Annotated in this window: 432 protein-coding genes, 5 tRNA genes, 5 pseudogenes and 2 riboswitches (2 of these 444 cut by a window edge); of the genes and pseudogenes, 223 read left to right on the plus strand and 219 right to left on the minus strand. The window is 65.9% G+C overall.

Features of this window, described 5'->3' with window-relative positions; all coding sequences use genetic code 11:
• Both G333_RS0103245 and G333_RS0103250 read left to right on the plus strand, forming a co-directional pair.
• On the plus strand, positions 1–348 hold the final stretch of the coding sequence (locus G333_RS0103245) for an RND family transporter (protein ID WP_019627664.1). The gene continues 1,911 nt to the left of window position 1, outside the view; the window shows 348 of its 2,259 coding nt (coding positions 1,912–2,259); the start codon falls outside the window, past its left edge; the stop codon is at positions 346–348.
• Positions 349–1,101: 753 nt separating this feature from the next.
• Entirely contained in the window at positions 1,102–2,064 is a 963-nt protein-coding gene (locus G333_RS0103250) for a PEP-CTERM sorting domain-containing protein (protein ID WP_026340867.1), read from the plus strand.
• Between the two features lie 125 nt (positions 2,065–2,189).
• Here the strand turns inward: G333_RS0103250 and G333_RS0103255 are convergent, their stop codons facing one another.
• Positions 2,190–2,750, minus strand: a complete 561-nt coding sequence (locus G333_RS0103255; protein WP_019627666.1) for a hypothetical protein — start codon at positions 2,748–2,750, stop codon at positions 2,190–2,192.
• Positions 2,751–3,262: 512 nt separating this feature from the next.
• Between G333_RS0103255 and G333_RS0103260 the strand changes: the two genes are divergently transcribed.
• Entirely contained in the window at positions 3,263–4,219 is a 957-nt protein-coding gene (locus G333_RS0103260) for a PEP-CTERM sorting domain-containing protein (RefSeq protein ID WP_019627667.1), read from the plus strand.
• Between the two features lie 755 nt (positions 4,220–4,974).
• Here G333_RS0103260 and prsT read toward each other — a convergent pair.
• The 5 genes from prsT to G333_RS0103285 all read right to left on the minus strand — a co-directional run bounded on the left by prsT (position 4,975) and on the right by G333_RS0103285 (position 13,486).
• The gene (prsT, locus tag G333_RS0103265; protein ID WP_231373008.1) at positions 4,975–7,818 is read right to left on the minus strand and encodes an XrtA/PEP-CTERM system TPR-repeat protein PrsT; all 2,844 of its coding nucleotides are present in this window, start codon (positions 7,816–7,818) and stop codon (positions 4,975–4,977) included.
• 11 nt (positions 7,819–7,829) lie between these two features.
• The gene (gene prsR, locus G333_RS0103270; RefSeq protein ID WP_018649562.1) at positions 7,830–9,167 is read right to left on the minus strand and encodes a PEP-CTERM-box response regulator transcription factor; all 1,338 of its coding nucleotides are present in this window, start codon (positions 9,165–9,167) and stop codon (positions 7,830–7,832) included.
• 61 nt (positions 9,168–9,228) lie between these two features.
• Positions 9,229–11,277 (minus strand): XrtA/PEP-CTERM system histidine kinase PrsK, encoded by a 2,049-nt coding sequence (prsK, locus tag G333_RS0103275; protein WP_018168659.1) that lies wholly within the window; start codon positions 11,275–11,277, stop codon positions 9,229–9,231.
• A gap of 7 nt (positions 11,278–11,284) precedes the next feature.
• Positions 11,285–12,679, minus strand: coding sequence for a TIGR03013 family XrtA/PEP-CTERM system glycosyltransferase (locus G333_RS0103280; protein WP_019627669.1), 1,395 nt, complete (start codon positions 12,677–12,679; stop codon positions 11,285–11,287).
• Between the two features lie 159 nt (positions 12,680–12,838).
• Positions 12,839–13,486: an XrtA/PEP-CTERM system exopolysaccharide export protein gene (locus tag G333_RS0103285; protein ID WP_019572089.1), complete on the minus strand. Its 648-nt coding sequence runs from the start codon at positions 13,484–13,486 to the stop codon at positions 12,839–12,841.
• A gap of 251 nt (positions 13,487–13,737) precedes the next feature.
• Here G333_RS0103285 and G333_RS0103290 point away from each other — a divergent pair, with 251 nt between their 5' ends.
• The 4 genes from G333_RS0103290 (at position 13,738) to G333_RS0103305 (ending at position 16,311) form a co-directional block, all read left to right on the plus strand.
• Positions 13,738–14,514, plus strand: a complete 777-nt coding sequence (locus G333_RS0103290; RefSeq protein WP_019627670.1) for a YdcF family protein — start codon at positions 13,738–13,740, stop codon at positions 14,512–14,514.
• A 43-nt stretch (positions 14,515–14,557) separates the two neighbouring features.
• Positions 14,558–15,538: a UDP-glucose 4-epimerase GalE gene (galE, locus tag G333_RS0103295; protein ID WP_019627671.1), complete on the plus strand. Its 981-nt coding sequence runs from the start codon at positions 14,558–14,560 to the stop codon at positions 15,536–15,538.
• A 66-nt stretch (positions 15,539–15,604) separates the two neighbouring features.
• Positions 15,605–15,949 carry a nucleotidyltransferase family protein gene (locus G333_RS0103300; RefSeq protein ID WP_018144852.1) on the plus strand — a complete coding sequence of 115 codons (345 nt, stop codon included), beginning with the start codon at positions 15,605–15,607 and terminating at the stop codon, positions 15,947–15,949.
• The gene (locus G333_RS0103305; RefSeq protein ID WP_019627672.1) at positions 15,946–16,311 is read left to right on the plus strand and encodes an HI0074 family nucleotidyltransferase substrate-binding subunit; all 366 of its coding nucleotides are present in this window, start codon (positions 15,946–15,948) and stop codon (positions 16,309–16,311) included. Before G333_RS0103300 ends, G333_RS0103305 begins: the two co-directional genes overlap by 4 nt.
• A 54-nt stretch (positions 16,312–16,365) precedes the next feature.
• On the opposite strand, the gene G333_RS0103310 is transcribed toward G333_RS0103305, so the two are convergent.
• Positions 16,366–19,566 (minus strand): DEAD/DEAH box helicase, encoded by a 3,201-nt coding sequence (locus G333_RS0103310; protein ID WP_019627673.1) that lies wholly within the window; start codon positions 19,564–19,566, stop codon positions 16,366–16,368.
• Positions 19,563–19,979 (minus strand): (deoxy)nucleoside triphosphate pyrophosphohydrolase, encoded by a 417-nt coding sequence (locus tag G333_RS0103315; RefSeq protein WP_026340869.1) that lies wholly within the window; start codon positions 19,977–19,979, stop codon positions 19,563–19,565. Before G333_RS0103315 ends, G333_RS0103310 begins: the two co-directional genes overlap by 4 nt.
• 461 nt (positions 19,980–20,440) lie before the next feature.
• Between G333_RS0103315 and G333_RS15030 the strand changes: the two genes are divergently transcribed.
• Together G333_RS15030 and G333_RS0103320 are read left to right on the plus strand one after the other, a co-directional pair.
• Entirely contained in the window at positions 20,441–21,370 is a 930-nt protein-coding gene (locus G333_RS15030) for a hypothetical protein (protein ID WP_155986104.1), read from the plus strand.
• 279 nt (positions 21,371–21,649) lie between these two features.
• Complete coding sequence (locus G333_RS0103320) at positions 21,650–22,399, plus strand: transposase (RefSeq protein ID WP_019627675.1); 750 nt, start codon at positions 21,650–21,652, stop codon at positions 22,397–22,399.
• A 466-nt stretch (positions 22,400–22,865) separates the two neighbouring features.
• On the opposite strand, the gene G333_RS14575 is transcribed toward G333_RS0103320, so the two are convergent.
• Positions 22,866–23,477, minus strand: a complete 612-nt coding sequence (locus G333_RS14575; RefSeq protein ID WP_196800515.1) for a tetratricopeptide repeat protein — start codon at positions 23,475–23,477, stop codon at positions 22,866–22,868.
• Between the two features lie 131 nt (positions 23,478–23,608).
• Between G333_RS14575 and G333_RS0103340 the strand changes: the two genes are divergently transcribed.
• On the plus strand, positions 23,609–23,815 hold the full coding sequence (locus G333_RS0103340; RefSeq protein ID WP_018880186.1) for a hypothetical protein: 207 nt from the start codon (positions 23,609–23,611) through the stop codon (positions 23,813–23,815).
• A gap of 12 nt (positions 23,816–23,827) precedes the next feature.
• A complete protein-coding gene (locus tag G333_RS0103345; protein ID WP_019627678.1) occupies positions 23,828–24,160 on the plus strand; it encodes a hypothetical protein in 333 nt (110 codons plus the stop codon).
• A 100-nt stretch (positions 24,161–24,260) separates the two neighbouring features.
• Here G333_RS0103345 and G333_RS0103350 read toward each other — a convergent pair.
• From G333_RS0103350 to moaC, 5 genes are all read right to left on the minus strand, one after another.
• Positions 24,261–24,336: transfer RNA gene (locus G333_RS0103350), tRNA-Phe, on the minus strand.
• A 111-nt stretch (positions 24,337–24,447) separates the two neighbouring features.
• On the minus strand, positions 24,448–24,723 hold the full coding sequence (locus G333_RS0103355; RefSeq protein WP_038032041.1) for an oxidative damage protection protein: 276 nt from the start codon (positions 24,721–24,723) through the stop codon (positions 24,448–24,450).
• On the minus strand, positions 24,707–25,765 hold the full coding sequence (gene mutY / locus G333_RS0103360) for an A/G-specific adenine glycosylase (protein ID WP_026340870.1): 1,059 nt from the start codon (positions 25,763–25,765) through the stop codon (positions 24,707–24,709). The genes G333_RS0103355 and mutY overlap by 17 nt, the downstream gene beginning before the upstream one ends.
• Positions 25,766–25,813: 48 nt before the next feature.
• Complete coding sequence (locus G333_RS0103365; RefSeq protein WP_019627680.1) at positions 25,814–27,994, minus strand: AsmA family protein; 2,181 nt, start codon at positions 27,992–27,994, stop codon at positions 25,814–25,816.
• Positions 27,991–28,479 carry a cyclic pyranopterin monophosphate synthase MoaC gene (gene moaC / locus G333_RS0103370; protein ID WP_018938673.1) on the minus strand — a complete coding sequence of 163 codons (489 nt, stop codon included), beginning with the start codon at positions 28,477–28,479 and terminating at the stop codon, positions 27,991–27,993. Before moaC ends, G333_RS0103365 begins: the two co-directional genes overlap by 4 nt.
• Positions 28,480–28,524: 45 nt before the next feature.
• Here moaC and moaD point away from each other — a divergent pair, with 45 nt between their 5' ends.
• Positions 28,525–28,758, plus strand: coding sequence for a molybdopterin converting factor subunit 1 (gene moaD, locus G333_RS0103375; RefSeq protein WP_018144868.1), 234 nt, complete (start codon positions 28,525–28,527; stop codon positions 28,756–28,758).
• A 1-nt stretch (position 28,759) separates the two neighbouring features.
• Complete coding sequence (locus tag G333_RS0103380; RefSeq protein WP_019627681.1) at positions 28,760–29,197, plus strand: molybdenum cofactor biosynthesis protein MoaE; 438 nt, start codon at positions 28,760–28,762, stop codon at positions 29,195–29,197.
• A 317-nt stretch (positions 29,198–29,514) separates the two neighbouring features.
• Here G333_RS0103380 and G333_RS0103385 read toward each other — a convergent pair whose 3' ends face one another.
• From G333_RS0103385 to G333_RS0103405, 5 genes are all read right to left on the minus strand, one after another.
• Complete coding sequence (locus G333_RS0103385) at positions 29,515–30,864, minus strand: Do family serine endopeptidase (protein ID WP_019627682.1); 1,350 nt, start codon at positions 30,862–30,864, stop codon at positions 29,515–29,517.
• A gap of 13 nt (positions 30,865–30,877) precedes the next feature.
• The gene (locus tag G333_RS0103390) at positions 30,878–31,783 is read right to left on the minus strand and encodes a DnaJ C-terminal domain-containing protein (protein WP_018144871.1); all 906 of its coding nucleotides are present in this window, start codon (positions 31,781–31,783) and stop codon (positions 30,878–30,880) included.
• A gap of 491 nt (positions 31,784–32,274) precedes the next feature.
• Positions 32,275–32,706 carry an Hsp20/alpha crystallin family protein gene (locus G333_RS0103395; protein WP_019627683.1) on the minus strand — a complete coding sequence of 144 codons (432 nt, stop codon included), beginning with the start codon at positions 32,704–32,706 and terminating at the stop codon, positions 32,275–32,277.
• Between the two features lie 142 nt (positions 32,707–32,848).
• Complete coding sequence (locus G333_RS0103400) at positions 32,849–33,067, minus strand: DUF2835 family protein (RefSeq protein WP_019627684.1); 219 nt, start codon at positions 33,065–33,067, stop codon at positions 32,849–32,851.
• Between the two features lie 4 nt (positions 33,068–33,071).
• Positions 33,072–33,935 (minus strand): YicC/YloC family endoribonuclease, encoded by an 864-nt coding sequence (locus tag G333_RS0103405; RefSeq protein WP_026340871.1) that lies wholly within the window; start codon positions 33,933–33,935, stop codon positions 33,072–33,074.
• Between the two features lie 121 nt (positions 33,936–34,056).
• On the opposite strand from G333_RS0103405, the gene rph reads away from it, so the two are divergent.
• The 5 genes from rph to G333_RS0103430 all read left to right on the plus strand — a co-directional run bounded on the left by rph (position 34,057) and on the right by G333_RS0103430 (position 37,397).
• The gene (rph, locus tag G333_RS0103410; protein WP_018938668.1) at positions 34,057–34,776 is read left to right on the plus strand and encodes a ribonuclease PH; all 720 of its coding nucleotides are present in this window, start codon (positions 34,057–34,059) and stop codon (positions 34,774–34,776) included.
• An 8-nt stretch (positions 34,777–34,784) separates the two neighbouring features.
• Positions 34,785–35,408: an RdgB/HAM1 family non-canonical purine NTP pyrophosphatase gene (gene rdgB / locus G333_RS0103415; protein WP_019627686.1), complete on the plus strand. Its 624-nt coding sequence runs from the start codon at positions 34,785–34,787 to the stop codon at positions 35,406–35,408.
• A gap of 281 nt (positions 35,409–35,689) precedes the next feature.
• Positions 35,690–36,958 (plus strand): radical SAM family heme chaperone HemW, encoded by a 1,269-nt coding sequence (hemW, locus tag G333_RS0103420; RefSeq protein ID WP_019563035.1) that lies wholly within the window; start codon positions 35,690–35,692, stop codon positions 36,956–36,958.
• Positions 36,958–37,152: a CPXCG motif-containing cysteine-rich protein gene (locus G333_RS0103425; protein ID WP_018168681.1), complete on the plus strand. Its 195-nt coding sequence runs from the start codon at positions 36,958–36,960 to the stop codon at positions 37,150–37,152. Before hemW ends, G333_RS0103425 begins: the two co-directional genes overlap by 1 nt.
• Complete coding sequence (locus G333_RS0103430) at positions 37,149–37,397, plus strand: transcriptional antiterminator, Rof (protein ID WP_018168682.1); 249 nt, start codon at positions 37,149–37,151, stop codon at positions 37,395–37,397. Before G333_RS0103425 ends, G333_RS0103430 begins: the two co-directional genes overlap by 4 nt.
• A gap of 372 nt (positions 37,398–37,769) precedes the next feature.
• Here G333_RS0103430 and rho read toward each other — a convergent pair whose 3' ends face one another.
• Both rho and trxA read right to left on the minus strand, forming a co-directional pair.
• Complete coding sequence (gene rho / locus G333_RS0103435) at positions 37,770–39,029, minus strand: transcription termination factor Rho (RefSeq protein WP_018649579.1); 1,260 nt, start codon at positions 39,027–39,029, stop codon at positions 37,770–37,772.
• A 189-nt stretch (positions 39,030–39,218) separates the two neighbouring features.
• Positions 39,219–39,545 carry a thioredoxin TrxA gene (gene trxA / locus G333_RS0103440; protein ID WP_012983830.1) on the minus strand — a complete coding sequence of 109 codons (327 nt, stop codon included), beginning with the start codon at positions 39,543–39,545 and terminating at the stop codon, positions 39,219–39,221.
• A gap of 115 nt (positions 39,546–39,660) precedes the next feature.
• Between trxA and G333_RS0103445 the strand changes: the two genes are divergently transcribed.
• Positions 39,661–40,956: a DEAD/DEAH box helicase gene (locus G333_RS0103445; protein WP_019627687.1), complete on the plus strand. Its 1,296-nt coding sequence runs from the start codon at positions 39,661–39,663 to the stop codon at positions 40,954–40,956.
• A gap of 28 nt (positions 40,957–40,984) precedes the next feature.
• Here G333_RS0103445 and G333_RS0103450 read toward each other — a convergent pair.
• From G333_RS0103450 to G333_RS0103460, 3 genes are all read right to left on the minus strand, one after another.
• A tRNA-Thr gene (locus G333_RS0103450) sits at positions 40,985–41,060 on the minus strand.
• Positions 41,061–41,133: 73 nt separating this feature from the next.
• The gene (locus tag G333_RS0103455) at positions 41,134–41,571 is read right to left on the minus strand and encodes a Fur family transcriptional regulator (RefSeq protein WP_018144889.1); all 438 of its coding nucleotides are present in this window, start codon (positions 41,569–41,571) and stop codon (positions 41,134–41,136) included.
• An 82-nt stretch (positions 41,572–41,653) separates the two neighbouring features.
• A tRNA-Gly gene (locus G333_RS0103460) sits at positions 41,654–41,727 on the minus strand.
• 65 nt (positions 41,728–41,792) lie between these two features.
• Between G333_RS0103460 and thiS the strand changes: the two genes are divergently transcribed.
• Genes thiS through trmB form a run of 3 tightly spaced genes read left to right on the plus strand, consistent with a single transcriptional unit; the run spans position 41,793 to position 43,582 of the window.
• Positions 41,793–41,999, plus strand: coding sequence for a sulfur carrier protein ThiS (thiS, locus tag G333_RS0103465; protein WP_018175889.1), 207 nt, complete (start codon positions 41,793–41,795; stop codon positions 41,997–41,999).
• Between the two features lie 48 nt (positions 42,000–42,047).
• A complete protein-coding gene (locus G333_RS0103470) occupies positions 42,048–42,851 on the plus strand; it encodes a thiazole synthase (RefSeq protein ID WP_018168745.1) in 804 nt (267 codons plus the stop codon).
• A gap of 2 nt (positions 42,852–42,853) precedes the next feature.
• Complete coding sequence (gene trmB, locus G333_RS0103475) at positions 42,854–43,582, plus strand: tRNA (guanosine(46)-N7)-methyltransferase TrmB (protein WP_019627688.1); 729 nt, start codon at positions 42,854–42,856, stop codon at positions 43,580–43,582.
• A 27-nt stretch (positions 43,583–43,609) separates the two neighbouring features.
• Here the strand turns inward: trmB and G333_RS0103480 are convergent, their stop codons facing one another.
• Complete coding sequence (locus G333_RS0103480) at positions 43,610–44,458, minus strand: universal stress protein (protein WP_018938663.1); 849 nt, start codon at positions 44,456–44,458, stop codon at positions 43,610–43,612.
• Between the two features lie 267 nt (positions 44,459–44,725).
• Here G333_RS0103480 and G333_RS0103485 point away from each other — a divergent pair, with 267 nt between their 5' ends.
• The 7 genes from G333_RS0103485 to G333_RS0103515 all read left to right on the plus strand — a co-directional run bounded on the left by G333_RS0103485 (position 44,726) and on the right by G333_RS0103515 (position 51,796).
• Complete coding sequence (locus tag G333_RS0103485; RefSeq protein WP_018144894.1) at positions 44,726–46,564, plus strand: SLC13 family permease; 1,839 nt, start codon at positions 44,726–44,728, stop codon at positions 46,562–46,564.
• 46 nt (positions 46,565–46,610) lie between these two features.
• On the plus strand, positions 46,611–47,501 hold the full coding sequence (locus G333_RS0103490; RefSeq protein WP_019627689.1) for a phosphoribulokinase: 891 nt from the start codon (positions 46,611–46,613) through the stop codon (positions 47,499–47,501).
• 108 nt (positions 47,502–47,609) lie between these two features.
• Positions 47,610–48,068 (plus strand): hypothetical protein, encoded by a 459-nt coding sequence (locus G333_RS0103495; RefSeq protein ID WP_018144896.1) that lies wholly within the window; start codon positions 47,610–47,612, stop codon positions 48,066–48,068.
• Positions 48,065–49,195 (plus strand): FIST C-terminal domain-containing protein, encoded by a 1,131-nt coding sequence (locus G333_RS0103500; RefSeq protein ID WP_019627690.1) that lies wholly within the window; start codon positions 48,065–48,067, stop codon positions 49,193–49,195. The genes G333_RS0103495 and G333_RS0103500 overlap by 4 nt, the downstream gene beginning before the upstream one ends.
• Before the next feature lie 30 nt (positions 49,196–49,225).
• Complete coding sequence (locus tag G333_RS0103505) at positions 49,226–50,260, plus strand: NADP(H)-dependent aldo-keto reductase (RefSeq protein ID WP_019563038.1); 1,035 nt, start codon at positions 49,226–49,228, stop codon at positions 50,258–50,260.
• A 10-nt stretch (positions 50,261–50,270) separates the two neighbouring features.
• Positions 50,271–51,053: a TatD family hydrolase gene (locus G333_RS0103510; protein WP_018938660.1), complete on the plus strand. Its 783-nt coding sequence runs from the start codon at positions 50,271–50,273 to the stop codon at positions 51,051–51,053.
• Positions 51,050–51,796 (plus strand): ThiF family adenylyltransferase, encoded by a 747-nt coding sequence (locus tag G333_RS0103515; protein ID WP_018144900.1) that lies wholly within the window; start codon positions 51,050–51,052, stop codon positions 51,794–51,796. Before G333_RS0103510 ends, G333_RS0103515 begins: the two co-directional genes overlap by 4 nt.
• 113 nt (positions 51,797–51,909) lie before the next feature.
• Here G333_RS0103515 and G333_RS0103520 read toward each other — a convergent pair whose 3' ends face one another.
• The 4 genes from G333_RS0103520 to glyQ all read right to left on the minus strand — a co-directional run bounded on the left by G333_RS0103520 (position 51,910) and on the right by glyQ (position 56,398).
• The gene (locus G333_RS0103520; RefSeq protein ID WP_018951602.1) at positions 51,910–52,551 is read right to left on the minus strand and encodes a hypothetical protein; all 642 of its coding nucleotides are present in this window, start codon (positions 52,549–52,551) and stop codon (positions 51,910–51,912) included.
• Positions 52,541–53,296, minus strand: a complete 756-nt coding sequence (locus tag G333_RS0103525) for a 1-acyl-sn-glycerol-3-phosphate acyltransferase (protein ID WP_018144902.1) — start codon at positions 53,294–53,296, stop codon at positions 52,541–52,543. Before G333_RS0103525 ends, G333_RS0103520 begins: the two co-directional genes overlap by 11 nt.
• 9 nt (positions 53,297–53,305) lie before the next feature.
• Positions 53,306–55,387, minus strand: coding sequence for a glycine--tRNA ligase subunit beta (gene glyS / locus G333_RS0103530; RefSeq protein ID WP_019563041.1), 2,082 nt, complete (start codon positions 55,385–55,387; stop codon positions 53,306–53,308).
• Between the two features lie 69 nt (positions 55,388–55,456).
• Positions 55,457–56,398 carry a glycine--tRNA ligase subunit alpha gene (gene glyQ / locus G333_RS0103535; RefSeq protein WP_018175901.1) on the minus strand — a complete coding sequence of 314 codons (942 nt, stop codon included), beginning with the start codon at positions 56,396–56,398 and terminating at the stop codon, positions 55,457–55,459.
• An 86-nt stretch (positions 56,399–56,484) separates the two neighbouring features.
• Here glyQ and G333_RS0103540 point away from each other — a divergent pair, with 86 nt between their 5' ends.
• Complete coding sequence (locus G333_RS0103540; protein ID WP_026287974.1) at positions 56,485–57,738, plus strand: cation diffusion facilitator family transporter; 1,254 nt, start codon at positions 56,485–56,487, stop codon at positions 57,736–57,738.
• A gap of 219 nt (positions 57,739–57,957) precedes the next feature.
• Entirely contained in the window at positions 57,958–59,367 is a 1,410-nt protein-coding gene (gene glnA / locus G333_RS0103545) for a glutamate--ammonia ligase (protein ID WP_018175903.1), read from the plus strand.
• Positions 59,368–59,594: 227 nt separating this feature from the next.
• Here glnA and asnB read toward each other — a convergent pair whose 3' ends face one another.
• The 8 genes from asnB to G333_RS0103585 form a co-directional block, all read right to left on the minus strand.
• A complete protein-coding gene (gene asnB / locus G333_RS0103550) occupies positions 59,595–61,613 on the minus strand; it encodes an asparagine synthase (glutamine-hydrolyzing) (protein ID WP_019627691.1) in 2,019 nt (672 codons plus the stop codon).
• A 95-nt stretch (positions 61,614–61,708) separates the two neighbouring features.
• The gene (locus tag G333_RS0103555; RefSeq protein WP_018144908.1) at positions 61,709–62,791 is read right to left on the minus strand and encodes an aspartate carbamoyltransferase; all 1,083 of its coding nucleotides are present in this window, start codon (positions 62,789–62,791) and stop codon (positions 61,709–61,711) included.
• The gene (locus G333_RS15310; protein WP_018168760.1) at positions 62,779–62,901 is read right to left on the minus strand and encodes a hypothetical protein; all 123 of its coding nucleotides are present in this window, start codon (positions 62,899–62,901) and stop codon (positions 62,779–62,781) included. The genes G333_RS0103555 and G333_RS15310 overlap by 13 nt, the downstream gene beginning before the upstream one ends.
• Entirely contained in the window at positions 62,898–64,355 is a 1,458-nt protein-coding gene (locus G333_RS0103565) for a sodium:solute symporter family protein (RefSeq protein WP_018144910.1), read from the minus strand. Before G333_RS0103565 ends, G333_RS15310 begins: the two co-directional genes overlap by 4 nt.
• Positions 64,352–65,095: a cysteine hydrolase family protein gene (locus G333_RS0103570; RefSeq protein ID WP_018144911.1), complete on the minus strand. Its 744-nt coding sequence runs from the start codon at positions 65,093–65,095 to the stop codon at positions 64,352–64,354. The genes G333_RS0103565 and G333_RS0103570 overlap by 4 nt, the downstream gene beginning before the upstream one ends.
• A gap of 25 nt (positions 65,096–65,120) precedes the next feature.
• Positions 65,121–66,362, minus strand: a complete 1,242-nt coding sequence (locus tag G333_RS0103575) for a Zn-dependent hydrolase (RefSeq protein WP_018144912.1) — start codon at positions 66,360–66,362, stop codon at positions 65,121–65,123.
• Positions 66,363–66,443: 81 nt separating this feature from the next.
• A complete protein-coding gene (locus G333_RS0103580) occupies positions 66,444–66,851 on the minus strand; it encodes a hypothetical protein (protein WP_019627692.1) in 408 nt (135 codons plus the stop codon).
• Positions 66,852–66,873: 22 nt separating this feature from the next.
• Positions 66,874–67,410, minus strand: coding sequence for a MarR family winged helix-turn-helix transcriptional regulator (locus G333_RS0103585; protein WP_018168765.1), 537 nt, complete (start codon positions 67,408–67,410; stop codon positions 66,874–66,876).
• A gap of 382 nt (positions 67,411–67,792) precedes the next feature.
• Here G333_RS0103585 and G333_RS0103590 point away from each other — a divergent pair, with 382 nt between their 5' ends.
• Positions 67,793–68,821 (plus strand): porin, encoded by a 1,029-nt coding sequence (locus G333_RS0103590; RefSeq protein ID WP_018951607.1) that lies wholly within the window; start codon positions 67,793–67,795, stop codon positions 68,819–68,821.
• Positions 68,822–68,908: 87 nt separating this feature from the next.
• Here the strand turns inward: G333_RS0103590 and G333_RS0103595 are convergent, their stop codons facing one another.
• Complete coding sequence (locus tag G333_RS0103595) at positions 68,909–70,318, minus strand: AmpG family muropeptide MFS transporter (protein WP_019627693.1); 1,410 nt, start codon at positions 70,316–70,318, stop codon at positions 68,909–68,911.
• 36 nt (positions 70,319–70,354) lie between these two features.
• Positions 70,355–71,128, minus strand: a complete 774-nt coding sequence (locus G333_RS0103600) for an exodeoxyribonuclease III (protein ID WP_255346804.1) — start codon at positions 71,126–71,128, stop codon at positions 70,355–70,357.
• 103 nt (positions 71,129–71,231) lie between these two features.
• Between G333_RS0103600 and pyrE the strand changes: the two genes are divergently transcribed.
• On the plus strand, positions 71,232–71,867 hold the full coding sequence (gene pyrE / locus G333_RS0103605; protein WP_019627695.1) for an orotate phosphoribosyltransferase: 636 nt from the start codon (positions 71,232–71,234) through the stop codon (positions 71,865–71,867).
• 252 nt (positions 71,868–72,119) lie between these two features.
• Here the strand turns inward: pyrE and G333_RS0103610 are convergent, their stop codons facing one another.
• From G333_RS0103610 to G333_RS15150, 14 genes are all read right to left on the minus strand, one after another.
• Entirely contained in the window at positions 72,120–72,476 is a 357-nt protein-coding gene (locus G333_RS0103610) for a cupin domain-containing protein (protein WP_018168770.1), read from the minus strand.
• Between the two features lie 11 nt (positions 72,477–72,487).
• Positions 72,488–74,038, minus strand: a complete 1,551-nt coding sequence (gene gpmI / locus G333_RS0103615; protein ID WP_018649593.1) for a 2,3-bisphosphoglycerate-independent phosphoglycerate mutase — start codon at positions 74,036–74,038, stop codon at positions 72,488–72,490.
• A 104-nt stretch (positions 74,039–74,142) separates the two neighbouring features.
• A complete protein-coding gene (gene tatC, locus G333_RS0103620; RefSeq protein ID WP_019627696.1) occupies positions 74,143–75,327 on the minus strand; it encodes a twin-arginine translocase subunit TatC in 1,185 nt (394 codons plus the stop codon).
• Positions 75,324–76,025 (minus strand): Sec-independent protein translocase protein TatB, encoded by a 702-nt coding sequence (gene tatB, locus G333_RS0103625; protein ID WP_018175909.1) that lies wholly within the window; start codon positions 76,023–76,025, stop codon positions 75,324–75,326. Before tatB ends, tatC begins: the two co-directional genes overlap by 4 nt.
• 41 nt (positions 76,026–76,066) lie before the next feature.
• Complete coding sequence (gene tatA, locus G333_RS0103630) at positions 76,067–76,357, minus strand: twin-arginine translocase TatA/TatE family subunit (protein ID WP_018938647.1); 291 nt, start codon at positions 76,355–76,357, stop codon at positions 76,067–76,069.
• Positions 76,358–76,576: 219 nt separating this feature from the next.
• Entirely contained in the window at positions 76,577–76,945 is a 369-nt protein-coding gene (locus tag G333_RS0103635) for a phosphoribosyl-ATP diphosphatase (RefSeq protein ID WP_018951611.1), read from the minus strand.
• Positions 76,942–77,736 carry an imidazole glycerol phosphate synthase subunit HisF gene (hisF, locus tag G333_RS0103640; RefSeq protein WP_018144925.1) on the minus strand — a complete coding sequence of 265 codons (795 nt, stop codon included), beginning with the start codon at positions 77,734–77,736 and terminating at the stop codon, positions 76,942–76,944. Before hisF ends, G333_RS0103635 begins: the two co-directional genes overlap by 4 nt.
• Before the next feature lies 1 nt (position 77,737).
• Complete coding sequence (hisA, locus tag G333_RS0103645; RefSeq protein WP_018144926.1) at positions 77,738–78,466, minus strand: 1-(5-phosphoribosyl)-5-[(5-phosphoribosylamino)methylideneamino]imidazole-4-carboxamide isomerase; 729 nt, start codon at positions 78,464–78,466, stop codon at positions 77,738–77,740.
• 10 nt (positions 78,467–78,476) lie between these two features.
• Positions 78,477–79,133, minus strand: a complete 657-nt coding sequence (gene hisH / locus G333_RS0103650) for an imidazole glycerol phosphate synthase subunit HisH (protein WP_018175911.1) — start codon at positions 79,131–79,133, stop codon at positions 78,477–78,479.
• Between the two features lie 24 nt (positions 79,134–79,157).
• The gene (gene hisB / locus G333_RS0103655; protein ID WP_018144928.1) at positions 79,158–79,751 is read right to left on the minus strand and encodes an imidazoleglycerol-phosphate dehydratase HisB; all 594 of its coding nucleotides are present in this window, start codon (positions 79,749–79,751) and stop codon (positions 79,158–79,160) included.
• 412 nt (positions 79,752–80,163) lie between these two features.
• Complete coding sequence (locus G333_RS0103660; protein WP_018938644.1) at positions 80,164–80,541, minus strand: hypothetical protein; 378 nt, start codon at positions 80,539–80,541, stop codon at positions 80,164–80,166.
• A gap of 135 nt (positions 80,542–80,676) precedes the next feature.
• A complete protein-coding gene (gene soxZ / locus G333_RS14210; RefSeq protein ID WP_018168776.1) occupies positions 80,677–80,961 on the minus strand; it encodes a thiosulfate oxidation carrier complex protein SoxZ in 285 nt (94 codons plus the stop codon).
• A 46-nt stretch (positions 80,962–81,007) separates the two neighbouring features.
• Complete coding sequence (gene soxY / locus G333_RS0103670) at positions 81,008–81,478, minus strand: thiosulfate oxidation carrier protein SoxY (RefSeq protein WP_019627698.1); 471 nt, start codon at positions 81,476–81,478, stop codon at positions 81,008–81,010.
• Positions 81,475–81,735 (minus strand): hypothetical protein, encoded by a 261-nt coding sequence (locus G333_RS15150; RefSeq protein ID WP_196799428.1) that lies wholly within the window; start codon positions 81,733–81,735, stop codon positions 81,475–81,477. Before G333_RS15150 ends, soxY begins: the two co-directional genes overlap by 4 nt.
• Positions 81,736–81,814: 79 nt before the next feature.
• Between G333_RS15150 and G333_RS14590 the strand changes: the two genes are divergently transcribed.
• The 8 genes from G333_RS14590 to hslU all read left to right on the plus strand — a co-directional run bounded on the left by G333_RS14590 (position 81,815) and on the right by hslU (position 88,387).
• Complete coding sequence (locus G333_RS14590; protein ID WP_018144932.1) at positions 81,815–81,949, plus strand: lipoprotein; 135 nt, start codon at positions 81,815–81,817, stop codon at positions 81,947–81,949.
• Entirely contained in the window at positions 81,950–83,239 is a 1,290-nt protein-coding gene (gene lysA / locus G333_RS0103680) for a diaminopimelate decarboxylase (RefSeq protein WP_019627699.1), read from the plus strand.
• Entirely contained in the window at positions 83,236–83,910 is a 675-nt protein-coding gene (locus tag G333_RS0103685; RefSeq protein WP_018938641.1) for a trans-aconitate 2-methyltransferase, read from the plus strand. Before lysA ends, G333_RS0103685 begins: the two co-directional genes overlap by 4 nt.
• On the plus strand, positions 83,910–84,746 hold the full coding sequence (gene dapF, locus G333_RS0103690; RefSeq protein ID WP_019627700.1) for a diaminopimelate epimerase: 837 nt from the start codon (positions 83,910–83,912) through the stop codon (positions 84,744–84,746). The genes G333_RS0103685 and dapF overlap by 1 nt, the downstream gene beginning before the upstream one ends.
• A complete protein-coding gene (locus G333_RS0103695) occupies positions 84,743–85,480 on the plus strand; it encodes a DUF484 family protein (protein ID WP_018144936.1) in 738 nt (245 codons plus the stop codon). The genes dapF and G333_RS0103695 overlap by 4 nt, the downstream gene beginning before the upstream one ends.
• Positions 85,452–86,375: a tyrosine recombinase XerC gene (xerC, locus tag G333_RS0103700; RefSeq protein WP_019627701.1), complete on the plus strand. Its 924-nt coding sequence runs from the start codon at positions 85,452–85,454 to the stop codon at positions 86,373–86,375. Before G333_RS0103695 ends, xerC begins: the two co-directional genes overlap by 29 nt.
• Positions 86,376–86,468: 93 nt before the next feature.
• Positions 86,469–87,011, plus strand: coding sequence for an ATP-dependent protease subunit HslV (gene hslV, locus G333_RS0103705; protein ID WP_018168781.1), 543 nt, complete (start codon positions 86,469–86,471; stop codon positions 87,009–87,011).
• Positions 87,012–87,052: 41 nt separating this feature from the next.
• Positions 87,053–88,387 carry an ATP-dependent protease ATPase subunit HslU gene (gene hslU / locus G333_RS0103710; RefSeq protein WP_018144939.1) on the plus strand — a complete coding sequence of 445 codons (1,335 nt, stop codon included), beginning with the start codon at positions 87,053–87,055 and terminating at the stop codon, positions 88,385–88,387.
• Between the two features lie 51 nt (positions 88,388–88,438).
• On the opposite strand, the gene G333_RS0103715 is transcribed toward hslU, so the two are convergent.
• Together G333_RS0103715 and G333_RS0103720 are read right to left on the minus strand one after the other, a co-directional pair.
• Positions 88,439–89,350: a lysophospholipid acyltransferase family protein gene (locus G333_RS0103715; RefSeq protein WP_019627702.1), complete on the minus strand. Its 912-nt coding sequence runs from the start codon at positions 89,348–89,350 to the stop codon at positions 88,439–88,441.
• Entirely contained in the window at positions 89,325–90,137 is an 813-nt protein-coding gene (locus G333_RS0103720) for a tRNA 2-thiocytidine(32) synthetase TtcA (RefSeq protein WP_019627703.1), read from the minus strand. Before G333_RS0103720 ends, G333_RS0103715 begins: the two co-directional genes overlap by 26 nt.
• 229 nt (positions 90,138–90,366) lie before the next feature.
• Here G333_RS0103720 and G333_RS0103725 point away from each other — a divergent pair, with 229 nt between their 5' ends.
• The 3 genes from G333_RS0103725 (at position 90,367) to dtd (ending at position 92,196) form a co-directional block, all read left to right on the plus strand.
• Positions 90,367–90,678 carry a hypothetical protein gene (locus tag G333_RS0103725; RefSeq protein WP_018168785.1) on the plus strand — a complete coding sequence of 104 codons (312 nt, stop codon included), beginning with the start codon at positions 90,367–90,369 and terminating at the stop codon, positions 90,676–90,678.
• An 88-nt stretch (positions 90,679–90,766) separates the two neighbouring features.
• On the plus strand, positions 90,767–91,753 hold the full coding sequence (gene pip / locus G333_RS0103730) for a prolyl aminopeptidase (protein WP_019627704.1): 987 nt from the start codon (positions 90,767–90,769) through the stop codon (positions 91,751–91,753).
• Positions 91,750–92,196, plus strand: a complete 447-nt coding sequence (dtd, locus tag G333_RS0103735; RefSeq protein WP_019627705.1) for a D-aminoacyl-tRNA deacylase — start codon at positions 91,750–91,752, stop codon at positions 92,194–92,196. The genes pip and dtd overlap by 4 nt, the downstream gene beginning before the upstream one ends.
• 155 nt (positions 92,197–92,351) lie before the next feature.
• Here dtd and G333_RS0103740 read toward each other — a convergent pair whose 3' ends face one another.
• The 21 genes from G333_RS0103740 to rpmH form a co-directional block, all read right to left on the minus strand.
• Complete coding sequence (locus G333_RS0103740) at positions 92,352–92,648, minus strand: hypothetical protein (protein ID WP_019627706.1); 297 nt, start codon at positions 92,646–92,648, stop codon at positions 92,352–92,354.
• A gap of 103 nt (positions 92,649–92,751) precedes the next feature.
• Positions 92,752–94,602: a glutamine--fructose-6-phosphate transaminase (isomerizing) gene (glmS, locus tag G333_RS0103745; protein WP_019567546.1), complete on the minus strand. Its 1,851-nt coding sequence runs from the start codon at positions 94,600–94,602 to the stop codon at positions 92,752–92,754.
• A gap of 3 nt (positions 94,603–94,605) precedes the next feature.
• Positions 94,606–95,940: a bifunctional UDP-N-acetylglucosamine diphosphorylase/glucosamine-1-phosphate N-acetyltransferase GlmU gene (gene glmU, locus G333_RS0103750; protein WP_019627707.1), complete on the minus strand. Its 1,335-nt coding sequence runs from the start codon at positions 95,938–95,940 to the stop codon at positions 94,606–94,608.
• A 127-nt stretch (positions 95,941–96,067) separates the two neighbouring features.
• Positions 96,068–96,487, minus strand: coding sequence for a F0F1 ATP synthase subunit epsilon (locus G333_RS0103755; RefSeq protein WP_018144948.1), 420 nt, complete (start codon positions 96,485–96,487; stop codon positions 96,068–96,070).
• Positions 96,488–96,500: 13 nt separating this feature from the next.
• Entirely contained in the window at positions 96,501–97,877 is a 1,377-nt protein-coding gene (gene atpD / locus G333_RS0103760) for a F0F1 ATP synthase subunit beta (protein ID WP_018144949.1), read from the minus strand.
• Positions 97,878–97,935: 58 nt separating this feature from the next.
• The gene (gene atpG, locus G333_RS0103765) at positions 97,936–98,796 is read right to left on the minus strand and encodes a F0F1 ATP synthase subunit gamma (RefSeq protein WP_018938630.1); all 861 of its coding nucleotides are present in this window, start codon (positions 98,794–98,796) and stop codon (positions 97,936–97,938) included.
• A gap of 12 nt (positions 98,797–98,808) precedes the next feature.
• Positions 98,809–100,350 (minus strand): F0F1 ATP synthase subunit alpha, encoded by a 1,542-nt coding sequence (gene atpA, locus G333_RS0103770; RefSeq protein ID WP_018144951.1) that lies wholly within the window; start codon positions 100,348–100,350, stop codon positions 98,809–98,811.
• A gap of 13 nt (positions 100,351–100,363) precedes the next feature.
• Positions 100,364–100,900: a F0F1 ATP synthase subunit delta gene (locus G333_RS0103775; protein ID WP_018938629.1), complete on the minus strand. Its 537-nt coding sequence runs from the start codon at positions 100,898–100,900 to the stop codon at positions 100,364–100,366.
• Positions 100,901–100,909: 9 nt separating this feature from the next.
• Positions 100,910–101,380 carry a F0F1 ATP synthase subunit B gene (locus G333_RS0103780; RefSeq protein WP_018144953.1) on the minus strand — a complete coding sequence of 157 codons (471 nt, stop codon included), beginning with the start codon at positions 101,378–101,380 and terminating at the stop codon, positions 100,910–100,912.
• A gap of 54 nt (positions 101,381–101,434) precedes the next feature.
• Positions 101,435–101,671 (minus strand): F0F1 ATP synthase subunit C, encoded by a 237-nt coding sequence (atpE, locus tag G333_RS0103785; RefSeq protein WP_012983953.1) that lies wholly within the window; start codon positions 101,669–101,671, stop codon positions 101,435–101,437.
• 53 nt (positions 101,672–101,724) lie between these two features.
• On the minus strand, positions 101,725–102,567 hold the full coding sequence (atpB, locus tag G333_RS0103790; protein ID WP_026287973.1) for a F0F1 ATP synthase subunit A: 843 nt from the start codon (positions 102,565–102,567) through the stop codon (positions 101,725–101,727).
• Positions 102,568–102,598: 31 nt separating this feature from the next.
• The gene (locus G333_RS0103795) at positions 102,599–102,985 is read right to left on the minus strand and encodes an ATP synthase subunit I (RefSeq protein WP_018144955.1); all 387 of its coding nucleotides are present in this window, start codon (positions 102,983–102,985) and stop codon (positions 102,599–102,601) included.
• Positions 102,986–103,094: 109 nt separating this feature from the next.
• The gene (locus G333_RS0103800) at positions 103,095–103,937 is read right to left on the minus strand and encodes a ParB/RepB/Spo0J family partition protein (RefSeq protein WP_018168792.1); all 843 of its coding nucleotides are present in this window, start codon (positions 103,935–103,937) and stop codon (positions 103,095–103,097) included.
• Between the two features lie 48 nt (positions 103,938–103,985).
• A complete protein-coding gene (locus G333_RS0103805; protein WP_018168793.1) occupies positions 103,986–104,741 on the minus strand; it encodes a ParA family protein in 756 nt (251 codons plus the stop codon).
• A complete protein-coding gene (gene rsmG, locus G333_RS0103810; protein ID WP_018168794.1) occupies positions 104,738–105,367 on the minus strand; it encodes a 16S rRNA (guanine(527)-N(7))-methyltransferase RsmG in 630 nt (209 codons plus the stop codon). The genes G333_RS0103805 and rsmG overlap by 4 nt, the downstream gene beginning before the upstream one ends.
• Positions 105,357–107,231 carry a tRNA uridine-5-carboxymethylaminomethyl(34) synthesis enzyme MnmG gene (mnmG, locus tag G333_RS0103815; protein ID WP_019627708.1) on the minus strand — a complete coding sequence of 625 codons (1,875 nt, stop codon included), beginning with the start codon at positions 107,229–107,231 and terminating at the stop codon, positions 105,357–105,359. The genes rsmG and mnmG overlap by 11 nt, the downstream gene beginning before the upstream one ends.
• A 338-nt stretch (positions 107,232–107,569) precedes the next feature.
• Positions 107,570–108,886, minus strand: a complete 1,317-nt coding sequence (gene mnmE / locus G333_RS0103820) for a tRNA uridine-5-carboxymethylaminomethyl(34) synthesis GTPase MnmE (RefSeq protein WP_019627709.1) — start codon at positions 108,884–108,886, stop codon at positions 107,570–107,572.
• A gap of 6 nt (positions 108,887–108,892) precedes the next feature.
• On the minus strand, positions 108,893–110,593 hold the full coding sequence (gene yidC, locus G333_RS0103825; RefSeq protein ID WP_018950871.1) for a membrane protein insertase YidC: 1,701 nt from the start codon (positions 110,591–110,593) through the stop codon (positions 108,893–108,895).
• An 8-nt stretch (positions 110,594–110,601) separates the two neighbouring features.
• Complete coding sequence (yidD, locus tag G333_RS0103830; RefSeq protein ID WP_018937514.1) at positions 110,602–110,859, minus strand: membrane protein insertion efficiency factor YidD; 258 nt, start codon at positions 110,857–110,859, stop codon at positions 110,602–110,604.
• Positions 110,856–111,209: a ribonuclease P protein component gene (gene rnpA, locus G333_RS0103835; protein WP_038037918.1), complete on the minus strand. Its 354-nt coding sequence runs from the start codon at positions 111,207–111,209 to the stop codon at positions 110,856–110,858. The genes yidD and rnpA overlap by 4 nt, the downstream gene beginning before the upstream one ends.
• Before the next feature lie 22 nt (positions 111,210–111,231).
• Positions 111,232–111,366: a 50S ribosomal protein L34 gene (gene rpmH, locus G333_RS0103840; RefSeq protein ID WP_018141118.1), complete on the minus strand. Its 135-nt coding sequence runs from the start codon at positions 111,364–111,366 to the stop codon at positions 111,232–111,234.
• Between the two features lie 155 nt (positions 111,367–111,521).
• Here rpmH and dnaA point away from each other — a divergent pair, with 155 nt between their 5' ends.
• The 9 genes from dnaA (at position 111,522) to G333_RS0103885 (ending at position 123,851) form a co-directional block, all read left to right on the plus strand.
• The gene (gene dnaA / locus G333_RS0103845; RefSeq protein ID WP_018937512.1) at positions 111,522–112,895 is read left to right on the plus strand and encodes a chromosomal replication initiator protein DnaA; all 1,374 of its coding nucleotides are present in this window, start codon (positions 111,522–111,524) and stop codon (positions 112,893–112,895) included.
• 242 nt (positions 112,896–113,137) lie between these two features.
• Entirely contained in the window at positions 113,138–114,241 is a 1,104-nt protein-coding gene (dnaN, locus tag G333_RS0103850; protein ID WP_018937511.1) for a DNA polymerase III subunit beta, read from the plus strand.
• 13 nt (positions 114,242–114,254) lie between these two features.
• Positions 114,255–115,337, plus strand: coding sequence for a DNA replication/repair protein RecF (locus tag G333_RS14215; protein WP_019627711.1), 1,083 nt, complete (start codon positions 114,255–114,257; stop codon positions 115,335–115,337).
• A gap of 115 nt (positions 115,338–115,452) precedes the next feature.
• Positions 115,453–117,882, plus strand: coding sequence for a DNA topoisomerase (ATP-hydrolyzing) subunit B (gyrB, locus tag G333_RS0103860; protein WP_019627712.1), 2,430 nt, complete (start codon positions 115,453–115,455; stop codon positions 117,880–117,882).
• Positions 117,883–117,921: 39 nt separating this feature from the next.
• Complete coding sequence (locus G333_RS0103865; RefSeq protein WP_019627713.1) at positions 117,922–118,440, plus strand: hypothetical protein; 519 nt, start codon at positions 117,922–117,924, stop codon at positions 118,438–118,440.
• Positions 118,441–118,533: 93 nt separating this feature from the next.
• Positions 118,534–120,585: a M3 family metallopeptidase gene (locus tag G333_RS0103870; protein ID WP_019627714.1), complete on the plus strand. Its 2,052-nt coding sequence runs from the start codon at positions 118,534–118,536 to the stop codon at positions 120,583–120,585.
• Positions 120,582–121,349, plus strand: a complete 768-nt coding sequence (gene xth, locus G333_RS0103875; RefSeq protein WP_018937506.1) for an exodeoxyribonuclease III — start codon at positions 120,582–120,584, stop codon at positions 121,347–121,349. Before G333_RS0103870 ends, xth begins: the two co-directional genes overlap by 4 nt.
• Positions 121,350–121,394: 45 nt before the next feature.
• The gene (gene ubiD, locus G333_RS0103880) at positions 121,395–122,858 is read left to right on the plus strand and encodes a 4-hydroxy-3-polyprenylbenzoate decarboxylase (RefSeq protein ID WP_018950877.1); all 1,464 of its coding nucleotides are present in this window, start codon (positions 121,395–121,397) and stop codon (positions 122,856–122,858) included.
• A gap of 3 nt (positions 122,859–122,861) precedes the next feature.
• Entirely contained in the window at positions 122,862–123,851 is a 990-nt protein-coding gene (locus G333_RS0103885) for an alpha/beta fold hydrolase (RefSeq protein ID WP_019627715.1), read from the plus strand.
• Here the strand turns inward: G333_RS0103885 and G333_RS0103890 are convergent.
• On the minus strand, positions 123,848–124,444 hold the full coding sequence (locus G333_RS0103890) for a hypothetical protein (protein WP_019627716.1): 597 nt from the start codon (positions 124,442–124,444) through the stop codon (positions 123,848–123,850). The two genes, G333_RS0103885 and G333_RS0103890, sit on opposite strands and share 4 nt — an antisense overlap.
• 155 nt (positions 124,445–124,599) lie before the next feature.
• On the opposite strand from G333_RS0103890, the gene G333_RS0103895 reads away from it, so the two are divergent.
• Positions 124,600–125,628: a CDP-6-deoxy-delta-3,4-glucoseen reductase gene (locus tag G333_RS0103895; protein ID WP_019563842.1), complete on the plus strand. Its 1,029-nt coding sequence runs from the start codon at positions 124,600–124,602 to the stop codon at positions 125,626–125,628.
• A gap of 285 nt (positions 125,629–125,913) precedes the next feature.
• Here G333_RS0103895 and G333_RS0103900 read toward each other — a convergent pair whose 3' ends face one another.
• From G333_RS0103900 to G333_RS0103915, 4 genes are all read right to left on the minus strand, one after another.
• A complete protein-coding gene (locus tag G333_RS0103900; protein WP_019627717.1) occupies positions 125,914–126,744 on the minus strand; it encodes a uroporphyrinogen-III synthase in 831 nt (276 codons plus the stop codon).
• 4 nt (positions 126,745–126,748) lie between these two features.
• Positions 126,749–127,693, minus strand: a complete 945-nt coding sequence (hemC, locus tag G333_RS0103905) for a hydroxymethylbilane synthase (RefSeq protein WP_019627718.1) — start codon at positions 127,691–127,693, stop codon at positions 126,749–126,751.
• A 103-nt stretch (positions 127,694–127,796) separates the two neighbouring features.
• Positions 127,797–128,519, minus strand: coding sequence for a LytTR family DNA-binding domain-containing protein (locus tag G333_RS0103910; RefSeq protein ID WP_018937499.1), 723 nt, complete (start codon positions 128,517–128,519; stop codon positions 127,797–127,799).
• The gene (locus G333_RS0103915; protein ID WP_018950883.1) at positions 128,516–129,547 is read right to left on the minus strand and encodes a sensor histidine kinase; all 1,032 of its coding nucleotides are present in this window, start codon (positions 129,545–129,547) and stop codon (positions 128,516–128,518) included. Before G333_RS0103915 ends, G333_RS0103910 begins: the two co-directional genes overlap by 4 nt.
• Positions 129,548–129,661: 114 nt before the next feature.
• Between G333_RS0103915 and argH the strand changes: the two genes are divergently transcribed.
• A complete protein-coding gene (argH, locus tag G333_RS0103920; RefSeq protein WP_018937497.1) occupies positions 129,662–131,110 on the plus strand; it encodes an argininosuccinate lyase in 1,449 nt (482 codons plus the stop codon).
• A gap of 64 nt (positions 131,111–131,174) precedes the next feature.
• Here the strand turns inward: argH and G333_RS0103925 are convergent, their stop codons facing one another.
• Positions 131,175–131,678, minus strand: a complete 504-nt coding sequence (locus G333_RS0103925; RefSeq protein ID WP_018649594.1) for a hypothetical protein — start codon at positions 131,676–131,678, stop codon at positions 131,175–131,177.
• Between the two features lie 144 nt (positions 131,679–131,822).
• On the opposite strand from G333_RS0103925, the gene G333_RS0103930 reads away from it, so the two are divergent.
• A complete protein-coding gene (locus G333_RS0103930; RefSeq protein WP_019627719.1) occupies positions 131,823–133,331 on the plus strand; it encodes a YdiU family protein in 1,509 nt (502 codons plus the stop codon).
• A gap of 52 nt (positions 133,332–133,383) precedes the next feature.
• Here G333_RS0103930 and G333_RS0103935 read toward each other — a convergent pair whose 3' ends face one another.
• Together G333_RS0103935 and G333_RS0103940 are read right to left on the minus strand one after the other, a co-directional pair.
• Positions 133,384–134,643 (minus strand): inorganic phosphate transporter, encoded by a 1,260-nt coding sequence (locus tag G333_RS0103935; protein WP_018168816.1) that lies wholly within the window; start codon positions 134,641–134,643, stop codon positions 133,384–133,386.
• Between the two features lie 34 nt (positions 134,644–134,677).
• The gene (locus G333_RS0103940; RefSeq protein WP_018144982.1) at positions 134,678–135,358 is read right to left on the minus strand and encodes a TIGR00153 family protein; all 681 of its coding nucleotides are present in this window, start codon (positions 135,356–135,358) and stop codon (positions 134,678–134,680) included.
• A 101-nt stretch (positions 135,359–135,459) separates the two neighbouring features.
• Positions 135,460–135,557, plus strand: a riboswitch (TPP riboswitch).
• Between the two features lie 81 nt (positions 135,558–135,638).
• On the opposite strand from G333_RS0103940, the gene thiC reads away from it, so the two are divergent.
• Entirely contained in the window at positions 135,639–137,528 is a 1,890-nt protein-coding gene (gene thiC / locus G333_RS0103945; RefSeq protein WP_018937495.1) for a phosphomethylpyrimidine synthase ThiC, read from the plus strand.
• A 184-nt stretch (positions 137,529–137,712) separates the two neighbouring features.
• On the opposite strand, the gene G333_RS0103950 is transcribed toward thiC, so the two are convergent.
• Positions 137,713–138,084: a DUF5362 family protein gene (locus tag G333_RS0103950; RefSeq protein ID WP_018937494.1), complete on the minus strand. Its 372-nt coding sequence runs from the start codon at positions 138,082–138,084 to the stop codon at positions 137,713–137,715.
• A 212-nt stretch (positions 138,085–138,296) separates the two neighbouring features.
• On the opposite strand from G333_RS0103950, the gene G333_RS0103955 reads away from it, so the two are divergent.
• Together G333_RS0103955 and G333_RS0103960 are read left to right on the plus strand one after the other, a co-directional pair.
• A complete protein-coding gene (locus G333_RS0103955; RefSeq protein ID WP_019627720.1) occupies positions 138,297–138,779 on the plus strand; it encodes an FHA domain-containing protein in 483 nt (160 codons plus the stop codon).
• Positions 138,780–138,799: 20 nt separating this feature from the next.
• Positions 138,800–140,521, plus strand: coding sequence for a serine/threonine-protein kinase (locus G333_RS0103960; RefSeq protein WP_019627721.1), 1,722 nt, complete (start codon positions 138,800–138,802; stop codon positions 140,519–140,521).
• Here the strand turns inward: G333_RS0103960 and G333_RS0103965 are convergent.
• The 3 genes from G333_RS0103965 to G333_RS0103975 all read right to left on the minus strand — a co-directional run bounded on the left by G333_RS0103965 (position 140,518) and on the right by G333_RS0103975 (position 143,501).
• A complete protein-coding gene (locus tag G333_RS0103965) occupies positions 140,518–141,573 on the minus strand; it encodes a LysM domain-containing protein (RefSeq protein WP_019627722.1) in 1,056 nt (351 codons plus the stop codon). The genes G333_RS0103960 and G333_RS0103965 overlap by 4 nt on opposite strands.
• Positions 141,574–141,620: 47 nt before the next feature.
• Positions 141,621–142,457, minus strand: coding sequence for a PP2C family serine/threonine-protein phosphatase (locus G333_RS0103970; protein WP_026340875.1), 837 nt, complete (start codon positions 142,455–142,457; stop codon positions 141,621–141,623).
• Between the two features lie 93 nt (positions 142,458–142,550).
• A complete protein-coding gene (locus G333_RS0103975) occupies positions 142,551–143,501 on the minus strand; it encodes a PDC sensor domain-containing protein (RefSeq protein ID WP_018168824.1) in 951 nt (316 codons plus the stop codon).
• A gap of 170 nt (positions 143,502–143,671) precedes the next feature.
• Between G333_RS0103975 and G333_RS0103980 the strand changes: the two genes are divergently transcribed.
• The gene (locus G333_RS0103980) at positions 143,672–144,175 is read left to right on the plus strand and encodes a GNAT family N-acetyltransferase (protein WP_143592439.1); all 504 of its coding nucleotides are present in this window, start codon (positions 143,672–143,674) and stop codon (positions 144,173–144,175) included.
• A gap of 2 nt (positions 144,176–144,177) precedes the next feature.
• Here G333_RS0103980 and G333_RS0103985 read toward each other — a convergent pair whose 3' ends face one another.
• The 8 genes from G333_RS0103985 to G333_RS0104020 all read right to left on the minus strand — a co-directional run bounded on the left by G333_RS0103985 (position 144,178) and on the right by G333_RS0104020 (position 150,779).
• On the minus strand, positions 144,178–144,384 hold the full coding sequence (locus G333_RS0103985; RefSeq protein WP_018168826.1) for a hypothetical protein: 207 nt from the start codon (positions 144,382–144,384) through the stop codon (positions 144,178–144,180).
• 52 nt (positions 144,385–144,436) lie between these two features.
• Positions 144,437–145,441 (minus strand): hydrogenase expression/formation protein HypE, encoded by a 1,005-nt coding sequence (gene hypE / locus G333_RS0103990; RefSeq protein ID WP_019627724.1) that lies wholly within the window; start codon positions 145,439–145,441, stop codon positions 144,437–144,439.
• The gene (hypD, locus tag G333_RS0103995; protein WP_019627725.1) at positions 145,438–146,526 is read right to left on the minus strand and encodes a hydrogenase formation protein HypD; all 1,089 of its coding nucleotides are present in this window, start codon (positions 146,524–146,526) and stop codon (positions 145,438–145,440) included. The genes hypE and hypD overlap by 4 nt, the downstream gene beginning before the upstream one ends.
• Positions 146,523–146,777 (minus strand): HypC/HybG/HupF family hydrogenase formation chaperone, encoded by a 255-nt coding sequence (locus G333_RS0104000; RefSeq protein ID WP_018649597.1) that lies wholly within the window; start codon positions 146,775–146,777, stop codon positions 146,523–146,525. The genes hypD and G333_RS0104000 overlap by 4 nt, the downstream gene beginning before the upstream one ends.
• Before the next feature lie 4 nt (positions 146,778–146,781).
• Positions 146,782–149,091 (minus strand): carbamoyltransferase HypF, encoded by a 2,310-nt coding sequence (hypF, locus tag G333_RS0104005; protein ID WP_019627726.1) that lies wholly within the window; start codon positions 149,089–149,091, stop codon positions 146,782–146,784.
• Positions 149,088–149,348, minus strand: a complete 261-nt coding sequence (locus G333_RS0104010; RefSeq protein WP_018950896.1) for a hydrogenase maturation nickel metallochaperone HypA — start codon at positions 149,346–149,348, stop codon at positions 149,088–149,090. Before G333_RS0104010 ends, hypF begins: the two co-directional genes overlap by 4 nt.
• Positions 149,349–149,457: 109 nt before the next feature.
• Complete coding sequence (locus G333_RS14220; protein ID WP_019627727.1) at positions 149,458–149,700, minus strand: DUF3024 domain-containing protein; 243 nt, start codon at positions 149,698–149,700, stop codon at positions 149,458–149,460.
• A gap of 146 nt (positions 149,701–149,846) precedes the next feature.
• Positions 149,847–150,779, minus strand: a complete 933-nt coding sequence (locus G333_RS0104020; RefSeq protein ID WP_026289117.1) for a sigma-54-dependent Fis family transcriptional regulator — start codon at positions 150,777–150,779, stop codon at positions 149,847–149,849.
• 333 nt (positions 150,780–151,112) lie between these two features.
• Here G333_RS0104020 and G333_RS0104025 point away from each other — a divergent pair, with 333 nt between their 5' ends.
• The 3 genes from G333_RS0104025 (at position 151,113) to G333_RS0104035 (ending at position 154,088) form a co-directional block, all read left to right on the plus strand.
• The gene (locus tag G333_RS0104025; RefSeq protein WP_018950898.1) at positions 151,113–153,095 is read left to right on the plus strand and encodes a TonB-dependent copper receptor; all 1,983 of its coding nucleotides are present in this window, start codon (positions 151,113–151,115) and stop codon (positions 153,093–153,095) included.
• 53 nt (positions 153,096–153,148) lie between these two features.
• Positions 153,149–153,670 (plus strand): copper chaperone PCu(A)C, encoded by a 522-nt coding sequence (locus G333_RS0104030; protein ID WP_019563753.1) that lies wholly within the window; start codon positions 153,149–153,151, stop codon positions 153,668–153,670.
• 100 nt (positions 153,671–153,770) lie between these two features.
• Positions 153,771–154,088, plus strand: coding sequence for a response regulator transcription factor (locus tag G333_RS0104035; protein ID WP_019627728.1), 318 nt, complete (start codon positions 153,771–153,773; stop codon positions 154,086–154,088).
• A 33-nt stretch (positions 154,089–154,121) separates the two neighbouring features.
• On the opposite strand, the gene G333_RS0104040 is transcribed toward G333_RS0104035, so the two are convergent.
• Complete coding sequence (locus tag G333_RS0104040; RefSeq protein ID WP_038038009.1) at positions 154,122–155,255, minus strand: acyl-CoA desaturase; 1,134 nt, start codon at positions 155,253–155,255, stop codon at positions 154,122–154,124.
• Positions 155,256–155,527: 272 nt separating this feature from the next.
• Between G333_RS0104040 and gdhA the strand changes: the two genes are divergently transcribed.
• The 6 genes from gdhA (at position 155,528) to G333_RS0104065 (ending at position 165,341) form a co-directional block, all read left to right on the plus strand.
• Entirely contained in the window at positions 155,528–156,877 is a 1,350-nt protein-coding gene (gene gdhA / locus G333_RS0104045; protein ID WP_019627730.1) for an NADP-specific glutamate dehydrogenase, read from the plus strand.
• 276 nt (positions 156,878–157,153) lie between these two features.
• Positions 157,154–159,328 (plus strand): class I SAM-dependent DNA methyltransferase, encoded by a 2,175-nt coding sequence (locus G333_RS0104050; RefSeq protein ID WP_019627731.1) that lies wholly within the window; start codon positions 157,154–157,156, stop codon positions 159,326–159,328.
• Positions 159,325–160,338, plus strand: a complete 1,014-nt coding sequence (locus G333_RS0104055) for a virulence RhuM family protein (protein WP_019627732.1) — start codon at positions 159,325–159,327, stop codon at positions 160,336–160,338. Before G333_RS0104050 ends, G333_RS0104055 begins: the two co-directional genes overlap by 4 nt.
• Positions 160,335–161,645 carry a restriction endonuclease subunit S gene (locus tag G333_RS0104060; protein WP_026340876.1) on the plus strand — a complete coding sequence of 437 codons (1,311 nt, stop codon included), beginning with the start codon at positions 160,335–160,337 and terminating at the stop codon, positions 161,643–161,645. The genes G333_RS0104055 and G333_RS0104060 overlap by 4 nt, the downstream gene beginning before the upstream one ends.
• Positions 161,646–162,263 (plus strand): hypothetical protein, encoded by a 618-nt coding sequence (locus tag G333_RS15035; RefSeq protein WP_155986105.1) that lies wholly within the window; start codon positions 161,646–161,648, stop codon positions 162,261–162,263.
• A 9-nt stretch (positions 162,264–162,272) separates the two neighbouring features.
• Positions 162,273–165,341, plus strand: a complete 3,069-nt coding sequence (locus G333_RS0104065; RefSeq protein ID WP_026340877.1) for a type I restriction endonuclease subunit R — start codon at positions 162,273–162,275, stop codon at positions 165,339–165,341.
• Here the strand turns inward: G333_RS0104065 and G333_RS0104070 are convergent.
• The 6 genes from G333_RS0104070 to G333_RS0104095 are packed head-to-tail and all read right to left on the minus strand — an operon-like array spanning position 165,338 to position 170,565.
• Entirely contained in the window at positions 165,338–165,988 is a 651-nt protein-coding gene (locus G333_RS0104070) for a hydrogenase maturation protease (RefSeq protein WP_019627735.1), read from the minus strand. The two genes, G333_RS0104065 and G333_RS0104070, sit on opposite strands and share 4 nt — an antisense overlap.
• A gap of 40 nt (positions 165,989–166,028) precedes the next feature.
• Positions 166,029–167,327, minus strand: a complete 1,299-nt coding sequence (locus G333_RS0104075; protein WP_019627736.1) for a Ni/Fe hydrogenase subunit alpha — start codon at positions 167,325–167,327, stop codon at positions 166,029–166,031.
• Complete coding sequence (locus tag G333_RS0104080; protein ID WP_019627737.1) at positions 167,324–168,136, minus strand: oxidoreductase; 813 nt, start codon at positions 168,134–168,136, stop codon at positions 167,324–167,326. Before G333_RS0104080 ends, G333_RS0104075 begins: the two co-directional genes overlap by 4 nt.
• On the minus strand, positions 168,133–168,993 hold the full coding sequence (locus G333_RS0104085; protein WP_019627738.1) for an FAD/NAD(P)-binding protein: 861 nt from the start codon (positions 168,991–168,993) through the stop codon (positions 168,133–168,135). Before G333_RS0104085 ends, G333_RS0104080 begins: the two co-directional genes overlap by 4 nt.
• Complete coding sequence (locus tag G333_RS0104090; RefSeq protein ID WP_019627739.1) at positions 168,983–169,456, minus strand: cyclic nucleotide-binding domain-containing protein; 474 nt, start codon at positions 169,454–169,456, stop codon at positions 168,983–168,985. The genes G333_RS0104085 and G333_RS0104090 overlap by 11 nt, the downstream gene beginning before the upstream one ends.
• Positions 169,453–170,565 carry a 4Fe-4S dicluster domain-containing protein gene (locus G333_RS0104095; RefSeq protein ID WP_026340878.1) on the minus strand — a complete coding sequence of 371 codons (1,113 nt, stop codon included), beginning with the start codon at positions 170,563–170,565 and terminating at the stop codon, positions 169,453–169,455. The genes G333_RS0104090 and G333_RS0104095 overlap by 4 nt, the downstream gene beginning before the upstream one ends.
• 186 nt (positions 170,566–170,751) lie before the next feature.
• Here G333_RS0104095 and G333_RS0104100 point away from each other — a divergent pair, with 186 nt between their 5' ends.
• The 3 genes from G333_RS0104100 to G333_RS0104110 all read left to right on the plus strand — a co-directional run bounded on the left by G333_RS0104100 (position 170,752) and on the right by G333_RS0104110 (position 175,329).
• Entirely contained in the window at positions 170,752–172,065 is a 1,314-nt protein-coding gene (locus tag G333_RS0104100; RefSeq protein WP_019627741.1) for an acetyl-CoA carboxylase biotin carboxylase subunit family protein, read from the plus strand.
• Entirely contained in the window at positions 172,062–174,089 is a 2,028-nt protein-coding gene (locus G333_RS0104105) for a CocE/NonD family hydrolase (protein WP_019627742.1), read from the plus strand. Before G333_RS0104100 ends, G333_RS0104105 begins: the two co-directional genes overlap by 4 nt.
• Before the next feature lie 238 nt (positions 174,090–174,327).
• Entirely contained in the window at positions 174,328–175,329 is a 1,002-nt protein-coding gene (locus G333_RS0104110) for a 2-hydroxyacid dehydrogenase (RefSeq protein WP_018937466.1), read from the plus strand.
• A gap of 36 nt (positions 175,330–175,365) precedes the next feature.
• Here G333_RS0104110 and chrA read toward each other — a convergent pair whose 3' ends face one another.
• Positions 175,366–176,709: a chromate efflux transporter gene (gene chrA, locus G333_RS0104115; RefSeq protein ID WP_018950910.1), complete on the minus strand. Its 1,344-nt coding sequence runs from the start codon at positions 176,707–176,709 to the stop codon at positions 175,366–175,368.
• A gap of 135 nt (positions 176,710–176,844) precedes the next feature.
• Positions 176,845–177,858, minus strand: a complete 1,014-nt coding sequence (locus G333_RS0104120; RefSeq protein WP_018168849.1) for a class 1 fructose-bisphosphatase — start codon at positions 177,856–177,858, stop codon at positions 176,845–176,847.
• Positions 177,859–178,075: 217 nt separating this feature from the next.
• Between G333_RS0104120 and G333_RS0104125 the strand changes: the two genes are divergently transcribed.
• Positions 178,076–179,341 (plus strand): 6-phosphofructokinase, encoded by a 1,266-nt coding sequence (locus G333_RS0104125; protein WP_018145013.1) that lies wholly within the window; start codon positions 178,076–178,078, stop codon positions 179,339–179,341.
• Here the strand turns inward: G333_RS0104125 and merB are convergent.
• Both merB and G333_RS0104135 read right to left on the minus strand, forming a co-directional pair.
• Positions 179,338–179,973: an organomercurial lyase gene (gene merB / locus G333_RS0104130; RefSeq protein WP_019627743.1), complete on the minus strand. Its 636-nt coding sequence runs from the start codon at positions 179,971–179,973 to the stop codon at positions 179,338–179,340. The genes G333_RS0104125 and merB overlap by 4 nt on opposite strands.
• The gene (locus G333_RS0104135; protein ID WP_018168852.1) at positions 179,970–180,194 is read right to left on the minus strand and encodes a GDCCVxC domain-containing (seleno)protein; all 225 of its coding nucleotides are present in this window, start codon (positions 180,192–180,194) and stop codon (positions 179,970–179,972) included. Before G333_RS0104135 ends, merB begins: the two co-directional genes overlap by 4 nt.
• Positions 180,195–180,346: 152 nt before the next feature.
• On the opposite strand from G333_RS0104135, the gene G333_RS0104140 reads away from it, so the two are divergent.
• The 3 genes from G333_RS0104140 (at position 180,347) to G333_RS0104150 (ending at position 182,325) form a co-directional block, all read left to right on the plus strand.
• A complete protein-coding gene (locus G333_RS0104140; protein ID WP_018145016.1) occupies positions 180,347–180,784 on the plus strand; it encodes a hypothetical protein in 438 nt (145 codons plus the stop codon).
• 104 nt (positions 180,785–180,888) lie between these two features.
• Positions 180,889–181,302 (plus strand): PA2779 family protein, encoded by a 414-nt coding sequence (locus G333_RS0104145; RefSeq protein ID WP_018145017.1) that lies wholly within the window; start codon positions 180,889–180,891, stop codon positions 181,300–181,302.
• A 12-nt stretch (positions 181,303–181,314) separates the two neighbouring features.
• Positions 181,315–182,325: a PA2778 family cysteine peptidase gene (locus tag G333_RS0104150; RefSeq protein WP_019627744.1), complete on the plus strand. Its 1,011-nt coding sequence runs from the start codon at positions 181,315–181,317 to the stop codon at positions 182,323–182,325.
• Between the two features lie 96 nt (positions 182,326–182,421).
• On the opposite strand, the gene G333_RS0104155 is transcribed toward G333_RS0104150, so the two are convergent.
• The gene (locus tag G333_RS0104155; RefSeq protein ID WP_018937461.1) at positions 182,422–182,649 is read right to left on the minus strand and encodes a hypothetical protein; all 228 of its coding nucleotides are present in this window, start codon (positions 182,647–182,649) and stop codon (positions 182,422–182,424) included.
• A 103-nt stretch (positions 182,650–182,752) separates the two neighbouring features.
• Here G333_RS0104155 and coaD point away from each other — a divergent pair, with 103 nt between their 5' ends.
• The 3 genes from coaD to ggt are packed head-to-tail and all read left to right on the plus strand — an operon-like array spanning position 182,753 to position 185,244.
• Positions 182,753–183,241, plus strand: coding sequence for a pantetheine-phosphate adenylyltransferase (coaD, locus tag G333_RS0104160; protein ID WP_018939163.1), 489 nt, complete (start codon positions 182,753–182,755; stop codon positions 183,239–183,241).
• 33 nt (positions 183,242–183,274) lie between these two features.
• Complete coding sequence (locus tag G333_RS0104165) at positions 183,275–183,526, plus strand: YfhL family 4Fe-4S dicluster ferredoxin (RefSeq protein WP_018145021.1); 252 nt, start codon at positions 183,275–183,277, stop codon at positions 183,524–183,526.
• An 8-nt stretch (positions 183,527–183,534) separates the two neighbouring features.
• Positions 183,535–185,244, plus strand: coding sequence for a gamma-glutamyltransferase (gene ggt, locus G333_RS0104170; RefSeq protein WP_019627745.1), 1,710 nt, complete (start codon positions 183,535–183,537; stop codon positions 185,242–185,244).
• A 185-nt stretch (positions 185,245–185,429) separates the two neighbouring features.
• Here the strand turns inward: ggt and rpsT are convergent, their stop codons facing one another.
• A complete protein-coding gene (gene rpsT / locus G333_RS0104175) occupies positions 185,430–185,699 on the minus strand; it encodes a 30S ribosomal protein S20 (RefSeq protein WP_019612252.1) in 270 nt (89 codons plus the stop codon).
• A 158-nt stretch (positions 185,700–185,857) separates the two neighbouring features.
• Here rpsT and G333_RS0104180 point away from each other — a divergent pair, with 158 nt between their 5' ends.
• Positions 185,858–186,388 (plus strand): DsrE family protein, encoded by a 531-nt coding sequence (locus G333_RS0104180; protein ID WP_019627746.1) that lies wholly within the window; start codon positions 185,858–185,860, stop codon positions 186,386–186,388.
• A gap of 208 nt (positions 186,389–186,596) precedes the next feature.
• On the opposite strand, the gene uvrD is transcribed toward G333_RS0104180, so the two are convergent.
• Positions 186,597–188,801 (minus strand): DNA helicase II, encoded by a 2,205-nt coding sequence (uvrD, locus tag G333_RS0104185; protein ID WP_038038012.1) that lies wholly within the window; start codon positions 188,799–188,801, stop codon positions 186,597–186,599.
• Between the two features lie 189 nt (positions 188,802–188,990).
• On the opposite strand from uvrD, the gene G333_RS0104190 reads away from it, so the two are divergent.
• Entirely contained in the window at positions 188,991–191,801 is a 2,811-nt protein-coding gene (locus G333_RS0104190; RefSeq protein WP_019627748.1) for a 2-oxoglutarate dehydrogenase E1 component, read from the plus strand.
• A 35-nt stretch (positions 191,802–191,836) separates the two neighbouring features.
• Entirely contained in the window at positions 191,837–193,180 is a 1,344-nt protein-coding gene (gene odhB / locus G333_RS0104195) for a 2-oxoglutarate dehydrogenase complex dihydrolipoyllysine-residue succinyltransferase (RefSeq protein WP_019567498.1), read from the plus strand.
• Between the two features lie 55 nt (positions 193,181–193,235).
• Here odhB and ubiB read toward each other — a convergent pair whose 3' ends face one another.
• Genes ubiB through G333_RS0104215 form a run of 4 tightly spaced genes read right to left on the minus strand, consistent with a single transcriptional unit; the run spans position 193,236 to position 196,677 of the window.
• Positions 193,236–194,921, minus strand: coding sequence for a ubiquinone biosynthesis regulatory protein kinase UbiB (ubiB, locus tag G333_RS0104200; RefSeq protein WP_019627749.1), 1,686 nt, complete (start codon positions 194,919–194,921; stop codon positions 193,236–193,238).
• A complete protein-coding gene (locus G333_RS0104205) occupies positions 194,921–195,541 on the minus strand; it encodes an SCP2 domain-containing protein (RefSeq protein ID WP_018950919.1) in 621 nt (206 codons plus the stop codon). The genes ubiB and G333_RS0104205 overlap by 1 nt, the downstream gene beginning before the upstream one ends.
• 7 nt (positions 195,542–195,548) lie before the next feature.
• Positions 195,549–196,298: a bifunctional demethylmenaquinone methyltransferase/2-methoxy-6-polyprenyl-1,4-benzoquinol methylase UbiE gene (gene ubiE / locus G333_RS0104210; protein ID WP_018168865.1), complete on the minus strand. Its 750-nt coding sequence runs from the start codon at positions 196,296–196,298 to the stop codon at positions 195,549–195,551.
• Positions 196,299–196,311: 13 nt separating this feature from the next.
• Entirely contained in the window at positions 196,312–196,677 is a 366-nt protein-coding gene (locus tag G333_RS0104215; RefSeq protein WP_019567495.1) for a gamma-butyrobetaine hydroxylase-like domain-containing protein, read from the minus strand.
• A gap of 388 nt (positions 196,678–197,065) precedes the next feature.
• On the opposite strand from G333_RS0104215, the gene G333_RS0104220 reads away from it, so the two are divergent.
• From G333_RS0104220 to G333_RS15230, 7 genes and pseudogenes are all read left to right on the plus strand, one after another.
• Positions 197,066–198,097: a hypothetical protein gene (locus G333_RS0104220; RefSeq protein WP_019627750.1), complete on the plus strand. Its 1,032-nt coding sequence runs from the start codon at positions 197,066–197,068 to the stop codon at positions 198,095–198,097.
• Positions 198,098–198,200: 103 nt separating this feature from the next.
• The gene (locus tag G333_RS0104225) at positions 198,201–199,253 is read left to right on the plus strand and encodes a hypothetical protein (protein ID WP_026340879.1); all 1,053 of its coding nucleotides are present in this window, start codon (positions 198,201–198,203) and stop codon (positions 199,251–199,253) included.
• A 97-nt stretch (positions 199,254–199,350) separates the two neighbouring features.
• The gene (locus G333_RS0104230) at positions 199,351–200,298 is read left to right on the plus strand and encodes a hypothetical protein (RefSeq protein WP_019627752.1); all 948 of its coding nucleotides are present in this window, start codon (positions 199,351–199,353) and stop codon (positions 200,296–200,298) included.
• A complete protein-coding gene (locus tag G333_RS0104235) occupies positions 200,295–200,930 on the plus strand; it encodes a hypothetical protein (RefSeq protein ID WP_019627753.1) in 636 nt (211 codons plus the stop codon). The genes G333_RS0104230 and G333_RS0104235 overlap by 4 nt, the downstream gene beginning before the upstream one ends.
• 36 nt (positions 200,931–200,966) lie before the next feature.
• On the plus strand, positions 200,967–201,263 hold the full coding sequence (locus G333_RS15360; protein WP_019627754.1) for a hypothetical protein: 297 nt from the start codon (positions 200,967–200,969) through the stop codon (positions 201,261–201,263).
• Between the two features lie 6 nt (positions 201,264–201,269).
• The gene (locus G333_RS15315; RefSeq protein ID WP_019627755.1) at positions 201,270–201,395 is read left to right on the plus strand and encodes a hypothetical protein; all 126 of its coding nucleotides are present in this window, start codon (positions 201,270–201,272) and stop codon (positions 201,393–201,395) included.
• Positions 201,396–202,813: 1,418 nt separating this feature from the next.
• Positions 202,814–203,146, plus strand: a pseudogene (locus G333_RS15230) (HlyD family efflux transporter periplasmic adaptor subunit); the annotation flags it as partial.
• Positions 203,147–203,509: 363 nt separating this feature from the next.
• Here the strand turns inward: G333_RS15230 and G333_RS0104265 are convergent.
• From G333_RS0104265 to G333_RS0104300, 8 genes are all read right to left on the minus strand, one after another.
• Positions 203,510–204,394: a carbohydrate kinase gene (locus G333_RS0104265; RefSeq protein ID WP_019627759.1), complete on the minus strand. Its 885-nt coding sequence runs from the start codon at positions 204,392–204,394 to the stop codon at positions 203,510–203,512.
• A 19-nt stretch (positions 204,395–204,413) separates the two neighbouring features.
• The gene (locus G333_RS0104270) at positions 204,414–205,700 is read right to left on the minus strand and encodes a GGDEF domain-containing protein (protein ID WP_019627760.1); all 1,287 of its coding nucleotides are present in this window, start codon (positions 205,698–205,700) and stop codon (positions 204,414–204,416) included.
• 117 nt (positions 205,701–205,817) lie between these two features.
• Positions 205,818–206,699, minus strand: coding sequence for an endonuclease/exonuclease/phosphatase family protein (locus G333_RS0104275; RefSeq protein ID WP_018950922.1), 882 nt, complete (start codon positions 206,697–206,699; stop codon positions 205,818–205,820).
• A gap of 37 nt (positions 206,700–206,736) precedes the next feature.
• Positions 206,737–208,377, minus strand: a complete 1,641-nt coding sequence (locus G333_RS0104280) for an acetolactate synthase large subunit (protein WP_018950923.1) — start codon at positions 208,375–208,377, stop codon at positions 206,737–206,739.
• Positions 208,378–208,404: 27 nt separating this feature from the next.
• Entirely contained in the window at positions 208,405–209,037 is a 633-nt protein-coding gene (locus G333_RS0104285) for a thiol:disulfide interchange protein DsbA/DsbL (RefSeq protein ID WP_019627761.1), read from the minus strand.
• Positions 209,038–210,210, minus strand: a complete 1,173-nt coding sequence (gene ccsB, locus G333_RS0104290; RefSeq protein WP_018937446.1) for a c-type cytochrome biogenesis protein CcsB — start codon at positions 210,208–210,210, stop codon at positions 209,038–209,040. It lies immediately after the preceding gene.
• A gap of 26 nt (positions 210,211–210,236) precedes the next feature.
• A complete protein-coding gene (locus G333_RS0104295) occupies positions 210,237–212,306 on the minus strand; it encodes a cytochrome c biogenesis protein ResB (RefSeq protein WP_019627762.1) in 2,070 nt (689 codons plus the stop codon).
• A gap of 266 nt (positions 212,307–212,572) precedes the next feature.
• Positions 212,573–213,196, minus strand: coding sequence for a cytochrome c (locus G333_RS0104300; protein ID WP_019571575.1), 624 nt, complete (start codon positions 213,194–213,196; stop codon positions 212,573–212,575).
• A 160-nt stretch (positions 213,197–213,356) separates the two neighbouring features.
• On the opposite strand from G333_RS0104300, the gene yihA reads away from it, so the two are divergent.
• The gene (yihA, locus tag G333_RS0104305; protein WP_018950926.1) at positions 213,357–213,971 is read left to right on the plus strand and encodes a ribosome biogenesis GTP-binding protein YihA/YsxC; all 615 of its coding nucleotides are present in this window, start codon (positions 213,357–213,359) and stop codon (positions 213,969–213,971) included.
• 282 nt (positions 213,972–214,253) lie between these two features.
• Here yihA and G333_RS0104310 read toward each other — a convergent pair whose 3' ends face one another.
• Genes G333_RS0104310 through polA form a run of 3 tightly spaced genes read right to left on the minus strand, consistent with a single transcriptional unit; the run spans position 214,254 to position 218,134 of the window.
• Positions 214,254–214,901, minus strand: coding sequence for an SCO family protein (locus tag G333_RS0104310; RefSeq protein WP_019612262.1), 648 nt, complete (start codon positions 214,899–214,901; stop codon positions 214,254–214,256).
• Between the two features lie 11 nt (positions 214,902–214,912).
• Positions 214,913–215,431, minus strand: a complete 519-nt coding sequence (locus tag G333_RS0104315) for a hypothetical protein (protein ID WP_019627763.1) — start codon at positions 215,429–215,431, stop codon at positions 214,913–214,915.
• Complete coding sequence (gene polA / locus G333_RS0104320; RefSeq protein WP_019627764.1) at positions 215,432–218,134, minus strand: DNA polymerase I; 2,703 nt, start codon at positions 218,132–218,134, stop codon at positions 215,432–215,434. It lies immediately after the preceding gene.
• Between the two features lie 144 nt (positions 218,135–218,278).
• Here polA and G333_RS0104325 point away from each other — a divergent pair, with 144 nt between their 5' ends.
• From G333_RS0104325 to ntrC, 6 genes are all read left to right on the plus strand, one after another.
• Positions 218,279–219,004, plus strand: a complete 726-nt coding sequence (locus G333_RS0104325) for a TIGR00730 family Rossman fold protein (RefSeq protein ID WP_018950930.1) — start codon at positions 218,279–218,281, stop codon at positions 219,002–219,004.
• A gap of 2 nt (positions 219,005–219,006) precedes the next feature.
• Positions 219,007–219,399: a DUF2782 domain-containing protein gene (locus tag G333_RS0104330; protein WP_018950931.1), complete on the plus strand. Its 393-nt coding sequence runs from the start codon at positions 219,007–219,009 to the stop codon at positions 219,397–219,399.
• Positions 219,399–220,253, plus strand: a complete 855-nt coding sequence (locus G333_RS0104335; RefSeq protein WP_019627765.1) for a hypothetical protein — start codon at positions 219,399–219,401, stop codon at positions 220,251–220,253. The genes G333_RS0104330 and G333_RS0104335 overlap by 1 nt, the downstream gene beginning before the upstream one ends.
• Positions 220,254–220,355: 102 nt before the next feature.
• Positions 220,356–221,012 (plus strand): DUF4124 domain-containing protein, encoded by a 657-nt coding sequence (locus G333_RS0104340; protein ID WP_019627766.1) that lies wholly within the window; start codon positions 220,356–220,358, stop codon positions 221,010–221,012.
• Positions 221,013–221,200: 188 nt separating this feature from the next.
• On the plus strand, positions 221,201–222,298 hold the full coding sequence (glnL, locus tag G333_RS0104345) for a nitrogen regulation protein NR(II) (RefSeq protein ID WP_018937437.1): 1,098 nt from the start codon (positions 221,201–221,203) through the stop codon (positions 222,296–222,298).
• On the plus strand, positions 222,298–223,734 hold the full coding sequence (ntrC, locus tag G333_RS0104350) for a nitrogen regulation protein NR(I) (RefSeq protein WP_018145059.1): 1,437 nt from the start codon (positions 222,298–222,300) through the stop codon (positions 223,732–223,734). Before glnL ends, ntrC begins: the two co-directional genes overlap by 1 nt.
• Before the next feature lie 250 nt (positions 223,735–223,984).
• On the opposite strand, the gene G333_RS0104355 is transcribed toward ntrC, so the two are convergent.
• Complete coding sequence (locus tag G333_RS0104355; protein ID WP_018937436.1) at positions 223,985–224,977, minus strand: dihydroorotate dehydrogenase; 993 nt, start codon at positions 224,975–224,977, stop codon at positions 223,985–223,987.
• Here G333_RS0104355 and G333_RS0104360 point away from each other — a divergent pair.
• Positions 224,976–225,440, plus strand: a complete 465-nt coding sequence (locus G333_RS0104360; protein WP_018937435.1) for a tRNA (cytidine(34)-2'-O)-methyltransferase — start codon at positions 224,976–224,978, stop codon at positions 225,438–225,440. The two genes, G333_RS0104355 and G333_RS0104360, sit on opposite strands and share 2 nt — an antisense overlap.
• 118 nt (positions 225,441–225,558) lie before the next feature.
• The gene (locus G333_RS0104365; protein ID WP_019627767.1) at positions 225,559–226,431 is read left to right on the plus strand and encodes a dienelactone hydrolase family protein; all 873 of its coding nucleotides are present in this window, start codon (positions 225,559–225,561) and stop codon (positions 226,429–226,431) included.
• A 121-nt stretch (positions 226,432–226,552) separates the two neighbouring features.
• Here G333_RS0104365 and G333_RS0104370 read toward each other — a convergent pair whose 3' ends face one another.
• Positions 226,553–227,578 carry a porin gene (locus tag G333_RS0104370; RefSeq protein WP_019627768.1) on the minus strand — a complete coding sequence of 342 codons (1,026 nt, stop codon included), beginning with the start codon at positions 227,576–227,578 and terminating at the stop codon, positions 226,553–226,555.
• A gap of 210 nt (positions 227,579–227,788) precedes the next feature.
• On the opposite strand from G333_RS0104370, the gene G333_RS0104375 reads away from it, so the two are divergent.
• Together G333_RS0104375 and G333_RS0104380 are read left to right on the plus strand one after the other, a co-directional pair.
• On the plus strand, positions 227,789–229,234 hold the full coding sequence (locus G333_RS0104375) for a hypothetical protein (RefSeq protein ID WP_018950936.1): 1,446 nt from the start codon (positions 227,789–227,791) through the stop codon (positions 229,232–229,234).
• Between the two features lie 73 nt (positions 229,235–229,307).
• Complete coding sequence (locus G333_RS0104380) at positions 229,308–231,371, plus strand: TonB-dependent receptor (RefSeq protein ID WP_231373025.1); 2,064 nt, start codon at positions 229,308–229,310, stop codon at positions 231,369–231,371.
• A 111-nt stretch (positions 231,372–231,482) separates the two neighbouring features.
• Here the strand turns inward: G333_RS0104380 and G333_RS0104385 are convergent, their stop codons facing one another.
• Complete coding sequence (locus G333_RS0104385) at positions 231,483–232,211, minus strand: rhomboid family intramembrane serine protease (protein WP_018948200.1); 729 nt, start codon at positions 232,209–232,211, stop codon at positions 231,483–231,485.
• Positions 232,212–232,414: 203 nt separating this feature from the next.
• The gene (locus G333_RS0104390; protein WP_019627770.1) at positions 232,415–233,920 is read right to left on the minus strand and encodes a SulP family inorganic anion transporter; all 1,506 of its coding nucleotides are present in this window, start codon (positions 233,918–233,920) and stop codon (positions 232,415–232,417) included.
• Positions 233,921–234,230: 310 nt separating this feature from the next.
• Between G333_RS0104390 and G333_RS0104395 the strand changes: the two genes are divergently transcribed.
• Positions 234,231–234,719: a universal stress protein gene (locus G333_RS0104395; RefSeq protein ID WP_018145067.1), complete on the plus strand. Its 489-nt coding sequence runs from the start codon at positions 234,231–234,233 to the stop codon at positions 234,717–234,719.
• 95 nt (positions 234,720–234,814) lie between these two features.
• Here G333_RS0104395 and moaA read toward each other — a convergent pair whose 3' ends face one another.
• Positions 234,815–235,825, minus strand: coding sequence for a GTP 3',8-cyclase MoaA (gene moaA, locus G333_RS0104400; protein ID WP_018168892.1), 1,011 nt, complete (start codon positions 235,823–235,825; stop codon positions 234,815–234,817).
• A 235-nt stretch (positions 235,826–236,060) separates the two neighbouring features.
• On the opposite strand from moaA, the gene G333_RS0104405 reads away from it, so the two are divergent.
• The 3 genes from G333_RS0104405 (at position 236,061) to G333_RS0104415 (ending at position 240,706) form a co-directional block, all read left to right on the plus strand.
• Complete coding sequence (locus G333_RS0104405; protein ID WP_019627771.1) at positions 236,061–238,970, plus strand: molybdopterin oxidoreductase family protein; 2,910 nt, start codon at positions 236,061–236,063, stop codon at positions 238,968–238,970.
• A 75-nt stretch (positions 238,971–239,045) separates the two neighbouring features.
• A complete protein-coding gene (locus G333_RS0104410; protein WP_038032074.1) occupies positions 239,046–239,741 on the plus strand; it encodes a 4Fe-4S dicluster domain-containing protein in 696 nt (231 codons plus the stop codon).
• Between the two features lie 26 nt (positions 239,742–239,767).
• Complete coding sequence (locus G333_RS0104415) at positions 239,768–240,706, plus strand: DmsC/YnfH family molybdoenzyme membrane anchor subunit (protein WP_019627772.1); 939 nt, start codon at positions 239,768–239,770, stop codon at positions 240,704–240,706.
• Positions 240,707–240,800: 94 nt separating this feature from the next.
• On the opposite strand, the gene G333_RS15320 is transcribed toward G333_RS0104415, so the two are convergent.
• The gene (locus G333_RS15320; protein ID WP_018937428.1) at positions 240,801–240,935 is read right to left on the minus strand and encodes a hypothetical protein; all 135 of its coding nucleotides are present in this window, start codon (positions 240,933–240,935) and stop codon (positions 240,801–240,803) included.
• A 174-nt stretch (positions 240,936–241,109) separates the two neighbouring features.
• Here G333_RS15320 and rfaH point away from each other — a divergent pair, with 174 nt between their 5' ends.
• Positions 241,110–241,661: a transcription/translation regulatory transformer protein RfaH gene (rfaH, locus tag G333_RS0104425; RefSeq protein ID WP_018950939.1), complete on the plus strand. Its 552-nt coding sequence runs from the start codon at positions 241,110–241,112 to the stop codon at positions 241,659–241,661.
• 178 nt (positions 241,662–241,839) lie between these two features.
• Here the strand turns inward: rfaH and G333_RS0104430 are convergent.
• Positions 241,840–241,916, minus strand: a tRNA-Arg gene (locus G333_RS0104430).
• Positions 241,917–242,099: 183 nt separating this feature from the next.
• On the opposite strand from G333_RS0104430, the gene G333_RS0104435 reads away from it, so the two are divergent.
• On the plus strand, positions 242,100–242,972 hold the full coding sequence (locus tag G333_RS0104435) for a c-type cytochrome (protein ID WP_019563101.1): 873 nt from the start codon (positions 242,100–242,102) through the stop codon (positions 242,970–242,972).
• A 73-nt stretch (positions 242,973–243,045) separates the two neighbouring features.
• Here the strand turns inward: G333_RS0104435 and G333_RS0104440 are convergent, their stop codons facing one another.
• The 3 genes from G333_RS0104440 to G333_RS0104450 all read right to left on the minus strand — a co-directional run bounded on the left by G333_RS0104440 (position 243,046) and on the right by G333_RS0104450 (position 245,658).
• Positions 243,046–244,551: a YifB family Mg chelatase-like AAA ATPase gene (locus G333_RS0104440; protein ID WP_019627773.1), complete on the minus strand. Its 1,506-nt coding sequence runs from the start codon at positions 244,549–244,551 to the stop codon at positions 243,046–243,048.
• A 59-nt stretch (positions 244,552–244,610) separates the two neighbouring features.
• Positions 244,611–244,871 carry an accessory factor UbiK family protein gene (locus G333_RS0104445; protein WP_019627774.1) on the minus strand — a complete coding sequence of 87 codons (261 nt, stop codon included), beginning with the start codon at positions 244,869–244,871 and terminating at the stop codon, positions 244,611–244,613.
• A 64-nt stretch (positions 244,872–244,935) separates the two neighbouring features.
• Positions 244,936–245,658 carry a pteridine reductase gene (locus G333_RS0104450; protein ID WP_026340880.1) on the minus strand — a complete coding sequence of 241 codons (723 nt, stop codon included), beginning with the start codon at positions 245,656–245,658 and terminating at the stop codon, positions 244,936–244,938.
• An 82-nt stretch (positions 245,659–245,740) separates the two neighbouring features.
• Between G333_RS0104450 and G333_RS0104455 the strand changes: the two genes are divergently transcribed.
• Together G333_RS0104455 and tsaD are read left to right on the plus strand one after the other, a co-directional pair.
• Positions 245,741–246,940 (plus strand): class I SAM-dependent methyltransferase, encoded by a 1,200-nt coding sequence (locus G333_RS0104455; RefSeq protein WP_038037930.1) that lies wholly within the window; start codon positions 245,741–245,743, stop codon positions 246,938–246,940.
• A 76-nt stretch (positions 246,941–247,016) separates the two neighbouring features.
• Positions 247,017–248,039: a tRNA (adenosine(37)-N6)-threonylcarbamoyltransferase complex transferase subunit TsaD gene (gene tsaD, locus G333_RS0104460; RefSeq protein ID WP_019627777.1), complete on the plus strand. Its 1,023-nt coding sequence runs from the start codon at positions 247,017–247,019 to the stop codon at positions 248,037–248,039.
• 45 nt (positions 248,040–248,084) lie between these two features.
• On the opposite strand, the gene plsY is transcribed toward tsaD, so the two are convergent.
• A complete protein-coding gene (gene plsY, locus G333_RS0104465) occupies positions 248,085–248,702 on the minus strand; it encodes a glycerol-3-phosphate 1-O-acyltransferase PlsY (protein WP_018168903.1) in 618 nt (205 codons plus the stop codon).
• Positions 248,703–248,749: 47 nt separating this feature from the next.
• On the opposite strand from plsY, the gene G333_RS0104470 reads away from it, so the two are divergent.
• The 10 genes from G333_RS0104470 to ccoS all read left to right on the plus strand — a co-directional run bounded on the left by G333_RS0104470 (position 248,750) and on the right by ccoS (position 259,397).
• A complete protein-coding gene (locus G333_RS0104470; protein ID WP_019627778.1) occupies positions 248,750–249,574 on the plus strand; it encodes an alpha/beta fold hydrolase in 825 nt (274 codons plus the stop codon).
• Positions 249,571–250,443: a malonyl-ACP O-methyltransferase BioC gene (gene bioC, locus G333_RS0104475; RefSeq protein WP_019627779.1), complete on the plus strand. Its 873-nt coding sequence runs from the start codon at positions 249,571–249,573 to the stop codon at positions 250,441–250,443. Before G333_RS0104470 ends, bioC begins: the two co-directional genes overlap by 4 nt.
• A 205-nt stretch (positions 250,444–250,648) precedes the next feature.
• Positions 250,649–252,133 (plus strand): cytochrome-c oxidase, cbb3-type subunit I, encoded by a 1,485-nt coding sequence (gene ccoN, locus G333_RS0104480; protein WP_019627780.1) that lies wholly within the window; start codon positions 250,649–250,651, stop codon positions 252,131–252,133.
• A gap of 19 nt (positions 252,134–252,152) precedes the next feature.
• Positions 252,153–252,887: a cytochrome-c oxidase, cbb3-type subunit II gene (gene ccoO, locus G333_RS0104485; RefSeq protein WP_018948183.1), complete on the plus strand. Its 735-nt coding sequence runs from the start codon at positions 252,153–252,155 to the stop codon at positions 252,885–252,887.
• Between the two features lie 18 nt (positions 252,888–252,905).
• Positions 252,906–253,124: a cbb3-type cytochrome c oxidase subunit 3 gene (locus G333_RS0104490; RefSeq protein WP_026289106.1), complete on the plus strand. Its 219-nt coding sequence runs from the start codon at positions 252,906–252,908 to the stop codon at positions 253,122–253,124.
• Entirely contained in the window at positions 253,121–254,050 is a 930-nt protein-coding gene (ccoP, locus tag G333_RS0104495; protein WP_019627781.1) for a cytochrome-c oxidase, cbb3-type subunit III, read from the plus strand. The genes G333_RS0104490 and ccoP overlap by 4 nt, the downstream gene beginning before the upstream one ends.
• Before the next feature lie 179 nt (positions 254,051–254,229).
• Positions 254,230–255,630: a cytochrome c oxidase accessory protein CcoG gene (gene ccoG / locus G333_RS0104500; RefSeq protein WP_019627782.1), complete on the plus strand. Its 1,401-nt coding sequence runs from the start codon at positions 254,230–254,232 to the stop codon at positions 255,628–255,630.
• 108 nt (positions 255,631–255,738) lie between these two features.
• Complete coding sequence (locus G333_RS0104505) at positions 255,739–256,572, plus strand: FixH family protein (protein WP_019627783.1); 834 nt, start codon at positions 255,739–255,741, stop codon at positions 256,570–256,572.
• Positions 256,573–256,589: 17 nt separating this feature from the next.
• Entirely contained in the window at positions 256,590–259,148 is a 2,559-nt protein-coding gene (locus G333_RS0104510) for a heavy metal translocating P-type ATPase (RefSeq protein ID WP_019627784.1), read from the plus strand.
• A gap of 30 nt (positions 259,149–259,178) precedes the next feature.
• Entirely contained in the window at positions 259,179–259,397 is a 219-nt protein-coding gene (gene ccoS / locus G333_RS0104515) for a cbb3-type cytochrome oxidase assembly protein CcoS (RefSeq protein ID WP_019627785.1), read from the plus strand.
• 301 nt (positions 259,398–259,698) lie between these two features.
• Here ccoS and rpoH read toward each other — a convergent pair whose 3' ends face one another.
• The 4 genes from rpoH to ftsY form a co-directional block, all read right to left on the minus strand.
• Positions 259,699–260,565 (minus strand): RNA polymerase sigma factor RpoH, encoded by an 867-nt coding sequence (gene rpoH, locus G333_RS0104525; RefSeq protein WP_018145092.1) that lies wholly within the window; start codon positions 260,563–260,565, stop codon positions 259,699–259,701.
• Positions 260,566–260,667: 102 nt separating this feature from the next.
• Positions 260,668–261,597, minus strand: coding sequence for an ABC transporter permease (locus G333_RS0104530; RefSeq protein WP_019627786.1), 930 nt, complete (start codon positions 261,595–261,597; stop codon positions 260,668–260,670).
• Positions 261,594–262,271 (minus strand): cell division ATP-binding protein FtsE, encoded by a 678-nt coding sequence (ftsE, locus tag G333_RS0104535; protein WP_018950980.1) that lies wholly within the window; start codon positions 262,269–262,271, stop codon positions 261,594–261,596. The genes G333_RS0104530 and ftsE overlap by 4 nt, the downstream gene beginning before the upstream one ends.
• 12 nt (positions 262,272–262,283) lie before the next feature.
• On the minus strand, positions 262,284–263,291 hold the full coding sequence (gene ftsY, locus G333_RS0104540) for a signal recognition particle-docking protein FtsY (protein WP_019627787.1): 1,008 nt from the start codon (positions 263,289–263,291) through the stop codon (positions 262,284–262,286).
• A 55-nt stretch (positions 263,292–263,346) separates the two neighbouring features.
• On the opposite strand from ftsY, the gene G333_RS0104545 reads away from it, so the two are divergent.
• From G333_RS0104545 to G333_RS0104610, 14 genes are all read left to right on the plus strand, one after another.
• Complete coding sequence (locus G333_RS0104545; protein WP_018937412.1) at positions 263,347–264,759, plus strand: pitrilysin family protein; 1,413 nt, start codon at positions 263,347–263,349, stop codon at positions 264,757–264,759.
• 14 nt (positions 264,760–264,773) lie between these two features.
• Positions 264,774–266,078, plus strand: coding sequence for a pitrilysin family protein (locus G333_RS0104550; protein WP_018168915.1), 1,305 nt, complete (start codon positions 264,774–264,776; stop codon positions 266,076–266,078).
• Positions 266,065–266,676, plus strand: coding sequence for a 16S rRNA (guanine(966)-N(2))-methyltransferase RsmD (rsmD, locus tag G333_RS0104555; protein ID WP_018168916.1), 612 nt, complete (start codon positions 266,065–266,067; stop codon positions 266,674–266,676). The genes G333_RS0104550 and rsmD overlap by 14 nt, the downstream gene beginning before the upstream one ends.
• A 204-nt stretch (positions 266,677–266,880) precedes the next feature.
• Positions 266,881–268,503, plus strand: a complete 1,623-nt coding sequence (locus tag G333_RS0104560; RefSeq protein ID WP_018950983.1) for a BCCT family transporter — start codon at positions 266,881–266,883, stop codon at positions 268,501–268,503.
• 9 nt (positions 268,504–268,512) lie between these two features.
• Positions 268,513–269,394, plus strand: coding sequence for an NAD(P)-dependent oxidoreductase (locus G333_RS0104565; RefSeq protein WP_081618715.1), 882 nt, complete (start codon positions 268,513–268,515; stop codon positions 269,392–269,394).
• Positions 269,395–269,764: 370 nt separating this feature from the next.
• A complete protein-coding gene (gene rpmE / locus G333_RS0104570; protein ID WP_018145101.1) occupies positions 269,765–269,968 on the plus strand; it encodes a 50S ribosomal protein L31 in 204 nt (67 codons plus the stop codon).
• 16 nt (positions 269,969–269,984) lie between these two features.
• Positions 269,985–270,848: a thermonuclease family protein gene (locus G333_RS0104575; RefSeq protein ID WP_019627788.1), complete on the plus strand. Its 864-nt coding sequence runs from the start codon at positions 269,985–269,987 to the stop codon at positions 270,846–270,848.
• Positions 270,848–271,714, plus strand: a complete 867-nt coding sequence (locus G333_RS0104580) for a M48 family metallopeptidase (RefSeq protein ID WP_019627789.1) — start codon at positions 270,848–270,850, stop codon at positions 271,712–271,714. The genes G333_RS0104575 and G333_RS0104580 overlap by 1 nt, the downstream gene beginning before the upstream one ends.
• Before the next feature lie 80 nt (positions 271,715–271,794).
• Positions 271,795–273,015, plus strand: coding sequence for a malic enzyme-like NAD(P)-binding protein (locus G333_RS0104585; protein WP_018168921.1), 1,221 nt, complete (start codon positions 271,795–271,797; stop codon positions 273,013–273,015).
• 26 nt (positions 273,016–273,041) lie between these two features.
• A complete protein-coding gene (mdh, locus tag G333_RS0104590; protein WP_018950985.1) occupies positions 273,042–273,965 on the plus strand; it encodes a malate dehydrogenase in 924 nt (307 codons plus the stop codon).
• On the plus strand, positions 273,949–274,905 hold the full coding sequence (locus G333_RS0104595) for a 5'-3' exonuclease H3TH domain-containing protein (RefSeq protein ID WP_196800516.1): 957 nt from the start codon (positions 273,949–273,951) through the stop codon (positions 274,903–274,905). The genes mdh and G333_RS0104595 overlap by 17 nt, the downstream gene beginning before the upstream one ends.
• Positions 274,902–275,561, plus strand: a complete 660-nt coding sequence (locus G333_RS0104600) for a DUF1007 family protein (RefSeq protein WP_019627791.1) — start codon at positions 274,902–274,904, stop codon at positions 275,559–275,561. Before G333_RS0104595 ends, G333_RS0104600 begins: the two co-directional genes overlap by 4 nt.
• Before the next feature lie 10 nt (positions 275,562–275,571).
• Positions 275,572–276,114: a pseudouridine synthase gene (locus tag G333_RS0104605; RefSeq protein WP_019627792.1), complete on the plus strand. Its 543-nt coding sequence runs from the start codon at positions 275,572–275,574 to the stop codon at positions 276,112–276,114.
• 121 nt (positions 276,115–276,235) lie between these two features.
• Positions 276,236–278,293 (plus strand): transglycosylase SLT domain-containing protein, encoded by a 2,058-nt coding sequence (locus G333_RS0104610; protein ID WP_019627793.1) that lies wholly within the window; start codon positions 276,236–276,238, stop codon positions 278,291–278,293.
• A gap of 323 nt (positions 278,294–278,616) precedes the next feature.
• On the opposite strand, the gene G333_RS0104615 is transcribed toward G333_RS0104610, so the two are convergent.
• Positions 278,617–279,000: a group III truncated hemoglobin gene (locus G333_RS0104615; protein ID WP_019627794.1), complete on the minus strand. Its 384-nt coding sequence runs from the start codon at positions 278,998–279,000 to the stop codon at positions 278,617–278,619.
• Between the two features lie 69 nt (positions 279,001–279,069).
• Here G333_RS0104615 and G333_RS0104620 point away from each other — a divergent pair, with 69 nt between their 5' ends.
• Positions 279,070–279,978: a fructosamine kinase family protein gene (locus G333_RS0104620; RefSeq protein WP_019627795.1), complete on the plus strand. Its 909-nt coding sequence runs from the start codon at positions 279,070–279,072 to the stop codon at positions 279,976–279,978.
• 64 nt (positions 279,979–280,042) lie between these two features.
• On the opposite strand, the gene proC is transcribed toward G333_RS0104620, so the two are convergent.
• The gene (gene proC, locus G333_RS0104625; RefSeq protein WP_019627796.1) at positions 280,043–280,861 is read right to left on the minus strand and encodes a pyrroline-5-carboxylate reductase; all 819 of its coding nucleotides are present in this window, start codon (positions 280,859–280,861) and stop codon (positions 280,043–280,045) included.
• Positions 280,858–281,574 carry a YggS family pyridoxal phosphate-dependent enzyme gene (locus G333_RS0104630; RefSeq protein WP_019627797.1) on the minus strand — a complete coding sequence of 239 codons (717 nt, stop codon included), beginning with the start codon at positions 281,572–281,574 and terminating at the stop codon, positions 280,858–280,860. The genes proC and G333_RS0104630 overlap by 4 nt, the downstream gene beginning before the upstream one ends.
• Before the next feature lie 140 nt (positions 281,575–281,714).
• On the opposite strand from G333_RS0104630, the gene G333_RS0104635 reads away from it, so the two are divergent.
• The 3 genes from G333_RS0104635 to G333_RS0104645 are packed head-to-tail and all read left to right on the plus strand — an operon-like array spanning position 281,715 to position 285,115.
• Positions 281,715–282,749, plus strand: a complete 1,035-nt coding sequence (locus G333_RS0104635) for a type IV pilus twitching motility protein PilT (RefSeq protein ID WP_018145114.1) — start codon at positions 281,715–281,717, stop codon at positions 282,747–282,749.
• 54 nt (positions 282,750–282,803) lie between these two features.
• Entirely contained in the window at positions 282,804–283,976 is a 1,173-nt protein-coding gene (locus tag G333_RS0104640; protein WP_019563075.1) for a PilT/PilU family type 4a pilus ATPase, read from the plus strand.
• A gap of 20 nt (positions 283,977–283,996) precedes the next feature.
• Positions 283,997–285,115: a PilT/PilU family type 4a pilus ATPase gene (locus G333_RS0104645; protein WP_018950993.1), complete on the plus strand. Its 1,119-nt coding sequence runs from the start codon at positions 283,997–283,999 to the stop codon at positions 285,113–285,115.
• Positions 285,116–285,166: 51 nt separating this feature from the next.
• On the opposite strand, the gene G333_RS0104650 is transcribed toward G333_RS0104645, so the two are convergent.
• The 11 genes from G333_RS0104650 to gshB all read right to left on the minus strand — a co-directional run bounded on the left by G333_RS0104650 (position 285,167) and on the right by gshB (position 293,932).
• On the minus strand, positions 285,167–286,075 hold the full coding sequence (locus G333_RS0104650; protein WP_019627798.1) for a dihydroorotate dehydrogenase electron transfer subunit: 909 nt from the start codon (positions 286,073–286,075) through the stop codon (positions 285,167–285,169).
• A complete protein-coding gene (locus G333_RS0104655; protein WP_019627799.1) occupies positions 286,072–287,364 on the minus strand; it encodes a dihydroorotase in 1,293 nt (430 codons plus the stop codon). The genes G333_RS0104650 and G333_RS0104655 overlap by 4 nt, the downstream gene beginning before the upstream one ends.
• The gene (locus tag G333_RS0104660; RefSeq protein ID WP_018145119.1) at positions 287,361–288,374 is read right to left on the minus strand and encodes an aspartate carbamoyltransferase catalytic subunit; all 1,014 of its coding nucleotides are present in this window, start codon (positions 288,372–288,374) and stop codon (positions 287,361–287,363) included. The genes G333_RS0104655 and G333_RS0104660 overlap by 4 nt, the downstream gene beginning before the upstream one ends.
• 19 nt (positions 288,375–288,393) lie before the next feature.
• A complete protein-coding gene (gene pyrR / locus G333_RS0104665) occupies positions 288,394–288,915 on the minus strand; it encodes a bifunctional pyr operon transcriptional regulator/uracil phosphoribosyltransferase PyrR (RefSeq protein WP_018145120.1) in 522 nt (173 codons plus the stop codon).
• Positions 288,912–289,307, minus strand: a complete 396-nt coding sequence (ruvX, locus tag G333_RS0104670) for a Holliday junction resolvase RuvX (RefSeq protein WP_019563071.1) — start codon at positions 289,305–289,307, stop codon at positions 288,912–288,914. Before ruvX ends, pyrR begins: the two co-directional genes overlap by 4 nt.
• Positions 289,308–289,309: 2 nt before the next feature.
• Positions 289,310–289,888, minus strand: coding sequence for a YqgE/AlgH family protein (locus tag G333_RS0104675; RefSeq protein WP_018937391.1), 579 nt, complete (start codon positions 289,886–289,888; stop codon positions 289,310–289,312).
• 91 nt (positions 289,889–289,979) lie between these two features.
• The gene (locus G333_RS0104680) at positions 289,980–290,852 is read right to left on the minus strand and encodes an energy transducer TonB (RefSeq protein WP_026340882.1); all 873 of its coding nucleotides are present in this window, start codon (positions 290,850–290,852) and stop codon (positions 289,980–289,982) included.
• A gap of 156 nt (positions 290,853–291,008) precedes the next feature.
• Positions 291,009–291,557, minus strand: coding sequence for a Gx transporter family protein (locus tag G333_RS0104685; protein WP_019627801.1), 549 nt, complete (start codon positions 291,555–291,557; stop codon positions 291,009–291,011).
• A gap of 10 nt (positions 291,558–291,567) precedes the next feature.
• Entirely contained in the window at positions 291,568–291,942 is a 375-nt protein-coding gene (locus tag G333_RS0104690) for a NusG domain II-containing protein (RefSeq protein ID WP_018937388.1), read from the minus strand.
• Entirely contained in the window at positions 291,939–292,976 is a 1,038-nt protein-coding gene (locus tag G333_RS0104695; protein WP_019627802.1) for an FAD:protein FMN transferase, read from the minus strand. Before G333_RS0104695 ends, G333_RS0104690 begins: the two co-directional genes overlap by 4 nt.
• Positions 292,977–292,981: 5 nt before the next feature.
• Complete coding sequence (gene gshB, locus G333_RS0104700; RefSeq protein ID WP_038038014.1) at positions 292,982–293,932, minus strand: glutathione synthase; 951 nt, start codon at positions 293,930–293,932, stop codon at positions 292,982–292,984.
• A gap of 183 nt (positions 293,933–294,115) precedes the next feature.
• Here gshB and pilG point away from each other — a divergent pair, with 183 nt between their 5' ends.
• The 6 genes from pilG to G333_RS0104730 are packed head-to-tail and all read left to right on the plus strand — an operon-like array spanning position 294,116 to position 303,896.
• Entirely contained in the window at positions 294,116–294,532 is a 417-nt protein-coding gene (pilG, locus tag G333_RS0104705) for a twitching motility response regulator PilG (protein WP_018175663.1), read from the plus strand.
• Positions 294,533–294,577: 45 nt separating this feature from the next.
• Complete coding sequence (locus G333_RS0104710) at positions 294,578–294,943, plus strand: PleD family two-component system response regulator (protein ID WP_018145129.1); 366 nt, start codon at positions 294,578–294,580, stop codon at positions 294,941–294,943.
• Positions 294,940–295,518, plus strand: a complete 579-nt coding sequence (locus tag G333_RS0104715; protein ID WP_018145130.1) for a chemotaxis protein CheW — start codon at positions 294,940–294,942, stop codon at positions 295,516–295,518. The genes G333_RS0104710 and G333_RS0104715 overlap by 4 nt, the downstream gene beginning before the upstream one ends.
• Positions 295,519–295,557: 39 nt before the next feature.
• Complete coding sequence (locus tag G333_RS0104720; protein WP_019627803.1) at positions 295,558–297,645, plus strand: methyl-accepting chemotaxis protein; 2,088 nt, start codon at positions 295,558–295,560, stop codon at positions 297,643–297,645.
• A 15-nt stretch (positions 297,646–297,660) separates the two neighbouring features.
• Positions 297,661–303,408: an Hpt domain-containing protein gene (locus tag G333_RS0104725; RefSeq protein ID WP_019627804.1), complete on the plus strand. Its 5,748-nt coding sequence runs from the start codon at positions 297,661–297,663 to the stop codon at positions 303,406–303,408.
• Positions 303,405–303,896, plus strand: coding sequence for a hypothetical protein (locus tag G333_RS0104730; RefSeq protein WP_019627805.1), 492 nt, complete (start codon positions 303,405–303,407; stop codon positions 303,894–303,896). Before G333_RS0104725 ends, G333_RS0104730 begins: the two co-directional genes overlap by 4 nt.
• A gap of 54 nt (positions 303,897–303,950) precedes the next feature.
• Here the strand turns inward: G333_RS0104730 and G333_RS0104735 are convergent, their stop codons facing one another.
• The 4 genes from G333_RS0104735 to metK form a co-directional block, all read right to left on the minus strand.
• On the minus strand, positions 303,951–304,697 hold the full coding sequence (locus G333_RS0104735; RefSeq protein WP_019627806.1) for a 16S rRNA (uracil(1498)-N(3))-methyltransferase: 747 nt from the start codon (positions 304,695–304,697) through the stop codon (positions 303,951–303,953).
• A 5-nt stretch (positions 304,698–304,702) separates the two neighbouring features.
• Positions 304,703–305,557: a methylenetetrahydrofolate reductase [NAD(P)H] gene (gene metF / locus G333_RS0104740; RefSeq protein ID WP_018145135.1), complete on the minus strand. Its 855-nt coding sequence runs from the start codon at positions 305,555–305,557 to the stop codon at positions 304,703–304,705.
• 95 nt (positions 305,558–305,652) lie between these two features.
• Positions 305,653–307,065, minus strand: a complete 1,413-nt coding sequence (gene ahcY / locus G333_RS0104745) for an adenosylhomocysteinase (RefSeq protein WP_018937383.1) — start codon at positions 307,063–307,065, stop codon at positions 305,653–305,655.
• A gap of 19 nt (positions 307,066–307,084) precedes the next feature.
• Positions 307,085–307,165, minus strand: a riboswitch (S-adenosyl-L-homocysteine riboswitch).
• Positions 307,166–307,197: 32 nt separating this feature from the next.
• A complete protein-coding gene (gene metK / locus G333_RS0104750; protein ID WP_018145137.1) occupies positions 307,198–308,370 on the minus strand; it encodes a methionine adenosyltransferase in 1,173 nt (390 codons plus the stop codon).
• Between the two features lie 406 nt (positions 308,371–308,776).
• Between metK and tkt the strand changes: the two genes are divergently transcribed.
• The 6 genes from tkt (at position 308,777) to G333_RS0104780 (ending at position 316,648) form a co-directional block, all read left to right on the plus strand.
• Positions 308,777–310,777 carry a transketolase gene (tkt, locus tag G333_RS0104755; protein ID WP_026287884.1) on the plus strand — a complete coding sequence of 667 codons (2,001 nt, stop codon included), beginning with the start codon at positions 308,777–308,779 and terminating at the stop codon, positions 310,775–310,777.
• Between the two features lie 41 nt (positions 310,778–310,818).
• The gene (gene gap, locus G333_RS0104760) at positions 310,819–311,817 is read left to right on the plus strand and encodes a type I glyceraldehyde-3-phosphate dehydrogenase (RefSeq protein ID WP_019627807.1); all 999 of its coding nucleotides are present in this window, start codon (positions 310,819–310,821) and stop codon (positions 311,815–311,817) included.
• A gap of 129 nt (positions 311,818–311,946) precedes the next feature.
• Positions 311,947–313,125: a phosphoglycerate kinase gene (locus G333_RS0104765; RefSeq protein ID WP_018951005.1), complete on the plus strand. Its 1,179-nt coding sequence runs from the start codon at positions 311,947–311,949 to the stop codon at positions 313,123–313,125.
• Between the two features lie 37 nt (positions 313,126–313,162).
• On the plus strand, positions 313,163–314,593 hold the full coding sequence (gene pyk / locus G333_RS0104770) for a pyruvate kinase (RefSeq protein ID WP_018145141.1): 1,431 nt from the start codon (positions 313,163–313,165) through the stop codon (positions 314,591–314,593).
• Between the two features lie 79 nt (positions 314,594–314,672).
• Positions 314,673–315,737 carry a class II fructose-bisphosphate aldolase gene (gene fba / locus G333_RS0104775; RefSeq protein ID WP_018145142.1) on the plus strand — a complete coding sequence of 355 codons (1,065 nt, stop codon included), beginning with the start codon at positions 314,673–314,675 and terminating at the stop codon, positions 315,735–315,737.
• Between the two features lie 131 nt (positions 315,738–315,868).
• Positions 315,869–316,648 carry a lipid-binding SYLF domain-containing protein gene (locus G333_RS0104780; protein ID WP_019567443.1) on the plus strand — a complete coding sequence of 260 codons (780 nt, stop codon included), beginning with the start codon at positions 315,869–315,871 and terminating at the stop codon, positions 316,646–316,648.
• Here the strand turns inward: G333_RS0104780 and bioD are convergent.
• Together bioD and G333_RS0104790 are read right to left on the minus strand one after the other, a co-directional pair.
• On the minus strand, positions 316,588–317,307 hold the full coding sequence (gene bioD / locus G333_RS0104785; protein WP_019627809.1) for a dethiobiotin synthase: 720 nt from the start codon (positions 317,305–317,307) through the stop codon (positions 316,588–316,590). The two genes, G333_RS0104780 and bioD, sit on opposite strands and share 61 nt — an antisense overlap.
• A complete protein-coding gene (locus tag G333_RS0104790) occupies positions 317,304–318,200 on the minus strand; it encodes a phosphoribosylaminoimidazolesuccinocarboxamide synthase (protein WP_019627810.1) in 897 nt (298 codons plus the stop codon). Before G333_RS0104790 ends, bioD begins: the two co-directional genes overlap by 4 nt.
• Before the next feature lie 289 nt (positions 318,201–318,489).
• Here G333_RS0104790 and purE point away from each other — a divergent pair, with 289 nt between their 5' ends.
• From purE to trpC, 13 genes are all read left to right on the plus strand, one after another.
• Entirely contained in the window at positions 318,490–318,999 is a 510-nt protein-coding gene (gene purE / locus G333_RS0104795; protein ID WP_019627811.1) for a 5-(carboxyamino)imidazole ribonucleotide mutase, read from the plus strand.
• Positions 318,996–320,177, plus strand: a complete 1,182-nt coding sequence (locus tag G333_RS0104800; RefSeq protein WP_019627812.1) for a 5-(carboxyamino)imidazole ribonucleotide synthase — start codon at positions 318,996–318,998, stop codon at positions 320,175–320,177. The genes purE and G333_RS0104800 overlap by 4 nt, the downstream gene beginning before the upstream one ends.
• Entirely contained in the window at positions 320,174–320,791 is a 618-nt protein-coding gene (locus tag G333_RS0104805; protein ID WP_018937374.1) for a class I SAM-dependent methyltransferase, read from the plus strand. The genes G333_RS0104800 and G333_RS0104805 overlap by 4 nt, the downstream gene beginning before the upstream one ends.
• Before the next feature lie 2 nt (positions 320,792–320,793).
• Positions 320,794–321,459, plus strand: coding sequence for an energy-coupling factor ABC transporter permease (locus G333_RS0104810; RefSeq protein WP_019627813.1), 666 nt, complete (start codon positions 320,794–320,796; stop codon positions 321,457–321,459).
• Between the two features lie 454 nt (positions 321,460–321,913).
• Complete coding sequence (locus tag G333_RS0104815; protein WP_018952353.1) at positions 321,914–322,237, plus strand: c-type cytochrome; 324 nt, start codon at positions 321,914–321,916, stop codon at positions 322,235–322,237.
• A gap of 193 nt (positions 322,238–322,430) precedes the next feature.
• A complete protein-coding gene (gene rpe, locus G333_RS0104820; protein WP_019627814.1) occupies positions 322,431–323,120 on the plus strand; it encodes a ribulose-phosphate 3-epimerase in 690 nt (229 codons plus the stop codon).
• Between the two features lie 23 nt (positions 323,121–323,143).
• Complete coding sequence (locus G333_RS0104825; RefSeq protein ID WP_019627815.1) at positions 323,144–323,827, plus strand: phosphoglycolate phosphatase; 684 nt, start codon at positions 323,144–323,146, stop codon at positions 323,825–323,827.
• Positions 323,828–323,921: 94 nt separating this feature from the next.
• On the plus strand, positions 323,922–325,409 hold the full coding sequence (trpE, locus tag G333_RS0104830) for an anthranilate synthase component I (protein ID WP_018952354.1): 1,488 nt from the start codon (positions 323,922–323,924) through the stop codon (positions 325,407–325,409).
• Between the two features lie 9 nt (positions 325,410–325,418).
• On the plus strand, positions 325,419–326,225 hold the full coding sequence (locus tag G333_RS0104835; RefSeq protein ID WP_018952355.1) for a triacylglycerol lipase: 807 nt from the start codon (positions 325,419–325,421) through the stop codon (positions 326,223–326,225).
• Positions 326,226–326,364: 139 nt separating this feature from the next.
• On the plus strand, positions 326,365–326,958 hold the full coding sequence (locus G333_RS0104840; RefSeq protein ID WP_019571529.1) for an aminodeoxychorismate/anthranilate synthase component II: 594 nt from the start codon (positions 326,365–326,367) through the stop codon (positions 326,956–326,958).
• Positions 326,959–327,124: 166 nt separating this feature from the next.
• On the plus strand, positions 327,125–328,354 hold the full coding sequence (locus G333_RS0104845) for a multidrug effflux MFS transporter (RefSeq protein ID WP_019563889.1): 1,230 nt from the start codon (positions 327,125–327,127) through the stop codon (positions 328,352–328,354).
• Positions 328,355–328,383: 29 nt separating this feature from the next.
• Positions 328,384–329,418, plus strand: coding sequence for an anthranilate phosphoribosyltransferase (trpD, locus tag G333_RS0104850; RefSeq protein WP_018145157.1), 1,035 nt, complete (start codon positions 328,384–328,386; stop codon positions 329,416–329,418).
• Positions 329,415–330,230, plus strand: coding sequence for an indole-3-glycerol phosphate synthase TrpC (trpC, locus tag G333_RS0104855; RefSeq protein ID WP_018937369.1), 816 nt, complete (start codon positions 329,415–329,417; stop codon positions 330,228–330,230). Before trpD ends, trpC begins: the two co-directional genes overlap by 4 nt.
• An 84-nt stretch (positions 330,231–330,314) precedes the next feature.
• Here trpC and crp read toward each other — a convergent pair whose 3' ends face one another.
• Positions 330,315–330,962 (minus strand): cAMP-activated global transcriptional regulator CRP, encoded by a 648-nt coding sequence (crp, locus tag G333_RS0104860; RefSeq protein WP_018145159.1) that lies wholly within the window; start codon positions 330,960–330,962, stop codon positions 330,315–330,317.
• Positions 330,963–331,160: 198 nt separating this feature from the next.
• Here crp and G333_RS0104865 point away from each other — a divergent pair, with 198 nt between their 5' ends.
• Together G333_RS0104865 and speD are read left to right on the plus strand one after the other, a co-directional pair.
• On the plus strand, positions 331,161–331,589 hold the full coding sequence (locus G333_RS0104865; RefSeq protein WP_018145174.1) for an OsmC family protein: 429 nt from the start codon (positions 331,161–331,163) through the stop codon (positions 331,587–331,589).
• Between the two features lie 90 nt (positions 331,590–331,679).
• Entirely contained in the window at positions 331,680–332,489 is an 810-nt protein-coding gene (gene speD, locus G333_RS0104870) for an adenosylmethionine decarboxylase (RefSeq protein ID WP_018937368.1), read from the plus strand.
• A 58-nt stretch (positions 332,490–332,547) separates the two neighbouring features.
• Here the strand turns inward: speD and coq7 are convergent, their stop codons facing one another.
• Together coq7 and G333_RS0104880 are read right to left on the minus strand one after the other, a co-directional pair.
• Positions 332,548–333,189: a 2-polyprenyl-3-methyl-6-methoxy-1,4-benzoquinone monooxygenase gene (gene coq7 / locus G333_RS0104875; RefSeq protein ID WP_019627816.1), complete on the minus strand. Its 642-nt coding sequence runs from the start codon at positions 333,187–333,189 to the stop codon at positions 332,548–332,550.
• Positions 333,190–333,252: 63 nt separating this feature from the next.
• Entirely contained in the window at positions 333,253–334,449 is a 1,197-nt protein-coding gene (locus tag G333_RS0104880; RefSeq protein WP_196800517.1) for a (Fe-S)-binding protein, read from the minus strand.
• 103 nt (positions 334,450–334,552) lie between these two features.
• Here G333_RS0104880 and G333_RS0104885 point away from each other — a divergent pair, with 103 nt between their 5' ends.
• The 3 genes from G333_RS0104885 (at position 334,553) to G333_RS0104895 (ending at position 335,820) form a co-directional block, all read left to right on the plus strand.
• A complete protein-coding gene (locus tag G333_RS0104885; RefSeq protein WP_019627817.1) occupies positions 334,553–335,290 on the plus strand; it encodes a YdiY family protein in 738 nt (245 codons plus the stop codon).
• 82 nt (positions 335,291–335,372) lie between these two features.
• A complete protein-coding gene (locus G333_RS0104890; protein WP_018168966.1) occupies positions 335,373–335,678 on the plus strand; it encodes a ferredoxin in 306 nt (101 codons plus the stop codon).
• A gap of 65 nt (positions 335,679–335,743) precedes the next feature.
• Positions 335,744–335,820: transfer RNA gene (locus G333_RS0104895), tRNA-Met, on the plus strand.
• Between the two features lie 124 nt (positions 335,821–335,944).
• Here the strand turns inward: G333_RS0104895 and G333_RS0104900 are convergent.
• Complete coding sequence (locus G333_RS0104900; RefSeq protein WP_231373012.1) at positions 335,945–336,211, minus strand: helix-turn-helix transcriptional regulator; 267 nt, start codon at positions 336,209–336,211, stop codon at positions 335,945–335,947.
• Between the two features lie 116 nt (positions 336,212–336,327).
• Here G333_RS0104900 and G333_RS0104905 point away from each other — a divergent pair, with 116 nt between their 5' ends.
• The 11 genes from G333_RS0104905 to G333_RS0104955 all read left to right on the plus strand — a co-directional run bounded on the left by G333_RS0104905 (position 336,328) and on the right by G333_RS0104955 (position 353,922).
• Positions 336,328–336,561, plus strand: a complete 234-nt coding sequence (locus G333_RS0104905) for a hypothetical protein (RefSeq protein ID WP_019627819.1) — start codon at positions 336,328–336,330, stop codon at positions 336,559–336,561.
• Positions 336,554–337,744, plus strand: a complete 1,191-nt coding sequence (locus tag G333_RS0104910; protein ID WP_026340884.1) for an Arm DNA-binding domain-containing protein — start codon at positions 336,554–336,556, stop codon at positions 337,742–337,744. The genes G333_RS0104905 and G333_RS0104910 overlap by 8 nt, the downstream gene beginning before the upstream one ends.
• Positions 337,741–338,622 carry a TraI domain-containing protein gene (locus G333_RS0104915; RefSeq protein ID WP_019627821.1) on the plus strand — a complete coding sequence of 294 codons (882 nt, stop codon included), beginning with the start codon at positions 337,741–337,743 and terminating at the stop codon, positions 338,620–338,622. Before G333_RS0104910 ends, G333_RS0104915 begins: the two co-directional genes overlap by 4 nt.
• Before the next feature lie 108 nt (positions 338,623–338,730).
• Positions 338,731–339,567 carry a hypothetical protein gene (locus tag G333_RS0104920; RefSeq protein ID WP_019627822.1) on the plus strand — a complete coding sequence of 279 codons (837 nt, stop codon included), beginning with the start codon at positions 338,731–338,733 and terminating at the stop codon, positions 339,565–339,567.
• Between the two features lie 31 nt (positions 339,568–339,598).
• Entirely contained in the window at positions 339,599–343,135 is a 3,537-nt protein-coding gene (locus G333_RS0104925) for a helicase-related protein (protein ID WP_019627823.1), read from the plus strand.
• A gap of 181 nt (positions 343,136–343,316) precedes the next feature.
• Positions 343,317–343,937, plus strand: a complete 621-nt coding sequence (locus tag G333_RS0104930; protein ID WP_019627824.1) for an NYN domain-containing protein — start codon at positions 343,317–343,319, stop codon at positions 343,935–343,937.
• Between the two features lie 9 nt (positions 343,938–343,946).
• Entirely contained in the window at positions 343,947–346,868 is a 2,922-nt protein-coding gene (locus tag G333_RS0104935; protein ID WP_231373014.1) for a DUF1156 domain-containing protein, read from the plus strand.
• A gap of 3 nt (positions 346,869–346,871) precedes the next feature.
• Positions 346,872–349,727: an ATP-binding protein gene (locus G333_RS0104940; RefSeq protein WP_019627826.1), complete on the plus strand. Its 2,856-nt coding sequence runs from the start codon at positions 346,872–346,874 to the stop codon at positions 349,725–349,727.
• A 79-nt stretch (positions 349,728–349,806) separates the two neighbouring features.
• Positions 349,807–350,442 carry a hypothetical protein gene (locus tag G333_RS0104945; RefSeq protein ID WP_019627827.1) on the plus strand — a complete coding sequence of 212 codons (636 nt, stop codon included), beginning with the start codon at positions 349,807–349,809 and terminating at the stop codon, positions 350,440–350,442.
• 96 nt (positions 350,443–350,538) lie between these two features.
• Positions 350,539–352,383 (plus strand): hypothetical protein, encoded by a 1,845-nt coding sequence (locus G333_RS0104950; RefSeq protein ID WP_019627828.1) that lies wholly within the window; start codon positions 350,539–350,541, stop codon positions 352,381–352,383.
• Positions 352,384–352,692: 309 nt separating this feature from the next.
• Entirely contained in the window at positions 352,693–353,922 is a 1,230-nt protein-coding gene (locus G333_RS0104955; RefSeq protein ID WP_019627829.1) for a DUF2726 domain-containing protein, read from the plus strand.
• A gap of 29 nt (positions 353,923–353,951) precedes the next feature.
• On the opposite strand, the gene G333_RS0104960 is transcribed toward G333_RS0104955, so the two are convergent.
• The 3 genes from G333_RS0104960 to G333_RS0104975 all read right to left on the minus strand — a co-directional run bounded on the left by G333_RS0104960 (position 353,952) and on the right by G333_RS0104975 (position 361,157).
• Complete coding sequence (locus G333_RS0104960) at positions 353,952–357,164, minus strand: site-specific integrase (RefSeq protein WP_019627830.1); 3,213 nt, start codon at positions 357,162–357,164, stop codon at positions 353,952–353,954.
• Positions 357,161–359,440, minus strand: coding sequence for a site-specific integrase (locus G333_RS0104965; RefSeq protein WP_019627831.1), 2,280 nt, complete (start codon positions 359,438–359,440; stop codon positions 357,161–357,163). Before G333_RS0104965 ends, G333_RS0104960 begins: the two co-directional genes overlap by 4 nt.
• A gap of 1,051 nt (positions 359,441–360,491) precedes the next feature.
• Positions 360,492–361,157 (minus strand): metallophosphoesterase, encoded by a 666-nt coding sequence (locus G333_RS0104975; protein ID WP_019627833.1) that lies wholly within the window; start codon positions 361,155–361,157, stop codon positions 360,492–360,494.
• Positions 361,158–361,430: 273 nt separating this feature from the next.
• On the opposite strand from G333_RS0104975, the gene G333_RS0104980 reads away from it, so the two are divergent.
• From G333_RS0104980 to G333_RS0104990, 3 genes are all read left to right on the plus strand, one after another.
• Positions 361,431–362,081 carry an SOS response-associated peptidase gene (locus G333_RS0104980; protein WP_026340886.1) on the plus strand — a complete coding sequence of 217 codons (651 nt, stop codon included), beginning with the start codon at positions 361,431–361,433 and terminating at the stop codon, positions 362,079–362,081.
• Between the two features lie 74 nt (positions 362,082–362,155).
• Positions 362,156–362,365 (plus strand): MbcA/ParS/Xre antitoxin family protein, encoded by a 210-nt coding sequence (locus G333_RS0104985; RefSeq protein WP_019627835.1) that lies wholly within the window; start codon positions 362,156–362,158, stop codon positions 362,363–362,365.
• Positions 362,366–362,457: 92 nt separating this feature from the next.
• On the plus strand, positions 362,458–362,790 hold the full coding sequence (locus tag G333_RS0104990) for an MbcA/ParS/Xre antitoxin family protein (protein ID WP_026340887.1): 333 nt from the start codon (positions 362,458–362,460) through the stop codon (positions 362,788–362,790).
• Between the two features lie 226 nt (positions 362,791–363,016).
• Here G333_RS0104990 and G333_RS0104995 read toward each other — a convergent pair whose 3' ends face one another.
• The 5 genes from G333_RS0104995 to G333_RS15155 form a co-directional block, all read right to left on the minus strand.
• Positions 363,017–364,273, minus strand: a complete 1,257-nt coding sequence (locus G333_RS0104995) for a type II toxin-antitoxin system HipA family toxin (RefSeq protein WP_231373015.1) — start codon at positions 364,271–364,273, stop codon at positions 363,017–363,019.
• Between the two features lie 3 nt (positions 364,274–364,276).
• Positions 364,277–364,555 (minus strand): helix-turn-helix transcriptional regulator, encoded by a 279-nt coding sequence (locus tag G333_RS0105000; protein WP_019627838.1) that lies wholly within the window; start codon positions 364,553–364,555, stop codon positions 364,277–364,279.
• 445 nt (positions 364,556–365,000) lie between these two features.
• Positions 365,001–365,729 carry a DUF3320 domain-containing protein gene (locus tag G333_RS0105005; protein WP_019627839.1) on the minus strand — a complete coding sequence of 243 codons (729 nt, stop codon included), beginning with the start codon at positions 365,727–365,729 and terminating at the stop codon, positions 365,001–365,003.
• Positions 365,726–366,721, minus strand: a complete 996-nt coding sequence (locus G333_RS0105010) for a hypothetical protein (RefSeq protein ID WP_019627840.1) — start codon at positions 366,719–366,721, stop codon at positions 365,726–365,728. The genes G333_RS0105005 and G333_RS0105010 overlap by 4 nt, the downstream gene beginning before the upstream one ends.
• A gap of 62 nt (positions 366,722–366,783) precedes the next feature.
• Positions 366,784–366,945: a hypothetical protein gene (locus G333_RS15155; protein WP_019627841.1), complete on the minus strand. Its 162-nt coding sequence runs from the start codon at positions 366,943–366,945 to the stop codon at positions 366,784–366,786.
• Between the two features lie 228 nt (positions 366,946–367,173).
• Here G333_RS15155 and G333_RS0105020 point away from each other — a divergent pair, with 228 nt between their 5' ends.
• Complete coding sequence (locus G333_RS0105020) at positions 367,174–369,234, plus strand: ATP-binding protein (protein ID WP_231373016.1); 2,061 nt, start codon at positions 367,174–367,176, stop codon at positions 369,232–369,234.
• Positions 369,235–369,457: 223 nt separating this feature from the next.
• Here the strand turns inward: G333_RS0105020 and G333_RS0105025 are convergent, their stop codons facing one another.
• Together G333_RS0105025 and G333_RS15365 are read right to left on the minus strand one after the other, a co-directional pair.
• The gene (locus G333_RS0105025; protein ID WP_019627843.1) at positions 369,458–370,156 is read right to left on the minus strand and encodes a hypothetical protein; all 699 of its coding nucleotides are present in this window, start codon (positions 370,154–370,156) and stop codon (positions 369,458–369,460) included.
• Between the two features lie 270 nt (positions 370,157–370,426).
• Positions 370,427–370,540, minus strand: coding sequence for a diguanylate cyclase (locus G333_RS15365; RefSeq protein WP_019627844.1), 114 nt, complete (start codon positions 370,538–370,540; stop codon positions 370,427–370,429).
• A 375-nt stretch (positions 370,541–370,915) separates the two neighbouring features.
• Here G333_RS15365 and G333_RS0105035 point away from each other — a divergent pair, with 375 nt between their 5' ends.
• A complete protein-coding gene (locus G333_RS0105035; RefSeq protein ID WP_019627845.1) occupies positions 370,916–371,680 on the plus strand; it encodes a hypothetical protein in 765 nt (254 codons plus the stop codon).
• A 67-nt stretch (positions 371,681–371,747) separates the two neighbouring features.
• Here the strand turns inward: G333_RS0105035 and G333_RS15240 are convergent.
• A pseudogene (locus G333_RS15240) lies at positions 371,748–371,975 on the minus strand (type II toxin-antitoxin system HicB family antitoxin); the annotation flags it as partial.
• 196 nt (positions 371,976–372,171) lie between these two features.
• On the opposite strand from G333_RS15240, the gene G333_RS15245 reads away from it, so the two are divergent.
• From G333_RS15245 to G333_RS15045, 3 genes are all read left to right on the plus strand, one after another.
• Positions 372,172–372,447: a hypothetical protein gene (locus tag G333_RS15245; RefSeq protein WP_038037945.1), complete on the plus strand. Its 276-nt coding sequence runs from the start codon at positions 372,172–372,174 to the stop codon at positions 372,445–372,447.
• A 304-nt stretch (positions 372,448–372,751) separates the two neighbouring features.
• Positions 372,752–373,231, plus strand: coding sequence for a hypothetical protein (locus G333_RS0105045; protein WP_231373017.1), 480 nt, complete (start codon positions 372,752–372,754; stop codon positions 373,229–373,231).
• Between the two features lie 267 nt (positions 373,232–373,498).
• A complete protein-coding gene (locus G333_RS15045) occupies positions 373,499–373,975 on the plus strand; it encodes a hypothetical protein (protein ID WP_155986106.1) in 477 nt (158 codons plus the stop codon).
• Between the two features lie 112 nt (positions 373,976–374,087).
• On the opposite strand, the gene G333_RS0105050 is transcribed toward G333_RS15045, so the two are convergent.
• The 3 genes from G333_RS0105050 to G333_RS0105060 form a co-directional block, all read right to left on the minus strand.
• Positions 374,088–375,065 (minus strand): sensor domain-containing diguanylate cyclase, encoded by a 978-nt coding sequence (locus G333_RS0105050; protein WP_019627849.1) that lies wholly within the window; start codon positions 375,063–375,065, stop codon positions 374,088–374,090.
• 53 nt (positions 375,066–375,118) lie between these two features.
• Positions 375,119–376,927: an ATP-binding protein gene (locus G333_RS0105055; protein ID WP_038038016.1), complete on the minus strand. Its 1,809-nt coding sequence runs from the start codon at positions 376,925–376,927 to the stop codon at positions 375,119–375,121.
• A 466-nt stretch (positions 376,928–377,393) separates the two neighbouring features.
• Entirely contained in the window at positions 377,394–377,582 is a 189-nt protein-coding gene (locus tag G333_RS0105060) for a hypothetical protein (protein ID WP_012982523.1), read from the minus strand.
• 186 nt (positions 377,583–377,768) lie between these two features.
• On the opposite strand from G333_RS0105060, the gene G333_RS0105065 reads away from it, so the two are divergent.
• From G333_RS0105065 to G333_RS0105090, 7 genes and pseudogenes are all read left to right on the plus strand, one after another.
• Positions 377,769–378,800 (plus strand): YafY family protein, encoded by a 1,032-nt coding sequence (locus G333_RS0105065; protein WP_019627851.1) that lies wholly within the window; start codon positions 377,769–377,771, stop codon positions 378,798–378,800.
• Positions 378,797–379,405 carry a hypothetical protein gene (locus G333_RS0105070; protein ID WP_019627852.1) on the plus strand — a complete coding sequence of 203 codons (609 nt, stop codon included), beginning with the start codon at positions 378,797–378,799 and terminating at the stop codon, positions 379,403–379,405. The genes G333_RS0105065 and G333_RS0105070 overlap by 4 nt, the downstream gene beginning before the upstream one ends.
• A gap of 20 nt (positions 379,406–379,425) precedes the next feature.
• Complete coding sequence (locus tag G333_RS0105075; RefSeq protein ID WP_019627853.1) at positions 379,426–380,127, plus strand: YajG family lipoprotein; 702 nt, start codon at positions 379,426–379,428, stop codon at positions 380,125–380,127.
• Positions 380,128–380,271: 144 nt separating this feature from the next.
• Positions 380,272–380,649 (plus strand): hypothetical protein, encoded by a 378-nt coding sequence (locus tag G333_RS0105080; RefSeq protein ID WP_196800518.1) that lies wholly within the window; start codon positions 380,272–380,274, stop codon positions 380,647–380,649.
• Between the two features lie 76 nt (positions 380,650–380,725).
• Positions 380,726–380,797, plus strand: a pseudogene (locus G333_RS15250) (zinc-ribbon domain-containing protein); the annotation flags it as partial.
• Between the two features lie 69 nt (positions 380,798–380,866).
• Complete coding sequence (locus G333_RS0105085) at positions 380,867–381,343, plus strand: RDD family protein (RefSeq protein WP_018158268.1); 477 nt, start codon at positions 380,867–380,869, stop codon at positions 381,341–381,343.
• A gap of 74 nt (positions 381,344–381,417) precedes the next feature.
• Entirely contained in the window at positions 381,418–383,556 is a 2,139-nt protein-coding gene (locus G333_RS0105090; RefSeq protein ID WP_026340893.1) for an AAA family ATPase, read from the plus strand.
• A 379-nt stretch (positions 383,557–383,935) separates the two neighbouring features.
• Here the strand turns inward: G333_RS0105090 and G333_RS0105095 are convergent, their stop codons facing one another.
• From G333_RS0105095 to G333_RS0105145, 11 genes are all read right to left on the minus strand, one after another.
• On the minus strand, positions 383,936–384,415 hold the full coding sequence (locus G333_RS0105095; RefSeq protein ID WP_019627856.1) for a hypothetical protein: 480 nt from the start codon (positions 384,413–384,415) through the stop codon (positions 383,936–383,938).
• A gap of 113 nt (positions 384,416–384,528) precedes the next feature.
• Positions 384,529–386,712, minus strand: coding sequence for a TIGR03986 family CRISPR-associated RAMP protein (locus tag G333_RS0105100; protein WP_019627857.1), 2,184 nt, complete (start codon positions 386,710–386,712; stop codon positions 384,529–384,531).
• A complete protein-coding gene (locus tag G333_RS0105105) occupies positions 386,705–387,187 on the minus strand; it encodes a hypothetical protein (RefSeq protein WP_019627858.1) in 483 nt (160 codons plus the stop codon). Before G333_RS0105105 ends, G333_RS0105100 begins: the two co-directional genes overlap by 8 nt.
• Positions 387,184–388,647 carry an RAMP superfamily CRISPR-associated protein gene (locus G333_RS0105110; RefSeq protein WP_019627859.1) on the minus strand — a complete coding sequence of 488 codons (1,464 nt, stop codon included), beginning with the start codon at positions 388,645–388,647 and terminating at the stop codon, positions 387,184–387,186. Before G333_RS0105110 ends, G333_RS0105105 begins: the two co-directional genes overlap by 4 nt.
• Positions 388,634–390,166 (minus strand): hypothetical protein, encoded by a 1,533-nt coding sequence (locus G333_RS14430; protein ID WP_019627860.1) that lies wholly within the window; start codon positions 390,164–390,166, stop codon positions 388,634–388,636. Before G333_RS14430 ends, G333_RS0105110 begins: the two co-directional genes overlap by 14 nt.
• Positions 390,163–390,759, minus strand: coding sequence for an RAMP superfamily CRISPR-associated protein (locus tag G333_RS0105120; RefSeq protein ID WP_019627861.1), 597 nt, complete (start codon positions 390,757–390,759; stop codon positions 390,163–390,165). The genes G333_RS14430 and G333_RS0105120 overlap by 4 nt, the downstream gene beginning before the upstream one ends.
• A complete protein-coding gene (locus G333_RS0105125) occupies positions 390,756–392,372 on the minus strand; it encodes a hypothetical protein (protein ID WP_019627862.1) in 1,617 nt (538 codons plus the stop codon). Before G333_RS0105125 ends, G333_RS0105120 begins: the two co-directional genes overlap by 4 nt.
• Positions 392,373–393,067: 695 nt before the next feature.
• Complete coding sequence (gene csx16 / locus G333_RS0105130) at positions 393,068–393,388, minus strand: CRISPR-associated protein Csx16 (protein ID WP_019627863.1); 321 nt, start codon at positions 393,386–393,388, stop codon at positions 393,068–393,070.
• Positions 393,389–393,461: 73 nt separating this feature from the next.
• The gene (gene csx2 / locus G333_RS0105135; protein ID WP_019627864.1) at positions 393,462–394,682 is read right to left on the minus strand and encodes a TIGR02221 family CRISPR-associated protein; all 1,221 of its coding nucleotides are present in this window, start codon (positions 394,680–394,682) and stop codon (positions 393,462–393,464) included.
• 48 nt (positions 394,683–394,730) lie between these two features.
• Positions 394,731–395,087 carry a hypothetical protein gene (locus tag G333_RS0105140; RefSeq protein WP_019627865.1) on the minus strand — a complete coding sequence of 119 codons (357 nt, stop codon included), beginning with the start codon at positions 395,085–395,087 and terminating at the stop codon, positions 394,731–394,733.
• Between the two features lie 106 nt (positions 395,088–395,193).
• Positions 395,194–396,117, minus strand: coding sequence for a hypothetical protein (locus G333_RS0105145; RefSeq protein WP_019627866.1), 924 nt, complete (start codon positions 396,115–396,117; stop codon positions 395,194–395,196).
• A 58-nt stretch (positions 396,118–396,175) separates the two neighbouring features.
• On the opposite strand from G333_RS0105145, the gene cas6 reads away from it, so the two are divergent.
• Positions 396,176–397,141, plus strand: coding sequence for a CRISPR system precrRNA processing endoribonuclease RAMP protein Cas6 (gene cas6 / locus G333_RS14245; protein WP_019627867.1), 966 nt, complete (start codon positions 396,176–396,178; stop codon positions 397,139–397,141).
• 77 nt (positions 397,142–397,218) lie between these two features.
• Here the strand turns inward: cas6 and G333_RS0105155 are convergent, their stop codons facing one another.
• Positions 397,219–397,761, minus strand: coding sequence for a hypothetical protein (locus G333_RS0105155; RefSeq protein ID WP_019627868.1), 543 nt, complete (start codon positions 397,759–397,761; stop codon positions 397,219–397,221).
• Positions 397,762–397,813: 52 nt separating this feature from the next.
• Between G333_RS0105155 and G333_RS14620 the strand changes: the two genes are divergently transcribed.
• Positions 397,814–398,338, plus strand: a complete 525-nt coding sequence (locus G333_RS14620; protein ID WP_231373018.1) for a reverse transcriptase domain-containing protein — start codon at positions 397,814–397,816, stop codon at positions 398,336–398,338.
• A 202-nt stretch (positions 398,339–398,540) separates the two neighbouring features.
• Here G333_RS14620 and csm6 read toward each other — a convergent pair whose 3' ends face one another.
• On the minus strand, positions 398,541–399,728 hold the full coding sequence (gene csm6 / locus G333_RS0105165; protein ID WP_019627870.1) for a CRISPR-associated ring nuclease Csm6: 1,188 nt from the start codon (positions 399,726–399,728) through the stop codon (positions 398,541–398,543).
• A 267-nt stretch (positions 399,729–399,995) separates the two neighbouring features.
• On the opposite strand from csm6, the gene G333_RS0105170 reads away from it, so the two are divergent.
• The 8 genes from G333_RS0105170 to G333_RS0105205 all read left to right on the plus strand — a co-directional run bounded on the left by G333_RS0105170 (position 399,996) and on the right by G333_RS0105205 (position 405,124).
• Positions 399,996–400,343, plus strand: coding sequence for a hypothetical protein (locus tag G333_RS0105170; protein ID WP_019627871.1), 348 nt, complete (start codon positions 399,996–399,998; stop codon positions 400,341–400,343).
• A 248-nt stretch (positions 400,344–400,591) separates the two neighbouring features.
• Positions 400,592–401,080 carry an NfeD family protein gene (locus G333_RS0105175; protein WP_019627872.1) on the plus strand — a complete coding sequence of 163 codons (489 nt, stop codon included), beginning with the start codon at positions 400,592–400,594 and terminating at the stop codon, positions 401,078–401,080.
• A gap of 18 nt (positions 401,081–401,098) precedes the next feature.
• Complete coding sequence (locus G333_RS0105180; protein ID WP_026340894.1) at positions 401,099–402,091, plus strand: SPFH domain-containing protein; 993 nt, start codon at positions 401,099–401,101, stop codon at positions 402,089–402,091.
• Positions 402,092–402,274: 183 nt separating this feature from the next.
• Positions 402,275–402,919, plus strand: coding sequence for a hypothetical protein (locus G333_RS0105185; protein ID WP_019627874.1), 645 nt, complete (start codon positions 402,275–402,277; stop codon positions 402,917–402,919).
• Between the two features lie 324 nt (positions 402,920–403,243).
• Positions 403,244–403,630 carry a hypothetical protein gene (locus G333_RS0105190; RefSeq protein ID WP_019627875.1) on the plus strand — a complete coding sequence of 129 codons (387 nt, stop codon included), beginning with the start codon at positions 403,244–403,246 and terminating at the stop codon, positions 403,628–403,630.
• A gap of 602 nt (positions 403,631–404,232) precedes the next feature.
• Positions 404,233–404,472, plus strand: a complete 240-nt coding sequence (locus G333_RS0105195; RefSeq protein ID WP_231362655.1) for a MazF family transcriptional regulator — start codon at positions 404,233–404,235, stop codon at positions 404,470–404,472.
• A 29-nt stretch (positions 404,473–404,501) separates the two neighbouring features.
• Entirely contained in the window at positions 404,502–404,759 is a 258-nt protein-coding gene (locus tag G333_RS0105200; protein ID WP_019567581.1) for a type II toxin-antitoxin system RelB/DinJ family antitoxin, read from the plus strand.
• Positions 404,756–405,124: a hypothetical protein gene (locus G333_RS0105205; protein ID WP_231373019.1), complete on the plus strand. Its 369-nt coding sequence runs from the start codon at positions 404,756–404,758 to the stop codon at positions 405,122–405,124. Before G333_RS0105200 ends, G333_RS0105205 begins: the two co-directional genes overlap by 4 nt.
• Before the next feature lie 122 nt (positions 405,125–405,246).
• Here the strand turns inward: G333_RS0105205 and G333_RS0105210 are convergent, their stop codons facing one another.
• Complete coding sequence (locus G333_RS0105210; RefSeq protein WP_019627877.1) at positions 405,247–405,588, minus strand: helix-turn-helix transcriptional regulator; 342 nt, start codon at positions 405,586–405,588, stop codon at positions 405,247–405,249.
• 171 nt (positions 405,589–405,759) lie between these two features.
• Here G333_RS0105210 and G333_RS0105215 point away from each other — a divergent pair, with 171 nt between their 5' ends.
• Positions 405,760–405,987, plus strand: coding sequence for a hypothetical protein (locus G333_RS0105215; RefSeq protein WP_019567582.1), 228 nt, complete (start codon positions 405,760–405,762; stop codon positions 405,985–405,987).
• A 4-nt stretch (positions 405,988–405,991) separates the two neighbouring features.
• On the opposite strand, the gene brnA is transcribed toward G333_RS0105215, so the two are convergent.
• Both brnA and G333_RS0105225 read right to left on the minus strand, forming a co-directional pair.
• Positions 405,992–406,261 (minus strand): type II toxin-antitoxin system BrnA family antitoxin, encoded by a 270-nt coding sequence (gene brnA / locus G333_RS0105220; protein WP_019627878.1) that lies wholly within the window; start codon positions 406,259–406,261, stop codon positions 405,992–405,994.
• Positions 406,251–406,433, minus strand: a pseudogene (locus G333_RS0105225) (BrnT family toxin); the annotation flags it as partial. The gene brnA and the pseudogene G333_RS0105225, both read right to left, overlap by 11 nt.
• 162 nt (positions 406,434–406,595) lie before the next feature.
• Between G333_RS0105225 and G333_RS0105230 the strand changes: the two are divergent.
• The 7 genes and pseudogenes from G333_RS0105230 to G333_RS0105260 all read left to right on the plus strand — a co-directional run bounded on the left by G333_RS0105230 (position 406,596) and on the right by G333_RS0105260 (position 412,916).
• Complete coding sequence (locus tag G333_RS0105230; RefSeq protein WP_026340896.1) at positions 406,596–407,708, plus strand: Fic family protein; 1,113 nt, start codon at positions 406,596–406,598, stop codon at positions 407,706–407,708.
• Positions 407,709–408,077: 369 nt separating this feature from the next.
• Positions 408,078–408,833 (plus strand): type IV toxin-antitoxin system AbiEi family antitoxin domain-containing protein, encoded by a 756-nt coding sequence (locus G333_RS0105235; protein WP_019627881.1) that lies wholly within the window; start codon positions 408,078–408,080, stop codon positions 408,831–408,833.
• A gap of 373 nt (positions 408,834–409,206) precedes the next feature.
• A complete protein-coding gene (locus tag G333_RS14625) occupies positions 409,207–410,034 on the plus strand; it encodes a type IV toxin-antitoxin system AbiEi family antitoxin domain-containing protein (RefSeq protein ID WP_155986108.1) in 828 nt (275 codons plus the stop codon).
• Positions 410,024–410,947 carry a nucleotidyl transferase AbiEii/AbiGii toxin family protein gene (locus G333_RS0105245; protein WP_019627883.1) on the plus strand — a complete coding sequence of 308 codons (924 nt, stop codon included), beginning with the start codon at positions 410,024–410,026 and terminating at the stop codon, positions 410,945–410,947. Before G333_RS14625 ends, G333_RS0105245 begins: the two co-directional genes overlap by 11 nt.
• Positions 410,948–411,117: 170 nt before the next feature.
• A pseudogene (locus G333_RS0105250) lies at positions 411,118–411,435 on the plus strand (transposase); the annotation flags it as partial.
• Positions 411,436–411,910: 475 nt separating this feature from the next.
• A complete protein-coding gene (locus G333_RS0105255; protein ID WP_019567590.1) occupies positions 411,911–412,612 on the plus strand; it encodes a M15 family metallopeptidase in 702 nt (233 codons plus the stop codon).
• Positions 412,613–412,706: 94 nt separating this feature from the next.
• Positions 412,707–412,916: a hypothetical protein gene (locus G333_RS0105260; RefSeq protein WP_018168968.1), complete on the plus strand. Its 210-nt coding sequence runs from the start codon at positions 412,707–412,709 to the stop codon at positions 412,914–412,916.
• 34 nt (positions 412,917–412,950) lie between these two features.
• Here the strand turns inward: G333_RS0105260 and G333_RS0105265 are convergent, their stop codons facing one another.
• The 3 genes from G333_RS0105265 to G333_RS0105275 are packed head-to-tail and all read right to left on the minus strand — an operon-like array spanning position 412,951 to position 415,868.
• On the minus strand, positions 412,951–413,961 hold the full coding sequence (locus G333_RS0105265) for a M14 family metallopeptidase (protein WP_018951674.1): 1,011 nt from the start codon (positions 413,959–413,961) through the stop codon (positions 412,951–412,953).
• 8 nt (positions 413,962–413,969) lie between these two features.
• Positions 413,970–415,409, minus strand: coding sequence for a glutamate-cysteine ligase family protein (locus G333_RS0105270; protein ID WP_018948106.1), 1,440 nt, complete (start codon positions 415,407–415,409; stop codon positions 413,970–413,972).
• 3 nt (positions 415,410–415,412) lie between these two features.
• A complete protein-coding gene (locus G333_RS0105275) occupies positions 415,413–415,868 on the minus strand; it encodes a hypothetical protein (protein ID WP_019567591.1) in 456 nt (151 codons plus the stop codon).
• A 141-nt stretch (positions 415,869–416,009) separates the two neighbouring features.
• On the opposite strand from G333_RS0105275, the gene G333_RS0105280 reads away from it, so the two are divergent.
• The 3 genes from G333_RS0105280 to G333_RS0105290 are packed head-to-tail and all read left to right on the plus strand — an operon-like array spanning position 416,010 to position 417,900.
• The gene (locus G333_RS0105280; protein WP_018175650.1) at positions 416,010–416,573 is read left to right on the plus strand and encodes an RNA polymerase sigma factor; all 564 of its coding nucleotides are present in this window, start codon (positions 416,010–416,012) and stop codon (positions 416,571–416,573) included.
• Entirely contained in the window at positions 416,563–417,390 is an 828-nt protein-coding gene (locus tag G333_RS0105285; RefSeq protein ID WP_018175649.1) for a hypothetical protein, read from the plus strand. Before G333_RS0105280 ends, G333_RS0105285 begins: the two co-directional genes overlap by 11 nt.
• A 21-nt stretch (positions 417,391–417,411) precedes the next feature.
• The gene (locus G333_RS0105290; RefSeq protein WP_019627884.1) at positions 417,412–417,900 is read left to right on the plus strand and encodes a DsrE family protein; all 489 of its coding nucleotides are present in this window, start codon (positions 417,412–417,414) and stop codon (positions 417,898–417,900) included.
• A gap of 33 nt (positions 417,901–417,933) precedes the next feature.
• Here the strand turns inward: G333_RS0105290 and murU are convergent, their stop codons facing one another.
• Genes murU through G333_RS0105305 form a run of 3 tightly spaced genes read right to left on the minus strand, consistent with a single transcriptional unit; the run spans position 417,934 to position 420,383 of the window.
• Complete coding sequence (gene murU, locus G333_RS0105295) at positions 417,934–418,608, minus strand: N-acetylmuramate alpha-1-phosphate uridylyltransferase MurU (RefSeq protein WP_019627885.1); 675 nt, start codon at positions 418,606–418,608, stop codon at positions 417,934–417,936.
• A 3-nt stretch (positions 418,609–418,611) separates the two neighbouring features.
• Complete coding sequence (locus G333_RS0105300) at positions 418,612–419,607, minus strand: aminoglycoside phosphotransferase family protein (RefSeq protein ID WP_019627886.1); 996 nt, start codon at positions 419,605–419,607, stop codon at positions 418,612–418,614.
• A complete protein-coding gene (locus G333_RS0105305) occupies positions 419,604–420,383 on the minus strand; it encodes a metallophosphoesterase (protein WP_018168976.1) in 780 nt (259 codons plus the stop codon). The genes G333_RS0105300 and G333_RS0105305 overlap by 4 nt, the downstream gene beginning before the upstream one ends.
• Positions 420,384–420,546: 163 nt before the next feature.
• Here G333_RS0105305 and dksA point away from each other — a divergent pair, with 163 nt between their 5' ends.
• Entirely contained in the window at positions 420,547–420,969 is a 423-nt protein-coding gene (dksA, locus tag G333_RS0105310; protein WP_018951669.1) for an RNA polymerase-binding protein DksA, read from the plus strand.
• A 17-nt stretch (positions 420,970–420,986) separates the two neighbouring features.
• Here dksA and argA read toward each other — a convergent pair whose 3' ends face one another.
• The 3 genes from argA to G333_RS0105325 form a co-directional block, all read right to left on the minus strand.
• Positions 420,987–422,354, minus strand: a complete 1,368-nt coding sequence (gene argA / locus G333_RS0105315; RefSeq protein ID WP_019563791.1) for an amino-acid N-acetyltransferase — start codon at positions 422,352–422,354, stop codon at positions 420,987–420,989.
• Positions 422,355–422,491: 137 nt separating this feature from the next.
• Positions 422,492–422,965 carry a DUF192 domain-containing protein gene (locus G333_RS0105320; RefSeq protein WP_018951667.1) on the minus strand — a complete coding sequence of 158 codons (474 nt, stop codon included), beginning with the start codon at positions 422,963–422,965 and terminating at the stop codon, positions 422,492–422,494.
• 2 nt (positions 422,966–422,967) lie between these two features.
• Positions 422,968–423,240, minus strand: a complete 273-nt coding sequence (locus G333_RS0105325) for a heavy-metal-associated domain-containing protein (RefSeq protein WP_018145194.1) — start codon at positions 423,238–423,240, stop codon at positions 422,968–422,970.
• Positions 423,241–423,321: 81 nt separating this feature from the next.
• On the opposite strand from G333_RS0105325, the gene ilvD reads away from it, so the two are divergent.
• Together ilvD and radC are read left to right on the plus strand one after the other, a co-directional pair.
• Complete coding sequence (gene ilvD, locus G333_RS0105330; RefSeq protein WP_019563792.1) at positions 423,322–425,175, plus strand: dihydroxy-acid dehydratase; 1,854 nt, start codon at positions 423,322–423,324, stop codon at positions 425,173–425,175.
• Positions 425,176–425,232: 57 nt separating this feature from the next.
• Positions 425,233–425,904, plus strand: coding sequence for a DNA repair protein RadC (gene radC / locus G333_RS0105335; protein WP_019627887.1), 672 nt, complete (start codon positions 425,233–425,235; stop codon positions 425,902–425,904).
• A 193-nt stretch (positions 425,905–426,097) separates the two neighbouring features.
• Here radC and bioF read toward each other — a convergent pair whose 3' ends face one another.
• Genes bioF through G333_RS0105355 form a run of 4 tightly spaced genes read right to left on the minus strand, consistent with a single transcriptional unit; the run spans position 426,098 to position 429,491 of the window.
• Positions 426,098–427,279 (minus strand): 8-amino-7-oxononanoate synthase, encoded by a 1,182-nt coding sequence (gene bioF / locus G333_RS0105340; RefSeq protein ID WP_019563793.1) that lies wholly within the window; start codon positions 427,277–427,279, stop codon positions 426,098–426,100.
• Entirely contained in the window at positions 427,276–428,028 is a 753-nt protein-coding gene (locus G333_RS0105345; RefSeq protein ID WP_019563794.1) for a class I SAM-dependent methyltransferase, read from the minus strand. The genes bioF and G333_RS0105345 overlap by 4 nt, the downstream gene beginning before the upstream one ends.
• Positions 428,029–428,040: 12 nt before the next feature.
• A complete protein-coding gene (gene bioB / locus G333_RS0105350) occupies positions 428,041–429,036 on the minus strand; it encodes a biotin synthase BioB (RefSeq protein ID WP_018937323.1) in 996 nt (331 codons plus the stop codon).
• The gene (locus G333_RS0105355) at positions 429,033–429,491 is read right to left on the minus strand and encodes a hypothetical protein (RefSeq protein ID WP_024327561.1); all 459 of its coding nucleotides are present in this window, start codon (positions 429,489–429,491) and stop codon (positions 429,033–429,035) included. Before G333_RS0105355 ends, bioB begins: the two co-directional genes overlap by 4 nt.
• Positions 429,492–429,731: 240 nt before the next feature.
• Here G333_RS0105355 and G333_RS0105360 point away from each other — a divergent pair, with 240 nt between their 5' ends.
• On the plus strand, positions 429,732–430,286 hold the full coding sequence (locus G333_RS0105360) for a ComF family protein (RefSeq protein ID WP_018168984.1): 555 nt from the start codon (positions 429,732–429,734) through the stop codon (positions 430,284–430,286).
• A 19-nt stretch (positions 430,287–430,305) separates the two neighbouring features.
• On the opposite strand, the gene ubiA is transcribed toward G333_RS0105360, so the two are convergent.
• The 7 genes from ubiA to G333_RS0105395 all read right to left on the minus strand — a co-directional run bounded on the left by ubiA (position 430,306) and on the right by G333_RS0105395 (position 437,265).
• The gene (gene ubiA, locus G333_RS0105365; RefSeq protein ID WP_026340899.1) at positions 430,306–431,175 is read right to left on the minus strand and encodes a 4-hydroxybenzoate octaprenyltransferase; all 870 of its coding nucleotides are present in this window, start codon (positions 431,173–431,175) and stop codon (positions 430,306–430,308) included.
• A gap of 87 nt (positions 431,176–431,262) precedes the next feature.
• Positions 431,263–431,829, minus strand: coding sequence for a TlpA disulfide reductase family protein (locus G333_RS0105370; protein ID WP_019627889.1), 567 nt, complete (start codon positions 431,827–431,829; stop codon positions 431,263–431,265).
• A complete protein-coding gene (gene dsbD, locus G333_RS0105375) occupies positions 431,826–434,144 on the minus strand; it encodes a protein-disulfide reductase DsbD (protein ID WP_019627890.1) in 2,319 nt (772 codons plus the stop codon). Before dsbD ends, G333_RS0105370 begins: the two co-directional genes overlap by 4 nt.
• Entirely contained in the window at positions 434,132–434,473 is a 342-nt protein-coding gene (gene cutA, locus G333_RS0105380) for a divalent-cation tolerance protein CutA (RefSeq protein WP_019627891.1), read from the minus strand. The genes dsbD and cutA overlap by 13 nt, the downstream gene beginning before the upstream one ends.
• A gap of 3 nt (positions 434,474–434,476) precedes the next feature.
• Positions 434,477–435,274 carry an efflux RND transporter periplasmic adaptor subunit gene (locus G333_RS0105385; RefSeq protein WP_019627892.1) on the minus strand — a complete coding sequence of 266 codons (798 nt, stop codon included), beginning with the start codon at positions 435,272–435,274 and terminating at the stop codon, positions 434,477–434,479.
• Positions 435,275–435,312: 38 nt separating this feature from the next.
• A complete protein-coding gene (locus G333_RS0105390; protein WP_019627893.1) occupies positions 435,313–436,689 on the minus strand; it encodes a TolC family protein in 1,377 nt (458 codons plus the stop codon).
• 36 nt (positions 436,690–436,725) lie between these two features.
• Complete coding sequence (locus G333_RS0105395; RefSeq protein WP_019627894.1) at positions 436,726–437,265, minus strand: thioredoxin family protein; 540 nt, start codon at positions 437,263–437,265, stop codon at positions 436,726–436,728.
• Between the two features lie 208 nt (positions 437,266–437,473).
• Here G333_RS0105395 and G333_RS0105400 point away from each other — a divergent pair, with 208 nt between their 5' ends.
• The 5 genes from G333_RS0105400 (at position 437,474) to G333_RS0105420 (ending at position 441,917) form a co-directional block, all read left to right on the plus strand.
• Complete coding sequence (locus tag G333_RS0105400) at positions 437,474–437,956, plus strand: FxsA family protein (RefSeq protein WP_018168990.1); 483 nt, start codon at positions 437,474–437,476, stop codon at positions 437,954–437,956.
• Between the two features lie 152 nt (positions 437,957–438,108).
• Positions 438,109–438,399, plus strand: a complete 291-nt coding sequence (groES, locus tag G333_RS0105405; protein ID WP_018145210.1) for a co-chaperone GroES — start codon at positions 438,109–438,111, stop codon at positions 438,397–438,399.
• A 51-nt stretch (positions 438,400–438,450) separates the two neighbouring features.
• A complete protein-coding gene (gene groL / locus G333_RS0105410) occupies positions 438,451–440,115 on the plus strand; it encodes a chaperonin GroEL (RefSeq protein ID WP_018175630.1) in 1,665 nt (554 codons plus the stop codon).
• A 449-nt stretch (positions 440,116–440,564) separates the two neighbouring features.
• Complete coding sequence (locus G333_RS0105415) at positions 440,565–441,206, plus strand: OmpA family protein (RefSeq protein ID WP_018168992.1); 642 nt, start codon at positions 440,565–440,567, stop codon at positions 441,204–441,206.
• Between the two features lie 201 nt (positions 441,207–441,407).
• A complete protein-coding gene (locus G333_RS0105420; protein ID WP_019627895.1) occupies positions 441,408–441,917 on the plus strand; it encodes a thioredoxin fold domain-containing protein in 510 nt (169 codons plus the stop codon).
• 333 nt (positions 441,918–442,250) lie between these two features.
• Here the strand turns inward: G333_RS0105420 and G333_RS0105425 are convergent, their stop codons facing one another.
• The 5 genes from G333_RS0105425 to G333_RS0105445 all read right to left on the minus strand — a co-directional run bounded on the left by G333_RS0105425 (position 442,251) and on the right by G333_RS0105445 (position 452,411).
• A complete protein-coding gene (locus G333_RS0105425) occupies positions 442,251–446,390 on the minus strand; it encodes a translocation/assembly module TamB domain-containing protein (RefSeq protein WP_019627896.1) in 4,140 nt (1,379 codons plus the stop codon).
• 8 nt (positions 446,391–446,398) lie between these two features.
• The gene (locus G333_RS0105430; protein WP_019562763.1) at positions 446,399–448,222 is read right to left on the minus strand and encodes an autotransporter assembly complex family protein; all 1,824 of its coding nucleotides are present in this window, start codon (positions 448,220–448,222) and stop codon (positions 446,399–446,401) included.
• 75 nt (positions 448,223–448,297) lie between these two features.
• Positions 448,298–449,407 (minus strand): ABC transporter ATP-binding protein, encoded by a 1,110-nt coding sequence (locus G333_RS0105435; RefSeq protein ID WP_019627897.1) that lies wholly within the window; start codon positions 449,405–449,407, stop codon positions 448,298–448,300.
• Entirely contained in the window at positions 449,404–451,170 is a 1,767-nt protein-coding gene (locus G333_RS0105440; RefSeq protein WP_019627898.1) for an iron ABC transporter permease, read from the minus strand. Before G333_RS0105440 ends, G333_RS0105435 begins: the two co-directional genes overlap by 4 nt.
• A 203-nt stretch (positions 451,171–451,373) precedes the next feature.
• Complete coding sequence (locus tag G333_RS0105445; protein ID WP_019627899.1) at positions 451,374–452,411, minus strand: Fe(3+) ABC transporter substrate-binding protein; 1,038 nt, start codon at positions 452,409–452,411, stop codon at positions 451,374–451,376.
• A gap of 148 nt (positions 452,412–452,559) precedes the next feature.
• Here G333_RS0105445 and glnE point away from each other — a divergent pair, with 148 nt between their 5' ends.
• On the plus strand, positions 452,560–453,848 hold the 5' portion of the coding sequence (gene glnE / locus G333_RS0105450; RefSeq protein WP_019627900.1) for a bifunctional [glutamate--ammonia ligase]-adenylyl-L-tyrosine phosphorylase/[glutamate--ammonia-ligase] adenylyltransferase. Its footprint extends 1,639 nt past the window's final position; 1,289 of the gene's 2,928 nt are visible here — the first part of the coding sequence; its start codon is at positions 452,560–452,562; the stop codon falls past the right edge of the window.

Raw genomic sequence — 453,848 nt, forward strand, 5'->3', positions numbered from 1 at the left:
GGCATCTGGCTGGACATGGCCACGGCCATGATTGCCAGTGTCGCCATCGGGATCGCCGTGGACGACACCATCCACATCCTGCACAACTATCGCCAGCGCCGCGGGCGTGGCAGCCCGGTTGCCTGGGCCCTCGCCCGGAGCTTCCGCCGCAGCGGTCGCGCGATTACCGCCACCACCATCGTGCTGGTGGCTCAGTTCCTGCTGCTGGCGCTGTCCGACTTCCAGCCCACGGCCGCCTTTGGCTGGCTGACCGCCTTCGGGCTGATCGCGGCCCTGCTGTTCGACCTGCTGGTACTCCCCGCCATGCTGGTCGTCGCGCATCGACTGTCGCGGGCGCGTACCGCCTAGGGAGACGCTGATCAATGCGCACGTCCGCGCTCGAGTCGACTTTGCGGGCTGACAAGGCGCGGCGAGTGAAGTGTAGCCGACCTACATGAGCGAGCCGCAACGCGGTCAGCGGGCAAAATCGGCCGAGCCCCTTCGGGGTTGGGCCCCATTTTCCCCGATCCTGCGTTGCGCCGCTTGACCGTAGAATGACTACGGCGCTGCGCTGCGCGCCTTGTCTCGGGAAAAATGGGGCACCAACGCGGACGTGCGCATTGATCAGCGTCTCCCTAGGCCCGTCGCGCCCGCCAGACCCGACCGGTCTTTCGGTGTTCGCGTACCCCGCACATCACGCCCCCTCGCAAACGGCCCGTCGCCCCGGTCCTTTGCCGGTCCCAAGGGCCTCCCGTGGCCCGTTGTCGATAGGCTTTACAAGTAGCCATTTCCGGCAGGTCACTGATTTTATGGAACTGTTTGCCCATAGACCCCTGCCCATCGGCCTGAAGCCCCGAACCCACGCCAGCCTTCGTCGACCCCCTTTACAGTTCCGCCCCGAGATCGCGGGCAAACCACCCGCACACGGCGGCGAATGCAAAACCCGCCGCCAAGCCCCTTAAATATCTATCGCAAAAACAATGGGTTATGAGCTATCAATTCTCAAGCCCAAGATTGGCACGGCATCTGCTTTGTAATAACTGCGACAGCAACAGACTCGGCCACCAGGCCAAACCCCGGCGATGGTTGAATCGTTTTAAATTGAGCATCAGGAGAAATACCTTGAACGCGAAAAAAGTACTTCTTGCTTCGCTCTGCGTCGGCATTTTCGCCGCAGGTGCGAGTACCGCGACGGCAGCGGAGGTGATCGACTTCGACATGAACCTCGACGCCACCGCAAACTACAGCGGATCGGTCGAAAACGTCCGCCGGATCCAGTTCGACCTGAACACTCAGACCTTCCAGTACATTCAGGACCCGAACAACCCGGTTCAGGTCGGCGATGTGTTCTATGACCGCGGGTACGGCGATGCCACATCCTACCGGACCTCCACCAACGCGGCCGCACCCCAGTCCGGCAACATCCTTGGCAACGACTACTCCATGGGGCTCCTCTGGGACGAACTCCGCGGCGTGGTAACCGGCACCGATACGGTTGGCGGCAATTACATCGTCAACGCCAACTACACCGCGGTGGGCACTGACAACTTCCAGCTGTTCATGTCCGGAACGACTCCCGGTTTCGGTCAGGACTATGAAGCGGCGGCGGCGCACTACAGTGCCGGCGAACAGATCATGGAGATGGCCCTGAAGTCCGGCAACAGCATCCTGGAATTCGAAAGCCAGGGCGGAGCCTTCATCGAAGGCACCTTCACCTTCGAATTCGAGGTGGTGAACGTGCTGCCGGGATTCTGGTTCACCAGCGATGGCATCGACTTCGCCGACCTGCTGGAAGACGAAGAAGGCAATCCGACCTTCATCGTCTCTGCCTTCGCCAGCGCCGGCACCATCCAGGAACCGCCGCCGGAGACCTTCTTCGGTGAAGACGTCAACAACGTGTACGGCGACACCCGCGAAGGCCAGTCCCTGTTCAGCGAAACCCAGTCCACCCACGATGGCAGCCTGCGCTTCGCAGTGCCGGAACCGGGCACCCTGGCGCTGATGGGCCTGTCCCTGCTGATCCTGGCCGGCTTCATCGGGGTCGGTGGCATCCGCCGCCGCTCCGCCTACCGCCAGGCCGCATAACCGACGCTAGAACGATTTCTAGTCTTGATGGCCCTCCCCCCGGGGCATCGAGTTGAGGGCTCCCTTCGGGGAGCCCTTTTTTTTGTTCCGCGATCCGGGCCCGGTACTACAGCTGTCATGAACCCTCATGCGAACCAGCCGCCAACCGTCCAGTATGCTGGTCCAATCATGGTGGGCACATCGATTGGTGGAATGATGAGCATGCGATCGAGGAGCTCGAGAAGCGTGCTGTCTGCAACAGGTACAGCACCAGCTGTGGTATCCACCTGCTGGGCCGAGGCCTCGCCGCCTCCGGCGGCGCGCAGCGAATCCAGACCTTCTTCCGTCTCCCCGCCCCGGAGCAGCGCCACCGCCAGCAATTCCTGGAGACCCTGCGAACCCGGGCTCGACGCCGCCGCGTCGCGCAACGCATCGATGCCGGCTTCGGAATCGCCGGCAACCAGCAGCAGTCGCCCGCGCAGCTCGGCCATGTCGGCCGGCTCGCCGGTGTAGTCACGGCTTGCCCGCTCCACGAACTGCAGGGCATCCTCCACGCGATCCTGTTCCAGATAGACCGCCGTCAGCGTACGAATGCCCTGCAGCGATCCGGGGCTCTCCTGAACATGACGATTGAGGTTGTGTTCGGCCTGATCGCGGGCCTGCTGTTCGACCTGCTGGTACTTCCCGCCATGCTGGTCGTCGCGCATCGACTGTCGCGGGCGCGCACGGCCTGACCCCATGGCTCCTCGCGAGGCGCGACCGGTCCTTCGGTAGTCGCGCTCCCCCGCACATCACGCCCCCTCCCCGTCGACCCGTCACCCCGATCCTTTGCCAATACCCGGGACCTCTTGTGACGCCCCCTGTCGATGCGCCTTACAACCAAAAAATATCCTCAACTTTCTGATCTTATTTCCTTTTTTCTCCATCCACCCCCTGCCCGGCGGCCTGACGCCCGCAACCCACGCCAGCCTCCGTCGACCGCCTTTACAGTTCCGTCCCAGAACTGGGGCCTATCGCCCGCACGCTGCCAACAATCCAATACCCGCCGGGAAAAGATCAAACTCTTCTCAATAAATAACAACGCTTTACGAACACACAATGCTCGAAGTGCAACTTGGCACGTTGTCTGCCTATAACAACTCGGCAGCAACTGAATTGGCCATCAGGCCAAGCCCCGGCGATGGTTAAATCGCTTCAAATTGAGCATCAGGAGAACCCCATGAACGCGAAAAAAGTGCTTCTTGCTTCGCTCTGCGTCGGCATTTTCGCCGCAGGTGCGAGTACCGCGACGGCGGAGACGATCGACTTCGACATGAACCTCGACGCCACCGCAAACTACAGCGGCTCGGTCGAAAACGTCCGCCGGATCCAGTTCGACCTGAACACCCAGACCTTCCAGTACGTTCAGGACCTGGACAATCCGGTTCAGGTCGGCGATGTGTTCTATGACCGCGGGTACGGTGATGCCACGTCCTACCGGACCGTCACCAACGCGGCCGCGCCCCAGACCGGCGACATCCTTGGCAACGACTACTCCATGGGGCTCCTCTGGGACGAACTCCGCGGTGTGGTAACCGGCACCGATACAGTCGGCGGCAATTACGTCGTCACCGCTGATTACACCGGGGTCGGTTGCTGCTTTTCGCTGTTCATGGCCGAACCGACCCCCGGTTTCGGTCAGGACTATGAAGGGGCAAGGGCACACTACACCGACGGCGAACTGGTCATGGAGATGGGCCTGAAATCCGGCAACAGCATCCTGGAATTCGACAGCCAGGGCGGGGCCTTCATCGAAGGGACCTTCACCTTCGAATTCCAGGTGGACATGGTGCTGCCGGGCTTCTGGTTCACCAGCGACGGCATCGACTTCGCCGACCTGATCGCGGACGAGGAAGGCGCCCCGACCTTCCAGGTCACGGCCTTCGCCAGCGCCGGCACCATCCAGGAACCGCCGCCGGAGACCTTCTTCGGTGACGATGCCAACAACCCGTACGGCGACACCCGCGACGGCCAGACCCTGTTCAGCGAAACCCAGTCCACCCACGATGGCAGCCTGCGCTTCGCAGTGCCGGAACCGGGCACCCTGGCGCTGATGGGCCTGTCCCTGCTGATCCTGGCCGGCTTCATCGGGGTCGGTGGCATCCGCCGCCGCTCCGCCTACCGCCAGGCCGCATAACCGACGCTAGAACGATTTCTAGTCTTGACGGCCCTCCCCCCGGGGCATCGAGTTGAGGGCTCCCTTCGGGGAGCCCTTTTTTTGTTCCGCGATCCGGGCCCGGTACTACGGCTCTCATGGACCCTCGTGCGAACCGGCCAACCCCTCTCCCGCCACCCCCGGCAATCATCCGGCGACTGCCCATGTTCGGACTCGCACCACCACCCCGGACCGACGATCCCCCCTTCGGATGTCCGCCTGGCCTGCAAGGGCAAGACTATCAATGCACCACTCGAACTCGAGCCCCGTCCTTCGAAGGCGTGTAAGGCTAGCGCCCCGTATGCCCGAGCCCCCGCTGCACCCCGACCAAGATGCAAACGGGCCGGTACCACGACCGGACTGCGCGCCGCGCCGAGTCTCGGGATACACGGGGCATCACCGCGATGCCGGCACATTCATCAGCGTCTCCCAGGCACCTGCGAAGACACCAGGATCATGGCAGTGGGCCATAAGTCGAGGGGACGGATAACCCGGCCCCGAAATCGTGGCATTGACTCATCCCCGCCGACATCCTGTCGCGGGCCGAGCCGACCGCCGCGAGCGCCCCCCCCCCGGCCGAGCGCAGCCGTCAGAAACCAGCCAACGAAGCAATGTCCGGGTCGACCCGGGATCGCAGGACCGGCCGGACGGATGGATGTGCGGCGACCAGGCTGACGCACACAAAAAAGGGGCTGCTCTCGGCAGCCCCCTTGATCGACGACCGGTTCGTGCCGGGTCTACAAGCGGTCGAGCAACGCCTCGGCATCCGCCCGCTGAGGGAACTGGTCGTGCCCGTCCAGCACGCGACGCAGGCGTTCAGCGGCGGCATCCTGCTCGCCCTGTTCGCTTTCCGCCCAGGCCAGGTGGTACTGAATGCCCGGGTCATCCGGGGCAAGTTCGCTGGCACGGCCAAGGATGTCTGCGGCCTCTGCATGCTCACCGGCGTGGATCAGCACCGCGCCCAGGGTGTCCAGCACCGGAGCCGCCTCCGGTGCGAGCTCGGCGGCCCGGCGCGCATGTTCCAGCGCCTGCCGGGTATCACTCTCGCGCAACGACCATGCGAGGTTGTTGAGCGCAATCACGTCGTCGCCATCCTGCTCGACGATCCGACGGTACGAATCCACCGCTCCGGACCGGTCGTCCGCCGCCATCTGCTGCGCCGCGTGGATATGCCATGTCGCCAGGTCCTGCGGATTTTCATCCAGCCAGGCGGCCAGCGTGGCCCGTCCCGCATCGCCATCCCCGGCTTCGCGCTGCGCCTCCGCCAGTGCATGCACCCAGTCCCGACGTTGCGAACCCGGGTCCGCCAGTGCGGCCCGGTAATGCCGCACGGCGGCGGCTGGGTCGTCCCGCTGCATGGCGGCGCGGCCCAGCAAGGCCTGGACCTCGCTGCGGTTCTCGTAGAGCTCCTCCAGGCGCGCCAGATGGGGCTCGGCATCGCTCATGCGTTCCTGATTGAGCAGGCCCCGGGCCAGAAGCAGACGGGCCCGGTAGTGGTCCGGCTGCTGCTCCAGGAGCTCGCGAAGCGTGCTCTCGATCGCGGCATCGTCACCGGCCTGCGCATGCGCGCGAGCCAGGGCGAGGCGCAGGTTCACGTTGTCCGGCGCCTGTTCGACGGCCTCCGCGAGACTGGTCACCGCGTCATCCGGACGATTGAGACTCTGCTGGACGTCCGCCAGCGCATACAGCAGGTCCGGATTCCCGGGGTGATGTTCACGCGCGGCCAGGAGCGTCTGCAGGGCCTGCTCCGGTTGGCCGCCCTGAAGCTGGATCTGGGCCAGGGTGAGATGCGGCGGCAGCAACTCGGGCTGCGAATCGATGGCCGTTTGCAGCCAGCGCGCCGCCCCCTGGTGGTCGCCATCCTGCAGGCTCATGTTGGCCAGGCGCTGGGCCGAACGGGCATGCCCCGGGTCACGCTCCTGGATCGCTTCCAGCACCTCGCGCGCCGCCCCGCGATTGCCGACCTGGAGTTCCAGGCCAGCGAGGTTCATCGCCACGGATATATCGTCCGGGTCCAGCGCGACGCCCTCGCGGAAGGCCGCCCGGGCCTCGTCGGTTCGCCCCAGCCCCATCAGGGCAGCGCCCTGCAGGCTCAGCGGACCGGCCGCTTCCGGCTGGAGCTCCTGCAGACGCTGTGCCCGCTCGAGTGCCTCGTCGTAGCGTCCTGTCTGCAACAGGTACAGCACCAGCGTGGTATCCACCTGCTGGGCCGAGGCCTCGCCGCCTCCGGCGGCGCGCAGCGCATCCAGACCTTCTTCCGTCTCCCCGCCCCGGAGCAGCGCCACCGCCAGCAATTCCTGGAGACCCTGCGAACCCGGGCTCGACGCCGCCGCGTCGCGCAACGCATCGATGCCGGCTTCGGAATCGCCGGCAACCAGCAGCAGTCGCCCGCGCAGCTCGGCCATGTCGGCCGGCTCGCCGGTGTAGTCACGGCTCGCCCGCTCCACGAACTGCAGGGCATCCTCCACGCGATCCTGTTCCAGATAGATCGCCGTCAGCGTACGAATGCCCTGCAGCGATCCGGGGCTCTCCTGAACATGACGATTGAGGTTGTGTTCGGCCTGCTCCATGTTGCCGAGACTGCGATGAGCCAGGCCGAGGCCCAGAAGCGCCGGGCTGTAGGAGCGATTGCCGGCCAGGGCCTGCTCGAAACTCGCCCGTGCTTCGCTATGCCGCTCCTGCTCCATCAGGAGCATCCCGTCCAGATAATGCACGCCCGGATGCGACGAGCCGCCTTGCTTCAGGCCGTCGACATCCGCCCGCGCACCCTCGTAATCACCGGCATTCAGACGCACCATCGCCCGCGCCATGTGATCGCGCCCCGAGGCCGGGCGGACTTCGATGGCCCGGCTGAAGGCCTCTTCCGCACCCTCGGGGTCGCCGGTGATGCGCCGATACTCGCCCAGGAGACTCCAGGCCTGTCCCAGCTCGGGCTGCAGTTCAAGGGCCTGCTCCAGGGATGCGATCGCGTGCTCGGCATCGCCCTGGGCCATCGACAGGTGGGCCTGCGCCAGGGCCTGTAGCGGCTCCTGCTCGCGCTCTCCAATCTGCGCCAGTTCGCCTTCCGCCGCCTCCCGCTCGCCGACGGCCGCGAAGGCGACGGCCCGCAAGGCGTGCAGCCGCGGCCGTTCCTCCGCCGCCAGGTCCTCTGGCACCTCCTGCTCACGAATGCGCGCAAAACGATCGGTCGCGAACCACGCCTCGGCCAGCGGCAACGCCACCTGAGCGTCCGGGATCCCGAGCGACTGCGCCCGCTCCAGCTGACGCAGCGCCTCCTCGGGGTTGTTCAACTGCAGGTACACCACCCCGAGCCTTTGCCGAGTGGCCGGGGCATCGGTATTCAGCTGCAGGGCATTGCGGTACTCGATGCGCGCGCCCTGGTAGTCGCCCTTCTCCTGCAGGGCCTGGGCGCGTTCGAGGTAGTCCTGTTCGCTGCCCGCCCCGATCTGGTCGCAGCCGGCCAGACCGACACCGGTGGCCAGCACCACGGCCAGGGCCAGGGGCTTCAGCCGCCCGTTCGGGATCCGGATGGGGCGGGGCCGGGCGAGCCCGGCGTCTTCTTGCATGTATCGGGTAGTCACTATGGTGCTCCTCATCTGAGCCCGTACTTGTCGAGCAGGCCGTAGAGCGTTGGACGGGTAATGCCGAGAGTGTCGGCTGCCTGGGCAATGTTGCCGTTCGTGCGCCCCATCGCCTTGATTACGGATTGATATTCGGCCCGGTCACGGGCCTCGCGCAGGCGCTCCGGCGGCGGATCCTGATCCCGGTCCTGCAAGCCGAGGTCTTCCGCGGTCACCAGATTGCCGTCGGCCATGATTACGGCGCGCCGGATCAGGTTCTCCATCTCGCGCACGTTGCCGGGCCAGCTGTGGCCCTCGATCGCCCGCAGCGCATCGGCAGTGAAGCCGCGGCGGGGTTTGCCCTGCTCGCGGGCGAAGCGTTCCAGAAGCGCATGCGCCAACAGGGTTGCGTCACCCTGACGTTCGCGGACCGGGGGGATGTCGATGGCGATCTCGCTAATGCGATAGAACAGGTCCTCGCGAAAATCGCCCGAGCGGATCAGCGCCTGGAGGTCCTGATTGGTCGCACCGATGATGCGCACATCCACCGGGATCTCGTTGCGCCCGCCCAGGCGCTCGACCGTGCGCTCCTGCAGAAAGCGCAGGAGCTTGGCCTGCAGGCTCTGCGGAAGATCGCCGATCTCGTCCAGGAACAACGTGCCCTTGTCGGCGTGTTCGATCTTGCCGATGGTCTGGCGGGTAGCACCGGTGAAGGCGCCCTTCTCGTAGCCGAACAGCTCGCTTTCCAGGAGGTTCTCGGGGATCGCGGCGCAGTTGATCGCAACGAAGCGCTCCTTGGCCCGGTTACTCAGGTCATGGACGGCGCGCGCCAGGACCTCTTTGCCGGTGCCGCTGTCACCCAGCAACAGCACCGTCGCGTCGGAGGGCGCCACGCGTTCCACCATGCGGCAGACCTGAAGCATGCGCGGGTCCGCAGTGATGAGCCCGGACAGCGAAGAGACGCCACCACGGGCCAGGCGCCGATTCTCCTCCTCGAGCTCGTACAGCCGCGCGGCGCGGTCCACGATCAGGCGCAGGAGTTCGGCGTCCACGGGCTTGATATAGAAATCGTAGGCCCCCAGGGCAACAGCCTTCAGGGCGTTCTCGCGATCATCGTTGCCGGTGACCACGATCACCTTGACCCCGGGATTGAACGCCAGGATCTCCTCCAGGAGTGCCAGGCCCTCGGTGGCGTTTGCGGGGTCCGGGGGCAGACCCAGGTCCAGCGTGACCAGCTCGGGCTCATGACGGCGCATGTGGGCCATCGCGCTGGCGCGATCCTGGGCCTGGAGGATTTCGTAGCCGTCCAGACACCAGCGCAACTGGCTTTGCAGGCCGGTGTCATCCTCGACAATCAAAAGCTTGAGCATCGACTCCATTACATTGCACCCGGCCCGGGGAGGACGTGATGGTGGACGGCGGGGAGGGTTGTCATGCGCCGTGCTGCGGCAGGCGCAACGTGAAGGTGGTCCCCTCGCCGATGCGGCTGGAAACATCGATCCGCCCGCCCATCCGGACCACCAGGTCGCGGGCCTCATACAGCCCAATACCCATGCCGGCGTTTCCCTTGGTGGTCTGAAACGGACGGAAGAGCCGCCGACGAACGAAGTCCTCGTCCATGCCGGACCCGTTATCCTCGATTCCGATAATGACCCATTGATCCCGGGTTTTCAGGGTCAAGGTTATATCGCCGTTATCCGGTGTGGCCTCCTGCGCATTCCGCACCAGGTGGAGCAGTACATTCCGCAGGGCGTCTCGGTTTCCGAGGACCTCCGCGGATGTGTCGATCGCCACTCGGGGCAACGGATGGATCTCGCGGCTATCGCCCGCGACCTCGCGCAACAGGGCGTCCATGTCGATCGCCTGACGCGGGCTGTCGGCACCCGGTTGCGCCTTGCGCAACTGGGCGAGGGTGCGTTCCAGACGCTCGCGTGCGTTGCCGACGGTGCGGAAGGCGTCCGCCACGAACTCGGGGTTATCGCGGTGACGCTCGGCGTTGGAGCTGATCAGGGACAGCTGGGCCGATACGTTCTTGAGGTCGTGGACCAGAAACGCCGCCAGCCGGTGGAAGGTCTCGAACTGCCGCGCCTCCAGCAGCGCCTCGTCGGTCTGCACCAGGGCCACGTAGACCGCCAGCTGACGGCCCGCGGTCTTCAGCAGGTCGCGCTCCTCCCAGTCGATACGGTGCCGTGCCCGCGGCTGGGCGAGCACGACAAAGCCCTCCAGACCATCGCTTTTCAGGAGCGGCACCACGGCCCAGTGGCGCGGATTGTCGACCAGCCACTGCGGCAGATCGAGCCCGTGATAGAACGCCGGATCGCGGCGGAACTCGTCAATATCGATCACCCAGCCGGAGTGCGTCAGAAACGCCACCAGCGGGTCGTCCGGTTCCATTGACGGATAATCCGGCTGGCCCAGATTCAGGACCCCGTCCAGGGCGAAGGTGCTGTCGTCCCGACGAACCCACAACAAGCCCCCCGGACTCTCGACCAGCTCGCCAATGGCCTGGATGGCCCGCTGGCGAAACGGGGTCTCGTGGTCCGTCTGCGCCAGGGTGCCGGTAAACCGCAGCCACTCCTGGCGGTAGTCGTAGCGATAGTTGAAGAAGTGCTTGGCCAGCCAGACGCGCAACTGGGCGCGGACGCTGCCGGAAAAGAGCACGATCGCCAGGAGCAGCACGGCCCCGAACAGCAGGGTGACCTGCAGCAGCGCGCCGAGATCGCCCCCGTGGTGGCGCAGGTAATACCCCGCGCCCCCGACCGCCAGCAGATACAGCCCGGCCCCGAACAGCGACGCGGTGTGAAACAGCAGATGGCGGGACACCGTGGGCCCCTCGCGGTGCGGCAGGCGCCGGCTCACCGCGACCGCGAGCAACGGGACCACCAGTGCGTTGACGAACCCGCGGGCCTGCCAGGACGGGCTGTCGATCGTCTGGAACAGCACCAGATCCGCAAACAGGAACAGGTCGAACGCGAACAGGCCACCCAGGCCCAGGCAGAGGAACTTGATCTCCCAGCGATTCTGCGGCGGCGTGTTGCGGTAGACCTGCTCCACCAGCACCAGTCCGGCAATCGCCATCAACAGGGTTGCCAGCCCCGGCCAGATGGCGCCCAGCAACTGTGGCCACAGCATCGGCACCAGGATGAACAACAGGAACGCCGTGGTGGCCGCCCCCCACCAGCGCAACGCACGCGGCTCCACCCCGGGGCGGCTGCCACTGCCGGCGAGCAGCGCCAGCAACACCGCAAACCAACCGGCATTGCGCGCCACCTCCATCACCCCACCGGAGATCGCGGCACTGGTCCCGTAGTGCCAGGCCAGAAAGCCCAGATATCCCGCCCATCCCACCGACAGCAGCGAGGCCAGTACCATCCACAGGGCCGAGGGGCGATTGCGCCAGCGCACCACGGTCACAACGGCCAGGACCAGGAACGCAAGTGCCGCCGTCAGATAGCTCGTCGCGGCCAGGGGCATCAGCATCGCGAATTCAGCGGGCCCCGCGGCCGAACAGCACAACCTTGACGGTCTCGAACAGGATCAGGATGTCCAGAAACAGGGTGTGATTCTTCACGTAATACAGGTCGTACTGCAGCTTCTGCCGCGCATCCTCGACCGAGGCCCCGTAGGGATACCGCACCTGAGCCCAGCCGGTGATCCCCGGACGGATGGTGTGGCGCGCGGGGAAATAGGGGATCTGCTCGGTGAGCTGTCCGACGAACACCGGTCGCTCCGGGCGCGGTCCGACGAACGACATGCTGCCCTGAAAGACGTTGATGACCTGCGGCAGTTCGTCGATGCGCAGCTTGCGGATAATGCGCCCGACACGGGTGATGCGGTCGTCGTCATGCACCGCCCAGCGCGCGACGCCATCGACCTCGGCGTCCTCGCGCATGCTGCGGAACTTGCAGACCTCGAACGGGACGTTCCCCTGACCCACCCGGGTCTGCCAGTAGAACACCGGGCCGCGACTCTCCAGCTTGATCGCCAGGGCGGTGGCCAGCATCACTGGCAGGGTCGCCGCCAGCAGTGTGGCGCTGGCCAGCACATCGAACGTCCGTTTCACCGCGTTGCGCGTCCAGTGCTGCCGGAAGCCTTCGCCGAAGATCAACCAACTGGCGTTCAGCGAGTCCAGCTGGACCTTCTGCAGTTCGCGCTCGAAGAAGCTCGAGACGTCGGTAACGGCAACCCCGTTGAGCTTGCACTCAAGCAGCTGCCCGATCGGCAGGTTGTGGCGTCGATTGCGGATCGCGACCACGATCTCGTGTACGCGGTGCTCGCGCGCCATGTCCAGCAGGCTGGCATCGCTCCCGAGCTGGAAATGGCGGCCCGGATCCCGCGCGCAATCCTTCTCGCCCTGGGTGGCGATGTACCCGAGGACCCGGTACGGCAGCTCTTCCGAATACTTGTCCGGATGGATCGTGTCGATCGCGCAGGCCCGGCTGCCGGTGCCCAGCACCAGGACCCGGCGCTTGAACGCATCCGCCTCGGAAAAGTTGCGCCAGAGGGTCCTTTCGGCGACCAGACCGGTCAGCAGGAGCAGCACGCCGCCGCCGACTGCGGTCGGCGAAAACAGCGCAGCCGGGACCATCGCGCCATAGGCCAGCAGCAACCCACCCACAACCAGGATGGCGGGAATCAGGCGCAGTAGCGACCGCAGCGTGCTGCGGGTCGCGAGGTAGTCGGATTCGTACAGGCCGGCCAGAGTCAGGACGACCAGAACGACCAGCGTCGCCACCATCAGCTGGGGGTCCAGCAGGCTTAGAGCTTCCGGCTGGAAGGGCGGCAGGGTCAGCACCGCATACAGGCACAGATACGCCACGAGCAACTCCGCGCCCGCGAGCATCAGGACGCGGCGGCGGATGTAGTGGCCAAAGATGCGCACGACTAGCCGCCTCGCCGAGGCGCGTGCACAGAAGAGTGGTTCGTCCTTTTCAGGGGGTCCATGGCTACCGTCCCCGAGCCCGATCAATGGGGGCGGTCGTTCCCGGGCGGTGCCTCAAAGGCCCACCCACCCGGAAACCGGCCCCCCGTTCCGGGTTCGTCAGAAGCGTCGTTCAGGAATGATCAGCGTGTCACCGGGCAGCATGTCCACGTTGGCCGAGATATCGCCACCGTTGACCAGGTCGTCCAGGCGCACCCCATATTGCTTGCGCTCGCCATTCTCGTTACGCACGATCACTGCGCGATTTCCGGCGGCAAATTCCGTGATGCCGCCCACCGCGATCATCACATCCATCACGCTCATCTCCTCGCGATATTGCAGCGCCTGCGGCGCGGCGGCCTGCCCGATCACGCGAATCTGGCGACTATAGGGCCCGGCAAAACCGGTCACCATCACCGTGACGATCGGATCGCGCAGGTAGCGGGACAGCTCCTCCTCCATCACACGGGCCAGCTCCGTGGGCGTCTGCCCGCTCGCCTGGACATCCTCGACCAGTGGGGTCGTGATTTGCCCGTCGGGGCGCACCGAGACGCCAGTGGAAAGGTCCGGGTTACCGCGCACGGATACCTGCAGGGAATCGCCGGGACCGATGATGTACTGCTCGATCACCGTGCGCTCGATGGAGGTCGGGGCCTCCGGGTAATCCGTCGTGGCACAGCCTGCCAGCAACAAGGCCGGCAGCAGGATGACGAAGCCGAACCTTGGCCCGGACTTCGACCCGGCCTTTGCAGCATTGATCAGGGACATCACGACTCCCCCTTGGAGATTCTGGCGGTTGTTAGAGGCTTCACCCGACCGGGAACGGGGCCCGCACCGCACCCCAAAAGGTCGCGGAAACTGGCTACGCTTACCGGGAATACCGGATTCCACAAGCAACTTGATGTTAGGCCTCGGGTATGAACAGAGTCCACGTAAGGTCTTCATTCCCGGCGCCCCAGGACTAACGTTCGTGTTACGGGGACGCCGGGCCATCTACCTCCACCGAACAGGAGTGTCCCGTGGAGTTTCTGTCTCTCCGTTTCCTTGCCGACTGGTTTCTGCTCCCGCCCAGCGGACCGCTCCTCCTGGCCCTGGCGGGCCTGCTCCTGTACCGGACCCTGGCAGGCAAAGCCCTGCTGACCGGCGGGCTGCTCCTGACCTACGCGTTCAGCATCCCGCCCGTCAGTCACGCCCTCATGGCCCCGCTGCAGGCCGCCTACTCGCCGCCCGACACGACCGCGCTGGAACACGCCGAGGCCATCGTCGTGCTCGGTGCCGGGTATCGCAGTGGTGCGGTGGAATTCTCCGGCGAAACGGTCAACGACCTGGCCCTGGTGCGACTGCGCTACGCCGCCGCCCTGCACCGGCAAACCGGACTCCCCGTGGTCGCCACCGGTGGCGGCCCGCAGGACCGGGAACCGGAAGCCCGCTGGATGGCCGAGGTCCTGGAGGAATTCGGCGTCAGTCCGGTGTGGCAGGAAACCCGTGCGCGCGACACGGAAGGCAATGCCCGGCACTCGGCCGCGCTGTTGCACGAACGCGGCATGCAACGCGTCCTGCTCGTCACCCATGCGCACCACCTGCCGCGCGCCACTGCGGCATTCGAGCGCGCCGGGCTGGAGGCCAGCCCGGCCCCGACCGGCGCCTTCGTCGCCCACGACACGAGGCTCTCGTTAGGCGCCTTCAAACCCCAGGCTAACGCCATGCGCACCAGCTGGCTCGCCATGCACGAGTACCTCGGTATTCTGTGGTATCGCTGGCAATACGGCCGTCACCCGGCACCACCGGGCACCTGACGCGCCCCGCCAGCCCCAACCCATCACAACCCGGGGGCGACGGATGAATCTGCTGGTAACGGGCGGCGCTGGATACATCGGCAGCCATGTCCTGCAGCATCTGCGCAGGGGCGGGCACGACGTCACCGTGTACGACAACCTCAGCACCGGGCACGCATGGGCCGTGGGGGATGCCGAGCTGGTCGTCGGCGACCTGGCGGATACCGGGCGCTTGCGGGAAACACTCGAACGCGGCTTCGACGGCGTGCTGCACTTCGCCGCGCACATCATCGTGCCGGAATCGGTCACCGACCCGCTCAAGTACTACGGCAACAACACCCGCAACACCCTCAACCTGCTGGAGGCCTGTGCCGCCACCGGCGTGCGCTACTTCGTGTTCTCCTCCACCGCCGCCGTCTACGGCATCCCCGACACCGTCTCGGTCGCGGAGGACGCACCCCTGCGGCCGATCAACCCCTACGGCGCCTCCAAGATGATGTCCGAGCGCATGCTGATGGATCTGGGCGCCGCCTCCGACCTGCGCTATGTCAGCCTGCGCTACTTCAACGTGGCCGGCGCCGACCCCGAAGGCCGTCTCGGCCAGGCCACGCCGGACGCCACGCACCTGATCAAGGTCGCCTGCCAGGCCGCGACCGGCCAGCGCGACGGGATCACCGTGTTCGGCACCGACTACGCCACCGGCGACGGCACCTGCGAACGCGACTACATCCACGTCGAGGACCTCGCCGCCGCTCACGTCCGCGCCCTGGAACACCTCGACGGTGGCGGCAACTCGCAGGTGCTCAACTGCGGCTACGGCCACGCCTACAGCGTGCTCGAGGTCCTCAACGCCGTGAAACGCGCCAGCGGCGTCGACTTCCACGTCACGCTCGGCCCGCGTCGCGAAGGCGACCCGCCCGCCCTGATGGCCGACGCCCGCCGCATCCGCCAGACCCTCGCCTGGGAACCGCAATACGCCGACCTCGACCTCATCGTCCGCCACGCCCTCGCCTGGGAGCAGAAGACGGCGCTACAGACCGCCTGATCCGTATCTCCCAGGCATTGAGGGCCGAATGCTATAGTCGAGCCAAAGCCCAAGGCGGTCCGAAACATGGCATCGACCCTCCACGCCAGCACCGGAAACACGGCAGAGGCACTCCCGCCCCGCGAACGTGTGAACCACCTTGCGCATGCGGCCGCGGAACTCGTACGCGAAGAATTCGGCCAGGATGCAAAGGTGTTCTGGTTCGGGTCCTGGCCACGCGGCACCGCTCGGTGGAACTCGGACATCGACCTCGCCGTGCTGCCTGCCAGGGAGGTTTCCATCAGCGACTGGGGCCGACTCCGCGGGCACATCGAGGACCTGCGCACCCTCTACACCTTCGACCTGGTGGATATGACCGAGGTCAGCGATGAATTGCGCAAGGAAATCGAAAGCGAGGGAATCCCGCTTTGACCACCGTCCGCGAAAGTTTCGGCAAGGCGCTCGGCCGGCTTGAAGAAGCCCTGCAGGCGCCCACCAACGACCTGGCTCGGGATGCCAGCATTCAGCGGTTCGAATTCACCTTCGAGCTGGCGTGGAAATCCGTAAAGGCAGCGGCGGTGCCCGAAGGGCTGGAGTGTGCGTCGCCACGATCCTGCCTGCGATTGGCTCTGAGCCAGAGCTGGATATCGGATGAGGCCACCTGGCTCGCCATGCTGGATGACCGGAACCGCGCCTCGCACACCTACGACGAGAAGCTGGCCGAGCAACTCTACTCCCGGCTGCCGGGATATCTGCCCGCCTTGCGGGAGTTGCAGGCTGCGCTACCCGCCTGAGAGAAAATCTCCAGGCGGCCAGCCCGCAAGCAAGCCTGGACACATCTTCTTCCTTTACAGGACCGTGCGGCGGGCGAGGTGCAGAAGCCGGGCGGGCAGTTCGTACTCCAGCTCCCAGACGATGCTCATCGGCTTGCTGCCTTCGTGGTGCTGGTAGCGAACCGGCCCGCAGAAGGTGAATGGCTGGCTCAGTCCGGTGGCGTCGCGCTTGGCCGGGCGCACGAAGAGCATGGGGGTATAGCCGAGCTGTTCGTGGTGGATGTAGCGCTGCCCGGTCTGCGAGGTGGGCGAGGTGCCGGACTGCGACTGCCAGTGAAACAACCGCTCGTTAAGCGCGTAGTCCTCGTACATGGTGGTGGGCGAGAACTCCTGCTCGGATTTTTCCAGGGTGACGAACAGCGCATCCACGCGCCGTTCCGGTACGTGCCGGACACCCTCCTGCTGAGTGATGGGCTTTTCCAGGCTGCCGAGGCCGAGCGCCAGCAGGATCTGCTCGCGGGTATAGGACGCGTGCAGTTCTAGCGGACCGGTCTGCTCCGGGAAGGTGATGCCGCTGGCGGGGACGATGCGCTCGTGTCGCCAGGCGGCGACCTCCTGGAGATCCCGGTAAAGGGGGCGCTGTTCGCGGATGAAGCCGTCCACGGCGGAGAGGTCCCCATCCCCCGGACGTGTCTTGCCCCATAACGTGCTGTGGACGAGGGACAGTCGAAGCCGATCCTCTTCGGCAAGCTCTTCCACGTTCGCCGCCGGCTGCGCCAGATGGGTCTGCAGGGTTTCCAGCAACTGCCAGTCGTCACACCGCGCCAGGCGCTGCAGCCCGCGTTTGAGGCTGCTGGCATAGGGCCCCAGCGCCTCCGTCGATTCCCCTCCGCAGTCCGCGCGCAGCCGGGAGGGCAGGTCCTTGCGCAGCAGGTCTTCGGCATCATCCATATGCAGGCAGTCGAGCATCCTGGACAGGCTCGCGGAGTCGATGTCCTCCTGGAAACAGGCCTTCAACTCGCGCACGATCTGCGGGCGCTGGCGATTGATCTGTGCACGGATGTTGTCGAGGACCCGCTGGGTGGCCAGGCGGTCGAGGTGGATCAGGCAGCCGCTGGGCAGCCAGGGGAAGCCCTCCTGGATCTGTTGATCCACCCGCTTCTCCGGCCGCGCACTCAAGGCCCGGAACCGAGCGGCATAACGAAAACGCCGATCCTGCGGTGCGACGAAATCCAGCACGGTCAGGTGCGGCTTGCCCTCGTGCAACCGCAGGCCGCGGCCCATCTGCTGCAGGTAGACCGTCAGGCTCTCGGTCGGGCGTAGCAGCAAAACGGTGTCCACCTCCGGCAGGTCCACGCCCTCGTTGTAGAGGTCCACGGTAAAGATGAAGCGGATGCGCCCCTCGCGCAGGTCGCGCTGTACCGACTGCCGCTCGTGGTCCGAGCTCTCGCCGGTCAGCACCGCGCTGGGCACCTGCTTGGCCGAGAAATGCTCGGCCATGAAGCGGGCATGGGCGCGACTGATGCAAAAGCCCAACCCGCGAACCGAGCCGAGATCCGTCGCGTGTTCATGGGCCTGCTGCAGAACCCAATCGGCGCGCGCCCGGTTGCCGGTGAACACCCCTTCCAGCTCTTCGGCGTCATAGCCCCCGCGCCGCCAGCTCACCCGGCTCAGGTCCACGGATTCGTGGTCGGCCACGCCGAAGTAATGGAACGGCACCAGAAGCCGACGCTCGATCGCATCCGGCAAGCGGATCTCGTGAGTGTAGCGGTGGCCGAAGTGTTTGCGGATGTCGTCGGCATCCGTGCGCTCCGGCGTCGCCGTCAGGCCCAGCAGGCACTTGGGCCGCACATGGTCGAGGATGCGCTGGTAGCTGCCGGCGCTACTGTGGTGCGCCTCATCCAGCACCACGTAATCGAAATGCTCCGGGGCCAGCCGGTCGAGGTCCCGGGCTTTCCAGCTTTGCACCGTGCAGAACAGATGGCGGTCCTGACTCGGACGCGCGCCGCCCACCAGCACATCGCCAAACTCGTGGTCCTGAAGTACCTGCCGGAAGCTCGCCATCGCCTGCCGCAGGATCTCCTCGCGATGGGCGATGAACAGTAACGACGGCCGCCCCTTGTCCGCCTGCTCGCGCGCAAACCGGCGATAGTCGAACGCTGCGATCATGGTCTTGCCGGTCCCGGTGGCGGCGATCACCAGATGGCGGTCGATCCCCGAACGGCGCTCGCGCTGGATGTCCTCCAGGATCTCCTGCTGGAAGGCATACGGCCGCAGGTCGAAGAACGCGGTGGCGTCTTTCTGCGCTGCTGGTCCTGAGCTGGATTCCGACTCCAGCGCCTGTTGCAGGCGGGGAAGGTCATCCGTGGTGAGCGGTTCAAACTCCGCCGGGTCTGCCCAGTGCGCCTCGAACGAGGCCTCGATCTGGCGCCACATATGCGGCAGCTCGTACTCGCTGACCTTGGCCGTCCACTCCAGCCCCTCATCCATCGCCACCCGCGAAACATTCGCCGAACCGATGTAGGCACTGCCAAAACCCGTATTCCGATGGAACAGGTAGGCCTTGGCATGCAGGCGCGTGCGGTGCGTGTCGTAGGAGACCCGAATCTCGGTATTCGGCAGACTCAGCAGAAACTCGATCGCCTTCAGATCCGTGGCCCCGAGGTACGAGGTCGTCGCGATCCGCAGCCTGGGGGAGCCATCCGCGGTCGGCGTCTCGGTGAAGCGCTTCAGCGTCTCGCGCAGGGCGCGAATCCCGCTCCATTTGATGAAGGACACCAGCCAGTCTGCGCGCTCCGCACTGGCCAACTCCTTCTTGATCTGCGTGACCAGGCTGGGTGTACGATCCGAACCGGTGAGCAGGCTGGACAGGGCCAGCGGAACATCCGGCCTTGGCGTGTCCTGTTGCCCGACTTGGTCGGCCGCCGGGGAACGCACCTCCAGCAACTGCCGAAACGGGGGCTGCGGAAGGTCTTCCTCGATCCCCGAAAGGGGATGCCCCGCCGCCGCCAGCGCATCCGCCAGCCCCTGCACGGCCCGGGTCCAGTCCTCGTGTCCCTTCTCACGCAGCTCACCCGCGCGGTCCCCGAGCCGCAGGGCCAGCTCGGCGACCAGGCTCATCGCCAGATCGTCGCCCTCCAGGCCCTGGCTCCAGCGGGCGTGGTCCTCCAGCCCCAGGGCCTGCAGCGCTTGCCGTACGCGCGGCGTATCCAGCCGTTCATGCAAGCCGACCCATTGCGTCCCGGACAGGGCTTTGGCGGCGTCACCTCGCCTCATGCGGGACGTCCCGCAATAAACTCTTCCAGCAACGGGATATCGGCGGGCGCGAGCTCGAGCCCGCCAGCCTCCAGTGGCGACACCCAGCACCAGCGATCGTGCACCGTCAGCACCGGGCTCTCGTCATCCGTCCACGCCCGCAGCGCCACCAACTCAAGGCTTCCGTTACCCGGAATCGGCGTGCGCCCGACCTCCTCCCCCACCCGGAGCTCCATCGCCAGCTCTTCACGAAATTCGCGGCACAACGCCGCCTCCAGGCTCTCGCCCGACTCCGCCTTGCCACCGGGAAATTCCCAACACCCCGCCAGCGCCTGATCCGCCCCGCGACGCGCCAGGAAGATCCGCCCCTGTGCATCCTCCAGAATGCCGCAGACCACCACCGCCTGATTCACTTCCGTGAGCGTTTCCAACACCGGCTCTCCGTTAACCTCTGGCCGGATCGTACCAGGGAACGCCGCCACAGCTCCCGCAGGAAGCCCGATTCTCGGCCCACGCGTGGTGCCTCCGCCCGTCACGCCACACTGCGATAACGGTGATATACCGATTCTGTATAGCGCCATCGTCCGCCACGCCGGTGCCACCGATTTTCCCGTGCCGCCGCGAACCAACCCATCGACGAACCTTCCCCTACAGCTCACCCGCAGTCCAACGCTTCGCGCCATGTAAGGTATTGATTGACTTCCCGTTCATTCCCGGGGGCCCGCGTGTAGCACCCCCACACTCGACGCAACCGCCAATACCATGATAAAAGAATGGTTTAACCCGTGACAGCGTACAGCCACAAGAGGCCCCCCACGATACTATGCAGAAACCGCATATCACCAATATGATAGATTCTGTCTAATCTGCTGTTAAATGGTAAGGAGTTCCTAGCTTGCTCGCAGAATTTGAAGAGAAGCAGTACGAGCAACACCTGAATATTGAGTTGCTGCAGGGAAGTAACCTGATATTTCCACCGGGTCAACACCTTGAAAATGTTCTAGGGTTTGATGCGGCACTATTTACTCGCAATAGGGATTTTTGGCGCCATTTCTTAGGCGGCTATCCTTGGTACAGACGGTTCTTCAGAAACTATCTGAATGGTTTGTATTTTCCAAGAGATGTCTATGCACTAGAAGAAGCGTTCGATAATGATCTTCCAAAGTTCAAATTTAATGCATTTGTGCAGCATAAAAGACCCGAGCGTATGATCAAAGAAACCGCGTCAGAATGGGATTCCTGGGGGCACGAGTACTACCGATACAAAGTGCTCGACCACCAACAGAAGACGCTGGAGGCCCTCGAGTCAAGCGTGGGAAATGAAGGTGTTGTCACTTACGCGAGCCCAGTATTTCACACTAAAGGAGAATTCTGGAACGTTCACAAGAATCAATCATTTGTCCCGAATTCCAATTTCTGTCAGCCTCATAAATTAGTGGGGCATAGTGCATACACATATGTGTGTCCAGGTACAGTTTGCATAGCCCATTCTGAGCCAGAAAACGTCGAAAGCAAGCATCTAATTGATGAACTAGAACGACTCTCTCAAGCTGGGAACAATAGCGAAATAAAAAATACTGCGTTTGTGGCTAGGAGCTGCGACCTCATCGAAAAGAGCCTGGAAAGGCAAGAAAAGGCTTTCAAGCTATATTCCGAGATAGTAAGAGATCTCGATGATCATCAAGCCGATGCGCCAAAACTGCTTCGAAACTTATATAGGCTTTCGGTATTTAAGTTCGCAAGTGGGACAAGCTTATATTTTGGTGTAGCAAATGAGTCATTTAACAAGCAAATACAGGGGACTCGCCAAAGGCTTCGCCGCTGAGTTTGGCGTTATGGTTCACGACATTTTTAGAGGCTTATTCTGATGAGCGAACCGGCAGAGAAAGCGACGGTTACCGTATTTCGTGGAAGCTATGATTCCTTCGCAGAAGTTCTAGACGACCACGGATTCTCCAACAGTCGGAGGATTCAGCTATCCTGACGCGGGGTCGGACCTCTCGGTCCTCCCAAGAGTCAAGCACCTACCGCTTTCAAAGCCCGTTTCCGGGCGCTTAAACTGCCCATTTCGACCGCCAAATGGCTTGTTCCAGGGAGGGAACCCATGCCGCGTGCCAACCGCTACTTCGCGCCGGGCCACGTCTGGCACATCACCCATCGCTTCCACCGTAGGGACTTCATCCTGAAGTTCCAGCGCGACCGCCTGTGCTGGCGTCAATGGCTGTTCGAGAGCCGCAAACGCTACGACCTCTGTGTACTCAACTACATCGTCACGTCCAGCCACATCCACCTCCTGGTACGCGATACCGGACGCAACGAGATCCCGGCTGCCATGCGCCTGATCGCCGGGCGAACCGCCCAAGCCTACAACCGCAGAAAAAATCGCAAGGGTGCGTTCTGGGAGGATCGCTACCACGCCACCGCCGTCGAAACGGGCGATCACCTCGCCCGCTGCCTCGTGTACATCGACCTCAACATGGTCCGCGCCGGCGCCGTCCAACACCCCTCCGAGTGGCTCGTATCCGGCTACCACGAGATCCAGCTCCCGCCCCGGCGCTACCGCATCATCGACCGCGAGGCACTGGCCCGGGCCCTCGGCCTGCCTACGCTTCAGTCCCTCGCCGACACCCATCGAGGGTGGGTAGACGATGCGCTACATAACGACCGAGCCGCTCGGGATGATCGTTGGACGCAGGCGCTCGCCGTGGGAAGCGAACCGTTCGTGCGGACAATCCACGTACAGTTGGGCATCCGTGCCGTCGATCGCTCTGTGCGCAACGACGCCGATGCTTACCACCTCGCCGAAGACCCCGCCCCTTACAACCACGTTCCCGGCCCCAAATTGCCGTTCTAAGGCCCCAATTCACCGCCCCACAGGCTTTATCTTACTGATCCGTCGAACCTCCTAAAGGTCCGACCCCCGGTGCCCACCGGCCGCCGCGGGCGGCGGATCGCCCACCAGCGTCACCGGCACGAACTCGGTCGCGGCGCTCCCTTCCGTTCGCGGCGTCGCCGCTTCCGCATCCAGGAGCCGCCGCCAGCGCTGCAGGCTGCCGACGGAGATCCCGTGCTGCGCACAATACACTCCCTGGGCTAGACCGCTACGCGGCCAACCCGATACCAACCGCTGCCACTCCTCCCGACTCCGTCGCCTCCAACCCATGATGCCGTTCCTCCCCAACTGGACTCGGCTTCATGATCGGACCCGCGGCGGGACGACGAAAAGAAGGTATTTCGCTGGACGCTTACGGGCGGTGGTGGATGGCGAACTGAAGGCGCCCGATGGGGGCGGCGACGGTGGAGATGGTTAGCGGAGCGGCTCAGTCGCAGTTGGTGTAGTTGGACTCCATGCACTCGCGAGCTCGGCGCTGGGCTTCGGCGATTTGGTCGCGGGTCATTTCGCGAGCAAATTTATCCCTGATATCCCTGAGCTCGGGGCTGTTTGGTCCTCCGTTTACGGTTGCGATGTTCGCCCACATATGAGCGCGAACTTGGTCTTGCAAGACGCCCTGACCGAGACCATAGAGGACCGCCAGCATATACTGTGCAGCCGCGCTCCCTTGTTCCGCCGCTTTTCGAGACCACTTGGCGGCTTCAGTGTAATCTTGGGGGACGCCACGGCCTTGGTAGTACAGCAAACCGAGTTTGCTTTGCGCGTCCCAGTTTCCTTGTTCGCCAGCTCGTCGATACCACTTGGCAGCTTCGGCGTGATCCTGGCTAATGCCCAGACCGTTGTCGTACAGCCACCCGAGTCTTTCTTGTGCGACTTTGTCTCCTTGTTCCGCTAGCGGGCGGAACTCTTCGTATGCCAGCGGGTAATCTCCATCTAAATAAGCTGCCAACCCACGTAACAACTCGAACTCGCCCGCCGGTGCGGATACCGCGCAGCCAAGCAGTACTGCGCCCATGCAAGCCGAACTTATCCATTTCATCCCAAACATATCCCCCCCCCAAGCCCAGCACTGGCACCGGTGCAACCCCGGTGCTACGTTAAAAACGCACCCGGGGTAGCTGCAACTGCCCCGGGCACTTCCCACAACGTCACTGCATAGGAGTAGACGCCATGAGCAACACTGATGCTATCACCCAAACCTTGCACCTTCTGGAACTGGAGGATGCTCGGGACCTGGCCCTGGAGATCCGCACCGGGTGCAAGGCGATTGCCAGCCATACCGACCCCGACACCGCCGCGCTGCTGAAGATGGTTGCGCATACCGCCGACCGGCTGGCCGGGGTGCTGGAGGAAGCAGCGCCAAGCATCGCGTCGTAGGCGGGTAACAGGATGGGTTACGAGACGCGACCACCGGTTGAGGACGTTTGGGACAAGGCCGCGGCTGCGTTGGTCTCTATTGCTTTAATCTTCGGCTTGCTCTGGTTTGCGGGCGTGCTCGCGTTTCAAGTGTGGCACTGGCTTCGAGAAGGGGAATGGCTACCGCTCCCCTTCCGCAACGCGCTCGAGTTCATTGGCCTGGACCCGCCGGAGCCCCTACAGATCGAGGGCTGGGCCGGGCTTTCTCGAGTTCTGGAATGGGCGATCAGTCTGCCCATGTCGGTGATGGTGGGACTGACAGTCTTTTTCGCTGCGGTTCTGGTGAACTGGCTGGTGCGCCGATAGCTTCGCCTAAGCCGGTGCTGATGAGCCGAAGCTGCTTACATAGAGCGAGGAGGGGCACGGCGAGTCTGCGGGGAATACCGCGTAAGCCGTTGAAAAATAATGGTGGCCGGGGACGGAATCGAACCGCCGACACGGGGATTTTCAATCCCCTGCTCTACCGACTGAGCTACCCGGCCATACTTCGGGGGAATCGTCCTGCGGACGAAGGGCGGTATTAAAGCCGTCCGGCGGCCCCACGTCAAGCGCGCGGGGCTGCCAGATCGATACGAGCCGCGGAAAACTGCGACTCAGGAGGCGTTCGGGTCGACGAAACCTTCCGGCTTTTCCGAACCGTCGCCGAACAGGAACTTCTCCATTTCCTCTTCGAGGAACTTGCGCGCCTTGGGGTCGACCGGGGTCAGGCGGTATTCGTTGATCAGCATGGTCTGGTGGCTCAGCCAGGCCTGCCAGGCCTCCTTGGACACGTTCAGGTAGATCTTCTTGCCCATCTCGCCGGGATAGGGCGGGAAGTCGAGCCCGTCCGCCTCTTTGCCGAGTTTCACGCAGTTAACGGTTCGTGCCATTGCCGGGATCCTTGTCGTCGTGCAGATAACGCTGGATGGGGGCCGGGATGCCGACCGCCCGTGATGTGCCGGGTTTATACCAAATCACCCTGCTGCCTTCCATGATCCCACACGCGCCAGCCGGGAGGTCGAAGGGCCGAATGCGCAGATCCAGGCGGTAGTGGCTGAAGCTGTGCTGGAGCCCGTGATCGGCACCGGACGGGGTGGCGCCGGGCCACTGGACGAGCACCCAGTCTTCCAGGGCCTCGGCGGTTTCGGCCTCGGGCAGGCTGTAGAGCCCGCCCCAGATGCCGTCCTGTTCGCGCTGGATCAACGCGATACCCTCCGGTGCCCGCAGACAGGCGGCCCAGCGCGTGCGTGTGGGCAGATCGCGCCGCGGCCGGGGCGAAGGCAGCGTGCCGGTCAGGCCCTGCTGCGCGGCGCCGCAGTCCGCGTGCACCGGGCAGGCCTCACAGGCGGGGCGGCTGCGAGAACAGAGCAGGGCGCCCAGGTCCATGATCGCCTGGGTGTAATCCGCGCAGCGTGTGGCAGGGGTACGCGCCTCGGCCTCGGCCCACAGTTCACGCTGGACGGCGGTACTGCCCGGCCAGCCGTGGATCGCCGCGTGACGGGCGAGTACGCGCTTGGCATTGCCATCCAGGATGGCCTCGGGCGCATCGTGCGCCTGGGCGATGATGGCGGCGGCAGTGGAGCGCCCGATGCCCGGCAGTTGTTCCAGGCCCTCGCGATCGGAGGGGAACACGCCCCCGTGGTCCTCGACCACCACCTGCGCGGCCCGATGCAGGTTGCGTGCACGGGCGTAGTAGCCCAGCCCCGACCACTGGTGCAGCACGGCGTCCTGCGGGGCCGCGGCAAGGCTTTGCACGTCGGGGAACTGCTCCATGAAGCGCTGGAAGTAGGGGACGACGGTCTCCACCCGGGTCTGCTGCAGCATGATCTCGGAGACCCACACCCGATAGGGCGTGCGCGGATGCTGCCACGGCAGGTCCTGGCGACCGTGGCGATCGAACCAGGCGAGCAGCCGCTCGGCGAAGGCGTTCATGGGCGAATCGAACATGGCGGCACCCGCGGGGGCGGGCACCGCGGGTGATCAGCGACTGCGGAAGCGATCCAGGAGCCGGTCGGACTCCTGCTCGATGCGCTCGCGGGCGCGTTCCTCTTCCTCGTCCAGGCGTTCGCGGACACGATCCTCTTCCTCTTGCACGCGTTCGCGGACCTCGTCCTCGTAGCGGTCCCGCAGGGCATCCTCCAGGTCGAGACGGAAGCTCGGGTCGGTGAACGTGCCGCTGATGCGGATCGGCAGCATCACGCCGCGCAGATCGTCGAGTTCCCGGCCGCCCTGGCCCTCCAGCGTACCCACCACGGTGGTATTCACGCGGTAGTCGAGGGTGTCGTCGTTCAGGTCGGCCTGGCCTTCGCCGCTCACCCGCAGCAGGGGCGAGCTGGCCGCCAGGTCCTCGTTGCGCACGATGCCGTCGCGAATGGTGAAGCTGCCGGTCAGTTCGCTGAAATCGGTCTGGTTGGGCTCGTCTTCTTCCAGCTGCTCGCCTCGCAGGCGCGCCTCGGCCCGGCGGATGATCTGGGCCACGTTGATGCCGCGAACCGCGCCATCTTCGAAGCGCATGTTGCCGGAGCCGTTCAGGGCGCCCTTCAGCTCGCTCAGGAGCTCGCCCCGGGTGGCGATGTCCAGCTCCAGGTTGCCGGTACCCATCAGGCGCGCATCGTCACCCTGAAAGTCTTCCAGCAGGGCCCCGATATCCAGGGCCTGCAGGTCGGCCGCCAGCTCGTAGCGCGGGGCATCGTGGCGCGCATCCAGGCGCAGGCGGCTGCTCAGCTCGCCGCCGTAGGCCTCGGCATTCAGGGGCTGGATATTCCAGTCACCGGCCTCGGCGCGGATCTGCAGCTCGATGTTGCGCAGGACCATGCCCATCACGTCGAGGCGGCCCAGCGCCGCGCTGCCATCCACATCGACGCTGCGCAGGGCCTCCAGCGGCAACTCGATGGCGATATCCTCGTCGGCTTCGCCATTGCCATTGCCGTTTTCCGTGCGGGCCTCTTCCACTTCCGGCGGCAGGTAGCGGTCGAGATTCAGGCGCTCGCCGGAGACATCGAAGGTAATCAGCGGGCGTTCCCCGCGACCATCCCAGCCCGCGGAACCGCTCAGCATGGCGTCATCCACGGTGATCAGGAACGGGTCCATGTTCAACGCCTGGAAGCTGCCGTGGGCGGACAGGTCCAGGGCAACCCGGGCCAGGGCATCCGGATCGCTGGTTTTGGGGGCGTCCATTCCCAGGTCGGTCAACACGTCCTTGAGGTTGAAGGTGTTGGTGCGCATCTCGCTGCGGATCTGCGGCTGCTCGCCATCCAGCTCGGACAGCTCGGCAAACCCGGTCATGCGCACGCCGGCGACACCCAGCGTCAGACGCTCCAGGCGCAGGGACATCGCGTCGGCCATTTCCAGGGCGACATCGGTTTCCAGGGTCATGCCCACGGCGCGCGGCAAGCCACCACCGTCGAGGCCCAGGGTGGCGTTCAGACGACGCACGGAGTAGCGCTCGTTGAGCAGGTCGACGTTCATCAGCCCGCCGAGGTCGAGCGCGAGCTCCACGGGTTCGGCCAGATCGCCGCCCTCGGCGCGCACGACCGCTTCCAGATCCAGCCGCGTCTCGACGCCCGGGCGGAAGCGCCCAATCTGCAGCTCGAACGGGTCCAGGGTGGCCTGCATGCCGGTCTCGCGATCATCCCAGTGCACCCGGGTATTGGTCAGGGAAATCCCGGCCACGTCGATGCGCTGCAGGGCCAGCCGGGTCTCGGTCGTGGTGCGTTCGTCGTCATCCGCGCCCACGGCGTCGTCGCGGGCAGCGCCCGCGTGATCCAGCAGGTCGTCCCAGTTGTTGCGGCCCTGTTCGTCACGCGCCAGGTTCAGGCGCACACCGTCGGCCTGCACGCGCTGGACCTCCAGCTCGCGGCGCAGCAGCGGCATCACCGCCACCGCAACATCCACCACGTCGACCTCGGCGAACGGCTCGTCGCCAAAGCCCTCGGCATTGCCGAAGCGCACCTCTTCCAGACGCAGCCCAAGGCTGGGGAACAGGGTCAGGCCGATCGGCCCGGAGAGGGTCAGCTCGCGACCGGTCGCTTCCTGCACCTCCGCTTCGATGCGCTCCTTGTAGTCATTGGCATCGAAGGTGATCAGCAGGTAGGCGGCCACGATGATGGCCAGCAGGATCAGTACGGCGATCAGGCCCAGCAGGCGCTTGATCCATTTCATTCGGAATCTCCTTTCGGTTCGGCCCGCCAGGTGCCACTGCGGCCCCCGCGTTTCTCGAGCAGGCGAACACCATCAATTTGCATGCCGCGGTCCACGGCCTTGCACATGTCGTAGACCGTCAGCAGCGCGGTGGACACGGCGGTCAGCGCCTCCATCTCCACCCCGGTCCGGGCGTGCACCTCGCAGGTGGCCTGCACGCGCACGGCGGTGTCTTCCGTCTCCAGCTCCAGGGCCACCCGGGTCAGTCCGATCGGGTGGCAAAGCGGGATCAGGTCGCCGGTCTTCTTGGCCCCCATGATGCCAGCCACGCGGGCAATACCCAGGACGTCCCCTTTCGCATGGCGGCCTTCGCGGATGCGCTGCAGGGTGTCCGCCTGCATGTGGATCCGGCCCTCGGCGATCGCCACGCGATGGGTGACGGACTTTTCGCCAACATCGACCATGTGCGCATGGCCTTCGGCATCGAAGTGAGTGAATTCGTTCATGCCGGCTATAATGCTTGACTCGCAGTTATCTTTACAGGGGCCGGAATGACCGTAAGCGTTCACTATTTCGCGCGATTGCGCGAGGAACTGGGCCGCCAGGGCGAAGAAGTGGCCCTGCCCGGAGAAGGCCTGACCGTCGGCGAGCTGTGGCGGCACCTGCACCAGGATGCCCCCCCGGAACGCCTGATGGCCGCGGTCAACCAGGAACAGGCGAGCCTGGAGACCCCGGTGCGCGATGGCGACGAGGTCGCCTACTTCCCGCCGGTCACCGGGGGCTAGGGTGGCGGTCGAGATCTATACCGGCGATTTCGATCCCTGGGAGGTCGTCCGCCAGGCCGAACAGGCCATCCCGGCGAACGCCCGCGGCGCGGCCAGCGTGTTCGTCGGCCGCATGCGCGACTTCAACGAAGACGAGGACGTGACCGGCCTGTTCCTGGAGCACTATCCGGGGATGACCGAGCGCGAGCTGGAGCGCATCGTCGCCGAGGCCGAGGCGCGCTGGCCGCTGCTGGGCTGCCATGTGGCCCACCGCGTCGGCGATGTGCGTCCCGGCGATGCCCTGGTGCTGGTGGCCTCCTGGTCCGCCCACCGCATCGCCGCCCGCGACGCCTGCAGTGACATCCTCGAACGCCTGAAGCACGAGGCCCCGTTCTGGAAACGCGAGACCCTGGCCGACGGCACCGACCGCTGGGTGGAGAAAAACACCCCCGGTTTCTGAACCCCGCCACCCTGTTCGCACCCCTTGTAGGAATCTGCTTGCAGGCTCCCACGGGGCCCAGCTCAGGACATGGGGCATCCCGGCCGCCCCCACATCGTCATCCCGGAAACCGCACAGCGGTTATCCGGGATCGCCACCGCCGGAGATGAGCCGGGCGTCCGCGGAGGCTCCAGCGCGGGAGATCCCGGCTCTCCGCTTCGCTCCGGCCGGGATGACGGGGTGGGCCGGAGGATAAGGCCGGCTTAACAGTGGACACGGGGGTGCGCCGGGTGACGGAGTTGCGCGCGGCCTTGGGCGCAATGCAACACGGCCGGTCTTCAGCGCAGGGTGAGGAAGAGGGTCTGGTTGCCGCGACGCAGTTGCAGCTCCAGGGTCTGGTGTGCGACCAGTCGTTGCGGCAGGTCGGACAGGCGCTGGATGCGCTGGCGGTTGATGGCCAGCAGCACGTCGCCCGCGCGCAGACCGGCGCGCGCCCCCGGGGTGCCGGGCTCCACCGCGATCACCGCCACGCGACTGCCCCCGTCACGCCCGGTGGCCTCGGACAAGCGAACACCCTCCAGCCGCGGATGCACGGCCGCGCCCTCGATGCGCCGCTCTTCGGGGCGATCCAGGCGGGCCACGATCCGCTGTTCGGCCCCGTCGCGCAGGACATCCAGGCGCACATCGGAACCGGCGCGCAGCAGGCCGAGCCGGTTGCGCAGGTCGCCGGCGCTGCGCACCGACTGGTCGTCCGCCCGCAGCACGATATCTCCGCTCTGGAGGCCGGCGCGTTCGGCCGCGGATCCACGCACCACCCGCGTGATTACGGCGCCCTGGGAAATATCCAACTCAAAGGCCTGGGCCAGCGCCGGGGTCAGATCCTGCATCTCCACGCCCAGCGCGCCGCGCTCCACGCGACCCTCCGCCAGCAAATGGTCGCGAATCTGGCTGGCCATGTTGGCGGGGATCGCGAAGCCGATACCAATGTTGCCCCCGCCGCGCGCGAGAATGGCGGTATTGATTCCGACCAGCTCGCCACGCAGGTTGACCAGCGCCCCGCCGGAGTTGCCAGGGTTGATGGAGGCATCGGTCTGGATGAAGTCCTCGAAGCCGTCACCACCCAGTCCGCTGCGGCCCAGGGCACTGACGATGCCGCTAGTCACCGTCTGGCCGAGGCCGAAGGGGTTGCCGATGGCGACCACGAAGTCGCCCACGCGCAGGGCGTCGGAATCCGCCAGCGGGATCGCCTGCAGGTCCTCCGCGTCGATGCGGATCACGGCGACGTCGGTGGCCGGGTCGGTGCCCACCACCTCGGCCTCGTACTGGCGGCCATCGAAGAGCGTGACCAGGATCGCGTCGGCGCGCGCGATCACGTGGCTGTTGGTCAGGATGGTGCCGGCCGCGGCGTCCACGATCACGCCGGAGCCCAGACCCTGGCGTTCCCGTTCACGCGAACGCTCGGGGACATCGAAGAACCGGCGGAAGAAGGGGTCGTCGAACAGCGGGCTGACCGACTCCACCACCCGCGCGCGGGTGGCAATGTTCACCACCCCGGGGATGGTGCGCTCGAGCATGGGCGCCAGGGAGGGCAGGGGCTGACCGTCCACCGCAGCCGGGAGCTGGGCGGCGGCCGGTGCGGCCCCGAGCAGGGCCAGGGCCAGGATCAGAAGGGGAACCAGCCGACGCATGGGCGAGCCTCGATCAGGGCGCCAGGTTGGCACGCGGGGCGAAGGACGACTCCTTGGCCATCTTGCGGTACCAGTCACCGGCCTCGTCCTCCGGCGGGACCTGCACCAGCAGCTTCAGGTAGAGATCACCCGGTGGCTTGCCCGGCAGTCCCTTGCCCTTCAGGCGCATCTGCTTACCCGACTGGGTACCGGCCGGGACCTTCAGGTTGACCCAGCCATGCGGCGTGGGCACCTCGATCGTCGCGCCCAGCGCGGCCTCCCACGGGGTGATCGGGATGTCGCGGTAGAGGTTGCGACCGTCCAGCGTGTAGCGGTTATCCGGCTTGACCCGGATCTCCAGCAGCAGGTCGCCGGCGCCACCACTGCCAACGCCCGGGTCGCCCTGGCCGCGCACCCGCAGGCGCGAGCCATCCTTGGCCCCGGCGGGGATGCGCACGCGCTGCACCCGGCCCTCGGCATCCTGAACCGAGACCTCGGTGCCCTTGAGCGCCTGATCCAGGCTGATGTCCACGCGCCCCTCGCGGTCGGCGCCGCGCATGTTGAAGCCGGCGCCGCCACGGCGACGCCCCCCACCCATGCCGCCACCGCCGAAGATCGAGTCGAAGAAGTCCGAGAAGCCGCCGGCATCGGCGCCCCCGCGGGCACCGCCGTATTGCGCCCGGCCGTCCCAGCCGGGCGGCGGACGAAAGTCCTGTCCCTGACGCCAGTTAGAGCCCAGCTGGTCATAGGCCTTGCGCTTTTCCGCGTCGCCCAGGGCCTCGTAGGCCTCGTTGACCTCCTTGATGCGGGTCTCGGCGTCCGGGTCCTTGCTGACATCCGGGTGGTACTTGCGCGCCAGCTTGCGGTAGGCCTTCTTGATCTCGTCCTGGCTCGCGTCGCGGCTCACGCCGAGGACCTTGTAGTAGTCCTTGTATTCCATTGCTTTCCTCGAGCGGTTGCGGCTGCGTCCTCGGGTGACACCCGGATCCCGCCTAGGGAAACACTGATCAATGTACACGCTCGCGCTCGAGTCGCTTTTGCGTGCGAACAAGGCGCGGCGACTGCCGTGCAGTCACTCTGCACAAGGGAGCCGCAACGCCGTGCGCGCGCAAAAGCGGCCGAGCCCCTTCGGGGTTGGTACCCCAGGTTCCCCGATCCTGCGTTGCGCCGCTTGCGGGTAGAACCACTACCCGCTGCACGCCGCGCCTTGTCTCGGAAAACCTGGGGTACCAACGCGAGTGTGTACATTGATCAGTGTTTCCCTAGCCCATGATAGCCGGGATGCGGCTGTCACTCCGGGAGACAGGAGCCGCAGAAAAAGATCCGTGCCTCCCTAGGTTCAAAAAAACGGGCGCCACCGCGGGTGGAACCCGGGGCAGCGCCCGTGTCTCGCCCGGTGGGCGAGCATCCCACCGGGCACGTGAGGCCGGATCAGTTCTCGATCTGGATCCGGCGCGGCTGCACGCGGGCCTGCTTCGGGATGCGCACCTCCAGCACGCCGTTCTCGCTGCGCGCGGAGATGTTTTCGGCATCCGCCGTATCCGGCAGCGAGAAGCGGCGGAAGAACGTGCCACGCACGCGTTCGATGCGCTTGTAGCCATCCTTCTCTTCCTCGCTTTCGTGCTTGCGCTCGCCGCGCAGGGTCAGCACGCCATTCTCCATGTGCAGTTCGATGTCCTTCGGGTCTACCCCGGGGATATCGGCATGCAGCACGTAGGCATCGGTCTCTTCGCGGATATCTACCGCGGGGGCCCAGTCTGAGGTCGCGGCGGAGTCCTCGGTGCCGGGCATGTCCGGCATGCGACCGAGTTCGCGCGACAGTTGACCGAGCAGGCTGAACGGTTCGTAGCGGGTCATGGTCATGGCATTCCCTCCTGTGTGGGTGTCATCTGACTCACCCTTACAGTTAGGGGACACTTCCCGCGTTTTCAAGGGCCTGAGAGAGACGGCGCTCACTGTACTGGCCGGCACTCGCGCCGATTGTGCAGGCTGATGAACGCCTCCCTTACACACGGCGAAACTCCCTCAGCTTGTAGTCATCGCCGGTAATCAGTTCGAACACGCCATGCACGCCGCGCTGATCCAGATGGCTGCGCAGCAGCCGCGCCGGGAATTGCACGCTTTCGCCGCTGTCGGCCTGCGCAAAGACCACTGCGGCGCGGCCAGTGTAGTAGTCCTCCATCTCCTGGCGCGAGATCGCCAGGCGCAGGCGAAACCGGCGCATCGCGTTATTCCAGGTTTTGCACCTGCTCGCGCAGCTGCTCGATCAGGACCTTCATTTCCACTGTGGCACGCGTGATCTCCAGATCGTGCGACTTGGAGGAGATGGTGTTGGCCTCGCGGTTGAACTCCTGCATCAGGAAGTCGAGCCGCCGACCGCTGGGCCCGCCCTGGTCCAGGATCTCGCGCACGGCCGCCACGTGACCGTCAATGCGATCCAGCTCCTCGGCAATATCCATGCGCTGGGCCAGCAACGCGACCTCCTGTTCCAGGCGTTTCGGGTCCAGGTGCAGGTCCAGTTCGCGGATACGCGCCAGGATGCGTTCGCGCTGCTCGTCGAGCATCGGCAGACGCCGCGAGTGGACCGTCCGGGCATGCTCCGCCAGGGCCTCCAGGCGCGTGCGCATGCCATCGGCCAGGGCCGCCCCCTCCGTCGTACGCATCGCGACCAGGGCCTCCAGCGCGGTGTCGAAGCCGGCCAGTAGCGGCTCCGCCAGGACCTCGCCGGCATCCGAGGCGCCCTGCAGGACGCCGGGCCAGCTCAGCACGTCCAGCGGCGAGACCGGGGCCGGATTGCGCATCCTTCGCTCGATCGCCGCGCAGGCATCGATCAGTGCCTGCGCGCGCTCCTGATCGAAGGCCTCCGGGGCGTTGTCCGCCTGGCCTCGGTCGCGCAGCACCACGTCCACCTTGCCGCGTGCCAAGTGGCCCTTGAGGCGCTTACGCACCTCGGCCTCCAGCGAGCGCAGGTGATCCGGCAGGTGGATCCGCAGCTCCAGGTAGCGGTGATTGACGCTCTTGAGCTCCCAGTCGAACACGCCCCCGCCCAGGGTGATGGCGTGCCGGGAAAATCCGGTCATGCTGGTAATCATTATTCCCCCGTTGCGGTCCCTGCTGCGCAAGGCATGAGTGTAGTGCGTTACCCCACTGGGCGACGCACTACACTCATGGCCCGTATACTGCGCCCCTCTCAAATCTAGCAAGGATCACAGCATGCGACCCAGTGGCCGAGCAGCCGACGCGATGCGCCCCGTGCGTTTTACCCGCCATTTCACCCGTCACGCGGAGGGTTCCGTACTGGTGGAATTCGGGGACACGCGCGTGCTGTGCAACGCCACGGTGGAGTCGCGCGTGCCGCCGTGGTTGAAGAACAAGGGCCGCGGCTGGGTCACCGCCGAATACAGCATGCTGCCGCGCTCCACCCACGAGCGCATGGTGCGCGAGGCCGCCCGGGGCAAGCTGGGCGGTCGCACCATGGAGATCCAGCGCCTGATCGGCCGCTCACTGCGTGCCGCGGTTGATCTCGAGGCCCTCGGCGAACGCCAGATCATCGTCGACTGCGACGTGATCCAGGCCGATGGCGGCACCCGCACGGCCGCGATTAGCGGGGCTTACGTCGCGCTGCGCGATGCCATCCGCAAGGCACGCGAACAGGGCCTGATCCGCAAGGACCCGCTGCACGGGCACCTGGCAGCGGTCTCCGTGGGCATCTTCAATGGCACGCCGGTGCTGGACCTCGATTACGACGAGGACTCCCAGGCCGAGACCGACCTGAACCTGGTGATGAACGAGGCCGGCGGGGTGATCGAGATCCAGGGCACGGCCGAGGGCCACGCCTTCCGCCGCGACGAGCTGGACCAGATGCTGGATCTGGGCGAGAAGGGCATCCGCGAGATCTGCGACGCCCAGCGCGCCGTTCTGGCCGAAGGCTGATTTGGGCGATGGTCGGCGAACCCCAACGCGTTGTGCTGGCCACCGGCAACCCCGGCAAGCTGCGCGAGATCCGCACCCTGCTGGAGCCGCTGGGCCTCGCGGTCGAACCGCAATCGGAGCATGACGTGCCCGAGGCCGAGGAGACCGGCCTGACATTCGTGGAGAACGCCATCCTGAAGGCGCGCAACGCCGCCCGGCACACCGGACTGCCGGCGATCGCCGACGACTCCGGGCTGGAGGTGGAGGCCCTGCGCGGCCAGCCGGGGATCTACTCCTCGCGCTACGCCGGTACGGACGCCGACGATGCCGCCAACAACGCGCGGCTGATGGAGGCATTGCAAGGCGTGCCACCGGAACAGCGGGGTGCGCGTTTCCGCGCCGTGGTGGTGTACCTGGAACACGCCGAGGACCCGGCCCCGATCATCGCCGAGGGCGTGTGGCCCGGACGCATCGCCGAGCAGGCCAGCGGCGCCGAGGGCTTCGGCTACGACCCGTTGTTCTTCGTTCCGGAGGAAGGCTGCACCTCGGCCGAACTGGACCCCGCGACCAAGAACCGCCTGAGCCACCGCGGCCAGGCCCTGCAACAGCTCGTGGCCAGCCTGCGCAACCGTATGGGCAACCCGACGGCCTGACACCCGGTCCTGCCTGGCTCCGGGGCGCATCCAGGGAGATCGCCACGGCGCTGCGCGCCTCGTGATAACGGTGTCTTTGTGCCCGTCGTTGCGAGGCCCCGCAGGGGCCGTGGCAACCTCCCGACGACACCCCGGCGCATATTCGGGCCCGCGTCGGGGTCCGGCCCGGGAGATCGCCGCGCGCCTGCGGCGCTCGCGATGACCGTGATTCCGGTCACCGTCATCGCAAGGCGCGCAGCGCCGTGGCGATCGGCGCGAAAGCCCAGGCGTCGGAGGCCGCAATGACGGGACTGGGTGCTTTCGACGCCACCCGGGGGCTCGCCTATGCTCCGCACATGAACTCCGCCCTGACTCACCCGCCGCCACTGGCGCTGTACGTGCACCTGCCCTGGTGCGTGCGCAAGTGCCCGTACTGCGACTTCAACTCCCACGAGCCCCGCGGCGAGGCGCCGTTCGACGACTACGTGGCGGCGCTGCTGCGGGATCTGGAGGGCCAACTTCCGGATGTATGGGGGCGGCGGCTGGAGAGTGTGTTCATCGGTGGCGGGACCCCGAGCCTGTTCCCGCCGGAGGCGCTGGACGCTCTCATGTCCGGTCTGCGTGCCCGCCTGCCGCTGCGCCCGGACTGCGAGGTGACCCTGGAGGCCAACCCTGGCACCGCCGATCGCGCCTACTTTCGCGGCTACCGCGAGGCCGGGGTCAATCGGCTGTCGCTGGGTGTCCAGAGCTTCGACGATGCGATGCTCGCCCGGCTGGGCCGCATCCACGGCGCCACCGAGGCCCGCGACGCGGTGGAACATGCCCGGGCCGCCGGCTTCGAGGCGATCAATCTGGATCTGATGTTCGGCCTGCCGGGTCAGTCGGTGGCGGCCGGGCTGGCGGACCTGCAGGCGGCCATCGAACAGGACCCGGGGCACATCTCCTGGTATCAGCTGACCCTCGAGCCGAACACCCTGTTCGCGGCGCGCCCACCCGAACTGCCGGAGGACGTCACAATCGAGGAATTGTTCACCCGCGGCCAGTCCCATCTGGCGGCGGCTGGCTATACTCGATACGAGATATCCGCCTATGCACGCGCGGGGCAGGAATGTCGCCACAACCGCAATTACTGGACCTTCGGCGACTATCTCGGCATTGGCGCCGGGGCCCACGGCAAGCTGACGCAGGTGCACGATGGCACGATCCTGCGGCGGGTGAAGCCGCGCCAGCCGGAGGCCTATCTCGCCGGGCCGCTGCAGCACAACGATCAGACCGTGCCGACGGCGGAGCGCCCCTTCGAGTTCATGCTGAACGCGCTGCGACTGGTGGAAGGTGTTCCGGCCGCGAGCTTCGAGGCGCATTGCGGCCTGCCGCTGGCGGCGCTCGAGCCGGCGCTTTCCGAACTGCGCGCGGACGGGCTGCTGGCGGCGGATACGGAGCGCCTGCAGGCCACGGAACGGGGCCTGGCGTTTCTCAATGACGTGCTGGAGCGTTTTCTTCCGGAAGGGACTCCGCAGGACTCGATCGCCACGCCGATAGCCTGGCCCGCGGGCCGGGAGGAGGGTCGATAATGCGTCCCGTCGAGTTTGTTGGTTTCGCCTGCCCCTGGTGCGGCGAGCCCGGCGAGATCACGGTGGACATGGTCAGCAATGACCGCGAATGGGTCGAGGACTGCGCGGTGTGCTGTGCCCCCATCGTGTTCCGCCGCGAGGATGCCGGCGACGAGGAGATTCCGCGCGTCGCTGCCCAGCGGGAGGGCGAGTGAGCGCGGCGCCACCGTATACCCCGATCGACTGCGAGCGCTATTCCGAGCTGGAGCTGGCCATCCTGCGCGGTCAGTCCCTGCGCACGCACTGGCGCCGCGGGGAGATGGACCGCATCGCGATCGTGCGGCCGCTGGACTTGCGCACCCGGCGCAGCGCGGAGTACCTGATCCTGCGTGACGCCGAGGGCCGGCGGCAATGGTGGCGCCTGGACCGGCTGATCAGCTTCGAGCCGGTCCCGGGCTGAACGCCATCCGGGCTGCGACCGGCGAGGTGGCTCGTCTGATCGCCGCACCACATAGGGCACAGCGGACACGGAGAAAGGCGCAGGGGTTGTCGGGGGCGGTAGACACCGCTGGATCATGCACAACGCAGAAGGCGTGGACCCTTTGGGGTACGCCCGTAACCGGGCTTCCGGCAACTTGCCATCCCCTGCGAATCAACAGCCCTGCAATCCCGCTGGACCAGAATGGGCCTTGTTCATCCTCTATGCGCTCCGTGCCCTCTGCGGGGCAACCAGGAGGGCTCGGAGCGCCAGCCCGGGAGGGACCGGGGCTGCGTGGGGCGATCGCTTCGCTGGCGCTCGCGCTGACAGGGGGCGGGCTGCGCCCGCCCCCTGTCAGCTGCGCTTCATCTGGTCGAAGAATTCGGAATTGGTCTTGGACGACTGCATGCGGCCGAGCAGGAATTCCATGGCCTCGATGTCGTCCATGCCGTGCAGGAACTTGCGCAGGATCCAGAGCTTTTGCAGCTCCTCGGGTGCGGTCAGCAGCTCCTCGCGGCGGGTACCGGAACGGTTCACGTTGATCGCAGGATAAATGCGCTTCTCCGCGATGCGGCGCTCCAGCTGGAGCTCCATGTTGCCGGTGCCCTTGAACTCCTCGTAGATCACCTCGTCCATCTTCGACCCGGTCTCGACCAGTGCGGTGGCGATGATGGTCAGGCTGCCGCCCTCTTCCACGTTGCGCGCGGCACCGAAGAAGCGCTTCGGGCGATGCAGGGCGTTGGCATCCACACCACCGGTGAGCACCTTGCCGGAGCTGGGCGAGACGGTGTTGTAGGCGCGCGCCAGGCGGGTGATGGAATCCAGCAGGATCACCACGTCGCGCTTGTGCTCGACCAGGCGCTTGGCCTTCTCGATCACCATCTCGGCGACCTGCACGTGGCGCTGGGCCGGTTCGTCGAAGGTGGAGGAGACGACCTCGCCCTGGACCATGCGGTCCATCTCGGTGACCTCTTCCGGGCGCTCGTCGATCAACAGGACGATCAGATAGCACTCGGGGTAGTTGCCGGCGATGCTCTGGGCAATGTTCTGCAGCATCAGCGTCTTGCCCGCCTTGGGCGGGGAGACGATCAGGCCGCGCTGGCCCTTGCCGAACGGCGAGACGATGTCGATGATCCGCGCGGTGATGTCCTCGGTGGAGCCATTGCCGCGCTCCATGCGCATGCGCTTGTTGGCATGCAGCGGGGTGAGATTCTCGAACAGCACCTTGTGCTTGGCGTTCTCCGGCGGCTCGAAGTTGATCTCCGAGACCTTCAACAACGCGAAGTAGCGCTCGTTGTCCTTGGGCGGGCGGATCTTGCCGGAGATGGTGTCGCCGGTGCGCAGTCCGAAGCGTCGGATCTGGCTGGGCGAGACATAGACGTCGTCCGGCCCGGCCTGATAGGAGCTGTCGGCACTGCGGAGAAAGCCGAAGCCGTCGGAGAGGATCTCGAGGACACCGTCGCCAAAGATGGCTTCGCCGCTCTTCGCGTGAGCCTTGAGCAGGGCGAAGATGATCTCCTGCTTGCGGGCACGGGACATGTTCTCGATGCCTTTTTCTTCGGCAAAGGCCACGAGATCGGCAGCGGACATCCGCTTCAATTCGGTCAGATTCATGCGTGGGATGCTGTGTTCAACGTGGATGATCGGCGACCGGGGGTGGTCACTCGGATTGACTGGAAGGAGGCAGGGAATGGCCTGGCGGCCACTCGAACTGGTTCGATGGTAAGCGAGGCGGCGGCGCGGGGCAACCCCGGTGAAGCCGGGCGCCTGCGAGGCCTGGCGGTTAACCGCCAGGCCCGGGTGTTACAGGTGCTGATCCAGGAACGCAGTCAGCTGCGACTTGGACAGGGCACCGACCTTGGTGGCCTCGACATCGCCGTTCTTGAACAGCATCAGCGTCGGGATCCCGCGGATGCCGTACTTCGGCGGCGTGGACGGGTTCTCGTCGATGTTCAGCTTGGCGACCTTGACCTTGCCGGCGTATTCTTCGGCGATTTCGTCCAGAATGGGGGCGATCATCTTGCAGGGCCCGCACCACTCGGCCCAGTAGTCCACCAGGACCGGCTGATCCGCCTTCAGGACGTCCTCGTCGAAACCGGCGTCCGATGTGTACACAATTTTGTCGCTCACTCCGAGCCCTCATGACTTGGGTTGGGGGAGCAGCCCGCACCGCCGGCTGCACGGCCCTTACTATCGACGATCAACGCCGGACAGTTCAAGTAATACGCAGGAACCGAGGAACCCCATGACCGAAACCGTGCAGGACACACCCCGCTTCGACCAGCTCGATCTGCCCGAACCCGTCCAGGCGGGCATCCGCGCCACCGGTTTCGAAACCTGCACCCCGATCCAGGCACAGACCCTGCCGATCGCGCTGGCCGGCCACGACGTCGCCGGCCAGGCCCAGACCGGGACCGGCAAGACGGCCGCCTTCCTGATCGCGACCTTCAACCGCCTGCTGCGCCAGCAGCCTTCGCCCAACCGGCGGCCCACGGACGTGCGCGCCCTGATCCTGGCCCCGACCCGCGAACTGGCGATCCAGATCCACAAGGATGCCGAATCGCTGGGCGCCGAGACCGGGCTGAAGCTCGCGCTGGCCTACGGCGGCACCGGCTACGACAGCCAGCGCGAACAGCTGGAGGCCGGCGCCGACATCCTGATCGGCACGCCCGGACGCATCATCGACTACTTCAAGCAGAAGGTCTTCGGGCTCAAGCACACGGAGGTGGTGGTGCTGGACGAGGCGGATCGCATGTTCGATCTCGGCTTCATCAAGGATGTGCGCTTTCTGATGCGTGGCTGCGCGCCGGCCAGCGAACGCCTGTCGATGCTGTTCTCCGCCACGCTGTCCTTCCGCGTGATGGAGCTGGCGTACGAGCACATGAACAATCCGGAAAAGGTCCAGGTCGAGGCCGAGACCCTGACTGCCGACCGCGTGCGCCAGGTGATTTACTACCCGGCCAACGACGAAAAGATCCCGCTGCTCCTCGGGCTCGCACGCGACCTCAAGCCGGAGCGCGCCATCGTGTTCGTGAACACCAAGCACGGCGCCGAGAATGTCTGCGACTGGCTGAACGTGAACGACCAGAAGGCCGCGCTGCTGTCCGGCGACGTGCCGCAGAACAAGCGCTCGCAGCTGCTGGAACACTTCGCCGCTGGCGAATACACCTACCTGGTGGCGACCGACGTGGCCGCCCGCGGGCTGCACATCCCGGCGGTCACGCATGTCTTCAACTTCGATCTGCCGCAGTCCGGCGAGGACTACGTGCACCGTATCGGGCGCACCGCACGTGCGGGCGCCGAAGGTGACGCGATCAGCTTCGGCTGCGAGGACTCGGCCTTCTACCTGCCGGATATCGAGAGCTACCTGGGCGAGCGCATCCCCACCGCGAGCGTGGACCCGGCACGCCTGTTCCAGGATGCGGTCAAGCCGAAGCCACGCCCGCGCAAGCCGCGCGACGATCGCCGCGGTGGCCCACGCTCCGGCGGAGGCGGCCGCCCCGGAGGCAGCCGCCCGCAGCGCAGCGGCAACCGGGGCTGAGCGGACGCGGGAAAACCACAGAAAAAGATGGTGCCGGCGAGAGGAGTCGAACCTCCGACCTATCGATTACGAATCGATTGCTCTACCAACTGAGCTACACCGGCGAAGCGCGACATGATAGCGAGGGCCGGTGCCGACCACAATCCGGCGAGCCCGGACAATCGACCGATCACCAGCTCAGGAGCGGCGGCGGCCCACGCGGAAGACGACGTCCACACCCTCGAGTTCCTTGCCTTCCGGCAGGGCGGGCAGATCGGAGATGTCGATCCGCGCCGGATCCACGTCTTCCAGTTGCCCGGTATCGGTATGGAACAGGTGGTGATGCGGATTCAGGTTGGAGTCGTAGAACAGCTTGGCCGGATCAATCACGACCTCGCGCACCAACCCCTTCTCGGCGAACAGGTTCAGGGTGTTGTACACCGTGGCCTTGGACACCCGCGAGGCATGCCGCATTAGCTGCCCGAGGATTTGCTCGGCGCTGAGGTGCTGATGGCGGGCAAACATCACGCGGGCAATCTCGACGCGCTGCTCGGTCGGGGAGATCGCGTGCTCGCGCAGCATTTCGCGCGCGGCGTGGACCGAGAGCAGATCCGGGTTGTTGGAGTCGATGTTCATGATTCCGACGATATAACAGGGATCTGGAGCAAGTCCATATCCCGCTTTCCGGGGACCGGTGAGGCCGGGAAGCCTGATAGAATGGAGCGGGTGATGGGAATCGAACCCACATTAAGAGCTTGGGAAGCTCCCGTTCTACCATTGAACTACACCCGCTTGCGCCGCCGATTGTAGGCCTTGTCGGCCTCCGGCTCAACGGTAAACTGAGCAGTCGAAGAACCATGCAGATTCAGCTGAACGGCGAACCCTTTGAACTCCCCGATGATCGCGAGGCCACCCTGGCCGCGCTGATCGAGGCACGCGGCCTTGGCGGCCGCCGTCTGGCGGTGGAGGTGAACGAAGAGCTGGTCCCGCGCAGCGAGCACGCGGCCCATCCCCTGAAACCCGGGGATCGCGTGGAGATCGTGCAGGCAATCGGGGGCGGCTAGATTGCCCAGCCGCCCGGCCTGCGACCACTTTTCAACGAAGGAATGACCATGACCGAATCGGCCGCGTCCGCCGACGACCTGTTCCGCGTAGGCACGCGCGAGTTCACCTCCCGCCTGCTGGTGGGGACCGGCAAGTACCGCGATCTCGACCAGACCCGCGACGCCATCGAGGCGAGCGGCGCGGAGATCGTGACCGTCGCCATCCGCCGCACCAACATCGGCCAGAACCCGGACGAACCCAACCTGCTGGACGTGATCTCGCCGGAGCGCTACACGCTGCTGCCGAATACCGCCGGCTGCTTCAATGCCGAGGATGCGATCCGCACCTGCCGCCTGGCACGCGAGCTGCTCGACGGCCACAACCTGGTGAAGCTGGAGGTCCTGGGTGACGAGAAGACCCTGTACCCGGACGTCTTCGAGACCGTGAAGGCCGCCGAGACGCTGGTGGCCGAAGGCTTCGACGTGATGGTCTACACCACCGACGACCCGCTGCTGGCGAAGCGCCTGGAAGACATCGGCTGCCTGGCGATCATGCCGCTGGCCGCGCCGATCGGCTCGGGCCTGGGCATCCAGAATCGCTACAACATCCGCGAGATCGTGGAGAACGCCTCGGTTCCGGTGCTGGTGGATGCCGGAGTCGGCACCGCCTCGGACGCCGCGATCGCAATGGAGCTGGGCTGCGACGGCGTGCTGATGAACACCGCCATCGCCGCCGCCGACGACCCGGTGCTGATGGCCTCGGCGATGCGCCACGCGATCATCGGCGGGCGCCAGGCCTTTCGCGCCGGGCGCATGGCGCCGCGGCGCTACGCCTCGGCCTCCTCGCCGCAGACCGGCCTGTTCTTCAGCTGAGCATGAGCGACCACGCCAACGCCGAGACGGACGACAAGCCGTTCTACCGCCGCATCCGCAGCTTCGTGCGCCGCGAGGGCCGGCTGACGCCGGGCCAGCAGCGGGCCCTGGACGACCTGTTACCGCGCTTTGGCCTGCAGCTACCGGAACCCGCGGCACCGCTGGACCTGACTTCCGTTTTCGGGCGCACGGCACCCGTGACGCTGGAGATCGGCTTCGGGGACGGCGAGAGCCTGGCCGAGCAGGCGAAAAACCAACCGGAACGCGACTTCATCGGTACCGAGGTGCACCGGCCGGGGGTCGGGCATCTGCTGCGCGAGGTGGAGCAGCGCGGCCTGACCAATGTGCGCGTCAGCGACGTCGATGCGGTGGAACTGCTGGAGCACTACCTGACGCCCGCCAGCCTGGACTGCGTGCAGGTGTTCTTCCCCGACCCTTGGCACAAGAAGCGCCACCACAAGCGGCGCCTGATCCAGCCGGCCTTCGTGCGCCACCTGGCGACGCGCATCCGGCCGGGCGGGCGGCTGCATCTGGCGACCGACTGGGCCGAATACGCCGAACACATGATGGTGGTGCTGGAGGAATGCCGGCCATGGTTCGTGCCGGATGGCCTGATCCCGGCTCCCGGCCGGCCGCCGGAGCGCCCGGTGACCAAGTTCGAACGGCGCGGGGAGCAACGCGGCCACCAGGTCGCCGATCTGCTCTACCGGCGCACCGACGAACCCGCCTGATGATACCCGGCGCGATGCCGGGTCGGATCAGACGTTCTTGACCACCAGGACCGGGCAGTCAGCCCCGCCAATCACGCGCTCGGACACGCTGCCCATCAGGAGGCGCTTGAGCCCGGTACGCCCGTGGCTGCCGACCACCACCAGATCGCGATGGTCGCGCGCAGCGACCTCCAGCAGGGTAACCTCGGGGCGCCCCTCCTCGAAGGTCGCATCGGCCTCCAGCCCCTTCTCGCGGGCCTCGCCCTGCAGACGCTGGATGGCCTGAACACCCTCCTGACGCCGCTCCTCGTTCTGCCCCGGGACCGCCACGGACACGATCGTGATCGGAAGCTTGCAATAGCCGGCCAGCTCGATTGCGGCACGCGCGGCCTGATCCCCAAGGTCGGAGCCGTCGGTCCCCACCAGAAGCCCGCGATGCGGCGCCTGGGCGCCGCGCGGGACGATCATCACGTTGCAGGGTGCGAGCCCCACGACCTTGCGCGTGGCGTCCCCCACCATCAGGCGCGAGAGGTCACCGCGATCGCGTCGGCCGATGACGATCAGCCCGGCCTTGAACTCCTCGGCAATGGCAACGATCTCCTGGTGCCGGTCGACCCCGTGGCGCAGGATCATGGAGGCATCGATGCCCACCTCGCGGGCGCGCTTTTCCAATGCGTCCAGATCGGTCTGGCCGGCAACGCTCGCCTCGTGGCTGCGCGGCGGAGACAACGCATCGTGCTGGGTATCGGTGCGGATAATCCGTGCGACGATCAGGCGCGCACCGCAGCGCTGCGCCAGATCCAGCGCCACATTCTCGGCGGATTCGCTGAACTCGGAGCCATCCGTCGCCAGGACGATGGTCTCGAAACGGCACATCGGGGCATCGGATTCGGACATGCTGGGGTCTCCACCTGGACTTTTTCCCAAGCATAACCGACATGCCGGCAAACGCCAGCACTCGGGGCCGCGCCGACCGAACCGCCAACCCGACGCCGGCGCATTTTTTGCGTCCGTGCCCGCGGGATGAAATAATCCCGCGCTTTCAAGGGAAAGGCGGAACCTGTTTCCTCCGACCCGCCTCGGCGCCTGCGCCCGGCGCGAGTCCCCTTTTTCGGCTTCTGGCCACGCGCCGTCCGGCGCGGGTCCTCAGGACACGACTGGAACATGGAAAACCTTACGCTGACCACCGAGATGATCGTGGTGCTTGCGCTGCTCGCGTTCACGATCTTCCTGTTTGTCTCCGAGATCATCCGGGTCGACCTGGCGGCGATCTCGGTGATGGTCCTGCTCGGCCTGCTGACGCTGGTGCCCGGACTCGGGATGCTGGTCGGCCAGGAAGAGCTGTTCAGCGGCTTCGCCTCCAATGCGGTGATCTCGATCATCGCGGTGATGATTATCGGCGCCGGCCTGGACAAGACCGGCGTGATGCACAAGGTGGCGGCGTTCATCATGCGCGTGGGTGGCACCACCGAAAAAAGCATCATCCCGACCGTCTCCGGAACCGTCGGCGTAATCTCCAGCTTCATGCAGAACATCGGCGCAGCCGCGCTGTTCATGCCGGTGATGAGCCGCATCTCCAATCGCCTGAACATCCCGCTGTCGCGCCTGCTGATGCCGATGGGCTTCGCCGCGATCGTCGGCGGCACCATCACTCTGGTCGGGTCCAGCCCGCTGATCCTGCTGAACGACCTGCTGCCGTCGGACATGGAACCGTTCCAGCTGTTCGACGTGACCCCGATCGGCCTGGCCCTGCTGGCCACCGCCATCGTCTACTTCGTGCTGCTGGGCCGCTTCGTACTGCCGTCGGTCAAGAGCAAGGCCACCCAGCGCGAAAGTGCACAGGACTACTTCCAGCGCGTGTACGGCCTGTCCTACGAGATCCATGAGCTGTTCGTCCCGGAGAACGACCCGATGGTTGGGCGCACGGTGGCCGAGATTGAGCGCGAGACCGGGATCGCGATCGTCGGCACCTACATGCGCGACGAGCTGCGCATGGCACCGTGGACCGGCTACGAGATCCAGGCCAACTCGCACCTGGCCGTGCTGGCCAGCCCGTCACGCATGGAAAAGCTGTGCGAGGGCACGCGCAAGCGTCCCAGCACCCATCTCGACGTGTTCGCCAACGCCCTGGACAGTGGGCGTTCCGGCGTCGCCGAGGTCGCCATCGCGCCGGGCTCGAACCTCGCCGGCAAGACGGTCACCGAACTGGCGATGCGCCAGACCTACGGCCTGTCGGTGATGCGCATCCAGCGCGGCAACGAGACCTACGGCGAGGGGCTACGCGACATCCCCCTGGAACCGGGCGATATCCTGGTGGTGCACTGCACCTGGGAATCGCTGGCCCGGCTGGAGCAGGACCGCGATTTCGTGGTGATCACGTCGGACTATCCGCGCGAGGAACTGGTACCGTCCAAGGTGCCGCATGCGCTGTTCTTCCTGGCGCTGACCGTGGGCCTGATCGTGTTCACCGACCTGATGCTCTCGGTCGCACTGCTGACCGGCGCACTGGGCATGATCCTGACCGGCGTCATCAGCCTCGACAACGCCTATCGCGCCGTCAGCTGGAAGACCGTCTTCCTGCTGGCGTCACTGATCCCGCTAGGCATGGCGGTGGAGAACACCGGAACCGCCGCCTGGATCGCGCAGAACACGCTGGAGATGCTGGGGACCGTACCGCCCTGGGTGCTGCAGGCGACGATCTTCGCCCTGGCCACGTTCTTCACGCTGGTCATGTCCAACGTCGGCGCGACCGTGCTGCTGGTGCCGCTGGCGATCAATTTCGCGATCGCCGCGCAGGCCGCGGGCATGGATGCCGACCCGCGCGTGTTCGCGCTGACCGTGGCGATCGCCACCTCGAATTCCTTCCTGATCCCGACCCACCAGGTGAACGCCCTGATCATGGGCCCCGGCGGCTATCGGGTGAAGGACTTCATGAAGGCGGGCGGCATCATGACCATCCTGTTCGCCGTGGTCGCCATGTTCATGCTCAACCTGATTTTCTAGTCTGTTAAACGCAACCTTTAGCAACCCGTTTGCAAGGAGAAATCCCATGTCCCAGAAGCATCCCGTGATTGCGGTGACCGGTTCCTCGGGTGCCGGCACCTCCACCGTCAAGCGCTCCTTCGAGTCCATCTTCCGTCGCGAGCAGATCAGCCCGGTAGTGATCGAGGGCGACAGCTTCCATCGCTATGACCGCAAGGCAATGAAGGAGGCGATGCAGAAGGCCGCCGCCGACGGCAACGATCACTTCTCGCACTTCGGCCCCGAAGCCAACCTGTTCGATCGCATCGAGGAGCTGTTCAAGACCTACGGCGAGACCGGCCAGGGCGAGAAGCGCTACTACCTGCACTCCGACGAAGAGGCCGCCGAGCACAACGAGCGCCTTGGCACCAACCTTGGACCGGGCGAGTTCACCCCCTGGGAAGAGATCCAGCCGGGCACCGATCTGATGTTCTACGAAGGCCTGCACGGCCTGGTCGTGAACGGCGAAGTGGACGCCGCGCAGCACGTGGACCTGGGTATCGGCGTGGTGCCGATCGTGAACCTCGAGTGGATCCAGAAGATCTTCCGCGACAACGCCGAGCGCGGCTATTCCGCCGAGGCGATCGTCGACACGATCCTGCGCCGCATGCCGGACTACGTGAACTACATCACCCCGCAGTTCGGCTACACCGACATCAACTTCCAGCGCGTGCCGACGGTGGACACCTCCAACCCGTTCATCGCCCGCGCGGTGCCGACCCCGGACGAGTCGATGGTGGTGATCAGCTTCAAGGATCCGGCGAAGCTCGGCATCGACTTCCCGTACCTGCAGAACATGATCCCGGACTCCTTCATGTCCGATCCCAAGACCCTGGTGGTCCCGGGCGGCAAGATGAGCTTCGCGATGGAGGTCATCCTGGCCCCGATCATCCACGAGATGCTGTCGCGTCGCGGCTGATCCGCAAGCCCAAGAGAAGTTCCCAAGCCCCGCTCCGGCGGGGCTTTTTTCGTTCAAGGCCAGGCATTCCGCTAGGATTCGGGCTTTAACCAACAGGACGGAGTTGGCGTGATCGGACTCTTCGGGCCACGGCCGGCCCAACAGATGGAGCGCTTTCGCAGCCGTTACGACGGACGCTCGCTGATCGTGCACCAGGGTTTCAACGGAGACTGGCTGGAGGAGCTCATCAAGCAGCCGGGCGGCGGGGGCCACTTCCGCATGGACAGCCGACCGCTGCCGCGGCGGCGCCCCACCCCGGTGGAATGGCTGGTGCAGACCTATATCCTGCCGCTGGAGCTCCCTCAGCCACTGTTTCTGGACGTACGCGAGGACGCCATCCTCGTGCGCCACCTGACGCGCGGGCAGCATGCCGTGCACCCCTCCGAGATCGCCTGGTTTCTGGAGGAACTGGACACTCGCCACCACGCCCGCCTGGTCTTCGCCGAAGACGGCGGCCTGCACGTGCACACCGGCCTGCCGGTCGACGACAACGAGGCCCTCAGCATGCTGGAGCATCTCGGTTTATGACCACACCCTTTCGCAGCGCCACCGCCCGCGGCGACGAGCCCGGGGCCCTGGCCACCACCCTGATCGCCGAGCTCGGCGAACAGCCGGTGCGTGGCGATGATCAGGTACGCGTCGGCTTCATCTATCTCTCCGACCCCCTGAGCCGCCACGCCCGCAGCCTGCTGAAACACCTGCGCGAAGGCCTCGGGATCGATCACTTCGTCGGCGGCATGGCCATGGCAATCATCGGCCCGCGCGACGAGCTCTACGAGAAGCCCGGTGTGACCCTGATGATCGGCGAGTTCCCGGCATCCAGTGTTCGGGTCATCTACCATCCGGTACGTCGCTTCGAGGATCTGGTACAGGAACTGGACGGCTTCCTCGACCCGCAGACCCCGGGGCGTCTGATCCTGAATGCCGACCCCCAAACGGAGGGCCTGGAAGACATACTGACGGAGATCGGCGAGCAGACCGCCTGGTTCGCCACCGGGGGTGTCAACTCCGGCGAGCCCGGCGTGGTACAGATCGCCGACGGGGTCTCCGCCTCGGGCATCACCGGCCTGGCGCTGCGCGACGATGTCGCCATCGCCGCGCGCCACAGCCAGGGCTGCACACCGCTGCCCGGCCAGCACGAGCTGACCGAGACCTGGCGCAACATCATTGTGCGTCTGGACGGGCAGCAGGCGCTGCCGGCATTCAAGGGCATCATCGGCGATGTCCTGTCGCGCGATCTGGAACGCGCGCTGGGCTACATCCTGGTCGGCTTTCCCATCGCCGGCTCGGATACCGGCGACTATCGCGTGCGCAACATCATCGGGGTGGACCTGGACCAGGAGGTCCTCGCGATCGGCGAGATGCTGGAACCGGGGTCGCAGATCCTGTTCGTGCGCCGCGACGGCCAGGCCGCCCGCGACGACCTGGAACGCATGCTGGAACAGGTGCGCGCCCAGGCACCCAACGGTATTCGCGGGGCGCTCTACGTCTCCTGTGTCGGGCGCGGACGCCACCAGTTCGGGCAGGAAGGCGCGGAGTTGGCTATCGTGCAAAAGGGACTGGGGGACGTACCCCTGGTCGGTTTCTTCGCCAATGGCGAGATCTTCGCCAACCGCCTGTACGGCTACACCGGGGTCCTGACCCTGTTCACCTGAAACGCACTCCACCACACCCCGGGAGAAGGCATGCAGTACCGCAAGCTGGGACGTACCGATATCGAAGTCAGCCTGATCGGCCTGGGCACCATGACCTGGGGCGAGCAGAACACCGAGGCCGAGGCGCACGAGCAGCTCGACTACGCGCTGGGGCAGGGCGTGAACTTCATCGACGCCGCCGAGATGTATCCGGTGCCGCCGCGCGAAGACACCCAGGGCCTGACCGAGACCTACATTGGCAACTGGCTGGCGCAGCGCCAGAATCGCGAACAGGTCGTGCTGGCCAGCAAGGTCGCCGGCCCCGGCATGATCGACTACCTGCGCGGCGGCCCCCAGCTGAACCGCGAGCACATCGAGCAGGCCCTGAGCGACAGTCTCAAGCGGCTGCAGACCGACTATCTGGACCTCTACCAGGTCCACTGGCCGGCGCGCGCGACCAACTTCTTCGGCCAGCTCGGTTACAGCCACAAGCCCGACGATAACGCCACGCCGATCGAGGAGACCGCCGCCGCCCTGAAGGCCATGGTCGACAGCGGCCGGGTGCGGACCATCGGCATCTCCAACGAGACCCCGTGGGGCTTCATGGAATGGATCCGCGCACATGACCGCGGCCTGTCCGAGCGCATTGTCTCCATCCAGAACCCCTACAACCTGCTCAACCGCAGTTTCGAGGCGGGCCTGGCCGAGATGGCCATCCGCGAGGACGCCGGCCTCCTGGCCTATTCTCCGCTGGCCTTCGGCATGCTCTCCGGCAAGTACCTGGATGGCGCCAAGCCGGCAGGTGCCCGCCTGACCCTGTTCGAGCGCTTCCAGCGCTACAGCAACGAATCCGGCCTGGCCGCCACCGCCGAGTACGCCAGGCTCGCCGCCGAACATGGGCTGACCCCAACCCAGCTGGCACTGGCCTTCGTCAACCAGCAACCGTTCGTGACCAGCAACCTGGTCGGCGCGACCACCATGGAACAGCTGCGCGAGAACATCGCCACCGTCGACATCACCCTGTCCGACGCCGTGCTGGAGGCCATCGAGGCGATCCACGCCCGCTATACCTACCCCTGTCCGTAGGTCGGATCCGTTGCACCTGATCGATACGCACGTCCACCTGGACCTCGACGCGTTCGATCCGGACCGCCCGGCGGTGCTGGACCGGGCCCGCGCCGCCGGCGTGCAGGAGCTGGTCCTGCCCGGCGTCACGCGTGCCCGCTGGCCGGATCTGGACGCCCTGCACCGACACTACGATGGTCTGCATGTCGCCTACGGTCTGCACCCAATCTTCCTGCAGGACCATGCGGATGACGACCTCGACGCGCTGGAGCCCTGGCTGGACGCGCACCCGGAGACCGTCGCCGTCGGCGAGATCGGACTGGACGGCTACCACCAGGAGCTCGACTGGGACCGTCAGTGGCGATTCTATACGCGGCAACTGGCCATCGCCCGGGAACGCGAGCTGCCGGTGATCATCCACAGCCGACGCGCGCTCGACGAGGTCCTGAAGGGCCTGCGCCAGTACCCCGGCATCAGCGGCATCCTGCATGCCTTCATCGGGAGTCCGCAGCAGGCTCGGCAGGCGGCGGATCTCGGCTTTGCACTCGGGATCGGAGGGCCCGTGACCTACGAGCGCGCAAAGAAACTGCACCGCGTGGTGCGCGACGCACCGCTGCAGGCGCTGGTGGTGGAGACGGACGCCCCGGACCAACCGCTGGCCGGACACCAGGGCGAGCGCAACGAACCGGCCATGACCGCCGAGGTCAACCGCCAGCTCGCGGCCCTGCGAGACATGGATCCGGCCGAGATGGCTATAATCACGTCACAAAACGCACGCCGGGTCCTCCGGCTCCCGACCGGTTCCGCTGCATGAGCTCGCCCGCCGACGCCCCGCACAATCCCTTTACCGAACGCACGGATCTGCTGCTGGGGCATGACGTCACCGCACGCCTGCGCGATCGGCATGTCTTCATCGCCGGACTGGGCGGTGTGGGCAGCTACGCGGCCGAGGCGATCGCGCGGGCCGGGGTCGGACGCATGACCCTCGCCGATCACGACGTGGTCGGGGCCTCCAACCTGAACCGCCAGCTCGTCGCGCTGCGCTCCACCGTGGACCGGCCCAAGACCGAGATCATGGCGAACCGCATCCGCGACATCGATCCCGACATCGAGGTCATCATTCGCCAGGACTTCCTCCAGCCCGACACCATCGGCGACCTGGTCCCCGAGGATGCCGACTTCGTGCTGGACGCGATCGACTCCATTGTCTGCAAGGCCGCGCTGGTCGCGACCGCCCAGGCCCGCGGGCAGGCCGTGATCTCGAGCATGGGCGCAGGTGGGCGCATCGACCCGACGGCCGTGCGCGTAGGGCCGCTGACCGAGACCCGCGTGTGCCCGCTCGCGCGGCAGATGCGCAAGCGGCTGCGGCGCCTGGGCGCACATCTCGACTACCCCGTGGTGTTCTCCATCGAGCAGCCGCGCAAGGGCACGGAGCACCGGCCGGTCGGCGACGGCGGGCGCCCGCGCTCGGTCAACGGCACCATCTCCTACCTGCCCGCGATCTTCGGCCTGACCGCCGCCGGCCACGTGATCCAGACCCTGATCACCCGCAGCTGACGCACACGAATCGAGTGCAGGAACCCGTATCGACTCGTCATTGCGAGGCGCAACGCGCCGCGGCAATCGGCGAGGGACACCCCTCAGCCGCGCCAGGCCGCGGGCACCCAACCCTAGTCGTCGAACACGGCCTCGATGCGGGCCTGGATGTGCTGGTCAGCGTCCGGGCCGAACTGTGTAGTGGCGGGATCAAAGCGGTCGCAGAAGGCGTAGGCAAACTTCAGATCCTTCACTCCGAGGGCACCGAACAGGCGTGCCTCGAAGGAATGATCCTCAGGGTTCTGGATCAGCGTGGGCCAGCCGTCCGCGCCCGGGGCCAGGGCAGGGCCGAAGAAGACCACGCCGGGCAGATTCTTCAGGCGCAGTGCACAGGTGCCATCGGTTACGCCGGCCATCGGCAGGAAGTCGATGGTGCGCGACAGGCGCTGCTTGCGGTTGAAGGCGATATCGATCTCGCCGCCCGCTGCGCGGATCGCCGGGGCCTCGGCCTCGAACGTGAGGGTCTCCAGTCCCGCAGCGCGCCAGGCATCCAGATCCTGCGCCCCATGCCGGCTGGGCAGGAACAGGTACGCGGGCTTGCTGATGGCCCGGATCGCCTCCAGGAGCGACTCCGAATAGATCGGCGCGTTCACCAGGATGCCGCCGAGCTCGAGGTCATCGATCAGCCACACGGCCGGTTCCGAATCGCCGATCCGGTAGATGGTCCGGTCACGCAGTTCGACCAATGGGGCGCTGATCAGGGGTTCACTGGCCATCGGGCTTCTCCGTCGACAGGGTGGCAGGGCGAGGTTCGATCTCGGTCATGGTGGTCTCGATCCAGCTCTCGGCCTCGGACAGCACCTCGACCGGCTTGCGGCCGGCGGTCTCGATCGGCGCCCCGATCACTACCTCGACGGTGCCGGGATAGCGCCGCAGGCCCTTTTTCGGCCAGAAGCTCCCGCTGTTCAGCGCCACCGGCAGGACCGGGTAGCCGGTGCGCACTGCGAGCATCGCGCCACCCTGACGGTAGCGCCCGTGTTCGCCCGGGGCCACGCGTGTGCCCTCGGGGAACACGATCACCCAGCGGCCCTGGTCCAGGCGCTGCTTGCCTTCGGCCACCAGGTTCTCCAGGGCCTGGCGTCCGCCCTCGCGATCAATCGGTACCGGATCGAGCATGGACAGCGTCCAGCCGAACAGGGGGATCCGCATGAGTTCACGCTTGAGCACCCAGGTCTGCATGGGAAAGATCGCGACGAAGGCCACGGTCTCCCAGGCCGACTGGTGCTTGGACAGCACCACATGCGGGCGCGAGGGGTCGATGTGCTCGCGCCCATGCACCCGGTAATCGATGCCGCAACTGACACGCAGCCACCAGACGTTGAACCGGCCCCACAGGGTCAGGACACGGTAGCGGACGGGGCGGGAAAACGGCCAGATCAGCGGGGGTACCAGCAGCCCGAAGACCAGGATGGAGCCAACGAGCCCCAGCTGGAACAGCAGACCTCGGATCAGGGGCAGCATCGCCCGGCCCTACCCCGTCGCCAGGCGGCCGATGTCGGCCACGGTCTCGAACGCGCGACGCAGTTCACGCAGCAGGGCCAGGCGGTTGCGCCGCTCTGCGGCGTCCTCGGCCATCACCATCACCTGGTCGAAAAAGGTGTCCACCCGGTCTCGCAGGCCTGCCAGTTCGCCGAGCGCATGCAGGTAGTCACCGTCGGCCACCGCCTGCTCGACCCCCGGACGCACGGCCTGCAGGCCCTGGTACAGCTGACGCTCCTCGTCCAGCGCCAGGGCCTCCGGATCGAGTTCCGCCTCGGCCTCCTCGCCGGCCTTGCGCAGCAGGTTGTGGATCCGCTTGTTCGCGGCGGCCAGGGCCTCGGCCTCCGGGCGCTCGCGGAACAAGCTGACCGCGCGCACGCGGCGCACGAAATCCAGCGGGGCATCCGGCGCGACCGCGGCCACCGCCTCGATAGTCTCGTGCGCCTGCCCCTGTTCCAGCAGGTACCCGCGCAGGCGCTCGAGGATGTACTCGCGTACCGGTTCCACGGCCTGATCGGCCTCCGGCACGCGTTCGCGGATGGGTTCGGCGGCGGCCTGCAGCAAGGGGGTCAAGGCCAGCGGCAGTTCGCGCTCGACCAGGATGCGCACCAGCCCCAGCGCGGCGCGGCGCAGGGCGAACGGGTCCTTGGTGCCACTGGGCTGCTTGCCGATGGCGAAGATGCCGACCAGGGTGTCGAGACGATCGGCCAGCGCCAGCGCCTGGGCGAGCGGGGCGTCCGGCAGCTCGGAGCCGGACTGGCGCGGCCAGTAGTGCTGCTCGATCGCGGCGGCGACGGTCTCGTCCTCGCGGTCGTGCAGGGCGTAGTAACGCCCCATGGTGCCCTGCAACTCGGTGAACTCGAACACCATCTGGGTAACCAGGTCGCACTTGGCCAGACGTGCGGCGCGAGCAGCGAGGGGCGCGTCGAGGCCCATCAGCCCGGCCAGGCGCTGCATCAGGGCCTCCAGCCGCATGGACTTGTCGCGCAGCGTACCCAGGCGCTTCTCGAACACGACCGAGTCCAGCGCCTCCAGGCGTTCCTCCAGGCGCTTCTTGCGGTCCTGCTGCCAGAAGAACTCGGCATCCGCGAAGCGCGGGCGCAACACGCGCTCGTTGCCGTCGCGCACCGCATGCGGATCACGCGATTCGATGTTGCTGATCACGATGAAGTGCGGCTGCATGCGGCCGGCCTCGTCGACCACCGGGAAGTATTTCTGGTTGTCCTGCATGGTGGAGATCAGCGCCTCCTGCGGGACATCCAGGAAGCGCGGGTCGAAGCCGCCGGTCAGCGCCACCGGCCACTCGACCAGCGCGGTCACCTCGTCCAGCAGGTCCGCATCCACCAGCGCGCGCCCGCCCAGGGCCTTCGCCTGCTCGTGGACCTGCTCGAGGATGCGCTCGCGGCGCGCCTCGAAAGACGGCTCGACAAACCCCGGGCGACGCAGCCGCTCGGCGTAGTCGTTCCCGCGCTTGAGCTCCAGGGCGCCGGGCTGATGGAAGCGGTGGCCGTGGGTCTTCCGACCCGCTGTTTGTTCCAGCACGGTCATCTCCAGCACCTCGGGCCCGTGCAGTACGACCAGCCAGTGTGCGGGCCGCACGAACTCGGTACGGCTGCTGCCCCAGCGCATGCGCTTGGGTGTGGGCAGGGCGTCCAGCGCGGCCTCCAGCATCTCCGGCAGCAGTTCGCCGAGGGCGCGCCCCGGCTGCAGCTGGCGAAACACCAGGTATTCGCCCTTGTCGGTGGTCTCGCGCTCCAGGCGCTCGACCTCGACGCCACAGGATCGGGCAAAGCCCAGCACGGCCTTGGTCGGCTCGCCGGCATCGTCGAAGGCCGCGGCCACCGCCGGGCCGCGGCGCTCCTGCAGCTGGTCCGGCTGGCGCGCGGGTACGCTCGGGAACAACACGGCCAGGCGCCGCGGGGTGGCGAAGGCCTCGGGCTCGCCCGGCTCCAGCCCGGCCTCGCGCAGGCGGGTGGTCAGGCCCTCGGCCAGGGCGTCGCGCAGGCGCGCTAGGGCGGTCGGGGGCAGCTCCTCGGTGCCAAGTTCGATCAGGAGTTCGCGGGCTTCGGCCATGTCGGGTCCAGGTTGGGTCCAGTACGCGCCGCGCGACCCAGGGGGCCGGCCGGCGCGGGATTGCGGGATTCAGGCGGCGTCGGGCTTGTTCGCGTCGTCTTCGGCACACAGCGGGAAGCCCAGGGCCTCGCGCGACTCGTAGTATTTCCGGGCGACGTTCCGCGACAGCTCGCGCACGCGCAAGATATAGCGCTGGCGCTCGGTGACCGAGATCGCGCCGCGCGCATCCAGCAGATTGAAGCTGTGCGAGGCGCGCAGCATCTGCTCGTAGGCCGGCAGGGGCAGGCCCAGCTCGATCATGCGATCGCTCTCGGTCGCGTGCTGGTCGAAAGCGGCGAACAGGGCGTCGCGGTCGGCATGCTCGAAGTTGTAGGTGGACTGCTCCACCTCGTTCTGGTGGTAGACGTCGCCGTAGGTGATCGCGCGGCCGTCCGGGCCGTTGGTCCAGACCAGGTCGTAGACGCTCTCCACACCCTGCAAGTACATCGCCAGGCGCTCGAGGCCGTAGGTGATCTCGCCGGAGACCGGGTGGCAGTCGAGCCCGCCCACCTGCTGGAAGTAGGTGAACTGGGTCACCTCCATGCCGTTGAGCCAGACCTCCCAGCCCAGCCCCCAGGCGCCCAGCGTCGGGGATTCCCAGTTGTCCTCGACGAAGCGCACATCGTGGGTCAGGGTGTCGAACCCGAGCGCCTCCAGCGAGCCCAGGTAGAGTGCCTGGATGTCCGGCGGCGAGGGTTTCAGCAGGACCTGGAACTGGTAGTAGTGCTGCAGACGGTTGGGGTTGTCGCCGTAGCGCCCGTCGGTCGGGCGGCGGCTCGGCTGCACATAGGCCGCGCGCCACGGCTCCGGCCCGATGGAGCGCAGGAAGGTCGCCGGATGGAAAGTCCCCGCGCCCATCTCCATGTCGTAGGGCTGCAGGACCACGCAGCCATGATCGTTCCAGTAGTCCTGCAGGCGGCGGATCAGGTCCTGGAAGGTCGGACTGCTGGGCGGGGTGCGTTCTTGCGACATGCGGGATCCCGGGTCAGGGCAAAGCCGACAGTATATCGGCCCGGCTTCGGCCACGGCCACCGCTCGCGTTGGCGCGGGCGTTTTGCATGCAGCCAAAGCGCGCCCATACTGGGGCCCTGATTCTGTTCGGGAGAGTGGCCCTGAGCGACCCCCTCGCCAATTCCGGACCTTCGGTCACGCCGGAGAGCGGCCAGCGCTATCGTGATACCCGCCGGGTCACGTTGGTGGGCGCGGCCGTGAACAGCTTCCTCGCCGTGGCGCAGCTCGTCAGTGGCTGGCTGCTGAACTCGCAGGCCCTGGTGGCGGACGGCGTGCATACCCTGTCGGACCTGATCACCGACGGGGTGGTGCTGTTCGCGGCAAGCAAGGCCGCCGCCTCCCCCGATCAGGAACACCCCTACGGTCACGCGCGGATCGAGACCCTGGCCACGGTGATCGTCGGGGTCTTTCTGGCGCTCGCAGGTCTGGCGATTGCCTGGGCTGCCGGCAACCGCCTGGTCGAGCCCGAGGCCATGACCGGCCCCGCAAACATGGCGATCGCCTTTGCCCTGCTGACCCTGGTGGCCAAGGAAGGCCTGTATCAGTACACCCACCGGGTGGCAAAGCGCCTGAAGTCGCGGATGCTGGATGCCAACGCCTGGCATCACCGCACGGATGCGATCTCGTCGCTGTTCGTGCTGGCCGGGGTGGCCGCTGCGGTGGCCGGGTTCCCGTGGGCGGATGCCCTGGCAGCGCTAATCGTCGCGCTGTTCATCCTGCATATCGCCGGGCGGCTGATCGTGCGCAGCGCGGCGGAGCTGATCGACACGGCACTGGAGCCGGAGAAGGTCGAGCGCATCCACCGCACGATCATGGATGTGCCCGGGGTGAAGGATGCGCACATGCTGCGCACCCGCCGCCACGGCAGCGAAGTCGTCGTGGACGTGCATATCCAGGTCGCGCCGATGATCTCGGTCTCCGAGGGCCATCGGATCGCCGATGCGGTGTTCCACGCGGTGACCGATGCACATGACCGGGTGAACGACATCACCGTGCACGTGGACCCGGAAAACGACGCGGAACAGGCCCGGAGTTCCATGCTGCCGCTGCGCCCGACGCTGGTGGAGGCGCTGCGCGAGGCCTGGGCGGACGCCCCGGAGCTGGATGCGGTGGAGCACCTGTCGCTGCATTATCTCGGCGGTCGGGTACACGTGACGCTGACCCTGCGCCTTGACGGGGCAGCCGCGCCGGCAGACCTCGAGGCCCGCACCCAGGCCCTGGCCGACCGACTGCACCGCCATCCCGGGGTAGGCGACATGCTGGGCGAGGTCACGCTACTCTATCGACCCTGCACTCATTAGGTGCGGGCCACCACGATGCGCACGAAAGTTGTGCAGACAAGGCACCAGATTGGTGCATCCAGGATGCGGCGGGGCGCCCCGGGTGCCCGTTTTTCGCGCGCCCGGGCCAAACAGGACCGGATGGCATGATGCCTGCATAATGAACCGCGACGCCGCGCAAGCGCCCGACGGGCCGGCCGGCCACCTTTGAAGACTCAAGTAAAGACCAAGGAGATCCCCATGTCCGCAGCCGACGTGCTGAACCAGATCAAGGAAAAGGAAGTTCGCTTCATCGACTTCCGTTTTACCGACTCCAAGGGCAAGGAACAGCATGTGACCGTGCCGGCCCACGACATCGACGAAGAGACCTTCGAGGAAGGCAAGATGTTCGACGGCTCGTCGATCGCCGGCTGGAAGGGAATCAACGAGTCCGACATGATCCTGATGCCGGACGCCGAGTCCGCGGTCCTCGATCCGTTTTTCGAAGACATGACCATGAACATCCGCTGCGACGTGGTCGAACCGGCCACCATGCAGGGCTACGACCGCTGCCCGCGCTCCCTGGCGCGCCGCGCCGAGGCCTACCTGCAGAGCACCGGCATCGCCGACACCGCGCTGTTCGGCCCGGAGAACGAGTTCTTCATCTTTGACGACGTGAAGTGGGGCAGCACCCTGTCCGGCTCCTACTGCCGCGTGGATTCCCAGGAGGCCTCCTGGAACTCCGAGCGCGTCTACGAGGACGGCAACATCGGTCACCGCCCGGGCGTGAAGGGCGGCTACTTCCCGGTCCCGCCGGTCGACAGCCTGCACGACATCCGCTCCACCATGTGCGAAGTGATGACCGAGATGGGCCTCGAGACCGAGGTGCACCACCACGAGGTGGCGACCGCCGGCCAGTGCGAGATTGGCGTGGGTCCCGCGACCCTGACGCAGAAGGCCGACGAGGTGCAGATCCTGAAGTACGTGATCCAGAACGTGGCCCACGTCCACGGCAAGACCGCGACCTTCATGCCCAAGCCCATCGTCGGTGACAACGGCTCCGGCATGCACGTGCACCAGTCGCTGTCCAAGGACGGCAAGAACCTGTTCTCCGGTGACCTGTACGGCGGCCTGTCCGAGACCGCGCTGTACTACATCGGCGGGATCATCAAGCACGCCCGCTCGCTGAATGCCTTCACCAACCCGTCCACCAACAGCTACAAGCGTCTGGTGCCGGGCTTCGAGGCACCGGTCATGCTGGCCTACTCCGCCCGCAACCGCTCCGCCTCGCTGCGTATCCCGTTCGTCATGAACCCGAAGGGCCGTCGCGTCGAGCTGCGCTTCCCGGACTCCACCGCCAACCCGTATCTCGCCTTCGCGGCGATGCTGATGGCCGGCCTGGACGGCATCCAGAACAAGATCCACCCGGGCGACGCGATGGACAAGAACCTCTACGACCTGCCGCCGGAAGAAGAGAAGGGCATTCCGCAGGTCTGCCATTCGCTGGACCAGGCGCTGGAAGCCCTGAACCAGGATCGCGAATACCTGACCCAGGGTGGCGTGTTCACCGACGACATGATCGATGCCTACATCGACCTGAAGATGGAAGACGTCACGCAGATGCGCATGACCACCCATCCGATCGAGTTCGACATGTACTACAGCCTGTAAGGCAGCCGCTTCCGGCCCTTCAGGGCCGCGAAGCCATCAGCCGCCCCCGGCCCCTGGCCGCGGGCGGCTTTTTTGTGCCGGTCGCGCGCGATCCGTGCGCGGCCGGCAACGGATGAGGGCGCTCACCCCCGTCGAGCCCCCGACCGGCGCTGTTGGCTAGAACGAAAAAGGCCCCGCGGATCCTGGTCCGCGGGGCCTTCTGGGTCACTCGAGGCTTGCACCCGTGATCAGGCGTGCCAGCCGAACTCCTCGGCCTTTTGCCGCGCCAGCGCCGGGATGTCGGTGGCGACGAACTTGTCGTGCAGCACCTGGACCCCGATCATGTGGTTGATCACCGCGTCCAGCTGAACCTGGGTGGCGGCCGGCGTGTCCTCGGACTCGTGCAGCTCGAACACCTGACGCACGCCCTCCGGGTCCAGCAACCCGGCCTCGGCGACCTTCTCCGGGGACAGATAGCGATCGGCCAGGGCCTTCATCGCCGCCCACTTGACCGGATCGGTATGCGCGGGCGGCGCCATGAAGGCGAACTTCTCGCGCTCGTAGAGCACCTTCGGAAGCAGTCCCTTCATCGATTCGCGCAGCACGTACTTCTCGGTCTTGCCCTTGATGCGCATGGTCGGCGGCAGGTGGGCGGCGAACTCGGCCAGGTGGTGATCGAGGAACGGCGGACGCGCCTCCATCGAATTGGCCATGTCCATGCGGTCGCCGCCCCAGGTCAGGATCTGGCCCTCCAGCATGGTCTTGATCCAGACGTACTGAGCCTTGTCCAGCGGATGCCGGCCTTCCAGCATGTCGTCGTCCAGGGCGTTGGCGATCGCCTTGCCCGGCTTGTAGTCCTGCATGCGCTCGCGGCGCTTCGGGTGCAGCAGGCCCGGCACGTGGTCGGCCGCGGCCAGCCACGGCTGCAGGCAGGACGGGGTGAAGCCCATCATCTGCGTGAAGTCGGGGTCGTTGACCTCGTCCTCGGCCAGCATCGCACCGGAGACCAGCTCGTTGGACTCGTTCAGCATCTGCTGCCAGGCCTGGCGGTCGGCCTCCGGCAGGGTATCCAGGCCGTGCAGGAACATGTCGCGGCGGAAGGCCGGATAGCCGCCGAACAGCTCATCCGAACCCTCGCCGGTGACGACGACCTTGTAGCCGGCCTTGTTCACGTGGCGGCTCATCAGCAACTTGGCGACACCCAGGGTGTTGTAGATGGTGCGCTCGGCGTGCCAGAGGGCCTCTTCGAAGTTGTCGTAGAGGTGGTTGGCGTCCAGGGTCATGATGTCCTGGTCAGCACCCACGCTCTCGGCCATCTCGCGGGCGATCGCGGTCTCGTCATAGTCGTCGTTGTCGAAGCCGATGGTGAAGGCCTTGACCGGCGCCTGCTGGCTGGCCGAGGCCAGCCCCAGGGTGATGCAGGAGTCGATCCCGCCGGAGAGGTAACAGGCGACCGGCACGTCGGCCTCCAGGCGCAACTGCACCGCCTCCATGAGCTGGTCGCGCACGCCCTCGATCCAGTACTCCTCGTCGGTCTCGCTCTCGGGCGGGCGCTCGGAGGCCAGCGGGAAGTCCATGTCCCAGTACTTCTCCTGGCGGATCTTCAACTTCCCGTGGGCGCGCTCGACGATCACCATGTGGCCGGGCTTCACCTGCTGGATGCCTTCGAAGGCGGTGGTGCCGGGCACCATGGTCTGCATCAGCTGGTGGTAGAGGCCGTCATCGGAAAACTGGCGCGGCACATCGGGGTTGGCGAACAGCACCTTCAGCTCGGAGCCAAACACGAAGCTGCCGTTGGCCTCGGTGAAGTACAGCGGCTTGATGCCGAAGCGGTCGCGGATCAGGATCAGCCGGTCGTGCTTGCGGTCGTACAGCGAGATCGCGAACTCGCCACGGAAATGCTTGACCGCGTCCTCCAGCCCTTCGCGCTGGTACAGGTGCATGACCATCTCGGAGTCGCTCTTGGTGCGGAACTTCACCCCGCGCGAGGTGAGATCGGTGCGGATGCGCTTGTAGTCGTACAGCTCGCCGTTGACCGCGGTCATGATCTCGCCGTTGTCCATGCAGAACGGCTGACGGCCGCGGTTCTCGTCCAGGTCGATAATCGACAGACGCGCATGGGAAAAGCCCACACCGCGGTCATCCTGGGTGCGGTAACCGAAGCCGTCGGGGCCGCGGTGATACTGGATCGCGGCCATGTTGACCAGCGTTTGCGGGTCGACCTTGCGGGTCGGGTCGGCGTGAAAGATTCCTGCGATGCCACACATGGCATGTCTCCTTGGTTATCCGTTCGGGGCGAGCGGGGCGCGGGCCGGGAAGGCCCGGCGCGCCACGCCGCTCGCGGTTCAACTAAAAGGCGGCGTCAGCCGTCCGGGGTATCCATCACCGCGCTGATGCGGCGTACCACCGTGGTCAGCAGCGCCATGCGCACGAATACGGCCCCGCGGGCCTGGGCGAAATACCAGTTGTGCGGGGTGGCATCGAGGTCGGTGGACAGCTCTTCACCTCGCGCCAGCGGATGCAGGACCACCGCGCCCTCCTTCAGCGGGGAGTGGCGATCCAGCTTCAGCCCCTCGCCCATCGCCTCGAAGGTGTCACCCACCCAGGCGATCGCGTTGATGTACACGACATCCAGATCCGGCAGCGCCGGGTCCAGGTCGTGCACCACGCGTAGCGAGATCCCGGCCTCTTCCAGTTCCTCGCGCTGACCCGGATCGAAATTCTCGTCCTCGCGCGAGACGAGCACGATCTCGTCGATCGCCTGCGGGAACAGGCTCAACAAGCGCAGCAGGGAGCGCACCGTGCGCATGCGCGAGGGCACCCCGATGATGCCGACCTTGATGCGCTGCTCCGGGGCCACCTCGCCGGTGAACAGCTCCGGGCGCCACTTGGCCAGGGCGTAGACGTCCGCCAGCGCCTGGGTCGGGTGTTCGTCGATCCCGTTGCCGGCGTTCACCAGCGGGATGCGCAGGTTCTCCAGCATGTTGTGCGCGGCCTCGCCGTCGGAGGAGCGCAGGACCAGCACATCGCCGTAGTTGTTGAACATCTCCGCGATGTCCGCCAGCGATTCGCCCTTGGCAATACCGGTGCTCTTGGGATCGGTAATCGACATGACCGAGCCACCCAGGCGGTGCCAGGCACTCTCGAACGACAGCCGCGTGCGCGTGGACGGCTCGTAGAACGCGCTGATCAGGATCTTGCCCGCCAGCGGCAGGTGCATCAGCGCCGGCGTGGTCTCGTACTGCGCCGCCAGGCGGAACAGCTGCAGCAGCTCGTCGCGCGAGAACTGCTGGCTGGAGACCACATGCGAGGCCGCCAGCTTGAGAAGCGGGTCCGGGTCTTCCTCCACCGCCGCCAGCAACGCCTTCGGCCGGTCGGTACCGGCGGCGCCGTCTTTCGGGTGGAGCACGTGCAGGGGATCTTCGGTGTAATTCACCAGAGGCATCCTTTTTTCCAGTCGCGGATAAACAGGGCAATCAGCAGGATCGGGGTCAGGCTCGCCACCAGTGTGGCGATGATCACGATCACGGACAGGGCTGTAATGGAGATCGTCATGCGACCACCTCGCCGTCCGGACGGGCCAGGCGGCCCCAGTCGAATGGCCGCGGCATCAACCAGGTGCTCAGCACCATCACGGCCAGCGAGACAGCGGCCCCGACCAGCGCGGCCACATAGAATCCAATCAGGAAGTAGCTGGCCAGGCCAATGCCCGACCCCAGTATCATCGACCAGGCCGCGCCTTGCGGGTTCGCCCGCTGCCAGTACAGCCCGGCAACGATCGGCCAGATCGCGGAGGCCACGAAGGCGCCGGTGAAGTATAGAAGCTCGGCCAGCGAGCCGACGATCGGCAGCTCGCCGCGGTAACTGGCCGCCAGCCATGTCACGAGGCCCAGGAGCACCACGATCACCTTGGTCGCGTGGAACTGGTGCTGTTCGCTGGCCTGCGGGCGGATGTGGCCGCGGTAAATGTCCCGGGTCACCAGGTCCGAGGTGGCCGCCAGCAGCGAGTCGAGACTGGAGGCGAGCGCGGCGAAGACCACGATGAACACCACGATCGCCCCGGTCAGGCCCAGCACCTCGGCGGCCACCAGCGGCCCGACCATGTCCGCGGCGGGCACGTTGAGGCCCAGCGCTGGCGTGGCGAGGGCGATGAAGCCGGCCACGATCGGGATGGGCAGCCACAGCAGGCCGCCAAAGAGGTAGGCCCGGAAGCCCACGTTGCGGCCGAAGGCGAAGGCGCGCGACCACCAGACATTGGAGTGGAAGATCTCGCCGACGCCAAACAGCAGATTGTTGAACAGGAACATGATCGCGGCCGGGAACAGCAGGTTCAGCAGCTCCGGGCGCTCTTCCATCAGGTTGAAGTGGATCGCCTCGAACCCGACCTTGTCGATGGTCAGCCAGGCGATGAACGCCGCGCCGGCGATGATGATGACGGTCTGGATGAAGTCGGTCCCGATCACCGCGCGCAGGCCGCCCAGCAGGGTGTAGAGCACGCAGACGGTCAAAATCACGGTCATGCCCACGCGGTAGTCGATGCCGGCCAGGGCGTTGATCAGCACCCCGCCAGCCATCGCCATCGAGACCAGCCAGCCGAAGGCGTAGATCAGTGACACCACCAGGAACACCCGCCAGGTGAATTTGCCGTAGCGCAGCCGGATGAAGTCGCCGGAGGTAAAGCCCTCGGGCATCAGTTCGCGGATGCGCCGCGCCAGCGGCGCGAACAGGATCAGGCCCAGCGCACCCAGCGAGTAGCCGAGCATGCCCCAGACGCCCAGTTGCAGCGCCAGCTGCGGGGCCGTCATCGTGGTGTTGGCGGTGACCCAGGTGGCCATCGCGGTGGCGGTGGCCAGCGCCAGGCCAACGTTGCGCCCCGCCAGCATGTGATCCTCGGCGGTCTTGTTGCGACGACCCAGCCACCAGCCCAGCACCACCCAGAGGACGCTGAACGCCGCCAGCAGCCCCCAGGCGATGGAGGTCGGGAGGATCGGGTCGTCGAGACCGGTCACGAAGCCTCCTGCACCTTCTTGATCTCGCGGATCGCCTCGTCGGTGGTCATCACGCGGGCGTAGCGGTCCTTGATGGTCGTGAGCGTGGCCTTCTGCATCTCCGGCGTCACCGTGGCCGTGGCGTCGTCCATCAGGGTGACATAAAAGCCCAGGTCACAGGCATCCCGCACAGCGGTGGATACGCACTCGTTGGAATACACGCCCACGATGAACAGTGCGCTGATGTTCAGGTTGCGCAGGATGTAGTGGAGGTTGGTGGAGTTGAAGACCCCGCTGGCGGTCTTGTCCAGCACGATCTCGTCCCCGACCGGGGCCACCTGCTCGACGAACTCGGCATCCTTGGAGCCGGGGGCCGCATGCAGGTTCAGGCGCTTGTGGCCCGGGCTGCGGTCGCGGCCATCATGCGTCAGCGAGCGGATGCGGGTATGGATCACCTCCAGCCCCTCTTCGCGGAAGGCATCCTGCAGGCGGCGCACATTGGGCAGCACCGTCTGTTCCAGGCGATTGAAGTAATACTCCTGGGCCTCCAGCGGCACGCCAGAGTCGGCGGAGTTCGCGAACACGCCGTGGCCGCGCGCGGCATCCAGATACTGCAAGTCGATGCACAGCAGGGCGACATGGTGCTCCCGCAACTCCTGGCGCAGCACCGGCGTGGTGATCAGACTCTCCTGGTACTGCTCGCGCAGCGGATCCAGGGAGTCGTAGTCGGTCAACTGGGTGACGTTGTCGTGTTCGGCCATTCCGGGCGCTTCCTCTCGTCGCGATTTATTGCCGAGCGGCCAACGCCAGGGCACTTTGCAGGGTCAGATTGGCGCCGGTCTCGATGTCTTCCCAGTTTGTCCATTCCGCGGCGGAATGGCTACGCCCCTGCAGGCTCGGCACGAAGATCATGCCGGTGCGGGTGATGCGGCTCATGCTCTGGGTATCGTGGGCTGCACCGCTGGGCATGGTGATGTACTCCAGCCCCATGCGTTCGGCCTGCGCCTCGATGGTCTGCACGACGCCGGGGTCACAGCGCACCGGATCGATCTCGGAGAGGACGTCGAACTCGAACATCAGGTCGCGTCGGCGCGCCAGACTGGACAGGGTGCGCCGGGCCGCATGGGCCAGCGCGGTCAGGACCTTCTCGTCGGTGTCGCGCACCTCGAAGGAGAAGGTCGCCATGCCCGGCACGGTATTCGCCGCCCCCGGTGCCAGCTCCACGCGGCCGATGGTGGCGCGCGAGTTCGGACTGCCGTGCTCCTCGATCAGGCGATTGATCTCGCCGCCGAACTCCGCCAGGCCCTGGAAGGGATCGATACGCATGTCCATCGGCGTGGTGCCAGCGTGGTTGGGCTGGCCCTTCAGGCGCACCTCCCACTTGAACAAGCCGGTGATCGCCTCGACCACCCCGACACTGAGGCCGCGCCGATCCAGCACCGGGCCCTGCTCGATGTGGGTCTCGATGAAGGCATGCAGGCTGTGCGGATCGCGCCGCGCGGCCAGCGCGTCGTCGGCGTTCAGCCCCCAGTTGGCCATGGCCTCGACCAGGGTCACGCCTTCGAGATCCCGCGCATGGCTGATGCTCTCCGGGGTGAGCTTGCCGGCCATTGCCTGCGAGCCGAACATGCCGCCGAAACGGCCCTCCTCGTCGGTGAAGTCGATCACCTCGAGCGGGTACGCGAGGTCGACCGCGTTCTCCTTGGCGGTGCGCAGCACCTCCAGCCCGATCAGCACGCCCAGCGCCCCGTCCAGCGGACCCCCACCGGGCACGGTATCCAGGTGCGAGCCCATGGCCACTACGGGCCGCTTGCCGTCGTAGTCGAGGCGCCCGTGCAGGTTAGCGGCACCGTCCTGCCAGACATCCAGGCCGGCGGCCTCGAGGCGCCCGCGAAACCACTCGCGCCCGGCGCGGTCGCCGTCGCTGAACGCGCGACGATGCAGGCCCCGGTCGGCATCGCGGCCGATCTGCGCGAGATCGTTGATGTCCTGCTGCAGGCGCTGCATGTTGATCTTGAGATCCGTCATGGATACCTCCGAAAGCGGGCCCACCCCGGATCACGCGAGAACGTTAGCTCGACACGGATCGGCAGGGCTGGACCAAGTGAATCAGCTGCGCGGACGCCCGCGCAGGATGGCCCCGATCAGGACCAGAAAGACGACCGCGCCCACGGCAAAAAAACCGAAGGCTCGGGCCAGGCTGTGATGCTCCACCGACACCATGGCTTGATCGGCCCAGGTGTCCGGATCGGCATCCGCGGCGCGCAGGCGAAACCGGTAGTCACCATCGGGCAGGCCGCTGATGACCGTGCTGGTATCGCCGCCCTGATAGAGGATGCGCGCATCCGCGTGGTCGGGACCCGAGGCCTGCTCCAGTACCACGGGTGCATCTGCCTCCCACGCCAGGGTGAAGCCGCCATCCGTTGAGCGCTCGGGTGGCGCATCAAACGTGGGCTGCGCACCCGCCGCCAGTGGAAGGCAGAGAAGAAACGGCAGCAGCACGCGAAACAATCGCATCAGGGCCTCCGCGTCGGACGGTTCAGGACTTGCCGTCGAACGGCTGCAGACCGGCCTTGGGCTCGGTGGTGTTCATCGCCTCGACCAGCAGGTCCAGGCCCTGGTCCAGCTCCACGAGACGTCCCTTCGGCAACGACTGCAGGGCGCGGTTCAGTTCGCCCTGCGGGGCGGCCGGCGCCCTCTCCAGCAGTTCCAGCCCGGCATCGGTGACGTAGAGCCGGACGATGCGCTGGTCCTTTTCCGGGCGCCGGCGCTCGATCAGACCCCGGTGTTCCAGCTTGTCCAGAAGATTGGACGTGGTGGAGGCATGCACCGATAGCCGGCGCGACAGGTCGCTGACGTTCAGTCCCGGCGTGCGCTGCAACTCCCACAACGCCCACAGCTGCGAGGCGCTAATGCCACAGGCGCGCTCCACCGACCGCGAATGCCCCTGCAGGGCGCGGATGATCACGCGCAGCTGGCGGATCACCGACCGCGCCACATCCGGCTCGGCCGGCGCACCGGCAGGGGTGCCGGATTCATCCTGGGGTGCCTGGTGCACGGCTTGGGTGGAGGTCATGAAAACTTCTCGCAATAAATCATTCGTCTATTTATTTTTGTACAAAAATAGTTTTATTGCAACTCGAGGTCGAACTGGCGAAATCGCGCCACGGGCTCTAAACAAGTGAGGTGGGGTGCCTGCCCCGGCGAGAAACCCGCCTCCCCGCCGGGTGCGAGACGCACGACCGAAGGGCCCCGAACCCTCGGGGCCACAAGGAGGAACACGGGGGCGGGTGTGGTGGTCACACCACAGTGCGCCGAGCTCGCGTATCTTGTTTACAACGAATTAGAAACTGCTTATAAACGTTGCCGGCTACGATCAAGACGCACAGACGCGCATTCCGTGTCCGCCCAGGATGGCCTCTGGCGACACCCGAACCGCCCGACCAGAGAGGATCGCAATGAAGAAGACGATGAGCTGGACCCTGGCACCCCTTTCCGGTGCCGTTGCCCTGGCCCTGTTCCTGGGCCCGCATGCCGCTTTCGCGCAGCAAGAAGGCGCAGGCGGCGTGGAGTTTGATTTCTATGGCTCCCTACGCCTGCAGTACGAAGCCGCCGACCCGGAAGGCTTCGACAGCTATGACGGATTCCGGGACGCCTATTCGCGCATGGGCTTCAACGCCAACTACGAAATCAACGAAGGCGTGAATGCCTTCGCGCAGCTGGAAGTCCCGATCGATCTGGCCAATGGCAAGATTCAGGATCCGTTCAATGGTGAAGACGAAGATATTCGTATCGGCAAGATCGGGCTGGACGGGGCATTCGGGACCGTCGCGTACGGTCGCGACTGGATGCCCTATTACAACGCGATCGCCTTCCCGGTGGACATGTTCTACTCCTACCAGAGTGGGTTCGCGACCTACACCACCTTCCGCGAAAGCGACAGCGTGATGTACTACTCGCCGGATTTTGACGGCTTTTCGTTCGCCGGCGCGTACAGCGCTAACTCCGGCGCCGATGGCGATGACCGCTACCAGCTGACCGGTTCCTACGCGGTAGATGACACGACCCTTTCGATCGGTGTGGACGATCTAAACGGCGAAAATAACCAGCGGATCTGGGGTTTATCCGCGATGCACTCGATGGGCCCGCTATCCCTCGCTGCGAAGGTCGAGTACATCGAAAGTGATAACAATGCCGTTGACGGTGATGTCGCTGCCAACATCTACGCGGCATACAGAATGGGTCAACACACATTCCACGGGACCTACGCGAACGTGGACAACTACGGCGAAAACATTTACCACTTGGGCTATGCCTTCAACTGGATGGATGGTCTGACCTTGTTCGCCGAGTACTACTACGAAGAAGAATCCACCGGCGCGGTGCCCGAATTCAAAGCGCGTGACACCGGTACCGACCCGATTGGGTTCGGCACCGGGGATGGCAGCAACAACGCGTTCATGGTCGGGATGCATTACAGCTTCTAATCGCGCGCTACCCGGAAGGGAATACTAGCCCGCACCGAGAGGTGCGGGCTTTTTTGTGTCTGCAGGAAGCCGAAGGGATTCCGACGGCTAGTCGCGGACTGGCGGGGGTGAGGTCTCCGGTCGGCCGGGCTGGGGCATACGGTCGGGGTTGGCCCAGCGCATCAGGGCGAAGGCGAGCAGGATGGTGGGGATGCCGATCAGGGCGGAGCTGGCGAAGAACCAGACCCAGCCGATGTGTTCGGCCAGCACGCCGGTGAAGCCGGCGAGGAATTGCCCCGGCAGGGTCATGATGGAGCTGAACAGGGCGTACTGGGTGGCGGTGTAGGCGCTGTTGGTCAGACTGGAGAGATAGGCGATGAACACCGAAATCGCCATGCCACCCGATAGATTGTCGGCCATGATCGCGAACACCAGCCCATAGGTCTCGGGCCCGAGCGTCGCCAGCCAGGAGAAGGTGAGGTTGGTCAGCGGCGCCAGGATCGCGGTCGCGATCAGCATGCGCATGATGCCGAAGCGCACCACCAGCAATCCGCCCAGGGCCGCACCGGTCAGGGTCATGGCCAGGCCGAAGGCGGCCGCAATATTGGCGATCTCTTCCTTGGTGAATCCGATGTCCAGATAGAACGGGTTGGCCATCACCCCCATGAAGATGTCGCTGATGCGAAAGACCGCGATAAACGCGATAACAACGAGGGCGATGCGGCCGAAACGCTGCCAGAACTCGACAAAGGGGCAGACCACCGCGCCGATGACCCAGGCCTTGAGGTCCCGCCACCAGCCGGTATCCGAGGTGTTGTTGAGGTAATGGACCACGCGATCCTCGAGCCGGGCCGTGGCGGCATCGCGTTTCGCGACCTCGGGCTCGCGCACGATCAACGTGCAGACGACACCTACCAGCATCAACGCGGCCATGGCGGCATAGGACAGGCTCCAGCTACCCACGGCGGCGATGTGCAGCGCCCCGGCCCCCGCGGTCAGCAGTGCGACGCGATAACCGAACACGTAGGCCGCCGCCATGGCGCCCTGGCGCTCCTGGCTGACGGCCTCGATGCGATAGGCGTCGATGGCGATGTCCTGGGTGGCGGCGCCAAAGGCGGTGAGCACGGCCAGGACCGCAACCAGCCAGAGCTGTTCGACCGGGTCGGTCAAGGCGATGCCGACCAGCCCGAGGATGATCACGGCCTGGGCGAACAGCATCCACGCGCGGCGGCGCCCGAATACGCGGGTCAGGAGCGGCAGGGCCAGGCGGTCGACCACCGGTGCCCAGAACACCTTGATGCTGTAGGCCATGCCGACCCAGGACAGGAAGCCGATGGAGGCCAGCTCCACCCCGAGATCGCGCAGCCAGGCGGTGAAGGTCCCGCCAGTCAGCAGCAGCGGCAACCCCGCGGCGAAGCCGAGGAACAGCATCCCGATGACCCGTGGGTGGCGGTAGACCGCCAGGGCCGCGCGCCAGTCGCGGCTCGGGGGACGCTGCGCTTCAGCGACTCCGGTCATGCGCCGACGTTACCGAATGCGAGGAACATGCCCCGATCAGGGCTGGTAGTCATAGTCGATCCAGAACGGCGCGTGGTCGGAGAAGCGATCGTCGGTATGGATGTACGGGTCATGCGCGGTGGCCGCGATGCCCGGCGTGGCGATCTGGTAGTCGATGCGCCAGCCCACGTTCTTGGCCCAGGCCTGGCCACGGTTGGACCACCAGGTGTACTGCTCCGGGCGTTCGTCCAGCCGGCGGAACACGTCCACCATGCCGATCTCGTCGAACAGGTGGTCCAGCCAGGCCCGTTCTTCCGGCAGGAAGCCCGAATTCTTGCGGTTGGACTTGTAGTTGGTCAGGTCAATCTCGCGGTGGGCGATGTTCCAGTCGCCGCAGATGACCCATTCGCGCCCGTCCTGCATGCGCTCGGTCAGCCAGGGCCGGAAGAACTCCAGGAAACGCCACTTGGAATCCTGGCGATGATCGCCGGAGGAGCCGGACGGCAGGTACAACGAGACCACCGACAGATTGCCGAAACGCATCTCGGCATACCGGCCCTCGTTGTCCGCCTCCTCGAAGCCGATACGCGTAATGACCTCGTCCGGCTGGCGGCGGCTATACAGGGCCACGCCGCTGTAGCCGGGCTTTACCGCATCGACATAGACACTGTGGTACCCGGGCGGATGGAAGGGCTCGCCCTGGATCTGGTGGATCTGGGCCTTGGTCTCCTGGATGCAGACCACGTCGGCCTCGGTCCCCGGGAGCCAGTCGAAGAAACCCTTGCGGGCGGCGGCACGAATGCCGTTGGCGTTCATCGAGAGTATGCGCATGGCGAGGAACGATACCGGCGCGCGCACGCGCAGGAAAGGGCCTGGCTGCGGAATCCGCGTGTCCCTGTGTCAGAATACGGCGTTTTACGACCGGAGCACCCCGATGACCGCCCACGCCTTCCTGGAATACGCCCTGCAACGCGACGTCCTGCGCTTTGGCGAGTTCACGCTGAAGTCCGGGCGAACCAGTCCGTACTTCTTCAACGCAGGCCTGTTCAACCGCGGCTCCGACCTGGCCCGCCTGGGCGAGTTCTACGCCCGTGCGATCGTGGACTCCGGCATCGAATTCGACCTGGTGTTCGGCCCGGCCTACAAGGGCATCCCGCTGGCGGCGGCGGTCACCGAAGCGCTGTTCCGCGACCACGGCATGGACCGCCCCTGGGCCTTCAACCGCAAGGAGGCGAAGGACCACGGCGAGGGCGGGAACATCGTCGGCGCGCCGCTGCAGGGCCGGGTGCTGATCGTGGACGACGTGATCACCGCCGGCACCGCCATCCGCGAATCGGTGGACCTGATCCGCGCGGCCGGGGCAACGCCGGTGGGCGTGGCGATCGCCCTGGACCGCGAGGAGCGCGGCCGCGGCGAGCGCTCGGCGATCCAGGAGGTCGAAGCCGACCTGGGCCTGCAGGTCATCCGCGTTGCCGGGCTGACCGATCTCGTGACCATGCTGGAGGATACGGGCCGCGCGCCCGAACACCTGGAGGCCCTGCGCGCGTACCGCGCCGAGTACGGCGTTTAGGGGGCGCGTACCGCGGCATCGCCCCCCGTCATTGCGAGGAGCGAAGCGACGAAGCACAAAAGCAGCGAAGCTGCGTTGAACGGCCGCAGGCCGGCCCGCAGGGCGATCGAAGCGAGCAACCTCCCGGAGCTGGCAGGGGCCGGGCCGGGATCGGGCGGTTCCGGACGGAGGTTGCTTCGTCGGCTACGCCTCCTCGCAATGACGGGGGCAGGGGTTTACGCGGGGTGGCGGCATGTGCGCCGATCGGCGGCGCTACAGCAGTTCGGTATCGTCGTGCGAGTAGGCCGGGGAGCAGCTGCAGAGGATGTGCAGCGGCTCCGTGCCAGTATTGAGGATGTTGTGCGGCGTGCCGGGATGGATACAGACGGTGTCACCCACAGCCACCGGGAAGGTTTCCTCACCCAGACGCATCTCGCCCTGCCCGCGGGTCACGTGATAGATCTCCTCGGTGCGGGCATGGCGATGCAGGCGCGTGACGGCACCCGGCTCGACCACCGCCTCGGCCAGGCTCTGGGCCGCATTGCCGTGCACGTCAGGGTGCATCAGCTCGCGGATCTCGGAGCCGTCCTTCGTGTCGTAGGCCGGTGTGTCGCTGTAGCGTGTATGCATGGCGCGCTCCCTCAGGCCGAGGCCGGCACTTCCTCGAACAGGAGGCTGCGCCCGCCCATTGCAGAGGGCTTGGGCACGCCCATCAGCTCCAGCACGGTCGGGGCCACATCGGCCAGGCCGCCGCCGGTGCGCAGACGCCAGCGCTGCGAGTCGGTAATCATGCACATCACCGGATAGATTGTGTGCTGGGTGTGCGGGGCCCCGGTCACCGGATCCACGTATTCGTCGCAGTTGCCATGGTCCGCGGTGACGATCGCCGAATATTCGAGCTTCTTCGCCGCATCCAGCACCCGCCCGACCTCACGATCCAGGACCTGGACGGCCTCGATCAGGGCCTCGCGCTTGGCCGTATGACCCACCATGTCGCCATTGGCGAAGTTGACCAGGACGAACCCGTAGCGCCCGCTCTCCATCGCCTGGATGGTCTGGTCGGCGACCTCGACCGCGCTCATCTCCGGCTGCTCGTCGTAGGTATCCACCGACGGCGAGGGGACCATCACGCGCTGTTCGCCGGCGTAGGGCTCTTCCTTGCCGCCGTTGAAAAAGAAGGTCACGTGGGCGTACTTCTCGGTCTCCGCACAGTGGAACTGCGGGATGCCGGCGGAGGCGATGGTGCTGCCCAGAGTCGTCGACGGGCGTTCCGGCGGGAACGCGATCGGCGACAGGAAGCGCGGGTCGTACTCGGTCAGGCAGGTCTCGGAGACCGGGTGAAAGTCACCGCGGTCGAAGCCGTCGAAGTCGTCCATGCCCAGGGCCGCGGTCAGCTGACGCGGACGGTCATTACGGAAATTGAACAGCACGCAGACCGCATCCTGCCCCAGCGGCTCGCCACCGTTGATGATGCGCGGGTTGATGAACTCGTCGTCCTCGCCCGCCGCATAGGCCGCCTCGATCGCCTCGCGCGCGGAACCGGCGGCCTCCCCCTCGGCGTAGGCCATCGCGCGGAAGGCCTTTTCCGTGCGCTTCCAGCGCTTGTCACGGTCCATCGCGTAGTAACGCCCGCACACGGTGGCGATGGCCCCGCCAGCGTTCGCCAGCTCCTCCTCCAGCGGATCGAGGTAGTGGAGCGCGGAACGGGGTGCGGTATCGCGGCCGTCGGTGATCATGTGCACCATCGGGCGCGCGCCCTCGCGCTGGCAGATCTCCACCAGGGCGCGCAGGTGGCGGATATGCGAGTGCACACCACCATCGGACACCAGACCGATCAGATGCAACGGCTGGTCCTTGGCGGCCGCGGCGCGCGCAGCACTGACCAGGGCGTCGTTCTCGTAGAAGCTGCCATCGGTGATCGAGTCGTCGATACGCACCAGGTCCTGGTTGATCACGGTGCCCGCACCCAGGGTCAGATGCCCGACCTCGGAGTTGCCCATCTGCCCATCCGGCAGCCCGACGGCGCGACCACAGGCGTCCAGTGTCGTGTGGGTATGAGTGGAGAGGTACTCGTCGAGGCGCGGCGTATCGGCCTCGGCGTAGGCATTGTTCAGCTTGGACGGGTTCACGCCCACCCCGTCCATGATGATCAGCAGGACAGGGCGGCGGGGGGTGGGACGCGGGTGTGCCATCGCGGGATCATTACCTGGGTCAATGGGTTACCCGGGTATTTTAGCAACTTCCGATGCTTGGCGGGGGCGCAGGCCTGCACAAATACGGCCGCCGGCGCGGTGACTCAGCGATCGCGCCCCGTATTGCCATCCTCCTGCGATGCGTCCGCGTCGGGCTGGCCGTCGTCAGCCGGGCGCTCGCCACTCTGGCTTTCGTCCGCCTCGGGCGCCGGATCGGCGGGGGCGTCCGTGGCGAGTGTGCTCGCGGACCCGCGCTGGCGACGCAGTTCGGCCTGCTCTTCCTCGATGCGGTCGAGCTCGGCGTCCATCTCGTCGTCGGTCAACGGCGTGTACCCGGTGCGCGCGGCGGCGCTCGCGCCCCCGCCGGCGGATGCGGCCGCCGTGGACGAAGTGGCCCGCGTGGTGCCGGACGCCTTGCCCGAGCCACCGGGGCCACCGGGGCCACCGCGCGGCGTACCACCGCCGCCACCCGGTCCACCGTCGTTCGGACCATCATCGGCGTCGGCCGCATCGTCACCGCCCGCAGTCGCGCGGCGTTGCGCCTTCTTGCGCTCCATGATGCGCGACAGGATCAGGCCAATCTCGAACAGCAGCCACATCGGTAGCGCCAGCAGGGTCTGCGAGATGATGTCCGGCGGGGTCAGCACCATGCCGACCAGAAACACGCCGACGATCACATAGGGGCGCTTCTGCGACAGCTTGGCCGGGGTCGTGGCCCCCATGGAGACCAGCAGGATCGTTGCCACCGGCACCTCGAAGGCAATGCCGAAGGCGATGAACAGCATGATGACGAACGACAGATAGCGCGAGATATCGGTCATCACGGCCACGCCCTCGGGCGCCGTGGCCGTGAAGAACGCGAAAATCAGCGGGAAGACCACGAAGTAGGCGAACGCCATCCCCAGATAGAACAGCGCGGTGGACGACGCCACCAGCGGCAGCGCCATGCTCTTTTCGTGCGAGTAAAGCCCGGGCGCCACGAAGGACCAGACCTGATACAGCAGGTAGGGGATGCTGAGCACCACCGCCAGCAGCAGGGTCAGCTTGAACGGGATCAGGAACGGCGCGGCCACGTCGATCGCGATCATGCTGGTGCCTTCCGGCAGGTGCTGCATCAGCGGGCCGGCCAGCCAGGTGTAGATCGGGTTGGCGAACGGGAACAGGATCAGGAACATCACCAGGATGGCAATGAACATCCTGAGGATGCGGTCGCGCAGCTCGATCAGGTGCGTGAGCAGGGTCTCGGTCGCTTCCGGACTCGGCTCGACCCCCGGTTTGGTCTTGCTCATGAGTGCTTGTCAGGGGTCTGGTCGTTGTGGGTGGTATCCGCTTCGGGATCAGAGGCCTCGCCCCCCCGTGACTCGGCAGGGTCCGGGGTACGCCGTTCGCGCACCGCCGGTTTCGTCCGCTCCGGACGCGGGCCATCGGAGGCGCGCGCCTTTTGCTCGGCGGCCAGCGCCGGGTCGTCGGTCATCAAGTTGCCATCCAGATCGCCCTGGGTGGGCACACGCCGAACCTCGGGCGCATCCGCGTCGTCGGCTGCCTCCGGCGCACCCGTGTCCGAAGCACGCGCCGACGCATCCGGGCTGCGCATGGATGGCTTGTCCCGCACCGCGGGCTTGGCCTTGTTCTCGGCCAGGGCCTTTTGCTCCTTGCCGGAGAGATCCTTGCGGGTCTTCGGCTTGCCCTCGATATCTTCGCGCAGGTCCCGCTCGGTATCCTCGATATCCTCGCGCAGACTGGTCTCGGTCTCGTCCATCATGTTCTTGAGCTGGCGGATCTCGCGATCCTGGCTCTTCAGCATGTTGCGCAGTTCGTCGGTCTGCAGCTCCTGCTCGAAGTCCGATCGAACGCTATGGACGAAACGCCGGGTCTTGCCGACCCAGCGCCCGATTTCGCGCGCAAGCCCGGGCAGACGCTCCGGCCCCACGACCAGAAGCGCCACCAGCACGATGATGATGATTTCCCAGAAGCCGATGTCGAACATGGGCTATCGCTCGAGCCTGGCCGCCGCGCAGGGCGCGCGGCTCAGGACTTCTTGTCCGATTGCGAGGCGTCGGAATCCTTTTCGCTGCTCTTCTTCACCTCGGCGTCGACCACCCGGCCTTCGCTGTCGGTCTGGTTCTCGACCTCGCGCGGCTCTTCGCCTTCTTCGCCTTCCTTCTTCTCGGCGTCGGGATCCTTGACCGCCTGGCGGAAGTTTTTCATCGCCGAGCCGATATCCCCACCCATGTTGCGCAGCTTCTTCGTGCCGAACAGCAGCACGACGATGAGCAGGACGATGAGGAGCTGCCAAATGCTGATACCACCAATACCCATGGACTCTGTTCTCCAGTCATACAACTTTGGGGTTAGCCTGAACGGCGCCAGGCCCATAATCAACTCTGGGGCACACCGGCCACTGTGGGCGGTGTGCTGGAGTCGCTGTTTCTTCGCGGACAGGGCGCAGTGATTGCAGTGTAGCCGCGCCACATGAACGAACGCTTTACAGCCGGCCACTCAATGCGGCCCCCGGGGAAACACCGACCAATGTACAGACTACGAATGGTCGGACCGGCGACCACTGATTTCGCGCGCGGCCTTCTCGGCGACGCCCGACAGACCGAAACGCCGGCCCAGTTCATCGAGGACATCGTCCGGGTGCCGTCCGCGGGCCGCGAGCACCACCAGGGCATGAAACCACAGGTCGGCCATTTCCGACACCAGGGCGTCGGTATCGTCGTTCTTGGCGGCAATCAGCGTCTCCGCCGATTCCTCACCCAGTTTCTTGAGCATCTCGTCCAGGCCCCGGGCGTGAAGCTTCGCCACGTAGGACTGCTCCGGGTCGGCCTGGCGGCGCTGCTCGATCACCTCGGCGAGCGCGGAAAGCACCTCGGCACCACCCGGACGGGGAGTCGAATCGGTCATTGCGCGGCCACCTCGGCATCGTTCGGCCGCACCGGGACACCGGCCGCCGCCATCGCGTCCTTGGCCTCGCCCACCGTGTGCTGACCAAAGTGAAAGATACTGGCGGCCAGCACGGCATCGGCATGGCCCTCGGTCACACCCTCCACCAGGTGCTGCAGCTCACCGACCCCGCCCGAAGCAATCACCGGCACGCCGACCGCATCGCTGACCGCGCGGGTGAGGGGCAGGTCGAAGCCGATACGGGTGCCGTCACGATCCATGCTCGTCAGCAGGATCTCGCCGGCCCCCAGGGACTCCATGCGCTGCGCCCACTCGACCACGTCCAGCCCGGTCTCGCGGCGGCCTCCGTGGGTAAAGACCTCCCAGCGCGGTGGTTCATTCCCCGTGCTGACCTGCTTGGCGTCGATCGCGACCACGATGCACTGGCTGCCGACCCAGTCGGCGGCCTCGCGCACCAGCTCGGGCCGGTGCACTGCAGCGGTGTTGATGGAGACCTTGTCGGCCCCGGCGTTCAGCAGGCGGCGGATGTCTTCGACCGCGCGCACGCCACCACCCACAGTCAGCGGGATGAACACCTCGCGCGCGACGGCCTCGACCACGTGCACGATGGTCTCGCGGTCGTCGCTGGAGGCGGTGATGTCGAGGAAGGTGATCTCGTCCGCACCCTGGGTGTTGTAGCGCCGGGCGATCTCCACCGGGTCCCCGGCATCGCGGATGCCGACGAAGTTGACACCCTTGACCACGCGGCCGGCGTCGACATCCAGACAGGGAATGATGCGCTTGGCGAGCATCTCAGGTTGCGAGGGCCTTGCGGGCCTCCTCCAGGGTGAAGGCGCCGTCGTACAAGGCCCGGCCGACGATGGCGCCGGTAATGCCCTCGTCCTCGCGGGCGGCGAGGTTGCGCAGGTCGTCCAGCGAGCTGATGCCGCCGGAGGCGATCACCGGCACGCGCACGTTGCTCGCCAGGCGCGCGGTAGCCTCCACGTTGGGGCCCTTCATCATCCCGTCGCGGGCGATGTCGGTGTAGACGAAGGCCACCACGCCGTCCGCCTCGAAGTGCTGGGCCAGGTCGATCACGTCGTGGTGCGACAGCTTGGACCAGCCATCCACCGCCAGCTTGCCGTCCTTGGCATCCAGCCCGACGATGATACGGCCGGGGAATTCCAGACACAGGTCGTTCACGAAGTGCGGCGCGCTGACCGCGCGGGTACCGATGATCACGTATTCGACCCCGGCATCCAGATAGGCCTGAACCGTGTCCTCGTCGCGCACGCCGCCGCCGATCTGGATCGGCAGGTCGGGGAAGGCCTTGGCAATCGCGTGCACCGCCTTGGCATTGCGCGGCTGACCGGCAAAGGCGCCGTCGAGATCAACGATATGCAACCGCTCGGCCCCGGCATCGACCCAGCGCTTCGCCATCTCCACCGGGTCCTCGCCGAACACGGTGGAATCGTCCATGTTCCCCTGGCGCAGGCGAACGCACTTGCCTTCCTTCAGATCGATTGCGGGAATGACCAGCATCTTCGACTCCTCACGACGCCCCGGGACCATCACCGTCCCAGCGCAGAAAGTTATGCAGCAGACGCAGCCCGCAGGCGGCGCTCTTCTCCGGATGGCACTGCATGGTGAACAACGAGCCCCGCGCCAGTGCCGAGGCAAAGGTCTCGCCATAATCGGTGCGCCCGGCGACATCGGCCTCGCGCTCGGGCTGCACCCGGTAACTATGGACGAAATAAAACCACGGGGTCTCCGGCAGGCCGTGCCACAGGGGATGCTCCTGCGCCGGCAGCACGCGGTTCCAGCCCATGTGCGGGATCTTCAGGCGCCGGCCATCCGGGCCCTGCATGGCGGGAAAGCGCGCGACCCGGCCCGGCAGGATGCCCAGCAGGTCGACGCCGCCGCTCTCCTCGCTGGCGTCCATCAGGATCTGCTGGCCCAGGCACAGGCCCAGGAACGGGCGGTCGGCCGCCAGCTCCGGCAGCAGCCGGTCGAGCCCGCGATTCGACAGCGCCTGCATGGCATCCCCGGCCGCGCCCTGGCCGGGAAACACCAACCGGTCGGCCTCGCGCAACGTCTCGGGGTCGTCGGTCAACAGTACGCGCTGGTCGCCCGCGGCCTCGTGCTCCAGTGCACGCACGACCGAGTGCAGATTCCCCATGCCGTAATCGATGACGGCAACAGTTTCCATGGCCGGGTCTCGTCCGTTGGTCCGTTACAGACTGCCCTTGGTGGACGGCGTGATCCCCGCGGAGCGCGGATCGAACTCCGCCGCCACACGCAGGGCGCGCCCGAAGGCCTTGAAGATGGTCTCGGCGACATGATGCGCGTTGTCGCCACGCAGGCAGTCGATGTGCAGGGTCATCCAGCTGTGGTTGACCAGGCCCTGGAAGAACTCGTGGAACAAGTCCACATCGAATTCGCCGATGTGCGAACGGCGGAAATCCGCGTGCATCTCCAGCCCCGGACGCCCGGAGAAGTCGATGACCACCCGTGAAAGGGCCTCGTCCAGCGGGACATAGGCATGGCCATAGCGGCGGATACCCTTCTTGTCCCCCAGGGCCTTGGCCAGCGCCTGCCCCAGGGTGATCCCGACGTCCTCCACCGTGTGATGGGCATCGATATGCAGATCGCCCTCGGCGCGCACGTCGAGATCCACCAGGCCGTGACGGGCCACCTGGTCCAGCATGTGGTCGAGGAACGGGATGCCGGTCTCGAGATGGCTTTGGCCGGTGCCGTCGAGGTTCAGCTCGACGGCAATCCGGGTCTCCAGGGTGTCGCGGCGGACAGATGCAGTACGTTCAGTCATGTTCCGGTTCGGGCACGGTAAAAGGTCAGTGTAGCAAGGCTGGCCGTCGCCCGGTATGACACAGGGAAACACGGGCCTATTCACGCCAGGGAAACACTGATCAATGTACACACTCGCGTTGGCACCCCAGGTTTTCCGAGACAAGGCGCGCCGTGGAACGGGTAGGGTTCTACCCGCAAGCGGTGCAACGCAGGATCGGGGAACCTGGGGTGCCAACCCCACAAGCCATTGAAAGCAGGGGCTCGGCCGCTTTTGCGCGCGCACAGCGTTACGGCTCCCTTGTGCAGAATGACTGCACGGCAGTCACCGCGCCTTGTTCGCACGCAAAAGCGACTCGAGCGCGAGCGTGTACATTGATCAGTGTTTCCCTAGAGCAGCGTCGGGGCGGACAGCGGCCTCACCCCTTCGACGACTACATGCCGGAGGTCAGCTTCGGCCCCACCAGTAACGCCTCGGGCACCACCGCCTGGATCGCCCCCGGCACTTCAGTGCAAAGCCCGGGCCGCGCGGTCAACGAGACCCACAGGGTGTTCAGCTTCAGGTTCAGCTCGACGAACGCGATATCGTCCCCATAGCCGTTCAGCACGCGCTCGATGGCGCGCGCCCGGGCATGGAGTTCGGAGCGCGGACGCTGGCGCAGCCCGGGGATCAGCATCATGAAGTCCGCCAGCCGGCGGCCTTCGGCGTCGCGCCGGGGCAGGCGTTGCCACAGGGGCTGGTGGGGCTCGAGGAGCAGCGCCGGGCGCAGGGCCGGATCGGCTTCACGGGGCGCGGGGATATCCGGGGACATGGCGGTGCGCTCGGCATGGACCTTTCTGGAGTGTAGTCCACGCCAGAGAGACGCTGACCACAGACACCCGATGACCGGACACAAAAAAGCCGGGGACCAGCCCCGGCTTCTTCAAAGAGAGTGGAACCCTCTTTGTTACCGCACTTCGACGTCGGTCGAGTCGGATTCACCCTTGTTGTCCGTCCAGGAGACGGTCACGGTGTCACCGGCGGCGCCGTCGATCTCGCACTGCAGGAACGGGTTGCGGGAAACCGTGTAGTTCCAGTTGGCGGTAATGGCGGTGTCGCCATTGCGCGCAATTTCCACGGTCTCGATGAAGTGCGGGCCACCGTCGTCATCGGGGACGAGCATGTCGTGGCTCATAAGAGCACGGATGTTGATTACGCCGTTGCTTTCTTGGGCGCGAACTCGAATAGACATATCTTAAACCTCCAGTAGTGTTCGGATCAGCGGTTGGGGGTCGGCGTTAGCCGCCGCAGCCACCGACCGTGACCTTCACTTCTTGAACCGTCTTGTACCAGGTGTCGCCCGACTTCACGGCAGCGACCACGTTGGACGACTCGCCCATGCGGATACGGCCAGAGATGTTCGCATGCGCGCCATCGGCCAGCACGTAATGTGCGACCAGCGGCTGATTGTTCAGCTCGACGAACACGGCCATTTCGGTCACGTTGTCCAGGCTGGATTCGACCGACACCGGAACCACGGCGCCGTTCTCGGCGATTTCCGGGGCGCTCAGGGTGACGTCACCATCGGCGATGTCGCTGGAGCCGGTAACGGCTTCCATGGCGGCTTCGAGGCCTTCGGCGCCGAAGGCTTCGGACGGCCAGGCGGCGAGCAGCTTGCTCGGGGCGAGCAGACCGGCCCCGACGGCGACACCGACAGTACCGGCGGCGAGAGTGCCTTTCAGGAAGACACGGCGCTTGGTGCTAATCATGGATGATCTCCTCTCATCTTGTGGGTCAGATCCGGATTATCCGGGACGTCTTGGCGGCGAACCGCGGTGACGCCTGTTGCTTTGGACGGCGAGCTGCAGGTCTCTATTCCCTGCGGTTCGGGTTCCGCCCCCTGACCAGCTTCAGTGGTCTTTTGCTGGTCTCGCAGATGCATCGTCCCAAACCTGGCTGAATCATTGATGAACGAATCATCGCCGTTCACGATCGGGCAAATTTCGGCGGGCAGATACCGCAGCATCTACCGCTAGCACCTGAAGCCAGGGGCGTATCAATGGCACACTATCGCCTCTTGATGCAACGAACCCCGGATCCGACCCATGTTCTCCTGCAAGGCCCAGTGGCTCCTGATTGCCGTGATCGTCGTGCTCGGCACGATGCAGATGCTCTCCGCCTGCGGTCAGAAGGGCGATCTCTATCTGCCCGATGACGACGAAACCGAGGAGCGGCGCTGAATGGACTACTTCGATTACCACCGCGGCACCCTGTTCTGCGAAGGCGTAGCGCTGGACCGCCTTGCCGAGCTGGTCGGCACCCCCGCGTACGTGTATTCCCGCGCCACGCTGGAGCGCCACTTCCGCGCATTCAGCGAGGCCCTGATCGGCACCCCGCACCAGGTCTGCTTCGCCGTGAAGGCGAACTCCGCGCTGGGCGTACTGAATGTGCTGGCGCGCATGGGCGCCGGTTTCGACATCGTCTCCGGCGGCGAACTGGAGCGCGTGCTGCGCGCCGGGGGCGATCCGGCGAAGATCGTGTTCTCCGGGGTCGGCAAGACCGCCGCCGAGATGCGCCGGGCGCTGGAGGTCGGCATCCACTGTTTCAATGTCGAATCCGCCCCGGAGCTGGACCGGCTGGAGGCCGTCGCCATGGAGATGGGTGTCCAGGCCCCGGTGTCGATCCGGGTAAACCCGGACGTCGACGCCGAGACCCATCCCTATATCGCCACCGGGCTGCGCGAGAACAAGTTCGGCGTCGCCATCGAGGAGGCACCGGCGCTGTATGCCCGGGTGCGCGACAGCCAGCACCTGGAAGCAACCGGAGTCGACTTCCACATCGGCTCGCAGCTGACCCGCATCGACCCATTCACCGACGCGCTCAAGCGCGTACTGGCACTGGTCGACGAACTGGCCGCAGACGGCATCGAGCTGGAACATATCGATGTCGGCGGCGGGCTGGGCGTGCGCTACCGCGACGAGACCCCGCCGGAGCCGGATGCCTGGGCCAGCGCCCTGCGCGAGGTCCTGGCCGATCGCCCGCTGAAGGTCCTGCTGGAACCGGGGCGCGCAATCGCCGCGAATGCCGGCGTGTTCCTGACCCGGGTGGAATACCTGAAACACACCGAGGCCCATGACTTCGCGATCGTCGACGGCGCGATGAACGACCTGCTGCGCCCGGCCCTGTACGGCGCCTGGCAGGAAATCGTCCCGGTGGTACCGCGCAGCGACACCGAGACCCGCACCTACGACATCGTCGGCCCGGTCTGCGAGACCGGCGACTTCCTCGGCCGCGAACGCGAGCTGGCGCTGGCCGCCGGCGACCTGCTCGCGGTGCGCTCGGCCGGCGCCTACGGCTACGTGATGTCCGGCAACTACAACTCGCGCCCGCGCCCGCCGGAGGTAATGGTCGACGGCGACCACTTCCAGATCATCAACCGCCGCGAGCAGGTCGATCACCTGATGATGCGCGAAAGCATGCTGCCCCGGGATCCGGAGGACCAGGACCCGTCAGGGAGCATCGAGCCGTGATCCCGCGGCGCCCGGAGCCGGAGTTGATGCTGGAGCCGGAGCAGGCCCGTGCCTATGCCGAGGCCGACTTCGCCGCCCCGCACGAGGGTTTCGTCGACGCCTTCGCCGAGGCCTTTCCCGGGCCCGTAACCGGGCCGGTGCTGGACTTGGGCTGCGGCCCGGGCGATGTCTCGCTGCGCTTCGCCACGCGCTACCCCGACTGCGAGGTCGACGGCCTCGACGGCGCCCCGGCGATGCTGGCGGCCGGCGACGCGCTGATGGCCGGGCACCCAGCCGCGGACCGTGTGCATCTGGCCGAAGGCTGCCTGCCAGAGGCGCGCGGACCGCGCGCGCCATATGCCACGATCATCAGCAACTCCCTGCTGCATCACCTGCATGACCCGGCCGCTCTGTGGCAAACCATTGCGCGTGACGGCGCGCCCGGCGCGGCGGTGTTCATCATGGACCTGCGACGGCCGGATACGACCGAGACGGTCCGGACCCTGGTCGCGGAGTACGCCGCCGACGCGCCGCCGGTGCTGCGCCACGACTTCGAGCACTCCCTGCATGCCGCCTTCACGCCCGACGAGGTACGCGAGCAGCTGGCAGCGGCCGGGATCGAGGGCTTCACGGTGACCATCACCTCGGATCGCCACATGACCATTGTCGGCCACCTGCCGGAGACCGCCTGATGCGCCTGGACTTCACCAAGATGCACGGCCTGGGCAATGACTTCGTGGTCATCGACGGCATACGTCAGAACGTGCGGCTCGACGAGCCAACGCTGCGTCACCTGGCCGATCGCCACTTCGGCATCGGCTGCGATCAGATCCTGCTGGTGGAGCCACCGGGCGATCCGGCGCAGGCGCTGTTCCGCTACCGCATCTTCAATGCCGATGGCTCCGAGGTGGAGCAGTGCGGCAACGGCGCGCGCTGCTTCGCCCGCTTCGTCCGCGAGCAGGGCCTGACCGAGGCCCGCGAGATCCCGGTCGAGACCCTCGGCGGGCGCATCGTGCTGCATGTCGAGGACGACGAGCAGGTGCGCGTGGATATGGGGCGGCCGGAGTTCGCACCGGCGCGCATCCCGCTGCTCGCCGAGGCCGAGGCCGATGCCTACACGCTGGATGTGCAGGGCCACTCGATCACCCTGGGCGCGGTCTCCATGGGCAACCCGCATGCGGTGATCCTGGTCGACGACGTGGCCAGCGCACCGGTCCACGATATCGGCCCGATCATCGAACGCCACGCAAGCTTCCCGCGCCGCGTCAATGTCGGGTTCGCCGCACTGCGCGACCGCGGACATGTCGACCTGCGGGTGTTCGAACGCGGGGTCGGCGAGACACTCGCCTGTGGCAGCGGCGCGGCCGCCGCGATGGCCGTATTGCGACGCCGCGGACTGGTCGACGACAACCTCGAAGTGACCCTGCCGGGCGGGACCCTTGTGCTAAGCTGGACCGGACAGGCCGAGGCTCCGGTTTGGCTGACCGGGCCGGCCACCACGGTATTCAACGGCTGGATCGATCTATGACTGGGCAGCAATCCTCCAACGCCTCTGCGGCAAAAACCAAGACCCCCAAGACCCGGGCTCCGGAAGACCGCACGATCAGCGCGGCCGACGTCGAGGCCTACCTGCGCGAGCATCCCGACTTCTTCCAGGACCACCTGCCGCTGCTGGACATCCTGCGCCTGCCGCACCCGACCGGTGGCGCGGTGTCCCTGCTGGAACGCCAGGTCGCCCTGCTGCGCGAGAAGCACCGCGCCATGGAACAGCACATGGGCGAGCTGGTCGAGCGTGCCCGCGACAACGAGCGCATGGGCCAGCACCTGCACGAACTGGCCAAGACCCTGATGCGCGCCGAGAACCTGGACGCCGTGCTGGCGCTGACCCAGGACGCCCTGCGCAACGAGCTGGGCGCGGAACGCGTCAGCATCCGCCTGGCCCACCGCGAGGTCGACGACCTGCATGCGCTAACCACCAGCGAGCTGGCCACCTTCGACCCGCTGTTCAGCCGCGGCAAGGCCCAATGCGGTCGCGTCCCGGCCGAGATGCTGGACGTGCTGTTCGACGACGCCGAGGAGATCGGTTCGGCCATCCTGATGCCGTTGGGCAACGAATCCGACCATATCGGGGTACTCGGCCTGGCCAGCGAATCCGCGGACCGCTTCGAGCCCGACATGGGCACGTACTTCGTCACCCACATCGGCGACCTGCTGGCCGAATCGATCCGCTGCCATGTCGAGCGGGCCCACGCCGCTGCCTGACGCACCCGATCAGGATGCGGATATCGCGGCCTTTCTGGCCCATTTGAGCGATGTTCGCGGTCATTCGCCGCATACCGTACAGGCCTATCGGCGCGACCTGGCCCGCCTGCGCGGGCTGCATAACGGCCCCTGGGATGCCCTCAAGGCAGCCGACATGCGGCGCATCGCCGGACAGCTGGCCCGCCAGGGCCGCCACCCCCGCTCGATCCAGCGCTTCCTGTCCGCCGTGCGCGGCTTCTTCGCCTATCAGGTCGAACAGCGGCGCATGCCGGCCAATCCGGCCGCCGGCATGCGCGGCCCGCGTGCCGGGCGCCCCCTGCCGCGCGATCTCGATGTCGATCAGACCCAGCGGGCGCTGACCCCGGCGGAGGGCATCGAGCCGAATCTGGCGGCACGCGACCAGGCGATGCTGGAGCTGCTGTATTCGTCCGGGCTGCGCCTGTCGGAACTGACCGGACTGGATCTGACGGACCTTGACCTGGATTCCGGGCTGGTGCGCGTGCTCGGCAAGGGCCGGCGCGAGCGCAGCGTCCCGGTGGGGCGTGTGGCGCGCGATGCGCTGCGCACCTGGCTGAAACGCCGGGGCGACTGGGCCACAGCGGACGAGCGCGCCGTGTTCGTCAGCCGACGAGGCCAGCGCCTCGGCAACCGCGCGGTGCAACGCCGGGTCGCCGAGGCCGGCCGTCGCGCCGGGCTGGATGTGCGCCTGCACCCGCACCGTCTGCGCCATGCCTTCGCCAGTCACCTGCTGGAGTCGAGTGGCGATCTGCGGGCGATCCAGGAACTTCTCGGCCACGCCAACCTTGAAACCACCCAGATCTATACCCATCTCGACTATCAGCACCTGGCACAGGTGTATGATGCCGCCCATCCGCGGGCCCGCCGGAGAGACTGATTCGGCGAGGATCCCACCCACCAGGTGAACGATCCCGGGCCGCCGCAACCCAACACCGTGCCCCATGACACTCAGCCGTAACAGGAGAGATCCGTGGAACAGTTTCGCGGCACCACCATCGTATGCGTCCGCAAGGGCGGCGCCGTCACCCTCGGGGGCGACGGCCAGGTTTCCCTTGGCAACACCGTGATGAAGGGCAACGCGCGCAAGGTGCGCCGCGTCTACCATGATCGCATCCTCGCCGGTTTTGCCGGCGGCACCGCCGATGCCTTCACCCTGTTCGAACGCTTCGAAGGGATGCTGGAGAAACACTCCGGCAACATTACCCGCGCCGCCGTCGAGCTGGCCAAGGACTGGCGTACCGACCGCGCCCTGCGCAAGCTGGAGGCATTGCTGGCGGTCTCCGACCGCGAGAACTCCTTCGTGATCTCCGGCAATGGCGACGTGATCGAGCCCGAGCATGCACTGATCGCAATCGGGTCCGGCGGCCCCTACGCCCAGGCCTCCGCCCAGGCCCTGCTGCAGAACACGGATCTGCCAGCCCGCGACATCGTGGAGAAGTCCCTGAACATCGCCGCCGATATCTGCGTGTACACCAATCACAACATCACCCTGGAGAGCCTGGACGCGGAGTAACGCGACCCGGCGCCAAGCGATTCGACCAAGGCCCATTTGCCATGACCGACATGACCCCCCGCGAGATCGTCCAGGAACTGGACCGCTACATCATCGGCCAGGACGACGCCAAGCGCTCCGTCGCCGTTGCCCTGCGCAACCGCTGGCGCCGCCGCCAGCTGCCGCCGGAGCTGCAACCGGAGGTCACACCCAAGAACATCCTGATGATCGGCCCGACCGGTGTGGGCAAGACCGAGATCGCCCGGCGTCTGGCGAAGCTGGCCCACGCCCCGTTCATCAAGATCGAGGCGACCAAGTTCACCGAAGTCGGTTATGTCGGGCGCGATGTCGAGTCGATCATCCGCGATCTGGCCGAGGCCGCGGTGAAGCAGCTGCGCGACGAGGCGATCAAGGAAAACCGCCTGAAGGCCGAGGACGCCGCCGAGGAGCGCATCCTCGACGCCCTGCTGCCAAGCCCGCGCAATGCCGGCTTCACCGAGTCCGAGCCGGACCACGGCAACAGCGAGACCCGCCAGAAGCTGCGCAAGCGCCTGCGCGAGGGGGACATGGACGAACGCGAGATCGACATCGAGGTCTCGCAAAACCCGCAGGGCGTGGAGATCATGACGCCCCCGGGCATGGAAGAGATGGCCAGCCAGCTGCAGTCGATGTTCCAGAACCTCGGCGGGCAGAAGACCCGCTCGCGGCGGCTGAAGATCGCCGAGGCCCGCAAGCTGCTGATCGAGGAAGAGGCCGCGCGCCTGGTCAATGAAGAAGAGCTGAAGCTGAAGGCGATCGAGCGCGTGGAACAAAGCGGCATCGTGTTCCTCGACGAGATCGACAAGGTCGCCAAGGGCAGCGAGAAGACCGGCGGTGGCGAGGTCTCCCGCGAGGGCGTGCAGCGCGACCTGCTGCCGCTGATCGAGGGCACCACCGTCTCCACCAAGCTGGGCATGGTGCGCACCGACCACATCCTGTTCATCGCCTCCGGCGCCTTCCACCTGTCCAAGCCGTCCGACCTGGTGCCGGAGCTGCAGGGCCGGCTGCCCATCCGTGTGGAGCTGGACGCCCTGTCGGCCGATGCCTTCGTGCGCATCCTGACCGAGCCCACCGCCTCGCTGACCGAGCAGTACACCGCGCTGATGAAGACCGAGGGCGTGGAGCTGCGCTTCGAGGAAGAGGGCGTGCGCCGTCTGGCCGAGATCGCCTTTGACGTGAACGCACGCACCGAGAATATCGGCGCCCGCCGTCTGCATACCGTGCTGGAGCGCCTGCTGCAGGACGTCGCCTACCGCGCCCCGGATGTCGAAGGCCCGGTGATCGTGGACCGCGCCTTCGTCGACGAACGCCTCGGCGACCTGGCGGAAGACGAGGACCTGTCCCGCTACATCCTCTGACGCGACCCGCTCAGCGGGTCGGCCATGCGCGGGGAGGTACCGCGCGGGAGGTTACTCAGGCGCCCCCCGGCGATAGGGATCGGGCCAGCCCGCGGGCGGTGGGTTGAAGCGCTTGTAGGCCCAGTTGTACTGCTCGGGACAGCGCCGGACCAGGGTCTCCACGTGGAGGTTGATCGCCGCGGCCGCCCGGACAAAATCGCGATCGGCCACCTCCGGGCCGGCCACGACCTCGTGATAGCGATAGCCCCGTCCCCCGGGCAGACGCTCGGCAAACAGGAATACCACGTGATCCGCGCGCCCGCGCAGCAGACGCGGGAGCAGGGTCATGGTCAGGGCCGGACGCCCGAAAAACGAGGCGTGCTGGCCCGAGGCGCCCTTGGGGCTCTGGTCCGGAAGGATGCCGATGATCTCGCCGCGGTCGCGGGCCTGTTGCAGGATGCGCAGGCCACTGCGATCGGCCGGGGCCAGCTCGGCCCCGGTGGAGGCACGGGCCTCGCGCACCCAGCGGTCCACCTCCGGGGTCTTGAACGGGCTGTACAGCGTGGCCATCGGCCCGTGGCAAGCGGCATGCAGTCCGGCGAATTCCCAGGAACCGAGATGCGGGGCGCACAGGAACAACGCCCGACCGGCGGAGCGCTCGCGCAGGCGCGCGTACTGCGGCGGCTGGACGGCCAGGGTCTCGAGGCTCTCCGGAGGCGACTGCCACAGCCAGGGGGACTCGGTCAGGGCCCGGCCCATCGCCATCAGGGAGCGCCGCCCCACCCGCCGCCGCCACGCCGGGTCCTTTTCCGGAAAGCACAGCGCCAGATTGATGCGGGTGATACGGGCCGCGCGGGTGGGCAGGTACCACACCAGCGCCCCGACCGCGCCGCCCAGGGCGTGGTTCACGCGCAGCGGGAGGCGCGCCAGCAGGCGCAGGCCCACCCCGATCAGGCGATCACGCAGATGCCGACGTCGGGCCATGTTCGGACACTGCGGATTCGGTGGTTGCGGCCGCGCTCGGCGGTGGATCGCGCGGAGGAATGCCACCCTCGGTCATCAGGGGCTTGAGTGTGGTGCGCAGGTTGCGGAACAGTCGCGGGTGCTGCGCCTCCTCCTGCGCCAGCAGCTGTTTCATGTGCTCGCGCTGGGTGGGCATGGCGAAGCAGGCGGGGCAGTTGTCGAGGATCACCGGGAGCCCCGCGGCGTCGGCAAAGTCGCGGGTCTGGCGTTCACGCACGTAGACCAGCGGGCGAATGACCCGCAGGTCGCCGGCGTCGATCGCGTAGTGGGCCTTCATGGTGCGCAGCTGGCCGCCATGGAAGGCGCTCATCATGAAGCTCTCCGCGAGATCATCGAGGTGCTGGCCCAGCGCCAGTACGTTGTAGCCGTGTTCGCGCGCCGTGCGATACATCAGGCCGCGCTTCATGCGCGAGCAGAAGGAGCAGAACGAGTCGTTGTCCATGTGCGCATCGGCCAGCTCGGCGATGGGCTCGGACACGAAGTGATAGGGGATGCCGTAGCTGCCCAGGTAATCCATCAGCCGCTGCGGCTCGAATCCCTCGATCTCGGGGTTGATAGTGACCGCCCCCACCTCGAAGCGCACCGGGGCCCGCCGAGCGAGGTTGTGCAGCAGCCACAGCAGGGTCAGCGAATCCTTGCCACCGGACAGGCCCACCAGGATGCGGTCGCCCTCGCGGACCATGTCGAAGTCGGCGATGGCACGCCCGGCGAGGCGGCGGATCGAGGCGGGAACGGCGGGTGTCTCCATGGGCCCGCAACATAGGCCGGCGGTCGGCTGCACGCAAGCCCAACCCGCAATGGTGGCGCAGGATTTCGGTGCACACCGCGCCTCCCGTGCACCAGAGATGAACACCCGTCGCTCTCGCACAGGGCAGGGGTTGCGACCTGGGGGCGCCGGGGCGGGGAATGGCGGGCGTCTCGCCGTGGCACCCCGCTTGCATGAAGACGGAGAAAGCTACGCCCACCCGGGGGATCCGATGCACGACCGCAAGAGCCTCAGCCTGGCCGCCGAACTTCGGCGAAACCTGCGCGCCGAATTCCCCGCGGTAGCACGGCTTTCGGTCAGCGACCCGGATTTCATGGAGGCCATCCTTGATTACGCTGCCCGCTCGCAGTCGAGCATGGTCGAGGCGGCGGCGCTGACCCTGCGCAGTCAGCTGGAGGGAACGGGGTATCTACGAACACCCTCACCCGCGAAGACGCAACCAGAAGACGGGGCACAAGGAGAACACCGGCCTGCGCACAAGCGGCGTGTCTATCGCGGGCGGGTAATCGAGGACCCGGAGTAGGGCCGGATCGGCGGTTGCGGGAAGAGCCCGAAGGGTTTCGCCCACGCTGCGTTTTGGCGACACTCGGGGTTTTGCCCGGAGGGCTTCCATGGACGCGCTGTATCCCGAGATCGAGCCCCACGGCATGGGGCGCCTGCAGGTTGGCGACGGCCACGAGCTGTACTTCGAGGAATGCGGCAATCCGGAGGGGATACCCGTCGTGTTTCTGCATGGCGGGCCCGGCTCGGGTTGCGAAAGCTGGCACCGCCGCTTCTACGATCCGGAACGCTACCGCATCGTGTTGTTCGACCAGCGCGGCTGCGGACGCTCGACCCCGCACGCAAGCCTCGAGGCGAACACGACCTGGCACGCGGTCGCGGACATCGAACGCCTGCGCGAGCACCTGGGAATCGAGCGCTGGGTGGTATTTGGGGGGTCCTGGGGCTCGACCCTCGGGCTGGCGTATGCCCAGAAACACCCGGAGCGGGTCCTGGGCCTGGTGCTGCGCGGGATCTTCCTGTGCCGCCCGCAGGATATCCAATGGTTTTACCAGTCGGGCGCGGACCGGTTGTTTCCTGAGGCCTGGGCCGACTACGAGGCACAGATCCCGGATGGCGAGCGGGCGGACATGGTAGGTGCCTACTACCGGCGGCTGACCGCCAACGACCGTGCAGTGCGCGAGGCCGCGGCCCGGGCCTGGTCCAGCTGGGAAGGGCGCACCTCCTGTCTGATCCCGAACCACGACGTGATCGCGCACTTCGAGGAGCCGGATGTGGCCGTGAGCCTGGCCCGGCTGGAGTGCCACTACTTCGTTCACGAGACGTTCCTGGAACCCGACCAGCTGCTGCGCGATGCCGGCCGGCTGCAGGGGATTCCCGGCACCATTGTGCACGGCCGCTACGACGTGGTGTGTCCGGTGAATCAGGCGGTGGCCCTGCACCAGGCCTGGCCGCAGGCGCAGCTGGAGATCGTACCGGACGCCGGCCACTCGGCGGCGGAGCCGGGCATCGTGCGCCGACTGGTCGCAGCCACGGACCGACTGGCAGGGGAACTGTCCGGGCACATCGAGCCCGGCACTGGACGGGGGCAGGCGTGATCGCACTGATCCAGCGCGCAAGCGCGGCGCGGGTCACCATCGACGGGGAGGACGTCGGGGCGATCGGAAGCGGCCTGGTGGCTCTGGTGGCCGTGGAGCCGAACGATACCGAGGCGAGCGCGGAACGGATGCTCGACCGGCTATTGGGCTACCGGGTATTCGCGGACTCGGGGGGCCGAATGAACCGGAGCCTGGGCGAGACCGGTGGCGGGCTGCTGCTGGTGCCCCAGTTCACCCTGGCAGCCGATACGCGCAAGGGGATGCGACCGAGCTTTTCCGGATCGGCGAGTCCCGAGCATGGCGCAGCACTGTTCCATTGGCTGGTACGGCGGGCAGGCCAACGCCATAAACCCGTGGCCAGCGGGCGTTTCGGGGCGGACATGCAGGTCAGTCTGACCAACGACGGCCCGGTGACCTTCTGGCTGGAGGCCAGGGGCCAGTAAGGGACGATCTCCTGGACACCCGCGATGAGGCTCAAGACGGGTGAAACACAAAGGACACGGACAAAGGCCGTGGTGACGAACAAGCAGTTTCGCGCCCCCAAACGAAAAGACCCGGCGCGAGGCCGGGTCCTGGCAGGCGATGATCCGGGAGTGGATCAGGCCGCGCGGCGCAGGAACGGACGCTGGCCGGACTGGACCGCGCGACGGATGAAGTCGGCGCGGCCGGTCTCGCGCTGGTTCAGGTTGTCGGCGCATTTCGACGGCTCGTAGGCTGCGGCGGAGAGCATGACCTCCAGCTCGCACAGGTCGACCTTCGGCTCTGTGAGCTCGTCCGGGTTCGTGTTCAGCTTGCGGCCGACTTCCCAGAACATGCGGGGGTTCCAAAGCTTGGTCTGGATTCGCGGGGACTGGAACAGGGTGACGCAGCGGTTGTTGAGCTCTTGCTGATCCATAAGGTGCTCCTGTGACAGGTTATTCAAGCGCACCAAAATCTAGCGAAACCGGGGCACGAATACAAGCGTTTCCTGATGGACTGAGCGGCTTGGGCGCCGCCCACTATTCGACGGTCACCGATTTGGCGAGGTTGCGCGGCTGATCCACATCGGTGCCCTTCAGCACGGCCGTATGGTAAGCGAGCAACTGTAGCGGGACCGTGAACAGAACCGGAGCCAGCCACGGGCTGAGGGCCTCGTTCTGCGGCAGACCGACCCAGGTGTCCTCGGGCTCCAACGCGCGCGCGGCGTTGGATTCGCCAATGACGATCAGCTGCCCGCCCCGGGCCCGTACCTCCTGCAGGTTGCTGGAAAGTTTCTCCAGCTGGGCATCGTCCGGGGCGACGGCTACGACCGGCATCTCGGTGTCCACGAGAGCCAACGGACCGTGTTTCAGCTCGCCGGAGGGGTAGGCCTCGGCGTGGATATAGGAGATTTCCTTCAGCTTCAGCGCGCCTTCCAGGGCAATCGGGAAATAGGCCCCACGCCCGAGAAACAGCGCATGCTGGCGCTCCATGAGATCCTCGGCGATCCGCGCAATAGGCGTATCGAGCGCGAGGATACGGGCCACCTGATCGGGGAGACTGCGCAGGGCCGCGACCGCATCGGCCCGCTCGGCGGCGGGCATACGGGCGGCGCTGGCGACCTGACCCAGCAGCAGGACCAGGATGGCCAGGGCCGCCAGCTGGGTGGTAAACGCCTTGGTGGATGCGACGCCAATCTCGGGTCCGGCATGGGTCATCAGGACCAGGTCGGCCGCCCGTGCCATCGTGCTCTCGGGCACGTTGCAGATCGCCAGCCGCGCCAGGAACGGCTCGTCCTGGGACTGCCGCAGGACCGCCAGGGTATCGGCGGTCTCGCCGGACTGCGAGATCACCACTAGCAGGGTGCCCGGGGCGAGGACGTGGCGCCGGTAGCGATATTCGCTGGCGACTTCGACCCGCGCCGGAAGACCCAGGTGCTCCTCGATCCAGTGCGCCGCGACCATGCCGGCGTGATAACTCGTTCCGCAGGCAACGATCTGGACGGCGGCGACATCGGCCAAGCGCTCGTCGCTGCCCGGTCCGAGGATGTTCTCGAGGATACCGGCTTCGCCCAGGCGGCCCGACAGGGTTTGTTCCAGGGCATGGGGTTGCTCGTAGATCTCCTTGAGCATGAAATGGCGGTACTCGCCCCGGTCCGCGATGCTCGCCTGGCAACGACTCTCGCGGATGCCGCGCTCGACCCGTTCTCCGGCGGCGTCGCGGATCTCGACGCCGTCGCGCGTGAGCCGGGCAATGTCGCCATCTTCCAGGTCGACGAAACGCTGGGTGACCGGAAGCAGCGCCTGCACGTCGGAGGCGGCGAAGGTCTCGCCAATGCCCAGGCCCAGCAGGACCGGGCTCCCGGAACGGGCAACAATCAATTCGTCGGGGAAGTCGGCAAACACCGCCGCGATCGCGTAGGCGCCTTGAAGTTCGGCACAGGCGCTGCGCATCGCATCCAGCGGCGACGAACCCAGTGCCAGGGCCTGCTCGAGACGATGGGCGATCACCTCGCTGTCGGTCGCGGATACGCAGGGCCAGCCGGCGGCGTCGAGCCGGGAACGCAGGTCGCCGTGATTCTCGATGATGCCGTTATGCACGATGGCCACGCGGCCGTCACGCGAACGGTGGGGATGGGCATTCTCTTCGGTCGGAGCCCCGTGCGTGGCCCAGCGCGTGTGGGCGATGCCCACCGGCCCCTCCAGCCCAGCGGCCTCGATCCGTTGCTCCAGGGCCGCAACCTTGCCGATGGCACGCAGGTCCGAAAGGGTGCGGTCGTTGACCACGGCCACTCCAGCGGAGTCATACCCCCGGTATTCCAGGCGATGCAGGCCCTCGACCAGGACAGGGACCAGGTTTCGTTCGCCAATGCCTGCAACCAGACCGCACATCGATTACTTCTCCTTGTCGTTACCGCTCTTCTTCGGGCGCGGCCAGTCACGAATCGTGCGGGTTCGGGCGCGAGTCAGCGCGAGAGCGCCCGCCTCGACGTCGTCGGACAGGGTTGACCCTGCGCCCACGGTCGCGTCGTCCCCGATGCGTATCGGAGCCACCAATGCCGTATTGGAACCGATAAAGGCGCGCTCGCCGATCTCGGTGCGATGCTTGTTGGCGCCATCATAGTTGCACGTAATGGTGCCCGCGCCCAGATTGGCGCCAGCGCCAATCTGGGCGTCGCCGACGTAGGTCAGGTGGTTCGCCTTGGCTCCGGCACCCAGGGTGGCATTCTTGATCTCGACGAAGTTGCCGACGCGCGCCCCGGTCCCCAGTTCGGTCCCGGGCCGCAGGCGGGCGAACGGTCCAATCCGCGCATCGGCATGAACCCGCACCCCCTCGAGGACACTATGCGCCGCGATCTGCGTGCCGGAACCGATGTCGCAGTCCCGCAGCACGCAACCGGGTCCAATATAAACATCGTCCGAGAGCGTCACCGTGCCCTCGATCACGACGTTCACATCGATCTGGCAGTCGCGTCCGAAGGTGAGAACCCCGCGCACATCCAGGCGCGCGGGGTCGGCAAGGCCCAGACCCTCGCGCATCATTCCAGCACCCAGCGCCGCCTGGTACAGCCGTTCCTGAACCGCCAGTTGCTCGCGGTCGTTTACCCCGAGGACTGCCGCGGCGTCGCCGCTTTCCACAACGCTGACGGCACTTCCGTCGGCGCGGGCTGCCGCTACGACATCGGTAAGGTACCACTCGCGTGGTCCGGTCACCCGTGGCTCACAGGCGGCCAGCCACCGGCGCAGCTCACCCGCGGGGGCAGCCAGGACACCGGTATTGATCAGGTCCACGGCACGTTCCCGTGCACTGGCCTCCTTGTCCTCGACAATCCGCTCAAGTTGCCCCGACGAATCCAGAACCAAGCGCCCATAGCCGCTCGGATCCACGACCCGGGCGGCAAGCACGGTGACACCGTCGCCGTCCGCACAGGCCACCAGGTCGGCAATCGGAATGCGCGGGACATCGCCATAGGTCACCAGCACCCGTGCGGAATCCGGGATGGCTTCAAGGGCTCGAAACACCGCGTGGCCGGTCCCGCGGGGCTCCCCCTGGTCGACCCAGGTCAAGGCTTGCCGGGAGTCGGCGAACGCTGCCCGCACCCGCTCCTGTTCGTGACCGACCACCACGTGGCAGGCGGCGGCGTCCAGCGCCGCTACTCTTTCCAGGACATGAGCCAGCAGCGGACGGCCGGCGAGGGCTTGCAGGACTTTCGGATGGCGCGAGCGCATGCGCGTGCCCTTGCCGGCTGCAAGTACCGCGATATGAAGGGGCTTCGATTCAGGCATGGGCACAATGATAAAGGGCCAACCGAGATGGTTGGCCCTTAGCGTAAGTCATCCGTGGAACGTTGCCGGATTATTTCCGGCGCAGCTTCTGGATCATCTGCAGGCGTGCCGCCGCCTCGACCAGCTCGGCCTGGGCCTTGGCGTAGTCGAAATCGGCCTTGGAATTGGCCAGGGCCTCCTCCGCGCGCTTTTTCGCCTCGATGGCCTCGGCCTCGTCAAGGTCCTTCGCGCGCACCGCAGTGTCCGCCAGAACGGTCACATGGTACGGCTGCACCTCGAGGATGCCGCCGGACACGAACACCGGCTGCGGCTCCGCGCCTTCCTTTTCCAGGATGCGCAGTTCACCCGGATTCAGCCGGGCGAGCATCTGCGTATGCCCGGCATACACGCCGACCTCGCCCCCTTCGGCGGGTGCGGCGATCATCAGGGCCGTCCCGGAGTAGATCGACTCCTCCGCACTGACCACATCCACATGCATATTCATGGGCATAACGCCTTGCTCCTTAGCCGAGCTTCTCGGCCTTCTCGACAGCTTCTTCGATCGTGCCGACCATGTAGAAGGCCTGTTCCGGCAGGTGATCGTACTCGCCGTCCACGATGGCCTTGAACGCCCGGATGGTGTCCTTCAGGGAGACGTACTTGCCCGGGGCTCCGGTGAAGACTTCCGCAACGAAGAACGGCTGCGACAGGTAGCGCTGGATCTTTCGCGCACGGGCCACGGCCAGCTTGTCATCTTCCGACAGCTCGTCCATGCCGAGGATCGCGATGATGTCCTTCAGCTCCTTGTAGCGCTGCAGGGTGCCCTGCACCGCCCGCGCGGTGTCGTAGTGTTCCTGCCCGATGATCTGCGGATCCAGCTGACGCGAGGTCGAGTCCAGCGGGTCCACGGCCGGGTAGATGCCCAGCTCGGCGATCTGGCGCGACAGCACGACCGTGGCATCCAGGTGCGCGAAGGTGGTGGCGGGGGACGGGTCGGTCAAGTCATCCGCCGGCACGTAGACGGCCTGGATGGAAGTGATCGAGCCTTTCTTGGTCGAGGTGATGCGCTCCTGCAGCACACCCATCTCTTCCGCCAGGGTCGGCTGGTAACCCACCGCGGAGGGCATACGACCCAGCAGCGCCGAGACCTCGGTACCGGCCAGGGTGTAACGGTAGATGTTGTCAATGAACATCAGCACGTCACGGCCTTCGTCACGGAAGAACTCGGCCATGGTCAGACCGGTCAGCGCTACGCGCAGTCGGTTACCCGGCGGCTCGTTCATCTGGCCATAGACCAGGGCCACCTTGTCGAGGACGTTGGAGTCCTTCATCTCGTGGTAGAAGTCGTTGCCCTCACGAGTACGCTCCCCGACACCCGCAAACACCGAATAACCGGAGTGCTCGATCGCGATATTACGGATCAGCTCCATCATGTTAACGGTCTTGCCCACGCCGGCCCCACCAAACAGGCCGACCTTGCCGCCCTTCGCGAAGGGGCACAGCAGATCGATGACCTTGATGCCGGTTTCCAGCAGCTCGGTCGAGCCCGCCTGCTCGTCAAAAGTCGGGGCGGCGCGGTGGATCGACCAGGTCTCCTGGGCCTCAACATCACCGGCGTTGTCCACCGGACGACCGAGGACATCCATCACCCGACCCAGGGTCCCCTTGCCGACCGGCACGGAGATCGGCTTGCCCGTGGCGGTAACCGCGGTCTGACGTTTCACACCCTCGGTCGTGCCCATGGCAATGGTGCGTACCACGCCGTCGCCCAGCTGCTGCTGAACTTCCAGGGTCAGACCGTTTTCCAGGGTCAGCGCGTCGTAGATCTTGGGCACTTCGCCGTGGGGGAATTCCACGTCCACGACGGCGCCGATGATTTCGACAATCTTTCCAGAACTCATTTGTTCATCCTCGTAAGTCGTAATTCGTGCCGAGTCGACCGATTCGGGCCGGTGGGCGCTAGACCGCAGCCGCGCCACCGACGATCTCGGAGATCTCCTGGGTGATCGCAGCCTGGCGCGCCTTGTTGTAGACGAGCTGCAGGTCCTTGATCATCGTTCCGGCGTTGTCGGAGGCCGACTTCATCGCGACCATGCGTGCGGCCATCTCGCAGGCCACGTTCTCGACCACCGCCTGATAGATCAGGGACTCGACATAGCGCTCGAGCAGCGTATCCATCACCGGATGCGTGTCGGGCTCGTAGATGTAATCCCAGTGGTGCTTGAGCGATTCGTCTCGGCTAGGCGCCGTCGGCAGCAACTGCGTGGCCTCGGCCTGCTGCGTCATGGTGTTGACGAACTTGTTCTCGAGCAGCACCACGCGATCGACCTTGCCGTCACGGAAGTTGTCCAGCACGACCTTGATCGAACCGATCAGGTCATTGATGTGCGGACGGTCCCCGAGATCCTTGGACTCGGCCACGATGTTGCCGCCCAGGCGCTTGAAGAACTGCAGCGCCTTGCTCCCGATCACGCACAGATCGACCTCGACGCCCTCGTCGCGGTAGCGACGCATCTCGATCACGGCCTTCTTGAACAGGTTGGTGTTCAAGCCGCCGCAAAGACCACGGTCAGTCGACACGATGATCAGCGCGACGCGCTTGACCTCGCGTTCCACCATGAACGGATGCTTGTACTCCGCATTCGCCATCGCGACGTGACCGATCACGTCGTGGATCTTCTGTGCGTAAGGCCGGGACTCCTGCATGCGGTCCTGGGCCTTGCGCATCTTGGACGCGGCGACCATTTCCATCGCCTTGGTGATCTTCTGAGTATTCTTGATACTCTTGATCTGCGTCCGGATCTCCTTAGTGCCCGCCATTGCGTGCTCCCGTTACCAGCTGTGCTTGGCCTTGAACTCTTCCAGGGCGCTTTTCAGCTTTTCCTGAATGGAGTCGTTGTAGTCGCCAGTGCTGTTGATTTCGTCCAGGAGCTCCTTCTGGGAGGAACGCGCGTAGGCGATCAGTTCCTTCTCGAAGCTCACGATCTTGTCGGCCTCGACGTCGTCGAGGAAGCCTTCGTTCGCGGCGTACAGCGAAAAGGCCATCTCGCCGATGGACATCGGCTGGTACTGACCCTGCTTCATCAGCTCGGTCACGCGCTTGCCGCGATCCAGCTGCTTGCGGGTCAGTTCGTCCAGATCGGAGGCAAACTGCGAGAACGCCGCCAGCTCACGATACTGCGCCAGCGCCAGACGCACGCCGCCACCCAGCTTCTTGATGATCTTGGTCTGGGCGGCACCACCGACTCGGGACACCGACAGACCGGCGTTGATCGCCGGGCGAATACCGGAGTTGAACAGGTCGGTCTCGAGGAAGATCTGACCGTCGGTGATCGAGATCACGTTGGTCGGAACGAACGCGGAGACGTCACCCGCCTGGGTCTCGATGATCGGCAACGCCGTCAGCGAACCGGTCTTGCCCTTCACCTCACCGTTGGTCTTCTCTTCGACGTACTCGGCGTTCACACGCGAGGCACGCTCCAGCAGACGCGAATGCAGGTAGAAGACATCGCCCGGGTAGGCTTCACGGCCCGGCGGACGACGCAGGAGCAGGGAGACCTGACGGTAGGCCCAGGCCTGTTTGGTGAGGTCATCGTAGACGATCAGCGCGTCTTCGCCGCGATCGCGGAAGTACTCGCCCATCGCACAGCCGGCGTACGGGGCGATGAACTGCATCGCCGCCGACTCCGACGCATTGGCCGCCACGATGATGGTGTTCTGCATCGCGCCGGCTTCTTCCAGCTTGGCCACCACGGAGGCGACCGAGGAGGCCTTCTGGCCAACCGCGACGTAGACGCACTTAACGCCGGAGTCCTTCTGGTTAATGATCGCATCGATCGCGACGGCGGTCTTGCCGGTCTGGCGGTCGCCGATGATCAGCTCACGCTGGCCACGACCGACCGGGACCATGGCGTCGATCGCCTTGATGCCGGACTGCAGCGGCTGGTCGACCGACTTGCGCTCGATAACACCCGGCGCGATCTTTTCGATCGGGCTGGTGATGTCGCTTTCGATCGGGCCCTTGCCGTCGATCGGACGACCCAGGGAATCGACTACCCGGCCCAGCAGCGCTTCACCAACCGGCACTTCGAGGATGCGGCCGGTACACTTGACCGTCTGGCCCTCGGAGATGTGCTTGTAGTCGCCCAGGATCACGACACCCACAGAGTCGCGTTCAAGGTTGAGCGCCATACCGAAGGTGTCGCCCGGGAACTCGAGCATCTCGCCCTGCATGACGTCACCGAGACCGTGGACGCGGGCGATACCGTCGGTCACGCTGACCACGGTGCCCTCGTTGGAGGCCTCGGACGAGGCATCGAATTTCTCGATGCGCTGTTTGATCAGATCACTGATCTCGGAGGGATTCAGTTGCATGTTAAATATCCTCTTAGCGACTCAAATTGGCAGCCAGGCGGTTCAGCTGGCCTCGCACGGAGCCGTCGATTACCAGGTCGCCGGCGCGGATGATGGCCCCTCCAAGAAGGGCGCTGTCGACCGAATGCTCGAGATCGACTTCGCAGCCCAACCCCTTGGCCAGGGCGTCGTGGATCTCTTTCTCCTGCGCCTGGGTGAGCTTGCGAAAGGCAATCACGTCGGCATGGACGCGGTGCTCGGCCGCGGCCTTCAATTCGGCAAAGGCATCGCTCACGGCAGGGAGGGCAGGCAGCCGGCCGTTTTCGGCCAGCAGGCGAACCAGGTTCCCCGCCTCGGGCCCCACCTTGTCACCGGCCACGTCGAGCACGAGCTGTGCCCGGTCCGGCCGCGGGACCCGCGGGTTGGAGAGGAGACTGTGCATCTGCGAATCGCGGGCGATCGCCGCCAGCAATTCGAGCTGCTCGGCCCAGCCGGCGAGATCCTTGGCCTCGCGGGCCCGCTCGAAAGCTGCGCGAGCGTAGGGTCGGGCGACCGAAATCAGGTCTGACATAACGTCTCCTTACAGCTTGGCCGAGAGCTTCTTGAGCAGATCGCCGTGCGCCTTGGCGTCGATTTCCTTGGCCAGGATCTGCTCGGCACCGGCAACCGCTAGCTCGGAGACCTGCTTGCGCAGCTCTTCCTTCGCGCGGTTGATCTCCTGCTCGATCTCGGCGTGCGCCGCCTGCTTGATGCGTTCGCCTTCTTCGTGGGCCGTGGACTTGCTTTCCTCAACCACGTCGTTGGCGCGCTTCTGCGCAGAGGCCACGATCTCGTTGGCCTGCTGCTTGGCCTCCTTGAGGACCTCGGTCGCACGCTCCTGGGCGAGCTCCTGCTCTTTCTCGCCACGTTCCGCGGCTGCCAGGCCGTCGGCAATTTTCTTGCGACGTTCTTCCAGGGCGGCGGACATGGGCGGCCAGACGTAGCGCATCGTGAACCACACGAAGACGCTGAACGCGAGCAGCTGGCCAATGATGGTCAGATTGATATTCATCCTGCTACCTCAGGTTGGACGAGTGGAGGGGACCTCGGGACTCGCTCAGCCTTATTAACCCAGGGCGAACAGGACGTACAGGCCGATACCCACGCCGATCATCGGCACGGCGTCGGTCAGACCCATCACGATGAAGAACTGGGTGCGCAGCATCGGGATCAGTTCCGGCTGACGCGCGGCGCCTTCCAGGAAGCGACCACCGAGGGTACCCACGCCGATGGCGGCGCCGACAGCGGCCAGACCCAGAAGCAGCGAGCCAGCCAGGACGATCAGAGCGTTAGCCATTTCCATTTTTGTATCTCCAGTCGAGTGTTGAAACAGTCAGTTGAGTAGGGAAGTCGAAATCAGTGGTCTTCGCTGTACGCCATGTCGATGTAGACGACGGTCAGCACCATGAAGATGAAGGCCTGCAGCGGCACCACGAGGATGTGGAAGATCGCCCAGCCCACGTGCAGTACACCGCCGGCCAGACCCAGGATCAGGCCCGCAGAGTACATGACACCGATCAGGATGAAGATCATCTCCGCGGCGTACAGGTTGCCGAACAGTCGCAGGGCGAGCGAGGCCGGCTTGGCCAGCAGGTTGATGAACTCCAGCACGAAGTTGATCACCCAGAAGAACGGCTTGATGTACACGATGTTGGTCTGGAACGGGATGCCCGTCAGTTCCTTGATGAAACCCACCGGACCCTTGATCTTGAGCGAGTAGTAGATGATCAGGATGAACACACCGAGCGCCAGGCCCGCGGTCACGTTGATATCCGTAGTCGGCACGATCTTGAAGTACGGGATACCCAGCAGATAGGCGATGTGCGGGATCAGGTCGACCGGCACGAGGTCCATCAGGTTGAGCAGGAATATCCAGACGAAGATGGTCAGCGCGAGCGGCGCGACCATGTCGTTCTTGTGCTTGAACGAGCCACGGACGTTGTCGTTCACAAAGTCCATCATCATTTCGACGAAATTCTGCCAGCCGCCCGGGACGCCGGCGGTGACCTTCTTGGCCGCGGCACGGAACGTGAGGATGAACAGCAGCCCGAGTGCGATCGACCACAGCATGGAGTCGACGTGGATCGCCCAGAAGCCCATTTCGGCGGCTTCGGTGCTGGTGGTGGCGAAGCTCATCCCCTTCTCGGGGTGGAGTCCGAAGGTAAGATTCGTCAGATGGTGAGCAATGTGCTCTTCCATCGTGGGCAGTCCGCTTTCTGAAGCCATGCAGTTATCTCGTCATTGCTTGATCAGAAACCCGGTGCAGCCACCACAAGGGGGCCAGGTGCACCAGGAGGAAGATGCCGAACAACGCCAGTAAATCCGGCTCGTCCAGGTAAGCGAACGCCACCCCGAATGCCACCGCGATGATTGCCAGTCGTCCCATCTGGGCGCCCATCATGCGGGCGGTCAGCGAGCCCACCTGATCGGAACGGTAGGCCCGAAACACAACAACCGCGGCCACGGCGTTGCCGAGCGTCGCGGTGATGCCGCCCACCGCAGCCGAGATCGCCACGATCGGGGGGAACAGGGCCAGAAGCAGGCCCGACAGTATCAGCGTTAAGGCGAGCTGCAGACCTAGCGATTGTAAGGCGTGTCTGAAGCGTCGCGGTGTCATTCAGCGGATGGGCACACCCACCCCTCTCCCAAAAAGTGCGCGTAGTATAAGAGCGCCCTTGTACTGCGTCAAACGGCGTTCAGGGCCATCGGCCAGGCCGCTCAGAGAGTTACTGGATGTGGGCGAGGATGCCATCGAGCTCGTCGAGGCTGTTGTATTCGATGACCAGACGGCCTTTGCCCTGGCGGTTGTAGCGAACCTGGACCGCGGCACCCAGCTGGTCGGAGAGGCGGCTCTCCAGTTGTCGCACCTCGGGCGAGGGTCCGGCATCCTTCTTGGGCTCCGGGGTGGCTGCGAGGATCTTCTTGACCAGCTGCTCGGTCGCGCGCACCGAGAGCCCGCGCTTGACCACGGTCGCGGCCACCCCGGGCTGGTCGTCCAGGGGCACCGCCAGCAGGCAGCGGGCGTGGCCCATCTCCAGGCGCCCCTCGTTGACGTGGTCCTTCACCGTGTCGTGGAGTTCCAGCAGGCGCAGCAGGTTGGTGACCGCAGTGCGCGAGCGGCCGACCGCGTCGGCCGCGGCCTGGTGAGTCATCTCGAATTCGCCGATCAGGCGGCGGATGGCCTGCGCCTCTTCCAGCGGGTTCAGATCCTCGCGCTGGATGTTCTCGATCAGTGCCATCGCCGCGGCGGCCTGATCGGGGATGTCGCGGACCACCGCCGGGACCGTCTCCAGGCCCGCGATCTGGGCGGCACGCCAGCGGCGCTCGCCGGCGATCAGCTCATAGCCCTCGTCCAGGCGCCGCACGACGACCGGCTGCACGATGCCCTGGGCTCGGATCGAGTCGGCCAGCTCGGCCAGCGCCGCCTCCGCCATGTGGACCCGGGGCTGATACTTGCCACGCCGGATCTGCTCGATCGGGAGCTGCTCCAAACTGTCGCTGTCGTCACCACCGGCCTGGGCGCCGGAGAGCAGGGCATCCAGGCCTCGGCCCAGTCCTCGTTTCGCCATGGTTGATCGTTCCTGCAGGCAGTCGGTAAGGGGGGTAACAGGCGGCGTTCAGCGCCGCAACATCTCGCCGGCCAGGGCCAGGTACGCCACGGCCCCGCGCGAGGAGGCATCATACAACAAGGCCGGCTGGCCAAAACTGGGTGCCTCGGCCAGGCGGATGTTGCGCGGGATCACGGTTCGGAACACGCGATCGCCGAAGTGGCCGGTGAGCTGTGCCGAGACATCCCCGGAAAGACGATTGCGTGGATCGAACATCGTGCGCAGCAGGCCCGAGATACGCAGCTTGGGGTTGGGCCCGCGCTGGATGCTCTCGATGGTGCGCATCAGGGCGGTCAACCCCTCCAGTGCGTAGTACTCGCACTGCATCGGGATCACCACACCATCGGCCGCGACCAGGCCGTTGACGGTCAAAAGGTTCAGCGACGGCGGGCAATCGACCAGGATGTGGTCGTAGTTTGCCCGGGCCGGTGCCAGCGCCTCCTGCAACCGGTATTCACGGCGCTCGGCCTCCATCAGCCGCACCTCGGCCACGGTCAGGTCGCCGTTGGCCGGGACGAGGTCATAGCCGGCCTCCACTCGGTGGGCGGCCTCGGCCACCGTGGCCTGGCCAAGCAGGACCTCGCAGGAGGTTGGGTCATCGGCGTGCTTGTCGACGCCCGAACCGGTGGTCGCGTTGCCCTGCGGGTCCATGTCCACCACCAGCACGCGCTTGCCCAGGCGGGCGAGCGAGGCGGCAAGGTTCACGCAGGTAGTGGTCTTGCCCACTCCGCCCTTCTGATTGGTGATAGCCAGCGTATCGGTCACGGGTCGGCTCTCTCGATAATGGCGATGTGCCGCTCGGCGGTCTCGCCGGGAATGGTAACCGGGTCCACGCTTCGGTACGACCACGGGGCCGGGAGCGGTTCGGCGACGACCGAGCGCTGACCCAGCATGGCCAGCACGCGGCCCCCCTCGGCCACCTGTGGCGCGACCCGCGAGACCATGTCGGCCGGGGCCTTGAACGCCCGTGCCAGGACCGTGGTGTAGGGCGCGGAGGGCTGGAAATCCTCGATCCGCACATGCACGGCCTCGACCCCGGACAGCCGGGCGAGTCCGATTACGTTCCGCAGGAAGCGGATGCGCTTGGCCGCGCTGTCGAGCAGGCAGAATTCGCGTTCGCGCTCGGTGGCCGCGAGCACGAAACCAGGCAGCCCGGCGCCGGTCCCGACATCCAGCACCCGGTCCCCGTGAAGATACGGGCGCAACGTCAGGCTGTCGAGGATATGGCGGCGAATCCACTGCGCGGGGTCACGCACCGCGGTCAGGTTGTGCACGCGGTTCCAGCGCCCGAGCTGTTCCAGATAAATCGCCAGGGCCTCGATGGCCGGTGGGTCCAGCGCCCAGTCCCCGGCCACGGCGGCCAGGGCCGCGCGCCAGTCGTTACTCGCCACTGGCGCGCTGCTTCAGGTGCACGGCCAACGCCGACAGCGCGGCCGGGGTCACGCCCGGGATGCGCTGCGCCTGGGCCAGGGTATGGGGGCGGAATTCCGCCAGCTTCTGCCGGATCTCGTTCGACAGCCCGTGGACCCGGGCATAGTCGAGGCTGTCCGGGAGTGCGGTCTGCTCGGCCTTCGCCTGGCGGTCGATCTCGGCTTGCTGACGCTCGATGTAGCCGGCGTACTTGGCCTGGATCTCCGCCTGCTCGCGCACGTCGGGCGTGCAGCCGACATCCAGGTCGGGCAGCGCATGCATCAAGCCGTCGTAATCGGCCTCGGGGCGGCGCAGCAGGTCGAGCAGCGTGGCATCCGGATCCGGCGCCTTGCCCAGCAACTCGATCAGGGCCGGGTGGTTTCGCTGGTCGCGGTCCGGGCGGGTTTGTCCGAGTCGGGTCATCTCGGTCTCGATGGCCGCGGCACGGGTCTCGAAGCGCGCCCAGCGGGCGTCGTCGACCAGCCCGTACTCGCGCCCGACCGGGGTCAGGCGCAGATCGGCGTTGTCCTCGCGCAGCAACAGCCGGTACTCGGCGCGCGAGGTGAACATGCGGTAGGGCTCCTGGGTGCCGCGGGTCACCAGGTCGTCGATCAGCACCCCGATGTAGGCCTCGGAGCGCTGTGGGATCCACGGCGCGGCGTCCTGCACCAGCCGCGCGGCATTGAGCCCGGCGACCAGGCCCTGGGCAGCGGCCTCCTCGTAGCCGGTGGTGCCGTTGATCTGGCCGGCAAAGAACAGGTTGCCGAGCTCGCGCGTGGCCAGCGTCGGGCGCAGGCCGCGGGGATCGAAGTAGTCGTATTCGATCGCGTAGCCGGGGCGTGTGATGCGCGCGTTCTCGAAGCCGGCAATGCTCTGCACCAGGGGGACCTGGATCGCATACGGCAGCGAGGTGGAGATCCCGTTGGGGTACAGCTCGTGGGTGGTGAGGCCTTCCGGCTCGACAAAGACCTGGTGACTGGTCTTGTCGGCAAAGCGCACCACCTTGTCCTCGATCGAGGGGCAATAGCGCGGGCCGGTGCTGTCGATCTGGCCGGAGTACATCGGCGCCTGGTCGAGGTTCGCCCGGATCAGGTCGTGGGTCTTCTCGCTGGTGCGCGCGATATGGCAGGGGCGCTGCGCCGGGTGGTCGTCGGTCGAGCCGATGAAGGAAAAGACCGGGCGCGGGTCATCGCCCGGCTGCGGCTCGAGCCGCGAGAAATCCACGCTGCGCCCGTCGATGCGCGGCGGCGTGCCGGTCTTGAGCCGCCCGACGGCAAAGGCCATCTCGCGCAGGCGCGCCGCCAGGCGGGTGCTCGGCGGATCGCCCGCGCGCCCGCCGGGCTGCTGGGTGAGCCCGGTGTGCATCTGGCCGTTGAGGAAGGTACCCACGGTCAGCACCACGGCGCGGGCGTCGAATGCAATGCCGCCCTCGGTGACCACGCCGGTGACCCGGTCGCCGTCCAGGGTGATATCGGCCACCGGCTGCTGAAAGATCTGCAGGTTCGGCTCGGCCTCGACGAACTGGCGGATGGCCTGGCGGTAGAGCTGCCGGTCCGACTGGGCGCGGGTCGCGCGCACGGCCGGGCCCTTGCGTCGATTGAGGATGCGGAAATGGATGCCGGCGGCGTCCGCTGCGCGGCCCATGACGCCCCCCAGGGCATCGATCTCCTTGACCAGGTGGCCCTTGCCGATCCCGCCGATGGCCGGGTTGCAGCTCATCTGGCCGATGGTCTCGATGTTGTGGGTCAGCAGCAGGGTGCGCGCACCGCCGCGCGCCGCGGCCAAGGCAGCCTCGGTGCCGGCGTGCCCGCCGCCAATCACGATGACATCAAAGGAGTTCGCCATGGTCCTGCTATCCCGGCCGACGGTCCGGCCTGTGAGTGCAATTCGCGCCGCGTATGGTCCGGGCACGAAAATCGGAATTCTAGCAGGGAGTTACGCGAGCGCGAAGCGGCCCCCGGGCCAAATGGTTTTCCGGGCGTGCCGCGGCGGCCTGTTCGCCTGGTTCGTTGCGCCGCGGCGGCTTCGGCCGTGATGGGCAGCAGAGGCCGCATCCAGCGCCCCCCGTCATTGCGAGCAAAGCGAAGCAATCTCCGGAAGCTGGCATGACGTCGGGCCGCGAAATCCGGTGGTCGCGGCGGGCGATTGCCGCAGCCCCTTTCGGGGCCTCGCAATGACGGGGACTACTTGCCGATGCAGAAGCCGGCAAAGATTTCGCCGAGAAGGGCCTCGTGGTCCTGGCGACCGAGGAGCGCGTCCAGGGCGCGTTCGGCCAGACGCAACTCCTCGGCGATCAGGTCCGGGGGCGCGGCGGCGTCGATCGCGGCGAGATGCGTGGCCGTCGTACGCAGGCCGTCCAGATGACGCGCGCGCACGCTGAAGCGTTGCTGGCCACCCTCGCTCACGCCCAGGCGCTCGACGATCGCCTGTTTGAGCGCGTCGACCCCTGCCCCGGTCCGTGCAGAGATCCTGAGCCCGTGGTCCGCTCGGGTGGAGTCGGCGACGCAGTCCATCTTGTTCCAGACGGTCAGTCGCGGGATTTCCGCCGGGGCCGCCAAGTCGGGGGCCGCATCCGGACGCGTGAGATCGCGCAGCTCCAGGATCAAGTCAGCCCCGGTGGCCGCCTCCCGCGCCCGCTCCATGCCGATCTTCTCCACCGGATCCTCACTCGCGTGCAGCCCGGCGGTGTCGATCAGTTCGACCGGTATCCCGTGGATCGCAATCGGCGAACGCAGGACGTCGCGAGTGGTCCCGGGGCGATCGGTGACAATCGCGACCTCGCTCTCGGCCAAACGGTTCATCAAGCTGGACTTGCCGACATTCGGTGCCCCGACCAGGGCCAGGCGCAAGCCCTGGGCAAAGTAACGCGCCGGACGCAGTCGTTCGAGGAGTTCGCGGATGGTCGTGTGGAGGGTGTCGGCACGGCGTGCGATATCGGCGGCAGCCTCCGACTCGAGATCGGTCTCGCCGAAGTCGATCTCCGCCTCGATGACCACACGCAGCTCGCGGATCGCGCGCGAGACCGGTTCGAGTTCGGTCGCCAGGGCGCCGTCCAGGCTGGATCGCGCAAGTCTGGCGGCCTGCTCGGTCTGGGCGTGGATCAGATCGGCCACCGCCTCCGCCTGCGCCAGGTCGAGTCGGCCGTTGAGGAAGGCCTGCTCGGTGAACTCCCCCGGTCGGGCACGACGCGCGCCGAGATCCACCGCGGCGGCGACGATCGCCTCCAGCAAGACCGGGCTGCCGTGGCCCTGCAGCTCGATCACGTCCTCACCGGTGTAGGAGTGCGGGCCCGGGAAGGACAGGATCAGACCGTCGTCCAGCGACTCGCCAGTCGCCGGATCAATGAAGCTGCCGTAGTGGGCGTGGCGTGGAAGCAGCTGCGCGCGTCGGGTCAGGCGCCGCGCGATGGGCAGGGCCTGGGGACCCGATAGACGGACCACACCGATACCGCCGACCCCCGGCGGGGTGGCGACCGCGACGATGGTGTCCGTCACGGTCACGAAGCGTCAGCTCTTCTGCTTGTCCGGGTCCTCGCCGCTCTCGATCTTGCGCGTGATGTACCACTGCTGGGCGATGGAGAACAGGTTGTTGGTGAACCAGTACAGCACCAGACCCGCCGGGAAGAAGGCGAAGAACACGGTGAACACGAACGGCAGCGCCATGAAGATCTTCTGCTGCACCGGGTCCATCGGCGGCGGGTTCAGCTTGTACTGCACGAACATCGACACGCCCATCAGGATCGGCAGGATGAAGTACGGATCGCGCGAGGACAGATCCTGCACCCACAGCCACCAGGGCGCCTGGCGCAGTTCGACACTCTCCAGCAGCACCCAGTACAGGGCGATGAACACCGGAATTTGCACCAGGATCGGGAGACAGCCACCCAGCGGGTTGATCTTCTCCTTCTTGTACAGGTCCATCAGCGCCTGGTTCATGCGCTGCTTGTCGTCCTTGTAGCGTTCCTTCAGTGCCTGCAGCTTCGGCGCGACCTTGCGCATGCGCGCCATGGAACGGTAGCTGGTCGCGGACAGCTTGAAGAAGGCCAGTTTGATCAGGATGGTCAGCAGCACGATGGCCCAGCCCCAGTTCCCGACCACGCTGTAGATCTTGTCCAGCAGCCAGAACAACGGCTTGGACAGGAAGGTGAAGATACCGTAGTCGACTGTCAGCTCCAGGCCCTGGGCAATCTGGGACAGCTCGTCCTGCAGCTTCGGACCTACCCACAAGCGGGTGGAGAACCCGCCGCTGGAGCCCGCCGGGATCTGGACGGACTCGGAATGGAGGCCAATCAGGTACTCATCGCCCACCTCACCGGGCACCGCGCGGGCGTACAGGGCGTTCACCTCGTCCTCGCCCGGGACCCAGGCCGACACGAAGTAGTGCTGGATCATCGCGACCCAGCCCCCCTGGATGCGCGCCTGGATGGGGTCGTCACGCAATGACTCGAAGCGTTCCCGCTCGTAGCTGCCATCGAAATAGGCCGCGCCAGTGAAGGTGTACAGCCACCACGACTCGCGGTCGGGGGTCGGACCGTGACGCAGCTGTCGGTACTGGCGGCCGCTCCAGGTGGAATCCGAGCGGTTGTGGACCTCGTAGTCCACTTCGATCAGATGCGAGCCACGCGTGAAGGTGTAGGTCTTGGTGACCTCGATTTCGCCATCGTCGGACGTCCAGCGCAGCGGGACCTCGAGCGTGTCCTGCCCGTCGGCGAGTTCGAAGCGGTCCTGATCGACCTGGAAGTTGGCGTGATGCGAAGGTGCGCGGGCCTCCATCGACTGGTCGTTCACCCGGTCATGGGTCAGGCCGCTCTGCGCGACATAGCCGCGCACGCGGTGGTCGAACAGTCGGACCGGCACCAGCGGATCGTCCTGCAGGTCCTGCGGGTACTGCAGCAGGTCCGCCCGCAGCAGGGTCCCGCCACGGGTATCGATCAGGATCTCGTGGGTGTCGGTGCGCACGGTGATCTGCTGGCGGTCTGGCTCCTGCAGGGTGCTGACCTGCGGCGCGTCAGCCGCCCGTGGATCCGCCTCCGATTCGAACTGCGGGGCGTCCGGCACGTCCTCCGGCCGGGCATCCGGGTCCTCGGCCGCTTGCTCGGCGCTGCGGTCCGGCTGGCTCGGGGTGCCGTAATCCTGGTTCCAGGCCTGCCACATCAGGAACAGGACAAAGGCCAGGGTGAGCCACAGAAGGGGGCGAAGGTTATCCATGAGCGCGACTACTTTGAGGGTCGGGTGCTGGGAGAAGCGGAACGCGGAGCCGGGACCGGATCATAACCGCCCGGCGACCAGGGGTGGCAGCGCAGGATGCGCCGCAGGCCCAGCCAGAAGCCGCGCAGGACCCCGTGGGTCTCGACCGCCTCGACGGTATAGGCCGAACAGGTCGGGTAATGCCGACAATGGGGCGCCATGAACGGCGAGATGCCGTACTGGTAGGCCCGGACGGGCAACAGGGCGATCTTGCGTGGCAGGCTCATTGCAGGCGTTCCAGCAGGCTGTCGATCTCGGCGCGCAGGGCCCGGCGATCCGTGGTCGCCGCGCCGCCTCGGGCCAGCACGATCATGTCGACCGGCGGCAGTGAGATCCGACATTGGCGAAAGGCCTCTCGGACAATGCGCTTGATCCGGTTGCGGTCCGATGCCTGGCGGACATGCCGCTTGCCAATCGCAAGGCCCAGGCGCGCCTCGCCAGATTCCGAATGGCGATAGAGCAGGGTCAGATCGCGACCGCGCTGGCGCCGGGCATCCTTGAAGACACGCTGATAATCCGCACCGGTCAACAGACGGACGCGGCGCGGAAAGGTCTCGCTAGCTGGCGCCGCGGTCACGGGAGCCGGCGCGCCGCCCGGACTACGGGCAGAGGCGCTTGCGGCCCTTGGCGCGACGGGCGTTCAGGACCTTGCGACCACCACGGGTGGCCATGCGGGCCCGGAAGCCGTGCGTGCGGGCGCGAACGAGCCGGCTGGGTTGAAAAGTGCGCTTCATGAGAGTTCCCGTGACGCTTGGTTAAAGGGCGGTGAAAACTAGCGCCATCCGGACGCAAAGTCAATCTCGAGGGTCGGCAAGTCGCTGGCACCGGGTACCCCCATCGGCGTAGACTCGGTGGCTTCCAATTCCCCCGTCGCCCCGGAGACGAACGCGTGTCAGCCAATGCCCTGTGGACAGCCTGTCTGGATCGCCTGCAGGGGAAGGTCAGCGAACAGCAACTCAACACCTGGCTGCGGCCGCTGCATGCCGAAGAGTCCGAAGGCGGGCTGCGACTGCTCGCGCCGAACCAGTTTGTGTTCGAGCACGTGCGCGATCACCTGCTGGAATCGATCGAGCAGACCGTGGGCGAGCTGCAGCCGGTGGGCGGGCAGGACGGGCGCCGCGTGCGACTCGGGATTGGTGGTGCGCAGATTCCGGTCCCGCCGACCCCCAGTGGTCGCGAGTCCCGCCATGAACGCGGTGCTGCAGACAAGAGCGCCAGCACTGCGCCACGCCCGCAGGGGCCCGTGAGTAACCTGAACCCGGCCTTCACCTTCGACAGCTTCGTCGAGGGCAAGTCGAACCAGCTCGCGCGCGCAGCCAGCCTCCAGGTCGCGGAAAACCCCGGGGTGGCCTACAACCCGTTGTTCATCTATGGCGGGGTCGGGCTTGGCAAGACCCACTTGATGCATGCCATCGGTCACAGCATCCTGGCCCGGCACCCCGAAGGGCGGATCATCTATCTGCACTCCGAGCGCTTCGTGGCGGACATGATCAAGGCTCTGCAGCACAACGCGATCGACGAGTTCAAGCAGCACTATCGCTCCGCCGACGCACTGCTGATCGACGACATTCAGTTCTTTGCCGGCAAGGAGCGTTCCCAGGAGGAGTTCTTCCACACCTTCAACGCGCTGCTGGAGGGCCAGCAGCAGATCATCCTGACCTCGGATCGCTACCCGAAAGAGGTGGAGGGGCTGGAGGAACGCCTGAAGTCTCGCTTCGGCTGGGGGCTGACGATCGCGATCGAGCCGCCAGAACTGGAGACCCGGGTGGCCATCCTCCAGCGCAAGGCCGAGCAGGCGGGGATCGAGCTCCCCTCCGAGGTTGCATTCTTCATGGGCAAGCGGATCCGTTCCAACATCCGCGAACTGGAAGGCTCGCTGCGGCGGGTGATCGCCAACGCGCACTTTACCGGGAAACCGATCACCGTCGAGTTTGCCAAGGACGCGCTGCGCGACCTTCTCGCGGTACAGAACAAACTGATTACACTGGAGAATATCCAGAAGACGGTCGCGGACTACTATCGCGTGAAGGTGGCCGATCTGCTGTCGAGCCGGCGCAGCCGGTCGATTGCCCGTCCGCGGCAGATCGCGATGGCCCTGGCAAAGGAACTGACCCAGCACAGCCTGCCGGAGATCGGACAGGCCTTCGGCGGTCGCGATCACACCACGGTCATCCATGCCTGCCGGAAGGTCGCCGAACTCCGCGAGGCGGACGCCAGCCTGGACGAGGACTACTCGAATCTTCTGCGGACTCTCAGTAGCTGAAGTGGCTGTCCACTGCTCGGCAAAGCTGTGGATAAGCTGGGTGCAACTGCGGTATGGAAAGGTGGAAAACACGGACCGCGAAACTGTCCACAGGTTGGGAACAGGCTTCACAGAGGTTCGGGAGAGCCAAAAAGTGTCGACAAATAACTGAATTTAAAACGAAATTGGGGTTTCCTGCACAGGTCGACCTGCCCCTTATTACTACTATTTAAATATCTAAACACTAGATACAGGACATCGCCATGGAACTGTCTTTCAATCGCGAGACGATGACCGAAGCGCTGCAACGGATTGTGGGCGCGGCCGAAAAACGATTGACGATGCCGATCCTCGGGAATGTGCGTCTGCGACCGGACGACAACGGTGCGATCCGGATGGATACCACCGATCTCGAACTCGCCTGGCAGGCGGGTGCGGAAGGCACCATCCCGGGCGAATGCGATGTCACCGTATCGGTGCGCAAGCTGTTGGACGTCGTGAAGGCGGCCCCAGGGGACAGCGAGATTCGGGCTCGGGTGGAAGGCGAACGCATGACCGTGGGATTCGCCGGTTCGCGCTTCAGCCTGGCGACCCTGCCCGGCGCGGACTTCCCCGACTGGGAGGCGCGAGGGTCGGAGGTCGTGCTCGATGTACCCCAGAACCGGCTGCGGCGTCTGCTGGAAGCGACGATGTTTTCGATGGCGCAGCAGGACGTGCGTTACTACCTCCAGGGTTTGCTCCTGGTAGCCAGCGGGACCAGTCTGCGGGCGGTCGCGACGGACGGGCATCGCTTGGCGCTGGCCGAGGTGGAACTCGAGCACCCGGTGGAGGGGCGAGTTGAACGCATTGTCCCGCGCAAGGCCGTCGCGGAGTTGCGACGAAATCTGGCCGACGACGAATCGACGGTCCGGATCGGCTTCGGGGAAGACCAGGTCGTATTCGAACTCGGCAAAGCGGTCCTGCGCAGCAAGGTGATCGAGGGGCGCTTCCCGGACTACGAACGGGTCATCCCTTCGGATCTGCCCTCCACGTTGCGGGTCGACCGGGAAGTTCTGAAACAGGCGTTGGGCCGGGTCGCGATTGTGGCGAGTGACAAGTATCGCGGCGTACGCATGGCCCTGGGGGAGAACGGTTGCCAGGTGATGACCCACAACGCGGATCGTGAAGAGGCCCAGGAGTCGGTCGAGGCGGAATACGATGGGGGGCCAATGGAGATCGGTTTCAACCTCGGGTACCTGGCGGACGTGCTGAATGTCCTGGAGACCGAGCAGGTCCGGATCGGGCTACGTGACGGGAACTCGTCGATCCTGATTCAGGCGGAACCACCGGGCGGGGCGCGCTACGTGGTGATGCCGATGCGCCTGTAGTTCCGGGGTCTGCGTGCTGGAGTCGCTGTGGTGGCAGGGGGTCCGCAACCTTGAGGAACAGGCCTTGACGTTGGGGCCGGGAATCAACCGGCTGGTCGGCCCGAACGGTGCAGGCAAGACCTCGATACTCGAAGCAGTGCATATCCTCGCGGCTGGGCGCTCGTTTCGTACTCAGCAATTACGGCGTGTCGGGCGGAGCGGAGCCGACGGGTTGTGGATTGGGGCAGTGGTGAAGGATCCGGCCGGGGGCTCCCATCGGCTGGGGATTAGCTGGGATGGTACTCGCCGGTCGCGGCTTGATGGCCGCTGGATGGAAGGCCACGCGGCGGTGGCCGAGTGGTTGCCGGCGCGTACGCTGCATGCGGGCTCCTTCGAATTGTTGACGGGTGGACCGGAAGAGCGCAGGCGCTTGCTGGACTGGGGGTGCTTCCATGCGATCCCGGGGTACCGGGGCCAGTGGCAGCGCTGGAAGCGGGCCCATGACCAACGTAATGCCGCCTTGCGCGTGGGGGACCGCGCGGGGGCTCGCGAGTTTGAGCGACCCTGGCTGGAATTCGGCGAGGCGATCAGTGACGCGCGGCGTCGTTACGTTGAGTTCTGGCAGGCGGCGACTATGGAGGCCGCCCGGCAGTTCGGATTCGGCGAGCGGTTAGCCGATTTGAACTTGAATGCGCGGATGGGCTGGGACCGGGAAAGGAGCCTGAGCGAGGCGCTGGAGCGTAGTCGGGAGGGCGACGAAGAACGGGGCTTCGCGCAGGCGGGGCCGCAGCGGGCCGACATTGATTTGCGGCTATCGGGTCGTCTCGCCGCCGAGGCCTCCCGGGGCGAACAAAAGCGATTGGTTACGGCTCTCGTGGGCGGGCAGGCATGGATGCTCGAGGCCGAGACCGGGCGGGCGCCGGTGATGTTGCTGGACGATGTAGTGTCGGAGCTGGATCGCGAGGCAGTGGAGGGGTTGATGTCCGGGTTGTGTGAGTCGGGCTGGCAGATCCTGGTGACCGCTGTGGGAGATGACATCCCGGGGCTGGCAGGGGATACCGCAGGGCAATTGTTCCACGTGAAACATGGTCGCGTAACACCCGAATCCCCAGCCTGATGCGCCCGGGCCTTGGGTCTCGTGGCCCTCCTGGACCCCCGCACGTGACCTCACCGGTGCCCCCCGCCTTTGCGCTATACTGGCGTGTCTGCAACTGGCCGGATGACTGACCCGCATGTCCGAAACTGAAGCCCAAGATCCCTCCGTCTACGATTCCTCTCAGATCCGCGTCCTCAAGGGCCTGGATGCCGTTCGCAAGCGACCGGGCATGTACATCGGTGACACCGATGACGGCACAGGCCTGCACCACATGGTCTTCGAGGTGGTCGATAACTCGATCGACGAGGCGCTGGCAGGTCACTGCGACAGTATTGAGGTCACGATCCACGAGGACAATGCGGTCTCCGTTACGGACAACGGTCGCGGCATTCCCGTGGATATCCACGAAGAAGAGGGTATGTCGGCCGCCGAGGTCATCCTCACGGTCCTGCACGCAGGCGGGAAGTTCGACAACAACTCCTACAAGGTCTCCGGCGGCCTGCACGGCGTGGGTGTCTCGGTGGTGAATGCCCTGTCGGAAGAGCTCAGCCTGGAGATCCACCGGGATGGTCAGCGCCACGAACAGATCTATCACCTCGGCGTCCCGGATGCGCCGCTGGCGGTGACTGGCACCACGGAGCGTAACGGAACGAAGATCTGGTTTCGCCCCAGCCCGACCATCTTCACCGACATCAATTTTCACTACGAGATCCTCGCCAAGCGCCTGCGGGAGCTGTCGTTCCTCAACTCGGGCGTGCGCATAACGCTGCGCGACCACCGGGACAACCGCGAGGAGACCTTTGTCTTCGAAGGCGGTATCCGTGCTTTCGTCGAACACCTGAACCAGAAGAAAACCGCGCTGCATCCCACGGTCGTCTACGCCGACCAGATGCGCGAGGACTACGCAGTCGAAATCGCCCTGCAGTGGAATGACTCCTACCAGGAGAACATCTTCTGCTACACCAACAACATTCCGCAGCGCGACGGTGGCTCGCACATGGCGGGCTTTCGCGCCGCGCTGACGCGCACGATCAATCAGTACCTGGAGAACGAGGGCCTGATCAAGAAGGCCAAGGTCGCCACGGCGGGCGACGACATGCGCGAAGGCCTCACGGCCGTACTCTCGGTCAAGGTGCCGGATCCCAAGTTCTCCTCGCAGACCAAGGACAAGCTGGTTTCCTCCGAGGTCAAGCCGATCGTTGAAAGCGTGCTGTCCGATGCCCTCAACAACTTCCTGCTGGAACACCCGCAGGAAGCCAAGGCCATCACCGAGAAGGTGCTGGATGCCGCGCGAGCGCGCGAGGCCGCCCGCAAGGCGCGTGAGGTCACCCGCCGCAAGGGCGCGCTGGATATTGCCGGTCTGCCGGGCAAGCTGGCCGACTGTCAGGAGAAGGACCCGGCTCAGTCCGAGCTCTACCTGGTCGAGGGTGACTCCGCCGGCGGTTCGGCCAAGCAGGGCCGTGACCGCCATTTTCAGGCGATCCTGCCGCTCAAGGGCAAGATCCTGAATGTCGAGCGGGCGCGCTTTGACCGTATGCTGGGTTCGGCCGAGGTGGGCACGCTCATCACGGCGCTCGGCTGCGGTATTGGCAAGGAAGAGTACGATCCGGACAAGCTGCGTTATCACCGCATTATCATCATGACTGACGCGGACGTGGACGGCTCCCATATCCGTACCCTGCTTCTGACCTTCTTCTTCCGCCAGATGCCGGAACTGATCGAGCGCGGCCACGTATATATCGCGCAGCCGCCGCTGTACAAGATCAAGCGTGGCAAGCGCGAGCAGTACGTGCGCGACGAGGCCGAAATGGGCGAGATCGTGATCTCCCTCGCACTGGACGGCGCCGCGCTCTATCCCAGCCCGGATGCACCTCCGATTACCGGCGAGGCCTTCGAGGACCTGGTGAAGGGCTATCAAAAGGCCGCGCGCGCCGTGCAGCGCCTGGGCCGGATGTACGACTCGCGCATCCTTTGGGCGATGCTCGAGGCTGATGCGATCCCCGAGCCCCGAAGCGTGACCAACGCTGCGGTTCAGGCGTGGTTTGCCCGCATCCTGGAGAATCTATCCAGCGACAAGGCGGGTGCAACCCGCTACAGCCTGGGGCCGGTGACCCAGCATGAAGGCACGGCACAGCTGAGCCTGGACCGCATCGAACACGGCGCCGCCCTGTCGCAGTACATCACCGATGACACCCTGGCATCGCGTGATTTTCAGGCAGTACTCGACCTGTCCGCCCGTCTTAACGCCCTTCTCGACGAAGGTGCGTACATGAAGCGCGGGGAACGCGTCCACGTGATCGAGGGCTTTTCCGAAGCCATGGAATGGCTCCTGCAGGAAGGCCGCCGCGGGCTGGCAACCCAGCGCTACAAGGGCCTAGGCGAGATGAATCCCGACCAGCTTTGGGACACCACCATGAACCCCGAATCCCGCCGCCTGCTCCAGGTCCGGGTCGAAGATGCCATCCGTGCCGACGAAATCTTCACCACCCTGATGGGCGATCAGGTTGAGCCGCGTCGCGAATTTATCGAGTCGCGAGCCCTCAGTGCCGAGAACGTCGATATCTGACGTACTCGCTGCCACGGTACGACGAATCCCGCCGGCACCATGCAGGTCCTGGCCGCACTCCTGGTCCTGGTGATTCTGGCGCTGGTCGCGTTTCGCCTGTACACCCATCTTGCGGTCCATGAACGCCGCGTCGTCGCGGCCTGGGATCGACTCGATACCCTGCTCACCCAGCGCAATGGCCTGCTGGAGCGGGCTTGTTCCGCGACCCGGGCCGATCCGCCCCTGGACCTGCGGGTGCTCCAACAGGTGGTCCAGGCACAGGAGCGAGCGCGACGCTGCGGTGATCTTCCGGGTCTGGCCCGGGGCGAACGCGCCATCCGCGCCGAATGGGACCATATACGAACGCAACTCCATGATAAATATCATAAGTTTCTGGGTTCGACTGATCGACTGCCCCCTCGCGTAGCGGCACTGGACCAAGCAATTACTGAGGCCCTCGGCCGCTACAATGCTGCTGTGGATGCCTATGCCGGGCTGCGCTGCCAGTGGGCCTACGGACTCCTCGCCCGCCTCGCTGGCCATGCCGTCTTTCACCCCGTTCGCCCGCCGAGCCCATAAGCTTCGCCCCGACCACCCCGTTGCCGGGAACACCCTGCCGGGCTTTCTGTCCGAATGGCATAATCCACTGCTGGCCCGACCCTTGGAGATACCGTGTCCAACCCCTTGCTGCAGACCGACCGGCTGCCCGCCTTTCGTGCCATCGAGCCCCAACATGTCCTGCCCGCGGTGGAAACCGTCCTGGTGGAGAATCGCGCGGAGATTGATCGGCTGGTCGCGGCCGTCGGGGATCAACCGACCTGGGCCACCCTGATCCAGCCGTTGCAGGCGCTGGACACGCGCCTGGATGCCGTCTGGTCCCCGGTGGGGCACCTCAATGCGGTCATGAACGGTCCCGAGATTCGGGAGGCATACAACGCCAGCCTTCCCCTGTTGTCGGATTACGGCAGCTGGGTTTCGCAGCATCAGGGCCTGTACCGGGCGGTCCGTCGCCTGGCAGACAGTGAAGAGTACGCGCAGCTTTCGCCCCAGCGGCGCAAGGTGCTGGATGACATGCTGCGTGATTTCCATCTGAGCGGCGTCGATCTCCCCGAGGCCGAGCGTGACCGCCTGCGCGCCATCAACGCCCGCCTTTCGGAGCTGACTGCACGTTTCGAAGAGAACGTGCTGGACGCCACTCAGGCCTGGACCTGGCAGACCGATGATGCGGCCGCGCTCGCCGGCATCTCCGAGTCCGATCGGGCCATGCTCGCGCAGAACGCTCGCGATCACGACCAGACGGGTTTTGTCGTGACCCTGGATATTCCCAGCTACCTCGCAGTCATGACCCACGCCGAGGATCGCGACCTGCGTTTCCGTGTGTACGAGGCCTTCACGACGCGTGCGTCTGACCTCGGGCCCGGCGCCGGCAATCACGACAACAGCGAGATCATGGTCGAGATCCTCCAGTTGCGGGAGGAGAAGGCGCATCTGACGGGCTTTCGCCACTACGCCGAGCGTTCGCTCGCGACCAAGATGGCCGATAGCGCCGAGCAGGTCGAAGGCTTCCTCCAGGATCTGGCGCACCGCGCGCGCCCCCGGGCCGAGCGCGACCTGGACGAGTTGCGCGCCTTTGCCCGCGACGAGCTCGACCTAGGAACCCTGGAGGCCTGGGACATGGCCTTCGCGGCCGAGAAGATGCGTGAGCGGCGCCTGGGTCTCAGCCAGGAGATGTTGAAGCCCTATTTCCCCGCTGACCAGGCAGTCAACGGCTTGTTCGGCCTGGTCCAGCGCCTGTTCCAGGTCCGCTTCGAGCCCGATGACAGCATCGAGACCTGGCACGACGACGTCCGGTTCTATCGCATCTTTGACGCGAATGGTACCGAACGCGCTGGCTTTTACTTCGATCTCTACGCCCGCAAGAACAAGCGCGGCGGCGCCTGGATGGATGTATGCCGCAACCGTTTCATCTCCGAGGACCGCGCCCAGCTGCCGGTCGCCTACATGACCTGCAACTCCACCCCGCCGGTGGACGGCAAGGCGGCCCTTTTCACTCATGACGAAGTGATTACGCTGTTCCATGAGTTCGGTCACGGCCTGCATCACATGCTGACCCGGGTGGACGAACCCGATATCGCCGGCATCAACGGCGTGGAATGGGATGCGGTCGAACTGCCCAGTCAGTTCATGGAGAACTGGTGCTGGGAACGCGAGGCGCTGGATCTGTTCGCGCGCCATCACGAGACCGGCGAGGCGATGCCCGAGGACCTGTTCCAGCGCCTGCAGGGCACGCGCCACTTCCACGCGGCGTTACAGCTATTGCGCCAGGTCGAGTTCTCCCTCTTCGACATGCGCCTGCATGCCGGGCCCGCCCCTGCGAAGGCCGCGGACATCCAGCAGCTCCTGGAGACCGTGCGTCAGGAGATCGCGGTGGTCCATCCGCCGGCGTTCAATCGCTTCGCCCACGGCTTCGGCCACATCTTCGCCGGCGGCTATGCCGCGGGGTACTACAGCTACAAGTGGGCCGAGGTCCTGTCGGCTGACGCATTCGGGCGCTTCGAAGAGGAAGGTCTGTTTTCGTCCGAAGTGGGGGCGGCCTACCTGCGCGAGATTCTCGAGGCCGGCGCCTCGCGCCCGGCCGCGGATTCCTTCCGTGCCTTCCGCGGGCGCGATCCGCAGATCGACGCCCTGTTGCGCCATAGCGGCCTGGAGGAGAAAGCCGCGTGAAGATCGCCAGCTGGAACGTCAATTCGCTCAAGGTGCGTCTGCCGCAGGTCCTCGATTGGCTGGGGAGCTCGCGGACCGACGTCCTGGCCCTGCAGGAGACCAAGCTGACCGACGAGAACTTTCCGGCGGCGGCCATCCGCGATGCGGGCTATCAGGTCGTGTTCTCCGGGCAGAAGACCTACAACGGCGTGGCCATCATCTCCCGCACCGAGGCCACCGACGTGGTCACCGACCCGCCCGGGCTCGAGGACGCCCAGCGCCGTATCCTCGCCGCCACCATCGGCGAGGTTCGCGTCGTCAACCTGTATGTCGTGAACGGCGAGAACGTCGGAACCGAGAAATACGCCTACAAGCTGGACTGGCTGGCGCGGCTGCACGCCTGGCTGGCCGACGAGATTGCGCAGCACCCGAATCTCGTGGTCCTCGGTGACTTCAACATCGCCCCGGATGATCGCGATGTGCACGACCCCGAGGCCTGGCACGAGCGCATCCTGTGCTCCACGCCGGAACGCGAGGCCCTGGCCGCGCTGACCGATCTCGGCCTCACGGATACCTTCCGCACCTTCGAGCAGCCCGCGGAGGAGTATTCCTGGTTCGATTATCGGGCTGCGTCCTTCCGTCGCAATCGGGGCCTGCGCATCGACCTGGTCCTCGCCAGCGCTCCCTTGCAGGCCCGTCTACAGGCCGCGGGCATTGACCGCGAACCGCGTGCCTGGGAGCGTCCGTCCGACCATGCGCCGGTCTGGGCGGAATTCTCCGCCTAACCCCGGCCCGGGTCGCACCAACCGGCCATTCCCGAGGGAGACCCCGTGAAGTACAAGGATCTGCGCGATTTCATTGATGGCCTCGAACAGCGCGGCGAGCTACGCCGCATCACCCGCGAGGTGGACCCGAACCTGGAGATGACCGAGATCGCCGACCGCGTCCTGCGCGCCGGCGGCCCGGCCCTGCTGTTCGAAAACCCTACCGGCTCCGACATCCCGGTGCTCGCCAACCTGTTTGGTACCCCGGAGCGGGTGGCCATGGGCATGGGCGAGGACTCGGTCGAAGCCCTGCGCGAGGTCGGGCGCCTGCTCGCCTTCCTCAAGCAGCCGGACCCACCCAAGGGGCTCAAGGCCGCCTGGGAACAGCTGCCGATCTTTCGCAAGGTGCTGGACATGGCGCCCAAGAAGATCCGCGGGGCGCCCTGCCAGCGCCATGTGCTGGAAGGCGATGCGGTTGATCTCGACCAACTCCCGGTCCAGACCTGCTGGCCGGAAGACGCCGGCCCCCTGATTACCTGGGGCCTGGTGGTCACCCGTGGCCCGGAGAAGTCGCGTCAGAACCTCGGGATCTATCGCCAGCAGGTCATTGGGCGCAATCGCGTGATCATGCGCTGGCTGTCCCATCGTGGCGGGGCCCTCGATTTTCGCGAGTGGTGCCAGGCCCACCCCGGCGAGCCGTTTCCCATCGCGGTCGCCCTGGGTGCCGATCCGGCCACCATCCTCGGCGCCGTGACCCCGGTGCCGGACACCCTGTCCGAATATGCCTTCGCCGGATTGCTGCGTGGCAGTCGAACCGAGGTCACCCGCTGCATCGGTTCCGACCTGGAGGTCCCGGCCTCCGCCGAGTTCGTGCTCGAGGGGCACATCCACCCGGGCGACACCGCGCCGGAAGGCCCGTTCGGGGACCACACGGGTTACTACAACGAGGTGGACGAATTCCCGGTCTTCACCATCGACCGCATCACCCATCGTGATCAGCCGATCTACCATTCCACCTACACCGGTCGCCCGCCGGATGAGCCCGCCGTGCTCGGGGTGGCCCTGAACGAGGTGTTCATTCCCATCCTGCAGAAGCAGTTCCCGGAGATCGTGGACTTCTACCTGCCGCCCGAGGGTTGTTCCTACCGTCTGGCCGTCGTCTCCATGCGCAAGCAGTACCCGGGCCACGCCAAGCGCGTGATGATGGGGGTGTGGTCCTTCCTGCGTCAGTTCATGTACACCAAGTTCGTGATTGTGGTCGACGACGACGTGAACACCCGGGACTGGAATGACGTGATCTGGGCACTCACCACGCGCATGGATCCGGCCCGCGACACCACCCTCGTGGAAAACACCCCCATCGACTATCTCGACTTTGCCTCGCCGGTCTCGGGTCTAGGGTCCAAGATGGGCATGGACGCGACCTCCAAATGGCCGGGCGAGACCGATCGCGAGTGGGGCCGGCCGATCGCCATGGACGAGGCGGTCAAGCGCCGCGTGGACGAGATCTGGGATGAACTGGGGATATGAGGCGTGACGCGCCGCCGAATCCCGGGCGCGGTCGGGCTCCTGGCTGTACTGCTGCTGGCTTTGACCGCCTGTGCGGCCGCCCCGGAGCGTGAAACCGTGCGCGCGGCGGGGACCCCAGTGAAGGAAGCTCCCGCGGGCGCAGCGATTGCCCCCGATCGCGTCCGCCGCTGGTCGCCCGCAGAACCCGTCGCCGTGGTGATCGCCCTGCACAGCTTCCGCGATCACGCCGGTGCCTATGACGCCCTGGGCCCCTGGCTGGCCGATCGCGGCTACAGTGTCCAGGCGCTGGATCAGCGCGGCCATGGCACGAGCGAGCCGCACGGCCGCTGGCCGGGTGTCGAACCCCTGATCAGCGACGTGGCTGCGATGGTCCGCGCGGCGCAAGCGGAGGACCCCGAACGGCCGATCTTCCTGCTGGGCGAGAGCATGGGCGGCTCCGCCGCGCTAGCGAGCCTCGCCACCCACCCCGAGCTGGAGGTCGCCGGGGTGATGGCTGTCGCCCCGGGCCTGCGTGGCGGGATCCCCGCGCGCGGTTTCTGGGATGCTGCCGTACGCACCGGCGAGGTCCTCGCCGGCGGGCTCACGCTGACCATCGACCCCGACTACTCCGACAGCCTTGCACCCGACGCGGTCGAACGCTTCTCCAAGGACCCACGCATCATCCGCCGTGTGCGCATGGATACCTATGCCGGCGTGGTCTGGCTGGCCCAGTACGCCACGGATCATATCGGCCACGTCACAGCCCCGGTGGTGTACCTGTGGGGCGAGCAGGACGGGACGATCCAGCGCGAGTCGGTCTGCATGGCCGCCCGCGCCCATCCTCGGGGCCAGGCCGAGGTCTGGACCGCCCCCGACTGGCCGCATCTCATTCTGCACGCCCCCGACTGGCAGACCACGGCCATCCGCCTGGTCGACTGGATGCAGCGGTTGGCGGGCGAGGAGGTCGGCGCCCGCACGGCGCGAAGGCCCGACCCCGACCCCTGCGACGATTAATCGCCCAGGTGGGCACCGTCCTCCGGCGCCGCCGACCAGGCCGCGATGTCACGGCCCATCACCTGCACGGTACGCCCCAGCACCGAACACGAGCCCTTGAAGCCGCCAAATGCGCCGCCGCCCGAGAAACGCCGCGAGGTAAAGCTGGCCTGCTCCTCCCCGTCCGCGTACAGCGTTCCCGCTGCCTCGGTTACCTTGCGGTGGCCGATCCAGGCATTGCCACCGCTGACCGCGTCGGTCAGTTCGACCATCAGCACCTGGCCACCGGACGCTGGATCGAGATCCTGGCTACGCTGGAAGCGGATGCCCTGATCGGCCCCGTAGTGCTCGATGAACTCGGAGAACTGTTCCTCCAGGTTGCACTCCTGGCGGATGTTGTTGGCGATGGTGGCATCGGCGCTGTAGGGCACCGCGTGCGCAACCCGGATCACCGGCGCATCCGCCGCGACCTCGACGGTAGCGGCCGGCGTGTCCGTCGGCGTGTCCGTCGGCGTGGCCGCCGCATCCCCGGAATCGGTGGACCGGGTCTCGTTCGAGGCGCAGCCGCTTGCAAGCAGCAGCCCGGCCCCGGCGGCAATCAGTAGATGACGCATGGCATTCCCTTGTCGTTTTTATGGTTCGGTCCCGATTCTGCCGAACCCGTCCGCGCGAGGGAACCCCTACGCCGACGACCCGGCCGGACTGCGGTTGCTTGCGTTCGGGGCGGCAGCGGCGAGAATAACGGCCTTTCCGCGACCGAGGGTTTCCGATGGCGTTCGATGTCACCATTCAGCCCAGTGGCCATGTATTCGAGGTCGAAGACGACGAGACCGTCCTCGAGGCCGGCCTGCGCCAGGGCTTCGCCTTTCCTTACGGCTGCCGCAATGGCGCCTGTGGCTCCTGCAAGGGGCGGGTGCTGCAGGGCGAGGTTGATCACGGGCCGAACAAGCCACCAGGCATCAGCGAGGCGGAACTGGCCGACGGCATGGCCTTGTTCTGCCAGGCGGTCCCGGTGGACGACCTCGAGATCGAGGTGAAAGAGATCGGCGCGGCCAGGGACATCGTGGTCAAGACCCTGCCGTGTCGCGTGGCGGCCCTGAACCGCCTGGCCGACGACGTGATGGAGCTGCGTCTGCAGCTCCCGGCCGCCGAACGCCTCCAGTTCCTCGCAGGGCAGTACCTGGACATCCTGCTCAAGGGGGGCGAGCGCCGCAGCTATTCCCTGGCCAACGCCCCGCACGATGACGCGCAGCTGTCCCTGCATGTCCGGCACATGCCGGGCGGGCGTTTCTCCACCATGGTGTTCGAGGAGCTCAAGCCCAAGGCGCTGCTGCGTATCGAGGGGCCGCTGGGCAGCTTTTTCGTCGACGAGGAATCCCCGCGCCCGCGCCTGTTCGTTGGTGGGGGCACCGGTTTTGGTCCGTTGAAAGGCATGCTGGACCATCTGGCCGCCGAAGGACTGGATCGACCGCACCACCTGTTCTGGGGCGCCCGCGGCGCCGATGGCATCTATGCCCCGGACTGGCTGCAGCAGATGGCCGCCGAGCACGCCGGACCGTTCCGTTTCACGCCGGTGCTGTCGGATGCCCCGGCCGAGACCGCCGCCGGCTTTGCCGCCGTCAGCGGCTGGCCTCAAGATGCGGTGCTGTCGGAGTACCCGGACCTGTCCGGCTTTGATGTCTACATGGCCGGGCCACCGGCGATGATCCACGCCGCGCGCGAGGCCTTCCAGGCGGCCGGTCTGCCGCCGGAGCAGCTGTACTACGACAGCTTCGAACCGGCCACCCCGGCCGAGTAACACCGCGGCGCCCGCGTCGCTTATTCACCACGAAGGGCGCGAAGACACGAAGAAAGGCAAGGTCACAATCGGTTGAACCACAGAGGAGACTGAGGTCACGGAGAAAACCGGGGATGGCGTCATAAGGACGGTAGGATGCGGATGAGCGCAGCGAATCGCATCAGTCCCTCTGCGAACCGCTGATCCCCGACCTCGATGCCCGATGGGTCTGCTCACCACAGCCCCGCACGGGGACGACGGGCCAACACTTGTGGTGTAACCGCCCTTCTTCGTGCCAGAAAAAACCTAAGCCCCATCGGCGCGCAGGCGTTCCGCGAGTTGATGGACTGCCGCCAGCATGGCCGCGTCGGTCGGGTCCTCGGCGGTCTCGACGGCGGCCTTGAAGCCCAGCTCCTGCGCGATCTCCGCGATGCGTTCGCTGCCGACCACCAGCGGGGTCTTGCGCAGCCACATGCGCCCCAGCTTGCCGACCATCTCGTACAGGTTGCGCAGCCCCTCGCCACTGGTGATGGTGATCACGCCGATCTGCCCGCGCGAGAAGGCGTACATCAGCTCGCCGGTATCGCCCTCGGGGCGCCCGCGGCGGTAGGCCTCGGCAAAGGTCACCTCGGCGCCGCGGGCCTTCAGGGTGTCGCCCAGCAATTCGCGGCCGCCATCGCCGCGGAAGATCACCACGCGCTTGCCGGCCACCTCCTGCATCGCCTCCTGCGCCAGCAGGGCCTCGCTGTCGAAGCGTCGCGGCGGCAGGATGTCCGCCGGGCGCCCGAAGCCCTTCAATTCCTGCGCCGTGCGGTTGCCGATCGCCGCGATCTTCGTGCTCGCGGGCCATGTGCGTTCCGCCAGGGCCAGATTGAGCACGCGCTGGACGGCGTTCGGGCTGATGAACACGGCGATATCGAAGTCCGCCAGCCGGTCCAGCACCTCGCGCAGGTTGGTGGGATCACTGGGGGCCAGGATCTCCAGCACGGGAAAGCGGATCACGCTCGCGCCCTCGGCCGTCAAGGCGGTACAGAACGGCTCCGCCTGGGCGGCCGGGCGGGTGACCAGGATGCCAAGGCCGGCCAGCGGGCCGCAGGCCTCGTCGACCACCGTGTTGTCGTCTGCGGATGCGGTCATGCGTCTACCCCTTCGTGTCCTGGCCGTGTTCCCGATGTGCGGCCGCGAGCAGTTCGCCTGCCCCGAGTTCCAGCAGCATGTCCGCCAGGCGGATCCCGAGGGCCTGGGCGTCGCTGCGCGGCCCCTCGACCTGGCGGCGCAACAGGCGACTGCCATCCACCGCGCCGACCAGGCCGTCCAGGTGCAGCTGATCCCCGACCAGCGTCGCATGGGCAGCCAGTGGGACCTGACAGCCGCCTTCCAGGCGACGGTTGAAGGCCCGCTCGGCGCGCACGCGGTCGGTGGTATCCGCATCGTTCAATGGTGCGATCAGCGCGCCGATGGCGGTATCGCCGGCGCGACACTCGATGGCGATGGCACCCTGACCAACCGCCGGCAGGCTGACGTCCGGCTCCAGGCAGCTGCGAATCCGCTCATGGAACCCGAGGCGCTTGAGCCCGGCTGCGGCGAGCAGGATGGCGTCGTATTCGCCGGCATCCAGCTTGCCCAAGCGGGTATTCACGTTGCCGCGCAGGTCACGGACCTCCAGGTCCGGTCGCCGCGCGCGCAGCTGGCACTGCCGGCGCAGGCTGGAGGAGCCAACCCGGGCCCCCTGCGGCAGCTCGTCGACATGTGCGTACTGGTTGGACACGAACGCGTCCAGCGGGTCCTCGCGGTCGAGGATCACCGGCAGTTCGAGCTGCTCGGGCAGCTCCATCGGCACGTCCTTCACCGAGTGCACCGCGATGTCGGCGCGGTCCTCCAGCAGCGCGATCTCCAGCTCCTTCACGAACAGGCCCTTGCCGCCGATCCGCGCCAGCGGGGAGTCCAGGACACGGTCGCCCTGGGTGGTCATGCCCACCAGTTCAACCGGGCGTTCCGGATCACGGGCGCGCAGACGGGCGGCGACGTGTTCGGCCTGCCACATGGCAAGCGGGCTCTTTCGGGTGGCGATGCGTACAGGCTTCATGGATTGTCCGGGCGAGCCACGGCGCGAGCGGCCGGGCGTTCAAACGGACTAGTATAACGGCGAATGCTTCGCGCCCCGAATCCCGCAGGGGTGTGCGGCCCTCTCAGGTCCCGTTGCGCAGGTAATCGCGCACTCGGGGCAGCTGGCGGCGGCTGATGGGGATCGGGTCCAGGTCGTCGTGGAACAGCAGGCGGTGGTCGGTCTGGCCGAGGCTTTCGACGCCCTTGATCGAGGCCTTCACCGCCAGGCAGCCGCGGTGCACCCGCAATAGGGCGGGGCCGTACCGGCCCTCCAGTTCGCGCAGGCGGGCGTCGACGAAGCCGGCCAGGCGTGCCGAACGCGCCATGACGTAACCGCCCTCCGCGATGAAGATGTCCACCTGTTCCAGCGGTACGCGTTCCTCGCGCCGGCCAACGGTGATGTGGACCTCGTTCGGGAAGGTCTCGGGCCGGTCCTGTTTTTGCTGCACTGCACGCTGCAACGCCTGTTCCAGCCGTTCGCGGCGCACCGGCTTCAGCACGTAGTCGCGCACCCCGGCCTCGAATGCCTCCAGCGGAAAGCGGTCGTGGGCGGTGACCAGGATCACCGTCAGCGCGGGATCTTCTGCATGCAGACGCCGCGCGAGTTCCAGCCCGGTTTCCCCGGGCATGTCGATATCCAGCAGCAGGGCATCCGGCGCGTGGTCCTGCAATTGCATCTCGACCTCGCCGGCATGCGCAGCTTGCGCCACCACCCGATGCCCCAACTCCTGCGCGAGCGCGGTCAGCCGTTGACGGGCAATCGGCTCGTCGTCGGCAATCAATAACTCCAGTCGAGCGGTGTTCATGTGGTTTCCCCCCGGTTCGCGAGCGGCAAACGGATCCGGACCTCGAACCGCTCGACCTCGGCCTCGGCCTCGAAGTGTACCTGCCCGCCGAAGGCGTGCTGCAGCCGCAGGCGTACCGCATCGGTGGCGGTGCCGGTCCCCTCGCCGCGTGCGTGTGGATCCACGGTGTTGCCGATGGTCACCGTGACCCGTCCGGAATCCATGCGGCAGCGCACCCATATGCGCCCTGCGCCGCGTGCGGGTGCGATCCCGTGCTGGATCGCGTTCTCCGCCAGCGGTTGCAGGATCAGCGTGGGCACATCGAGATCCAGGCCCGGATGGTCGGGGCAGTCCCAGTCGAGTACCAGGCGTTCGCCGAAACGGGTCTGTTCGATCTCGAGGAACGCGCGGACCAGGTCCAGCTCCTCGCGCAGCGAGTGGCGATCCCCGGTGGCGAAGGTCGCACGGAACAGATCCGCCAGATCCAGGGTGACCTGTTCCGCACGCGCAGGATCACTGCGACACAGCCCGGCGATGGTGTTCATGCTGTTGTAGAGAAAATGCGGGCGCAGGCGGGCGCGCATGGCCTGTTCCCGGGCCGCTGCCACGGCCCGGGTTTCGCGTTGCCAGGCCGCCTGCAGGTACAGGTAGTGCATGGCCATCAGGCTGAGGATGGTGGCGACGCCGATCACCGGCCAGCGCAGCGCCGGGTCGGCCAGCACCAGTTCCTCCGCGAGGCGATAGACGATGGCGGTGTTGGCGATGGGAACCAGGGGCGGCAGCACGATCTGCGCGGTCAGCGGCAGTCGGTGCAGCGATCTCTTGAGCCCGCACAGGATCAACAGGCTGGTCAGCGCCACCCAGAAGATGAACAGCGCGTGCAGCGCCAGGGCCGACAGCCAGTCCTGGCCGCCGCCGCGCAACAGGGCTACGGCCAGTGCCAGCAGCACGGCCACCATGAGCACGCGCAGCAACGTCTCCGCACTGCAGAAATCGGGCAGCGGCGAGAGCTCCCCGGTGGTGTCCCTGGTGGTTTCCCCCTGGGCCATGCGTAACACTCTCCCCTGTTGCCGTGCACAAACGGGCGCAGGACCGCGCCATGTTCACTCCCCGGCTGTGCCCGTATACTTCCGTGTCTTTCCCCACCCGCTTCAGGATGCACCATGACGCAGGATTCCCCGCACGACAAGCCAGCCGCCACGCCTGCCGCCTCCGGTGAGGCCAAGCTGTGGGGCGGGCGCTTTTCCGAGCCGACCGATGCCTTCGTCGAGCGCTTCACCGCGTCGGTGGATTTCGACCGCCGCCTGTACCGCGAGGACATCCAGGGCTCGCAGGCGCATGCGCGCATGCTGGCCAAGGTCGGGGTGCTGACAGAGGCCGAGGCCGGGGAGATCCTCGCGGGGCTGGACGCGATCCGCGATGAGATTGCCGCCGGCGAGTTCGACTGGCAGGTCGGGCGCGAGGACGTGCACATGAACATCGAGGCGCGGCTGATCGAGCGCATCGGCGACGTCGGCAAGAAGCTGCACACCGGGCGTTCGCGCAACGACCAGATCGCGACCGACATCCGCCTGTGGCTGCGCGCGGCCATCGACGATGTCCTGCGCCTGATCCGCGGCTATCAGGATGGCCTGGTGGCCCTGGCCGAGCGTGAGGCGGATACCGTGATGCCCGGCTTTACCCACCTGCAGACCGCCCAGCCGGTCACCTTCGGCCATCACATGCTGGCCTGGTACGAGATGCTGGAGCGCGATGCCGAGCGTCTGCGTGATACGCGGCGCCGGGTGAACATCCTGCCGCTGGGCGCAGCCGCGCTGGCTGGTACGCCGTATCCGCTGGATCGTGAATACACCGCCGAACTGCTGGGTTTCGACAGTGTCACCCGCAACTCCCTGGACGCGGTCTCCGATCGTGATTTCGCCATCGAATTCACCGCAGCCGCCGCGACCCTGATGATGCACCTGTCGCGTCAGGCCGAGGAGCTGGTGCTGTGGACCAGCGCCCAGTTCGCCTTCATCGAGCTGCCGGATCGCTACTGCACCGGCTCCTCGATCATGCCGCAAAAGAAGAACCCGGACGTACCCGAACTGGTGCGGGGCAAGACCGGCCGGGTCTACGGCCACCTGATGTCGCTGCTGACCCTGATGAAGAGCCAGCCGCTGGCGTACAACAAGGATAATCAGGAAGACAAGGAACCGCTGTTCGACACCGTCGACACCCTGCTGGGCTCGCTGCGTGCGTTCGGCGACATGGTGCCGAACCTTGAGGTGCGGCGGGAGAACACCCTGGCGGCAACCCGCAAGGGCTTCGCCACGGCGACCGATCTGGCCGACTACCTGGTCGGGCGCGGTGTGGCCTTTCGCGATGCCCACGAGGTCGTCGGGCGCGCGGTGCGTATTGCGCAGGAGCGCGGGGTGGACCTGGCGGAGCTGCCGCTGGCGGACCTGCAGGCGATCAGCCCGGCGGTGGGCGAGGACGTGTTCACGGTGCTGACGCCCGAGGGCTCGGCCGCCGCGCGTAACCTCACGGGGGGGACCGCCCCGGAACAGGTGCGCCGCCAGGCTGCGGCCGCCCGCGAGCACCTGGCCGCGCTGGCCCGCGCCGACCGCTGAGTTAGTTCACCCCGCACTCCGGTTCCCGGGGGCGGGGCGCGTCTGTGTGCCGCCTGGCCCGCCTTCAGATCCGGTCCAGCGTGGACTCCAGCACTTCCCAGTGGACGTTGCCGTGGACGACCTCGTAGGCCAGCAGTAGCTGGCCGTGCGCCGAGTCGCCCTCGAAGTTCGCCAGGACCCACTGGTGGTTCAGGACGTGGATGCCGTCGCGGCGGAACGCGTATGCGTCGCCTTCCGGCGCCTCGTGCGGGATCAGGCCGGTCTGCTGCATCAGGTCATCGGCGAGACGCTCGTTCGGGCGCACCATGCCGCGACGCTGCAGGTCCTGGAGATGGGCATTGGTCAGGCCCAGTTCCACCGGACGCGGGATCTCGTGGCGGGTGTATTGCTGCAGCTGCATCTGCGCCTGCAGCAGATCGCGGTTGGCCTCCGAAAGATCCTGTTCGAGCCCGTTGCCGCGGGCGATGTAGATCGCCAGCACGACCACGAAAAACAGCATGAAGCCGAGCCAGACCAGGCGTTCGTTGGTCTTCAGGTTCTGCGGCTTGGGGTTGTCTTGTTCGGACACGGGGTTTGCCTCCGGAATGCAGGGTGCCGTTTGCCGTGGGGCATCCGGCCGGAAAATGAACGCGCGACCGCCGTGGGTTCCTGAACCCGGGTCGATGCGACGCGCATGATAACCCCTGACACCGCAACCTGCCGAGAATGCCCCATGTCGGTCCCCGAGCCCGTCAACGCCACCGCATCCGAGAGCCAGCTGGAGTGGATCAACCACTTTGCCCGGCTGCCGGAGGCCTTTCACGAGAGCCCGGCGCCCGCCCCGTTTCCGGATGCGACCTGCCTGGCGAGCAGCCCGGCCATGTGCGAGCGTCTGGGCCTGGAGGCTGCGGCCCTGGGCCGCGACCCGTGGCTCGGGGCCTGCACTCACGGTAGCGAGCTGGCGGGGGCCGAGCCGCGGGCCTCGGTGTACGCGGGACACCAGTTCGGCGTCTTCGTGCCGCAACTGGGCGATGGTCGCGCGAAGCTCCTGGGCGAGGTTCGCACGCCAACGGGCGAGACCTGGGAGTTGCAGGTCAAGGGTGCCGGCCCGACGCGCTTCTCGCGCGGCGCGGACGGTCGTGCGGTCATGCGTTCCTCGGTGCGCGAGTACCTGGTCTCGGAGGCGATGGCCGCGTTGGGCGTGCCGACTACCCGCGCGGTGGCGTTGTTTGGCTCCAGCCTGCCGGTGTACCGCGAGCGCGTCGAGCCGGCGGCCATCGTGCTGCGCGCCGCGCCCAGCTTCCTGCGCTTCGGCCATTTCGAATACTTCCACTACAACGGCTACAGCGCCCGCCTGCAGGAGCTGATCGACTACGCCCTGGCGCATGACTACCCGGAACTCCAGGGGGCCGATGATCCCGTCGCCGCGATGCTGGAGGCGGTGATCGCCCGCACCGCGGAGATGGTCGCCGACTGGCAGGCCATCGGCTTCTGTCACGGCGTGATGAACACCGACAACATGAGCCTGGCCGGCCTGACCATCGACTACGGCCCGTTCGCGTTCATGGATGCCTTCGACCCCGGCTACATCTGCAACCACACCGACCAGGGCGGGCGCTATGCCTTCGACCAGCAGCCGCAGATCGCGCAGTGGAACCTGATCCGCCTGGCCGAGACCCTGGTGATTTATTTCGCCGACGCCACCCGCGAGGCGGCGATCGAGCACGCCAAGGCGCTGCTGCAGGGCTTCCAGCCGCAGTACCGGCAGGCCTGGTTGGCGCGTATGCGCGCGAAGCTCGGGCTGCAGGTGGAACAGGAGGACGACGAGGCATTGATCCAGGATCTGCTCGCGCGCATGGCAGCCGAGGGTGTGGATTACGCTCGCTTCTTCCGCCAGCTGCCGGATCTCGAGCAGGCGGAGATCCGGGCGCAACTGGAATCGGAACTGGAGGATGGGGCCGCATGGCAGGCTTGGTGGTCGCGCTATCAGGCGCGGCTGGCGAGGGAGGGGCTGCCCCCTGAAGAGCGGCGCGCGGCGATGAATGCCGTCAATCCCAAGTACATCCTGCGCAACCATCTGGCCCAGGCCGCGATCGAGCAAGCCGAGGCAGGGGATGCATCCGAGGTGCTGCGTCTGCAGCAGATCCTGGCGCGTCCGTTCGCTGAACAGCCGGAATACGAGGCCTATGCGGACCTGCCGCCGGAGTGGGCGAGCGGGATCCAGCTAAGCTGTTCGTCCTGAGAGGGCGTGCAGGCCGGACCCCGGACTGGAACGTCCGGAGACCGGGGCCAACTTATCCGAGGATGCCGCGCAGGATGTAGAAGTAGACCACCGCGAGGATCGCGCCGGCCGGCAGGGTCACGATCCAGGATAGGAAGATCATCCGCACCAGCCCCAGATTGATCGCGGCAATCCCGCGTGCCAGGCCCACGCCGAGGATCGCGCCCACTAGGGTATGGGTAGTGGAGATCGGCAGGCCGGTGCCGGAGGCCAGGACCACGGTGGCCGCCGCCGCGGCGGTGGCGGCATAGCCGCGGCTGGGGGTGAGCTGGGTGATCCCGGTGCCCACGGTCGCGATCACCTTGTGGCCGTAGGTGAACAGGCCGAACACGATGCCGACCCCACCCAGCAGCAGCACCCACATGGGCACGACAGTCTCGGTGCTCACATCGCCGGTCTGGATCACGTCCACGACTGCAGCCAGCGGGCCGACGGCATTGGCGACGTCGTTGGAGCCCAGGGCAAAGGCCATCGCGCACCCGGTCACCACCATCTGGATGCCGAACACCTTCTCGACATTGGCGAAATGGGAGCCTTCCTCGCCCACGCCGGTGGGATCGTCAAAGCGCAGGCGCCGGATTGCCATCATCCCGAGCACGACCACGATGGCGCTGATCAGGATCGCGAAGCCATAGGCCTGCACGGGCGTGAGGTCCAGGCCGACGTGGGTCAGGCCCTTGAACATCGTTACCAGTGCCGTGACAAAGGCCGTGAGGAAGATATAGAGCGGCGCCCAGCGCTTGGCGTTCTTCAGCGGATCGACGGTATCGAGGATCAGGATCTGCACACTGCGGAACAGGGCAAAGGCGATCATCCCGCCGACGAGCGGCGAGACCACCCAGGACATCGCGATGGTGCCGACACGTTCCCAGCGAACCACCTCGAAGCCGAGGCCGACCACGGCAAAGCCGACGATGGCGCCAATGATGGAGTGGGTCGTGGAGACCGGCCAGCCAAAATAGGAGGCGACCATCAGCCAGGTCCCGGCGGCTGCCAGGGCCGCCAGCATCCCGTAAACGAGCAATTCGGGGTTGTCGGCCATCAGGCTGGAGTCGACCATCCCGCTTCGAATGGTCTGGGTGACCTCGCCGCCGGCCAGCCAGGCCCCGGAGAACACGAAGATCGCGGCTACAAACACCGCCTGGCGAATCGTCAGCGCGCGTGAGCCCACCGAGGTGCCCATGGCATTGGCAACGTCGTTGGCGCCGATGCCCCAGGCCATGAACAGGCCGAAGATCACTGCAAGGCCGAGCAACAGGGTGCTGTATTCCATGCCGTCCTCGGTGCCTGTGCCTGGGTGCCGGTGGTTACTTGGCGAGCATCAGCTGCAGGCGGCTGCCTACACGCTGGGCCAGGTCGGCCAGCTCGCCGATGGAGTCGATCACGCGATACATGAACATCACGTTGACCGGGGGTAGTTCGGCCTCCTGCGCGAACAGGATCTCGCGCACCTCGCGCTGGGCCTCGTCGGACTCGTGCTCGATCTGGTCCAGCTCAGTGAGGATGCCGTTGACGACCTCGACCTCGTGGCCGCGGAAGCCCGCCTCCACCAGTTCGTCCAGCTCGTTGATTGCCCGGCCGGCCTGGTCGACCGCATCCACGCTGCGATCGAGGAAGCGCTTCAGCGGCTCGCCCATGTTGTCGGGGAACTGCATCTGCCGGCCCAGCATCAGCCCGGCGATGTCTTTCGCCATGTTGGCGATGCGGTCCTGGATCAGCAGGGTGTCGAGCACGTCGCGGCGCGACATGGCCAGCATCATGCCCTTGGGCAGGTGCAGGCGCAGGTCCTTCTTCAGGCGGTCCGCCTCGCGTTCCAGCTTCGAAATCTTCTTCTGCTGTACCCGCGCGGTCTCCCAGTCGTCGCGGGCCATGGCCTCCATGAACGGCGGGAGCTCGGCGATGCAGGCGCGCACCTTTTCCATGTGCGCCTGTAGCGGGCGTACCGGGGAACGGCCAAACAGCTCGAAGACGAAGTTCTTGGGGGACATGGCGGCGCGAAGGTTGTCACAAAGCGATAATCTAACGCAAAACACCGGAGCGCGCGCTGTCTTGTTGGTCCCGCCGCCGCCCTCTGTGCGGTACACTCATCCGTCAGAGCTGGGGGTGCCCGCGATCGATGCGAGCTGAGAGAGTCCCCTTGAACCTGAACCAGTTAACGCTGGCGGAGGGAAGCTCGGTGCTCGATCCAGTCCGCGCGCGCCCCGTTCGCAGTCTGTCCGGCCCGTTCTGTTCCCTCTGCTGCCACATCCGCATCGCAGAGGTCACCGTATGAGCGCCATTCCCGAGTCCTTCGCCCGCAAGACCGCCCAGGTCTCCGCCGACGTCACGCGCCCGTTTCCCAATTCCGAGAAGGTCTTCGTGCAGGGTTCGCGCCCGGATATCCGCGTGCCGTTCCGCCAGGTCGCACAAAGCCCCACGCTGACCTCCGGCACCCCGGAAGAGAACCCGCCGATCCCGGTCTACGACACCTCGGGCCCGTACACGGATCCGGACGCGACCATCGATCTGCGCCAGGGCCTGACGGATCTGCGCGGCGGCTGGATTGACGAGCGCGGCGACACCGAATGGCAGGATGGCCCGAGCTCCGAATACGGCCGCGCCCGCGCCGCCGACCCGGAACTGGCCAGCCTGCGCTTCGAGCACATCCGCCCGCCGCGCCGCGCGCATGCCGGGGCGAACGTCTCGCAGATGCACTACGCCCGCCAGGGGACCATCACACCGGAGATGGAGTTCGTCGCCATCCGCGAGAACAACCGCCTGCAGGAGCTGCGCGCCGACCCGCGCTACAAGAAGCTGCTGCGCCAGCACGCCGGCGAGTCCTTCGGGGCGTCCATCCCCGAGGCGATCACGCCCGAGTTCGTGCGTGACGAAATCGCCCGCGGCCGCGCGATCATTCCGGCCAACATCAACCACCCGGAGCTGGAGCCGATGATCATCGGCCGCAACTTCCGGGTGAAGGTGAACACCAACATCGGCAACTCCGCGGTCTCCTCCTCGATCGAGGAGGAGGTCGAGAAGCTCGTATGGTCCGCGCGCTGGGGCGGCGACACCCTGATGGACCTGTCCACCGGCAAGAACATCCACGAGACCCGCGAGTGGATCCTGCGCAACTCGCCGGTGCCGATCGGTACCGTGCCGATTTACCAGGCGCTGGAGAAGGTCGACGGCAAGCCCGAGGACCTGACCTGGGAACTGTTCCGCGACACCCTGATCGAGCAGGCCGAACAGGGTGTGGACTACTTCACCATCCATGCCGGCGTGCGGTTGCAGTACGTGCCGCTGACCGCCGATCGGGTGACCGGCATCGTCTCGCGCGGTGGATCGATCATGGCCAAGTGGTGCCTGGCGCATCACGAGGAGAACTTCCTCTACACCCGTTTCGACGAGATCTGCGAGATCATGAAGGCGTTCGACGTCTCGTTCTCCCTCGGTGACGGGCTGCGCCCTGGCTGCCTGGCCGACGCCAACGACGCCGCGCAGTTCGGCGAGCTGGAGACCCTGGGCGAGCTGACGCAGAAGGCCTGGGCGCACGACGTGCAGGTGATGATCGAAGGCCCCGGCCACGTCCCGCTGCAGAAGGTGAAGGAGAACGTCGACAAGGAGCTGGAAGACTGCTTCGAGGCGCCGTTTTACACTCTCGGCCCGCTGGTCACCGATATCGCCCCGGCCTACGACCACATCACCTCCGGGATCGGCGCGGCCAACATCGGCTGGTACGGCACCGCGATGCTCTGCTACGTGACGCCGAAGGAGCATCTGGGCCTGCCCAACAAGCAGGACGTGCGCGACGGCATTATCACCTACAAGATTGCGGCCCATGCGGCCGATCTCGCCAAGGGCTTTCCCGGCGCGCAGCTGCAGGACAACGCGCTGTCCAAGGCGCGCTTCGAGTTCCGCTGGGAGGACCAGTTCAACCTGGCGCTGGACCCGGAACGCGCGCGCGAATTCCACGACGAGACCCTGCCCAAGGACGCGCACAAGGTCGCCCACTTCTGCTCCATGTGCGGTCCCAACTTCTGCTCCATGAAGATTACCCAGGACGTGCGCGACTACGCCGCGGCCCAGGGCGTCTCCGAAGACGAGGCCCTGAAGAAGGGGATGCAGGAGAAGGCGGTCGAGTTCGTCAACAAGGGCGCACAGATCTACCGCGAGGTCTGAGCGACATCCTCGTCATTGCGAGGAGCGCAGCGACGAAGCAATCTGCCTCTGGCCCCACCGGACGTTGCGTCCGACCTGGCTATCGGTAGGCCGCTTGCGGCCCCAACGGCGGCCGTCGGGTGTGTTCGTGTTCGTCTGCCACGCCCCCTTCCGGGGGCTCGCCATGACGCGGCCGGGGGGCACTCTACTGCATGTGGCCGAAGCCGCCCATCAGACCGGCGCCGATGCCGAAGAGCATGCCCAGGACCATCAGGATCAGGTAGATCAGCAGCAGCACGCCAAAGATGGTGAAGTAGATGCGCAGGCGGCCGAGGGCGTACTTGATCGCTTCCGGATCGGCACTTTCGTAGGCGCGCTGGGAGGCGCCGGCGGCCTGCATCAGCACCACGCCGGCCCAGATCGGGATCCAGGCAATGATGATGCCGATGATCGACAGGGCGGTCAGCACGCCCGAGATGATCATCATCACCCCGATCAACTGCATCCAGAATTTTCCGCGAACGAGCGGCTCGATCAGTCCACGGAGGTCGGCCCCGTTGGTGGTGTCCTGTTCCATGTTCAGACTCCTTGTCGTGATGGGCGGATGGCCGGAGCATAGCAGGCCCTTTCATGGTGTGACGCATTCGTTGTTTTGGTGCGCGCCGCCCGTGCATACTCGAGCAAGTGCCAACCCGAAAAACAGGGCCACGCAAGGCTCGTGAAGCAGGGGGATGTATGAGCGATCAGGGACGACGCAGGGATGCCGGCCGCAGCGGGCCGCAGGGGACAATGCTGTTTCAGGGACAGGCCTTGCCCGAGCAGGAAAGTGCCGCGGACACCGCCAGCGAGGGGGCGCCCCCCGGCGGCCACCCGGTGCTGGTGGGGATCTCCGAGCCCTTCGGCCAGCAGCGCCTGACCTTGAAACCGGGCAAGCGCTCGGTGGGCCGTCAGGCGACCAATGACATCGTTCTACAGGAGGGCAGCGTCTCCTCGCAGCATGCCTGGCTGGTCAACGACGGCGGCGAATGCCGGGTGGTCAATCTCTTGTCCACCAACGGCACCTGGGTGAACGACGAGAAGGTGCACGAGGCTGCGCTGAAGGACGGCGACCACGTCCGTTTCGGGCGGGCCGAGTTCGTGTTCCGCCGCCGCGACGACGGTTCCAATGCCCGGCCTGGCCGTGGGCCTCGGTCACGCTGGCGCTGGCTGGGCATCGCGGTGGCGGTCCTGGTACTGGCGGTCGTCGCGCGCATCCTGCTCGAGACGGCCTGAGGTCCGGGGCCGGCACCCCCATGCAGCGGATCGGTCGCTACGGGGTCGGCGAGGAGATCGGGCGCGGTGCGATGGCTGTCATCCATCGCGGCTATGACCCGGATATCCGGCGTCCGCTGGCGATCAAGTGCCTGCAGCCGGACTACGCCCGACGGCCCGAGTACCGCCGGCGCTTCCTGGCCGAGGCGCGCGCCGCCGGCACCCTGACCCACCCGGGCATCGTCACCATCTTCGATGTCGGCGAGTCGGATCAGCAGCCGTTCATCGCGATGGAGCTGCTGGACGGCATCACCCTCGCGGAGTTCGCGGAACAGTTCCGCCCGCTGCTGCTGCGCAATGTCCTGAAGATCGCCATCCAGCTGGTGGAGGCCCTGGACTATGCGCACCGGCATGGCGTCGTGCACCGCGACATCAAGCCCGAGAACATCATCGTCACCAGCGCCACGGCGAACATCAAGGTGATGGACTTCGGCATTGCCCGCACCCTCAGGGACCCCGACTGGCGCGCCGACGACGACTGGCTTGCCGAGGACGACGACGGCTATATCGCAGGATCGCCGCACTATATGGCGCCGGAGCAGGTCCGTGGCCGCGATACCGACGCTCGTGCCGATCTCTATTCCGTGGGCGTGGTGCTGTACGAGCTCCTGACGGGGGCCACCCCGTTTCGCGGGCATGATGTCGAGACCCTGCTGACCCGGGTGGTCAAGGATTCGGTCCCCGCACCGCGGGTCATCGTGCGCCACTGTCCGCAGGAACTGATCGAGCTGGTGTTGCGCCTGCTGGCGAAGGAGCCGGACGAGCGCTACCAGTCGGCCGGCGAGCTACTGGTGGACCTCGAGCGTATCGACGAGCAACGCGCCGAGCGCGAACGGGCAGGTGCCGGGCGTCGGATCATCCCGCTGCGTCTGCGCTGGGCCGCGGTCATGGGGGCACTGGTGGCGGTCACCCTGGTTGTCGGCGGTACGCTGGTACATCAGAAGCAGAACGAGGTGATGACCGATCTGGCGTTTGACTATGGGGCCACGCTGGCGCAGATCATCTCGGTGGAGAGCGCCGAGGACCTGTTGCTGGAGGACACCATCGCGGTCCAGGGCCGCCTGCGCGACATGCAGGCGAACCGGGAGATTGCCCTGCTGAGCGTCGTGGACCACCGCGGCGAGGTGGTGGCCAGCAGCGACCCGGAGGCCCTGGGCCAGCCCTACGAGCCGCCTTCCGAGGACCGCCTGCTTCAGCGTCGCGACGGCCAGGCCGTGTGGTCCATCACCGGGGGGGATGGCGCAGAGCTGTTCATGTTCGAGGCCCCGGTTCGCTACCAGGATCATCACCTTGGGCAACTCCAGGTCGGGCTGTCCACGGGGTCGCTGCGCGCGGCGAACGAGGCCACCTTCATGGCCTTGCTGATGCTCACGCTGGTCACCCTCCTCGCGGTGCTCCTGGGGGCCTACGTGCTCGCCCGGCGTCTTCAGGCGCCGCTGGACCGCCTGCGCGGGGCGCTGGACCAGATCGGTCAGGGGCGGCTCGATACCCGGATCCGTGCCCGTCGACACGACGACTTCGAGCGGGTCTTCAGTGCCTACAACGCGATGGCCGACTCGCTGGAGGCGCGCATGAAGCGCCGGGTCGCCGGGACGCCCGAGCGCAGCGCTGCCGGGCCGGTTGCTGACGGCGACCGCACCCAGGAGCTCGCATCCGACGAGTTGCCGATCGAAGCCACCTCAAGACGTACCGCTACGGATTAACTCCGGCCGTTCTCGCGGTCCAGGGCATCCAGCCGACGCTGCAGTTCCAGGGCTCGCAGGCGATAGCCGCGCGCCGCCTCGAACCCGGGGTCGATCGCCAGGGCCTCGTCCCACAATGCGATGGCGGTCTCCAGGTCCTGGTTGCGGTAGCGCACGATGGCCTCCGCGTGCAGGGCCTCCTTGCGCTGTTGCTCCAGCTCGTCAAGGTGCTGGCGCGCGGTCGCGTGTTGCGGGTCCTGTTCGAGCACCCGGCCGAAGGCCTCCAGCGCCTCTTCGGTCGCGCCTGCCGCGCGCGCCTCCACGCCCCGCCGGTGCCAGTAGCCGATCGTCGCGTCGCGCGCCAGCGGGTCCAGCCAGCTGGCCCATTCGTTCTGCGCCTCGGGGTGCTCGCGGGCCAGCTCCACGACCTCCAGCGCCGCGCCATAACGCCCGGCTGCCAGGTCGGCCTCGATTGCGCGGCGCAAACCGTCCTCGCTGACGCCGGGCGCGGCGTCGGGGTCCAGAGCCATCAGCTGTTCGTCCAGATCGGTCTCGCCACGTTGCGGCCCCGCTGCATCCCGCGGGATGCGCAGCCGTTGCCCGACGAGCAGTCGGTCCGGGCGTTCGATGTCGTTGTAGCGTGCGAGGATCACAAAGCGGGTGGCATCGCCGAGGTGCTCACGCGCCAGCCCGCCCAGGCTGTCGCCCGGCTCCACCGTGTGAACGAAATAGGCCTCGCCCAGGGTCGCCTGCGGATCCCCGGAGAGCTGTTCACGCAGGCCGCGGGCGGCGGGGTTGCCCGGATCATCTGCGAGGATCCGGTCCAGTGCCGAGCGTGCCCGGTCCATCTCGCCGCCCTGCAAGAGCTGCACGATCTCGGCGATCTTGAGGCGCTCGTCCTGCTCCTCACGGGCGAGCGGGTCGGACGGGGCCTCGTCGGTCGCGGCGACCACGTCCTCGGTGGCCTCCGCCTCGGGGTCGAACAAGCCCTGTAGCTGCGCACAGCCGGACAGGAACGCTGTCAGTACGGCGAGCAGGACGAGGCGAAGCAGCGTGGTGTGGGCTGGCATCATGGCAAGGACTGGTGCGGCTCGGCGAGTCCGCGAGTATACGGTCGGCATCAGTCCAGCGGCCACAGCAGGATCGCAAGGGCCGCAGCCAGTAGCGCCAGAAGGCCCAGGGTGGGCCCAATGCGCGCCTTCAGGTGCCGGCGCCAGAAACGCCTGCGCGGCGGCCCGCTCCGCCATGCTGCCAGGGCCACGTTGTCACCCTTGGGTCCGCCGCGACGCGTCGCTTCGACGGCGGCGCTCGCGGTGGCCGAGTCGAGGTCCGGGCTGTCCAGCAGTTCCGCGATCTCGATCGGTCCGATCTGTTCCCAGAAGCCGTCCGAGCACAACAAGAAGCGCGTGTGACGGGTGACGGGGGCCTCGGCGTAGTCCACCTCGATCGGGTCGACCACGCCGAGGCCTCGCAATAGCCGGTTCTGCTCCGGGTGCGTTGCCATTTGCGCCTCGCTTATTACCCCCTCGTCGACCAGCTGCTGGACCCGGGTGTGATCGCGCGTGCGCCGCTGAAGGGTGTCGCCCTCGAAGTGGTACAGCCGGCTGTCGCCGCAATGGGCCCAGCAGGCGGAGTTCGGGGTCACATACAGTGCCACCAGCGTGGTGCCGGGGCGTTGTGACGGATCGGTACCCCCGGCCTCCAGCAAGGCTGCATGGGTCTCGTGGAAGAGAGCGTGGAGCAGGGCACGGGCATCGGCGGCCTGCCCCGCGTAGCGGGTCCACAGGCGTTCGGCGGTCGCGATCGCGGCGTGCGAGGCGCGTGCCCCGCCCTCGTGGCCGCCCATTCCGTCCGCGACCAGCAGCAGGGCGCTCTGCCCGTCCGCGTTTTGTAGCACGGTCACCGCGTCCTGTTGCTCGGCGCGGCCACCCATCTCCCTGGCGTATCCGGTTTCCATGTGCGTGTGGCCCCGCTGATCCCGCGACCATGATGACCGAGTTGATCGGCGCGCGACAGCCCCGGGGGGAGAAGCGCATCGATCCGTGTCTCCCTAGCCGGTGGCGCCGATCCAGAACTGGATAGAGCGGCCGAGGAAGTCGTCCCAGGTCATGTAATGCGAGCCGTCGCACGAGAAGGTCAGGCTGATCATGCCGTTGAACAGGTTGATCGAGGCGGAACGCAGGTACACGGTCTCGTCGGCATAGCGCAGCGCGCGCAACGCCTCCAGCACGCGGCCGACGTCCTCCCTCGGGATCAGCGCCTCCGCGGGGTATGGCTCGTGCGGAAACGCCAGGCAGACGTCCGGGTCGCCCAGGGATTCGTGGGTCAGGATGCGGTAGCGGTACGGGTCCTCGGTGGTCCACAGCGTGGCGCGCGAACTGGAGAAGTGAAATACGCCCTGGAACACGCCGCGCTCGGTGAACAGTTCTTCCAGAATGGCCAGGGCGGTGTCCATGTTCTGGTCCATCAGGCTCTCGGTGCGGCTCTGCAGGAACAGTGTCCCGCGAATCGACGGATCGCCCTTGATCTGGCGCCACTCGCTGGGTTCCTCGTACAGGTCCTCGGAGAAGTCGGGCAGGTTGCGCAGGTCGAAATCCGCGCCGAGAAAGCCCAGCGCATTGCCCTGGTCGTCGCGCACCAGCTGCAATGAGGTCAGGGATGGCCGGCGTCCGAGCAGGCTGATGTAGGCATCCGACAGCAGGAAGCCGTCCGCGGGCACGGCCTCCTTCATGTACGGGCGCTGCGAGCGATCGCGCCCGAAGTGTTCCGGCAGTACGCCAGTGCGCGAGATGTTGTCCGAAAGCTGGACCCCCTCGGTATTCAGCGCATACACGAAGGTCGCCTCCGGGATCTGGCGGATCGCCTCCTCCAGGATCGAGTCCAGCGCCTCGCGGCGTGGCCACGCCGCGCTCAAGCGGCTGGCGATCTCCGCCAGGGGTTCATGCAGTTTGTCCTCGAGGTAGTCGCGCTGGTGCTCGATCGCCTTTTTCAGTTCCGTCATGGTGCGGTGTCGTCTCCTTTCGGTGCGCCACGATTATCCCTGATCGGGGATGGCGTTGTCGTGACGGCCCGCGCGGGCCGTTTGTCCCGGCACTTCGGCCCGTCGAACAGGTCCGAGCAGGAACCATGCCGACGACGAGTCAGCCTGTGCCCGATACTGCGAACATGCCCATGACGAAATCTACCGAATCCCTCCGCCCGGCCCGCCCCGGCGATCTCGACGCTATCAATGGGCTGGTGGCCGAGGCGGTCGAGGACTGGCCCTTGCCCGAGCGCGTGCGCCGGCTCGCCCTGCCGGCCTACCGCTATACCGAGGCCGATCTGATGTTCCTCGAGGTGACGGTGCTGGAGCGTGCGGGCGAGGTGGTCGGCGCCGCCGCCTGGGAGACGGCGGAGACCCGCGAGCTGCCGGAGGGTGCCGCCGATGGGCTGTTGCTGCATGGCCTCTACGTGGGGCGAGCCGCCCGCGGGCAGGGTGTGGGCCGGCAACTGGTCGAGGCCTGCCGGAGCGCCGCGCACGAGGCCGGGGTGGCCGGGGTGCTGGTCAAGGCCCAGGCCTCGGCGGCCAGCTTCTTCGCGGCGATGGGTTTCGTCCCGGTACCGGTGCGCGATCGCGACCGTGACTACGAACAGCGCTACTGGTGGGCGGTGGAAGGTTCGCCCGTCGCCGGCTGACGTCAGCGTCGCGCCCGGTGGCGGCACCAGCGGGCACCGAACAGGCCCCCGACAATGGCCAGCATCAGCAGCCCGAGGGGCCAGAGATGCTCGGGTGAACTCAGGAAGTGGAGCAGCGAGAAGGCGTCCCCGTGTCCGTGGCCGGGGTGGGCCAGGACGGGCGTGGTGGCCAATGCTAGAGCGGTTCCCATGAGGGTGCGCAAGTTCATCTCGGGGTCCTCCTGTCGTTCTGACCCACCATAGCGCGACACGCAGGCCGCTTCAGCAAATACGTGGCAGTTGCTCGCCGGCCGGCAGGATGACGCGGCGCTCCACGCCGGTCGCCAGGCGCCGGATGACGGCCGGTTCGCCCGCCTCCGCCCGTCCGATGGCGACGGCCCCGGCTGTCTCCGCGCGGGTCCGGAGAATCCTCAGGGCCTGAGCGGCCGCGTGTTCCGGAACGGCGGCCAGGAAGCGGCCCTCGCAGGCGGAGTGCAGCGGGTCCAGACCAAGGATCTCGCAGGCCCCGCGCACGTCGTTGCGCACGGGGATTGCGGCGTCCTCCAGCACCAGCCGGCAGGCGGAGGCATCGGCCAGCTCCTGCAGGGCGGCGATCGCACCGCCGCGGGTCGGGTCGCGCAGCGCGCGGACTGGCACGCCGGCGGCCATTAGTGCGGCCACGGCCCCGGCGACCGATGCGCTGTCACTGGGGATCGGCGGGTCCAGGCCCAGGTTTTCGCGGGCGGCGAGGATTGCGACACCATGGCGGCCAAGATCGCCACTGGCGAGCAGTACATCACCGGGCCGGATCGCGCCCGGCGTGATCTGCACTCCTTCGGGCACGACGCCCACCCCGCTGGTGCTGATGTAGACCCCGTCGCCGCGCCCGGCCTCCACCACCTTGGTGTCGCCGGCGACCACCCGCACGCCGCATTCCTCTGCGGCCGCCTGCACCGAGGCGAGGACGCGCCGCAGGTCGTCCAGCGGCAGCCCCTCCTCCAGGATCAGGCCCAGGGTCAGCCACAGGGGGCGCGCCCCGGCCATCGCCAAGTCGTTGATCGTACCGTGCACCGCGAGCCGGCCGATGTCGCCACCCGGGAAGAACAGCGGCCGCACCACGAAGCTGTCCGTCGTCATTGCCAGGCGCCCGCCCGGGGCGTCGAGCACGGCAGCATCGGGGGCGGCGAGGGCCGGGATGCCCAGCGCTGGCAGGATCACCTCGTCCAGCAGCTTCGCCTGCATCCGCCCCCCGCCGCCATGCGCGAGGCGTACGACGTCGGTGGTCATGCCTCGCCCCGATAGTGCAGGTAGGCCGCGCAGGCCCCCTCGGAGGAGACCATGGGCGCGCCCAGCGGGGTATCCGGCGTGCAATCGCGGCCGAAGGCCGGGCAGTCGGTGGGGCGGCGCAGCCCGCGCAGCACCTGGCCGGCGATGCAGGGGCCATCCCCGATCGCCTCGGGTGGGACGAGCCCGAAACGGGCCACGGCGTCGAACCGGGCGTATTCCGGGCGCAGCCCGAGGCCGCTGGCGGGCAGGCGTCCCATGCCACGCCATTCGCGCTCGACCGGCTCGAAGACGCGAGAGACCGCAGCGCGCGCGGCTGCGTTGCCGTCGTCCGGCGCGGCCCGGTCGTAGCGGTTCTCCACCCGGGCCGCGCCGCGTTCCAGTTGCTCCACGCAGGCGTGGATCCCGGCCAGCAGGTCCACCGGCTCGAAGCCGGTCACCACGATCGGGACCCGGAAGCGTTCGGCGATCGCGTGATAGGCGGCCGCCCCCTCCACCGTGCAGACATGGCCGGCGGCCAGGAAGCCCTGGATGCGGTTGTCCGGGTCGGCCAGCAGGGCCTCCATCGCCGGCGGTACCAGCGAGTGCGAGACCAGCAGCGACACGTTGGCCAGGCCCAGGGCCTCGGCCTGCAGCACGGCGATTGCGGCGGCCGGGGCGGTGGTCTCGAAGCCCACCGCCAGCAGCACGACCTCGCGCTCCGGGTGTTCGCGCGCCAGCGCCACCGCATCCAGCGGCGAGTAGATCACGCGCACCTCGCCCCCGGCCGCGCGCGCCGCGTTCAGGTCCCCCAGCGCCCCGGGCACGCGCAGCATGTCGCCGAAGGTGCAAAGCATCACCTCCGGGTGGCGGGTCAGCAGTACCGCCTGGTCCAGGGTCTCGGCCGGGGTCACGCAGACCGGGCAGCCGGGCCCGTGGATCAGCTCGACGGCGTCCGCCAGCAGTTCATCCAGGCCATGGCGCAGGATCGCGTGGGTCTGGCCGCCGCAGACCTCCATCAGCGTCCAGCGCCGGGTGCAGGTGGCGCGGATCGCTTCCACCTGACGCAGGATCAGCGCCGGGTCGCGGTATTCGTCCAGGTGCTTCACGGGCCCTCCGGGGCCGGCGGGTCGTGCGCGGGGATTTCGCGCAGGGCCGCCAGGGTGCGTTCGGCAGCGGCCTCGTCGAGGGTGGCGATCGCGATGCCGGCGTGGACCAGCACGTAGTCGCCGGGCCCGGCCTCGGGGGTGCAGGCCAGCGAGACCATGCGCGTGACGCCACCGAAGGCTACGCGCGCCTGGCGGAACAGCGGGTCGACACCGTCCACGCTGTCGATACGACCGGGGATGGCAAGGCACATGGGCTCAGTCTCCGTTCGGGGGCACTGCGGCCCGGCGCCCGATCAGCGCCTGGCCCAGCGCCAGCCCGCCGTCATTGGGCGGGATGCGTTGCGGCCACAGCGCACGGAAGCCGGCGGCCTGCAGCGCGTCCACGCATTGTTGCAGCAACCACCGATTCTGGAAGCATCCGCCGGTCAGCGCCACGGTTGCATGCCCCCCGGCCCGGGCGGCGTCGACCGCGAATCCGGCCAGCGCCCCGTGCAGGCGGGCCGCCATGCGTCCGGGTGTCGCCGCGCCGGCATGATCGGCCAGCAGGGCGGCGACCAGCGGGCCCCAGTCGGCCCGCCACGGTGTTGTGGCGGTACTCAGCGAAATGCCGGAGGCGTCGACCCCGCCCCCTGCGGCTTCCGCCGCCTGCTGCACGAGCATGGCCGCCTGCCCCTCGAAGCCGGCACCGGTGCGCAGCCCTTCCAGCGCCGCGACCGCGTCGAACAGCCGCCCGACGCTGGTCGTCCAGGGGGCGTGGATCCCTCGCTCCAGTGCAGCGAGCAGCGGGTGCCATTCCGCAGCGGTAAACAAGGCCCGCGCGGGGCTCGCCTCCAGCGCGGCCGGATCGCCGTCGAAGTGGGCATGCAGCAGGCCCAGCAGGGCGCGCCGGGGTTCGCGGATCGCGGCCTCGGCCCCGGGCAGGCGGAAGGGCCGCAGATGACCCCGCCGTTGAAAGCCCCCGTCGGCGTCCACTGCCAGGCATTCGCCGCCCCACAGCGTGCCGTCCTCGCCGAGGCCCATGCCGTCCCAGACCAGCGCCACGGCCGGTTCGCGTACCCCGTGCTCCGCCAGGCAGGCCGCCGCGTGGGCGTGATGGTGCTGTACGGCGACGACCGGAGGCCCCCAGCCCCCGGCCAGCGACGTGGAGGCGTAGTCGGGATGCCGGTCGCAGGCGACGCGCGCGATGTCCACGCCACAGAGCTCGCCCAGTGCGCGGGCCTCGCCAGCCAGCCGGTGCAGGGCCGCATCGCTGTCCAGGTCGCCGACGTGGGCGCCGACGACCATCTCGTTCTCCAGGGCCAGGGCCGGGGCGGCCTTCAGGTGGCCCCCCAGTGCAAGGGTGACGGGCCCGGCGTCTGGCAGGGGCACTCGCAGCGGCGCATACCCGCGGCCGAGGCGCAGGCATTGAGGCCGGCCCGCGGCGATCTGGACCACCGAATCGTCCAGTGCCCGCGCGATCGGCCGGTCGTGGTCCAGGATCCCGTCCGCGATCATGCCCAGTCGGGTCACCGCCTCCGCGGTGTCGATACAAAGGGGCTCGCCGCCGCGGTTGCCCGAGGTGCAGACCAGCGGGCCGGCGAAGCCCTCCAGCAGCAGGTGATGCAGTGGCGTCGCCGGCCGCATCAGTCCCAGACGGTTGAACCCCGGCGCCACGCCCTCCGCCAGCGGGGCGCCGGGCCGGCGGTCCACCAGCACGATCGGTGCCTCCGGCGCATCCAGCAGCGTACGTTCGGCGCCGGTGGCACGTGCCACTTGGTCCAGCCAGTCGCCATCCGGCAGCATGACCGCCAGCGGCTTCTCCGGGCGCTGCTTGCGCGCGCGCAGGCGGGCCACCGCATCCTGGCGGGTCGCGTCCACCAGGAGCTGGAACCCGCCCAGACCCTTCAGCGCCAGGATCTGCCCCTCGCGCAGGGCGCTGACTGCCGCGTGCAGGGCCGCATCGCCGGTGGTGTGTTCGCTTCCGTCCGGGCCGCGCAGCGTTACCTGCGGCCCGCAGTCCGGGCAGGCCATGGCCTCCGCGTGAAAGCGCCGGTCCCCCGGGGCCTCGAACTCCGCCCGGCAGGCCGCGCACAGCGGGAATCCGTCCAGGGTGGTCTGCGAACGGTCCCAGGGCAGGGCCGTCGCTATACTCCAGCGCGGCCCGCAGGCCGTACAGGCGGTAAACGGGTAGCGGTGGCGCCGCGCCGCGGGGTCACGGATCTCGGCGCGGCAGTCGGGGCAGGGTGCACGGTCCGGTGCCAGGGCCGGCGCGCCGCCCTGCCCGGGGCCCTGAACCACGCGGAAGGTGGTATCGCCGACGGGGCGAGATGCCGTCACGGTGATCGCATCGACCCGCGCGGCCGGCGGGGCCTCCTGCTCCAGGGCCGCCCGCAGCGCGACCAGCGCCGCTTCTCGTCCCTCGGCCTCGATGACCACGCCGGACGGCGTGTTGCCCACCGAGCCGGTGATGCCGAGCCGCCGGGCCCGCTCCGCGACAAACGGCCGGAAGCCAACGCCCTGAACCCGGCCGGTGACCACCAGGTGCCAGCGCGCAGGCGACGGGGCGCGTGTCGCGGCGGCGCTCACGCCACGTCCAGGCTCCGCAGCAGGATCTGCTGGGCCTCGGGGTGGGTCTCGTCGTCCGAGGTCTCCACCTCCAGCTCGGCCCCCTCGGCGACGGTGCCGCGGGTGCCGTCCTCGAAGTGCTCGCGGAAATGCTCCGGCGTGATATGCGACAGCGCGCCCAGCCATACCCGCACCCGGGTGACCCGCTCCGCGTTGTTGTCGACCGCCACCTGCTCGATCTTGCGCATCAAATCGGCCATCAGCGAAAACTCGTGCATGCATCCTCCTCCGGGGACTCGTCGTGGTCCCGGTTGCCGGTCTCACCGGCGTCCGTGGTGCTACCCGAAGAAGCAGGCGTGGTCGTCCGCGCCGATGATCTTCAGGGCCTCATCCAGCGACGAGGTCCGGTTTCGGATCATGGCGGTGCCAGGCGAGATCCGATCGCAGCCAGAAGATCTTCCAGGCGCCCGATTTTTTGACCAGTGTGGTCTTGGCAATAGGTATCTCCAGCGTACGCCCCGAGTCGTCCCAGGCCGGCCGCCGCTCGAACAGCAGCACGCTCTGACCCTTGATGCGATAGGCAAGATCGACCTGATCCCGGAGATGCGCGGGAGGCCTGCGGCGTTCCACGAAGGCGTCGACGGCTTTTCTATCCGCTTTCGTTCGAACTCACTTAATGGCATCCATGACTCCCGAACATCAAGTCACCCAGGGAAACACATTGTCTCGGAACAAACGGGGCACCAACGTGGGCGTGGACACCGGTCCATGTCTCCCTAGCTGATGGCGTGTTTCTTCATACGGTACAGCAGGGTGTCGCGGGTCAGGCCCAGCAGGCGCGCGGCGCGCGAGCGATTGCCGCGAGTCTGTTCCAGTGCCTGGCGGATCAGTTCCATCTCCACCCGTTCCAGACTCAGGCCGTCCGGAGGGATAATCCACGGCCCGCCCGCCTGACCCGGGGGTAGCTGCATCCAGTGGTCCGGGATGTCGCCCGGCGCCACCTGCTGGCCCGGCATGAAGATCACGCAGCGCTCCACTAGGTTCTTCAGCTCGCGGACATTGCCCGGCCATGGCCACTGGGCCAGCCACCTGCGCAGCGCTGGCGCAAAGGTCGGCGGCGTCAGTCCATGGTGGGCGGCCAGCGTGTTGCGAAAGTGCTCGGTGAGCAGCGGGATATCGCCCTGGCGCAGGCGCAGCGGCGGCATCTCCAGTGGCACCACCTGCAGGCGGTAATAGAGATCAGCGCGAAACTGTCCGGCACCGACCCACGCATGCAGGTCCTGATGGGTGGCGGCGATCACGCGCACGTCCACGTGTTCGGTCGTCCCCGCGCCCAGGGGTTGGCATTCCCCGGCCTCTAGGAACCGCAGCAGCTTGGCCTGCGCCCCAGCCGGCAGCTCGGCGATCTCGTCGAGGAATAACGTGCCCCCAGCCGCTTGCTGTACCAGCCCGGTCTGGTGGGAGTTGGCACCGGTAAAGGCCCCGCGCCGGTGGCCGAACAGCTCCGATTCGACCAGTTCTGCGGGCAGGGCCGCACAGTTCAACGTTACCAGCGGCCCGTCCGGGCGTCGGCTCTGCGCATGAATGCGCCGCGCCAGTCGCTCCTTGCCGGTACCACTTTCGCCGAGCACCAACACGGTGGCATCGGTGGCCGCCACCATGCTGACCTGGCGCAGCACGGCCTGCAGTTCCGGGGAATTGCCGATGATTTCAGCACCCGTCTGATCGGATCTGGTTTCTATCCCCACCGTCCGTACCTATTCAGCCAGCCGCCGTGGCCGGCAGTTCCTGTGGATTGCCTTCAATATAGCCTGCCTAACCCCGCGAGTACTGACAAACCAGATCGCTGGCGCATGTGCGATATCACCCGTGCCCTGTGGCAAATGCCACATGCGGGTGAACCCGTTTATAGCCCCTGCGGTTACCCATCTGCCAAAAAATCATGCCAATTCATAGCGCTGCATTCGATGGCCCGCCGCTTGACCGGTTTGGCCTGGCCCTTGCTCTGATGCCTTCGATATCACGACAAGGGAGAGGTAGTAATGCTGAATGTAACGCTGCGCCGCGCACTGGCTATGGTACTGGGGGCCAGTGTACCCATGTGGCCCAGTGCGTCGTTGGCCGATGGGACGTCCGAACCAGCGGCCGTCCTTCTGCCGCCGGTGGTGATCACCGCACCGGCAATGGAAGGGCCCGGCGTGGTCACCACCGACCCACGCCAGCCACGCCTGCCGTTGCCGGCACACGATGGAGGTTCGTACCTAGCGTCCATCCCCGGTTTCGCGGTCAGCCGCAAGGGTGGCACCAGCGGTGATCCGGAGTTGCGCGGTCTGGGTGGCTCGCGGCTGGCCATCCTGCTGGACGATGACCTAATCCTTGGCGGCTGCGGCGGACGCATGGATCCGCCCACCGCCTACGCCTATCCGCAGGCCTTCGACCGCATTGAGGTGCGCAAGGGTCCCCAGACCGTGCGGTATGGCGCCAATCCCGCCGGCACGGTGCGTTTCGAGCGGGATGCCCCGGTGTTCGATGCCGACGGCGGTGTGACCGGTTTTGCCGGGATCACCGTCGGGCGCTTCGACCGTTTCGACCTGATCACCGATGTTGCCACTGGCAGCGAGCAGGGCTACATCCGCGGCATCGGCACCCTGTCCGATCAGGCCGATTACAAGGACGGCGACGGCAACACGGTGCACTCGCAGTACTCGCGCTGGAGCGGCACCGGGATCCTCGGCTGGCGGCCGGATGCCGACACCCTGGTGGAACTCACCCTCGACCGCTCGGATGCTGAGGCGGCCTACGACGACCGCGGCATGGACGGCACGCAGTTCGAGCGAACCGGCTACAGCCTAGCGCTGACGCGCGAGCGCATCACGCCGTGGTTGGATCAGGTCGAGGCCCGGGTGTTCTACAACGAGATCGACCATGTGATGGACAACTATAGCTTGCGCGAGCCGCCGAACATGCCAATGGTCAGCTACCCCGATCGCGTGACTACCGGCGCGCGCATCGCCGCCGATTTCGCCCTGCCGGGAGATATGCTCCTACACGCCGGAATCGAGCACCAGCGCAACCGGCACCGGGGCAATCGCCTGATGGGAATGGACGCTTTCGTCTGGCGCGATGTCCCGCGCCAGGATACCGCCCGATTCCGCGATACCGGCGTGTTCGCGGAACTGGAGTACCCATTCTCGGACTCCCAGCGCCTGGTCACGGGTCTGCGTGTCGACCGGTCGCGGGCTGACGCACAGGACGCCGATGGCTTCGGCGGCGCCGGGCCCGGGGAACACGACCGTACACACCAGACCAGCGGGTTTCTGCGCTACGAGGAGGATCTCCACGCGGCCCCGATACGCTGGCACGTTGGTCTCGGGCGCGCCGAGCGTGCCGCCGATTTCTGGGAACGTCGCCGCGTGTTCGACCTCGACACCGAGAATCTGACCCAGCTGGATGCGGGTTTGCAGGTTCATCACGGAGATCTGACCGGCTCGGTTGCCGTGTTCTACGGCCAGTACGACGACTACATCCTGATCGCCAACGAGGCCCCGGCTGCGCGCAACGTGGACGCCACCACCTATGGCGCCGAGATGGATCTTGCCTGGGCCATGAACTCACGTTGGACGGCGCGCGCCAGTGCCGCCTGGGTTCGCTCCAGCAACGATACGGATGGTGTGCCTCTCGCGCAGACGCCGCCGGCTGAAATGACCCTGGCCCTGGAGTACCAGTCCGGCGGGCGCTTTGCCGGGGCCCAGGTACGAGGTGTCGCACGTCAGGACCGGATTCATCCCGGCCAGGGAACCATCTACAGCCTCGACCAGGAAGAAACCCCCGGTTTTGCCACCGCCGCGATGTACGCTGGCATGGAGGTGTCCTCCGGATCGCGGGTGATGCTGGGTGTGGACAACCTGTTCGATCGCACTTACAGCGAACACATCCAGCGCGGTACGGCCGATCTCGGAGCCAGCACCCAGCCGATCAACGAGCCAGGCCGCACCCTCTGGGCGAAGTGGACCGTGGAATTTTGATCGATCGCCGGACGCGGCTCCGGCTGGTCCGGCCTTACCCAAGGAGAAAAACGATGATCCCTCTGTACCGAACGCTGAGCGGACTGGCGCTTGTGGGCCTGTTGTGCGCGGCAACCCCGGTGGCTTCCGAGCCGACCCATGACGCTGCAGAGCATGCTGCCTGCGACTGCCCGGACGGCATCAAACTCGAGGGCCAGCCGTGGGTGCGGCTGATGCCGCCGACGATGCCGAGTACTGCGGCCTATCTGACCCTGCGCAACACCACCGATCGCGACATCGAGATCGTTTCCGCTGAGTCGCCGGTGGCTGCGGTCACCGAGTTGCACGACCACGTCGAGGACGAGCACGGCGTCATGCGCATGCGCGAGGTTCCATCAATCACCATTCCTGCCAACGATCGTGTGGAGCTGCAGCCCGGCAGTTTGCATGTGATGCTGATCGATCTGTTGGAGCCGCTCGAACAAGGACAGCAGGTGCCGATCCGCCTGAAGCTGGAGGGCCTTCGCGACCTGCATCTTCAGGCCGTGGTGCGGCGGGCGGAGCGTCCCGCATCAGGCGGGCATCATCAACACTGACATGGCGGGTGTGTTCTCGGCGCTCGAATGACTGACGCTGAGCCAGAGAGGGGCTAAAGTGTGTTCGTTCCACGCCTTCGCTTCGTGCCCGGGTCCGACTATGCATATCCACCTCGACACCCCCGACCTGATGACCCGCGTGCGGCTGGAGTCGCGCTGGCGTTCGGCCGGCGCATCGGTTTCTAGCAGTCAGGCGCCGGAGCAGCCCGACCTGGTGGTAATCGACCTCGGCAGCCGTGGCGTGAAAGCGGTGTCGACCTGGCGCGAGCGCTACCCGGACGCGAAGATTCTCGCCTTTGGCCCGCACGTGGAAGGGGCGATGCTCAAGGCGGCGCGCCAGGCGGGCGCCGACGAGGTTGTGGTCCGTGGCAAGGTGGCCGACCGGGTCGCAGCCAAGCTGGGGGGTGATCGCGCCTGAAGGTACTCGGGCCCCGCAATCCGGGGCCCGCGTTCACGCCGTGGTCGCGCGACGAGAGGCCGACAGGGCGCGCAGGCGGCGGCGCTGCATCTTGAGGCGATACTCCAGTTCCTTGAACTGGGTGCGCAGTTCCGTGCGCACCCAGCGATCGTTCATGGCCTCGCGCCCGGCCCGCATCTTGCGCGCCTGCACCTCCTGCCACTGGTTCACGGTATCGCGGAAACGCTGATACTCCCGCTCCACGGTTGCGCGCCAGGAGTCGTGCGCCGGCCCGGCCTGGTCGGCATTGAGCAGGCGGCGAAACTCGGTGTGCAGCCGTGCGCGCATGATCTTGAAGCGCGGTGTCCAGCGGCGGTCATACACCAGTCCGGTCCAGGCAAAAAGGTTGATCAGCCACTTCGAGGGGTCGTACTGCCACCAGCGCACCCCGTTGCGGTAGTCCGCCTGAAAGGCGTGGTGGAAGTTGTGGTACCCCTCGCCCCAGGTGAGCAGGGCGACTAGTCCGTTGTCCACGGCGGTGCTGTCGTCACTGTAGGGACGACGGCCCCACCAATGCGCCAGGGAGTTGATGAAGAACGTGAAGTGGTGGCTGAGCACCATGCGCAGAATGCCGGCCAGCAGCAGCATGCCGATCACATCCCCGAATGCCAGCCCCAGCAGCAGAGGCAGGCCCAGGTTCAGTCCCCATGCCAGGGTCCAGTAATGCCGGTGTTGCCACATCACCACCGGATCCTTCGCCAGGTCCTTCACCCGCGAATAGTCGGGCTCGCTGGTGGGCCAGTTGCGCAGCATCCAGCCCATGTGGGCATGCCAGAAACCACGCTTGATGGAATGCGGGTCGCGTTCCACATCATCCACGTAGCGATGATGCACGCGATGCCGCGCGCCCCAGTTGTAGATGCTGTTCTGCAATGCCAGGGCACCGCTCAGCGCCAGCAGAACGCGCAATGGCCCCCGCGCCTTGAAGGTGCGGTGCGCCCAGAGCCGGTGATAACCCACCGTGATGCCCAGCCCGCTCAGCACCAGGAACAGGCCAAAAAACAGCCAGGCCGCGCCGCTGAAGCCCTGGGTGAGCCACCACCACGGCACCAGCGTGACCGCGGCCAGGTTGGTCAGTGCAAAGAAAACGGCCGGCGTCCAGGCAATCGGGGGGGCACGTTCGGGCATGGTGGAGACCTGCAGGCGACCGGGGCGAGCGAAGATGCTCACCTATTCATAGCAGATGAGACCGCGACCGGCGAGTAAAAGTGCCTTCGTTCCGGACGGTCGGCCCCAGAGCGTTGCCGGTCGATGGTGATTCCATCGGAGGCGCTGCTCCCTGGCTCCCTTCCGGTGCTGCACGGCCGGTGACGGAATGCACCATCATGGGGCGATCGGGATTGTCTTCTCGGCACCCGCATGCCTAAATGCGTCCGAATCAGACAATCAGGATGCGATCCATGAACGGAAGCCTAGACGAGAAGCTCGAACCCATTTACCAGGAAGTGCTGCACCGCAACGCCGGGGAGACGGAATTCCATCAGTCCGTCCATGGCGTGCTGGACACGCTGGGGCCGGTACTGGTGAAGTACCCGGAGTTTGCCGAACTCAAGATCATCCAGCGCATCTGCGAGCCCGAGCGGCAGATCATCTTCCGCGTCCCCTGGCAGGACGACAAGGGCGAGCTGCACATCAACCGGGCCTTCCGCGTCCAGTTCAACAGCGCCCTGGGGCCCTACAAGGGGGGCATGCGTTTCCACCCCTCGGTGTACCTGGGCATCATCAAGTTCCTCGGCTTCTCGCAGGTGTTCAAGAATGCCCTCACCGGCCTGCCGATCGGCGGCGGCAAGGGCGGAAGCGACTTTGACCCGAAGGGGCGCTCCGATTCCGAAGTCATGCGCTTCTGCCAGAGCCTGATGACCGAGATGTACCGCCACATCGGCGAGTACACTGATGTGCCCGCGGGCGACATCGGCGTGGGCCAGCGCGAGGTCGGCTACCTGTTTGGCCAGTACAAGCGCCTGACCAACCGCTTCGAGGCCGGCGTGTTCACCGGCAAGGGTCTCGACTGGGGCGGCAGCCGTGCACGCACCGAGGCCACCGGCTATGGGGCGATCTTCTTCACTCAGGAGATGCTGAAGGCGCGCAACGACTCGCTGGAGGGTAAACGCGTGATCATCTCCGGGGCCGGCAACGTGGCGATCCATGCCACCGAGAAGGCCCAGCAGCTGGGCGCCCGGGTGATCGCCTGTTCCGACTCCCGCGGGGTCATCCTTGACGAGGACGGGCTCGACCTGGAACTGGTGCGCCAGATCAAGGAACTCGAGCGCGGTCCGATCAGTGCCTATGCGGAGCGCAAGAACGGGGCGAAGTACAGCGAAAACGGCAGTATCTGGGAGATCCCCTGTGATGTGGCCCTGCCGTGTGCCACCCAGAACGAGCTCACGGGAAAGGGCGCGAAAGCCCTGCTCGAAAACGGCTGTATCGCGGTCGCCGAGGGCGCCAATATGCCGGTCACCCCGGAGGGCATCCAGACCTTCCGCGAGGCCGGGATCGCCTTTGGCCCCGGGAAGGCCGCGAATGCCGGCGGTGTGGCCACCAGTGCGCTGGAGATGCAGCAGAATGCGAGCCGGGACTCCTGGACCTTCGAATACACCGAGGCGCGCCTGCAGGAGATCATGGCCAACATCCACCGCACCTGCCACGAAACCGCCGAGGAATACGGCTCGCCCGGTAACTACACCGTTGGCGCCAACATCGCCGGCTTCGTGAAGGTCGCCCGTGCCATGGAGGCGATGGGCCACATCTGAGCTTGCCCGCGCCGGGTTCCTCGGGTCTCCACTCCGAGGCTGGAGCGATCGAGCCACGGCCGTGCCATTGGGTGCCGGTCTGCGTCGTCGGCCGGGCTGGTGTCCACTGGGGTCAGGGTCGCGCAGGCATACTTGTGGGTGGGTGCAAGGGGTTCCCCGTGTTTCCCCAGGCCTTTTGCTCGCGGGCCCGGGAGAGGCAAAAGGCAAGGTGTGACCCTGGATCACAGCGTTCGACCTTCTACCCAGGAAACAATCACAAACCATAGCAGGGGACCAATGGCCTCCACCGATACGTCTCGCCTGATTGATTTCGTCTTTGACATCGCCAACAAGCTCCGCGGCCCCTACCGGCCGCCGCAGTACCGCAAGGTCATGCTCCCCATGACGGTGCTGCGCCGCCTGGACTGCGTGCTGGCGCCCACCAAGGAGCAGGTGCTGAAGGAGTACGAAAAGCTTCAGGCTCGCGGCCTGGAGGGTGACGCTCTGCACAAGGTGCTTGCGCGCAAGGCCAGCCAGGGGCGCGAACATCCGCTGTACAACATCAGCCCCTACACCTTCGAGAAGCTACTGGCAGACCCCGAGAACATCGCCACCAATCTCACCAGCTACATCAACGGCTTTTCCGAGTCCGCCCGGGCCGTATTCGAGGCCTTCGGGTTCGAGTCCGAGATCGAGAAGCTGGACAAGGCCAACCGGCTGTACCTCATCGTCAAGGAGTTCGCCGACCCCCGCATCGACTTGCACCCGGACCGGGTCAGCAACCACGACATGGGCTATGTGTTCGAGGAGCTGGTGCGCAAGTTCAACGAGCAGGCCAACGAGGAGGCCGGCGATCACTTCACGCCGCGGGAGGTGATCCGCCTGATGGCCCATCTGCTCTATACCAAGGACGAGGAGGTCTACACCCCCGGCATCGCCCGCACCATCTATGACCCCACCGCCGGGACCGGCGGCATGCTGTCGGTTTCTGAGGAATACATTACCGAACAGAATCCCCAGGCCCACCTGGCGCTGTACGGGCAGGAGTACAACGAAGAATCCTGGGCCATCTGCCGCTCGGATCTGCTGATCAAGGATGAGCCGGTGGACAACATCGCCTTCGGCGACACCCTGGGTGACGGCGAGACCGGCGACGGCCACCCGGAAAAGACCTTCCACTACATGCTCGCCAATCCGCCCTTCGGCGTTGAGTGGAAGCCCCAGGAAGACTATGTGAAGAAAGAGCACAGGGAACTGGGCTTCAACGGCCGCTTCGGCCCCGGCCTGCCGCGCATCAACGACGGCGCCACCCTGTTCCTGCTGCACATGCTCAGCAAGATGAAGCCCGGTCCCGAGAAAGGCGGCGAGGGTTCGAAGATCGCCGTCGTCTTCAACGGCTCGCCGCTGTTCAACGGTGAGCCCGGCCCCAGCGAGAGCAACATCCGCCGCTGGATCATCGAGAACGACTGGCTGGATGCCATCATCGCCCTGCCGGACCAGCTCTTCTACAACACCGGCATCTACACCTACATCTGGCTGGTGAGCAACCGCAAGCCCATTGATCGCAAGGGCAAGGTGCAGCTCATCGACGGCACCCGCCACTACCGCAAGATGAAAAAAAGCCTGGGCAACAAGCGCAACGAGCTGGGTGATGAGCACATCGAAGAGCTGACCCACCTCTACGCCGACTTCGTCGACGGCGCTACCTGCCGGGTGGGCCTGAACGGCAAGCAGACCGAACGGGTCTGCACGAAGGTCTTCGACAACCGCGACTTCGGCTACCTGAAAGTCACCGTGGAACGCCCCCTCCGGCTCAACTTCCAGGCCAGCGCCGAGCGCATCGAGCGTTTATGGCAGGAGACCGCCTTCGCCAATCTCGCGAAAAGCAAGAAGCGCAAGAACCCGGCCGAGGCGGAGGCCGAGGTGAAGGCCGGCGAGGCGGCCCAGCAGCGCATCATCGGTATTCTGGAAGGGCTGGACGACCGGCACCACACCGACCGCGCCGAGTTCGAGCCGCTGCTCAAGGCCGCCTTCAAGGACGCGGGCGAACAATTCCCCGCGCCGATCAAGAAGGCCGTTCTCAACGCCCTGTCCGAGCGCGACCCCGAGGCCGCCATCTGCCGGGACAGCAAGGGCAACCCTGAGCCGGATACCGAGTTGCGCGATACCGAGATCGTGCCGTTGCCCGCCGACATCCCGCTGCCGCTGCCCATCGGCTACGACAAGGACGCCGACAACAGCCAGTTGCTCGATCTCGTCCGCGACCACTGCGAGGCCTACCTGGCCCGCGAGGTGCTGCCCTTCGTCGATGACGCCTGGATCGACCACGCCAAGACCAAGGTGGGCTACGAGATCCCCATCAACCGCCACTTCTACGTCTATGAACCGCCCCGGCCGCTGGAGGAGATCGAGCAGGATATCCAGAGCCTGGAGGGCGAGATTCTGGAGATGCTGAAGAAGGTCACGGCATGAGCGCGGGTGAGCTGATTCTCTACCGCAGCGAGGATGGCCGGGCGGAGATCCAGCTCCGCGCCGAAGGCGATACCGTCTGGCTGACCCAGGCGGAGATGGCCGAGCTGTTCGACACCACCCCTCAGGCCATTACCCAGCACATCCGGGCCATCTATGAAGAGGGCGAGCTGAGCCCGGAGGCAACTTGTAAGGAATCCTTACAAGTTCGCCAGGAGGGCCAGCGGCAAGTTCGGCGCCGCCTCAAGGCCTACAGCCTGCCCATGATCCTGGCCGTCGGCTACCGGGTGCGCTCCCCCCGGGGCACCCAGTTCCGCCAGTGGGCCACCGCCCATCTGGAGGAATACCTGCTCAAGGGCTTCGTCATGGACGATGCGCGCCTGAAGGAGCCCGGTGGCTGGGACTACTTCGACGAGCTGCTGGCCCGCATCCGCGACATCCGCGCATCGGAGAAGCGTTTCTACCAGAAGGTGCGCGATCTGTTCGCCCTGTCCAGCGACTACCGGCCCGACGACCGCGACGCCCAGACCTTCTTCGCCGAGGTGCAGAACAAGCTGCTCTATGCCGTCACCGGCCACACCGCCGCCGAAATCGTGGTCCAGCGCGCCGACGCCGACTCCCCCAATATGGCGCTGACCAGTTGGAAGGGCGCGCGGGTGCGCAAGCAGGATGTCACCATCGCCAAGAACTACCTCACTGCCGACGAGGTGGACACCCTCAACCGCCTGGTGGTGATCTTCCTGGAACAGGCCGAACTGCGCGCCAAAGAGCGCAAGGACCTGACCCTGGACTACTGGCGCCACAATGTGGACCGGCTGCTGGAGTTCAATGAACGGCCGATTCTTGACGGCGCGGGCAGCATCAGCCGCGGCCGCATGGAGCAGATCGCCCACGAGCGCTACGAGCAGTTCGACGCCCAGCGGCGGCGGGACGAGGCGCTGGAGGCGGATGCCGAGGAGTTGCGGGAGCTGGAGGCGTTGGAAGAACAGGTCAAGAAAGGCAAGAACAGATGACTTACGAAACTTATGCTGCGTACAAAAGCTCAGGGGAGCAGTGGCTAAAGAGACTACCTTCGCATTGGTCGGTAGAAAAAATATCTCATCATTGCCAGCTTATAGGAAGTGGGACAACTCCGTCTGCATCCAATCCAATTTACTATGATGGGAATATAAACTGGGTTACGACTTCAGAGCTTCGAGAAAAGCCAATTGGCGAGACGAAGAATAAAATCACGGATGAAGCGCTAAACCAATATTCGTCGCTCAAGTTCTATCCTGCTGGGTCAGTTATAATTGCCATGTATGGTGCAACCATTGGAAGGCTGGGTTGGCTTGCTCAGCCTGCAACAGTGAATCAAGCGTGCTGTGTATATGCCAATTCAACTAAGCTTTCGCAGAGGTACATTTTTTACTGGCTCTTAGCAGTTAGGAACGACTTGATTTCGTTCGCATCAGGTGGTGGTCAACAGAATCTCAACCAAGAGTTTCTGAGGTCGATAAAAACATTCGTTCCACCGATGTCAGAACAGGAAAACATTACCTCTTTCCTCGACCGCAAGACCGCGGAGATCGACACCCTGATCGCCAAAAAGCGCCGCCTGCTCGACCGGCTTGCAGAAAAGCGCACCGCCCTGATCACCCGCGCCGTCACCAAGGGCCTGAACCCCGATGCCCCCATGAAAGACAGCGGCATCGAGTGGCTGGGGGAGATTCCGGCGCATTGGGGGGTTAGACGGCTTAAGTTTCTTCTCGAAGAGCCACTAAAGTACGGTGCAAATGAGGCAGCCGCCTTCGATGATCCTAGCTGGCCTCGTTTTATTAGAATTACAGATGTACGTAATGACGGCACGTTACGCGACGATACTTTTCGTTCTATGCCTCCGGAGTTCGCGGAAGGTTATCTTCTTGAAGAGGGCGACATACTTTTTGCTAGAAGTGGGGCAACAGTTGGAAAAACATTTCAATATAAAAGCAATTGGGGAGAGGCCGCTTTTGCAGGCTATCTGATCCGAGCCAGGCTCATGAAAAACTTGAACCATAGCTACTATCAGTTATTTTTTAACTCGCACCCTTATTGGGAGTGGATAAGAAATATATTCATCCAGTCCACGATACAAAACGTCAGCGCTGAAAAGTACGGAAGCATGATGATTCCTTTGCCACCATCAGAGGAACAGGACAAGATAGTGGATCATGTTTCCACTGAGAATGTCCACCTGGATAAAGTCTCTTCGAAAGTCAATGCTGCAATCCAGTCTTTGGAAGAATACCGCTCCGCCTTGATCACCAACGCCGTCACCGGCCAGATAAAGGTTGAGTGAATGGCCATCAATCTTCACGGGTATTTTGAGCATTTACGATCGTATCTCGCGGACGACTATATCGTTGACTGTGGAGAGGGCGGCACGCTTACCATTAAGGAAAAATATTACCCTGAAGGGAGTGGATCACCAAAAATAATGAAAATTCAATTTTCATTCACAGGGGAAGCATTTGCCATTAATCTCGATAAGAAAGTGAAGAAGTCAAAAGGTAAAGGTGAGTGTAGTCAGGCTCTTTTCGCTTTCCTTGACGACAATGGAAAGCCGTGGTCAAAGAAATGTGACTATGTGATCTTTCATAGGCTACCAAGGCATATTTATGTCTATTGTATAGAGCTAAAGTCGAAAGGTATCAATGTGGATACAATTTCCGGACAGTTGAATGCGGGGGTTTCCTGGGTAAAGTCTCTGAAGAAAATCATTGAGACTTATTCAGGTCACAGAAAGCAAATTAAAGTTCAGAAGTTCGTTTTTAGTTCAAATAGAAATCCCGTGGCTTATCTGGGTCCTGAAGGAAAATACCTTGCTCGTGATCCCTCTGTGCGGTTTTATCATTATGATGATGTTAAAGGCGTCGCGCTGGAAGAATTCGAGAACTCATCCGTGGATACAGTGTAGAAGGTCTTTATGGGAAAGCATACGGAAATCCGCTTCGAAGAAGCAGTAGAGGAATCACTTGCGACCAGTGGCGGTTATCTCAGGGGTGATCCCAATGGATTTGACGCGACTTTTGCGTTGTTCCCCGATGAAGTTATTTCCTTTGTAGAAGCCAGCCAGCCTAAACGCTGGCAATCTCTGGTGAAATTGCACGGCGAGAAAGCGGCTGATGTCTTGCTCGGCTCGCTGGTCAAGGAGCTGTCCTCCAAGAATGCCCTGCATGTGCTGCGCCACGGCTTCAAGTGTTTCGGCAAGACCTTCCGGCTGGCCTATTTCGCGCCGAATACCGGCATGAACCCGGAGGCGGCAGCAGCCTACGGCCACAACCGCGTGCGGGTGACCCGGCAGGTGCATTTCAGCGAGAAGCACCCGAACAAGTCGCTGGACATGGTGCTGTCGGTCAACGGCTTGCCGGTGGTCACGCTGGAGCTGAAAAACCCCATGACCGGCCAGACGGTGGACGACGCCATGCGCCAGTACCGGCGCGACCGCGACCCGGCGGAGCCCATCTTCCGCTTCAAGGAGCGGGCCCTGGTGCATTTCGCCGTGGACCCGGACCAGGCCTTCATGACTACCCGCCTGACCGGTGACGACACCCGCTTTCTGCCCTTCAATCGCGGCCACAACTTCGGCGCCGGCAATCCGCCCGCCGAGGCAGGCGGCTACCGCACCAGCTACCTGTGGGAGCAGGTGCTGACCCGCGACAGCCTGATGGACATCCTCGCCCGCTTTCTGCACCTGGAGGTCAGCGAAAGCAAGGTCACCACCAAGAAGGGCGTCAAGCGCCACAAGAAGGAAACCCTGATCTTCCCCCGCTATCACCAGCTGGACGCGGTGCGCAAGCTGATCGACTCGGCCCGCGCCCAGGGGCCGGGGCATAACTATCTGGTGCAGCATTCGGCGGGCTCGGGCAAGTCCAACTCCATCGCCTGGCTGGCCCATCGCCTGTCCAGCCTGCACGATGCCGAGGACAACAAGGTCTTCGATACCGTGGTGGTGATCACCGACCGCCGGGTGCTGGACCAGCAGTTGCAGAACACCATCTACCAGTTCGAGCACAAGCAGGGGGTGGTGCAGAAGATCGACGAGAACACCCAGCAGCTCGCCCAGGCGCTCTCATCCGGGGTGCCCATCATCATCTCCACCATCCAGAAGTTCCCCTTCATCACCCAGGCCATGGACACCCTGGCGAAGAAGGGCGAGGAGGTGGAACTGAATACCGGCGGCAAGCGTTTCGCGGTAATCGTGGACGAGGCCCACAGCTCTCAGTCCGGCGAGACAGCCATGGAGCTGCGCAAGGTGCTCAACCGCGACGGCATCGAATCGGCCATCGCCGAGGAGTTTCTGGATGTGGAGGAGGAAGAACTGTCCGAGGCCGCGCGCCGGGAGCTGTTCAAGGAGATGCTCAAGCGCCCGCGCCAGCCCAATATCAGCTTCTTCGCCTTCACCGCCACGCCCAAGTTCAAGACCCAGGCGGTGTTCAACGAGCCCGGCCCGGACGGTCAGCCGCCGTTTCACCTGTACTCCATGCGCCAGGCCATCGAGGAAGGCTTCATCATGGATGTGCTGGAGCACTACACCACCTACAAGACCTACTATGGGCTGATCAAGTCCATCGAGGACGACCCACAGGTGCCCAAGCGCAAGGCGGCCCGGGCGCTGGCGCGCTTCATGTCGCTGCACCCGCACAATATCGCCCAGAAGGTCGAGGTGATCGTCGAGCACTTTCGCCACAACACCTGTCACCGCATCGGCGGCCGGGCCAAGGCGATGGTGGTCACCGCCTCGCGCTTGCATGCGGTGCGTTACAAGCAGGCTTTCGACAAGTACATCAAGGAGCACGACATCACCGGCATCCGCTCGCTGGTGGCCTTCTCCGGTAGCGTCACCGACCCGGACTTCCCGGACCAGTCCTACACCGAAGTGGGCATGAACGAGGGCATCAAGGAATCGGAGCTGCCGGACCGCTTTGCCTCCGAGCACTACCAGGTGCTGCTGGTGGCAGAGAAGTACCAGACCGGCTTTGACCAGCCATTGCTGCACACCATGTATGTGGACCGGCGGCTGTCGGGTATTCAGGCGGTGCAGACCCTCTCCCGCCTGAACCGGACCGCCCCCGGAAAGGAAGACACCTTCGTGCTGGATTTCGTCAACGAGCCGGGCGAGATCTTTGAGGCCTTCAAGCCCTATTACGAAGTGACGCCCGCTGGTGAGCCCAGTGATCCCCATCAGCTCTACGATTTGCAGCACCGGCTGGAAGAGCACCAGGTCTTCACCAGCGACGAGGTGAATGCCTTTGCGGAGATCTGGTACAAGAACCGCAACGAACCCACGGCGGCGGATCACCAGAAGATTAACGCGATCCTTGATCATGCCGTGGAGCGCTACGAGGCGCTGGATGAGGAGGAACAGGACCAGTTCAAAGGGCAATTGGCCAGCTTCCGCAACCTCTACGCCTTTCTGGCGCAGATCATCCCCTACCAGGACAGTAGTCTGGAAAAGCTCTACAGCTACGGGCGCTTTCTGCTCCACAAACTGCCCCGGCGCGCCGATGACACCGTCTTCGAACTGGAGGACGAGGTCTCGTTGAAGTATTACCGCCTGCAGAAGATCAGCGAGGGCACCATCGATCTCGGCGTAGGCGAAGCACAGCCGCTGTATGGACCCACCGAGGTCGGGACGGGCAAGGCCGAAGATGACGAAGTGGAGTTGTCCACCCTGATCGGCAAGCTTAACGAACGCTTCGGTACGGAATTCACCCCGGCCGACCAGCTCTTCTTCGATCAGATTGCCGAGAGCGCGGTCGAAAATGACACCCTGCGCGAAGCCGCCCGGGCCAACACGCGTGACAACTTCGCCTATGTGTTCAACCGTATGCTGGAGAACCTGTTCATCGAGCGCATGGACGGCAACGAGGAGATCTTCGGCCGCCTGATGAACGACGACAACTTCCGACGCGTGGCCAGCGATCATCTGCTGCGCGAAGTCTACGATCGCCTCCAGAGCACCGAGGAACCAGAGAGCACTCCCGGCCGCTAGAAATCGCTGTGATTTGCGTTCGGCGATGGCCCAAATTCGTCGCAGATTCTATGGAGGAGACGGGGCATGTTCTCGGCGATGGCTGTGGAGAGATCGGCCCCATCCTCAAGGCAGGCGGGTTCGATGCCGTGGACGATGAGCGTCTCCGGGAGGTCGCCTAGGGAACGGGCGAGTTCGACGGCCTCGGCGAGGCCGATGCCGTGCGAGGAGTAGCGGGCGCCGCGTGGCAGCGGCTCGCGGGCGTCAAGACGATGGAGGGTACCGGGCGCGGCGCCGGTGACGATGGCGTCGACCAGGATCACCGGGTCGTGGCCCTGCCACAGGTCCATGAGCTCGGCGGGTTCGCCACTGCAGGTGGCGGTGGTGAGGCCCGAGGTGCCCTGCAGGGCCTCGACTACGGCGTGGCCGACGCCGTCGTCGCCGCGCCAGGGGTTCCCTATGCCGATGACGAGTGGGCCCTTGCCTGCCGATCTTCCATCGTCGGCCGAGGCCTCTTGGGTTTGTTCAGGGGTCTTGCGGGATCCATTTTCCGGGGCCTCGACAATGGATGCCCTGCGTTCGTTGTCCTTGTCCGATTCGAACTCGCCTGCTTCAAAGGCATCGAGCAGTTCCTGCTCTTCCTGATTCAGTTTGGTGGGCTTCCGCATGCGTTCCTTCCGAAACTCGCATCTTTCTTTCGGGCGCTGTTCATTTTCGGTCGACGGTCAGGTCGAGGAAGTGGGTGGCGCAGGAGATGCAGGGGTCGTAGTTGCGGATGGCGACCTCGCAGTGGTGGCGCAGTTCGTCGTCCGGCAGGTCGAGGTGGGTCTGGACCAGTTCGCGCAGGTCGGCCTCGATGGTGGGCTGGTTGACCGAGGTGGGCGGGACGATCTTGGCGTCGGTGATCAGGCCCGCGTCGTCGATGCTGTAGCGGTGGTAGCAGATGCCGCGCGGGGCCTCGGTGGCGCCAAAGCCGGTGCCGGCGCGCGGGGTGACCGGCAACGCGGGTTCGGCCGGCGCGGCCCGGTAGCCGTCCACCAGGCGCAGGGCCTCCTCGAAGGCGAGGACGATCTCGATCATGCGCACCTGGATACTGCGGAAGGGGTTGCGACAGGCCGCGCCCAGCCCGGCGCGCTCGGCCAGCTCGGCGGCGCGCGGGGTGAGGCGTTCGCGGTTCAGGGCGAAGCGCGCCAGCGGGCCCATGAACACCGGTTCGCCGGAGTCCGAGCGATGGCTGTGCAGGGCGTTGGAGTGGGCGACGTGTTCCTCGGTGAAGATGTCGTCGTAGTCGCGGATGGCGGCGTCCAGGCCGCTGCTGGAGCCGAGGCGCCCGTGGGTGATCGGGTATTCGTCCGGATGGACGAGCGACACGAACTCGTAGTCGCGTTCGAGGTTCGGGTAGTCGAGGGTGGCGAGGAATTCGGCGACCTCGCAGGAGGCCTCCAGGCCCCAGGACAGGTCCTCGCGCAGGCCCGCGACCTCGGCCGGCGACGGGGCGCGGTAGAAGCCGCCGACGCGCAGGTTCACCGGGTGGATCTCGCGCCCGCCCAGCAGGCGCAGGATGGCGTTGCCGATCTTCTTGATGCGCAGGCCGTTGCGCACCATGTCCGGGTGGTCCTTCGCGGCGGTGACCGCGTCGGGATAGCCGAGGAAGTCCGGCAGGTGGAGCATGAATACATGCAGGGCGTGGCTCTCGATCCACTCGCCGCAGTAGGCCAGCCGCCGCAGGTCCTGCAGCACGCCGTCCACGGTGATGCCACAGATGTCCTCCATCGCCAGCGAGGCCCCCATCTGGTAGGCGATCGGGCAGATGCCGCAGATGCGCGCGGTGATGTCCGGGGCCTCGCGGAAGTCGCGCCCGCGCAGGAAGCCCTCGAAGAAGCGCGGCGCCTCGAAGATCGACAACTTCACCTCCTCCACGCGGTCGCCCTCGGTGCGCACGTACATCGCGCCCTCGCCCTCCACGCGCGCGAGGTAGTCGACTTCGATGGTGCGGGTCTCGCTCATGGCCGGTTTCCTGATTCTTCGGGCGGTGCCGCGCCGCTCTCCTGACGTTCGCTCTCCTTGCGGAAGGCGTCGGCGCCGGCGTTGAAGGTGCGGTAAAAGCGCACGCGCGTGGCGCGATCCATGCCCAGGGTCTCCAGCTGGCCGGACAGGCCCGGCGCGTTGGGCGTCTCCTTGGGCCCGAAGCAGCCATAGCAGCCGCGGTTGCAACCAGGGCACAACGCGCCGCAGCCGGCGTGGGTGACCGGGCCGAGACAGGGCGTGCCGTGGGCGACCATCACGCAGACCTGTCCCGCCCGCTTGCACTCCTCGCAGACGCTGGCGCTGGAGACCTGCGGGCGCCGACCGTGGAGGAACGCGCTGATGACCTCCAGCAACTGGTACTTGTCGATCGGGCAGCCGCGCAGCTCGAAGTCCACCGGCACGTGCTGGCTGATGGCATCCGAGGTGGCCAGGGTCTCGATGTATTCCGGGTGGGCGTAGACCTGGCGGGTGAATGCCTCGACATCCGCGAAGTTGCGCAGGGCCTGGATACCGCCGGTGGTCGCGCAGGCGCCGATGGTCACGAGGAACTTCGATGCGCGGCGGATCTCGCGGATCTCCTCCGCCGCCTGTGGCGTGGTGATCGAGCCCTCCACCAGCGTCAGGTCCCACGGCCCGTCGATGCGGGTGCGCGTGGCCTCGGGGAAGTGCGCGATCCGGATGCGGTCGGTGACCGCCAGCAGCTCGTCCTCGCAGTCCAGCAGGCTGAGCTGGCAGCCGTCGCAGGAGGCGAACTTGAACACCGCCAGGGTGGGCTTTTCCCGACTCATAGCTCGCGTACCCGGAAGGCCGGTTCCATCACCGGGTAGGGGAACACGGGGCCGTCGCGGCAGACGAAATGCGCCCCGATCTGGCAGTGGCCGCAAAAGCCCACCGCGCAGCGCATGTTGCGCTCCATGGAGACATAGATGTCCTCCGGCTTCAGGCCGCGGCGCTCCAGCGCGGACGCGGTGAAGCGCATCATCACCTCCGGGCCGCAGGTCATCGCCAGGGTGTTGCGCCGGTCGAAGCCGCCACGATCCACCAGCTGGGTGACCACGCCGACATCGCCGCGCCAGGCGGCGGTGCCGCGATCCACGGTGATGCGCAGATCTACATCATCCCGCTCGGCCCAGGCGTCCAGCTCGTCGCGGAAGATCATGTCGCCGGGCGAACGCGCGCCGTAACAGACCACCATGCGGCCGAACTCCGAACGCCGCTGGAGCGCCGCGTGGATGACCGGGCGCAGCGGGGCCAGGCCGATGCCGCCGGCGACCAGCACCAGGTCGCGCCCGCGCGCCTGTTCCAGCGGCCAGGCCGTGCCGAACGGCCCGCGCAGACCAACCACCGCGCCGGCCTCCAGATCCTGCATCGCGCGGGTCACGCTGCCCACCGCGCGGATGGTGTGCACGATGCCGCCGTCGTCGGTGATCGCGGAGACCGAGATCGGCACCTCGCCCACGCCGAAGAGGTAGAGCATGTTGAACTGCCCGGGTGCTGGCGCGGCGCCGGGCTCCACCCCCGGCTCGGGGTACAGCGTCCAGCTGAAGACCTCGTTGCTGGCCACGTCGCGGCGTACCGAGTGGATGCGCCAGGGCCCTGGCGCCATCGTCTGATCCGGCAGGGTTGCAGCCGCGTCAGGCGCCATGGCCGGGCCCTCCGTGGCTGTAGATATCCAGCGCCTGCAACCGCGCCGCCTGCAGGCGCTGGACGATCAGTGCGGCGAAGTGCTTCATCAGCACGTAGCCGAACGCCGGGTCGGCCTCCATGCGTTCGCGCAGCACGCCGGCATCGAAGCGCAGGGTGTGGAGGTCCGTCACCGCCCGCGCGTCGTAACTGGCACGGTACGGCGGCAGGAGCCAGGACCAGCCGAGGATGTCGCCAGGGCCCAAGGTCTGGAACGCGACCGTGCCTTCGCGCAGCGGGCTCTCCAGCGCGACCTGGCCCTCGCGGATCAGCCAGAAGGTCTCGGTCGGCTCGTGGTCGCGCATCAGCCGGGTCCCGTCCGTATAGCTGCACTTCGCCGCGCAGGCCGCCAGCAGGCGCCGGTGCTCCGGCGCCATATCCTCGAAGAACGGCTGTTCCTCGATGATCGCCAGCAGCTCGTTCATCCCCGGCCCTCCGGATCGCGGCGCACCGCGGTGACCTCCTCGGTGATGTCGATGCCCACCGGGCACCAGGTGATGCAGCGTCCGCAGCCGACACAGCCGGAGGTGCCGAACTGGTCGTGCCAGGTGGCCAGCTTGTGGGTGATCCACTGGCGATAGCGCGCGGCCACCGACTCGCGGTGCGCGCCGCCGACCAGGTGCGAGTGTTCCTGGTTGAAGCAGGAATCCCAGCGCCGCACGCGTTCGGTGCGCTGGCCTTCCAGATCTGGCACCTCCTCGACCTGCGAACAGAAGCAGGTAGGGCAGACCAGGGTGCAGTTGGAGCAGGACAGGCAGCGCTCGGCGGTTTCCTCCCAGCGCGGGTGCTCGAAGGCCCGGTTCAGCACCTCGCGGGCGTCCGCCGGCATCTGTCGGCCCATCTTTTCCGGCGCCTCGGCCCAGACGCGTTCGGCGGCAGCCTGCTCGGCGTCCGAGGCCGGGCGCGGCTCCAGCCGGTCGAGCATCGCGCGCCCGGCGTCGGACCCGGCCTCGGCGACCAGGAAATGCTGCGTGGCGTCGATCACCTCGGTGAGCGCCAGGTCGAAGCCCTTGCGGGCGCGCGGGCCGGTATCCATGGAAGCGCAGAAGCAGGTTCCTCCCGGCTCGGCGCAGCTGACCGCGACCATGAACAGGTCCCGCCGGCGGGCGGCATAGCCGCGGTCCTGCACCGCCTGGCCGAGGAATACCCGGTCCTGCACGTCGATCGCCGCCAGCTCGCAGGCGCGCAGGCCGATGAAGGCACGGCGCGGCGCGTCGGAGGTGCCGGGCTCGGTCACGAAGCTGCCGTCCGGCTGGCGGGTCAGCCGGAACAGGGTCTCCTCGGGCGGGAACAGGTACTTCTTCCAGGAATGCGGTCCGACCACATAGCCGAACAGCGCGTCGTCGTCGCGTTCGCGCAGGCGGTAGTGCCCGGGGGCCTGCTCGTCGGTCCAGCCCACCGGCAGGTCCTCGAGGCCGCCCACCCGGTCGTAGACGATCGCGCCGTCGCGCCGCGTCGGCCCCACCACCTCATAGCCATCCCCGGCCAGCAGGCGGATCAGCGTGTCTACGGCTTGCGGTGCGATCACTTCCACAGACGACTCCTGGGTCTCGGGCGAGCCGTTCGGTACGGCAAGACCCAACACCCGTCCATAGTGCGGCAAGTGCGGGGCGCGATCCAGCGACATCCCGGGCTGGTAATAACCCGGATACCTGCCACACTCCATGGAGGGTGGTATGTGGCCCTGGCGGCCCGTTGTTCGGGGAAAACGATGGCAGTTATGAATGCGCCGGCGAGGCGCAATATCTTCGTGGTCGGTCTGGACGACTTCCATCTGGCACAGCTCCGGGCCCTGCCCGGGCCGGAGAACTATGTCTTCCATGCATTGTTCACCCGCGAGGAGGTCAAGCCCTGCGCCCGGTTTCCGGTGCGTCGGATCCTGATCGAGGGCCGCGAACGCCTGGCGCAGTTTGCCGGCACGGTGGACGCCGTGGTCGGATTCTGGGACTTCCCGGTCAGTACGATCCTGCCCCTCCTGCGCCAGGCCAGGGATCTGCCGGGGCCGACCCTGGAAAGTGTGCTGAAGTGCGAGCACAAGTACTGGAGCCGGCTGGAACAGGCCCGCGTTGCACCCGAGCACATCCCGGCCTTCTGCGCGGTCAACCCGTTTGCCGACGATCCATTGCGCGAGGTCACCCTGGACTTTCCGTTCTGGATCAAGCCGGTGAAATCGGTGCTCTCCTACCTCGGCTTTCGCATCAACGATGCGCACGACTTTCGGCGCGCCATGGAGCAGATCCGCAGGGAGATCGACCGCTTCGGCGAGCCCTTCAACCATGTCCTGGGGCACGCAACGCTGCCTCCGGAGGTGGCCGGCGTCGACGGCAATCACTGCATTGCCGAGGCGCTGATATCGGAGGGGCGCCAGTGCACCCTGGAGGGGTATGCCTGGCAGGGCGCAGTCCGGATTTACGGTGCTGTCGATTCCCTGCGCGAGGGTGCGGCCGGCTCCTCATTCTCCCGCTACCAGTACCCGTCCATCCTTCCACAGACGGTACAGGCACGGATGGAGGAGATAGCGGACCGCGTGATCCGGCAGGTGGGCTATGACTGCGCCCCGTTCAACGTGGAGTTCTACTGGGATGAGGCCACGGACCGGATCTGGCTGCTGGAGATCAATACCCGGATCTCCAAGTCCCACGCCCCGCTGTTCCGCATGGTCGATGGCTGCTACCACCACCAGGTGATGATCGACCTCGGACTGGGCCGCGAGCCCGCCATGCCGCATCGCCAGGGGGAATTCGCGTGTGCGGCCAAGTTCATGGTTCGCCGATACCAGGACGCACGGGTCGTGCGGATGCCCACGCCGGGGGAGATCACGGCCGTCGAGGCCGAGTTCCCGGGAGTGGTCGTACAGATCGAGGTCGCGGAGGGCATGCTGCTGTCGCAGCTGTGTTATCAGGACAGCTACTCCTACGAGGTCGCAACCCTGTTTGTCGGGGCCGCGGACAACACCGAGCTGGAGCGAACCTATACGCGTGTGATGGAGCGGCTGCCCATGGAGTTCGAACCCGTCGACGAGGCACAGCCATGAAAATCGTCCGCGACTTTCCCTACGCCGTGACGGTCGAGGAATACATCCCGATCCCGCTTGCCGACGGGACGCACCTGGCCGCCCGGTTGTGGCGCCCCGAAGGCGCCGAACAGCAGCCCGTCCCCGCGATCCTGGAATACATCCCGTACCGCCGGCGCGATTCCACGCGACTACGCGACGACGCGATCCACCACTACTTTGCCGGTCACGGCTACGCGTGTCTGCGGGTGGACCTGCGCGGATCCGGAGACTCCGAGGGGGTGCTGGAGGACGAGTATCTGCAGCAGGAACTGGACGACGGCGTGGAGATCCTGCGCTGGATGGGCGAACAAACCTGGTGCAACGGCAATGTCGGGATGATCGGCATCTCCTGGGGTGGCTTCAACGGCCTGCAGATCGCGGCATTGCAACCGCCGGAGCTGAAGGCCGTGGTCAGTGTGTGTTCCACCGATGACCGCTACGCCGACGACGTCCATCATATGGGCGGCTGCCTGCTGGGGGACAACCTGTCCTGGGCCTCGACCATGTTTGCCTACAACTCCCTGCCGCCGGATCCGGAGATCGTGGGCGAACGCTGGCGCGAGATGTGGTTCCAGCGCCTGGAGGGCAGCGGGCTGTGGCTGGAGAAGTGGCTGCGCCACCAGCGCCGCGACGACTACTGGAAGCATGGCTCGATCTGCGAGGACTGGTCCGCGGTAAAGACCCCGGTCATGGCGGTGAGCGGCTGGGCCGACGGCTATTCCAACGCGGTGTTTCGCCTGCTGGACAACCTGCAGGGGCCTCGCCTGGGCCTGGTCGGCCCCTGGAGCCACAAATACCCCCACCAGGGGGTCCCGGGACCGGCCATCGGCTTCCTGCAGGAATGTCTGCGCTGGTGGGACCACTGGCTGAAGGACGAACCAAACGGGATCATGGAAGAACCGATGTTGCGGGTCTGGATGCAGGACAGCGTCCCGCCGACCACCCGCTACGAGGAACGCCCGGGGCGCTGGGTGGGCGAATCACACTGGCCCTCGGCAAACGTGGAACTCGAGCCGCTGGCCCTAGCCTGGCCGGGGCGACTGGAGAACGAATCGGGGGGCATACCGGAACGCGAGATGAGCCTGCAATCGCCGCTGAGCGTGGGCCTGTTCGCCGGCAAGTGGTGTTCGTATTCTGCGACGCCCGATCTGCCGCACGACCAGCGCGAAGAGGATGGGGGCGCCCTGGTATTCACCAGCGCCCCGCTGGAGAAGCCCCTGGAGATCCTCGGCGCTGCGATGCTGGAGCTGGAGTTGAGCGTCGATCAGCCCGTCGCGATGGTTGCGGCGCGGTTGTCCGATGTTGCCGCTGACGACAAGGCGACCCGCGTCACCTATGGGTTGCTCAACCTGACCCACCGCGAAGGCGCCGAGACCCCGAAACCACTGGAGCCCGGTAAAACCTATCGCGTCCGGGTCAAGTTCAACGACGTAGCGCAGCGCTTCCCGGCAGGACATCGCATCCGCCTGTCGCTGTCGACCTCGTATTTCCCGCTGGCATGGCCGGCGCCGCGGCCGGTGCGGCTACGGATCACGGCAGGCGCGAGCCGTCTGCTTCTGCCCCGGCGCTCGCCGCGCGAAGACCTGGATGCCCGAATCGCCTTCCCGCCCCCCGAGGGTGCACCCCCCTCGACGGAGACCCGTCAGCTCACGCCGCAGCAGCATAACTGGCGGGTCATTCGTGACCTGGCCGAGGACGAGTCGACCCTGGAGGTGATCAACGACGCGGGGACCGTCCGGCTGGAAGAGCTAAACCTGGAGATGCAGCGCAAGGCGCTGGAGTGGTACAGCTACCGGGGTGACGACTTCAACTCGTCGCGCGGGGAAACACTGTGGGAGCGCGGCTTCCGGCGCGGTGAATGGGAAGTGCGTACGGTGACCCGAACGGTGCTTACCTCGACCCCCACCGAGTTCGAGATCCACGCCCAGCTGGATGCGTACGAGGGCGAACGTCGCGTCTATGCCCGCAACTGGGACGTGAAGATCCCCCGCGACCTCGTCTGACAAAGCCACCAGGGTGGTTGGAGTCTGCCCGTGACAGCGCCCGATCCTGCGTTATGCTGGTGCCATCGTCCGGTCTCGGGGGCGGTTCCATGGGGCGCGCGCATCGTCGCTGCCCAGGGCCGGTTCCTCCCTCATGCGCAAACACCGGAACGAGGCATCGTTGGGAAACCCCTTGGGGACCTAGCGTGCGCAGGTACTACGCGAGCCCTTATTCAACCTATGGATTAGAGAGAACGTTATGCGGGTCACCGTATTCAGTGTTCAGCAACACGATCGCGAGTTTCTGCTCCCTGCTTTTCAAGCGGCGGACATGAAGCCTCTCCTGCATGCCGAACGCCTGACCGCAGAGACGGTGCACCTTGCCACAGGGTCGGATGCGGTCTGCGTCTTTACCAACGATGACTTGCACCGGCGCGTGATCGACGGGCTCGCCGATCACGGGGTGCATGTGGTGGCGCTGCGCTGTTCCGGCTACGACAACCTGGATATCGACCGCGCCCGCGAGCGTGGCGTGCGCGTGGCCCGGGTGCCGGCCTATTCCCCGAACGCGATTGCGGAGCACGCCGTCGCCCTGCTGATGACGCTGAACCGGCGCGTTCACCTCGCCTGGGACCGCACGCGGCGAGGTGATTTTCGCCTCGATCACCTGACCGGATTCGATCTCGTTGGCCGCTCGGTGGGCATCGTCGGCACCGGCCGCATCGGCCAGGCCTTTGCGCGCATCATGCTGGGCTTCGGCTGCCGGGTGGCGGCGCACGACCCGTATCCGAACGCCGAGCTGCAGGCCGCGGGCGTCCAGTACCTCGAGCTGGACGCGCTACTGGCGCAGTCCGAGGTGCTCAGCCTCAGCTGTCCGCTGACTCGCGAAAACCGCCACCTGATCAATAGTGACAGTCTGGCGCGGCTCCCGCGCGGGGCCTTCCTGATCAACACCGCCCGCGGGGCGCTGGTTGATACGGATGCGGCCGAGGCCGCGCTGGAGTCCGGTCAGCTCGGCGGGCTGGCGATGGATGTGTACGAGAACGAGGCCTCGCTGTTCTTCCGCGACTGGTCGCTCGCCGGGCTGCCCGATCGCCGCCTGGCGCGGCTGATGCAGCGCGACGACGTGCTGGTCACCGGCCACCAGGCTTTCCTGACTCGCGAGGCGCTGACCAACATCGCGGACCACACGGTGACCAACCTGCAGGTGCTGGCGGCGAATACCGAGGCTGCGGCTACCCTGGAGGGCCGAGTGGTTTGATCGGTGCCTTTCGCCTGGCCCGGCAGGCCAGGGTGCCTACAGCAGGAGCCGATACCCGGCGCCGAGCACGGCGCAGACGAGGATCAGCGGGATGATGCCCACCCGGAAACGGGCCAGGGCAATAAAGGCGGCGATGCCGAGCAGGGCCGAGAACCACTCGAAGGTGCCCTCGAAGCCGGCAGGCCACAGGACGTGCCAGGTAAAGAACACGGCCAGGTTCACGATCACCCCGACCACGGCGGCGGTAATGCCGGTCAGCGGTCCGGTGAAGTGCAGATCGCCCCGGGTGCGCTCGACCAGGGGCGCGCCCACCAGGATGAACAGGAACGACGGCAGGAAGGTGAAGAAGGTCGCGACCAGCGCCCCGAGCAAGGCGGCCAGCAGTACCTGATCCGGGCCGAGAAACGCCTGGGTCCAGCCGCCGATGAAGCCGACGAAGGTGACCACCATGATCAGCGGCCCCGGCGTGGCCTCGCCCAGCGCGAGCCCGTCGATCATCTGGGTCGGGCTCAGCCAGCCGTAGGTCTCCACCCCGCCTTGATAGACATATGGCAGCACCGCGTAGGCCCCGCCGAAGGTCACCAACGCGGTCTGGGTGAAGAACTGGCCCATGCGGGTCAGCGTGGCGTCCCAGCCAAATACCGTGAGCAGCAAACCGAACACCGCGGCCCACAGGCCCAGGCCGACCAAGAGGAAGCGGAACACCCGCGACCAGCGAAACTGCATCCAGGGCGCGGGTGGGGTGTCGTCGTCCACCACGGCCGGCCCTGTGGCCTTGTGGCTGCCGGCGCTGTGCGATTCGCCGCTGCGGAAGCGTTCCGGCCAGACCCGGCTGCCCAGCCAGCCGAGCAGCCCCGCGGCGATGATGATGTACGGGAACGGGATGTTGAGCACAAAGATCGCCAGGAACGCCGCAACGGCCATCAGCCATAGCAGGCCGTTGTTCAACACGCGTCCGCCGATGCGCCAGCCGGCATAGACGATGATTGCGATCACCGCCGGCTTAATGCCGTAGAACACGGCCTCCACCGTGGGCACGTCGCCAAAGGCCAGGTACACCCAGGACAGCCCGGTGATCAGGACCAGCGAGGGCAGGATGAACAGCAGCCCCGCCATCAGGCCGCCGAAGGTGCCGTGCACGAGCCAGCCGAGATAGGTCGCCAGCTGTTGCGCCTCCGGGCCGGGCAGGACCATCGCGTAGTTCAGCGCATGCAGGAAGCGGTTCTCGGAGACCCAGCGACGCCGTTCCACCAGCTCCTCGTGCATCATCCCGATTTGCCCGGCGGCACCCCCGAACGAGATGAAGCCGAGCTTGAGCCAGTAACGAAAGGCTTCGCCCCGGGTCGGGGCGTCTGGTCGTTTATCCGAGGGCTCTGTCATCCGTCACGTCCGTTCGGATTGGGCAGCGCTTGTCCGAGCCCATCCGCGTTGTCCTTGATTGCAACAAAAAGGCCCGGCGCCTTGCGGGGCCGGGCCTTGGGGAGCGCATCGGGGTGCCCGAGGCGCGAGGGGTTCTTAGCCCTCGTTGTGGTAGCGGGTGATCCGCTCCACTTCGTTCTTCGCGCCCAGGACTACCGGCACGCGCTGGTGAATGCCCGTGGGGCTGATATCCATGATGCGCTCGCGACCGGTGGTGGAGGCGCCGCCGGCCTGCTCGATGATGAAGCTCATCGGGTTGGCCTCGTACATCAGGCGCAGCTTGCCGGCGGTGCCCTTGGCCTGCATCTTGGAGTCCATCGGGTACATGAACACGCCGCCGCGCGACAGGATGCGGTGCACCTCGGCGACCATGGAGGCCACCCAGCGCATGTTGAAGTCCTTGTCGCGGGCGCCTTCCTTGCCGGCCAGGCATTCGTCGATGTAGCGCTTGACCGGGGCCTCCCAGAAGCGGCTGTTGGACATGTTGATCGCGAATTCCTCGGTGTCTTCCGGGATCTGCACGCTGTCCTTGGTCAGCAGGAACTCGCCGAAGTCCTTGTCCAGGGTGAACATCTGCACGCCCTTGCCGGTGGTCAGCACCATCATGGTGGACGGACCGTACAGGCAGTAGCCGGCGGCGATCTGCTTGGTGCCCGGCTGCAGGAAATCCTCGGTCTTCGGATCGGAGACGCCTTCCGGCGCCTTCAGGATGGAGAAGATCGTGCCGACGGAGACGTTCACGTCGATATTGGAGGAGCCGTCCAGCGGGTCGAACAGGACCAGGTAATGACCACGCGGGGCGCCGGCCGGCATCTCGCAGATCTCGTCCATCTCCTCGGAGGCGAGGCCGGCGGCGTGGCCGTTGTGGCCCAGGGCCTCGATGAACACCTCGTTGGTGATGATGTCGAGCTTCTTCTGCGTCTCGCCCTGCACGTTCTCGGAGCCGGCGGAGCCGAGAACGCCGACCAGGTCACCCTTGTCGACGAGGTCGGAGATCTTCTTGCAGGCCACCGAGATATCGTTCAGCAGGCCGGTGAATTCGCCGGTCGCGCCCTGGATACCGCGCTGGGTCTCGATAATGTAGTTGGTCAAAGTCGTGCCGATATGCATGATGCAATCCTGATGCTGTTGTGAATCGGGTGACACCGCGCAATCGAGGTGCGTGAGCACCATGACGGGGCGAACGGCCCCGGTGCGCCGAGTGTCTTAACCGGCATAGTGTAGCAAAAGCACCCGGATGGGCCGATCCGTCGGGTAGTTCATGGCTTGAGCGGGCTGGCACTTGTCGTGCATGGCATCCGGGGCTGTATCCACAAGGGAGATTCGCATGCCGCAAAACGCGCTGTACGCCCAGTCCGGCGGGGTTACCGCCGTCATCAACGCCAGCGCCTGGGGGGTGATCGAGGCGGTGCGCGCCCATCCGGCCCATTTCGGCAAGATCTATGCGGCGCGCGACGGCATCCTCGGTGTCCTGCGCGAGGAGATCATCGACCTGGATCAGGAGGACCCGCTGACCCTCGCGGCCCTGCGTCATACCCCCGGCGGGGCGTTCGGCTCCTGCCGTTTCGACCTGGGCGATCCTGACAAGGATCCGGAGCAGTACGAACGCCTGGTCGAGGTCTTCCGCGCCCATGACATCGGCACCTTCTTCTATAACGGCGGCGGCGGTTCCATGGATACCGCGCTGAAGATCGCCAGGATGGGGGATCGCATGGGCTTCCCGATCAAGGCGATCGGCGTGCCCAAGACGATCGACAACGATCTCGCCGTGACCGACTCCAGCCCCGGGTTCGGCTCCGCCGCCAAGTTCATCGCCACGGTCGTGCGCGAGGCCAGTCTGGATGTCGAGTCCATGCACACCAGTTCCACCAAGGTGTTCGTGCTCGAGGTAATGGGTCGGCATGCGGGCTGGCTGGCGGCCGCCGCCGCACTGGCGCAGGAGTTCGATGGCCAGCCGCCGATGCTGATCCTGTTCGCCGAGACCCTGTTTGACCAGGACGACTTTCTCGAGCACCTGAACCGGACGATCGAGCGTCACGGCTACTGTGTGGTGGTGGTCTCCGAGGGTCTGAAGAATCCGGATGGCACCCTGTTCTCGGTGGCACAAAGCCATGATGTGTATGCCTACACCCAGCTGGGCGGCGCCGCCCCGCGCCTGGCCGAGCTGATCCGCGAACAGACCGGACACAAGCTGCACTGGGCGGTGGTCGACTATATCCAGCGCTCCGCGCGGCATATCGCGTCGAAGGTGGACGTGGAGCAGGCCTATGCCTGTGGCCGTGCGGCGGTGGAGGGCGTGGTGGCCGGCGAGGATGCCTTCATGCCGATCATCCGCCGCGATTCCAACGATCCCTACCGCTGGAGCATCGGTTTTACCCCGCTGGAGACCGTGGCCGACGTCGAGCAGGGCATGCCGCGCGAGTACATCACCCCGGACGGCTACGGCATCACCCAGGCCGCGCGCGATTACCTGCGCCCGCTGATCCAGGGCGAGGACGCCCCGCCGTTCGACCAGGGCCTGCCCTGCTACCCGCGCATCCGGGGCGAATTGCTGCCCAAGCGTTGCCCTCCGTTCGAGGTCAAGACCGACTAGTCATTTCCGGGCGAGTGGGCGTCGGCGTCCAGCCAGGCCCGCTGGAAGGCGAAGAACTGCCGGGCGACCCTGTCCGCCTCGTCGACGCGCAGATAGTCCGCGTGTTCGGCCGGTGCACAACGCGCACAGACGAAGGTGATGCCCTCACAAAGGCTGGTGCAGCACGGGGTGTTGTCCGTGCGGCGCGGCCGGTAATGCACCCACACGGAGGCCGTATCCGCAACCGCGGTGGGCCCGGATTCCAGGCTGAGCGCCGCTCCGCAGTGGCTGCAGGCCGCCTCGATCCGGCTATGTGCACCGCTTAGCATCGGGATGGCCAGCGCGTCGATGGCGCACATCGCGGCGACTGGACCGCGCCCGGCGACGCTGACCGTGATCCGCCCCGGTGCGGCGCTGTACGGGTAGCAGCCCAGACCCTGGGCCTGATGGGCCACGGCATCCAGCGCGGCCAGTCGCTCCAGCGCGCGGATATCCAGCTCCCGGGCCTCTGGTGGCCGTCCGCGCTGGCGCCAGTGTTCCAGGACTTCGAGATAGGCGGCGCGCACGGCTTCGGGGGCATCCCGCAGGCGCTGTTCCAACGGGAAGTCGCCGCGCAGGCGTCCCAGGGCGGCGGTCACGAGCGCCGGCCTCATGACGAGGCGCAGCAGCCGCCCGGGCCCTCCTGCTGAATGGGCGGACAGGGCACGGTGCCGTAGGAGCAGAACACGCAGCAGTCCCCTGGAAGTGGCCGGAGCAGGGCCCCGCAGCCGGTGCATTCGTAGAACCACTGGCAGGCGTCGGTGGGCATCGTTTCCGTCTTCTGGTGCCCGCATTCCGGGCAGGTCAGGGTCGAATCGGGCACGATCTCGTTCATATGCGTTTCAGCTCGGTTTGCGAGGATGGGAGCCAACGACCGGGGCTGGCGGGAAAAACCCCGCCAGACAACCGGAATCGGCACAAACGCCGTCTGGCCAGCGTCTATTCTCTGCCAAGCCCGCGCAAGACGGGCCCACAACCGGATCCCGGATGGAGGAAATCATGTACTCGCGCATTCTCAATCGCACTCTCGCCCTGACCGCTGCCAGTGTGCTGGCCGCCGCGTTTGTCGCGCCCGGCCAGGTCGCGGCCCAGGGCGCCTACTTCGCCCCGGCGGACGGTTCGCCGGACGAGGTCGCCTTCGAATACCGCATGCACGAATACGGCTGCGCCAATGTGCGCGGACAGTGGCGCGCGACCAACAACACGGATGACTGGCTGGAAGTCCGGGTCACCAAGACCGCCTACAACTGCCCCGGAGAGCTGGAAGACGACGTGCGCACGACGACCCGCCTGTGGCGCACCCTGGGTCCGGGCGAGACCCAGGAGCGCACGCGCGACAACTCCGTGTGCGGCGGGGCCTGGGCGCGTGGTGTCGAGGTCCTGGAGTACGAGATCAAGGTGGTCGACGCCCCCGACGAAAGCTGACAGACGTGTGAAACCGGCCGCGATTTTCGTTTGCGGCCGGTCAATTCGCGGTTCTGGCGGGCTACACTTCTAACAACCGTTCACCGATTTCAAGGAGTCTGCCCATGAGCGTTCATTCGTTCCGTCGAGTTCTGTCCGCACCCGCGGCACTGCTGGTCGCGCTGGCCCTGACCCTGCTGCCCGCCACCCCGGCATTCGCCGATGTCGGCATGCTGGATACCGGCAGCATGATCCAGCAGGCCAGCGCGGACGACACCCGCGCCCAGTTGCTGGAACAGCTCAATGACGCCGAGGTTCGCGCGCAGCTGATCGAGATGGGGGTTGATCCCGAACGTGCCGAGCAGCGTGTGGCCCGCCTGACCGATGACGAACTGGCGCAGCTGGAGGCGCACATGGAGACCGACCCGGCTGGCGCGGCCAGCGTCCTGGGTGTGGTCGCCATCGTGTTCGTGGTGTTCGTGATCCTGGATGCGGTGGGTGTGACCGACATCTTCTCGTTTGTCGGACCGTCCCGCTAAGCCACGCCCTGCATGGGGTCCATCTCGACGCGGCGAGTCACGGGGTTTCTCGCGCTCGCCGCGCTTCTCTGGCTGACCGGTTGTGCCACCGCGCCGCAGAGCGCGGGTCTGGCGAGCGAGCGCCCGACGGACCTGCCGGCGCGCGTCGAACTGGCTGACACGCCGTTCTTTCCCCAGGAGCAATACCAGTGCGGCCCCGCCGCGCTGGCCACGGCGTTGAATGCCCGGGGTATCGACGCCGCGCTGGATGATCTGATCGAAGAGGTTTACATCCCCGCCCGCGCGGGCAGCCTGCAGACCGAGATGCGCGCGGCGGTGCGCGCGCGCGACCAGGTGGCCTACCGTATCGAGCCCCAACTGGAGGCGATCCTGCGCGAGGTGGCGGCGGGCAACCCGGTGGTGGTGTTCCAGAACCTCGGGGTGGCCCTGATCCCGGAATGGCACTTTGCGGTGGTTATCGGATACGACCTGGACGATCGGGAGATCTTCCTGCGCAGCGGCCCGATCCAGCGTCATGTGAATTCCTTTGCCCGCTTCGAGCGCACCTGGGCGCGGGGTGAGCGCTGGGCCTTCCTTGTGATGCCCCCCGATACCCTGCCGGCCACCGCCCAGCCGCTGCGCTGGCTGCGTGCGGTCAACGAACTGGAACAGACCGGGCGTTTTGCGGCGGCGGCCATGGGCTACGAAACCGCCATGGATCGCTGGCCCGATGAACCGATCCCCTATGTGGGCCGCGCCAACGTGGCCTTTGCCCAGGGCGATCTGCCGGCGGCGGAGAATGCCCTGCGGGCGCTGGTCGAGCGCGACCCGGCCCGCCACGAGGGCTGGAACAACCTCGCGCACGTGTTGATCGCCCGCGAATGCGGCGAGCAGGCACGCGAGGCCGCGAGCTGTGCGGCCGATCTGGCGGGACCGGGAGCGTATGCGCGCACCCTGGGCGCTGCGGCGGAGGCTCCGGACGGCGGCGCCGAGTGTCGAGTCCTGCCGCCCTGTGCCGTGGCGACCGAGGCACGCGCGCGGTAAGACCGCACGGCTTCCGTCATCGCGAGTCGCGAAGCCCGCGGCGATCGGCAGGGTGTGGATGACCGCGCAACGCTCGCAGGGACAGTCCCTGTTGCGTCAGGCCGAGCGTTTTTCCAGGGCCTGTTCGGCGTGCTTGAGCACCAGGCCCAGGTTCTGCTTCTCCACGTCCGTGACCTGCGGGTCATTCTTTACCGCTTGACGCAGGTGCTCCACCAACTGCGCCAGTTCGTCGCGCGAGATCTGCTGGAAGTTGAAGCCGCCGCCGTAGCGGGACTCGAGCTGGTCCCAGTAGTCGGCGAGCGGGGGGCGGTAGTCATCACTCATCGGGCAGTCCTTGGTTGGGGCGGGCGCGGTGTGCGCGAAAGGCATTTTGTCTGTTCGCGGTGCTTGCGGTCTAATGGGGGCTTTCCCGGCCGGCCTTTCGCCCATGTCCGTTACCGCCATCTATCCCGGCACCTTCGACCCGATCACCCACGGTCACACGGACATCGTGCGCCGTGCGGCACGGTTGTTCGATCGCGTGGTGGTCGCGGTGGCCGCCAGTCCCAACAAGGGTCCGGCCTTCCCGCTGGGGACCCGCGTGGCCCTGGCCGAGCAGGCGGTGGGTGACATCCCGGGCGTGGAGGTGCAGGGCTTCGATGTCCTGCTCGCGCACTTTGTCCATGCGCAGCAGGCCAACGTGATCCTGCGCGGATTGCGCGCGGTGTCCGACTTTGAACATGAATTCCAGCTCGCAGCGATGAACCGACAGCTTGCGCCGGAGGTCGAAACGCTGTTTCTGACGCCAGCGGAGGAGTACAGCTTCGTCTCCTCCAGTCTGGTGCGGGAAATCGCCCGACTGGGCGGCGACGTCTCAAAATTCGTTAGCCCCGGTGTGGCGCGCATGCTGGCCGAACAAAACGGCGCAGCACGCTAGCCGGGCCCCGCCACTGGATACGAGGAACGGCCCATGGCCCTGATGATCACCGACGAATGCATCAACTGCGATGTCTGCGAGCCCGAGTGCCCGAATGAGGCCATCTACCCGGGGGACGAGATCTACGAGATCGACCCCACGCTGTGCACCGAATGTGTCGGCCATTTCGACGAGCCGCAGTGCCAGCAGGTCTGCCCGGTGGACTGCATCCCGCTGGATCCCGATCACAAGGAGACCCGCGAGCAGCTGACGGCCAAGTACGACGCCCTGATGGCCGCGAAGTAGGCCTCGACATGGATTGGCGCCGCCCGCTCCTGCACTGCGCGGTCTTCGTCACCCTGTCGCTGGCGGCGCCGCTGGCGCTGGCCGGCCCGGGGCAGCACGCAGTGGCGAGTGCGCATCCGGCCGCCACCGAGGCGGGCGAGGCCGTACTGCGCGACGGCGGCAATGCCTTCGATGCCGCCGTCGCGATTACCGCTGCCCTGGGTGTAGCCGAGCCCTACGGCTCCGGGCTCGGGGGCGGCGGGTTCTTCCTGCTGTACGAGGCATCCTCTGACCGCAGCGTGATGCTCGATGCCCGCGAGACCGCCCCGGCCGCGGCCGACCGCGACATGTATCTGGATGCCGACGGCGAGGTGATCGACGGCTTGTCGCTGGATGGCGTGCTTGGCGCCGGCATCCCCGGCATGCCCGCCGGCATGGATCACCTGGCGCGGGAATACGGACGCCTTTCGCTGGCCGACAGCCTGGCCCCGGCGATCCGTCTGGCCGAGGACGGTGTTCCGGTCAGCGGCCGCTACCTGCAGATGGCGGGGTTTCGTCATCAGGCCCTGCGCGACGGGGCTGACGCACGAGACATTTACCTTGAGGCGGGTCGCCTGCCGGACGAAGGCGCGATTCTGCGCCAGCCGGACTTGGCCGTGACCCTCCGGCGCCTGGCGGACGAAGGCCGTGATGGTTTCTATACCGGTGATCTGGCCGAGCGCCTGGTCGCCGGCGTGCGCGAGGCCGGCGGTATCTGGACTCTGGACGACCTGGCGGGGTACGCGGTCGTCGAGCGTGACCCCGTGCGTCTGGACTATCTTGGCGCCACGATCACCACCGCCTCGCCACCATCTTCCGGCGGGGTCGCGCTCGGCCAGATCCTGAACATCCTGGCGTTCTACGACCTCGAGGTACTGGCGCCGGATATGCGCGTCCACCTGACCATCGAGGCGATGCGCCGCGCCTATCGTGATCGCGCCGAGTACCTGGGCGACCCGGACCATGTGGATATGCCGCTGGAGCGGCTGCTGTCACGCGACTACGCAGCCGGTCTGCGCGCCACCATCCATCCCGACACGGCCACGCCCAGCCGCTACCTGCCGCTGTCAGTGGAGCCGCAGCCCGAGGTTCCGGGCTCGGCCGCGGCCGAGAGTCGCGAGACGACGCACTTTTCCGTGATCGACGCCGAGGGCAACCGGGTCGCGGCCACGCTGACGCTGAACTACCCGTTTGGGTCCGGCTACGTGGTGCCCGGGACGGGTGTGCTACTGAATAATGAGATGGACGACTTCTCGGCCAAGCCGGGCGAGCCCAACGCCTATGGCCTGGTCGGTTTCGAGGCCAATGCCATCGCGCCGCAGCGCCGCCCGTTGTCGAGCATGAGCCCGACCTTCGTCGAGACCGAGGATCGCGTGGCGATCCTGGGCACGCCGGGTGGCAGCCGCATCATTACCATGGTCCTGCACGGCGTGTTCGGCGTGCTCGAGGGGCAATCCATCGAGGAGGTCGTCGCGGCGCCTCGCTATCACCACCAGTATTTGCCCGATCGGGTGGAACACGAGACCGGGGCGTTCGATGCCGAACTGCGAGGCCAGCTGGTCTCGCGAGGGCATCAGCTGGTGCCGCAGGTGCGTCCGTTCGGTGACATGCACGCCATCCTGTGGGAGCGCGGGGCGGGTCGCCTGGAGGCGGCTTCCGATCTGCGCGGCGAGGGCGAGGCGCGGGTGTTCCAGCCCTGAAGACGCGCTGGTGGACGCGCGCGCAGGGCTGGTGGACGCGCGCGCAGGGGGCGCGGAATGGATCAGCGTATCCCTGGCCTTCACGAATTTCGCCCACACAAAAAGCCGCACCCCGAGATCGGGGAGCGGCTTTTTCGATTCACTGCAACCGCCGGGCCGGCAATGCCGGCCCGGAACCCGGGGGCTTAGCCCTGGGCCAGATCGCGGATGCGGGCGTTCAGGCGGCTCTTGTGGCGAGCCGCCTTGTTGCGGTGAATCAGGCCCTTGCTCACGGTCTTGTCGATCACCGGAACGGCCTCTTTGTAGGCCTCGGCGGCTGCCTGGGCATCGCCCTTGTGCAGCGGCTTCAGCACGGCCTTCATGGCCGTACGGAAACGGGAGCGCAGCCCCATGTTGTGGGCGCGGTTCTTGACCGCCTGACGGGCCCGCTTACGGGCAGAAGCAATATTTGCCAAAGTACTTCCCTCGCGTTAAATCGCTAGGTTCTGGAAAGGCGGCAGAGCATACCCCCGGGGCACTTCAGCGTCAACCGGGTCCTGCGCGTGATGGGGATGGCCTGGGGCCGTCCATGCGTCTACTGTAGAAGAAAGAAAGCCATTCAAAGGAGAACAGGATGAATCGATTCAACCAAACCCTTCGGGCCGCACCGGCGACAGCATCGGCCATGGCCCTGCTGTTCGCGGCGCTCCTGCTGGCGAGCATTGCCTTCATGCCGCAGGCCAAGGCCTTCGAGCCGGAGGCCAAGGTCGTCTATCACGCCGACTTCGCCGACCCGCGCCGCTTCTCTGCGATGCTGACCAGCATCAACAACATGATGACGCATTACCAGAACGAGTTTATCGATGCCGACGTGCGCATCGTGTTCGTGGCGCACGGCATCCGCTTCCTGACCGATGACGACCTGGCCGATACCCCGTTCGAGGCCGACGAGGAACTCAAGGAAGAGCGCGACACCCTGCGTGGGCGCCTGATGAGCCTCGCCAGCACCCACGGCGTGAAGCTCGAGCTGTGCGAGATCACCCGTTCGCAGATCGGTCTGGACGAGGACCTGATCTATGACCACGTCAACTTCGTGCCCTCGGGTGTGGTGCGCGTGGCCGAGCTGCAGAACGAGGAAGGCTTCGCCTACATCAAGATCGAGTAAGGGCCTTTCGCATGCTTGACCCGAAGCCCCGCCTCGGCGGGGCTTTTTAGTGTCTCCACGAAGGTCCGAAGACGGCCAGGGGTGGGTGCGCTACGGGGGGCATCGCGGGCAGGATGCGCCGGCCTTGCGCGATACCCCCTCGAGTCCTTTTTCTCCGTGCCCTTCGTGGTGCAGGAAGGCCGCGTCGGGCGTGCCGTTCAGCCGTGGATTACAGGACTTCGAGCTTGGCGAAGCTCAGCACCAGCCACTTGGAGCCGGCGTGGGCGAAGTTCACCTGGACCCGGGCCGAGTTGCCGGAACCCTCGAACTGGGTGATCAGCCCCTCGCCGAACTTCGCGTGGTGCACCCGTGCGCCGATCGCCAGGCCCGCCGCGGAGGCCTCGGCGGCCTGTGCATCCATGGCCCCGAAGCCCGCCGTCTTGTTCCGGGCCGCGGCAAAGCGCCCCGCGCCATACGGTGAGGCCTGCGGGCGTAGCACTTCCAGCGCGCCCTCGGGGATCTCGTTGATGAAGCGCGAGGCGACGTTGTAGGACTCGCGTCCATACAGCCGCCGCGTCTCGGCATGGATCAGGTACAGCTCCTGTTCGGCGCGGGTCATGCCGACATAGGCCAGGCGGCGCTCCTCCTCCAGTCGCCCCGGCTCTTCCAGCGAGCGGGCGTTGGGGAACAGGCCCTCCTCCATGCCGGTCAGGAACACCAGCGGAAACTCCAGGCCCTTGGCCGAGTGCAGGGTCATCATCTGCACCGCGTCCTCGTGCGGGTCGGCCGCACCCTCGCCGGCCTCCAGCGCGGCGTGGGCGAGGAATTCGGTCAGGCGATTGCCCTCGCCTTCTTCGCTCTCGGCGGTGCTGCTCATGTCGAAGGCGCGCGCGGCCCCTACCAGCTCGTCCAGGTTTTCCAGCCGTGCCTCGCCACGCTCGCCCTTTTCCTTTTTGTAGTGCTCGCGCAGTTGCGCGCGCTCGATCGCCTGTTCCACCTGATCGGCCAGCGGCTGGCGCGGGAGTTCCTGCTGCAGGGTGCGGACCAGCTGCACGAACCCGGCGACCGCGGTGCGCGCGCGTCCGGGCAGGGCGTCGGCGTCCACCGCGTGGGTGGCGGCCTGCAGCAGGCTGGTGTCGGCTGCCTGGGCGGCCTGGCGCAGGCCCTCCAGGGTCTTCTCGCCGATCCCGCGCGGGGGCTGGTTGACCACGCGCAGGAAGGCGGCATCGTCATCGCCGTTGCCGGCCAGGCGCAGGTAGGCCAGGGCATCGCGGATCTCCTGGCGCTCGAAGAAGCGCAGGCCGCCGTAGACCCGGTAGGGCATGCGCCGGCCGATGAAGGTCTCTTCCAGCACGCGTGACTGGGCATTGGAGCGATACAGCACCGCGCACTCGCGGTACAGCCCGCCCTGGTCCACGTGGCGGGCGATGGTCTCGGCGATGAAGCGCGCCTCTTCCTGCTCGTTCAGCGCGGTGTACAGGCGGACCGGTGCGCCTTCGTGGCCCTCGGTCCACAGCTCCTTGCCCAGACGGCCCGAGTTGTGCCGGATCAGGGCGTTGGCCGCGTTCAGGATGTTGGCGCTGGAGCGGTAGTTCTGCTCCAGGCGCACGACCTGGGTGCCCGGGTAGTCCTTCTGGAAGTGCTGGATGTTCTCGATCTTCGCGCCGCGCCAGCCGTAGATCGACTGGTCGTCGTCGCCCACGGCGAATACCGGGCTGTCCCCGGCGAGCAGGCGCAGCCAGCCGTACTGGATGTCGTTGGTGTCCTGGAATTCGTCGACCAGCACGTGGCGAAAGCGCGTGCGGTAGTGCTCCAGCAGGGCCTTGTTGTCGCGCAGCAATTCCAGCGAGCGCAGCATCAGCTCGGCGAAGTCCACCACACCGGCGCGCTCGCAGGCCTGCTGGTAGGTGGTGTAGACGCGTACCCACTGGCGGGCGACCGGGTCGCCGGTATCCGGCAGGTGTTCCGGGCGCGAGCCCTCGTCCTTGCGCGCGTTGATGTACCACTGCGCCTGCTTGGGCGGCCAGCGCGACTCGTCCAGCTCCAGGGCGCGCAGCACGCGCTTGACCATGCGCAGCTGGTCATCGGAGTCGAGGATCTGGAAGGCCTGCGGCAGCTTCGCCTCCTGCCAGTGCTGGCGCAGCAGGCGGTGGGCGAGGCCATGGAAGGTCCCGACCCACAGCCCGGTGGCCGGGTGCCCCAGCAGCGACTCGATGCGCCCGCGCATCTCGGCCGCCGCCTTGTTGGTAAAAGTGACCGCCAGCAGGCTGTGCGGGGCCACGCCCTCGACGCCAATCAGCCAGGCGATGCGGTGCACCAGCACGCGGGTCTTGCCGGAGCCGGCGCCGGCCAGGACCAGCACCGGATGCGGCGGGGCGGCCACGGCCTCGCGCTGGGCCGGGTTGAGGGAATCGAGCAGGGGGGAGACATCCATGCGCGAATGGTAGGGAAACCCGGCCGGAATCGCACGTTCCGCATGCAGGCCGTGTGCCTTCGCCCGCGCAAACGCGCTACCCTCGGAGGCAGCCTTCAAGAAGACGCTGATTCATCGACTCCGCGCGGGAACCTCGCGCGCCGATCAGGTCCCAAAGGCCGACGCATCAGGAATGGGAAGAGACCGCGAATGAACGAGATGCCATCCCGGCACCGGCTGGACAGCCCCGTATCCGGGCAGGAACTGCACCCGGATAACCTCGCTTTCGCCGAGGATCTGCTGGAGCGCTACCAGGACGACCCCGATGCCGTCCCGCCGGCCTGGGCCGATTACTTCCGCTCGCTGGAAAATGCGCCGCGCCCGGAACGCCGCCGGCGCTCCACCGATCGTCCGGATCTGGCCCATGAACAGCTGCAGATCCGCGTGCTGCAGTTCATCAATGCCTACCGCTACCTCGGTCACTTTGGCGCCCGTCTGGATCCTCTGGAGCGCGAACCGCCGGAGCCACCGCGCGAGTTGAGCCGCGAGCATCACGGCCTGGACCAGGTCGGCCCCGATGTCACCTTTGATCCGGGCTCGCTGTTCATCGACGGGCGGGTCTCGCTGGATACGATCGAACGGGTGCTGAAAGAGACCTACTGCGCCGGTATCGGCGCGGAATACATGCATCTGATGGCCACCGACGAGAAGCGCTGGCTGCAGGAGCGTCTGGAATCGGCCCATGGCCACTTCGGTTTCGATGACGACACCCGCCTGGCGATCCTCGAGCGTCTGACCGCGGCCGAGGGTCTGGAGCGCTACCTGCACCGGCGCTATGTCGGGCAGAAGCGCTTCTCGCTGGAAGGCGCGGAAAGCCTGATCCCGCTGCTGAATGCCCTGATCCAGCGGGGCGGCGCGCGCGGGCTGCAGGAGTTCGTGGTCGGCATGGCACACCGCGGACGCCTCAACGTGCTGGTCAACCTGTTCGGCAAGTCCCCGGAGGAGCTGGCCAACGAATTCGAGGGGCGTCCGCGCGACGACCGTGGCACCGGCGACGTGAAATACCACATGGGTTTCTCCTCGGACCTGGATACCCCGGGCGGTCGGGTGCATCTGGCGCTGGCCTTCAATCCCTCGCACCTGGAGATCGTCACCCCGGTGGTGGAGGGTTCAGTGCGGGCGCGCCAGGTGCGGGTCGGCGATCGCAAGGGCAACCGGGTGATGCCGGTGGTGATCCATGGCGATGCCGCCTTTGCCGGGCAGGGCGTGGTCATGGAGACCCTGAACATGTCCCAGACCCGGGGCTTCTCCACCAAGGGCACCGTGCATGTGGTGGTGAACAACCAGATCGGTTTCACGACTTCGACCCTGAAGGACGCTCGTTCGACGCATTACGCCACGGATGTCGCCAAGATGGTGAACGCGCCCATCCTGCATGTGAATGGCGATGATCCCGAGGCCGTGGTGTTCATCACCCAGATCGCGCTGGACTACCGCATGCGCTTCGGCAAGGACGTGGTCATCGATCTCGTCTGCTACCGCCGCCAGGGCCACAACGAGGCCGACGAGCCGGCCGCCACGCAGCCGCATATGTATCGTCGTATCCGCGACCTGCCGACCACCCGCGAGCGTTACGCCAGACGCCTGATCCGCGAGGGCCTGACCACCGAAGACGCACAGGAACAAGCGCTGGAGGACTATCGCGGCCGACTGGATGCCGGCCAGCCGGTGGCGCTGTCGTTGCTGCGCGAGCGCAACAGCCATGCCGGATCCTCGACCAACTGGGGCCCCTATCTGAACCAGACCTGGGACCAGGATGTGGACACCGGCGCCCCCGCCGACCGTCTGGCGCGCACCCTCGAGCAGCTTTCCACCCCGCCGGAGGGTTTCCGACTGAACGACCGCGTGCAGAAGATCCTGGATGCCCGCGTGGCCATGGCGCGCGGCGAGCAGCCGCTGGACTGGGGTGCGGCCGAGACCCTGGCCTACGGCGCGCTGATCCAGGACGGCTACCGCATTCGCCTGTCCGGGCAGGACTCCAGCCGAGGCACCTTCTTCCACCGCCATGCGGTCCTGCACGACCAGGAGACCGGCAAGGCCATCGTCCCGTTGCGGCGCCTGGATCCGGACCACCCGCGTTTCCTGGTGATCGATTCGCTGTTGTCCGAGGAGGGCGTGCTCGCCTTCGAATACGGCTATGCCACCGCCGCGCCCGAGGCTCTGGTGGTCTGGGAGGCGCAGTTCGGCGACTTCGTGAACGGCGCCCAGGTGGTGATCGACCAGTTCATCTCCTCCGGCGAGCAGAAGTGGGGGCGCCTGTCCGGCCTGACCCTGTTGCTGCCCCACGGCTACGAGGGGCAGGGGCCGGAGCACTCCTCGGCCCGCCCGGAGCGCTTCCTGCAACTGGCGGCGCAGGAGAACATGCAGGTCTGCGTGCCCACTACGCCGGCGCAGATGTTTCACCTGCTGCGCCGGCAGATGCTGCGGCCCTATCGCAAGCCACTGATCGTGATGACCCCGAAGAGCCTTTTGCGCCACAAGGACGCGGTCTCCGACCTCGATGCGCTGGCGACGGGCCAGTACCAGACGGTCATCGACGACGCCCGTATCGAGGATCCCGGCAAGGTGAAGCGCGTGCTGATGACCAGTGGGCGCATCTTCTACGATCTGGCTGCGCGCCAGGCCGAGGGCGAGCACGCGGATACGGCGATCCTGCGCCTGGAGCAGTGTTACCCCTTCCCCGAGGCACGTCTGACCGAATTGCTGGGCCGCTACCCGGAGGCCGACGAATTCGTCTGGGTGCAGGACGAGCCGGAGAACCAGGGCTACCTGGAGTTCGTCGCCCCGCGTATCAACCCGCTGCTGGCGGTGCGCGGGCAGACCCTGCACGCGGTCGCGCGGCCCCCGGCCGCCGCGCCCGCCGTCGGTTACCCCGAGGTGCACAAGGCGCAGCTGAAAGATCTGCTCGAGCGCGCGTTCGGGCCGATCAGCTCGCGTGACACGCCGCACCCCACGCCCTGAACATTCGATAAAGACGCACAGAACAAGGAAGCGAGATGGCATCCGATCGCACCCCGATCCAGGTCCCGGAACTCCCCGAGTCGGTCGCCGATGCGACCGTGATCGCCCTGCACAAAAAGGCTGGTGACGCCGTCAAGCGCGACGAGCTGATCGCCGAGCTGGAGACCGACAAGGTGGTCCTTGAGGTGTCGGCCCCCAGTGCGGGTACCCTGGTGGAGCTCTCCGCCAACGAGGGCGATGTGGTCAAGGCCGACGCGATCCTGGGTTATCTGGGGCCCGCCGAAGCCGCCCCGGAGGACCCGGACGAAGAGACCGAGGATGAGGCAGCGCCTTCCAGGGCATCGACAGCCACGGAGGGCGGCAAGCCGGCGTCTGTTGCAACGGGGGATCGGGAAGAGGAGCCGGCCGCTGCCTCCTCACCCGAGCCCGCGCCGTCCGGGGCCGGGAACGGATCGGCCGGAAGCCCGCCGCCGCCCACGCCGGCCGTGCGGCGCCTGCTGCAGGAAGCCGGCCTGCGTCCGGAGGATGTCGAGGGCACCGGCGACGACGGGCGCATCCAGCGTGCCGACGTGGAGCGGGCGCGCAGCGATCGCAGCGCGCCCGCGGCTTCTTCGACGCCATCGGGTTCCGTCGGGGCGGCGCGACCCCAGGCGCATCCGGCCGACCCCGGAGACCGAGCCGAGCGCATCGAGCGTGTGCCGATGACCCGCCTGCGGGCGCGCATCGCGGAACGGCTGCTGGAAGCGAAGCAGACCACCGCGATGCTGACCACCTTCAACGAGGTCGACATGTCCGCGGCGATGGCCCTGCGTAGCCGCTACAAGGAGCCCTTCGAGAAGCGCCATTCCATCAAGCTCGGCTTCATGGGTCTGTTCGTGGCCGCGGCCAGCCGCGCGCTCGAGCGCTTCCCGGTCGTCAATGCCGCACTGGATGGCGAAGAGATCGTCTATCACCACTACAGCGACATCGGCATCGCAGTCTCCTCCTCGCGCGGACTGGTGGTGCCGGTCCTGCGCGATACCGGCAACGCCTCCATTGCCGAGATCGAGCGGCGCATCCGCGACTACGCCGAGCGCGCGCGTGACGGCAAGCTGGATATCGACGAGCTGCGCGGTGGCACCTTCACAATCACCAACGGGGGCGTGTTCGGTTCGTTGTTCTCCACGCCGATCCTGAATCCGCCGCAGAGCGCGATCCTCGGCATGCACGCGATCAAGGAACGCCCGGTCGCGGTGGACGGCGAGGTCGTCGTCCGGCCGATGATGTACGTCGCCCTGTCCTACGACCACCGCCTGGTCGACGGTGCCGAGGCGGTGCAGTTCCTGGTCGCCATCAAGGACGCCATCGAGGACCCGGCGCGGTTGCTGCTCGACGTTTGACCCTGTGAGGTGGCGTCAGGCTACGACTCAAGCCGCATCCCACGTGATGGCTGGCTCAGTCGTCCGTGACGGGACGGCGCCGGGGGCCGGGGCGCAAGCTGAACAGCAGCACGCCGGCGCCGAACAGGGCGAGCGGCCAGACCGGCCAGGCAAGCCCCTGCCAGGCGGTGACCTCCAGCTGCGTGGCCAGCCCCGCGAGGGCCAGCAGGGCCACACCCGCCCAGCCTTCGTTGCGGCGGCGGGACTGGCGCCTCAGCCCGTTTTCCAGCTCGAGGATCTGGCGGCGTAGCGCGGCGTCGCGCTCGGCCCGCTGTTCCTCCACGGTCAGGGCCTTCTCCAGGTGTATCGGCAGTTCCGGCAGGTGCGCCAGCAGGCGCGGCAGGTGTTGCTGCGCGTTGCGGATGAATGCGCGCACGCCCATGCGTTCGTGCATCCATTTCTCGATGAACGGCTTGGCCGTGGTCCACAGGTCCAGCTGGGGGTAGAGCTGGCGGCCCAGGCCCTCGATGTTCAGCAGGGTCTTCTGCAACAGCACCAGCTGCGGCTGGACCTCCATGTTGAATCGCCGCGCGGTCTGGAACAGGCGCAGCAGGACCTGGCCGAAGGAGATCTCGTCCAGCGGGCGCTGGAAGATGGGTTCGCACACGGTGCGGATCGCCGCCTCGAACTCGTCGACGCGGGTGTCCTTCGGGACCCAGCCGGATTCCACGTGCAGCTCGGCGACGCGGCGGTAGTCGCGGTTGAAGAAGGCGTGGAAGTTCTCGGCCAGATAGCGCTGGTCGGAGTCCAGCAGCGAGCCGACGATGCCGAAGTCCACGGCCAGGTAGGTCGGGTCGTCCGGGTGGGTGGCATCGACGAAGATGTTGCCCGGGTGCATGTCGGCGTGGAAGAAGTTGTGCTGGAACACCTGGGTGAAGAAGATCTCCACGCCGCGTTCGGCCAGCAGCTTGAGGTCCACGTTGCGTTCGCGCAGGGCGGCGACATCGGCCACCGGGAGGCCGCCGATGCGCTCCATCACCAGTACGCTGCGGCGGGTGTAATCCCAGATGATCTCCGGGATGTAGAGGAGGTGGCTGTCCTCGAAGTTGCGGTGGATCGCGGCGGCGTTCGCGCCCTCGCGGATCAGGTCCAGTTCGTCGGTGATGGTCTTTTCGTATTCGTCCACCACCTCGCGCGGGCGCAGGCGCTTGGCCTCGGACCAGTAGCGGTCCGCCAGGTCCGCGATCAGGTGCATGACCTCGAGGTCCGCGCGGATGGTCTTGAGGATGCCGGGGCGCACCACCTTCACGACCACCTCGCGCCCGTCCTGCAGCGTGGCCGCGTGCACTTGGGCGATGGAGGCCGAGGCGATTGGCGTGTCCTCGAAGGCGGCGAAGGCGATCTCGATCGGGCGTTCCAGCTCGGCCTCGATCACGGCGCGCGCCTGGTCACTGGGGAACGGCGGCACCCGGTCCTGCAGGCGCGCAAGCTCGATCGCGATGTCGTCCGGCAGCAGGTCGCGCCGGGTGGAGAGCATCTGTCCGAACTTGATGAAGATCGGGCCCAGATCCTCCAGCGCGCGGCGGATGCGCTCGCCGCGCGTGCCTTCAGTGCGGCGGAACCAGTTCCAGGGCGCGAGATAGAGCAGGAAGCTGAGCGGGCGCAGCGGCTTCAGCGTGAACAGGATGACGTCCAGGCGATAGCGCACCAGGACTCGCGCAATGGTCCACAGCCGCAGGCCCCGGTACAGCGCGCGGCGCATCAGGCCTGCCGGTCGTCAGGTGCGGAGGCCGGTGCCTCCAGACGACGCAGCCGCGCATCCAGCCGGGCGACGTCGTCGCGCAGCGTGGCGACGTCTTCGGCGAAGGCCTCGAACGCACCGCCGGCCGGTAGCCATTCGAGCTCGTCGCGCAGGTAGTCGGCCGTGTCCTCGGCGGAGCGCCGGCCCAGGTGGCGCAGGCTGTCGCGCGCCTGGTCCAGCAGGTGGCGCAGCGGCCCGGCCGCTCCGGCGCCGGCAAAGCGTTCGAACAGATCTTCCCAGTCGATACTGGCATCGCGCAGTGCATGTTGCAGGTCGGAGAGCACGGTTGCATCACCCGTGATCGTCAACCCGGAGCGGTCGTCACGTGCCATCGCCGCGGCCAGCGACAGCGGCGAGCCCTTCAGCTGCACGTCCACTGGCTCCTCGACGCCGCCTGTAACCTGCAGCCGGTCGGCGGCCCCGACCAGCGACAGCGCGAGCCCCGGTGGCTCGATCACGATGGCGATCGCACGCCCGGCCAGCCGCGCCCGGTCCTTCTCCGGAGCGCTGGCCAGGTGTTCGTTCAGTGTGGCCTCGATCAGGGCCGCGAACGGACTGGGCAGGGCGAAGGGTTCGGCCATGAAAATGCTAGAGCTTGGTGCCGCGGTGCAGGGCGACGATGCCGCCGGTCAGGTTGTCGTATTCGACCCGTTCCAGTCCGGCGTCGCGCATCATGCCGGCCAGGGTTTCCTGGTCCGGGTGCATGCGGATGGATTCGGCCAGATAGCGGTAGCTGTCAGCGTCGTTCGCGACCAGCTTGCCCATCAGGGGGAGCATCTTGAACGAATAGACATCGTAGATCGGGCGCAGCGGCGCCATCGGTTGCGAGAACTCCAGCACCAGCACGCGCCCGCCCGGCTTGATCACCCGGCGCATCTCGGCCAGCGCGCGCTCCTTGCGGGTCACGTTGCGCAGGCCGAAGGCGATGGTCACGCGGTCGAAGTAGTCGTCCGGATAGGGGAGCTGTTCGGCGTCCGCCTGCACGAAGTCGAGGTTACCCACATGGCCCTCGTCCAGCATGCGGTCGCGCCCGGCCTCCAGCATCGAGGCATTGATGTCGCAGACCACGATCTGACCCTTCGGTCCGACCCGTGGGGCAAAGGCCCCGGCGAGGTCCCCGGTGCCGCCGGCCAGGTCCAGGATCTTCATGCCTGGGCGCACGCCCGTGCGCTCCAGGGTGTAGCGCTTCCAGATGCGATGGACGCCCATGGACATCAGGTCGTTCATGACGTCGTAGCGCGAGGCGACCGAATGGAACACCTCGCCGACCCGCGAGGCCTTCTCGGACTCGGGGACGCTCTGGTAGCCGAAGTGGGTCTTGCCGGATTCTTCTTTCATCAAAGTGCCGTTGTCAGTGCGTCTTGCGCTCGTGTCCGGCCTCTTTCAGCCGATCCAGGTAATCCTGCCACAGTCGCTCCTGGTTCGTGCCGAGTTCGTGCAGGTAGTCCCAGTCATAGATGCCGGTGTCGTGCCCGTCGGAGAACACGAGCTTCACCGCATAGTTTCCGACCGGCTCGATCCCGGTGATGTTCACGTCTTCCTTGCCGACCTGCAGCACCTCCTGGCCCTTCCCGTGCCCGCGCACCTCGGCCGAGGGCGAATACACGCGCAGGAACTCGCAGGGCAACTCGAAATGCGAGCCGTCCGAATACGCCAGCTCCAGGATGCGCGACTTCTGATGCAGCTGGATATCGGTGGGTCGGTGGGTACTGCTCATGTGGCCTCCAGAATCCTCGGTCCGGGATGGCCCGGAAGATCTTTCGCGACCGCCCAAAACGGCGGACGCCAACGGACTGCGAGGATACCAGCCCTGTGGGTCAGCGTGGCATCTCCCCGCGCACCGCAGGTCTGCCGGCCTTGACACCCTTCGGACCTCGCGCCAGAGTCGGCAACCTTAATCATGGAAAGGGAATGTCCATGACCTCGCCACGGACTGGCGCATTCGCCGTACAGGCACACCCCGATCTTTCAGCCGCCATGACCTTTCGTGGTCCCACGCTCGCGCGGGTCGGATTCGGGCGGGCGTTCGATTGTCGCCGCGGAGGTTTTTCCCATCCCCCCTTGCGGTTCCAGTTGGGCATATCACGAACCGCGAGAGGCGCTCCATGTTCTGGTTGATCGCCTATGTGATCGCACTGATCGCGGCGGCTGGCATCCTGTCCGAGCGATCGCGTGCGCCCGTTCGGGCTAGGGTCCTGTTCGCCCTTGCCGTTCTCACGGTGCCATTCGTGCTGCAGACCTTCGGCTGGATGCTCCTGGGCGATGAACCCCATGATCTGATCGCGGCCCAGCTCGGGCTTCTGTCATACGTCATCGGCCCCATTCTGGTGGCCTGGTACTTCCTGTATCGCTATCCGCTGCCGGCATCCGCACGGCATGCTCCGAAACTGAAGAGCTTTCGTCTGGCGGTTGGCGCCTGGCATCGCCATATCCTCATTCTTGGCTTCATGGCGTTTGTCGTGGTCGGGATAGGCGCCACATACAACCCGCTCACGCAATGGGCGTACGACCGCGTTGGGCAGCACAACCTCGAAAACGAGGTCGTCCGGGCCAAGCTGGCGGACCAGCACTTCGATATCCCGATGCGATATTTCGTGATTGATGCGTACGTGCCGCGTGGATACTGGCCGAGGGCCAAGGATCGCCGGGTGGATGTCGGCGCTCTGAGAGTCTACGTCCTGTTGCCGGATCTGCGACCCTTCTTTCCCGAAGAGGAACATCTCTGGAATCTGGAGGGTGGCGGCCGCGGGGACCGGGTTCGTGTGACGATCCGGGAGGATGATTTTTCCGAATCCAATGTAAAGACGTTACGAGCGCGGGCCGCCGAATCAGGAGAGCCCCTCGCCCCGGAAACGGCAAAGACGTATGGCGTTGATCGGCACAATGAGGATGTGGAAGCTTTGTTGTACGCTCGCAGACTCCGTCTGTTTCCTCGCGATGAATCCGAAGCGTGGTTTATCACCTGCGCGAGTCCGAAGGACGTCCCTTCCCCCAGTTGCCGGATGAAGACCGCATTCCGTCCCGGCATCGCGCTGGAAAAGACCTTCGGCCTCGAATACCTCCCCGATTGGCGCCGCATCGCGACCAAGAGCGAGCGGCTGGTGGATTCTCTGGCGGTCGAAGGGGCCAACCCATGATGACCCTCAGGCGCTTTTGCGCCCTCGATGTCGAATGGTTCGCGCTCGGGTTTATTCAGTGGCCCAGCCGAAAGTCGGCCCCACGGAAACGCGGGCGGAGGTCATGAGCGTCGCCGGCCTGATGGGATCAGTGCTCATTGCCCTGATTCCCATGGCGGTTGCCATTGTTGCGGCCATTGGGGTGCTGATTGCCGTCCGTCGTGCGTCGGCTGCTGTCAGGATCGGCTATGCCCTGCTCATACTGGCCCTGCCGGTGGCCGTGATGCTGGGATTCATACTTCTTCTGGAAGAGTATGGGCGTGAGATATCCACGGGACTGCCGGTGGCCCTGTTCGCGTTTATTGGCATTCCGCTGATGGCCGTCTGGTGGTTTCGGCGGCGCCACCCAGTGCGGTTGGAGACGGGCGCGCCCGTCGCCCCCACGGTGCGCAGCTTCCGCCTTACGTTTCGCTACTGGAGGCTGGAGCTGGCCCTCGTAGCCCTGGTGGTGCTGGTCGTCTTCACGGAGAACCCGGTCTCGCACAAGATCAACGACTATGCGGGCAGGATTTATCTGAATATCGCAACGGCGCACTTTGACTTGTCAGGCCACAAGTTCGATGTGCCGGTGCGGTTTTTCTACTCGGTCTATGAAGAGCTGGGCCACTGGCCCTACCCCAGAGAGGGGCGGCATGAACCGGCGACCCTCCAGTTGAGCGTCCTCCTGCCGGATCTGCGGCCTTATCACCACGAAGACCGTGATCGCTGGACTCGGGATGACGACGCACTCGGAGACCGGGTGGAAATCGCGCTTTTGAATGATCCGCCGTTGTCGTTTGTTGGCTCGATGGCGCGGCTCGCAAGGGAGAACCCTCAGGACGTCCGGGCATCCGATGATGACCTCGCCGTGTTCGACATCGATCCCCAGGAAGTGAGCCTGAAGGCCCTGGGCCAGCCGCCGTTTTTCATCCCTGAAGACGCATCAAAGAACCTCGTAATCCATTGTGCCCCGCCAGGCGATCAGCCCGCTTCTGAATGCATGGCCATGACCGTCTTTCGCGATGATCTCGCATTGACCTATCGCTTCGCCCCCGAGCACCTTCCGAACTGGCAGCGAATGGATCGCGAGGTTCGACAGCTCCTGGACTCCCTTTCGGTCGAGCTCGACGCGCCATGAGGCCTTCCGCGCGTCTTTCCATCCCCCATGAGTGGCGGTCCCATTTCACTCTCTATCCGATCTTCGTGATCCGGGCGCAGAACGGGGGCAGGGGCACATGAGCGGCGCCGGCCGGCTGACCCTGATCGTGGTCGTCCTGGTGGCGATCTGGCTGGCGGGTTCCACCCTGTGGTCGGGCCTCGCACGACCCTGGCTCGCCGGGGTGGGGGTGTTCGACACCCTGCACGAGATCTATGGCGAGCCGCCGAGGCTCGAGACCCAGGAGTTTTCGCCCCCGATTCGCAAGGCCAACATCAATGGAGTGCCGATTGCGATCCCGTCCAACTATCTCGCGCTGGTCGGCATCGAATACAAGGATCAGAGCACCTGGGCGCCACGGGACCCGGATACGCCGAAGCCCGATGAGCGCACTTTCGAGGATGAGGCCCATGCCTTCACGCTCGCGGTTCGATGGCCGGATCTGAAGCCGCGCAGCCCGGAAACGGCTCAAAGCTACTGGGGCAGGGGCGATCCCGACGGCGATCCATGGTTGCAGATTGGCCTCGGCGCCTACAGCAATCCGGACGCAATCGGGCGGGATCTTGGTTGGGCACCGCTTGTGCGTGGAAGGATCGAGAGGATCGAGGAACGCACCCACACCAGGAGGCTCCCTCCACGAAACCCAACGGAAAGATGGGGTGGGACAGAAGAAGTGCGAATCCACTACGAAATGCGGGGTACCGATCCGGAGACTGGCCTGGAATGGGCCGAGCCAATGGGTCCCAGGACCGAACGCTTTCATGCCTGGAATCTAACGCTCCACTGGAAAAGCGATCTCGACGGCTACGTCAGCGACATGATCGAGTGCTACAACGGTCAAATGCCGAGGCCCGAGGGTCGCCCGGTCTGCCGGCATCGATTCACGCTGCCCGAGTGGGGTGCATGGGTTGATTTCGGTTACCCGCGCGCTTTGCTTCCGCAATGGCGGGAGATTCGGTCTGCCGTGCGCGATCTCATTCTGGACCTTGAGGCGGCCCCCTTGGAGAACACAGAAGAGGGTCCATGAGCATTCGTCAATCGCTCATCAAATTTCTGGCGAAATACCCCGGCCCGACGGAGGCCGAGGCCCGTCGTTGGCGGTACGCCTTGATCGCAATGGGTGCACTGGCCCTTGTCGCCGAAGGGAGCCTTGTCTTCATCCTTTATCACATGGATCCGGCTGCTCCCCCATTCTGGTTAACTGCTCCGGCGGGCTGGCTATGGGAGCATGTTCCCGCTGCCCGTGGTTTCACGAACAGCTCCTACGCCCTTCGCGCACAGATGCCGTACGTATTTGTGGTGTTTTTCTTCTTGGTGGTCACAACCGCTGCGCTGGTGGCCTGCTGTAACCGCCGTGGCTCGATGTTCGGCATGGCCGTCAATTTTCTCCAAGAGGGGTTCTTTAGGCAGGCGGTTATCCTCGTCGTGGTACCCATCGTGTACTACGCCGTTGCCTTTTTCGTCTTTTCATCCGATCTGGACCCGGTTTCGAGTCCGAGCGAACGATCGTATCGGCATTACGGTTTGGTTTTCGAGACAGAGATGGGTGTTGCGACTGCCTGGGTGCCGCTGGCCTTGTTCTGCGGTTCCTTCATCGGGGTCCATCTCTCGATGATCGCGGAGGTTCCACGGCTTGTAAGGGCCGCCCGGGTTGGCTGACCTCGATTGCTAACGGATCCGGGAAGCTAATCGTCCATGTACACCTTGGCTTACTTCTCGCTTTGGCTGTCTTTTCTTTTTGTCTGGGCGGCTCTCTTCAGCCTGATCATTCTTGGGTCCCGTAGACGCGCTGGTCTGGGGGCGCGGATGTCCTACGCAGGCCTGGCTCTGCTGGCCCCGTTTGCAGTGTTGTTCCTGGGGGCCCTGAGTGTCTGGTATGCGCCCGAAGGCGTGCCCCGATGGCTCGAGATGACGCTGGTGTTCTACCTCCCGCTTGTGACGCCGTACCTGGTCCGTGCCCTGTTTGTGTTTCGCTGGCCGGGTCATGCGTAACGGCCCGTGCGCATTATCGCCGTCCTGCCGGACCTGATGGGCGATGGCGCGGTGCATGATCTGCATCAGGCGCTGGTGCACCCCGCCGCCAACGAGGCGACCTTCGGAAAAGCCCTTGACAGAGCGGCCTGAAGCCGGGAGCCTTTAAAACCATCACTCATGGACAGGGATAAGCCATGACCTCGCCACGGATCGGCGTCCTCTCCGCAGTACCGCTTCGGCTTATGCCGCATCGCGCTCCGATAGCGTCGGCGCGTTGCCGGTGCACCGCTGGATTGGCTTCCGTCGTACTTGCGCCTCGCTAGGTGCACTCGCTTATTGAGTTGCCCACGGGCCGTTGCCATGGTCTGGCTGATCCTCTATCCCGCCGAGTTTGCGGGCTATGCCAACGAGTGGTCGGCCCGACCGGATTTTGAGGCAATCACGCTCGCGTTTCAGACGCGCTCGTGCTGCGGGATGCGCACATGATCCTTCGCCAATCCCTTATCGACATCCTGTCGACATATCCGGGACCAACAGGGGCCGAGGCCCGACGCTGGCGAATTGTCTCAATCGCCATGGGTTCGCTCGCGCTGCTAGTAGAAGGGATCCTTGTCTACATGTTGGGTAACGGATGATTCTATACCGCACGAGAAGGCGCGCCTGTTTCCACGAGGTAGCGCAATCCTTCGTCTTCAGGGGGGCTCGGATACCGCTGAGGCTGTCATCGAGCTCGCGAAAACTTGGGGGGCGAAACGATGAGACGGGTGCCTGAGTCTCTCTCTCATTCTAGGTTGGCTAGTTGGGCGAAAGGCAGCTGGCCCTATCAAGTGTTCGTTGTCCGGGCCCTTCAGCGCGGGACTTCTAGAGCTTGGTGCATCGTCTCGTTTTGTTTCCTTTTATTTGCTGTATCCGACTATGTGGATTATCTAAATACTGTCCCCGATATGGGGGGATTGACGAGGCAAGAAGGCGTGGTGGAGCGCATTAATGAAGGGCGAGGGCGCGCTCGTCGTTCAATTGTCATGGACGTGGACGATGGCGATCCTGTTCGCTATTTTGGGGCGATCCCTTTGGGCGAGAATGGCGAGAAGATTATCGGGGAGCCCGTTACGGTCTGGTTGCACAGGAAGATTAGTGTATTTGGTCCATCAACCAGGGTTTATCATCTCGAATTCGAGGGGGAGACTCTCGTTAATTACGAGGAAATAAGGCCACGCTTGGAAGCGTCGCAGGAGAGGCTTCCGAGATTCGTAATATGGTGGCTCGTCCTCGGAGTGATTCCGCTCATGCGCGTCTGGTGGGTCAATAGAATTATCGATTAATAGAAGTTTAAACGGATAACAATACAAGGATGTTTGTTGCGGCTCGTGGGCTTGACGAAAAATATCATCACTTGATGAAGTCGGCTCTTCACATGAAGCTGTCGCCAGCGGAGTTTGCGAGTGCAGCGAATAATTTAAATGAAAAGGACTCCCTCGGCGCGTCAATAGCGGCCTTGGACGGCTTGCAATCGCCGAATTCCGGTACATCCGCAATAGCACATCTCTCTCGATTCTGGCTGACACGACCTGCACCGGGCGCGTTCGGACGCCGAGTCGCTGCGCCAGGAGCTGATCAAGGCGCGCCGTCTGGACGAGCTGACCCGCCTGCGGGCCCCGGTGGATGGCACGGTCGAGCAACTGGCCGTGCACACGGTGGGCGGGCGCGTGGAGCCGGCCCGTCCGTTGATGGTCGCGGTCCCCGAGGATGGCGCAGTGGAGGTCGAGGCCACCCTGCCCAACAAGGACATCGGCTTTGTCCGGGCCGGCCAGGAGGCCGAGGTCAAGCTGCAGACGTTTCCCTATACCAAGTACGGCACCATCGGCGGTGTGGTGACGGACGTCTTGCAGGATGCGGTGCAGATTGACTGCACGGCAGTCACCGCGCCTTGTTCGCACGCAAAAGCGACTCGAGCGCGAGCGCGCGATTCAATCAGTGTCTCCCTAGGCGATAGGGCGGCATCGCATGATGTAAACGCTCGTGTTGGAGTCGGTCTGTGTACTGACCGGGCACGGTTAATGATCTGTCACCGCGCTGTATGGGCGAGCTGCAAAGCGATCAGCGTCCCATTGGGTTAGTTGCGGGATTGTAGTGCCCCCAAGCGATACATGCTCGGCTTGGCTCTCATCGCTGCCCGGTGTCGTGACGATGGGCTGAGTCCCTTCTCTGGAGTCAGATTGCCGCCGGTTTTTGTGCGCGGGGCATTGTTTGTGCGAAGGGAGCGATTAGCTCCAGGCGGTGCGGGCGCGGTGGTAGAAGTCGGAGTCTTCGCTGGTGGCGCCCTGCAGGGAGCAGACGGCGGCTGCGAACCCGAGCGCGCGCTCCAGCGTGGTTGCCCAGGGCCAACCGTGTTGCTGGCCGATGATGGCGACACTGGCGAAGGCGTCGCCGGCCCCCACGGCGTCGCGGAAGCCGTCGACGGCGGGGGCCGGGGCCTGCCAGTGCTGGCCATCGGTGGTGTGGATGGCTGCGCCGTCGGCGCCGTGGGTGATGATCAGGGCGGAGCGGATCGCGGCGCGTTCCAGGAGCGCCGCCGAGCGCTCCGGTGCGGCGACGTCGGGGGCCAGCGTGGCCGCCTCGTCGGTGTTCAGCTTGACCACGTCGGCCCCGCGCATCAGCGCGAGGACGTCGTCAGGCTGGTACCACGGTGCGCGCAGGTTCACGTCGACGAAACGATGTTGTGCACGGGCCTGCAACCGTTCCAGTAGCTCGCGGTTGTCCGCGCGCATGGCGAGCGTGCCGTGATAGAGGAGGCCCGCGGTGTCCGGCAGCTGGTCCGCCCATTCCGCCGGAACGGTGTCATAGGCCTGGTCAGGGACGATGGTGTAGGTCGGTTCGCCGTCTTCCAGGGCGATGCGGACCTGGCCGGTGGGGGCCGCGGGGTGCCTGTACAGGCCGCGGGTGTCCATCCCGATGCGGTTCATGCGCTCGCGGATGCTGCGGCCGTCCGCGTCGTCCCCGACTCCGCCCACGAAACAGGCGGCCTCGCCCAGCTGGTGCAGGTTCCAGGCGACGTTGAAGGGCGCGCCGCCGAGGACGCGCGTACCGTCGGGGAAACAATCGAACAGGACTTCGCCGAAGATCAGGTGGGGTTGAGGCGTGCCGTTCATGGGTTCCCTCGGCAGTGGATCAGTCGCCGGCCCGCTCGATGCGGTCACGGCCTCGCTTTTTCGCTTGTAGCAGCGCGTGGTCGGCGGCATCGAATATCGCCTCCGGGGCGGCGGCGGGGTCGATTCCGGCCAGCCCGGCGGAGATGGTGACCTTCAGACGCGTCTTGCCGGAGCGCACGATCAGACGGTCCACAGCGTCGCGGATGGTATTGGCCTGGCTGTATGCAGCGTCAGGTTCGCGATGGATGATCATCACGAATTCCTCCCCGCCGTAGCGCGCGACGAAATCCGGCTCGCGCACGCCCTCGGCCAGGATCTCGGCGACCGCCCGCAGGACCTTGTCGCCGGCAGTGTGGCCGTACTCGTCATTGATGGTCTTGAAGTGGTCGATGTCCCAGACCAGCAGCGAGGCCGCGCCCGATTTCTCGAGCTCCGCGGGGAGTTGCTCCAACCGCTGTTCGAAGGCCATTCGATTGGGCAGGCCGGTGAGGCTGTCGCGACTGGCTTCGGCGCGCGCCTGCTCCAGCCGGTTGCGCAGCGCTTGCACCTGACCCTCCAGGCTGCGGCCCTTGGAGCGCAGGAGGCGGTTCCGTTCCTTCACCACCTGCAGTTCGTCTTCCTGCTCGTTCCGAAACGTGGTGACGCGCTCCACCATGCGGTCGAGACCGCGGGTCACCTCGGTGCGCAGGGTCGCGAGGTCCTCGACGTCGACCACCCGGCCTTTGATGTGCTCGACATCCCCGGAGATCCCCGCGTGCAGTTCGGAGACCGATTCCCGGGCGCGCTGGCCGCGCGCCTCGTCTTCGGACAGGGCGGTATCCACGTCTTCCAGGCGGTGCCAGATCTCGCCGACGACCTCGGTGAGTTCTTCGCGCTCCGTCATTGCCTGTTCGCACTTGTCGTGCATCACCGAAAACAGGCGTGTGAGGGTGCGTTCGATCTCTGCCTTGTCGCGCCGATCGGCGGCCCGGGTGAGGGCCTCCAGCTCGGGGTCGAGGAATTCGAAGCCGAGCAGGCCACGCTGGACGACCGCGAGGATGCCGTCGGCCAGGTCCTCTCGCTGATCGCTGGAGCGCACGGCATCGGCCAGCTGGCCGCTCAGGCGATCCAGCCAGGCGGTGTCGCCGGGGTCGGATTCGATGGCGCGGGTCAGGTCGCGCACGGCGCCTTCCAGTGCCGGCACCTTCGCGGAGACCACCGCGAGCGATCGCAGGGCGACGCGGCGGATCGCGTCCTGCAGGGCGCGCTCCCGATCCAGCGAGCGCTCGAGCTCGATAATGGTCTTGCGCAGATCGCTGTCGGACATCGGGAAATCCCGGATAGTAGGCGCGCCTATTTAAACGCGGAAATGGGGTGGATGCCAGGGAAACACGGACTAATGTACACACTGGCGCTCGAACCGTACCCGTCTTTCGACATCGGTTTAGTGCGCTGGATCATGAAGGGCCTGGCGCTGCGGCAGTTCGATCTCGATACCCACCGGCAGGTGGTCGGAGAGCGCCACGTTGTAGACACGCACGTCGCTGACGTGCAGGTCGGGGGTCAGCAGGATGTGGTCGAACACCAGGCGCGGGTCCCAGGCGGGATAGGTGGCCGGGCAGGCCATCGGCTCCATCAACCCGGTACGCGCGATCAGTTGCCGCAGTTCCTCGCTGTCCTGCTGGCAGTTGAGGTCGCCCATCACGATGGCATGCGGAAAATCCTGGATGCGCTCCGCGACGTAGGCCAGCTGGGATTTTCGCGTGCGCTTGCCCAGGGCCAGGTGCAGCAGGAACAGCACCAGTTCCTCGCCGTCGCCCATGGCGTAGCGGGCCTCGATCGCGCCGCGGCCGGGTAGCGCTCCGGGCAGACGGTGCATTTGCACCCGGTCCGGCTCCAGGCGCGAGAACAGGGCGAGGGAGTGCTTGGCGAACTGCCCCAGATCGCGGTTGATCCGGTTGTAGGTATACGGGAAATGCGCACGTTCGGAGAGATAGGAGGCCAGATCGACGAAGTTGCTACGCAGGCTACCCCCGTCCAGTTCCTGCACACCGACGATGTCGAACTCCGAGATAAAGCGCGCCACCCGGTCGAGGTTGTCCATGCGCCCACCGTAGGGGAGCACGTGCTTCCAGCTGTTGGTCAGGTAGTGATGCAACCGGGAGGAGTGGATGCCGACCTGGGCGTTGAAGCTCAAGAGCCGCAGGCGCTGGCTGCCCTGCTCGTGGTGATATCCCAGGCGTTCCGGGGTGGAGGCTTCCGGTTGTGTCGCGCCCTCGGGCCCGGTGGGCGCGGTGCGATCATGGCCGGACGCGATCGAGGTCATCGCGGGTCGTCTCCTGCTGGCGGGGAAGTCCGCGTTGTCAGAATGGACAAACCAGTTCGCCCAAACGTTCCGTCAGCTTCATGTTCTCGCTGTAGTCCACTGGGCAGTCGATGATCGTGACCCCGGGTGTTACCAGGGCCTCGCGCAGCGCCATCTCCAGGCTGTCGCCGGGTTCGATGCGCACGCCGTGCGCCCCGAACGACTGCGCCAGCTGCACGAAGTCCGGATTGCCGAACTCGACGAAGGCCTTGCGGCCATATTCGCGCACCTGCTTCCACTCGATCAGGCCGTAGGCGTTGTCGTTCCAGATCAGCACAACGAAGTTGAGGCCCAGGCGAACCGCCGTTTCCAGCTCCTGCACGTTCATCAGGAAGCCGGCATCGCCGGTGACCGCGACCACCTGGCGTTCGGGGTGGAGCTTGGCGGCGGCAATGGCGCCCGGCAGCGCAATGCCCATGCTGGCAAAGCCATTGGAGATCAGACAGGTATTGGGTAGCTCGCAGCGGAACATGCGCGCCATCCAGAGCTTGTGAGCGCCCACATCGGTGATCATGATCGCGTCGAGGTCGGCGGCGGTGCGCAGATCCCAGATCAGCTTCTGCGGCTTGAGCGGCACCTGGGTGTCGTTGCGGTGCTCGTTCATGTCGTCGATCAGACTCTGGCGTAGCGGACGCAGGATGGTCTCTTCGCGGGGGCTCACCTGTTCCGCCAGGCGGTGCAGGCAGGTCGTCAGATCGCCCAGTACCTCGGCGGTCACATTGTAGTGACCGTCGATCTCGGCCGGCGCGGAGTCGATATGGATCAGGGTCCGGTCGGCGTCCGGATGCCAGAAGCTGGGCGGGTATTCGACCAGATCGTAGCCGATGCAGACGATCACATCGGCCTTGTGGAAGCCGAAATTCACGAAGTCCTGGCTTTGCAGGCCGACCGAGCCCAGCGCCAGCGGGTGGCGGAACGGCAGTACGCCCTTGGCCATGAAGGTGTTGGCGACCGGAATGTTCAGGGCGCTGGCGAGCATGGCCAGGGCGCCGCTGGCGCCGGAACGGATCACGCCGTTCCCGGCCAGGATCAGCGGGTGCCGGGCCTCGTTCAGCAGGCGCGCGGCCGCCTCCAGGGAGGCTTCGGCCGGTACGGCGGCCGGGCCGGCATGTACCGGCAAGGGTGGATTCGGGCACGGCAGCGAGGCGATGTTCTCTGGCAGCTCGATGAAGCTGGCACCGGGTTTGCCGCCTTCGGCCCACTTGAAGGCCTTGCGGATCACCTCGGGCAGAATCTCGGGTTCCAGCACCTGTGAGCTGTACTTGGTGATCGGCTGGAACAGGCCCTTCAGGTCGAGGACCTGGTGCGATTCCTTGTGCAGCCGATGGGTGCTGGCCTGGCCGGCAATTGCGACCAGGGGGGCGTGATCCATGTTGGCGTCGGCGACGCCGGTGATCAGGTTGGTGGCACCGGGCCCCAGGGTCGCCAGGCAGACGCCCGCCTTGCCGGACAGCCGCCCGTGAACGTCGGCCATGAAGGCCGCGCCCTGCTCGTGACGGGTGGTGACGAACTCGATGGGGGAATCGGCCAGGGCGTCGAGAACGGCCATGTTCTCTTCCCCGGGGAGGCCGAAGATGCGTTCAACGCCCTCCTGTTCGAGGCACTCGACCAGACGCTGCGCGGTGGTCGGATCGCTCATGGCCGAACCCGCCGGAACGGGCCCGCGTTAGCCGCGGGCACGTTCGATCAGGTAGTCGGCAACCTCCAGCATTTCGTCGTGCCCGCCGGCCATGCTGGCAGAGACGATAGCCTCGCCATTGACGACCAGGGTGGGGACGCCGCCCACGCCGTAGTCCTGTACCGCCTCGGTGGCCTCGACGATCCGCTGGCGAATCGCGTCGGAGCGCATGGTTTCGCGGAACTCGTCGGCGTCCAGTCCGCGCTGGTTGATGAAGCGCAGGATGGCGCTTTCCGAGCGCAGCTGGCGGCCCTGATCGTGGATCGCGTCGTAGAATGCTTGATGCACCTCGTCGAGCACGCCCAGCTTTTCGGCGGTGTAGTAGACCCGGGCATGCAGCGCCCAGACATCGTTCATCGGTGCCGGCAGGTATTCGAACTGTACGTCGTCGGCCAGGCCGGGCTTCCACGCCTGAACCTTGGGCTCGAATTCGTAGCAGTGCGGGCAGCCATACCAGAAGATCTCGACGACCTGGATCTTGCCGTCCTCCAGGCCGGTGTCGAGCGGCGGCTGGATGGCCCGGTAGTGCTGGCCTTCGAGGTATTCGGCCGCGAGGCTGGTACCGGTGGCGAGCAGCAGGCCGGCGCCGCCCAGGGCGCCCATGAATTCACGACGCTTCATTTACAGTTCTCCGTAGGAATGCAGGCCGGACAGGAACATGTTCACACCCAGGAACGCGAAGGTGGTGATGAACAGGCCCACGATCGCCCACCAGGCCATGGTCGGGCCGCGCCAACCCTTGGTAAAGCGCATGTGCAGCCAGGCCGCGTAGTTCAGCCAGACGATCAGCGCCCAGGTCTCTTTCGGGTCCCAGGACCAGTAGCCGCCCCAGGCCTCGGCCGCCCACATCGCGCCGAGCACGGTGGCGATGGTGAAGAAGGCGAAGCCGATCGCGATGGCCTTGTACATCACGCTGTCCAGGGTGTCCTTGGACGGGATGCGCTGGGTGATCGCGGCGTCCGGCCGCGTGCGTTCCAGGCGATCGCGGATCAGGAAGGCGACGCCCAGCATGGCGGCGATGGCAAAGCCGCCGTAGCCCACGAAATTGGTGGGTACGTGGATCTTCATCCACCAGCTGTTCAGCGCCGGCACCAGCGGTTCTACGATGTGCGCGTCGCGGGTGAACATGTACCACAGCAGGAAGGTGACCGCGGCCGCGATGATGAGCATCACGAAGGCGCCCATGTTGCGCGAGCCGGTGCGCTGCTCGTAGTACAGGTACATCAGCGCAGTCAGGGCCGCAAACAGGATGAACACCTCGTAGAGGTTGGCCACCGGGATGTAGCCCCAGGTCGGGTCGGTCAGGTAGATCTCGCGCCAGCGCACCAGCAGCGCCATGGTCCCGGCACCCGCGCCGACCCAGGCGAAGGCGGCACCTACGCGGGCGGGGAAATCGGAATTGGAGAACAGGCCCATCAGGTAGGCGACAGTGGAGAGATAGAGGAACACGCTCATCCACATGACACCGGCCTGACCGGAACCGATGTAGTTCAGCCAGAAATTGGTCTCGTTGGCGGCCAGGCTGTCGCCGTAAAGCCAGATGCCGAACAGCGCCAGCACCCCGACGATGACCGAGAAGGCCTGCCATGGGCGCCAGAACCAGCCCATCCAGGCGCTGGTGCCGACCGCGAGGATCAGGCCGCCGATGTCGTAGCGGTCCATGTTCTCGCCGAAGAGCGTCAGCGAGATCACCGCTACGGCGGCCATCAGTGCAAAGTAGGCCCAGTCGCGCAACTGCAGTTGGCGGAAGAAACCGGGCCGTTCGAAATCCAGGGCCTCGTGGGGTACAGACATGGTGTGCTCCTCCGGTGACGCGCGGGTCAGGCGTTCTTATTGTGACTGTCGTCGCCAGCCGAGTCCGAATGGACTGGCTTTTGCTCGATGATCCAGCGCTTAAGATGCGCGAAACGTTCCTCGAATTCCACTTGATGGCGGTTGCTGGTGCCGGCCATCACCACGTGGGTGCCTTCGCCGTCCTCGCGCCGCCGCGCCATGATCCACAGGCGCTGATAGGACACGTAGAACAGCAGGAAGATCCCGACGATCAGCATCGTGCTGCCGACGTACACCGTGCTTTGGCCCGGGGCGCGGGCGATCTGCAGGCCCGAGGCCTCGCGGTGCTCGAAGTCCTTCAGGTGGAAGAAGAACGGCGACTGATACAGGCTGATCGCGTTGATCGCCGAGATCGTGTCCTCCAGGAAGCGCTGTTCTTCTTCCTGGATCGAGACCACACCCTCGTCCTGCAGGACCTCCATGTAAAGCCCCTGGAGGCCGGCGTGAAGGATGCGGACCATCAGGTCACGTACTTCCTCGATGCGATCGGCCGGGACGCGGCGTTCGATCTCGTTGTGCACGGCCATGTAGCCGCCCTGGGCGAACAGGCCCATGAGTTCGGCCGCGGTTTGCGCAATCGCCTGGTTCTGTGACCCCTCGACGGTGTCGTCGTCACGGGCGACCTGGCGGGCGATCTCGTTGCGCACCTCCGGGTTGTGCAGCATGGCCAGATAGGTGCGGAAACGTTCCAGCGAGTTGTCGGCATCGGCCGGAAGGAACAGGTAATGGAACTCGTCGGCCGGGCTCTCGCGCACGCCGCTCAGGAAATACATCGCCCCTTCCTGCAGGGCCGGGCGCTGGTAGTTGCGGTAGTACAGGCCATGGCCGGTGCGATCCATCAGGCGGAAGTCGAAGCTCGGGCCCATGTGCCGGTTTTCGCGCACGCCTTCTTCATTCAGGAGCGGGACCACGTTCTCCAGCTGGAAGTTGGTGAACTCGATGGTGCGGGTATCGCCATCCGGGGTCGGGATGTCCATCTCCTGGAACACGCGGCCGGGGACTTCGAGCGCTTGCAGCGCCTCGGGACCCAGCGGGATGGCGTCGATGTCCAGGCGGGTGCCGCCGTCGGCAAAACTGGCCTGGAAGATGGCGTAGCCGTTGTAGATCAGCGGATAGTTGACCGAGATCGTATGCCGCAGCGGCTCGTCGCGGTTCGGATCGTGGATGATCAGGTCCGATTCGTAGGAGCTCTCGGCGCCGGTGGAGAAGCGCTCAATGCGGAACTCCTCCAGTTCGATGCGGAACGGCAGTTCCTGGACGAAATAGCCCTCCCGCATCGGCAGGAAGACCACGTTGGCCGAGGCGCCCTCGGGGATCTCCACCGAACCGCGGAAGGACGGGTTCCAGTCCGGGATCCAGGCCGAGCGCGGGACCTCGGAGATCGGCACGCTGCGGGTCTCGATCTCCAGGTTCCCCAGCCATTCGTTGATCTTGAGCAGGGTCGTGCCATCGGCCAGGGCGCCGACACAGATGACGACAATACCGACATGGGTCAGCAGGTAGCCCAGGCGGTTCCAGCGCCCGCGCATCGCGGCAATAACGGTCTGGCCATCGCTGTTCTTCTCGCGGGCCTTGAAGCCCTGGGCCTTCAGCACCCGATGGGCGTGCTGGACGAATTCGTCCTGCGGCTGGTCGAGGTCGCCGGTGGCACTCGAGTGAAACGAGCGCAGGGACTTTTCCTTGACCTGCAGGTTATAGCGGCGAAGGTCCTTCAGCAGTCCGGGCGACTGGCGGTAGACGCAGAAGGAGGTGGAGATGACCAGGAAGGCCACCACCAGCAGGAACCAGGTGGCGGAGTACACCTGATACAGGCCCATCCCGGCGAAGATCTCGTGCCAGAACGGCCCGAAATCCATCAGGTACTCCGTATAGGGCTCGTTCTGCACCAGTACGGTGCCGATCACGGAGGCGATGGACAGCGCCACCAGCAGGGTGATCGCGAGGGTCATCGAGCCCATGAAATCCACAAGGATGCGGCTGCGCCGCGGCTTGCGGGCGGCTTTCTGGCGAGATGCGGAGGACGGGCCGGCGTCTGCGGCCTGATCGATATTCGACATTCTGAAACCTGCTTTAACCCTGGCGACTATGCGAAGCAACCCGAGGGGGTTCAATTTCCAAGACAAACTGCACGGGCGTTCCGCGAGCACTGGGTGGACCGATGGCGTGCCGAGGAGTTCGGTCGTGCCCCACCATGACGCAAGCGGCTACGAAGGCATTCCCGCAAAGCGTGTTTTTCTTGCGCCCAACAAAAAGGGGCGGCCGAGGCCGCCCCTTCCCTGGGTCGCTTCGCCGCCGATCCTGCGCGGCGCAACTGCGGACCGGATCAGTTACCGGTCTGCAGGCCGGCCATGTACTGGGACACGGCCTCGATGTCGGAATCCGACATGTTGCGCGCGACATTGCGCATCATGCGACCGTTGTCGTTGGCGCGGTCGCCACTGCGGAACTGGCGCATCTGATCGGCGCTGTATTGCGCGTGCTGGCCGGCGACGGCCGGGAACATCGCTTCCGGATTGCCGTTGCCGTTAGGGCCGTGGCAGGCGATGCAGGCGGCGACATTCTGCGACGGGATGCCGCCGCGGTAGATCTGTTCGCCGCGCTCGACGACTTCTTCGTCGGCGGTGCCGCTGCTGATGCTCTGTTCGGCGTAGAACGCCGCAAGGTCGCGCATGTCCTGCTCGTCCAGGTTGGCGACTTGGCCCAGCATCAGGCTGTTCACGCGACGCTCGGACTTGTAATCCTGCAGCTGCTTGGTGGTGTACTTCGGGTGCTGGCCGGCGAGCTTGGGCCATTCCGGGTTGACGCTGTTGCCGTCAGCCTGGTGGCAAGCCGCGCAGGACTGGGAGAGTTCCTGGCCGCGCTGAGGATCGCCCGCCTGGGCCGCCGACAGCGGGAGCAGCAGGGATACGGACAGGGCAGCAAAGAGAGCGGAAAGCTTGTGGTTCATGATGGAGAATCTCCTGCTTGTAAATGCGTGCCGGGTCTCGACCCGTTCCTTGTGCCCCATGGTAGGGCGATCAACATAAGGGGCGCAGTTTATAGCACAATGCTAATTTGTACTCAAAAATAAACCGAGCCCCGCACTCGGCCAAGGACTGTATCCCCCCATGCAACCCCGATTCCGCGAGACCGCCTTCATGCGCGGGGTGGCTCAGCTATCCCAGCTCCCCGAGGATGCCGGCGTCGAGATCGCCTTTGCCGGGCGTTCCAATGCCGGTAAGTCGAGTGCCCTGAATGCCCTGTGCGGGCGCAAGGCACTGGCGCGGGTCGGGCGCACACCGGGACGCACCCAAGAGATCAACCTGTTCAGCCTGCCGCCGGCCGAGCACTGGCGGCTGGTGGACCTGCCGGGTTACGGCTTTGCCAAGGTCTCGGCCGGCAAGCGGGCCGAGTGGGACCAGTTGCTGGGGGCATATCTGCGGACGCGCCAAAACCTGATCGGGCTGGTGCTGATCATGGATATCCGCCGCCCGCTGACGGACCTGGATCGCCAGCTGCTGGAGTGGGTCCCGCTGGAGCGCTGCCGCCTGCACTGTGTGTTGACCAAGGCGGACAAGCTCTCGCGCCAGGAGGCCGATCGGCAGCTGCGCAAGGCCCATGGCGAGCTCGAGGTCATGGGCGTGGAGGCGACGCTGCAGACCTTTTCTTCCCTGAAAAACCAGGGCGTGGACGATTTGCGCGGCCTGCTCGGCGACTGGCTGGTTGACCACGAGTCCGGTTGAGCCACGGGCATGGGGCCGGGTGTCAGGCGTTGGGTCAGGAGGCTTGGACAAAAAGAAGCCCCGGCCTTGGGGTGGGACCGGGGCTAATTTCGGCCTCTACAGGGGGTGGAGAGGCCTAGTGCCCGCTCAGGGAGAGAAGCGGGCCGCGCTGGGCTAGAGCGCTTATGAAGTGAGAAAGCGTCGTCCGGGCAAAGTTCCGGCCGGATCCGTCTGGATTGCGATTTTTTTCACAGAATCGATTGCCCCGGCCTCACACAGGCGTCCTGCGTGAAAGGGGCGAACTTATTCGCGGCCCTCATGGCCCTCCATTCGGGCCTGCAAGGTAGCCACCAGCTCGCTTGCCGATGTCCCGTGCGGGTGGATCTCCAGGAGTTCGCCTTCGGGCCCGATCAGGTAGGTGGACGAGCTGTGATCCACCACATACCCCATGGCCGAGTCGATCTCGGTGCGTTCGTAGAACACCCCGTAGCGTTCGGTGATCGGTCGTAGCTCCTCGTGGGAACCCGTGGCGGCCTGGATGGCCGGGTGGAAGTGGCCGACGTAGGTTTCCAGGCGCTGGGCGTCGTCGCGTTCCGGGTCGACGCTCACCAGTACCGCGGCCACCTTGTCCTTCAGTTCCGGGGGCAGGCGATCCAGCGCGGCGCTGATCCAGCCCAGGCTGGTGGGGCAGGCATCCGGGCAGGCGGTGTAGCCGAAGTACACCCAGACGTATTGCCCTTCCAGGTCCGCGAGCCGGAACCGGTTGCCCTCGGTGGATACCGGCAGTTCGATCGGCCCGCCGGATACCGCATCCGCCACCGGCAGGCGTTCGTGGTCGGCCCCCTGGGGTACGGGCGGCGGTGCCGGGCGGAGCATCACGAAGACGAGCAGGGCGCCGGCCGCCAGCACGGCCAGCGCCCATAACAGGCTGCTCAGCGGAATGCGCTGCATGTCGATCTCCCTCAGGGTGTGTCGCTGTGGCTGCGGCGGGTGACGAAGCGGAACTGGACCCGGGCCGCATCGGGGTCGCCCGCGGGCATGACGGTGGCGGCCCAGGTCATGGCCTCGGTGGTGCAGATGGGCAGCGTCGTCTCGCCGGCGTAGCGGCCGTCGCCGGTATGTTCCAGTCGCGGGCGCTGAAAACCCATGTACATCTCCACCCCGGCCAGGTCCAGTTCCAGGGCCTCCGGGTCGCCCAAGTGGGTCCGCGCGGTCGCATCCAGATCCAGGGTCAGGGCCAGGGGTTGCAGCATCGGCACCGGGCGCGGCGCGATCTCCAGGGTGAGCGTGCCGCCTGCCGGATGGGTGGCGGTGCAGGCGGCGACGTTCAGATCGCACTCGCCCGGCTGGAGAATCGTGACGTCGCCCGAACCGCCGGTGTCCAGATAGCGATCAGCCAGCACCCAGGCCGTAGCCAGCAACAGGATCGCGACCAGCCAGGGGGCGACCCGATTGAAGCGCATGGCGGGCGCGTCCGTCATTTAGTGCGCATCGTCCCAGTTGGCGCCGACGCCGATATCCACCACCAGCTCCACGTCGAGATCGGCGGCGCCGCTCATGGCCTGGCGCACGAGGTCGGTCAACGCATCCAGTGCGCCGTCGGCGACTTCGAATACGAGTTCATCGTGTACCTGCATGATCATGCGGGCATCGATTCGCGCCTCTGACAGGTCGTTCGCGACCCGTACCATCGCGCGCTTGATGATGTCGGCGGCCGTGCCCTGCATCGGGGCGTTGATCGCGACGCGCTCGGACTGCTGGCGCCGGGCGCCGTTGCGACTGTTGATCTCCGGCAGGTACAGGCGGCGACCGAACAGCGTCTCGACATAGCCGTTGTCGCGCCCGCTGGCGCGCGCCTTCTCCATATAGTCGTGCACGCCGGGATAGCGGTTGAAGTAGCGGTCGATGTATTCACGCGCCTCGCCCTGCTCGATGCCGAGGTTGCGCGCCAGCCCCCAGGCAGACATGCCGTAGATCAACCCGAAGTTGATCGCCTTGGCCGCCCGGCGCTGGTCGCTCGAGACCTGGTCCGGCTCTGTGCCAAAGACCTCGGCGGCGGTCGCGCGGTGGATGTCCTGGCCCTCGGCGAACGCGCGCAGCAGGCCGGCGTCCTGCGACAGGTGGGCCATGATGCGCAGCTCGATCTGCGAGTAGTCGGCCGCCAGCAGCTGGTGGCCCGTCTCGGCGATGAAGGCCTGGCGGATGCGCCGCCCGGCCTCGGTGCGCACCGGGATGTTCTGCAGGTTCGGTTCCGACGACGACAGGCGTCCGGTGGCCGCGCCCGACTGGTGATAGGACGTATGCACCCGCCCGGTCTTGGGGTGGATGCGCCGGGGCAGGGTCTCGGTATAGGTGCTGCGCAGCTTGGACAGCCCGCGGTGCTCCAGGATCAGGCGTGGCAGGGCGTAGTCACCCGCCATCTGTTCCAGCACGTCCTCGGCGGTCGAGGGCTGGCCCTTGGGCGTGCGCCGCAGCACCGGCAGCCCCAGGCGTTCAAACAGGATCTCCTGGATCTGCTTGGGCGAGCCGAGGTTGAACTCGCCACCAGCCTCCTCGAAGGCCTCGCGCTCGATACGCTCCATCTCGGTCAGCAGCGCCTGGCTCTGCGCGCCGAGCTGGTCCGGGTCGACCTTCACGCCTGCACGCTCGATATCCGCCAGGACCGGGACCAGCGGCATCTCGATCTCGCGGTAGACGAAGGCCGGGCCTTCCGCTTCCTTCAGGCGCGGCTGGAACACCGCATCCAGTTGCAGGCAGATGTCGGCATCCTCGCCGGCGTAATCGGTGGCGATGCCGATATCCACCTCGGCGAACGGGATCTGCTTCGCGCCCTTGCCGGCCACGTCCTCGTAGTGCGTAGTCTTGTAGTCCAGGTGGCGCTCGGCCAGGGAGTCCAGGTCGTGGCGGTTGGCGCCGGCGTCCAGGCAGAAGGACTCCAGCAGCGTGTCATCGACGATGCCCCGCAGGGTGATGCTGTGATTGCCGAGCACGTTGCGGTCGTACTTCAGGTGATGGCCGAGCTTGCCGTGGTCCGGGGACTCCAGCCACGGCTTCAGGCGTTCCAGCGTCGTGTCGAACGGCAGCTGCGGGTCCGCATCCGGCCCGGTATGGGCGAGCGGAAGGTAGTACGCGATACCCGGCTCGAACGCGAACGACATGCCTACCAGTTCGGCCCGCATCGCATCCAGGCTGGTGGTCTCGGTGTCGAAGGCCACGCGCTCGGCCTTGTCCAGGCGCTCCAGTAGCCCAGCGAAATCGGCCTCTTCGCGAACGGTCTGGTAGTCGCCCTTCGTCTGCGCGGGTCCGGGGTTGTCGGCGGCGGTATCGCCGTTGCCGCCCTCCAGTTCCGCGCGCCAGCGAGTGAAGCCGTAGCGGCGCACCATCTCCAGCAGGCGGTCATGGTCCGGCTCCTGGATCGCGAGGTCGTCGGGGCCGACATCCAGCGGGACATCGCGCTTGACCGTGATCAGCTCGCGCGAGGTCGGCAACCGGTCGGCGGCCGCGCGCAGGTTCTCGCCGATCTTGCCGCCGATGGCGTCGGCCTGCTCGAGGATGGTGTCGAGGTCGCCGTACTTCGCGATCCATTTGGCCGCGGTCTTCGGGCCGACCTTGTCGACGCCCGGGATGTTGTCGACGCTGTCGCCCATGAGCGCGAGATAGTCGACGATCTGCTCCGGGGCGACGCCGAACTTCTCCCGCACGCCCGCCGGGTCCAGGGTGACGCCGCTCATGGTGTTCACCAGCGTGATGCGGTCATCCACCAGTTGGGCGAGATCCTTGTCGCCGGTGGAAATCACCACCGCGTGGCCGGCGCGTGCCGCCTGGTCGGCCAGGGTCGCGATCACGTCGTCGGCCTCGACGCCCCCGACGCACAGCAGCGGCAGGCCCATCGCCCGGACCAGCTCGTGCAGGGGCTCGATCTGGGCCGCCAGCTCATCCGGCATCGGGGGGCGGGTGGCCTTGTATTCGGGGTAGATGTCATCGCGGAAGGTCTTGCCCTTGGCGTCGAACACCACCGCCATGTGCTCCGGCCCGTAGTCCGCGCGCAGCTTGCGCAGCATGTTGGCCACGCCAATCATCGCGCCGGTCGGGGCGCCATCCGGCGCGGTCAGTGGCGGCAGGGCGTGGAACGCGCGGAACAGGTAGGACGAGCCGTCGACCAGGACGAGGGGCGGTTGCGACATGCAGGCGGAATCCGGACAGGGAACGCGCGCCATTCTACAGGGCTGGCCGTGAGGCGCCCATTCGTGCGGGCCATTTGTATGGATACGTTTGTATGGACGCGGGGCGCCCGTTACGCTTGAGTCTCCATCCGAGGAACCCGCCGCATGAACAACCGTGAACGTGCCGAACACCCGGGCCTGCGTCCGATTGATGACTCTGCCCTGACCCGCGAAAGCTGGAAGATCTTCCAGATCATGGCGGAGTTCGTGGAGGGCTTCGAGCGCCTGGCGCACATCAAGCCCTCGGTCAGCATCTTTGGTTCTGCACGCTTTCCCCCGGAACATCGCTATTACCAGCTGGGCGAGACGACCGCGCGCCAGTTGTCGGATGCCGGCTTTGCGGTGGTCAGCGGTGGCGGGCCGGGCATCATGGAGGCGGCCAACAAGGGCGCCTTCGCCGGGCACTCGCCCAGCATCGGCCTGAACATCCAGCTGCCCCACGAGCAAAGTTCCAATCCCTATCAGGACATCGGGCTCGGTTTTCGCCACTTCTTTTCGCGCAAGGTGATGTTCGTGAAGTATGCATCCGCCTACGTGGTCCTGCCGGGCGGCTTTGGCACACTGGACGAGCTGGCGGAGATCCTGACGCTGGTGCAGACCGGCAAGACTCGGCGTATCCCCGTGGTCCTCGTGGGCAGCGAGTTCTGGAAGGGGCTGCTCGACTGGTTCCAGGATACCCTGGTGGAACAGGGCACCATCGACGAGGAGGACCTGCAGCTATACTCGTTGGTAGATTCGCCGGAGGATGTGGTGAGCGCGATTTTCGAGCACTACGAGACGCGCAGCTTCGAGCCGTCCGCGGAAGAAAAGAAACGACTGATGGAGCTGTGACGATGACCCCGACCCGCCTGAGCCTGCCCCTTTCGCTGCTGGCGGCCCTGCTGCTGGTGCCCGGTTCGGCGCTGGCGCAGGAAGACCGCGAGTGGGGGGATGCCCCGCCGCCGCCGGAACTGGACGAGGCCGCCGATCCGCCGCCCCCGGTGCTGGACGAGCGCGCCCGCGAGCAGCGCTCCCTGGAAGAGGCCGACATCATCATTATCGAGCGCGATGGCGAGACGCGGCGCGAGTACCGCATGGGCGGCGAGCTGGTCATGGTCGAGGTTACGCCCGCGGTCGGCCCGACCTACTACCTGATTGATACCACCGGCGATGGCACGCTGGATGGTCGCCGCAACGAGCTGGATCCCGACTTTGTACCCCCGTCCTGGGTGATTTTCCGATGGTAATGAACGAATCCGAAATTCAGCGCTGCGGCGAGCTTGCCGATCTGGCACTGACGGTCGGTCCCGAGGGGCCGGAACTCGACGGCCGGCCGGTGCAGTGCCTGCGCCTGCCGGCCGCCGCGGCGCCGGCCCTGGAGCAGGCCGTCGCCGAGGTCCCTGCTGGCTGTGGCCGCGTGATCGGCCGGGGTACGGATGATGCGGCCGGGCAGGTGGTCCTGGTGCTCGAGCGTGGCCAGGCCATTCAGGGCACGGTCGCGGCCGAGGGGCCTGGCAGCCTGGAGGCCCTGGGCGAGCGCGCGGCCGACTGGCAGGGCCGCCACACGGCCGGCGCCCTGCCCGCTGGAGACGGCTACCGCCGCGGCGTGCTGCAGCAGAGGATGCGTGAGCGTGCGGACACAATCACGTCTTCGCTGGATGCCGAATCGCGGACGATCCTGGATACCGAGCTGCACCATCAGGGGCTGTACCGTTTCGAGGACCTGCCGCTGGCGGGAAGCGTCTGGCAGACGGTCCGCATCTATCCGGAGGGCGCCGGCCTGGCCGATCTGGTCCTCCCGCCCGCGCCGGTGCCGGCCTTCTGGCAGGTCGCACGGCTCGCCCTGGCGGTCGCCGTGGATGACGCGGGGCGGCCGGATGCCGAGGGCTACCGGGCGTTGCTGTCCGGATATAACGGACGGCGGCCGTTGACCGCCATCGAGCGAGGGGCGGCGCCAACCCTGCTGCGCCTGGCTGCGCTGGACGACTGGCTTGCCGCACTGGAGGCCGGGGCTAATGGGCGCACCGAGCGCGAACGGCTGGCAGCCCTTCAGGCAGAAGCGGCTCGCTTGCAGGGTATCTGGGTTCGCGCCGCGGCTTGAGGGCCCAGCCGGCCCGCGCTGACGTGCGGGGCGCCTGGGCCAGTCGTTCGCAAACACAACGAGGCGGGGTCGTGGATCCGTGCCTTCCAAGGAGGAAAGCCCATGTTCCGAATCGCTGTCTGGCTGGCGCTGCCCCTGGCCGCCCTTCTCGCCCCTGCGCTCCTGAGTGCCGACGTCTATCGCTGGACCGACGATCAAGGCAATGTCCACTTCGGCGACCGCCCCCCCGAGGGGAGCCGTAGCGAATCGGTCGATGTGCGTGAGCCGATGCGGGGCGTGCCGCTGGAGGGCGCGCGCGAGATCCTCGAGCGCCCCGTGCGCCCGCGCGGTCAGCCCGAAGCGGAGGGTGCCTACCAGCGGGTCGCCATCGCGCGGCCGGGGGATGGCGAGGGCGTGCGGGCGAACGATGGCAATGTGACCGCGGAGCTCGAGATTGAACCGGCGCTTGACGCCGATGCCGGTCACCGTGTGGTCTGGTTGCTGGACGGGGAGGCTGCCGGCGAGGGGGCCTCGACGAGCGCGACCTTCCAGGGCCTGAGCCGCGGTGCCTATACCCTGCAGGCGCGGGTCGTGGACGAGTCGGGTCAGGAACTGGGCGCCAGCGATACCATCGAGTTCAACGTGCTGCGCATGGCCATCCCGCGCAGTCAGCAACAGCAGCAACGGCCCCAGCAGTTTCCGTCGGGCGGAGCACCGCAGGCACCGCAGGCACCGCAGGCTCCCCGGGCGCCGCAGCCGGTGACGCCTGGCCCGAATTGACGCCGGCACTCGCATAGCGCACCGAAGTGGTGCGGTTGACGCCCCAGAGTGGTGCTATTATTGCACCACTCTGGGGCGTTTCGGTTTCAAGGGTGTCGGCGGCCAGGCTTCTGGTGTGACGCAGCCCTCGGCTTCAGCGTCCCGCCCGGCGATTTTCGCTTGGCGCGATTCCTGCTTGAGGCCTTTCGATGACTACGCCCGCTGCCAATCCCGGTATGACCACCCCGCCCTGGTGGGACGACCTCTCCACGGCCGTGCTGGTGACCGATGCGGAACTGCGCCTGCTGAGCCTGAACAGTGCGGCCGAGGTCCTGCTCGGGCTTAGCCGCGAACGCATCGTCGGTCACGGACTGGGGCAATGGCTCAAGCTGGACCGGAATCTGGCCAACCGCCTGCGTTCGGCGCTGACCCTGGATCAGCCGATCACGCTGCGTGCCCGTCAGATGGAGCCCCTCCGAGCCGACAGCTTCCTGGCCGACGTGATCATCACGCCACTGCACGCCGCCGGCGAGCGGCCAGGCCAGCTGCTGTTCGAACTGAACGCCATCGACCGCCACGAGCGCATCAGCCGCGAGGAACAGTTGCAGAAGCAGCAGGCGATCACCCGTGCAGTGACGCGCGGGCTGGCGCACGAGATCAAGAACCCGTTGGGCGGGCTGCGCGGCGCGGCGCAGTTGCTCGCCAGCGAGCTGGACGACTCGGGCCTCAAGGAATACACCCAGATCATCATTCGCGAGGCGGACCGCCTGCGCAGCCTGGTCGACCGCATGCTGGGGCCGAACAACATGCCGCGGCGCGAGGCCGTCAATCTGCACGAGGTCCTGGAGCACGTCCGGGGCCTGGTCAGCGTGCAACTGCCGCTGGGGCTGAAGATCCGCGGCGACTACGACCCCAGTATTCCCGACGTGCAGGCGGATCGCGACATGCTGGTGCAGGCCATCCTCAACCTGGTGCAGAACGCGGTGCATGCACTGGAAGACGGGGGGCAGATCACCCTGAGCTCGCGGATCCTGCGCCAGTACACGATCTCCGGGAAGCGCCACCGGCTGGTGGCCAAACTGAGTGTGCGCGACAACGGCCCCGGCATCCCGGAGGAGATCCGCGAACGCATCTTTTTCCCGATGGTCACCGGGCGCGCCGAGGGCACCGGGCTGGGGCTGCCGATTGCCCAGAGCCTGATCCAGCTGCATGACGGCTTGATCGAATGCCATTCGCGCCCGGGGGCGACCTCATTCGACATCCTGCTTCCTATTGATTCCCCCCAGGGCCGGGAGGAGACGCACTGATGGAACCCATCGTCTGGATCATTGACGACGACGACTCGATCCGCTGGGTGCTGGAACGCGCCCTCCAGCGTCACGCGATCGCCGTGCGCGGCTTCGAGACCGCGGACGCTGCCTGGGCGGCGCTCGAGCGGGATCCGGTCCCGGACACCATCGTCGCCGACATCCGCATGCCGGGCCTGAACGGGCTGGATTTCCTCGCCCGCATGCAGACCCGCCCGGATCCGCCGCCGGTCATCATCATGACCGCCTTCTCCGATCTGGAGAGCGCGGTGGGCGCCTACCAGACCGGGGCCTTCGAGTACCTGCCCAAGCCGTTCGACGTGGACGAGGCCGTGGCCCTGGTGCAGCGCGCGCTGGAGGCGCGCCGTGCCGGGCAGGAGAACGGCCCCGCCGGTCCCGAGATCGAGGAGACCCCGATCATCGGCGAGGCCCCGGCCATGCAGGAGATGTTCCGTGCCATCGGGCGGCTCTCGCGCAGCAATATCACCGTGCTGATCAATGGCGAGTCCGGTACCGGCAAGGAGCTGGTCGCGCGGGCCCTGCACCAGCACAGCCCGCGCGCCGACCAGCCGTTGATCGCGCTGAACACCGCAGCCATCCCCAAGGATCTCCTGGAAAGCGAACTGTTCGGTCACGAACGCGGCGCGTTCACCGGGGCCAACCAGAGTCGCAAGGGCCGCTTCGAGCAGGCCGATGGCGGCACCCTGTTCCTCGACGAGATCGGCGATATGCCGTTCGACCTGCAGACGCGTCTGTTGCGGGTGCTGTCCGATGGCACGTTCTACCGTGTGGGCGGCCATACCCCGATCCGGGTGGACGTGCGCATCATCGCCGCGACCCACCAGGACCTGGAAGAACGCGTCCGCGCGGGCTTGTTCCGCGAGGATCTGTTCCACCGCCTGAACGTGATCCGCATCCACGTGCCCTCCCTGCGCGAGCGGCCGGAGGATATCCCGTTGCTGGTACAGCACTTCATGGCCGAAGTCGCTCAGGAACTGGGGGTGGAGGCCAAGACCATGCGCCCCGAGGTGGTCGCGGAGCTGCAGCGCCTGCCGTGGCCGGGGAACGTCCGCCAGCTGGAAAACACCTGCCGCTGGCTCACCGTGATGGCGTCGGGCCGCGAGGTGCACCTGGATGACCTGCCGGCCGAGTTGCACCAGCCGACCGAGAGCCGTGCCGAGCCCGGGAGTGCCCCGGTCCGTGTCGCTGCCGGCCCGCGGGACTGGACCGCCGAACTCGCCCAGGTCGCCCGCCAGCACTGGCAGCGCGGCGATCACGACCTGCTGGGCTCGGTCCTGCCGCAGATGGAACGCACGGTGATCCGCGAGGCCCTGAACGCGACCGGTGGTCACCGCCAGCAGGCGGCCGCCCTGCTTGGGTGGGGCCGCAACACCCTCACCCGCAAGATCCAGGAACTCGGCCTCGACGACGAGTAGGTCTTTTCACCGCGAAGGCACGAAGAAGGGCAAGGGCGATTTAACCCCAGAGATCACGGAGGACACGGAGAAAACCAGGGATCGTCTTGTTACGGGTAGGATGCAGATGAGCCATGCGAAACGCATCGGCCACACGGGGTGGCTCGGCCCCGATGCGTTTCGCATGGCTCAACGCATCCTACCCCTCTGAAAAATTGGCGCCTTTCTCCGTGTCCTTCGTGGTCAACAGGCTCTTTAGTGAACCGGCCTTTCAGGTGGTGGGATCCTGCGGAGCAGGCGGGGCGCAGGCGGAGACGGCACCGTTCAGTTGCAGGGTGCCGGTCAGGTCGCGCACGTGGGTGTAGCCGTGGCGGTCCATGTAGTCGCTGATGCCGTGCAGGATCTTCGGCAGGCACAGTGCGTCGTAGAACAGGCCCGTGCCCACGCCCACGGTGCTGGCGCCGGCGATCAGGAATTCCAGCGCGTCGGTGGCATTCATCACGCCGCCCTGGCCGATGATCGGCACGTTGTGCGGCGCGGCCACCTGATAGACCTGCTGCACCTTCAGCAGCGCGATCGGCTTGATCGCCGGGCCGGACAGGCCGCCCTGGTTGTTGCCGATGACCGCGCGTCGGTTTTCCACGTCCACTGCCATCCCCATCAGGGTGTTGATGACCGCAAAGGCGTCGGTGCCGGCCTCGATGCAGCGCCGGGCGTTCTCGGCGATGTCGGTCTGGTTGGGCGAGAGCTTGGTGATCAGCGGCTTGGAGGTGACCTTGCGGCAGGCCTCGACCACCCGGGCGGACATGTCCGGGTCATTGCCGAAGGCGACGCCGCCTTCCTTCACATTGGGGCAGGAGATGTTGATCTCGATGGCGTCGATCGGCGAGTCGTCGAAGCGTCGGGTGACCTCGATGTACTCCTCGAGGGTGGAGCCCGAAACGTTGGCGAAGAAGCGCGTCTCGTCGAAATCCAGCTGCGGCAGGGTGTGGTCCACCACGTGGTCGACCCCGGGATTCTGCAGGCCGATGGCGTTCAGCATGCCGTCCGGGGTTTCGTAGACGCGATGCGGGGCGTTGCCCAGCCGCGCGGCGCCCGTGGTGCCCTTCAGGCAGATGGCCCCGGCATCGCGGTTGGAGAAACCCGCCACGCGGGTGTATTCCTCGCCAAAGCCGACACAGCCGGACAGCAGCACCAGCGGCGTGTTCAAATGCAGGCCGCAGAATTCCAGGGCCAGCCGCGGATCGGTGCGCGAATCACTCATGCTTCACATCGTCCTCTATGAACCGGAGATCCCGCCGAACACGGGCAATATCATTCGTCTGGCGGCCAATACCGGGGCGGCGCTGCACCTGATCCACCCGCTCGGCTTCGAGCTGGACAGTGCGCGGGCGCGCCGCGCCGGGCTCGACTATCACGAGCTGGCCCGGGTGCAAGAGTATGACAGCCTCGACCAGTGGCGGGAATCGGTGCAGCCTGGCCGGGTGTTCGCCATGACCACGCGCGGGCAGGCCCGCTACGACGCCCCGACCTTCCGCGATGGCGATGCCTTGTTGTTCGGCCCGGAGACGCGCGGTCTGCCGGAGTCGGTCCTGGAGACCCTGCCGCCGGAGCATCGCCTGCGCCTCCCGATGCGCGAAGGCAGCCGCAGCCTCAACCTCTCCAATGCCGTCGCGGTGGTGGTCTACGAGGCCTGGCGCCAGCTGGGGTTTCCCGGCGGCGCATGATCCCAACCTGGCGGGATGGGCACGGCCTGCGGGATTGCACTACCCTCGGAAGAAAGCACCCGCGCCGTCCGTCTTTCGAGGACGATCGCGTCCGTACGTCCACCACGAGAGGTTTCCGATGTTTCCAGTGCTGCGTTCTTTCTGTCTGCTGGCCGCCACGGCCCTGATCTCGGCCCCGCTGGCGGCCGATGAACCCACCGGTTCCGACAACTGGTGGTGGGACGACGACTGGTGGGAGGACGGGGTCATGTACGCCGATCTCGAAAACCACGAGGTGGCGATCGAACGCATCGAATACGAGCGCGATGGCATCGGCATTCCGGCGATGGTCGCCCGTCCGGCGGACGGTGAGGACTATCCCGCAATCCTCTGGACCCATGGCCGGCGCGGCCTGGACGATCTGGCCGAACTGCACGTGAAGCGCCTGGCTGCGCGCGGCTTCGTCGTGCTGGCACCGGACCTGTACACCGGCCGTTTCATGGAAAGCCACCCGCTGGATCATGACTACGAACTGGAAGGTGATCTGAACAGCGGTCTGGACGTGCTGCTGGAACGCGACGACATCGTGGGTGACCGCGCCTGTCTGGTGTCCATCACCCGTGGCGGCTACAAGGCGCTCAAGGTCGCCGTCACCTTCGAGCGCCAGGTCGAGGATGTCGCCTGCTGGGCCGGCTACTACCCGCACCTGCAGGACCCGAACCTGGGCGAGCCGCACCAGGTGTATCGCTACGCCAACGAGGTCAACGAGCTCGAGATCCCGATGATGATCCTGATCGGGGACGAGGAGCAGTACCAGCGCCACCGCACCGCGCGCATGGCCGCCGATGGTCTCGCAAGCCGCGGGGGCGAAGTGCACTGGATCGAATACCCGGGCGTGGGCCGCGGCTTCGACTTCCGCAACGGCAACAACCGCACCTTCGCCGACGACCTCGCATCGCGCGACGCCATGATCCGCGTCACCCGCTTCGTCAATCAGCACCTGCGCGACTGACCTCGCTGCCGTCCGCGAGCTGGGCACCAACGAAAAAGGCCCCGCCGGGGCGTAATCCGGCAGGGCCTGGGGTGGTAGACACCCCGGCGGTCCTGGCCGTCGGGGTGTCCGTGCTACGGCGTTAGAAGTCGTAGCGCATGCCGATCGACAGTGCCGTGGCCGTCTGGCCGAGGGGATTGGCATCGTCGGGGTTGGCACTGCGGGCCGCACTCCAGGGGCTCAAGGCGGAGTTCGCGTCGTTGTCGACCATTGCGACGTTGCCGTAGAAACGCAGGTCACTGTCGACACGGTATTCGAGGCCAAGCGCATACATGGTGGCGTCGGCATCGTCCAGATCGGAATCCAGCTGGAAGGCGTGGCCGTTCAGGTACATGTTCGATGTCAGGCGGAACTGCCCGCCCAGGCCGTACACATCTGCTTCGTCGCCATTGGTAGTTTCCGAGTTCTGGTAGAAGGCACCCATGCGGAAGGCCGGCGTGATGCGGTAGCCAACGGCCAGGCGCCAGGCATCCGGATCCATCGCGCCGTCTTCCTGTTTTTCGTAGGCCAGGGCACCGGTCAGGTCGCCCATGTTGAGATTCAGCGAGGTGGAGTAGGCCTTGTTGGTCGCACCGTCCACGGTGGAGGCATCGCCGGTCTCGTTGGAGTACTGGATGTTCCAGGTCAGGCCGCCGAAGCTGGGGGTCTGGTAGTGGATGCTGTTGTTGAAGCGCTCGTCGAAACGTCCGGTCTGGGCGCGTGAGCGAGTCAGGTTGCGCATATCGCCGACCTGATCGCCGAAGAAGTTGGCCGGGCCACGGGCGCGCTTGAACGGGGTGTCGAACTTGCCGATCCGCAGCATGCCCCACTCGGAACCCTTCAGGCCCACAAAGGTGTCGCGGGTCGCGAAGTTTGTGCCGTTGGTGTCGAAATCGATCTGCTGCTCGATCTGGAACATGCCGACCAGCTGTTCGCGGAATTCGCGCTCGCCCTTGAAGCCCAGGCGGCTGGAATTGCTCGAGACGTTGAATTCGTTGTATTCGGCGCCGTCATCCAGGATGTCGGCGGACAGGTGGGCGCGGCCGTACAGCGTCCAGTCGGCGGTGGCCAGGGCCGGGACGACCAGGCCGGCGGCGATCAGGCTGGTCAGCAGGTGCTTGCGGTTCATGGATTTCTCCCCTATTTGCGTTTGAACGTTTGCGAGACGCGAGTGCCTCTCGACAGGGCGCAAGCATGGGGAGGCCGGGTGACGCCCCGGTTAAGCTGCGATGAAGATCGCGTTAAAAGGCAACACTGTTGTGTAGACGCAACGGCTATCCGGGGGAACCGGTCGAAGCGTGCCCGGTCTGCTCAGGCAAGGGCGACACGATCTGCCCGAATGTCGAACACACGTCAGGGGAAGAAGATCATGACGACATCCGTAAAGGCGCTGGCCACGGTCGTGGCGTTCACACTGGCGGGTATGGCGAACGCCCAGGCCACCCCGGTGGGTGTGGCGCAGGGGCTGGATGCGGACGAGCGGGTCCTGGTGCATGCCAAGGGCATGGCCGCCGAGGATGCGTTCATGGTGTTGGGGGCGCTGACCGTCAAGGGCCGCTTGATGCGCGACAGCGAGCTTGGCCATGAGGGCTACCGGCCGGATCTGTCGGAGGATCCCATGCAGTCCGTCGGCCAGACCTGGCTGGAGCTGCTGGATACCGTGCACGGCCGGCTGGTCGACGACGGCCGCATCCGGGCGCATGCAGGGGGTGATGACGAGGCGGCCCCGGCGGTCTATGCCGATGCGGCCTACCTCTATCACATGCATCACAGCGCCGGGCGTTTCGAGCATCTCGGTCTGTACGACGAGCTGACGCATACGCCCTCGCCATTGATCTCTATCCTCACCAGCCATGTCGTCAACGAGCGCCACGCCGACGGGGTCATGCATGCGGCGAATGATTCCGAAGCCGACGGCTTCGCCTACGGGCTGGACGCGCTGCATGCCGCGACGTACGCCTGGGTGCGCCAGGACAAACCGGGTGGCGCAGAGGATATGGGTAAGATGGAGCGTGCCGCGCTGGAGGGCTGGCTGGGCCACTCGCGCGAGGATCTGGTGGAGGTCGCCCGGGCCATGGCCGAGGCTGCGGAGGCGGCATGGGACGCGGAGGCCGGCATCTATCAGCTTGACCAGGGCGCGGAGTGGTCGCTGGACCAGATCGGAGCGATGTTGCGCGGCCACAAGGCGCTCTACGAGATGCTGTACCTGTACGGTGACTCGGCGGATGCCGAACGCGCCGCGACCCTGGCGGATCGCGCCGCAGCCATTGCCGGTGCGGTAATGGCGGGCCATGGCCCGATGCGCGACTGGGGCCTTCCGGCCCGGCTGAAATTCGAGGACGGCAATGCCCGAGCAGCCGCCGATTACGTGGATACCGCGGCGCAGTGGCGTTTCGTGCATCAGCTGACTGGCGGCTTCTCGCTACTGCGCGAGCGTGAGGGCACCGCGGGCCTGATCGGCGAGCGCACCCCGGAGCTGGAAGGCCAGGTGGGACGTGCGATCGACCGGTTGTTGTTGGGTGCGCTGGACTACCAGCTGGAGGACGGGACGATCCCCGCGGCCCTCAGTTACGCCGATGGGCGCGTCATCGACCCCCGGGTGACCACACGGTCGGTCGCGGCCTTCGTGCAGGCCGTTGGCAATGGCTACCGCATCGGGGAAGCGTTCGATCGGCCCGGCGCCTGGGAAGAGGGTTCTCCTCTGGCGGAGCGCAGCCGCGCGTTGTATGACGCCTTCCTCGGCCATGGCGAGCTCCTGACCGAACGGCTGATTCTCCGGGAGTAACGGCAGCGTGCCGAAGCGGTTGCTCAGTGCGAGTGGCCGGGATGCCCGTGGCGCATTCAGCGGGGCCGTCCTGGTGCTTCCCCTGGCAGGCTTGGGGCTCGCCCCGGCATGGGCGGAGGATGAGGCGCCGCCGGTGCTCGATCCGGTCGAGATCACGGTGACGGCGCCGCGCCTGGCGACCCCGCTGGCGGATCTGCCGGCGGCGGTCAGCCGGGTCGACGAGCGCCAGGCCACCGAGGGGCGCCAGGGCCTGCAGCTGGACGAGGCGCTCAACCGTGTGCCGGGGTTGTTCGCGCAGAACCGCTACAACTTTGCCCAGGATGCGCGAATCTCGATCCGCGGGTTCGGTTCACGCGCCCCGTTCGGGGTGCGTGGACTGCGCATCCTCCAGGACGGGATCCCCGAGACCACGCCGGACGGGCAGTCGCAGGTGGATGCCATCGATCTGCTGAATCTGCGCGACATTGAAGTGCTGCGCGGGCCCAGCGCGGCGTTGTACGGCAATGCCTCCGGCGGTGTGATCGCTGCGCGCACCCGCGATGGGCGGGATCCGCGCGGCTTCGGCAGCGGGGTGCTGCTGGGCAGCTACGGCTATCGTCGCGCCGAGGCGGTGGCGGAGCAGGACCACGGCACCCACCGCTATTCCCTGACCGCACATGATTTCGCCATCGACGGCTACCGCGAACAGTCCACCGCCGAGAAGCGCTATCTGCGCCTGCACACCGCCTCGGAACTGGAAGCCGGCACCCTCAACTTTCACCTGCGCTACCTCGATGCGCCGCGCACCGATGACCCCGGCGGCCTGACCCGCGAGGAGATGCGCGAGGACCGGCGTGCCGCGGCCCCGCTGGCCACGGCGCTGGACAGTACCCAGTCCGCCGAACAGCTGACCACCGGCCTGCAATGGGAGCAGCCGCTGGCCGGGGGCGAGCTGCGCCTGGGCGGATTCTGGACCCAGCGCGATTATGCGCAGCAGCTCCCCTTCCCCGGGGATTCCCGGGTGGCCTACGAACGCGATTTCTATGGGATCAATGCCCAGTACGAGCGCGATATCGGGCCGACCCGCGTGCTGACCGGTGTTGATCTGGAGGAGCAGCGCGACGACCGGACCCGGCGCTGTACCGACATTCAGGGAGCCGCGAACTGCCCGGGTGGCACGCCTTCGATCGGCGACCTGACGTTGGATCAGCGTGAACAGGCGCGCTCTCGCGGGGTATTTGTCCAGACCGATACCGCACTCGGGTCGGACTGGAACCTGGTGGCCGGCGCCCGTCACGACCGTATTCGCATGTCCATCGACGATCACTTCGTCGAGCGGTTTGACGACGGTAATGACGTCACGGACCGATCAGGCCGGCGGACCTTTGACGAGACCAGCGGCATGGCCGGGCTGATCTGGCACTTCCGGCCCGAGTATCGCGCCTACGTGAATGTGGCGACCAACTTCGAGACCCCGACCTTCACCGAGTTTGCCAATCCGGAGGGCGGAGGCGGCTTTAATCCCGAGGTCGACCCACAACGGGCGCGCAGTATCGAGGTCGGTATCCGGCGCGAGAATCCGCAGCTCTCCTGGGAGGCCTCGGTCTACGCTACCCGGGTGCGCGACGAGCTGTCGCCGTACCAGCTTGAAGGTCAGGGCGACCGGACGTTCTATACCAACGCCGGGCGCACGGCCCGCGATGGCGTTGAGCTAAGCGCAGACTGGCGGTTGAACCCACAGTGGACCCTGAGCGCCGCTGCAAGCCTCAATCGTTTCCGTTTTCGCGAGTTCGAGGATGCCGAGGGTGTTCGCCATGACGGCAACCGGATGCCGGGGCTGCCGCGCGAGCAGTTGTTCGTCGAGGCCGACTGGCGCGACGGCCCCTGGTTCGTGACCGTGGACGCGCTGCATGTGGGGTCGCGTTACGCGGATAACGCGAACACGGAGAAGGTGGGGCCGCAGACGACGCTGAACCTGCGCGCCGGCCGGTTCTGGCAGCAGGGAGGTACCCGCGCCGAGGCCTTCGTCGCCGCCAACAACCTGCTGGATGCGGACAATGTCGACAACATCCGGATCAATGCGGCGGGCGGCCGCTACTACGAGCCAGCGCCGGGTCTGACCTTGATGGCGGGGGTGCGGATGTATTTCGGACAGTGAGAGGGGGGCGGTGCGGTTCGCTGCGCTCACGGCACCCTACGATCTGCGGGTCCGGAAGCATCATCGTAGGATGCGCTGAGCGTAGCGAACCGCATCAACACACGTGTCCGACTAATCACGTCGCCCCGGTTCCTCCGGCGGCTGTCTTGGCTCGATCTCGTCCAACCGCCCCTGCTCGATCTTGCGCAGGGTCTCCGGGTCGGTCTCGTCGTCGTCCTCCCAGGAGGATCGGCGCGCCGGGGGTAACGGGTCACGCCGGTACAGGAACCCGCCACAGACCGCGCCCACCACCGCGCCGAACAGGTGTGCCTCGAAGGACACCTTGGGACCACTGGGGAACACGCCCCACAGCATGCTTCCGTAAAGGAACAGGATGATGATGGCGAGCGCGATGGACAGCGCATCGCGGCGGCGAATCCCGATCACGACCGCGAAGAACATCAGACCGTGGGTAAGGCCGGACGCCCCGATGTGCAGCCCCTCGCGGGCAAACAGCCACACGCCCAGTCCACCCATCAGCCAGATCAGCGGCACCGCCGTGCGCGTGGCCTGGGGAAAGCCGTAGAGGGTCAGCATGCCCAGCACCCAGAGGGTCGGGACATTGGCCAGCAGGTGGCCCCAGGAGCCGTGGATCAGCGGCGAGGTGATGATGCCCAGCACCCCGACCGCGTCGCGCGGGAGGATGCCCAGGCGTGACCAGTCACCGCCGGTCAGCTCCTGCAGCGCATGGATCGCGATCAGGATGCCGGCCCCGAGCATGGGCCACATCAGGGCGCGCCGAATGCGCTCGCGTTCGGCCCTGGGATCGGTCGGGGGTGCCGGCCGGCGCAGATTCATCATGTGCCTAGCCTGCCACGCTCGGGCACGAGGTCCAATTTCTCTGGCTCCCGGGCGCCGCCCCTGGCACCGTCATTGCGAGGCCCCGCAGGGGCCGTGGCAACCTCCCAAAGCTGGCACCGAGTCGGGAGCCGGTGGTTCCGGATGGAGGTTGCCGCGTCGCCTTCGGCTCCTCGCAATGACGGTGCCGAAGGCGAACGGCGGGATTAGTGCCCGCCCGGCCCCAGGTCGGCGCCCTTGTCGTGCAGGGCGAGCTTGTCGTGGAGTTCGCCGCTTTCGCCGTGCGGGGTCTTCACGTCGACCTCCATGCCGTTACGGCGGAACTTGCCGACCACCTTGTCGATCGCGGCCACGGCCGAGCTGTCCCACAGCGAGGCGCGGGTCAGGTCGATCTCGACGTTATGGATGCCTTCGCGGTAGTCGAAGCTGTCGATGAACTTGTCCACGGCGACGAAGAAGAGCTGGCCGCGAACGGTGTAGATACGGGTCTTGCCGTCCTCCGACAGGTCACTCTTCACTTCCACCGCCTTGACCATCTTGCGCGCGAAGAAGATCGCGGCGAGCAGCACGCCGGCGAACACGCCCATCGACAGGTCGTGGGTGATCACGGTGACCGCGACGGTCACGATCAGCACCACGGCATCGGTGCGCGGTAGCTTGTGCAGCGTGGTCAGCGAGCCCCAGTCGAACGTGGCGATGGAGACCATGATCATCACCGCGACCAGCGCGGCCATCGGGATGATCGAGACCAGGTCGCCCAAGAACACGATGAACAGCAGGAGGAAGAGGCCGGCCGCCAGCGTGGACAAACGGCCGAGCCCTCCGGACTTGATGTTGATGACCGACTGGCCAATCATCGCGCAGCCGGCCATGCCGCCGAAGAAGCCGGTGACGATATTGGCGATGCCCTGGCCCTGGGCCTCGCGGTTCTTGCCGGAGGGGGTGTCGGTCAGGTCATCGAGGATCGAGGCTGTCAGCAGCGACTCCAGCAGACCAACGATCGCCAGCGCGAAGGCGGTCGGGAAGATGATCTGCAGGGTCTCCAGGTTCCACGGGATGTCCGGGAACAGGAACACCGGCAGGCCGGAGGGCAGGTCGCCCATGTCACCGACTTCCAGCGTGGGCATGCCCATGTAGTAGACGACGGCGGTCAGCGCGATGATCGCGACCAGCGGTGGCGGCAGGAGCTTCGGGTAGCCCGGGATCATCGGCAGGCCGTAGAGGATGATCAGGCCGGCCGCGACCAGCGCCCACATGGTGGTGTCGCCATCCACCAGGTAGGGCACCTGGGAGAGAAAGATCAGGATCGCCAGCGCGTTGACGAAGCCGACCAGCACGGTGCGCGGTATGAACATCATGTAGCGCGCGAGCTTGGCCCACGAGAACAGGAGCTGGATGAGCCCGGTCAGGATGGTGGCCGCCAGCAGATACTGCAGCCCGTGCTCGGCCACCAGCGTGACCGTGAGCAGGGCCATCGCCCCGGTTGCCGCCGAGATCATTCCGGGCCGCCCGCCGGCGAAGGCGATCACCACCGCCATGGTGAACGAGGCGTACAGGCCCACGCTCGGGTCCACGCCGGCGATGATGGAGAAGGCAATGGCCTCGGGGATCAGAGCTAGCGCGACCACGATCCCGGCGATCAGGTCGCCGCGGACATTGAAGAACCAGACCTTGCGCTGGCGGGACAGGAAGTCTTGTATGGTCTGCTGCACGTTGCGTTCCCCAATACCGGTGCGCGCCGAAGCCGACCAGGGTCGGGATCAACGGGTGAACGAACAGGTACCAGAGACTTTGGGAGGCGCGGATCCACGCGAAGGGTTGGATCGGCGCTTCCCCGGGAAGTAGCCGGGCCCGGTTGCCACCAGTGGATGGCGCGGTTGCAAGCGGTTCGGTGCCAGTACAGACTGAGAACCGCTCAGGAAAGGCGCGAAATTGTACCACTCTATGTAGTCGGTTCTGAAGTTTTCATGACCCCGGGCGCGTACGCCGGGTCGGTTTCATGCGATCACAAAGGGGATCCCCATGCTGCAGCGCGTCATCATCGCCATCGACTTCTCGCCCGCTTCGGCCTCGGCCCTGGCGATTGCCCGCCAGCACTGCCCGGGGGCGAAGAAGCGGTTGCTCTATGTGATGAAGCCGTCGGACGTGGCCGGTCCCAGCTCTGCCGGTGCGTTCAGTGGTGCGGGCTCGTCGCCGCTGAACGCGAAGGACATGCGCAATGCTGCGGAGGAGAAGGTGCGTGCCCAGATGCAGGAGTGGGCCGAGGCAGACGACGACGTCGCCATCGCCGTGGGCAGCGCCCCCGAGGAAATTTCCCGCCACGCCGAAGAGTGGGGTGCGGACATGATCGTGATGGGGACCCGTGGGCGCAGCCAGATCTCCAACATGCTCTCCGGTTCTGCCACCGAGTGGCTGGTGCGCAATGCGCGCCTGCCGGTGCTGGTGGTGCACGACGTGCCGCTGTCCGACTCGATGAAGGAAAAGCTGCCGCCGGAAGGCGCCGTCGACTGAAGCGGCTCGCAGCCCTCCCGGCATGCAGAAGGCCCGCTTTCAGCGGGCCTTTCTCGTTCCTGCGGCATGCTCTCGCGATGACGGCTGGTCGGGCGTCAGCCCCCGGTCATGGACATGAAGCGCAGGACTTTCTCCGGGCGCTCGGAGAATTCGTGGCGTTCCGGCTTCAGGTTGATGGCCTGGACCACCAGGTCCTCCAGTTCCGAATCGGTGCAGCCCTCGCGCAGGTAGGGGCGCAGGTTCAGGCTGTGGTCGTTGCCGAGGCAGGTGTAGATGGTGCCGTCCACCGACAGGCGCACGCGGTTGCAGGTATCGCAGAAGTGCTGCGAGATCGGGGTGATGAAGCCGATGCGCACATCGGTATCCGGGATCTGCATGTAGCGCGCCGGGCCGCCCCCGGGCATCACGCCGGGCACCAGGTTGTAACGCGGCTCCAGCCGGGCGCGCACATCCTGCAGGTTCACGTAATGGCCCTCTTTCGCCTGGCGGCCCGTGTCGCCCATCGGCATGGTCTCGATGAAGCGCAGGGTGAAGCCGTGCTCGATGCAGAAGTCGACCATGTCCTCGACCTCCGGCTCGTTGATCCCGCCCATCACGACCATGTTGATCTTGATTGGGGCGAGGCCCGCGGCCTTGGAGGCCATCAGCCCGTCCAGCACCTTCTCCAGCTTGCCGCCGGTGATCTCCTTGAAGACCTCGGGCTTGAGCGAATCGAGGCTGACGTTGATCCGGTCGACGCCAGCATCCTTCAGCTCCTGCGCATGGCGCGCCATGCGCGTGGCGTTGGTGGACAGCGAGATATCGTCGATGCCGGGCAGGGCATTCAGGCGCGCGGCCAGATCCGGGAGGTTCTTGCGCACCAGGGGTTCGCCGCCGGTCAGGCGCACGCGACGGGTGCCGAGGCGACCGAAGGCGCCCATCACCCGCTCGATCTCCTCGAAGCTGAGCCAGTGTTCCGGCTCCTCGAAGTCGCGAAAGCCCTTGGGCATGCAGTAGAAACAGCGCAGATCGCAGCGATCGGTGACCGAGAGGCGCACGTATTCGATGCGGCGACCGAAGGCGTCGATCAGGGCGTTTCCTTCCGTGGGGGTGTCGGCGTGTTCCATTGGCGGGCCTGTGACGTCGAGTGGGGCGATATGTTCCGTGGTACACATCGTAGATCATTTTGCGGCCTTTGCCACCCGAACGTGCAAATCATCTGTGGATTCGCGTCACAATAAAAAAAATCTTCACCCGATAACTCTGGTTTATCCGCAAATAGAAAAGACTCGTTGGCAGAATGTGTCCGCTCCGTCCACAATGCGCGATGCATAACTGAACCGAGATCACGAGGTCGCCCCCATGAGCGCGTTGCCCGAATTCGAAAAGCACGGCGAGCAGGAGATCAAGTACACCACCTGCTACATGTGCGCCTGTCGTTGCGGTATCAAGGTTACCGTCCAGGACAACAAGGTCCGCTACATCCAGGGGAATCGGCACCACCCGATCAACAAGGGTGTGCTCTGCGCCAAGGGCAACGCGGGGATCATGAAGCAGCAGTCCCCGGCGCGCCTGCACCAGCCGATGCGCCGCAAGCCGGGCACCGAGCGCGGTGCCGGCGAGTTCGAGCCGATCTCCTGGGACGAGGCGCTGGACACCCTGTCCGCGCGCCTGCAGAAGATCCGCGAGACCGACCCGCGCAAGCTGGCGTTCTTCACCGGCCGTGACCAGATGCAGGCCCTGACCGGCCTGTGGGCAACCCAGTTCGGTACCTACAACTGGGCGGCCCACGGTGGCTTCTGCTCGGTGAACATGGCCGCCGGCGGCCTGTACACCACGGGCTTCGCCTTCTGGGAATTCGGCGACCCCGACTGGGATCGCACCAAGTACCACATGCTCTGGGGTGTGGCGGAAGACCATGCCTCCAACCCGATCAAGATCGGGCTGGAAAAGCTCAAGCGCAGCGGCGGCAAGTTCGTCGCGATCAACCCGGTGCGCACCGGCTACCAGGCGATCGCCGACGAGTGGGTGGGCATCAAGCCCGGCACCGACGGCCTGTTCGCGCTGTCGATGCTGCACGTGCTGCTGAAGAACGACCAGTTCGACTGGGACTTCCTGGTGCGCTACACCAACGCCACCCAGCTGGTGGTACAGACCCCGGGCCAGAAGGGCGACGGCCTGATCCTGCGTGACGAGGCCGGCAACCCGCAGGTCTGGGAACTGGAGCAGGAGGCCTTCGTCGACGGCAGCCAGGTCGACATCAAGCCGGCCCTGTTCGGTGAGTACACCGCCCCGGACGGCCGCCCGGTCAAGACCGTGATGACCCTGCTGGCCGAACGTTACCTGGCGGACGAGTATTCCCCGGAGAATACCGCCGCGGTGACCGGCATCCCGGCCGAGCAGACCGAGCGCCTGGCGCTGGAGATGGCCCACGTCGCGTTCAAGGAGACCATCGAGCTCGACATCGAGTGGACCGACTCCTGGGGCCGCAAGCACGACAAGGTGTTCGGGCGTCCGGTGTCCATGCACGCGATGCGCGGCATCTCCGCGCACTCCAATGGATTCCAGACCTGCCGCGCGATCCACCTGCTGCAGATCATGCTGGGCTCGGTGGACTGCCCCGGCGGTCACCTCGCCAAGCCGCCATATCCGAAGCACATCCCGCCGGGCATCAAGCCGGCCAAGGAATGCGCCCCGAACACCCCGCTGAAGAGCCCGCCGCTCGGTTTCCCGACCGCGCCGGAGGATCTGGTCATCGATGACGACGGCAACCCGCTGCGTATCGACAAGGCCTTCTCCTGGGATGCGCCGGTGTCCAACCACGGCATGATGCACATGGTGGTGACCAATGCGGTCAACGCCGACCCGTACCCGATCGACACCCTGATCTTCTTCATGGCGAACATGTCGTGGAACTCCACGATGAACACCGCCGAAGTGATGGACATGCTGCGGTCCAAGGACGAGAACGGCGAGTACAAGATCCCGTTCCTGGTGGTCTCGGATGCGTTCAATTCCGAGATGGTCAGCTTCGCCGACCTGGTGCTGCCGGATACCACCTATCTGGAGCGCTACGACACCATCTCCATGCTCGACCGCCCGATCTCCGAGCCGGCCGCGGCGGCGGATTCCATCCGTCACCCGATCCTCGAGCCCGATCGCAACGTGCGGCCGTGGCAGGAGGTCATGGTCGAGCTGGCCGGGCGCCTGAAGTTCCCGGCGTTCACCAAGGACGATGGCAGCCGCAAGTTCTCGGACTACAAGGACTTCATCGTCAACTTCGAGAAGGAGCCGGGCATCGGCTTCCTGTCCGGCTATCGCGGCAAGGACGGCCAGAGCCACTTGCGCGGCGAGCCGAACCCGAAGCAGTGGGAGGCGTACATCGAGAACCAGGGGTTCTTCCTGTACCACCTGGCGCCGAACCAGCAGTTCTACCGCTACGCCAACAAGGACTACCTGGAGCTGGCCAAGCACGCCGGCTGGGTGGGCAAGACCGATCCGATCACGATCGAGATCTACTCCGAGACCCAGCAGCGCTTCAAGCTGGCCGGCCAGGGCCTGTACGACGGCCCGCAACCGACCAAGCAGGAGCACAAGGACCGGCTGACCCAGTACTTCGATCCGCTGCCCATCTGGCACAAGCCGCTGGAGCAGACCCGGATCGACGAGGACGAGTACCCGTTCTACGCGGTCAACCAGCGCCCGATGTTCATGTACCACTCCTGGGATTCGCAGAACGCCTGGCTGCGCCAGATCTGCGCTCAGAACTACCTGTACATGAACCGTCAGAAGGCGGAGTCCATGGGCATCGAGGATCTGTCCTGGGTGTGGCTGGAGTCGCACAACGGCAAGATCCGCGTGCAGGTCAAGCTGATCGAGGGCTGCGAGCCCAGCACCGTCTGGACCTGGAACGCCATCGGCAAGCAGAAGGGCGCCTGGGGCCTGAAGCCGGAGGCGAACGAGTCGCAGAAGGGCTTCCTGATGAATCACCTGATCAGCGAGCTGCTCCCGAAGAAGGGCGACCCGATCGACAACATCACCAACTCCGACCCGGTCACCGGGCAGGCCGCGTGGTACGACCTCAAGGTCAAGATCACCCCGGCCGGTCCCGACGAGCAGAGCGCCTGGCCGCAGTTCGACGAGGTGAAGGCCACGCCGGGCATGTCCGAATCGCCGGACCAGCTGCGCTACCACGCGCACAAGCCCGTGCACCTGAACCGCGACATCCGCGACGTGCTCACGCGCGGTTCGCTGGACGACGAGAAAAACTGATCCGGCCCGGTTCCGCGACGGCCTCAAGGCCATCGCGGGGCTTGCCCGCACGAACGATTTGAGGGAGTACCAACCATGCGACTTGGACTCGTAATCGACATGGACACCTGCGTGGGCTGCCATGCCTGCGCGGTGGCCTGCAAGCAGTGGAACACCAGCGGCACCACGGGTCCGCTGACCGACTATCGCCCCTACGGCGAGGACCCGAGCGGCGTGTGGTTCAACCGCATCCGCCACTACGAGGTCGGGGACTACCCCAACAACAAGACCGTCAACATCCCGATGTCCTGCATGCACTGCGAGCATGCCGACTGCGTGAATGTCTGCCCGACCGGCGCCTCCTACAAGCGCCCGGAAGACGGCATCGTGCTGGTCGATCAGGACAAGTGCATGGGCTGCAACTACTGCGCCTGGGCCTGCCCGTACGGCGCTCGCGAGCTCGACCGCGAAGACGGCGTGATGAAGAAGTGCACGCTTTGCGTGGACCGCATCTACGACGAGCAGCTGCCGCCGGAAGAGCGTCAGCCCGCCTGCGTCATCACCTGCCCGGCGCACGCGCGTTTCTTCGGCGACTTCGATGACGACGCCTCCGAGGTGAGCCGCCTGGTCCGCGAGCGTGGCGGCGTGAAGCAGATGCCCGAGCTTGGCTACAAGCCGGTCAACACCTATCTGCCGCCGCGGATCACCCGTTCCATCCCCACCGACGACGTGCGTGCCAACACGCTGATCACCTCGGTGAAGGACTGGGTCAACAAGATGGTAGCGCGCTAAGCGCGCCCGATCGGGGAGAGAAAACCATGCATCCGGCGTTTTCCGTCATTCTGTTTACTGTCATCTCCGGTGCGGGCTACGGCCTGTTCCTGTTGCTGGTGGCCTTCCATCTCGCGGGCATCGGTCCGGTCATGAGCCATGGCGAGCTGATCGCGCACGGGGTTGCGGCCCTGGGCATGATCACCGTCGGGCTCATGCTGTCCACCGGCCACCTGGCGAACAAGAAGAACGCCTGGCGTTCCTTCATGCGCTTCAAGACCTCCTGGCTCTCGCGCGAGGCGGTATTTGCCGTTCTGTTCTACCCGTTCGCCGCGATCTATGGCCTCGGCGTGCTGCTGCAGGGCCACGAAGTCGGTCCGTTGGCCGCAGTGGCTGGCGCCATCGCCGCCGTGCTGGCGGTGGTCACGCTGTTCTCCACCGGGATGATCTACGGCTGCCTGAAGACCATCCGCCAGTGGAACACCGCGCTGACCCCGGCCAACTACATCCTTCTGGGTGTGGCCACCGGCGCCGTCGCCTTCGCCGCCATTGCCAGTGTGTTCGGCAACGCCACCGCGATGCATGCGGGCGTGGCCATCGTGCTGCTGCTGATCGCCGGCGTCCTCAAGGGGATCTACTACTTCTGGATCTCCCGCGTGACCGGCCCGACCATCAACACCGCCACCACCTTCAACCGCGCGACCGTGCGCTTGCTGGATACCGGGCACACCGCCGGTACCTTCCTGACCGACGAGTTTGGCTACGATGCAGGCAAGAACACCACCGATACCCTGAAGATGGGTGTGTTCCTGCTCGCGTTCGGCACCCCGATCCTGGTGTTCGCCGCGATCCTGTCCGGTGTGCCGGCCATCGTGGCCTGGCTCGGCCTGGTCGCGGCCCTGGTGGGTGTGGTCATGGAGCGCTGGTTGTTCTTCGCCGAGGCCCGGCACGTCGTGCGCTTGTACCACGGGGACCAGCACACCTGAGCCCCGCTGGCTGAAGTGGCACATCGAACGCCCGCCTTGCGCGGGCGTTTTCATGGGCGGCCGTCGTGGCCGCTGGCCGGCGGGCGCGGATGTCTTACTCGCGCTGCTTGTCCTGGCGCATGCCGTGGATGATGTAATAGCCCACGTAGCCAAAGAAGGCCACGATCCCCAGCAGGGTGATGATGGTCAGAATGCCGATGGGCGACTGGAACATGATTTCGGTCAGCATGAGGGTTCTCCTGAGGTCTCGTTGCACCTCTGAAGCTAGCGCTGCCCCGGGCTGTCGAATTTGATCCAGATCAAGGCAGTAGCCGATCGCCCCGGCAACCCTGTGCATCCAGTTTCGTGATGCAACTACGCACGTTTGCTGCCAGTCGGCCTATCATTAGAGCGAGCTGATGCTATGGGTGGTGCGCCATTGCCGGTGCACTGCTGCGACGAGGTCCCTTTGAAACACTGGTACACCATTCAATGCAAACCCCGGGAAGAAGCCCGCGCCGAGGCGAATCTCGACCGCCAGGGGTATCGCACGTTCCGGCCGCTGATCCGCCGGCCCATTCGCCGCGGGGGGCGTCGCACCGCCGTCACCGAGTCCCTGTTTCCGCGCTACCTCTTCGCACAGCTTTGCGAGGTCGCAGAAAACTGGGCCCCAATTCGCTCTACGCGCGGCGTGCTTGGTTTGGTGCGCTTTGGCTCCAGCCCGGTGCCGGTTCCCGAGCCGGTCATCGAGGGGATCCGCCTGCGCCTGGACCCCGAGAGCGGCTGTCTCGATCTTACCCGTGACAGTGACTTCGCCCCGCAGCAGCCGGTCACCATCACGGATGGGCCGTTCCAGGGGCGCGAGGCCTTGTTTCTCGCCCGTACCGGAGAAGAGCGCGTGATCGTTCTCATGCAGATCATGAGCCAGTGTCAGCAGGTCGAGCTGCCGGCTGCGGCCGTGGGGCCTGTTGTCTGATCGGGCAGTGCGAGGGCAAGGCGGTCGTCTGCGATGTGCAGAGACTGGGGATTGTCCGGGTGGGGCGGATCGGTTGTCCCGTTCAGCGGGCCTCGGCTGGAGAAGGGGCGTCCGGCCCCGGGATCCATCCGCATAACGAAGAAGGGCCCATACAATGGGCCCTTCTTCGTCGTCATGATGGCGCGCCCGGCAGGATTCGAACCTGCGACCCCTGCCTTCGGAGGGCAGTACTCTATCCAGCTGAGCTACGGGCGCAAGATCTGCAATGATACGGGCGCGAGCTTTGACGCGTCCAGCCATATTTGACCGCCACACTCGGTTTGTGGTCGTGGTTTGCATGATGCCCTATACTCTGCGCCCGATTTGCGCTTGATGCGCGAGGGCTTTCGAATAGCACACCACATGGCCGCTCAAGGCCGGGATCTCGGAGGGAGAGAAGTGGGAAATCAACCGATCAAGATGGACACCGGGAACAAGGTGTTGCTGTTTATTGCGTCCCTGGCCTTGCTGGGTACGGTCCTTTTCCTGGTGTCGCACCTGGCCGGCTGGCTTGCCGGCATGCAGGTGTCCCAGCCCGACACCGTGAGTGACGAGCGCGTCGCCCAGCGCATCGCGCCGATCGGTCAGGTGGTGTCCGGCCAGGTGGATAGCGCCGAGGAAGCCGCGGACCTGACCCCGGGCGACCTCTACTCGAACGTCTGCGCGGCCTGCCATGACACTGGTGTTTCCGGCGCCCCGCTCAAAGACGACACCGACGAGTGGAGCAATCGCCTGAACGACAAGGGCCTGGACACCCTGTTCGCCAACTCGATCAACGGCATCGGCGCCATGCCGGCGCGCGGTGGCGATCCCAGCCTGAGCGACGAGCAGATGCGCGACGTGGTCGCCTACATGCTGGACGAGGCCGGGGTCGATCACGACTACGAAGGCAGTGATAACGGCAATGGCGATTCCGCCGCCGAAGACGCTGCCGGGGGCGAAGAGCCGGTCGCCACTACCGAGACTGGCGAAGCGGCGGCCGAAGAAGAGGCCGAAGCGGTTGCCGCCATCGCGGTTGAAGATGGTGATGCGGAGCGCGGTCAGTCGCGTTACAACACCTGTGTTGCCTGCCACGGTGCCCAGGGTCAGGGTACCCCGGTGTTCCCGAAGCTGGCCGGTCGTGATGCCGAGTACATTGCCGACAAGCTGGTGCGTTACCGCGCCGGCGAGACCGTTGGCGACCAGACCGCGCTGATGACGCCGAATGCGGCCAACCTGTCGGACGAGGACATCGCCGACCTGGCCGTCTACGTGGCGACCTTCGAAGACTGATCGTCCCCGTAGGAACGGCAGTACAAAACCCCGCCCAGGTATCGCCTGGGCGGGGTTTCTCTTTTGGTGCCTCCTATTGCGTGCGCCAGTGGTCCAGGGCGCGATAGCTCAGAGCTTCGGTCAGGTGCTGGGTCGCGATCGCCTTGGCGTCGTTGAGATCGGCAATGGAGCGCGCCACCCGCAGGATGCGGTGGTAGGCCCGCGCGGAGAGGCGGAAGCGTTCCGCAGCCTTGTCCAGCAGCTCCCGGTCAGCCGTGCCGAGGACGGCGTACCGGTCCAGGGCTGAGCCATCGAGTGCGCTGTTCAGTCCGTTCTGGCGCTCGCGCTGCACCTTGCGGGCCCGCGCGACGCGTTTCGCCACGGAGGCCGAGTCTTCGGATGCGTCGGCCGATCCGGCCAGGTCCCCGGGTGGGATGCGCGGGACCTCGATGGCCAGGTCAATCCGGTCGAGTAACGGTGCGGAAAGGCGCTTGCGGTGGCGGGCCCGCTGCTCCGGGGTGCATTCGCAGCGTTCGGCGAGGTCGCAATCGAAGCCCTGTGGGCAGGGGTTCATCGCACCGACCAGCTGGAAGCGGGCCGGAAACTCGGCCTGGCGGGCCGCGCGCGAGATGTGGATGACGCCACTCTCCAGCGGTTCGCGCAGTACGTCGAGCACCGAGCGGCTGAATTCGGTGAGTTCGTCGAGGAACAATACGCCCTGGTGCGCGAGTGAGATCTCGCCGGGGCGTGGTGTACTGCCGCCACCGACCAGCGCGACGCCCGAGGCGGTGTGGTGCGGGGACCGAAACGGACGCGCCCGCCAGTCCTGGCGCAGGTGCGAACTGCCGCGCAGGCTGTGGATGGCCGCGGTCTCCAGGGCTTCGGCCTCGTCCATTGGCGGCAGGATGCCGGGGATGCGCGCGGCCAGCATGGATTTGCCGCTCCCGGGTGGGCCGACCATCAGCAGGTGATGCCCGCCGGCGGCGGCGATCTCCAGGGCCCGCCGCGCCTGGTGCTGGCCGCGCACGTCGGCGAGGTCGGGGTGCGCGGGTGCGGACGGCTCGGGCGGTTGTGCCGGCACCAGGGCCTCGCGCCCCGCCAGCGCGGCGCAGACGGCGCTCAGGTGCGAGCCGGTGAGGACCCGGGCGCGGCTGGCGAGGGCCGCCTCCGCCCCATCCTCCGGGTTCACCACCAGCGCCCGCTCGGCGTCGGCTGCCGCAAGTCCGGCAGCCAGGGTGCCACCCACCGGGCGCAAGGTGCCGTCCAGCCCCAGCTCGCCGAGGAACTCGTGCCGGGCCAGGGCCGTGGCCGGGATCTGCTGGCTGGCGGCCAGGATGCCCAGCGCAATGCCGAGGTCGAAGCGGCCGCCGTCCTTGGGCAGGTCGGCGGGGGCCAGGTTGACGGTGATGCGGCGCCGTGGGAACTCGAACCCGCTGGTCTGGATCGCCGCCCGAACGCGGTCGCGGCTCTCGCGCACCGCGGCCTCGGGCAGGCCGACGATCTGGAAGGCGGGTAGCCCGTTGGCCAGGTGGGTCTCGATGGTGACCAGCGGGGCGTGAATGCCGTCGATGGCGCGGGCGTAGGCGATGGTGACGGGCATCCGTGCCCCTCCGTTCTGCCGCCCGGCATCCGTGCCCGGCGGGTGGATTCAGGTGGTGGTTACTGCCCGGTCTCGTCGCTCGGGCGGCTTTCCAGCGCGGCGACGCGCGCCTCCAGCTCCGCCAGGCGTTCGCGGGTCCGTTCCAGCAGGGCCACCTGGATGTCGAAGTCCTCGCGCGTCACCAGGTCCATGCGTTCGAAGCCGCTTTGCAGCGACGAGCGGACCTGGCGCTGCACGTCCTCCTGCATGTGGCGTACCGACTCCGGCAGGCTTTCGGTGATGCGGCGGGCGAGGTCGTCGAAGCGTTTGGAATCGATCATGCTGCAGTCTCCTGGCGCAAATGCTCGGTTGGGACCAGTGTAGCGCGGCGGGACGGGGGCGCGGCTACTGCGATGCCGACCGGCCGCCGTCCACCGGGATCACCTGGCCGGTGATGTAGGGCGCGTCCAGCAGCAGGAAGCGCACGGTACGCGCGATGTCCTCCGGGGTGCCCTCGCGCTTGAGTGCGGTGCGTTCAATCATTGCCTCGTGGGTGCCCGTGTTTTCGGCCTCCTCGGGGGCGAGGATCGCGCCGGGGGCAACGCCGTTGACCCGCACGTCCGGCCCCAGCTCGCGGGCGTAGGCCTGGGTCAGGGCCCACAGCCCGGCCTTGGCCGCCGAGTACACCGGGTAGCCCTTTAGCGGGCGCAGCGCATGGATGTCGACGATATTGACGACCGCGCCCTGCTGACGCTGCAACGCCGGATTGCAGGCCTGGGTGAGGAAAGTCGGGGCCTTCAGGTTGGACCCGATCAGGTCGTCCCAGCTCTGTGGGGTGATCTCGCCCACGGCGGTGGCGTAGAAGGTCGAGGCGTTGTTGACCAGGAAATCCAGGCGGCCCCAGGCCGCCTCGGCCTCGCGCGCCAGGCGTTCGATGGCCTCCAGGTCGAGGAGGTCGGCCTGCAGGGCGCGGGCGCTGTCCGGGCGCTCCGCGTTCAGTTCGGCGACGAGGTCTTCGGCATCCGTGCGCGAGCCGCGGTAGTGGATCAGTACCCGCAACCCGGCGGCGTGCAACCCGCGCGCGATGGTTGCGCCGACCCGCCGCGCGGCCCCGGTGACCAGCACCACCCGTGCCTCCCCGGACGTCGTGTCCATGCTGTCGGGTTGTACCTGCGCCACGCCTGCCCCCGGGTTGGTACCATTCGTCGTCATGATGCCGCCGAAACCTAGCACAAACGCCCCGGCCGATCCGGTGGCCGCCGATATCGCCCGGCGTCTGCACGCCTCCCTGCAACAGAGTGTCGTCGCCGGCGAGGGGTTCCTTCCGTTCGTCGATTACATGCAGGCCGCGCTGTATGCGCCGGGGCTTGGCTATTACGTGAACGGGGCGCACAAGCTGGGCGAGGGGGGCGATTTCGTCACCGCGCCGGAGCTGTCGCCCCTGTTCGGCGAGACCCTGGCGACCTGGCTGGCCCCGGTGTTGCGGGACGATCTGAACGGGACCGGCACACTGCTCGAATTCGGCGCCGGCAGCGGGCGGCTCGCGGGGGATGTGATCACCACGCTGCGCGAACTCGGGGTGGCGTGGGAGCGCTACTGGATCGTCGAGGTCAGTCCGGACCTTCGGGCGCGGCAGCAGGCCCACCTGGAGGCTGCGCTTGAACCCGCGGAGTACGCCCGGGTGGCGTGGCTGGATGCCCTGCCCGAGACCCCGTTGCGCGGTGTGGTACTGGCCAACGAGGTGCTGGATGCCCTGCCGGTGGAGCTCTTCCGCTGGCGTGAAGGCCGGGTCTGGCAGGTCGGGATCACGACCGATGCCGCCGGCACCCTGAGCCTGGCCGAGCGCCTGGCCCCGCCCGGCCTCGCCGAGCCGGTGGCGCGGCTCCAGGCCGAGCATGGCCCGTGGCCCGAGGGCTACCTCTCCGAATGGCGCCCGGCCCAGGCCGCGTGGGTGACCGCGTTGGCCGACTTCCTGGAGCAGGGGGTCGCCGTGATCGTGGACTATGGCTTTCCGCGCAGCGCCTACTACGCCCCGGAGCGTCACCAGGGTACGCTGGTGGGGTATTACCGCCAGCAGATGATCCAGGACCCGCTGGCTTATCCGGGCCTGATGGATCTGACCGCGAGCGTGGATTTCACCGGGGTTGCAGAGGCGGCGGACGCCGCGGGTCTCGACGTGCTGGCCTATGCCGCACAGGGCGAATTCCTGCTGGGGGCGGGGCTGCCAGGGCGTTTCGAGGCCCGCGTCGGCAGCGGCGAGGATGCCCGTGTGACCATGCAGGCCGCTCAGGCCGTGCGCATGCTGACGCTGCCCGGGGAGATGGGCGAGCGTTTTCAGGTGATGGCCCTGGGTCGCGATTGTGCACATTTGCCGCTGGACGGGATCCCGGATCGCCGGGGGCGACTGTGAGCGCTTGCCCCAACGCAATGGCGCGGACGCACAGGGGCTGCTTGGTGCGGCCCGTGAAACCCGGCATGCTTGCGCCATGATCGTACTGGGCATCGAGACTTCCTGCGACGAGACGGGCGTGGCGCTGATCGACGCGGACCGGGGCCTGCTTGCGCACCGGCTGTACAGCCAGACCGACCTGCACGCCGTCTACGGCGGCGTGGTGCCGGAGCTGGCCTCGCGCGATCATATCCAGCGGTTGCTGCCGCTGGTACGCGCGGTGCTGGACGAGGCGGGCGTGGACGGCCACGACCTGGATGCGGTGGTCTACACCGGTGGGCCGGGGTTGCTGGGGGCGCTCCTGACCGGGGCCTCGGTAGCGCGCTCCCTGGCCTGGGGCTGGGGCATCCCGGCGCTGGCCGTGCATCACCTGGAGGGCCACCTGCTGGCGCCGTTTCTGGAGGATACCGGGCTCGATTTCCCGTTCCTGGTGCTGCAGGTCTCCGGCGGGCATACCCAGTTGATTCATGCGCGTGCCCTGGGCGACTACGACCTGATCGGCGAGAGCATCGACGATGCCGCGGGCGAGGCCTTCGACAAGACCGCCAAGCTGCTGGGGCTGGGCTATCCGGGTGGGCCGGCGCTCGCGCGTCTGGCCGAGCAGGGGCGCTCGGACGCCCTGCGCCTGCCGCGCCCGATGCTCGACCGCCCGGGGCTGGACATGAGCTTCTCCGGTCTGAAGACCGCGGTGCTGACCGCATTGAAGAAACAGGTCTACCGGCCGGAGGATGTCGCCCGCGCCTTCGAGGAAGCGGTGACCGACACCCTGGTGGAGAAGACCCGGCGCGGCCTGGAGCAAACCGAGGCCCCGGCGCTGGTGGTCGCCGGTGGCGTGGCGGCCAACACGACATTGCGCGCCGGGCTCAAGGCCATGGCGCAGCGTCAGGGGGTGCCAGTGTATTTCCCGCGGCCCGAATTCTGCACCGACAACGGGGCGATGATCGCGCTGGCCGGGCTGCGGCGACTGCAGGCCGGCCAGGTTACGGAAACCGGGGCGCCGGTGGTGGCGGCGCGGGCGCACTGGCCGCTGGCGGAGCTGGCGCCGCCCGCGGTGGCATGAAGGGGGCTGCGGATGGGGCTGTAAACCCGTCCGCAGGCCGAAGGGTTATTCCTTTGGCGCCGCCGGGGCCTTGTCCTTCTGGCCGATCCGCGATTCCTCCCCGCGCATCAGGCGGCGGATGTTGCTGTCGTGACGGATGAACAGGATCACGCTCATCAGGGCCACGGCGGCACTGATCCAGTGGTCCATGCCCAGCAGGACCATGTACACCGGGGCCATGCCGGCGGCGACCAGGGCAGCCAGCGACGAATAGCGCCAGATGGCGGCAACGACCAGCCAGGTGAGCAGTACCAGGCCGCCGACCAGCGGGCTGATGGCGAGCATCACGCCCAGTGCGGTGGCTACGCCCTTGCCGCCCTGGAAGCGGTAGAACACCGGGAACACGTGCCCGAGGAAGGCGGCCAGGCCGATCAGGCCGATCGCCCAGCCGGGGAACAGGTCCAGTTGCAGGGCGACGAACACCGGCAGCCAGCCCTTGCCGACATCCCCGATGAGCGTGATGATGGCCGCCGTCTTGCCGCCCGAGCGCAGTACATTGGTGGCGCCGGGGTTCTTCGAGCCGGTGGTGCGCGGGTCCGGCAGGCGCAGCAGCTTGCTGACCAGAATGGCCGTGGAAAGCGATCCCAGTAGATACGCGATGATGATGCCGATTGTGATGCCCATGAGCGGTCAGCCTGCCTGCGCGGATTGGCGAGAGGATTCGACCGCACATGATACGCAAGCCGGTGGCCGCCGTTCAGGGCGCTGACGTGCCTGCCGCGCAATCGCAGGGCGGTGCTCCGACGCTGGTGCTCCTGCATGGCTGGGGCTTCTCCGGCGCGGTGTGGGCGCCGCTGCGGGCCGCGCTCCCGGGCGCGACACGGGTGCTGGCGCCGGACCTGCCCGGGCACGGGGCCGCCGGCGATGGCGAGACGCTGGCGGATGCCGAGCGCACCGCGGCGGCGTTGATCGCTTCGCTGCCAGCGGATGTCGAGTGTCCGGTGTGGGCGGGCTGGTCCCTGGGCGGCCTGGTCGCGCTGGCCGCCGCGCGCCAGTGGTCGGGGCCCCAGGGGCTGCTGCTGATCGGGGCCTCGCCGCGCTTTGCGAAGGCCGACGACTGGCCGGCGGCCCTGCCCCCGGCCGAGCTGGAAGATTTTCGTGCAGCCCTCGGGGGTGGTCGCCGGCGGCTGGAGCGCCGCCTGGCGATGCTCTGTGCACGTGGCAGCCAGGATGCCGCTTCGCTCGCCCGCCGGCTGGTGTTGCAGTTACAGGTCGCTCCAGCCTCGCCCGAGGGCCTGGAGGCCGGCCTCGCGCTACTGGAGGCGGCGGATCTTCGGTCCGTCTGGGCGGGCCTGGAGGTGCCGGCGGCGGCCTGGCTGGAGGCCGGCGATGCGCTGGTGCCGGCCGCCGTGGCGGACGATCTGCACGGGCTGCGACCCGCCAGTCGGATCGTCCGCGGCGTGGGCGGCCACGCGGAGTGGTTCGCGCGCCCGCTATCCTTGGCCGGTTTGGTCGTCGAGTTCTTGAATCAGTGCAGCGCAGGGAAATCCGCATGAGCCGACCCGACAGTTTCGATCTCGACAAGGCGCGGGTCCGCGAGGCCTTCGCGCGGGCGGCTTCCACCTACGAGGAGCACGCAGTCCTGCAGCGCGAGGTGCAGGAGCGAATGCTGGGGCGGCTGGACTGGGTTCGCATGCAGCCGGAGCAGGTCGTGGATCTCGGCTGCGGCATCGGCGAGGCCCTGGACCACTTGAGCCGCCGCTACCGCAAAGCCCGCCTGGCCGGGGTCGATTTCGCCCCGGAGATGGTCGCGCGGGCGCGCCGCCGCGGGCGCTGGCTGCGCCGGCCGCAGGTGGTCTGCGGCGATCTCGAGGCGCTGCCGCTGGCGGAGCAATCCTTCGACCTGGCGGTTTCCAGTTCCGCCCTGCAGTGGTGCGCCAGCCTGGATCAGGCGTTCATGGAGGTGCGGCGTATCCTGCGCCCGGGCGGGCTGTGGATGTTCACCACCTTCGGCCCCGACACCCTGCGTGAGCTGCGGGCCGCCTTCGCGGCGGTGGACGGTGGAGCGGGGACGCATGTGAACGCCTTCATGGATATGCACGACATTGGCGATGCCCTGGTGCGCGCCGGGTTTGCCGATCCGGTGATGGACCAGGAGGCCCTGACCCTGACCTATCCGGATCTGACCGGGTTGATTCGTGACCTGCGCGGGGTTGGGGTGCGCAATGCCCTGTCGGGCCGATCGCCGGGGCTGTTCGGTCCGCGCCGCCTGGTGGCGGTGGCCGAGGCCTACGCGCGCGACTTCGGCGTGGAGGGTCGCCTTCCGGCAACCTGGGAGGTGGTCTACGGCCATGCCTGGGTGCCGGATGCCCCGCCGCCATCGCGCCCGACGGGGCGGGTGATCCCGGTCCAGCCGATTCGTTGATCCAGATCAACGAATCTGGCCCGGCGCCCTCTCGCCTGGACGTGTATGACCGATGTATTATCGATGCGGTCAAAAGTTCCGCCAATCGCACTCAATATCCGAGTGACACAGGCGGTATTGGTTTTTTGTGGGCCCGGAATGGGGTAGAGTTCACGCCCCCGAACCATCGGGACATCCGTGTTCCCCGCAGCAAGGTGGAAAAGTCATGTCACAAGCAGCCACTACGGCGGGTGCCGCACCCGCAGCGTCAGTCGCGACTTCCGAGCAGTACAACTACGCGATTATCAAGCGGTTTGCCATTGCCGCCGTCCTCTGGGGCGTGTTCGGGATGGCCGCCGGCGTCTGGATCGCCTCGCAACTGGCGTTCCCGTTCCTGAATTTCGATATCGCGCAGATCACCTTCGGGCGGTTCCGTCCGGTCCATACCACGGCCGTGATCTTCGGGTTCGGGGGTAACGCGCTGTTCGCCACCTCGTATTACGTGGTTCAGCGGACCTGTCAGACTCGCCTGTGGAGTGACTCCATGGCGAGCTTCACCTTCTACGGGTGGAACCTGGCGCTGGTCCTCGGCGTGATCAGCTACACGATGGGGATCACCCAGGGTCGTGAGTACGCCGAATTCAACTGGCAGATCGACCTGATCATCCTGGTGGTCTGGGTGGCCTATTTCATGGTCTTCCTGATGACCCTGCTGCGCCGGAACCAGCCGCATATCTACGTGGCGAACTGGTTCTTTATGTCGTTCATCCTGGCGACTGCGTTGCTGCACATCTTCAATAACATCGAGGTGCCGGTCGGCCTCTTCCACACGCAGTCCTACCCCATCTTCTCCGGGGTGCAGGACGCTATGCGCCAGTGGTGGTACGGCCATAACGCGGTAGGCTTCTTCCTCACCGCGGCCTTCCTCGGGATGATGTACTACTTCGTGCCGAAGCAGGCCGGACGTCCGATCTACTCGTACAAGCTGTCCATTATCCACTTCTGGGCGCTGGTCTTCCTGTACATGTGGGTGGGCGCGCACCACCTGCACTGGACGGCCCTGCCGGACTGGGTCTCCACCTTGGCGGCGACCTTCTCCATCCTGCTGCTGCTGCCCTCCTGGGGCGGGATGATCAACGGGATCATGACCCTGTCGGGTGCCTGGGACAAACTGCGCACCGACCCGATCATGCTGTTCCTGATCACTGCGCTGGCGTTCTACGGCATGTCGACCTTCGAAGGCCCGATGATGTCGCTGAAGAGCGTGAACGCGCTGTCCCACTACACCGACTGGACCGTGGGCCACGTGCATTCCGGTGCCCTGGGCTGGGTGGCGATGATCACCTTCGGCTCCCTGTACCACCTGATGCCGCGGCTTTGGAACGTGAACCTGTACAGCCTGAAGCTGGTGTACGTGCACTTCTTCCTGGCGACCATCGGGATCGTGCTGTACATCACTGCGATGTGGGTGGCCGGTATTGGTCAGGGCCTGATGCTGCGTGCCTTCGACCAGTACGGGAACCTCGCCTACACCTTTACCGAGTCGGTGGTGTTCCTGCACAAGCCGTACGTGGTGCGCGCCATCGGTGGCGGGTTCTTCCTCGCCGGCATGCTGATCATGGCGTTCAACATCGCGATGACCGTTCGCTCGGGCATCAAGGCCGAGGCCCGCGAGGCCCAGGCTGCGTCCGCCGAAGCCCGCACGGCCTGATTAGGGAGAGACTAGACCCATGAAGCATGAAAGCGTTGAAACCAATGCCGGCCTGCTGATCATCCTCACCCTTGCGGTGATCAGCGTCGGCGGCCTGGTCGAGATCGTGCCGTTGTTCTACATCGACGACACGATCGAGGAAGTGGACGGTGTGCGTCCGTACACCCCGTTGGAGCAGCGGGGGCGCGACATCTTCCTCCGCGAGGGCTGCTACGCCTGCCACTCTCAGATGGTGCGCCCGTTCCGTGACGAGATGCTGCGCTACGGCCACTACTCGCTGGCGGCCGAGTCGCAGTACGACCATCCGTTCCAGTGGGGCTCCAAGCGCACCGGCCCGGACTTGGCCCGAGTTGGCGGCAAGTACTCCAACGAGTGGCAGGTCCAGCACATGATTGATCCGCAGTCGCTGGTACCAGAGTCGATCATGCCGGGTTATCCCTGGCTGGCGGAGACCCCGCTGAATTACTCCGATATCGACCGTCGGATGATCGCGCTGAAGCGAGTCGGTGTGCCGTACTCGCTCACCGAAGAGGAATACGAGGCCAACGTCGAGAAGTTCGGTGAAGAGCACGCCCGGATGTTCGACATCCGCAACGCCGAGGACAGCTTGGTTCAGCAGGCTCAGACCGAGAACTTTGACGGCAACCCTGGGACCATCACCGAAATGGATGCGCTCGTGGCCTATCTCCAGGTCCTCGGGACGATGGTCGACTTTAGCGAATACGACGACGGACACTTTGCCGAGTTTCGGTAAGGAGGAGCGGGCGCAAGCATGATGGGAATGTGGGAATGGATCACGGACATGGGCAACAGCAAGATGGTCGCCCTGTTGCTCTTCATGGGCACCTTTATTGGGGTCGTGATCTTCCTGTTCTCCAATCGGCGGCGCGCCCAGAAGTTCGAGACGTATCGCTACATTCCTCTGGATGACGATGATTCACATCGGGAGCCCGTGGCCCGGCGTGACAAAACCGAGAGTGACGAGCAATGAGCACACAGGACAACCGTGAAAAGGACCCGAACCAGGTCGAGACCACTGGGCACGTCTGGGACGGGAACCTCCAGGAATACAACAACCCGCTCCCGCGCTGGTGGCTGTGGGGCTTCTACGCCACGATCGTCTTCGCTGTGGTGTACTGGCTGATCTATCCGGCCTGGCCGATCGGTGACAGCTTCACCAAGGGTTTCAACACGATCACGTTCGAGCAGAATGGCGAAGAACGGACGATGCACTGGAATACCCGTGCGCTGCTGGCCAAGGACATGCAGACCGGTACCTACGCCGTGCGTCAGCGGGAAATGCTCGAACAGGTCGCGGCCCAGGATTACGAAACCATCCTGCAGGACGCCGAGAGCATGAGCTTCGTCAACGCCTACGCCCAGGGTTCCTTCGGCACCTGGTGTGCCGCCTGCCATCAGGTTGGCGGTGCCGGCGTGGTCGGGCAGTACCCGAACCTGCGCAACGACCACTGGAAGTGGGGTGGCACCGTGGAGCAGATCGAGGAAACCCTGCACCAGGGTCGCCTGGGCTACATGCCGGGCTACCGCGACACCCTCGACGGCGACCAGCTCAACCAGGTCGCAGCGTACGTGCTGTCGCTCAACGGCTACAGCGTCGACCAAGGTGAAGCGGACGCCGGCGAACGCATTTTCACCGGTACCGACGGCGGCTGCTTCCAGTGTCACGCCATGGATGGCCAGGGTCTGGCGTCCCAGGGGGCTCCCAACTTGACCAATGATCTGTGGGGTCTGGTGGACGTGCGCGGTGCGGAAAGCGACAGCGAGCGTCAGCGTCTGGTGGCGAACTTCGTTCGCAACGGCGCCCAGCGCGAGATGCCCGCCTTCGCGGACCGCCTGTCCGATGCGGAGATCAAGATGCTGACCGCCTACGTGCATTCGCTGGGTGGCGGGCAGTAAACGCGGATCTGTTGACCGTATGGGGAGCCCCGGGGCCGGGTGCTTCCCGCGATAACTACAGGGGTGCCCGCCGGGTTGTTTGACGCCCGAGGGCGCCCCTGCTTTTTTGGAAGGAACCCGATCCCAGGGCGCGCCTTGCAGCCGCCCCACTCTGCCGGATGGAACTCCGGGAGGTTTTGATGTCCCAGGCCCAGCCGTTGTACGAGGCACGCATCCCGATCCATCCGCGGTCGGTCAAGGGGCGTTTCCGCAATCTGAAGACCGGCATCCTGTTGCTCGCCTACGGTGTGTTCTTCGGCCTGCCCTGGGTCCGCTGGGAGCGCGAATACGGCCCCAATCAGGCGGTCTTGTTCGACATTCCGGGCCGGCAGTTTCACATCTTCGATCTGGTCGTCTACCCGCAGGACATCTTCTGGCTGGCCGGCTTCCTGCTCGTGGCTGCCTTGCTGCTGTTTTTCGTCACGGGTGTCGCCGGACGGGTGTTCTGCGGCTATTTCTGCTTCCAGACACTGTGGACCGACGTCTTCATGTGGCTGGAGCGCAAGATCCAGGGCGAACGGCCCGCCCGCCTGCGCCTGGCCAAGCAGCCGTGGAGTGGCGAAAAGCTCTTCAAGTACGGGTTGACCCACCTGTCCTGGCTGTTCGTGGCCTTCGCCACCGGCCTCGGCTTCGTCCTGTATTGGGGTAATGCCCCCTCGATCGTGAGCGACTTCTTTACCGGGCAGGCGGTCTACGCGGCATACTTGACCACCGGCATCCTGACGGCCACGACCTACACCTTTGCCGGATTGGCGCGCGAACAGGTCTGCACCTTCATGTGCCCCTACGCCCGCTTCCAGAGCGTGATGTTCGATCGCGACACCATGATCGTGTCGTATGAAGATGCGCGCGGGGAAGGCACCGCCGGGCGATCCAAGGTCAAGGCGGGGCTGAAGACCCGCGAGGAACGCCAGGCCGCCGGGGTGGGTGACTGCATCGATTGCGGCTACTGTGTACAGGTGTGCCCGACGGGCATCGATATCCGCGACGGACTGCAATTCCAGTGCATCCATTGCGCGCTGTGTATCGATGCCTGCAACACCATTATGGACAAGCAGGGCTGGCCCCGCGGCCTGATCGCCTATACCTCCGAACGCGAGCAGGAGGGCGGGAAGACCCGCGTCCTGCGCGGCAAGACCCTTGGCTACGGGGCCGCCGTGCTGATCGTGATCGTGGCGCTGGTCGCCAGTATTCTCGGTCGCCCGCCGGTGGATGCCAACGTCAACCAGGTGCGCCAGCCACTCTACGTCCAGATGTCCGATGGCCGGACCCAGAATGGCTACGAGATCCGCCTGAACAACACCGCCGATCGGGAGTTGGACTTCGAGATCGGCCTTGCGGGGCTGGAGGGTGCCGAGCTGGATCTGGGACAGGTGGAACGCATCCGTCTGGAGCCCGGGGAACGGCTGACCGTCGTGGCACGCGTGCGTCACGACGTGCCCGCGGGTACCCCCTCACCGCAGCCTTTCCGCTTCGTCATTACCGACCGCGAGGGCCATATCGAACCGCTCGAGGTGACCTCGCAGTTCAGCCACCGCTAGGAACCGTCCGCTGGGCACTGGCGAAGAAACAGTAATCGAGCTGCCGGAACTCGCGCGGCACACCGCAAGCGCCTAGCTTGCGTTCACGCAGGAAACGAAGAAAACAATATGAGCAACCTCGTCATTACCCTCGGCATCGGCAGTGCGGCACTGGCCATCCTGTTCGCCCTGATCTACCGCTTCACGCGTTTCAAGGCCTACAGCACCTCGGCCGTCGTGGTCGCGCTCATGCTGTTCGTGTTTATCCCTTACTCGATCCTGACCTGGCAGGGGGCGGACGTCTTCGCCATTCACCTGGCGCTCTACATCATCGTGCCTTACGGCCTGGGGATCGTCTTCACCCAGAAGGAGGCCGAGGTCGAGAGTGGTGGCAAGGGCAAGATTGGGCGTCTGCACTGGGCCCCGTTGGTGTTGGTGGGTTTCTTTACCATGGTCGCTTCGGTGCAGGCGGTCCTGATCACGCTCGCCCATAACGGGATGCCGCAGCAGTTCATTGGCTCGATCCTGCCGGAGCCGGAGAACCGGGCCGAGCGGGTGACCTCCGCTTTCCCAGGCACTGTGGCCGGAATGGAGAGCCGCAAGCAGGCGCTCGCCGTGCACCGGGTCTCGGATCTGCAGGAACAGCGACAGAAGGGCTGGCAGGTGCGTCAGGGCTGGGTCGACCGACCCACCGAGGGCGAGACCGCCACCCTGCAGGTCGAGGTGCGGGATGCGGACGGCGAGCCTATCGACGATGCCAGCATCCGCGGGCTATTCATGTGGCTGGCCGACGAACGTCGAGACCAGGGCTTCGAGATGCAGGCGACGGGCGAGGGCATGTATCAGGTCGAGATAGCGCTGCCGGCACCGGGGCGCTGGGATCTGCGCTTCCAGGTCCAGCACGATGGGCAGCTTCTGGAGCAACAGGCACGCACCCGCGTGCGTAGCGCCCAGCCCGGCTAGCTCCCGCCGCTCCCGCCGTGGCGCTCGCGTCCGACTCGCAGGGCCCGGCAACGCCCGAGGCCGAGGCCCGTTGTTTCCACTGCGGCCTGGAGGTGCCGGCAGGCGCCTGCTACCCGGTGACGTTCGAGGGCCGCGAGGAACCCACCTGCTGTCCCGGCTGCCAGGCCGTGGCCGGCGCGATCATCGAGCGTGGCCTGGGGGCCTATTACCATCACCGTGATGCCCCCCCGGCGGACACCGGCAGCCCCCTGATCCCCGACGAGCTCCGCGAGCTCGAACTGTTCGATCACCCCGGCGTCCAGCAACAGTTCGTCGCGCCCGCCGGCGCAGAGGGCGACCGCCGTGAGGCCGCCCTGATGCTCGAGGGCATCACCTGTGCGGCCTGCGTATGGCTGAACGAGCGTCATGTCCAGGCCCTTCCGGGCGTGGAGAGCTTTCGCGTGAATTACTCCACCCATCGCGCGCAGGTCGTCTGGGACCCCGCGCGGATCGCCCTGTCGGATATCCTCAAGGCGATCCGCGACATTGGGTACCACGCCCATCCCTACGACCCCGGCACCCGCGAGCAGGCGATCGCCCGCGAACGGGGCCTCGCCTTGCGCCGGATCGCCGTTGCCGCCCTGGGGATGATGCAGGTGATGATGCTGGCCGTGGCGCTCTGGCTGGGCGCCGAGGACACCGAGCACGAAGACCTGCTCCAGTTCATGCGCTGGGTCGCGGCGGCGCTGACCACGCCGGTCGTCCTGTATTCGGCGATCCCGTTCTACCAGAGCGCCTGGCGCGACCTGCGTCATCGGCAGCTGGGGATGGACGTGCCCGTGAGTCTGGCGATCATCGTGACCTACCTGGCCAGCCTGTACGCGGTCCTCCTCGGGACCGGCGAGCACGTCTATTTCGAATCGGTCGTGATGTTTGTCTTCTTCCTGCTCACCAGTCGCTATCTGGAGCTGATCGCGCGCCAGCATGCCAGCCATGCCATTGACCGCCTGGATCGCCTGGTCCCCGCCATCGCCAATCGTCTGGATGCAGCCGGGCGCATCGAGGCGGTCCCGGTCGGCGAGCTGGTGCCGGGGGATCGGGTACGTGTTCGCCCGGGCGAGACCATCCCCACGGACGGCGTGGTGTGCGAGGGCGAGTCGACGGTCAATCGTGCCCTGTTGACCGGCGAGCCCGAGCCGCACGCGGTGCGCGTCGGGGATCCCGTGACCGGCGGGACCGTGAACGTCGATGGCCCACTCGCCCTCGAGGTCCAGCGCGTCGGCGCCGAGACGACCCTGGCGGCGATCCAGCGGCTGCTCGATCGCGCCCAGACCGAGAAGCCGCGGATGGCCCGGATCGCCGAGGCCGGTACCGGCTGGTTTGTGGGTGCCGTCCTGGTCCTGACGGCGCTGGCGGGGCTGGTCTGGTATGCGTGGATCGATCCGACGCGGGCCCTCTGGGTCATGGTCGCCATGCTGGTCGCCACCTGCCCCTGTGCCCTGGCGCTCGCGACGCCGGTCGCGCTGACAGCCACCACCGGCGCGTTGTCGCGCCTCGGTCTGCTGGTTACGCGCGGCAGTGCCCTGGAGACCTTGCCGCGCGTCGATATGGTCTGTCTCGACAAGACCGGAACCCTGACCGTCGGCATGCCGCGTCTGGTGGCACAATCCGAGCTGCAGCCCGCGCCCGAGGGGGCTGACTGGCTGAACTGGGCCGCCGCGCTCGAGGCCCATTCCGAGCACCCCCTGGCACGCGCCCTGGTCGCTCCGGCCAAGTCCTCATCGGTGGTCGCTAGCGAGGTTCGCAACCTCCCCGGGCGTGGCCTGGTTGGCCACATAGAGGGCCACCGTGTGGCCATTGGTGGATCGTCGATGTTGCCGCAGCGCGGTACGCCCAGCCCGGAGCCACCCCTGGGCTATCCCCTGGCCACCCCGGTCTGGCTGGTGGTCGACGACCAACCGGTCGCCCTGTTCTGGCTGGCCGACACTCCGCGTCCCGGGGCGCGGAACGTGATCGCCGATCTGCAGCGGCGTGGGTTGCGGGTGGTCTTGCTGACCGGGGACCGCCCGCAGGCCGCGCAGGCCTTCGCGGCGGAAATGGGCATCGCCGAAGCCGAGGGTGGCCTGACCCCGGAGGGGAAGCTCGCCTATGTGCACGCTCGCCAGGCAGAGGGCCGGGTGGTCCTGATGGCCGGCGAGGGCATCAACGATGCCCCGGTGCTGGCCGGGGCCGACGTATCGCTGGCGATGGGTGGCGGCACCCAGCTGGCGCAGAATCAGGCCGACCTGGTCCTGCTCTCGGATCGCCTGGAACACCTGCCGCAGGCGCTGGACCAGGCGCGCCACACGCGGCGCGTGATCCGGCAGAACATCGCCTGGGCAATCGGCTACAACCTGGTGGCCCTCCCGGTGGCCGCGGCGGGGCTGCTGACTCCCTGGCTGGCAGCGCTGGGCATGTCGCTCAGCTCGTTGCTGGTGGTTGGCAATGCGCTGCGCCTGCGTCCGGGGCGCGACGTGATGGACACAGGCGCCGAGTCGTCGGTGCCTTCCGGAGAGGGGTCCGTGCGCGATCCGGCGTCACGGCCACCCCCGGTTTAAGCCGTTCGCGCGCCTGGGTACACTGGAAGCATGTCAATCCTCTACCTGCTGATCCCGCTGGCCATGCTGTTCGCCCTGGTGGTGTGCGTGGTGCTGTTCTGGGCCATCCGCTCGGGGCAGTACGACGATCTTCAGGGCCCGGCGCATCGCATCCTGATGGACGATGATGACCCGCGTATCCCGACCGGATCCGGCGAGGAGGCCCCTCCCGACTCGACCGGTGGGGGTCGGAAAAAGTCCCAGCGCTGACCTCGGTCGAACTTGCGCCGCGCTGCGGACCCGCTTACCCTTTGCCTATTCTGGTTGAAATTTCCCGAGGGCTTCGAGATGCGCGAGTGGTTTACTTTCCCCAACTTTCCGCTGACGTTCACGGTCGGCCTGATCATCTGGTCCTGGATTAGCTTCTTCTCGGTGATCCTGTTCGGCTGATCGGGCATGGAACCGTGCCGGGTGCCGGGCTTGGTCCCGCTGCACCTGGCAACAAAAAGGCCCCGGCTGATGCCGGGGCCTTTTTCGTTCGGGGCCCTTGGTTCGCGAGGGTGCGAAAGCGTCAGTCGTCGAAGGCGGCCCGGATGCGCTTGATCGCGCTGTTCTCGATCTGGCGGATGCGCTCGGCCGAAACGCCGTACTCCGCGGCCAGCTCGTGCAGTGTCGCCTTCTGGTCGGCCATGTAGCGGCGCATCAGGATGGTGCGCGAACGCTCGTCCAGTTCGCCCAGGGTCTCGCTAAGGCGTTCCTGATAATGACGGTCCCAGTCCTCGTCCTCGGTCACATTGGCGGGGTCGTCGCTCAGGTCCTCCAGGCTCAGGCGTTCCGACGGGGCCTGATAGCCGTATTCATCGTCGGCTTCGGGGCCCGGGTCGAAACTCGCATCCTGGCTCGAGAGGCGGCGTTCCATCTCCCAGACGTCCTTTTCGGAGACGCCCAGATCCTGCGCCACGGCGGAGACCTCGGCATTGGACAGCCAGCCGAGACGCTGCTTGGCACTGCGCAGGTTGAAGAACAGCTTGCGCTGGGCCTTGGTGGTCGCGACCTTCACGATGCGCCAGTTGCGCAGGATGAACTCGTGGATCTCGGCGCGAATCCAGTGCACGGCAAAGGACACCAGGCGCACGCCCTGATTCGGGTCGAAACGGCGGACGGCCTTCATCAGGCCCACGTTGCCTTCCTGGATCAGATCCCCCAGAGGCAGGCCGTACCCCTTGTAGCCGCGCGCAACGTGGATCACGAACCGCAGGTTGTGCAGGATCAGCTGGCGTGCCGCATCCAGGTCCTGGCGCTCGTGCAGCGCCACGGCCAGTTCACGCTCGTGCTCGGCGTCCAGCACCTCGATGCGGCCAACGGCCTGCATGTAGTGATCGAGGTTGCCCACCGGTACGGGCATGTCGATGCGTGGAGTGGTCAGGGCCTGGTTCATGCGTGGTGTTTCCTCCCGATTCATGACTCTACATTAGCAGTCTGTGAATAAGAGTGCTAAACCCTGCAAAGGTTCCGGACGTTTCGTCCGGGGCGCGTACCCCTAGGGGGCATCCCGCAGGGCATGGCCGCTGCCCAGCCGGGCGCCCAGCCAGCCGAGGAGGAGTCCGGCCAGAAGCAGGGCCAGGAGGTGGGTGGCCCCAGGCAGGGACAGCCCAAACTCGAGATCGAACGCGGCCGCGGCCTGTTCCAGTGGCGCCCGGCTCAGGCCGATCCCGATGAGCAGCAGGATGCCGGCAAAAATGCCGCCACCCAGGCCGGTCATCACGCCACCGTAGAGGGAGGGTCGACGCAGGAACCGGTGGGTGGCCCCGCTGATCCGCGAGATGGCGATCTCTTCCCGGCGTTCGCGCAGCTCCGAGGCAGTCGCCAGGGCCAGGATCAGCAACGCCCCCAGTCCCAGCAGGGCGCCCACCACCGACAGGATGCGCAGCCCCAACTGGTGCAGGCTGTTCAACTGCCGCACCCAGTCGTCGTCGCTGACCACCGTTGCACCCGGCACGGTGGCCGCAAGCGCCTCGCGTAGCGCCGCAACCGTCTCGGGATCCGCGGTCGCGGGGACCACATCCACCACGTCCGGCAGCGGGTTTTCGTCCAGCCAGTCCAGCAGGCCCGGGTCGGCCAGGCCCTCGCGATAGCGGGCCAGGGCCTCGTCGGCATCGATCCAGATCCAGCGTTCCACCCGTGCATCGGTCTCCAGGTGGCGTTCCAGATCCGCGACCGTGGCCGCCTCCACGCCGTCGAGGTAGAGGGCGATGCGTGGGTCATGGTCCACGTGGGCGGACAGGGCGCGGGCGTTGTCCAGCAGGACCCAGAGGTAGGCCGGCAGGGCGAGGATGAAGCCCAGCACGGCAATGCTGATCAGGCTCAGAACCGGGGCCTGCAGGCGGCGCTGCAGGCTGCGCCGGGCGGCATCCCGATGGGCCTCCAGCCAGGCCGGCACGGTGTCCTGCAGGCGACGGCCCGGCTTCATGCCGGGGCCCCCGCGGCCGCACGGGCCTCGATGCGTCCGTCTTCCAGGTGCAGGACCGGCTTGCCCATGCGCTCGACCAGGCCGAGGTCATGGCTGGCGATCAGGGCGGTCATGCCGACCCGGTTGAAGTCGTCGAACAGTTGCAGGATCTCGCGCGACAACGCCGGATCGAGGTTGCCGGTAGGCTCGTCTGCCAGCAGCAGGACCGGCCGGTGGACGATGGCCCGGGCAATGCCCACACGTTGTTGTTCGCCCGCCGACAGGGTGCGCGGGTTGACCCCCTCCTTGTGCAGCAGCCCGACCTTGTCGAGCGCCGCGCGCACGCGTTTGCGCATCTCCGGGCGGCGGTAGGCGAGGATCTCCAGCGGCAGGGCGACGTTGTCGAACACCGGGCGGTCGAACAGCAGGCGATGATCCTGGAACACCAGTCCGATACTGCGGCGAAACCCGGGAATCGCGCGGTTGGAGAGGCGGTCGAGGTCGTGGCCGTTGACCTGGATGCGCCCGCGGGTCGGGCGCTCGAGCCCGGCGATCAGGCGCAGCAGGGTGCTCTTGCCGGCGCCGGAGGGCCCGGTGATGAAGGCCATCGCACCCGGGTCCACGCGCAGGCTGACGTTACTGAGCGCCTCGGACGCGCTGCCGAATCGCTTGGTGACGCGTTGCAGACGAATCATCCGGTGTGCTCGTCAGTCGCTATCGCGGCCGAGCAGGGCGCGCACAAAGGCGCAGGCATCGAAGACCTGTAGATCCTCGGCGTTTTCCCCGACCCCGATGAAGCGCACCGGAATGCCCAGCTGTTCGGCCAGCGCGAACAGCACGCCGCCCTTGGCCGTGCCGTCCAGCTTGGTCACGACGATTCCGGTCAGGCCCAGGGCCTCGTGAAACTGACGGGCCTGGTTCAGGGCGTTCTGGCCGGTGCCGCCGTCGACCACCAGCAGGACCTCGTCCGGGGCGTGTTCGTCCAGCCGGCCCATCACGCGCTTCACCTTGCGGACCTCGTCCATCAGGTTGGTCTGGGTGTGCAGGCGCCCGGCGGTGTCGGCAATCATCACGTCGATGCCGCGCGCCTGCGCGGCCTGCAGGCCGTCGTAGACCACCGAGGCGGAATCCGCCCCGGTGCCCTGGGCGATCACCGGAGCGCCATTGCGCTCGCCCCAGGTCTGCAGTTGTTCCACCGCCGCGGCGCGGAAGGTGTCGCCGGCCGCCAGCAGCACCGAGCGATCGTCCGCCTGCAGGTGATGGGCCAGCTTGCCGATGGTGGTGGTCTTGCCGGCGCCGTTGATGCCGACGACGAGGATGGAGAAGGGGCGTTCGGCCTCCGGGATCTCCAGGGGGCGCGAGACCGGCTCGAGGATCTCGATCATGGCCGCCTCCAGGGCGTCCATCAGGGCCTCGGCATCATCCAGTTGTCCGCGTTTCACCTCGCGGGTGATACGATCCATGATCCGCTGGGTCGCATCCAGGCCCACGTCCGCGAGGAGCAGGCGTTCTTCCAGCTCCTCGAACAGTTCGTCGTCGATCTTGCGCCGGAGCAGCGCCCCCAGGTCGCCGCCCAGGACCTGCCCGGTCTTGGCCAGGCCCTTGCGCAGGCGCTGGAACCAGCCGCCGCGGGCGGGCTTCTCCGGCTCGCTGCCAGGTGCCTCCGCGTCGGGGGTGGCCGGGTCTTCGGACTTCTTTTTGCGGAAACCGAACATGCTCGATGTGGTCAAGTAGAGAGTTCGCCAATGCTAGCACGAGGATTCATGAATCATGCGCGGTAAAAACCTGGTCACAGTGCTCGTTACGGCGTTTGTCTTTGCCTGGCCCGTCGGGGTCCTGGCCGCGACGCCCGAGATCGAATCGAAGGTGGTCGAGACTACGCTGGACAACGGCCTGACGGTCCTGGTGCTGGAGGACCGGCGTGCCCCGGTGGTGGCCAACATGGTCTGGTACCGGGTCGGGTCGGCCGACGAGCACAGCGGCGTGACCGGCATCTCGCACATGCTGGAGCACATGATGTTTCGCGGGACCGAGCAGTATGAGCCCGGCGAGTTTTCGCGCATCGTTTCGCGTCTGGGCGGGCGCGAGAATGCCTTTACCGGCCGCGACTACACGGGTTACTTCCAGATCATCGGGCGTGATCACTGGGAGACCATGATGGCGATGGAGGCGGAGCGCATGCAGCACCTGAAGCTGCAGGAAGACGAGTTCCGTCCGGAGTTGAACGTGGTAAAGGAAGAGCGCCGTCTGCGCGTGGAGGACCAGCCCAACTCTCTTGTGCGCGAGCAGCTGATGGCCACGGCTTTCCTCAATCATCCGTATGGCAATCCGGTGATCGGCTGGATGAGCGATATCGAGGCCTACACCCTGGAAGACAATCAGGCGTGGTATGACCGCTATTACCACCCGAACAACGCGGTGGTCGTGGTGGTCGGCGATGTCGATGCCGAGCGGGTCATCGAGGCGGCCCGGGAGCATTTTGGGGACATCCCGGCGGGTGATCTCCCGGAGACGAAGCCGCGCGCCGAGACGCCGCAAAAGGGCGAGCGCCGCATCACCGTCGAGGCCCCCGCAGAGCTGCCCTACCTGCTGATGGGCTGGAAGGCGCCGGTTCTGAATACCGTGGACGACCCGGTGGATGTCTACGCACTGATGGTGGCGGCCGGGATCCTGGATTCCGGTGAGGCCTCGCGCTTTGCCCGCGAGATCGTACGGGGCGAAGAACTGGCCGGCGCGACCTCGGCCCGCTACAGCCCGTTCAGCCGGCTGGATGACCTGTTCATGATTGCGGCGGTGCCCACGGCGGCCACGGATGTGGAGACGCTTGAGGCGGCCCTGCTGGAGCAGGTGGAGCGGCTGAAGGACGAGCCGGTCAGCGACAGCGAACTGGAACGGGTGCAAGCGCGGGTGATCGCCTCCGAGGTGTATCAGCGTGACTCGGTGCGCTCCCAGGCCTTCCAGCTGGGCATGCTGCAGATCATCGGCGTCGGCTGGCAGGAAGGCGATCGCTTCGTCGAGCGCGTGCGTGCGGTGACTGCCGAGGATGTGCAGCGCGTGGTGCGCGAGTACCTGGTGCCGGAACGACGCACGGTCGGCATTCTCGATCCGCAGCCCCTGGATGGTGACGACCCGCCCGATCCGGGTGCGGTAGAACCCTATGGCGATACCGCGGGGGGTATGTAATGACGGGAGGCAACATGATGCGAACGGGATTCCTGGTAGCCCTAGTCGGTCTGCTGGCGCTGGCGCTGCCGGCCCAGGCAGTGGAGATCGAGGAGTGGGAGACCGACGAGGGGCTGCGCGTGCTGTACGTGGCGGCGCCGGATTTGCCGATGGTCGACCTGCGCTTGACCTTCGACGGCGGGGCCTCGCGCGACGGCGACCAGAATGGCCTGGCCTCGTTGACCAGCAGCGCCCTGCAGCATGGCACGGCGGAGATGGATGCGGACGCGCTGGCCGAGGGTTTCGAGTCGGTGGGCGCGCAGTTCAGCACCACCGCACTGCGCGACATGGCCATCGTCAGTCTGCGTAGCCTGACCGAGCCGGACTGGATGGATGCGGCGCTGGAGACCATGTCCGCAGTCCTGGCCGAGCCCGCCTTCCCGGAGGCCGATTTCGATCGAGCCCGGCGCCAGGCCCTGCAGGGGCTGCAGCGCGAGCGCCAGGATCCCGGGAGCGTTGCCACCCGGCGTTTCTACGAGTTGATGTATGGCGATCACCCCTACGCCAACTGGCCGGGCGGCGAGCGCGAGACCCTGGAGGCGTTGCAGCCCGCGGATGCCCGCGCGTTCTACGAGCGCCACTACACCACGGCCAACGGCGCCCTGGCGATCACGGGCGGGCTGAGCCGCAGTGAGGCCGAGGCTGCGGCGGCACGCATCTCCGCCGCCCTGCCGCAGGGGCCTGCGGTGGAACCGCTGCCCGCGGTGGAACCGCGCGAGGACCCGGTCGAGGAGCGTATCGACTTCCCTTCCGAGCAGGCCCATATCCACATGGGGGCCCCGACCCTGCGCCGCGGCGAGGATGACCACTATGCCCTGACCCTGGCCAACCATGCCTTCGGCGGGGGCGGCTTTATCTCGCGCCTGTTCCTGGAGATTCGCAGCGCGCGCGGGCTGGCCTATTCGGTCAGCAGCCGCTTTCAGCCCATGGCGGTCGAGGGTCCCTTCCGTATCGGGATGCAGACCGGGGTCGATCAGGCGGACGAGGCGGTGACCGCGCTGCGCGAGGAACTCGAGCGCTGGCATGCCGAGGGTATCGATGCCGACGAGCTGGAGGCCTCGCGCGAGAACGTGGTCAACAGCTTCCCGCTGTCTTTGGCCTCGAACAGCGACATCGTCGGTCTGCTCGGGATGATCGCCTTCTATGATCTGCCGCTGGATTATCTGGAACGCTACATCGAACGCATGGAGGCGGTCGAGCTGGATCACCTGAACGCGCGGCTGCGCGAGCGCATCAACCCGGAAGCGATGGTCACGGTGATCGTGGGTGGCCAGGAGTAGGCGCGCCCCCGCCGGACGCCCCGCGCGCATCCGCATCATCGGCGGCGCCTGGCGCCGCCGCTGGCTGCCGGTGCTCGGGGTCGGCGGGTTGCGCCCGACTGCGGACGCCCTGCGCGAGACCCTGTTCAATTGGCTGCAGCCGCGACTCCCGGGCGCGCGCGTGCTCGACCTGTTCGCCGGCACCGGGGCGCTGGGGCTGGAAGCGGCCTCGCGCGGGGCGGACTCGGTGCTGCTGGTCGAGCGCGATGCCCGTGCCGCGGCCCAGCTTCAGGCCAACTGCGAGACCCTGGGGGCCGAGCAGGTGAGCGTGCGCCGGGATGACGCCCTGCGCCTGCTGGCCGGGGAACCGCCCGACGGGTTGCCCTTCGATCTGGTGCTGGTGGATCCGCCATTCGGCCAGGGCCGGGTGGCGCCGGTGCTGGAGGCCCTTCGCGCGCACGACTGGCTGCACGCGGACAGCCGGATCTACGTGGAAATCGAGTCCGAGGCGGACCTCGAGTTCCTCGCTGCGGGTGGCTGGGAGATCGAGCGCGAGCGTCAGGGCGGGCAGGCCCGTGCCTTGTTGCTGGCCCGTGCTCCAGTCGCCGAGGCGGCGTAATATGGCCCCGGATATGGCGCAGGATATGACGCCGGGTGCGAAGCCCTTCACGTTTTTGCAGTCGGAGTAGTCTTTCGCTACGGTGGCTTTGTCCCACCTACTGCGGCAACGCCCAACGGGCGTGATCCTGTGCGGCTCCCGGAGCACGTTCGGAGCAAGCCCGCGCCGGCCCGCGTTCGCCACAAGAATACAAGGGGAAACCGAATGGATGAGCAGTCCACCCCCGGTCTGACGCAAACCCGCCTCGGCGGCTTTGGCGTGATCTGCAGCCCGGTCTTCTACACCGCCAGCATCGTGATCGCACTGTTCGTGCTGTTCGGGGCGATCTTCCCGGACACCGCCGAAGCGGTCTTTGCCCAGCTGCAAAGCGGCATCGGGGAGTATCTCGGCTGGTACTACATGCTGGTCGTCACCGTGTTCCTGGTCTTCTCCCTGTACCTGATGTTCAGCCGTTACGGTGGGGTGCGCCTGGGTGATCAGTTCGAGGCCCCGCGCTTTAGCTACACCGCGTGGTTCGCGATGCTGTTCTCCGCGGGTATGGGGATCGGGCTGCTGTTCTGGAGCATCGCCGAGCCGATGTACCACTACCTCAGCCCACCGCACGCCGAGGGCGAGACCGGCGCGGCGGCTGTCGAGGCGATGCGCTATACCTTCTTCCACTGGGGGCTGCATGCCTGGGCGATCTATATTGTCGTCGGCCTGTCGTTGGCGTATTACGCCTACCGCCACAATCTCCCGCTGCTGATCCGTTCCTCGCTGTACCCCTTCATCGGTGACCGGATCTATGGCCCCTGGGGGCATCTGGTGGACGTGGTGGCGCTGTTCGGCACCATGTTTGGCGTGGCGACCTCGCTGGGCCTGGGCGTCATGCAGATCAACTCGGGCCTGAACTTCGTGTTCGGGATCGAGGAATCCACCTCCATGCAGATCGTGCTGGTCGCGATCATTACCCTGATCGCGGTGGGCTCGGTCGCGCTGGGCGTCGACAAGGGCATCAAGCGCCTGTCGAACTTCAATATCGGTCTGGCGGTGATCCTGATCGCGCTGCTGCTGGTCATGGGTCCGACCCTGTTCATCCTCCGCCTCCTGGTGGAGAGCACCGGCGTCTACGTTCAGTTCCTGCCCGAGATGAGCCTGTGGGCCGACACGATCGAGGATTCCGGCTGGGCGACCTCCTGGACCATCTTCTACTGGGGCTGGTGGATCTCCTGGGCTCCGTATGTCGGCATGTTCATTGCGCGGGTCTCCCGTGGCCGCACAATTCGCGAGTTCGTCGCCGGCGTGCTGCTGGCCCCGACCGCCGCGGCCTTCGTCTGGCTGGCCGTGTTCGGCGGCACTGCGATGAGCTACGAGCTCGAGGGTGTGGTCGACCTGACTGGCGCCGTGTCGGAGAACATGTCCACCGCGCTGTTCGTGACCCTCCAGGCCATGCCGCTGTGGGATTGGCTGTCCGTGGCTGTGATGGCGGCGGCGACGGTGCTGATCGTCACCTTCTTCGTGACCTCCTCGGACTCCGGCTCGCTGGTGATCGACACCCTGGCCTCCGGTGATGTGCGCAACCCGACCGTCACCCAGCGCGTGTACTGGGCCATCCTCGAAGGGGTTGTCGCGTCCATCCTGCTGTTGGCGGGCGGTCTGGCCGCGTTGCAGGCGGCCGCGATCAGTGTCGGGCTGCCGTTCTCGGTCATCATGCTGATCATGGTGTTCGGCCTGTGGAAGAGCCTGCATCAGACCGAAGCGGTCACCCCGAGCAAGTACCAGAAGGAGGCCCCGCCGCCGCATACCCTGTTGGGGTATACGGAAGATCTCGACGACAAGATCAAGTAGGGGGTAACGATGGCTGCGTCCCGAGTGGCGCTGCTGGGATGCGGGCTCATGGGGCAACCCATGGGCCTGCGTCTTTTGCAGGCCGGATTTCCCGTGGTGGCCTACAACCGCACGGTCGCGCGAGCGAGCGATCTGGCGGCCGAGGGGGTCACCGTTCACAGTTCGCCCGCCGCGGCTGTCGCGGAGGCGGACGTGCTGGTGCTAATGCTCAGTGATGCCGCGGCCATCCATGCCGTGCTGGATGCCCTGCCGGCGGGTGCGCTGGATGGTCGCTGCGTGATCCAGATGGCGACCATCCTGCCGGCCGAGAGCCGGGCCCTGGCGGAACGGGTGCGGGGCGCCGGCGCCTGCTACCTGGAGGCGCCGGTGCTGGGTTCCATCCCCGAGGCCCGGGATGGCCGTCTGCTGATCATGGCGGGCGCCGACCGCGAGGCCGACTTTGCCCGGGCCCAGCCGGTACTGGCGGCTCTGGGCGAGACACCCCGGCATGTCGGTTCGGTCGGGCAGGGGGCGGCGCTGAAGCTGGCCTTCAACCAGCTGATCGCGAGTCTCACCGCGGCGTTTTCCTTGAGCCTGGGGCTGGTGCGGCGCGAGGGGGTGGAGGTGGATACCTTCATGGAGATCCTGCGCGACAGTGCCCTGTATGCCCCGACCTTCGACAAGAAGCTTGGCAAGATGGTCTCCGGTGACTTCGGTACCGCCAACTTTCCGGTCAAGCACTTGCTGAAGGATGTGCGCCTGACCGAACGCGCGGTGGAGGATGCCCACCTGGTGGGGCCGTGGCTGCCGCTGCTGGCGGATCTGCTGGATCGGGCGCGCGAGCAGGGCCTGGCCGATGCGGATTATTCGGCCATCTACACCACGATTGCCCCGGAAAACGCGGGGCAATGAGGAAGATACGGCGGCCCTTATGCACAGCACCTGGCGATGGTGCTCGAGGCTCAAGGGGGTGGCCCGTGGCAACACACCGGACTGATGGGTCGGTATTAAATGGCCTAAAAACCAGTTGCTTGCGTGATATCTTTGCCGGGATCCGGCGCCGCCGCCTTGACGTTTCCGGTGGATTCCGTTCCGGGCGCGACAATTCGTCCACAAAGTTATCCACAGGTTGTCCGGACGGGTAAAACCACCCAGTCATTCAGGCAGTTGTCACCCGGAGTTGAAACGCGCTCTGCACTTGCTGTCGCAACCTGGTCTTGCGCTCGGGCGGGTAGCACCGCTATGCTATCGGACTTTTCGCCAGAACCTGCGTGAGCCGACCATGAAAGCCGACATCCATCCGAACTACCACAACGTCAAGGTTATCTGCAGCTGCGGTACGCAGTTCGAGACCCGCTCCACGCTCTCCGGCGAGGAGATGCACCTGGACGTGTGCTCGCAATGCCATCCGTTCTACACCGGCAAGCAGAAGATCGTTGATACCGCCGGCCAGGTCGACAAGTTCAACCGCCGCTTCGCATTCTGAGGCTGCGGCGCGCCGGATGGCGCGCAACGCGAACGGACACGTGACTGCTGCGGCGGGCGTTGTCCGACCCGACGAGGGCGTCCTGCGGGGCGCCCTCGTCTGCGTTGTGGGCTTGGCCCTGGTGCTGCTGGCCACTGCGGCCCGGGCCGAGTGCCGGCTGGCGGATCAGGATCCGCGTGGGCTTCAGGAGGTCGAGGTGGAGCGCGTCCAGGGCTTCGATAGTCTGCGGTTGACCGATGGGCGGACCGTTCAGGTGATTGGTCTGGCCCCGGCCGCGCCACTGCCGGAGAGGGCCGGCCCGATGCGACCCCTGCATCTTCACGAGGGGCTGCGCGAGGCACTGGCCGCCCGGCTGGACGCGGTCGATCAGCGGCTGATCCTGCGCCCGGGCCGTCCCGCCCGGGACGCCGAAGGGCGCCTGCGCATGCATGCCTGGCTGCCCGGCGGGCCGTTGCTGGCGGCCGAATTGATTGCCGCCGGCGAAGCGATGCCGCGCCCCGGGCCGCAGCCGGCCGCCCTGGATACCTGCTTCTACGTGGCCGAGGCCGAAGCACGGGCAGGGGAGCGGGGTCTGTGGTTGGAGCGCCCGGCCGCCCTGCCGGTCCGGATGCTGGACCCGCGTTCCGGTGCCCTGCGCCAGGGCCGGCTGCGGGTGCAGGGCGAGGTGGTGGCCGTGCGCGAGACGTCGCGTCACTGGGTGCTGGAGCTGGACGGGCCGCTGGACGTCCTGATTCGCGGGCGTGACCGCGATCACTGGCCCGATCTCCAGCCCGATACCTTGAACGGCGAGGCGGTGATTGTGCGCGGTCAGGTGTATCCTTGGAGAGACCGACTCCGGATGCGCATACGCCATCCGCTCGATCTAGAGGTACCGGAATAATGCGTGCTCTTTCCAAGTCCTGGCGGACCGCTCGCGGTCGTCTGGCCTCTCTGTTCCTGACGGTTCTGGTCGCCGCCGGCCTGGCCGTGGCGATCCCCGGTTGTACCACCAATCCGGTGACCGGACGCTCGCAGCTGATGCTGGTTTCCGAGAATCAGGCGATCGATGCGTCGCGCAGCGCCTATGTCGAGATGCTGGCGCCGGCGCGCGAGGAGGGTCGCATCAATGCCGATCCTGCGATGACCGCGCGGGTGCAGGGCATCACCGAGAAGGTGGTTGCGCAGGCGGTCAAATACCGTCCCGAGACCGCGGACTGGGACTGGGAGATCGCGGTGATCGAGGCCCCGGATACCGTCAACGCCTTCGCCATGGCGGGCGGCAAGATGGCGATTTACTCGGGTATCATCGAACAGCTGGAGCTGACCGATGACGAGCTCGCGCAGATCATCGGGCACGAGATCGCCCACGCGCTGTCGGCGCATACGGCGGAAAAGATGTCGGTCGCGCTGGCCAGCAATCTGGCCCTGACGGGGTACGCCCTCTCCGGCGACCGTTCGGATCTGGCCCTGACCGGAGCGGCGCTGGGGGCCGTGCTCGCCGTGCAGCTCCCGCACAGCCGGGGTATGGAGTCCGAGGCCGACCGCATCGGTATCGAGCTGGCGGCGCGGGCCGGTTACAACCCGGATGCCGCGGCCGCTCTCTGGCGCAAGATGGCTGCGCAGGCCAATGGCGGTCAGCCGGAATTCCTGAGCACTCACCCGGCACCGGCTTCGCGCCAGCGCGAACTCACCCGTCTGGCCGATCAGTACCGCCCGGTGTATGACGAGGCCCGGCGCGGGTCCGTCCCCACCCACCCGGTCAACTGATTTCGTTTCCGGTGCGGGCCTACCGCACCGGGCCTGCACCTGTTTCTAAGCAACCGTCCGACAAAAGGCCTCGCTACACCATGTCCAAGGATTTCAACCAGCGCGCGCTGGAGTACCACGAGCAGCAGCCGGCCGGGAAGCTGGCGATCCACATCACCAAACCCACCGCCACCCAGGATGATCTGTCGCTGGCCTACTCGCCGGGCGTCGCTGCACCGGTGCGGGCGATTGCCGAGGACCCGGAGCTGGCCTATCGCTACACCGGCAAGGGCAACCTGGTCGCAGTGATTACCGATGGCACCGCGGTGCTGGGGCTGGGTAACGTGGGTGCGCTCGCGTCCAAACCGGTGATGGAGGGCAAGGGCGTACTGTTCAAGGCCTTCGCCAATATCGACGTGTTCGATATCGAGGTGGACGCCGCGCAGCCGGAGGACTTCATCAACACGGTCGCGCGCATTGCCGGCGGCTTTGGTGGCATCAATCTGGAAGATATTGCTGCGCCGCACTGCTTCGAGATCGAGCGCCGCCTGTCCGAACGCCTGGATATCCCGGTCTTTCACGACGATCAGCACGGCACCGCGATCATCACCGCGGCCGGCCTGGTCAATGCGCTGGAGATCCAGGGCAAGAAGCTGAGCGAGGCGAAGATCGTCTGTGTCGGCGCAGGGGCTGCGGGGATCGCGTCCATGCAGCTGCTGGTCCGCCTGGGCGCGGCGAAGAAGAATCTGTTCATGGTGGATCGCAAGGGTGTGATCCACAGCCAGCGCGATGACCTGAACGAATACAAGCAGATCTTCGCGGTGGACACCGACGCGCGCAGCCTGGCCGATGCCTGTGCCGGTGCCGACGTGTTCATTGGGCTGTCCGGCCCGGACCTGCTGACCGCGGAGATGCTGCGGTCCATGGCGCCGAAGCCGATTGTCTTCGCCCTGTCCAACCCGGACCCGGAGATCCGTCCGGAGCTGGCGCACGCAACCCGCGACGACCTGATCATGGCCACCGGGCGCTCGGACTACCCGAACCAGGTGAACAACGTGCTCGGCTTCCCGTTCATCTTCCGCGGCGCGCTGGATGTGCGCGCCCGGACGATCAATGACGAGATGCTGGTGGCCGCGGTGCACGCCCTGGCCGGACTGGCCCGCGAGCCGGTGCCGCAGGTGGTGCTGGATGCCTACGGGCTGGAGACGCTCGAATTCGGCCCGAACTACATCCTGCCGACCCCGTTCGATCCGCGTCTGATCGACACCGTGCCGCAGGCGATCAGTCAGGCCGCCCGCGACAGCGGGGTCGCCCGCCTGTAACCCCAGTCCTGTAGGAGGAGCAGCGCATGCAGAAGATCGCCATTGTCGGCGCCGGACGCGTCGGCGAATCCACCGCCCAGTTTCTGGCCCGCCGCGACATCGCCCGCGAGATCGCGCTGCTGGACGTGCGCGAGGGCGCGGCGGCCGGTGCCGCCCTGGATATCCAGGAGACCGCGCCACTGCTGCGTTTCGATACCCGGCTGACCGGTAGCCACGAGGCGTCGGTGATCGCTGGAGCGGAGCTGGTGATCATCACTGCCGGGTTGCCGCGCAAGCCAGGCATGTCGCGCTCCGACGTGCTGGACAAGAACGTCGAAATCCTCGACGTGATCCTGCAGGACATCCTGGTTCATGCCCCGCAGAGCCGGATCCTGGTGGTCTCCAACCCGGTGGATGTGCTGACCTACCGCGCCTGGCAGAAGACCGGCTGGAGCCGCGACCGTATCTTCGGCCAGGCCGGGGTGCTGGATACCTCGCGCATGGCCGCCTTCATCGCGCTGGAGACCGGTCTGTCCACCCACGACATCCAGGCGCTGGTGCTGGGCGGCCATGGCGATGCCATGGTCCCGATGCTGCGCTATTCGTCCATCAACGGTGTGCCGCTGGATCACTTCATGGATCAGGCCACGCTGGACAACATCGTCGAGCGAACCCGGCACGGCGGTGCCGAGATCCTGGCCCTGAAGCAGACCTCCAGCGCCTACGGCGCCCCGGCGGCGGCCATCGCCGAGATGGTCGAGGCGATCGCGCTGGATCGGCGGCGGGTGCTGCCGACCGTGGCCCTGCTGGACGGCGAATACGGCGAGCGCGACGTGGCCATGGGCGTGCCCTGCATCCTCGGTCAGGGCGGGATGGAGCGTGCCATCGAGCTGGAACTGAATGCCGAGGAACGCGCCGCCTTCGACCAGTCCATCGCCGGGGTACGGAAGGACCTTGAACGCCTCGCCTGACGCCGGCCCAGTGCCGGATGCGCGGTTGCCGACCCTGACCCTGGTCGACAGCAGCATCTTTGTCTTTCGCGCCTGGTTCGCGCGTGGCCTGGACCTGGATCCGCAGGGCCGGCCGGGCGGTGCGCTGCACGGCCTGGTGCACTCGCTCTGCCAGTGGTTGCCGGCCTGCGCGCCGGGTCCGGTGGCCTTTTGTTTCGACACCGGCCTGCGCCGGGGTTTTCGTCACCGCATTGACCCTGCCTACAAGGCCCATCGCCCGCCGGCCCCGCCGGAGCTGCGCGAGCAGTTCGCGCGCATCCGCGAACTGCTGGGCCGGCTGGGGTTTGCGACTCTGGCCGACGCGGAGTACGAGGCCGACGACCTGATCGCGAGCCTGGCCCGCGCCGGGCGCGCGGCCGGCTATCGCATCGACGTGAAGAGTGCCGACAAGGATCTGACCCAGGTGATCCTGGGCGGGCAGGACCGCCTGCACGACCCGGAACGCGGGGTCGACATGGATCGTCGCGCCATCGAGAAGCGCTTTCGCATCCGCCCCGAGCAAGTCGCGGACATGCTGGCCCTGGCCGGGGATGCCAGCGACAACATTCCCGGAATCGACGGGGTCGGACCGAAGACGGCCGCGCGTATCCTGCGCCGGTTGCGCGACCTCGACACGGTCCTGGCCGACCCGCCGGCCGTCACCCGCTGCAACATCCGTCGCGCGCCCGCCGTAGCCGCGGCCATCGCCGGGCAGGCCGACCGGCTGCGCCGCTCGCGCCGGCTGACCGGCCTCGCCGACCGTATCCCGGACCTGCCAGCGCCCGGAGAATTGCATCCGACGGGCCCCGATCCGGACGCGTCCGCCTGGCTGCACGACCTGGGTGTTGCCCCCGCCTACCACGCCCGGCTCCTGGCCGCCGCCGGCGCCTGGGGCCTGACGGATACGAGGCAGACGGCATGATGCGCCGCCTGCACATCCTGGGTGGCGTGGTGCTGGCCGCGCTCGTGCTTCTGCCGGCCGGCGTACAGGCGCACCCGCATGCCTGGATCGACCTGCGGATCAGCTTCGAGCGCGACGGCGAGGGGCAGATCACCCATATGTTCCATCACTGGCGCTTCGACCCGACCTACGGGCAGTACCTGTACGACGATGCCCAGGAGCATCAGTCCGGCGATACGCCGGAGGCGCGCCTGCAGGGGCTTGCCACCGAGATCCTCGACAATCTGGACGAGTACCGCTGGTACAGCCACCTGGAGGTGGCTGGAGAGGCGCTCGGGATCGCGGCCGCCGCCGATCCCCGGATGGCCATGGACGCGGGGCTGCTGCACTTCCGCTTCCGGCTGGAGCTGGAGCAACCGGTCGATCCGACCGACGAGCCGTTGGCCTACCGGGTCTACGACCCGACGTATTTCATCGAGATCCTGCATCAGGACCCGCATGGCACGGAGATTCTTGATGCGTCCGGACTGGTGGATGCGACCTGTCAGGCCCGGCTCGAACGGCCGCGCCCGGATCCGGCTCTGGTGGCGCGCGCGCTGGCGCTGGACTATGGCGCCAGCGTGGATTACGACCTCGGCCGGCACTTTGCCGAACGCGTCACCCTGCGCTGCGACTGAGGCACTGGTTATGGCCCGGGTCATATTGTTCCACAAGCCCTGGGGTGTCCTGCCCCAGTTCACCGACCCCGAGGGTCGTCCGACACTGGCCGACTACATCGCGATCCCCGGGGTCTATCCGGCCGGTCGTCTGGACCGTGACAGCGAGGGCCTGCTGGTCCTGACCGACGATGGGCGTCTGAACGCGCGTCTGACCCAGCCACAGCACAAGACCAGCAAGACCTACTGGGTTCAAGTCGAGGGCGAACCCGACGATGCCGCGTTGCATGCCCTGCGCGAGGGTGTCGAGTTGAAGGATGGCCTGACCCGACCGGCGAAGGTGGAGCGCATGGACCCGCCGGACATCCCGGAGCGCGACCCACCCGTGCGTTTTCGGCGCCATATCCCGACCCGCTGGCTGGCGCTCACCCTGCGCGAGGGGCGCAACCGCCAGGTTCGCCGAATGACCGCGGCGGTGGGTCACCCGACCTTGCGCCTGGTGCGTTACCGGGTCGACTCCTGGACCCTCGATGGCCTCGCGCGGGGCGAGTTTCGCACCCTGGAGACGGGTTAAGGGGCTCTTGAAACCCCGGAATGCCGGAACTGCCGCCCGCGTCGCGCGAAACCGGAGGATCCTCATTGCAAGCGCTCCGGTGCAGGCCGATGATAGGAAACCATTGATACGAGGGCGGGACATGCTCCAATCCAGGAACGTAATCGCCGGGCTGGCCGGCCTGTTGCTGCTCCTGGCCGCGGCGCTGCCGGCGGCCGCTGGCGAAGAAGACCTTTATGTCTTCGAGCGCAGCCTGTACCTTCTCGCCGAGCGCGCCCTGAACCGCGGCGACATGACGGCCTACCGCGCCGCGCGCAGCACCCTGACCGGCTACCCACTGACCCCTTACCTGGATTACCGCGATCTGGCGCGCAATCTCAATCGCGCCGACCCGGATGCCGTCCGCCGCTTTGTACGCGAGCATGACGACACCCCGCTGGCAGCCCGGTTGCACGGGAGCTATCTGACGCATCTCGCGCGCGAAGAGCAGTGGGGGGCGTATCTCGAATTCCTCGATTCGGACCGTTCGCTGTCCGTCGAGCAGGACTGCAATCGCCGCCAGGCCCTGTTGGAGACGGGAGAACGCGATGCGGCCCTGGAGGACCTGGAATCCATCTGGCTGCACGGGCAGTCGCGCCCTTCGGCCTGCGATCCGGCCCTGAAGGCCTGGCGCGATGCCGGGGGGCTGACCGGTGAACTCGCCTGGGATCGATTCGTGCTGGCCGTCGAGGCGGGACAGACGGGTCTGGCTCGTTACTTGCGCCGCTACCTTGACCGGGACGACCGCCCGTGGGCGGAGCGCTGGCTGGATCTGGCCAGCCAGCCCGCACGGGTTGTGGAGGCCGACTTCCACGCCGGCGCTCACCGCTCGGCGGAGGCGCTGATGGAGCGGGCCTTCACCCGCTGGATCCGCCAGGACCTGGATGCCGCCCTGGAAGGCTGGGAGAAGGACGGGCGTGATCTCGGCCTGTCTTCCGAATCGGCCGGGCGCGTGCAGCACGCCCTGGCTCTGCGCCTGGCGCTGCGCTATCGCCCCGAGGCGCTGGACTTCATGGCGGCCCTGGAGCCCGAGGTGTTCGACACCCAGTTGCGCCAGTGGCAGGTGCGCGCGGCATTGTACGAGCGCGACTGGGAGGTGGTGATGGACGCGATCCGCGCCATGGATCGCGACGTGCGCGACGAGGCGGCGTGGCAGTACTGGTATGCCCGCGCCCTGGAGCAGATCGACTCGCTGGAGGCCGCACGCGGCTTCTACGAGCGCGCGGCCCGCGAACGCAACTTCTACGGATTCCTGGCGGCCGACCGCCTGGGACAGCCCTATCGCATCGGGCATCAGCCCCTGGTGCTGGAAGACGGGCAGCGTGCCGCCATGCGCACGCACGCCGGCATGCAGCGCATGCGCGAACTGGTCCGCCTGGACCGTAACGCCGAGGCCCGCCGCGAATGGACGCACGCGGTGGCCGCCATGGATACCGCAGAGCTGGAGGCGGCGGCGCGCACCTTCGCCGACTGGGGCTGGCACGATCGCGCGATCTTCACCGCGGCGCGCGCCCGCAACTGGGACGACATCGAGCTGCGCTTCCCGCTCGCCTTTGATGACCTGATCGTGGCCGGCGCCCGCGAACAGGGCATCGATCCGGCCTGGGCCATGGCGATCGCACGCCAGGAGAGTGCCTTCCTCTACGACGTCCGTTCAGGTGCCGGGGCGCTGGGTATCATGCAGGTCATGCCCGCGACGGGGCGGTCGATCGCCTCGGCGGCGGGTGTGCGCGTGAACTCCGACTGGGACATCCTCGACCCGGCGACCAATGCCCGGCTTGGCACCTACTACCTGCGGCGCAATCTCGATCGTTTCGGAGGCCACAGCATGCTGTCCTCCGCGGCCTACAATGCCGGCGCCCACCGCGTGAGTTCCTGGCTGCCGGAGGACCGCGCGATGGATCCGGATATCTGGGCCGAGCTGATCCCGTTCTCCGAGACCCGCGACTACATCCGCCGCGTGTTTGCCTACCGCATCCTGTACGCGGTCCGCCTGGGGCAGGAGCCGCCGTCGCTGGCCACCCTGCTGTATCCGGTCACGCCACAGGATGGCCTCGCCGCGAGCCGCGAACGCCACCTGGCCACCCTGCCTGGCGAGGCGGGCATCACCCTCAGCCGCGCCTTCTGCGACGCCCCGGGCTACACCGAAAACGCCTGCTAGTCCGCCGACCGCGAAGCGCACAAAGCCACAAAGAAGGCCAAGGGCGGTTTGCAACCGGAAGGCTTGAAGAGCAGCAGGCGGTCGATCGCCCGGAGGCCTCTGCCGACCCCTGGCGCGACGGCCTGTCAGGAGCCGATTTGGTGACGGACATCCGCCACGGGCCCTCGCCGCAGGGCATCGCCAGCGGCGATCGCAAAAGCTTCCAGGCAAGGGGCTCGCCCGTCGCCACGCCACAGTGCTCCCGGCTTCCCCTGAACCGTGCTTGACCTGGACGTGGCCCTTCTTCGTGCCTTCGTGTGCTTCGTGGTGCAAACAAAGGCGGGTCAGCCGCGGATGATGTCCTCGCGCATGCGACTGGCGATGCCGTCGGCCAATTGCTGCCATTCGGCCGCCAGTGGTGGCTCCAGGTGATCCTCGGTCGTGGCCTTGAAGTGGCGCATCCAGACGGCGAGGTCGGCCTCGGTCAGGTTCAGCGGTGCGTGCTTGCCGACCATGTCGATGGTCGGCGGTTCTTCCAGGCGCCCGCCCAGGTTCATGTACCAGAAATCGGCGATGCGCTTCACGTGATCCGGAAAATCCTGGATGCGCGCGAAGTGATGGCCGATCTGGGGGTCGGCCGACAGGCGGCGGTAAAAGTCGTCGATCACCGCGCGGATGCGCTCGGTGCCGATCTTGTCGCACAGAGGTTCGAGCTTGCGAAAGGCCATGGGGGGTCTCCTGACGGATCCTGCGACAGCCGGTAACCTGCACACTGACATGGAACCCGGATGCCAAGGATGAACCAATTCGATCCAACGGGCCCCGATGCCGTGACGGCTGCGGTGGCCCAGTGTATTGCCGACCATACCGGAACGCCCTTCGAGCCAACAGGAAGCCAGGCCTGTTCCGGGGGCTCCATCAATCAGGCGCAGCGTTTCACCGGAAGCGACGGGCGGGCGTTCTTCGTCAAGCTGAGTGGGGGCGACGGCGCTGCGATGTTCGCGGCCGAGGCGCGCGGCTTGGAAGAACTCGCGCGCTGCGAACGCCTGAAAATCCCCGCTGTCGTCGGCACCGGATCGGCGGGCGGTACGCACTTTCTGGTGCTGGAGAACCTGGCGCTGGGCGGCCCCCGCGACGGGGTGGCTCTGGGGCACGGGATTGCCGACATGCACCAGAAGACCCGTCCGCGCTTCGGGCTGGATCACGACAATTTCATTGGCAGTACGCCGCAATCGAATACCGAGCACGACGACTGGGCGGCGTTCTACCGTGATGAACGTCTGGGCTTCCAGCGTCGGCTGGCGCGGGAGCGTGGGGCGGCGGGATCGCTACTCGGGGCGCTGGAGGAGCTGGAGTCCTCGCTGGGCGGCTTCTTTAGCGACTATCAGCCGGTACCCTCCCTGCTGCACGGCGACCTGTGGAGCGGCAACTGGGGGTTTCTGGCGGATGGCAGCGTGACGATCTTCGATCCGGCGGTGTACTACGGCGACCGCGAGGCGGATCTGGCGATGATGGAACTGTTCGGTCACCCGGGCCAGGACTTCGTCGCCGCCTACGAGGAGATCCTGCCCATCGACCCCGGCTATGGCGTGCGGCGCACACTCTACAACCTCTACCACATCCTCAATCACGACCACCTGTTCGGCGGCGGCTACGGCGCCCAGGCCGAGCGCATGATCCGCCAGCTGCTGGCCGAACTGCGCTGATTGCCCCACCACCAACCGTTCTTGGGCGGCCCTTCCTTCGTGCGTTTCGTCGGGGCTCAGGGTTTCAACGCCCGAGTTCGCGCGAGCGTTCGGCGGCTGCGGTCAGGGCGCGGCGCATCAGGTCGCGCAGGTCGCCGTCTTCCAGGACCTGCAGGGCGCGTTCGGTGGTGCCGCCCGGGGAGGTGACGCGATGGCGCAGCTCCGCAGCGCTCTCGTCGCCCTCTGCGGCCAGACGGGTGGCCCCGGCCAGGGTGCCCAGGGTCAGTTCCAGTGCGGTATCCGCCGGCAACCCCAGTGACTTCGCGGCCTCCTGCATCGCCTCGATCATCAGGAACACGTAGGCCGGTCCGCTGCCGGAGGTGGCGGTCACGGCGTGCATCTGCTCTTCGTCCTCCACCCAGATCGCGCGGCCCACGGCCTCCAGCAGCCGGGTGGCCGTGGCGCGATCCTCGGGGCTTGCGGTGGGGGCGGCGTAGAGTCCGGTGACCCCGGCGCCGACTAGGGCCGGGGTGTTCGGCATCGCGCGGACCAGGCGCGTGGCGTCGCCCAGCCACCCGGCGAGCTGGGTGGAGGTGATGCCCGCGGCTACCGAGATCACTAGCGGCTGACCCTGCTGCACCGCATCGCGCAGCGTCGGGGCGAGCTCCGGCAGGGTCTGTGGCTTCACCGCAAGCACCAGAGTGGCGCTCTGGGCCGCCAGTTCGGTGGCGCTACCACTGGCGAGCCCCGGGTAACGCGCCTGCAGATCGCGTACGCGCTCGGCGCCCTTGTCGGCGATGGCGATGCGTTCGGCGGCATGGCCGGACTGGACCAGTCCCTGAAGCAGGGCCTCGCCCATGTTGCCGGCCCCGACGAAGCCGACCTCGAAGCGGTGTTCCGTCATGTGGATTCCTTGCATTTGGGTTGGCGCGGGCCGAACAGGGCGGTGCCGATGCGCACGATGGTTGCCCCCTCGAGAATGGCGGCCTCGAGATCGCCCGACATCCCCATGGACAGTGTATCCAGCGAATGGCCCCCTGCGTTCAGGGTATCGCGCAGGGCGCGCAGGCGCGCGAAGGGTTCCCGCTGTAGCGGGATGTCGTCGGCGGTGGCCGGAATGGCCATCAGTCCGCGCAACGCGAGGCCGGGCAGGTCCTGCACTGCGGCGGCCAGGGCGGCGACCTCCCCGGGTGCGACGCCGGCCTTTTGCGGTTCCTCGCTGATGTTGACCTGCAGGCATACCTGCAGCGGCGGCATGCCCTCCGGACGCTGATCCGACAGGCGCCGGGCGATCCGCTCGCGGTCGACGGTATGCACCCAGGCGGCGCGTTCGGCCACCGCGCGGGTCTTGTTGCCTTGCAGCGCGCCGATGAAGTGCCACTCGAGGCCGAGTGGCGCGGGTGCGGCCTCCAGAGTGTCGTATTTGTCCACCAGCTCCGGGGCGTAATTCTCGCCGAAGGCGGACTGTCCCAGCGCATGCAGGGCACGGATCTCGTCCACACCGCGGGTCTTGCTGACGGCCAATAGACGGACCGAATCCGGGTCGCGTCCGGCCTCGCGGCAGGCGGCCTCGATACGGGCTCGAACGGTGCTCAGGGCATGGTCTGGTGTGGTCATTTCCCTATGATATAGTCCGGAAGAACACAAGGTCACCGCGGATTTTCGCGCGGGCCTTCATAAGCGACAGGGGGTGGTGGTCGTGGCTGCCACCAGGGCGTTGGCGCGGGTCGGCCTTACGCCCGACAACAGGGGGATGCATGGATATCACGCAGTTGCTGGCCTTTTCGGTCAAGAACGGGGCCTCGGACCTGCACATCTCCGCGGGCATGCCGCCGATGGTACGTATTGACGGCGACATGCGCCGGGTGAACGTGCCGGTCATGGACCACAAGGAGGTCCAGGGCCTTATCTACGACATCATGAACGACCGCCAGCGCAAGGACTACGAGGAGTTCCTGGAGACAGACTTTTCGTTCGAAATCTCGGGGCTGGCGCGTTTTCGTGTCAACGCCTTTAACCAGGACCGGGGCGCAGCGGCGGTCTTCCGTACCATCCCCTCCAAGGTCCTGACGCTGGAAGAGCTGGGTGCCCCGCGCATCTTCGAGGAGATCTCGGACTACCCGCGCGGCATCGTGCTGGTGACCGGCCCGACCGGTTCGGGCAAGTCCACCACGCTGGCGGGCATGGTCAACCACCGCAACGAAAACGACTACGGGCATATTCTCACCATCGAGGACCCGATCGAGTTCGTGCACGAATCGAAGAAGTCCCTGATCAACCAGCGCGAGGTACACCGCGACACCCACGGCTTCAGCGAGGCCCTGCGCTCGGCCCTGCGCGAGGACCCGGACACCATCCTGGTCGGCGAACTGCGTGATCTCGAGACCATTCGCCTGGCCCTGACCGCGGCCGAAACCGGCCACCTGGTGTTCGGCACCCTGCACACCAGTTCGGCGGCCAAGACGATCGACCGCATCGTCGACGTGTTCCCGGCGGCCGAGAAGGATATGGTGCGGGCCATGCTGTCGGAGTCGCTGCGTGCGGTCATCGCGCAGACCCTGATGAAGAAGATTGGCGGCGGGCGCGTCGCGGCGCACGAGATCATGCTCGGCACGCCGGCGATCCGGAACCTCATCCGCGAAAACAAGATCGCGCAGATGTACTCGACCATCCAGACCAGTTCCGGCTCCGGCATGCAGACGCTGGACCAGTGCCTGAAGGACATGCTCGCGCAGGGCGTGATCAGCCGCGAGGACGCCCGCCGCAAGGCCAGCAACCCGGATTCCATCTGACCACCACGCCGCCGATGCGCTTGACCGTCGGACCGGGTACCAAGGGAGAACGCCATGGATCGTGACAAGGCGATCAAGTACATGCACGACCTGCTACGGGCCCTGGTGGACCGGGGCGGGTCGGATCTGTTCATCACGGTGGGCATGCCGCCGGCGGCGAAGATCGACGGTCGCGTGGTGCGGATGACCGAACAGAACCTGACGCCCTCGCATACCCAGGCACTGGTTCGCTCGATGATGAACGACAAGCAGTCGGCCGAGTTCGAGCGCCACCAGGAGTGCAACTTCGCGATTGGCTTGCAGGGCGTGTCGCGTTTTCGCGTAAACGTCTTCACCCAGCGTGGCAGCCCGGGCATGGTGCTGCGAACCATCAATTCCGTGATCCCGAAGTTCGAGGACATCCAGATGCCGCCGCAGCTGGAGAAGATTACCCAGGAGCGTCGTGGCCTGGTGATCTTTGTCGGCGGCACCGGCTCGGGCAAGTCGACCTCGCTGGCGGCCATGATCGGCTATCGCAACCGCACGACAGCCGACCACATCGTCACCATCGAGGACCCGATCGAGTTCGTTCACGAGCACGCGATGAGCATCGTCACTCAGCGTGAAGTCGGGGTGGACACCGAGAGCTACGAGATCGCGCTGAAGAACACCCTGCGCCAGGCGCCGGACGTGATCCTGATCGGCGAGATCCGCGACCGCGAGACCATGGACTACGGCGTCGCCTTCGCGGAGACCGGGCATCTGTGCCTGTCCACGCTGCATGCGAACAGCACCAACCAGGCACTGGACCGCATCATTAACTTCTTCCCCGAGGACCGGCGCGAACAGCTCCTGATGGACCTGTCGCTGAACCTGAAGGCCGTGATTTCGCAACGCCTGGTACGCAAGGAAGGCGGCGAGGGCCGGGTGCCGGCGGTGGAGATCCTGATCAACACCCCGCTGATGGCCGACCTGATCCTGAAGGGCCAGGTGCACGAGATCAAGGAGCTGATGTCCCGTTCCCGCGAGCAGGGCATGCAGACCTTCGACCAGGCCCTGTTCGACCTCTACGAGCATCGCCACATCAGCTACGACGAGGCCCTGCGCAACGCCGACTCGGTGAACGACCTGCGCCTGCGCATCAAGCTCGACAGCCAGCGAGCCCAGGACGACGGAGCCCCCGCCGTAACGGATGAGGGCGAGGGCCTGTCCGTGGACGAGCGCGCCGAGGACTTCAACCTGCGCTAGTCGTTGGGGAAACAGAAAACATGAGCCAGTTGCAGATCGAGCCCTACCTGAAGTTGATGGCCCAGAAGGCCGCCTCGGACCTGTTTTTTCTGACCGGCGCGCCGGCTAGTATCAAGGTCGACGGCGCGCTGCAGCCAATCTCGCGCAAGGCGCTGGCGCCCGGTCAGGCCGAGAGCATTGCGCGCGAGATGATGAGCGAGCATCAGGCGGAGATCTTCGAGCGCGAGACGGCCGTCAACTTCGGCCTGTCGCGTGAGGGCCTGGGGCGCTTTCGCGTGAATGTCTATCGCCAGCGCGGCGAGGTCGCGATGGTGATCCGCTTCATCCGGGTCTCCATCCCGACCATCGAGCAGCTCGGGCTGCCCGAGGTGCTCAAGCAGTTTGTGGCCTACAACGACGGGCTGATCCTGATTGTCGGGGCCACCGGCACCGGGAAGTCGACCACCCTGGCGTCGATGATCGATCACCGCAACACGAACCAGAGTGGGCATATCCTGACCGTCGAGGATCCGATCGAGTTTCTGTTCAGCCACAAGCGTTCTATCGTCGGTCAACGCGAGGTCGGGATCGATACCCCCAGCTACGACCACGCCCTGCAGGAGGGCATGCGCGAAGCCCCGGACGTGATCATGGTCGGCGAGGTCCGCTCGCGCGAGACCATGCGCGCGGCGCTGACCTATGCCGATACCGGGCACCTGGTCCTGACCACCCTGCACGCGACCAATGCCACCCAGGCCCTGGATCGAGTGATCAACCTGTTCCCCGAGGACAACCGCCCGCAGATCCTGTCGGACCTGTCACTGAACCTGCGTGCGATCGTCGCCCAGCGCCTGCTGCAGACCAAGGACGGGCGACGCGTTGCCGCGCTGGAAATCCTGGTCAACACGCCTTACATCTCCGAGCTGATCCGCGACGAGAAGATCAGCGAGATCAAGGAGATCATGGCCAAGGGGAGCTCCGTGGGCATGCAGACCTTCGATCAGGCGATCGTCAAGCTGTTCAAGACCGGCGACGTCATGCTGGACGAGGCCCTGAACAAGGCGGATTCGCGCGCCGATCTCGAGTGGCGCCTGAACTTCGGGGGCGGGGTCGCCTCCGCCGACGAGACCGAAGAAGAGTTGAAGCTCCCCGACCGGTAGGAGCCTGTTCGCAGGCGAAGTCCCTGCCAAAGCCGGTTCCGGGATTTTGCTTCAGGCGCTCGTCGGCTCCGGGAATACATCGGCGGCCGCGAACACCGGGCCGTCCACGCAGACCCGTTTCATCGCTACCCCATTCGGAGTGCGCACCGGTACCGTGCAGCCGGCACAGCCGCCTACCGCGCAGGCCATGAACTCCTCCAGCGAAACCTGGCAGGGGAGATCGAACTCCGCCGCCAGTTCGGCACAGGCGGCGAGCATCGGATGGGGGCCGCAGGCGAAGATTTCCACTTGGGCGCGCTCCTCCGGTGCGAGTCCGGCGAGCCACGCGCGCCCCAGGTCCGTGACGAAACCGTCATAGGCGCCGGGCAGCCCGGCCTTGGAGGTCAGGCGGCAGGCGACCCCCCAGTCTTCCAGCAGCGGCAGGGTCGCGATCGCCCCGTCCGGCAGGCCCGGCCAGAGGATCTCCGACGGGCGGGCATGAAAGGGAAACGGCACCTCGGAGCCCAGCACCGCATGGGTCTTCCCCGCCTCGCCCTGAAGATGCAGGCGGTGGGCGAGGAAGATCATCGGCGGGATGCCGACCCCGCCCCCCAGCAGCAGGCGCCTCGGACGTTCCGGATTCAGGCGAAATGGCTGGCCAATCGGGCCCAGCACGCTGAGGGTGTCGCCCTTTGCCTGCTGCGACAGGGCGCGCGTGCCGTCACCGACCACCTTGTAGAGGAACTCCACCCAGCCGGCCTCGCGGTCCACGCGCTGGATCGACAGCGGGCGGCGCATCAGCAGGCGCGGGGCGCATTGCAGATGGGCAAACTGCCCGGGCTGTGCCGCACGGGCGCATTTGGGCGCGGAGACCCGCAGGATCCATTGGTCCGCCCCTGCGTCGTGATGGTCCAGGATGCGGCCTTCCTCCTGGAAGATCGTGCCTCGGTGGTTCCGGTCGGCAGTTTGGGTCGTGCTCATGCGGTGTCCTCGGCGGGGCGGGTCCAGACCGGGCGCCCGGCGACCCAGGTCTCGCGGACCTGTCCGGCGAAGGTCCAGTTGAAGAAGGGCGTGTTGTGGCCTGCGCTCAGCCAGTCTTTGCGGCGGACCTCGTGCATTGCGGTCGGGTCCCACAGCACGAAGTCGGCGCGCGCGCCCGCGCTCAGGTGTCCCTGGGCAAAGCCGAGGATATCCGCCGGCCCGGTGGTGACCCGGGCCAGTGCGTCGTGCAGGCTCAGGAGTCCGTCCTCGACCAGGCGCAGCGTCAGCGGCAGGAGGGTCTCCAGCGCCGAGATGCCGGGTTCGGTGCTGGCGAATGGGCCCAGCTTGCCATCCGGTTCATGTGGCTGGTGGTCGGAGCAGATCGCGCTGATGTCGCCGCGCGCGACGGCCGCGCGCAGGCCGTCGCGGTCGCGCTGGCCGCGTAGTGGCGGGATCACGTGGCAGTTCGGGTCGTATTCGGCGACGTCGACCTCGGTCAGGAACAGCTGGTGGGCGGCCACGTCTGCGCTCACCGGCAGACCGTCGGCACGCGCCTTGGCGATCATCTCCGCGCCGCGGCGGGTCGACAGCCGGGCCACGTGGACCCGCGCCCCGGTCTGCTCCACCAGCGCCAGGATGGCGCCCAGCGCCGCGGTCTCGGCGGCCTCGGGAATGCCGGCCAGCCCCAGGCGGGTGGAGACTGCGCCCTCGTGCATGCAACCGGAGCCGGTGAGGGCCGGGTCCTGCGCCGAGAGCACGATGGTTAGCCCGAAGGTGGTGGCGTATTCCAGTGCCCGGCGCAGTACCAGCAGGCTGGCCAGTGGTTTGCTCGCGTTGCTGACTCCGCGTGCGCCGGCTTGCATCAGGGCGGCCATCTCGGCCAGCTGCTGGCCCTCCAGCTGATGGGTCAGCGCGCCGAGTACGTACACGCGTACGCCGCAGGCCTGGCGGGCGCGGCGATTGATCAGCTCGATCTCGGCGGGCGAGTCGATCGGTGGCTCGGTATCTGGCGGGACGACCACGCTGGTAATGCCGCCGCGGGCCGCGGCCAGGGTCTCGCTGGCGACGGTGGCCTTGTGTTCCTGGCCCGGTTCGCGCAGGCGCGCGGCCATGTCGATCAGGCCGGGGATCAGCCAGAGCCCGCTGCCGTCGATGCGCCGGCGGGGCTCGAAGCCGTCCGGGATCTGGCCGCGGGCGAGGATCTCGCTGCCCTGCACGCACAGCGCCCCGACCGTGTCGAAGCCGTCCACCGGATCGAGGATGCGGGCGTTCTCGATCAGCACGCTCATGCCTGGTGGGCCCCCATGACCATGGACATCACCGCCATGCGCACCGAGATCCCGTAGGTCACCTGTTCTAGGATCACCGAGTGCGGTCCGTCGGCCACGGCGGATTCGATCTCCACCCCGCGGTTGGCGGGGCCGGGGTGCATGACCAGGCAGGTTGGGTGCGCCAGTTGCAGCCGCCGCGAGGTCAGGCCGAACAGCTGGTAGTACTCGTGTTCGGAGGGCAGGTGGGCGTGTTCCATGCGCTCGCGCTGCAGGCGCAGCATGATGATCACATCGACGTCTTTCAGGCCGGCGTCGAGGTCGTTGTAGACGTGTACGCCCAGCTGGTCGACATCCGCCGGCAGCAGCGAGCAGGGCGCGACCACGCGGACCTCGCCGGTCTGCAGGATGTTCAGCGCGTGGATCTGCGAGCGCGCGACCCGCGAATGCAGGATATCGCCGACGATCGCGACCTTGAGCTTGGTGAAGTCGCCCTTGTGGCGACGGATGGTGAACATGTCCAGCAGCGCCTGGGTCGGGTGCGCGTGGCGGCCGTCGCCAGCGTTCAGCACGCTGATCCCCGGGGCTACGTGGCGAGCGATGAAATGGGCGGCCCCGCTCTCCTCGTGGCGCACGACGAACATGTCGACATTCATCGCCTCGATGTTGCGCAGGGTGTCCAGCAGGCTCTCGCCCTTCACTGCCGAAGACGTGTTGATGTTCACGTTCAATACATCGGCGGACAGGCGCTTGGCGGCCAGCTCGAAGGTGGTGCGGGTGCGGGTGCTGGCCTCGAAGAACAGGTTGACGATGGTCTTGCCGCGCAGCAGCGGGACCTTCTTCACCGCCTTCTCGTTCATGTTGGCGAACGATTCGGCGGTGTCCAGGATCTCGGTCAGGAGCTCCCGGTTCAGCCCTTCGATGGTCAGCATGTGGCGCAGCTGGCCGTCATCGGTCAGCTGCAGGCGGTTGGGCAGCGGGCCCGGTTCGGGCAGCCGCGCGCCGGGGTGGGCGATCTGGGTCTCGGTCATCCGTTGTGCATCCGGCGGGTCAGGCCTTGAGGTCCTCGGGATCGATCGTCACCCGTTCCAGGCGCAGTGGCTCGGGGCCGCGCAGCTTGATCTGTTCGGTCTTGCCGAGCTCCATGTGGGCGCCAACGATCGCCGCCGCGATCGGCAGCTCGCGCCCGTCGCGCTCGACCAGCACCGCGAGGGTCACCGAGGCCGGGCGGCCATAGTCGAACAGCTCGTTCAGCGCCGCGCGGATGGTGCGGCCGGAGTACAGGACGTCATCCACCAGCAGCACGTGTTCCCCGTCGAGATCTTCCGGCAGTTCCGACGGGCGCACCTGCGGGTGCATGCCGATACGCGAGAAGTCGTCGCGGTAGAAGCTGATGTCCAGCTTGCCCAGTGGGCGCTCCACCCCCAGGCGTTCGCGCAGGTGCTCCGCGATCCAGACCCCGCCGGAATGGATGCCGACCACGATGGGTGCGGCGATCCCGTGGGTCTTCAGGTAGTGGCGGGCCTGCTCGGCCATGTCGTCGAGCAGGGTCGGGACGTCCGGTGTCGTCATGATGCATTCTCCAGAAACCAGCCTTCGAGGATGACCGCGGCGGCGTGGGCGTCCAGCCCCGGGTCATGGCGTCCCGGCCGGCGTCGCTCGCGGGCCAGATGAGATGTCAGGTGCTCGTCGCACCAGTATACCGGTTGCCCGTAGCGCTCTTCGAGCGTGCGCGCAAAGGCGCGGATACGTCGGGCCAGCGGCGTGGGTTTGCCATCGGCCTGGGTTGGCCAGCCGACCACGAACCCCTCCGGGCCCCATTCCGCGACCAGGGCATCAATCGCGGGCCACAGGGCGGGCGCATCGTTGGTGAGCGTGCGCAGGCCGCGCGCGGAACCCGTGAGTTCCTCGCCCACCGCGACCCCGATCCGGCGCCGCCCGTAGTCGAACGCCAGCAGCCCCACCGTCAGGCGTGGCCGGAGGCCGAACTGATCAGGTTGACGTCGATGCCGATCAGTTCCGCGGCGGCGCGCCAGCGCTCGGCGCTGGCGCGATCAAACAGGATGTCCGCGTCGGCGCGAGCGGTGAGCCAAGCGTTATCGGCCAGCTCGCTTTCCAGTTGGCCGGGGCCCCAGCCAGCGTGCCCCAATGCGACCAGAACCCGGCGCGGGCCCTGGCCCGCGTTGATCGCCTCGAGGATGTCGCGCGAGGTGGTCAGCACGATGGAGTCGGTGATGGGCTGGCTGCCGCGCCAGGTCTGCTCGGCGGAGTGCAGAACGAAACCGTGTTCCGGCTGCACCGGGCCGCCGCGATAGACCGGCATCTCCGGCAGATCCTCGCCGGGTTCCAGCTCCACATGTTCCAGCAGCTCGCGCAGGGAGAACTCGGTGGGCTGATTGATGACCAGGCCCAGCGCACCTTGTTCGTCGTGATCGCAGATATAGGTGACCGCATGGCTGAAATAGCCATCGTTCAGGCTCGGCATGGCGATCAGGAAGTGATCGCGCAGGCAGTCGGGCTCGTGACGGGCGGGCGTCGGCTTCATGCCACCAGTATCGATGCTGACTCTGCAGGTCGCAAGGAAGGCCGGGTCGGTTTTCCCGATCCCGTGTGCGCCGCCGTTAATTCGTGTCTCCCTAGCGGATCTGTTCCATCTGGTCGCGGCGGAAGGCCCAGGTGCGGGTGATCACCAGTTCGTCGTATTCCTCGCGCATCGCCTCGGTGAACGGCGCGTACGGGGCCGCCAGCTCCACGATGCGGATGGCGGCCTGATCCAGGACCGGCTCGCCCGAGCTGCGGGCGACCTCGATGTTGATTAGTTCGCCCTCCGGGTTCAGGCGGACCGACAGGACCAGGGTCCCGGAGAGGCCGCGGCGCCGCGCCTCGTCCGGATAGTTCACGTTGCCCAGGCGTTCCACCTTGTTGATCCAGGCCTGCAGATAGGCGGCTTCGGGGGCGCTGCGCGCGGCCAGGCTGTCCAGATAGCGGGTGCGGCTGGCGCGGGTGGAGAATGTCTGGCGCTCTTCCGCCGGTGCCGCACGCGCGCTCTCCAGGCCGCGATTCATCAGCGTCGCGGCGGAAGGCCGGTCCTCGGCATCGGGGGATTCCAGCGGCTCGGGGTCGGCGACCTCGGGCGGCGCGGCACGCTCGTCCCGGGTGTCGGCGGTGACCTGATCGGGTTCCGGCTCGGGCTCCGGGAGCGCCGGGTCCATGATCAGCGGGCCGGCCTCCGGCAAGGGTGCGTCGAGCCCCTCCGGCGCGGGCTCGCCGACGCCGGCATCCTCCGCATCCGGGGCCTGCGCCTCGCGGACCTCCTCGCCTTCACCGCTCGCAGCCTGGTCGCGGGTGGCGATGTGCTCGACCTCTTCATCCCGCTCCGGTGGCGGGGCGTCGGGGTCGGTGACCCAGGTGATGTCCAGGGGCTCGCGGGTGGGTGCCTCGATCGGATCGACCGCGAAGCCGATCCCCAGGATGATCAGCGCGTGCGCGACCACCGCGAGGAAGATCATGGTCCCCAGGTGGTCCTGTACGCGGGGCGCCTCCGGCGGGGGCGTGCCGGCTGGCCGTCCGGCGAGGGCGTCCGAAGCGGTATTCGCCGTCATGCCCCCTCCGGCCCACGGCGCACGCACACGGCCCCGGGGCCCGTGGGGCGGGCCGGGTTGGTGTTAATGATTGGGCGTGGGGTTGTGGACATGGCGCTGGATTCGCGGGTCGGCGAGTACGTGGGCGGTCAGTATACCGGTCAGGCCGCCGGTGATCAGGGCGGCGAGCAACAGCGGCGGCAGCACCAGGGGCAGGTGGGGATGCGGGATGATGATTGCCCAGGCGAGCAGGAACTGCCCGGTGATGTGGGCCATCGCGGCGGCGATGGCCAGGCCCACCGGCCCGACATGCCGGGGGGCGAAGGGGCGCAGGGCGGCCAGCAGGGCGAGGCTCGCCAGGGCGCCGGCCAGCGACAGCCAGAATGCCGGGCTCAGCAGGGTCCCCAGCAGCAGGCTGCTGCCGACCACCCGGATCAGGGTGACCGCGACGGCCGCGCGCCAGCCGAGGACCAGCAGGGTGATCAGGGTGACGATGTTGGCCAGGCCCGGCTTGATGCCCGGGACCGGGCTGGGGATGGCGGCCTCGAGGATCTGGATCCCGATGGCAATGGCGGCCAGCGCGGCGATCGCGCGGTCGCGGGTGTCGGTCCCGGCCTGCGGGGCGCCGGTCATCGTGGGCGCATCAGTAATGCAGGCTGTCGAAGCCCGGTTCCGTGCCGAGGACCTGGAGGGTCAGCCGGTTGGGCAGGCTCACGGCGACCTCGCCGTGGGCCTGCAGCCAGCCGCTGGCCTCGCAGATGTTCTGGCGCCCGGGGGAGTCGGCGCAGCGGGCCCGGCCCGGTTCGATCTCGATGTGGGTGATCCCGGCCGGACCGTGGATCTCGAGGACCCGGGCCCGATCCAGCGGCTCGTGCTGCGGGGTGGCCCCGGCCTGGCTGATGATCAGTACCCGGGCCTCTCCCGAAGGGCTGTAGGCGAAAACGAAGGCCGCGACTACGACCCCCGCAGCCAGAGCCCCGATCAGGGTGTCGCCCCAGCGCAGCAGCCTGTGGTTCACGGCAGTTCGCGCACCACGAACGGCTCCCGGTCGGGGCCGGGTTGCACGCGCTCGGCGAGCGCCGGCGTGGCCTCGATGCGGTCGCCGAGAACCACCAGGGCCTGCTCGACGCCCATCTTGCGGGCGTACTCCGGCCAGGCGTCGGGCCCGGCGATCATCAGCGTGGTGGCGGCGGCATCGGCCAGCGCCGGGTCGTGGTGGAGCACCGTGGCGCTGTCGATTCCCTGGCTCGGCCGGCCGCTGCGCGGGTCGATGACGTGGTGGATGCGCTCGCCTTCCCACTCGTAGCCGCGCTCGTAGTCGCCGGAGGTGAACAGGGCCTCGCCGGCGTCCAGTTCGATGCTGCCAAGCACGCCGCCATGCGGATGACGGATGCCCACCCGCCAGGGCCGTTCGCTGGGTCGGCCCAGGGTCATCAGGTCGCCGCCGGCGTTGAAGATCGCGGCCTCGACGCCGTGTTCCGCCAGCAGCTCCAGTACGCGCTCCACCGCCAGGCCCTTGGCCAGCCCGCCGAAGTCGAGCTGCAGGTCCGGGTGCGTCCCGCGCAGGCGCACGCCGTTGCGTTCGATGTCCTGCATGCGGGGCGGGTCGTCCAGCAGCTCGGCCAGGGTGGCCTCGTCCGGGGGTGGGCCGCCGGGTTCGTCCTGATGGAAGCCCCAGGCGGCGACCAGCTTGCCCAGTGCGGGGTTGAACAGGCCGTCGCTCAACGTCTCCATCTCGCGGCCGTGCTCGATTAGCGGCAGCACCGACGGCGGGGCGCTGAACTCGCCCTGCAGGGCGAGTAGCTCGTTGGTGCGCCCGAGCGACCCGGGTTCCCATGCATGCCAAGAGGTATGCAGGATTTCCAGTTCCTCCTGAACTGCGGTCCCGATCGCCTCCACGTCGTATTCGCCGGCCGGGTAAAGGCTGATGTCCACCAGCGTGCCGAAGGCGTAAAAGCCAAGCTGTTCCGTATCCGGTTCCTCGCGGCCGCAGGCGGCCAGCAGGGCGGCCGCGAGCAGCAGGGGCAGGGTTCGAATCAATATGGAGCGCATGCCGCTCATCCTTCGATCGGGCGAGTGAGGTAGTCGATGTACTGGCCGGCCAGGTCGTCGCCGCCTGCCGCGTCCAGTTCGCGGACACCGGTGGGGCTGGTGACGTTGATCTCGGTCAGGGAGTCCCCGATCACGTCGATGCCGACGAAGTCCAGCCCGCGGGCCTTCAACTCCGGGGCGATTTCGTGGCAGATCCAGCGATCGCGTTCGGTCAGGGGCACGGCCTCGCCCCGGCCGCCGGCGGCCAGGTTGGCGCGGCTTTCGCCCGCGGCCGGGATGCGGGCCAGGGCGTGGTCGTAGGGCTCGCCACCGATCAGGATGATGCGCTTGTCCCCAGCAGTGAACTCCGGCAGGAAGCGCTGCGCGACCACGCTGCGCTGGTCGAACTCGGTGATGGTCTCGAGGATCACCGAGGTGTTCGGGTCGCCCTCGCGGACACGGAATATCGAGGCCCCGCCCATGCCGTCCAGTGGCTTGACCACGATGTCTCCCTGCGCCTCGAGGAAGGCGCGGATCCGGCCCCGGTCACGGGTAATCAAGGTGGGCGGGCAGCACTGGGGGAAGTGGACGGTAAAGGCCTTCTCGTTGACGTCGCGCAGGGCCTGCGGGCGGTTCGATACCCGTACGCCGTCGCGCTCGGCGAGCTCGAGCGCGTAGGTCGCGTAGATGTACTCCAGATCGAACGGCGGGTCCTTGCGCATCAGCAGCAGGTCGAAGCGCGCCGCCGGACCCGTCACGGGCTCGCCCAGGGTGAAGAAGTCCTCGTGCCGGTCGTGCACGTCGATCGGGCGGCTCCGGGCCGCCGCCCGGCCCTCTTCGATCCACAGGTCGGCCGGCTCCAGGTAGTGCAGGCGATGGCCGCGGGCCTGTGCTGCCAGCATCATGGCGAAGGTGGTGTCCTTCCACGGTTTGATACCCGCGATCGGGTCCATCAGGATGGCGATGTTCTGGGCCACGTTGCCTCGCACGAACGGGATGTTCCGGGGAGTATGCCATGCCCGCCGGGGCTGTCGGTGACCCCGCAAGCTGGATCAGCGCCGCGCGCGTTGCGGCCCCCGGTATGCAATATCATTGTGTGCTGTTTGTCACAGAGCCCCGGTTCCGCTAGATTCGGGGCGAAATGACCTCAGGGGGAAAAGGTGTCTAACGCGCTTGCCGAAGCGGACTCGGCCACCGAGTTTCAGGGGCTCAAGGTCATGGTGATCGATGACAGCAAGACCATTCGGCGTACCGCCGAATCCTTGCTGCAGAAGCACGGGGCCGAAGTCATCACCGCCGTGGACGGCTTCGAAGCGCTGTCCAAGGTCGCGCAGTCGCGCCCGGACATTATCTTCATCGACGTCATGATGCCGCGTCTGGATGGCTACCAGACCTGCGCACTGATCAAGAACAACAGGGAATTCCGTGCCACGCCGATCATCATGCTGTCGAGCAAGGACAGCGTGTTCGACAAGGCGAAGGGGCGCGTTGTGGGGTCGGAAGACTACCTCACCAAGCCGTTTACCCGGGATGACCTCCTGGGCGCCATGCGCCGATACGCCAGTCCTGCGGCGTGATGCACAGCGTCGCCACTGCACACCAACCAAGGAAAGACGAACCCCATGGCCCGCATTCTGATCGTTGACGATTCGCCGACCGAAATCCATGTCCTGCGCACGATGCTCGAGAAAAACGGGCACTCGGTGACCACCGCCGAAAGTGGCGAGGATGGGGTGGCCGCCGCCAAGTCGCAGGTGCCGGATCTGGTCCTGATGGATGTGGTGATGCCGGGCCTGAATGGCTTCCAGGCCACGCGTCAGCTTTCCCAGGCGGATGAAACCGCGCATGTCCCGGTGGTTGTGGTCAGCACCAAGGATCAGGCCACCGACCGGGTCTGGGCGATGCGTCAGGGGGCTCGCGACTACATCACCAAGCCAGTGGTCGAGAAGGACCTGCTGGCCACCATCGGGAAATATCTGTCGGCATGAAGACCGACCTGTCCTCGCCGTTTGCGCTGATTGCGAGCCTTGATCGTGAAGGGCGCCGCGTCAATCGCGAATTGCGGCGGGACATCGGCACCGGCTGGCGCGGCGTCCTGTTGCGGGTTGGCGATTTCCGCTTCCTGGTCGATATGGATTCGATCGCGGAGGTCGCCGACCCGATGGCGCTGACCCGCGTGCCGCTGGCGGATTCCGCCGTGCTCGGCGTGGGCAATCTGCGGGGGCTGGTGCTGCCGGTCTTCGACATGGGCAGGCTGCTGCTGGACCGGCCATTGCCGGACGACGCGACCGGGCAGCGCATCGTGGTGGCACCTCAGGGCCAGGGCATGGCCGGGCTTCTGGTCAGCCAGGTCGAGGGGATGCGCCGTTGCATCCCCTCCCAACGGCGCCTGGAGGTCTCGGTACCCGAGGCCGTCCGACCCTTTATTACTGGCGGATTCGATCTCGGGCACCGGTTGCACCCGGTGCTGGATCTGGACCTGCTACTCAATGACAACAATCGCTTTACCGGCACGGGCTTGGCCGGTGCATCCAATAGCGAACAGTCCGCAGCTACCGTCTGATGACGGGGTTCGCGGTGCTGCGACAGGGAGTATGAACTGATGGGATCGAGTCGTCGCGCACGTAACTTCGTCCTCGGGGGCTTGCTGGTGCTGGCCCTGATCGCGACAGGCGGGGCCTTTACCTACCACGAGTACGAGCAGAGTCAGTACCGTGACCGGATCGCGCTGGCCAATGACTTGCGTCTGTTGTCGCAGCGTCTCGCCACCAGCTCGCTGGAGGCGGCCACCAGCTCCGAGCAGGGATTCCGCGATCTGCAGTCCCTGCGCGATGACTTCGAGGCCCGCCTGGATCGAATCCGCCAGGGGGGTGACGGTCTGCAGCCACTTCCGGAACCCTTGCAAGAGGATATCGCCGCGGTGGATCGCGAATGGTCGGCGTACCGGGACAACATCAACACGGTCATCCTCGGGCGTTCGGACATCCAGTTGATCACGGAATTCTCCGATGCGGTGGCCGCGTTTTCGCCGGAGCTCTCGCGCCTGTCCGACGATGTGGTGCGGCGCATGACCCGGATCGGCGAGCCGCCGGAGCAGGTCTATGTGGCGGCGCGCCAGACCATGCTGATTCAGCGTATTGCCAACAGCCTGGGTCGCGTGCTCCAGGGGGGCGCCGAGGCGGCCCCGGCGATCGAGCGCTTCGAGCGTGATGCAACGTTGTACGGCCGCGTGCTGGACGGCCTGATCGAGGGGTTCGCCCCGCTGGGGGTCGAACCGGTCGATGACCCGCAAGCGCGTGCCTTGCTGATGGAGATCGCCACGCTGTTCGTCGCCTTTAGCGAGGCCGTGGAAGGCGTTCTGGATACCTCCACCCAGGTGTTCGAGGTCAATGCGGCGGCCTCCAATGTCGAGGCCAGCAGTGGCGCGATGCTGGAGACCACCGGGGACTTCGAAAACGCCATCACCGTTGAGGCCGAACGCGCGGGCTTGGTCGCGCTCATCGGGTTCGGCTTCGGTGGCCTCGCGCTGCTGCTGCTGATCGCGATGGGTCTGTTCCTCTACCGCGATACCAAGCGCGAGCTGGCCGAGACCGAGGCGCAGAATGAACGCAACCAGCAGGCAATCCTGCGCCTGCTCGATGAAATGATGAACCTTGCGGATGGCGACCTCACGGTCAACGCGACGGTGACCGAGGACTTCACCGGGGCCATCGCGGACTCGATGAATTACGCGATCGAGAACCTGCGCACCCTGGTCGCGACCATCAACACGGTGGCGGCCGATATCAGCGAATCCTCGGCTTCCACGCGGTCCCAGGTGCTGGGGCTGGCCGAGAAGTCGGAAGAACAGGCCCGCGAGATCCAGCGCGCGGACGACGCGATCGAGGAGGTGTCGGGCTCGGTCGACAAGGTCGCCCAGGATGCCGAACAGTCGGCCTCCGTGGCACGTAACTCGGTGGAGATTGCATCCCGCGGGGCGGGCACCGTGCGCCGTTCCATCGAGGGCATGGACAACATCCGCGAACAAATCCAGGAGACGGCGAAACGGATCAAGCGCCTGGGTGAATCGTCGCAGGAGATTGGCGACATCATCGGCCTGATCAACGACATCGCCGAACAGACCAACGTGCTCGCACTGAATGCCGCGATCCAGGCCTCCGCCGCGGGCGAGGCCGGTCGCGGCTTCGCGGTGGTGGCGGATGAGGTCCAGCGCCTTGCGGAGCGCTCCTCCAGTGCAACCCGTCAGGTGGAGGGGCTGGTCAAGGCCATCCAGGCCGATACCAGCGAGGCCGTGAGCTCCATGGAACAAAGTACCGCCAACGTGGTGCAGGGGGCCGAACTGGCCCAGGCCGCGGGCGAGGCGCTGTCCGAGATCGAGCAGGTCTCCAGTGATCTGGCGGATCTGATCGACGGGATCTCCTCGTCGGCGCGCAAGCAGTCCGAGATGGCGCAGGACGTGACCTCCATCATGGCCCAGATCCGCGAGATTACCTCCGAGACCACGCAGGGGACCCAGTCCACCGCGGCGGCGATCGGCGACCTGGCCCAGCTCTCGGCCCAGCTGCAGTCCTCGGTATCGGACTTCAAGCTGCCGGAGCCGGGCGGCACCACCGAACGCGTCGATGCTGCGATCGAGGGGGAGCCGGCTTCCGACCCCGATCCGACCTCTTCCGACGAACAACGAGCCTGACGGCGGACGCGGCCGATGGCATCCAGCGCACTGAACTGGGTCCGCGACGAACTCGACAAGCTGTTTGTCGAGGTCCAGGACGCGTTGCGACGGTACTCCGACGATCCGGGCTGTAGCGATTGTCTGGCCGAGGCGCGCAGTCGTGTCGAACAGATCCGCAACACCCTGGTCATGGTCCAGGTCGACAGCGTGGTCCTGATCTGCGACGAGATGTTGCAGGTCCTGGGGCAGATCGAACGCGCTGACGAGCCGAATGTGGCCGCCACCGAGCCGCTGCTGCGGGCCGCCCTGCAGCTGCCCGACTACCTCGAGAACGAGGGCGATGGCGAATTGCCGTCGCCCATGATCCTTGTCCCTCTGCTGAATGAGTTGCGCACCAGTCGCGGCGCTTCGTTGCTGCTGGATGTCGCGGCATTGATGCCGGACCCGCAGACAGTGGACGACGAGCGTGTAGGCTCGGGTGGCGATGTGCTCGATCCGGCATCTCGCGTCCCGCTGCTGCAACAGGCGCGTCGGCGCTTTCAGCGCGATCTGCTGGAATTGGTGCGCGGCGAAGATGCGACCGAACCAGCCGCCCGAATGCAGGCGACTGCCCGCGTGGTGGAGGAGGCCGTTCCGGCGGGCGAGGCCCGGCGCTTGTTCTGGGTCGCCGGTGCGATGCTCGAGGCGGTCGCCGAGGGCGGTGTTGAAGCCGATACCGACGTGCGCCGACTGGTCGGCCGGGTCGATCGCGAACTCGGACGCTATCTGAACGCCTTGTCGGCCCATGTGGAGGCCGGTAATGCCGGATCGGAACCGGAATACGAGGCATCGCCCGACCTGATCAAGACCCTTCTGTTCCACGTTGCCTGTGCAACCTCCGAGGGCGAACAGACCCTCGCCGTGCGCGAGGTATTCGGGCTCGACCAGTTGAGCCTCGTGGAAGGTGGTACCGGGGTGGGCCGTTCGGTCTACGACAACCTGCGCCAGGCCCTGGAAGACGACCTTGCCGAGGTCCGCGAGCGGCTGGATGTCTTGATGCGGTCACAGGTGCGGGGTGTCGAAGACCTCGAGAGCCTGCGCGGGCAGGTCGAGCGTATTGGCTCGACACTCAGTCTTCTCGGGCTGGATGCCGGACAGGACCACACCGACGCCCTGATGGCATCGCTTACTCCCGAGCGCGCGGGCGCGGCGGATGAACAGGTCGACATGGTGCTGGCGGAGCACCTGCTGGCGCTGGAGTCCCTGCTGGAATCGGGTCTGCGCCGCAAGAGCGCCAGCCCCTCGCCCCAGGCCGAATTCGATCGCGCGCTGGCGGCGGCCGTCTACAAGGAGGCCCTGGTGGATGTGCGCCGGGTCCGCGACATCTTCCTCGGATTCCTTGATGCCGGCGCGGACGCCTCTGGCGATGGACTCGACGAGGCCCGCGAGGGGCTGCGCCGGATCGAGGGCGCGATGTCGATGTCCGGCTTCGAGGCCCTGCACGCCCTGCTGGGCCCGCTGATCCGTCATCTCGATTCCCGCGCCGGCATGGCAGCGGCCGAACTCGACGAAGGCGAGATCGACGCCCTTGCCGAGGTCCTTAGCAGTATCGAGGTCGCCCTGGAGTCTTCCGGACAGCCCTGGCGTGAGCTGGACAGTGTTCACGAGCGGGGGATTGCGGCCCTGCAGCGCATTGGTGCGATCTCCGGCGGCGGCGATGTCGCCGCCGTCCGTCTGGCTGCGGCCCCGGATGCGCCGGCGGCAGACACCGGGGCTGAAGCGGACCCCGCCGGCCTCGCCGAGCCTCCGGTTTTCGATCTCGGCACACCCGGCGATGAACCTGACGAAGATCCATTGGACACGCTCGCCGCCGATGCCGATGCCGATGCCGATGCCGATGCCGATGCCGATGCCGATGCCGATGCCGATGCGGCGCCTGTCGTGCAGCCGGCGAGCCCGCTGCCCGCGGCCGGCCGCGATTCATTGCCTTTCGACGACACCGTGCTGGCGGAGCAGGTCCGCGGTCCCGATGTGGACCTGGAAATCCTGGAAATCTTCCTCGAGGAGGCGGACGAGGAGGTAGCCAGTCTGGGCGAACACTTCCCGCGCTGGCAGGCCAACCCGGCCGATCTCGACAGCCTCTCGGTCATTCGCCGTTCCTTCCACACGCTGAAAGGGTCGGGCCGGTTGGCCGGCGCCTTGCGTCTGGGCGAATTCGCCTGGGCCGTGGAGTCGTTCCTCAACCGCCAGCTGGATTCCGGCCAGGAGGCGGACCACGCCACGTTGCAGGTCATCGAGGATGGCATCGGCGTCCTGCCCGGACTGGTCGCGGAGGTGCGTGACGATACCGGGCCGGTTACGCCGGTTCTGGACATTGCCCTGCGTCTGCGGGCTCTGGCCGCCGGCGAGCCGGAACCCGACGAGGCCGAAACGGAAGATGACGAGGCGGCTGTGCGCGCTGCGCCGCCGGGGGCGGACGCGGAGTTCGAGGCCCTGGCGCGCACCCTCGACGAACTGGACGCACCGGATTCGTTCGCAGGCGCCGAGACGGCAGCCCCCGACCAGGACGAGGCGGTCGACGAGCTCCTGCAGGAGCCGGGCGCCTTTGTGCCCGATCTGCCGCCGGATGCCCTTGCGGCGGCGACCGACAAAACGGAATCCGCCGAGTCCGAGTACGGCGGAACCCTGGATTCGCCGTGGCAGACGGAAGAGCCGCCGGCGGCTGAGCGGTCTGCTGAACCGCTGGATCTTGACGCCCTGGAGCTTCCCGCCGATGCCTTCGAGGTGACCGAAGAGGCGCTGACCGAGGGCGACACGATGGCCCCGGATGTTGGGGTCGAGGTCGGGGAGGATTCCGGCGCCGTCGAGGAGGGCGCCCTCGAAGGTCCTGTCGACGGAGAGGCCGAGGCTGAAGAGCCGGAGCTCCCGTCCGAGCCTGTGGCCGCTCGCATGGACACGGATCCCCAGCTGTGGCAGGTGTTTGCCGCTGAGGCGCAGGTCCATCTGCTCGCGCTGCGTGGTTGGCTGGACGAGTCCCAGTGGCGCCCGGACCGGGTCCCGAATCATGACCTCGAGCGGGCGCTGCATACCCTGAACGGCAGCGCCCGGACGGCCGATATTCGTGGCATTTATTCGGTGTGCGGACCGTTCGAACGGCTGATCCGGATCCATCGCGACATGGAATGGGCGCTGCTGCCGCAGGCCATCGAGTTGCTGCGGCAGCTGGAGACGTACGTGGCCGATGCAGTCGGCGACGAGGCACCGGACCCGCTCAAGGTCCTGGACCCGCCGCCCTGGGCCCCCGAGGTCTATGCCCTGCTGGATAATGCGACCGCGGAACAGCTGCTGCGAACAGAAGCTGATGCCAGCGAGGAAGAGTCGCCCGACTTCGACGACCTCGATGTCGCCGAGTCGACCGCAGAGCCGGAACCGGAACCGGAGATCGACTGGGAGTTTGCCGAGGTCTTCATCGAGGAGGCGCGCGATATCCTCGAGTCTGCGTTCACGGCCCTGAATGGCTGGCGCGAGACTGGGGGGCGCCCGGGGCCCGATCAGAATGCCTTCCAGCGCGAAGTGCACACCCTGAAGGGCAGCGCCCGCATGGCCGGTTTCACCGTGGTCGGAGCCATTGCGCACGCCCTGGAAAGTGCGTTGAGTGTGGAGACCGAGACCGGTCTGGAGCCGCGCGACGGCTTCTTCCAGCTTACCGAGCGGGCCTTGAGCGACGTACAGCGCCTGGTCGAGCGCGGGGTCGGGGCCTGGCAGATGGATGAATCGGCCAGCGAATCGCTGCCCGCGCTGCGCGCCTGGGCCGGGGGTGAAGCGGACGCCGAATCGACCGAAGCGGAGCCCGAGACGGATACGTTTGAGAGCGACGACTCCGAAGCCGAAGCCACCTCCGGGAAGGATCTGGTGGTCGAGGAGGCCCGAGCGGAGACGGACCGGCGCAGCCACGAGACGCCGGAGACCGAGGGCCGGCGGATCCAGGACCAGGTGCGCATGGATGCCGAGGTCCTCGACAGCCTGGTGAACAATGCCGGCGAGCTGGCGACCTTCCATCGCCGCTTCGAACAGACGGTTGGGCGGGTCGAGAGCCAGGTCGACGAACTGGAGCGCACCATCGCCCGTCTGCGCGACCAGCTGCGCAAGCTCGAGATCGAAACCGAGACCCAGATCCTGTTCCGGGTGGAGGAGGAGAGTGGGGAGGACGCCCTCGACTTCGATCCGCTGGAAATGGACCGCTATTCCGGCATCCAGCAGCTGTCCCGCGCGCTCGCCGAGAGTGTCAGTGACCTCGAGGCCCTGAAGCAGGAAGTCGGTGACGAGTTGCAGAATGCCGGGGGCATCCTTCTGCAGCAGCGGCGCGTGGGAACCGATCTGCAGGACCAGTTGATGCGTCAGCGCATGGTGCGTTTCGCGCGTATGGCGCCGCGGCTACGACGGGTGGTACGCCAGGCGGGCGAGGACCTGGGCAAACAGGTCCGCGTCGAGTTCACCGGCCAGGGGGCCGAGCTGGACCGTGCCCTGCTGGAACGCCTGGTGTCGCCGTTGGAGCACCTGCTGCGCAATGCCATTGCGCACGGTATCGAAGGCGCTGCCGAGCGGGAACAGGCACACAAGCCGGCGCAGGGCCAGATCGATGTCAGTCTGGAGCAGTCCGGCAGCGAGATCCGGTTGCAGGTCACGGATGACGGTCGGGGCATCGATGCCGAGGCGATCCGGGCGCGCGCGGCGGAGCGCGGGCTCATCGCGGCGGATGCCGAGGTCACGGATGCCCAGGCCCTGCAGCTCATCCTGCAGTCCGGTTTCTCCACCGCCGCCGAAGTCTCGCAGGTGGCGGGGCGCGGCGTTGGCCTGGACGTGGTGAACAGCGACGTGAAACAGCTGGGCGGCACGCTGGAGATCCAGTCGACGCCAGGCAAGGGCTCGCGTTTCATCATGCGCCTGCCGTTCACCCTGGCGATCTCGCAGGCCTTGCTGGTGCAGGTGGGCGAAGAAACCTTTGCCGTCCCGATGGCCTCGGTGGAGGGCGTGGTTCGCGCGCGAGCCGAGGAGATCGATCGCCGGGACGACGAGGCAATCTACAACTACATCGGTCAGGACTACGCAGTGCGCGGGCTCGGTGACTTGATGGGTGTGGAGAGTCAGGCGGGCGTCGAACACTTGCCGGATCATCCGTTCCCGTTGTTGCTCGTGCGCGCCGATGATCAGCGTATCGCGTTGCGCATTGACGGCCTGCTGGGTAGTCAGGAGGTTGTGGTGAAGTCGGTGGGCCCGGTCCTCAGTCGTATCCCGGGTGTGGCCGGTGCCACCCTCCAGGGCGATGGTTCGGTCATGCTGATTCTTGATCTGAGCATGTTGGTGCGGTTTGCCTCCGCGACGGCGTCCCTGGCGGAGGCGCCGCAGGCTGTTGTCGAGACGGCGAGCGCGAAACGGATCATGGTGGTGGATGACTCGATTACCATTCGCAAGGTCACCGCGCGCCTGCTGACGCGCCACGGCTACGACGTGGTCACGGCCCGTGACGGTCTCGATGCGGTGGGCCTGCTGGACGAGCGGCGCCCGCAGCTGATCCTGCTGGACGTGGAGATGCCGCGCATGGACGGCTTCGAGTTCGCCGCCCACGTGCGCGATCATCCGGACTTCGGGGGGGTGCCCATCATCATGATCACCTCGCGCAGCGGGACCAAGCACCGCGAGCGAGCCAACCGTCTCGGGGTCAACGGTTATCTCGGGAAACCGTATCTGGAGAATGACCTGCTGAACGCGATCCGCGAGCAACTCGAAGGGATACTGGCATGAGCGAGGAAGCACAGGGTCAGGCCGTCGAGGCGGTGATCGTTCAGCTGGATAGCGGCTCCATCCTGCTGCCCCGCAGCGCCTTTCTCGAGGTGACCACCCGCGCCGGGGCCGTCCAGCAGGAATCCGAGCATCCGGATGTCCCCTGGCTGCAGCCCAGCCTGGTCTGGCAGGACGTGCAGGTGCCGGTGATCAACGTGAACCAGTTGCTGGATCCGGGCCGCGACAGCGGCGAGGATCGCCGGCGGTTCACCCGGCTTCTGGTGATGCAGGCGGTGATGCAGCCGGATCACCTGCCGTTTTATGCCCTGGAGGTTCGCGGTACGCCGCATCCGGTGCAGATCACCGCGCAGAATATCTATGCGCTGGAGGACGTCGACGCCACTCCGTGGTCCTGGCGGGTGAAGGCCTCGGGCGTGACGACTCACTTGCTTCGACTGGATACCCTCGAGCAGCGTCTGCTTGACCTTGCGGAGACGCAGCCAGCCTGATCATGTGGCGGCGACTCGTGACGACCCCACCGGGGCGGTTCCCGCCTGTTGTGACTAGCCTCGAAGGTCCCCGAGACGCGCCTGTACCAGGGTGATCAGGGCCATTGCGGCCGTCTCGGTGCGCAGGGTCCGCGGGCCCATGCCGACGCCCAGAAATCCACCTTCCCGGGCCTGCTCGCGCTCCGCAGGCGTTAGCCCCCCTTCCGGTCCGATATACAGCGCCACTGCGCCGGGCGGGTGCCCGTGGGCGACCAGGCGGTCGTCCAGCCCGGGCGCGCCTTCCTCGGCGAGCAGCCCGAGGCTGTCCGGGCATTCCGCGAGTGCGGCCGCGGGCAGGGCCGGTTGATGTAGCGCGGGCAGTTCATTGCGGCCGCATTGCTCCACAGCGGCCTGCAGGATGCCCTGCCAGTGCCGCTGGCGCTTCTCCAGTCCCTTGTGGGCGGCAGCCGAACGCGAGCGCTCGCACAGCACCGGGCGGATGGACTGAACGCCGAGCTCCACGGCCTTCTGAATGGCCAGGTCCATATGGTCGCCGCGGGCCACGCCCTGCAGCAGGTGGATCGGAAACGCGGGATGGGTCGGGGCGGCGGCACGTTCGCCCAGATGGAAGGTGCCGTGGCGTCGGTCGGTGAGTTCGAGGGTCGCGTCGAATTCGTTGCCGAGGCCGTCGAAGACGCGGCAGGGGGCACCGCTTTTCAGACGCAGGACGGTGGTGGCGTAATGCAGCCGGTCCTGTGGGGCGGGGAGCGACTGCCCCGCGGCCAGTGCCTCGGATTCGAGCAGCAGCCGGGGGCAGCGCATGCCGTCTACTTCCGGTTGTCGAGGTCCAGGGCCTTCCAGATCTGTTCGGTCGGTCCGGCCTGGTTCATCGAATAGAAGTGGATTCCAGGCGCGCCGTTATCGAGCAGGTCGTCGGTCAGACGCGTGGCGACCTCGATCCCGAATTTGCGGATCGATTCCTTGTCGTCGCCATAGGCTTCCATCCGCTTGCGGATGTAGCGCGGGATCTCGGCGCCGCACATCTCGGAGAAGCGCACGATCTGGGTGTAGTTGGTGATCGGCATGATCCCGGCAATGATCGGGATTGTGATGCCCATCTTCTCTACCCGTTCCATGAAGGCGACGTAGGCGTCCGGATTGTAGAAGTACTGGGTGATCGCGGCGTCGGCGCCAGCATCCACCTTGGTCTTGAAGTTCTCCAGGTCCTTCTCGGCATTCGGTGCCTGCGGATGGAACTCCGGATAGGCCGCGACCTCGATCTTGAACTGGTCGCCGAACTCGGCGCGGACGAACTCCACCAGCTCGGAGGCATAACGGAAATCACCGCCGGAATGCTTGGTGCCGGACGGCAGGTCGCCGCGCAGCGCCACAATGCGCTTGACCCCGGAATCGCGGTAGGTCGACAGCAGGTCCCGCAGCTCGTCCTTGGTCGACGAAATGCAGGAGACATGCGGGGCGGCGGGGATGCCATCGTTGTCGATGATGTCCCGGACCGTCTCCAGGGTGCGGTCGCGGGTGGATCCCCCGGCGCCGAAGGTGACGGAATAGAACTCGGGATTCAGTGCGCCCAGACGCTTGCGGGCCTTGGCCAGGCGTTCGGCTCCGGCCTCGTCCTTGGGCGGGAAAAATTCAACGCTGTAGACGCGTTCTTGTGCAGACATGTTTGTCCTCCAGACAAAAAGAAGGCGGACCGCACGAACATGCGGCCCGCCTCGGCGTTCACATTACCAACGAATTGAAATGTGAGGCTGGCCGATCAGTAGCGGTAGTGTTCCGGCTTGAACGGGCCATCCGCCGACATACCCAGGTACTTCGCCTGATCGTCGGTAAGACGGGTCAGGTTGGCGCCCAGCTTGAACAGGTGCAGCTGTGCGACCTTCTCGTCCAGGTGCTTCGGCAGCACGAAGACGTTCTTGTCGTACTGGTCACCCTTGGTCCACAGCTCGATCTGAGCCAGGGTCTGGTTGGTGAAGGAGTTGGACATCACGAAGCTCGGATGGCCGGTACCGCAGCCCAGGTTCACCAAGCGGCCTTCGGCCAGCATGATGATCCGGTTGCCATTCGGCAGGATGATGTGGTCAACCTGCGGCTTGATGTTCTCCCACTCGTACTTGCGCATCGCGGCCACGGCGATCTCGGAGTCGAAGTGACCGATGTTGCAGACGATGGCCTGGTTCTTCATGCGGGTCATGTGATCTTCGGTGATCACGTCCTTGTTACCGGTCGCGGTGACAAAGATCTCGGCCTTGTCGGCCGCGTCTTCCATCGTGACGACGCGGAAACCTTCCATCGCGGCCTGCAGGGCGCAGATCGGGTCGATTTCGGTGATCCACACGGTGGCACCGAGGCCGGCCAGCGACTGGGCGGCACCCTTGCCGACGTCACCGTAGCCGCAGACCACGGCGATCTTGCCGGCGATCATGACGTCGGTGGCGCGCTTGATGGAGTCCACGGTGGACTCGCGGCAGCCGTACAGGTTGTCGAACTTGGACTTGGTGACCGAGTCATTGACGTTGATCGCCGGGAAGGCCAGTTCGCCGTCTTTCGCCATCTGGTACAGGCGATGCACACCGGTGGTGGTCTCTTCGGTCACGCCCTTGATCTTGGCGAGCTGTTCGGAGTACCAGGTCGGCTGCTTGGCCAGGCGATCCTTGATCGAGGCAAACAGGGCGACTTCTTCTTCGTTCTCCGGGTTGGAGATGACCGACTGGTCCTTCTCGGCCTTGGCGCCGATGTGCAGGAGCAGCGTGGCGTCACCGCCATCGTCCAGGATCATGTTGGCGCCGCCGTCGAATTCGAAGATGCGGTGGCAGTAGTCCCAGTACTCTTCCAGGGTCTCGCCCTTCACGGCGAAGACCGGGGTGCCGGCGTCGGCAATCGCGGCCGCGGCGTGGTCCTGGGTGGAGTAGATGTTGCAGGAGGCCCAGCGCACGTCGGCACCCAGGGCTTCCAGGGTCTGGATCAGCACAGCCGTCTGGATGGTCATGTGCAGGGAGCCGGCAATCTTGGCGCCCTTCAGCGGCTTGGAGGCCGCGTACTCTTCGCGAGTCTGGACCAGGCCGGGCATTTCGGTCTCGGCAATCGCAATTTCCTTGCGGCCGAATTCGGCAAGGTTAATGTCCTTGACGACGTAATCGGTGGTCTTTTTGTCGTTCATCACAGCATTCATGGATCAACTTCTCCGTTTATCTGGATGAGCGCCGTGTTCATGTTTCAGGGTGCATCCGGCTGAGCCTGACGGTAAAACCGCTGCAGCGCTCCTCAGCCGGATGGGTATTTCTTTCAAGAAATGTCGGGGCTCTTAGAGGCCCGCCATCTTCTTAAGTTCCTCGGCCTTGTCGGTACGCTCCCAGGGGAGGTCGACATCTTCGCGGCCGAAGTGACCGTAGGCGGCAGTCGCCTTGTAGATCGGACGCAGCAGATCCATCATCTGGATCAGGCCCCACGGGCGCAGATCAAACACTTCGCGCACAAAGCCTTCGATCTTGCGATCGTCCAGCTTGCCGGTGCCGAAGGTGTCGATCGTGATCGAGGTCGGCTCGGCCACGCCGATGGCGTAGGAGACCTGGATCTCGCACTTCTCGGCCAGGCCGGCGGCAACGATGTTCTTGGCCACATAGCGACCGGCGTAGGCTGCGGAACGGTCCACCTTGGACGGGTCCTTGCCGGAGAACGCGCCACCACCGTGACGGGCCATGCCGCCGTAGGTGTCGACGATGATCTTGCGGCCGGTCAGGCCAGCGTCGCCTACCGGGCCGCCAATCTCGAACTTGCCGGTCGGGTTGATGTGGAGCTTGTCGTCGGCGACCTGGCTCAGCCATTCAGCCGGCAGGACCTTCTTGAAGATCTCTTCGTAGATCGCTTCCTTCAGATCCTTCTGCGAGATGTCCGGGCTGTGCTGGGTCGACAGGACCACGGCGTCCAGACCGGCCGGCTTGCCATTTTCATAGCGCAGGGAGACCTGGCTCTTGGCGTCCGGACGCAGCCACGGCAGCTTGCCGCTCTTCATCAGTTCGGACTGGATGCGCACCATCTTGTGGGCGTAGAAGATCGGGGCGGGCATCAGGGTGTCGGTCTCGCGGGCGGCGTAGCCGAACATCAGGCCCTGGTCGCCAGCGCCCTGGGTGGCGCGGTCGGAGACGTCGCGGTCCACACCCATGGCGATGTCCTGGGACTGCTCGCCCAGCACGTTCAGCACGGCGCAGGTCTTGCCGTCGAAGCCGACGTCGGAATCGTTGTAGCCGATCTCGACGACGGTGTCGCGCACCAGGCGCTCGTAGTCGATCTGCGCGCCAGTGGTGATCTCGCCCAGCAGCATGACCATGCCGGTCTTGGTGGCGGTCTCGCAGGCGATGCGTGCATGCGGGTCCTGCTCGATGATGGCGTCGACGATGGTGTCGGACACCAGGTCAGCCATTTTGTCGGGGTGACCGGCAGAGACAGATTCCGAAGTAAAGATATAGTCGTTGGACATTAAGCGTTCCTTTTGGGGTCGTTTCGATTTAGTTTTGCGCAAAACGACCTCTAGTGTAACGCGACTCGCAGGATTTTTCTAAGCCCCTCCCCCGCGACAGTCAGGGCATCGGTGTCCCGGCCGGCGGCGAGGGCGCAGCGTGGCGCGGTTTGGGGCCGACTTGCCCCGGTGCCCGAAAGTGGCCAAAATGCACCGCCTTTGATGGGGAGTGCTGCCCGCCGCGCGTTCGCGTGGCCGAGTAAGGGCCCGCTCCCGCAGGCTGCTCGGGCCACCGCCGTGCGCTGGCGCGCCGGCCGGTACTGGTGAGCCCTCGTTCGGTCGACTCGTCCGGGTCTGCCGCCGCTGGCGCCTCGCGCCGCCGCCCGCCATCAGCCGAACCCAATACTACTTAGAGCAGGAGATCAGCATGCCGACCCGTAGAGAGCTTGCAAACGCCATCCGCGCCCTTTCGATGGACGCAGTTCAGAAGGCCAATTCCGGTCACCCGGGAGCGCCGATGGGGATGGCGGACATCGCCGAGGTGCTGTGGAACGACTACATGCAGCACAACCCGGCGAACCCGAGCTGGCCGGATCGCGACCGCTTCGTGATGTCCAACGGTCACGGCTCCATGCTGGTCTACTCGCTGCTGCATCTGAGCGGCTACGACCTGCCGATGGACGAGATCAAGCAGTTCCGTCAGCTGCACTCCAAGACCCCGGGCCACCCGGAATACGGCTACACCGCCGGTGTCGAGACCACCACCGGTCCGCTCGGCCAGGGTATCTCCAACGCGGTCGGCATGGCGCTGGCCGAGAAGATGATGGCCGCCCACTTCAACCAGCCCGGTCACGACATCGTCGACCACAACACCTACGCCTTCCTCGGCGACGGCTGCATGATGGAAGGGATCTCCCACGAGACCTGCGCGCTGGCCGGCACCCTGGGCCTGGGCAAGCTGGTCGCGTTCTGGGATGACAACGGCATCTCCATCGACGGCGAGGTCGAGGGCTGGTTCACCGACGATACCCCGGCCCGTTTCGAGGCCTATGGCTGGCACGTCGTGCGCGGCGTGGATGGCCACGACGCCAACGCGGTCAAGGCCGCGATCGAAGAGGCGCGCCAGAACAGCGACAAGCCGAGCCTGATCTGCTGCAAGACCGTGATCGGCTTCGGTTCCCCGAACAAGTGCGGCAAGGAAGAGTGCCATGGCGCCGCCCTGGGCGACGACGAGGTCGCCCTGACCCGCAAGGAACTGGGCTGGGAGCACGGCCCGTTCGAGATCCCGGGCGACATCTACGAGGGCTGGAGCGCGAAGGACAAGGGTGCCAAGGCCGAGACCGAGTGGAAGGAACGCTTCGCCGCCTACAAGGCCGCCCATCCGGAACTGGCCGCCGAGTTCGAGCGCCGGATTGCCGGTGATCTGCCGGCCGACTGGAGCGAGAAGGCCAACGCCTATATCAAGCAGACCATCGAGAAGGCCGAAAAGGTCGCCTCGCGCAAGGCCTCGCAGAACGCGATCGCCGGCATGGCCCCGGCCGTTCCGGAACTGCTGGGCGGCTCCGCCGACCTGGCCGGCTCCAACCTGACCATGTATGGCGGATCCAAGGGCGTCACCCGTGACGACGCCGCCGGCAACTACGTGTTCTACGGCGTGCGCGAGTTCGGCATGGCCGCAATCATGAACGGCATCGCCCTGCACGGCGGGTTCATCCCGTACGGCGGTACCTTCCTGATCTTCTCCGACTATGCCCGTAACGGCATCCGCATGTCCGCGCTGATGAAGCAGCGCGTGATGTACGTGCTGACCCACGATTCCATCGGTCTCGGCGAAGACGGCCCGACCCACCAGCCCATCGAGCAGACCCCGAGCCTGCGTCTGATCCCGAACCTGAACGTCTGGCGCCCCTGCGATGCGGTCGAGACCGCCGTCGCCTGGAAGGCCGGCATCGAGCGTACCGACGGCCCGTCCGCGTTCATCCTGTCGCGTCAGGGCCTGCCGCACATGGAGCGTGACGGCGAGCAGCTCGCCAACATCGCCCGCGGCGGTTACGTGCTGAAGGATTGCGACGGCACCCCGGACCTGATCTTCATCGCCACCGGTTCCGAGATTGAACTGGCCGTGCAGGCCGCCGACGTGCTGAGCGGCGAGGGCAAGAAGGTCCGCGTGGTTTCCATGCCCTGTGTCGAGCTGTTCGACCAGCAGGATCCGGCCTACCGCGAGGCCGTGCTGCCGAAGGCCGTGCGCGCCCGTGTCGCCATCGAGGCCGGCGCGACCACGACCTGGCACAAGTTCACCGGCCTCGACGGCGCGGTGTTTGGCCTGGATCGCTTCGGCGAATCCGCCCCGGGTGGTGCCCTGCTCGATTACTTCGGTTTCAAGCCGGAGAACGTCGCCCAGGTCGCACGTGACGTGATGAACGGCTGAGCCCGAATCGATTTCGCTTAAGCAATAAAGAGGAGACTCTCATGTCTATCAAGGTTGGTATCAACGGCTTCGGTCGTATCGGCCGCATGGCTTTCCGTGCCATCGCCAAGGATTTCCCGAACCTCCAGGTGGTCGGCATCAACGACCTGCTGGACCCGGAATACCTGGCCTACATGCTGCGTTATGACTCTGTCCATGGCCGCTTCGAAGGCGACGTCAGCGTCGACGGCAACGACCTGGTGGTCAATGGCAACCGCATCCGCCTGACCGCCGAAAAGGATCCGGCCGCGCTGAAGTGGGGCGATATCGACACCGACATCGTGATCGAATCCACCGGTCTGTTCCTGACCGCCGAGACCGCCCAGAAGCATCTGGACGCTGGCGCCAAGAAGGTCGTGATGTCCGCGCCGTCCAAGGACGACACCCCGATGTTCGTCTTTGGCGTGAACCATGGTGAGTACGCCGGCCAGACCATGGTCTCGGCCGCGTCCTGCACCACCAACGCCCTGGCCCCGGTGGCCAAGGTGCTGAACGACAAGTTCGGCATCAAGCGTGGTCTGATGACCACCGTGCACGCCGCCACGGCGACCCAGAAGACCGTCGATGGCCCGTCCATGAAGGACTGGCGCGGGGGCCGCGGCATCCTGGAGAACATCATCCCGTCCTCCACCGGTGCCGCGAAGGCCGTGGGCAAGGTGCTGCCGGAACTGAACGGCAAGCTGACCGGCATGGCCTTCCGCGTGCCGACCTCCGACGTGTCGGTGGTCGACCTGACCGTGGAGCTCAACAGCGACGCCAACTACGACGACGTCTGCGCCGCCATGAAGAAGGCCTCCGAGGGCGAGCTGAAGGGCGTGCTGGGCTACACCGAAGACCTGGTGGTCTCCACCGACTTCCGCGGCTACACCGCCCCGTCCGTGTTTGACGCCGGTGCCGGCATCCAGCTGGACCCGACCTTCGTGAAGGTCGTCGCCTGGTACGACAACGAGTACGGCTACACCTGCAACATGCTGCGCATGGTGGAGCACGTCGCCAAGTAAGGCCGGATGGCCGGGCCCCTCGGGGTCCGGCCATTTGCATTGCCTGGGTCCAAGAGGCCTGGGGCCAGTCCCTGCGGGGGCTCGCCCGAAGCCTTTTCTCTTTCCAACCGTATTTCGAGAGGTACTCCCATGTCTGTCATCAAGATGACCGATCTCGACCTGCAGGGTCGCCGTGTGCTGGTGCGTCAGGATCTCAACGTCCCGGTGAAGGGCGGCAAGGTCACCTCGGACGCCCGTATCCGCGCGAGCCTCGAGACCGTGCAGAAGGCCCTGGACGCCGGCGCGGCCGTGATGCTGATGTCGCATCTGGGCCGCCCGACCGAGGGCGAGTTCTCCGAGGAGGACTCTCTGGCCCCGGTCGCCGAGCATATGGGTGGCCTGCTCGGGCGCGAAGTGCGCCTGGTTCGGGATTACCTCGACGGCGTGGATGCCAAGCCGGGCGAGGTGATCCTGCTCGAGAACGTGCGCTTCAACGCCGGCGAGAAGAAGGACGACGAGGCGCTGGCCAAGAAGTACGCTGCGCTGTGCGACGTGTTCGTGATGGACGCCTTCGGTACCGCCCACCGCGCCCAGGCCTCCACCCATGGCGTGGCCAAATTCGCCCCGCAGGCCTGCGCCGGCCCGTTGCTGGCCAAGGAGCTGGAGGCCCTGGGGCAGGCCCTGGAGACCCCGAAGCGCCCGCTGGTGGCGATCGTCGGTGGGTCCAAGGTCTCGACCAAGCTGACCGTGCTGGAGTCGCTGTCCAAGGTGGTCGATCAGCTGATCGTCGGTGGCGGCATCGCCAACACCTTTATCGCGGCCCAGGGCCATGGTGTCGGCAAGTCGCTGTACGAGGCGGATCTGGTCGAAGAGTCCAAGCGCCTGATGGAGGCCGCCCGCGCCAAGGGCGGCGAGATCCCGGTCCCGACCGACGTGACCGTGGGCAAGGAGTTTTCCGAATCCACCCCGGCCGAGACCAAGGCCGTGGACGCCGTTGCGGACGACGACATGATCTTCGATGTGGGCCCCGAGACCGCGGCCACCTATGCCGAGGCCCTGCGCAATGCCGGCACCATCGTCTGGAACGGCCCGGTGGGCGTGTTCGAGTTCGATCAGTTCGCCGGTGGCACCAAGGCCCTGGGCGAGGCGATCGCCGAGAGCAATGCGTTCTCCATCGCCGGGGGTGGCGACACCCTGGCCGCGATCGACAAGTACAACCTGGCGGATCGCATCAGCTACATCTCCACCGGCGGCGGCGCCTTCCTCGAGTTCCTCGAGGGCAAGACCCTGCCGGCCGTCGCCATCCTGGAAGAACGGGCCAAGGGCTGAGGCCCTTGTCCTTCCCCGCTGACGGAGACACGCGCGGATGAGACGTACCAAGATCGTAGCCACGCTGGGGCCGGCAACGGACAGCGACGAGGCCATGGAGGCCATCATCCGGGCCGGTGTGGATGTGGTCCGGTTGAACTTCTCGCATGGCGATCCGGATGACCACCGCCAGCGCCTGGCGCGGCTGCGGGCCGCCTCCGAGCGCGCCGGCCGTTGCGTCGGTGTCCTGGGCGACCTGCAGGGCCCCAAGATCCGCATCGACCGCTTCCAGCAGGGCAAGGTGCAGCTGGAAGAGGGCGCGCCCTTCGCGCTGGATGCCGAGCTGGATCGCGACGCGGGCGATGCCACCCAGGTCGGCCTGACCTACAAGGACCTCCCGGACGACGTGCGCACGGACGACATCCTGCTGCTGGATGACGGCCGTATCGTGCTCAAGGTCACGGCGGTCAATGGCAGCCGGATCGAGACCACCGTCGAGGTCGGCGGCGAGCTGTCCAACAACAAGGGCATCAATCGTCAGGGTGGCGGCTTGTCCGCTCCTGCGATTACGGACAAGGACCGCGACGATATCCGCCTGGCGGCCGAGCTGCAGGTGGACTACCTGGCCGTCTCGTTCCCGCGTTCCGCCCAGGACCTGCACCTGGCGCGGGGCCTGTTGAAGGATGCCGGCTGGGAGGCCGGGATCTGCGCCAAGATCGAGCGCTCCGAGGCCCTGGAGGTGATCGACGAGATCATCGCCGCCTCGGAGGTCATCATGATCGCCCGCGGCGATCTGGGTGTGGAGATCGGTGACGCCGAGCTCCCGGGGGTGCAGAAGACCCTGATCACGCGCGCGCGCAGCCTCAATCGTCTGGTCATCACCGCGACCCAGATGATGGAGACCATGATCCAGAACCCCATCCCGACCCGCGCCGAGGTGTTCGACGTGGCCAACGCGGTGCTGGACGGCACGGATGCGGTGATGCTCTCCGGCGAGACCGCGACCGGGCGTTATCCTGCGCGCGTGGTCACCAGCATGGACCGGATCTGCGAGGCCGCCGAGCGCCAGCGCGCCGCACGTCAGTCGGACCATCGCATGGATTCGACCTTCGGCCGGGTCGACGAGGCCATCGCGATGGCCACCATGTATACCGCCAACCATCTCGATGTCTCCGCGATCGCCGCGCTGACCGAGTCCGGTTCCACGGCGCTGTGGATGTCGCGCATCAGCTCGGGCATCCCGATCTACGCGCTCACCCAGCACGAATCCACCAGCCGCCGCATGACGCTTTATCGCGGCGTCTATCCGGTGACCCTGAAGCCGATCCCCGAGAGCCACGAAAGCGTGAACCGTGAGGCGGTGAACTTGCTCAAGGCCGAGGGCGTCGTGCAGGATGGCGAGTTGGTCATCATTACCAAGGGCGACCTGCAGGGCGAGCATGGCGGCACCAACGCCATGAAGATCGTGCGCGTCGGCGAACTGGCCTGAACCGCGCACCGCCCGCAGTCGCCAACCAGATTAATCGACTTTTTCACTACCTCAGTCCGAATTCCGTAAGGAGGAATCCATGGCTCTAATCTCACTTCGCCAGCTTCTGGACCATGCCGCCGAACATGGCTATGGCATGCCGGCGTACAACGCCAACAACATGGAACAGGTCCATTCGATCATGGAAGCGGCCGCTGCGGTCGACTCCCCGGTGATCATTCAGGCCTCCGCCGGTGCCCGCAAGTACGCCGGCGAGCCCTTCCTGCGCCACAACATCATCGCCGCCATCGAGCAGTACCCGGACATCCCGGTTGTGCTGCACCAGGATCACGGCTCCGAGCCGGCAGTCTGCCTGCGCTCCATCCAGTCCGGCTTCAGCTCGGTGATGATGGACGGCTCCCTGATGCCTGACATGAAGACCCCGGCCTCGTACGACTACAACCGTGACGTGACCGCCAAGGTCTCCGAGATCGCTCACGCCTGTGGCGTGTCCGTGGAAGGCGAGCTGGGTTGCCTGGGCTCCCTGGAAACCGGCATGGCCGGCGAGGAAGACGGTTCCGGCGCCGAGGGCCAGCTGTCCCACGACCAGCTGCTGACCGACCCGGACGAGGCCGCCGACTTCGTGAAGAACACCAAGTGCGACGCCCTGGCGATCGCCATCGGTACCTCCCACGGCGCCTACAAGTTCACCCGTCCGCCGACCGGTGACATCCTGGCCATCCAGCGCGTGAAGGAGATCCACGCCCGCATCCCGGATACCCATCTGGTCATGCACGGCTCCTCCTCCGTTCCGCAGGAGTGGCTGCAGATCATCAACAAGTACGGCGGCGACATGGGCGAGACCTACGGCGTGCCGGTCGAAGAGATCCAGGAAGGCATCAAGCACGGCGTGCGCAAGGTCAACATCGACACCGACCTGCGCATGGCCTCCACCGGTGCGGTGCGCAAGTTCCTGGCCGAGAACCCGAAGGAATTCGATCCGCGCAAGTTCCTGAAGGCCTCGACTGCCGCGATGAAGGACCTCTGCCAGGCCCGTTACGAGGCCTTCGGTTGCGCCGGCATGGCGTCCAAAATCAAGCCGATCTCCCTGGACGACATGGTCAAGCGCTACCTGTCCGGCGAGCTGGATCCCAAGGTCAACTGATCCTGCGGATTGCAGCACGAAAAAGGGGGCTTCGGCCCCCTTTTTTTGTGCCATGATGAATGTATTCGTTAGGGAGACGCCGACGCATTCGCGCGGCCGCGTCTCCCTTGGCCTTTCTGGAGGTTTCCACGATGCAACGACTGATCCTTTTCTGCCTGACGACGCTGGTGTTTGCCACCATGGTGGGGAGCGCTCACGCGAACCCGTTCAGCCGCGAGATCGATCCGCAGGACATCATCGATCGCGCCCAGGCGACGGTGGAGAACATGGCGACCCACCCCGAGTACGAGTCCCTTAAAGAGGACCTGCGCGACGCCCGCGGCGTAGTGATCTTCCCGCGCGTGGCTCGCGGGGCCTTCCTGATCGGAGGCTCCGGCGGCATCGGCGTGTTCCTGGCCTGGGACGACGAGCGCGGCGATTATTCGCCGGTGGCGTTCTACTCCCTCGGTTCGGTCAGTTTCGGCATGCAGTTCGGTGGTGATGCCGCCGAGGTGGTGATGGTCGCGCGCACCCAGGATGCGGTGGACTCGATGTTCGGATCCGCCATCCGCCTGGGGGGCGATGCCTCGGTGGCTGCCGGTCCGGTGGGTGCGGGCCGGAGTGCCACCCCGACGGCCGACTTCCTGTCCTACTCGCGGGCGCGGGGTGCCTACCTGGGCATGAGTTTGTCCGGCTCGCGCATGACGGTGCGCGACGACTTCAATGAGGCGTACTACGGCGAGTCCCAGCGCCCGGTGCATATCATCGAGACCCGCCGCGTCGACCGCGAGGGAACCCGTGCCCTGCGCGAGACCCTGGCCGGGTTCCGGGTTGACGAAGAGGAAGCCCCTGCGGCCTCCGAGTCCCGCGGTCAGGAGCGCGAGTCCTCCGGCGGCGTGCGCCCGGACAACTTCGAGGTGGAGAGCTTCTGAGCCAGCGCCGCGCGGGTGATGCCTTCCGCTGACTCGATGATCGGGGCGCTCGTGCGTGAACGCAGCGCGGCGGCATTGTCGAGGCGCGGGTCGGCATCCACCCGGCGCCGGTTCAGTACGATCCCGGCCAGTTGCAGGCCGCGTCGTTCCAGGGCCTCCAGGGTCAGCAGGCAGGTGTTCAGTGTGCCCAGCCGGTCCTCCGCCACCAGCAGGACCGGTAGCCCGAGGGCCGCGGCGAGGTCCGCGTTCAGGCCATCCGCGCAGAGCGGCGAGTAGAAGCCCCCCGCACCCTCCACCAGCCGCGGGCCCGTGCCGTCGGCTGCGCAGGCCGCGGCCAGCTCCGCGATCGTCAGGCGCACGCCCTGGTTCGCGGCGGCCTGGTCCGGGGCGATGGCATCGGGGAAGCGCCAGGGCGTGACCTGCTCGATGGCGGCGTCCGGAAAGCCCGCCGCGTGGGTCAGGTTCATCCCGTCCTCGGGCCGCAGCCCATCCGGGCCCGGCGGGCAGCCGGATTCCACCGGCTTGCGCGGTTGTGGCCGCAGCCCACGATCCCGCCAGAGTTCCAGCAGCGCGCAGCTGACGAAGGTCTTGCCGACGCCGGTGTCGGTGCCGGTGACGAACAGGCCCTGCGGGGACGCTCCTGTCTGTGTCGGGCTCATGCGTCGCGGGTCAGGCGCTCCAGGGCCTCGCGATAGCGCGCCGCGGTCTGTGCCACCACTTCCGTGGGCAGCTCGGGGCCGGGCGGCTGCTTGTCCCAGTCCAGGGTCTCCAGGTAGTCGCGTACGTATTGCTTGTCGAAGGACTCGGGGCTGGTGCCTGGCGCGTAGCGGTCGGCGGGCCAGAAGCGCGAGGAGTCCGGGGTCAGGACCTCGTCGATCAGATGCAGGGTGCCGGCGGCATCGACGCCGAACTCGAACTTGGTGTCGGCGATGATGATGCCGCGCTCGGCCGCGTAGTCGCGCGCCATCGCGTAGATCGAGAGTGCCGCGTCGCGCACCTGCCGCGCCCGGTCCTCGCCGATGGTCGCCACGACGGCATCAAAGTCGATATTGGCGTCGTGGTCGCCGACGTCGGCCTTGGTGCTGGGGGTGAAGATCGCCTCGGGGAGCTTCGAGGCGAGCTCCAGGCCGGCCGGGAGCGGGATGCCGCAGACCGCGCCGCTGGCCTGGTAGTCCTTCCAGCCAGAGCCGATCAGGTAGCCGCGTACCACCGCCTCCACCGGCAGGGCTTCGAGCCGGCGGATCACCAGGCTGCGTCCTTCCAGCGGGGCGCGAACGGCCGGGTCCGGGATCACCTGTTCCAGCGGGATATCGGTCAGCTGGTTGGGAATGCCCAGCTCGCGCTCCACCTTGTGCATCCAGAACTGCGTGATCTCCGTCAGCACTCGGCCCTTCTCGGGCACGGCCGTGGGCAGGATCACGTCAAAGGCGGACAGGCGGTCGGTGGTGACCATCAGCCAGTGGTCGGCGTCCACCGCATAGAGATCGCGCACCTTGCCGCGATGCACGAGTTCCAGGTCGGGGAGGTGGCTTTCAAGCAGGGTGTCAGTCATGCCGCGATTCTACCGGGCGCGGGCCTTGCGCACCACGAAGCGGACGAAGCCACGAAGAAAAGCGATCCACAAGGAGACGCGACGATCGGCAGCAAGCGCATGGGCGCGTCGCGCCTTATCCACCGGCCATTCACGCCCCCGCTTCGCTCTCACCAGTAAGGCCTTCCGGCCTCTGCGTCTCCTTGTGGGTCGCCCTTGACTGGCCTTTTCTTCGTGCCTTGGTGGGCTTCGTGGTGCGCATGGCTTGTCGGGTGGGGCCGGGGTCGCTATCGTTCGGGCCATGACTGAGATGGCAGGCAATTCGGCGGCGCCTCGCGTGGGCGTCGTGATGGGGAGCACCTCCGACTGGGCGACCATGGAGCGGGCGGTGGATGTGCTGGACGAACTCGGGGTCCCGTTCGAGGCCCGGGTGGTGTCGGCTCACCGAACACCGGATCTCCTGTTCGAGTACGCCGAGCAGGCACGCGAGCGTGGTCTACAGGCGATCATCGCCGGGGCCGGGGGGGCGGCGCACCTGCCGGGGATGCTGGCATCCAAGACGCCGGTACCGGTGCTCGGGGTGCCGGTTGCCTCGCGCCACCTGAAGGGGCAGGACTCGCTGCTGTCCATCGTGCAGATGCCGCGCGGCATCCCCGTGGCGACCTTCGCGATCGGCGAGGCGGGCGCGGCCAACGCCGCCTTGTTCGCCGCCGCGATGCTGGCGAACTACGATCCCGATCTGCGTGAGCGTCTGGATGCCTTTCGTCAGTCCCAAAGTCAGGCCGTGCTGGCGCAGACCCTGCCACCGGACCCGTCATGATCCAGCCCCCTGCGACCCTCGGGCTGCTCGGTGGCGGGCAGCTCGGCCGCTATTTCGTGGAGGCCGCACAGGGCATGGGCTATCCCGTATGGGTCCTGGACCCGGACCCGGCCAGCCCGGCCGGGCGAGTGGCGGCGCGCCACCTGTGCCAGGCCTTCGACGACCCCGATGCGCTGCAGGCCCTGGCCGGGGCCTGCGCGGTCATTACCACCGAGTTCGAGAACATCCCGCGCCCGGCCGTGGAGTGGCTGGATGCGCATGCCTGTCTGCGCCCGGGGCCGCGCGCCCTGAGCATTGCCCAGGATCGCCTGGAGGAGAAGGCCTTCCTCGGCGAGATCGGTGTGGCGGTAGCCCCCTGGCAGGCGGTCCTGGCCGGCCAGACGCCCGAAGTGCGAACGGACGCGGGAGGGCCGACGTTCCCCGCGATCCTGAAGACCGCGCGCCTGGGTTATGACGGCAAGGGCCAGGTCCGGCTGGCGCAGGCCGGCGAGTTGCCCGCGGCGCATGCCGAGCTGGGGCTGGTGGACTGCGTGCTGGAGGCCCAGGTCGAGCTGGAGCGCGAGCTCTCGGTGCTGGTGGCGCGAACCGCGGACGGCGCGAACGAGGCCTTTCCGGTGGCGGAAAACACCCATCACGAGGGCATCCTGCACCTGACGCGGGTGCCGGCGCGGGTCGGCGACGAGCCGCGCGAACGCGCCACGGCGATCGCGCGGCACATCGCCGAGCAGCTCGACTACCAGGGGTTGCTGGCGGTGGAGTTCTTCCTCACGGTGGAGGGTGAATTGCTGGTCAACGAGATCGCGCCGCGTCCGCACAACTCCGGGCACTACACCCAGGATGCCTGCACCGTCAGCCAGTTCGAGCAGCAGGTGCGCGCGGTCTGCGGGCTGGGGCTGGCCCCGGCGTTGCTGACCACGCCGGTGGCGATGGTCAACCTGCTGGGTGACCTGTGGCCCGCCGCAGGGGACCCCGACTGGCAGGGCGTGCTGGCTGCCGGCCGCGCGCGGCTGCATCTGTATGGCAAGGCCGAGGCCCGGTCCGGCCGCAAGATGGGGCACGTCAACGTGCTCGGTCTGCCGGGCGAGGATGACGCCGGCGCCGCGGCCTCCACCGCCGAGGCCCTGTGGCAGGGCCTGGCCGAGGCTGTGGAGCGGACTGCGGACGGAGGGGTGGCATGAAGGAGGACTTCCCCACGATCCAGGCGCGGCGTACCCGTCAGGCGGAGCTGAAGCGCGACCTGGAATTCGAGGACACGCTGGCCGGAGAACACCTGCGGTTCCGCACGACCTGGGGCCTGTTCTCGCCGCGCCGCATCGACGATGGCACGCGGATGTTGCTGGAGCGCATCGAGGTGGAGCCAACCGATGCCTGCCTGGATCTGGGCTGTGGCTATGGCCCGATCGGCCTGACGCTGGCGCGCAAGGCGCCGCAGGGCCACTGCACGCTGGTGGACACCAACTTCCTGGCGGTGGAGTACAGCCGGCGTAACGCCGAGCTGAACGGCATCACCAATGTGGACTGCGTGACCAGTAATGGCTTCGCACAGATCCGTGACCGGCGTTTCGATCTGGTCACCTCCAACCTGCCGGCCAAGGTGGGGCGCGAGATGCTCTACACCTACCTGCTGGACGCCCACGAGCAGATGAACCCGGATGGACGCATCTATGTCGTAACCATTACCGGGTTGCGGCGGTTCATCGAGAAGGGGTTCAAGGAAGTGTTCGGCAACTACGACAAGGTCAAGCAGGGCCGCGAGTACACTGTCGCGGCCGCGGTGCGCGAGCCCGACTGAGCATGGTCGAGGGGGCGGGCGAACTGCCGGTTGCGCTCCGGGTGCTGTCCGCCGTGCTGCTGGGTGGCGGCATGCTGGTGATGCTGCGGCGCATGCCCTGGGAGACCTTCTTCGTGCCCGGCCGCGCCCAGCTGTTCGTGATCGCCACGCTGTGCCTGCTGCTGATCTGGAGCCTGCGGGCGCAGGCCCTGGATGGGCTGGCCCTGCATTTTCTGGGTATGGCCACCGTGACCCTGATGTTCGGTTGGCAGCTGGCGATCCTGATGGTCTTCCTGGTAGTGGCGATCCTCGGCCTGTTCGGCGTGCTCCCGCTAGCCGCCTTCCCGTTGACGGTGCTGCTGGCGGGCATCCTGCCGGTCGCGGTCACCTGGGGGCTGCTGCGGCTGTCCGAGGCGCGTCTGCCCGCGCACATGTTCATCTACCTCTACGCGGTCGGTTTCCTCGGCGGGGCGCTTTCGGTGGTTGCCACCGTGCTGGCCTCGGCGGCGATCTACGGGTTGTTCACCGAGCTCGCCTGGCCAGATATCCATCGCGACTACCTGCGCTACCTGGCCCTGCTGGTGCTGCCCGAGGCGGTGATCAACGGGATCGTGATTACCGGCCTGGTCATGGTGCGTCCCGAGTGGCTGGCGACCTGGTCGGACGAGCGCTACATCCACGGACGCTAGGGAAACACTGATCAATGAACGCGTTCGCGTTGGTGCCCCAGGTTTTCCGAGACAAGGCGCGGCGCGCAGCCGGTAGTGCTTCTACCGGCAAGCGGCGCAACGCAGAATCGGGGAACCTGGGGTTCCAACCCCGCAAACGGTTGAAAGCAGGGGCTCGGCCGCTTTTGCGCGGGAACGGCGTTGCGGCTCCTTTGTGCAGAATGACTGCACGGCAGTCACCGCGCCTTGTTCGCACGCAAAAGCGACTCGAGCGCGAACGCGTTCATTGATCAGCGTTTCCCTAGGAAGGCTCCGGCCCGCATTCTCCGACCGATCGAATGGCTCCATGGAGCGGCCTGTGGTTATGTCCCTGTTTGGTTCTATGTTAATGCACCATTCAGGAAAGCCCTGCTAACGTTTGCATCAAGACGGGGCGACGACCCCGCCCGGGAACTTGAACGAGGAGACTACAATAATGAAAACCAAGCTGTTCGTGCTGGCCGGTATTGCCGGCAGTGTCCTGATGCTGTCCAGTGCGGCCCAGGCCGCCGATATCCAGGCGGGTCAGTCCAAGTACCAGAACACCTGTGCCAGCTGTCACGGTGCCCAGGGCAAGGGGCAGGCGATCTTCCCGGCGCTGGTCGGCCAGGACGCGGAAACCGTGGCCAGCCTGCTGGAGCGCTATCGCGCCGGCGAGGAGGTCGGTGATCATACCGCGCTGATGCGTCCGCAGGCCCAGGGCCTGAGCGACGACGACATCGCCAACCTGTCCAACTACATCGCGACCGAGTTCAACTGATCCGGGCGCCTTGGTAGAGGCAAGCGAAGCCAGCCAACGGGCCGGGGGTTTCCCCGGCCCGTTGGCGTTGGAGTGCCGCCCGCTGCGACCACTGGCTTTTGCCTGGCATCCCGGCATCCGGTAAAGTTCGGCGATTCCGAGAGCACGGTCGACGGTCGGCCCTGCTTCACCAGCGATCCCTGCGAGGCTTTCCATGGCACAACCCGATTTCATCGCTCCGTCCATCCTCTCCGCCGACTTCGCCCGCCTGGGCGAGGAAGTCGACAACGTCCTGGCGGCCGGTGCCGACACCGTGCACTTCGACGTGATGGACAACCACTACGTGCCCAACCTGACCATCGGCCCGCTGGTCTGTGATGCCCTGCGCAAGCACGGCGTGACCGCGCCGATCGACGTGCACCTGATGGTCAAGCCGGTGGATCGCATCATCCCGGACTTCGCCCAGGCCGGTGCCAGTTACATCACCTTCCATCCGGAGGCCTCCGATCACATCGACCGCACCCTGCAGCTGATCCACGCCGAGGGCTGCAAGGCCGGGCTGGTGTTCAATCCGGCAACCCCGCTGTCCTGTCTCGAGTACGTGATGGACAAGGTCGACATGATCCTGCTGATGTCGGTGAACCCGGGCTTTGGTGGCCAGAAGTTCATCCCGAATACGCTGGACAAGCTGCGCGCCGCGCGCAAGATGATCGACGACTCCGGGCGTGATATCCGCCTCGAGATCGACGGTGGCGTGAAGGCCGACAATATCCGCGAGATCAAGGCCGCCGGTGCCGATACCTTTGTGGCCGGGTCCGCGATCTTCGGCGCCGGCAGCGACACCGACCCGAACCGCTACGACAGCATCATCCAGCAGATGCGCGACGAGCTGGCCAAGGCCTGAATCGACGGTTACCGGAGACCGGGATGTCCCTGAAACGCCCCCGCATGATCCTGATCGACCTGGACGGCACGCTGATTGACAGCGTGCCGGACCTGGCCTTTAGCGTGGATGCGATGATGCGCGAGCTGGGCCTGCCCGAACGCGGCGAGCCGGCCGTGCGCAACTGGGTCGGCAACGGCGTGGAACGGCTGGTTAAGCGTGCGCTGGTCAACGACCTCGACGGCGAGCCGGACGCGGAGCAGTTCGCACGTGCGCTGCCCGTGTTCATGCGTATCTACCAGGAGAACACCGCCGGGCGTTCGCCGCTTTACCCGGGCGTGCGCGAGGGGCTGGGCCAGCTCAAGGCCGCGGGCTACCGCCTGGGCTGCGTGACCAACAAGGCCGAGCGCTTCACCGTGCCGCTGCTGCGCGAGAAGGGCATCCTCGACGACTTCGAGATCGTGGTCGCCGGCGACGCCCTGCCGCAGAAGAAGCCGGATCCGGCCCCGCTGCTGCACGCGGCCGACAAGCTCGGCGTGGACCCGTCCGAGGCTTTGATGGTCGGGGACTCCAAGAGCGACGTGAAGGCCGCCCGTGCCGCTGGCTTCCAGATCGTCTGCATGACCTACGGCTACAACCACGGCAAGGATATCCGCGACGAGCGCCCGGACGCGGTGCTCGATCGGCTGGACGAGCTGCCAGACCTGCTGCCCGCCCGGGCGGCGTGATCCGTGATGTCGGCAACGGACCGGACAATGGGGCGATGGCGAGACGGCGAATGAACCGCCACGCCATCCATCCCCCTTGTCAGGAACCGTTGTGATGACCCCCGAACAGTTCGATCAGCTGGCCCGCGAGGGCTATAACCGCATCCCGCTGGTGCGCGAGGTCCTGGCGGATCTCGAGACCCCGCTGTCCATCTTCCTCAAGCTGGCCAACCGGCCGTATTCCTATCTGTTCGAGTCCGTGCAGGGCGGGGAGCGCTGGGGGCGGTATTCCTTCATCGGCCTGCCGGCGCGCACCCTGGTGCGCGTGCATGGCCACGACATCACCGTGGAGACCGACGGTGCGGTGGTGGAGCAGACCACCGAGACGGACCCGCTGGCCTGGATCGAGGCCTATCAGGCGCGCTTCAAGGCCGCGGAGCTGCCGGGACTTCCACGCTTCACCGGTGGCCTGGTCGGCTATTTCGGGTTCGAGACCGTGCGCCTGATCGAGCCGCGCCTGGAGGGGCCGGAGAAGCCGGATGCCCTGGGGTTGCCGGATATCCTGCTGATGGTCTCCGAGGAGGTCGTGGTCTACGACAACCTCTCCGGGCGGCTGTACCTGGTGGTACACGCGGATACGACCCAGGCCGGTGGCCAGGCCGTGGCCGCTGCCCGCCTGGACGAACTGGAGGCCCGCCTGGGCGAGCCGCTGGTACCGCCGGAGGATCCGCCGCATCCACACGCGGTGCCGGAGTATGTGTCCGGCTGGTCGGCCGAGGGCTATCAGGCCGCGGTCGCCCGGGCGCAGGAATACATCATGGACGGCGACGTGATGCAGGTGGTGCTGGCACAGCGCATGAGCGTGCCGTTCTCCGCACCGCCGCTGAACCTCTACCGTGCCCTGCGGGCGCTGAACCCGTCGCCCTACATGTACTACCTCGACCTGGACGATCACCACGTGGTCGGTGCGTCGCCGGAGATCCTGGTGCGCCTGGAGGACGACTGCGTGACCGTGCGTCCGATCGCCGGCACCCGCCCGCGTGGGCGTACCGAGGCGGAAGATCGCGCGCTGGAGGCCGAACTGCTGGCGGACCCAAAGGAGCGTGCCGAGCACCTGATGCTGATCGATCTGGGGCGCAACGACGTCGGCCGGGTCTGCGAGATCGGCTCGGTGGAGGTGACTGACACCATGAGTATCGAGCGCTACTCGCATGTGATGCACATCGTCTCCAACGTGGAGGGGCGGCTGGCCCCGGGCCACTCGCCGATGGATGTCCTGCGCGCGACCTTCCCGGCCGGGACCGTCTCGGGGGCACCGAAGATCCGCGCGTTGGAGATTATCGACGAGCTGGAACCGGTCAAGCGCGGGCCCTACTCCGGTGCGGTGGGGTACCTCTCGTGGTCGGGCAATATGGACACCGCGATCGCGATCCGCACCGCCGTGCTGCACGACGGCGAGTTGCACATCCAGGCCGGGGCCGGTGTAGTCCACGACTCGGTGCCGGAAAACGAGTGGCAGGAGACCCTGAACAAGGGGCGCGCGGTGGTGCGTGCGGCCGAGACTGCCCTGGGCGGTCTGGGGCCCCGGCGCCACCGCGACTGAGGGCCGGTCATGCGGTGCGGTGGCCTTCGCATCCTGTTGCTGGTGGTGCTCGGGCTCTGGCTGTTGCCGGGGCTGGCGGCGGCGCAGATCGTGGTGCTGGTACCCGGGGGCTGGGATCGCGGTGACGGTTTTCGCCAGGCCGGGTTCACCGCGGCCCTGAACGCCGCCGGCTATGCCGATGGCGGGCGTGCCCGTGCAAACGTGGGCGCTGCGCACTTCGAGCGAGCCCCCGACCCCGCCGCACGCCAGTTCTATACCGTGGATCTGCCGACCGCTGTGGCTCCACCGGAACGGGCGCGGGCGCTCGGCCAGGTGGTCGATGGTCTGACCCGGCGCCACCCCGGCCGCGAGCTGGTGCTGGTCGGGCATTCCACCGGCGGGGTCGTGGCGCGCGAGCTGCTGGTGCGTCAGCCGCACCCGGCCATCTCCACCCTGGTGACCTTCTCCGCGCCGCATGCGGGGGGCGGCTGGTCTGCGCTGGCGCGTTCGGTGACGGATGCGCTGGCCGATTCCCCACTGGGGCTGTACGCCCCGTTCGCCGGAATGCAGGGGCTGCACCGGCGCGAGGGGCTGTGGGGGCCGGAGGGCGGCTCGCCGGATGCGACGCACCTGGAGTGGCTGAACACGCGGGAGCATCCGCCCATCCGCTATGTATCGGTGGTGCGGCTGGCGGATCCGTGGGTGGATGCCGCCAGTCAGGACATGAACCGTCTCCCGGCCTTGCGCGGACGGGCGCATACCCTGCCCAGCCCTGGCGGGCACCGGTTGGAGGCCGCCGACGGTACCCTGTTGGTGGCGCTGTTGCTGCCCCGATGAGGGCGCACGGTTTCGCCAGCGCGATTGCGGTTGCGGCGCAACCACTCGGGACCCGGGGTATGCTTGGTTCCTGCCTGGGTGCGCATGACCTCGGTTTTATTCGTCTGCCCGTTTCTTTCGGCCTCCAGGGACGTTCGCCATGATCCTGATGCTCGACAACTACGACTCGTTCACCTTCAACCTGGTCCAGTACCTGGGCGAGCTGGGGGCGGAGGTGGTGGTGCACCGCAATGACTGCATCACCCCGGAACAGATTGCGGAGCTCGACCCCACCGGTATCGTGATCTCCCCCGGCCCCTGTACGCCGAACGAGGCGGGGGTGTCGCTGGAGGTGATCCGGCGTTTTGCCGGCGAGATCCCGATCCTCGGGGTCTGCCTCGGGCACCAGGCGATCGGCCAGGTCTTCGGTGGCCGCGTGGTGCGGGCGCGCGAGATCATGCACGGCAAGACCTCGCCGGTGCATCACACCGGGGCCGGGGTGTTCGCCGGGCTGGAGAATCCGCTGGAGGCCACGCGCTATCACTCGCTGGTGGTCGAGGCCGCAAGCCTCCCGGAATGTCTGGAGGTCACCGCCTGGACCCAGCGCGAAGACGGCTCGCGCGACGAGATCATGGGCCTGCGTCATCGCGAGCTGGATGTCGAGGGCGTGCAGTTTCACCCGGAATCCATCCTGACCCGCCAGGGGCACGAACTGCTCGGCAACTTCCTGAGTCGCCTGCCCCAGCCGGCGTGAAGCGCAGGTCAATAGACACCTTTTCACGCGGCCCTTACTGCTTGTTCTGGACGGCAGGTGGGGTTCGCCTGGCCGCGCCTGCTGGCGGTATTGCGGCTCGCACCGCTCGCGCGGCGGCCTCTCGCGGGTCGTGCCCGGCCGGTGTTCACTCTCGATTCCGGCGCGCATGCCTCGCTTGAGGGGCGCCGCCACGGAACGCCGCACGCGGCTGCGCTTCGCCCTGCTGGTAGCGCCGCTGTCCATGCTGGCGCCGTTCTCGCTGGATACCTATCTGCCCTCGTTTCCGGCGATGGCCGAGGCCCTGGCCGTCGATGGTGTGGCGATGCAGGCGACGCTGTCCGCCTATCTGGTCGCGTTCGCCGTTGCCACCCTGATTGCCGGCCCGCTGTCGGATGCCTATGGCCGGCGCCCGGTGGTGTTGTGGGCCCTGCTGGCCTACGTGCTGACCTCGGTGCTGCTGGTGTTCGCGATGGAGTACTGGCAGGTGCTGGCGTTGCGCATGGGACAGGGGCTGGCGGCGGCGGCCGGGGTGGTGGTCGGGCGAGCGCTGATCCGCGATCGCTTTGATCCCACCGACGCGCGGCGGGTGTTCGCGCTGGTCACCATGATGTTCGCGATCGGGCCGGCCGCCGCGCCGATCATCGGCGGCTGGTTGCAGGCGGCGTTTGGCTGGCGTTCGGTGTTCGCCTTCCTGACACTCTACGGCGTCTTCCTGCTGTTGGCGGTGCGCGCCTGGATGCCGGAGACCCTGCCGCCGGTCGGCCGCGTCTCCAGTCACCCGCGTCCGGTCATCCGGGGCTACCTGGGCACGCTGCACAACCCGGCGTTCCTGTTCCCGGTCGCGGTCCATGCGGGGATGTTCGGGGCGATGTTCCTGTTCATTGCCGCGTCCCCGACCATCATCTACGAGCACCTGCAAGGCGGGGAACAGGACTTCTGGTGGTTGTTCGGGCCGCTGGTCGCCGGGCTGGTGGTGGGCGGCTTCGTCGCCGGGCGCGTGGCCGGGGCGGTGAGCCCGCGGCGGGCCGTGGCGATCGGGCTCGGGCTGTCCGGGCTGTCGCTGGCGCTGGTGGGCCTGGCGGTGCTGGCCGACGGCCCGGTGGCTGCGATCACCGGGCCGTTCGCGCTATACAGCTTCGCCCTGGCCACGGCGATGCCGTCGCTGACCCTGCTGGCGCTGGACTGTTACCCGGGCGCGCGCGGCATGGCCGCGGCCATGCAGGCCTTCGTGCAACTGGGCTTCAGTGCGTTGCTGGCACTGTTCCTGGTCGACTGGCTGGACGATGCCATGGGGCGTCTGGTCCTCGCGGCGTTGCTGCTCTGGGCCCTGGCGCTGGCCGCCTGGCTGGTCGCGCCGGGCGGTGGTCGTGCGGGCACCGCGCGGACGTTACACTAGCCGCTTCGAATTTCCGCAGGAGCAAGCCCGTGACCGTGCAGCAAGCGATAGCGGCCCTCATCGAGCGCCGCGACTTGGACGAGGCGACCATGACCGCCGTGATGCAGGCGGTGATGACCGGCGAGGCCACGGATGCCCAGATCGGCGCGTTCCTGGTGGCCCTGCGCATGAAGGGCGAGACCATCGAGGAGATCCGCGCGGCTGCCGGCGTGATGCGCTCGCTGGCCACGCGCGTGGATGTGCCGCGTACCGGGCTGGTGGATACCTGCGGAACCGGCGGCGATGCCTCGGGCACCTTCAATATCTCCACCGCCGCGGCGCTGGTGGCGGCGGCGGGCGGCGTGCGGGTCGCCAAGCACGGCAATCGCTCGGTGTCGTCGAAATCCGGCAGTGCCGACGTGCTGGAATCGCTGGGGATCTCGCTGGGCCTGTCGCCGGCGGCGGTGGGGACCTGTATCGACGAGGTCGGTGTTGGCTTCCTGTTCGCTCCCGCCCACCACGGCGCGATGAAGCACGCGATCGGTCCGCGCAAGGAACTTGGCGTGCGTACGCTGTTCAATGTGCTGGGGCCGCTGACCAACCCCGCCGGGGCGCCGAATCAGGTGCTCGGCGTGTTTTCCCAGGATTGGGTGCGCCCGCTGGCCGAGGCCCTGAAGGGGCTCGGTAGCGAGCACGTCCTGGTGGTGCATGCCGAGGATGGTCTGGACGAGATCAGCATCGCCTCGCCGACCCGGGTGGCGGAGCTGCAGGATGGCGAGATCCGCGAATACACCATCCGTCCGGAGGATTTCGGGCTGACCACCACCGCGCTGGATGCGGTGCGGGTCGACAGCGTGGAGGCCTCGGCCAGCATGCTGCGCGGCGTGCTGGACGGACAGGCGGGTGCGGCACGCGACATCGTGCTGCTGAATGCCGGGGCGGCGATCTACGCCGGCGGCGGGGCGGACACACTCGCAGCGGGGATCAAGGCCGCCGCCCGGGCGATCGATTCCGGCGCGGCGCGCGAACGGCTGGAGCGCCTGCAAGCGACCAGCGCAAGACTGGCAAACAAGGAAGCACAATGAGTGAAGGCAACGCAGTACCCGACATCCTGCAGCGCATCCTGGAGCGCAAGCGCGAGGAGCTGAAGGAACGCGAGGTGTACTGGCCACTGCGCGAGTTGCGCGGCTGGATGGGGTCTGCCCCGGCGCCGCGTGGTTTTCGCGCGGCCCTGCAGCGCGATATCGACGCCGGGCGCCCTGCGGTGATCGCGGAGATCAAGAAGGCCAGCCCGAGCCAGGGCCAGATCAGCCCGAACTTCAACCCCGAGGCGTTTGCGCGCAGCTACGAGGAGCATGGTGCGACCTGTCTGTCGGTGCTGACCGACGTGGACTTCTTCAAGGGACGCGACGGCGACCTGCGCGACGCGCGTGTGGCCTGCACGATCCCGATCCTGCGCAAGGATTTCGTGATTGATCTCTACCAGGTCTACGAGGCCCGTGTACTCGGCGCGGATTGCGTGCTGCTGATCGCGGCGGCGCTGGATGACACGGCGCTGCACGAGCTCTTCTTCCTGACCCGCGAGCTGGGCATGGATGCCCTGGTGGAGGTGCATGACGCCGAGGAGCTGGAGCGGGCCAAGCGCATCGGGGCCGACCTGATCGGCATCAACAACCGCGATCTGCACAGCTTCGAGACGCGGCTGGAGACGACGCTGGAGTTGAAGGATCAGGTGCCGGAGGAGGCCCTGCTGGTGACCGAAAGCGGCATCCACACGCGCGAGGATGTCGCGCGCATGCAGGCGGCCGGGGTGAATGCCTTTCTGGTGGGCGAGGCCTTCATGCGCACCGAGGACCCGGGTGCGGCCCTGGGCCAGCTGTTCCGCGGCGAACAGTAGCCTCTCCCAAGGGAGGGGCGAAGGCCCGGGCCGAAGGAGGCTGGCCCGGGTTTTATCTCGACGGAGGCTGCGGGGAATGCAGCGTCAGCGGGTGCCGAACACTACGATGGTCTTGCCGTGGGCGGTGATCAGGCCGCGTTCTTCCAGATCCTTCAGCACGCGTCCGGCCATCTCGCGCGAGCAACCCACGATACGCGCGATCTCCTGCCGGGTGATGCGCAGCTGCATGCCGTCGGGGTGAGTCATCGCGTCGGGCTGCTGGGCCAGGTCCAGCAGGGTGTGGGCGATGCGGCCGGTGACATCCACGAACGCGAGGTCCATCACCTTGCGCGAGGTCTGACGCAGGCGGGCCGCGATCTGGCTGGTGAGCAGCATCAGGATCTCGGGGTCGCGCTGGGCGATCTCGCGGAACTGGGTGTAGGGAATCTCCGCGGTCTCGGTGTCCTCGCGGGTGGTGACAGTCGCGCTGCGCGGGTCGTCCTCGAACATGCCCAGCTCGCCGAAAAACTCGCCCTTGTTCAGGTAGGCAAGTACCAGCTCATGTCCGTTGTTCTCGCCCAGTACCGAGACCGAACCACTGACCACGTAATACAGTGTGTCGGGTACGGTGCCCGAGTGAATGATCGTGGTGCGCTTGCGGTACTGGCGCCGGTGGCAGTAGCCGAGGAAACGCTCCAGCGCGGGCGATGGCTGCGCCGGGCGGTAAATGAACGGGTTGTTCAAGGCTTCCATGGTCACGTCCGATATCAGCTTCCTGAGGATGAGCGCCAGTGTAATGCAGCATCCGTGCCCTGCACCCCGGGGTAACTGGCACCGTTCACAAAATCTGCCGGCAGGGCCCTGTTTTGTGCAGCAGGTCCGCCCTGAGTAGAGTTCTACCCGAGTATAGGCGTGGATTTCTCCATCCAACAGTGTGAAAGGACAAGCCCGATGCAGGTGAAAGTGAAATGGCTGGATCAGGTGGCCTTTGTCGGCGAGACCGACAGCGGCCACGCGGTGGTGATGGACGGGGCGCCGGATGCTGGCGGGCGCAACCTGGGCGCACGCCCGATGGAGATGCTGCTGTTGGGGATGGGCGGTTGTACCAGCTTCGATGTGATTGCGATGCTGAAGAAGGCGCGCCAGCAGGTGCTGGACTGCGAGGTGACCGTGGAGGGCACGCGGGCGGAGACCGTGCCCAAGGTCTTTACCGACATCCATGTGCATTTTCGCGTGTACGGCCACGAGCTGTCAGAGAAGCAGGTCGGGCGTGCGGTGGGGCTCTCGGCCGAGAAGTACTGCTCGGCCTCGCTGATGCTGGGGGCCTCGGCGAAGGTGACCCATGACTTCGAGATCATCGAGGGGCCGGCGCCGCGCTGAAGCCGCGTCTCCCTGGGCCCGTCCTTGGACTTGCGGGCCGGGGCGTCTACAATTCGCCGCTCGCTGCGGCCCGGGCCAAGAGGACACGCCATGCCTCGTCACAAGAAGCAGATCAAGCTCCACGGTTTCAATAACCTGACCAAGAGCTTGAGCTTCAATATTTACGATATCTGCTATGCCTCGGGTGACCGGCATCGCGATGAATACATCGCGTACATCGACGAGGCGTACAACGCCCAGCGTCTGACGCAGATCCTGTCCGATGTGGCCCACCTGATCGGGGCCAACATCCTCGATATCTCCCGCCAGGACTACGATCCGCAGGGCGCGTCGGTGACCATGCTGATCTCGGAAGAGCCGGTGGCCACCGAAAAGATCGGCTACACCGAAGGCCCCGGCCCGCTGCCGGAGACCGTGGTCGGCCACCTGGACAAGAGCCACATCACGGTGCACACCTACCCGGAGGCGCACCCGGAGGGCGGGATCGCGACCTTCCGCGCGGATATCGACGTGTCCACTTGCGGGCGTATCTCGCCACTGCGCGCCCTGAACTACCTGATCCACAGCTTCGAGTCCGACATCGTGATCATGGACTACCGCGTGCGCGGCTTCACCCGCGACGTGCGTGGCAAGAAGCACTTCATCGATCACAAGATCAACTCCATCCAGGACTTCCTGTCGCGTGACACCCAGGAGAAGTACCAGATGGTGGATGTGAACGTGTACCAGGAGTACCTGTTCCACACCAAGATGGTGCTGAAGGACTTCGACCTGGACAGCTACCTGTTCGGGCTGGGCAAGGATGATTACTCGGCCAAGGAGGCCAAGCGCATCTCCAAGCTGCTCAAGCACGAGATGATGGAGATCTTCTACGGCAAGAACATGAGCAGTCCGGGCTGAGGCCGTGCTCGCCGCGTGTTGCACGCGGCGATGATCTTCGGGCGTCCCGTGTTGCGGGTCAGATCCAGTAGGCGGTGCGCGTCATCATGCTGGACGTCAGCGGCATCAGGAGGTTGCGCACCGGCCACGGGGGCGCCTTGCCGCCCAGTGCCATCGCGTGCGCGCCGTGTTCCACCTCGTCCTGCTTCATCTGCGCCAGGATGCGCGCGGAGACCTCGTCGTGCGCCGGAAGGCGCTCCAGGTGGCGGTCCAGGTGGCGTTCCACCTGGCGCTCGGTCTCGTCGATAAAGCCCAGGCTGTAGGCATCGCCGGTCAGGCCGGCGAGCGCGCCCATCCCGAACGAACCCATGTACCAGAACGGCCCCAGCAGGCTGGTGCGGCCGCCCAGGTCGTGTACCCGGCGGGCGCACCAGTGCAGGTGATCGCCCTCCTCGCGCGAGGCCTGGTCCAGGTGGCCGCGGATCTCCGGGTTGCGGGCGGTCAGCATCTGGCCCTGGTACAGCCCCTGCGCCGCGACCTCGCCGGCATGATTGACCCGCATCAGGCGGGCGGACAGGTCGCGTTCGTGATCCTCCAGGTGCGGCCCGATGTCGTCCCCACCCGGGGATGGCCGGCCGGTGGAGCGGGCCTGTCCGGAGACGACCTTCACGAAGGCGTCGGCCTGGTTGATCAGGTGGTCCAGCGGGGAAAGTCGGCGCATGGTTCCGGTCCGGTTGGGGCGTCGTGGTGTACCCCTCAAGGGTACCGCAAGCGCGGGCAGGGATCAGCGCCCGGCGGAGTGGTGGGTGTGGTTTTTCAGACGCCGGGCCAGAAAGCGGGCGGGTGACAGGATTTCCGGCGGGTCCGATTGTTCGCTTGCCAGCGCCCGCAGGTGCACACTGCAACCGACATTGGGGCTGATGATCGCGTCCGGGGCGTCGGCGGTTAGGGCCTGCAGGGTCTCGGTGCCCAGGTCGTCGGCCATGGCTGCCTGTGTCAGCATCGCGGTGCCGCCGGCGCCGCAACAGTTCGGCGCGTCGGCGACCGGCACCAGCGTGACCCCGGGCAGGCGTCCTAGGATTGCGGGCAGCTCGCGGGCCTCGCGGGTGACGTTGCGCAGGGTGCAGGGCCGATGCAGCGCGATGCGTATCGGTGTGGCGTCCCAGATATCCCCGTCGGTGTCGGCGGCGTCCAACCATTGCGCCAGAAACCGGGTGAGGCTCTGGCTGCACGCTGCCAGCGTGTCCTCGGGGTATTCGCGCAGCGTGGCCTCGCAACCGCTGTCCAGCGCGATCACCGGCACCTCGCGGGTGCCGAAGGCTTCGCCATTCCGCGCCTGCAGCGCCTGCGCCGCCGCGCGGTGGCCGGTGTGCTGGTCCAGCGCTCCGCAGCAAACCTGGCCCTGCGGGATGGCGATGCGCACGCCGAGGGCGTCGAGGACCTCCAGAGCGGCTTCGAGATCGGGGCCGGTGAAAAAGCGGTCCATGCAGCCGGTGAACAGCAAGGCATCGGCCGTATTCGGGCTCGCGGTCGCGTGCAGTCGGGGGGCGGGTGCCAGGGAGTCGCGGGTGTGGGCGAGACTGCGTTCCCAGCCGCCGCGTGGCAGCAGGCGGTCTACACCCAGGCGGGCGCCAGTGCGCGCCGCCAGCCCCCCGAGGCTGCGCAGGCTCGGATGTAGCAGGGCCTGGTGCTGTAGCGCCTGGCGCCAGCGGTCCCCGCGCGACGGCGTGGTGGGGTGTTCGGTCAGGATCTCGCGGGCGCGGTCCATCAGTGCCCCGAAGGGCACGCGGGCCGGGCACACCGTCTCGCAGGAGCGACAACCCAGGCAGCCTTCCAGGTGGCTGCGCAGGCGTTCGGATTCCGGCTCCAGCTGGCCCTGGGCCAGGCCCTGCATCAGGGTCAGCCGCCCGCGTGGGGAGTCGCCCTCGACCCCGTGCCAGCCGTAGGTCGGACAGTGCGGCAGGCACAGCCCGCAGTGCACGCACTGGTCCGCGGCGGAAAGTCCCCGGAATCTCAGGGGCTGGTCCGATGCGCCGAGCGGCTTTGCTAGGGTCTTGCCCTCATTCGATTCCGGGAGGTCTCCCATGCTCGTGCGTTCGTTCCGGCCCGTCGGGTCTGCGTTTGCCTCGCTCATCCTGCTGAGCATACCAGTCTCGCAGGCCCTGTCCTGGGAGGCCGAGGGCTGGCAATCGACGATCGAGCTCGGGGCCTCCAAGACCACCGGGAACACCGAGTCCACCACGGCCACGGGCCGTTTCCGCGCGGAACACACGACCATCGACTGGCGCAATCGCATCCGCCTGGACGCGTACTTTCACGAGGAAGACGACGAAACCACCGGCGAGCGCTACATCGCCGGCTATCAGGCGGACCGCAAGCTGGGCGAGCACGACTACTTGTTCGGGGCGCTGCGCTACGAGCGTGACCGCTTTAGCAACTATGACTATCAGGGTTCGGCCACGGCTGGTTATGGTCGTCGCCTGATCGACGGCGAGCGGGTGCAGCTGGACGGCGAGATCGGTGCCGGTATGCGCCAGGTGCGCATCCGCACGACCGGGGAGACCGACAGCGAACCGGTCGGCCGCCTGGCCGGAAACTTCCGCTGGGAGATCAGCGAAAGCGCCCGCCTCACCGACGAGTTGCTGATCCTGACCGGCAGCGACAACACCGAGATCGAGAACATCCTCGCCCTGACCGCGGACGTCACCAGCCGGATGTCCCTGCGTACCAGCTTCACCGTGAAGCACAACACCGACGTCGAGCCCGGCGTGGAGAATACCGACACCATCACGGACGTGAGCCTGGTCTACCGTTTCCGCTGAATGCACGGACAGCGCACGCTGCCACCCGCCGTTTTGCCGGTGGCAGCGTTATCATGAGCCGCAGGGATCACCGGAGACTTCCATGGGCTACTACCAGCGCCATATCTTTTTCTGCACCAACTGCCGCGAGGACGGCAACTGTTGCGAGGACCACGGGGCGACCGAGATGCGCGCCTATGCCAAGAACCAGGCCAAGGCCATGGGCATCCACGGCAAGGGCCAGGTGCGGGTGAACACCGCCGGCTGCCTGGACCGCTGCAACGAGGGACCGGTCGCGGTCGTCTATCCGGAGGGCGTCTGGTACACCTACCAGGACGAACGCGACATCGACGAGATCCTGGAAGAACACCTCAAGAACGGCCGCGTGGTCGAGCGCCTGCAGATCTGAACCCCGCCGGGCGCCGCGCTGGCTTGACTTTATGCGCCGGCCTCCGGAGAATTCGCAGCCCGCGTGGCTACGTAGCTCAGCTGGTTAGAGCACATCACTCATAATGATGGGGTCCCCTGTTCGAATCAGGGCGTAGCCACCACCTAATTCAAGTACTTAGGCTCCTGCCTGGTCGTACCTCTGGTCCCTGGGGACCACGTGGGGACCAGGCGGGGACCAACCTCCCCAGAACCATCCCTTCCCGCAGCCGCCCGGCTGTTGCCCGCCTAGTCGGCCTCTTGGTCCGCGCTCTCGGCGAGTTGTTCGTCAGGGATGTATTCGACCAGTTCCTCGATCCGGCAATCGAAGTATCGGCAAAGCTTGTCGAGATTCTCGCTCTGCGCGTTGTACCCCCGATGGTTGACCATCTTCGACAGCGTCATGCGGTTGATGCCGGTGGCCTTGGCGACCTCTCCCAGGGTGATCCTGCGGCCCGTCTTGAATTCCAGATCCGCGATTCGTTCCTTGATCTTAAGTCTCAGCAAAAGGATCACCTGATCATTTAAACGATCAAAAATATTGACAGAGGCATCACGTGTGCTAGATTTGGCTCATGTTTGATCATTATACGCATCAAGCATGAAACCCAAGAGCACAGGAGAGTGCCGAGATGAGCAAAACCTATCTGACGACGCGTGAGCTGGCAAGGCGGATCGGATACGAGCCGCGAACGATTCGCGAGAAACTGAAGGATTCGGTCCTTATCGAAGGCCGCCACTACTTCCACCCCTTTGGGGGTCGCAAGATCCTCTATATCTGGGAGCACGTCGAAGAGGACATGATCGACGTGGCCATGGAGTCCGCCACCATCCCGATGGCTTCGGGAGGGTACTGCCATGGCTAGCGTCAATTGCAAGAACGGAAAGCTTTACGTGGATTTCCGTTGGCAGGGGCGTCGCCGGCGCGAATACACCGCCCTGAAAGACACCGGCTCCAACCGCAAGCGACTCGACAAGGTCGCCAAGAGTATCGAGCGGGACATCAAGGCCGGCCGTTTCGACTACGCGAAGTATTTCCCAGAGAGTCCCGCGCCCCAAGGGTGGCCACAGACTTCCGCTACGGGCCCCGAGCGGTTCGTCTCGGCGCGCGCCTCATCTGTCGAGACGCCGCCTCTCAAGCGTTTCTATCTCCAGTGGAGCGAGGAGATGGCACCCATGTGGCGCCAAACCTATCGGGAAAGCATTGAGACCGCTTTCGAGACGCATGTCTTTCCGTTCTTCGGAGAAAAAAAAAGGGTCGGCGACATCAGGAAGGAAGACGTTCACACATTCCGGGCCCATCTCGCCAAAGGTAGCCCCGTACGCAAGCGTGAGCTGTCGCCTTCCACCATCAACAGGACTCTCAAAATCCTGCGGATGATGTTCGATGAGGCCGCCGACCGCTTCCAGTTTAGGTCACCGTTCGTGGGCGTGAAACTCCTCAAGGAGCGCAAGACCCAGGTCGATCCGTTCAGTCTGGACGAGGTGAGCCTGATCCTGAAGCACGTGCGTGCCGACTTCCGCAACTACTTCACCGTGCGTTTCTTCACCGGACTGCGGTCCGGTGAGGCCCACGGGCTCAAGTGGAAGCATGTCGATTTCCCCCGCAACCAGATCCTGGTTCGCGAGACCTACGTGGACGGTCGCACCGAGTACACCAAGAACGATGGGTCCCAGCGCGAGGTGGACATGTCCCGACGGGTCCGCGAGGCGTTGCTCGATCAGCGTAAGGCAGCGGGGCAGGGCGGCTGTGTCTTTACGAACGCCGCGGGCCAGCCCATCGACAATCGAAATCTGACCAAGCGCATCTGGGCCCCGCTGCTGCGCTACCTCGATATTCCCTACAGGCGCCCGTACACCATGCGTCATACCGCCGCGACCCTGTGGTTGGCGGCAGGCGAGTCACCGGAATGGATTGCGCGCCAGCTGGGCCACACCTCCACGGAGATGCTGTTCAAGACGTACTCGCGGTATATCCCGAATGCCACGCGACAGGATGGCTCGGCGTTCGAAAACCTGATCGACGAACGCTTCGGAGGTGAGTCGTGAGGATCTCGGATTGGGAAGGCGGTCATGCCTTACCCGAACAAGCTGCATCCGATGTTCGAACGTTCGGTATCTATCGCGTCCGGGACTATTTCGAGAGGGCAGGCATTGGCCATCTCGTCCTGCACCACGCTGGCCAGCGTTGGGAGGGGGTGGTCCGGAATCCCGCGGCGGCAACAGGGGTGCGCAGCGGCACGGTCGTTGAAGTCCAGTTTTCCGCGACCCTGGATGGGCCGTCCAGCATCTGTTTCATCCGAGCGCTGGAATCGGGCGAGTATCAGCCCAGCCAAGTCATGCCCACATCCTGGTGCATCGACGGATCCGATCCAGACCGGCTCCGGACGCTGATCGAGCGGCTGACGACAGCGCCCTTCCGGCACTGGATGGAGGCCGTGGTGGACGATCTGGCACTGCTGAAGCGTTTCTTTCAGCTTAAGGCCAGTTACAAGCACCACCATTCGGTTCCGGGTGGGCTCCTGCGGCATTCATTGGAGACTGCCGAGATCGTGGAGAAAACCCTCCGCGATGCGCCCGCGACCTGCAGCACGCTGATCGACGACACCCTCCGAGATGGTTTGGTCCTCGCTGCGTTGTTTCACGACTTCGGGAAGACCATCAGCCATGCTTCCACATCCCCATGGCTCCTTCGAAAGACGGACCATCGGCATCTATCGCTGGTTGCTTTGGCGATGCACCTTCCACGTCTGGCTGAACTTTCGGTCCCGGCTCATGCTGTCTTCGTGCATTCGTTGATACAGGATGCACTTGGTAAGGGGTACGCCTCTCCGCTTCCCATGGTCGATGCGGTTCGCATGGCAGACCGGGTCAGTACGGGCCTATGGATGCACGCTGATATCCAAGGGGGAAGGCTCACTGAGTGAGCCACCTCGCACGTTATTGTGCCGGCTGCGTTTGCGATATCCCGAGCCGCCAAGCACGATAGGCCTGGCTGGTGGCGGGGTGAGCGATCGGCCGCAAGGGAGCTGGAAATGGAGGACAAGCCGGATTTCACGGAAGTTAACCGACTGCTCTCGTTGATCGGCACGCTGACGATCGAACACTCCTCGCGGGCGGGATCGGTGATCGAGATCTGGGCGTCGACGCTTATGTCGGGGCAGCGAGAAGGTCTTCAGGTTATCCGAGTGCGTTGGGTGAATAGCTCGACCGCCATTGATCGAGCAGAGTGGAACGCTCTTTCTCCGCAGCCAATGACGGAGCGGGTGATCAAGGCCACTACGCTCACGCTGAGGCATTCCGAAGATTTCCTCTTCAGGGTGCAAGCCGCGCTCCAGGGTCGTGAGCAGCCCATTAGCCAGGATGATCGTCTCTTCCTTGCGGGAGTGATGAAAAAGAATGAGTTCTGGACATCTGTTAGGGATGGGGGCTCAGGCGAAACAGTATCTAGTGCACGCAAGAAAGGGAAAACGCTTACTTGTCATCGGCTCGATATGGATGCCTCGGAGCTCGAAGTCCTGAAGCGCTCATTGCAAGAAATGGAGCGCGCATGTCGAGCCAAAATGGATCAAGGCCAAGGCGGGCGGTATGCAGACTGGGCGGATTCGGCTGCAGCGATGCGGAGAAAGATACAGAAGAAGACTTACGTTTCGCGCTGCCCCGCCTGTAACCATCTATTGCGTGAACCACCGACCTTCTGCGAGGGCTGTGGTTTGGCGTATGGGGTAGAGCCTTCGGGTCGGTATTGGTCCGGCGTTTCAATGCGAGCGAATTGGGGAGACGTCATCGAAAGTGATGGCGAACTGCAGGCGGGTAAGGACTTTCGTTCCCGATTCGACGATCCCGATGATCAAGACGACCCGCTCGAATAGAGTGGCAAAACATCTAGTGATGAGGTAGCGCATGAAGCTCGAAGATATCCGCAAGGACGCGGAAATAGCGGGGCTTAAGACCGGGGAAGTGGTGCGGATCGTCTCGTCGGACATGGTCGGGCCCGACGCCGTGACCGTGTATTACAAGGACAGTCAGGGCCAGCTGCATGAGCGGATGCTCTTCCGGAGCGACGAAGCCACTCTGGAGCTTGCAACCGCCGGGCGCCCTTGGGCCTTCGATGCCGACGGCGAGGATTTCAAGCTGGGCCTTGAGGCCTACCGAATCTCCCAGGCTGCATTGTTCGATCCCATGATGGCGGTACACACCTCCAACGTGGATCCGCTCCCGCATCAGATTTCTGCAGTGTACGAGGTGATGCTGCCCCGTCAGCCCCTGCGGTTCGTCCTGGCGGACGACCCAGGCGCGGGGAAGACCATCATGGCCGGCTTGTTGATCCGCGAGTTGCTGATGCGTGCCGACGCCAAACGCATTCTGGTGGTCTCGCCTGGGGGGCTAACGGAGCAGTGGCAGGATGAGCTGCTCGAGAAGTTCGGGGTCGTCTTCGAGATTTTCAGTCGAGACAAGCAGGAACAGTGCGCATCCGGCAACTATTTCGAGGAGCAGAACCAGCTCATCTGCCGTCTTGACCAGCTATCGCGTAGCGAGGACCTCCAGGAAAAGCTTCAGAACACCGAGTGGGACCTCATCATCGTCGACGAGGCCCACAAGCTGTCCGCAAACTACTTCGGCAACAAGGTCAACAAAACCAAGCGGTTCCTGCTGGGTGAGATGCTGGGTCGTATTACGCGCCACTTTCTGCTGATGACCGCGACTCCCCACAACGGCAAAGAAGAGGACTTCCAGATCTGGCTTTCTCTTCTGGACGGGGACCGTTTCTACGGCAAGTTCCGCGAAGGCGTACACAAGGTCGATGTCTCCGACATGATGCGCCGGATGGTCAAGGAGGAACTACTGAAGTTCGACGGAACCCCGCTTTTCCCGGAGCGTCGCGCTTACACAGCCAACTACACGCTTTCCGACGCCGAAGCCGAGCTCTACACGGCGGTCACGGATTACGTGCGTAATGAGATGAACCGGGCCGACAAGCTCGAGGGCAAGCGCAAGGGTACAGTGGGCTTCGCCCTGACCCAGCTGCAACGGCGCTTGGCGTCGAGCCCGGAGGCGATCTACCAATCGCTTCAGCGGCGGCGAAAGCGGCTTGAAACCCAGCTGAACGAGAAGAAGCTGCTGGCGCGAGGCCAGGGGGTTCGCGAACAGGATCCGGAGTCCGCACTCGGCACCTACTCCGTCCCCAAGCAGATCGAGGTCCCCGAAAATCTCGACGAGTTGGAAGAAGAGCTCAGCGCGGAAGAGTACGAACTGTATGCCGAACAGGTCGTCGATCAGGCGACCGCCGCCGAGTCCGTGCCGGAGCTGGAGGCCGAAATCCTGAGCCTGAAGGGGCTGGAGGCCCATGCCCGGGATCTCGTGCAGTCCGGGAATGACCGCAAGTGGGAAGAACTATCCCATTTGCTGCAGGACCGCCCGGAGATGATGACGGAAAGCGGCAACCGCCGAAAACTGATCATCTTTACCGAGCACAAGGACACGTTGAATTACCTGGTCGCCCGCATTCAGGGATTGTTTGGGCGTCCCGAGGCCGTGATTACCATCCACGGCGGCACCAACCGGGATGATCGGCGTAAGCGTCAGGAGCAATTCCGGCACGACCCCGATGTACTGGTCTTGGTCGCGACGGATGCCGCGGGCGAAGGCGTGAACCTCCAAAACGCCAACCTGATGGTCAATTACGACCTGCCGTGGAACCCCAACCGTCTCGAACAGCGTTTTGGTCGCATCCACCGTATCGGTCAGACCGAGGTCTGCCACCTGTGGAACCTGGTTGCCACCGAAACCCGGGAAGGGTCGGTATTTCAGAAGCTCTTCGAGAAACTCGAAATCGAAAAGACCGCGCTGGGTGGCAAGGTGTTCGATATCCTGGGCGAGGCTTTCGACAACACTTCCCTCAAGGACCTGTTGATCCAAGCCATTCGGTACGGTGAATCGGCGACAGTGAAGGAGCGCCTGAACCAAGTGATCGACGGCGCACTGGATACCGATCACCTGAAAGAGATCATCCGACGCAATGCCCTGGTTGACCAGCACATGACGCTGGAAGACCTCTATGCGGTCAAGGAAGAGATGGAAAAGGCCGAGGCCCGCAAGCTGCAGCCCTATTTCATCCGCGCGTTTTTCAGCGAGGCCTTCGCCCGCATGGGCGGGGAGATGCGCCGGCGGGAAGCGGGGCGCTACGAGGTCCGCCATGTGCCTGCAGTGATTAGGGAGCGCGACCGCGTGATGGGCGAGAGCCGCACGCCCGTTCTCAAGCGCTACGAGCGCATCTGTTTCGAGAAGGACCGAGTCCGTGTTCAGGCCAAGCCAATGGCCGACCTGGTCCATCCCATGCATCCTCTGATGCATGCCACCACGGATCTCGTCTTGCAGGGCCACCGGACCAAGCTCAAGCGGGGGGCCGTGCTGCTCGATCCGAGTAACGAGGGAACCGAGCCGCGCGTGCTTTTCATGATCGACCACAGCATCCGCGAGACTGAGGGCGACTCGCCCCGTGTGGCCTCCCGGCGCCTGCAATTCGTGGAAATCGACGAGCAGGGCAACACCTTCCACGCAGGGTGGGCCCCGCATCTTGATCTGCAGCCCCTGGAAGCGAACGATCAGGCGCTCATTGCCGACGTCCTGGATGCCGCGTGGATCAACCAGGGTCTGGAAGGGGCTGCGCTGGCATACGCGGCACAGCATCTCGTGCCGGGCCACTATCAGGAAGTGCGGGGCCGGCGCGAGCGGCAGGCTGACAAGATCCTGGAGGCGGTGCAGGCGCGGCTGGTAAAGGAGATCAACTACTGGTCCGATCGGTACATCAAACTCAAGGAAGACGAAGAGGCAGGCAAGCAGCCCCGCATGCAGCCCGAGCGCGCCCGGCGAACGGTAGACGAGCTAACCGCCCGTCTCGAACAGCGGCAACGGGAGCTAGCGGCCATGAAAGAAGTCGTATCCAGCACGCCGGTGGTGATCGGCGGCGCCCTGGTGATTCCGCAGGGCCTGTTGGCAGCCCGTAAGGGCGAGACCCAGTTCAGTGTGGATGCCCAGGCGCGAGCACATGTTGAGCAAGTCGCCATGCAGGCCGTGACGGCCGCGGAACAGGCGATGGGGCATAAGGTTTTTGATGTCTCCGCCGACAAGTGCGGCTGGGATGTTACTGCCCGTCCACCCGCCAAACCCGACGGCTCGCTGCCACCGGACCGGCACATCGAGGTGAAAGGGCGCGCCAAGGGGCAGACGACCATCACCGTCACCCGCAACGAGATCATGTACGCGCTCAACCAGGCGGACAAGTTTCTGTTGGCCATCGTGCTTGTGGACGGGGATGACTACGAAGGACCCTACTACGTGCAGAATCCCTTCACCGTAGAGCCCGATTTCGGCGTGCCATCGGTCAACTACGATCTCAGCCACCTGCTGGGAAAGGCGCAGGGAGCCCCAACGGCATGATGTTCCGACGTGATGTTGGGGCTCGGGATTGCGCGCAGGCCCAAAGAGAAACGCCCCCGAGGGCGCTAGGCCACCGGAGGCGTCGGGCCGGCGATGCTCTCACCGGCGGGGTTAATGTCGTTAACCATAGGTTTAGGCTTACTTGTTGTCAACATCCCCCTGAGCGCGCCAGGAGAGTGGTGTGAACCGAGTCATCAGCTATATCGACGGCTTTAACCTGTACTTCGGGCTCAAGGATAAGGGCTGGAAACGCTACTACTGGCTGGATTTGGCGGCCCTGTCGGCGGACCTCCTGAAGCCCGACCAGACCCTGCAGGCAACCCACTACTTCACGGCACGGATTCGCCTAGCCGGCAACAACCATGTGGACCAGCAGCGCCAGGATGACTATCTGGACGCGCTGGCGACGCGTGACAACCTGCAAATTCACTACGGCCACTACCTGAAGAAAACTCGGGAGTGCCGCAAGTGCAAGGCTACTTGGCCCGATTACGAAGAGAAAATGACCGATGTGAACATTGCGGTGCAGTTGCTCGCGGATGCCTTCGATGATCGTTTCGATACCGCCTTGATCCTCTCGGCAGACAGCGATCTGACAACGCCTGTGCGGTTTGTGGATGAGCGCTTCCCACAGAAGAGGATCATCGTCGCCCAACCGCCGGGCCGGAACTCCAGCCAGCTACGCCAGGCGGCCACGGCGGCATTTCAGATTAGCCAGACCAAAGTTCGGCAGAACCAGCTACCCGATACCATCACGACAGCGGCGGGCCTCACGCTCGAGCGCCCCGCCACATGGAACTAGGACCCATAAATGCCCTCAATGCCCCCCGTCAAAGCCCCACGAAAACTGATCGAAGTGGCGCTGCCGCTGGACGATATCAATGTCGCCGCGGCACGCGAGAAATCGATCCGGCATGGCCATCCCAGCACTCTTCATCTGTGGTGGGCGCGGCGGCCGCTGGCTGCGGCGCGGGCCGTGCTGTTCGCCCAGCTGGTGAACGACCCCGGCTTCCAGCAGGGAGAGGGATTCCGCCGTGGGGTGAACAAGAAGGAGGCCGAACGCAAGCGCGAGGTGCTGTTCGACATCATCCGCGACCTGATCAAGTGGGAGAACACGAATAACGAAGAGGTGCTTAACCGCGCCCGGGCGGCCATCTGGGAGAGCTGGCGCGAGACCTGCGAGCTGAACCGAAACCACCCCCGGGCGACCGAGCTGTTCAACCCGGACAAACTCCCGGCGTTCCACGACCCCTTCGCCGGGGGCGGCGCGATCCCGCTGGAGGCGCAGCGCCTGGGGCTGGAAAGCTACGCCTCGGACTTGAATCCGGTGGCGGTGATGATCAACAAGGCCATGATCGAGATCCCGCCGCGCTTCGCCGGGCAGCCTCCAGTGGGGCCCGTACCAGCCGGCGAGAAGCAGAAAGATATGGCGGAGGACTGGGCGAGCGCCAAGGGCCTCGCCGAGGACGTGCGCCGCTACGGCCATTGGATGCGCGAAGAGGCCTTCAAGCGCATCGGCCACCTGTATCCCAAGGTGAAGATCACTCCGGAGATGACCGCCGACCGACCGGACCTCCAGCCCTACGAGGGTCAGGAGCTGACGGTCATCGCTTGGCTGTGGGCACGCACCGTCAAGAGCCCCAATCCGGCCTTCGGCCATGTCGAGGTGCCACTGGCGTCGAATTTTGTCCTGTCCAGCAAGAAGGGCAAGGAGGCCTTTGTCGAGCCCATGATCGAAGGTGACAGCTATCGGTTTGAGATTCGGATGGGGGCGCCACCCGAAGGCGCCAAGCTTGGAACGAAGCTGGGGCGCGGAGCGAATTTTAAGTGCGTGCTTTCAGGGGTGCCGATTTCGCCGAAATATATTTATGAGCAAGGTAAATCGGGAAAGCTGGGCCAGCGGCTCATGTCCATCGTGGTTGAAGGGAAGAGAGGTCGGCTTTATTTGCCACCTGGCCCCTCGCACGAGGAGACAGCAGAACGCCTACAACCCGATTGGTCACCAAGTGCTCTTATGCCTGAGAATCCTCGATGGTTCTCACCCCCGATGTATGGGATGAAGACTTATGGCGAGCTCTTCACTCCTCGGCAACTGGTCGCACTGAACACGTTCTCCGACTTGGTTCAGGAGGCGCGGGAAAAGGCGATCGAAGACGCCAAAGCCGCCGGCATGCACGAAGATTCAACGAGCCTCGATGCCGGAGGGAGCGGTGCCACAGCGTATGGTGATAGCTTGGCGACTTTTCTGACACTGGCTCTGGGCCGGGCGGCGGATTACTGGAATTCAAATGCCACATGGGAATGTGGAGGTGGATTTGTCGCGCACGCGTTCACTAGGCAGGCTATCGCTATGGTTTGGGATTATGCGGAAGCAAGCCCGTTTTCCAATGGCAGTGGTAATTGGTTTGGTACGTGTTTGGATTGGGTGATTCGCGTCATTAATAAATTTACGCCAGGTAATGCTGGTTTCGCGAGTCAGGCAGATGCCCAGTCTCAGAAGATTTCTATGGAAAAGGTGATTTCAACCGATCCGCCTTATTACGACAATATCGGATACGCTGATCTATCCGACTTCTTCTATGTCTGGATGCGGCGTTCGCTGCGTCCTATTTTCCCCGATCTCTTTTCTACGATGGCTGTCCCGAAGGCCGAAGAGTTGGTTGCCACACCCTATCGGCACGGCGGTCGGGAAGCGGCCGAATCCTTCTTCATGGAGGGTATGACCCGTGCGATCCATAACCTCGCGGAACAGGCCCACCCGGCTTTCCCCTTGAGTATCTACTATGCGTTCAAGCAGTCGGAAACGAGGGAAGGCAGTACTGCCAGTACAGGGTGGGTCACATTCCTTGGCGCGGTAATATGGGCTGGGTTTTCTATCGATGGTACTTGGCCCGTTAGGACAGAGCGCGGCGCTAGGTCGATCGGTATCGGTACAAACGCGCTCGCGTCGTCGATCGTGCTCGTGTGTCGCAAGCGATCGGAAGACGCCCCCGCATGCTCCCGACGGGATTTCCAGCGGCGGCTGCGTGAGGAGATGCCCGAAGCGCTGGAGACGATGATTGGCGGCGAATCCGGGCAGGCACCGATCGCGCCGGTGGATCTGGCGCAGGCGGCGATTGGACCGGGTATTGCGATCTACTCTGGGTACTCGGCTGTACTCAATCAGGATGGCTCGGCCATGGGCGTTCACGATGCGCTGGTGCTGATCAATCGCGCCATCACCGAGTTCCTGACCCCGGACTCGGGCAGCTTCGATGCCGACACCTTGTTCTGTTCTAGTTGGTTTGACCAGTACGCGTGGAGCGCGGGTCCGTTTGGCGAAGCCCAGGTGCTGGCTCAGGCCAAGGGCACCACGGTGGATGGCGTGGTCGAGGCCAACGTGGTGGAATCCGGAGGCGGCAAGGTGCGCCTGCTTAAATGGAGTGAGTACGAGTCCGAGTGGGATCCGCTGACCGACAAGCGAACCCCGGTGTGGGAGGCGTGCCACCAGATGATCCGCCGCCTGCAGAACCAGGGCGAGTCGGCTGCCGGGGAGTTGCTGGCACGCATGCCGGAGAAGGGCGAGTCGATTCGCCAGCTGGCCTACCACCTCTATACCCTGTGCGAACGCAAGAGATGGGCGGAAGAGGCGCGTGCCTACAACGAGCTGATCGCGTCCTGGAACGCCATCGTCGCTGCCTCGCACGAAACCGGCCGTAGCGGCGAGCAGGCGGGCCTGGAACTGGAATACTGACGTTTGGAAGAACCGATGAGTTTGAAACCCTGGAAGGAAATCGCCAAGCCCCACAAGGATGTGCTGGAGGGCTCGCTCAAGGAATCCGAGTTCGCGGCGGACATCTCGTTGGTGGCGGCCGGTGCGGCCCCGCCCGAGTATCAGGACGCAGAGAAGTTCTTCTCCCGCACCTACATCACCGAGGGCATGCGGCTGTTGCTGATCTCCGTTACGCAGCGCCTTGGGGGGCGAGGCGGGGATCCGGTGATCCAGTTGCAGACCGCATTTGGTGGGGGCAAGACGCACACCATGCTGGCGGTGTATCACCTGGCTGCGCGCAAGACGTCGACCGACAAGCTGGCGGGCATTCCGCCGCTGCTGGACGAGGCCGGGGTGGATGACCTACCGGAGGCGCGGGTGGCCGTGATCGACGGGATCAAGCTATCCCCCAGCCAGGCCGGGCAGTACGCCGGGCAGAAGGTCAATACGCTCTGGGGCGAGCTGGCGTGGCAGCTGCTGAAAGGCGAGGGCTACGCGATGGTCGCCGAGAGTGACCAGAGCGGGACCTCGCCAGGCAAGGCGGTTTTGACGGAACTGCTGAAACGTGCCGCCCCCTGCGTGATCCTGATCGACGAGCTGCTGGCGTTTGTGCGTCAACTGGAGCCCGGGAAGTCGTACCGGGCGGGCACCTTCGACGCCAACCTGAGTTTCATCCAGGCGCTGACCGAGGCCATGAAAGCCGTGGATAACGCCATCCTGCTGGCTTCCCTTCCGGAGTCGGATCTGGAAAGCGGCGGGGCCCATGGCCAGCAGACGCTGACGGCGCTGGAGAAATACTTTGGGCGCGTGGAGTCCGTTTGGAAGCCGGTGGCCTCCAAAGAATCCTTCGAGATCGTCCGGCGGCGTTTGTTTGAGGATGCGGGCAATGTGTCCGAAGTGCAGGGCGTGAGCCGGCAATTCTCGGATTTCTATCGCAAGCACGCCGACAAGTTTCCGGTCGAGACCCAGTCCAACGAATATTACGATCGGATGGTCCATTCCTATCCGATCCATCCGGAGATCTTCGATCGGTTGTACGAGGACTGGGCGACCCTGGAGAAATTTCAGCGTACACGCGGTGTGCTGCAGTACATGGCGATGGTGATCCACCGTCTCTGGGTCTCGGAGAATCGTGATGCCCTGATCATGCCGGGGTCGATCCCGCTGGAGGACGCCAATGTGCGGCAGAAGAGCATCCATTATCTGCCGCCCGGCTGGGAACCGGTGATCGAAGGTGAGGTGGACGGCGAGCGCTCCGTGGCGATGGGGCTGGACACCCGGGCGCCGATCTTTGGTGGTGTACAGGCCGCTCGAAGGATGGCGCGCACCATCTTCCTGGGCAGCGCACCGGTCACCAGTGATGCAACGGTGCGCGGTATCAAGCACGAGCGTGTCTTGCTGGGTGCAGTCCAACCGGGCCAGAGCATCGGCGTGTTCGAAGATGCACTGAAGCATCTTCGCGACGCGCTGCACTATCTCTATTCGGAAAACGATCGGTACTGGCTGGATACGCGGGCAAACCTGCGGCGGGAGATGGAAAGCCGCAAGCAGAACATTAGCGAGCGCGATGGTCTGATTCCTCTGCTGAAGGAACGGATTACGCGTGTATTTGGGCGCAACCACCACTTCGCGGGAATCCACGTCTTTACTCCATCAGGCGATGTGCCGGACGAATATGGTTCGGGGCCGCGCCTGGTGGTTCTGCCCGTTTCGGCGCCATATAGCAGGGCCGAGAGCAACTTCGCCCGCGCCGAGGCTGACAAGACGCTGCGCAATCGGGGCGATCAGCCACGCCAGAAGCAGAACCGCCTGATCTTTTTGGCGGCTGATGCCGATGCGGTCTCCCGATTGAAGGATCAGGGGCGCACTTACCTGGCATGGAAGTCCATCGTTGAGGATCTGGACAACGGATCGCTCAACCAGGATCTGAACCACCTGCGTCAGGCCAGGCGCAATGTTGAGAATGCCGAGAAGTCCCTCGCTCAGATGGTGCGAGAGGCCTACAAATGGCTGATGGTTCCCTTCGAAGAGTTCGAAAAGGGAGCGCCTGTGCTGAAGTGGGACGAGGCGGCCGTCTCGACCACCTCGCCGAATTTGGTTGAGGCGATCGAATCCAAGCTGCGCGAGGAAGAGTGGGTGATCTACGAGTGGTCGCCCGTGTTCCTGCGCGACATCCTGCAGAAGTGGTACTTCCGCGACGACACGCCGGACGTGTCGGCACTGCGTGTCTGGCAGGACACCTGTCACTACCTGTATCTGCCTCGTCTTGTGGACGACGCTGTATTCCGAAACGCCATTACTAACGGGATCGAGGGTGAAGACTTCTTCGGCTTTGCTGCGGGCAAGGAAGACGAGCGTTACCTCGGATTTGTCTTCGGGGATCGCGGGATTGGCCAGCTCGATCAAGAATCGCTCTTGATCGAGCGTGAAACGGCCCGCGCCTACAAAGACAAACTCCAGGCCGAAGCGGCCGCGGCGCATCCCTCACCGGCGGGAGAGCCTGCCTCGCCGGAGGAGCCTGGTGCTCCCCGGCCTGCGTCCACCGGTGGTCCGGACGATGCCCCTTTGCCTTCGGGGGGAGGTGTTACACCGGCCGTCAGGACCCAGTTCTACGGGACCATTCATCTGGATCCGATCCGGGCAAAAATGGACTTTGCGAACATCATGGATGAGGTCGTCGAGCAGTTCACTGCCCGCACCGGGGTAGAGGTCAAGATCTCGGTCGACATCGAGGCGGTGGCGCCCAAAGGCTTCGATGAATCGCTACAGCGGACCGTCCGGGAAAACTGCAATGTACTGCGCTTCAAATCCGCGGATTTCGAAGGCGGAGAGGATCAATGAGCCGACCCGCCATAAGAGTTCCTCGCTGGCGATGCTGCTTTAACGGGCATTGAGCGGCTGAGTCGTTCAGGGGGGGGGTATGCTCACATCCGCGGAAAGACGCTGTGCCGACCTGGCAACGCAGGCCTTACTGGAGCACTGGCAACAGAGCCTCGCGGATCTTTCGGAAAACCCGCCGCCGTTCCACTCTCCATTTTCCGGCATCAGCATCCAGTGGGCCGACTCCGGCGGAAAGCGGATAGCCCAGCTCGCCGCGTTTCCGCTAGTTTTCCTGATCCTTCTGCTCGCGACGCCGTTCTCGTTCACGCTCTACCGGATGGATCTCCGAAAACGTCGATCGGGCATCCAGCAGGATATCCGGAAGCTTCGACAGCAGGCGCCGCCGACACGCGCCCCTGCCCGCAAGACATTGAGTCATTTGTGGGGCCTCCACGGACCGGATGCCCGGTCCCTCTCCCCAGCGGAGCGCCTCACAGTGCTGCAAGCTTGGGTCGAAGCCCTCTATGGCTCTCATGTCCAGCACCGCGTTGACCTGCATGCCCGCATGGCACGGATCGAGGAATCGAGGCGCAAGCTCAACGCGCCTTTCTATGGCCATGAACCTGGTGCTCCGCATTTCTCCTTCGTAGACCCACTGACGACGATCCTCGAAGCCCTGCAGAGCGAGCTCCCGGCGTATCAAACGACCTCTGAACGGAATTTGGCAGGGGAGTGAAAACCAAGTGGATGCTGCACTGAATGGACGCCCAGTGAAGATTGGCCAATTCTTGGGGCGTGTCTAACCATGAGTGCGGGTGTTATCGACCCACCCATGGATCAGCTCAGCACCCTCCGGACGCCCCTGACCCCCGGCGAACTGCGAACGCTGGAGGTTCTCGCGGAGAACTTGGGCAGCCGGTGGGAAATCTACATCCAGCCGCACCTGAATGGTCTGCGGCCTGACTTCGTCCTCTTGAACGAAGAGGTTGGCATAGTCGTGGTCGAGGTGAAGGACTGGGATCTGGACCGACTCGAATATTTCTACCGCGAGGACTCTCGCCGGGACCGCCCAACCTTGTGTGCCACGGATGGGGCGCGGACTTTCAGCAAATCTCGTGATGATCCGATCATTAAGCTTCAGGAATACAAGCGCGCGGTCTTTGATCTGTTCTGCCCTCGTTTGCCCGACCAGCATGGTTTTTCCGCGGTGGGTACGCTTCTTGTAATGGCAAAAGCCTCGACAGCCCAGGCCGAGGCGCTGTTCGAACCGGCCCTCCAAGCCGCGAAGGCCCTGCAATCAGCGTCGGGGAACAAAATTGTGGGTCGCGATCGGCTGGACGCTCAAAGAATAGAGCGCATCGTCCCGAATGCGCGGGCGCATCGAAACCAAGAGATGCAGCCTGTGTTTGCGGAGGATCTTCGCCGTTGGTTGACCGAGCCGGAGGTCTCGAGGGAGCAGCGGCGCAATATCGAAAAGTCTCTTGATTCTCGGCAAAAGCAGGTGATTTACAGCCCGCCGGCACAGCGCTTCAGGAAAATCCGTGGACCTGCTGGTTCTGGCAAGACATTGGTGGTGGCCGGCAGGGCTGCATCTCTGATTGCTGCGGGTGCCCAGCGCGTGCTTATCGTTTGCTACAACATCACCCTCATCAATTTCCTCCTGGATTCGGTTGTACGGTTCGGTGGTGGTTCCATGCGTGAAAAGGTGGAGGCATGGAACTTTCACTACTGGTGCAAGTTAATTGCGCTGCGTACAGGCCAAATCAGCGACTATGATGCTCTTTGGCGCAATGGGGACGGAGAGCAGATCCTGCAGGCGCTTCTGGCAGAGCGGGCAAGCATCTGGGCTAGCCAGCTGGGTCCAGATGAGCAGTACGACGCCATACTGGTCGACGAGGGGCAGGACTTCTCCCTTGGATGGTGGAAAGCTCTACGGGGCAGCCTGAAGCCGGGTGGAGAAATGCTCCTTGCGGCCGATCATGCCCAGAATCTATACGGCACAGACCTTTCGTGGCTTGCCGAGGGCGAGAACAGAGCAGGCTCCGGGCTGGCCTCGACGTGGTACACCCTCTCCGGAAGTCATCGCCTGCCAGGGAAGCTACAAGATATCTGTTCGGAGTTTATCGGCCGATACTTACCCGAATGGTTGGCATTAGCCCCAACTCGTGGCGCAGACGCCTCTAGCGAACAGACCCACTTGGCGATTGACGCCCTCCAATGGAATCAGGTGTCGCCGAAGCGCCGTGTGGAGAGAGCTGTAGCCGATATCCTGGCTCCACAGCGAAGTCATCCATGGGCAGACCTCGCAGTCCTTGTGCAAAACATCGAGGACGGCCGCAAGATCGTAGATGAACTCCGTGCCCACGGGGTTCGTTGCATCCACACGTTCCCGGACGAGAACACCGCAGAAGAGGACGCGAGCCGATCCGCCCGACGTCGGAAACTCGCATTCTACAAGGGTGACGCTCGGGTTAAGGTTACAACGATCAGAAGCTTCAAAGGCTGGGAATCCTCAGCCGTGATACTCGTTATTTCCAGGGCAAACACGCAGTGGGCGCTTTCAGAGGTCTATGTGGGTATGTCAAGGATTCTTGTCAGCCCGAATGGCTGGTCGTTGTCTGTAATCTGCTCCGCGCCTGAACTCGAGGCATTCGGTGGGTGGGTCAACGCGCTTTAGCTATAGTGTTCACTGATGAGGAGGTCAGGGACCATGCGCCCTCAATTGACCTCACGGTCAAAGCGTTCTTGACGCGATATCTCAATGCTCATCTAGTCTCTCGCATCCTTATAGGTGACCAACATGCAAGATAGGCTCCGTCTGGCTCACGTCCTCCCCCCTGATGTCGATGCTGCTCGAGAAACAATCGGTACATGGATCCAAGAGCGCAACCACACGCAGCATCGGACCCTCTGCCTAACACAGCCTGCCGCGTTCATTGATCCCAATGGCCTCGAAGGCAAAAATCGACGCGCTTGTCTTCAAGGGATGATCCCTATCTCGATGGTTGTCGGCCAGGAAAAGGGAGTCTTGGTCGCTGCTTTTGTTCGGGAGCCCGAGACCGATCAGGAGAGAAGCGTCTTGCAGTTGCTTGAGGAGCATAAGATACCAACGTTTGTCGGTCAGCTTGACGACGCTCGTTCTTTGGTGGAGTTTTCGAATTGCTTGGATCTGGGCTATAGATACTCTCCGGCATTCCGTAGGGTTACTAATATAAGTGAGGCTCGGCTCATGCGGACAGTGAAATCCGCGCTCAATATTTTCAGCGAAAAAGAAATACAGGAATGGCCGGGTGGGTGGCAAAGGGATCTGATTCGCGGAATATCCGACGAAGCTGCGGCGCGTTTTAGGATTTACGAGGAGGTCGCCATTCCTCAAATCATAAAGCCCGAACCAGGTGGATCGCTTGGTAACCGATTTTCTGCCCATCGCGTTGACCTATTGGTAGCGTCGGCCCCGCCATTGTCTAAGCCTCTATTTGTTGTGGAGTTCGATGGCCCTTGGCACGATGACCCGCAGAACGCAAAGAAGGATGACGAACGAGATAAGTTTCTCTTGGAGAACTCATTGCCGGTTCTGCGGATTAGCTATCGAAACTACCCTCTGAGCGAAGGATTTGCTGATGGTGTGGGGAATGTGGGTTCTTACTTCGCTGTCCTAATCGGGCGGATGAGTGAGGTTGTTGAGGAGGAGTTTATTAAAAAGAAGGTCTATTGGGGGGAGTTTTATAGGAAGAAGAGGGAGATGCTCGAGAGGTCCATTTCGGGGTATAAAAAGGCTAATCGTGTGATTCAGGTTCCTCGTGAAGCCCTCATCGAGATGGTTGATGAAATTGAAATGGATACGTATTTTGAATCGGTCGATTTAGGCGTAGAGTGGAATGTTCGAGGTTTGGAGGACGCGGAAAGCTGGAAGCGAAGGCTTTCCGTAAGCGAGTACAAATATCTCCAAGAGTTCTTGTCTTCGGGAGTGGACTTAGAAATCGAGGAATCCGGTTGCTTTGAGGAGGGGCTTGAGGTTTCGTTTAGGATGAGGTCGGAAAAACGTGTTTCTGATGCGATATTTGGTCCTTTTTATGGAGCGCTGAAGGTGCCAGAGATGTTTTCGGGAAAGCTTGGTTCTCTCACAGTGGAGGCGGCTACTGTTACTGGGCTGGAAGCTCTTGATGGCGAGTGTGGGGAGTGGATCTTGGAGCGCGAAGAGAACCAGCGGCAGTGAGGTGTGCGCAGATGGAGGCATGCTGGATCTCACGAGGGAGGCGTGATCCGCTTTCCAGTAAGTAGGGCGATTGCTGCAAGGTGTAAAACGTACTTGTAGGCATGGGCCGAAGTGTGACGACCATTCGATGTTGGAAGAAGCAGGGTAACGGTCAGCTTCCCATAACTTCCGCCATCCCGATGTAGTACCCGGTTTCTGTCGCTTTTGACGGCAATGTCCAGCCTGTCTCTCCAGCGCTTAATCTGTGTCTCGATGTCAAGTCGGCTGTTCTCCGAGTAGACGTGCGTGCCGAAGATCATGCGGTGGTCATCAGTGAGATGGCGAAGGAGTTCGACGAACGGCTTGGCTTCCTTGGGCTTATAGAAGCGAACTCCGGAATTCTGCGCTTCGACGTGGGTTAGGAAGTGCTCAATAACGGGGCCGATGTCGCCCAGTGGACCGGACTGCGAAAGCAGGCCTCTCATGCGTTCGATCATGCGGTTTGCAAGTCGCGAGTCTGCGTCGCTTTCCAATGGGGCCGGGGTGAGCGGCACCCCGGGTCCGCGGAATCCGAGCTTCCGGACTTTGGTAACGAAGCGGGGCTGGCCTTTCTGCGACTTGATGGAAGCGACTTCCTGGGCTGCATCAATGACGGCCTGACAGCGGGGATCCTCGAATCCCGAGCGCTTGGCAATGAGTGGCAGGGGGTAGCCGTTATCGTGATCCTTCAGGATCCGGATAAGATCGTTCACGTCCATTGGGGCGGGTGCATCGTCGGGAACACTAACGGAACTGTGGGCCCCCGCCGGCTGGGCGACAGGTGGGGTGTGTTTCTTCGTTGGGAGGGCCTTGACGATCCTTGGTCGCAGGTTGGCGGCGGAAGCCGGATCGGGTTGGCGCTGGTCCTTCAGGAAGCGTTTCGTGGATTCGTACGATTGCCCCAGCAGTTGCGCGTAGACGGTGGCCTCCAGTCGGGGAAGCGTCTGGCGGACCTTCTCGTACAGCACCAAATCCATGCCATGCAGATAGGTCGTCAGGGTCATTTCCGGCGAGGCGTGCCCGGCGATGGCGCCGATTGCGTGGAGCCTCTTCATGGAATCCGGCTGCCCTCCGGTGAGCTGTGGTACTAGGGTCGTGTCCACGGGGCGTTCGCCTTCCGGGTCGTGGATTTCGTGATCGCGTTCGGGCACCTCCGCGCGCAGGTGCATACGGGTCAGGGCACTGTGGCGCAGGGAGTACACGACCATGTGGGGGTTGTTCGTCACTTGCCGAAGGATCGGCTGCAACTGCGTCTGCAGTAGATTTCTGTCGATGCGGATATCCCTGTCCGGGCTCTCGCTCATCAGCAGCGTTTTAGGGGCTTTCCCGAACCAGGCTTGCAGTTGCGCCACCCGACTGGAAAAGCTGTGGAATTCATCGTCCGGGCACAGTGCGGCCAGGTCGATCCGACGCAGTGACGGTCGACTCTTGTTCGTGCCGTAGCGGTTCGTCCTGACGGTTATGACGGTGTCGGATGTACTCACCAGGATTTCATTGAGACGAAGCTTCGTGCATTCGGTCGGGCGGAGCCCGGCGCGAAAGCCGAGGAACAAAGCCGTCTCGAGCGTTTCCTTTCGGGTGGGGTGGCCTTTGTACTGTGCCTGGATGGCCTTTCGCGTGGCCTGGTATTCCGCCTCCGTAATAATGAGGGCACGAACGCGGGGGGTTCCTCGACTGGTTCCGCTCAGGGTGGTTTCGAGTGGCGCCACCCCATGCTGGGTACAAAGGTATGCGTGGAACTCCTCCAGTGCAGCGGCCGGGAGGTCCTTGTCCTTCCAGCGGGTCTGGTGCAGCACGTCCGAATACATCTCTCCGAAATCGTCGGTGTCCATGTCCCGAAGATCGTCGATTTCCGCGCTAGCCAGCAGGCTGATCAGGGGCCGTGCGACTGGCGCCAGATAGCTGCCGTAGACGGTGCTGGGTGCCAGCGGCTTTCGGTACCATGAGGATCCATGCGACAGGAGCACGATGGCCCAGTGGGCCAGTAGGTCCGCGACGACATGGTGGCCGAGGGCCTGTGTGCTTATCAGCTCTTCCAGTCGGCGCACGCAGTCGGTCCGTGAGAGTTTCTTTGAATGCTTGGCATCGAAAGCCTTCAACAGGCGCCGGGCGACGCGACTGGTGTCCTTGTCCGGCGTGCCCCTTGGACTGATGGGACAGGGCAGCGAGGCCGCATCGGGGAGTCCCTTGGACGGCTGGGGGCTCAGCTTGGCATTGGGCGAAACTCGCTGATTCAGGAGCGCGACCCAGCGGTCTGGGGGCAGGGAACAGCTGGGTATGCGCCCCAGCGCATATTCTGCGAGATATGCGGGGACGGATGCGCCGGGTTCTCGTTCGAGCGCGGCCCAGGCACCTTGGCACCACCGGCCGGGCGTCATGCCTGACGGGGTCGATATTCCCAGATCGATCATCAGTCCGCGGATCGTGCTGACGACTTCCTTCGCCCGTTTTTTCGCGTTCTCTCCGGGCGGTACGGGAAATTGGTCGGACGTGTGGTGACGCAGAAAGTTCGCCAACAGTGCGGCCGTCAGGTCGTCGATACACCATCGGTGGAGGGCTTCGGACTCGCCCACGAGATTCAGACGTCGCGCGTTCGACTCGGGGATCTTGATGTCGAGCCACAACTGCTCTCCGCACTGCTGGATCGGGCCAGATTGCAGGGCCTGCGGCAAGAAGCCGAGGTGCCGAGCGTCGCAGTAGCCGCCAAAGAGCACTGCGCTGGCCAGCACCAGTTCTCCGCGCCGGGTGGCGAGGGTAGTGGCGCCCTTTTTCTGCCAACGATGTTCGTGTCTGTGGAGATCGTCGAGTGCGGCTGTGAAGCCTTTTCTGGTGCCCACGAATTGGGTGCCACGGCGAAAATTTTCTTGATCGCGCAGCAGGAGGTCCCGAGGCAAGTCCAGATAGAGATTGGGCGCGGTGAGTGTCCACAGGCCTTGGCGGTTCCCGCGATCGATGGCGACCGCGAAAAAATTGTGCTGGTTGCGCCAGTCGACCGCCGATTCGGCCTCTTCCTGGATGCACTGGGCGATGTGTTCGATGGTCCGTTGCCCTTCGGGAGGCGGTGACCCGTGGGCAAGTTCCGGCGATTCGCGACGCACTATGTGCTGTAACCGGCGGAGGGACGCGCTGGCTTCCAGTGCGCGCTGACGCACACGGGCCTCGCGCCCGATGGATTCTTCAGGGGCGAGCGGCGCCGGACGGATCCATACGGGATGAAGTGTCATGCGGGCACTCCTTCCACCGGGATCCAGCCATGTCGCTGCAGCATCGGCTCGATCCAATCGGTGGCAGCGCCGCGCAGATCATTGATGCTCATAGCCGAATAGGGGCCGTAGCCTTCCATACCAATCGGCTCGTGGCCGAGTAGGGCGTCGATCCATTCGCCTGGGCAGCCCATCTCGGTTAGATGCGTGCGGATATGATGGCGACCGATGTTCCCCGGGGCGGGGAGTAGATTGCGGAGACGAGCCGAGAGTGTTCCGGGGCGGACGTGACTGGCGGACATATCCTCCGACAGGAACAGAAGGAAAGGGGTCGAGTTATCATTGCCGTTTGCAGCGGCCCGCAGCTCGGCAGCCGGGTCGGGGCGACGATGGTCCCACCGGGACGCGAGTGCGAGCAGGTGGCGTCGGTAGGCCTGAAGTTGTTCGAGGACGGTCGGAGCCAGGGGGATGAGCCGCTCGTTGCCGTTTGCTCGGGCTTCCTTGTCGACGACGAAGAGCAGGCCATTATGCCAGTCGATGTCGAGCACACTCTCGATCGGATCGCGTATGGCCCGGAGGCCCGTACCGACCAGGACCAGCAACGCGGTGTAGAGGGTATACGCATTGTGATGCCTGGCATGTTCTTCGCTACTAGCTAGGGCGGATGGGATCTCGGGGATCAGCTGGCGCAGTTCCCGGGCGATGCCCTCCCATACCCCGGGCCGCGGCCGGAGCGCACTGCCGAAATAGCATTCGTCCGAGGTGGCGGAAGCAGGGTCCGCTTCGTCGTCGTCGCCGGAGGTGCCGAAGATGTGATCGATCGCATCACGATAGGCAGAGACCAGGCGGGATTTTGGCGTCGTCTGATATACGAGCGGAGTATGCGCATGCGGGTCCCCGTCGCCCGACAGGATCCAGGCGTAGGACCAGTTGCCGCATTGATCCGCGATGACCTGTGGCAGCACGGACGGGATGCGCGCCAGTCGCAGTTGGCTGTGGTGGCGTTCGTTGATCTTTCTGAGGCGTTTTGTTGCTGCCTCCCTCAAGTTTTTTGGGTCCGAGGTGAACATGCTCGACGTCCGCAGGGTCCCGGCGGCTTTTCGGACACTCCGCAGAAGGGTCAGGATCGGTTCCGAGAGAGGGAGCAGAAGTCCCGTTTGGATCGGCTCCAGGAGGTCTGATACCGCGCTGTACAGCGCGGGATTCATTTCGGGCGCGGGGACCCGCACCCAGAGGTTGATCCCGCCGCGCGTCAGGATTGCTCGGCTCTGGCCATCGGGTATTGCGGATTCTTCCTGCACGACGGGAAGCCCATGGAGTTCGTCCAGTGTCCCACCGGTGGCGAGCATTAGAGCCAGCAGGCCTGCCGCTTCGGCATCGATCGCTTGGCACGCGGGTGCCGTGCCTTGCAACCAGGGTCTGAGGTCCGCGAGTAGGGCCCGGACTTCGTCGGGGCGTGGCAGACCGCGATGGATCGGCAATCGCTGGTTGGCCCTAGCCCGGTCCCGCACCATGCCCTGCTGGCGGCGGGTCCGCATCGACAGGCTGTCGCCCGGGTGCTCGCCGCGCATGATGCTGGAGCGCATGGTCACCCTTTTTGCGCGGACCTCGGCGGTGGTCAGGCCGATGCGCTGGTACTCATGTGACTGGTCGCGAGAGAGTGGGCCAATCGAGAGGACTCGGGTGCCTTCGACGGCCGGCTGCCGCCTTTGGTGTTCCCGTAGCCCCGCCTCACCCGCGCCTTCAAGGTCCGGCGGTGTAGTCGCCCGGCGCTGGGAACTCCGCCGGTTCCGCCGGCTGCTGCGTTCCTTGGCGTCGTAGATCATGACGCGTACGGCTCTCGCCTGCGTTACGTATTTGGGTGCGGTTCCCCCCGGCAGTACGGCCTCGAGGTGGGCGAAGGCGTCGGAGAGATGGGTCTGCTCGCAGGGTAGGTGGGCGAGTATTTCCGGGTGTTTGCCGGCTGCGAGCTGTCGCGCCAGCCGGCAGGCCTCCGGTGCGCTGGGGACTGGTGGCTTGCCCGCTCGATGTTCGGTGCAAAGGGCGATCCGCCGTCCGCCATCGTCGTAGATGAGCGTGGCATATGCGAGGAGGATCTGTGATGCGAGCGGCCGGATCTGATGGGCCACGGTCGGATCCGCTACGGCAAGGTGCAGCAGCATGCTGTAGATGGGCGTCTCATTGGTTTCGCCCCGTACATGCTGACTGGCTTCGGCCGCTGTGATGGGCGGCAAGGAGCCGATCTGACCCACATCCCGCAGCATCTGATCACCCGCCACACGGAGCATCGTGGCCATTTGTGTATGCCCCCCTGTGCACCGTGTCAGCCACTCCGCACATGCGAGCCACTCGCGGACCACATATGGGAGCGACCCTTCCGTCGATCGTGGGCGGCGAAGGATACAGTCGAGGCGCTCCCGGAATCGTGGATCCATCCGCGGGTTGACCCCATCCGCGGGTCGTGCGGGCTCCGGCTGCTCACTCATGGCCCAGCGCCCTGCGACGGATCCGATCCAGCGGGGTCTCCGACTGCGCGGGGAGTGGCTGCACGGATTCTTTCCGGACCTGCAGCCTGCTCCGGTGGATGCCCGTCAGACGTGATAGGGCTCGCGCCGATCGCATACGCGGCATCCATCTCTCTGCCACGTCTAAGGGGATCGCGGCACGGAGGGACTCGATCTGTGCCGGCAAGACGTCGGGGTGAGGTGCGGTCAGGAGGGAGGCGAGCACGGCGTGGCCCCAACGGGCCTCCTCGGCGACATCTTCCGCACAGCTGGTGTAGTCGATGACGGGTATGCGTGTCTGCGGTGCGAGCCGTGTTTGCGCCTCTATGAGTATGCGGCCTCCGGCGAGCGCGCAGGTCTCCTCGCCATCTTGAATCACGGGGGTAGGATGCGAGTTAATTAGTGCGCGAATTGCTGCATCGGTGAATGCATCACCGGGAATTGCATACGGCTGATTTTGGTACGAAGTATGTAGCGGAATGATGTTCCCTAATACCGCGTAACTTACTTTTAGATCTTTCCGTATTCCTTTCGGCATTTTTTCGATTTCCCCTGTTTTTACTCCCCTCCCTTCTAACCTGATCATGATTTTAACGGGTCGTCAATGCTTTTCTGTGTAAATTTAAATATCGGCCAAAATTCCGCGATCGATGGTCTTTAAGTAGCTGACATTAAATAATTTTAATAAGTGATATATTAATTTCATACAGGGCCTTGGTGGGCGTCGATGGGTCTTTCTGTAGGGCCTGTGGTCGCTTGTTTTTCCGAATGTGATATTGAGTTTTCACGGCCGGCCCGTCGACGGGTCTTGGGTGTGGGTTGGGAGGCGCGATGAGGGGCGGGCCTAAAAAACTTCGCCGTGGACCTGGGCGGCGCCCAAGCCGATCACGCGGATGTCTCCGAGGGTCTTGTTGTAGTGCTCGTGGTGGTGGCCGTGGACGATCAGGCGAACGCCCATCTGCTGCGCGAGCCGGTCCAGCTCGGCAAAACCGTGGTAGTGGGTGGTGGGGGCCTCGTGCGTGACCAGCACGTCGGCCGTTTGCCCGGCGAGGCGCTCGAGATCTTCCGGCCAGATCGCCGCCGCAGAGCGCAGGGGCATATCGTTGCGCCAGTTTGGCGGCGTTCCGGATTTCCGGACCGTGTTCAGGCCTGCCGCGTAGCTCGCCTTCGAAGGGTGCCGGGGTGGGTCCGGCGGCCGCCAGATGCGGCCGACGAAGTGACCGCCAAGCCCGGCGATGGTCAGCCCCCCGGTGTGGATGACCTGGCCGTCGATGTTGGTGCCGATCCGCGACGTCAGCAGATGGTCGTGGTACTCGACGCTGTCATAGTCGTGGTTGCCGGGGATATACAGCAGGGGAATCGCGAGGTGCTCGATGTAGTGGTCGAGCGGCGCCTGGAGGTCGAAGTCGCCGACCATGCACACGGCATGCGCATCGATGTGGTGCTCTTCGATCTCGGCGATGATGTTGGGGACCCGGCCATGCGGATCCCCGACGAATACGATTTTCATGGCGGTCGGGGCGTGTGTGGGTTGCTCGTCAACGGTTTTCCGGGAGCCCTCATTCCGGATCGCCGTTGTGGTTCAGTCTAGAGTCCGGAACATGAGCCAGGGAAGCGTGCGGGTCAATGATGCGGTGCGGTCGCCTCTCGGGTACACACCCGGGGACTATCCGGGAGGCGTACCGACAATGCTGATGTGATCCGGGTATTGTCCGAGCGCGCAACGGCTGCTCGGGGTGCGTGCAGAGATTTCCAGGCGGGACAGGCAGCCATGTGCGGACGGATGACACGCTATAGCGCGACCAGTGAGCTGGCGATGCGGTACTTCCAGGTTCCGGTCGACGAGGCTTTCGATGCGCCTCGGTACAACGTCGCACCCGGCACCGACCTGGAAGCGTTCCGCGTCAGCGAGGAGGAGCGAGCCGCTTTCCAGCCGATGTTCTGGGGCTTTCGACCGAAACGGGTGGAGGACGGCCCTCGCCCGATCAACGCGCGGGCCGAAAAGGTCGCCACCAGTCCGTACTTCCGGTCCGCATTCGCGCATCGCCGATGCATTGTCCTGGCCGATGGCTGGTACGAGTGGCGCAAGACCAATGACGGCAAGCAGCCGTACTACATCACCCTAGCTGAGGACGCGCCGCAGGACATCCTGATGATGGCGGGCATCTGGGAACCGACCGTGGACGGAGGGGCCTGCTGCGCGATCATCACCGAACCCGCATCCGAGCGTCTGGCGCACATTCATGATCGCAAGCCGCTGGTACTGGATGCCGGTTGTCGCTGGGACTGGCTCGATCCCGAGCGGACGGAGCGGGAGGCGATCCGAGCCGCGACCGTACGTCTGAACCCGGATGCCTTGGTCTATCACCCCGTTTCGACTCGCGTGAATCGCCCAACCGACAACGGCCCCGGTTTGATCGAAGCAATCACCTGAAGGGGCATCAGGCCGTGGGGTAGTGCTACCTTTATGACCAAGCCCGAAATGGGCACGCAGGAAGGATGGCAGCGATGACCGACCCGAGCGAAGTGGAAGCGCGCATCACCCGTATGCGCGAGAAGGCGGCGGTGATCTTTGAGGATCCCGAAAAAGCAGATCGCTGGATGCGGACGCGGAATCGTGTGCTCGAAGCGGCGCCAATCGATCTGCTGAAAACTGACGAAGGGGCCGATAGGGTCGAGACCGTCCTGCACCGCATCGAGCGCGGCGTATTCTCGTAGAAGGACGAACGCAAACAGAGAGGGGGAAAGGAGCCATGACGGAAGCAGCATCCCCATCGGTCTCGGTCGAAGAACGTCGCGCATTGGCGCGGATGGTGACGCAGGCCTTCGAGAACTGGGGCCTCGAAACCCACGAATCGCTCGCCATGCTGGGTCTCGGGCGGGAAGACGCGAAACGGCTCGTTTCGTATCGCGAAGGGGCGCCGCTGGCCGATGATTCCGAGGTGCTGGACCGCGCTGGCCATATCCTGGGAATCCATAAGCACCTACGCCTGCTGTTCCCGCACGATCGGGAGAACGCCTATCGCTGGATGAAGGCGAACAACCGTGCGTTCGATGGCCGAACACCGGCAGAAGTCGTCAGCGCGGAGGGCTTGCTGGGCCTGTTGCGCATCAGGGGCTATCTGGGTAGCCCCGTCGCCTGACGGTTTCGCCGAAATGACGCTGCAAAGGCGTGTTGGGTCCGCGGGACCCTGGGCGCGTTCGACGTATTTTCAATCGGTCGAATGGTAGGGAAGGCGGGACCCTGGCCCGTCAACGCCCGTGTCGTCTGGATTGGCTGCGCCCGGCGCGTAAAGACTGAATCCGCGCGGAGCGGGGCCGATGAACGACTGGATTACCTGAGGCGAGTGAACGCGGAGGAATCGCGGCCTAGTGGGCGGGAAGTGTTCCCTCCATGTGGCGACAATCGGCCGCGCCCAAACCAAAGTCGCGGGCCCGTCGCGGCCATTGCGAGACCGCCCGGGTCACCTCTTGGAGGATGGTTTGGGCTTCCTGCGACGAGAGACCAAAGTAGTCGTGGACGCCCATGACCAGATCCAGCGAGCCGGTGCGATCACCGCGGTCATCGAGCGCCAACGCATGCACGGCTGCGCCTTCCTGGATCGGCATCGGGTTGATATCGAATGCGGGCGAGAGGCGCCACCCGGAGGCGGGATCCCACAAGAACCCGTGGTTGCGGAGATGGTCGTCCGTGTTTCGGACAAGGACACCGAACACCATGCGGCGCCATAGTTGCCGCAGGTCCTCCCGGGGGCTACCGCCATGCTGCAGGATGGCTCCCGCGATCTCCAGGTAGCTGGCGTCATCCCCGTCGCGCTTGCGGCAAAGCGTCATCGCGCTTGCGTACGGAACGCGTCCATTGCCGTCCTCCGTTCGGTCGAAGCGGCGAGCAAGGAAGACGCTGCGGCCATCGACCGCGATGGACTGGAAACGGGGCGTCACGATGCCCGCGTCGTGAGCCAGCCGCAGGGTCAATGCTTCCCATCGCGGTACCGGCCGCGGATCCTGATCGCGCTCGAACTTGGCGATCCATTCCGAGCCGAACTCATCGGCCACCACGGCCTTGGGACGCGCCCCGCCTAACGAGGCGCCGGGACCCAGCAGGATCTGTACATCCCTCGCGGTTTCCGTGCCGGACTCCAGGCGCTGAGCCGCTGCCTGGATTTCATGCATCCGGGTTACTGAAGGTGTTTTTTCATCAGATGGCGAAAGGAATGGCGTTCCTGCCTGATCGTCCCGGAGGTCTCGAAAGCGCAGCGCGCCCATGCGATACCGGTCGGTGAGGCCGAGGATGTAATCGATGTCGAACAGTGGGCGAGGGGGCCGATGTTCCTGGGCGGCTGCGTACCACTCTGCGCGCGCAATCAGATGCCGCCCCCATCGGTTGTGGGCCGCATCGGCAAAGGCTGGAAAGAGCGAATGACCATCACTTGGGTATTGAGGCCCTTCACGCATCGGTAGCGATGGATCAATGGCAAACGCAAGCGGTGAGTGCAGCCAAACGGCGCGGTATTCAAAGCTCGTCCGAATTGTTCCGCGTTGGAATGAAGACCGCAGTGTGCCAGCGCGGGTGTCTGTACCCATGCGATTGACCCAGACTTCGATTCCGCGCGCATGTTCCGTCATGACTCAATCTCGCCTGCGCGGCCTGCGGACCCGTTTAGGGAGATGATCTTCGCTGAGCCGGAGTCCGGTGGGATCTTTCTCGGGCGCACCAAGGTTTTCGATCTGATCGGTCATTCCCAGCACAAACAGAGCGGTTGCCACGGCGCCCCAGCTCACCGTCGGGTCACCAGCCTCAATCTTCGAATACGTCTGCCGGCTGACACCAATACGCTCTGCCATCATCGCTTCGGTCCATTGGCGCCGCTTGCGGCCAATTTCGATGTTTTCACCCACCCTCTTCATGGCGTTCGCCAGGGGTGGCAGGGGACGAAATCTCATGTGACCAGCCCAGTTGCGTCTATTTTGGTAGTCACTATAGTGCGTTTATGTCGTATTTACTGGACATTCGTGGTTTTCCGAGGTGAGTTCTGACGAGCGCGCTGATCAACCTCTTGCCTTTGGGTTGTCATCTGTCCGAAGGGAATAGCCCCGGCATCAGTCGCGACGCCAGTCTGACCGGCAATGCGAGTCGCAAAGGGACTCGGGAGCCGGGAGGGGGACTCCACCACCCCTCGTGCCGGCAGGGCCGGCGTGAAGCGATGTGCCTGGCGCTCGCTGAGACCCGGCAATCCAGCCACATCCCCGCGCGGTAGGGCGCCCCGGTTCAGCATCGCCTCCAGCACCCGGCCTGAACCCGGTGGTACCCCATCGTTTCGAACCTCTTCCTCGGCCCCGCACAGCACCTTGATCAGGGAGTTGGTCGAGGCCTCTCAAAGGCTTTTCGGCCGGGCTCCAACCCCTCTTTTCCCTGAACCAGCAATCCTTCCTGAAGTGCCCGGTCCAGCGGTGCCTGAAGCCGGTCCCGCGCGTTGTCCGTCAGGCGGATGAACCCCATCCGGTGGAGGGCGTCGTTCATGGCCGTATCGCGGTCGAGTGTGCCGGCTTCGGCCACCGTGCGAACCAGCGATAGCTTCAGTTCGGTATCGGGGACGTGGTCGAGCTGGCGCAGCGCATCCGGCAGATTGATCCAGTCCCGCAGGCAGGGCACCGCGAACTGTTCGTCACGGCCAGAGAATTCACCCTTCAGGCGGATCAAGCCCTGCGCACCCAGGGCCGCGCGACGCTCATGGATGCGCGCCTGGATTCGGGAGCCGGCCCGGGAAAACCCTGCGGCCTCAAGCAACCGCCGGGTGAGGATGACGAGGTGAACCGGCCCTTCGGTGTCGACGATCGTCAACAGTGCCCGATCGAGTGCCTCCTCCGGGATGTCGTCGAACCGCTCGTGTCCCGATAGAGCGAGCTCATTCGTCTCGGTTTCCCGGTAGGGCTGCGTATCCCACGTGGTCAGCCAGTCGCAATCATGGTCGCGACAATACGAACGCCAGGCGTCACAGGTTTCATTTGGCCCCGGGTGCTGGAGGAAATGCTGGTGTGCCCGGACCAGGGCCTCCAGGGAGCCAGGATCTGTCTCGCTCATCGTTCTCCCTCCAGGACCAGCTCCACGCCCATGGTCTCGGCTGTGAGGTCGATCATCGCTTCCTGCAGCAGGGTCTTGGGCCCATCGCGCAGGCAGGCGTCATCCAGGGCCAGCAGGACCTCGCCGCGCCACTCCGAATCGGCCGTCTGCCCGAGGCTCCGGGCGAGGATCGTCACGATCCCCATGGCCGGTTCGATGTCTTCGGGCGGCAGGGGTCCCAGCCAGATGCTCCAGTGCTCGGCGGCGGTTTGCATGTCCTCGAACAAGGCCGCCTCAGCCGCTGGGGCCGAGCTATTTTCGGTAGAGCGTTGTGGCAACGTTGCCGCCCCGCGGCCGAGGGCCAGGAACGCAAAGGCGAGGGCCGCAAGCTGATCCCGGCCGGACCAGGTCGAAGGGTCGACCCCGTGCTCGGCCAGAGCCTGCTCGCCCAGTGCCCCGACCGTGTCCAATTGAAACTGAGGGCGTGCCGCTTCCTCCTCTGCAAGCTGACGTCGGGCCTGGGCCGCGGTGGCGAGTCGTCCGATCCCGCCGATAAGCCCCGCGAAGAGTCGCAGTACCCCACCGAAGAGCCAGTAAACGCTGGCGAAGAGTGCGAAGATCCCCTGGATGGCGGCTGCGTTGTGCCCCCGCAGTTGAACTCCCGCGATCTTGGCTGACGAGCGCCCGGGCCGGATCCAGTTGAACGAGCCGATCGGGGTTTTGGTGGAGACGGTGACACCCGACTTCGACAGGTTGAACTTGGCCGCATCCGATCCATAGCGTCCGCGCAGGATGAAGCGACCGTTCTGGAAGGCAACCTGAGTGTTTTTCGCGAGGCGGGTGGACACCCGTACGCCGTGGTTGGTGTTGCCGGTCAGGTTGATGCCGGCGGCCCGCGTCTGCGCGCGCAGCGACAGCCCGCCGGTACGACTGGCCCGCAGATAGCGCCCGGTGTGCTCCATGCGCTTCTGCCGGCCGTCACGGTCCTTTTCGCCAACCTTCAGCAATGCCATGGACCGAGCGTACCACCCGCGCTTGGCATGAACCGCCCAACGTTGCACCCTCTGATCGCGCGTTACTTCCGGGCGCCTTTCGCCCTTTCGTTGGTGTCGGGTTCATCCAGGAGGTCGAATCCGGCGGCGGCCTCGTTGTCCATGCGGCGCTGCATGTTCTCCCGACGCATCTGCAGTTCCTGCTCGTTGGGCTGTTCGTCTCGTTCCGTTTCTTCTTGGGCCAAAGGTTCCCCCAGATCCTGACGCTTGTTGATGGCGCTTTGTGCTGGCGCAACGTAACCGTCGCTGCGGGCCCGAATTGGTCGTCTGTTTGTAGCGAGCTACCAAGGCGATTCCCGCGCGCGTCAGAAATCGTCGTCTGTTGGGTTGATGATTGCATTGCATCCCGATAGGAGACCGACGTGGGCGGAGTAGCTCGGATCGACCGGAGGCACAACGACGATATGGCGGAGATGGAATTGCTCATTCGACTGTGGTGTCTGCGCATCCTGGATGACCTGAAGACCCATGCAAATGTGTCGTGGTCTGACCTCCCTCCATCTGTGCGGACCGCGTGTGGGCTGGAAGGCGAAGGGCCTTCGGATGCATTGGGCACAGAGGAAGAGTCGACAATCGAGAGCCGCATTCGGGAGCTTCTGGACCACGGCGTATCCGACGATTTTCCCGAACCCATGCGGACCAACCTGGCGAGGCTAAGCAGACGAGTCGGCCTTGAGGCGGTTGAAGAACGGGTGTTGGGCGCGATTGCGCTGATCCATCTCAGTAGTGATCTGTACGAAGCGCTCGACGTGTATCTCGATCGGCGTTCGGGCCGCAGCTTTTACATTCTGGGGCGTTTGCTCGACGTTCCGACCCGGGATGTCCGGGAGGCATTGGATGAGCGGGGCCGCATCTGGGAAACCGGGTTGGTGTCCTCTATTGGCCCCGGGCTCGGACGGGCAAACGAGTTGCAGGTCGAGCTCCGTGGTCGGATGGCCGAAGAGCTGTCGAAAGAGGTATCGGAGGTCGAGGACCTGCTGCGTTGGTTCTACACGCCCGCACCGGCGCCGGAAATCGCGGTGAGCGACATCCCCCACCTGGAAAAGGAAATGCACCGGTTGGTCCGGATCATCCGGGAGAGCCAGCAGCAGGGCGGCAAGGCGGTCAACATCCTTCTCTATGGAGGGCCTGGAACAGGCAAGACCGAGTTTGTGCGGCTCCTGGCTCAAGAGCTCGGCGCGTCATTGGTGGAAGTGGCGCATTGCGAACCGAATGGCGAACCGATTGCTCCCCTGCAGCGGCTTCGCCGCTGGTCCCTGGCTCAGAACCTCTACGGAAAGCAAGGCAACGTGTTGCTGCTGTTCGATGACATGGACGATGTTTTCTCAGCGTCCGCCGACCAGGGGCTCCCGGCCTGGTCGCGTGGGGGTGTCAGAGTCGGCAAGGCATGGATCAACTCGCGATTGGAAGCCGGTGTGGTACCGAGTATTTGGGTCGCCAATTCGACCAACCAGATGGATGCCGCATATCTGCGCCGCTTCACCTACGTCCGGGAGTTTCGATCCCCGGGCCCCACGACGCGGCGCGAAATGGTGCGGCGTTGTTTCGAAGGGGTCCCGGTATCGGCGGGATTCGAAGACTCCCTTGCACACCATCGCGCCGTCACTCCAGCGATCATGCGTCAGGTGGCGACTCTGGGCGGCATGGTGGACTCGGGTTCGGATGTGGCGATGACGGAGTCATTCCTCCGAGAGCAGATCGACCAACACCTCGGTGTGCAGGGATTTTCGGCCTTGCCGAAGGCGTCAGAGGAAACGCTCCCGTGGAAGCGCGAGGCCCTCGAGTCCAGCACTGACTTGGAGGAGTTGTTCGCGGGTCTTCAGCGCAGTGGCCGCGGGCGTCTCCTGCTTTATGGCCCACCGGGAACCGGAAAGACCGAGCTCGTCCGCGCATTGGCGCAGGAACTTGATGCCCCGTTGATCCTGAAGCGCGCATCCGACCTGCTGGCCCAGTTTCTCGGACAGACCGAGGCCAACATCGCCGAGATGTTCGAGCAGGCGAGGGAATCCAGCGCTGTCTTGTTCCTCGACGAGGCCGACAGCTTTCTCACCGATCGGGACGGTGCTCGACATCGTTGGGAAGTCACCCAGACCAACGAACTCCTGACGCGCATGGAGGAGTTCCAGGGCATTTTCGTATGCGCAACGAACGCGTTCGATCGACTCGATGCGGCCGTGATGCGGCGGTTCGACGCCAAAATCGAACTGCAATATCCGAATGCCGACCGGCGCTGGAGTCTGTTTTTGAACCTCTTGGCAGGGCTTACCCTTGGCATGCCAGACTCCGCCGAGGCGCGTTGCTTGCGACAAAGGCTGGGGCGACTGGAGAACCTGGCCCCCGGCGATTTTGCGGTGCTGTTCCGGCGTGCCTGCAACCTCGGGCATCGTTTTGAGCCGGAAACGCTCGTAAATGCTCTGGAGCGCGAGAACGCCTCGAAAGGACGACTCGAGGGACGGAAATCTGGGTTCCTCTGACTTTTCTTGCCCTGGCTTAGGGATCATCTAGCGCCTCGTGACACGAAGTGTCCGCGTTACCGGCGTAGACCCCGCCTGCATGGCATTGAGCTGAGGTCCACCCATACTACAGCGGCGGCTGGTTCAACCCATCTGGATTCAGGCGTTGCGGTATTCTGTGAATCCACGATGGGTATACGTGCGATTGGTGGATGAGGCGTTCATGTTGGGGAGTTTGGTGCTTTCATATGCTTCTTTTTGCACGGTACTCAGAGAGGATGCCACCTATCTCATCTGCAAATGATTTAATGTATTCATTTCTTACTCCTCTAGAGCCGCTCGGGTGCGGAAGAGATATCACGTTGCATTTCTCGAAGTTTTGAAAGGATATAACGAATCGCGTTCCCATCCCATCTTTCTGAATGCGAGTTGGTATTTCATGCGTTCCCATGACGGACTTAAATCGTTTCAGGATGTCTGATCGCTGAAGAGCTTCGATCATTTCAGATCCGAATAGGAAGAGTACCGAAGGTTCGAAGGCTTCGATATGAGACAGGAAGTTCCCCCAGTTTTTTTCGTCTCTGAGCTTCTTTTTAATTTCACCACCCATGTTGGGGGCCTGTGACCGGCACCAGTTGGTTTGGATGATGGTCTTTTCGAAATCGCCTTCATTTTCTCTGTTAAGAGGATGCCCCCACAGCTCGAACCAGGTCATGATTTTGTTGTCGTACTTCCAGCGTAGGGCGCTATCACCGTACATCGGTGCCTTGTTGGCGAAAGTCACTTTGATGTCGCCATTTAAGGCCACAGGTTCTGTTTGAAGTTTATCAGCTTCCTGGTCTTCTTTATCGTAGCCCCATTCATATCCGCAAAACATAATTCCATGCTTGTCGTTGAATCCCGGGAATATGCTGTTGGCAATGTTCGCGTCTTCGCGTTTCATGTGAATCTCTTTCTTGTGTGGTTGGCGGATTGATTTTGTGTTTGTTCAAGATAAAAAAGTAAATGGAAGTGGCGGCCATGGAGACGGTCTGTGGGCCCTCGGGTTCGGCGTAGGGATAGACGGGTTCCCGCACGATATCGATGAGCCGCCTGGATAGGTCGAGCGCCCTATCGTGGTCTGGTTCGGGCAACAAGATCGTGAACTCTTCCCTCCGGTACGTGCCATCCAATCAGACTCGCGCAGCATCCTTTCATACGCCTGCGTGATCGGTCAAAGAGCTTCATCGCCCGCTGCATGGCCGTGCTGATCGTTCAGCCGTTTGAAGTAATCGAAATCGATTTCCAGCAGGGAGAGAGGGTGCTGGTGGCGATGCGCGCGCTCCATCCGCTACAGGATGAGGAGCAGGGGCCGTTCCCTGTACACGGCTTTATGGGCGCCGCGGGAGGTTGGAGAGGAAGCAGGGTCCACGGAGGTGATGCTCCTTGGGTAGTACGTCCATGAGGCGACAAAAGATAAGTAAAAAACTAATATAGCGTCATCCCCGTTCCGCCGGTTTCCGCCGAGATCCTAAAATGCGACGGCCAGGCGACAGAAAACGACGCGTGAGCGCGCGACACTTAAGGCGAGTCAAGTTGGAGGAGGGTGAGAGTGTAGCTGCAACCGCGGTTCCAAAGTATACCCTGCCGATCCTAGACTGCCTGCAGATCGATCCGTTAGTTCGTTATATTTGTTCGACAAGTAAGAAAGGAGCACGTTTCAATGTTTTCAGATTTTGTGTGTCAGGCGATTGGTTATTACGTGTACCGTCTCGTGGATCCGAGAAATGGCGAAACATTCTATGTCGGACGTGGGCAGGGGAATCGCGTTTTTCAGCACGCCAAAGGGGAGATTTCCGCGGGGGATGATGAAAGCGGGGAAATGGACCCAAAGCGAAGCAAGATCGAGGCTATTCGAAATGCGGGCCTTGATGTGATTCATATTATCCATCGGCATGATATACCTTCGCTTGAAGTGGTTAGTGAGGTTGAGGCGGCTTTGATTGACGCGTACCCAGGTCTGACGAATGCTCAAGGTGGAGCGGGGAGCGGAGATCGTGGCCCCATGAGTGCGAAAGAAGTGGTCGATAAATATGAGTTGCCAGAACTCGCGGTTCTCCGAGAAGATCAGCTAGTATTGATCAACATAAATGCAATTGAGAATCGCGCATCGGTCGAGCATATATATGATCAAGTGCGTTATGCGTGGCGTATTGACGCCCGCCGTGCTGCGAAAGCGAAGCATGTGCTTGCGGTGATTCGTGGTGTTGTGGTTGGCGCTTTCACGGTCGAGGAATGGCTTGAGGCGAAGCAGGAGAATTTCCCGGGGCTAATGAAGCCGAGGGAGGATATTCAGGGGCGATACGGGTTTGTGGGGAAACCCGCGGAGGCAGAAGACTGGGAGCGTTTTGTGGGGCAACGGGGTAGGCGCATCGTGCAGAGCGAGTTAAAGCACGTTCAAAATCCGATCCGGTATTGGAACGTGTGACGTAAGACGGCAAAAGGGATGTGATTGGCCGGCCTAGGGTCAGCCGGCAACGAGGCCGATGGTTCGGTTTCACGCGGATGAGCACTTCGCCCGGTTCCGGGCGCGAAGCCGATGGCAGCGGGCGGCCTTCGAGCCGGTAGGCCTCCAACACGACCATCAGCGCATCGGCCATCTCGGTCTTGGTTTCATCACGTTCAGCGCCGTCGGTGAGCGCCTCCGGTATGTCGCGGCAGGTGGCAAGGTACCGTCCAGCGGCGTCGCGCTCGATGCGTACAGGGTAATGCTGTGCGTTCATGGCAATGTTCCTGGTCTTGCGTCAACAGTCGATAAGGCTGTCTTTCCGGTGACCCACGAGGCTGGTGTTGAGGGCGGTCGCGGACCCGGGGGTGAATTCCGTTCCACCCGATACGACTCCATACAAAACCTGGGCGACAGAAAACGACGCACTGGGGTGAGATGCTGGGAACGCATTCAGTCGGAGCACGAGGCCAATGAAGACGAAGCGCCTAGCCGGGGTATTGCCCCGCTTGTGCTGGCCTTGCTTGCAGGCTGCACCGCTCCGCTCGGGTAATAGTCACCACGTGGGCCAGCCCCTGATCCGCGACGCGGATGGTCGGATCACGGTATACGTCGACGAGAAGCGGGTCGGGCCGACGTACATTCGTGCCCCGGACGGGCGGATCCTGGGGACGGTAGAAGAGGGACCGGGCTCGGCACCTACGTATATTCGCGGAACGGATGGTCGAATGCTGCGCCAGATCGACTGATTAGGGTGGGCAGTGGGCAGATGCCTGGATCCACGAACTGTGCCTGATCTCGCATTGGGGGTAGCGCTCCTGCGCAAGCGGCCGCCTGTGAACCAAGCAGTGGGTTCTCACATGGCTTCCGGGTGGTTGGAATGGATTCAAGGGGGATGAAGTGGAAGATTTCGAGAGCCGCGTTGTAGAGCATGGCGATGGCGGTTGGACACTATGGGTCCAGCAACCGGGAAGCGGCCCACTCGCTGTTCTTGAGAGCCATCCCGGTACCTCGGCAAACGGGCGAGGTTTAGCGCGATGTGGACCCGCCGCCTTGAGTCTCCGCCTGGAGGACGACCGTGACGGTCTTGGTGGGTCCATTGCCGAGGTCCATGTTGGCGGGCATGAGCCACGCGCCAAGCGCATTCGGTTCCCGCGCGCCCATTCCTCGGAGGTCGCCGGATTTTTCCAGCGCGCGCTCTCTCCGGGGATGATGGGTATCGATGCGGCCGATGTGTTCTCGGTGCTGCCGGCGTCTCGTGGGGTGGGTGTACTGGCCGAGTATCCGGCCCCCAGAGCACAACGCGATATGGCGGACGTCGAAAGGTATCTCGCCACACAGATGAGCCGGTGTGGTCCGGTGTCCTCGGCTCTGGTGGTGCTTCCGGTCGATGCCACCATGACGCCGGCAACGGTGGATAGGGTTGCGCAATCCGTAACCCGAAACCTTTCTGAAGGATCCGACCTGGTTCTGGCCGCACCGCTGTATGTCGCGGATAGAGACCCGTTGAGGGTTTGCCTCTATTGGGCTTAACTGTTGGGTCGCGTTTTATGTTTCCACACTAGCCGGGCAGCGCGTTCCCCGATCTCCGGGCTATACCGTCTCATCTCACTTATCACTCTCTCCTCCTAAGGGTCAGTCAGAGCCTCCGGAAAAGTCGGTACGGTTCAAGTGGTGGATTAGAACAGAGTCTCCCTAAAGGTTAGGGGTGGCCGTAACAAGTATCCTTGTGCGAACATACGATGGCGCGCCGTCGGCGCGCCCCCCTTAACGTTTATCGCTAGTCCGGAGGAGAGCTCTGTGCCGCATTTTGAATTAATCGATATTTCTTGGTCTCAGTGCAGACCGGTTGCCTACAACGAACATGCTGCGCGTTACGAACTTGACGCTAGCGATGATGTGAGGCTGAATGAATGCGGGTTTTACTGCATTTATGGAGCGCATCCGGTCTATGGCCCCAACGTCCTACTCTATATTGGCGAGACAACCTTGAATGATAATAATCAACGTTCTTTCGCGACACGGTTCGGCGAGCACTTCAAGGGGCGTTTCTGGTTTCATCAAAATTTATCGTACTCGACTGGGCTGCCATCGACGCAGCTTTCTGGGCAGGAGATCAGGCTTGTTGAGTCCATCCTCATCGCCGCACACAAACCCGCCCTGAATAGGCACAGTATCGATTCTGCCGCCGAGGGGAGCGAAAAATATCTTGTCCGGAACTGGGACTTCCCAGGGGTTCTGCAGTTCGAATGTTCTGGGGGCTATTGGCGGCAGTGACGCGCGGCGGTTGAGCTACACCTTGAAGAGGCCCCGCCGAGGATCTGCCCCGCCCTTCCGCGTTCGCGAGTGGGCGAGTTTCGGCCATATTGGCATCGACTCGGGTTTGGTCCTAGGTGTTTTCCGTGTGATCCAGTCGTAGTCGGTTTCGGCCTGAACATTTTGCCGTGGACAGAGCGTCGTCGGCACGTTGCAGAAGGCCTTCGAACCCCTCGTCTTCTACGAGTGTGGCGGCCCCGATCGATACGGTCATCCTGTCCTCGGGATGCATTCCCAGCACGTCGAGGGTCGGTATCACCTCGACCACGCGGGTACCGAGGCGCTCTCCACCCACCTGGTCGGTTTCGGGCAGGAGAATCACGAATTCCTCGCCTCCGATTCGACCCATGAGATCGGTGTCGCGCAGCAAATTCAGACAGCCCTGTGTGAATTGACGCAGGGCTTCATCCCCTTGGGCGTGGCCGTACCGGGTGTTGATCGTCTTGAAGTGGTCGATGTCCAGGACGAGCAGCGAAAGCGGGCGGTGGTGCCGGTGAGCCCGTTCGATTTCATGCTCCGCCTGCTCGAAGAGGGCCCGTCGGTTGGCGATGCCGGTCAGGGGGTCGGTGTAGGCCGCCTCGCGCCAGTACTGTTCGAGTTGTTTGCGGGGCGTGATGTTGACCGCGACCCAGAGGACCACCGGCTTCGAATGATCGTAGCTGGGCAGCGGCAGGGCCCGGCCCTCGAACCACTGTTCGGTCTGGTGGTGTTCGGTATCCCGAACGGACGGAGGAAGCAGCGTCACATCGGCAACGCATAGTTGATACTCCAGCGTTTGCATCTCTCCGGTGTGGAGGGCTTGCTGCACGTGGGTCAAGCATGCCTCGGCGACCGCGGGCGGAAGGGCATCCGCGAGCGTATAGCCCTCCAGCGACTTGCCGCTCGCATACATGGCCTCATTGGCCCCGCCGATGACCTTCACGTACCGCCCTTCCGCGTCCAGCACGAAGGAAATGTCGGGGAGGGCTTTCAGCAGCGTGAGGAGTTGATCCCTTTCCGCCTTCAGGGCGGCAATAGTGGAAGCTTGCGTCGCATCTTGAATGTCATCCATGTGGCGCTCCTTGGCCTCTGCAATCCGTGCTACTACGTGTCGGCGGTTTTGGGTCAGGCGAAGCCAGCCCGTCGTGCGCCCGCACCAGGCTTGATGCGATGCTCGGCGACCAGGGCGTTGGCAAGTGCCTGCAAGGTGAGGCCCGCGCTTGGCGTGCCTCGGAGCGATTGGCTTCGCACCACCGTCGCGAAGTCGCCAGGAGTGAGGCTGTCGAGCTGGCGTACGATGGCGTGAGCGGTATCGAGCGCGGCACGATCGTCTGCATCGCTCGGCTGGAGTCGCGAGACAAGTTGGTCGAAGAGTTGCGCGCGTTGCTGGTGATCCAGTGGGCGCAATTCCAGCTTGTGGTCGAAGCGGCGCAGGGCGGCCGGGTCCAGGGCTTCGAGGCAGTTGGTGGCGCAGATGAGGATGCCGTCGAATGCCTCGATCTGGACCAGCAGTTCATTGGTTTGCGTCATCTCCCAGGTCTGGCGGGCCCGGGACCGAGCCGTGAGGAAGCTATCCGCCTCGTCGAGTAACAGAACGGCCCCTTCCTTCCGCGTTTCCCGAAAAGCCTGGGCCAGGTTCTTCTCGGTCACTCCCACGTATGGCGAGATCAGTTCCGAGGCGGTGCGCTTGCGCAGCGGACGGTCCGCGTGTTCGGCAAGATGATGAGCCAGCGCTGTCTTGCCGGTGCCGGGTGGGCCATACGCCAGCAGGGTGCCTTGCCCACCAGCGACCAGGTGCTGGACGACCGCCTCGACCGGCGTGTCGGTATTGAGATATTCGAGGCCGTAGTCCAGTGCATCCAGCCCACGGGGCGTGATCATTGGTGGGCGCCCCCGAAGTTCTGCTTGCTGGTTAAGGTGATTCGCCATAACCAATTCCGGCGCATCCGGGCCATTACGTAGCAGCCGTGCCACCCGGGCGGCGCGGCTGATCTCGGCGGGGGTCAGGGCATCTCTCCCGGCTGTGTAATCGAGCCAGGCCTCGGTCACGTCGAGATCTTCACAGGCGCGCGCCAGGAGTTCGCGTCGGACCGAGCGTGGTGGGTGCCCTACTTCAAGGGCGTAGTCGAAACGGCGCAGGTACGCTGGGTCCAGTTGATCCCAATGGTTGGTGATCCAAATCGCCGGAACGGGATTTTCTTCCAGCATCTGGTTGGTCCAGGCCTTCCCGCGGTTTTTCGAGCGATGGTGGCCGCCAAACTGCGCCGCGTCTGAACTGGCGTCGAACACATCCTCGATTTCGTCGAAGACGATCAAGGCATCCGTGGTACGGCGCAGCAGGTACTGGCAGAGCTGGTAGGCGCGTTGCCGACGGTGCGGTTCCATCGGGCTACCGTTGTCATCTTCGTGGTTCACCTCCCGTGCGTGTAGCTCGGCTTCGTAGGCGACGCGGCGTGCGATCTGCGTCTTCCCCGTGCCTGGGGGTCCATACAACAGGATGTTGACGCCCTGAACGCCATCCCCGGCCGCCTGCAGGAGCAGCGCCTTGACTCGTTCGATATCGGGTTCGAGGTGCGACAGGGCAAGTTGATTCTCCTCGGGAACGGGCGCGTCACGGAAGAACCCCGCGAAGATGCGATCGGGGGAATCCAGCGTTCCGAGCAGTTGGGAGGCGAGGCTGTCCAGCAAATCGAACCCGAGATCGCGCCCGTTGGACGACGACACCCTGACAAGGCCAGAACGGACCAGGGTTTCGCTGTGTGAGAGGGCGTTCTGGATCTCCCCTGTGGTCCGGTTCAGGGCAAGCGCGACGATTTCTGCCGAGGCCAGGTCGCAGGATTCGCGAACATCGGATAACAGGTGTTCAAAGTTGTAGTGGGACGCATAGATGGTGAGAAACTCCAGGATTTCGCATTCGGTGTCGTTCAGGCCCAATGGTTCAGCAAGGATCCGGACGTTCCGCGCGATCGCGCGGTCCTGGAACCGCGATTCATCGGCCTCGAATGTCTGAAGGCGTTCGTGAACGGCGTGCTCCAAGGCTCGATGGTCATCCTCGTCTTCTTCGTCGAGGTTTATGCCGATTTCCTTTAGCTTGCCTCTACTTGCCAAGGAACCCAGATCGTCGCTCGCATCCCGCGGCAGGGCGGTTGCAAGGATTCGCAGGCTCCACAGCGTTCTCATGTTTCGTACGTCGTTCGAGGGGGATGGACGGCTGGATCGCATGCGGTGCCTGCGTAGGCGACGACGAAGGTTCAAGGGCATGGAGCACTCCTGGATCTAGTGAGGCCCCAGCTTCATCCAGGAAGGCGACAGAGTTTGACGCATGACAGATTCGGAAGGACCGTCCTTGTCCCTCTAAAGGGACGGGCCTCGTACTCCTTGGCGAATGCGTGTTGCCCGATCAGTCGCGGATCTCGTAGAGCAGTACGCCTCGAGTATCGCGGACCTGCTTCTGACCCAGGGCGCCTTCGGTGATGTAGCCCTTGCGGTTCCCGTCGGCGTCATAGATGGAGGGCTTCCCGAATCCGGCAGGCACCGTCGCGGCGCACCCTGCCAACAGGCATGCGATTCCGATCACGATCCATCTCATGGCGATCTCCTGATCCGGTGATGATTCGGACAGTCTGGCGCTTTTGTGCGACATGACCTGACGCCCCGATGCGATGTACTGGGAGGAAACGGCACGGCAGGGGTCCGGTTTGCCATGAGGGCGGTGTGGGATAAGGTGGCGGCAAATGCACCGGCATTTAACGGACCGGGCGACAGGAGAGAAGGGATGCCGGAAGGGCAGGGAATGCGCGCCACGCTGCAGCGCCGGATGTTATTGCTGGGGATGATCCCGCGGCAGCCCCGTCGAGTGAGCGCACCGGATCTTGTCGGACGCCTCCAGACACGCGGGCTCTCCACCACGCTGCGTACCATCGAACGGGATCTGGAGGCCCTGTCTGGGTTCCTTCCGCTGGGTCGGGATGAACGGGACCGCCCGTACGGCTGGTACTGGCTGTCCGAGGCGCCGTTGCAGGACGTGCCGGCGATGGATCCGGAAACGGCCCTGACCCTCCAGATCCTGGACGCGCATTCCGCACAACTGCTACCGCCTTCGGCCCGGGCGCGACTCAAGCCGCAGGCTGCCCGCGCCCGGGAAGTCCTGGACTCCACCGGCGAAGCCTCCGGTCTGAGCCTGTGGCCCGAGCGGGTTCGCATCCTTTCCAACGGTCCGCCGCTCACTCCGCCCGAGATGCCGGACGGCGTGTTCCTGGTCCTGCAGCAGGGCCTGCTGGAACGCCGCTGCCTCGATATCACCTACCGTTCCCGTTCGAAGGGGCAGGTTAAAGACCACCGGATCCATCCGCTGGCACTCGTGTTCCGCGAACCGGTTACCTACTTGCTGGCCACGATGGAACCGCATCAGGATGTCGTGCATCTGGCGGCCCACCGTATCGAGGCCGCGGCCCTGACCGATCAGCCCGCCCGCGATCCCGAGGGCGGATTCGACCTCGACCAGATCATCCGCAACGGCGCCTTCGACTATCCCGAGGGTGATGCCATCCCCCTGGAACTCCGGGTAAATGCGGACCTTGCCTACCACCTCCACGAGGCGCGCCTGGCGGAAGACCAGCTCATTGAGCGGGGTCCCGACGGCACCTCGCGTGTGACGGCCACCGTGCGCGACACCGCCCGGCTCAAGTGGTGGCTGCTGGGGCTGGGTGCAGGCGTCGAGGTCGTTGGACCCCCGTCACTGCGCGACGCCATTGCCCAGGAATTGGAATCCGCCCGTTTGGCCTACCGAACGAAGGATCCCGCATGAGGGCCTTCCGCGCCTTGCGCAACAGCTGGGCGTGCTTGTCCGGTCGCAAGCGCCTGGCAACGCGCGAGGACATTCGGGCATGGACCGTGGGCAATCTGTTGCTGGGGCTTCCACGGTGCACCCGCCGTGTTCGGCTTCTGTCGCCCCAGCAGGGGCCGTCAGGCGGCGGCTGTGAATGGATTGTTTCCGCCCGCGACCTGGAGTACTGGCTGGAAGAACGTAACCCACCTGTGGTCGCGGCAAGACCGGACGGGACTCGTCGGGCCTTTCGGTTATGGCTGCAGGCCGCGGACGATCGTGTCGATGCCATCACCGATCTCCCGGACGCGTTCCGGTCCGAACTGCGCGGTCGGTTCACGCAAATGGTTTCGGCGATCGCGGGAGAACTTCGCTGTGTGCAATGCGATGACGTCGTGACGTGCCTGGAAGAGGTGTGTGGCGACAAAACCCAGGACGGGGCCTTCACCGTCTGGGCGACGCAGACCCGATGTGTGCGAGGGCATGACCTGTTCACCGAGGCGCACGCGACCGAGCTTTATTTCGGGGGACGGGCGAGTCGTGACTCGGCCGCTCCATCAAGTCGCAGGCAACAGGCGAGGGCCTAAGCCCAACAGGGGAAGAGATAGTGATCAGCGGAAAACTGGCAGGGCTGATGTTGGGCGGGATGTTGCTGGTCGGGTGCACCACGACGCCTGTCAGCCTGGATCCTGCACAGAGCAGTGACACGGTTGGCGTCGGTTCGGCGAATGTCGAGATGGGTTCCGTTACGGACAGCCGACAACACGGCTCGAACTGGCTGGGGGCCATTCGGGGTGGCTTCGGGAATCCGCTGCAGACGCTCGAGACCGAGGAGCCGGTATCCGAGGTGGTTCGCGGACAGTTCATCACGGGGCTGGAACAGCGCGGCATGCTGGCGCAGGAAGGAGAGGGGGATTTCATCCTGGAGGTCGATATCGAGCAACTGGATTCGAACCAGGTGATGCGGCGTGAGGCGCATTCGAGGCTTGATGTCACCCTGATCGAACAGGGCTCGCGCACGATCGCCTACGAGAATTCGGTTCGCTCAAGCAATGTCGAGGGCGGTGCCGGGGGCGGCGTCTTCGCATCCATCGAGAAGCTGGAAGAGATCCTGACGCGGACCTTGTGGGAGACGATCGACGAGGCCCTGGACGACGAGCACCTGCACCGGGCCATCGCCGAAGGGCCCACGGAAACCCAGCCCTCAAGCGAGTTGGAGGCGGATATCGAAGCACTGCGCCGCCTTCGGGATCGGGGTGTGTTGTCCGAAGACGAATACCGTGAGCGGGTACTCCAGTTGGTGGACTGATGGGGCGGTTGCAAGCCGTACGGGTTCGCACGACCCCTGAACGATTCCCGTTCCTGCGGGAGGCCACCCAACAAGCACTGCTTCCGGCTAGGCAGCTCTATGAAGAGCGCCGTTTGATTCGGCCATGAAAAGGTTCGTGAGCCCATGACTCCAAGCGGACGATTCACGCTCGAAGCAGGGTGTTGGTACGCGCTGGAATTGATGGGTGAGGAGTTCGGCCCGTCACTTCGGGCTTACTCGCCTGTGAAGGTATTCGGAGTGCAGTTATTCAAGGACGGCTCAAGGCGCTTTGACCTGGACTTCTTCCACGCAAATTACCCTGCGGGTGTGCAACACAAGAGGTACACGATCAAGACCATCGAGAGAAACCGCTTCTTTTTGCTCGGAGGGGTGGATAGTCCAAGCGTGTCGAGGTTTGTCCTGCTGTCCCCCATTTCTGCGGACTGGTTGAACGAGCACTTCCAGATCGAGGTGCCGCAGGGCGAGGATGTTGAGCGTTTTCTCGAGCGCCAACAGACATAAGGGGCCGGCGGTTGGACGGAATGCCCGACTATCGTCGATAGAAAATGCTACGTACGGACGACAAGGAGAACTGAACATGGAGAGGTTCTGTACGCAATGCGGCGCGCCGGTAGTCGACGGCGCCAGGTTCTGCGGGAAATGCGGTGCGGTGTTGTCGGTGGCGGAGGCCTCGGGAACGCGCGGGCCGGTTGGCCCTGCAGGGGGTGGGTCAGGAGTGATGCATCACGAAGCCGGTTCGGCGGGCGATGCCGCTACGGATCTACGTTACGCGGGCTTTTGGTATCGATTGTTGGCTTGGGTGATCGACTACGTCCTCGCCTTGATCGTAACGCTGCTCATCGTCCTGCCCATTGGGTTCGTGTACGGGCTCATGATGATGGGGTCCGCGACGGGGCAGGAGATTGAAGCCGGGGCGGAAGGGCTCGGCCAACTCCTTGGCATTGTGATCGCGTGGCTGTACTGGACGGTGTTCGAATCGTCCGGCTGGCAAGCCACCCCCGGTAAGCGGATGCTCGGATTGCGGGTGACGGATCTGGATGGCAGCCGTATCGGCTTCGGCCGGGCCAATGCCCGCTATTGGTCCAAGATCCTTTCGGCACTGATCCTGTTCATCGGCTTTCTGATGGTGGCGTTCACTCGCCGCAAGCAGGGCCTGCATGACCTGATTGCCTCGACGCTGGTGCTTCGACGCTGAACCGGCTGCCAGGCGACAAAAACCGTCGCGACGCTGTCGGATACTGGATCTCCAGTCGCATCAGGAGATTCAGCATGCCAGGTCTCGGTCGCCTTCGGTCCCGCCGTTATCCATCCCAGTCGCGTCCCCTTCGGGGCGAGGCGGCCCTGTGGGCATTGCGGCTCTGGGTGGCGGCCCGCCGCCGCGATCACGGGGATCGGCTCCTGCATGAGCTGCAGCCGGAGACCCTGACGGATCTCGGGGTGGACCTCTCCCCGGAGGGCGATGTGGAGGCCCTGGACGACACGCTCGACCCGGAGCGGATCGACGAGGCGTTGGAGCAGCAGCTCGACTGCGTGAGCCGGCGCCCGGTGCATCCCCAACGTCCGCGGTTTGCGACCAACATTCGCGCGCTGGGCGAACGGCTGGGGCTGACCGATGGCGAGCAGCAGATTCTCCTTTTTCTGGTGTTGCACGAGGCGGATGCCGATCTCTCCAGCATGGTTGCGATCGCGCGCAAGGCCGTGGCCATGAGCACGACCGAGGCGATGGCCATCGCTCTGGATCTTCCGGAACGGGATGTGCGGGCGGCACTGTCCGGGGATGGCGCGTTGATCCGCTCGGGGCTGATTCAGTTCGATACGCGGATCGGCATGGATTCCCCTCAGATGGAGTACGAATTGCTGCGCGGGATCGGTCTGGAACTGGACGCCCCCGAGGCATCCCCGGATGCGATCTTCCGGACGTATTTCCGACCTTCGCCCGCCCCCCAGGAGGGGTTGTTGCCGATGACGCACCTGGAAGCGGAGCAGGCACGCGTCGCGACGCTTCTTCGCCAGGCATCCCGGCAGGGCGCCTGCGGCATCAACATCCTGATCCATGGAGAGCCGGGCACCGGCAAGACACAGTTTGCGCGTGCCGCCGCGGCGGCGGCCGGGCTCACCGCGGTGGAGGTGAACTTCGAGGACGAGGGCGGCGATCCGCTGGAGCCGCGCAGCCGCCAGCGCGCCTACCAGTTGTGCCAGCATGCCCTGGCGCGCGCGCCCGGCCATGCGGTGATGTTCGACGAGATCGAGGATGTCTTCGACGGTCGCCGGGGAGGGATGCGCCTGGGGAGTCGCGGCGAGCGCGCCGGCGGCAAGGCATGGACCAACCAGATGCTGGAGGCGAACCCCGCGCCGGCCATCTGGATCACCAATCATGTCGGCCAAATTGATCGCGCCTACCTGCGCCGATTCGACTACACCCTGGAGCTGCGGCAGCCCCCGCGCTCGGTCCGGCGCACACTCATTGAGCATGCCTGCGAGGATCTGCCGGTCTCCGGAGCATGGATCGACCGCGCCGCGCAGATCGATGGCCTGACCCCGGCCGAGGTACAAAGCGCCTTCCGGGTGGCGCGGCTGCTGCATGCGGATGACCCGACGTTTGGCATTGAGGCATTCCTGGACGAACAACTGGCGCGCCAGGCGCACCTGCAGAAACGGAGCCCGCCCGTGCGCCGACGCGGCTCCGATCTGCTGCGATACGACCTTGACATGCTCAATACGGATCAGCCAATCGAGCCGGTGGTGCAACACCTGGCGGCCGCGGGGGAGGGGAGCCTCCTGCTGCACGGGGTGCCGGGGACCGGCAAGACCGCCCTTGCCAACCATCTGGCGGAGCAGGCTGATCGCCCCTTGATTCAACGGCCGGCTTCGGCCCTGTTGTCACCCTATGTCGGGATGACCGAGAAGAACATCGCCCGGCTCTTCCGTTCGGCCGAGGACGAGGGCGCGGTGGTACTGATCGATGAAGCCGACAGTCTTGTCGGCAGTCGAGAATCGGCCCGAGCACGTTGGGAAGTCAGCCAGACCAACGAGATCCTGGTCCAGATCGAACAGTTCCACGGGGTGGTCATCTGCGCCACCAACTTCCTCGGAGCGATCGATTCCGCCGCCCTTCGCCGTTTCGACTACAAGCTGGAACTGCGGGCACTGGATGCCGAGCAGCGAGACACGATGTTTGGTGAACTCCTCCGCACGCTGGGCCTGGATCCGTCGGAGATGTCTGCCGGGCAACGCCACGTGCTTGCCGGACTCGACAATCTGACCCCGGGGGATTTCGCGACCGTCGCGCGCCGTTACCGGACCTTGCGCGGCTATCAGGCTGTCGATGCCCATACCGCCCTTGAAGCCCTGGTGTCAGAAAGCGCTATGAAGCCCGATGCCGGCAAGCGACGAGCCGGATTCGCGTAGGCCGGGGCTGAGCATGCGGAGAAATCGGGGTCTGGCCGGATGGCTCATCCATAGGTGGGCGAGGCTGTAACTGCAAGGCGAGTTGCGCCGGCCGCGCCCTGTCGGACACCCATCTGCCGATCGATTTGGGTGACGGCCGGCCCCTTTTGGCGTGAAAGCCCCTTTCTTTCAATTCACTTGGGTGCTCGGCTATGCCAGCCCTGAAAAGTGAAACCATGCCCCGAGCCAGAATGCTGAACAGGCCCGCCGGATTCTCTCGGCACATTCGCGCGTTGCAATCATCATGTCGAGCCGGTAACCGGTGTCGAATAATCCCTTTGCTGGCGTATAGCCGGGCCTGGATGACGCTGGTCGTTTCCGGGCGCCGGCCTGTGTGGCCTCACCGCCCCGTAAACAGTCCCGGTGGCTGGCCCATGGCGCGTCCCTGATTGAGGTCGATGATGCCGATAACGCTGCGGACGATCACCCATACCGTCCAGGTCAGCGTGATTAGGCTTGCCGCAGCGGCCATCGCCATCAGGGAGCCCATGTCGGGCGCCTGACCGGCAGCTCCATGCTGGCTGGTGCCCATGAAGGCGGCGCCGAAAGCGCTCATCCATGCCATCCAGATTGCGAGCACTGCCAATAGCACCACGAACGAGGTCCAGAAAATCCGAATCATGTTGTTCCAGTGAGTCCGCAGGATGCTGTCTCCATTCTCACGCTGGACGTACGCGATGATCACGGCAGCAATTGCGGTCAAGCCACCGGTGAATGGGGCGGCGATGTACAGGACGTAGCCGACAAAGCCAATCGTGTGGTCCCTGACCGGTGGTTCGTTCGTTGCGTTCGGGTTTCGGACGTCTTGTTCGTTGTGCATTTTTCTCTCGGTGTTAGAAGCCAAGCACCGGAATACCGTGCTGGCCGAAGCGCTCGTTCCTTGCGGCTACGGGCTGGAGTGGTTTGTGGATTGGCGGCGGCTTTGTGTTGCGGTTATGCCCAGCCGTAGATGGCCATGGCTTTCTTTCTCGCACCGGTGGGTTTTTCGTCGAAGAGGTTCCGAGCCTTCCAAAGCTTTTCGATCGCGGCGAGGATATCCGTGCGTTCCTCTGCCGACTCGATGGCTTCCCAGGCAGTGGCCAGGGTTTTCCCCCGGACGACCTGTTCTGGATCCCGGATGCGGTGTTCCTCCATCAGTTCGGGGATGCGGCGGTCCAGCCACGGATGGCCAAAGGCGACCGCGGACGCGCCGCCCTGGCTACCAGGGCCAGCGCCAGCGGCGGACAACTCGACATAGCTGGGCAGGGCCTGCCCGTTCTTTTTTCCCTGCTGGAAGCGCATGAGCTCCATGTATTGCAACTTGGCACCGGTACGGCGGGCGTAGTCGGTGGCCGCCGCGGGGTTGGCCATCGCGCGCAGAGTCTGCAACCGGGCGCTGTGGGCCCACCCCGGAGCGGCAGCCTCCATGTGCTGCTCGAAGGCCCCGATAAGGTCTCGTATGGCATCCGAATCGAGCGTTGCGTGGGAGGCGGACGGGTCGTTAGGCCGCAGGTGGCTGTGGTCTGACTCAATCCGGAAGTGGATCTGACCGAAGCCGAACGGTTTACCCATGCCCACGCTGTGGCGAAGACCGGTTTCGCCACCCCAGGTCAGGACCCACAGGAGCGCACCCAGCTCCACCGGCCGCAGGTTATGGAGCTGCAGACGCCCGTGGAAGGCAGTGCCGGGTGGCAGTGGGTGCAGGCGGACCTGGATGTTCTTGTTCTTCCGGATCTCGGGGGCAGGCGCCTGGACCGCCACATCCTCCGGCGGGCGCGCAGGATAGCGTTTGTGTCCACGGATCCGGGGTTTGGGGGTTTCGCGAGTGGCCGAATAGGAGGCGTAGGCGCTGTTCTCCCTCGACCCTTGCTGCTTCAGTTTTCCTTTGGCATCGGCGGTGGGTTGTTCCACGTAGGCCGGGTAGAACGACGGCTTGGGCGCGCTGAGCACGGTGTTGTTGCAGGCCTGTGGCTGGGGCGAGCCCTGGGCTACTGCGGGCTCGCAGGAGACGCGACCGCGCAGGGCGTCCTCGGGCCGTTCTCCCACTGCGCCGAACAGCAGATCGGCAAGGTCGTATCCGCTCTGCTGACCGGGAAGCTCCCGGTGCTTCCGGCTGCTGTGATCGATCATATCGCCGACGCTGAAGTCATAGGCGAGGCGGTACATGAGCGCCAGACCGAACGAGCGCAGCACGCCATTTTTTTCCAGATAGAACACAGGGATGCGCTTTTCGCCCTGCCAGTACTGCCAGTCACTCTTGTCCTGATCGGTCTTCCTCTTCCCCTTGTCGTGGATGTGCAGAAAATCGCGCCAGACCGAATCGGGAACCTCGAACGTCCGGTCTTCTTGTTCGTTGAAGAATACGAACTCCATGTGCTTGCACCCGGGCTTACCAGGGTCGCGCTTGTTGGGCTGGCCGGTGAATACCAGGGTGCCGGGCGTGTCGCCTGATGCCAGGTCCGCCTTGCGGTAGACCAGTTTTTTTCCTTGGCTGTGGTCGTGCGGCTGTTCGGGCGCAGGATCGAAATGCACATCCAGGCCCTTGCCGGACTCTTTCCACCGCCGGTACTTCTCGGCTGCGGCGGGTTTGTGCGGGAAGCTTTTCCACTCGGGGTCGTTGCTGTAGCGGGCGAGGTCATCATGCTCTACGCGCGCGTATTCGCAGGGCGTGATCTTGCGCCCGCCGCTTTGTGGATCGAGCGTCAGCCAGCCGGCTCGGGGCCGGGGTTTGAAGCCCGTATGGCGGTTACCCGTGGTCATGCGATCGCCGTAGAACTCGCGGGCACCCGTCAGGTCGCGCACGCCCAGGCGTCGGTCGTCGACCATGCGCATGCGTCCCAGGCCGGCGATCTCGAGTACCGCACGCAGCATGCCCTTGAGGGTGGACCCCGGGATCGCGTACGGACCGTCGGCCGCCAGGCGGAACGGCCAGACCTCGCCCACGGCTTCGTTCTTGTCGTGGTTGCGCTTCTCGCCACCGATCAGGATGGGGCTGTCGGAAATCAGAGTGTAGGCGATCTCGCCCGATAGGCCGTCACGGAAAGGGCGGTCCTGGGTCACCAGGGGGCCCCACTCGGGGAGATGGACGGTATTGCCCAGCGGGACAAAGTGATAGGGGGTATCGATGGTCTCAGACATGTGGCGCCCCCTGCACGATACCGCGGAATCGGGCCACGGCCTGTTCAAGGCGCCCGCTCTCGGGCCGGTACTGCCAGTAGCGCTGATAGCGCAGGTAGGTGTCGGGCACGCCGCTGGCAAGCAGCCGGACCTCGTCCATCGGCTGTTCGCCCGCTACGGGGGCCAGCCGGGTGAGGATCCAGCGGCCGTCCCCGGTCTGCGCCAGGCTCCAGGAGATGTCGTCGGCGTCCACACCCTCGGCGGCCAGCAGGTTGCCCCAGGCCGGGGCGGGTGTGGGCATCCCGTTGTCGAACAGGGCTTGGTGGGACTGGAACAGCAGCCAGCCCTGTACTGGAGCGCATGCACTCCAGCGCTCCAGTACTTGTTCCGCATCCCGCAGGGTTTCGGAACTCAGTTCCACGCCACCGGCCTCCATGGCCGGCAGTGGCTTGTCCTGCATGTCGGCCAGCCGCCGATAGGCATCCAGAACGCTCATGCGGCGCTCCCCCTTGCCGCGATTGATTGCTGCTCCAGCCATTCGCCCAGAGGCCCCTCCAGGCGACCCGTGAAAAAGCCGTTGCCGGTGGTGGTACGCGAGCCGAGCGCGAGCTGGCCCGTGCCGAGGTCGCGCAGGGTATCGTTCAGGGCGCGCAGCACCGCGCTGTCCTTGTCCTGCGTGCGTCGTCTGAGCGCCCGGCAGTCCAGGGTGACCGGGATGCGCACCGCTCCGCCGTGGATGGCCTCCTCGTCGTACAGCACACGGTCGCGCACACCGCCCGTGAAGCGGTCGATGGCGATGTGCATCAGTCGTGCCAGTCGTTCGCTTTCCAGCGGGGCCCAGGCGTCGTCGAGGTACAGGCAGCCGGCATGGCCGGCCGCTCCGTCGTCACTGTTGCCCTTGACCTCACCGAGCAGCGCGCGGACCTCGGGGGCGGGGCCTCCCTCCTCGTCGCCTGCCGCTGTCTCGCCGGCCCAGCGCTGCGCGTGGCGATCGGCATGAAAGCTCATACGGTGGGCGAGGGCGCCCTTCAGGGAACTGGCGGCGAACAGCAGTGCGTTCTGCCCGGGCTGCCCCCGGCCTCCTGACCACTCGATGCGGGGTTCGGTGACCGGGAGCAGATCGGCGGGCTTTTCGGCGGTATCGTCGCGGGGCAGGCCCTGGCCCAGGCGCCAGTAACCACGCGCGGTCAGCACCAGTGTGCCTTCCAGGCATTCGGAATCCGGGCTTTCAAGGCGGTCCGGGCTGCAGGGTTCAAGCCCGTCGACCTCCGCCAGGCCTTGGCTCAGTTGCGTAAACCGGCGGGCGGATTGCGGCTCGTCCAGCAGGAAGGTCCCGATGTGTACCCGTACCGGCCGCATCCGCCCCAGACCGGAACGGGTGGAGCCGCCGAGGCGGAACAGCGGATGGTTCAGCAGGCCCAGCAGGCGCTCCCAGTCGGCCTCGGTACCGCCCCGCAAGCGCAGTTCGAGCGCGAACCGGTGCCCCGCCGGTAGGATCGAGCGGTCGAATTTTCCGGTGCCGGCGGCGGCCCCGCGCTCGGACAGCCGAACCCGATGTCGCCAGGCCGGGTCGTCCTGCAGGCGGGCCGCGGCCGCCAGAACCGGATCCTGTCGCAGGCGGGCGGCCTGTTCGCCCAGTAGCAGGCCTTCGGCCGGATGCCCCTGGCTGTCGACGAGCGCGCCCCAGGAGGTCTCGACCCGCGAGGGCCGGCCCTTGTCGCCGCGCTGTACGCCAAACATCTCTTCGGTGGCGCTGACGCTGTCATCTGCCAGGGTGGTCCAGAGATGGCGCAGGACCCCGGCCACCGAGGTACCCGGAATGGCTGGCAGGCCGTTCGCATCGGTGACCAACCGGGTGTCGAAGGCCCCATCCGGCGTGCCCGTGGTGATCGACAGCGGGGTCTGCGCCTCCAGGACCACGCGCGCGATGCGCCAGACGGGATCACGCCGACTCATGCCGGGCCTCCTTGCGGTTGCTGTGGCCACTGGTGCGGGCCAGATCCATCAGTTCGCGAGCCAGGCCCGCCACGAAACGCTCCCTGTCACGTTCGTCCAGGCCGCTGGCTTTGATCTGTTCCCCGAGCCACTGGCTGAAGGTTGCGGTAGAGCCGTCCGACCACGGGGCGGTGTCCTTCCAGTTCTCCATGGATGCGCGCGCCGCGCCGCGGTCGGAGTCGAACAGGCGCTCCGAGAGGTTCCGGGCCCGGCTGCCGCGTGCCTGTTCGCGAACATGGCCCCACTGGCTGGCGGAGGGGCCGAAGGCGTCGTCGGGCCGCAGGCCCTGCATCCGTCGGCCGCGTTCCAGCAGCCCGGCGTAGGCATCCGCCGCCTTGCGCACGGCCTGATGGATGCGGAGTTCGCGGTCCTCGTCACGCGCCTCCAGCCATGCGACCAGGGGGTGCTCCGGTCGCGGCGGGCATGGCCGATCGACGGCGGGTCCCGGTGTCCCGAACACTGGCTGTGGCTGGCGCAGGAGTTCCGGGTTCACCTTCACACGGCCAAGTCCAGCCTCGCGGAAGAGTCCCGCTCCCTGTTCCAGCGTGGCCAGTGATTCGGCCGTTGGCGGGACATCCAGGGCCAGGGTGATCACACTGCCGGCGCACAACACCTCGCGTTCGCGGTCATGGCCGCGCCGAAAGGCGTTCCACGGGGCATAGCGACGATGGCGAAGAAAGCTGCGTTCGTACGCGACCCGGCCGGACCCCAGCCCCAGATATTCGGGGCGCGGGTCCAGGGTCGGGAACCCGTGGGTATCCTGCAGTGCCAGATCCGAGAGTAGCCAAAGGATCACTTCGTTGCCGGTCGCCGGGCCGGGAGCCGGTGGCTCGGTTTCGACCGCGCGGATGTGCACCCGGCCGTATTCGGCGGAGCGGGACCGGCCCAGCAGTTGTTCGCCCTCCAGCGCCTGTGCCACTTCCTCGAAGAGCGCATCCTCGAGGTCATCGTCCGCTTCCAGTGTGGCCATGAACGTCTGTCCGCGGGTCAGCGCGTCGTAGCCGAACAGTTGGGCCTCGGCTGCCCGGCCGGTGTCCGGGTCGATTGCGGTCTTCAGGCGCAGCTCGTGTTGAGGCTCGATCAGGCGGCCGTCGCGGGTTACGAAGCCGTTGCGCATCTGTTGGGGCTGCTTGCCGCCCGGTAATTCCCGTACCTGCAGGAAATTGTGGATACGGGCAGGATTTAGCCGCTGGTCGTCGCCCACCGGTCGGTCTTCCTTGGCGTGGTGCCAGGCCACAGGGACCGGGAGCGCGGTCTCGCGGCCCACCCGCGGCAGGCCATCGCCGAAGCGCAGCGCTCCGGAGTGGAAGGCCCGGAATGCCATGGCCGGTTCGAATCGCGCATACAGGCGCGCTGCGGCCGCGCCCAGCAGGGCCTGCCCGGGGACGCGGTCCAGACTGGCATGCGCGCCGGCGGTGGCGGAGCTGGCGCTGAACACGCAGTCCTCCAGCAGGGTGATCTCAAGCCCGAGGATCTTCATGCCGCTACCTCCAGGGCAAGCTCGGCCCGGCCCAGGCCGCGATGACGCCCGGCCCCCACGGCCCGGATCAGGGGCAGCACCTCGGCCAGGCGTGCGTCCCAGCCCTCCTGTGGGGCACGGCCGGGCACGGGCTGAACCTGGGCCTCGAGTTGCAGGGGTACGACCACCTCGATGCCGCGCAGTGAGTGATCGAGCGCGGTGCCGGTATCGTGGTCGATCGCGGTGGCGAACCGGGAATGGAACAGCCCCGGGATCAGGCCCCGGCCGATCTCATGGCCGGACAGGTAGGCGGCGATGTCTTGTGGCAGGCGCGCGTCGCTCACCCGCAGGCAGCCGGGCTGTGGTGGCTGCCCGCCGGCATCTTCCGTGCGGGTGCCGAACAGCCGCTGTGCCAGCCCTTCGTGGCCCGCCCATCCCCAGGTCTCGGCGCATTCGAGGGCATCGCGCAGCAGGCCCTTGATGTGCCGGCCTGGCAGTACCGGCAGCCCGTCGGCATCGCGATGAGCGGTTGCATCCACTACCGCACCACCGCCGCGACCGCTGCCGGGGTGCCACCAGGAACGGATATCGATCGTCAGGCGAGCGGCGTTCATGCGGCATCCTCCTGCGGGAGGGCGGGGCAGGCAGTATTGCCTGCACTCATCAGGGCCATGGCGTCGCCCAGCGGGCTGCGGCGGACGGATGGTCCGTCCCCGAGCGTCTGCGCCCAGGGCAGTTGCCCGGGCTCGTAGCCAGCCAGAAGATTCCGCATCCGATCGTCGAAGCGGTCCAGCAGCTGGCGGCGCGAGGCATCATCCCCGAGGAGCTGGCGCCAGCGGCGGTAGCGCTGATGGGCCTGAGCGGGGTCCAGTCCGATCAAGCCCAGCAGCTGGCGCGTCGGGCCGCGGGCCAGCCGTTCGTCCTGCAGCAGTGCCTGCAGTGCCAGCAGGTCGTCGAGTGCGGGCAGGCCGTGGCCAGACCGCAGGCCGTAGGCCTCCAGCGTATGGATCCAGGTTTCTTCGCCCACCTTGTGACTCAGCTCGTGGCGGATGGTGTTTTCGTGGTCATCGAGCAGGGCGCTGGTCACGTGATGAAAGGCGATCGACGCCGGTGGCGGTGTTTCGCTCGCACTGCGGGCGCGCCGTTTGGCCGTAAGGGTCAGCGATTCGACCAGGTCAGCCGCCATGTAGAACGGCTGGCTGGCCTTCATGAACACCACCCCGGCGCCGGCGGTGAGGTGATCCGGCAGATCCCGGACATCGAGCGCGTGCAGCCGTTGCATGGTCAGCCGACTGGTCCGTTCGAACGCGCACTGAAAGCTGCGCGCAAAGGCGAGGGCAAGATCGGCGCGCACCAGGACGGTCACGTCATCACCTCCCACCACGATCGGGCGGGCTGGTAGCCGTGCGGTACCTTCGGCATCCCGCGCCGGGATCAGGACCTCCGCCACGGCGGCCTGCACCGCCCGGGTGGTGGCCTCGCCGATGCCGTCCGAAAGGGCGCGGAATACCTCGATGAAGCGTTCGGGCTGTGACGCCACCGTCGCATGGGCCCGCATCAGCAATTGCCCCAGGCCGTTACCGTCCGCGTGGACCAGGGCGATGGTGCGGTCCTCGTCCCGGAACGGAAAGCCTTGCTCGGTCCCGGCCTCGAGATCCAGGGGCCAGTCGCGCCAGGAGAGCCCGGACCCGTCCGGCGTCACGCGGTCCATCAGACGCGAGCGATCAGGGGTGGCATGCTGCTGGCGTGCCAAAGCTCCGGCATCGAACGGCTCGCCCCGGTCCCGTGTCACTGCCGCCTGTCCGGTGCGCGGGCTGCGCGCGGTCGGTGGCGGTACCGCGGGGCGCTGGGGCAGTGCGCGGCCATTGTCGGCGCGCAGGCCGGCACGGGCATCCGCGAAGGCATCCAGTGGGGTATTCCCGTGGCCTAGGGACGAGTCGAATGCCAGGCCGGGGGCACGTTGCTGCACCAACAGGCTCCAAAGCGCAAGGAAATCGCGCAGGTGCTCGCCGTCACGGGCGAAGGCATACAGCGACCCGCCGGCCCGGCGGGAGAAGTGAATGGTGTCGTTCTCGGACAGGTCCAGCGCCCGCAGGGCGTCGTCCAGCAGGGGGCCGGTCAGGCTTTCCAGCAGTTCCGAGCCCCCTACGATATCCCGCAAGCGCCCGGAGGCGAATAGCCAGGCCTGGATCGATTTGGCCTCGAACAGGCCCGCGTGCCATGCCATGTTTTCCCCCTGTCCCTGTTCGTGTGTCCCGGTGGGAGCTCGAGCCACCGGGTAAAGGCGACGGGGCCAGTTCCCGGAAACGTGTGCCGACCGCAGTCTCCCCGGGACTGCTCGCCGCACATGGCTGCAGACCCTAGCAAAGGAGGGTGAGGGCCGCCAGATGCGGCGTCCGAGCGCGTTGACGGCAACCGTTGGTCGCGCCATCACGCGCCGGTAGCCCCGCCAGCCTGGCGGGGTCTTCGCTCTCACGGATACTGACGGCCTCGCTGGAGGCCAGGCCTGTCGGTACCGACAAGCTTGTGGCGGGCAGGCCTGGCAATCGCGCCGGGGTGTCCGTCGAGGCATGAGTCGGATGCCGGGTGAGAAGAAGATGCAGGCCGTCGGGGTGTCTTAATCCCCTTTCAGTCGGGGCATGGGTCGGACGGATAACCCAAGCACAAGGAGCAATACAATGGGTCTTAATCCCCTTTCAGTCGGGGCATGGGTCGGACCCTTTCGGGTGCCAGAAGTGGCCCTTTTTCAATGGCTTGAATCGGCGTCTTCTGCACCATCGTGGTGCGTGCGAACTTTGCTGCCCGAGTCTGGACCCGGAGGCAGGCTAGCCCGCCGCGGTTGCCCTGCGCAAGGCCCTGCCGGCGGCGCGCGGCGCGTGCGGAGTTGTCCCGGAGGCGGGGGTGCGTTCGCAGGCGAAGCATTCAAGGGACCGGGGCTTCGTCGGCGGGGACGGGGGTCACCCGGTATTCCTCCAGGCGGACCCCGCAGGCCTCCAGTTCGTCGGCGCTCAGTTCCCTGCCCCGCGCCTCGGCGGGCAGGTCCAGCGACAGGTGCAGATAGCGGGCGCCGCGTTCACAGACCTGCGCGGCGAGGTGGACGGGCAGGGTGCCCAGCACCCGGTCGCCGGGTTGCAGGATCTCCGGGTTCAGGTGCGCGAGGGATTCGTCGACCGCCAGTCCCTGGCGTCTGGCCCATTCCACGGCGCCGGGATGACGGGTGACGAAATAGGTGCGTGCGGGCATGCGGTTCCTCGGTTGGGTGCGCCCGGGGCATGGTTTCCCATCGGGGGTGAGCATGCCCGGCCTCCTGATGCATTCAGGAGTTGTTGAGCCGGTTGATGGCGGTTTCCAGTTCCCGGTGCAGTCGATCCGGGTTATGCATGATCCGCTGGACATGCGGGTTCTTTGGCGGTGTGCCATGCGCCATGGCATTGCGCAGCTGGCGCAGCAACTGCCAGGCCTGGCGCTTCCAGTCGGCCTCCTCCCCGAGGCCTTCACTGAACGCCTCGCGAACGCGCTCCCGGGTCTTGTAGTCGGTCGGCGTCTGGCCCTGCTCGAGGCACAGGCTGGTGAGAAAGGCCTCGAAGCCGAATATCGCCGCGCGCGGGTAGTCGCGGCGATTCAGGGCGCGCAGCGCCAGGGTTCGCTGGTTGCTCCCCAGGTCGGGTGTGCGTGCCCAGGAGAGGCGTTCGATCAGCTTGTCGCGAAACAGTCCGGAGGCGCCCGCAAGCTCGGTGATCTCGAGCGCCTTCAGGACCGTCATCAGGCGCTGGCGCGTGGCCGGGATGTTGAGGGTCGTCTGGTGGAAATGGGCGTCCGCGAGCGCCTTCGCCTTGTCGGATGCCAGTCCGTCGCGTTCGAGCAGCGGGGCGAACACTCCGTAGTCCCCTGATGCATCGAATCGGGTGAGCGCCTCGATCCAGCGGTGTACCCCGTCCAGTCCGTCGAGTTGAAGGACCGGGGTCAGCCCGGCGTTCGGGCCTTCCTTCGGGGTCATGTCCAGGGCGCCGTACCAGAGGTGGTTGACCTGCACCGAACGCAGGGCCTCCAGGAAATAGGCCGATACGAAGCCCAGCATGCCGAGGTGGCGGAACCCGTGTGTGAGGTCGAGATCGACCCGGCCGCGCGGGATCGAGTCGGCCATGTCCTGGAGGATGCGCATTTGCTCACGGTCGTCGCGGGCTTCCGGAATCAGCCGGAGTTCCACTTCCATGCCCGTTGCCTCCTGCACGAGCGCCGTCAGCGGGGCCAGCTGCTCCGGGGAGACTCGGTAATGGCTCTCCGCTTCCAGCAGCGCCAGGCGCTCGTGCTCGTGCGCGGGGGCACCTGTCCTGGCCAGGTGTTCCACCAGAACACTCCACATGCTCCCGGATGTACCCAGGACCACCATGCGTCCCGGGCCGAGTTCGTTTGCCAGTTCAAGGCCGAAGAACGGGCTCTCCCGGACCGCGCCCCCGGGGAACGCGTACCGTGCCGTTCGGTAGCCGACGGTATCCCGATAATGGCCGCGGCCGAGAAAGGTGATCAGTGAATGCATGGTGCCCCTGTCGGATTCTGGTGATGCGGTGGGTTTTTGCCGCGCGAATTAGAAACGATCGAAGGGATCGCTGAAAAGGTCGTTTCCGAGTGGGTCGCCGGCGTCGATTCCGTGGTGGTGACCGAACGAGTCGTCAGACATGCCGCCCCAGGCATCGTCCTGCCACCAGCCGGTATTGCAGGGGTCGGTCGGATCCAGAGGATCGCATTCCATGCGCTTCCGGGCCCTCTCGTCTTCGAGGCTGTAGTCCCAGTCGTCTTCATGGAAGCCGCGCCGCATCGGGTCGGAAAACGCGCTCGTTTCCTCATCCTGTTCGCCACCTGCCGTGCGCGGGGACAGCCAGGACCACAGCAGGGCCAGTAGGATCGCCCCCGGGGGCAGAAGGATCCAGAAAAAGTCGTACATTAGGCGGCTCCTCGTGAGTGGACGCCGACGAGGTTACTGCGGGTGGGGGAGCTGGTCCGTACCCGCAAGCTTGTCGCCCCAAGGGCCGCCCATCGGGGGATCACGGCTAGTCGTCCGTGCGCAGCACGTCAATCATGAATACGCTTGTCCGGTCCCCGACGACCTGCACGTACTGGCAGCGGCGGTCGAGCTCGCGGGTGAACAGGGCCCCGGCAATGGAGGTCAGCTTGGTGCCACCGGTGATGTCGATCAGGATCTGTTTTTCGGTCAGGCGGCGACCCCGTCGGGATTCCTGACGATAGCTTTCCCAGATGACCGACAGGTGCTTCCAGACCGCCTCGACGTTGTCAAAGTCGCACCCGGTCGGATCGAAGGCATCGTCCGTCGCTCCCGGGGAAAAATCATGCAGGCCCAGGATGCGAACCTCCCTGGGGGTCAGCATCCGCGAAAGCAGCTGGCGAAAATGCTGAAACTGGCTGGCGGATCCTTTCTTGCCGCCCGAGGTAATGACCACGATGTCCTCGAGTCGATTCTGTTCGGGGCTCGGTCCGAGGTGTGGCTTGATTGCCTCCAGCGGCATGCGCCAGTTGCCCAGCACCTCGTTATGCGCCGCGAGGTCGGTGTCCGGGCCCAGTTGCGAGGGCAGCGATTCGAACCGGTCCTGTGACTCGTTCAGGTCGCCCTTGTAGCTGAGCAGAAGCACCAGAACCCGGGTACCGGACGCGCCTGGGGCGACCTCCTGCTGTTCCGCGGCGAAGCTGGCCGATGCTTCCCATCTGCGCAGAAAGAGGATCGCCCCACCCAGCACGATAAGACCGAACAGAAATGTGGCGCTGTCAGCGGACATGACGGCGTCCGATCCCCATCCGGCCCAGCTCGCTCCCAGCAGGCCCATGAGTCCGGAGCCGATCCAGTCCAGTCCAATGAGTACGGCAGCGACCAGGGTCACAGCCTGAATCGTGCTTCCGCCAAAGATGTTCTGCAGGGCGTTGAGCAGCGACTTGTTCCGCCCTCCCGCGAGTTTTTTCATGGTGATTTCCCTGTGTTCGATACCGTACCCTGACGGGTCCTCGTCACCGAGCCCTGCCATGGATGCCTTGCCCGTCACATCGCTCCGGCTGCACTTTCGCGCGTCGAAACCCGTGAACCTCGGGGCGTTTCCGGGTGCCGTCTGGCGTGGCGCGCTCGGGGCGCGGCTTCGCGAGCAGGTCTGCGTCACGCGGCGGCCCGAGTGTACAGGCTGCCCGGTCGTCGATCAGTGTCCGTATCCATTGCTGTTCGAGACGCGCGTACCGGCCGACCCTCCGAGCGCCCTTCTCCGGCACAACGGGGCGACGACCCCGCCCTTTGTGCTGGTGCCGGATCCGGAGGGCGATCCCCGCGATCCGGGTCGGGTGTGCCTGGGGCTCAATCTGGTCGGGCACGAAGCGCGCCCGGCTGCGGTACTGGTTCGGGCGCTGCAACAGGCGGGCGCGCAGGGCATCGGCCGCAGCCGGATCCCGTTACGGCTGGAGGGCGTGGAACAGGCACTGCCGGCCGCAGGGTCGGGGGTCGACGAGATACCCTGGCATCCCCTCGACCTCGACGATCTTGTCCATTCCCTGGACGCGCCGGCACACGTTCCCGTACCGCCGGCCCCGCCCGCCGTGGAGGTCCGGCTGGTAACGCCCCTGCGGATGCGCATCCGCGGGCGCTACGTTACCCCACAGGCCTTCGAGCCGGTCGCCTTCGTGCGTACGGTCCTGCGGCGGGCGACCCATCTGGGTGCCAGTCATTGCCCCGGTTTCGACGATGTCGCGCTGGCTCGTGCGGGGCGCGAGGCCGCCGGCCTGCGGCTGGTTTCCGGCGACCTGCGCTGGCGGGATCTGCAGCGCTACTCCGCGCGGCAGGGCCGCACCGTCCCGATGGGTGGTCTGGTGGGTACGGCGCGCATCGCCGGGGAGGCACTGACCGGGGCCTGGCCCTGGCTGTGGCAGGGCCAGTGGTGGCATGCCGGCAAGGGCGCCACGATGGGCTTGGGCCAGTACCGGCTGCGACCGCTCCGCGAGGTCTGATCCAGACCCTGACCCGGCCACGCGACGCCACCTCCCGCAGCCTTTCCCGGCGCGTGGGGTTGCGCAGGGCTTCCTCTTCAGAGGGCTCCTGATTCGGCTTCGCGCTGGCGGTGTTCCCGCTCGATCCGCTGCTGGTCCAGCGCGTCCGCGTAATCCGCGACGATGTAGCTCAGCGTGGTCTCGCGCGACATGTGTGGCTCCTGGAGCCGGATGGTCGTGTCGCCGGCCGCGAATCGGGCCGACTTGTTACCGACGTGCGGGCGGTTCACTTGGATCTCGTGGTATCCGGCATCGCGCAGCATGCCGACGATCGAATCGAAGGTCGCGCCGCCGAAGCGCTTGTGGAAGGTCGCCTCCACCGCAACGATGCGATCGTTGTCCGCGTCACAGACCGCCAGCAGTCCCTGCAGCCCCTCGAAGCGAATGTTTCCGGCGTCCAGGTGATGGAAGGTGTCAAAGCCCAGGGCACCGCTCGAGGTCCTGAGAGTGTGGTGTTGCTCGATCGTCTCGCAGCTGCCATCCAGGGGCAGGTCGAAGGGCGCCGCCCGGGACTCGGCCATGGCAGGCGTCAGCGCGGACAGGGAAAGGGCGGTCAGGGTCGCAATCCAGAAACGGGACATACCGGGACTCCAGGGTGTGAATGAAGGCGCTGATCATACCCGGACACACCTCGTGGCATCCGTCCCCGCAAGCTTGCCGGATGCCGTGGCCGCAGGAAGGGGCAGGCGCGGGAATTCGTTCTTCGACCGGGTGCCGCACCATCGCATCCAGCGGGCGCTGAACCGGTTTGTTGATGATCGTGCCCTGCGCCGTCTGGTCGGACGATGGCTTCAGGCGGGGGGGCATCCAGCGTCGTTACTGGCCCGACGCCGCGGCGTACCACAGGGTGCGGTGCTCTCGCCGCTTCTCTGCAATGTGTTGCTGGATCATTTCGACCGCGCCCTGGAGCGGGCCGGCATCCCGTTCGTGCGTTATGCGGACGACTTCCTGCTGCTGACTGCCACCAGGGAGGATGCCGAGCGCGCACGTGCCCATGCGGAAAAGTGTCTCGCCCGGCTGGGGCTGGAACTGCACCCGCAGAAGACCGCGGTCGTCCGGGTCTCCCCCGAACTGCGGTTTCTGGGAGAAGCGGTGGTCCGACGTCGTGATCGGCGGGGCCGGGCGCTCCGGCAAAGGGGGCGCAGCGAATCGTCCTGATCCCCTTTCAGTCGGGGCATCGGTCGGACCATCATCGTAGGCAACGTCGGCGCGGATCCGGAGTCTTAATCCCCTTTCAGTCGGGGCATCGGTCGGACCCTTCGCTTTTTCAAAAGCCCTTTTCGATCAGCATGTTGCGAAGGTCAAAAGTGCACCATTCTGGTGCGCGTGGAGTTTGCTGTCGAGTTGCCCGATCCATGGCTCAGCCTAGCCCGCGCGGCGGGTTGCGCGCAACGGCCGTCGAGGCAGTGGGTTCGCGAGTGTCGTTGGGGCGGATATGGATCTGGTCCGGGGCCAGCGCGAGCTTGAAGCGCCCGGCGGGTCGCGCGGCAACGCGCCGGATTTCGTAGGCGGTGGCCGCCGGCCCCAGGTGGCGCCGCAGTTCGCGGTTCACGTGTGACTTGCGCTGGTCGAAATAGTCGGGCGTCATGCCGCCCGCAACGGCCGCTTCCACGCGTTCGCGGTCCAGCGCCATCGGATGGGTGATGTCGTGGTAGGCCTGCACGAAGTCCCGGGTCTCGGCGGGCCCGATATCCTTGCGGCCGATGGGTGGGGCTTCGTCCCGCGCGCGGCGGGCCAGCCACAGGTAAAAGGCGAAGTTGACCGGGGTGAGGGCAATCACCTGGTCGCGGCAGTGAAGCTCCAGGCGCTCCAGGTCCAGCTCCAGGCGCGGTGACTTGAGGCTGTCCTGGGCACGGCGGACCGCCTCGGAGAAGCCGGCGCCTTCGCGCACCAGCAGGTCGGGCAGGCCGTCGCGCATGCGCACAAACGGGATGTGCGCCAAGGTGATCTCGGCGTTGTCGGTGTGGATCGGCCGCTGGTCGCGGGTGTACAGCACCTGCGGCCGCCGCGGCGGATAGAAGAACTGGTAGTGCCCTTCGAACGGGGCGGACACCAGCACGTGCGAGAGCTCGTCCTGCTCGCGCCCGAACAGTGACAGGGCGTAGCCGAGATAGTAGCCCATGGTCTTGCGCCCGCCCGCGATGGAGGCATGCAGGCGCTGCTGCGGGTCGACGGTCAGGCGGCGCACGAGGTCCACGATGAGGTCGGCGGCGGCTTCGTTGTGTGACGGGTCGCGGATGTCGTCCAGCGGCTGGCCTTCTTGATCGCGAACCACGTGGATGGTGTCGGCGCCGAATGCGATGCGTCCCGGGTCCAGGTCGTAATCCGCGCACAGGCGATAGAAATGACCCTCGGAGGGGTCGAGCAGGGTCAGGCGGGCCCGTTCGGCCCCTTCGCTGGTCGTGACCACGTGGATGGCGTCGGGCACGAAGGCCGGCCGGCGCTGCACGGCCAGCCCGTACAGGGTCTCGGTGATCACCTGGGGTGCGAGCCCGGCGACGCACAGCAGTACATTGCGAGTGGGTGGGGATGGTCTGTGGTTGTCCATGACCAGACGGTTTCCATTGGTTGAATCGGAAAGGGTGTCGTTGCTCGGGTGTTTCCGGGGTCGCCCATTCTGGCTGACGACAGGCCGGGACCGAGCCGCTTCGTCCGGCGCGCAGCCGTGTTCTGACGGGCGGGCGGCCCCAGCGCCGAGCGTGATGATCGCACCTGCCGGCCGAGGCGTTCACCCCGACAAGCTTGTCGGTCGCCCCATCTGGAGGGGTGGCCGGTACAGTCTGCCGGACACAACGGACACCAGCAGGAGCAACCCGTGGACCATTCCAACGACAATGTACCGCGCACCTTCATCGCGGCCCTCCATCGTGTGCTGACCTTCCGGCCCAGCCATCCCCTGCATCGGGCGGTGCTGCTGGCGGTCGGGGGGCTGATGGCCTGGGCGGTCGTGGTGGACGGTGGGGATGCCCCGGGGCTGTCTCTCGCGGTTGGCCTCTGGTCCCTCTGGACCTCGATGGCGATGAACCCGGATGCGGCCTGGCGACGCGATGTGGACGTCTGGGCCCATTTCCTGGTCCCGGCGTTCTATCAGGTCCTGGCGGCGGGCGTGCTGGCCATCGGCGTCCTGCACGCGCTGGTCTGGGGCTGGCCCGTCGGGTTTTGACCCCGTACACCCGCAGCGTGTAGCGGCCCTGGCCGAGCAGGTTCGACTCGACCAGCGATTCGTTTACCCATGGCTCCCGGTCTTGTTGCGTGGTTCCGTGCTGGCACCGCCCGTGGGGTTGGACGCGCTGCCCTGTTGGGTATTGCAAAGGGGCGGAATGTGAGAGGGTGAGCGCGAAAAATGCAGGGGCGATCACGCCCGGCTCACTGGAAGGGCCTTGAACGGCGCGCCTCAAGGAGACTGATGCTATGGAAGCAACCCCCTGGATTCTCTCACTGGACCCTTGGCAATACTGGCTGATCCTGGCCGTCACCATTCTGGTGCTGGACCTGCTGTTGTTCGGCGGACTGATGTCCGGCGGTGGCGGGGTCACGCTGATCCTGGCCGGTGGCGCCTTCGGGGCGATCATCCCGGCCGCATTCGGGGCCGACATGGCGGGCCAGATCCTCGGCGGGATCGCCGGCATGATCGTGATGGGGGTGTTCGTCTTCTGGGTCGGGCGGCGCTGGGTGCGCGGGGATGACCGCAACCTGGAAGGCCAGGACGTTCGCGCCGGGCGTGAGGTCCTGCAAATCGAAGACCGCGACGGCCGCTTGGGGGTGACCCTGCTCGGCGACTTCTATCCCGTCCGCCCGGAATCGGCGGACTACGCTTTGAGCGAAGGTGAGCGCGTGCGTCTCATTCGTTTCGAGGGCATCACGGCGATCGTGAGCCCGCAAGTGCACAGCCACGCATAACCGCAAAGGAAGGCGACAATGGAAGGACTTGTAATGTTTCTCGTGCTGGCCGTTCTGGTCGGCGTATTCCTCAGTATGGGGATCACCATGATCCCGCAGCGCCGGGCGATGGTGATCGAGCGCCTGGGCAAGTTTCACCGAGTGCTGAACCCGGGCCTGAACCTGATCATCCCGTTCATCGATCAGCCGCGGCCGATCACCATCCTCCAGTTCAAGGGGACCGATAAGCTCGTGCGCACCGAGACCAAGATCGACATGCGCGAGATCCTGCTCGACTTCCCGCAGCAGGCGGTGGTCACCAAGGACAACGTCGGTGTGACCATTGATGGGGTGATCTACTACCAGATCATGGACCCGCAATCGGCCGTGTATGGCGCCGAGAACCTGGTGCTGGCCATTCAGACCCTCGCTCAGACTACCCTGCGCTCCGAGATCGGCAAGATGGAGCTGGACGATATCTTCGAGAACCGCGAGACCATCAACAAGCAGATGGAGGCGGTCATGGACGAGGCCGGGCAGAAATGGGGGCTCAAGGTGAACCGGGTCGAGATCCGCGACATCTCCATGCCGGAAGACATCGTGCAGGCGATGAACCAGCAGATGGTTGCGGAACGCACCCGCCGTGCCACTGTGCGCGAAGCCGAGGGCTACAAGGAGGCGGAAATCCGCCGTGCCGAAGGGGATCGCGACGCGGCGATCGCACGCGCCGAGGGCGACAAGCAGGAGGCGGTGCTGCGCGCCCAGGGCGAGCGCGAGGCCATCCAGCTGATCGTGGATAGCCTGAAGGAGCATCCGGAAGGCGCCAAGGCCGGGGTCAACTACCTGATCGCCCAGCGCTACATCGGCATGCTGCCGGAGCTGGCGAAGGATGGCGACCGCGTGTTCGTGCCGATGGAGGGCACCGCCTTGCTGTCGAGCCTGGGTGGCATGCGCGATCTGTTCGGGCCCGGTGCGATGGGGGCGGTGGACGCCGTTGGCGGTTCGGCCCCGACGGCGACTGGGTCCGGTTAGAACGAACCGCCCATATCGTCCGAGAAAGCCCGTCCGGGTGCCGATCCGGGCGGGCTTTCTTGTGCCGGGTGTTCTCCCGAGCGTGGGCCGTTCGAGTGGTTGGCGTATTCCTCCCGAGCAGGTAGGCTCGCGCCGCTCCGCATGAAGCGGGGTTTCATCAACAACAATAAGGATAGCTGCACGATGAAGAAGAAGCTCTTGTTCGTTCTCGCCTCCAGTATGGTGCTGGGCGGTTGCATGGCCACGCCGGCTCCGGTGGGTCCGGGTGCCGGTTCGGTGGCGGGGGCGATTGGCGCCATGGCCAACCGAGGCAACGCCGAACGCCAGCTGGCACAGGCTCAGCGTGAGGCCGAATTGGCCGCCCGCCAGGAAGCGGGTCAGGAAATCGATGTCGCGATCCCCGCAACCGTGGGCGATGACCCGCAGGCGCAAGCGGCGCATGCGGCGATTGCCGCCGGTGTGGACTCCATGGATGGATCGGCCGCTGCACGCAGTGGCGCAGCGATTGGGCAGCGCGGACCTTCTGCCGCGATGGCCGGCAACCTTGGGGCCGCGGCGTCCGGGGCGAGTGCCGGGATGGCTATGGGCGCGATGGGCGCCGGTACCGGTGCGCTCTTCAACGCCATGTCGGGCGAGTCGTCGATTTCCTACGAGGACATCCAGGCTATGAACATCGGTATCCAGAAGGGCGAGGAGTACGTCCATGCCAACGGGCTAACTTGCGTCGACTTCACGGTCGATGCGTCGAACCTTCCGGAAGGCCAGGCCGATCAGTTCCAAGAGACCACGGCCTGCAGGACTGCGGCCGGGGAGTGGGAGCCGATCTAGCCGGTGCTGGGGCGATATGTAAAGACCACCCGGACCCCGTCGCTTGGCGGGGTCTTTTTTTGGGGTGCCCCAAAATACGAAGCAGCCGGTGACGAGATCCGATCGGACGCTTCTAACCGCCCGTTTGCGGACACTTGATTCGGGTGCATCAGCACCAAGACTGCCTCCTGTTTGGAGCTACCACTATTTCGACAGCCGGGAGAGGGCGAAGGCGGAGAAGCCGGGATACGCGACTCTGGAGTCGTGCCGTGCTATACAGAATTCGTACATCACCAAACTTCCATATTCTGTCTAATCCATTGTTGGAAGCGAAGGGGAAAATCAGTGCTTTCGGAGGCAAAGAACGCCGACCTTGCGGGCGAGTGGTTGCAGCACATAGAGGCGGAAGACGTAGCCGATGCGTTCGTCTACCTCGTGGGTCAAGCAGCTGTAGTGTCCGGATACGAGTGCTATGCAACGCGCAAAGGCGATGTGCGCGATTTCCGCTTTTATCGCGCCGGTAGTACCGAACAACCGTTCGCGTTCATCGTCAACAAGCGGTGGCTGCTGTTCTACTTCCGGACTCCTGCTGTCCGCACCGGAAGCTATACCTTCGGAAAGCTTCACGAGGCTTTCGACTCCGCAGCCGAGAATGCTGCTGGCGAGTGGACCGTCAAGGTCCGCAGCATCTGCGATGCTCGACGACTCTGGCACCTACTGGCCCTGCAGTAGTCGATGAAAATGCTACTGCCCAACAAGCGCTTGCAGCCCGCGGGCTGCAAGCGTGGCGTAAGGTGCAAGGAGCCCCTTTGGGAGCACAACAGAAGTCGGACGCGTTGGATTTCCTGGCAAAGCTTCATGCGAATCTAGATCGAGACTTCCCAGCGGCCCGATCTATGCAAGATAAGGTCTTGGACCAGGTCATGGGTATCCCCTTTCTTTGTCGCCTTCCCGTAAATTCGGTCCATTGAAACTGGACGTCTCCGTGCGTATTCCGGTCGGAACGTGACCGATTTTAGCCCTGGCGCCGGAATCCGCGGTCACGATCAATCGGAATGGGCGGTCACGATGGGCCGGAATACGCATACCGCCGCGATTGCCTTTCTCAAGGCGATGGGTGAGCCCCAGGACAACGAGGTGGTGACCGCGGAAAACCCTCTCTCACTGGTCCATGCCGCAGCTCTTTGGGCAAGATGGGTAAGCGATCTCGGTCGTCTTCACGCCGGATGCTGCGTCATTCGTTCGCGAGAGCCGTACGATGGAGTGATCGACTCTCTCTGACGGCCGCATGTCGGTCTATTTGGAGTGGCGTTAAACCATCATGCGAGGGTGCCATGCAAAGTGAAATCAAACGCTGGGGGAATAGCGCTGCCGTGCGACTTTCCAGCAAGGTTTTGGCGCAAGCCAACCTTGAGGTATCCAGCCCGATTCATATCGAGGTGAAGGCCGGAAAGATCATGATCGAGGCCGTTCATAAGGCTCCACGCAAGGTGAATCTTCCCTTCTCGGAAGCGGATCTGCTGAAGGGCCTTGATCCCCATGGCGCTCACGCGGATGAGCTGGCCCAGCCCTAGAGGCGCGAGAAGCCCCTGAGGAGGACGCCATGTGTAGCGATTCCGTGGTTCGAGCCCGTATCGACCGTGAAACGAAAGAGCGCGCGACGGCGGCTCTGGAGGCGATGGGCCTGTCCGTGTCCGATGCCATCCGCCTATTGATGCTGAGCATTGCGGAGGAAGGGCGGTTGCCGTTTTCTGTCCCGATTCCGAATGCCACCACCGAGGCCGCGATGTCCGAGCTGGGAAATGGCAAGGGGAAGCGGTCCGGGTCGGCCGACGAGTTGTTTCGGGACCTGGGCCTTTGATCCGTTGGCGCTACACGCCTCGCGCCGGCGCGACCTGGAAGGCATGGGTACTTGTTGGTCTATTGCTGATGGTCGGCGCTGCAGCGGCCGGTAATGCGGTGACCTTTGTCGTCGAGACGACCGAGATCCAGGCGATCGAAGAGCACCAGGGGGCGATGTGGATCCAGCTTGCCCCCTCGTCAGCGGCCCGCCTGGAAGAGGTTACTGCGAAATCGCATGGGGGGGAGCTGGTCGTTGTCGTGGACGGCCTGCAGATCATGAGCGCACGCGTGAATGTGACCATCCGGTCCGGTGTCATTCGTGCAGACGGTGTTTCATCGGACGTCCGTCAACGGCTTATTGACGGGTCTCCGCGTCTCAATTGAAGGGTAAGGCCGGAAAGGTGAAGGATTCGTCGCGGCCGGCGCGGATGCAGGTGCTTTCGCTGCCGCACCACTCGCCAGCCGCGGGCCCGGCTTCAGATGCGAGCGCGATGTGCGTCCACATACTAGACTACGCGCGCTAGCCCCATCACGTTGCCCACGAGGTGACCCGGAACATCGTGCAGTTCGGTATTGGGATTGTGCATCCAGGCCCGAAGGGAGCGCTCGTCGCCGGCCGTAATGGCATCGAGCCCGCGGTAGAGGCGGACCAGCAGGGCCGCAAGCTCCCAGTGCTTGGTGTGTTCGTCCAAGAAGTAACCGCCGGCGTACATGCGGCTGATCGTGGCGGGACTCAGCCCCAGGGCCCTCGCCAGTTCCGACTGTTTCATCCCGAGCCGTTCGGCGGCCCGCGCGACGGCCCGGGTGAGTACCGCCTGCCGCTGCTCCGCGTTTGCCGATTGTTTCATGGGGCCCTCCGGGGTGAGATCAAGTCTCTCGATGGAAATCGTATTCTTCCCCGCTTCGTGTGGGAAGACTCCTTGTCGCGCCGGCCAAAAAGAAGCGACCGTTTAGTGTCGGCCTTTCAGAGGAAGCGATCGCTTATTTTGTCCTGAAAGGCCGACACGGCCACCGATGGGGTGTTCCTGTCGATCAATGAACCCAAGGGTTTCTCACCGACGGCGAGTTATGAGCAGCAGTTCGAGATCAACCGAAATGGCCGGGCCGCCGAACCGCACCCGGAGATCGAGGACAACCGCTACGAGGCGTTCAAGGCCGCGCTTGCGGAGCTGGGCGACAAGCTGACCGAGGCCACCCCGGCCGCGTTCGAGGACGTGGACCGGATCAAGGCAGCGGCAGGGCCATAACGGCCTAATGCGTGCTACCGGCGGCATCGTCATTCAGCGGCTTGTGCGCCGCTTCCGCCTGTAGGCGCTCGACCAGCCACACCTTGATGATGGACTGGCGCGTTACACCGATGCGCGTTGCCTCCCGATCCAGCGAATCCACCACCCAGGCGGGAAAATCGACGTTGATACGCTTGTGGTCCTGATTCACGCGCCGCGCCGAACCAAGGTCGAGATCGCCAACGATGTCTTCTTGCCCTTCGTCGAACTTTTTGTCGAAGTCTTCAGCTTTCATAGAGGTCCACCTCTTTCTTGCGCGAGCGCCTGACGGAGATCAGGCGGATATGGCCCTCCCTGTACGTGACGACAGCGGACCAATGCCTGCCGCCGATCTTCCCGATCAACAGGAACCGTGGTTCCCCCTCAGACCTGGCCTGGACTTCCAGCAGATTCGGGTCTTCCCACAGCGTCGTACCGGAACCCATCCATGATCTGAACTTATACCTTTTTCGCCTATTGTCACGCGGCGGCCGCGGCGCGCGAGCAGGGACGGTTGCTCGGGCGGATGCAGGACGTGGGCAATGCGGAGAAAAAGCCGCATAATGTCCGCACTGAATGCGGAGAATGTGGTGCGATACATCTGGGAACACCCCGACTGGCCGAAGTGGCACTGGGATGCGGACCGCATCGCTCAGCCGCTTGCGGCCGCGGCGCGCGAGCAGGGACGGTTGCTCGGGCGGATGCAGGGCGTGGGCTTTGCGCTTCGCGAGGAGGCCTGGCTGCGCATGCTGTCGTCGGACATCGTGGACTCGGGAGCGATCGAGGGGGAGCGGTTGCCGCTGGACCAGGTTCGCTCCTCGCTCGCGCGTCGCCTTGGCTTGGAAGCGGGCGGTTTAGTCGCGTCGGCCCGGGATGTCGAAGGCATGGTGGAACTGATGCTGGATGCGACGAGGGACTTTGATCGTGAGTTGACGGTGGACCGACTGTTCGACTGGCATGCGGCTCTGTTTCCCACAGGGCGCAGTGGCATGGTTCGGATCCCTGTGGCGCAGTGGCGCGATGACGGGGACGGGCCGATGGAGGTGGTGTCGGGGCCAGTGGGGCGGGAGAAGGTGCATTTTTCCGGCCCACCGGCCGTGCGTGTCCCGGCGGAAATGGATGCTTTCCTTGCTTGGTTCAAGGCACCCGGCAATGCGGATCCGTTGCTGGTCGCGGCGCTGGCCCATCTTTGGTTCGTGACAATCCATCCGTTCGCGGACGGTAACGGCCGTATTGCGCGGGCCATCGCGGATATGGCGTTGACGCGGGCGGACGGGTCGCCGCAACGCTTCTACAGCATGTCCGGGCAGATTCTGCGCGAGCGGGCCGACTATTACGGGATGCTCGAGCAGACCCAGAAGCAGGGTGGGCTGGACGTCACCCCATGGTTGGAATGGTTCCTGGGGTGTCTGCTGCGGGCGCTCGACAACGCGGAGGGCTCGCTCCAAACCGTGCTGTACAAGGCGCAGTTCTGGGAGCGGTTCGCGACGGAGCCGCTTAACGCGCGTCAGATCAAGGTACTCAATCGCCTTCTGGATGGTTTCGAGGGCGGAATGACGTCCTCGCGCTGGGCCCGCATGGCGAAGTGCTCGCAGGACACCGCCCAACGCGACATCGCGGACCTCCTCGACCGCGGCGCGCTGAAGAAGAATCCTGGTGGTGGTCGCAGCACAAGTTATGCGTTGCCGGATGCGACTCCCTGACGTGCGACGGAAGCGGAAGTCTTTCGGATAAACGCGCCCCCTCTTTGCGTGGCTGCGAGCAACCTCTACGGTTTTCAGAATGTGATCATGAACCAGCCGCCTCCATCCGTGAGCTGAGTTAAAGCGACACATCCCCCTTGATGTCCCCCTGAAGCTTTCGGTTCATTCCAAACGTTCGCTGAATCGGGTGGTAAGGGTGCCTCAGTGGTGCACGGCTTCACTGCGGATCGGTAGGCGGTGTGCTTGTTCTGGCCGTTCAGGCTTCTTCTGGATGGTTCGTGCTCAGCATTGCCCGCGTTTGAGAAATTATTATTTATCGTAGCCACGCTACGATTACGGGCGTTTTCTTGGTTGATACCGGATGGCTTTATGTGGTTTAGTCGTAGTGTGACTACGACAATCCGATCCAATCTAAAGGCGCTTTATACCAGAGTGCCTCCGGGAACGCCGCTGACCACGGCCGACCTCAATGAGCTGGGCATTTCGGCCGACCTGGCGGTCTATTACGTCCGGTCGGGGTGGCTGGAACGCCTCGCGCGGGGTGTCTATTGCCGCCCGGGTGAGGACCTGGAGTTGGAGCCCAGTCTCGTCATGTTGCAGCGAAAGCTTGCGGGCCTCCACGTGGGTGGCAAATCCGCCCTGGAGTGGTACGGCATGCGGCACTACGTCCTGCACCAACCCACGCTGTGGTTGTATGGCTGGGCTGCTGGGCGGCTGCCGGACTGGTTTTCCGAGCGGTTTACGGCGGTATATCACCGGAAACGCCTATTCAATGAAACACCTGATGCCATGCTGCATGTCGGCCCCTTCGAGCGTCGGGCGAGGGCACCCGATGTCGCCGCGCCGGAGCGGGCCCTCCTCGAGCTCCTCAGTGAAGTCGGTGTTCGGCAACCGCTGCAAGAGGCTCGCGAGATCGTCGAGGGGGCCTATAGTCTGCGTGCCGATGTCCTTCGCGAGCTCCTGCGCGAGACGAAGAGCATCAAGACTGTCCGCCTGGCTCTGCAGTTGGGACGAGAGTTCTCGCTCCCTTGGGCGGCCAAGCTGGATCCAGCCGAGCTCCCAACCGGCAGTGATCGGCCTTGGGTATCCGGGGCCGGCGATGATCCGCTGGTCCTCAAGCCATGAACTCGGCCTACCTTGAAACGGCGCGCCCGCTGACACAGGTCGCACCCTTCGTGTTCGTGGACGTATCTGACGTCAACTATTTTGGCCGGCCAGAGTAATTGTCGTTAGATGCGGACGACACTTTCGCGTCGAAGGGGGGCGGTGTCCACTTCCCCGGAATCCGCGGTCACGATCAATCGGAATGGGCGGTCACGATGGGCCGGAATCCGCAGCAGGACCCGATTTCGCCGAATGCTGCGCGAACCTACGAAACCTTGTCAGAGACAAAACGCGTGACATAGCGCTTTCGAATTATCCTAATTAGTGCACTTATAGCACCCTGAATTTTGAAATCCCGAAGTAGTCTTGCTGCAGTCTTCGAGATTTCGCTATAATGTGCACTATGGGTGCGCAAAGATCGGACAAGCTAAAGAGTGTATTAGAAGCTGTTCCCGCCGGCTTTATGGTGGATGCGCGCTGGCTGGAGAACCACGGCGTCAGCCGGTTCCTCACCCGGAAATATGTAGATAGCGGCTGGCTGGAGCGGTTGGAGCGCGGTGTTTTCCGTCGCCCCTCGCCGCAGTCAGTCCCTCCGGACTGGAAGAGTTGCGTCCTATCTCTCCAAAAAATCATGGGTTATCACGTCCATGTCGGCGGCATGTCCGCCCTTGACCTCCAGGGCTACCGGCACTATCTCCCGCTGGGTGCGCATCCGCCCGTGTGGCTCTACGGCGGTGACACACCAACCTGGCTTTCGCGCCTCACCCTCGACGCACCACTCATAAGCCGCCCCCTGTCCCTGTTCGATGACCCGTCGCTTGGTCTGACGGAATACAAAAACGGCAATGCCCCAACTCTGCCCTGGGGCTGGGCGCTCCGAATATCCTCGCCGGAGCGTGCGATCCTCGAAGCACTTGACGAGCTGCCCACGCAAGAGAGTTTCCATAATCTTGACATGATGTTCGAGGGGCTGGCGACGATGCGGCCTCGCCAGCTTACGGCGCTGCTGCAGAGCTGCCGCAAGATCAAGCTCAGACGTCTATTCTTCGTCTTCGCCGACCGCCACAAACATGCCTGGCGCGAGCGCATTAACCCCGACGACTTCAACCTCGGTACGGGTGACCGCGCCCTGATAACGGGCGGCAAGATCCATCCGCGCTACCGCATCGTGGTCCCGCCGGAATTCGTCGATACCCCAACGGAAGATGCCGATGGCCCGTGACGCCTATAGTGCACAGGTAGCGCTTTTGGTGCGCCTGCTGCCCTTCATCGCGGCGGAACCCGTGTTCGCGCTCAAGGGCGGCACTGCCATCAACCTGTTCTACCGCGACATGCCGCGCCTGTCGGTAGATATTGACCTGACCTACCTGCCGGTCAGAGACCGAGCGGAAAGTCTGAGGGAGATCAACGCGACGCTCGGCAGGATCATGGACGCGGCCAACGCCGGCATTCCGCGTCTCCGGGCGCAACGTATCGAAGGCGGCGGTGGCGGCGCCACCCGTATCCGAGTACGGCTCGACGGCGCCGAAGTCAAAATCGAAATCTCACCCGTCACGCGCGGCGTCGTGCACGATCCTGAACGCCGCGCAGTATCCCCAACGGTCGAAGATGAATTCGGCTATGCCGCTGTCCAGGTCGTGTCATTTGAGGATTTGTTCGGCGGCAAACTCCATGCGGCGGTCGATCGCCAACACCCCCGCGACCTGTTCGATATCAAGCTGCTCTACGAACACGAAGGGCTGACCGACGCGCTGTTCCGTACCTTCCTGGTCTATGTCGCCAGCTCGCCGCGTCCGGTGCATGAACTGCTCGCGCCTGGACTGAACGATCTGAACGAACCCTATGCCAGGGAATTCGTCGGCATGACGACCAGCCCGATCACCCTCGACGAGCTCGAAGCGACCAGAGTCCGGCTTATCGCCGATATCTGCGGTCGCCTGCGCGGCAACACAGCGCAATTCCTACTGAGCCTGCATGACGGCGAACCTGATTTCAGAGCGATCGGCCTGCCGCAGGCACAAACCCTTCCAGCCGTCCGCTGGAAACTCTTCAACCTGAAAAAGCTTGCGAACGAGAACGCAGCCAAGCATGCCGCGCAGCGCGCGGCTCTCGAACATCTCTGCGGCATCTCGTAGTCTGTCGGACCGTGGGTTTGGTAGCGAGCAGGGTGGGCCGGGTTTGATGTCCGGGCCACAGCCGTGAACGCCCGTAGTCGTTCAGCTTCCGGACACTGCGATTCCTAAGGTGGGTCGCGGGTTTCGGCCGCGCCTGCCGATAGCTGTCTCTAGCCGACCCTGAGCTGTCCGCCGTCGAGACGCTGCGCAAGGACCGCGAGGCCTTGCTGGCGTTCTACGACTTCCCGGCCGCGCACTGGCAATCGATCCGGACGACCCACCCGATCGAATCGACGTGCGCCTCCGTGCGCCTGCGCACCGCCAAAACCCGCAGTTGCTTTACCCGCAACACCATCCTGAGCCTGACGTTCAAGCTCGGCCAGAGCGCCCAGAAGCGCTGGCGCCGACTTCGGGGTTACGAGTGGCTCGACAAGCTCGAGCGCGGGGTTCAGTTCATCGATGGCGTCGAGCAAACCGAGCCATCGAACACCGACTCGAGCGCCGCTTGACTCTCAGTGCTCATGCACCAGAATCGACAATAAGTCGTCGGACGGTCCCGGCAGCCGAGGTTGTTTCGCGGGCGCGAAACGGCGCCCGAAACGCTGGTCAGGAAGGTCCTCGTGGATGCCGCGGCGGATGATCTGAGGGTGGTTCAGCGCCAGACTGGCACAGATTCTGGGCCAGGCCGGTACAGTTTTCTGTGCCTCCAGGGACCAGAATCGACACCAATTGGTTTCGAATCGGCCGGTCTCCATGGCCTTCGGAGTGGCTTCATAGAGCCGTTTTAGACCCATTCGGCGCGCTGAAAAACGATCTGAGGGTGCGCACTCATAATGATGGGGTCCCCTGTTCGAATCAGGGCGTAGCCACCACCGAATTCTCCAAAAGGGCTGCCTTCCGGCAGCCCTTTTTGGTGTTGGGCGCTGCTACCGGTTTTGGCTTTGCGTATCCTGGCAGTGACGAAGGCGTGGGCAAGGGGGCGGTATGCGCAGCAAGCGGACGATTCTGGCGGGGCTTGGGCTGCTGGTCGCAATGGCGGCAAGTGGGGCCACGGTCGCGGATGATGGGCGCCCGGCAGGGTTTGTTGCGGCGGGTGACGTGGTAACGGACCTGGTCGAGGAGATCCGGTACTTTGGCGACGACAACTTCGTGGGCGAACGGATCGATGGTTACGAGTCCCCCGTTTGCATCCTGACGTCCCCGGCCGCCCATGCCCTCGCCCGGGTGCAGGAACGTCTCGCGGCGTTCGGGCTTGGTCTCAAGGTATTCGACTGCTATCGGCCCGCGCGGGCCGTCGCGCACTTCGTGCGCTGGGCTGAGGACCTCGGCGATACCCGCATGCAGGCACGGTATTACCCGGAAGTTGCCAAGGACGAGTTGTTCGAGCATGGCTATATCGCGGCCCGGTCGAGTCACTCGCGTGGCTCGACGGTCGATCTGACCTTGATTGATCGCGATTCCGGCGAGGCGCTGGAGATGGGCACCGGCTTTGACCGGTTCAGTCCGCGCTCCTGGCCCGGGGATGACGGTGTTTCCGCACAGCAGCGGGCCAATCGCATGCTTCTGCAGCGGCTGATGGTAGAGGCGGGCTTCGAGCCCTACGAGCAGGAGTGGTGGCATTTCACCCTGGCGGACGAGCCCTTTCCGGATCACTATTTCGATTTTGTGGTCGGCCGGGGCCAATAGGCGCGCCGGGGGGCTTTATTGCCGCCTGTTCGGGGCTCGGCTAGACTGCGCGCCGGCCGGCCCGGCTCACTGGGACCAACCTCGGATGAACGCCATGAAACGTTACGGAATCCGCATTCGCCTGCCGGAAGGCAGCACCCTTTCCATGCCGCACCTGCTGGGGGCGGACTGGGAATCCTATCGCTGGTACGACAGCGCGCTGGAGCGTGACAAGGCGCTGGCGGACATGCAGCGCGACCTCCCGAATTACCGCAAGGGCGATCACGTCGCCCAGGTCCTCGAGCGCGTCGAACGCGACGCCTGAGCCGGATTCGAATCCGTCGCGAACAGCGGCGGGATCAGAGCGTCAGCGGCTCCATCAGGTAGCACAGGCAGTCCTGGGCGATCACGCGGGTGTCCAGCGTGAGCATGGACGGCATCGCCTGGCGCTTCAGGCGGATCTCCTGACCGGCCCGCTCCAGATATTCCCCGGTCACCTCCGAACCGTCCTCGGCGATCGCGATCAGCGGGTCCTGGGCGTCCGCGTGCACATTCACCAGGCGCGAGCCGGCGGGCAGTAGCTGGAAATTCAGGCCGTCCAGGTCGGGTTCCAGGCGGACGTCGTGCTGCGCGTCCAGTCCGACCTGTAGTCCGGGGCGCACCCGTACCTGGGCCACGGTGTGGAAGATCTCGATGGCGCCCGTCCGCGGCGGCTCCTGGGCGAAGTGGTCCAGGTGCAGCACTGCATCGATCATCTCGCGCGCGTGGTCCACGCCGGCCGCGTCCTCGGGGTGGCCGCATTCCACTGTGACGGCCGGTGCGATACGCGCCAGTGCCATGGAGGCGACCCCGCGCGGCCGGGTGAAGTAGACCACCGTGCGTCCGAACAGCGCGGCCAGATTGAGAAACGGCGCCTCCAGACGGTTGATGCAGGCGTAATGGGGATTGCGCCCGGTGTTGTTGTGCAGGTCGATTGCGGCGAACAGGCCGCGTCCTTCCAGGCGCCGGCAGAGTTCGGCGAAGACGTCGGCCTCGCGAGAGCCGCCCTGCTCGGTCCCCGGCCAGATGCGGTTGAAGTCCGGCTGGTCGTCCAGGTGGCGCTGGTTGAGCGCTGCGGCCTGCGGGTTGCCCACGACCAGGGTCAGCGCGCGCGGCAGCGGGCGCCCGGTGTAGTGGCGCAGGAGTTGCTGCACCGCGTGCAGGCCCACCGGCTCGTTTCCGTGCAGCAGAAGGACCACGGCCACCGCAGGCTCGCGCTGGCCTTCCAGGTGGATCAGCGCCGGCCCGGGCACGTACTGGTGCAGGGTGGCGGGCGTGGCCTCGAGGAAGCCGTCGGGTAGTTCGAAGTATTCGTTGATCGAGAGAGTCACGGGTTTCCTCAAAGTCCCCAGGTGTGAACCGGCGCGCCGGTGTTCTGCCAGCCGCGGTAGGCGTGGACCAGGCCCGGCCAGTCGCGGCCGTGGCGCGCGACCCAGTCGCGTTGCCAGTGCGTGCCGGTCTGGCGGCTGGCGACGCGCGCAGCGATGATGCCAAGCAGGTTGTCGCGTTCGCTGCGGTCGATGCCCAGGCGCTCCAGACCCTCGGCCGCCCGGGGGAGCAGCTCCCGCGTGATCAGGCGTGGCGCCGGGACGGGGTCGCGATGGCCCCAGCGCAGGCGAGCATCCAGCCCGTAGCGGGCGGCATTGTAGAAGTTGTCGCGGGCCTCAGAAAACGGGGTCTCCAGCGTTCCGTTGGGCGATTCGGCCACCAGGTACTCGATCAGGCCCAGGGTGAAGGCGGTGTTGGCCAGCATGTCGATCAGCGACGGGCCGGCCGGGAGGCAGCGAAACTCCAGGCGCAGGCTGCGTCGGCCATCCGCGTCGCAGCCGACGATCGGCCGGTTCCAGCGCCAGATCGTGCCGTTGTGGAAGGCGAGGTGGGCCAGTTGATCGGCCGGCTCGTCGAGGGCTACCGGCAACAACACCGGGAAGTGCTCGAGGTTTTCGGTGAACAACTCGCCGATGGATGCGTGCAGATAGCCGGTGCCGAAGGTCACGCGGCGGATCGGGCCACGCGCCGAGTTGGCGAACCCGCCGACCTCCACCGACTGCTCGAACAACGGGATGCGGCTCTCGGCCCACAGGTCGTGGCCGAAGATGTAGGGCGTATTGCCGGCGGCGGCCAGCACCGGTGCCGCGGCGACCAGAGAGGCGTTGTAGGCGCGGTGGGCGACCTCGGGGCGGGTCTCGATATGCACCTGGAAGGAGGTCGCCGCGGCCTCCAGCATCACGTCCGCGTGGCGGTGCTGCAGGTGCTCGTGACCGACGATATCCACCTGCAGCGGGCGCTGGGCGCGTTGTTCCAGGATCGCGCTGTTCAGGGCCCGGTAGCGGGCCTGCTGCGACATGTGGTGGATCCCGAGGTCGTCCGGTTCCAGGGTGGGCAGGCTGCCGGCCATCAGCAGTTCCGCCCCGGCGTGGCGGGCGGCCCGGCGCGCGCGGCGCAGGGTCTCGTTCAATTCGTCGAGGATTGCGCTGAAGCAGCCGGGACCGGCGCGGAAGACGCCGCTGTTCAGTTCGACATTGAACTGCGCCAGTTCAAGGGTGGCCAGCGGGCTGTCCATCGCGGCGAGGAAGGCGTCATTGACCGGTAGCGGTCGCCCCTGGGTGTCGCATAGCCAGGCTTCGATCTCGAAGCCCAGCCGCGGGGGTGGGGCGGGGTCCTCGGGCGGTTGCGTGCGCAGCCAGTCCAGCAGCTGGGCCGTCTCGTCCGCGAGGGCCTGGTGGAAGCGGTCAAAGTCTGCCGCGCCGAAGTGCTCCTCGCGGATCTCGCGGCCCAAGGCCTAGTCCTCGTCCCGGTCGTCGTCCGGTGCGTCGTCATAGAGGCTCTCCAGAAGATCGCCCCAGATCTGTTCGTGTTGCTCGATGAAGGTCAGCAGGCTCTTGCGGAAGGCGAGATAGTCGGCCTCGAAGGCTTCGAAGTCCGCCCCGCCATTGAGCAGCTTGGCAGCGCGGTCGGTCTGCTGCAGGCTGTCACGCAGGTTGAGGCTGGCGGCCATCGCACCCTTGACGCGTTCGCGCTCGTGCGGGATCCAGGCGCGGTCCGACAGCATGGAGCGCAGGTTCTCGCCCAGTTCCAGCAGGCGCTTGCGCAGGCGCGGGACGGCGCCGATGGTGCCGGTCTTGAGCTCGCCCCAGACGGCATCGGTGATCAGGCGCGCCCAGCGTTCGCGCAGATCCCGCACGGTATCGGGGTCAAAGGCGAAAGCGCGCTCCAGTTGTTGCGGATCGAATGGCATTGGGTATCCTGATCGACGAAGCCCGGGATGTGCGGCGTCTGCGGTGGAGGGGCCGGAATAGCCTCGCGCCCCGTAGCGTCCTACAGGGTACAAGAACAAGCAAGGCCGCATGTACGGCCTGCGGATGGAGGAATCGACAACATGGCGACCTGGTTCGCGCAGCGCAGGCTGCGTCAGAAGGTGTGCGACCTGCGGCCACAGATGTACCGCATGGCATTCGCGTGGTGTCACGATGCCGCGCTGGCGGATGACCTGGTGCAGGAGGCAATGATGAAGGCCCTGACCCGGCTGAAGTCGTTGCAGGACGAGAACGCCCTGAAGGCCTGGGTGTTCCGCATCATGACCAACTGTTACCGCGACTGGGGCCGGCGGCAGAAGGACACGGTGGATGTGGACAGCATGGAGCTGTCCTGCGAGGACTGCCCGGAGCAGCAGACCGAGCGCAATCGCATGGTCGCGGATGTTCACCGGGCCATGGCCGAACTGAGTACCGATCACCGGCAGGTGGTCGCGCTGGTGGACCTGGAGGGTTTTGCCTACTCCGAGGTCTCGGAGGTGCTGGACGTACCGATCGGCACCGTGATGAGTCGCCTGAGCCGGGCTCGGGCGCAGTTGAAGAAGGTGCTGCTGGAGCAGCAGGCCGACACGGGGACAGCGGCCGATACACCCTATCTCAAGGTAGTGAGGAATCGGCATGTCGAATGAACGACTGAGTGCAAAGAATCGACCCAGCGAGGAGATTCTCAATGCCTTCGTGGACGGCGAGTTCTCGCCGGAGGATCGTCTGTTTACGTTGAAGACGATCGCCTCCAGTGAGCATCTGAGTCGCGAAGTCTGCGACATGCACCAGCTCAAGGAGCTGGTGAACATGGCCTACGAAGACGTCCCGGCCGGGCGCGCGGCCGGCACCACCGGTGGCCGTTGCCGGTTATCGCGTGGTGGACGTTCGGCCTGGTTCCCGTCGGTGGCGGCCGGCGTGCTCGCGCTGGTCGTGGGTTCGCTGGGTGGATACGAGATCACTCGCGATGCCGGTTTCTTCGGGGGCGACCATGCTGCTGCGGCCGGCCAGGAGTCCGGGGCCCTGGCGCAAATGGCTGCCAGCGATAACGCGCCCGGCGGGGCCGCGGCCCCGCAGCAGGTGTTTTCGGCAACCGAAACCGATCAGATTCTGCTGCACATCAACGAGGCGGATACCCGTGCGATGGCCGAGTTGCTGGACGACATCGAGAGCATGTATCGCGAGGCGGCCACGGTCGGGCGCGACCTGAACGTGCAGGTGGTGGTGCACAACAACGCGATGGGCATGCTGCGAACCGACAGCGCACCCTATCCGGAACGCGTCGCGAGCATGGCGGAGGCGTACCCCACGCTGCGCTTTACCGCCTGTGCCCAGACCCTCAACCGCCTGGCGCGCGAGGAAGGCCAGAAGGTGGATATCCTGCCACAGGCTGAACTGATCGATTCCGGCGTCGCCGAGGCGGCCCGCCGTCAGGCGGAAGGCTGGATCTACATCAAGGTCTGATTCGGCACGGCCGGAGTCTCGATGCAAGTCGACCCACAAGTGCTGCGCCCCGGCTGGTTCCTGGCCGGGGCGCTCTTGTTGATGCTGGCGGCGGGCGGCGCGACTGCTGTATTGATGGGCGTCGTCGCCAAGGCGCCGGCGGCCGAAGAGCCGCTGCGGGTGGTCTATCACATCAACACCGATGACCTGGAGCTTCACCTGAACGCCCTGCGCAACCTGCAGAATCATATCGACGGTAGCCCCGATGATGTTTCGCTCAAGATCAAGGTGTTGACTCATGGCAGCGGCATCAGTCTGCTGCAGCACGCCCGTACCGATCCGGACCTGCGCAGTACCGTGAATACCCTTAAGCTGCAGGATGTGCGCTTTTTGGTGTGTGGCAACTCGCTGGAATCGCGCGGGCTCGAACGCAGCGATCTGCATGAGGTGTCGGACAGGGACGTGGTCCCCAGTGGCATCGTGGAACTGACCCGCCTGCAACGCTCCGGTTACACCTACATCAAGCCCTGACCGGACCGGCCGCATCCCCCCTGCGTTGGGTGATCAGCGCCCCTCAAGCTCGGTGTCCAGCGCCGCCAGGCGCTCCGGTGTGCCGATGTCGCGCCAGGCGCCGGTGTAGTGTTCGCCGGTGACCCGGCCGGCCTCGATGGCTTGACGCAGCAAGGGGCCGAGGGCCCGGCGCCCCGGTGGCAGATCACGAAACAGCGCCGGGTCGTACCAGCCGATGCCGCTGAAGGTCAGCAACTCGTTCCCCGCCAGCCCCACCCGTTCCCCGTCCAGGGCGAAATCGCCCTGCGAGTGATGGTCGGGGTTGGCGACCAGTACGAGGTGCGCGAGCGGTCGGTCGGTGGCTGTGTTCATCGTCGCCGGGGGTGTCAGCGGGTGGTCGCACCAGACATCGCCATTGACCACCAGAAACGGCTCCTCCCCCAGAAGGGGAAGGGCCTGGCGGATCCCGCCCGCGGTCTCCAGGGCACCCTCGGGCTCCGGTGAGTAGCGAATGGCGAGGCCCGACTGGCGTTCACCCAGGGTGGCGCGGATCTGTTCGCCCAGATGCGCGAGGTTGATGACTACCTCGCGGTACCCGGCGGTCGCCAGACGATCCAGCGTGTAGCCGATCAGCGGCCGGCCACTGACCGGCAGCAGCGGCTTGGGGCAGTGGTCGGTCAACGGGCGCATGCGTTCGCCGCGCCCGGCGGCCAGGATCATTGCGCGCATGGCTTAATCCTCCCGCATCCGTTCGGGCATGTGGGTGTGGAACCAGCCTGCCACCGCTGTCAGTTCTGGCTGTGACAGTCCCTGCGCCAGGAGTCGATGCAGGCGCGGCAGGTGTTCCAGGTAGCGCGGTTTGGCATCCCGGTGCGCCAGGCGCACGAAGATCCCGAGGATCTTGGTGGTGCGCTGGGCGCCGAGGACGCGGTAATGCTGCAGGAAGACCTCGGGGTCACAGGCCGTTCCCGCGGTATAACGCATCAATGCCCGCTCCACGGTGGCGGGTGACACCTCGCGCCGGGCGTCTTCCAGCAGCGAGACGACATCGTAGGCGGGGCTGCCGATCACGGCATCCTGGAAATCCAGGACGGCACAATCGCCATCCTCGCCGGGTGGCAGCATCAGGTTGTCCACGTGGAAGTCGCGTAGCACCAGTGTCCCGGGCAGGACGGGCAGGCGTTCCAGCGCCACCCGCCAGACCTCGAGGAATTCGTTGCGCAGGGACGCGCCCATCGGTGTGCCGCGTTGTTCCGGCCAGTACCAGTCGGCAAACAGGGCGGCCTCGTCCAGCAGGCGCGGGGTGTCGTAGGCGGGGAGGTCCGGGCCCTTCGCGGCCTGCGCTGGCCAGGCGCGATGCAGCTGGATCAGGGTGTCGATGGCGCGGTCGTACAATGGGCCTTCCGCGGCCCCCTCGGCTAGGGCCCGGGTGAAGGTTCGGTCGCCGAGGTCCTCGAGCAGCACGAAGCCGGTGGCTGGATCGTGCGCAAGGATGCGCGGCGGGCGCAGCCCCAGCGATTCCAGCAGTCGCGCGATCTCCACGAACGGCTCGGTGGCCTCGCGCTCGGGTGGCGCATCCATCAGCACCACCGGTTGGTCGTCGCGGCACAGGCGAAAATAGCGTCGAAAACTGGCATCTGCGCGCAGGAGTGCCAGGCAGGTGAACCTGCCCGGCTGGTCCTTCAGCCAGGCCTGGAGCTGCTCGCTGCGGCGATCGTCCGGGATCATGCGCGGGCCTCGGGAAATTCGCCGGATAGACGCTCGACGCGGGTGTCGATGCGGCCATCGGCATGCAGTGCCAGAACGCGGTAGCCGGCGTGTTCGGTATCCAGCGCGAACTGTTCGGAGCCGGGGGCGAACTGGACGCAGGTGGAGGGGCAGCCCAGCAGTTCGACGCCCTGGCGCTCGGCGCGGAAATCCTGATGGATGTGGCCGAACAGGCAGGCGCGTACGCGCGGGTGGTGATCCAGGATCGCGAACAGGTCGTCGGGATTGGTCAGGCCGATCCGGTCCATCCATGCGCTGCCGACGGGCACGACCGGGTGGTGAACGGCGACCATGCCCCAGTGATCGGGGTGTGCGGTCAGTACTTGATCCAGGCGCGACAACTCGGCCGGCTCGATGCGCCCGGACGCCTGCCCCGCAACCGCCGAATTGATTCCGACCAGCAGCCAGTCGCCGAGCAGCCGGTGGCCGTCCAGGGCGTGTCCGGCGCCCGTGAAGGCGCGGTGCAGCAGGGTCCAGTCATCGTGGTTGCCCGCCAGGCCGGCGAGCGGCCAGCCCTTCACGTGTTCGTCGAGCATTGCGAGGAGTCGCGTGTAGGCCGCCGGATCCGGATCTTCGGCCAGGTCGCCCGTGAGCCATAGCAGGTCCGGCCGGGCCTCGTTCCGGCGCAGGGCCTCGAGCACGCGGGCGAGCTGGCGGTCGCTGTCGGGATAACCCGGTCGAATGGGGCCCGGCTCCCGGCCGAGGTGGGTGTCGCTGATCTGAAGGATGTGCTGCATGCGGCCGGTGTCGCCTTCCGTATGGTGCCGGTTGTGTGCGTTCGGGCGCGCTTTCGCGTTTGCCGCCCGGCAGGGTTATTGCCCTATACTCGATCGGGTGTACTGTGCAATGCGCCGGAGCCTTCCCGCATGGGGCGAGAGGGGGCCTGGCGAGGGGTCCAAGATGAGCCAAGAAGCCAAGACCCGCCCGGATTCCGGGTACCGTCCGTCCGAGGACGAACCCTACATGAATCCGCGTCAACTGGACTACTTTCGCGCCAAGCTCGAGGCCTGGCGTGCCGAGCTGATCGAGGAATCGGAACAGACTCTGGAGCACTTGCGCAGCGAGAGCTGGCAGGAGCCGGACCCGAATGACCGCGCCAGTCACGAGACCGATGCCGGCCTGGAGCTGCGAACCCGGGATCGGTACCGCAAGCTCCTGAACAAGATTGACGCGGCGCTGGCGCGCATCGAGCAGGGCGAATACGGCTATTGCGAGGAGACCGGTGAACCGATCGGCATCGCTCGGCTTGAGGCGCGCCCGGTTGCCACGCTGAGCGTGGTGGCCCAGGAGGCCCATGAGCGCGACGAGGCCCGCTATGAATAGGGCCTGTCTGGTCCGGGTTACTCGCCGGCCAGCGCGCGGGTAAACACCCGCGAGTTGCGCGCCTGGTTGTAGCGGGTCTGCCGGCTGACGGGCAGATCGTCCACCTTGCCTGGCGTGTAACCGCGTTCCTGGAACCACTGGGCGGTGCGTGTGGTGAGCACGAATACCCGCCGGATTCCCTGTTCCTGCGCCAGGTGTTCCATCGCCTGCAGCAAACGGTCGCCGCGGCCGCTCCCGCGGTAATCCGCGTGCAGGGCCAGGCAGGCGATCTCCGCGGCATCCGCCTCGAACGGGTAGAGCGCGGCGGTCCCGATGATCAGGCCGTCGGCCTCCAGCACCTGGAAGCGGTCGATCTCCAGCTCCAGGTGCTCCCGCGCGCGATGCACCAGGATACCCTCGGCCTCCAGTGGTGCCAGTAGTGCATGGATGCCGCCGACATCGTCGAGTGTGGCCGGGCGCAGCCGTTCCAGTGGCTCGCGCGAGACCAGTGTGCCGATTCCCAGACGGGTGAACAGTTCGGTCAGGAGCCCACCGTCGTCCCGACGGTCGATCAGGTGCACCCGGATCTCGCGCTGGCGACAGGCGTCGAGCGCGCTCTTCAGATGGTTGGCCAGTTCCTGCGGCAGGTCGGTGGCGGTCTCCAGCAGCTTCTGGGCGGCCGGCACGGTGAGCTGGTCCAGCACGCCGTGTTCGGGATCACGCAACACCCCGGCCTCGGTGAGAAAGATCAGCTTGTCGGCATTCAGCGCGATCGCGACCTGGGTGGCGACATCCTCGCCGGAGAGGTTGAACACCTCGCCGGTGGGGGAGTAGCCGAGCGGGGAGACCAGGGCCACCTGCTCGCGGTCCAGCAGGGCCGCGAGTGCGGTGGTGTCCACCCCGCGCACCTCGCCGGTGTAGTGGAAGTCCACGCCGTCGCGTACGCCCAGTGGCCGTGCGGTGACGAAGTTGCCACTGGCCACGCGCAGGCGTGCGTTGCCGGTACCCGGCTGGCCGAGGCTGCGCGAGAGCAGGCCCTCGATCTGCAGGCGCAGCCGACCGACCGCATCCAGCACGGCTTCCAGCGCTGCGCCATCCGTTACGCGCAACCCGTTGGCGTAGGCCGGGGTCAGTCCGCGCTCGCTCATCCGGGCCTCGATTTGCGGGCGCGCCCCGTAGACCAGAACGACCCGGATACCCAGGGCATTGAGCTTGGCGATATCGCGCATCAGTGCCGGAAACTCCGGCGCCTGAGCGGCCTCGCCTGCGAGCGCGATCACCATGGTGCGCCCGCGGTGGGCGGCGATGTACGGCACCGCATCACGGAACCAGGCGAGCTCCCCGGGCTGCGGGGCTCGGCGTGAGGGCGCGTGATTGCGGGCGGCTGGGTTGGATGTGGCGGTCACGGGCGTGTCCGTTTCCTGGTGATGTCCTTGAGCAGACAGTCTAGGGAATCACGGATCAATGTACACGTGGGATCAGTCAGGCCTGCTGGCCCGATCCTGCGGGAAGGGGTGTTAGGGAAACATTGATCCGTGTTTCCCTAGTCGGTCTCGCCCACGAGGCGTTCGAGGTCCGGGACGGAGGCGCCGGGCGCGATGCCGTGCTCCTTGAACCACCCGGCATTGACCTCCAGGGCGTAGCGCACCGGCCGTTTCGCCTCGTGTATGCGGGTGGAGTGGGGCGTCATGCTGGCGATGTTGGTAATGGTGAAGTCGGCATCGATGAAGGCCACGTCCAGCGGGATGCGGGTGTTTTGCATCCACATGCCGTAGTGCGCCGGTCGTGGCCAGATGAACAGCATGCCGTGGTCGGCGGGCAGGTGGTCGCGGTGCATCAGCCCGATCCGGCGGCTACGGTCGGTCGCGGCGATCTCGATCGTCAGGGCTTGTTCGCCGAGTTGCAGTTCGGCGGTCGGCAGCCCGCTTTCGGCCTGCGCCAGCCCCGTGCCCAGGACGAACAGCAGCACCAGCCCGACAAGGCCGGGCTGCGCGCGCCACCGCGACGTATTGATCAAGCCTATTCGCCGCTCATGCGCCCCACGGCGCAGCTGGCAAACGACTTGGCCTTGGCGCTGGCGGAGCGCAGGCCGGAGACCGAACCGACCTCGGGGTAACCCATGCTGGCGAGCTTGGCGGCGACCGCCTCGCGGGCGCTGTCGGGCGCCTCGATATCAACCGCACCGCCTTCCACGTCCACCTCGGCGTCGGTGACGCCCTCGACCTGCAGCAGGCCCTTGCGGATGGAGCTGGCGCAGCCGCCACACTTGATGTTCTCGACTTCGATTTTCATTGCAGGTGCTCCGGGGTACTGGGGTTTGAACGACTCATTATGTACGATCTGCGTTCACCGTAATCGTTCACGAGAATATACATGCCCGCCTATCGTTCCCGCACCACTACCCACGGCCGCAACATGGCGGGTGCCCGCGCCCTGTGGCGCGCCACCGGCATGAAGGATGGCGACTTCGGCAAACCGATCATTGCCATTGCCAACTCCTTCACCCAGTTCGTGCCCGGGCACGTGCATCTGAAGGACCTGGGCCAGCTGGTGGCCGGCGAGGTGGAAAAGGCCGGCGGCGTGGCCAAGGAGTTCAACACCATCGCGGTGGACGACGGGATCGCGATGGGCCACGGCGGGATGCTCTATTCGCTGCCCTCGCGCGAGATCATCGCCGACTCGGTCGAGTACATGGTCAACGCGCACTGCGCCGATGCCCTGGTCTGCATCTCCAACTGCGACAAGATCACCCCTGGCATGCTGATGGCCGCGATGCGCCTGAACATCCCGGTGGTGTTCGTCTCCGGCGGTCCGATGGAGGCCGGCAAGGTGCAGGCCCCGGGCAGCGACAAGGTGATCCACCTGGACCTGGTGGACGCGATGGTCAAGGCCGCCGACTCCAGTGCCAGTGATGAAGAAGTGGAGGCCATCGAGCGCTCCGCCTGCCCGACCTGCGGGTCCTGCTCCGGCATGTTCACCGCCAATTCGATGAACTGCCTGACCGAGGCGCTGGGGCTGTCGCTGCCGGGCAACGGCTCGCTGCTGGCCACCCACGCCGGGCGCAAGAGCCTGTTCGAGCAGGCCGGCCGGCGCGTGGTCGAACTGGCCAAGCGTTACTACGAGCAGGACGATGAATCTGCTTTGCCGCGTTCCATCGCCACCTTCGAGGCGTTCGAGAACGCGATGAGCCTGGATATCGCGATGGGCGGCTCCACCAACACGGTGCTGCACCTGCTGGCGGCCGCGCGCGAGGGCGAGGTCGACTTCACCATGGCCGACATCGACCGCTTGTCGCGCAAGGTGCCGAATCTGTGCAAGGTCGCCCCGGCCACCCAGCTCTACCACATGGAAGATGTCCACCGCGCCGGTGGCGTGGTCGGCATCCTCGCGGAGCTGGACCGCGGCGGGCTGCTCCACCGTGACATTCCCACCGTGCATGCCGACACCATGGGCCAGGCCCTGGAACAGTGGGACGTGATGCGCCACGCCGCCGAGGCCGAGACGCTTTACCAGGCCGCCCCGGGCGGTGTGCCTACCCAGGTCGCGTTCAGCCAGGACAAGACCTGGGACAGCCTGGACATCGACCGCGAGAACGGCTGCATCCGCGACATCGAGCATGCCTACTCGAAGGACGGTGGCCTGGCCGTGCTCTACGGCAACATGGCCCCGGATGGCTGCATCGTGAAGACTGCCGGGGTGGACGACAGCATCCTGACATTCTCGGGTCCGGCCCGGGTCTTCGAGAGCCAGGACGCGACGGTGGAGGCCATTCTTGGTGACCAGATCCAGGCGGGCGACGTGGTGATCATCCGCTACGAGGGCCCCAAGGGCGGTCCGGGCATGCAGGAAATGCTCTACCCGACGTCGTATCTCAAGTCCAAGGGCCTGGGCAAGGAATGCGCGCTGGTCACCGACGGGCGCTTCTCCGGCGGCACCTCCGGGCTGTCGATCGGTCACGTCTCGCCGGAGGCGGCGCAGGGTGGTGCGATCGGCCTGATCGAGGAAGGCGACACCATCGTGATCGACATCCCCGGTCGCGAGATCCGCATCGACGTCGACGACGCCACGCTGGCCGCACGGCGCGAGGCCATGGAGGCCCGTGGCGCGAAGGCCTGGAAGCCCGAGTCGCGGGAGCGGGCCGTCACCCAGGCCTTGCGCGCCTACGCCCTGATGACGACCTCCGCCGCCTACGGCGCGGTGCGCGACATCTCCCGCTTCGAGGACTAGCCCAGGGCCCAAACCGAAAAAAGCGAACGCATGTAACGCAACCACAGGGAGGTGGTGATGGCGATTACCGACTGGCCCACGGCCGAGCGCCCGCGGGAGAGGCTGATCGAACGCGGCGCGGCCGCGCTTTCGGATGCGGAGTTGCTGGCAATCTTTCTGCGCACCGGCGTGGCCGGCAAGAGCGCGGTGGATGTCGCGCGGGACCTGCTCAGCCGCTTCGGCGGGCTGCGGCCTTTATTACAGGCGGATCAGGCGGGGTTTTGCGCCGCCCCGGGGCTGGGGGATGCCAAGTACGCCCAGCTCCAGGCCGTGCTGGAGATGGGGCGCCGCCACCTGGCGGCCGATCTGGAGCGCGGCGATGCACTGACCTCGCCCGCGACCACCCGGCAGTTCCTGGCGGCGCGTCTGCGCGACTATCCCTTCGAGGTCTTCGGCGTGCTGTTTCTCGATAACCGCCACCGCGTGATCGCCTTTGAGGAGCTCTTTCGCGGCACCATCGACGGTGCCTCTGTGCACCCGCGCGAGGTTGTGCGGCGCGCGCTGCACCACAACGCGGCGGCTGTGATCCTGGCCCATAACCACCCCTCGGGCGTGGCCGAGCCGTCGCGTTCGGATGTCGCCATCACCCGCCGCCTGACCGACGCCCTGGGGCTGGTCGACATCCGCGTCCTCGATCACGTGATCATCGCCGACGAGGCCGTCTCCCTCGCCGAACGCGGCGAGCTGTAGGGGGAGGCTGACCCAGTCGCACGTCTGCGTTGCAACGCGGTGAGACGACCAAGTCGTCATTGCGAGGAGCCGAAGGCGACGAAGCAATCTGCCGGGGCAGGCAATCTGCCAATATTCTGCCCGGGGGCATCCGGATGGCGATTGCTTCGTCGCTTTGCTCCTCGCAATGACGGTTAGAAGTTTGCGCGCCGCGTTACGCCGGTGTGTCCTTGAGAGCCTTTTCCAGCGCCTGCAGCAGTGCGTCGACCTGCGTTTGGGTGTGGGCGGCGGACAGGGTGATGCGCAGGCGGGCCTCGCCTTCCGGGACGGTCGGGGGGCGGATCGCGGGGACCAGGAAGCCGGCCTCGAACAGGCGCTCGGCGACGGCGTTCGCGCGAGTGGCGGTGCCCAGGGTGACAGGCTGGATGGGTGTGAGGGGCGGTGGGTGTGGCAGGCCGAGGCGATCCAGCCCGTCGCCCAAGCGTCGCAACAGGTTCTGCAGGTGCGCGCGGCGGTCGTGGGCGGACGCGGCGATTTGCACCGAGGCCAGGGTGGCGGCGGCCAGGGCGGCCGGCATCGCGGTGGTGTAGATGTAGGGGCGCGCGGTCTGGATCAGGGTCTCGATCAGCCGTTCGGAGCCGGCCACGAAGGCCCCGGCGGTGCCGAAGCCCTTGCCCAGCGTCCCCATCAGGACCGGTACGTCGTCGCCGCCGAGACCGAAGTGCTGGCAGGTGCCGCCGCCGGTGTCGCCCAGCACTGACAGGCCGTGGGCGTCGTCCACCATCAGCCAGGCATTGTATTCGCGCGCCAGGGCGGCGAGTTCCGGAAGCGGGGCGATATCGCCGTCCATGGAGAACACGCCGTCGGTGATGATCAGGCGCTGGCCGGTCGCGGGCGCCTTCTCCAGGCGCTCGCGCAGGTGTTCGGGCTCGGCGTGGCGGTAGCGCTGGCTGCGCGCGCCCGACAGGCGCACGGCATCGATCAGCGAGGCGTGGTTCAGGCGGTCCTCGAAGACGATGTCGTGGCGACCGACCAGGGTCTGGACCAGGGCCAGGTTGGCCATGTAGCCGGTGGAGAAGACGAGTGCCCGAGCGCGCCCGGTGAAGCGGGCCAGGGCCTGTTCCAGTTCGTCGTGGGCGCGGGTGTGGCCATTGATCAGGTGGGCCGCACCAGCGCCGACACCGTACTGGTCGAGCGCCGCGTGAGCGGCGGCGGCGACCGCCGGGTCACCGGCCAGGCCCAGGTAGTCGTTCGAGCAGAAGGCAATCACGCGGTGGCCGTCGATAACCTGTTCGGGCCGCTGTGGGCCGTCGAGGATGCGGGTGCGGCGCCATAGCCCGGCGTCGCGCACAGTGCTCAGGCGTTGCTCCAGGTAGTGATCGAGTGAGTCGCTCATGGGCGCAGGCCCGCACGCAGGAAGATCGGCCAGTGCACCCGTGCCGGCATGCTCGGGTTGGACCACAGGGCTTGCAGGGCCGGTGCCAGCGCGGCCAGCGGGTCCTGGCCGGCGGCGCGGGCGCGGCGGATCGCGGACCAGGTACCGAGATAGCCCAGCAGGGTGGCGCGGTCCCATTCGCGCGTGATGCGAAACTCGGGCGCCTCGATCTCGGGCCAGGGAAACGGCAGGTCGCGGTAGTGGTTGCGGATGTGCTGGCGCTCTTCCGGCCACCAGGGCGCAAGGGTGGTGTCGTGGAAGTCGATCAGTAGGCGGTCCAGTGCCGGGTCCTCGGCCCGCAGCACGCCGTAGCCCCAGATCGCCAGGAGTCCGCCCGGGCGCAGGACGCGGGCGACCTCGTCGTGGAACTCGGGGTGGCGGAACCAGTGCGCGGCCTGGGCGACACAGGCGAGGTCGACCGAGCCATCGGCCAGGGCACAGGCCTCGGCGGCACAGGCGACGCGGTCGATCCAGGAGTGATCCGGCAGTGTGGCCAGCAGCGATGGGGCGGCGTCCGTGGCGAAGACGTGCGAGAAGTGGGGCGTCAGGCCCCGCGCGGCCTGGCCGTTGCCGCTGGCACAGTCCCAGGCGCGCTCGTGGTGCGGAGTGTGCGCCGCCAGCCAGTCAAACAGCTCGGCCGGGTAGTCCGGGCGGTGGCGGGCGTAAGCGTTAGCCACCGCCGAGAAATGGTCGGGGAAGCCGCCGCTCACCGCCGGTCTGGCTCAGGCCGACGCGGACGCCGGCTGGTCCGATTGCGCGGGGGATTCCGGGCCGGTCTCCGGGCGCAGGCCCAGGCGCTCGAACAGCGCGAGGTCGTGGTTCTCGCCGGGGTTTGGCGTGGTCAGCAGGGTGTCGCCGTAGAACAGCGAGTTGGCACCGGCGAGGAAGCACAGGGCCTGCATCTCGTCGGACATCTCGGTGCGCCCGGCGGACAGGCGCACGTAGGAGGCCGGCATCAGGATGCGGGTGGCCGCGATGGTACGCACGAACTCCAGCGGGTCGAGGTGCTCGATGCCGTGCAGTGGCGTGCCCTCGACCTGGATCAGCTGGTTGATCGGCACCGACTCCGGGTGTTTTGGCAGGTTGGCCATCTGCTGCAGCAGCCGGGCGCGATCGCGGCGCGACTCGCCCATGCCGAGGATGCCGCCGCAACAGACGTTCATGCCCGCCTCGCGTACGTGCTCCAGCGTTTCGAGGCGATCGTCGTAGGTGCGCGTGCTGATGATGTGACCGTAGAACTCCGGCGAGGTGTCGAGGTTGTGGTTGTAGTAGTCCAGTCCCGCCTCGGACAAGCGTTTGGCCTGCTCGGCCTTCAGCATGCCGAGGGTCATGCAGGTCTCGAGGCCTTCGTCCTTGACTGCGCGGACCATCTCGATCACGCGCTCCAGGTTCTTGTCGGTGGGGTTGCGCCAGGCCGCGCCCATGCAGAAGCGGGTCGCGCCCTGGGCGCGAGCGTTGCGGGCCGCCTCCAGCACCTCGTCCAGCGGCAGCAGGCGTTCGCGCTCGATCTCGACCTCGTGGTGCGCGCTTTGCGGGCAGTAGGCGCAGTCCTCGGGGCAGGCCCCGGTCTTGATCGACAGCAGCGTGCTCACCTGGACCGCGTTCGGGTCGAAGTGCTCGCGGTGGACGGTCTGCGCGCGGAAGATCAGGTCATTCAGCGGCAGGTCGAGCAGGGCCTCGACCTCGTCGGTGTTCCAGTCGTGGCGGGGCGTGCTCATAGATGATGTTCCTTGTCGGCTTCGGCGGGGATCTCGACGTCCGTCCAGGGCTCGCGATAGATATTGAACAGGGCGTAGATCGTCCACGGCAACAGGATGGCGGCGGCGATCGCCCAGTAGGCGCGGTAGTAGTTCAGATCCGGCGGAAAGAAGGTGGCGACCCCGATCAGCAGGCCCATCAGGGCGTAGTAGCGATAGGCGGCCCACTGCGTGAAGTGGCCGACGCGGGGATCGGGGTGGTGCTTGTTCAGGGCGTAGACCAGCATTGAGCCGCCAAACCACAGTACCAACGGGACGATACCCATGATCGCGGCGATGATGAAACCGACCCCGACGCCCTCGCTGCTCACCAGGAACAGCGGGATGCCGGCAATCGACACGCTGATCAGGTTGCCGATATCGAACATCGACGCGGCGCGCCGCGAGCTGCGCCCGGAGACGGTCCTGGTGGCCATGGTCTACCCTGCATGCAAAAAGCAGAGCATACCATTATGGCCCCGGACCCTTCATTGCGACCCGTTTCCAGGCGGTCTCCGGCCGCGCGCTTGAGGGCCCGGGCTGCGGCTTGTGTCGACTGGCTGGGGGAGGCTCTGTACCCCGGTCAGTGCGGACTGTGCCTGGCCCCCGGTCCGGCGATCTGCGCGGATTGCCGGGCGGATCTTGCGCCGCTCGAGCACCCCTGCCCCACCTGTGCGTTGCCCCTGCCGGTCGCCGGAGTGTGCCCGGCTTGCATCCGCCGAGCGCCGGTCCTGGATGCACTGCATGCCGGCTGGGCCTATGCCTGGCCGCTGGATCAGCTGATCCTGGCCTACAAGCACGGCGCCAATGCACGGGCCGAACGCATCCTCGCGGCCCTGGCGGAGCAGGTGGCGGGCCGTCTGGTGGGCGAGAACGGCGATCTGCCCGATCTAGTGCTCCCCGTGCCGCTGCATGGCAGGCGGCTGCGCGAGCGAGGTTTCAATCAGTCGGACTACCTGGCGCGGCGTGTGGCGGGGGTGCTGGATGTCCCGCTGGATACCCGCGGACTGCGGCGCATCCGCGCGACCGAGTCGCAGCAGGCGCTGGGTCGCAAGGCGCGGCGGCGCAATGTCCACGGTGCGTTTGCCTGGGACGGTTCGAGCCTCGCCGGGCAGCATGTGCTGGTGGTGGATGACGTGGCGACCACGGGCGCGACGCTGGCCGCACTGGCCGAAGTGCTGCGCCGCGAGGGTGCCGCTCGGGTGGAGGGGCTGGTCCTCGCGCGCGCCTGAGGGTGTGTGCGCTCGGGATTCAGCCCCCCAGGTGGTGGTCGGCAATCATCGCCAGAAGGATGACGGCGCCCAGGTAGTGGTTGTTCTTGAAGGCGCGCAGACAGTCGGCGGGTTCGCGTTCGAAGATCAGGAACTGCTGGTAGAACATCAGCATTGCCACCACCACGAGCCCGGCGGTGTAGTAGCCACCGAAATCGGCGTGCTGGCCAACAAGATAAAGCCCCAGCCACACCAGCACCTGCAGCCCGCCGGTAATCAGGCGGTCCAGTTCGCCGAAGGCGATGGCCGTGGATTTCACCCCGATCTTCAGGTCGTCTTCGCGATCCACCATGCCATAGAAGGTGTCATACACCACCGTCCACGCCAGCACGGTTACGAACAACAGCCAGGCCACTTCGGGCGGGTGCTCGCCGGTGACGGCGGTGAACGCCATGGGCACGGCCCAGGCAAAGGCGGCGCCGAGATGGACCTGCGGGAAGTGGTGGAAACGCTTGGAGAACGGGTAGGTGCCGGCCAGTGCCACCGCCACCAGGGAATACAGGATGGTCAGTACATTGGTGAACAGCACCAGGACGAAGGCGACCACGCTGAGGGCCACGAAGGTTCCCAGCGCCTCGCGCGGGGTGATGGTGCCGAGCGCCAGCGGCCGGTCGCGGGTGCGCGCCACGTGTCCATCGAAGTCGCGGTCGGCGTAGTCGTTGATCGCGCAGCCCGCCGAGCGCATCAGCACCACGCCGGCGGCAAAAATGAAGATCAGGTAGGCCGGCGGCCAGCCCTCGGCCGCCACCCACAGGGCCCAGAAGGTGGGCCACAGCAGCAGGTAGATGCCCACCGGGCGATCCAGCCGGATCAGGCGGGCGAGTTCCCACAGGCGTTCGCGCTCGGTCATGGCGGCCAAGCTTACCAGCCTTGTTGCGGAAGGGGCCCGCGGCCGTGCGAGTTGATCAGCGTCTCCCTTGGCGTCCTTGTGGGGGCGTTACAGGTGCGCCTCCAGCCAGCCATCCAGGTCAGCGGGCTCCACCTCGCCACGATGGGTGTCGAGGATGGTGCCGTCACGGTCGATCAGGACGGTGTAGGGCAGGGCGCCGATGCGGTTGCCGTATTCCCGGCCCACGGCCATCGCCTCGTCCTGACCGATCAGCACCGGGAATTCGATGCCGAAATCGTCGACGAAATGCTGCGTGGCTGTCTGTTCGTCCACGGCCACTGCCACGATGGTGAAGCCGTCGTCCCGGTAGGCCTCGAAGGTGTCCTGGAACAGCGGCATCTCCTTCTTGCAGGGCGGGCACCAGGTGGCCCAGAAGTTCAGCACGATCAGGTCGCCGTCCCACTCACTGAACTGGCGTTCTTCACCGGAGAGGTCGGGCAGGGTGAAGTCGATGCGTTGATTGCCCTGGGTCGCCTCGGCGGCGACCTCGGTGGCCGCGTTGGCAGAGGTTGCCCCGGCGTCCATCTCGGGTTCCGGGTCACCACAGGCGGTCAGGATCAGGGCGCTGGCTGTGGCGACCACCACCCCTGCGAGTGTGTGCTTGCGGTTTTTCATGGCGTCACCCCGATGGCGCTTTCCACGTGTGCCAGGAAGCGGTCGGCATTCAGATAGCCGACATTGCGGTAGTTGCGCAGCTCGTTGCCGTCGGTGTCATAGAAGATCATGGCCGGCGGCCCGAACAGGTTGAAGTGACGCATCAGGTCGCGGTGCTCGGAGGTGTTGTCGGTCACGTCGGCCTTCAGGAGGTGCACGTCGCCCATCGCTCGGAGCACGCGCGGGTCCTGGAAGGTGGTGCGGTCCAGACGCACGCAGTCCACGCACCAGTCGGCGTAGAAGTCGAGGAACACGGGCTGACCGTTTTCGCGGGCCCGTGCGACTTCGCGCTCCACGTCCTCCAGGCTGTCGATGTAGGTGAACTCCATCTCGGTCGGCCCGGACTGCTCGCCCGTGGCCGTCACCGCGGGCTGGTTGAACGTGGCCAGAGGGCGGAAGATGTCCTTGCCGCCGGTCGCCGCGCCGAGCATCAGCAGCACGCCGTAGATCAGGATCACCACACCCAGGCCCTTCCACAGGCTGTACCAGCCGGAGGCATTGTCCGGCAGGGTCCTTAGTGCGCCCATGTAGACGGCGGTCACGATCAGCAGGATAGCCCACAGGAACATCGCGACCTCGCCCGGGATCACCCGTTCGAGCAGCCAGATGCCGATGGCCAGCAGGCCGACCCCGAACACCGCCTTGATGGTATCCATCCAGGGACCGGCCTTCGGTAGCAGGCGCCCGGCGGAGGTGCCGATGACCAGCAGCGGCGCACCCATGCCCATGCTCAGCGCGAACAGCGCGATCCCGCCCAGCACCGCATCGCCAGTGTGGCTGATGTAGAGCAGCGCCCCGATCAGCGGTGCGGTCACGCAGGGGCCGACGATCAGGGCGGAAAGGAAGCCCATGATGCCGGCGCCGACGTAGGTGCCGCCTTCCTGCTTGTTGCTGATCTGCGAAAGTTTGCTCTGCACGCCGGCCGGCATCTGCAGCTCGTAGAAGCCGAACATCGACATCGCCAGCGCGATGAAGATGGCCACGAAGGTCCCGATAATCCAGGGGTTCTGGAAGGCCGCCTGCAGGTTGGCACCCGCCAGGCCCGCGAATACGCCGGCAATGGTGTAGGTCAGCGCCATGGCCAGCACGAACACCAGCGAGATCAGGAATGCCTTGCGTGTGGTCAGGTTCTTCTGCCCGATGATGATGTTCGACAGGATCGGGATCATCGGGAACACGCAGGGGGTGAAGGTCAGCAGCAGCCCGAAGCCGAAGAAGGCCAGGGCCACCAGCCAGATCTGGCCGTCTGCCAGCTGGGCCGCGATGCGGTCCTGCTGGGTGACCGGTGCCGCGGCCTCGTCGTCTTCCGCAGCCCCGTCGCCGGTTTCCGGCAGGGCGTCGGTGTCGGCCTCGGCGGCCAGATCGGCAGCAAAGGAGACCGAGACCTCCTGGGTCAGTGGCGGGTAGCACACGCCGGCGTCGGCGCAGCCCTGGTAGTCGATCGCCAGCGTGATCTCGGAGACGTCATCCGCGTCGCGCAGGACCGGAACCAGGATCTCGACCTGGCCCCGGTAGACCTGGCTCTCGCCAAAGAACTCGTCTTCCTGGAGCTCGCCGTCCGGTGGGTTGACCGGCCCCAGCTCGATGCCATCGCCCTCGGCGATGCGCACATCCAGCTGCTCACGGTAGAGATAGTATCCCTCGGCAATGTCGAAGCGCAGGATCGCCGCGTTCTGGCTGATCGCCTCCAGCGAGGCGGCAAAGGCCTTCTCCGGTTCCAGCAGGTCATCGGCGGCGCCGAGGTCGCCGGACAGGTTGCCCAGGTCCCCCAGCGCGCTGCGTTCTTCCCCGGCACCTTCGTCCGCGCGGGTCTCGCCATTGCCGCTGGGCAGGCCGGGCAGCTCGATGGATACCGTCTGGAAGTGCGGCGGGTAGCACACGCCCAGGTCCGCGCAGCCCTGCGAGCGCGCGGTCAGCTCGATGCTGGTGCTGTCGGCCGCCTTGATCGGCAGCTTCACCTGCACCTGGCCGCGATAGGTCTCGACGCGCCCGAAGAATTCGTCCTCCTTGACCTCGCCGTCCGGGATCTCGGCCTCGCCCAGTTCCAGCCCGTCGCTTTCGGGGGTGAAGTCGAACTGCTCGCGGTACATGTAGTACTCGTCCGCGATGTCCCAGGTCAGCCGTACCGTGTCGGCGTCGATCGCCTCGGCGCTCAGGGCGAAGGCGTCATCCGGGTCCAGCAGGTCGTCCTCGAAGAGGGCGTGCGTGAGTCCCGGGGCCAGCAGGAGTGCGACCAGCAGGGTTGCCAGCCAGGTGCGCGGATTCATGAGGTGCATTGCGTTATCCAGTCCAGGTAATCGGGCAGCCCGCGTTCAATCGGCAGGGCGATGATCTCGGGTGTGTCGTAGGGGTGTTGTTCAGCCAGCTGGGTCTGAAGATCGTTCAGGCGCGCGGGCGAGGTCTTGATCAGTAGAGTGACTTCGGAGTCGGTTTCGATATTCCCTTTCCACATGTAGACCGAGCGTCCGGGCGGGAGGATATGCACGCACGCGGCCAGACCCTGCTTCACCAGGACGCCGGCCAGGCTGTCAGCCGTGTCCGGGTCGTCGAGTGTGGTAATGACCAGCCAGGCGCGGGCGCTGGATGGCGATTGCTCATTGCTCATGTATCAGGAGTCCCGTTCGATCCGTGCGGGCTGACCCGGGCGCAGTGGAGTGTCGTCCATCGGAGAGAATTCGACCTCGACGCGGTAACCCCGCTCGGGCTCGTCGCCGGTCGGCTCCCAGCCGATGGTCGCAATGGTGCCGGAAAGACGCTGGTCGCCGACTACGACCGTAACGGTCTCCCCGGGTTCCAGGTCGGCGGCGGTGGCGGCCGGGACGGTGGCCACGGCGCGCATCGGGTCGATGGTGCCAAGGATCGCCAGGACCGGCGGCAGCAACGCCGGATTGACGTACTGCCCCGTGTTGGCGTCGAGGCGCACCAGGCGCCCGCTGGCCGGGGCGCGGATGGTCGCGTCCTCGAGATCGGCGCGGATGCGGTCGCGCTGGGCGCGGGCCTCGGCCAGGCGGGCCGCGACGGTCGCGTAATCGATACGTGCCAATTCCAGTTCGCGGGCGGCGATCAGGGTCTGGTCGTAGAGATCCTCGGCCTTGTCGCGCTCGCGCTCGGCTTCGTCCAGCTCCATCTGCAGGCGTTCCATGGTCGCGCGGGCGGCGCGCAGGTCGGCATCGCTGCGCCGGGTATCCAGCCGGAACAGGACGTCGTCGGCCTCGACCCGGTCGCCGGCGCGGGCCTCGATTGCCTCGATGCGGCCCGCGATCGGGGCAGTAATGCGGTGGCGCTCACCCCAGTCGAGTTGGGCCGCGAAGCCTTCCTCGGCCAGTAGAGGCATGGGTGCCAGGGCGAGCAGGGCCAGCAGGCCGCCGGTGGTCAGCAGGGATGGGACATGGAATACGCGGGGCATGGTCAGGTCTCCCGTCCGGTCGCCGGCGGTTGGGCGGCTCAAGGGTTTTCGTCCGTGGCGCGGAACGGGCTCAGCTCGTCGCGCCCGCTCAGCAGGGCCAGGCGCTCGTAGGCCAGGGCCAGTTGGAATTCGGTGCTTGCATTGAAGTGCGCCGCGGCGCTTTGCTGGACCATCGAATCGCCCAGGTCGGCCTGGTCCTCGATGTCGTACAGGTAGCGCGCGCGGTCGATGTACAGCTCGCGGTAGTCCATGCGCCAGGCGGCCTCGTCGCGCTGGGTTCGTAGTGCGCGGATCTCGTCGTGCAGCTCGCGCAGGCGGTTGCGCGCCTCGATGCGGGCCTCGCCCAGCTCGGCCTCGGCTCGATGGCGGGCGGCGACGGCCTGCCCGACCCGGCTGTCGTGGCGGCGGCCCTCGTACAGCGGGATTTCCAGGACCAGGCCGGCGGCGAACGGGTTGCGATCGCTGCCGCCCAGGTCGCGGTGCCACCAGCCGGATTCGGCCTCGGCATACAGGCGCGGGCGCCGCTGCGCGCGCGAGGCCGCCACCTCGCGGCTGGCGGCCTCGACGTGGCGGCGCTCGGCCATCAGGCGCGGACTGGTGTTATCCAGTTCGGCGAGCAGCGCATCCAGTTCGGGCAGTTCGGGCAGATCCAGGGGCAGCATGGGGGCGAGTACGGTACGCACGCGCCGGTCCGGGCGGTTCAGGGCTTCGGCCAGCGCGGCCCGGGTGCGGGCCTGGTCCTGCAGGGCGCGGGTACGTTGCACGCGCAGGGTCTGGTACTCGGATTCCAGGCGGAAGACCTCGATGTCTGAGACCTGACCGCGCTGGTTGCGCTCCTCGGCCCGTTCCTTGGATACGTAGGCGGCGGCCATGGCCTCGGTGTCGCGGGCGAAGGCGAGATCTGCCAGCAGCACCTCGAAGTAGCGCTCGAGGACGTGGATGCGGTGACGGGCGTGGGTCAGTTCCTCTTGCTGGCGGGCGGCCTCGAGTCGCTGTTCGCCTGCGGATTCGCGCGCATGCGACTGCCCGAAATCGCTCAGCAGCTTGCGTGCGACGATGGAGGCGCGGGAGTCGTTGCGGCTGCGGTCGGCAATCAAGTCGTTGGGCTCGATCCAGCGGGCCTCGAGCCGCGCATCCACGCGCGCATCACGCTCGGCACGAGTCGCCTCCAGGGCGGCGCGGGCCTGTTCGCGGTCGGCGCGCGCCTGACGCACCCGGGGGTGCAGGGCGTCGACTCGTTCCAGGGCGTCACCCACCCGCATCGGGTTGGGCAGCGGGCCGAGGCCGGTTGCGCCGCCGGCTTCCTGGGCGGTCGCCGGCCCGGCCAGGGGCCACAGGAGCAGACTGGTCAGTAGCAGGCGAGCCAGGGGCCGCCGGCGTCCGGTGCAGGACGAGCGGGGGTGCATCGGCGACATCAGGCGTCGATCCTCGGGAGTGGCAAGAAGATGGGTTTAGCGACCGTCTTGCTCGCGCTTGAAGCGCGTGAAGTTCTGGTCCTTGTAATGCCCTTCGGCGACAAACTCGCCTAGCTGCAGGAATTCGCGGGAGTCGCGGGTGGCCCCGGTGAAGCGGGCGATCGGTTCGCCATCGAGGTTGAAGAACTGGAACACCGGTGTGGCGCGCACCCGGTAGTCGCGGGTGGCCCAGTCCATCTGGGTTTTGGTCTCGCCCTCGAAGGTGACGATCTCGATGGCGCCCTCGACATCGACGCTGAACACCCGGAAGTGTTCGCTGAAGTATTCCTGGACCTCGGGCTGGTTCAGTACCTGGTTTTTCATGCGGTGGCAGAACGGGCAGTCGGCCATCTCGAAAAAGATCAGGATGCCTTTCTTGCCGGCCGCGCGCGCGTCTTCCAGCTCTTCGGGGAACTCGCCGAAGGTCGGGTCGAAGAAGTGGTGTGTCGGATCGCGCGGGTCTTCGACCGCGGCGGTTGCCAGAGCGGGGACAAGGAAGGCCAGCAGGGCCAGCATCAGGATTGGATTACGCAACATGAGCCGTCACTCTCCGAATATGTAGATAGCCGTATGCACCAATGACGTGCAGGAGACTGGCTTAATTCCCTTTGCTGTGCAAGGACAAAAGGGGTGGGCTCCCCGCAGGTGCCTGGAGATTGGAGTGTCCGCGCATCAGCGGGGTTCCAATCGACACCACCCGGGGCGCATGTTCCAATAAACAGGCCTGATCTGCGGAACCCCTTCGATGCGCAACCCCCTCTTTCCCCTGTTTGTCTTTCTCGGTCTGGTGCTGCTCGAGATCTTCGGCTTCGCCTGGGTGGGCGATGCCGTGGGCGCCCTGATGACGGTGGTGCTGGTGATCGTCACGGCGGCGGCCGGGCTGATGTTGTTCCGATTGCAGGGCTTCTACCATTGGCGACGGCTGCAACAAAGCCTGGCGCGGGGGGAGGTTCCGGCGCGCGGGCTGGTCGAGGGCTGGCTGCTGATGTCGGCCGCCGTGCTGCTGTTGCTGCCGGGGTTCTTTACCGATGCCGCCGGCTTCGTGCTGTTGATTCCGCCGCTGCGGCGCTGGGCGGCTGCCGGCATCCTGCGCCGCGGCATGGTCCGCACGCGCACCGGCGGCCCTGGTGGGCCGCCGGGCGGCGGTACCATCGAGGGCGAATTCCGCCACCACGACGATCGCCCCGAGGCGCCGAACGATCGGCTGGACCACGACGACCGTCGCTGATTCACGTTTCTGGCCCCGCTTTCGTAACGCGCGCTCTTGACTCGCCCTTGTGTGCCCCTATTATTAGCACTCGTCAGGGGTGGGTGCTAACAGGGTGCCTGCCCGACAAACCAATTTTCCTGTTTGAGACATTTTATTAAGGAGTTCGCGCCATGAACCTGCGTCCTTTGCACGATCGAGTCATCGTGAAGCGTATGGAAGAAGAACGCACCACCCCCGGCGGCATCGTGATCCCGGATTCCGCGGCCGAGAAGCCGATCCGTGGCGAAGTGGTTGCAGTAGGCAACGGCAAGATCCTGGACAACGGCGAAGCCCGTCCCCTAGACGTGAAGGCTGGTGACACGGTCCTGTTCGGCAAGTACTCCGGCACCGAGGTCAAGGTCGATGGCAACGAAGTCCTCGTGATGCGCGAAGACGACATCATGGCCGTCATCGAGGGCTGAACGCCCCGAACCGCGACCGTCTAACACGAATTTTCAGGAGTAGAACGAATCATGAGCTCTAAAGAAGTACGCTTTGGTACCGACGCCCGTACCCGCATGGCCAAGGGCGTGAACACCCTGGCCAACGCCGTGAAGGTCACCCTCGGTCCGAAGGGCCGCAACGTGGTCCTGGACAAGGCCTTTGGTGCCCCGACCGTGACCAAGGACGGCGTGTCCGTGGCCAAGGAAATCGAGCTGGAAGACAAGTTCGAGAACATGGGCGCCCAGCTGGTTAAGGAAGTCTCCTCGCAGACCTCCGACACCGCCGGTGACGGCACCACCACCGCGACCGTGCTGGCCCAGTCCATCGTCCGCGAGGGCATGAAGGCGGTCACCGCCGGCATGAACCCGATGGACCTCAAGCGCGGCATCGACAAGGCCGTGAAGGCCGCCACCGAAGAGCTGAAGAAGCTCTCCAAGCCGTGCACCGAGCACAAGGCGATCGCCCAGGTGGGCTCGATCTCCGCGAACTCCGACACCGCGATCGGCGAGATCATTGCCGATGCGATGGACAAGGTCGGCAAGGAAGGCGTGATCACCGTCGAGGAAGGTTCCTCGCTGGAAAACGAGCTGGATGTCGTCGAAGGCATGCAGTTCGATCGCGGCTACCTGTCGCCCTACTTCATCAACAACCAGCAGAACATGAGTGCCGAGCTGGAGGATGCCTACATCCTGCTGTTCGACAAGAAAATCGCGAACATCCGTGATCTGCTGCCGATCCTCGAAGGCGTGGCCAAGGCCAACAAGCCGCTGCTGATCATCGCCGAGGACATCGAAGGCGAAGCCCTGGCGACCCTGGTCGTCAACTCCATGCGCGGCATCGTCAAGGTCGCCGCCGTGAAGGCCCCGGGGTTCGGTGATCGCCGCAAGGCCATGCTGCAGGACATCGCCGTGCTGACCGGTGGCCAGGTGATCTCGGAAGAGGTTGGCCTGTCGCTGGAGAAGACCACGGTGGAAGACCTGGGCCGCGCCAAGAAGGTGCAGGTGACCAAGGAGAACACCACGATCATCGACGGCATGGGGTCCAACAAGGACATCAAGGGCCGCGTCGACCAGATCCGTGCGCAGATCGAGGAAGCGAGCTCCGACTACGACAAGGAAAAGCTGCAGGAACGCGTGGCCAAGCTGGCCGGCGGTGTGGCCGTCATCAAGGTCGGTGCTGCCACCGAGATCGAAATGAAAGAGAAGAAGGCCCGCGTCGAAGACGCCCTGCATGCCACGCGTGCGGCGGTGGAAGAAGGCGTGGTACCCGGCGGTGGCGTGGCCCTGCTGCGTGCCTGCGCCGCGATCACCAAGCTCAAGGGTGACAACGACGAGCAGACCGCCGGTATCAACATCTGCCGTCGTGCGATGGAAGAGCCGCTGCGCCAGATCGTCTACAACTCCGGTGACGAGCCGTCCGTGGTCCTCAACCAGGTCCTGGAAGGCAAGGGCAACTACGGCTACAACGCCGCGAGCGGCGAGTTCGGCGACATGATCGACATGGGCATCCTGGACCCGACCAAGGTGACCCGTTCCGCGCTGCAGAACGCCGCATCGGTCGCTGCCCTGCTGATCACCACCGAGGCCATGATTGCCGACATCCCGAAGAAGGATGACGGTGGCGGCGCCGGTGGCGACGACATGGGCGGTATGGGTGGCATGGGCGGCATGGGTGGCATGGGCGGCATGATGTAATTCGCCGCTTTACCCGTGCATCGTTGATGTACCTAGGGACCCCGCTTCGGCGGGGTCTTTTTGTCTGACCGGTACCGTTTCCTGGGGTCCGAGTTCGGGTGCCAAATCCGCGGTTTCAGGAACCCTTAACAGGGTTGTGTGTCTTCCGGAGTACAGCTTGCCGGAATGTCGCTGTGCGATTCGGGTTCTGTCTGTTGCAATATCGAAACAGGGCAGTCGAAAGTCACTGGATATTCGGAAATTTACGGAATGTGACGATGTTGTGATGTCGACACATAATTTGCGTTCCGAAGCGTGCAAAACCCGAACTTGTGTGCCACTATCAGGGTACTGTAGGGGGCTTGGCGCAAGGAGCTCGCTGCTTTGGATTGCGGTCGCGGCGCGTACCATGGTGGTCGCGCGGTTCAACCCGGGTCCGACGTCTATTGTTTTTACAAGGAGGCTTTGCAATGAATCATAAGCTCGTTAAGAATCTTCTGGCCGCTTCCGTGGCCTCGCTGGTGCTCGGCGCCGCCGGGCAGGTTGTGGCGCAGGAACCGCCGGCCGCCAACGTGACCGACCGTAGCGGCAAGGTTGTGGTCGATCGCTCCGGTGAATGTGTGCGTACGCGCTCCTGGACGGAAGAAAACGTGAAGTTCCCGCATTGCGCGGGCTACATCGAAGAAGTTGCCGAGGCCCCCGAGCCCGAGCCGGCGGCTGCCCCGGCGCCGGAGCCGGAGCCGGAATTCACCACCACCACGCTGAGCGCCCAGGCCCTGTTCGACTTTGACAGCGCAGACCTGCGTTCCGAAGGTCGTTCCGCCCTGCGTGATCTGGCCCGCAGCCTGACCTCCGACGACGCCGAGTACAGCTCGGTGCTGGTCGAAGGCCACACCTGCACCATCGGCCCGGCCGACTACAACCAGGGCCTGTCCGAACGTCGCGCCCAGGCAGTCACCGACTTCCTGGCCAGCGAAGGCGTGCGTGAAAGTGACATCCGCACCGTCGGCTACGGTGAAGACCGCCCGACCGCCGACAACTCCACCCAGGAAGGCCGCGAAGCCAACCGCCGCGTGGAAGTGACCTCCGACGTGCGCAAGCGCGCCGACTAAGGTCGCCGGCAAGACCCTGACCGCCGGTTCGCCGGCGCGTTGGAATCAGGCCCCGCTCCGGCGGGGCCTTTTTTGTGGGCAACTCGCGGGCGCCATTCGGCGGACCTTCGGCCCGGCCGGAGGCGGGGGCGCGATTGCCGGCCCTTCAGCCTGCGTTAATGTGGCGGCCCTAGACTGGTTCCAAACACCCAAGGATCCATGATGACCATGAACCTGAATACGAACCTTCCCCGCTCCCCGTTCGGCCCGATGCTGCTGCGCTCCGGTGCCTTGTTGGTCGGCATGCTGCTGGCTACTTCGGTCGCGGCGGGTGGCGTCGAACGCGCAACGGACCTCCAGGCGCTGAACACCCAGGGCGATGGCAAGGCGACCGTGATCATGTTCGCGTCGAGTAGCTGTCCCTACTGTGATCGTGCCGAACAGCGTTATCTTGGCCCGATGACCGAGGACCCGGCTCTCCAGGGTGTGAATATCCGCAAGGTCATGCTGGATCGCCAGGAGGTGCGCGATTTCGACGGCACGACCAAGCTGGGCAGTGAGCTGGGTCGTGCCTACGGCGTGCGGGTGGTGCCGACGATTATGGCGTTCGATGCCGAGGGCCAGCCGGTCGGGCGTCCCCTGGTGGGCATCCCCAACGAACAGCTCTACCGCAGCCAGATCCGCGTGCGCATCGACGCCGCGCGCAACGGCGCTCGCGATACCTCAAGCTAGGGAGACTCTGGTCAACGCGCACTTCGCGATCGCGCCAGAAGTGGTGTGGGTATGGAATGACAGGTTTGTCGTTCTGGGCTCAGCGAGGCCACCCCGAAAGTCCGCTGGGTTGCATTCCACGGAGATCGCCACGGCGCTTCGCGCCTCGCGATGACGGGCCAGCACCGGCATTGAGAAGATCTTCAAGGTGAAATCATTCGAGCGCCGATCACCACCGAGAGCAGGTTTGAGCGCCTCCGTGAACTCCGTGTCCTCTGTGGTTAAACCGGCATGGATCTTCTTCGTGTGCTTCGTGGTGAAAAAGGCCTTTGATCCTTAGTCCGCAGCGTCTCCCTAGCGCTCGAATCGATAGATCAGGTCTACCGACTGCTCCGTCGTCCCGGAGGCAGTCTCGACGCTCAGGTTGCGGGTCAGTTCGTAGCGCAGCAAGACCTTCGATGTGTTGTCGAACAGCCCGATGGAGTAGCGCAGCAGCAGGCGCGGCGAGAGGTACAGGCCCAGTGTCAGCGCGCTTTCGTCCAGCCCGCCCTCGGTGTCCAGCTCCACCTCGTCCAGCCCCAGTTCGCGCCCGATGCGTTCGGTAATCACCGCGCCCTGTTCCAGCCCGTAGGCGGCTGCGGCAGCAGCGATCATGTTGCCATCGGATTGCGAGGCGCCGGATAGGGGGCGTCCAGTCAGCAGGTAGGACATCGCCTCGGTCTCGTCCATCGGCGGGTCCGAGATCACCCGCGAGCTCAGGTTGTCCGGCGTGCCGCGGATCTCCAGCCCGACGGTCACGTTGTATTCGCGCACGGTGCGTACCGCGCGCAGGTCCAGTTCCGGGTTCTCCGCCGGCCCCTGGAAGACCAGGCTGCCGCGTTCCACCCGCAGGTCCTGGCCGTAATCGCTGTACTCGCCTTCGGGGATCGTGATCTCGCCGAACAGTTGGGTCGGTTGCCCGGTGACCTCCTCGACATCCACCTCGCCGGCGAAGCGTGCGGTCAGGCCGAAGCCGTCGAAGCGCACGTCATCCCCCAGACGGATCCGAATGCGGATGTCGGTCTTGAGTCCCTGTGCCTCCGTGATCTCCTCCCCGAGGATGATCTCGTCGCCGGAGACGCGGATCGCTCCGGGCGGCAGATCCGGCGGACGGATGCGCGCCCAGGGCAGAAAGACCTCGCCGCGCACACGAATACCGTCGTCGGGGGTAAAGACCAGCTGCAGGTCTGGTGTAATGCGTGCCTCGGCGTCGATCCGATTGACCACCAGGAAGTCCTCGCCGGTCAGGTTCAGCTCGGCACGGGGCCCGGCGTCGCCGAGGTCCACGCGACCGTCGAGGTCGATACCGCCGTCCCCCGACTCCAGGCGGCCGGTCAGGGTCAGCTGTTCGGCCGAGACCACCCGGGCCGTGATCTCGGGAATGACGATATCGATGCCGGCCTCGGGGATCAGGACCCCGCCGTCGCGGAACGCCACTTCGCCCTCCACCAGTGGCGCGTCCAGTCGTCCGCCGAAGTCGAGGCGGGCGTTGAGCGAGCCACGCAGGCGCTGGATCTCGGGGCTCAGAGCCGCGAGCCAGGACAGGTTATCGAGGTGCGCCTCGAAGTCGCCGTCAATACGCAGGTCGTCGCCGTCCGGGCGTAGTTGGATGTCGCTGCGCGCCGTCCCGCCATCCAGGAAGTCGAGCCGCAGGGAGGCGTCCACGTCGCGATCGCGCACCCGGGCGGTCAGCCGCACATCGCGGTAGGGCACCTCCTCCAGGTCTCCGTCCTCGTCGCGCACGACCAGGTGGCCATCGGTCGGGGTCACGGTCAGGTCGGCCGTCACGGTGCCATCGGCTTCCATACGGCCGCTGGCGTCAGCATTCAGCTGGCCCGCGATAGCGAGTTCCGGCGGCAGGAAGGGTTCCAGCCAGGCCAGGTCCACCGCCCGGGCCTCGGCGGCGAACTCGGCCCCTGTCGCCGCATCCCAATCCCCCTCGACGCACAGCCGTCCGTCGTCGCGTGCCAGGCACAGGCGCTCCAGCCGTGCATCTTCCGGCCCGCCTTCCAGTGCGACCGGTTCGGTCAGTTGCCAGGGGCCCCCCGCGGGTTGGTCCAGATTCAGCCGTGCGATCTGGCCGCGCCAGTGGAGGGTGTCGGGGTTCAGTTCGCCTTGCAGCGCCAGATCCAGCGAGCCCAGATCCCCGGCATCGGCCGCCAGTGTCACGCGATGCCCGTCGATACGACCGGAGGCGCCTAGGCGCAGGGTCTCCACGCGTGTGCCGTCGGCCAGCCCGAGGCCCGTCAGGCGCAGGTCGATCTCGGCCGGGGCGGCGACCTCGAGGCCGGCGTCGGCCCCCAGCTCCAGTTGCTCCAGGGTGATATCCGCGAGTCGCAACCCCGCACCGGTTCCGCGTGCCGCCACGCGCGGCCGATCGGGTTCTCCGGTGATGTGTGCATCGAGCTCCAGTCGGCCGGCGAGGTCGGGCCAGACCCGATCCAGCTCCGGGGCATCCAGGCGCAGCTCGAAGTCCAGGGCCTCGGTCCATTCGCCGTGGGCGGTCAGGGTGTTCCGGCCCAGCGCCAGGTCCAGCTGGTCCACTCGCAGATGTTCTCCCTCCAGCTGCAGTTGGCCCTGACCGGATACGGGCTGGTCGCGCAGCGTACCATCCAGCCGTTGGAGTTGGGCCTGCACGCGGGGGGTGCCGTCGGCGTCGAGGTGCCCCTGGCTGAGCAGGGCGAGGGCGATCTGGCCGGGGGCCTCGGCGACCACCAGCGACGGATCCAGCCCGTCGCCTTCCAGTGTGAGGTCCCAGCGCAGGCCCTCGGACCAGTCGAGATCACCATTCAGGGCGAGCCGGGCACCTGTGTCGGTGGCGAGTTGCAGCCGCTCGATCTCGCCACCCGTCTCGGTCAGCGCGATCAGTGCATCGCCCGTGATGTCGATCCCGCGCAGTCGGGCGCGCAATGGGTCCAGGCCAAGCTGCGCGCTCAGGGCGCCGCTGGCGGGGGCGTAGTTGCCGTCCAGCACGAGTCGCAGTTGCTCGATCTGCCCGTCCAGCTCCGAGTGCAGGCGCGCCAGATCCGGGGCCTCCAGATCCAGTCCGAGGTCGAAGACGAGGCGATGATCGGGGTCGCTCAGGTCGCCCGCCAGGCCCGTGGCCGAAGCGTTCAGGTCCAGCTGCGCGGTATCGCGGATCGTCAGGTGCGTGTCCTCGATCCGCGCCTGACCGTCGACCAGCCAGGCGTTCAGGCTGCCGGTGATGGGTTCCCCCTCGTAGTGCCCGGTCAGCTCGTCAAGGGTGACGCTCGCGTCCAGGGCCGCCAGAGGCGGGGTGTCGGTTCCCAGCGGCAGGGTGCCCTGCAACCGTCCCTTCAGGCGTTCGACCCCGGCATTGAACTCCACACCCATTCCGGCGGGGGTCAGGTCCTCGGCCTCCAGGGTGAGGTCCCAGTCCAGGGTGTCGACAAAGCGAATGGGCCCGGCGAGCGTGACCCGCCCGGCCTCGGAGTCGATATCCAGGGCTTCGATCTCCACCGATTCGAGGTCCCCGTGCGCCCGGGTGTTCAGCACAAGCCGTGGCCAGGGCGTCAGGGTGGCCGCGGTCTGCAGATTCAGCGCCCAGTCCTCCGGAGTCCCCTGCAGGTCGAGGCGGCCGCCCTCCAGGGCGATGTCCTGTTCCGGGTCGAGGTGGTAGGTGAAGGGTTGCCACTGCGCCGCCAGTTCCAGCGCCGGGGTGGTGAACAGTTCGTGGGCGCTGGCCTGCAGGTTCAGCTCGACCCCGGCGCGCAGGTCATGTTCGAGCTGCACACGTTCGCGCAAGGCCCCGGTGATCTCCAACTCGCCACGCGCCTCGTCCGTGCCCAGGCCCTCGGCCAGGGCCGTGGGCAGGGGTGCCTGCCACTGGCCCCGCAGATGCACGGGGTAGTCGCCATCGGCCTCAATCTCGCCGGCCAGCTGGGCCCGGATCTCCGGCATGTCCAACTCCAGTTCGTGCAGTTCGATGCGCGAGCCGCTGGACCGGGCGCGGGCTGTCAGGCGGGTGATCGAGGCCAGGGGTTCGCCCGCCAGCAGGATCTCCATGTCCTCCACCTGGAGCTGGCCCAGGCGCACCGCCAGCGGCAGCCGGAAGGAATCGGGCAGGGCGAAGGGTTCGTCCGCGGGTGGCGCATCCGGGTCGGGTGGTGGCAGGTCCACGCGCAGCCCGGTGGCGGCCAGTGTCCGGATGTTCAGCTCGCCGCGGAGCAGGCTGCGGGCGCTGATCCCGACGCGCCCGGCGGGCAGGTCGATCACCGGGCCGTCGGGCAGTGCCAAGTGCAACCCGTGCAGGTGCAGCTCGGTGAACAGGGTCCCCTCGACCCGGTTGATGTGCAATTCGACGGGGGCCAGGCGCTCGCCCTGTTCGACCAGCCAGCGGGTCCCCGATTCGGTCGCGAGCAGGGCCCCGAGGGTGCCCAGCAGGATGATCACCAGGGTAAGGACCGTGGAGAGCCCCCACAGTGTGCCGCGCAACAGGGGTCTCAAAGGTCCGGACCCATGGAGAAGTGGATGCGAAAGTCATCGTCCGAGTCCGGCCCGTGGGCCAGGTCCACGCGGAGCGGGCCGACCGGGGAGCGCCAGCGCACACCGACCCCGACGCCGTAGACGGGGTCGAACTCGTCCCACTCGTTGACGACGTTGCCGGCGTCGACGAAGGCCGCGGCGCTCCAGTTGCCGACGACCGGGTAGTCGTACTCGAGGCTGCCCACTACCTTGTGGCGCCCACCAATCACGTCGCCGCTGTCGTTGCGTGGCCCGACCCGCTGGTAGCCGTAGCCACGGATGCTGGCATCGCCCCCGGCATAGAAGCGCAGAGAGCTGGGGAGGTCGCTGACCGAGTCCACGTCGGTGAAGCCGGCATCCACGCGGGCCAGCACCCGGCCGGTGCCGAGGCCGCGGACCACCTTGCCGCTGGCCAGGACCTGGGCGAACGAGATGCTGGACAGGATCTCTTCGCGCGCGCCCTGAACGGTGGTCTCGAAGCGGTAGCCGCGGCGCGGGGTCATCGGTTCGTCCGCTTCCATGCGGCTGATCCGGTAGGACGGGATCAGCAGGTTGCTGCGCCCGCTGTCATCCTCGCCGGCGGTGTAGTCCTCGTACTCGTAGCGCAGCCCCTCGGTGGTCTGCCAGCCGCTGCGGCGCTGCAGGACCCGGTTGGCGCCGACCTGGAAGCGATCGGACTGCTGGGTGTCGGTGTCTTCCGTGCGATAGGTGGTGAACAGGTTCAGGCGTTCGCGCAGCGGGTCGCGCAGCGGGATCTCGTAGTTGTAGCCGATCCCGGAACGCACCGGCGACGCCTCGATCTCGGCCTGGTAGCGATGGCCGATCCGGTTGGCGTAGCGATGTTCGTAGCGCAGCCGGATACGCGGGCCGATATCGGTGGAGTAGCCGATGCCGGCCTCGTAGCTATGGCGTTTGCGCGGCTCCAGTTCGACCAGGATCGGGACCTGCAGTCCCTCTGCCGCGTCGCGTTGCGGGCGCACACGGACGCCGCCAAAGTAGCCGCTGTCGTTCAGATTGCGCTGCAGCGCGATGATCTGCGCCGAGCTGTACGGGTCACCCGCCGCGAACGGCACCATGCGCTGGACGAAGTCCTCGGAGAGGATGTCCTGGTCGATGTGGACCCGCCCCACGCGGTAGCGATCGCCGGTATCCATGTGCAGGCGGATGGTCGCGCTGCGGGTGTCGCGGTCCACTTCCAGGCGTCGGGTGTGGAGATCGGCGTCGAAATAGCCGCGATCCGACGCGATCCGCGTCATGCGGTTGCGCAGGGCCTCGTAGCGATCATGGCGCAGGGTGTCGCCCTCGCGGATCTCGGTCTGGCTGAGCACGGCCTCGAAGCCGAGATCACCGGCTCCCTCGCCGGTGATCTGCAGGTCCACCTGCTCCACCGTGGTCGGCGGGCCGGGATCCAGGGTGATGCGGATATCCCAGCAGGCCTCGTGGCGTTCGAAATCGAGATCCAGCTCGGGGTCGTAGAAACCGATCGCCCGCAGGGCATCGGTGGCGCGCGCCTCGGTGTCGCGCAACACGCGGCCCTCACGAAACCCGGGCAAGTCGCAGGGGTGGCGCGCCAGGTTGATGCTGTTGCGGATATTGCTGCGCTGAGCGTCGGTACCCCCCTCGATCTGCAAGCCGGGGGTGGAGCCATCCTGCGCACCGGCCGCCCCCGGGATGCCCGCCAGTGCGACGAGCAGCATCGCAACCACGCCCAGCCCGGTGCGGGCCGGGCGGCGGACAACAGGGGCGCGGGCGTGGGTCATGAAACGATGATAGCGGTTGCGGAAAGGGGAGCGTGTCGACATCGGAACGCGCGAAATCACGCGAGTTCCCGCTGGGCCTGCACCAACGACCCTGGCGGGCTGCGGAGCGCGCCAGGGTCAGGAGGCCGGGCAGTCGACCCCGCTGCCGCGCGAGAACACTACCAGGTGGGTGAAGTCGAGGCGCAGGCGCACGTGCTCGCCGATGACGAAATTGTCGTGGCTGGGCGCCATGCACAGCACGCTGAGGCCGTCCGGCAGGCGCAGGGTGTAGAGGAAGTCCGCCCCGCGGAAGGCCTTGTCGAGGATCTCGGTGCGGATGGTGCCCGCTTCGTTGTCGATCGCGATGTCGTCCGGACGCACGAGGACGTCCACGGCGGTGCCGGGCGGCAGCTGTTCCGACAGCGTGCCCTCGATCTGGCCAAAGGCGGTATCGACCACGTGTTCGGCGCAGACCATGCCGGGGATCAGCGTACCCTCGCCGACGAAGTCTGCGACGAAACGATCCGCCGGTCGATGGTAGAGGTTGTAGGCAGTGTCCCACTGGGCCACGCGGCCCTGGTGGATCACCGCGATGCGATCGGCGAAGGCGAAGGCCTCGTTCTGGTCGTGGGTGACCAGGATGGCGGTGGTGTTCTCCGCGCGCAGGATGCGCCGGACCTCGCGGGCCAGTTCGCTGCGTAGCTCCACGTCCATGCTGGAAAATGGCTCATCCAGCAACAGCAGCTTGGGCCGCGGGGCCAGGGCCCGGGCCAGGGCGATGCGTTGCTGCTGGCCACCGGACAGGGCGTGCGGGTAGGACTCGCCATAGCCCGGCAACCCCACCAGCTTGAGGAGCGAGCGGATGCGCTCGTCACGATCCTTGCGGCTCCAGTGGCGGATGCCGAAGCTAATGTTGTCGGCCACGCTCAGGTGCGGGAACAGGGCGAAATCCTGGAACACCATGCCGACCCCGCGCTTCTCCGGCGGGATCGTGCTGCGGGCATCGCTGACGCTGCGCCCGTCCAGCTGGATGCTCCCCGCCATCAAGGGCTCGAAGCCGGCGATCGCCCGCAGCAATGTGGTCTTGCCGCAGCCGGAGGGGCCCAGCAGGCAGCCGATCTGGCCCTTGGGCAGGGCCAGGGAGACCTGATGGACCACGGCGGTACCGTCATAGCCGATATCCACTCGATCGAGGGCGATCAGCGGGGTATGGGGCACCTGCAGTGTGGTTTCGATGGGCTGGGTCATGGCGTATTCGTCGTGCCTGCGGGCATGGCGAGGGGTTTTTGCGACGATTCTTCGTCCGGCGCGCGGGTCGGGCCCTGCTGGCCGGGGCGCGAGCGGCCGATGGTCACGGACAGCAGGATAACGGGAACCAGCCCGACCAGCACGATGGCCAGGGCGGCGCTGGAGGATTCGGCCAGGCGCTCGTCACTGGCCAGCTCGAAGGCGCGCACGGCGAGGGTGTTGAAGTCGAACGGGCGCAGGATGAGCGTCGCCGGAAGCTCCTTCAGGACATCGACGAATACCAGCAGCAATGCCGTCAGCAGGGTGCCGCGCATGATCGGCAGGTGTACCCGGGTCAGGGTCTGCAGTGGACGCATCCCCAGCGAGCGGGCGGCATCGTCCATGCTCGGCTGGATCTTGCCCAGCCCGGCCTCGACCGTTTGCAGCGAGACCGCGAGGAAGCGCACGGCATAGGCGAACAGCAGGGCGAACAGCGTGCCCGACAGCAACAGGCCGGTGGATACCCCGAAGGTGTCGCGCATGAAGCCGTCCAGGGCGTTGTCGAAGGCGGCGAACGGGATCATCACGCCGATCGCGATCACGATGCCGGGTACCGCGTAGCCCATCCCGGCGACGCGCACGGCAGCCGCGGTGAAACGCCCGCCCTCCATGCGCCGCGCATAGGCGAGGACCAGGGCCAGGACGACCGCGATCACGGCCGCGGCGATGGCCAGCCAGAAGCTGTTGAAGACCAGCCGCCCGAAGGCCGGGTTCATCCATTGTTCGGTGGTCTGCACGGTCCACAGTCCGAGCTGGAGGGCCGGCAGCAGGAAGCCCAGCAGGACCGGAAACAGGCAGCCCAGGAAGGCCGCGGTGGCCTTCCAGCCGCGTAGCTGGTAACGCGGCAGGGTCGAGTAGCGGCGGCTGGTGTGATGGAAGCGCGCCTTGGCCCGCGACCAGCGTTCCAGCACGATCAGTACGAATACGAAGGTCAGCAGCACGGCCGCGAGCTGGGCCGCTGCGGCCGGGTCGCCCAGGGCGTACCAGGTGCGGAAGATGCCGGTGGTGAAGGTGCTCACGCCGAAGTAGGCGACCGTGCCGTAATCGGCCAGCACTTCCATCAGCGCAAGGGTCAACCCGGCGATGATGGCCGGGCGCGCGAGCGGCAGGGCGACCCGGCGAAAGCCACCGAACGGGCCGGCGCCCAGAGTGCGGGAGACCTCCAGCACGCAGACCGACTGCTCGAGGAAGGCGGCGCGGCTGAGCAGGTAGACATAGGGGTAGAGCACCAGCGTCAGCATGGCCATGGCGCCGCCCAGCGAGCGGATCTCGGGGAAGTAGTACTCGCCGTATCCCAGTCCTGTGAGCTCACGGATCAGGCTTTGTACCGGACCACTGAAATCCAGCATGCCGGTATAGGTGTAGGCAATGATGTAGGCCGGCATGGCCAGCGGCAGCATCAGTGCCCACTGGAAGATCGAACGGCCGGGGAACTCGCACACGCTGACCAGCCAGGCAACCGGCACCCCGATCACCAGCACCCCGATCCCGACGCCAATCAGGAGGGCCAGGGAGTTGACGACATAGTCCGCGAGGACTGTCTCGCGCAGGTGGGTCCAGACCTCGCCGGCGGGGATGAACACGTGCCCGAAGATGACCAGGATCGGCAGGGCGAGTGTCAGCGCTACGACGATGGCGACCGCCGACCACGGGCTGAACGGCAGGCGCTGGCGAACCGCAGGATTCGCAGGCGTCGCGGGCGGGTTGGTGGTCTGGGCGGTCATGGATTGCGAATAATAAAGGTTCTTGTTTCGAATACCACTATGGCCGCCTTGTGACTGGCGGATTGTCGAGGCCATGTGCCGCGACCCCGGTCGCTACACCGCGCCTTATGCCCGGCCCTGTGCCCTCCGCGCGTTCTGTGGTGCCCAACAGAACGCCCCCGGAGGACCGGGGGCGAGAGTGAGTGGGGTGTCGTGGACGAGCATCAGCGCCAGCGGACGCGGTCCATGATGCGTACGGCCTCGGCGTTGTGGTTGCCCAGACGGTAGAGCTCGATGTCGTCGGACTGGAATTCGCCGAAACTCTGGAGGATGTCGCTGGCGGGTACGTCGTCGCGGATCGGGTATTCCTGGTTGACCTCGGCGTACCACTCCTGCGCCTCGGTGGAGGACAGGAATTCCAGCAGGCGAATCGCGTTGTCCCGGTTCGGGGCATGCGCGGTGACGCCGGCGCCACTGATATTCACGTGGGTGCCGCGGCCGTCCTGGTTGGGCCAGAACACCCCGATCTGCTCGGCGACCTCGCGATCACGGCCCTCGCCGTCCAGCATCAGGCCCAGGTAGTAGGTGTTGGCGATCGCGACGTCGCAGACCCCGTTGGCCACGGCGTGGATCTGGTCGCGGTCGCCGCCCTGCGGCTGGCGCGCCATGTTGGCCACGATTCCGGCGGCCCAGTCCTGGGCGGCTTCGGCACCCTCGGTGGCGATCATCGCGGCCACCAGCGACTGGTTGTACACGTTGTCGGAGGAGCGGATACAGATCCGGCCCTCCCAATGCGCATCGGTCAGGGCCTCGTAGGTGGAGAGTTCCGCCGGGTCCACGCGGTCCTTGTGGTAGAGGATGGGGCGCGCGCGCGACGACAGGCCGAACCACTGTCCGTCCGGGTCGCGGTAGCGCTCCGGGATATTCTCGCGCAGCACGTCCGATTCGACCGCCTGCAGCACGCCGGCCTCGCTGGCCTGGTGCAGACGCGCCGCGTCCACGGTGATGAAGAGATCGGCGGGTGAGTTGCGACCCTCGTGGCGCAGGCGCTGCAGCAGACTGTCCGCCCCGCCGGTCACCAGGTTGACCGGGATGCCGGTCTGATCAGTGAAGTCGTCCAGCAGCGGCTTGATCAGGTTTTCCTGGCGCGCCGAATAGAGGTTGACCTCGTCCTGGTCGGCGGGGCTGCAGCCGACCAGGGGCATGCTGACGGCGATGGCGGCGGCCGTGGCGATCAGCCAGGCAAACGGGCGAACGTTCATGGCGAGCGATCCTCGTGTGGATTCATGCGGCGGATAGCCGTGTAGACGAGAACGATTGTTATTTGTGTTCTCATCCAAGTCAATACCCCGCGACCGGTACGTGGCATGGGGTGGCCTCCCCGGGTCGCAACGCTGATACGCTTGGCACATGGACAAGCCCCTGCCCGAATCCCCCGCTCGCCTGTCGCCGCCGCTGGAGCAGGAGGTCCGCGATCTGCTGGCCGAGCTGGATGAAAAGCTCGCCTGGCCGGACACCTTCCTGGCGTCGACCCCGGCCCCGTTCGCCTTCAGTCACTACCTGGTGCAGACAGTGCGTCAGCATCCAGAGTACTTGCTCGAGGCGCTGGATCCACACGGCCAAATACCGGCTTGTGACGATGCGGACTTCGAGCGCACGCTGCAGGCGCGCCTGGGGGCCGTGACCGACGATGCCGGGCTGCGTCACGCGCTGCGCGAAACGCGGCATCGCGAGATGATCCGCATCGCCTGGCGCGACCTGGCCGGGCACGCCGACCTCGACGAGGTCATGCACGACCTGAGCCGTCTGGCCCGCTCCCTTATCGAGGGTGGCCTGCAATGGCTGGACCGCCATTTGCAGGAGCGTTACGGCCAGCCGCGCAGCCCCGCGGGCGAGGCCCTGTCCATGGTGGTCCTGGGGCTCGGCAAGCTGGGTGGCAGCGAGCTCAACTTCTCCTCGGATATCGATCTGATCTTCGCCTTCGAGGAGGCGGGGGAGACCGATGGCAAGCGCGTGATCGAGAATCAGGAATTCTTCCAGCGCCTGGGGCGCCAGCTGATTGCGGCGCTGTCGGACGTGACTGCGGACGGCTTTTGCTATCGCGTGGACATGCGCCTGCGCCCGTTCGGGGATTCCGGACCGCTGGTGATGCACTTCGACGCGATGGAGGACTACTACCAGGCCCACGGCCGCGAGTGGGAGCGCTACGCCTTGATCAAGGCGAGTCCGCTGGCGGGCGACCCGGAGGCCGGGGCGCGCCTGATGCGCCGGCTGCGCCCGTTCATCTACCGGCGCTATCTGGACTACGGCACGCTGGCCAATCTGCGCGAGCTGAAGCAGATGATTAACGACGAGTCGGCGCGGCGCGGTCGCTTCGAGGACGTGAAGCACGGCGAGGGTGGGATCCGCGAGATCGAGTTCATCGCGCAGTCGTTCCAGTTGATCCGCGGGGGGCGCGACCAGGGGCTACAGCGGCGTGACCTGCTGGGCGTGATGACGGCATTGCAGGAGCGCGACCTGCTGCCCGGCTACGCCGTCGACCAGCTGGAACGTTCCTATCGCTTCCTGCGCCGGGTAGAGAACCGTCTGCAGATGCTGAATGACCAGCAGACCCACCGTCTGCCCTCCAATGGCCAGGACCGGCATCGACTGGCGCTGTCGCTGGGGTTCGACGACGAGGCGGCCTTCGAGATGGCGCT

Origin of the sequence: Thioalkalivibrio sp. AKL10, from assembly GCF_000381845.1 — a bacterium.
GTDB classification, from domain to species: Bacteria; Pseudomonadota; Gammaproteobacteria; order Ectothiorhodospirales; family Ectothiorhodospiraceae; genus Thioalkalivibrio; species Thioalkalivibrio versutus.

Excerpts from the sequence above, each read along its gene's own strand:
- G333_RS0103255 (WP_019627666.1), bottom strand. The coding sequence starts at position 2,750 with ATGCGCGACGACCAGCATGGCGGGAAGTACCAGCAGGTCGAACAGCAG.
- G333_RS0103260 (WP_019627667.1), top strand. The coding sequence starts at position 3,263 with ATGAACGCGAAAAAAGTGCTTCTTGCTTCGCTCTGCGTCGGCATTTTC.
- prsR (WP_018649562.1), bottom strand. The coding sequence starts at position 9,167 with ATGCTCAAGCTTTTGATTGTCGAGGATGACACCGGCCTGCAAAGCCAG.
- prsK (WP_018168659.1), bottom strand. The coding sequence starts at position 11,277 with ATGCTGATGCCCCTGGCCGCGACGAGCTATCTGACGGCGGCACTTGCG.
- G333_RS0103285 (WP_019572089.1), bottom strand. The coding sequence starts at position 13,486 with ATGTCCCTGATCAATGCTGCAAAGGCCGGGTCGAAGTCCGGGCCAAGG.
- galE (WP_019627671.1), top strand. The coding sequence starts at position 14,558 with ATGAATCTGCTGGTAACGGGCGGCGCTGGATACATCGGCAGCCATGTC.
- G333_RS0103300 (WP_018144852.1), top strand. The coding sequence starts at position 15,605 with ATGGCATCGACCCTCCACGCCAGCACCGGAAACACGGCAGAGGCACTC.
- G333_RS0103310 (WP_019627673.1), bottom strand. The coding sequence starts at position 19,566 with ATGAGGCGAGGTGACGCCGCCAAAGCCCTGTCCGGGACGCAATGGGTC.
- G333_RS0103320 (WP_019627675.1), top strand. The coding sequence starts at position 21,650 with ATGCCGCGTGCCAACCGCTACTTCGCGCCGGGCCACGTCTGGCACATC.
- G333_RS14575 (WP_196800515.1), bottom strand. The coding sequence starts at position 23,477 with ATGAAATGGATAAGTTCGGCTTGCATGGGCGCAGTACTGCTTGGCTGC.
- G333_RS0103340 (WP_018880186.1), top strand. The coding sequence starts at position 23,609 with ATGAGCAACACTGATGCTATCACCCAAACCTTGCACCTTCTGGAACTG.
- G333_RS0103345 (WP_019627678.1), top strand. The coding sequence starts at position 23,828 with ATGGGTTACGAGACGCGACCACCGGTTGAGGACGTTTGGGACAAGGCC.
- G333_RS0103355 (WP_038032041.1), bottom strand. The coding sequence starts at position 24,723 with ATGGCACGAACCGTTAACTGCGTGAAACTCGGCAAAGAGGCGGACGGG.
- mutY (WP_026340870.1), bottom strand. The coding sequence starts at position 25,765 with ATGAACGCCTTCGCCGAGCGGCTGCTCGCCTGGTTCGATCGCCACGGT.
- G333_RS0103365 (WP_019627680.1), bottom strand. The coding sequence starts at position 27,994 with ATGAAATGGATCAAGCGCCTGCTGGGCCTGATCGCCGTACTGATCCTG.
- moaC (WP_018938673.1), bottom strand. The coding sequence starts at position 28,479 with ATGAACGAATTCACTCACTTCGATGCCGAAGGCCATGCGCACATGGTC.
- moaD (WP_018144868.1), top strand. The coding sequence starts at position 28,525 with ATGACCGTAAGCGTTCACTATTTCGCGCGATTGCGCGAGGAACTGGGC.
- G333_RS0103385 (WP_019627682.1), bottom strand. The coding sequence starts at position 30,864 with ATGCGTCGGCTGGTTCCCCTTCTGATCCTGGCCCTGGCCCTGCTCGGG.
- G333_RS0103390 (WP_018144871.1), bottom strand. The coding sequence starts at position 31,783 with ATGGAATACAAGGACTACTACAAGGTCCTCGGCGTGAGCCGCGACGCG.
- G333_RS0103395 (WP_019627683.1), bottom strand. The coding sequence starts at position 32,706 with ATGACCATGACCCGCTACGAACCGTTCAGCCTGCTCGGTCAACTGTCG.
- G333_RS0103400 (WP_019627684.1), bottom strand. The coding sequence starts at position 33,067 with ATGCGCCGGTTTCGCCTGCGCCTGGCGATCTCGCGCCAGGAGATGGAG.
- G333_RS0103405 (WP_026340871.1), bottom strand. The coding sequence starts at position 33,935 with ATGATTACCAGCATGACCGGATTTTCCCGGCACGCCATCACCCTGGGC.
- rph (WP_018938668.1), top strand. The coding sequence starts at position 34,057 with ATGCGACCCAGTGGCCGAGCAGCCGACGCGATGCGCCCCGTGCGTTTT.
- rdgB (WP_019627686.1), top strand. The coding sequence starts at position 34,785 with ATGGTCGGCGAACCCCAACGCGTTGTGCTGGCCACCGGCAACCCCGGC.
- hemW (WP_019563035.1), top strand. The coding sequence starts at position 35,690 with ATGACGGGACTGGGTGCTTTCGACGCCACCCGGGGGCTCGCCTATGCT.
- G333_RS0103425 (WP_018168681.1), top strand. The coding sequence starts at position 36,958 with ATGCGTCCCGTCGAGTTTGTTGGTTTCGCCTGCCCCTGGTGCGGCGAG.
- rho (WP_018649579.1), bottom strand. The coding sequence starts at position 39,029 with ATGAATCTGACCGAATTGAAGCGGATGTCCGCTGCCGATCTCGTGGCC.
- G333_RS0103445 (WP_019627687.1), top strand. The coding sequence starts at position 39,661 with ATGACCGAAACCGTGCAGGACACACCCCGCTTCGACCAGCTCGATCTG.
- G333_RS0103455 (WP_018144889.1), bottom strand. The coding sequence starts at position 41,571 with ATGAACATCGACTCCAACAACCCGGATCTGCTCTCGGTCCACGCCGCG.
- thiS (WP_018175889.1), top strand. The coding sequence starts at position 41,793 with ATGCAGATTCAGCTGAACGGCGAACCCTTTGAACTCCCCGATGATCGC.
- G333_RS0103470 (WP_018168745.1), top strand. The coding sequence starts at position 42,048 with ATGACCGAATCGGCCGCGTCCGCCGACGACCTGTTCCGCGTAGGCACG.
- trmB (WP_019627688.1), top strand. The coding sequence starts at position 42,854 with ATGAGCGACCACGCCAACGCCGAGACGGACGACAAGCCGTTCTACCGC.
- G333_RS0103480 (WP_018938663.1), bottom strand. The coding sequence starts at position 44,458 with ATGTCCGAATCCGATGCCCCGATGTGCCGTTTCGAGACCATCGTCCTG.
- G333_RS0103485 (WP_018144894.1), top strand. The coding sequence starts at position 44,726 with ATGGAAAACCTTACGCTGACCACCGAGATGATCGTGGTGCTTGCGCTG.
- G333_RS0103490 (WP_019627689.1), top strand. The coding sequence starts at position 46,611 with ATGTCCCAGAAGCATCCCGTGATTGCGGTGACCGGTTCCTCGGGTGCC.
- G333_RS0103500 (WP_019627690.1), top strand. The coding sequence starts at position 48,065 with ATGACCACACCCTTTCGCAGCGCCACCGCCCGCGGCGACGAGCCCGGG.
- G333_RS0103505 (WP_019563038.1), top strand. The coding sequence starts at position 49,226 with ATGCAGTACCGCAAGCTGGGACGTACCGATATCGAAGTCAGCCTGATC.
- G333_RS0103515 (WP_018144900.1), top strand. The coding sequence starts at position 51,050 with ATGAGCTCGCCCGCCGACGCCCCGCACAATCCCTTTACCGAACGCACG.
- G333_RS0103520 (WP_018951602.1), bottom strand. The coding sequence starts at position 52,551 with ATGGCCAGTGAACCCCTGATCAGCGCCCCATTGGTCGAACTGCGTGAC.
- G333_RS0103525 (WP_018144902.1), bottom strand. The coding sequence starts at position 53,296 with ATGCTGCCCCTGATCCGAGGTCTGCTGTTCCAGCTGGGGCTCGTTGGC.
- glyS (WP_019563041.1), bottom strand. The coding sequence starts at position 55,387 with ATGGCCGAAGCCCGCGAACTCCTGATCGAACTTGGCACCGAGGAGCTG.
- glyQ (WP_018175901.1), bottom strand. The coding sequence starts at position 56,398 with ATGTCGCAAGAACGCACCCCGCCCAGCAGTCCGACCTTCCAGGACCTG.
- G333_RS0103540 (WP_026287974.1), top strand. The coding sequence starts at position 56,485 with ATGCAGCCAAAGCGCGCCCATACTGGGGCCCTGATTCTGTTCGGGAGA.
- glnA (WP_018175903.1), top strand. The coding sequence starts at position 57,958 with ATGTCCGCAGCCGACGTGCTGAACCAGATCAAGGAAAAGGAAGTTCGC.
- asnB (WP_019627691.1), bottom strand. The coding sequence starts at position 61,613 with ATGTGTGGCATCGCAGGAATCTTTCACGCCGACCCGACCCGCAAGGTC.
- G333_RS0103555 (WP_018144908.1), bottom strand. The coding sequence starts at position 62,791 with ATGCCTCTGGTGAATTACACCGAAGATCCCCTGCACGTGCTCCACCCG.
- G333_RS15310 (WP_018168760.1), bottom strand. The coding sequence starts at position 62,901 with ATGACGATCTCCATTACAGCCCTGTCCGTGATCGTGATCATCGCCACA.
- G333_RS0103570 (WP_018144911.1), bottom strand. The coding sequence starts at position 65,095 with ATGGCCGAACACGACAACGTCACCCAGTTGACCGACTACGACTCCCTG.
- G333_RS0103575 (WP_018144912.1), bottom strand. The coding sequence starts at position 66,362 with ATGACGGATCTCAAGATCAACATGCAGCGCCTGCAGCAGGACATCAAC.
- G333_RS0103580 (WP_019627692.1), bottom strand. The coding sequence starts at position 66,851 with ATGCGATTGTTTCGCGTGCTGCTGCCGTTTCTTCTCTGCCTTCCACTG.
- G333_RS0103585 (WP_018168765.1), bottom strand. The coding sequence starts at position 67,410 with ATGACCTCCACCCAAGCCGTGCACCAGGCACCCCAGGATGAATCCGGC.
- G333_RS0103590 (WP_018951607.1), top strand. The coding sequence starts at position 67,793 with ATGAAGAAGACGATGAGCTGGACCCTGGCACCCCTTTCCGGTGCCGTT.
- G333_RS0103595 (WP_019627693.1), bottom strand. The coding sequence starts at position 70,318 with ATGACCGGAGTCGCTGAAGCGCAGCGTCCCCCGAGCCGCGACTGGCGC.
- G333_RS0103600 (WP_255346804.1), bottom strand. The coding sequence starts at position 71,128 with ATGCGCATACTCTCGATGAACGCCAACGGCATTCGTGCCGCCGCCCGC.
- pyrE (WP_019627695.1), top strand. The coding sequence starts at position 71,232 with ATGACCGCCCACGCCTTCCTGGAATACGCCCTGCAACGCGACGTCCTG.
- G333_RS0103610 (WP_018168770.1), bottom strand. The coding sequence starts at position 72,476 with ATGCATACACGCTACAGCGACACACCGGCCTACGACACGAAGGACGGC.
- gpmI (WP_018649593.1), bottom strand. The coding sequence starts at position 74,038 with ATGGCACACCCGCGTCCCACCCCCCGCCGCCCTGTCCTGCTGATCATC.
- tatC (WP_019627696.1), bottom strand. The coding sequence starts at position 75,327 with ATGAGCAAGACCAAACCGGGGGTCGAGCCGAGTCCGGAAGCGACCGAG.
- tatB (WP_018175909.1), bottom strand. The coding sequence starts at position 76,025 with ATGTTCGACATCGGCTTCTGGGAAATCATCATCATCGTGCTGGTGGCG.
- tatA (WP_018938647.1), bottom strand. The coding sequence starts at position 76,357 with ATGGGTATTGGTGGTATCAGCATTTGGCAGCTCCTCATCGTCCTGCTC.
- G333_RS0103635 (WP_018951611.1), bottom strand. The coding sequence starts at position 76,945 with ATGACCGATTCGACTCCCCGTCCGGGTGGTGCCGAGGTGCTTTCCGCG.
- hisF (WP_018144925.1), bottom strand. The coding sequence starts at position 77,736 with ATGCTCGCCAAGCGCATCATTCCCTGTCTGGATGTCGACGCCGGCCGC.
- hisA (WP_018144926.1), bottom strand. The coding sequence starts at position 78,466 with ATGCTGGTCATTCCCGCAATCGATCTGAAGGAAGGCAAGTGCGTTCGC.
- hisH (WP_018175911.1), bottom strand. The coding sequence starts at position 79,133 with ATGGAAACTGTTGCCGTCATCGATTACGGCATGGGGAATCTGCACTCG.
- hisB (WP_018144928.1), bottom strand. The coding sequence starts at position 79,751 with ATGACTGAACGTACTGCATCTGTCCGCCGCGACACCCTGGAGACCCGG.
- G333_RS0103660 (WP_018938644.1), bottom strand. The coding sequence starts at position 80,541 with ATGTCCCCGGATATCCCCGCGCCCCGTGAAGCCGATCCGGCCCTGCGC.
- soxZ (WP_018168776.1), bottom strand. The coding sequence starts at position 80,961 with ATGTCTATTCGAGTTCGCGCCCAAGAAAGCAACGGCGTAATCAACATC.
- soxY (WP_019627698.1), bottom strand. The coding sequence starts at position 81,478 with ATGATTAGCACCAAGCGCCGTGTCTTCCTGAAAGGCACTCTCGCCGCC.
- G333_RS15150 (WP_196799428.1), bottom strand. The coding sequence starts at position 81,735 with ATGCTGCGGTATCTGCCCGCCGAAATTTGCCCGATCGTGAACGGCGAT.
- G333_RS14590 (WP_018144932.1), top strand. The coding sequence starts at position 81,815 with ATGTTCTCCTGCAAGGCCCAGTGGCTCCTGATTGCCGTGATCGTCGTG.
- lysA (WP_019627699.1), top strand. The coding sequence starts at position 81,950 with ATGGACTACTTCGATTACCACCGCGGCACCCTGTTCTGCGAAGGCGTA.
- dapF (WP_019627700.1), top strand. The coding sequence starts at position 83,910 with ATGCGCCTGGACTTCACCAAGATGCACGGCCTGGGCAATGACTTCGTG.
- G333_RS0103695 (WP_018144936.1), top strand. The coding sequence starts at position 84,743 with ATGACTGGGCAGCAATCCTCCAACGCCTCTGCGGCAAAAACCAAGACC.
- xerC (WP_019627701.1), top strand. The coding sequence starts at position 85,452 with ATGTCGAGCGGGCCCACGCCGCTGCCTGACGCACCCGATCAGGATGCG.
- hslU (WP_018144939.1), top strand. The coding sequence starts at position 87,053 with ATGACCGACATGACCCCCCGCGAGATCGTCCAGGAACTGGACCGCTAC.
- G333_RS0103715 (WP_019627702.1), bottom strand. The coding sequence starts at position 89,350 with ATGGCCCGACGTCGGCATCTGCGTGATCGCCTGATCGGGGTGGGCCTG.
- G333_RS0103720 (WP_019627703.1), bottom strand. The coding sequence starts at position 90,137 with ATGGAGACACCCGCCGTTCCCGCCTCGATCCGCCGCCTCGCCGGGCGT.
- G333_RS0103725 (WP_018168785.1), top strand. The coding sequence starts at position 90,367 with ATGCACGACCGCAAGAGCCTCAGCCTGGCCGCCGAACTTCGGCGAAAC.
- pip (WP_019627704.1), top strand. The coding sequence starts at position 90,767 with ATGGACGCGCTGTATCCCGAGATCGAGCCCCACGGCATGGGGCGCCTG.
- G333_RS0103740 (WP_019627706.1), bottom strand. The coding sequence starts at position 92,648 with ATGGATCAGCAAGAGCTCAACAACCGCTGCGTCACCCTGTTCCAGTCC.
- glmS (WP_019567546.1), bottom strand. The coding sequence starts at position 94,602 with ATGTGCGGTCTGGTTGCAGGCATTGGCGAACGAAACCTGGTCCCTGTC.
- glmU (WP_019627707.1), bottom strand. The coding sequence starts at position 95,940 with ATGCGCTCGCGCCATCCGAAAGTCCTGCAAGCCCTCGCCGGCCGTCCG.
- G333_RS0103755 (WP_018144948.1), bottom strand. The coding sequence starts at position 96,487 with ATGCCCATGAATATGCATGTGGATGTGGTCAGTGCGGAGGAGTCGATC.
- atpD (WP_018144949.1), bottom strand. The coding sequence starts at position 97,877 with ATGAGTTCTGGAAAGATTGTCGAAATCATCGGCGCCGTCGTGGACGTG.
- atpG (WP_018938630.1), bottom strand. The coding sequence starts at position 98,796 with ATGGCGGGCACTAAGGAGATCCGGACGCAGATCAAGAGTATCAAGAAT.
- atpA (WP_018144951.1), bottom strand. The coding sequence starts at position 100,350 with ATGCAACTGAATCCCTCCGAGATCAGTGATCTGATCAAACAGCGCATC.
- G333_RS0103775 (WP_018938629.1), bottom strand. The coding sequence starts at position 100,900 with ATGTCAGACCTGATTTCGGTCGCCCGACCCTACGCTCGCGCAGCTTTC.
- G333_RS0103780 (WP_018144953.1), bottom strand. The coding sequence starts at position 101,380 with ATGAATATCAATCTGACCATCATTGGCCAGCTGCTCGCGTTCAGCGTC.
- atpE (WP_012983953.1), bottom strand. The coding sequence starts at position 101,671 with ATGGAAATGGCTAACGCTCTGATCGTCCTGGCTGGCTCGCTGCTTCTG.
- atpB (WP_026287973.1), bottom strand. The coding sequence starts at position 102,567 with ATGGAAGAGCACATTGCTCACCATCTGACGAATCTTACCTTCGGACTC.
- G333_RS0103795 (WP_018144955.1), bottom strand. The coding sequence starts at position 102,985 with ATGACACCGCGACGCTTCAGACACGCCTTACAATCGCTAGGTCTGCAG.
- G333_RS0103800 (WP_018168792.1), bottom strand. The coding sequence starts at position 103,937 with ATGGCGAAACGAGGACTGGGCCGAGGCCTGGATGCCCTGCTCTCCGGC.
- mnmG (WP_019627708.1), bottom strand. The coding sequence starts at position 107,231 with ATGGCGAACTCCTTTGATGTCATCGTGATTGGCGGCGGGCACGCCGGC.
- yidC (WP_018950871.1), bottom strand. The coding sequence starts at position 110,593 with ATGGATAACCTTCGCCCCCTTCTGTGGCTCACCCTGGCCTTTGTCCTG.
- yidD (WP_018937514.1), bottom strand. The coding sequence starts at position 110,859 with ATGAGCCTGCCACGCAAGATCGCCCTGTTGCCCGTCCGGGCCTACCAG.
- rpmH (WP_018141118.1), bottom strand. The coding sequence starts at position 111,366 with ATGAAGCGCACTTTTCAACCCAGCCGGCTCGTTCGCGCCCGCACGCAC.
- dnaN (WP_018937511.1), top strand. The coding sequence starts at position 113,138 with ATGGAACTGTCTTTCAATCGCGAGACGATGACCGAAGCGCTGCAACGG.
- gyrB (WP_019627712.1), top strand. The coding sequence starts at position 115,453 with ATGTCCGAAACTGAAGCCCAAGATCCCTCCGTCTACGATTCCTCTCAG.
- G333_RS0103865 (WP_019627713.1), top strand. The coding sequence starts at position 117,922 with ATGCAGGTCCTGGCCGCACTCCTGGTCCTGGTGATTCTGGCGCTGGTC.
- G333_RS0103890 (WP_019627716.1), bottom strand. The coding sequence starts at position 124,444 with ATGCGTCATCTACTGATTGCCGCCGGGGCCGGGCTGCTGCTTGCAAGC.
- G333_RS0103895 (WP_019563842.1), top strand. The coding sequence starts at position 124,600 with ATGGCGTTCGATGTCACCATTCAGCCCAGTGGCCATGTATTCGAGGTC.
- G333_RS0103900 (WP_019627717.1), bottom strand. The coding sequence starts at position 126,744 with ATGACCGCATCCGCAGACGACAACACGGTGGTCGACGAGGCCTGCGGC.
- hemC (WP_019627718.1), bottom strand. The coding sequence starts at position 127,693 with ATGAAGCCTGTACGCATCGCCACCCGAAAGAGCCCGCTTGCCATGTGG.
- G333_RS0103910 (WP_018937499.1), bottom strand. The coding sequence starts at position 128,519 with ATGAACACCGCTCGACTGGAGTTATTGATTGCCGACGACGAGCCGATT.
- G333_RS0103915 (WP_018950883.1), bottom strand. The coding sequence starts at position 129,547 with ATGGCCCAGGGGGAAACCACCAGGGACACCACCGGGGAGCTCTCGCCG.
- argH (WP_018937497.1), top strand. The coding sequence starts at position 129,662 with ATGACGCAGGATTCCCCGCACGACAAGCCAGCCGCCACGCCTGCCGCC.
- G333_RS0103930 (WP_019627719.1), top strand. The coding sequence starts at position 131,823 with ATGTCGGTCCCCGAGCCCGTCAACGCCACCGCATCCGAGAGCCAGCTG.
- G333_RS0103935 (WP_018168816.1), bottom strand. The coding sequence starts at position 134,643 with ATGGAATACAGCACCCTGTTGCTCGGCCTTGCAGTGATCTTCGGCCTG.
- G333_RS0103940 (WP_018144982.1), bottom strand. The coding sequence starts at position 135,358 with ATGTCCCCCAAGAACTTCGTCTTCGAGCTGTTTGGCCGTTCCCCGGTA.
- thiC (WP_018937495.1), top strand. The coding sequence starts at position 135,639 with ATGAGCGCCATTCCCGAGTCCTTCGCCCGCAAGACCGCCCAGGTCTCC.
- G333_RS0103950 (WP_018937494.1), bottom strand. The coding sequence starts at position 138,084 with ATGGAACAGGACACCACCAACGGGGCCGACCTCCGTGGACTGATCGAG.
- G333_RS0103955 (WP_019627720.1), top strand. The coding sequence starts at position 138,297 with ATGCTGTTTCAGGGACAGGCCTTGCCCGAGCAGGAAAGTGCCGCGGAC.
- G333_RS0103960 (WP_019627721.1), top strand. The coding sequence starts at position 138,800 with ATGCAGCGGATCGGTCGCTACGGGGTCGGCGAGGAGATCGGGCGCGGT.
- G333_RS0103965 (WP_019627722.1), bottom strand. The coding sequence starts at position 141,573 with ATGATGCCAGCCCACACCACGCTGCTTCGCCTCGTCCTGCTCGCCGTA.
- G333_RS0103970 (WP_026340875.1), bottom strand. The coding sequence starts at position 142,457 with ATGGAAACCGGATACGCCAGGGAGATGGGTGGCCGCGCCGAGCAACAG.
- G333_RS0103975 (WP_018168824.1), bottom strand. The coding sequence starts at position 143,501 with ATGACGGAACTGAAAAAGGCGATCGAGCACCAGCGCGACTACCTCGAG.
- G333_RS0103980 (WP_143592439.1), top strand. The coding sequence starts at position 143,672 with ATGACGAAATCTACCGAATCCCTCCGCCCGGCCCGCCCCGGCGATCTC.
- G333_RS0103985 (WP_018168826.1), bottom strand. The coding sequence starts at position 144,384 with ATGAACTTGCGCACCCTCATGGGAACCGCTCTAGCATTGGCCACCACG.
- hypE (WP_019627724.1), bottom strand. The coding sequence starts at position 145,441 with ATGACCACCGACGTCGTACGCCTCGCGCATGGCGGCGGGGGGCGGATG.
- G333_RS0104000 (WP_018649597.1), bottom strand. The coding sequence starts at position 146,777 with ATGTGCCTTGCCATCCCCGGTCGTATCGACAGCGTGGACGGTGTCGAC.
- G333_RS0104010 (WP_018950896.1), bottom strand. The coding sequence starts at position 149,348 with ATGCACGAGTTTTCGCTGATGGCCGATTTGATGCGCAAGATCGAGCAG.
- G333_RS0104025 (WP_018950898.1), top strand. The coding sequence starts at position 151,113 with ATGCTGAATGTAACGCTGCGCCGCGCACTGGCTATGGTACTGGGGGCC.
- G333_RS0104030 (WP_019563753.1), top strand. The coding sequence starts at position 153,149 with ATGATCCCTCTGTACCGAACGCTGAGCGGACTGGCGCTTGTGGGCCTG.
- G333_RS0104035 (WP_019627728.1), top strand. The coding sequence starts at position 153,771 with ATGCATATCCACCTCGACACCCCCGACCTGATGACCCGCGTGCGGCTG.
- G333_RS0104040 (WP_038038009.1), bottom strand. The coding sequence starts at position 155,255 with ATGCCCGAACGTGCCCCCCCGATTGCCTGGACGCCGGCCGTTTTCTTT.
- gdhA (WP_019627730.1), top strand. The coding sequence starts at position 155,528 with ATGAACGGAAGCCTAGACGAGAAGCTCGAACCCATTTACCAGGAAGTG.
- G333_RS0104050 (WP_019627731.1), top strand. The coding sequence starts at position 157,154 with ATGGCCTCCACCGATACGTCTCGCCTGATTGATTTCGTCTTTGACATC.
- G333_RS0104055 (WP_019627732.1), top strand. The coding sequence starts at position 159,325 with ATGAGCGCGGGTGAGCTGATTCTCTACCGCAGCGAGGATGGCCGGGCG.
- G333_RS0104060 (WP_026340876.1), top strand. The coding sequence starts at position 160,335 with ATGACTTACGAAACTTATGCTGCGTACAAAAGCTCAGGGGAGCAGTGG.
- G333_RS15035 (WP_155986105.1), top strand. The coding sequence starts at position 161,646 with ATGGCCATCAATCTTCACGGGTATTTTGAGCATTTACGATCGTATCTC.
- G333_RS0104065 (WP_026340877.1), top strand. The coding sequence starts at position 162,273 with ATGGGAAAGCATACGGAAATCCGCTTCGAAGAAGCAGTAGAGGAATCA.
- G333_RS0104070 (WP_019627735.1), bottom strand. The coding sequence starts at position 165,988 with ATGCGGAAGCCCACCAAACTGAATCAGGAAGAGCAGGAACTGCTCGAT.
- G333_RS0104075 (WP_019627736.1), bottom strand. The coding sequence starts at position 167,327 with ATGAGCGAGACCCGCACCATCGAAGTCGACTACCTCGCGCGCGTGGAG.
- G333_RS0104080 (WP_019627737.1), bottom strand. The coding sequence starts at position 168,136 with ATGAGTCGGGAAAAGCCCACCCTGGCGGTGTTCAAGTTCGCCTCCTGC.
- G333_RS0104085 (WP_019627738.1), bottom strand. The coding sequence starts at position 168,993 with ATGGCGCCTGACGCGGCTGCAACCCTGCCGGATCAGACGATGGCGCCA.
- G333_RS0104090 (WP_019627739.1), bottom strand. The coding sequence starts at position 169,456 with ATGAACGAGCTGCTGGCGATCATCGAGGAACAGCCGTTCTTCGAGGAT.
- G333_RS0104100 (WP_019627741.1), top strand. The coding sequence starts at position 170,752 with ATGAATGCGCCGGCGAGGCGCAATATCTTCGTGGTCGGTCTGGACGAC.
- G333_RS0104105 (WP_019627742.1), top strand. The coding sequence starts at position 172,062 with ATGAAAATCGTCCGCGACTTTCCCTACGCCGTGACGGTCGAGGAATAC.
- G333_RS0104110 (WP_018937466.1), top strand. The coding sequence starts at position 174,328 with ATGCGGGTCACCGTATTCAGTGTTCAGCAACACGATCGCGAGTTTCTG.
- chrA (WP_018950910.1), bottom strand. The coding sequence starts at position 176,709 with ATGACAGAGCCCTCGGATAAACGACCAGACGCCCCGACCCGGGGCGAA.
- G333_RS0104120 (WP_018168849.1), bottom strand. The coding sequence starts at position 177,858 with ATGCATATCGGCACGACTTTGACCAACTACATTATCGAGACCCAGCGC.
- G333_RS0104125 (WP_018145013.1), top strand. The coding sequence starts at position 178,076 with ATGCCGCAAAACGCGCTGTACGCCCAGTCCGGCGGGGTTACCGCCGTC.
- merB (WP_019627743.1), bottom strand. The coding sequence starts at position 179,973 with ATGAGGCCGGCGCTCGTGACCGCCGCCCTGGGACGCCTGCGCGGCGAC.
- G333_RS0104135 (WP_018168852.1), bottom strand. The coding sequence starts at position 180,194 with ATGAACGAGATCGTGCCCGATTCGACCCTGACCTGCCCGGAATGCGGG.
- G333_RS0104140 (WP_018145016.1), top strand. The coding sequence starts at position 180,347 with ATGGAGGAAATCATGTACTCGCGCATTCTCAATCGCACTCTCGCCCTG.
- G333_RS0104145 (WP_018145017.1), top strand. The coding sequence starts at position 180,889 with ATGAGCGTTCATTCGTTCCGTCGAGTTCTGTCCGCACCCGCGGCACTG.
- G333_RS0104150 (WP_019627744.1), top strand. The coding sequence starts at position 181,315 with ATGGGGTCCATCTCGACGCGGCGAGTCACGGGGTTTCTCGCGCTCGCC.
- G333_RS0104155 (WP_018937461.1), bottom strand. The coding sequence starts at position 182,649 with ATGAGTGATGACTACCGCCCCCCGCTCGCCGACTACTGGGACCAGCTC.
- coaD (WP_018939163.1), top strand. The coding sequence starts at position 182,753 with ATGTCCGTTACCGCCATCTATCCCGGCACCTTCGACCCGATCACCCAC.
- G333_RS0104165 (WP_018145021.1), top strand. The coding sequence starts at position 183,275 with ATGGCCCTGATGATCACCGACGAATGCATCAACTGCGATGTCTGCGAG.
- ggt (WP_019627745.1), top strand. The coding sequence starts at position 183,535 with ATGGATTGGCGCCGCCCGCTCCTGCACTGCGCGGTCTTCGTCACCCTG.
- G333_RS0104180 (WP_019627746.1), top strand. The coding sequence starts at position 185,858 with ATGAATCGATTCAACCAAACCCTTCGGGCCGCACCGGCGACAGCATCG.
- uvrD (WP_038038012.1), bottom strand. The coding sequence starts at position 188,801 with ATGGATGTCTCCCCCCTGCTCGATTCCCTCAACCCGGCCCAGCGCGAG.
- G333_RS0104190 (WP_019627748.1), top strand. The coding sequence starts at position 188,991 with ATGAACGAGATGCCATCCCGGCACCGGCTGGACAGCCCCGTATCCGGG.
- odhB (WP_019567498.1), top strand. The coding sequence starts at position 191,837 with ATGGCATCCGATCGCACCCCGATCCAGGTCCCGGAACTCCCCGAGTCG.
- ubiB (WP_019627749.1), bottom strand. The coding sequence starts at position 194,921 with ATGCGCCGCGCGCTGTACCGGGGCCTGCGGCTGTGGACCATTGCGCGA.
- G333_RS0104205 (WP_018950919.1), bottom strand. The coding sequence starts at position 195,541 with ATGGCCGAACCCTTCGCCCTGCCCAGTCCGTTCGCGGCCCTGATCGAG.
- ubiE (WP_018168865.1), bottom strand. The coding sequence starts at position 196,298 with ATGAAAGAAGAATCCGGCAAGACCCACTTCGGCTACCAGAGCGTCCCC.
- G333_RS0104215 (WP_019567495.1), bottom strand. The coding sequence starts at position 196,677 with ATGAGCAGTACCCACCGACCCACCGATATCCAGCTGCATCAGAAGTCG.
- G333_RS0104220 (WP_019627750.1), top strand. The coding sequence starts at position 197,066 with ATGTTCTGGTTGATCGCCTATGTGATCGCACTGATCGCGGCGGCTGGC.
- G333_RS0104225 (WP_026340879.1), top strand. The coding sequence starts at position 198,201 with ATGAGCGTCGCCGGCCTGATGGGATCAGTGCTCATTGCCCTGATTCCC.
- G333_RS0104230 (WP_019627752.1), top strand. The coding sequence starts at position 199,351 with ATGAGCGGCGCCGGCCGGCTGACCCTGATCGTGGTCGTCCTGGTGGCG.
- G333_RS0104235 (WP_019627753.1), top strand. The coding sequence starts at position 200,295 with ATGAGCATTCGTCAATCGCTCATCAAATTTCTGGCGAAATACCCCGGC.
- G333_RS15360 (WP_019627754.1), top strand. The coding sequence starts at position 200,967 with ATGTACACCTTGGCTTACTTCTCGCTTTGGCTGTCTTTTCTTTTTGTC.
- G333_RS0104265 (WP_019627759.1), bottom strand. The coding sequence starts at position 204,394 with ATGAACGGCACGCCTCAACCCCACCTGATCTTCGGCGAAGTCCTGTTC.
- G333_RS0104270 (WP_019627760.1), bottom strand. The coding sequence starts at position 205,700 with ATGTCCGACAGCGATCTGCGCAAGACCATTATCGAGCTCGAGCGCTCG.
- G333_RS0104275 (WP_018950922.1), bottom strand. The coding sequence starts at position 206,699 with ATGACCTCGATCGCGTCCGGCCATGATCGCACCGCGCCCACCGGGCCC.
- G333_RS0104280 (WP_018950923.1), bottom strand. The coding sequence starts at position 208,377 with ATGAGCGATCCGACCACCGCGCAGCGTCTGGTCGAGTGCCTCGAACAG.
- G333_RS0104285 (WP_019627761.1), bottom strand. The coding sequence starts at position 209,037 with ATGAAGCGTCGTGAATTCATGGGCGCCCTGGGCGGCGCCGGCCTGCTG.
- ccsB (WP_018937446.1), bottom strand. The coding sequence starts at position 210,210 with ATGTCTGTACCCCACGAGGCCCTGGATTTCGAACGGCCCGGTTTCTTC.
- G333_RS0104295 (WP_019627762.1), bottom strand. The coding sequence starts at position 212,306 with ATGTCGAATATCGATCAGGCCGCAGACGCCGGCCCGTCCTCCGCATCT.
- G333_RS0104300 (WP_019571575.1), bottom strand. The coding sequence starts at position 213,196 with ATGAACCACAAGCTTTCCGCTCTCTTTGCTGCCCTGTCCGTATCCCTG.
- yihA (WP_018950926.1), top strand. The coding sequence starts at position 213,357 with ATGCAACCCCGATTCCGCGAGACCGCCTTCATGCGCGGGGTGGCTCAG.
- G333_RS0104310 (WP_019612262.1), bottom strand. The coding sequence starts at position 214,901 with ATGCAGCGCATTCCGCTGAGCAGCCTGTTATGGGCGCTGGCCGTGCTG.
- G333_RS0104315 (WP_019627763.1), bottom strand. The coding sequence starts at position 215,431 with ATGACGGACGCGCCCGCCATGCGCTTCAATCGGGTCGCCCCCTGGCTG.
- polA (WP_019627764.1), bottom strand. The coding sequence starts at position 218,134 with ATGTCGCAACCGCCCCTCGTCCTGGTCGACGGCTCGTCCTACCTGTTC.
- G333_RS0104325 (WP_018950930.1), top strand. The coding sequence starts at position 218,279 with ATGAACAACCGTGAACGTGCCGAACACCCGGGCCTGCGTCCGATTGAT.
- G333_RS0104330 (WP_018950931.1), top strand. The coding sequence starts at position 219,007 with ATGACCCCGACCCGCCTGAGCCTGCCCCTTTCGCTGCTGGCGGCCCTG.
- G333_RS0104335 (WP_019627765.1), top strand. The coding sequence starts at position 219,399 with ATGAACGAATCCGAAATTCAGCGCTGCGGCGAGCTTGCCGATCTGGCA.
- G333_RS0104340 (WP_019627766.1), top strand. The coding sequence starts at position 220,356 with ATGTTCCGAATCGCTGTCTGGCTGGCGCTGCCCCTGGCCGCCCTTCTC.
- glnL (WP_018937437.1), top strand. The coding sequence starts at position 221,201 with ATGACTACGCCCGCTGCCAATCCCGGTATGACCACCCCGCCCTGGTGG.
- ntrC (WP_018145059.1), top strand. The coding sequence starts at position 222,298 with ATGGAACCCATCGTCTGGATCATTGACGACGACGACTCGATCCGCTGG.
- G333_RS0104360 (WP_018937435.1), top strand. The coding sequence starts at position 224,976 with ATGCTTCACATCGTCCTCTATGAACCGGAGATCCCGCCGAACACGGGC.
- G333_RS0104355 (WP_018937436.1), bottom strand. The coding sequence starts at position 224,977 with ATGAGTGATTCGCGCACCGATCCGCGGCTGGCCCTGGAATTCTGCGGC.
- G333_RS0104365 (WP_019627767.1), top strand. The coding sequence starts at position 225,559 with ATGTTTCCAGTGCTGCGTTCTTTCTGTCTGCTGGCCGCCACGGCCCTG.
- G333_RS0104370 (WP_019627768.1), bottom strand. The coding sequence starts at position 227,578 with ATGAACCGCAAGCACCTGCTGACCAGCCTGATCGCCGCCGGCCTGGTC.
- G333_RS0104375 (WP_018950936.1), top strand. The coding sequence starts at position 227,789 with ATGTCGAACACACGTCAGGGGAAGAAGATCATGACGACATCCGTAAAG.
- G333_RS0104385 (WP_018948200.1), bottom strand. The coding sequence starts at position 232,211 with ATGATGAATCTGCGCCGGCCGGCACCCCCGACCGATCCCAGGGCCGAA.
- G333_RS0104395 (WP_018145067.1), top strand. The coding sequence starts at position 234,231 with ATGCTGCAGCGCGTCATCATCGCCATCGACTTCTCGCCCGCTTCGGCC.
- moaA (WP_018168892.1), bottom strand. The coding sequence starts at position 235,825 with ATGGAACACGCCGACACCCCCACGGAAGGAAACGCCCTGATCGACGCC.
- G333_RS0104405 (WP_019627771.1), top strand. The coding sequence starts at position 236,061 with ATGAGCGCGTTGCCCGAATTCGAAAAGCACGGCGAGCAGGAGATCAAG.
- G333_RS0104410 (WP_038032074.1), top strand. The coding sequence starts at position 239,046 with ATGCGACTTGGACTCGTAATCGACATGGACACCTGCGTGGGCTGCCAT.
- G333_RS0104415 (WP_019627772.1), top strand. The coding sequence starts at position 239,768 with ATGCATCCGGCGTTTTCCGTCATTCTGTTTACTGTCATCTCCGGTGCG.
- G333_RS15320 (WP_018937428.1), bottom strand. The coding sequence starts at position 240,935 with ATGCTGACCGAAATCATGTTCCAGTCGCCCATCGGCATTCTGACCATC.
- rfaH (WP_018950939.1), top strand. The coding sequence starts at position 241,110 with ATGGGTGGTGCGCCATTGCCGGTGCACTGCTGCGACGAGGTCCCTTTG.
- G333_RS0104440 (WP_019627773.1), bottom strand. The coding sequence starts at position 244,551 with ATGCCCGTCACCATCGCCTACGCCCGCGCCATCGACGGCATTCACGCC.
- G333_RS0104445 (WP_019627774.1), bottom strand. The coding sequence starts at position 244,871 with ATGATCGATTCCAAACGCTTCGACGACCTCGCCCGCCGCATCACCGAA.
- G333_RS0104455 (WP_038037930.1), top strand. The coding sequence starts at position 245,741 with ATGATGCCGCCGAAACCTAGCACAAACGCCCCGGCCGATCCGGTGGCC.
- tsaD (WP_019627777.1), top strand. The coding sequence starts at position 247,017 with ATGATCGTACTGGGCATCGAGACTTCCTGCGACGAGACGGGCGTGGCG.
- plsY (WP_018168903.1), bottom strand. The coding sequence starts at position 248,702 with ATGGGCATCACAATCGGCATCATCATCGCGTATCTACTGGGATCGCTT.
- G333_RS0104470 (WP_019627778.1), top strand. The coding sequence starts at position 248,750 with ATGATACGCAAGCCGGTGGCCGCCGTTCAGGGCGCTGACGTGCCTGCC.
- bioC (WP_019627779.1), top strand. The coding sequence starts at position 249,571 with ATGAGCCGACCCGACAGTTTCGATCTCGACAAGGCGCGGGTCCGCGAG.
- ccoN (WP_019627780.1), top strand. The coding sequence starts at position 250,649 with ATGTCACAAGCAGCCACTACGGCGGGTGCCGCACCCGCAGCGTCAGTC.
- ccoO (WP_018948183.1), top strand. The coding sequence starts at position 252,153 with ATGAAGCATGAAAGCGTTGAAACCAATGCCGGCCTGCTGATCATCCTC.
- G333_RS0104490 (WP_026289106.1), top strand. The coding sequence starts at position 252,906 with ATGATGGGAATGTGGGAATGGATCACGGACATGGGCAACAGCAAGATG.
- ccoP (WP_019627781.1), top strand. The coding sequence starts at position 253,121 with ATGAGCACACAGGACAACCGTGAAAAGGACCCGAACCAGGTCGAGACC.
- ccoG (WP_019627782.1), top strand. The coding sequence starts at position 254,230 with ATGTCCCAGGCCCAGCCGTTGTACGAGGCACGCATCCCGATCCATCCG.
- G333_RS0104505 (WP_019627783.1), top strand. The coding sequence starts at position 255,739 with ATGAGCAACCTCGTCATTACCCTCGGCATCGGCAGTGCGGCACTGGCC.
- ccoS (WP_019627785.1), top strand. The coding sequence starts at position 259,179 with ATGTCAATCCTCTACCTGCTGATCCCGCTGGCCATGCTGTTCGCCCTG.
- rpoH (WP_018145092.1), bottom strand. The coding sequence starts at position 260,565 with ATGAACCAGGCCCTGACCACTCCACGCATCGACATGCCCGTACCGGTG.
- G333_RS0104530 (WP_019627786.1), bottom strand. The coding sequence starts at position 261,597 with ATGAAGCCGGGCCGTCGCCTGCAGGACACCGTGCCGGCCTGGCTGGAG.
- ftsE (WP_018950980.1), bottom strand. The coding sequence starts at position 262,271 with ATGATTCGTCTGCAACGCGTCACCAAGCGATTCGGCAGCGCGTCCGAG.
- ftsY (WP_019627787.1), bottom strand. The coding sequence starts at position 263,291 with ATGTTCGGTTTCCGCAAAAAGAAGTCCGAAGACCCGGCCACCCCCGAC.
- G333_RS0104545 (WP_018937412.1), top strand. The coding sequence starts at position 263,347 with ATGCGCGGTAAAAACCTGGTCACAGTGCTCGTTACGGCGTTTGTCTTT.
- G333_RS0104550 (WP_018168915.1), top strand. The coding sequence starts at position 264,774 with ATGATGCGAACGGGATTCCTGGTAGCCCTAGTCGGTCTGCTGGCGCTG.
- G333_RS0104560 (WP_018950983.1), top strand. The coding sequence starts at position 266,881 with ATGGATGAGCAGTCCACCCCCGGTCTGACGCAAACCCGCCTCGGCGGC.
- G333_RS0104565 (WP_081618715.1), top strand. The coding sequence starts at position 268,513 with ATGGCTGCGTCCCGAGTGGCGCTGCTGGGATGCGGGCTCATGGGGCAA.
- rpmE (WP_018145101.1), top strand. The coding sequence starts at position 269,765 with ATGAAAGCCGACATCCATCCGAACTACCACAACGTCAAGGTTATCTGC.
- G333_RS0104575 (WP_019627788.1), top strand. The coding sequence starts at position 269,985 with ATGGCGCGCAACGCGAACGGACACGTGACTGCTGCGGCGGGCGTTGTC.
- G333_RS0104580 (WP_019627789.1), top strand. The coding sequence starts at position 270,848 with ATGCGTGCTCTTTCCAAGTCCTGGCGGACCGCTCGCGGTCGTCTGGCC.
- G333_RS0104585 (WP_018168921.1), top strand. The coding sequence starts at position 271,795 with ATGTCCAAGGATTTCAACCAGCGCGCGCTGGAGTACCACGAGCAGCAG.
- mdh (WP_018950985.1), top strand. The coding sequence starts at position 273,042 with ATGCAGAAGATCGCCATTGTCGGCGCCGGACGCGTCGGCGAATCCACC.
- G333_RS0104600 (WP_019627791.1), top strand. The coding sequence starts at position 274,902 with ATGATGCGCCGCCTGCACATCCTGGGTGGCGTGGTGCTGGCCGCGCTC.
- G333_RS0104605 (WP_019627792.1), top strand. The coding sequence starts at position 275,572 with ATGGCCCGGGTCATATTGTTCCACAAGCCCTGGGGTGTCCTGCCCCAG.
- G333_RS0104610 (WP_019627793.1), top strand. The coding sequence starts at position 276,236 with ATGCTCCAATCCAGGAACGTAATCGCCGGGCTGGCCGGCCTGTTGCTG.
- G333_RS0104615 (WP_019627794.1), bottom strand. The coding sequence starts at position 279,000 with ATGGCCTTTCGCAAGCTCGAACCTCTGTGCGACAAGATCGGCACCGAG.
- G333_RS0104620 (WP_019627795.1), top strand. The coding sequence starts at position 279,070 with ATGAACCAATTCGATCCAACGGGCCCCGATGCCGTGACGGCTGCGGTG.
- proC (WP_019627796.1), bottom strand. The coding sequence starts at position 280,861 with ATGACGGAACACCGCTTCGAGGTCGGCTTCGTCGGGGCCGGCAACATG.
- G333_RS0104630 (WP_019627797.1), bottom strand. The coding sequence starts at position 281,574 with ATGACCACACCAGACCATGCCCTGAGCACCGTTCGAGCCCGTATCGAG.
- G333_RS0104635 (WP_018145114.1), top strand. The coding sequence starts at position 281,715 with ATGGATATCACGCAGTTGCTGGCCTTTTCGGTCAAGAACGGGGCCTCG.
- G333_RS0104640 (WP_019563075.1), top strand. The coding sequence starts at position 282,804 with ATGGATCGTGACAAGGCGATCAAGTACATGCACGACCTGCTACGGGCC.
- G333_RS0104645 (WP_018950993.1), top strand. The coding sequence starts at position 283,997 with ATGAGCCAGTTGCAGATCGAGCCCTACCTGAAGTTGATGGCCCAGAAG.
- G333_RS0104650 (WP_019627798.1), bottom strand. The coding sequence starts at position 286,075 with ATGAGCACGACCCAAACTGCCGACCGGAACCACCGAGGCACGATCTTC.
- G333_RS0104655 (WP_019627799.1), bottom strand. The coding sequence starts at position 287,364 with ATGAGCGTGCTGATCGAGAACGCCCGCATCCTCGATCCGGTGGACGGC.
- G333_RS0104660 (WP_018145119.1), bottom strand. The coding sequence starts at position 288,374 with ATGACCGAGACCCAGATCGCCCACCCCGGCGCGCGGCTGCCCGAACCG.
- pyrR (WP_018145120.1), bottom strand. The coding sequence starts at position 288,915 with ATGACGACACCGGACGTCCCGACCCTGCTCGACGACATGGCCGAGCAG.
- G333_RS0104675 (WP_018937391.1), bottom strand. The coding sequence starts at position 289,888 with ATGAAGCCGACGCCCGCCCGTCACGAGCCCGACTGCCTGCGCGATCAC.
- G333_RS0104680 (WP_026340882.1), bottom strand. The coding sequence starts at position 290,852 with ATGATCTTCCTCGCGGTGGTCGCGCACGCGCTGATCATCCTGGGGATC.
- G333_RS0104685 (WP_019627801.1), bottom strand. The coding sequence starts at position 291,557 with ATGACCGGCGCCCCGCAGGCCGGGACCGACACCCGCGACCGCGCGATC.
- G333_RS0104695 (WP_019627802.1), bottom strand. The coding sequence starts at position 292,976 with ATGCGCTCCATATTGATTCGAACCCTGCCCCTGCTGCTCGCGGCCGCC.
- G333_RS0104710 (WP_018145129.1), top strand. The coding sequence starts at position 294,578 with ATGGCCCGCATTCTGATCGTTGACGATTCGCCGACCGAAATCCATGTC.
- G333_RS0104715 (WP_018145130.1), top strand. The coding sequence starts at position 294,940 with ATGAAGACCGACCTGTCCTCGCCGTTTGCGCTGATTGCGAGCCTTGAT.
- G333_RS0104720 (WP_019627803.1), top strand. The coding sequence starts at position 295,558 with ATGGGATCGAGTCGTCGCGCACGTAACTTCGTCCTCGGGGGCTTGCTG.
- G333_RS0104725 (WP_019627804.1), top strand. The coding sequence starts at position 297,661 with ATGGCATCCAGCGCACTGAACTGGGTCCGCGACGAACTCGACAAGCTG.
- G333_RS0104730 (WP_019627805.1), top strand. The coding sequence starts at position 303,405 with ATGAGCGAGGAAGCACAGGGTCAGGCCGTCGAGGCGGTGATCGTTCAG.
- G333_RS0104735 (WP_019627806.1), bottom strand. The coding sequence starts at position 304,697 with ATGCGCTGCCCCCGGCTGCTGCTCGAATCCGAGGCACTGGCCGCGGGG.
- metF (WP_018145135.1), bottom strand. The coding sequence starts at position 305,557 with ATGTCTGCACAAGAACGCGTCTACAGCGTTGAATTTTTCCCGCCCAAG.
- ahcY (WP_018937383.1), bottom strand. The coding sequence starts at position 307,065 with ATGAATGCTGTGATGAACGACAAAAAGACCACCGATTACGTCGTCAAG.
- metK (WP_018145137.1), bottom strand. The coding sequence starts at position 308,370 with ATGTCCAACGACTATATCTTTACTTCGGAATCTGTCTCTGCCGGTCAC.
- tkt (WP_026287884.1), top strand. The coding sequence starts at position 308,777 with ATGCCGACCCGTAGAGAGCTTGCAAACGCCATCCGCGCCCTTTCGATG.
- gap (WP_019627807.1), top strand. The coding sequence starts at position 310,819 with ATGTCTATCAAGGTTGGTATCAACGGCTTCGGTCGTATCGGCCGCATG.
- G333_RS0104765 (WP_018951005.1), top strand. The coding sequence starts at position 311,947 with ATGTCTGTCATCAAGATGACCGATCTCGACCTGCAGGGTCGCCGTGTG.
- pyk (WP_018145141.1), top strand. The coding sequence starts at position 313,163 with ATGAGACGTACCAAGATCGTAGCCACGCTGGGGCCGGCAACGGACAGC.
- fba (WP_018145142.1), top strand. The coding sequence starts at position 314,673 with ATGGCTCTAATCTCACTTCGCCAGCTTCTGGACCATGCCGCCGAACAT.
- G333_RS0104780 (WP_019567443.1), top strand. The coding sequence starts at position 315,869 with ATGCAACGACTGATCCTTTTCTGCCTGACGACGCTGGTGTTTGCCACC.
- bioD (WP_019627809.1), bottom strand. The coding sequence starts at position 317,307 with ATGAGCCCGACACAGACAGGAGCGTCCCCGCAGGGCCTGTTCGTCACC.
- G333_RS0104790 (WP_019627810.1), bottom strand. The coding sequence starts at position 318,200 with ATGACTGACACCCTGCTTGAAAGCCACCTCCCCGACCTGGAACTCGTG.
- purE (WP_019627811.1), top strand. The coding sequence starts at position 318,490 with ATGGCAGGCAATTCGGCGGCGCCTCGCGTGGGCGTCGTGATGGGGAGC.
- G333_RS0104800 (WP_019627812.1), top strand. The coding sequence starts at position 318,996 with ATGATCCAGCCCCCTGCGACCCTCGGGCTGCTCGGTGGCGGGCAGCTC.
- G333_RS0104805 (WP_018937374.1), top strand. The coding sequence starts at position 320,174 with ATGAAGGAGGACTTCCCCACGATCCAGGCGCGGCGTACCCGTCAGGCG.
- G333_RS0104810 (WP_019627813.1), top strand. The coding sequence starts at position 320,794 with ATGGTCGAGGGGGCGGGCGAACTGCCGGTTGCGCTCCGGGTGCTGTCC.
- G333_RS0104815 (WP_018952353.1), top strand. The coding sequence starts at position 321,914 with ATGAAAACCAAGCTGTTCGTGCTGGCCGGTATTGCCGGCAGTGTCCTG.
- rpe (WP_019627814.1), top strand. The coding sequence starts at position 322,431 with ATGGCACAACCCGATTTCATCGCTCCGTCCATCCTCTCCGCCGACTTC.
- G333_RS0104825 (WP_019627815.1), top strand. The coding sequence starts at position 323,144 with ATGTCCCTGAAACGCCCCCGCATGATCCTGATCGACCTGGACGGCACG.
- trpE (WP_018952354.1), top strand. The coding sequence starts at position 323,922 with ATGACCCCCGAACAGTTCGATCAGCTGGCCCGCGAGGGCTATAACCGC.
- G333_RS0104835 (WP_018952355.1), top strand. The coding sequence starts at position 325,419 with ATGCGGTGCGGTGGCCTTCGCATCCTGTTGCTGGTGGTGCTCGGGCTC.
- G333_RS0104840 (WP_019571529.1), top strand. The coding sequence starts at position 326,365 with ATGATCCTGATGCTCGACAACTACGACTCGTTCACCTTCAACCTGGTC.
- G333_RS0104845 (WP_019563889.1), top strand. The coding sequence starts at position 327,125 with ATGCCTCGCTTGAGGGGCGCCGCCACGGAACGCCGCACGCGGCTGCGC.
- trpC (WP_018937369.1), top strand. The coding sequence starts at position 329,415 with ATGAGTGAAGGCAACGCAGTACCCGACATCCTGCAGCGCATCCTGGAG.
- crp (WP_018145159.1), bottom strand. The coding sequence starts at position 330,962 with ATGGAAGCCTTGAACAACCCGTTCATTTACCGCCCGGCGCAGCCATCG.
- G333_RS0104865 (WP_018145174.1), top strand. The coding sequence starts at position 331,161 with ATGCAGGTGAAAGTGAAATGGCTGGATCAGGTGGCCTTTGTCGGCGAG.
- speD (WP_018937368.1), top strand. The coding sequence starts at position 331,680 with ATGCCTCGTCACAAGAAGCAGATCAAGCTCCACGGTTTCAATAACCTG.
- coq7 (WP_019627816.1), bottom strand. The coding sequence starts at position 333,189 with ATGCGCCGACTTTCCCCGCTGGACCACCTGATCAACCAGGCCGACGCC.
- G333_RS0104885 (WP_019627817.1), top strand. The coding sequence starts at position 334,553 with ATGCTCGTGCGTTCGTTCCGGCCCGTCGGGTCTGCGTTTGCCTCGCTC.
- G333_RS0104890 (WP_018168966.1), top strand. The coding sequence starts at position 335,373 with ATGGGCTACTACCAGCGCCATATCTTTTTCTGCACCAACTGCCGCGAG.
- G333_RS0104905 (WP_019627819.1), top strand. The coding sequence starts at position 336,328 with ATGAGCAAAACCTATCTGACGACGCGTGAGCTGGCAAGGCGGATCGGA.
- G333_RS0104910 (WP_026340884.1), top strand. The coding sequence starts at position 336,554 with ATGGCTAGCGTCAATTGCAAGAACGGAAAGCTTTACGTGGATTTCCGT.
- G333_RS0104920 (WP_019627822.1), top strand. The coding sequence starts at position 338,731 with ATGGAGGACAAGCCGGATTTCACGGAAGTTAACCGACTGCTCTCGTTG.
- G333_RS0104925 (WP_019627823.1), top strand. The coding sequence starts at position 339,599 with ATGAAGCTCGAAGATATCCGCAAGGACGCGGAAATAGCGGGGCTTAAG.
- G333_RS0104935 (WP_231373014.1), top strand. The coding sequence starts at position 343,947 with ATGCCCTCAATGCCCCCCGTCAAAGCCCCACGAAAACTGATCGAAGTG.
- G333_RS0104945 (WP_019627827.1), top strand. The coding sequence starts at position 349,807 with ATGCTCACATCCGCGGAAAGACGCTGTGCCGACCTGGCAACGCAGGCC.
- G333_RS0104950 (WP_019627828.1), top strand. The coding sequence starts at position 350,539 with ATGGATCAGCTCAGCACCCTCCGGACGCCCCTGACCCCCGGCGAACTG.
- G333_RS0104955 (WP_019627829.1), top strand. The coding sequence starts at position 352,693 with ATGATCCCTATCTCGATGGTTGTCGGCCAGGAAAAGGGAGTCTTGGTC.
- G333_RS0104960 (WP_019627830.1), bottom strand. The coding sequence starts at position 357,164 with ATGACACTTCATCCCGTATGGATCCGTCCGGCGCCGCTCGCCCCTGAA.
- G333_RS0104965 (WP_019627831.1), bottom strand. The coding sequence starts at position 359,440 with ATGGCCACGATGCTCCGTGTGGCGGGTGATCAGATGCTGCGGGATGTG.
- G333_RS0104975 (WP_019627833.1), bottom strand. The coding sequence starts at position 361,157 with ATGAAAATCGTATTCGTCGGGGATCCGCATGGCCGGGTCCCCAACATC.
- G333_RS0104980 (WP_026340886.1), top strand. The coding sequence starts at position 361,431 with ATGACACGCTATAGCGCGACCAGTGAGCTGGCGATGCGGTACTTCCAG.
- G333_RS0104985 (WP_019627835.1), top strand. The coding sequence starts at position 362,156 with ATGACCGACCCGAGCGAAGTGGAAGCGCGCATCACCCGTATGCGCGAG.
- G333_RS0104990 (WP_026340887.1), top strand. The coding sequence starts at position 362,458 with ATGGTGACGCAGGCCTTCGAGAACTGGGGCCTCGAAACCCACGAATCG.
- G333_RS0104995 (WP_231373015.1), bottom strand. The coding sequence starts at position 364,273 with ATGACGGAACATGCGCGCGGAATCGAAGTCTGGGTCAATCGCATGGGT.
- G333_RS0105000 (WP_019627838.1), bottom strand. The coding sequence starts at position 364,555 with ATGAAGAGGGTGGGTGAAAACATCGAAATTGGCCGCAAGCGGCGCCAA.
- G333_RS0105005 (WP_019627839.1), bottom strand. The coding sequence starts at position 365,729 with ATGAGCGAGACAGATCCTGGCTCCCTGGAGGCCCTGGTCCGGGCACAC.
- G333_RS0105010 (WP_019627840.1), bottom strand. The coding sequence starts at position 366,721 with ATGGCATTGCTGAAGGTTGGCGAAAAGGACCGTGACGGCCGGCAGAAG.
- G333_RS0105020 (WP_231373016.1), top strand. The coding sequence starts at position 367,174 with ATGGAATTGCTCATTCGACTGTGGTGTCTGCGCATCCTGGATGACCTG.
- G333_RS0105025 (WP_019627843.1), bottom strand. The coding sequence starts at position 370,156 with ATGAAACGCGAAGACGCGAACATTGCCAACAGCATATTCCCGGGATTC.
- G333_RS15365 (WP_019627844.1), bottom strand. The coding sequence starts at position 370,540 with ATGGAGCGCGCGCATCGCCACCAGCACCCTCTCTCCCTGCTGGAAATC.
- G333_RS0105035 (WP_019627845.1), top strand. The coding sequence starts at position 370,916 with ATGTTTTCAGATTTTGTGTGTCAGGCGATTGGTTATTACGTGTACCGT.
- G333_RS15245 (WP_038037945.1), top strand. The coding sequence starts at position 372,172 with ATGAAGACGAAGCGCCTAGCCGGGGTATTGCCCCGCTTGTGCTGGCCT.
- G333_RS0105050 (WP_019627849.1), bottom strand. The coding sequence starts at position 375,065 with ATGGATGACATTCAAGATGCGACGCAAGCTTCCACTATTGCCGCCCTG.
- G333_RS0105060 (WP_012982523.1), bottom strand. The coding sequence starts at position 377,582 with ATGAGATGGATCGTGATCGGAATCGCATGCCTGTTGGCAGGGTGCGCC.
- G333_RS0105065 (WP_019627851.1), top strand. The coding sequence starts at position 377,769 with ATGCCGGAAGGGCAGGGAATGCGCGCCACGCTGCAGCGCCGGATGTTA.
- G333_RS0105070 (WP_019627852.1), top strand. The coding sequence starts at position 378,797 with ATGAGGGCCTTCCGCGCCTTGCGCAACAGCTGGGCGTGCTTGTCCGGT.
- G333_RS0105080 (WP_196800518.1), top strand. The coding sequence starts at position 380,272 with ATGACTCCAAGCGGACGATTCACGCTCGAAGCAGGGTGTTGGTACGCG.
- G333_RS0105085 (WP_018158268.1), top strand. The coding sequence starts at position 380,867 with ATGCATCACGAAGCCGGTTCGGCGGGCGATGCCGCTACGGATCTACGT.
- G333_RS0105090 (WP_026340893.1), top strand. The coding sequence starts at position 381,418 with ATGCCAGGTCTCGGTCGCCTTCGGTCCCGCCGTTATCCATCCCAGTCG.
- G333_RS0105095 (WP_019627856.1), bottom strand. The coding sequence starts at position 384,415 with ATGCACAACGAACAAGACGTCCGAAACCCGAACGCAACGAACGAACCA.
- G333_RS0105100 (WP_019627857.1), bottom strand. The coding sequence starts at position 386,712 with ATGTCTGAGACCATCGATACCCCCTATCACTTTGTCCCGCTGGGCAAT.
- G333_RS0105105 (WP_019627858.1), bottom strand. The coding sequence starts at position 387,187 with ATGAGCGTTCTGGATGCCTATCGGCGGCTGGCCGACATGCAGGACAAG.
- G333_RS0105110 (WP_019627859.1), bottom strand. The coding sequence starts at position 388,647 with ATGAGTCGGCGTGATCCCGTCTGGCGCATCGCGCGCGTGGTCCTGGAG.
- G333_RS14430 (WP_019627860.1), bottom strand. The coding sequence starts at position 390,166 with ATGAAGATCCTCGGGCTTGAGATCACCCTGCTGGAGGACTGCGTGTTC.
- G333_RS0105120 (WP_019627861.1), bottom strand. The coding sequence starts at position 390,759 with ATGAACGCCGCTCGCCTGACGATCGATATCCGTTCCTGGTGGCACCCC.
- G333_RS0105125 (WP_019627862.1), bottom strand. The coding sequence starts at position 392,372 with ATGGCATGGCACGCGGGCCTGTTCGAGGCCAAATCGATCCAGGCCTGG.
- csx16 (WP_019627863.1), bottom strand. The coding sequence starts at position 393,388 with ATGCCCGCACGCACCTATTTCGTCACCCGTCATCCCGGCGCCGTGGAA.
- csx2 (WP_019627864.1), bottom strand. The coding sequence starts at position 394,682 with ATGCATTCACTGATCACCTTTCTCGGCCGCGGCCATTATCGGGATACC.
- G333_RS0105140 (WP_019627865.1), bottom strand. The coding sequence starts at position 395,087 with ATGTACGACTTTTTCTGGATCCTTCTGCCCCCGGGGGCGATCCTACTG.
- G333_RS0105145 (WP_019627866.1), bottom strand. The coding sequence starts at position 396,117 with ATGAAAAAACTCGCGGGAGGGCGGAACAAGTCGCTGCTCAACGCCCTG.
- cas6 (WP_019627867.1), top strand. The coding sequence starts at position 396,176 with ATGGATGCCTTGCCCGTCACATCGCTCCGGCTGCACTTTCGCGCGTCG.
- G333_RS0105155 (WP_019627868.1), bottom strand. The coding sequence starts at position 397,761 with ATGTCCCGTTTCTGGATTGCGACCCTGACCGCCCTTTCCCTGTCCGCG.
- csm6 (WP_019627870.1), bottom strand. The coding sequence starts at position 399,728 with ATGGACAACCACAGACCATCCCCACCCACTCGCAATGTACTGCTGTGC.
- G333_RS0105175 (WP_019627872.1), top strand. The coding sequence starts at position 400,592 with ATGGAAGCAACCCCCTGGATTCTCTCACTGGACCCTTGGCAATACTGG.
- G333_RS0105180 (WP_026340894.1), top strand. The coding sequence starts at position 401,099 with ATGGAAGGACTTGTAATGTTTCTCGTGCTGGCCGTTCTGGTCGGCGTA.
- G333_RS0105185 (WP_019627874.1), top strand. The coding sequence starts at position 402,275 with ATGAAGAAGAAGCTCTTGTTCGTTCTCGCCTCCAGTATGGTGCTGGGC.
- G333_RS0105195 (WP_231362655.1), top strand. The coding sequence starts at position 404,233 with ATGCAAAGTGAAATCAAACGCTGGGGGAATAGCGCTGCCGTGCGACTT.
- G333_RS0105200 (WP_019567581.1), top strand. The coding sequence starts at position 404,502 with ATGTGTAGCGATTCCGTGGTTCGAGCCCGTATCGACCGTGAAACGAAA.
- G333_RS0105210 (WP_019627877.1), bottom strand. The coding sequence starts at position 405,588 with ATGAAACAATCGGCAAACGCGGAGCAGCGGCAGGCGGTACTCACCCGG.
- brnA (WP_019627878.1), bottom strand. The coding sequence starts at position 406,261 with ATGAAAGCTGAAGACTTCGACAAAAAGTTCGACGAAGGGCAAGAAGAC.
- G333_RS0105235 (WP_019627881.1), top strand. The coding sequence starts at position 408,078 with ATGTGGTTTAGTCGTAGTGTGACTACGACAATCCGATCCAATCTAAAG.
- G333_RS14625 (WP_155986108.1), top strand. The coding sequence starts at position 409,207 with ATGTGCACTATGGGTGCGCAAAGATCGGACAAGCTAAAGAGTGTATTA.
- G333_RS0105245 (WP_019627883.1), top strand. The coding sequence starts at position 410,024 with ATGGCCCGTGACGCCTATAGTGCACAGGTAGCGCTTTTGGTGCGCCTG.
- G333_RS0105255 (WP_019567590.1), top strand. The coding sequence starts at position 411,911 with ATGCGCAGCAAGCGGACGATTCTGGCGGGGCTTGGGCTGCTGGTCGCA.
- G333_RS0105260 (WP_018168968.1), top strand. The coding sequence starts at position 412,707 with ATGAAACGTTACGGAATCCGCATTCGCCTGCCGGAAGGCAGCACCCTT.
- G333_RS0105275 (WP_019567591.1), bottom strand. The coding sequence starts at position 415,868 with ATGCCATTCGATCCGCAACAACTGGAGCGCGCTTTCGCCTTTGACCCC.
- G333_RS0105280 (WP_018175650.1), top strand. The coding sequence starts at position 416,010 with ATGGCGACCTGGTTCGCGCAGCGCAGGCTGCGTCAGAAGGTGTGCGAC.
- G333_RS0105285 (WP_018175649.1), top strand. The coding sequence starts at position 416,563 with ATGTCGAATGAACGACTGAGTGCAAAGAATCGACCCAGCGAGGAGATT.
- G333_RS0105290 (WP_019627884.1), top strand. The coding sequence starts at position 417,412 with ATGCAAGTCGACCCACAAGTGCTGCGCCCCGGCTGGTTCCTGGCCGGG.
- murU (WP_019627885.1), bottom strand. The coding sequence starts at position 418,608 with ATGCGCGCAATGATCCTGGCCGCCGGGCGCGGCGAACGCATGCGCCCG.
- G333_RS0105300 (WP_019627886.1), bottom strand. The coding sequence starts at position 419,607 with ATGATCCCGGACGATCGCCGCAGCGAGCAGCTCCAGGCCTGGCTGAAG.
- G333_RS0105305 (WP_018168976.1), bottom strand. The coding sequence starts at position 420,383 with ATGCAGCACATCCTTCAGATCAGCGACACCCACCTCGGCCGGGAGCCG.
- dksA (WP_018951669.1), top strand. The coding sequence starts at position 420,547 with ATGAGCCAAGAAGCCAAGACCCGCCCGGATTCCGGGTACCGTCCGTCC.
- G333_RS0105325 (WP_018145194.1), bottom strand. The coding sequence starts at position 423,240 with ATGAAAATCGAAGTCGAGAACATCAAGTGTGGCGGCTGCGCCAGCTCC.
- ilvD (WP_019563792.1), top strand. The coding sequence starts at position 423,322 with ATGCCCGCCTATCGTTCCCGCACCACTACCCACGGCCGCAACATGGCG.
- radC (WP_019627887.1), top strand. The coding sequence starts at position 425,233 with ATGGCGATTACCGACTGGCCCACGGCCGAGCGCCCGCGGGAGAGGCTG.
- bioF (WP_019563793.1), bottom strand. The coding sequence starts at position 427,279 with ATGAGCGACTCACTCGATCACTACCTGGAGCAACGCCTGAGCACTGTG.
- bioB (WP_018937323.1), bottom strand. The coding sequence starts at position 429,036 with ATGAGCACGCCCCGCCACGACTGGAACACCGACGAGGTCGAGGCCCTG.
- G333_RS0105355 (WP_024327561.1), bottom strand. The coding sequence starts at position 429,491 with ATGGCCACCAGGACCGTCTCCGGGCGCAGCTCGCGGCGCGCCGCGTCG.
- ubiA (WP_026340899.1), bottom strand. The coding sequence starts at position 431,175 with ATGACCGAGCGCGAACGCCTGTGGGAACTCGCCCGCCTGATCCGGCTG.
- G333_RS0105370 (WP_019627889.1), bottom strand. The coding sequence starts at position 431,829 with ATGAAAAACCGCAAGCACACACTCGCAGGGGTGGTGGTCGCCACAGCC.
- dsbD (WP_019627890.1), bottom strand. The coding sequence starts at position 434,144 with ATGCACCTCATGAATCCGCGCACCTGGCTGGCAACCCTGCTGGTCGCA.
- cutA (WP_019627891.1), bottom strand. The coding sequence starts at position 434,473 with ATGAGCAATGAGCAATCGCCATCCAGCGCCCGCGCCTGGCTGGTCATT.
- G333_RS0105385 (WP_019627892.1), bottom strand. The coding sequence starts at position 435,274 with ATGCCCCGCGTATTCCATGTCCCATCCCTGCTGACCACCGGCGGCCTG.
- G333_RS0105390 (WP_019627893.1), bottom strand. The coding sequence starts at position 436,689 with ATGTCGCCGATGCACCCCCGCTCGTCCTGCACCGGACGCCGGCGGCCC.
- G333_RS0105395 (WP_019627894.1), bottom strand. The coding sequence starts at position 437,265 with ATGTTGCGTAATCCAATCCTGATGCTGGCCCTGCTGGCCTTCCTTGTC.
- G333_RS0105400 (WP_018168990.1), top strand. The coding sequence starts at position 437,474 with ATGCGCAACCCCCTCTTTCCCCTGTTTGTCTTTCTCGGTCTGGTGCTG.
- groES (WP_018145210.1), top strand. The coding sequence starts at position 438,109 with ATGAACCTGCGTCCTTTGCACGATCGAGTCATCGTGAAGCGTATGGAA.
- groL (WP_018175630.1), top strand. The coding sequence starts at position 438,451 with ATGAGCTCTAAAGAAGTACGCTTTGGTACCGACGCCCGTACCCGCATG.
- G333_RS0105415 (WP_018168992.1), top strand. The coding sequence starts at position 440,565 with ATGAATCATAAGCTCGTTAAGAATCTTCTGGCCGCTTCCGTGGCCTCG.
- G333_RS0105420 (WP_019627895.1), top strand. The coding sequence starts at position 441,408 with ATGACCATGAACCTGAATACGAACCTTCCCCGCTCCCCGTTCGGCCCG.
- G333_RS0105430 (WP_019562763.1), bottom strand. The coding sequence starts at position 448,222 with ATGTCGACACGCTCCCCTTTCCGCAACCGCTATCATCGTTTCATGACC.
- G333_RS0105435 (WP_019627897.1), bottom strand. The coding sequence starts at position 449,407 with ATGACCCAGCCCATCGAAACCACACTGCAGGTGCCCCATACCCCGCTG.
- G333_RS0105440 (WP_019627898.1), bottom strand. The coding sequence starts at position 451,170 with ATGACCGCCCAGACCACCAACCCGCCCGCGACGCCTGCGAATCCTGCG.
- G333_RS0105445 (WP_019627899.1), bottom strand. The coding sequence starts at position 452,411 with ATGAACGTTCGCCCGTTTGCCTGGCTGATCGCCACGGCCGCCGCCATC.